Annotated in this window: 433 protein-coding genes, 11 tRNA genes, 1 other RNA gene and 11 pseudogenes (1 of these 456 cut by a window edge); 257 read left to right on the forward strand and 199 right to left on the reverse strand. The window is 63.2% G+C overall.

All coding sequences use genetic code 11. The features are described from left to right. Positions 1-196, forward strand: the 3' portion of a protein-coding gene (locus ACZ1G8_RS09280; RefSeq protein WP_472679142.1) for an ion channel. 254 nt of this gene lie to the left of the window's left edge; 196 of the gene's 450 nt are visible here — the last part of the coding sequence; its start codon lies off the left edge, out of view; the stop codon is at positions 194-196. Positions 197-199: 3 nt separating this feature from the next. Here the strand turns inward: ACZ1G8_RS09280 and ACZ1G8_RS09285 are convergent, their stop codons facing one another. After that, a complete protein-coding gene (locus ACZ1G8_RS09285; protein ID WP_472679143.1) occupies positions 200-2002 on the reverse strand; it encodes a hypothetical protein in 1803 nt (600 codons plus the stop codon). Positions 2003-2204: 202 nt separating this feature from the next. Here ACZ1G8_RS09285 and ACZ1G8_RS09290 point away from each other — a divergent pair, with 202 nt between their 5' ends. Genes ACZ1G8_RS09290 through ACZ1G8_RS09315 form a run of 6 tightly spaced genes read left to right on the forward strand, consistent with a single transcriptional unit; the run spans position 2205 to position 9627 of the window. Beyond that, positions 2205-4328 carry an FAD-dependent oxidoreductase gene (locus ACZ1G8_RS09290; RefSeq protein WP_472679144.1) on the forward strand — a complete coding sequence of 708 codons (2124 nt, stop codon included), beginning with the start codon at positions 2205-2207 and terminating at the stop codon, positions 4326-4328. Then, positions 4315-5205, forward strand: coding sequence for a hypothetical protein (locus ACZ1G8_RS09295; RefSeq protein ID WP_472679145.1), 891 nt, complete (start codon positions 4315-4317; stop codon positions 5203-5205). The genes ACZ1G8_RS09290 and ACZ1G8_RS09295 overlap by 14 nt, the downstream gene beginning before the upstream one ends. Before the next feature lie 3 nt (positions 5206-5208). Next, a complete protein-coding gene (locus tag ACZ1G8_RS09300; protein WP_472679146.1) occupies positions 5209-6264 on the forward strand; it encodes a polyprenyl synthetase family protein in 1056 nt (351 codons plus the stop codon). Next, positions 6261-7328 (forward strand): saccharopine dehydrogenase family protein, encoded by a 1068-nt coding sequence (locus ACZ1G8_RS09305; RefSeq protein WP_472679147.1) that lies wholly within the window; start codon positions 6261-6263, stop codon positions 7326-7328. Before ACZ1G8_RS09300 ends, ACZ1G8_RS09305 begins: the two co-directional genes overlap by 4 nt. Next, positions 7325-8476, forward strand: a complete 1152-nt coding sequence (locus ACZ1G8_RS09310; protein ID WP_472679148.1) for a hypothetical protein — start codon at positions 7325-7327, stop codon at positions 8474-8476. Before ACZ1G8_RS09305 ends, ACZ1G8_RS09310 begins: the two co-directional genes overlap by 4 nt. Further along, complete coding sequence (locus tag ACZ1G8_RS09315) at positions 8473-9627, forward strand: hypothetical protein (protein WP_472679149.1); 1155 nt, start codon at positions 8473-8475, stop codon at positions 9625-9627. Before ACZ1G8_RS09310 ends, ACZ1G8_RS09315 begins: the two co-directional genes overlap by 4 nt. Before the next feature lie 1020 nt (positions 9628-10647). Here ACZ1G8_RS09315 and ACZ1G8_RS09320 read toward each other — a convergent pair. The 3 genes from ACZ1G8_RS09320 to queF form a co-directional block, all read right to left on the reverse strand. After that, positions 10648-11571, reverse strand: a complete 924-nt coding sequence (locus ACZ1G8_RS09320; protein WP_472679150.1) for a TIR domain-containing protein — start codon at positions 11569-11571, stop codon at positions 10648-10650. Positions 11572-11700: 129 nt separating this feature from the next. Continuing rightward, the gene (locus ACZ1G8_RS09325) at positions 11701-12600 is read right to left on the reverse strand and encodes a DUF1499 domain-containing protein (protein ID WP_472679151.1); all 900 of its coding nucleotides are present in this window, start codon (positions 12598-12600) and stop codon (positions 11701-11703) included. 1 nt (position 12601) lies between these two features. Further along, positions 12602-13060 carry a preQ(1) synthase gene (gene queF, locus ACZ1G8_RS09330; protein ID WP_472679152.1) on the reverse strand — a complete coding sequence of 153 codons (459 nt, stop codon included), beginning with the start codon at positions 13058-13060 and terminating at the stop codon, positions 12602-12604. Positions 13061-13501: 441 nt separating this feature from the next. Between queF and ACZ1G8_RS09335 the strand changes: the two genes are divergently transcribed. From ACZ1G8_RS09335 to ACZ1G8_RS09375, 9 genes are all read left to right on the forward strand, one after another. Beyond that, positions 13502-14293, forward strand: coding sequence for a hypothetical protein (locus ACZ1G8_RS09335; RefSeq protein ID WP_472679153.1), 792 nt, complete (start codon positions 13502-13504; stop codon positions 14291-14293). 52 nt (positions 14294-14345) lie between these two features. After that, entirely contained in the window at positions 14346-15179 is an 834-nt protein-coding gene (locus ACZ1G8_RS09340; protein WP_472679154.1) for a sulfurtransferase, read from the forward strand. Positions 15180-15182: 3 nt separating this feature from the next. After that, positions 15183-16394 carry a cystathionine beta-lyase gene (gene metC, locus ACZ1G8_RS09345; RefSeq protein WP_472679155.1) on the forward strand — a complete coding sequence of 404 codons (1212 nt, stop codon included), beginning with the start codon at positions 15183-15185 and terminating at the stop codon, positions 16392-16394. A 2-nt stretch (positions 16395-16396) separates the two neighbouring features. Beyond that, complete coding sequence (locus ACZ1G8_RS09350; RefSeq protein ID WP_472679156.1) at positions 16397-17452, forward strand: mechanosensitive ion channel family protein; 1056 nt, start codon at positions 16397-16399, stop codon at positions 17450-17452. 97 nt (positions 17453-17549) lie between these two features. After that, positions 17550-18305 (forward strand): uroporphyrinogen-III C-methyltransferase, encoded by a 756-nt coding sequence (gene cobA, locus ACZ1G8_RS09355; RefSeq protein WP_472679157.1) that lies wholly within the window; start codon positions 17550-17552, stop codon positions 18303-18305. Beyond that, positions 18302-18598 (forward strand): DUF2849 domain-containing protein, encoded by a 297-nt coding sequence (locus tag ACZ1G8_RS09360; RefSeq protein ID WP_221552659.1) that lies wholly within the window; start codon positions 18302-18304, stop codon positions 18596-18598. Before cobA ends, ACZ1G8_RS09360 begins: the two co-directional genes overlap by 4 nt. Continuing rightward, a complete protein-coding gene (locus tag ACZ1G8_RS09365; protein ID WP_472679158.1) occupies positions 18598-20229 on the forward strand; it encodes a nitrite/sulfite reductase in 1632 nt (543 codons plus the stop codon). Before ACZ1G8_RS09360 ends, ACZ1G8_RS09365 begins: the two co-directional genes overlap by 1 nt. Next, a complete protein-coding gene (locus ACZ1G8_RS09370) occupies positions 20222-20668 on the forward strand; it encodes a DUF934 domain-containing protein (protein ID WP_472679159.1) in 447 nt (148 codons plus the stop codon). Before ACZ1G8_RS09365 ends, ACZ1G8_RS09370 begins: the two co-directional genes overlap by 8 nt. Next, the gene (locus tag ACZ1G8_RS09375) at positions 20665-21420 is read left to right on the forward strand and encodes a phosphoadenylyl-sulfate reductase (RefSeq protein WP_472679160.1); all 756 of its coding nucleotides are present in this window, start codon (positions 20665-20667) and stop codon (positions 21418-21420) included. The genes ACZ1G8_RS09370 and ACZ1G8_RS09375 overlap by 4 nt, the downstream gene beginning before the upstream one ends. A 60-nt stretch (positions 21421-21480) precedes the next feature. On the opposite strand, the gene ACZ1G8_RS09380 is transcribed toward ACZ1G8_RS09375, so the two are convergent. The 6 genes from ACZ1G8_RS09380 to ACZ1G8_RS09405 all read right to left on the reverse strand — a co-directional run bounded on the left by ACZ1G8_RS09380 (position 21481) and on the right by ACZ1G8_RS09405 (position 26716). Beyond that, positions 21481-21900 (reverse strand): hypothetical protein, encoded by a 420-nt coding sequence (locus tag ACZ1G8_RS09380; protein ID WP_472679161.1) that lies wholly within the window; start codon positions 21898-21900, stop codon positions 21481-21483. A gap of 143 nt (positions 21901-22043) precedes the next feature. After that, positions 22044-22949, reverse strand: a complete 906-nt coding sequence (locus ACZ1G8_RS09385; RefSeq protein WP_472679162.1) for an NAD-dependent epimerase/dehydratase family protein — start codon at positions 22947-22949, stop codon at positions 22044-22046. Next, complete coding sequence (proB, locus tag ACZ1G8_RS09390; protein ID WP_472681231.1) at positions 22946-24067, reverse strand: glutamate 5-kinase; 1122 nt, start codon at positions 24065-24067, stop codon at positions 22946-22948. Before proB ends, ACZ1G8_RS09385 begins: the two co-directional genes overlap by 4 nt. Positions 24068-24072: 5 nt before the next feature. Continuing rightward, a complete protein-coding gene (gene obgE / locus ACZ1G8_RS09395) occupies positions 24073-25134 on the reverse strand; it encodes a GTPase ObgE (protein ID WP_472679163.1) in 1062 nt (353 codons plus the stop codon). Positions 25135-25204: 70 nt separating this feature from the next. After that, positions 25205-26431 (reverse strand): MFS transporter, encoded by a 1227-nt coding sequence (locus tag ACZ1G8_RS09400; RefSeq protein WP_472681232.1) that lies wholly within the window; start codon positions 26429-26431, stop codon positions 25205-25207. 209 nt (positions 26432-26640) lie between these two features. Continuing rightward, positions 26641-26716, reverse strand: a tRNA-Thr gene (locus ACZ1G8_RS09405). A 96-nt stretch (positions 26717-26812) separates the two neighbouring features. On the opposite strand from ACZ1G8_RS09405, the gene ACZ1G8_RS09410 reads away from it, so the two are divergent. Next, complete coding sequence (locus tag ACZ1G8_RS09410; RefSeq protein WP_472679164.1) at positions 26813-27754, forward strand: glutaminase; 942 nt, start codon at positions 26813-26815, stop codon at positions 27752-27754. A gap of 65 nt (positions 27755-27819) precedes the next feature. Continuing rightward, complete coding sequence (locus tag ACZ1G8_RS09415; protein WP_244921173.1) at positions 27820-28119, forward strand: TM2 domain-containing protein; 300 nt, start codon at positions 27820-27822, stop codon at positions 28117-28119. A gap of 3 nt (positions 28120-28122) precedes the next feature. Here the strand turns inward: ACZ1G8_RS09415 and ACZ1G8_RS09420 are convergent, their stop codons facing one another. Further along, entirely contained in the window at positions 28123-28995 is an 873-nt protein-coding gene (locus ACZ1G8_RS09420) for a hypothetical protein (protein WP_472679165.1), read from the reverse strand. After that, positions 28988-30346 (reverse strand): replication-associated recombination protein A, encoded by a 1359-nt coding sequence (locus ACZ1G8_RS09425; RefSeq protein ID WP_472679166.1) that lies wholly within the window; start codon positions 30344-30346, stop codon positions 28988-28990. The genes ACZ1G8_RS09420 and ACZ1G8_RS09425 overlap by 8 nt, the downstream gene beginning before the upstream one ends. A 122-nt stretch (positions 30347-30468) precedes the next feature. Between ACZ1G8_RS09425 and ACZ1G8_RS09430 the strand changes: the two genes are divergently transcribed. From ACZ1G8_RS09430 to ACZ1G8_RS09440, 3 genes are all read left to right on the forward strand, one after another. Next, a complete protein-coding gene (locus ACZ1G8_RS09430; RefSeq protein ID WP_472679167.1) occupies positions 30469-31083 on the forward strand; it encodes a PadR family transcriptional regulator in 615 nt (204 codons plus the stop codon). 74 nt (positions 31084-31157) lie between these two features. After that, positions 31158-31610 (forward strand): hypothetical protein, encoded by a 453-nt coding sequence (locus tag ACZ1G8_RS09435; RefSeq protein ID WP_472679168.1) that lies wholly within the window; start codon positions 31158-31160, stop codon positions 31608-31610. After that, positions 31607-32023, forward strand: coding sequence for a hypothetical protein (locus ACZ1G8_RS09440; protein WP_472679169.1), 417 nt, complete (start codon positions 31607-31609; stop codon positions 32021-32023). Before ACZ1G8_RS09435 ends, ACZ1G8_RS09440 begins: the two co-directional genes overlap by 4 nt. A gap of 1 nt (position 32024) precedes the next feature. Here ACZ1G8_RS09440 and ACZ1G8_RS09445 read toward each other — a convergent pair whose 3' ends face one another. Further along, on the reverse strand, positions 32025-33197 hold the full coding sequence (locus tag ACZ1G8_RS09445; RefSeq protein WP_472679170.1) for a glycosyltransferase family 4 protein: 1173 nt from the start codon (positions 33195-33197) through the stop codon (positions 32025-32027). Positions 33198-33374: 177 nt separating this feature from the next. Between ACZ1G8_RS09445 and ACZ1G8_RS09450 the strand changes: the two genes are divergently transcribed. The 3 genes from ACZ1G8_RS09450 (at position 33375) to ACZ1G8_RS09460 (ending at position 37341) form a co-directional block, all read left to right on the forward strand. Next, complete coding sequence (locus ACZ1G8_RS09450) at positions 33375-34529, forward strand: phosphoserine transaminase (RefSeq protein WP_472679172.1); 1155 nt, start codon at positions 33375-33377, stop codon at positions 34527-34529. A gap of 87 nt (positions 34530-34616) precedes the next feature. Further along, positions 34617-36200, forward strand: coding sequence for a phosphoglycerate dehydrogenase (gene serA, locus ACZ1G8_RS09455; protein WP_472679174.1), 1584 nt, complete (start codon positions 34617-34619; stop codon positions 36198-36200). Positions 36201-36228: 28 nt separating this feature from the next. Further along, positions 36229-37341 (forward strand): ATP phosphoribosyltransferase regulatory subunit, encoded by a 1113-nt coding sequence (locus tag ACZ1G8_RS09460; RefSeq protein ID WP_472679175.1) that lies wholly within the window; start codon positions 36229-36231, stop codon positions 37339-37341. Here ACZ1G8_RS09460 and ACZ1G8_RS09465 read toward each other — a convergent pair. The 3 genes from ACZ1G8_RS09465 to ACZ1G8_RS09475 are packed head-to-tail and all read right to left on the reverse strand — an operon-like array spanning position 37338 to position 39743. Further along, entirely contained in the window at positions 37338-37943 is a 606-nt protein-coding gene (locus ACZ1G8_RS09465) for a glutathione S-transferase (RefSeq protein ID WP_472679176.1), read from the reverse strand. The genes ACZ1G8_RS09460 and ACZ1G8_RS09465 overlap by 4 nt on opposite strands. Continuing rightward, complete coding sequence (gene trhO, locus ACZ1G8_RS09470; protein ID WP_472679177.1) at positions 37936-38877, reverse strand: oxygen-dependent tRNA uridine(34) hydroxylase TrhO; 942 nt, start codon at positions 38875-38877, stop codon at positions 37936-37938. The genes ACZ1G8_RS09465 and trhO overlap by 8 nt, the downstream gene beginning before the upstream one ends. Before the next feature lie 47 nt (positions 38878-38924). Further along, a complete protein-coding gene (locus ACZ1G8_RS09475; RefSeq protein ID WP_472679178.1) occupies positions 38925-39743 on the reverse strand; it encodes an aldo/keto reductase in 819 nt (272 codons plus the stop codon). Between the two features lie 124 nt (positions 39744-39867). Here ACZ1G8_RS09475 and ACZ1G8_RS09480 point away from each other — a divergent pair, with 124 nt between their 5' ends. Beyond that, positions 39868-41157: an adenylosuccinate synthase gene (locus tag ACZ1G8_RS09480; protein ID WP_472679179.1), complete on the forward strand. Its 1290-nt coding sequence runs from the start codon at positions 39868-39870 to the stop codon at positions 41155-41157. An 8-nt stretch (positions 41158-41165) separates the two neighbouring features. On the opposite strand, the gene ACZ1G8_RS09485 is transcribed toward ACZ1G8_RS09480, so the two are convergent. Then, the gene (locus tag ACZ1G8_RS09485; protein WP_221429057.1) at positions 41166-41534 is read right to left on the reverse strand and encodes a DUF6768 family protein; all 369 of its coding nucleotides are present in this window, start codon (positions 41532-41534) and stop codon (positions 41166-41168) included. Next, positions 41531-42085, reverse strand: a complete 555-nt coding sequence (locus tag ACZ1G8_RS09490; RefSeq protein WP_472679180.1) for an RNA polymerase sigma factor — start codon at positions 42083-42085, stop codon at positions 41531-41533. Before ACZ1G8_RS09490 ends, ACZ1G8_RS09485 begins: the two co-directional genes overlap by 4 nt. A 123-nt stretch (positions 42086-42208) precedes the next feature. Here ACZ1G8_RS09490 and ACZ1G8_RS09495 point away from each other — a divergent pair, with 123 nt between their 5' ends. Next, positions 42209-43189 (forward strand): MarR family transcriptional regulator, encoded by a 981-nt coding sequence (locus ACZ1G8_RS09495; protein ID WP_472679181.1) that lies wholly within the window; start codon positions 42209-42211, stop codon positions 43187-43189. Here ACZ1G8_RS09495 and ACZ1G8_RS09500 read toward each other — a convergent pair. The 4 genes from ACZ1G8_RS09500 to argH all read right to left on the reverse strand — a co-directional run bounded on the left by ACZ1G8_RS09500 (position 43186) and on the right by argH (position 46910). Then, entirely contained in the window at positions 43186-43962 is a 777-nt protein-coding gene (locus ACZ1G8_RS09500; RefSeq protein WP_472679182.1) for a precorrin-2 dehydrogenase/sirohydrochlorin ferrochelatase family protein, read from the reverse strand. The two genes, ACZ1G8_RS09495 and ACZ1G8_RS09500, sit on opposite strands and share 4 nt — an antisense overlap. Further along, on the reverse strand, positions 43962-45221 hold the full coding sequence (gene lysA / locus ACZ1G8_RS09505; protein ID WP_472679183.1) for a diaminopimelate decarboxylase: 1260 nt from the start codon (positions 45219-45221) through the stop codon (positions 43962-43964). Before lysA ends, ACZ1G8_RS09500 begins: the two co-directional genes overlap by 1 nt. Positions 45222-45296: 75 nt before the next feature. Next, positions 45297-45533: a hypothetical protein gene (locus ACZ1G8_RS09510; RefSeq protein WP_472679184.1), complete on the reverse strand. Its 237-nt coding sequence runs from the start codon at positions 45531-45533 to the stop codon at positions 45297-45299. A gap of 3 nt (positions 45534-45536) precedes the next feature. Further along, positions 45537-46910 (reverse strand): argininosuccinate lyase, encoded by a 1374-nt coding sequence (gene argH / locus ACZ1G8_RS09515; protein ID WP_472681233.1) that lies wholly within the window; start codon positions 46908-46910, stop codon positions 45537-45539. A gap of 25 nt (positions 46911-46935) precedes the next feature. Between argH and ACZ1G8_RS09520 the strand changes: the two genes are divergently transcribed. Both ACZ1G8_RS09520 and ACZ1G8_RS09525 read left to right on the forward strand, forming a co-directional pair. Continuing rightward, positions 46936-47484, forward strand: a complete 549-nt coding sequence (locus ACZ1G8_RS09520; RefSeq protein WP_472679185.1) for a TlpA family protein disulfide reductase — start codon at positions 46936-46938, stop codon at positions 47482-47484. 72 nt (positions 47485-47556) lie between these two features. Then, positions 47557-48333, forward strand: coding sequence for a sulfite exporter TauE/SafE family protein (locus ACZ1G8_RS09525; protein WP_472679186.1), 777 nt, complete (start codon positions 47557-47559; stop codon positions 48331-48333). Positions 48334-48404: 71 nt separating this feature from the next. On the opposite strand, the gene ACZ1G8_RS09530 is transcribed toward ACZ1G8_RS09525, so the two are convergent. After that, a tRNA-Val gene (locus ACZ1G8_RS09530) sits at positions 48405-48480 on the reverse strand. A 71-nt stretch (positions 48481-48551) separates the two neighbouring features. On the opposite strand from ACZ1G8_RS09530, the gene ACZ1G8_RS09535 reads away from it, so the two are divergent. Continuing rightward, complete coding sequence (locus ACZ1G8_RS09535; protein WP_472679187.1) at positions 48552-49529, forward strand: asparaginase; 978 nt, start codon at positions 48552-48554, stop codon at positions 49527-49529. A gap of 2 nt (positions 49530-49531) precedes the next feature. Here the strand turns inward: ACZ1G8_RS09535 and ACZ1G8_RS09540 are convergent, their stop codons facing one another. The 3 genes from ACZ1G8_RS09540 to fmt form a co-directional block, all read right to left on the reverse strand. Next, a complete protein-coding gene (locus tag ACZ1G8_RS09540; protein ID WP_472679188.1) occupies positions 49532-50641 on the reverse strand; it encodes a zinc-binding dehydrogenase in 1110 nt (369 codons plus the stop codon). Between the two features lie 84 nt (positions 50642-50725). Beyond that, positions 50726-51475 carry a tRNA pseudouridine(38-40) synthase TruA gene (gene truA / locus ACZ1G8_RS09545; protein WP_472679189.1) on the reverse strand — a complete coding sequence of 250 codons (750 nt, stop codon included), beginning with the start codon at positions 51473-51475 and terminating at the stop codon, positions 50726-50728. Continuing rightward, complete coding sequence (gene fmt, locus ACZ1G8_RS09550; protein ID WP_472679190.1) at positions 51472-52380, reverse strand: methionyl-tRNA formyltransferase; 909 nt, start codon at positions 52378-52380, stop codon at positions 51472-51474. Before fmt ends, truA begins: the two co-directional genes overlap by 4 nt. Before the next feature lie 52 nt (positions 52381-52432). On the opposite strand from fmt, the gene recR reads away from it, so the two are divergent. The 5 genes from recR to ACZ1G8_RS09575 all read left to right on the forward strand — a co-directional run bounded on the left by recR (position 52433) and on the right by ACZ1G8_RS09575 (position 55724). Then, positions 52433-53029 (forward strand): recombination mediator RecR, encoded by a 597-nt coding sequence (gene recR / locus ACZ1G8_RS09555; RefSeq protein WP_221429044.1) that lies wholly within the window; start codon positions 52433-52435, stop codon positions 53027-53029. A 63-nt stretch (positions 53030-53092) separates the two neighbouring features. Next, entirely contained in the window at positions 53093-53659 is a 567-nt protein-coding gene (locus ACZ1G8_RS09560) for a peptide deformylase (protein WP_221429043.1), read from the forward strand. Next, positions 53646-53843 (forward strand): hypothetical protein, encoded by a 198-nt coding sequence (locus ACZ1G8_RS09565; protein ID WP_472679191.1) that lies wholly within the window; start codon positions 53646-53648, stop codon positions 53841-53843. Before ACZ1G8_RS09560 ends, ACZ1G8_RS09565 begins: the two co-directional genes overlap by 14 nt. Before the next feature lie 53 nt (positions 53844-53896). Beyond that, positions 53897-55306, forward strand: a complete 1410-nt coding sequence (locus ACZ1G8_RS09570) for a DNA recombination protein RmuC (RefSeq protein WP_472679192.1) — start codon at positions 53897-53899, stop codon at positions 55304-55306. A gap of 112 nt (positions 55307-55418) precedes the next feature. Beyond that, complete coding sequence (locus ACZ1G8_RS09575) at positions 55419-55724, forward strand: PilZ domain-containing protein (protein ID WP_472679193.1); 306 nt, start codon at positions 55419-55421, stop codon at positions 55722-55724. Positions 55725-55742: 18 nt separating this feature from the next. On the opposite strand, the gene ACZ1G8_RS09580 is transcribed toward ACZ1G8_RS09575, so the two are convergent. From ACZ1G8_RS09580 to ACZ1G8_RS09610, 7 genes are all read right to left on the reverse strand, one after another. Continuing rightward, positions 55743-56549, reverse strand: a complete 807-nt coding sequence (locus ACZ1G8_RS09580) for a TrmH family RNA methyltransferase (RefSeq protein ID WP_472679194.1) — start codon at positions 56547-56549, stop codon at positions 55743-55745. Between the two features lie 2 nt (positions 56550-56551). Next, on the reverse strand, positions 56552-56830 hold the full coding sequence (locus tag ACZ1G8_RS09585) for an HPr family phosphocarrier protein (protein WP_472679195.1): 279 nt from the start codon (positions 56828-56830) through the stop codon (positions 56552-56554). Further along, on the reverse strand, positions 56827-57252 hold the full coding sequence (locus ACZ1G8_RS09590) for a PTS sugar transporter subunit IIA (RefSeq protein WP_472679196.1): 426 nt from the start codon (positions 57250-57252) through the stop codon (positions 56827-56829). Before ACZ1G8_RS09590 ends, ACZ1G8_RS09585 begins: the two co-directional genes overlap by 4 nt. Positions 57253-57324: 72 nt before the next feature. Then, positions 57325-58221, reverse strand: coding sequence for an RNase adapter RapZ (gene rapZ, locus ACZ1G8_RS09595; protein ID WP_472679197.1), 897 nt, complete (start codon positions 58219-58221; stop codon positions 57325-57327). Next, entirely contained in the window at positions 58218-58649 is a 432-nt protein-coding gene (locus ACZ1G8_RS09600) for an HPr kinase/phosphorylase (protein WP_472679198.1), read from the reverse strand. Before ACZ1G8_RS09600 ends, rapZ begins: the two co-directional genes overlap by 4 nt. Next, entirely contained in the window at positions 58646-60211 is a 1566-nt protein-coding gene (locus tag ACZ1G8_RS09605) for a sensor histidine kinase (RefSeq protein WP_472679199.1), read from the reverse strand. The genes ACZ1G8_RS09600 and ACZ1G8_RS09605 overlap by 4 nt, the downstream gene beginning before the upstream one ends. After that, positions 60204-60950 carry a response regulator transcription factor gene (locus ACZ1G8_RS09610; RefSeq protein ID WP_472679200.1) on the reverse strand — a complete coding sequence of 249 codons (747 nt, stop codon included), beginning with the start codon at positions 60948-60950 and terminating at the stop codon, positions 60204-60206. Before ACZ1G8_RS09610 ends, ACZ1G8_RS09605 begins: the two co-directional genes overlap by 8 nt. A 184-nt stretch (positions 60951-61134) precedes the next feature. Here ACZ1G8_RS09610 and ACZ1G8_RS09615 point away from each other — a divergent pair, with 184 nt between their 5' ends. Beyond that, a complete protein-coding gene (locus tag ACZ1G8_RS09615) occupies positions 61135-62724 on the forward strand; it encodes a phosphoenolpyruvate carboxykinase (protein WP_472679201.1) in 1590 nt (529 codons plus the stop codon). 125 nt (positions 62725-62849) lie between these two features. Here the strand turns inward: ACZ1G8_RS09615 and ACZ1G8_RS09620 are convergent, their stop codons facing one another. Genes ACZ1G8_RS09620 through ACZ1G8_RS09630 form a run of 3 tightly spaced genes read right to left on the reverse strand, consistent with a single transcriptional unit; the run spans position 62850 to position 66797 of the window. Next, positions 62850-64481, reverse strand: a complete 1632-nt coding sequence (locus ACZ1G8_RS09620) for an FAD-dependent oxidoreductase (RefSeq protein WP_472679202.1) — start codon at positions 64479-64481, stop codon at positions 62850-62852. Between the two features lie 47 nt (positions 64482-64528). After that, entirely contained in the window at positions 64529-66382 is a 1854-nt protein-coding gene (locus ACZ1G8_RS09625) for a DUF885 domain-containing protein (RefSeq protein WP_472679203.1), read from the reverse strand. Positions 66383-66419: 37 nt separating this feature from the next. Further along, entirely contained in the window at positions 66420-66797 is a 378-nt protein-coding gene (locus ACZ1G8_RS09630; RefSeq protein WP_472679204.1) for a DUF3597 domain-containing protein, read from the reverse strand. A gap of 117 nt (positions 66798-66914) precedes the next feature. Here ACZ1G8_RS09630 and ACZ1G8_RS09635 point away from each other — a divergent pair, with 117 nt between their 5' ends. Continuing rightward, positions 66915-67127, forward strand: a complete 213-nt coding sequence (locus ACZ1G8_RS09635; RefSeq protein WP_472679205.1) for a hypothetical protein — start codon at positions 66915-66917, stop codon at positions 67125-67127. A gap of 18 nt (positions 67128-67145) precedes the next feature. Here ACZ1G8_RS09635 and ACZ1G8_RS09640 read toward each other — a convergent pair whose 3' ends face one another. After that, positions 67146-67820 (reverse strand): energy transducer TonB, encoded by a 675-nt coding sequence (locus ACZ1G8_RS09640; protein ID WP_472679206.1) that lies wholly within the window; start codon positions 67818-67820, stop codon positions 67146-67148. Positions 67821-67985: 165 nt separating this feature from the next. After that, positions 67986-68642 (reverse strand): alpha/beta hydrolase, encoded by a 657-nt coding sequence (locus ACZ1G8_RS09645; protein ID WP_221429026.1) that lies wholly within the window; start codon positions 68640-68642, stop codon positions 67986-67988. Here ACZ1G8_RS09645 and ACZ1G8_RS09650 point away from each other — a divergent pair. From ACZ1G8_RS09650 to ACZ1G8_RS09660, 3 genes are read left to right on the forward strand one after another with little or no spacing between them, the layout of a single operon-like run. Next, positions 68641-69816: a cysteine desulfurase family protein gene (locus ACZ1G8_RS09650; protein ID WP_472679207.1), complete on the forward strand. Its 1176-nt coding sequence runs from the start codon at positions 68641-68643 to the stop codon at positions 69814-69816. The genes ACZ1G8_RS09645 and ACZ1G8_RS09650 overlap by 2 nt on opposite strands. Beyond that, complete coding sequence (locus ACZ1G8_RS09655) at positions 69813-70907, forward strand: cysteine desulfurase family protein (protein ID WP_472679208.1); 1095 nt, start codon at positions 69813-69815, stop codon at positions 70905-70907. Before ACZ1G8_RS09650 ends, ACZ1G8_RS09655 begins: the two co-directional genes overlap by 4 nt. Next, positions 70904-71230 (forward strand): 2Fe-2S iron-sulfur cluster-binding protein, encoded by a 327-nt coding sequence (locus ACZ1G8_RS09660; RefSeq protein WP_472679209.1) that lies wholly within the window; start codon positions 70904-70906, stop codon positions 71228-71230. The genes ACZ1G8_RS09655 and ACZ1G8_RS09660 overlap by 4 nt, the downstream gene beginning before the upstream one ends. 49 nt (positions 71231-71279) lie before the next feature. On the opposite strand, the gene ACZ1G8_RS09665 is transcribed toward ACZ1G8_RS09660, so the two are convergent. The 3 genes from ACZ1G8_RS09665 to ACZ1G8_RS09675 all read right to left on the reverse strand — a co-directional run bounded on the left by ACZ1G8_RS09665 (position 71280) and on the right by ACZ1G8_RS09675 (position 75147). Further along, positions 71280-73202, reverse strand: coding sequence for a TIR domain-containing protein (locus ACZ1G8_RS09665; protein WP_472679210.1), 1923 nt, complete (start codon positions 73200-73202; stop codon positions 71280-71282). Positions 73203-73385: 183 nt separating this feature from the next. Beyond that, positions 73386-74417 carry a DUF4349 domain-containing protein gene (locus ACZ1G8_RS09670; protein WP_472679211.1) on the reverse strand — a complete coding sequence of 344 codons (1032 nt, stop codon included), beginning with the start codon at positions 74415-74417 and terminating at the stop codon, positions 73386-73388. A gap of 172 nt (positions 74418-74589) precedes the next feature. Then, positions 74590-75147, reverse strand: a complete 558-nt coding sequence (locus ACZ1G8_RS09675; protein ID WP_472679212.1) for a type 1 glutamine amidotransferase domain-containing protein — start codon at positions 75145-75147, stop codon at positions 74590-74592. Positions 75148-75290: 143 nt separating this feature from the next. On the opposite strand from ACZ1G8_RS09675, the gene ACZ1G8_RS09680 reads away from it, so the two are divergent. Genes ACZ1G8_RS09680 through parC form a run of 4 tightly spaced genes read left to right on the forward strand, consistent with a single transcriptional unit; the run spans position 75291 to position 79508 of the window. Then, on the forward strand, positions 75291-76067 hold the full coding sequence (locus ACZ1G8_RS09680) for an ion transporter (protein ID WP_472679213.1): 777 nt from the start codon (positions 75291-75293) through the stop codon (positions 76065-76067). A 28-nt stretch (positions 76068-76095) separates the two neighbouring features. Continuing rightward, a complete protein-coding gene (locus tag ACZ1G8_RS09685) occupies positions 76096-76812 on the forward strand; it encodes an alpha/beta fold hydrolase (RefSeq protein WP_472679214.1) in 717 nt (238 codons plus the stop codon). Beyond that, positions 76797-77153, forward strand: a complete 357-nt coding sequence (locus tag ACZ1G8_RS09690) for a hypothetical protein (RefSeq protein WP_472679215.1) — start codon at positions 76797-76799, stop codon at positions 77151-77153. The genes ACZ1G8_RS09685 and ACZ1G8_RS09690 overlap by 16 nt, the downstream gene beginning before the upstream one ends. Positions 77154-77213: 60 nt before the next feature. Next, the gene (gene parC, locus ACZ1G8_RS09695) at positions 77214-79508 is read left to right on the forward strand and encodes a DNA topoisomerase IV subunit A (protein ID WP_472679216.1); all 2295 of its coding nucleotides are present in this window, start codon (positions 77214-77216) and stop codon (positions 79506-79508) included. A 76-nt stretch (positions 79509-79584) separates the two neighbouring features. Here parC and ACZ1G8_RS09700 read toward each other — a convergent pair whose 3' ends face one another. From ACZ1G8_RS09700 to ACZ1G8_RS09725, 6 genes are all read right to left on the reverse strand, one after another. Next, positions 79585-80163, reverse strand: coding sequence for a hypothetical protein (locus tag ACZ1G8_RS09700; RefSeq protein ID WP_472679217.1), 579 nt, complete (start codon positions 80161-80163; stop codon positions 79585-79587). Positions 80164-80468: 305 nt separating this feature from the next. Then, positions 80469-81599 carry a CCA tRNA nucleotidyltransferase gene (locus tag ACZ1G8_RS09705; protein WP_472679218.1) on the reverse strand — a complete coding sequence of 377 codons (1131 nt, stop codon included), beginning with the start codon at positions 81597-81599 and terminating at the stop codon, positions 80469-80471. A 21-nt stretch (positions 81600-81620) separates the two neighbouring features. Beyond that, positions 81621-82214, reverse strand: a complete 594-nt coding sequence (locus ACZ1G8_RS09710; RefSeq protein ID WP_472679219.1) for a CoA pyrophosphatase — start codon at positions 82212-82214, stop codon at positions 81621-81623. Continuing rightward, positions 82211-82831: a DUF1285 domain-containing protein gene (locus tag ACZ1G8_RS09715; protein ID WP_472679220.1), complete on the reverse strand. Its 621-nt coding sequence runs from the start codon at positions 82829-82831 to the stop codon at positions 82211-82213. Before ACZ1G8_RS09715 ends, ACZ1G8_RS09710 begins: the two co-directional genes overlap by 4 nt. Further along, on the reverse strand, positions 82795-83340 hold the full coding sequence (locus tag ACZ1G8_RS09720) for a GNAT family N-acetyltransferase (protein ID WP_472679221.1): 546 nt from the start codon (positions 83338-83340) through the stop codon (positions 82795-82797). Before ACZ1G8_RS09720 ends, ACZ1G8_RS09715 begins: the two co-directional genes overlap by 37 nt. Positions 83341-83389: 49 nt before the next feature. Continuing rightward, positions 83390-84556: a PQQ-dependent sugar dehydrogenase gene (locus ACZ1G8_RS09725; RefSeq protein ID WP_472679222.1), complete on the reverse strand. Its 1167-nt coding sequence runs from the start codon at positions 84554-84556 to the stop codon at positions 83390-83392. Between ACZ1G8_RS09725 and ACZ1G8_RS09730 the strand changes: the two genes are divergently transcribed. The 3 genes from ACZ1G8_RS09730 to ACZ1G8_RS09740 all read left to right on the forward strand — a co-directional run bounded on the left by ACZ1G8_RS09730 (position 84555) and on the right by ACZ1G8_RS09740 (position 87304). Continuing rightward, complete coding sequence (locus ACZ1G8_RS09730) at positions 84555-85178, forward strand: ribonuclease HII (RefSeq protein WP_472679223.1); 624 nt, start codon at positions 84555-84557, stop codon at positions 85176-85178. The two genes, ACZ1G8_RS09725 and ACZ1G8_RS09730, sit on opposite strands and share 2 nt — an antisense overlap. Positions 85179-85248: 70 nt before the next feature. Beyond that, on the forward strand, positions 85249-85968 hold the full coding sequence (locus tag ACZ1G8_RS09735; protein WP_472679224.1) for a hypothetical protein: 720 nt from the start codon (positions 85249-85251) through the stop codon (positions 85966-85968). Between the two features lie 190 nt (positions 85969-86158). Further along, positions 86159-87304 carry a DNA methyltransferase gene (locus ACZ1G8_RS09740; RefSeq protein WP_472681235.1) on the forward strand — a complete coding sequence of 382 codons (1146 nt, stop codon included), beginning with the start codon at positions 86159-86161 and terminating at the stop codon, positions 87302-87304. A gap of 87 nt (positions 87305-87391) precedes the next feature. On the opposite strand, the gene ACZ1G8_RS09745 is transcribed toward ACZ1G8_RS09740, so the two are convergent. Further along, complete coding sequence (locus ACZ1G8_RS09745; RefSeq protein WP_472679225.1) at positions 87392-87622, reverse strand: hypothetical protein; 231 nt, start codon at positions 87620-87622, stop codon at positions 87392-87394. A gap of 91 nt (positions 87623-87713) precedes the next feature. Further along, complete coding sequence (locus ACZ1G8_RS09750) at positions 87714-87926, reverse strand: cold-shock protein (RefSeq protein WP_221553546.1); 213 nt, start codon at positions 87924-87926, stop codon at positions 87714-87716. A 327-nt stretch (positions 87927-88253) separates the two neighbouring features. On the opposite strand from ACZ1G8_RS09750, the gene ACZ1G8_RS09755 reads away from it, so the two are divergent. The 4 genes from ACZ1G8_RS09755 to ACZ1G8_RS09770 all read left to right on the forward strand — a co-directional run bounded on the left by ACZ1G8_RS09755 (position 88254) and on the right by ACZ1G8_RS09770 (position 92949). Next, complete coding sequence (locus ACZ1G8_RS09755) at positions 88254-88721, forward strand: hypothetical protein (protein WP_472679226.1); 468 nt, start codon at positions 88254-88256, stop codon at positions 88719-88721. 1049 nt (positions 88722-89770) lie between these two features. After that, positions 89771-90085, forward strand: a complete 315-nt coding sequence (locus tag ACZ1G8_RS09760) for a hypothetical protein (protein WP_472679227.1) — start codon at positions 89771-89773, stop codon at positions 90083-90085. Between the two features lie 304 nt (positions 90086-90389). Then, on the forward strand, positions 90390-91499 hold the full coding sequence (folP, locus tag ACZ1G8_RS09765; protein WP_472679228.1) for a dihydropteroate synthase: 1110 nt from the start codon (positions 90390-90392) through the stop codon (positions 91497-91499). A 4-nt stretch (positions 91500-91503) separates the two neighbouring features. Continuing rightward, positions 91504-92949 carry an MFS transporter gene (locus ACZ1G8_RS09770; protein WP_472679229.1) on the forward strand — a complete coding sequence of 482 codons (1446 nt, stop codon included), beginning with the start codon at positions 91504-91506 and terminating at the stop codon, positions 92947-92949. On the opposite strand, the gene ACZ1G8_RS09775 is transcribed toward ACZ1G8_RS09770, so the two are convergent. The 3 genes from ACZ1G8_RS09775 to ACZ1G8_RS09785 all read right to left on the reverse strand — a co-directional run bounded on the left by ACZ1G8_RS09775 (position 92946) and on the right by ACZ1G8_RS09785 (position 95708). Continuing rightward, the gene (locus ACZ1G8_RS09775) at positions 92946-93725 is read right to left on the reverse strand and encodes an SDR family oxidoreductase (RefSeq protein WP_472679230.1); all 780 of its coding nucleotides are present in this window, start codon (positions 93723-93725) and stop codon (positions 92946-92948) included. The genes ACZ1G8_RS09770 and ACZ1G8_RS09775 overlap by 4 nt on opposite strands. 140 nt (positions 93726-93865) lie before the next feature. Beyond that, complete coding sequence (locus ACZ1G8_RS09780) at positions 93866-94282, reverse strand: hypothetical protein (RefSeq protein WP_472679231.1); 417 nt, start codon at positions 94280-94282, stop codon at positions 93866-93868. Between the two features lie 10 nt (positions 94283-94292). Further along, positions 94293-95708 (reverse strand): sigma-54-dependent transcriptional regulator, encoded by a 1416-nt coding sequence (locus tag ACZ1G8_RS09785; RefSeq protein ID WP_472679232.1) that lies wholly within the window; start codon positions 95706-95708, stop codon positions 94293-94295. Positions 95709-95901: 193 nt separating this feature from the next. On the opposite strand from ACZ1G8_RS09785, the gene ACZ1G8_RS09790 reads away from it, so the two are divergent. The 16 genes from ACZ1G8_RS09790 to ACZ1G8_RS09865 all read left to right on the forward strand — a co-directional run bounded on the left by ACZ1G8_RS09790 (position 95902) and on the right by ACZ1G8_RS09865 (position 109336). Further along, positions 95902-96027: an aa3-type cytochrome c oxidase subunit IV gene (locus tag ACZ1G8_RS09790; protein WP_221429000.1), complete on the forward strand. Its 126-nt coding sequence runs from the start codon at positions 95902-95904 to the stop codon at positions 96025-96027. An 11-nt stretch (positions 96028-96038) separates the two neighbouring features. After that, positions 96039-97160: an NAD(P) transhydrogenase subunit alpha gene (locus ACZ1G8_RS09795; RefSeq protein ID WP_472679233.1), complete on the forward strand. Its 1122-nt coding sequence runs from the start codon at positions 96039-96041 to the stop codon at positions 97158-97160. Further along, entirely contained in the window at positions 97161-97295 is a 135-nt protein-coding gene (locus ACZ1G8_RS09800) for a hypothetical protein (protein ID WP_472679234.1), read from the forward strand. Next, a complete protein-coding gene (locus ACZ1G8_RS09805; protein ID WP_221428998.1) occupies positions 97295-97579 on the forward strand; it encodes an NAD(P) transhydrogenase subunit alpha part 2 in 285 nt (94 codons plus the stop codon). Before ACZ1G8_RS09800 ends, ACZ1G8_RS09805 begins: the two co-directional genes overlap by 1 nt. Further along, complete coding sequence (locus ACZ1G8_RS09810; protein WP_472679235.1) at positions 97576-99051, forward strand: NAD(P)(+) transhydrogenase (Re/Si-specific) subunit beta; 1476 nt, start codon at positions 97576-97578, stop codon at positions 99049-99051. Before ACZ1G8_RS09805 ends, ACZ1G8_RS09810 begins: the two co-directional genes overlap by 4 nt. A gap of 4 nt (positions 99052-99055) precedes the next feature. After that, positions 99056-99397 carry a hypothetical protein gene (locus ACZ1G8_RS09815; protein ID WP_472679236.1) on the forward strand — a complete coding sequence of 114 codons (342 nt, stop codon included), beginning with the start codon at positions 99056-99058 and terminating at the stop codon, positions 99395-99397. Positions 99398-99453: 56 nt separating this feature from the next. After that, positions 99454-100644 carry a parallel beta-helix domain-containing protein gene (locus tag ACZ1G8_RS09820; protein ID WP_472679237.1) on the forward strand — a complete coding sequence of 397 codons (1191 nt, stop codon included), beginning with the start codon at positions 99454-99456 and terminating at the stop codon, positions 100642-100644. Then, the gene (locus ACZ1G8_RS09825; RefSeq protein WP_472679238.1) at positions 100641-101651 is read left to right on the forward strand and encodes an SO2930 family diheme c-type cytochrome; all 1011 of its coding nucleotides are present in this window, start codon (positions 100641-100643) and stop codon (positions 101649-101651) included. The genes ACZ1G8_RS09820 and ACZ1G8_RS09825 overlap by 4 nt, the downstream gene beginning before the upstream one ends. After that, positions 101648-102649, forward strand: coding sequence for an alpha/beta fold hydrolase (locus tag ACZ1G8_RS09830; RefSeq protein WP_472679239.1), 1002 nt, complete (start codon positions 101648-101650; stop codon positions 102647-102649). Before ACZ1G8_RS09825 ends, ACZ1G8_RS09830 begins: the two co-directional genes overlap by 4 nt. Positions 102650-102701: 52 nt before the next feature. After that, the gene (locus ACZ1G8_RS09835; RefSeq protein WP_472679240.1) at positions 102702-103397 is read left to right on the forward strand and encodes an aspartate/glutamate racemase family protein; all 696 of its coding nucleotides are present in this window, start codon (positions 102702-102704) and stop codon (positions 103395-103397) included. A 149-nt stretch (positions 103398-103546) separates the two neighbouring features. Then, the gene (locus ACZ1G8_RS09840; protein WP_472679241.1) at positions 103547-104668 is read left to right on the forward strand and encodes a S8 family serine peptidase; all 1122 of its coding nucleotides are present in this window, start codon (positions 103547-103549) and stop codon (positions 104666-104668) included. 157 nt (positions 104669-104825) lie between these two features. Next, positions 104826-105986 (forward strand): deoxyguanosinetriphosphate triphosphohydrolase, encoded by a 1161-nt coding sequence (locus ACZ1G8_RS09845; RefSeq protein WP_472679242.1) that lies wholly within the window; start codon positions 104826-104828, stop codon positions 105984-105986. Then, complete coding sequence (locus ACZ1G8_RS09850; RefSeq protein ID WP_472679243.1) at positions 105979-106674, forward strand: NAD(P)H-binding protein; 696 nt, start codon at positions 105979-105981, stop codon at positions 106672-106674. The genes ACZ1G8_RS09845 and ACZ1G8_RS09850 overlap by 8 nt, the downstream gene beginning before the upstream one ends. A gap of 11 nt (positions 106675-106685) precedes the next feature. Further along, a complete protein-coding gene (locus ACZ1G8_RS09855; RefSeq protein ID WP_472679244.1) occupies positions 106686-107135 on the forward strand; it encodes an ABA4-like family protein in 450 nt (149 codons plus the stop codon). 54 nt (positions 107136-107189) lie between these two features. Beyond that, positions 107190-108740 carry a fatty acid--CoA ligase gene (locus ACZ1G8_RS09860; RefSeq protein ID WP_472679245.1) on the forward strand — a complete coding sequence of 517 codons (1551 nt, stop codon included), beginning with the start codon at positions 107190-107192 and terminating at the stop codon, positions 108738-108740. Beyond that, positions 108737-109336, forward strand: a complete 600-nt coding sequence (locus ACZ1G8_RS09865) for a DUF938 domain-containing protein (protein WP_472679246.1) — start codon at positions 108737-108739, stop codon at positions 109334-109336. The genes ACZ1G8_RS09860 and ACZ1G8_RS09865 overlap by 4 nt, the downstream gene beginning before the upstream one ends. A gap of 59 nt (positions 109337-109395) precedes the next feature. On the opposite strand, the gene ACZ1G8_RS09870 is transcribed toward ACZ1G8_RS09865, so the two are convergent. Both ACZ1G8_RS09870 and ACZ1G8_RS09875 read right to left on the reverse strand, forming a co-directional pair. After that, a complete protein-coding gene (locus tag ACZ1G8_RS09870; protein WP_472679247.1) occupies positions 109396-109545 on the reverse strand; it encodes an entericidin A/B family lipoprotein in 150 nt (49 codons plus the stop codon). Positions 109546-109548: 3 nt separating this feature from the next. After that, positions 109549-109680 (reverse strand): entericidin A/B family lipoprotein, encoded by a 132-nt coding sequence (locus ACZ1G8_RS09875; RefSeq protein ID WP_472679248.1) that lies wholly within the window; start codon positions 109678-109680, stop codon positions 109549-109551. Positions 109681-109801: 121 nt separating this feature from the next. Between ACZ1G8_RS09875 and ACZ1G8_RS09880 the strand changes: the two genes are divergently transcribed. After that, positions 109802-110026, forward strand: coding sequence for a hypothetical protein (locus ACZ1G8_RS09880; RefSeq protein WP_472679249.1), 225 nt, complete (start codon positions 109802-109804; stop codon positions 110024-110026). A 4-nt stretch (positions 110027-110030) separates the two neighbouring features. On the opposite strand, the pseudogene ACZ1G8_RS09885 reads toward ACZ1G8_RS09880, so the two are convergent. Then, positions 110031-111568, reverse strand: a pseudogene (locus tag ACZ1G8_RS09885) (CpaF family protein). Between the two features lie 841 nt (positions 111569-112409). Here ACZ1G8_RS09885 and ACZ1G8_RS09890 point away from each other — a divergent pair. The 4 genes from ACZ1G8_RS09890 to ACZ1G8_RS09905 are packed head-to-tail and all read left to right on the forward strand — an operon-like array spanning position 112410 to position 118267. Then, a complete protein-coding gene (locus tag ACZ1G8_RS09890) occupies positions 112410-113060 on the forward strand; it encodes an O-antigen ligase family protein (RefSeq protein WP_472681236.1) in 651 nt (216 codons plus the stop codon). 2 nt (positions 113061-113062) lie between these two features. Further along, entirely contained in the window at positions 113063-113965 is a 903-nt protein-coding gene (locus tag ACZ1G8_RS09895) for a DMT family transporter (RefSeq protein WP_472679250.1), read from the forward strand. A gap of 53 nt (positions 113966-114018) precedes the next feature. After that, positions 114019-115842, forward strand: coding sequence for a glutamine--fructose-6-phosphate transaminase (isomerizing) (glmS, locus tag ACZ1G8_RS09900; protein WP_472679251.1), 1824 nt, complete (start codon positions 114019-114021; stop codon positions 115840-115842). Positions 115843-115900: 58 nt separating this feature from the next. Next, entirely contained in the window at positions 115901-118267 is a 2367-nt protein-coding gene (locus ACZ1G8_RS09905) for a putative bifunctional diguanylate cyclase/phosphodiesterase (RefSeq protein ID WP_472679252.1), read from the forward strand. Between the two features lie 18 nt (positions 118268-118285). Here the strand turns inward: ACZ1G8_RS09905 and purQ are convergent, their stop codons facing one another. Both purQ and purS read right to left on the reverse strand, forming a co-directional pair. After that, a complete protein-coding gene (gene purQ, locus ACZ1G8_RS09910; RefSeq protein ID WP_221428981.1) occupies positions 118286-118963 on the reverse strand; it encodes a phosphoribosylformylglycinamidine synthase subunit PurQ in 678 nt (225 codons plus the stop codon). Beyond that, positions 118963-119196 carry a phosphoribosylformylglycinamidine synthase subunit PurS gene (gene purS / locus ACZ1G8_RS09915; protein ID WP_472679253.1) on the reverse strand — a complete coding sequence of 78 codons (234 nt, stop codon included), beginning with the start codon at positions 119194-119196 and terminating at the stop codon, positions 118963-118965. Before purS ends, purQ begins: the two co-directional genes overlap by 1 nt. A 294-nt stretch (positions 119197-119490) precedes the next feature. On the opposite strand from purS, the gene ACZ1G8_RS09920 reads away from it, so the two are divergent. After that, positions 119491-121725: a TonB-dependent receptor gene (locus tag ACZ1G8_RS09920; protein ID WP_472679254.1), complete on the forward strand. Its 2235-nt coding sequence runs from the start codon at positions 119491-119493 to the stop codon at positions 121723-121725. A gap of 58 nt (positions 121726-121783) precedes the next feature. On the opposite strand, the gene ACZ1G8_RS09925 is transcribed toward ACZ1G8_RS09920, so the two are convergent. Then, positions 121784-124657, reverse strand: a complete 2874-nt coding sequence (locus tag ACZ1G8_RS09925) for a M16 family metallopeptidase (RefSeq protein WP_472679255.1) — start codon at positions 124655-124657, stop codon at positions 121784-121786. Positions 124658-124797: 140 nt separating this feature from the next. Here ACZ1G8_RS09925 and ACZ1G8_RS09930 point away from each other — a divergent pair, with 140 nt between their 5' ends. Then, positions 124798-125679 carry a diacylglycerol/lipid kinase family protein gene (locus tag ACZ1G8_RS09930; RefSeq protein ID WP_472679256.1) on the forward strand — a complete coding sequence of 294 codons (882 nt, stop codon included), beginning with the start codon at positions 124798-124800 and terminating at the stop codon, positions 125677-125679. Here ACZ1G8_RS09930 and purC read toward each other — a convergent pair whose 3' ends face one another. Continuing rightward, positions 125680-126486 carry a phosphoribosylaminoimidazolesuccinocarboxamide synthase gene (purC, locus tag ACZ1G8_RS09935; protein ID WP_221428976.1) on the reverse strand — a complete coding sequence of 269 codons (807 nt, stop codon included), beginning with the start codon at positions 126484-126486 and terminating at the stop codon, positions 125680-125682. It abuts the gene before it with no gap. 178 nt (positions 126487-126664) lie between these two features. Here purC and ACZ1G8_RS09940 point away from each other — a divergent pair, with 178 nt between their 5' ends. After that, the gene (locus ACZ1G8_RS09940) at positions 126665-127564 is read left to right on the forward strand and encodes an HPr kinase/phosphorylase (RefSeq protein ID WP_472679257.1); all 900 of its coding nucleotides are present in this window, start codon (positions 126665-126667) and stop codon (positions 127562-127564) included. A 23-nt stretch (positions 127565-127587) separates the two neighbouring features. Here the strand turns inward: ACZ1G8_RS09940 and ACZ1G8_RS09945 are convergent. From ACZ1G8_RS09945 to infA, 5 genes are all read right to left on the reverse strand, one after another. After that, positions 127588-127663 (reverse strand) — tRNA-Phe (locus tag ACZ1G8_RS09945). Between the two features lie 88 nt (positions 127664-127751). Beyond that, complete coding sequence (locus tag ACZ1G8_RS09950) at positions 127752-127931, reverse strand: DNA gyrase inhibitor YacG (protein ID WP_472679258.1); 180 nt, start codon at positions 127929-127931, stop codon at positions 127752-127754. Continuing rightward, positions 127924-128871, reverse strand: a complete 948-nt coding sequence (locus ACZ1G8_RS09955; RefSeq protein ID WP_472679259.1) for a ribonuclease — start codon at positions 128869-128871, stop codon at positions 127924-127926. Before ACZ1G8_RS09955 ends, ACZ1G8_RS09950 begins: the two co-directional genes overlap by 8 nt. Continuing rightward, complete coding sequence (locus ACZ1G8_RS09960) at positions 128864-129439, reverse strand: Maf family protein (RefSeq protein WP_472679260.1); 576 nt, start codon at positions 129437-129439, stop codon at positions 128864-128866. The genes ACZ1G8_RS09955 and ACZ1G8_RS09960 overlap by 8 nt, the downstream gene beginning before the upstream one ends. 6 nt (positions 129440-129445) lie before the next feature. Continuing rightward, positions 129446-129691 carry a translation initiation factor IF-1 gene (gene infA, locus ACZ1G8_RS09965; RefSeq protein ID WP_007163491.1) on the reverse strand — a complete coding sequence of 82 codons (246 nt, stop codon included), beginning with the start codon at positions 129689-129691 and terminating at the stop codon, positions 129446-129448. Positions 129692-129892: 201 nt separating this feature from the next. Here infA and ACZ1G8_RS09970 point away from each other — a divergent pair, with 201 nt between their 5' ends. Then, positions 129893-132661 (forward strand): TonB-dependent receptor, encoded by a 2769-nt coding sequence (locus ACZ1G8_RS09970; RefSeq protein WP_472679261.1) that lies wholly within the window; start codon positions 129893-129895, stop codon positions 132659-132661. 7 nt (positions 132662-132668) lie between these two features. Here ACZ1G8_RS09970 and ACZ1G8_RS09975 read toward each other — a convergent pair whose 3' ends face one another. The 4 genes from ACZ1G8_RS09975 to ACZ1G8_RS09990 form a co-directional block, all read right to left on the reverse strand. After that, on the reverse strand, positions 132669-133457 hold the full coding sequence (locus tag ACZ1G8_RS09975; protein ID WP_472679262.1) for an esterase/lipase family protein: 789 nt from the start codon (positions 133455-133457) through the stop codon (positions 132669-132671). Then, on the reverse strand, positions 133454-135094 hold the full coding sequence (locus ACZ1G8_RS09980; RefSeq protein ID WP_472679263.1) for a WS/DGAT/MGAT family O-acyltransferase: 1641 nt from the start codon (positions 135092-135094) through the stop codon (positions 133454-133456). The genes ACZ1G8_RS09975 and ACZ1G8_RS09980 overlap by 4 nt, the downstream gene beginning before the upstream one ends. 164 nt (positions 135095-135258) lie before the next feature. Continuing rightward, positions 135259-136434, reverse strand: coding sequence for a BaiN/RdsA family NAD(P)/FAD-dependent oxidoreductase (locus tag ACZ1G8_RS09985; RefSeq protein ID WP_472679264.1), 1176 nt, complete (start codon positions 136432-136434; stop codon positions 135259-135261). A gap of 3 nt (positions 136435-136437) precedes the next feature. After that, positions 136438-137727, reverse strand: a complete 1290-nt coding sequence (locus ACZ1G8_RS09990; RefSeq protein ID WP_472679265.1) for an APC family permease — start codon at positions 137725-137727, stop codon at positions 136438-136440. 65 nt (positions 137728-137792) lie between these two features. Between ACZ1G8_RS09990 and uvrC the strand changes: the two genes are divergently transcribed. The 3 genes from uvrC to ACZ1G8_RS10005 all read left to right on the forward strand — a co-directional run bounded on the left by uvrC (position 137793) and on the right by ACZ1G8_RS10005 (position 141358). Then, positions 137793-139754, forward strand: coding sequence for an excinuclease ABC subunit UvrC (gene uvrC / locus ACZ1G8_RS09995; protein WP_472679266.1), 1962 nt, complete (start codon positions 137793-137795; stop codon positions 139752-139754). Next, positions 139747-140412, forward strand: a complete 666-nt coding sequence (locus tag ACZ1G8_RS10000) for a TVP38/TMEM64 family protein (protein ID WP_472679267.1) — start codon at positions 139747-139749, stop codon at positions 140410-140412. Before uvrC ends, ACZ1G8_RS10000 begins: the two co-directional genes overlap by 8 nt. Before the next feature lie 124 nt (positions 140413-140536). After that, a complete protein-coding gene (locus tag ACZ1G8_RS10005) occupies positions 140537-141358 on the forward strand; it encodes a universal stress protein (RefSeq protein WP_472679268.1) in 822 nt (273 codons plus the stop codon). Between the two features lie 29 nt (positions 141359-141387). On the opposite strand, the gene ACZ1G8_RS10010 is transcribed toward ACZ1G8_RS10005, so the two are convergent. Both ACZ1G8_RS10010 and ACZ1G8_RS10015 read right to left on the reverse strand, forming a co-directional pair. After that, positions 141388-143190, reverse strand: coding sequence for a DEAD/DEAH box helicase (locus tag ACZ1G8_RS10010; RefSeq protein ID WP_472679269.1), 1803 nt, complete (start codon positions 143188-143190; stop codon positions 141388-141390). Positions 143191-143371: 181 nt separating this feature from the next. Next, the gene (locus tag ACZ1G8_RS10015; RefSeq protein WP_472679270.1) at positions 143372-144538 is read right to left on the reverse strand and encodes a glutathionylspermidine synthase family protein; all 1167 of its coding nucleotides are present in this window, start codon (positions 144536-144538) and stop codon (positions 143372-143374) included. An 85-nt stretch (positions 144539-144623) separates the two neighbouring features. Between ACZ1G8_RS10015 and ACZ1G8_RS10020 the strand changes: the two genes are divergently transcribed. Continuing rightward, positions 144624-145292, forward strand: a complete 669-nt coding sequence (locus tag ACZ1G8_RS10020; RefSeq protein ID WP_472679271.1) for a DUF1190 domain-containing protein — start codon at positions 144624-144626, stop codon at positions 145290-145292. A gap of 12 nt (positions 145293-145304) precedes the next feature. On the opposite strand, the gene ACZ1G8_RS10025 is transcribed toward ACZ1G8_RS10020, so the two are convergent. From ACZ1G8_RS10025 to hisG, 6 genes are all read right to left on the reverse strand, one after another. Beyond that, positions 145305-146201 (reverse strand): acyl-CoA thioesterase, encoded by an 897-nt coding sequence (locus ACZ1G8_RS10025; RefSeq protein ID WP_472679272.1) that lies wholly within the window; start codon positions 146199-146201, stop codon positions 145305-145307. A gap of 93 nt (positions 146202-146294) precedes the next feature. Further along, the gene (locus tag ACZ1G8_RS10030) at positions 146295-148397 is read right to left on the reverse strand and encodes a sodium-translocating pyrophosphatase (protein WP_472679273.1); all 2103 of its coding nucleotides are present in this window, start codon (positions 148395-148397) and stop codon (positions 146295-146297) included. A 151-nt stretch (positions 148398-148548) separates the two neighbouring features. Then, positions 148549-149385, reverse strand: a complete 837-nt coding sequence (thiL, locus tag ACZ1G8_RS10035; RefSeq protein WP_472681238.1) for a thiamine-phosphate kinase — start codon at positions 149383-149385, stop codon at positions 148549-148551. A gap of 23 nt (positions 149386-149408) precedes the next feature. Beyond that, complete coding sequence (gene nusB / locus ACZ1G8_RS10040; RefSeq protein ID WP_472681239.1) at positions 149409-149786, reverse strand: transcription antitermination factor NusB; 378 nt, start codon at positions 149784-149786, stop codon at positions 149409-149411. A gap of 71 nt (positions 149787-149857) precedes the next feature. Then, entirely contained in the window at positions 149858-151147 is a 1290-nt protein-coding gene (gene hisD / locus ACZ1G8_RS10045) for a histidinol dehydrogenase (RefSeq protein ID WP_472679274.1), read from the reverse strand. Next, the gene (hisG, locus tag ACZ1G8_RS10050; RefSeq protein WP_222441999.1) at positions 151147-151800 is read right to left on the reverse strand and encodes an ATP phosphoribosyltransferase; all 654 of its coding nucleotides are present in this window, start codon (positions 151798-151800) and stop codon (positions 151147-151149) included. The genes hisD and hisG overlap by 1 nt, the downstream gene beginning before the upstream one ends. Positions 151801-151860: 60 nt before the next feature. Here hisG and ACZ1G8_RS10055 point away from each other — a divergent pair. Then, positions 151861-152909, forward strand: a pseudogene (locus ACZ1G8_RS10055) (DUF2332 domain-containing protein). Here the strand turns inward: ACZ1G8_RS10055 and ACZ1G8_RS10060 are convergent. From ACZ1G8_RS10060 to ACZ1G8_RS10075, 4 genes are read right to left on the reverse strand one after another with little or no spacing between them, the layout of a single operon-like run. After that, a complete protein-coding gene (locus ACZ1G8_RS10060) occupies positions 152906-153802 on the reverse strand; it encodes an alpha/beta fold hydrolase (protein WP_472679275.1) in 897 nt (298 codons plus the stop codon). The pseudogene ACZ1G8_RS10055 and the gene ACZ1G8_RS10060 overlap by 4 nt on opposite strands. Further along, positions 153802-154617 carry an SDR family NAD(P)-dependent oxidoreductase gene (locus ACZ1G8_RS10065; protein ID WP_472679276.1) on the reverse strand — a complete coding sequence of 272 codons (816 nt, stop codon included), beginning with the start codon at positions 154615-154617 and terminating at the stop codon, positions 153802-153804. The genes ACZ1G8_RS10060 and ACZ1G8_RS10065 overlap by 1 nt, the downstream gene beginning before the upstream one ends. A 23-nt stretch (positions 154618-154640) precedes the next feature. Further along, positions 154641-155531: a pirin family protein gene (locus ACZ1G8_RS10070; RefSeq protein WP_472679277.1), complete on the reverse strand. Its 891-nt coding sequence runs from the start codon at positions 155529-155531 to the stop codon at positions 154641-154643. Positions 155532-155544: 13 nt separating this feature from the next. Then, positions 155545-155817 (reverse strand): BolA family protein, encoded by a 273-nt coding sequence (locus ACZ1G8_RS10075; protein ID WP_472679278.1) that lies wholly within the window; start codon positions 155815-155817, stop codon positions 155545-155547. A gap of 60 nt (positions 155818-155877) precedes the next feature. On the opposite strand from ACZ1G8_RS10075, the gene ACZ1G8_RS10080 reads away from it, so the two are divergent. Beyond that, complete coding sequence (locus ACZ1G8_RS10080; protein WP_221428951.1) at positions 155878-156468, forward strand: J domain-containing protein; 591 nt, start codon at positions 155878-155880, stop codon at positions 156466-156468. Here ACZ1G8_RS10080 and ACZ1G8_RS10085 read toward each other — a convergent pair. From ACZ1G8_RS10085 to ACZ1G8_RS10100, 4 genes are read right to left on the reverse strand one after another with little or no spacing between them, the layout of a single operon-like run. Further along, positions 156465-156947, reverse strand: coding sequence for a VOC family protein (locus ACZ1G8_RS10085; protein WP_472679279.1), 483 nt, complete (start codon positions 156945-156947; stop codon positions 156465-156467). The genes ACZ1G8_RS10080 and ACZ1G8_RS10085 overlap by 4 nt on opposite strands. Next, positions 156940-157575 carry a glutathione S-transferase family protein gene (locus ACZ1G8_RS10090; protein ID WP_472679280.1) on the reverse strand — a complete coding sequence of 212 codons (636 nt, stop codon included), beginning with the start codon at positions 157573-157575 and terminating at the stop codon, positions 156940-156942. Before ACZ1G8_RS10090 ends, ACZ1G8_RS10085 begins: the two co-directional genes overlap by 8 nt. Beyond that, positions 157575-157934: a DUF1428 domain-containing protein gene (locus tag ACZ1G8_RS10095; protein ID WP_222405154.1), complete on the reverse strand. Its 360-nt coding sequence runs from the start codon at positions 157932-157934 to the stop codon at positions 157575-157577. Before ACZ1G8_RS10095 ends, ACZ1G8_RS10090 begins: the two co-directional genes overlap by 1 nt. A 52-nt stretch (positions 157935-157986) precedes the next feature. Then, entirely contained in the window at positions 157987-158832 is an 846-nt protein-coding gene (locus ACZ1G8_RS10100) for an oxygenase MpaB family protein (RefSeq protein WP_472681240.1), read from the reverse strand. A gap of 88 nt (positions 158833-158920) precedes the next feature. Here ACZ1G8_RS10100 and ACZ1G8_RS10105 point away from each other — a divergent pair, with 88 nt between their 5' ends. The 3 genes and pseudogenes from ACZ1G8_RS10105 to ACZ1G8_RS10115 all read left to right on the forward strand — a co-directional run bounded on the left by ACZ1G8_RS10105 (position 158921) and on the right by ACZ1G8_RS10115 (position 162873). Further along, positions 158921-159595: a cupin domain-containing protein gene (locus tag ACZ1G8_RS10105; protein WP_472679281.1), complete on the forward strand. Its 675-nt coding sequence runs from the start codon at positions 158921-158923 to the stop codon at positions 159593-159595. A gap of 74 nt (positions 159596-159669) precedes the next feature. Further along, positions 159670-160654, forward strand: a pseudogene (cobS, locus tag ACZ1G8_RS10110) (cobaltochelatase subunit CobS). Between the two features lie 50 nt (positions 160655-160704). After that, positions 160705-162873, forward strand: a complete 2169-nt coding sequence (locus ACZ1G8_RS10115; protein ID WP_472679282.1) for a transglycosylase domain-containing protein — start codon at positions 160705-160707, stop codon at positions 162871-162873. Here the strand turns inward: ACZ1G8_RS10115 and ACZ1G8_RS10120 are convergent, their stop codons facing one another. Then, positions 162874-163287, reverse strand: coding sequence for a PaaI family thioesterase (locus tag ACZ1G8_RS10120; RefSeq protein WP_472679283.1), 414 nt, complete (start codon positions 163285-163287; stop codon positions 162874-162876). It lies immediately after the preceding gene. After that, complete coding sequence (locus tag ACZ1G8_RS10125; RefSeq protein ID WP_472679284.1) at positions 163280-163741, reverse strand: PaaI family thioesterase; 462 nt, start codon at positions 163739-163741, stop codon at positions 163280-163282. The genes ACZ1G8_RS10120 and ACZ1G8_RS10125 overlap by 8 nt, the downstream gene beginning before the upstream one ends. A 138-nt stretch (positions 163742-163879) precedes the next feature. On the opposite strand from ACZ1G8_RS10125, the gene ACZ1G8_RS10130 reads away from it, so the two are divergent. Genes ACZ1G8_RS10130 through ACZ1G8_RS10140 form a run of 3 tightly spaced genes read left to right on the forward strand, consistent with a single transcriptional unit; the run spans position 163880 to position 165921 of the window. After that, positions 163880-164041, forward strand: coding sequence for a hypothetical protein (locus tag ACZ1G8_RS10130; protein ID WP_472679285.1), 162 nt, complete (start codon positions 163880-163882; stop codon positions 164039-164041). 18 nt (positions 164042-164059) lie between these two features. Next, positions 164060-165022, forward strand: a complete 963-nt coding sequence (locus tag ACZ1G8_RS10135; RefSeq protein ID WP_472679286.1) for a hypothetical protein — start codon at positions 164060-164062, stop codon at positions 165020-165022. Further along, positions 165010-165921, forward strand: a complete 912-nt coding sequence (locus ACZ1G8_RS10140; RefSeq protein ID WP_472679287.1) for a transposase — start codon at positions 165010-165012, stop codon at positions 165919-165921. Before ACZ1G8_RS10135 ends, ACZ1G8_RS10140 begins: the two co-directional genes overlap by 13 nt. Here the strand turns inward: ACZ1G8_RS10140 and ACZ1G8_RS10145 are convergent. Genes ACZ1G8_RS10145 through pyrE form a run of 10 tightly spaced genes read right to left on the reverse strand, consistent with a single transcriptional unit; the run spans position 165906 to position 172150 of the window. Beyond that, a complete protein-coding gene (locus ACZ1G8_RS10145) occupies positions 165906-166046 on the reverse strand; it encodes a hypothetical protein (RefSeq protein WP_472679288.1) in 141 nt (46 codons plus the stop codon). The two genes, ACZ1G8_RS10140 and ACZ1G8_RS10145, sit on opposite strands and share 16 nt — an antisense overlap. Before the next feature lie 17 nt (positions 166047-166063). After that, positions 166064-166549: a Holliday junction resolvase RuvX gene (gene ruvX, locus ACZ1G8_RS10150; RefSeq protein ID WP_472679289.1), complete on the reverse strand. Its 486-nt coding sequence runs from the start codon at positions 166547-166549 to the stop codon at positions 166064-166066. Then, positions 166528-167769, reverse strand: coding sequence for a DUF3089 domain-containing protein (locus tag ACZ1G8_RS10155; protein WP_472679290.1), 1242 nt, complete (start codon positions 167767-167769; stop codon positions 166528-166530). Before ACZ1G8_RS10155 ends, ruvX begins: the two co-directional genes overlap by 22 nt. Beyond that, positions 167759-168874: an AI-2E family transporter gene (locus ACZ1G8_RS10160; protein ID WP_472679291.1), complete on the reverse strand. Its 1116-nt coding sequence runs from the start codon at positions 168872-168874 to the stop codon at positions 167759-167761. Before ACZ1G8_RS10160 ends, ACZ1G8_RS10155 begins: the two co-directional genes overlap by 11 nt. Before the next feature lie 11 nt (positions 168875-168885). Then, positions 168886-169758 carry a signal peptidase I gene (lepB, locus tag ACZ1G8_RS10165; protein ID WP_472679292.1) on the reverse strand — a complete coding sequence of 291 codons (873 nt, stop codon included), beginning with the start codon at positions 169756-169758 and terminating at the stop codon, positions 168886-168888. Then, positions 169755-170156, reverse strand: a complete 402-nt coding sequence (gene acpS, locus ACZ1G8_RS10170; protein ID WP_472679293.1) for a holo-ACP synthase — start codon at positions 170154-170156, stop codon at positions 169755-169757. Before acpS ends, lepB begins: the two co-directional genes overlap by 4 nt. After that, a complete protein-coding gene (locus ACZ1G8_RS10175; RefSeq protein ID WP_472679294.1) occupies positions 170153-170422 on the reverse strand; it encodes a pyridoxal phosphate biosynthetic protein in 270 nt (89 codons plus the stop codon). Before ACZ1G8_RS10175 ends, acpS begins: the two co-directional genes overlap by 4 nt. Beyond that, positions 170419-171159 (reverse strand): pyridoxine 5'-phosphate synthase, encoded by a 741-nt coding sequence (locus ACZ1G8_RS10180; protein ID WP_472679295.1) that lies wholly within the window; start codon positions 171157-171159, stop codon positions 170419-170421. Before ACZ1G8_RS10180 ends, ACZ1G8_RS10175 begins: the two co-directional genes overlap by 4 nt. Before the next feature lie 2 nt (positions 171160-171161). Continuing rightward, positions 171162-171572 (reverse strand): VOC family protein, encoded by a 411-nt coding sequence (locus tag ACZ1G8_RS10185; RefSeq protein WP_472679296.1) that lies wholly within the window; start codon positions 171570-171572, stop codon positions 171162-171164. Continuing rightward, positions 171569-172150, reverse strand: coding sequence for an orotate phosphoribosyltransferase (gene pyrE, locus ACZ1G8_RS10190; protein ID WP_472679297.1), 582 nt, complete (start codon positions 172148-172150; stop codon positions 171569-171571). Before pyrE ends, ACZ1G8_RS10185 begins: the two co-directional genes overlap by 4 nt. A 213-nt stretch (positions 172151-172363) precedes the next feature. Here pyrE and coxB point away from each other — a divergent pair, with 213 nt between their 5' ends. From coxB to ACZ1G8_RS10260, 14 genes are all read left to right on the forward strand, one after another. Continuing rightward, positions 172364-173410 (forward strand): cytochrome c oxidase subunit II, encoded by a 1047-nt coding sequence (coxB, locus tag ACZ1G8_RS10195; protein ID WP_472679298.1) that lies wholly within the window; start codon positions 172364-172366, stop codon positions 173408-173410. A gap of 32 nt (positions 173411-173442) precedes the next feature. Continuing rightward, positions 173443-175152, forward strand: a complete 1710-nt coding sequence (gene ctaD, locus ACZ1G8_RS10200) for a cytochrome c oxidase subunit I (protein ID WP_472679299.1) — start codon at positions 173443-173445, stop codon at positions 175150-175152. Positions 175153-175242: 90 nt separating this feature from the next. Then, positions 175243-176214 (forward strand): alpha/beta fold hydrolase, encoded by a 972-nt coding sequence (locus tag ACZ1G8_RS10205; protein ID WP_472679300.1) that lies wholly within the window; start codon positions 175243-175245, stop codon positions 176212-176214. Between the two features lie 28 nt (positions 176215-176242). Continuing rightward, on the forward strand, positions 176243-177166 hold the full coding sequence (locus ACZ1G8_RS10210; protein WP_472679301.1) for a heme o synthase: 924 nt from the start codon (positions 176243-176245) through the stop codon (positions 177164-177166). Positions 177167-177281: 115 nt separating this feature from the next. Beyond that, positions 177282-177854: a cytochrome c oxidase assembly protein gene (locus tag ACZ1G8_RS10215; RefSeq protein WP_472679302.1), complete on the forward strand. Its 573-nt coding sequence runs from the start codon at positions 177282-177284 to the stop codon at positions 177852-177854. A 76-nt stretch (positions 177855-177930) separates the two neighbouring features. After that, the gene (locus ACZ1G8_RS10220) at positions 177931-178752 is read left to right on the forward strand and encodes a cytochrome c oxidase subunit 3 (RefSeq protein WP_472679303.1); all 822 of its coding nucleotides are present in this window, start codon (positions 177931-177933) and stop codon (positions 178750-178752) included. Between the two features lie 90 nt (positions 178753-178842). Then, positions 178843-179427, forward strand: a complete 585-nt coding sequence (locus ACZ1G8_RS10225; RefSeq protein WP_472679304.1) for an SURF1 family cytochrome oxidase biogenesis protein — start codon at positions 178843-178845, stop codon at positions 179425-179427. 51 nt (positions 179428-179478) lie between these two features. Then, positions 179479-180870 (forward strand): threonine synthase, encoded by a 1392-nt coding sequence (gene thrC, locus ACZ1G8_RS10230; RefSeq protein WP_472679305.1) that lies wholly within the window; start codon positions 179479-179481, stop codon positions 180868-180870. After that, complete coding sequence (locus ACZ1G8_RS10235) at positions 180870-181757, forward strand: class I SAM-dependent methyltransferase (RefSeq protein WP_472679306.1); 888 nt, start codon at positions 180870-180872, stop codon at positions 181755-181757. The genes thrC and ACZ1G8_RS10235 overlap by 1 nt, the downstream gene beginning before the upstream one ends. A 9-nt stretch (positions 181758-181766) precedes the next feature. Further along, positions 181767-182141 carry a dihydroneopterin aldolase gene (locus ACZ1G8_RS10240; protein WP_221428922.1) on the forward strand — a complete coding sequence of 125 codons (375 nt, stop codon included), beginning with the start codon at positions 181767-181769 and terminating at the stop codon, positions 182139-182141. Then, positions 182138-182443 (forward strand): Rossmann fold domain-containing protein, encoded by a 306-nt coding sequence (locus ACZ1G8_RS10245; RefSeq protein ID WP_472679307.1) that lies wholly within the window; start codon positions 182138-182140, stop codon positions 182441-182443. Before ACZ1G8_RS10240 ends, ACZ1G8_RS10245 begins: the two co-directional genes overlap by 4 nt. A 2-nt stretch (positions 182444-182445) precedes the next feature. Then, a complete protein-coding gene (locus ACZ1G8_RS10250; RefSeq protein ID WP_472679308.1) occupies positions 182446-182682 on the forward strand; it encodes a MoaD/ThiS family protein in 237 nt (78 codons plus the stop codon). Further along, positions 182675-183142 (forward strand): molybdenum cofactor biosynthesis protein MoaE, encoded by a 468-nt coding sequence (locus tag ACZ1G8_RS10255; protein ID WP_472679309.1) that lies wholly within the window; start codon positions 182675-182677, stop codon positions 183140-183142. The genes ACZ1G8_RS10250 and ACZ1G8_RS10255 overlap by 8 nt, the downstream gene beginning before the upstream one ends. Before the next feature lie 74 nt (positions 183143-183216). Then, positions 183217-183642: a hypothetical protein gene (locus ACZ1G8_RS10260; RefSeq protein WP_472679310.1), complete on the forward strand. Its 426-nt coding sequence runs from the start codon at positions 183217-183219 to the stop codon at positions 183640-183642. Here the strand turns inward: ACZ1G8_RS10260 and ACZ1G8_RS10265 are convergent. Then, positions 183639-184346: a Crp/Fnr family transcriptional regulator gene (locus ACZ1G8_RS10265; protein WP_472679311.1), complete on the reverse strand. Its 708-nt coding sequence runs from the start codon at positions 184344-184346 to the stop codon at positions 183639-183641. The genes ACZ1G8_RS10260 and ACZ1G8_RS10265 overlap by 4 nt on opposite strands. Beyond that, positions 184343-184870: a hypothetical protein gene (locus ACZ1G8_RS10270; RefSeq protein WP_472679312.1), complete on the reverse strand. Its 528-nt coding sequence runs from the start codon at positions 184868-184870 to the stop codon at positions 184343-184345. Before ACZ1G8_RS10270 ends, ACZ1G8_RS10265 begins: the two co-directional genes overlap by 4 nt. 182 nt (positions 184871-185052) lie before the next feature. Here ACZ1G8_RS10270 and rplU point away from each other — a divergent pair, with 182 nt between their 5' ends. The 3 genes from rplU (at position 185053) to ACZ1G8_RS10285 (ending at position 186598) form a co-directional block, all read left to right on the forward strand. Further along, positions 185053-185562 carry a 50S ribosomal protein L21 gene (gene rplU / locus ACZ1G8_RS10275; protein WP_472679313.1) on the forward strand — a complete coding sequence of 170 codons (510 nt, stop codon included), beginning with the start codon at positions 185053-185055 and terminating at the stop codon, positions 185560-185562. 11 nt (positions 185563-185573) lie between these two features. Beyond that, the gene (rpmA, locus tag ACZ1G8_RS10280; protein ID WP_221428915.1) at positions 185574-185843 is read left to right on the forward strand and encodes a 50S ribosomal protein L27; all 270 of its coding nucleotides are present in this window, start codon (positions 185574-185576) and stop codon (positions 185841-185843) included. Between the two features lie 212 nt (positions 185844-186055). Next, positions 186056-186598, forward strand: a complete 543-nt coding sequence (locus ACZ1G8_RS10285) for a GNAT family N-acetyltransferase (RefSeq protein ID WP_472679314.1) — start codon at positions 186056-186058, stop codon at positions 186596-186598. A gap of 60 nt (positions 186599-186658) precedes the next feature. On the opposite strand, the gene ACZ1G8_RS10290 is transcribed toward ACZ1G8_RS10285, so the two are convergent. Further along, positions 186659-187537 carry a metal-dependent hydrolase gene (locus ACZ1G8_RS10290; protein ID WP_472679315.1) on the reverse strand — a complete coding sequence of 293 codons (879 nt, stop codon included), beginning with the start codon at positions 187535-187537 and terminating at the stop codon, positions 186659-186661. A gap of 114 nt (positions 187538-187651) precedes the next feature. Here ACZ1G8_RS10290 and ACZ1G8_RS10295 point away from each other — a divergent pair. Continuing rightward, a pseudogene (locus ACZ1G8_RS10295) lies at positions 187652-188252 on the forward strand (TetR/AcrR family transcriptional regulator). Here the strand turns inward: ACZ1G8_RS10295 and ygfZ are convergent. Then, a complete protein-coding gene (ygfZ, locus tag ACZ1G8_RS10300; protein WP_472679316.1) occupies positions 188236-188976 on the reverse strand; it encodes a CAF17-like 4Fe-4S cluster assembly/insertion protein YgfZ in 741 nt (246 codons plus the stop codon). The pseudogene ACZ1G8_RS10295 and the gene ygfZ sit on opposite strands and share 17 nt — an antisense overlap. A gap of 38 nt (positions 188977-189014) precedes the next feature. On the opposite strand from ygfZ, the gene ACZ1G8_RS10305 reads away from it, so the two are divergent. Further along, a complete protein-coding gene (locus ACZ1G8_RS10305; protein ID WP_472679317.1) occupies positions 189015-189839 on the forward strand; it encodes a patatin-like phospholipase family protein in 825 nt (274 codons plus the stop codon). Positions 189840-189851: 12 nt separating this feature from the next. Then, positions 189852-190889: a dihydroorotase gene (gene pyrC, locus ACZ1G8_RS10310; protein WP_472679318.1), complete on the forward strand. Its 1038-nt coding sequence runs from the start codon at positions 189852-189854 to the stop codon at positions 190887-190889. On the opposite strand, the gene rarD is transcribed toward pyrC, so the two are convergent. Beyond that, positions 190867-191769 (reverse strand): EamA family transporter RarD, encoded by a 903-nt coding sequence (rarD, locus tag ACZ1G8_RS10315; protein WP_472679319.1) that lies wholly within the window; start codon positions 191767-191769, stop codon positions 190867-190869. The genes pyrC and rarD overlap by 23 nt on opposite strands. 183 nt (positions 191770-191952) lie before the next feature. Between rarD and ACZ1G8_RS10320 the strand changes: the two genes are divergently transcribed. Next, positions 191953-192459, forward strand: a complete 507-nt coding sequence (locus tag ACZ1G8_RS10320; RefSeq protein ID WP_472679320.1) for a glycine zipper 2TM domain-containing protein — start codon at positions 191953-191955, stop codon at positions 192457-192459. Between the two features lie 102 nt (positions 192460-192561). Here ACZ1G8_RS10320 and astD read toward each other — a convergent pair whose 3' ends face one another. Both astD and ACZ1G8_RS10330 read right to left on the reverse strand, forming a co-directional pair. Then, on the reverse strand, positions 192562-194010 hold the full coding sequence (gene astD, locus ACZ1G8_RS10325) for a succinylglutamate-semialdehyde dehydrogenase (protein WP_472679321.1): 1449 nt from the start codon (positions 194008-194010) through the stop codon (positions 192562-192564). Positions 194011-194083: 73 nt separating this feature from the next. Further along, positions 194084-195484: a protein adenylyltransferase SelO family protein gene (locus tag ACZ1G8_RS10330; RefSeq protein ID WP_472679322.1), complete on the reverse strand. Its 1401-nt coding sequence runs from the start codon at positions 195482-195484 to the stop codon at positions 194084-194086. An 80-nt stretch (positions 195485-195564) separates the two neighbouring features. Between ACZ1G8_RS10330 and ACZ1G8_RS10335 the strand changes: the two genes are divergently transcribed. The 4 genes from ACZ1G8_RS10335 (at position 195565) to ACZ1G8_RS10350 (ending at position 199812) form a co-directional block, all read left to right on the forward strand. After that, the gene (locus ACZ1G8_RS10335) at positions 195565-196434 is read left to right on the forward strand and encodes an alpha/beta fold hydrolase (RefSeq protein WP_472679323.1); all 870 of its coding nucleotides are present in this window, start codon (positions 195565-195567) and stop codon (positions 196432-196434) included. Beyond that, on the forward strand, positions 196431-197534 hold the full coding sequence (locus tag ACZ1G8_RS10340; RefSeq protein WP_472679324.1) for a glycosyltransferase: 1104 nt from the start codon (positions 196431-196433) through the stop codon (positions 197532-197534). Before ACZ1G8_RS10335 ends, ACZ1G8_RS10340 begins: the two co-directional genes overlap by 4 nt. A gap of 131 nt (positions 197535-197665) precedes the next feature. Further along, positions 197666-198445 carry a tetratricopeptide repeat protein gene (locus ACZ1G8_RS10345; protein WP_472679325.1) on the forward strand — a complete coding sequence of 260 codons (780 nt, stop codon included), beginning with the start codon at positions 197666-197668 and terminating at the stop codon, positions 198443-198445. Positions 198446-198462: 17 nt separating this feature from the next. Next, positions 198463-199812 (forward strand): outer membrane protein assembly factor BamB family protein, encoded by a 1350-nt coding sequence (locus ACZ1G8_RS10350; RefSeq protein ID WP_472679326.1) that lies wholly within the window; start codon positions 198463-198465, stop codon positions 199810-199812. A 3-nt stretch (positions 199813-199815) separates the two neighbouring features. Here ACZ1G8_RS10350 and ACZ1G8_RS10355 read toward each other — a convergent pair whose 3' ends face one another. From ACZ1G8_RS10355 to ACZ1G8_RS10365, 3 genes are read right to left on the reverse strand one after another with little or no spacing between them, the layout of a single operon-like run. Beyond that, positions 199816-200118, reverse strand: a complete 303-nt coding sequence (locus ACZ1G8_RS10355; protein ID WP_472679327.1) for a putative quinol monooxygenase — start codon at positions 200116-200118, stop codon at positions 199816-199818. 15 nt (positions 200119-200133) lie between these two features. Beyond that, positions 200134-201504: a glutamate--cysteine ligase gene (locus ACZ1G8_RS10360; protein ID WP_472679328.1), complete on the reverse strand. Its 1371-nt coding sequence runs from the start codon at positions 201502-201504 to the stop codon at positions 200134-200136. Positions 201505-201546: 42 nt separating this feature from the next. Next, positions 201547-202302: a 16S rRNA (uracil(1498)-N(3))-methyltransferase gene (locus ACZ1G8_RS10365; RefSeq protein WP_472679329.1), complete on the reverse strand. Its 756-nt coding sequence runs from the start codon at positions 202300-202302 to the stop codon at positions 201547-201549. A gap of 39 nt (positions 202303-202341) precedes the next feature. Between ACZ1G8_RS10365 and ubiA the strand changes: the two genes are divergently transcribed. Genes ubiA through ACZ1G8_RS10380 form a run of 3 tightly spaced genes read left to right on the forward strand, consistent with a single transcriptional unit; the run spans position 202342 to position 204333 of the window. Further along, positions 202342-203256: a 4-hydroxybenzoate octaprenyltransferase gene (ubiA, locus tag ACZ1G8_RS10370; protein ID WP_472679330.1), complete on the forward strand. Its 915-nt coding sequence runs from the start codon at positions 202342-202344 to the stop codon at positions 203254-203256. Beyond that, the gene (locus ACZ1G8_RS10375; protein ID WP_472679331.1) at positions 203256-203876 is read left to right on the forward strand and encodes an SOS response-associated peptidase; all 621 of its coding nucleotides are present in this window, start codon (positions 203256-203258) and stop codon (positions 203874-203876) included. The genes ubiA and ACZ1G8_RS10375 overlap by 1 nt, the downstream gene beginning before the upstream one ends. 4 nt (positions 203877-203880) lie before the next feature. Further along, a complete protein-coding gene (locus ACZ1G8_RS10380) occupies positions 203881-204333 on the forward strand; it encodes a tRNA (cytidine(34)-2'-O)-methyltransferase (RefSeq protein WP_472679332.1) in 453 nt (150 codons plus the stop codon). Here ACZ1G8_RS10380 and ACZ1G8_RS10385 read toward each other — a convergent pair. Further along, complete coding sequence (locus ACZ1G8_RS10385; RefSeq protein WP_472679333.1) at positions 204330-205592, reverse strand: Xaa-Pro dipeptidase; 1263 nt, start codon at positions 205590-205592, stop codon at positions 204330-204332. The two genes, ACZ1G8_RS10380 and ACZ1G8_RS10385, sit on opposite strands and share 4 nt — an antisense overlap. 165 nt (positions 205593-205757) lie before the next feature. Next, the gene (locus tag ACZ1G8_RS10390; protein ID WP_472679334.1) at positions 205758-206141 is read right to left on the reverse strand and encodes a VOC family protein; all 384 of its coding nucleotides are present in this window, start codon (positions 206139-206141) and stop codon (positions 205758-205760) included. A 113-nt stretch (positions 206142-206254) separates the two neighbouring features. On the opposite strand from ACZ1G8_RS10390, the gene soxR reads away from it, so the two are divergent. From soxR to ACZ1G8_RS10410, 4 genes are all read left to right on the forward strand, one after another. Beyond that, entirely contained in the window at positions 206255-206692 is a 438-nt protein-coding gene (soxR, locus tag ACZ1G8_RS10395; RefSeq protein ID WP_472679335.1) for a redox-sensitive transcriptional activator SoxR, read from the forward strand. A 110-nt stretch (positions 206693-206802) separates the two neighbouring features. Next, complete coding sequence (locus tag ACZ1G8_RS10400; protein ID WP_472679336.1) at positions 206803-208011, forward strand: acyl-CoA dehydrogenase family protein; 1209 nt, start codon at positions 206803-206805, stop codon at positions 208009-208011. Between the two features lie 4 nt (positions 208012-208015). Further along, positions 208016-209107 (forward strand): acyl-CoA dehydrogenase family protein, encoded by a 1092-nt coding sequence (locus ACZ1G8_RS10405; RefSeq protein WP_472679337.1) that lies wholly within the window; start codon positions 208016-208018, stop codon positions 209105-209107. A gap of 217 nt (positions 209108-209324) precedes the next feature. Then, the gene (locus ACZ1G8_RS10410; RefSeq protein WP_472679338.1) at positions 209325-210542 is read left to right on the forward strand and encodes an APC family permease; all 1218 of its coding nucleotides are present in this window, start codon (positions 209325-209327) and stop codon (positions 210540-210542) included. 6 nt (positions 210543-210548) lie between these two features. Here the strand turns inward: ACZ1G8_RS10410 and ACZ1G8_RS10415 are convergent, their stop codons facing one another. The 4 genes from ACZ1G8_RS10415 to ACZ1G8_RS10430 form a co-directional block, all read right to left on the reverse strand. Beyond that, positions 210549-211076, reverse strand: a complete 528-nt coding sequence (locus ACZ1G8_RS10415) for a SixA phosphatase family protein (protein ID WP_472679339.1) — start codon at positions 211074-211076, stop codon at positions 210549-210551. Next, positions 211073-213817 carry an ATP-dependent DNA helicase gene (locus ACZ1G8_RS10420; protein ID WP_472679340.1) on the reverse strand — a complete coding sequence of 915 codons (2745 nt, stop codon included), beginning with the start codon at positions 213815-213817 and terminating at the stop codon, positions 211073-211075. The genes ACZ1G8_RS10415 and ACZ1G8_RS10420 overlap by 4 nt, the downstream gene beginning before the upstream one ends. Positions 213818-213964: 147 nt before the next feature. Beyond that, positions 213965-214354: a hypothetical protein gene (locus ACZ1G8_RS10425; protein ID WP_472679341.1), complete on the reverse strand. Its 390-nt coding sequence runs from the start codon at positions 214352-214354 to the stop codon at positions 213965-213967. Positions 214355-214472: 118 nt separating this feature from the next. Continuing rightward, complete coding sequence (locus ACZ1G8_RS10430) at positions 214473-214805, reverse strand: hypothetical protein (RefSeq protein ID WP_472679342.1); 333 nt, start codon at positions 214803-214805, stop codon at positions 214473-214475. Positions 214806-215649: 844 nt separating this feature from the next. Between ACZ1G8_RS10430 and ACZ1G8_RS10435 the strand changes: the two genes are divergently transcribed. Continuing rightward, the gene (locus ACZ1G8_RS10435; protein ID WP_472679343.1) at positions 215650-217275 is read left to right on the forward strand and encodes a lysine--tRNA ligase; all 1626 of its coding nucleotides are present in this window, start codon (positions 215650-215652) and stop codon (positions 217273-217275) included. A gap of 149 nt (positions 217276-217424) precedes the next feature. Continuing rightward, positions 217425-218546 (forward strand): PAS domain-containing protein, encoded by a 1122-nt coding sequence (locus ACZ1G8_RS10440; protein WP_472679344.1) that lies wholly within the window; start codon positions 217425-217427, stop codon positions 218544-218546. Positions 218547-218553: 7 nt separating this feature from the next. On the opposite strand, the gene ACZ1G8_RS10445 is transcribed toward ACZ1G8_RS10440, so the two are convergent. Next, entirely contained in the window at positions 218554-219222 is a 669-nt protein-coding gene (locus ACZ1G8_RS10445; protein ID WP_472679345.1) for a prolyl hydroxylase family protein, read from the reverse strand. Between the two features lie 102 nt (positions 219223-219324). Here ACZ1G8_RS10445 and ACZ1G8_RS10450 point away from each other — a divergent pair, with 102 nt between their 5' ends. After that, the gene (locus tag ACZ1G8_RS10450) at positions 219325-219882 is read left to right on the forward strand and encodes a cytochrome b (protein ID WP_472679346.1); all 558 of its coding nucleotides are present in this window, start codon (positions 219325-219327) and stop codon (positions 219880-219882) included. A gap of 68 nt (positions 219883-219950) precedes the next feature. Here ACZ1G8_RS10450 and ACZ1G8_RS10455 read toward each other — a convergent pair whose 3' ends face one another. Both ACZ1G8_RS10455 and ACZ1G8_RS10460 read right to left on the reverse strand, forming a co-directional pair. Continuing rightward, positions 219951-220400 (reverse strand): hypothetical protein, encoded by a 450-nt coding sequence (locus ACZ1G8_RS10455; RefSeq protein WP_472679347.1) that lies wholly within the window; start codon positions 220398-220400, stop codon positions 219951-219953. A gap of 251 nt (positions 220401-220651) precedes the next feature. After that, positions 220652-221623 carry an RcnB family protein gene (locus ACZ1G8_RS10460; RefSeq protein ID WP_472679348.1) on the reverse strand — a complete coding sequence of 324 codons (972 nt, stop codon included), beginning with the start codon at positions 221621-221623 and terminating at the stop codon, positions 220652-220654. A 177-nt stretch (positions 221624-221800) separates the two neighbouring features. Between ACZ1G8_RS10460 and ACZ1G8_RS10465 the strand changes: the two genes are divergently transcribed. Next, positions 221801-222370, forward strand: a complete 570-nt coding sequence (locus ACZ1G8_RS10465) for a flavin-binding protein (protein WP_472679349.1) — start codon at positions 221801-221803, stop codon at positions 222368-222370. 25 nt (positions 222371-222395) lie between these two features. On the opposite strand, the gene ACZ1G8_RS10470 is transcribed toward ACZ1G8_RS10465, so the two are convergent. Together ACZ1G8_RS10470 and ACZ1G8_RS10475 are read right to left on the reverse strand one after the other, a co-directional pair. Continuing rightward, positions 222396-224183, reverse strand: coding sequence for a sensor domain-containing diguanylate cyclase (locus ACZ1G8_RS10470; protein WP_472679350.1), 1788 nt, complete (start codon positions 224181-224183; stop codon positions 222396-222398). A gap of 233 nt (positions 224184-224416) precedes the next feature. Then, positions 224417-224854 carry an FKBP-type peptidyl-prolyl cis-trans isomerase gene (locus tag ACZ1G8_RS10475; RefSeq protein ID WP_472679351.1) on the reverse strand — a complete coding sequence of 146 codons (438 nt, stop codon included), beginning with the start codon at positions 224852-224854 and terminating at the stop codon, positions 224417-224419. A gap of 152 nt (positions 224855-225006) precedes the next feature. Between ACZ1G8_RS10475 and ACZ1G8_RS10480 the strand changes: the two genes are divergently transcribed. After that, the gene (locus ACZ1G8_RS10480) at positions 225007-226110 is read left to right on the forward strand and encodes an endonuclease/exonuclease/phosphatase family protein (RefSeq protein ID WP_472679352.1); all 1104 of its coding nucleotides are present in this window, start codon (positions 225007-225009) and stop codon (positions 226108-226110) included. 49 nt (positions 226111-226159) lie between these two features. On the opposite strand, the gene ettA is transcribed toward ACZ1G8_RS10480, so the two are convergent. Continuing rightward, positions 226160-227833, reverse strand: coding sequence for an energy-dependent translational throttle protein EttA (gene ettA / locus ACZ1G8_RS10485; RefSeq protein ID WP_472679353.1), 1674 nt, complete (start codon positions 227831-227833; stop codon positions 226160-226162). A 123-nt stretch (positions 227834-227956) separates the two neighbouring features. Here ettA and ACZ1G8_RS10490 point away from each other — a divergent pair, with 123 nt between their 5' ends. The 4 genes from ACZ1G8_RS10490 (at position 227957) to ACZ1G8_RS10505 (ending at position 232851) form a co-directional block, all read left to right on the forward strand. Then, on the forward strand, positions 227957-229132 hold the full coding sequence (locus ACZ1G8_RS10490) for a glycosyltransferase (protein ID WP_472679354.1): 1176 nt from the start codon (positions 227957-227959) through the stop codon (positions 229130-229132). Further along, the gene (locus ACZ1G8_RS10495) at positions 229129-230118 is read left to right on the forward strand and encodes a UDP-glucuronic acid decarboxylase family protein (RefSeq protein WP_472679355.1); all 990 of its coding nucleotides are present in this window, start codon (positions 229129-229131) and stop codon (positions 230116-230118) included. Before ACZ1G8_RS10490 ends, ACZ1G8_RS10495 begins: the two co-directional genes overlap by 4 nt. Positions 230119-230157: 39 nt before the next feature. Next, positions 230158-231513, forward strand: a complete 1356-nt coding sequence (locus tag ACZ1G8_RS10500) for a M20/M25/M40 family metallo-hydrolase (RefSeq protein ID WP_472679356.1) — start codon at positions 230158-230160, stop codon at positions 231511-231513. 129 nt (positions 231514-231642) lie between these two features. Further along, positions 231643-232851 carry a GGDEF domain-containing protein gene (locus tag ACZ1G8_RS10505; protein WP_472679357.1) on the forward strand — a complete coding sequence of 403 codons (1209 nt, stop codon included), beginning with the start codon at positions 231643-231645 and terminating at the stop codon, positions 232849-232851. Positions 232852-232882: 31 nt separating this feature from the next. Here the strand turns inward: ACZ1G8_RS10505 and ACZ1G8_RS10510 are convergent, their stop codons facing one another. The 4 genes from ACZ1G8_RS10510 to ACZ1G8_RS10525 all read right to left on the reverse strand — a co-directional run bounded on the left by ACZ1G8_RS10510 (position 232883) and on the right by ACZ1G8_RS10525 (position 236176). Next, the gene (locus ACZ1G8_RS10510; RefSeq protein ID WP_472679358.1) at positions 232883-234169 is read right to left on the reverse strand and encodes an MATE family efflux transporter; all 1287 of its coding nucleotides are present in this window, start codon (positions 234167-234169) and stop codon (positions 232883-232885) included. A 76-nt stretch (positions 234170-234245) separates the two neighbouring features. Next, a tRNA-Pro gene (locus ACZ1G8_RS10515) sits at positions 234246-234322 on the reverse strand. A gap of 32 nt (positions 234323-234354) precedes the next feature. After that, a tRNA-Ile gene (locus tag ACZ1G8_RS10520) sits at positions 234355-234431 on the reverse strand. 74 nt (positions 234432-234505) lie between these two features. Next, complete coding sequence (locus tag ACZ1G8_RS10525) at positions 234506-236176, reverse strand: sensor histidine kinase (protein WP_472679359.1); 1671 nt, start codon at positions 236174-236176, stop codon at positions 234506-234508. A 254-nt stretch (positions 236177-236430) separates the two neighbouring features. Here ACZ1G8_RS10525 and ACZ1G8_RS10530 point away from each other — a divergent pair, with 254 nt between their 5' ends. The 4 genes from ACZ1G8_RS10530 to ACZ1G8_RS10545 all read left to right on the forward strand — a co-directional run bounded on the left by ACZ1G8_RS10530 (position 236431) and on the right by ACZ1G8_RS10545 (position 238074). After that, complete coding sequence (locus ACZ1G8_RS10530) at positions 236431-236892, forward strand: Lrp/AsnC family transcriptional regulator (protein WP_221428868.1); 462 nt, start codon at positions 236431-236433, stop codon at positions 236890-236892. Next, on the forward strand, positions 236889-237248 hold the full coding sequence (locus ACZ1G8_RS10535; protein WP_472679360.1) for a hypothetical protein: 360 nt from the start codon (positions 236889-236891) through the stop codon (positions 237246-237248). The genes ACZ1G8_RS10530 and ACZ1G8_RS10535 overlap by 4 nt, the downstream gene beginning before the upstream one ends. A 38-nt stretch (positions 237249-237286) precedes the next feature. Beyond that, positions 237287-237712: a GFA family protein gene (locus ACZ1G8_RS10540; RefSeq protein ID WP_472679361.1), complete on the forward strand. Its 426-nt coding sequence runs from the start codon at positions 237287-237289 to the stop codon at positions 237710-237712. Positions 237713-237786: 74 nt separating this feature from the next. Beyond that, the gene (locus ACZ1G8_RS10545) at positions 237787-238074 is read left to right on the forward strand and encodes a hypothetical protein (RefSeq protein ID WP_472679362.1); all 288 of its coding nucleotides are present in this window, start codon (positions 237787-237789) and stop codon (positions 238072-238074) included. Between the two features lie 126 nt (positions 238075-238200). Here the strand turns inward: ACZ1G8_RS10545 and accC are convergent, their stop codons facing one another. From accC to ACZ1G8_RS10570, 5 genes are all read right to left on the reverse strand, one after another. Then, positions 238201-239550: an acetyl-CoA carboxylase biotin carboxylase subunit gene (gene accC, locus ACZ1G8_RS10550; protein WP_472679363.1), complete on the reverse strand. Its 1350-nt coding sequence runs from the start codon at positions 239548-239550 to the stop codon at positions 238201-238203. A 3-nt stretch (positions 239551-239553) separates the two neighbouring features. Then, positions 239554-240048 carry an acetyl-CoA carboxylase biotin carboxyl carrier protein gene (gene accB, locus ACZ1G8_RS10555; RefSeq protein ID WP_244921013.1) on the reverse strand — a complete coding sequence of 165 codons (495 nt, stop codon included), beginning with the start codon at positions 240046-240048 and terminating at the stop codon, positions 239554-239556. Between the two features lie 74 nt (positions 240049-240122). Then, positions 240123-240557, reverse strand: a complete 435-nt coding sequence (locus ACZ1G8_RS10560; protein WP_472679364.1) for a type II 3-dehydroquinate dehydratase — start codon at positions 240555-240557, stop codon at positions 240123-240125. Positions 240558-240651: 94 nt separating this feature from the next. Next, positions 240652-241899 carry a hypothetical protein gene (locus ACZ1G8_RS10565; protein WP_472679365.1) on the reverse strand — a complete coding sequence of 416 codons (1248 nt, stop codon included), beginning with the start codon at positions 241897-241899 and terminating at the stop codon, positions 240652-240654. 88 nt (positions 241900-241987) lie between these two features. After that, positions 241988-242401, reverse strand: coding sequence for a holin family protein (locus tag ACZ1G8_RS10570; RefSeq protein ID WP_472679366.1), 414 nt, complete (start codon positions 242399-242401; stop codon positions 241988-241990). Between the two features lie 157 nt (positions 242402-242558). Between ACZ1G8_RS10570 and ACZ1G8_RS10575 the strand changes: the two genes are divergently transcribed. Beyond that, entirely contained in the window at positions 242559-242984 is a 426-nt protein-coding gene (locus ACZ1G8_RS10575) for a hypothetical protein (protein WP_472679367.1), read from the forward strand. Positions 242985-243038: 54 nt separating this feature from the next. Here the strand turns inward: ACZ1G8_RS10575 and ACZ1G8_RS10580 are convergent. Then, positions 243039-243115 (reverse strand) — tRNA-Pro (locus ACZ1G8_RS10580). Between the two features lie 202 nt (positions 243116-243317). Between ACZ1G8_RS10580 and yajC the strand changes: the two genes are divergently transcribed. From yajC to secF, 3 genes are read left to right on the forward strand one after another with little or no spacing between them, the layout of a single operon-like run. Then, positions 243318-243644 (forward strand): preprotein translocase subunit YajC, encoded by a 327-nt coding sequence (yajC, locus tag ACZ1G8_RS10585; RefSeq protein WP_221553348.1) that lies wholly within the window; start codon positions 243318-243320, stop codon positions 243642-243644. 39 nt (positions 243645-243683) lie between these two features. Further along, positions 243684-245279: a protein translocase subunit SecD gene (gene secD, locus ACZ1G8_RS10590; RefSeq protein WP_472679368.1), complete on the forward strand. Its 1596-nt coding sequence runs from the start codon at positions 243684-243686 to the stop codon at positions 245277-245279. A gap of 12 nt (positions 245280-245291) precedes the next feature. Next, entirely contained in the window at positions 245292-246269 is a 978-nt protein-coding gene (secF, locus tag ACZ1G8_RS10595) for a protein translocase subunit SecF (RefSeq protein ID WP_472679369.1), read from the forward strand. 19 nt (positions 246270-246288) lie between these two features. On the opposite strand, the gene ACZ1G8_RS10600 is transcribed toward secF, so the two are convergent. Further along, positions 246289-246861, reverse strand: a complete 573-nt coding sequence (locus ACZ1G8_RS10600) for a helix-turn-helix transcriptional regulator (RefSeq protein WP_472679370.1) — start codon at positions 246859-246861, stop codon at positions 246289-246291. Positions 246862-246960: 99 nt separating this feature from the next. Between ACZ1G8_RS10600 and ACZ1G8_RS10605 the strand changes: the two genes are divergently transcribed. Next, positions 246961-247434, forward strand: a complete 474-nt coding sequence (locus ACZ1G8_RS10605; RefSeq protein WP_472679371.1) for a DUF6456 domain-containing protein — start codon at positions 246961-246963, stop codon at positions 247432-247434. 102 nt (positions 247435-247536) lie between these two features. Here ACZ1G8_RS10605 and ACZ1G8_RS10610 read toward each other — a convergent pair whose 3' ends face one another. The 3 genes from ACZ1G8_RS10610 to ACZ1G8_RS10620 are packed head-to-tail and all read right to left on the reverse strand — an operon-like array spanning position 247537 to position 251522. Beyond that, positions 247537-248112, reverse strand: coding sequence for a uracil-DNA glycosylase family protein (locus ACZ1G8_RS10610; protein WP_472679372.1), 576 nt, complete (start codon positions 248110-248112; stop codon positions 247537-247539). Further along, positions 248109-249914, reverse strand: coding sequence for an ABC-F family ATP-binding cassette domain-containing protein (locus tag ACZ1G8_RS10615; RefSeq protein ID WP_472679373.1), 1806 nt, complete (start codon positions 249912-249914; stop codon positions 248109-248111). The genes ACZ1G8_RS10610 and ACZ1G8_RS10615 overlap by 4 nt, the downstream gene beginning before the upstream one ends. A 42-nt stretch (positions 249915-249956) precedes the next feature. Beyond that, complete coding sequence (locus ACZ1G8_RS10620) at positions 249957-251522, reverse strand: amidohydrolase family protein (protein WP_472679374.1); 1566 nt, start codon at positions 251520-251522, stop codon at positions 249957-249959. A 136-nt stretch (positions 251523-251658) separates the two neighbouring features. Between ACZ1G8_RS10620 and ACZ1G8_RS10625 the strand changes: the two genes are divergently transcribed. From ACZ1G8_RS10625 to ACZ1G8_RS10640, 4 genes and pseudogenes are all read left to right on the forward strand, one after another. Beyond that, the gene (locus tag ACZ1G8_RS10625; RefSeq protein WP_472679375.1) at positions 251659-252375 is read left to right on the forward strand and encodes an SIMPL domain-containing protein; all 717 of its coding nucleotides are present in this window, start codon (positions 251659-251661) and stop codon (positions 252373-252375) included. 62 nt (positions 252376-252437) lie between these two features. After that, entirely contained in the window at positions 252438-252755 is a 318-nt protein-coding gene (locus ACZ1G8_RS10630; RefSeq protein WP_472679376.1) for a PepSY domain-containing protein, read from the forward strand. Between the two features lie 85 nt (positions 252756-252840). Then, a complete protein-coding gene (locus ACZ1G8_RS10635; RefSeq protein WP_221428849.1) occupies positions 252841-253521 on the forward strand; it encodes a response regulator transcription factor in 681 nt (226 codons plus the stop codon). Next, positions 253469-254975, forward strand: a pseudogene (locus ACZ1G8_RS10640) (sensor histidine kinase). Before ACZ1G8_RS10635 ends, ACZ1G8_RS10640 begins: the two are co-directional and overlap by 53 nt. On the opposite strand, the gene ACZ1G8_RS10645 reads toward ACZ1G8_RS10640, so the two are convergent. Next, positions 254972-255283 (reverse strand): chorismate mutase, encoded by a 312-nt coding sequence (locus ACZ1G8_RS10645; RefSeq protein ID WP_472679377.1) that lies wholly within the window; start codon positions 255281-255283, stop codon positions 254972-254974. The pseudogene ACZ1G8_RS10640 and the gene ACZ1G8_RS10645 overlap by 4 nt on opposite strands. 67 nt (positions 255284-255350) lie before the next feature. On the opposite strand from ACZ1G8_RS10645, the gene ACZ1G8_RS10650 reads away from it, so the two are divergent. After that, positions 255351-256367, forward strand: coding sequence for a polyprenyl synthetase family protein (locus ACZ1G8_RS10650; RefSeq protein ID WP_472679378.1), 1017 nt, complete (start codon positions 255351-255353; stop codon positions 256365-256367). Between the two features lie 54 nt (positions 256368-256421). On the opposite strand, the gene ACZ1G8_RS10655 is transcribed toward ACZ1G8_RS10650, so the two are convergent. Next, positions 256422-257225 (reverse strand): hypothetical protein, encoded by an 804-nt coding sequence (locus tag ACZ1G8_RS10655; RefSeq protein ID WP_472679379.1) that lies wholly within the window; start codon positions 257223-257225, stop codon positions 256422-256424. Between the two features lie 206 nt (positions 257226-257431). On the opposite strand from ACZ1G8_RS10655, the gene hrpB reads away from it, so the two are divergent. From hrpB to ACZ1G8_RS10690, 7 genes and pseudogenes are all read left to right on the forward strand, one after another. Then, entirely contained in the window at positions 257432-259879 is a 2448-nt protein-coding gene (hrpB, locus tag ACZ1G8_RS10660; protein ID WP_472681241.1) for an ATP-dependent helicase HrpB, read from the forward strand. A 17-nt stretch (positions 259880-259896) separates the two neighbouring features. After that, positions 259897-260175, forward strand: coding sequence for an ETC complex I subunit (locus ACZ1G8_RS10665; protein WP_472679380.1), 279 nt, complete (start codon positions 259897-259899; stop codon positions 260173-260175). A gap of 34 nt (positions 260176-260209) precedes the next feature. Then, positions 260210-260304: signal recognition particle sRNA small type (gene ffs / locus ACZ1G8_RS10670), an RNA gene on the forward strand. 61 nt (positions 260305-260365) lie between these two features. Next, positions 260366-262162: pseudogene (locus tag ACZ1G8_RS10675) on the forward strand (DNA polymerase III subunit gamma/tau); the annotation flags it as partial. Positions 262163-262207: 45 nt separating this feature from the next. After that, entirely contained in the window at positions 262208-262549 is a 342-nt protein-coding gene (locus ACZ1G8_RS10680) for a YbaB/EbfC family nucleoid-associated protein (RefSeq protein WP_221428843.1), read from the forward strand. A gap of 136 nt (positions 262550-262685) precedes the next feature. After that, on the forward strand, positions 262686-265079 hold the full coding sequence (lon, locus tag ACZ1G8_RS10685) for an endopeptidase La (RefSeq protein WP_472681242.1): 2394 nt from the start codon (positions 262686-262688) through the stop codon (positions 265077-265079). A gap of 245 nt (positions 265080-265324) precedes the next feature. Then, positions 265325-265597 carry an HU family DNA-binding protein gene (locus ACZ1G8_RS10690; protein WP_221428842.1) on the forward strand — a complete coding sequence of 91 codons (273 nt, stop codon included), beginning with the start codon at positions 265325-265327 and terminating at the stop codon, positions 265595-265597. Positions 265598-265682: 85 nt separating this feature from the next. Here ACZ1G8_RS10690 and ACZ1G8_RS10695 read toward each other — a convergent pair whose 3' ends face one another. Together ACZ1G8_RS10695 and rlmB are read right to left on the reverse strand one after the other, a co-directional pair. Continuing rightward, a complete protein-coding gene (locus ACZ1G8_RS10695; protein WP_472679381.1) occupies positions 265683-266537 on the reverse strand; it encodes a hypothetical protein in 855 nt (284 codons plus the stop codon). 25 nt (positions 266538-266562) lie between these two features. Beyond that, positions 266563-267354 carry a 23S rRNA (guanosine(2251)-2'-O)-methyltransferase RlmB gene (rlmB, locus tag ACZ1G8_RS10700; protein ID WP_472679382.1) on the reverse strand — a complete coding sequence of 264 codons (792 nt, stop codon included), beginning with the start codon at positions 267352-267354 and terminating at the stop codon, positions 266563-266565. Positions 267355-267508: 154 nt separating this feature from the next. On the opposite strand from rlmB, the gene ACZ1G8_RS10705 reads away from it, so the two are divergent. Beyond that, positions 267509-267594 (forward strand) — tRNA-Tyr (locus ACZ1G8_RS10705). A 61-nt stretch (positions 267595-267655) separates the two neighbouring features. Here ACZ1G8_RS10705 and ACZ1G8_RS10710 read toward each other — a convergent pair. Next, positions 267656-268624 carry a hypothetical protein gene (locus ACZ1G8_RS10710; RefSeq protein ID WP_472679383.1) on the reverse strand — a complete coding sequence of 323 codons (969 nt, stop codon included), beginning with the start codon at positions 268622-268624 and terminating at the stop codon, positions 267656-267658. Between the two features lie 327 nt (positions 268625-268951). On the opposite strand from ACZ1G8_RS10710, the gene ACZ1G8_RS10715 reads away from it, so the two are divergent. The 7 genes from ACZ1G8_RS10715 to ACZ1G8_RS10745 all read left to right on the forward strand — a co-directional run bounded on the left by ACZ1G8_RS10715 (position 268952) and on the right by ACZ1G8_RS10745 (position 280971). Beyond that, positions 268952-270181 carry a serine hydrolase domain-containing protein gene (locus tag ACZ1G8_RS10715; RefSeq protein WP_472679384.1) on the forward strand — a complete coding sequence of 410 codons (1230 nt, stop codon included), beginning with the start codon at positions 268952-268954 and terminating at the stop codon, positions 270179-270181. Continuing rightward, positions 270178-271611, forward strand: coding sequence for a metallophosphoesterase (locus tag ACZ1G8_RS10720; protein WP_472679385.1), 1434 nt, complete (start codon positions 270178-270180; stop codon positions 271609-271611). The genes ACZ1G8_RS10715 and ACZ1G8_RS10720 overlap by 4 nt, the downstream gene beginning before the upstream one ends. Then, on the forward strand, positions 271608-275405 hold the full coding sequence (locus ACZ1G8_RS10725) for a GMC oxidoreductase (protein ID WP_472679386.1): 3798 nt from the start codon (positions 271608-271610) through the stop codon (positions 275403-275405). The genes ACZ1G8_RS10720 and ACZ1G8_RS10725 overlap by 4 nt, the downstream gene beginning before the upstream one ends. A gap of 163 nt (positions 275406-275568) precedes the next feature. Beyond that, positions 275569-278112: a TonB-dependent receptor gene (locus ACZ1G8_RS10730; RefSeq protein WP_472679387.1), complete on the forward strand. Its 2544-nt coding sequence runs from the start codon at positions 275569-275571 to the stop codon at positions 278110-278112. Between the two features lie 90 nt (positions 278113-278202). Then, a complete protein-coding gene (locus tag ACZ1G8_RS10735; protein ID WP_472679388.1) occupies positions 278203-279345 on the forward strand; it encodes a beta-ketoacyl-ACP synthase III in 1143 nt (380 codons plus the stop codon). A 40-nt stretch (positions 279346-279385) separates the two neighbouring features. Continuing rightward, positions 279386-280135 carry a phosphatidylserine decarboxylase gene (locus ACZ1G8_RS10740; protein WP_472679389.1) on the forward strand — a complete coding sequence of 250 codons (750 nt, stop codon included), beginning with the start codon at positions 279386-279388 and terminating at the stop codon, positions 280133-280135. Then, the gene (locus ACZ1G8_RS10745; protein WP_472679390.1) at positions 280132-280971 is read left to right on the forward strand and encodes a CDP-alcohol phosphatidyltransferase family protein; all 840 of its coding nucleotides are present in this window, start codon (positions 280132-280134) and stop codon (positions 280969-280971) included. The genes ACZ1G8_RS10740 and ACZ1G8_RS10745 overlap by 4 nt, the downstream gene beginning before the upstream one ends. On the opposite strand, the gene ACZ1G8_RS10750 is transcribed toward ACZ1G8_RS10745, so the two are convergent. After that, positions 280940-281191 carry a hypothetical protein gene (locus tag ACZ1G8_RS10750; RefSeq protein ID WP_472679391.1) on the reverse strand — a complete coding sequence of 84 codons (252 nt, stop codon included), beginning with the start codon at positions 281189-281191 and terminating at the stop codon, positions 280940-280942. The two genes, ACZ1G8_RS10745 and ACZ1G8_RS10750, sit on opposite strands and share 32 nt — an antisense overlap. Before the next feature lie 348 nt (positions 281192-281539). On the opposite strand from ACZ1G8_RS10750, the gene rpsB reads away from it, so the two are divergent. Both rpsB and tsf read left to right on the forward strand, forming a co-directional pair. Further along, complete coding sequence (rpsB, locus tag ACZ1G8_RS10755; RefSeq protein ID WP_472679392.1) at positions 281540-282289, forward strand: 30S ribosomal protein S2; 750 nt, start codon at positions 281540-281542, stop codon at positions 282287-282289. A 117-nt stretch (positions 282290-282406) separates the two neighbouring features. Beyond that, entirely contained in the window at positions 282407-283333 is a 927-nt protein-coding gene (gene tsf, locus ACZ1G8_RS10760; RefSeq protein WP_472679393.1) for a translation elongation factor Ts, read from the forward strand. Here the strand turns inward: tsf and ACZ1G8_RS10765 are convergent. Then, on the reverse strand, positions 283330-284523 hold the full coding sequence (locus ACZ1G8_RS10765; protein WP_472679394.1) for a hypothetical protein: 1194 nt from the start codon (positions 284521-284523) through the stop codon (positions 283330-283332). The two genes, tsf and ACZ1G8_RS10765, sit on opposite strands and share 4 nt — an antisense overlap. Before the next feature lie 209 nt (positions 284524-284732). Here ACZ1G8_RS10765 and ACZ1G8_RS10770 point away from each other — a divergent pair, with 209 nt between their 5' ends. The 11 genes and pseudogenes from ACZ1G8_RS10770 to rpmE all read left to right on the forward strand — a co-directional run bounded on the left by ACZ1G8_RS10770 (position 284733) and on the right by rpmE (position 294885). Next, complete coding sequence (locus tag ACZ1G8_RS10770) at positions 284733-285413, forward strand: class I SAM-dependent methyltransferase (RefSeq protein WP_472679395.1); 681 nt, start codon at positions 284733-284735, stop codon at positions 285411-285413. A gap of 77 nt (positions 285414-285490) precedes the next feature. After that, positions 285491-286216 (forward strand): UMP kinase, encoded by a 726-nt coding sequence (pyrH, locus tag ACZ1G8_RS10775; RefSeq protein ID WP_221428826.1) that lies wholly within the window; start codon positions 285491-285493, stop codon positions 286214-286216. Positions 286217-286245: 29 nt separating this feature from the next. Further along, a complete protein-coding gene (gene frr, locus ACZ1G8_RS10780; RefSeq protein WP_222442101.1) occupies positions 286246-286803 on the forward strand; it encodes a ribosome recycling factor in 558 nt (185 codons plus the stop codon). A 24-nt stretch (positions 286804-286827) separates the two neighbouring features. Further along, entirely contained in the window at positions 286828-287511 is a 684-nt protein-coding gene (uppS, locus tag ACZ1G8_RS10785; protein WP_472679396.1) for a polyprenyl diphosphate synthase, read from the forward strand. 7 nt (positions 287512-287518) lie between these two features. Continuing rightward, complete coding sequence (locus ACZ1G8_RS10790) at positions 287519-288199, forward strand: phosphatidate cytidylyltransferase (protein WP_472679397.1); 681 nt, start codon at positions 287519-287521, stop codon at positions 288197-288199. Continuing rightward, positions 288196-289347 carry a 1-deoxy-D-xylulose-5-phosphate reductoisomerase gene (dxr, locus tag ACZ1G8_RS10795; RefSeq protein WP_472679398.1) on the forward strand — a complete coding sequence of 384 codons (1152 nt, stop codon included), beginning with the start codon at positions 288196-288198 and terminating at the stop codon, positions 289345-289347. Before ACZ1G8_RS10790 ends, dxr begins: the two co-directional genes overlap by 4 nt. 2 nt (positions 289348-289349) lie before the next feature. Continuing rightward, positions 289350-290498: an RIP metalloprotease RseP gene (gene rseP / locus ACZ1G8_RS10800; protein WP_472679399.1), complete on the forward strand. Its 1149-nt coding sequence runs from the start codon at positions 289350-289352 to the stop codon at positions 290496-290498. Between the two features lie 136 nt (positions 290499-290634). Continuing rightward, positions 290635-293401 (forward strand): annotated as a pseudogene (gene bamA, locus ACZ1G8_RS10805) (outer membrane protein assembly factor BamA). Then, on the forward strand, positions 293401-294084 hold the full coding sequence (locus ACZ1G8_RS10810; protein WP_472679400.1) for an OmpH family outer membrane protein: 684 nt from the start codon (positions 293401-293403) through the stop codon (positions 294082-294084). The pseudogene bamA and the gene ACZ1G8_RS10810 overlap by 1 nt, the downstream one beginning before the upstream one ends. A gap of 26 nt (positions 294085-294110) precedes the next feature. Continuing rightward, positions 294111-294563, forward strand: a complete 453-nt coding sequence (gene fabZ / locus ACZ1G8_RS10815; RefSeq protein WP_472679401.1) for a 3-hydroxyacyl-ACP dehydratase FabZ — start codon at positions 294111-294113, stop codon at positions 294561-294563. Between the two features lie 94 nt (positions 294564-294657). Further along, complete coding sequence (gene rpmE, locus ACZ1G8_RS10820; RefSeq protein WP_221428819.1) at positions 294658-294885, forward strand: 50S ribosomal protein L31; 228 nt, start codon at positions 294658-294660, stop codon at positions 294883-294885. Positions 294886-294948: 63 nt separating this feature from the next. Here rpmE and ACZ1G8_RS10825 read toward each other — a convergent pair whose 3' ends face one another. From ACZ1G8_RS10825 to ACZ1G8_RS10835, 3 genes are all read right to left on the reverse strand, one after another. Further along, complete coding sequence (locus tag ACZ1G8_RS10825; protein WP_472679402.1) at positions 294949-295266, reverse strand: TraR/DksA family transcriptional regulator; 318 nt, start codon at positions 295264-295266, stop codon at positions 294949-294951. Positions 295267-295333: 67 nt separating this feature from the next. Beyond that, positions 295334-295762 (reverse strand): GFA family protein, encoded by a 429-nt coding sequence (locus tag ACZ1G8_RS10830; protein WP_472679403.1) that lies wholly within the window; start codon positions 295760-295762, stop codon positions 295334-295336. Next, complete coding sequence (locus tag ACZ1G8_RS10835) at positions 295756-296391, reverse strand: prolyl hydroxylase family protein (protein ID WP_472679404.1); 636 nt, start codon at positions 296389-296391, stop codon at positions 295756-295758. The genes ACZ1G8_RS10830 and ACZ1G8_RS10835 overlap by 7 nt, the downstream gene beginning before the upstream one ends. A gap of 194 nt (positions 296392-296585) precedes the next feature. Between ACZ1G8_RS10835 and ACZ1G8_RS10840 the strand changes: the two genes are divergently transcribed. The 10 genes and pseudogenes from ACZ1G8_RS10840 to ACZ1G8_RS10885 all read left to right on the forward strand — a co-directional run bounded on the left by ACZ1G8_RS10840 (position 296586) and on the right by ACZ1G8_RS10885 (position 304752). Then, positions 296586-296662, forward strand: a tRNA-His gene (locus ACZ1G8_RS10840). Between the two features lie 55 nt (positions 296663-296717). Next, positions 296718-297782, forward strand: coding sequence for a Leu/Phe/Val dehydrogenase (locus tag ACZ1G8_RS10845; RefSeq protein WP_472679405.1), 1065 nt, complete (start codon positions 296718-296720; stop codon positions 297780-297782). Between the two features lie 57 nt (positions 297783-297839). After that, positions 297840-298562: a heme ABC transporter permease CcmC gene (gene ccmC, locus ACZ1G8_RS10850; protein WP_472679406.1), complete on the forward strand. Its 723-nt coding sequence runs from the start codon at positions 297840-297842 to the stop codon at positions 298560-298562. After that, positions 298562-298717, forward strand: a complete 156-nt coding sequence (locus tag ACZ1G8_RS10855) for a hypothetical protein (protein ID WP_472679407.1) — start codon at positions 298562-298564, stop codon at positions 298715-298717. The genes ccmC and ACZ1G8_RS10855 overlap by 1 nt, the downstream gene beginning before the upstream one ends. Next, on the forward strand, positions 298714-299175 hold the full coding sequence (gene ccmE / locus ACZ1G8_RS10860; protein ID WP_472679408.1) for a cytochrome c maturation protein CcmE: 462 nt from the start codon (positions 298714-298716) through the stop codon (positions 299173-299175). The genes ACZ1G8_RS10855 and ccmE overlap by 4 nt, the downstream gene beginning before the upstream one ends. Beyond that, positions 299172-301127, forward strand: a complete 1956-nt coding sequence (locus ACZ1G8_RS10865) for a heme lyase CcmF/NrfE family subunit (protein ID WP_472679409.1) — start codon at positions 299172-299174, stop codon at positions 301125-301127. Before ccmE ends, ACZ1G8_RS10865 begins: the two co-directional genes overlap by 4 nt. Then, a complete protein-coding gene (locus ACZ1G8_RS10870) occupies positions 301124-301651 on the forward strand; it encodes a DsbE family thiol:disulfide interchange protein (RefSeq protein ID WP_472679410.1) in 528 nt (175 codons plus the stop codon). Before ACZ1G8_RS10865 ends, ACZ1G8_RS10870 begins: the two co-directional genes overlap by 4 nt. Further along, positions 301648-302052, forward strand: a complete 405-nt coding sequence (locus ACZ1G8_RS10875) for a cytochrome c-type biogenesis protein (protein ID WP_472679411.1) — start codon at positions 301648-301650, stop codon at positions 302050-302052. Before ACZ1G8_RS10870 ends, ACZ1G8_RS10875 begins: the two co-directional genes overlap by 4 nt. Continuing rightward, entirely contained in the window at positions 302049-302696 is a 648-nt protein-coding gene (locus ACZ1G8_RS10880; protein ID WP_472679412.1) for a tetratricopeptide repeat protein, read from the forward strand. The genes ACZ1G8_RS10875 and ACZ1G8_RS10880 overlap by 4 nt, the downstream gene beginning before the upstream one ends. 119 nt (positions 302697-302815) lie before the next feature. Continuing rightward, a pseudogene (locus tag ACZ1G8_RS10885) lies at positions 302816-304752 on the forward strand (potassium transporter Kup). 111 nt (positions 304753-304863) lie between these two features. On the opposite strand, the gene ACZ1G8_RS10890 reads toward ACZ1G8_RS10885, so the two are convergent. The 9 genes from ACZ1G8_RS10890 to ACZ1G8_RS10930 all read right to left on the reverse strand — a co-directional run bounded on the left by ACZ1G8_RS10890 (position 304864) and on the right by ACZ1G8_RS10930 (position 318554). Next, complete coding sequence (locus ACZ1G8_RS10890; protein ID WP_472679413.1) at positions 304864-306831, reverse strand: tetratricopeptide repeat-containing sulfotransferase family protein; 1968 nt, start codon at positions 306829-306831, stop codon at positions 304864-304866. A gap of 85 nt (positions 306832-306916) precedes the next feature. After that, on the reverse strand, positions 306917-309571 hold the full coding sequence (locus ACZ1G8_RS10895) for a TonB-dependent receptor (protein ID WP_472679414.1): 2655 nt from the start codon (positions 309569-309571) through the stop codon (positions 306917-306919). A gap of 366 nt (positions 309572-309937) precedes the next feature. Further along, positions 309938-311620 (reverse strand): BCCT family transporter, encoded by a 1683-nt coding sequence (locus tag ACZ1G8_RS10900; protein WP_472679415.1) that lies wholly within the window; start codon positions 311618-311620, stop codon positions 309938-309940. 263 nt (positions 311621-311883) lie between these two features. Next, the gene (locus ACZ1G8_RS10905) at positions 311884-313083 is read right to left on the reverse strand and encodes a hypothetical protein (RefSeq protein ID WP_472679416.1); all 1200 of its coding nucleotides are present in this window, start codon (positions 313081-313083) and stop codon (positions 311884-311886) included. A gap of 162 nt (positions 313084-313245) precedes the next feature. Further along, entirely contained in the window at positions 313246-313881 is a 636-nt protein-coding gene (locus ACZ1G8_RS10910) for an inner membrane-spanning protein YciB (RefSeq protein WP_472679417.1), read from the reverse strand. Beyond that, positions 313881-314804 (reverse strand): signal recognition particle-docking protein FtsY, encoded by a 924-nt coding sequence (gene ftsY, locus ACZ1G8_RS10915; RefSeq protein WP_472679418.1) that lies wholly within the window; start codon positions 314802-314804, stop codon positions 313881-313883. Before ftsY ends, ACZ1G8_RS10910 begins: the two co-directional genes overlap by 1 nt. After that, positions 314801-316003, reverse strand: coding sequence for a tRNA (N(6)-L-threonylcarbamoyladenosine(37)-C(2))-methylthiotransferase MtaB (gene mtaB / locus ACZ1G8_RS10920; protein ID WP_472679419.1), 1203 nt, complete (start codon positions 316001-316003; stop codon positions 314801-314803). The genes ftsY and mtaB overlap by 4 nt, the downstream gene beginning before the upstream one ends. Continuing rightward, positions 315985-316794, reverse strand: coding sequence for a diaminopimelate epimerase (gene dapF / locus ACZ1G8_RS10925; RefSeq protein WP_472679420.1), 810 nt, complete (start codon positions 316792-316794; stop codon positions 315985-315987). The genes mtaB and dapF overlap by 19 nt, the downstream gene beginning before the upstream one ends. 41 nt (positions 316795-316835) lie before the next feature. Further along, positions 316836-318554 (reverse strand): putative bifunctional diguanylate cyclase/phosphodiesterase, encoded by a 1719-nt coding sequence (locus ACZ1G8_RS10930; protein WP_472679421.1) that lies wholly within the window; start codon positions 318552-318554, stop codon positions 316836-316838. A gap of 160 nt (positions 318555-318714) precedes the next feature. Between ACZ1G8_RS10930 and ACZ1G8_RS10935 the strand changes: the two genes are divergently transcribed. Together ACZ1G8_RS10935 and ACZ1G8_RS10940 are read left to right on the forward strand one after the other, a co-directional pair. Further along, positions 318715-319125: an EVE domain-containing protein gene (locus ACZ1G8_RS10935; RefSeq protein WP_221428802.1), complete on the forward strand. Its 411-nt coding sequence runs from the start codon at positions 318715-318717 to the stop codon at positions 319123-319125. Positions 319126-319198: 73 nt separating this feature from the next. Next, positions 319199-319948 (forward strand): SDR family oxidoreductase, encoded by a 750-nt coding sequence (locus tag ACZ1G8_RS10940; RefSeq protein WP_472679422.1) that lies wholly within the window; start codon positions 319199-319201, stop codon positions 319946-319948. Between the two features lie 16 nt (positions 319949-319964). On the opposite strand, the gene ACZ1G8_RS10945 is transcribed toward ACZ1G8_RS10940, so the two are convergent. Continuing rightward, a complete protein-coding gene (locus ACZ1G8_RS10945) occupies positions 319965-321632 on the reverse strand; it encodes a thiamine pyrophosphate-binding protein (RefSeq protein ID WP_472679423.1) in 1668 nt (555 codons plus the stop codon). A gap of 341 nt (positions 321633-321973) precedes the next feature. Next, on the reverse strand, positions 321974-323320 hold the full coding sequence (locus ACZ1G8_RS10950; RefSeq protein ID WP_472679424.1) for an MFS transporter: 1347 nt from the start codon (positions 323318-323320) through the stop codon (positions 321974-321976). A 114-nt stretch (positions 323321-323434) separates the two neighbouring features. On the opposite strand from ACZ1G8_RS10950, the gene pgsA reads away from it, so the two are divergent. After that, positions 323435-324028, forward strand: a complete 594-nt coding sequence (pgsA, locus tag ACZ1G8_RS10955; RefSeq protein WP_472679425.1) for a CDP-diacylglycerol--glycerol-3-phosphate 3-phosphatidyltransferase — start codon at positions 323435-323437, stop codon at positions 324026-324028. 104 nt (positions 324029-324132) lie between these two features. Further along, positions 324133-324393 carry a hypothetical protein gene (locus ACZ1G8_RS10960; RefSeq protein ID WP_472679426.1) on the forward strand — a complete coding sequence of 87 codons (261 nt, stop codon included), beginning with the start codon at positions 324133-324135 and terminating at the stop codon, positions 324391-324393. On the opposite strand, the gene ACZ1G8_RS10965 is transcribed toward ACZ1G8_RS10960, so the two are convergent. Both ACZ1G8_RS10965 and rnd read right to left on the reverse strand, forming a co-directional pair. Then, complete coding sequence (locus tag ACZ1G8_RS10965; RefSeq protein ID WP_472679427.1) at positions 324390-325286, reverse strand: hydrogen peroxide-inducible genes activator; 897 nt, start codon at positions 325284-325286, stop codon at positions 324390-324392. The two genes, ACZ1G8_RS10960 and ACZ1G8_RS10965, sit on opposite strands and share 4 nt — an antisense overlap. Next, on the reverse strand, positions 325283-326509 hold the full coding sequence (rnd, locus tag ACZ1G8_RS10970) for a ribonuclease D (RefSeq protein WP_472679428.1): 1227 nt from the start codon (positions 326507-326509) through the stop codon (positions 325283-325285). The genes ACZ1G8_RS10965 and rnd overlap by 4 nt, the downstream gene beginning before the upstream one ends. A gap of 159 nt (positions 326510-326668) precedes the next feature. On the opposite strand from rnd, the gene aspS reads away from it, so the two are divergent. From aspS to ACZ1G8_RS11005, 7 genes are all read left to right on the forward strand, one after another. Continuing rightward, entirely contained in the window at positions 326669-328492 is a 1824-nt protein-coding gene (aspS, locus tag ACZ1G8_RS10975; RefSeq protein ID WP_472679429.1) for an aspartate--tRNA ligase, read from the forward strand. Positions 328493-328649: 157 nt separating this feature from the next. Beyond that, the gene (locus tag ACZ1G8_RS10980) at positions 328650-329669 is read left to right on the forward strand and encodes a hypothetical protein (protein ID WP_472679430.1); all 1020 of its coding nucleotides are present in this window, start codon (positions 328650-328652) and stop codon (positions 329667-329669) included. A gap of 115 nt (positions 329670-329784) precedes the next feature. After that, positions 329785-330021: an acyl carrier protein gene (locus ACZ1G8_RS10985; protein WP_006834437.1), complete on the forward strand. Its 237-nt coding sequence runs from the start codon at positions 329785-329787 to the stop codon at positions 330019-330021. Between the two features lie 94 nt (positions 330022-330115). Continuing rightward, positions 330116-331375 carry a beta-ketoacyl-ACP synthase II gene (fabF, locus tag ACZ1G8_RS10990; protein ID WP_472679431.1) on the forward strand — a complete coding sequence of 420 codons (1260 nt, stop codon included), beginning with the start codon at positions 330116-330118 and terminating at the stop codon, positions 331373-331375. Position 331376: 1 nt separating this feature from the next. Then, on the forward strand, positions 331377-332348 hold the full coding sequence (gene mltG / locus ACZ1G8_RS10995; RefSeq protein ID WP_472679432.1) for an endolytic transglycosylase MltG: 972 nt from the start codon (positions 331377-331379) through the stop codon (positions 332346-332348). Further along, the gene (locus tag ACZ1G8_RS11000; protein WP_472679433.1) at positions 332345-332863 is read left to right on the forward strand and encodes a 2'-5' RNA ligase family protein; all 519 of its coding nucleotides are present in this window, start codon (positions 332345-332347) and stop codon (positions 332861-332863) included. The genes mltG and ACZ1G8_RS11000 overlap by 4 nt, the downstream gene beginning before the upstream one ends. A gap of 89 nt (positions 332864-332952) precedes the next feature. After that, positions 332953-333029, forward strand: a tRNA-Met gene (locus tag ACZ1G8_RS11005). An 18-nt stretch (positions 333030-333047) separates the two neighbouring features. Here the strand turns inward: ACZ1G8_RS11005 and ACZ1G8_RS11010 are convergent. After that, positions 333048-333485: a hypothetical protein gene (locus tag ACZ1G8_RS11010; protein ID WP_472679434.1), complete on the reverse strand. Its 438-nt coding sequence runs from the start codon at positions 333483-333485 to the stop codon at positions 333048-333050. 123 nt (positions 333486-333608) lie between these two features. Between ACZ1G8_RS11010 and ACZ1G8_RS11015 the strand changes: the two genes are divergently transcribed. Further along, positions 333609-334793, forward strand: coding sequence for a PQQ-dependent sugar dehydrogenase (locus ACZ1G8_RS11015; protein ID WP_472679435.1), 1185 nt, complete (start codon positions 333609-333611; stop codon positions 334791-334793). A gap of 37 nt (positions 334794-334830) precedes the next feature. Here ACZ1G8_RS11015 and ACZ1G8_RS11020 read toward each other — a convergent pair whose 3' ends face one another. Then, positions 334831-335430, reverse strand: a complete 600-nt coding sequence (locus tag ACZ1G8_RS11020; RefSeq protein WP_472679436.1) for an SDR family oxidoreductase — start codon at positions 335428-335430, stop codon at positions 334831-334833. 231 nt (positions 335431-335661) lie between these two features. On the opposite strand from ACZ1G8_RS11020, the gene ACZ1G8_RS11025 reads away from it, so the two are divergent. The 6 genes from ACZ1G8_RS11025 to ACZ1G8_RS11050 all read left to right on the forward strand — a co-directional run bounded on the left by ACZ1G8_RS11025 (position 335662) and on the right by ACZ1G8_RS11050 (position 343842). Continuing rightward, complete coding sequence (locus ACZ1G8_RS11025) at positions 335662-337530, forward strand: DUF294 nucleotidyltransferase-like domain-containing protein (RefSeq protein WP_472679437.1); 1869 nt, start codon at positions 335662-335664, stop codon at positions 337528-337530. 4 nt (positions 337531-337534) lie between these two features. Continuing rightward, complete coding sequence (locus ACZ1G8_RS11030; RefSeq protein WP_472679438.1) at positions 337535-338194, forward strand: exonuclease domain-containing protein; 660 nt, start codon at positions 337535-337537, stop codon at positions 338192-338194. Positions 338195-338310: 116 nt separating this feature from the next. Then, complete coding sequence (locus ACZ1G8_RS11035; protein WP_472679439.1) at positions 338311-338589, forward strand: DUF4212 domain-containing protein; 279 nt, start codon at positions 338311-338313, stop codon at positions 338587-338589. Positions 338590-338599: 10 nt separating this feature from the next. Continuing rightward, on the forward strand, positions 338600-340375 hold the full coding sequence (locus tag ACZ1G8_RS11040) for a sodium:solute symporter family protein (protein WP_472679440.1): 1776 nt from the start codon (positions 338600-338602) through the stop codon (positions 340373-340375). Between the two features lie 104 nt (positions 340376-340479). After that, positions 340480-343401 (forward strand): PAS-domain containing protein, encoded by a 2922-nt coding sequence (locus ACZ1G8_RS11045; protein ID WP_472679441.1) that lies wholly within the window; start codon positions 340480-340482, stop codon positions 343399-343401. A 54-nt stretch (positions 343402-343455) separates the two neighbouring features. Then, positions 343456-343842 carry a response regulator gene (locus ACZ1G8_RS11050; RefSeq protein ID WP_472679442.1) on the forward strand — a complete coding sequence of 129 codons (387 nt, stop codon included), beginning with the start codon at positions 343456-343458 and terminating at the stop codon, positions 343840-343842. On the opposite strand, the gene ACZ1G8_RS11055 is transcribed toward ACZ1G8_RS11050, so the two are convergent. Together ACZ1G8_RS11055 and acs are read right to left on the reverse strand one after the other, a co-directional pair. After that, a complete protein-coding gene (locus tag ACZ1G8_RS11055) occupies positions 343812-344447 on the reverse strand; it encodes a response regulator transcription factor (protein ID WP_472679443.1) in 636 nt (211 codons plus the stop codon). The genes ACZ1G8_RS11050 and ACZ1G8_RS11055 overlap by 31 nt on opposite strands. A gap of 5 nt (positions 344448-344452) precedes the next feature. Beyond that, positions 344453-346384, reverse strand: coding sequence for an acetate--CoA ligase (acs, locus tag ACZ1G8_RS11060; protein ID WP_472679444.1), 1932 nt, complete (start codon positions 346382-346384; stop codon positions 344453-344455). A gap of 159 nt (positions 346385-346543) precedes the next feature. Here acs and ACZ1G8_RS11065 point away from each other — a divergent pair, with 159 nt between their 5' ends. Beyond that, positions 346544-347917, forward strand: a complete 1374-nt coding sequence (locus tag ACZ1G8_RS11065; RefSeq protein WP_472679445.1) for a DcaP family trimeric outer membrane transporter — start codon at positions 346544-346546, stop codon at positions 347915-347917. 72 nt (positions 347918-347989) lie between these two features. Here ACZ1G8_RS11065 and ACZ1G8_RS11070 read toward each other — a convergent pair whose 3' ends face one another. Then, a complete protein-coding gene (locus tag ACZ1G8_RS11070; RefSeq protein WP_472679446.1) occupies positions 347990-348658 on the reverse strand; it encodes an OmpW/AlkL family protein in 669 nt (222 codons plus the stop codon). Between the two features lie 92 nt (positions 348659-348750). Here ACZ1G8_RS11070 and ACZ1G8_RS11075 point away from each other — a divergent pair, with 92 nt between their 5' ends. The 13 genes and pseudogenes from ACZ1G8_RS11075 to ACZ1G8_RS11135 all read left to right on the forward strand — a co-directional run bounded on the left by ACZ1G8_RS11075 (position 348751) and on the right by ACZ1G8_RS11135 (position 360753). Next, complete coding sequence (locus ACZ1G8_RS11075) at positions 348751-349500, forward strand: helix-turn-helix domain-containing protein (RefSeq protein WP_472679447.1); 750 nt, start codon at positions 348751-348753, stop codon at positions 349498-349500. 77 nt (positions 349501-349577) lie between these two features. Further along, positions 349578-351245: a cytochrome-c oxidase, cbb3-type subunit I gene (gene ccoN, locus ACZ1G8_RS11080; protein ID WP_472679448.1), complete on the forward strand. Its 1668-nt coding sequence runs from the start codon at positions 349578-349580 to the stop codon at positions 351243-351245. A 15-nt stretch (positions 351246-351260) separates the two neighbouring features. Further along, positions 351261-352070 (forward strand): cytochrome-c oxidase, cbb3-type subunit II, encoded by an 810-nt coding sequence (gene ccoO / locus ACZ1G8_RS11085; RefSeq protein ID WP_472679449.1) that lies wholly within the window; start codon positions 351261-351263, stop codon positions 352068-352070. A 2-nt stretch (positions 352071-352072) separates the two neighbouring features. After that, positions 352073-352231, forward strand: a complete 159-nt coding sequence (locus ACZ1G8_RS11090) for a cbb3-type cytochrome c oxidase subunit 3 (protein WP_472679450.1) — start codon at positions 352073-352075, stop codon at positions 352229-352231. Then, positions 352221-353162, forward strand: coding sequence for a cytochrome-c oxidase, cbb3-type subunit III (ccoP, locus tag ACZ1G8_RS11095; RefSeq protein ID WP_472679451.1), 942 nt, complete (start codon positions 352221-352223; stop codon positions 353160-353162). The genes ACZ1G8_RS11090 and ccoP overlap by 11 nt, the downstream gene beginning before the upstream one ends. Then, positions 353149-354735 carry a cytochrome c oxidase accessory protein CcoG gene (gene ccoG / locus ACZ1G8_RS11100; protein WP_472679452.1) on the forward strand — a complete coding sequence of 529 codons (1587 nt, stop codon included), beginning with the start codon at positions 353149-353151 and terminating at the stop codon, positions 354733-354735. The genes ccoP and ccoG overlap by 14 nt, the downstream gene beginning before the upstream one ends. After that, positions 354732-355178, forward strand: coding sequence for a FixH family protein (locus tag ACZ1G8_RS11105; protein ID WP_472679453.1), 447 nt, complete (start codon positions 354732-354734; stop codon positions 355176-355178). The genes ccoG and ACZ1G8_RS11105 overlap by 4 nt, the downstream gene beginning before the upstream one ends. 14 nt (positions 355179-355192) lie before the next feature. Continuing rightward, positions 355193-357298, forward strand: a complete 2106-nt coding sequence (locus ACZ1G8_RS11110) for a heavy metal translocating P-type ATPase (RefSeq protein ID WP_472681243.1) — start codon at positions 355193-355195, stop codon at positions 357296-357298. Continuing rightward, a complete protein-coding gene (gene ccoS / locus ACZ1G8_RS11115) occupies positions 357295-357450 on the forward strand; it encodes a cbb3-type cytochrome oxidase assembly protein CcoS (protein ID WP_472679454.1) in 156 nt (51 codons plus the stop codon). Before ACZ1G8_RS11110 ends, ccoS begins: the two co-directional genes overlap by 4 nt. Then, a complete protein-coding gene (locus ACZ1G8_RS11120; RefSeq protein ID WP_472679455.1) occupies positions 357447-357662 on the forward strand; it encodes a hypothetical protein in 216 nt (71 codons plus the stop codon). Before ccoS ends, ACZ1G8_RS11120 begins: the two co-directional genes overlap by 4 nt. 31 nt (positions 357663-357693) lie before the next feature. Next, positions 357694-359005: pseudogene (gene hemN / locus ACZ1G8_RS11125) on the forward strand (oxygen-independent coproporphyrinogen III oxidase). Between the two features lie 111 nt (positions 359006-359116). Beyond that, a complete protein-coding gene (locus ACZ1G8_RS11130; protein ID WP_472679456.1) occupies positions 359117-360352 on the forward strand; it encodes an acyl-CoA dehydrogenase family protein in 1236 nt (411 codons plus the stop codon). Then, positions 360352-360753 (forward strand): acyl-CoA dehydrogenase family protein, encoded by a 402-nt coding sequence (locus ACZ1G8_RS11135; RefSeq protein WP_472679457.1) that lies wholly within the window; start codon positions 360352-360354, stop codon positions 360751-360753. The genes ACZ1G8_RS11130 and ACZ1G8_RS11135 overlap by 1 nt, the downstream gene beginning before the upstream one ends. On the opposite strand, the gene ACZ1G8_RS11140 is transcribed toward ACZ1G8_RS11135, so the two are convergent. Both ACZ1G8_RS11140 and ACZ1G8_RS11145 read right to left on the reverse strand, forming a co-directional pair. Further along, entirely contained in the window at positions 360750-362036 is a 1287-nt protein-coding gene (locus ACZ1G8_RS11140) for an acyl-CoA dehydrogenase family protein (protein ID WP_472679458.1), read from the reverse strand. The genes ACZ1G8_RS11135 and ACZ1G8_RS11140 overlap by 4 nt on opposite strands. Then, entirely contained in the window at positions 362036-363400 is a 1365-nt protein-coding gene (locus tag ACZ1G8_RS11145) for a phosphotransferase (RefSeq protein ID WP_472679459.1), read from the reverse strand. Before ACZ1G8_RS11145 ends, ACZ1G8_RS11140 begins: the two co-directional genes overlap by 1 nt. Positions 363401-364007: 607 nt before the next feature. Here ACZ1G8_RS11145 and ACZ1G8_RS11150 point away from each other — a divergent pair. The 3 genes from ACZ1G8_RS11150 to ACZ1G8_RS11160 all read left to right on the forward strand — a co-directional run bounded on the left by ACZ1G8_RS11150 (position 364008) and on the right by ACZ1G8_RS11160 (position 366689). After that, complete coding sequence (locus ACZ1G8_RS11150; RefSeq protein ID WP_472679460.1) at positions 364008-364745, forward strand: LuxR C-terminal-related transcriptional regulator; 738 nt, start codon at positions 364008-364010, stop codon at positions 364743-364745. A gap of 199 nt (positions 364746-364944) precedes the next feature. Further along, positions 364945-366246 (forward strand): UDP-glucose dehydrogenase family protein, encoded by a 1302-nt coding sequence (locus ACZ1G8_RS11155; protein ID WP_472679461.1) that lies wholly within the window; start codon positions 364945-364947, stop codon positions 366244-366246. An 11-nt stretch (positions 366247-366257) separates the two neighbouring features. After that, the gene (locus ACZ1G8_RS11160; protein WP_472679462.1) at positions 366258-366689 is read left to right on the forward strand and encodes a GtrA family protein; all 432 of its coding nucleotides are present in this window, start codon (positions 366258-366260) and stop codon (positions 366687-366689) included. Here the strand turns inward: ACZ1G8_RS11160 and ACZ1G8_RS11165 are convergent. The 7 genes from ACZ1G8_RS11165 to ACZ1G8_RS11195 form a co-directional block, all read right to left on the reverse strand. Further along, entirely contained in the window at positions 366628-367623 is a 996-nt protein-coding gene (locus ACZ1G8_RS11165; RefSeq protein WP_472679463.1) for a glycosyltransferase family 2 protein, read from the reverse strand. The two genes, ACZ1G8_RS11160 and ACZ1G8_RS11165, sit on opposite strands and share 62 nt — an antisense overlap. Next, positions 367616-368584: an NAD-dependent epimerase/dehydratase family protein gene (locus tag ACZ1G8_RS11170; RefSeq protein ID WP_472679464.1), complete on the reverse strand. Its 969-nt coding sequence runs from the start codon at positions 368582-368584 to the stop codon at positions 367616-367618. The genes ACZ1G8_RS11165 and ACZ1G8_RS11170 overlap by 8 nt, the downstream gene beginning before the upstream one ends. Positions 368585-368612: 28 nt before the next feature. Then, the gene (locus ACZ1G8_RS11175) at positions 368613-369872 is read right to left on the reverse strand and encodes a class I SAM-dependent methyltransferase (protein WP_472679465.1); all 1260 of its coding nucleotides are present in this window, start codon (positions 369870-369872) and stop codon (positions 368613-368615) included. Next, positions 369865-371085, reverse strand: coding sequence for a DegT/DnrJ/EryC1/StrS family aminotransferase (locus tag ACZ1G8_RS11180; protein ID WP_472679466.1), 1221 nt, complete (start codon positions 371083-371085; stop codon positions 369865-369867). Before ACZ1G8_RS11180 ends, ACZ1G8_RS11175 begins: the two co-directional genes overlap by 8 nt. Continuing rightward, entirely contained in the window at positions 371076-372218 is a 1143-nt protein-coding gene (gene rfbG, locus ACZ1G8_RS11185) for a CDP-glucose 4,6-dehydratase (RefSeq protein WP_472679467.1), read from the reverse strand. Before rfbG ends, ACZ1G8_RS11180 begins: the two co-directional genes overlap by 10 nt. Continuing rightward, entirely contained in the window at positions 372211-373032 is an 822-nt protein-coding gene (rfbF, locus tag ACZ1G8_RS11190; protein ID WP_472679468.1) for a glucose-1-phosphate cytidylyltransferase, read from the reverse strand. Before rfbF ends, rfbG begins: the two co-directional genes overlap by 8 nt. A 155-nt stretch (positions 373033-373187) precedes the next feature. Continuing rightward, positions 373188-374735 (reverse strand): hypothetical protein, encoded by a 1548-nt coding sequence (locus ACZ1G8_RS11195; protein ID WP_472679469.1) that lies wholly within the window; start codon positions 374733-374735, stop codon positions 373188-373190. A 231-nt stretch (positions 374736-374966) separates the two neighbouring features. On the opposite strand from ACZ1G8_RS11195, the gene ACZ1G8_RS11200 reads away from it, so the two are divergent. Genes ACZ1G8_RS11200 through ACZ1G8_RS11210 form a run of 3 tightly spaced genes read left to right on the forward strand, consistent with a single transcriptional unit; the run spans position 374967 to position 377727 of the window. Then, positions 374967-376094 carry a glycosyltransferase family 4 protein gene (locus tag ACZ1G8_RS11200; protein ID WP_472679470.1) on the forward strand — a complete coding sequence of 376 codons (1128 nt, stop codon included), beginning with the start codon at positions 374967-374969 and terminating at the stop codon, positions 376092-376094. Further along, on the forward strand, positions 376091-377059 hold the full coding sequence (locus ACZ1G8_RS11205; RefSeq protein WP_472679471.1) for an ATP-grasp domain-containing protein: 969 nt from the start codon (positions 376091-376093) through the stop codon (positions 377057-377059). The genes ACZ1G8_RS11200 and ACZ1G8_RS11205 overlap by 4 nt, the downstream gene beginning before the upstream one ends. After that, positions 377056-377727, forward strand: a complete 672-nt coding sequence (locus tag ACZ1G8_RS11210; protein ID WP_472679472.1) for an HAD family hydrolase — start codon at positions 377056-377058, stop codon at positions 377725-377727. The genes ACZ1G8_RS11205 and ACZ1G8_RS11210 overlap by 4 nt, the downstream gene beginning before the upstream one ends. 3 nt (positions 377728-377730) lie before the next feature. On the opposite strand, the gene ACZ1G8_RS11215 is transcribed toward ACZ1G8_RS11210, so the two are convergent. From ACZ1G8_RS11215 to ACZ1G8_RS11225, 3 genes are all read right to left on the reverse strand, one after another. Then, entirely contained in the window at positions 377731-378309 is a 579-nt protein-coding gene (locus tag ACZ1G8_RS11215) for a sugar transferase (RefSeq protein WP_472679473.1), read from the reverse strand. A 12-nt stretch (positions 378310-378321) separates the two neighbouring features. Continuing rightward, positions 378322-380538: a GumC family protein gene (locus ACZ1G8_RS11220; RefSeq protein WP_472679474.1), complete on the reverse strand. Its 2217-nt coding sequence runs from the start codon at positions 380536-380538 to the stop codon at positions 378322-378324. 272 nt (positions 380539-380810) lie between these two features. After that, positions 380811-382112 carry a pectate lyase family protein gene (locus ACZ1G8_RS11225; RefSeq protein WP_472679475.1) on the reverse strand — a complete coding sequence of 434 codons (1302 nt, stop codon included), beginning with the start codon at positions 382110-382112 and terminating at the stop codon, positions 380811-380813. A 364-nt stretch (positions 382113-382476) separates the two neighbouring features. Between ACZ1G8_RS11225 and ACZ1G8_RS11230 the strand changes: the two genes are divergently transcribed. Then, positions 382477-383814: an O-antigen ligase family protein gene (locus tag ACZ1G8_RS11230; protein WP_472679476.1), complete on the forward strand. Its 1338-nt coding sequence runs from the start codon at positions 382477-382479 to the stop codon at positions 383812-383814. A 45-nt stretch (positions 383815-383859) separates the two neighbouring features. Here the strand turns inward: ACZ1G8_RS11230 and ACZ1G8_RS11235 are convergent, their stop codons facing one another. From ACZ1G8_RS11235 to ACZ1G8_RS11255, 5 genes are all read right to left on the reverse strand, one after another. Beyond that, on the reverse strand, positions 383860-385089 hold the full coding sequence (locus tag ACZ1G8_RS11235) for an outer membrane beta-barrel protein (RefSeq protein ID WP_472679477.1): 1230 nt from the start codon (positions 385087-385089) through the stop codon (positions 383860-383862). Position 385090: 1 nt separating this feature from the next. Next, on the reverse strand, positions 385091-385666 hold the full coding sequence (locus ACZ1G8_RS11240) for a polysaccharide biosynthesis/export family protein (RefSeq protein WP_472679478.1): 576 nt from the start codon (positions 385664-385666) through the stop codon (positions 385091-385093). Between the two features lie 155 nt (positions 385667-385821). Then, positions 385822-386679, reverse strand: coding sequence for a sulfotransferase (locus ACZ1G8_RS11245; protein WP_472679479.1), 858 nt, complete (start codon positions 386677-386679; stop codon positions 385822-385824). After that, a complete protein-coding gene (locus ACZ1G8_RS11250) occupies positions 386676-387896 on the reverse strand; it encodes a DegT/DnrJ/EryC1/StrS family aminotransferase (RefSeq protein ID WP_472679480.1) in 1221 nt (406 codons plus the stop codon). The genes ACZ1G8_RS11245 and ACZ1G8_RS11250 overlap by 4 nt, the downstream gene beginning before the upstream one ends. After that, entirely contained in the window at positions 387893-389986 is a 2094-nt protein-coding gene (locus tag ACZ1G8_RS11255) for a polysaccharide biosynthesis protein (RefSeq protein WP_472679481.1), read from the reverse strand. The genes ACZ1G8_RS11250 and ACZ1G8_RS11255 overlap by 4 nt, the downstream gene beginning before the upstream one ends. Positions 389987-390326: 340 nt before the next feature. Between ACZ1G8_RS11255 and ACZ1G8_RS11260 the strand changes: the two genes are divergently transcribed. Genes ACZ1G8_RS11260 through ACZ1G8_RS11270 form a run of 3 tightly spaced genes read left to right on the forward strand, consistent with a single transcriptional unit; the run spans position 390327 to position 393186 of the window. Next, positions 390327-391544 (forward strand): glycosyltransferase family 4 protein, encoded by a 1218-nt coding sequence (locus ACZ1G8_RS11260; RefSeq protein ID WP_472679482.1) that lies wholly within the window; start codon positions 390327-390329, stop codon positions 391542-391544. Positions 391545-391588: 44 nt separating this feature from the next. Beyond that, positions 391589-392503 (forward strand): methionyl-tRNA formyltransferase, encoded by a 915-nt coding sequence (locus ACZ1G8_RS11265; protein ID WP_472679483.1) that lies wholly within the window; start codon positions 391589-391591, stop codon positions 392501-392503. Continuing rightward, positions 392500-393186 carry a PIG-L deacetylase family protein gene (locus tag ACZ1G8_RS11270; RefSeq protein ID WP_472679484.1) on the forward strand — a complete coding sequence of 229 codons (687 nt, stop codon included), beginning with the start codon at positions 392500-392502 and terminating at the stop codon, positions 393184-393186. Before ACZ1G8_RS11265 ends, ACZ1G8_RS11270 begins: the two co-directional genes overlap by 4 nt. Positions 393187-393280: 94 nt before the next feature. Here the strand turns inward: ACZ1G8_RS11270 and ACZ1G8_RS11275 are convergent, their stop codons facing one another. After that, a complete protein-coding gene (locus ACZ1G8_RS11275) occupies positions 393281-393754 on the reverse strand; it encodes a hypothetical protein (protein ID WP_472679485.1) in 474 nt (157 codons plus the stop codon). A gap of 193 nt (positions 393755-393947) precedes the next feature. On the opposite strand from ACZ1G8_RS11275, the gene ACZ1G8_RS11280 reads away from it, so the two are divergent. The 3 genes from ACZ1G8_RS11280 to ACZ1G8_RS11290 all read left to right on the forward strand — a co-directional run bounded on the left by ACZ1G8_RS11280 (position 393948) and on the right by ACZ1G8_RS11290 (position 397839). Beyond that, a complete protein-coding gene (locus ACZ1G8_RS11280) occupies positions 393948-395462 on the forward strand; it encodes a hypothetical protein (RefSeq protein WP_472679486.1) in 1515 nt (504 codons plus the stop codon). A 203-nt stretch (positions 395463-395665) separates the two neighbouring features. Then, positions 395666-396841: a glycosyltransferase family 4 protein gene (locus tag ACZ1G8_RS11285; RefSeq protein WP_472679487.1), complete on the forward strand. Its 1176-nt coding sequence runs from the start codon at positions 395666-395668 to the stop codon at positions 396839-396841. A 65-nt stretch (positions 396842-396906) separates the two neighbouring features. Next, positions 396907-397839: a methyltransferase domain-containing protein gene (locus tag ACZ1G8_RS11290; RefSeq protein WP_472679488.1), complete on the forward strand. Its 933-nt coding sequence runs from the start codon at positions 396907-396909 to the stop codon at positions 397837-397839. Here ACZ1G8_RS11290 and ACZ1G8_RS11295 read toward each other — a convergent pair. After that, positions 397811-399148, reverse strand: a complete 1338-nt coding sequence (locus ACZ1G8_RS11295; RefSeq protein ID WP_472679489.1) for a glycosyltransferase — start codon at positions 399146-399148, stop codon at positions 397811-397813. The two genes, ACZ1G8_RS11290 and ACZ1G8_RS11295, sit on opposite strands and share 29 nt — an antisense overlap. Positions 399149-399394: 246 nt before the next feature. Here ACZ1G8_RS11295 and ACZ1G8_RS11300 point away from each other — a divergent pair, with 246 nt between their 5' ends. After that, positions 399395-400669, forward strand: a complete 1275-nt coding sequence (locus ACZ1G8_RS11300) for a lipopolysaccharide biosynthesis protein (RefSeq protein ID WP_472679490.1) — start codon at positions 399395-399397, stop codon at positions 400667-400669. Here the strand turns inward: ACZ1G8_RS11300 and asnB are convergent. From asnB to ACZ1G8_RS11330, 6 genes are all read right to left on the reverse strand, one after another. Next, entirely contained in the window at positions 400656-402656 is a 2001-nt protein-coding gene (gene asnB / locus ACZ1G8_RS11305) for an asparagine synthase (glutamine-hydrolyzing) (RefSeq protein ID WP_472679491.1), read from the reverse strand. The two genes, ACZ1G8_RS11300 and asnB, sit on opposite strands and share 14 nt — an antisense overlap. 101 nt (positions 402657-402757) lie before the next feature. Continuing rightward, positions 402758-403573 (reverse strand): HTD2 family dehydratase, encoded by an 816-nt coding sequence (locus tag ACZ1G8_RS11310; RefSeq protein ID WP_472679492.1) that lies wholly within the window; start codon positions 403571-403573, stop codon positions 402758-402760. Between the two features lie 3 nt (positions 403574-403576). After that, positions 403577-404362 carry an enoyl-CoA hydratase-related protein gene (locus ACZ1G8_RS11315; RefSeq protein WP_472679493.1) on the reverse strand — a complete coding sequence of 262 codons (786 nt, stop codon included), beginning with the start codon at positions 404360-404362 and terminating at the stop codon, positions 403577-403579. 78 nt (positions 404363-404440) lie between these two features. After that, the gene (locus ACZ1G8_RS11320; RefSeq protein ID WP_472679494.1) at positions 404441-405691 is read right to left on the reverse strand and encodes an acetyl-CoA acetyltransferase; all 1251 of its coding nucleotides are present in this window, start codon (positions 405689-405691) and stop codon (positions 404441-404443) included. Then, positions 405642-405950 (reverse strand): hypothetical protein, encoded by a 309-nt coding sequence (locus ACZ1G8_RS11325; RefSeq protein WP_472679495.1) that lies wholly within the window; start codon positions 405948-405950, stop codon positions 405642-405644. Before ACZ1G8_RS11325 ends, ACZ1G8_RS11320 begins: the two co-directional genes overlap by 50 nt. 46 nt (positions 405951-405996) lie before the next feature. Continuing rightward, positions 405997-406071 (reverse strand) — tRNA-Gln (locus tag ACZ1G8_RS11330). 80 nt (positions 406072-406151) lie between these two features. Between ACZ1G8_RS11330 and argE the strand changes: the two genes are divergently transcribed. Then, on the forward strand, positions 406152-407303 hold the full coding sequence (argE, locus tag ACZ1G8_RS11335) for an acetylornithine deacetylase (protein WP_472679496.1): 1152 nt from the start codon (positions 406152-406154) through the stop codon (positions 407301-407303). Here the strand turns inward: argE and yghU are convergent, their stop codons facing one another. Then, a complete protein-coding gene (yghU, locus tag ACZ1G8_RS11340) occupies positions 407304-408155 on the reverse strand; it encodes a glutathione-dependent disulfide-bond oxidoreductase (RefSeq protein WP_472679497.1) in 852 nt (283 codons plus the stop codon). It lies immediately after the preceding gene. A gap of 94 nt (positions 408156-408249) precedes the next feature. On the opposite strand from yghU, the gene ACZ1G8_RS11345 reads away from it, so the two are divergent. From ACZ1G8_RS11345 to ACZ1G8_RS11355, 3 genes are all read left to right on the forward strand, one after another. Continuing rightward, positions 408250-409251: a DNA topoisomerase IB gene (locus tag ACZ1G8_RS11345; RefSeq protein ID WP_472679498.1), complete on the forward strand. Its 1002-nt coding sequence runs from the start codon at positions 408250-408252 to the stop codon at positions 409249-409251. A 273-nt stretch (positions 409252-409524) separates the two neighbouring features. After that, positions 409525-411585: an NAD(+) synthase gene (locus ACZ1G8_RS11350; RefSeq protein ID WP_472681244.1), complete on the forward strand. Its 2061-nt coding sequence runs from the start codon at positions 409525-409527 to the stop codon at positions 411583-411585. 107 nt (positions 411586-411692) lie between these two features. Continuing rightward, the gene (locus ACZ1G8_RS11355; protein WP_472679499.1) at positions 411693-413036 is read left to right on the forward strand and encodes an MFS transporter; all 1344 of its coding nucleotides are present in this window, start codon (positions 411693-411695) and stop codon (positions 413034-413036) included. A 64-nt stretch (positions 413037-413100) separates the two neighbouring features. On the opposite strand, the gene ACZ1G8_RS11360 is transcribed toward ACZ1G8_RS11355, so the two are convergent. The 3 genes and pseudogenes from ACZ1G8_RS11360 to ACZ1G8_RS11370 form a co-directional block, all read right to left on the reverse strand. Further along, a complete protein-coding gene (locus ACZ1G8_RS11360) occupies positions 413101-413520 on the reverse strand; it encodes a DoxX family protein (protein WP_472679500.1) in 420 nt (139 codons plus the stop codon). A 27-nt stretch (positions 413521-413547) separates the two neighbouring features. Next, the gene (locus ACZ1G8_RS11365; RefSeq protein WP_221428730.1) at positions 413548-414141 is read right to left on the reverse strand and encodes an FMN-dependent NADH-azoreductase; all 594 of its coding nucleotides are present in this window, start codon (positions 414139-414141) and stop codon (positions 413548-413550) included. A 14-nt stretch (positions 414142-414155) separates the two neighbouring features. Next, positions 414156-414858: pseudogene (locus ACZ1G8_RS11370) on the reverse strand (pirin family protein). 117 nt (positions 414859-414975) lie between these two features. Between ACZ1G8_RS11370 and ACZ1G8_RS11375 the strand changes: the two are divergent. Next, complete coding sequence (locus ACZ1G8_RS11375; protein WP_472679501.1) at positions 414976-415905, forward strand: LysR family transcriptional regulator; 930 nt, start codon at positions 414976-414978, stop codon at positions 415903-415905. On the opposite strand, the gene ACZ1G8_RS11380 is transcribed toward ACZ1G8_RS11375, so the two are convergent. The 3 genes from ACZ1G8_RS11380 to ACZ1G8_RS11390 form a co-directional block, all read right to left on the reverse strand. Then, on the reverse strand, positions 415902-416243 hold the full coding sequence (locus tag ACZ1G8_RS11380) for a hypothetical protein (protein ID WP_472679502.1): 342 nt from the start codon (positions 416241-416243) through the stop codon (positions 415902-415904). The two genes, ACZ1G8_RS11375 and ACZ1G8_RS11380, sit on opposite strands and share 4 nt — an antisense overlap. Positions 416244-416253: 10 nt before the next feature. After that, entirely contained in the window at positions 416254-417333 is a 1080-nt protein-coding gene (locus ACZ1G8_RS11385) for a branched-chain amino acid aminotransferase (RefSeq protein WP_472679503.1), read from the reverse strand. 429 nt (positions 417334-417762) lie between these two features. Further along, entirely contained in the window at positions 417763-418329 is a 567-nt protein-coding gene (locus ACZ1G8_RS11390; RefSeq protein WP_472679504.1) for a hypothetical protein, read from the reverse strand. Between the two features lie 34 nt (positions 418330-418363). On the opposite strand from ACZ1G8_RS11390, the gene ACZ1G8_RS11395 reads away from it, so the two are divergent. The 16 genes and pseudogenes from ACZ1G8_RS11395 to ACZ1G8_RS11470 all read left to right on the forward strand — a co-directional run bounded on the left by ACZ1G8_RS11395 (position 418364) and on the right by ACZ1G8_RS11470 (position 431204). Beyond that, positions 418364-419101, forward strand: a complete 738-nt coding sequence (locus ACZ1G8_RS11395; protein WP_472679505.1) for a TlyA family RNA methyltransferase — start codon at positions 418364-418366, stop codon at positions 419099-419101. Between the two features lie 123 nt (positions 419102-419224). Continuing rightward, a complete protein-coding gene (locus ACZ1G8_RS11400; protein ID WP_472679506.1) occupies positions 419225-419824 on the forward strand; it encodes a DUF2975 domain-containing protein in 600 nt (199 codons plus the stop codon). Beyond that, entirely contained in the window at positions 419824-420057 is a 234-nt protein-coding gene (locus ACZ1G8_RS11405; protein ID WP_472679507.1) for a helix-turn-helix domain-containing protein, read from the forward strand. The genes ACZ1G8_RS11400 and ACZ1G8_RS11405 overlap by 1 nt, the downstream gene beginning before the upstream one ends. Positions 420058-420111: 54 nt before the next feature. After that, positions 420112-421644, forward strand: coding sequence for an acyl-CoA carboxylase subunit beta (locus ACZ1G8_RS11410; protein ID WP_472679508.1), 1533 nt, complete (start codon positions 420112-420114; stop codon positions 421642-421644). Between the two features lie 24 nt (positions 421645-421668). After that, a complete protein-coding gene (locus tag ACZ1G8_RS11415) occupies positions 421669-422073 on the forward strand; it encodes a hypothetical protein (RefSeq protein WP_472679509.1) in 405 nt (134 codons plus the stop codon). Positions 422074-422095: 22 nt separating this feature from the next. Further along, positions 422096-422515, forward strand: a complete 420-nt coding sequence (locus ACZ1G8_RS11420; RefSeq protein WP_472679510.1) for a hypothetical protein — start codon at positions 422096-422098, stop codon at positions 422513-422515. Continuing rightward, entirely contained in the window at positions 422502-422951 is a 450-nt protein-coding gene (gene mce / locus ACZ1G8_RS11425; RefSeq protein WP_472679511.1) for a methylmalonyl-CoA epimerase, read from the forward strand. Before ACZ1G8_RS11420 ends, mce begins: the two co-directional genes overlap by 14 nt. A 3-nt stretch (positions 422952-422954) precedes the next feature. Beyond that, complete coding sequence (locus ACZ1G8_RS11430) at positions 422955-423482, forward strand: hypothetical protein (RefSeq protein WP_472679512.1); 528 nt, start codon at positions 422955-422957, stop codon at positions 423480-423482. Positions 423483-423526: 44 nt separating this feature from the next. Further along, positions 423527-425776: a methylmalonyl-CoA mutase gene (scpA, locus tag ACZ1G8_RS11435; RefSeq protein ID WP_472679513.1), complete on the forward strand. Its 2250-nt coding sequence runs from the start codon at positions 423527-423529 to the stop codon at positions 425774-425776. Then, positions 425773-426006, forward strand: a complete 234-nt coding sequence (locus ACZ1G8_RS11440) for a hypothetical protein (RefSeq protein WP_472679514.1) — start codon at positions 425773-425775, stop codon at positions 426004-426006. The genes scpA and ACZ1G8_RS11440 overlap by 4 nt, the downstream gene beginning before the upstream one ends. Beyond that, positions 426003-427013: a biotin synthase BioB gene (gene bioB, locus ACZ1G8_RS11445; RefSeq protein ID WP_472679515.1), complete on the forward strand. Its 1011-nt coding sequence runs from the start codon at positions 426003-426005 to the stop codon at positions 427011-427013. Before ACZ1G8_RS11440 ends, bioB begins: the two co-directional genes overlap by 4 nt. After that, positions 427010-427228, forward strand: a complete 219-nt coding sequence (locus tag ACZ1G8_RS11450; protein ID WP_472679516.1) for a hypothetical protein — start codon at positions 427010-427012, stop codon at positions 427226-427228. Before bioB ends, ACZ1G8_RS11450 begins: the two co-directional genes overlap by 4 nt. Beyond that, on the forward strand, positions 427225-428010 hold the full coding sequence (locus ACZ1G8_RS11455; RefSeq protein WP_472679517.1) for a heme-dependent oxidative N-demethylase family protein: 786 nt from the start codon (positions 427225-427227) through the stop codon (positions 428008-428010). The genes ACZ1G8_RS11450 and ACZ1G8_RS11455 overlap by 4 nt, the downstream gene beginning before the upstream one ends. A gap of 135 nt (positions 428011-428145) precedes the next feature. After that, complete coding sequence (locus ACZ1G8_RS11460; protein ID WP_472679518.1) at positions 428146-428589, forward strand: hypothetical protein; 444 nt, start codon at positions 428146-428148, stop codon at positions 428587-428589. 91 nt (positions 428590-428680) lie between these two features. After that, positions 428681-430748 (forward strand): annotated as a pseudogene (locus ACZ1G8_RS11465) (ATP-binding protein). Between the two features lie 198 nt (positions 430749-430946). Beyond that, on the forward strand, positions 430947-431204 hold the full coding sequence (locus ACZ1G8_RS11470; protein ID WP_221428712.1) for a hypothetical protein: 258 nt from the start codon (positions 430947-430949) through the stop codon (positions 431202-431204). Positions 431205-431234: 30 nt separating this feature from the next. On the opposite strand, the gene ACZ1G8_RS11475 is transcribed toward ACZ1G8_RS11470, so the two are convergent. From ACZ1G8_RS11475 to ACZ1G8_RS11490, 4 genes are read right to left on the reverse strand one after another with little or no spacing between them, the layout of a single operon-like run. Then, entirely contained in the window at positions 431235-431672 is a 438-nt protein-coding gene (locus ACZ1G8_RS11475; RefSeq protein WP_472679519.1) for a hypothetical protein, read from the reverse strand. Continuing rightward, positions 431669-432445 (reverse strand): cyclase family protein, encoded by a 777-nt coding sequence (locus tag ACZ1G8_RS11480; RefSeq protein ID WP_472679520.1) that lies wholly within the window; start codon positions 432443-432445, stop codon positions 431669-431671. The genes ACZ1G8_RS11475 and ACZ1G8_RS11480 overlap by 4 nt, the downstream gene beginning before the upstream one ends. An 11-nt stretch (positions 432446-432456) precedes the next feature. After that, positions 432457-433593, reverse strand: a complete 1137-nt coding sequence (aroB, locus tag ACZ1G8_RS11485) for a 3-dehydroquinate synthase (RefSeq protein WP_472679521.1) — start codon at positions 433591-433593, stop codon at positions 432457-432459. Then, positions 433584-434153: a shikimate kinase gene (locus tag ACZ1G8_RS11490; RefSeq protein WP_472679522.1), complete on the reverse strand. Its 570-nt coding sequence runs from the start codon at positions 434151-434153 to the stop codon at positions 433584-433586. Before ACZ1G8_RS11490 ends, aroB begins: the two co-directional genes overlap by 10 nt. A gap of 70 nt (positions 434154-434223) precedes the next feature. Between ACZ1G8_RS11490 and ACZ1G8_RS11495 the strand changes: the two genes are divergently transcribed. The 5 genes from ACZ1G8_RS11495 to ACZ1G8_RS11515 all read left to right on the forward strand — a co-directional run bounded on the left by ACZ1G8_RS11495 (position 434224) and on the right by ACZ1G8_RS11515 (position 439653). Then, on the forward strand, positions 434224-434364 hold the full coding sequence (locus ACZ1G8_RS11495) for a hypothetical protein (RefSeq protein WP_221428707.1): 141 nt from the start codon (positions 434224-434226) through the stop codon (positions 434362-434364). Further along, positions 434361-436223, forward strand: a complete 1863-nt coding sequence (locus ACZ1G8_RS11500) for a hypothetical protein (protein ID WP_472679523.1) — start codon at positions 434361-434363, stop codon at positions 436221-436223. The genes ACZ1G8_RS11495 and ACZ1G8_RS11500 overlap by 4 nt, the downstream gene beginning before the upstream one ends. Positions 436224-436233: 10 nt before the next feature. Then, on the forward strand, positions 436234-437112 hold the full coding sequence (locus ACZ1G8_RS11505) for a tyrosine recombinase (protein WP_472679524.1): 879 nt from the start codon (positions 436234-436236) through the stop codon (positions 437110-437112). Between the two features lie 10 nt (positions 437113-437122). Beyond that, on the forward strand, positions 437123-438067 hold the full coding sequence (locus ACZ1G8_RS11510) for an acetyl-CoA carboxylase carboxyltransferase subunit alpha (protein WP_472679525.1): 945 nt from the start codon (positions 437123-437125) through the stop codon (positions 438065-438067). A gap of 119 nt (positions 438068-438186) precedes the next feature. Beyond that, positions 438187-439653: a M48 family metalloprotease gene (locus ACZ1G8_RS11515; protein ID WP_472679526.1), complete on the forward strand. Its 1467-nt coding sequence runs from the start codon at positions 438187-438189 to the stop codon at positions 439651-439653. Between the two features lie 87 nt (positions 439654-439740). Here ACZ1G8_RS11515 and ACZ1G8_RS11520 read toward each other — a convergent pair whose 3' ends face one another. Together ACZ1G8_RS11520 and ACZ1G8_RS11525 are read right to left on the reverse strand one after the other, a co-directional pair. After that, positions 439741-439914, reverse strand: a complete 174-nt coding sequence (locus ACZ1G8_RS11520; RefSeq protein WP_221428702.1) for a Flp family type IVb pilin — start codon at positions 439912-439914, stop codon at positions 439741-439743. A 130-nt stretch (positions 439915-440044) separates the two neighbouring features. Beyond that, a complete protein-coding gene (locus ACZ1G8_RS11525) occupies positions 440045-440233 on the reverse strand; it encodes a Flp family type IVb pilin (protein WP_472679527.1) in 189 nt (62 codons plus the stop codon). 116 nt (positions 440234-440349) lie between these two features. Between ACZ1G8_RS11525 and ACZ1G8_RS11530 the strand changes: the two genes are divergently transcribed. Together ACZ1G8_RS11530 and ACZ1G8_RS11535 are read left to right on the forward strand one after the other, a co-directional pair. Continuing rightward, the gene (locus ACZ1G8_RS11530; RefSeq protein ID WP_472679528.1) at positions 440350-440721 is read left to right on the forward strand and encodes an NUDIX domain-containing protein; all 372 of its coding nucleotides are present in this window, start codon (positions 440350-440352) and stop codon (positions 440719-440721) included. Positions 440722-440785: 64 nt separating this feature from the next. Continuing rightward, a tRNA-Arg gene (locus ACZ1G8_RS11535) sits at positions 440786-440862 on the forward strand. A gap of 48 nt (positions 440863-440910) precedes the next feature. On the opposite strand, the gene ACZ1G8_RS11540 is transcribed toward ACZ1G8_RS11535, so the two are convergent. Continuing rightward, positions 440911-441309, reverse strand: a complete 399-nt coding sequence (locus ACZ1G8_RS11540; RefSeq protein WP_472679529.1) for a metallopeptidase family protein — start codon at positions 441307-441309, stop codon at positions 440911-440913. Positions 441310-441539: 230 nt separating this feature from the next. Here ACZ1G8_RS11540 and ACZ1G8_RS11545 point away from each other — a divergent pair, with 230 nt between their 5' ends. From ACZ1G8_RS11545 to folE, 3 genes are read left to right on the forward strand one after another with little or no spacing between them, the layout of a single operon-like run. After that, positions 441540-441896, forward strand: a complete 357-nt coding sequence (locus tag ACZ1G8_RS11545; protein WP_472681245.1) for a hemerythrin domain-containing protein — start codon at positions 441540-441542, stop codon at positions 441894-441896. Between the two features lies 1 nt (position 441897). After that, positions 441898-443454: a phospholipase D-like domain-containing protein gene (locus ACZ1G8_RS11550; RefSeq protein ID WP_472679530.1), complete on the forward strand. Its 1557-nt coding sequence runs from the start codon at positions 441898-441900 to the stop codon at positions 443452-443454. Beyond that, the gene (gene folE / locus ACZ1G8_RS11555) at positions 443451-444062 is read left to right on the forward strand and encodes a GTP cyclohydrolase I FolE (RefSeq protein WP_472679531.1); all 612 of its coding nucleotides are present in this window, start codon (positions 443451-443453) and stop codon (positions 444060-444062) included. The genes ACZ1G8_RS11550 and folE overlap by 4 nt, the downstream gene beginning before the upstream one ends. The last annotated feature ends 149 nt before the right edge of the window (positions 444063-444211 follow it).

The raw sequence follows: 444211 nt of genomic DNA on the forward strand, positions 1-444211 counted from the left end.
CTTCTATTTCTCGATCACCAGCTACACGACGCTCGGGATCGGGGACCTCTATCCCACCGGATCGCTGCGCATCATTAGCGGGATCGAGGCGCTGAACGGCCTCGTGATGGTCGGCTGGACCGCGTCGATGACCTATCTCTACATGGAAAAATTCTGGCACCTCGAGGGTCAGTTCCTCGCGCGCCGACGCAAGTAGAGTTCAGCCCGGCAGGCTCATCGGGCGCGTTTCGAAATGCAGCTGCCATTGCTGTACGTCGACCAGCAGGATCTCGCTCAGCCGCCGGGAGCGTTCAACGAGGCGGTCATAGCGAAGAGGGTCTGCCTCGAGCGCCACTTTAAGCCCATCAAGCATGCGTGCGATCAGCGCCGAGCGCTCGCTGGTGGCGGCGAAGTCACCCTGCATCCTTATACCGTATAGAGCAGCAGCGAGCGCGGGGAACAGCGCAGTCAGCAGCGTTACGATCTCGGCCATGCCGAACCCCATGAGCCCTGCGTCCTTGCCGATCGTGAAGGACACGAGGAGGTAGGTCAGGCAGGCGAAAATCGTGCCGCCGAAGAATGCATCGCCGATCAGGTGGAGCCGGTGGTTCGCCCGGTGCATCGAATGCTTGTTCGCACGGTGGTAGTTCGCCTGGTCCTCGATCAGGTCGAGCATGGTCTGACGCAGGCGTGAGAGGTAAGCCTCGTCCATACGTGCGCCCGCAAGGCCGAGCTCGCGTGCACTGGCGCGGGCATACCAGCTGGCCCAGCCAGGCTCCCGCGTGCCGTTTTCGACCTCACGCAGGCCCAGCCGGCCCAGCATGGAGACGATCATCAGCTGCCTTAGTCTTTCGGCGAGGTGTCTTCGATCGATCCAGCGCCGGTGGAAATCGACACGGGTGGCGCGCCGAGTGTTGATGATGATGATCATGATTACCAGCAGCTCGGCGCTGATGAGGATCTTCTTGTACTCTGGAAACAGCAGCCCGGAGAGCGCCAGCAGGACTGCGAGGCCCGAGAGCGCGAAGTTTACCACGAAGCTCGACCGGAACCGCAGGGCGAACAGGCTCGCCTGCGCATCGGCGCGCGCATACCGGTCTAGCAGGTCTGTATTCAGGAAGTGGCCGTAGTGTCCGACATTGGTGAAGGGGCGGACGAGACCCTTCGCCTGGTCGGCAGAGTCCTCGGCCAGCACCGATGAAAGGCTGAGCCGGGAGAGGGGCTTCGCGCCGGTGATCCAGAGGAGCAGCGGCCAGGCGACAGCATGGCTCCGGCGTTTTACCTTTGGATGCACGAAGTGCAGCAGGGCCTCGCGCTGTTCGCCGATCGGCGGGGCGCACAGGGCATCGATCAGAGCGGGCAGGGCGTCAACGGCGCGTGCTCGCTCGACACCGTCGATCGTCGGCCTGTCGGGAATGGCGGCGTGGAGCCCGCTCCACAGCAGCTGGGGCTCTTCCTTGCCGTGCGCATCGATATGGATGACCGGCTGGTGGCGCGCGACGGCTTCGGCAATGACCTGCGTGGTGCCGCCACGCCCGCGGGCAGCTTCGCCGTCCCAGATCGCGATCAGGATATCGCATTGGCTCAGCACTATCTGGCCGGCCATTTCGTATCCGGCCTCCGCACCGCTCGAATAGCCTTCAAGCACCATGGTGGAGCTTGCCTTATCGATCAGTGCGGCGCTTCGCTGCCAATCCTCGTCGGCAAAGTCGCGGGCGTAGACTTCGGGCGCGAAAGGCAGGCAGGTCGACAGACTGGCACCGGCATCCAACGCGGCTTCTGCGGCGATTGTATCTGCACCCTCGGCGAGCGAGGATACCATTTTCAGGAGCGGCTCGTCGTCGTTGAAAGCGTCGGAATGGGTTTCCTTCAGCTCCGACAGGGTCTTGCGGGCGATATCGAAAAGCTCGCTGACCTCGGCCTTGATGCGGCCTTCATGACTGCTGTCTAGCCGGGGCGGGCGATGGCCGGTGACGCCGAAGCGCAGGGTCAGGCGCGGCTCGAAGCGGTCGTCCTGTTTCAACCCCGATGCCCTCCATCACACGGTCTGCACACTGGCCTGACCTGCCCTCGACGTCCAGACCACCATATTCAAGCGCGGTTGCCAAGCTTGCAATAACTAACGTCTTGGTATTTTATTGCCGCGGGTCAGAGGAGGGGTAATGGATGATTCCATGAATTCTGGCTGTTTTGCTTGCCCTCTTCGGCTGGGGAGCAACCGCTAGGTGGCGTCCGACAAGACCCGCGTTGCCGTGATTGGCGGCGGGTGCGCCGCGATGGCGCTCGCATGGGAACTCACCCAGCCAGAGCTTCAGGATCGCTACGAAGTCACCGTCTACCAGGAAGGCTGGAGACTTGGCGGCAAGGGCGCGTCCGGACGCGGTCCCAGCGGGCGGATCGAGGAGCACGGGCTCCATATCTGGCTCGGCTTCTACGACAATTCCTTCCGCATGATGCGCGAATGCCATGCCGAACTCGAAGCGAAAGGCATGGGCGAGATCTACGGGACCTGGCGCGATGCCTGGACGCCGGAAAACGACATTGCCCTGTGCAGTCCGCGTGAAGGTGGTGGTTTCGAGAAATGGACCGTCCGCATGCCCCCGCGCGACGGGCTGCCGGGCGACCCGCGCCCAGCGGACGAGGCGTTCACGCTGCCCTATTACATGGCGCGCGCATTCGATCTCTACCGCGCATTGATCCTCGATACCTCGCGCGACGGTAACACCGTCCTCTCTGGCTTCGACAAGCCTGCGGAAGGCGATGTCTCGGCCCGCATCGCCTATCTCATCAAGCTCGGCACATTCGCCTCCGCCGCCGCGATTGCCGAGGGGCTTGGTATCCTCGCCGCGCTTCTGCGTTCGGTCAGTCCGCAGGGCGCGGATGGCATCATGCAATCCGCCGAAGGGCTCCTGTCGCAGCTGCGCCAGTGGATCGAGGACCGCTGGATTGCCGACGACCCCAACCGCTTCCTTTGGGAGGTGGCCGATCTCACGCTCGCCACGATCACCGGCCTTGCCCGCTACAATGTCATGAGCGATCCGCGCGGTCTCGACGCGATCGACGACTATGAATGCCGTGAGTGGATGCGCATCAGCGGCGCTTCCGTGCGCGCGCTCCAGTCGCCCTTCTTGCGCGGGCTCTATGATCTCTCGATGGGCTATGTCGACGGCGACCCGGACAGGCCCTCGCTCTCGGCGGGGCAGGGACTGCGCGGAACGCTGCGCACCTTCTTCGGCTATCGCGGCGCCTTCATGTGGCGCATGCGCGCAGGCATGGGCGATGTCGTCTTTGCCCCCCTCTACACCGCGCTGAAAGGGCGCGGAGTGAAGTTCGAATTCTTCCACCGGCTGACTGACATGCGGCTGGGCTCGGACGGTAAGCATGTCGCCGCGCTCGATTTCGACGTGCAGGCCAAGGTGAAACGCGGCGCAGCCTACGATCCACTGGTCGATGTGCAGGGCAAGCCCTGCTGGCCCTCCGATCCGCAATTCGACCAGCTGGTCGGCGGGGCAAAGATGCAGAAGGAAGGCTGGCAGCTCGAATCGCACTGGGACCGCCGCCATGCCGAGGAAAAGACGCTCGAGGTCGGCAAGGACTTCGACTTCGTTGCGCTCACCGTCGGCGTTGCGGCCGTGCCCCATGTGGCGAGCGAGATCGTCGCACGCGACCCGCGCTGGCAGGCGATGTGCGATAATGTCGCCACCGTCGCTTCGCAGGCGTTTCAGCTGTGGCTCACCGAAGACCTGCACCAGCTTGGCTGGCCGGGTCCGACCTACATCACCGGCGCGTTCGCCAAGCCCTTCGACACATGGTGCGACATGGCGCATGTCGTTCCCGAAGAGGACTGGAAGGCGCCTCCCGCGACTTCGGTCTATTTCTGCGCCGCGCTGCAGGACCCGCCGTCGCCTCCGGCTGATGACGACACCGGATACCAGGCGCTCCGCACGGAGGAAGTGCGGCTGAACGCCGAAGGCTATCTCAAGGGGCCTATCAGCCATATCTGGCCCGGCGCATTCGGCGCGGATGGCGAGTTCCGCTGGGACATCCTCAAGGCGCCCGAGGGTTCGGAGAACGAGAATGCGACCGGCGAGCTGCGCTTCTCGACGCAATACTGGCGCGCCAACGTCAATCCGTCCGACCGCTATGTGATCCATACGCCGGGCAGCTGGCGGCACCGGATTTCACCGCTCGACGACACGTACGACAATTTGACTCTCGCAGGGGACTGGACCGATAGTGGATTCCACTCGGGTTGCGTCGAAGGCGCAGTAATGTCCGGCCGATTAGCGGCGCACGCGCTGTCTGGTTCCCCTCGGTTGGAGGAGATTACGGCTTATGACCACCCGTAAGAAGGCCCCTGCAAAGAAGGCGCCTCCCAAGAAGCAGGCCAAGTCCGCAGTGAAGCGCAAGACAAGGCCCGCGCCCGCGCGAAAGGCACCCGATCGTTCGGGAGCGGTCGCCGCGGAAGAGGCCGCCAAGCGCGCCGCCGAGGTCACCGCCAGCAATTCGGCAGACCTGATTTCCCACCCCGCATCCCAGCATGAAACCGATAGCGCTATCCCCGTGGCCGGCGTGGACGAAGCGATCGCCGATGCGGTGAAGTCGGGGTATGACGTGCTCGCGCAGTCGATCGCGCAGGGCCGCGAAGCGGCAGCGCGCTTCCGCCAGGGCGAATACAATATGCGCGAAGTCCCCAAGGATGTGGAGACTGCGGCCAAGCGCGTGATCGATCTCGCGCGGCAGATCAGCGTCACCACTTTCGACCTTTGCGAAGAGATGCTCGGCCAGATCGGCAAGGTCACGGGCGGTCCGCCTCCGCCCGGCGAAGTGGCTTCCGGCCTGCCGCCGTTCCGGAATCTCGAACCGGCCAAGCAGGGCGGTCCTGCCGGCGGGCTCGGTGCTGCACCGCCTACCCACCGCACGATCGAGGGCATGGTTCTCAGCGTCGAGTTCACAGGGCCGTCGGCGAAGTCCCTGACCCACCATCTTGCCCGTCCGGACAACCCGACGAGCCCGGACCAGATCAGCGCCGCGCCTCTGCAGTCACGCCATCCCGGCGCCGATGCGATCCCGGTCGCGAGGTTCTCGGTCGATTTCTCGCGCGGGGGACTGCTTGCCCATATCGACGTACCGAAAGGTCAGAAGCCTGGGATCTACGCGGGCCTTGTCTTTGCAGAAGGTCAGGACATCCCTCTCGGGACACTCGTGATCGAGGTCGAGGGCTAGGGCGTGGGTGCCGAGGCGGCCACCACCTTTGCGCCAGCTCGCGGCGGGCTGCCCAAGCACCTGCTCGAACGTTACGCCAAGGCCACGCGCGAGCAGCTCGAGTTCTACCTCGATCCGCCGAGCGATGCGCCCTTCCTAGACGCCTTGCTGGAAGATTATCCCGCCCGCGGCGGCAAGATGCTGCGACCCTCGATCTGCATCGCCAACGCCTGCCAGTTCGGAGGCACTCTCGAAGGCGCGGTAAAATGTGCCGCCGCCATCGAACTGTTGCACAATGCGCTGCTCATCCATGACGACGTGCAGGACGGCAGCGACATGCGGCGCGGACGGCCGACGCTGCACGCGCTCCATGGGATACCGCTGGCGATCAACGCCGGAGACGCGCTGCTCTTCACTGCATTCCGTCCGCTACTCGATGCGATCGCACCTCTCGGGGGAGAAGCGGCGCGGCAGGTCATCGATGTCACCATTGCGATGGCCCGGCAGACGGCCGAGGGGCAGGCGCTCGAACTTGGCTGGCGCGATCACAACGTTACCGGCCTCTGCGCAGCCGACTACATCGGCATGGCGCTCAAGAAGACGTCGTGGATGGGCATGATCTGGCCCGCGCAGCTCGGTGTGATCGTGGGCGGCAGGGGCAAGGTCGATCCGGGCCGCGTGGTGAAATTCGGCCACTTCCTCGGTGTCGCTTTCCAGATCGAGGACGACCTTCGCAACCTCTCAGACGATCCCGGCTACGGCAAGGAAATGAACGGCGACCTCTACGAGGCGAAGCGCACGCTCATGCTGATCCACGTGCTCGATGCCGCGACGAGGGCGGAACGCAGCCGGATCGAGGATTTCCTCGCGCTCACCCGTGAAGAACGCAGCGACGACGAGGTGCTGTGGCTGGCGGGCCTGATGGAGGAGAAGGGATCGATCGAACACGCGCGCAAGGTCGCCGCCGCCATGGCGGGATGCGCGCTGGAGGAATTCGAACGTACGTATGCGGGATGCCCGCAAGACGATAACCACGCCTTCCTGCACGGCCTCGTGCGCTGGATATTCGATCGCAAATGAGCGGCCGGGTCCTCCTCTACGGCGCCACGGGCTATTCGGGCAGCGAGATCGCGCAGCGGCTGGTAGGCCATGTCGACCTCGTCATCGCAGGCCGGAATGCCGAGGCGCTGCAGGAACTCAGCACCCGTCTCGGCGTGCCATGGCGGAGCTTCGAAGTGGCAGACACCGCGGCGGCCACGGCCGCGCTTGCCGATGCGGACGTGCTGCTCAATGCGGCGGGGCCCTATGCCGATACAGCCATGCCGCTCGCGCATGCCTGTCTCCATGCACGAACGCACTACCTCGATATCGGCGGCGAATGGCCGGTTTTCGCCGCGCTGATGGAGCTGGACGAAGTGGCCGAAAGGGCCGGGGTCATGCTCCTCCCCGGTGTAGGCCTGACGATTGCCGCGAGCGATTGCCTGCTGGCGCGCGCTGTCGAGCTCTGGCCCGATACGAAGGCGCTTCATCTCGGTATTAGCCGCGCCCACGCCATGTCGCGGGGCAGTGCGAAGAGTGCGGCCCGCCTGTTCGAACGCGGTGTTATCATGCGCGAGGATGGCCAGTTGCAAGCGGTCCCGCTGGGCGCTGCGCCGCGCTCGTTCGATTTCGGGGAGGGCCTGCGCGATACGGTTGCCATGAGCTGGGCGGACGTCGTGACCGGCGAGAAGACGACCGGTGTCGCCAATATCTCGGTCTATTCCGAACTGCCCTGGTGGCAGCGCGCGGCCTATCGCGCGTCCGGCCTCTACGCTTCGCTCGCAGGTGCCAGGGCCATGCGCAAGGCCGGTGCGCGCCTGGCCGATAGCTGGCCGCGCTCTCCGGGAGAGGAAACGCGCAGCGAAGGCGAATACGTCATGGTGGTCGAGGCGCTCGATCCCTGGCGTCGCAGCCGCAGCCTGCGGCTCAAGACGCTCGACGGCTACGGCACCACCGTGCTGACCGCGAGCGCCGCGGCGGAAGGCGTGGCCATGGGGCAGGCAGAGGCGGGATTCAGGACACCTGCAGCAATATTCGGATCGCGCTTCATCGAGACCTGCGGCGCAGGAGTCTTCGAGCCGGTGACGGGAGTTCATGCGGCATGAACGGGGTACATGGCCAGATCCCGTACACCCAGTCGGCGGCCAGCCTCGACGTCCCGCCGCCGTACCATTTTCCTGGCGTCAACGTTAACACGTTCATCTGGGAAATGGATGTCAGCCTGATCAAGCACTACTGCGACACTTATCTCAACATCGGCACGCCGGAGGAGCGCGGCTATACCTACCGGCCCGCCGTCTTCTGGCCCTACGCGACCCTGCTGGTACTTCAGTACCCGGTGATGATCAGCGCGGCCGTTGGCACCGATATGCCGCACGAGGTGCCGTACTGCGACCGCGGCGTCATTTCGCAGACCGAGGTCTTCATCGCGCTTCCCGTCGTCCGCTACGGTCGCGGCCCCCTCGGCCTGCTGACCGAAAGCGCGCTGGAATGGGCGCTGCCCTTCATTGTCGTGGGAAACCCGATGTCGAGTGTCTGCGGGCGTGAGATGCTCGGGCTCGGCAAGCTGCTTGCCGGCATCGAATGCGGCCAGTCGACCTATCCGCGCAGCTTCAGGACACACATGACCCTGCCCGGCTGGGCGAACGACAAGCCCGGTACGATGCAGGAGAACCTGACGATCCTCGACATCACGACGGGACCGACGCTGCCTACCTTCCGCAAGCATTCGCCCAGCGTGGAATCTCTCGCCACGGCGCTGTCGAGCAGGGACATGGGCTGGTTGATGGGACAGATGCAGAGCGTTTCCAACTTGGTCGACCAGGCATCGATGGAGATGATCCCGACCGAGATGCGTACGATCGGCCTCAAGCAATATCGCGACGCTGCCGATCCGAACCGCGCGGTCTACCAGGCGCTGACCTCGTGCCGCTCGCACTATTCGAATATCCGCAATTTCGAGTTCTACGACGAGAAGGATGTCACGATCGAATTCAACGACGAGGGGAGCTTCCACGAGCTGCTCAACCTGTTCTTCCGCCTGCCGAAACAGCCCACGGGAAAGAAGATCAGGGTCGATGCGCAGGCTGCCTTCAAATTCGAAGCCGACATCGATTTCGACCAGATGCGCATCATCCGCAACGTTCCGATCCAGGATCGTTTCGGCCATTACGTCACTGAGGGCAGCGAAGACCTTGCCTCCCCGTGGTTCAGGCCGTGGCGCGGCTTTTTCGCGGGACGGAAGCGGCGATGACTGAATTTATTAGCTCCTTCTGGTTCAACCAGCTCCTCCCGCCGTGGAAATCGGACGGCGCGCGCGGGTGGGTCTTCGTGATCGAGGTCCCGCACGAGGACGTGCAGGGGTACCTCGACCGCGAGTTCAACCTGGCAGCCCCAGACCGGGCGCCCTACTACTATGAGGCTTTCCCGGGGCGCACCTTCGGCATCCTTCGTTTCATCGACCATCCCTGCTTCTATAGCGGGAAGGCGACCGAAGAAGGTCGCAACCGCATCCAGCACAAGGAACTGACCTGGACCTTCCCGGCTTACCGGCACCCGGTCACGAAGGACAATCTGGTCCATCGCGATACGGCAGTCGTCTGGATCCAGCCCTTCTCGTTCGATAACAACAGCTACTTCATGTTCTCGAGCCGCGAGGTGCTCGGAAACGAGACCCAGATGGCCGTGATCAACAGCCAGGAAGCGGTGGGCGGGCCCGGGCTGCGTGTGGATGTCGGCGTGCAAGGCATGCGCAAGTTCAAGCCGAGCGCGACCAGTCACAAGATCGGTGCTTTCGCGATCGAGGTCGATAACAAGGCGAAGACCGAGGACGGCCAGAAGATCATCGAATCCAGCCCCGATCTCGATCGCTTCATCGGGACGCTTTCCGGCTCGGTGAATTTCGCACCGCCGCCCGAAGCGGAAGGCACGCTGCAGACCGGGGGCGTCAGCCCCTTCGCGGTATTCCAGGGCGCGATACAGGATACGGTGAAGCAATTCCGCGATGTGTTCGACTGGGACGTGGCGGCCTATCGCGCGCTGGTATCATCGAGACTGCGCTATACCGACGTGAAAGACCCGAAATTCTACGACGGGGAATATATCGATATCCGTCTCATGTGGTCGGACAGCCTCAAAGAGACCTTTACCTCGTTCTTTTCGGTCGAAGGCCCCGAAAGCCCGCCCGAACAGGAGGACGCCGTTCCCGGATATGGCGGGGGCTGGGGCGACGACGGTATCGGTTATCCGCTCGGCAAGGAACTTCCGAAAGACGATCTGATCGACTGGCAGATGCCCTCGGTGAAACTGGATGTCGCGCTGGCGATTTCATTCACCGCCAATGCGGAGATTTCAGCCGAAGGAACGCTCTATACCTACGGCCAGGATGGCGCTCACGCCGGGTGAGCCTTATGCGCATCGCGCGCACTGCGCATTTCCCTCCTGAAATCGTACGGAACCCAGCCTGCCGTATCCGGCCACTTGCCCGTGGCGATCCAGTAATCGGCAAGTCCCAACCGCGCGCATAATTCTGCAAAGCGGGGCAGTTTAGCCACCTCGCTCCACGGTCCGAGGAGGACGCCGGGATAATAGCCCCCGGGCCGCGCGCCCTGCGGATGAAAGACGAAGCTGTAATCCGACTTGAGGGCTACATCGAGGGCGAAATCGCCCCCCTTGAGATCAGCTATCGACTGGATCAGGTTGAGCGGCACCGAACCGATTTTGTCCAGCAGCCCGACGTACCGCTCAACACGCCGCTCGACGAGTTGCGGGTCCTTGGTGCGGGAGGCTTCGGCGAAGGCAATGGTCGCGCGCAGGTCGCGGGCGGTCCAGCCTTCGAACCGGCCGGCGTCCTGCAGCGCCTCATCGTGAAGGTCCCAGAAGCCGAGCGATGCCGAAAAGCCCATCAGTGAAATCATGATGCCCGCATTGTCCGGCCAGCGGCGATGCAGTTCGCGGTGCATCTGCATGCTGGTCTCGTAATTGCCGACATAAGTGTGCATCTGCGCGACGTGCAGCCGTGCGGCGGGCATGAGCGGATTGAGCTCGCTAGCCTTCAACGCCATTTCCAGCGCTTCGTGGAAACGTCCCACCGTCCAGTAGAAATGGCTCATCTCGGTGAGCGCCGATGGATCGTTGGGCGACACGGTTATCGCCTTGCTCAGCAGCTTCTCGCGCTCTCGATAGGCCCCCCAGGGTTCGAGCAGCGCCTGCGCGAGATAGGCTTCGCCGCGATTGTGATCGAGCGCGAGCGCCTTTTCTGCCGCATCCTCGACGATGGCGCGGCGTTCTTCGTAGTCGCCTTCGAAGTGACCCGAACGCAGGCTTGCCGCGCCCGAGCTGGCAAGCAGTTCCCACGCAGGTGCATAGTCGGGTGCCGCCTCGGTCACTTCAAGCAACAGAGGGAAGGCGCGCTCCGCGGAATCGTCAAACAGCGCGTCGCCTGCCGTGATGCGCCCGCGTGCGCGCAGGAACTTCTCGTAGAGCTCCGCCGGCAGGTTCTGCTCGGTGCGGCTGGGCAGCAGCGCGACCTTGAGCGCGTGTGCAACCTCGCTTGCGATCGAGATCCTGCAATTCGAAGACATCGTCGAGATCGCCGTCGAACCTGTCGCCCCAGAGCACGCGCTGGGTAGAGCATTCCACGAGTTCGGCGCTGATGCGCACGCGCGACCCGCCGCGCCTGACCGAACCGTCGAGCAGGTGTGTCGCGCCGAGAGCGCTTGCGACCTTGCCGGTTTCCTTCTGCGCGCCGCGGAACTGGAAGCTCGATGTCCGTGCCACGACCTTGAGCCGGCTGGCCTCGCTCACCGAGCGCTGGATTTCCTCGGAGACGCCGTCGCAGAAGAATGCCAGCTCCTCGTCGGACGAAAGATTATCGAACGGCAGCACTGCGAGCAGGGGCTCTTTGGTTTGTGCCGGTCGCGGGGCGGGCTCGCTGCGCGGTGTTGCCTCCGCCTTATTCTCGCCGACAAGGGCATCGAGACTGGAAACGATCTTCGGCCAGCAAGCGGGTTCCAGCTCGCCGTTCCAGCCCTTCGCCATCTCGCAATGGACGCGGTTGAACGGCAGGGGCGGAAGTTCCCCGTCGAGGCTCATCTGCACGAGCTTGTCCGCGTTGTAGGCGAGGTCGGCTTCGGCTGGCACCCAGCGCGAGCGCTTGGCGTCGGCGGACCAAAGCACGAGGACCGCCTTGGCCTCGGTCAGGTGTTCCTCGATTACGGTCGAAAAGGCCCTGTGTGCGGGCAGGTCGTCATCGATCCAGACCGAGTATCCGTCATCGCAAAGCACGTCGGCGACGCGGCGGGCCGCATCGTAATTGCTGCGTGCGTAAGACACGAAAACATCGGTCACACTCTTGTGGCACTCCGCCCTGGTTCCGCGACCCGGATAGGCAATTTACCATAATGTCACAACCGGATACACCGGTTGTCGCATCCAGCCCGGCGGCGCCTTTCCGCGTGCCGGACCGCCGCGAACAGATCAGTTTTCGAGGCGTGCGATGATGGCTTCGCGCAGGTCCTCGAGCCGCGAGGCGTTGTAGCCGAGGTCCGACACGCCGACACGGCTTACCGAGCGCAGGTCGATCTGGCCATCCTCAAGGCGGGCGACGACATCGTCCTTGAAGCCGAAGGCGAAGGTCTCGGCCACGCCCTCGACATTGTTGGTTCCCTCGACGCGGCGCACGTTTTGCAGGCCGATTTCGCCCATCGCGGCGACGATGGCGTCCAGCGCTTCTTCATCACTCGCGCCGCCGACGATGATCGGTTGCAGGTCCTGGTATTCCTCGGCGATGATGTCGGCGTGGTTCTTGGCCTTGAGGGCCTCATCCTGCGAATTGGCCCACATCGGCAGCTGCCCGAGCGGCGTACCGTAATCGTTGATCGGGTTGGCCTCTGCCTCTGCGCGGACAGCCATGGTCTGCGCGGAGAAGGTCGGCGGGTTGCGCAGGTCTGTCGCCACATCGTGGATCGGCGGCACCGATTCTGCCTGGGCGCGCATCGTCAGCAGGCCGAGGAAGAGAATGACCGGGATCGCCAGCGCCAGCGCCGCTTTCCACCAAGGGCCACGCGGCGTCTTGAAGAAGGCGAAGAGCAACGCGATCAGCGCGAAAAGTGCCGACACGCCGATCAGGAGCAGGCCTGCATCGCGGATCATGAAGATGAGGCCGGTCTGCCAGCCGATCATGCCGATCTTGGGTCCGAATACCGCAAAGGCGAACCATGCGAGGACGGCCAGCGAGACCCAGAGCGACCACTTGGGCAGCGCTTTGCGCCACACGAGGGGTGCCTTGGCCGACGTCTCGGCCGGTGCGGGCTCATTTGCCGGGGTTTCGGCAGGTGTCTCTGCAGGATTGTCCTGCGGCTCGTTCGTATCGCTCATTTTATCCTCTCCCCCTGTATGACGAGACACCCTGGTCGGGCACCCAGAGCCCCTCGGGCACGGCGCCGCTTTGCCAGAATACGTCGATCGGAATGCCGCCGCGCGGATACCAGTAACCGCCGATCCTCAGCCATTTCGGGCTCATTTCCTCGAACAGGCGCTGTCCGATCCCGACTGTTACATCTTCATGGAAACCGCAGTGATTGCGGAAGGACCCGAGAAACAGCTTCAGACTCTTCGATTCGACGATCGTTTCGCCCGGCGCATAGTCGATCACGAGATGTGCGAAGTCGGGCTGGCCGGTCACCGGGCACAGCGAGGTGAATTCCGGGGCCGCAAAGCGAACCATGAACAGCTGCCCGGAGCGCGGATTGGGTACGTAGTCGAGTTCTGCTTCCTCCGGCGAGGAGGGAAGCGGGCTGTTTTCGCCCAGAAACTTGGGTGTCACTGTGTCGCTCATGCCGCGCTCCTGCCGTGAATGACGTGCAAGCGCAAGGCGGGGCTTGGAAGCTGATGCTTCAGTGCCTATTCAGCGCGCCGATCCGATCAGGCCCCTTAGTCCATGTATACCCGTATTCGCATACCCTTTGTCGCGCTCGTTCTCGCGGCGCCTGCGACCCTTTCGGCGCAGAGCGTGCAGGAGTTCCAGCTTCCGCCGAATCCGACGCCGACAACCACCCCCACAGTGCAGGGGCCGGTGGACGCCGATGGCAACGCCGTGCCCATGCGTCCCCGCGTGATCGCGACTCCTACGCCGACGCCCCGTCAGACGCCGGCCCCCACGCCGACGCCAACGTCGACACAGCCCGCCATGGTCCAGCCTTTGCCCGAGGCGACGAGTGCGCCGGCGCGGCAGGCGAGCACTCCGACGTCTCCCGCTCGGCGACCCGTGGAGACGCCGGTGCCCCAGATTCTGCCAGCGCCGCAGCAGGACCTCGTGCCTGAAACAACCGCCACTCCGGTCCCCGGCGTGCCCATAGACACAACCGAGCAATCGAACGGCAATTCACCGGCAACCGAGAGCGCCTCGACCATCCCGCCGCTCGCTGCGGACGAAAGCGCTTCGAGGGGGCAGCCCTCATGGCTCTGGCCGGCAGTGGGAGGTGGCCTCCTCGCTCTACTAGGTCTCGGATATCTCTTCTCGCGCAGGCGCAGCCAGGCCGAACCGCCGCAGATCGAGCGGCCAGTCGTTGCACCTGCGACCGGTGTTGCAAGTGCCGGTTCGGATATCCGCATCAGCGCGGAAGCGATCAAGCTCACCCGATCGGTCATGAACGCGACGCTCCACTACCGCGTGAATGTGCTCAATCGTTCGGCCACTGCGACCAGAGGCCTGACGCTTGGCGCCGACGTCGTCTCGGCGCATGGCGGCGTTCCGGTTGAGCAACAGGTCGCCTCTCCCGACCAGCGGCTCGAGCAGCGACACACCTTTGATCGGATCGCACCCGGGCAGAGCGTGCGTTACGAGGGGCAGATCATCATCCCGCTCTCGCAGGCGCGCATAATCCGCCAGGGAACGGCTTCGCTGTTCGTTCCCCTGCTGCGCGTGCGTCTCGACGGCGCGGGCGAGGAACCGCTGGTGAAGACCTTCGTGATCGGACAGGGCGTTCCCGATGGCGGGCGCGTCAGCCCCTTCCGACTCGATGACGGTCCGCGCAGCTACCAGCCGATCGCGGCAAGGGCGCTCGACTAAATCCTTCATCGCTCATCGACAGCCCATCGCCCGCGCGCTAGCACCGTGGGCGATGGACAATCTCGTTTCGACCGAATGGCTTGCCGCAAGGCTCGATGCCCCCGATCTCGTCATCCTCGACGCGACAATGCACCTGCCCGACGAACCGCGCGATGCCCGCGCCGAGTTTGCCGCCGGGCATATTCCGGGTGCCCGCTTTCTCGACCTTGCAAGCTTCGTCGACCCCGCCTCGGACGTGCCCAAGGCCATCCCCACCGCCGAACAGTTCGCGGCCCGCATGGAGGCGCTCGGCGTCACACCGGGCAGCCGCATCGTCCTTTACGACGACAGCGCGATACGCTCGTCTGCACGCGCATGGTTCATCCTGACACGCTATGGCGAGCAGAAGGTCGCAATCCTCGACGGCGGCATCGCCAAATGGCGAATGGAGGGAAGGGGGCTTACCGATCTCGACGCCGGCCATCCGCCGCGTCCACGCTCGGTCGCCGAGGCAGTACGCAGCGTGCGGGACAAGCGCGAAATGCTCGCCAATATCGATAGCGGGGAGTGGCAGGTGATCGATGCACGCGATGCAGCACGCTTCGAAGGCCGGTTCGGGAGCGGCTCGGAAGGCCATATCCCGGGCGCACGGAACCTGCACTTTGCACGCCTGCTACGCGAGGACGGCACCTATCGTTCGCCCGACGCCATCCGCACCGAGTTCGAGAGTGCGGGGATCGATCTGAATGAGCCAATCGTGACTAGCTGCAACAGCGGCATGACTGCCTCCGTCCTGCTCTTCGCCCTTGCGCGCATCGGGAAATACGATGCTACGCTCTATGACGGAAGCTGGCTCGACTGGGGCTGCGATCCCGATTTGCCGAAGGAAGGCGGGGAGGCGCGCTAAGGCATGGCGAAGGGCGGCAAGCATGATCGTTCGCCGGCGACGCGGCTCGTAACCTCGGGGCGCTCGGGCGATTTTGCCGAACATGTCGTAAATCCGCCGGTCTGGCGGGCCAGCACGCATCTCTATCCCGATTGCGAGGCACTGCGCGAAGGCGTGAAGTCCAACGCCGATGGCCAGTTCTTCTATGGTCGCAGGGGCGCTCCGACGCAGTGGGCATTGTGCGATGCGCTGACCGAGCTCGAGCCCGGAGCGGCCGGTACCGTGCTTTATCCCAGCGGCGTTGCAGCCATCGTCGGCTCCCTCCTGGCCGTGCTGCGCGTAGGCGACGTCCTGCTGGTGACCGACAATGCCTACGATCCGACACGCAACACCGCGATGGGATTGCTGAAACGCTTCGGCGTAGAGCACCGCTTCTTCGATCCGCTCGATCACGAGGCTTTCGAAGCGACTTTCTGCGACCGCACGAAGGCTGTCATGCTCGAAAACCCGGGCAGCCTGACCATGGAGCTTTGCGATATACCGGCGCTCGCCCGAATTGTCCGTGAAAAGGGCGCGGTGAGCCTGATGGACAATACCTGGGCGACCTCGCTCGGCTTCCACGCGCTCGAGCATGGCTGCGATATCGCGATCACTGCGCTGACAAAGCATGTCGGCGGGCACTCGGACCTCATGATGGGCGCCGCAACCGCTGGTGAGCACTGGTACCGCCGCCTTCGCCAGACCGCGCAGCAGCTGGGCCATGTCGTCTCGCCGGACGATGCCTCGCTCGCGCTCCGGGGGCTGAGGACGATGGGCGTCAGGCTGGAGCGCGAGACGGCGACGGCCCTCGAGCTGGCGCAGTGGCTCGATGCGCGTGAGGAAATCGAGCACGTGCTTTGCCCGATGCTGCCCGGCTCGCCGGCGCACGATTTGTGGTCGAGGGACTTTAGCGGCGGATGCGGGCTCTTCAGCTTCGTTCTCAAGGGGCGGGACGATGCGGCGCGTTGCCGCCTGATCGATGCGCTGGAGCTTTTCGGTATCGGCTACAGCTGGGGCGGCTTCGAAAGCCTTGCCCTCCCGTTCGACGTTACACCGGTGCGATCGAAAATGTCGTGGCCGAAAGAAGGATGGGGGCTTGAGGATACTTGCGGCATTCGCCTATCCATCGGTCTTGAAGATCCCGCGGACCTGATCGCGGACCTCGAGCAGGCCTTGGCCGCGATGGACGAAGGATAGACGTGCAGGGCGAAGCAGCACCCACCGACACAGCCGAAGCCGAACGCGCGCCGGTCGAACAGGCCTGGGTGCAGGCTGAAACCGCGCCCGAGGAAAGCAGCGTTGCGGCAGCCGAAGGCATCAAGGAAGCTGTCAGCGGCAGAAACGAGACCGTCGGCTCGATGGTCGAAACGCTCGATTCCATGGCCATCGGCATGGGCGACATGCGCGTTTCGCTGTTCGACGTGCTGGTGGTTTCCACCGTCGTATTGGGCGTCATCGCGCTCGCATGGTTCCTGAGCAAGGTCTCGCGTCGGCTGGTCCGCCGCTTCACCTCGCTCGACGATACGCAGCAGCTGCTGACCGAGAAGATCCTCACGATCGTTATCTGGGCGGCGGCCTTCTTCATGGGTATCGACCTGCTCGGCATCGACCTGACCGCGCTTGCTGTCTTCTCCGGTGCCTTCGGTCTCGCGATCGGTTTCGGTCTGCAGAAGACTTTCGGTAACCTGATCGCCGGGATCATCCTGCTGATGGACAAGTCGATCAAGCCGGGCGACGTGATCGCGGTGACCGACATGGCGGGCAACGAGAGCTTCGGCCAGATCCGCAAGATCGGCGTTCGTGCCGTTTCGGTGACGACGCGCGACCAGCGTGAATACCTGATCCCCAACGAAAACCTGATGATCAACCAGGTCGAAAACTGGTCCTATTCATCCAAGAACGTTCGCATGCAGGTACCGGTCGGAGTCAGCTACGAGGCCGACATGGACCTCGCCGAGAAGCTCATGCTGGAAGCGGCCAAGAGCTGCGACCGCATCCTCAAGGCGCCCCCTCCGACAGTCTGGATGAGCGAATACGGCGACAATTCCGTCAACTTCGTCATCCACTGCTGGATCAGGGATCCGGAAGACGGGGTGGGCAATGTGCGCAGCGCCGTGCTCAAGAAATTGTGGTGGCTGTTCAAGGATAACGGGATCGAAATTCCCTTCCCACAGCGCGACATCCACATCCGTTCGTCCGACCAGTTGGAGCGCTGGTTCGAGGCCATGGCGAGCGAGAAGGTTACAAAAGAATAGGTTCACGCCCGCACAGCGTGGATTTCAAAATTTCCGCTTCCTTGCCGCACACGCATTCTGATTGGCGCGCCAAACGCAGCTTGCTCATCTTGGCAGCATGGCAAGAACCGGAACCATCTTCCTTGTCGGCGCGGGGCCGGGCGCTCCCGACCTGCTGACGCTGCGCGCGGCAAGGCTCATCGAAAGGGCGCAGGTCGTCGTCCATGACGGCCTCGTCGATCCCGCAATCCTCGAGCTCACGCACCCCCAAGCCGAGCTGATTTCGGTCGCCAAGCGGCGCTCGAAGCACAAACTCCCGCAGGAGGACATCAACCGGCTGCTTGTCGCCTATGCGCGCAGCGGCATCGATGTCGTGCGATTGAAGGGCGGCGATCCCTTCATCTTCGGCCGCGGCGGCGAAGAAGCCGAAGAAGCGCGCGCCGAGGGTATCCGCGTCGAAGTCGTCCCCGGTATCAGCGCCGCCAATGGCGCGGCCGCCGCATCGCAGATCGCGCTCACGCACCGCGATGCCTCCAGCATCGTCAGCTTCGTCGCCGGCCAGTGCAAGGGTCTGAAGGACCAGGACTGGGCAGGGCTCGCGGGCAAGGGCCGCACGCTTGTGATCTACATGGGCGTGAAGACTGCGCCGCAGATCGCCGAAAAGCTGATGGAAGACGGCCTTGCGCCCGACCTGCCGGTCGCCGTCATCGAGAATGGTGCGCGACCGAACATGCGTGTGCTGCGCGGCTCGCTTGCCGCTCTTCCCGATATTGTCGAGCGTGAACAGGTCGTCAGCCCGGCGCTGATCGTGATCGGCGAAGTGACCGCGCGCGAAGATGCGCTGGCGCAGATTGCCGTGGAGGCTTCGGCATGAGGATACTTACCGGAAACGACCTCAAGACAGGCGCGGTGACCTGGTGGACCGGCCAGGATTGGTCGCTCCATGTCGAAAATGCCGTGGACGTGACCGGCAGCGAAGACGAGATCGCTCGCCGCGAGGAATCCGCTCGCCGCGTCAACGTACCCTATGCGATCGATGCGGAACTGCACGAGGGCAAGCCGCGTCCGGCGCATATCAAGGACCGCGTGCGCGCATTGGGCCCCACCGTTCGTCCCGACCTCACTCTCAAACCGGCCGATCCCGATATCGGCAACTGGGTTATCTGATGTATCTCTACGACCAATACGACCAGCGACAAGTCGATGCCCGCGTGGAGGAATTCCGCGACCAGGCCCGCCGCCGCCTCGAAGGCAAGCTTACAGAGGACCAGTTCAAGCCGCTGCGGCTGATGAACGGGCTCTACCTCCAGCTCCACGCCTACATGCTGCGCGTCGCCATTCCCTATGGCACCCTCAACAGCCGCCAGATGCATGCGCTGGCCGAAATCGCGGACAGGTACGACCGCGGATATGGGCATTTCACCACGCGCCAGAACATCCAGTACAACTGGATCAAGCTGGAAGAGGCCGCCGACCTGCTGGCCGATCTCGCCAAGGTCGAGATGCATGCCATCCAGACCAGCGGTAACTGCATCCGCAACATCAGCTCGGACCATTTCGCCGGCGCTGCGGCAGACGAGCTGGTCGACCCGCGTCCCTATGCGGAACTGCTGCGCCAGTGGTCGAGCTTCCATCCCGAATTCAGCTATCTGCCGCGCAAGTTCAAGATCGCGGTGATCGCCAGCGACACCGACCGTGCGGCGATGCGCCTGCACGATATCGGCATCCAGATCGTCGAGAAGGACGGTGATCTCGGCGCTGCATTCTATGTCGGTGGCGGCATGGGCCGGACGCCGATGATCGCACCCTGCATCAAGGAATTCGTCCCGCTCGACCGGCTGGTCACCTATGCCGAGGCAGTCCTGCGGGTCTACAACCGCTACGGACGGCGCGACAACAAGTACAAGGCGCGTATCAAGATCCTCGTCCACGAAATGGGCAAGGACGAGTTTACGCAGGCCGTCGACGAGGAATTCGTGCGCATGCTCGACGAAGGCATCGAACCGCCCTTCGCCGAACTCGAACGCATCCGGACTTTCTTCGAAGATCCGCTTTTCGAAGCAGGCGCCAGCGATGAGATCGACCGCAGCGATCCCGATTTCGCGCTCTGGGTCGACCGCAATACGGTCGCTCACAAGGCTCCGGGATATGTCTCCGCCGTCATCAGCCTCAAGCCGGTCGGCGGCATTCCGGGCGATGCGACTTCGGAACAGATGCGCCTGATGGCCGATCTCGCGAAGGACTACAGCTTCGACGAGCTGCGCGTGATGCACACGCAGAACATCGTATTGCCGCATGTCCGCAAGGCCGATCTTCACGCGCTGTGGACCGCACTCGACGGAGCAGGGCTGGGCGCGCCCAATCTCGACACGATCGAGGACATCATCGCTTGCCCGGGTCTCGACTATTGCAGCCTCGCCAATGCGCGCTCAATTCCCGTGGCGCAGAAGATTTCCGAACGCTTCGCCGCCAAAGGGAAGACCGAGGCGCTGGGCCAGCTCAAGCTGAAGATTTCCGGCTGCATCAACGCCTGCGGCCACCATCACGCGGGACACATCGGTATCCTCGGCGTCGATCGTAAGGGTGTCGAAAACTACCAGCTCCTGCTCGGCGGGAGCGAGGCGGAAGACGTAAGCCTCGCCAAGATCACCGGTCCCGGTTTCGACGAAGCCGGCATCGTCGACGCGGTCGAAACCGCTGCCGACGTCTACCTGCGCGAACGCGAAACCGGCGAGCGCTTCCTCGATACCTACCGCCGCATCGGCATGACCCCCTTCAAGGAGGCGCTTTATGGCTGACCTTTCCTCCGGAACCGACACGCTCATCCGCTACCGCGAGGACGATCCCGTCGATCACGCGGCGGTGACAGTGGATTCCTTTCTCGACCAGTCCTCGGCGAGCGCGGTTCGCGTCGAGCCGGGCGATGATGCGCGCGAATTGATCCCGCATCTGGAACGCCTTTCACTCGTCGAAGTGAACTTCCCCGCCTTCGGCGATGGTCGCGGCTATTCCTCCGCGCGCCTGCTGCGCGAAGCAGGATATGACGGCGAACTTCGGGCGGTAGGTGATGTGCTGGTCGACCAGGTCGCCTATATGCGTCGCTGCGGCTTCGATGCGTTCGATCCCGATGCGCCGCTCGACGAGGACGACCTCGAAGCGGCCTTCAACCGCTGGCCCGAAGTCTATCAGGCGGCCGCCGACGCGCGTACGCCGATTTGGAGCAAGAGGCACGCGTGAACGACACACGCGCAATCGACCGGCTCGACACCGGGCCGCGGTTCACGGAGCATGACGCAATCCGGCTGAACCGCATGTTCCGTGGCAGCGAGACCGAGGAATGGCTGGGCGCCGTCCTCGAGGGCAATCTCGCCGGCGATGTGGGGATGGTATCCAGCTTCGGCGCGGAAAGCGCGGTGCTTTTGCACCTCGTCTCGCGGATCGACGCCTCGGTTCCGGTGCTTTTCCTCGAAACGGGCAAGCATTTCCCGGAGACGCTTGCCTATCGCGACCTGCTGGCGGAGCGTTTCGGGCTGAACCTCGTCAATCTCTATCCCGCTATCGATGATCTGCAGGCCCGCGACGAGAGCGGCCTCAGATGGTCGTACGATCCCGACGGCTGCTGCGACCTGCGCAAGGTCCGCCCGCTCGAAAAGGCGCTCGCCCGCTACGATGCGAGCTTCACGGGCCGCAAGGCCTTCCAGTCCTCGACGCGGGCCAACCTGCCGCGCTTCGAGCTCGACACTTCGGATGCGCAGGGCCGGCTGAAGATCAACCCGCTGATCGACTGGGATGCTGACCGGATCACGGCCTATTTCGAAGAGCACAACCTTCCTCGCCACCCGCTGGTGGAGCGCGGCTACGCCTCGATCGGCTGTTCGCCCTGCACCCGCGCCGTCGCTCCAGGAGAAGACCCGCGCGCTGGCCGCTGGGCGGGCTGGGACAAGGTCGAATGCGGCATCCACAAGCCGGGCGAAGAGCCCTTCCTGTGATCTGACACAATGAAGGCACCGGAGCCGACGCTGCCGGTGCCCTCTTTCATTCGAGTCGTGTCAGCTTTCGACGCGTTCGACGATTGCGGTCTCGCCCTTGTCGTTGACCGAAGTCCAGACACCGTCCTCGCCGATCTGCTCGGTGTTGCATTTGCGCGATCCGTCATCGTCCTCGCTGATGTAGGCTTCGTCGATCGTCGTGCAGTACTGGTCCGGCGAGGGTTGCTCCCATTTGCCGGTTTCGGTCACTTCGCCGTCCTTGGTGGTGACGTAGGTTCCGTCGGCCTTGACCTCTTCCATGTAGACATCGCCGGCCTCGGTCGTGACTCGGTACATTCCAGGCGTTTCGGCACCGTCGGCAGCGAGCGCGGCGGCTTCGGTTGCGGCAGCTTCGGTGGTCTCGACGACCGGTTCGGCCTCTTCGGCCTGTGAGCAGGCAGTAATGGCCAGCGCACTGGCAACGATCAGCAAATTCCTCATGAGATTCTCCACTCGCGACCCATGACGAACAGGCGGACTTTTCCGCTCACGACTCGCGACCCCCGCGAGCGAGGGTAGGGGGAAAAGGGGCAAAGGCAATCGGGGTGGCCTAAGCCTCGGTTTTCACGGTGTTTTGCAGGAGATCAGAGCCAGCCTTCGCGCTCGTACCAGCGGGCAGTTGCCGCAAGCCCCTCCGGTCCCGGAAGTCGCGGTGTCCATATCTCGGCGGGCACTGCGCGCTCGGGGAGACACACCCAGTCGGGGTGAACCATGTAGCCGACGCGGTCGGGCGTGAGCTTTGCCTTGTCGCCGCGCAGGAGCCGGTCACCCTTGGCCGCCAGCCTGAGGAGCGGGGCGGGGATATTCGGCGCCAGCACCTTCTTCCCAACTGCCCGACCGATCAGCTTCGCCAACTCGCCGTGATCGTAGCCACCCTCGCGTGCATCATCCGGTTCGAGTGTCGCGCCGGTCGCGGTTCCGGCCGGGGCGAGCGCGAGGAGGCATTCGGCGAGGTCGTCGACATGGATGATCGAGGTGTTGCCCTTGGGTGGAACGGGCACGAAGCCGTATTTCGCCGACCGGAAAAGCTCGAACATGTCCTTGTCGCGTGGGCCGTAGACGGCAGGCGGGCGAACGATGGTGAAGTCCAGACCGCTGGTCTCTACGAAGGCTTCGGCATTGGCTTTGGACGCGCCATAGAGCGAAAGCGAAGGCTCGCGCGCCGAGAGAGAACTGGTGAAGACGAAGCGAGGCACATCTGCGCGCTTCGCCGCATGCAGCAGCCTGCGCGTACCGATCACGTTGGCTTCCTCGAACTCAGCCGGATCCGGCGTGTTGGTAAGGCCGGCGACATGCACGATCGCGTCCGCTCCTCTGACCAACTGTTCGAGCGAAGGCGTGTCCGAAAGACTGCCCTCGATCCATATAACACCGTCGCGCTGTGCCTGTTCGCGGCGTGTCAGCGCGCGGACGGGTAAACCTGCCCTTGCAGCGGCATCGAGCACCGCCTGGCCGACAAAGCCGGTCGCTCCGGTCAACGCGATCGTCATGCGCGCACCATGTGATCGCGGTGCACCACGGCGGCGCGCGGGGCGTAACCTAGCTTTTTGGCCTGTTCCTCTTCCCTCAACCCGAGGATGGCGCGGCATTCGCTTGCGGCATACTCGACGAGGCCCTGCCCGAGCCTTTCGCCCTTCGCACCGTGGATCGCCACGAGGTCGCCGCGGCGGAAATCGCCCTCGACATCGGTGAGGCCTGCGGCAAGTACGCTCGCGCCTTCGGCGAGCGCGGCGGTGCATCCGGCGTCGACGGTGAGGACGCCGGCGGGCGCGAGACGGCCCGAGAGCCAGGCCTTGCGTGCATTCTCGTCACCCTGCGGCAGGAAAAGAGTTCCGCGACCTGCATCGAGGGCCTTTTTGATTGGAGCCTCATGCGTGCCGTTGACGATCGCGAGCGCGATGCCTGCGCGCTCTGCAATGCGGGCTGCCTGCAGCTTTGCAATCATTCCGCCCGAGCCGAGGCCCGATGTCGAATCCGCGCTGGCCATGGCGATGACTTCGGGGGTCACGCCCTCGACACGTTCGACCAGCTGTGCGCCCTCTTCTTCGGGGTGGCGATCATAGAGACCGTCGACATCGGAGAGCAGCAGGACGGCCTCGGCCTGCGCTGCCTGAGCCACGCGCGCGGCAAGCCTGTCGTTGTCGCCGAAGCGAATTTCTTCCGTGGCGACGCTGTCGTTCTCGTTGACCACGGGAATGGCGCCCGCAGCGATCAGCCTTTCCAGCGTGGCCGAAGCATTGAGGTAGCGCCGGCGGTCTTCGAGATCGTCCAGCGTAACCAGCATCTGCGCTGCGACAAGGTCGTGGGCGCCGAGTGTATCCGACCACAGACGCGCCAGTTCGACCTGCCCCACGGATGCCGCAGCCTGCGCATCGGCAAGGCTCCCGCGGCCGCCCTTGGCCAGGCCCAGTTTCGCGGCGCCCAGCGCAATCGCGCCCGAGGACACGACGATGATCTGTGTGCCGTGAGCCCCCAGCTCGGCGATTTCCTTCGCCAGAGTGGCCAGCCAGTCACCGCGCGCCTTGCCATTCTCGATCAGCAGTGCAGAGCCGACCTTGACCACGAGGCGCTTCGACCCGGCGAGTTCGGAAAGCGTGGTGACCGTCATGCGCGTCAGATGGGCGACCACTCACCGCCGCCGTCTTCCTCGGTGTTCTCCACCACGGCGGCCTTGGTTTCGGTCGAGGTCCGCTCGGGCAGGTAGGAGAGGACCGCGTCTAGCAGCTCCTCGATTCCCTCACCCGTCGCGCCGGAAATGGAGAAAACCTTGTCCGCTCCTGCCGCCAGAAGCTCTTCGGCGAATGCTTCGCCCAGTTCTGCGTCGGCAAGGTCGAGCTTGTTCAGCGCGACCAGCTGCGGCTTGTCTTCCAGCCCTTCGCCATAGGCCTCGAGCTCGGCATTGACCGTGCGATAGGCATCGGCGGGGTCTTCGCCCGCAATGTCGATCAGATGGATCAGCACGCGGCAACGCTCGATATGGCCGAGGAAGCGGTCGCCGATCCCTGCACCCTCCGCTGCGCCCGAAATCAGACCGGGAATATCTGCGAGCACGAATTCGCGGCCCTTGTGGCGCACGACGCCCAGCTTGGGGATCAGCGTGGTGAAGGCATAATGGCCGACCTTCGCCTTGGCGTTGGTGACCTGGTTGATGAAAGTGCTCTTGCCCGCATTGGGCAGGCCGAGGAGGCCGACGTCCGCGAGCAGTTTCAGCCGCAGCCAGACCCACATTTCCTCACCCGGTTCGCCCGGCTGGTGCTGGCGCGGCGCGCGGTTGGTGCTCGACTTGTAGCTCGCGTTGCCACGGCCGCCCATGCCGCCTTCGAGGAAGACGACTTCCTGTCCGACCTCGGTGAAATCCGCGAGGATTTCTTCCTTGTCCTCCGACAGCACCTGCGTGCCCACAGGCACTTCGATGATCAGGTCGTCAGCGCCGGCTCCGGTACGGTCCTTGCCCATGCCGTGATCGCCGCGCTTCGCCTTGAAGTGCTGCGAGTAGCGGAAGTCGATCAGCGTATTGAGGCCCTGCACGGCGCGGAACACGATATCGCCGCCCTTGCCGCCGTTACCGCCGTCGGGGCCGCCGTATTCGATATACTTTTCGCGCCGGAAACTGACGGCGCCGGGGCCGCCCGCGCCGGACTTCAGATAGATCTTGGCTTGGTCGAGGAAATGCATGGAGCGCGCCCTAGACGGTTTTGCAATTCATGGCGAGCATAACGAACCTCTGCCCGAATATGCCAAAAATCTACTCCGGCTCGTCCTCGCCCTCGAGTACGGCTGCCATGGGCGTGGTTCGCGGCAGGCTCTGGAAGGCCTGCTGGTCTTCGGCTGGGACGGGTGCGCGAGCGATGGTCCGCCAGAGGCCGAACAGGGCTCCCATGACCGCCAGCGTGCCGATCGAGGCGAAGAGGCCGGCGGGGCCGAGAGTTCCCATACCGAGCGAGGCGATCATCGGCCCGGCAACCGCGCCCACCGAATAAGCGAGGACCAAGCCGCTGCTGGCGCCAATGCGCTCGTCTTCCGACAGGTGGTCGTTCGAATGCGCCACGCACAGCGGGTAGAGCGCGAAGGCGAAACCGCCGAACAGGCTACCCAGCGTGATCGTGCCAAAGGGCGAAAGCGGCATCAGGGCCATAACGGCGCAGATTGCGGCGACGGCGATGAAGCAGGCGTTCAACACCATGCGCCGGTCGAAACGGTCCGATAGGATGCCGAGCGGATACTGCAGCACCACGCCTCCTGCAATCACGCAGGAGGTGAACAGCGCGACTTGCGAGATATCCATGCCTATGCGCTGCACATAGACTGCGCCGAGGGCATAGAATGCGCCGAGCATGGCGCCGGTCGCCAGCGTCCCGACGATACCGAGCGGCGATGCCCGGTAGAGCTTGCGGACCGAGAACGGCGCGACCTTCTCGATGACCGGCTGCTGCATCTTCGTCAGCAGGATCGGCAGCAGCGCGATCGAGAGCAGGATCGCCGAGATCATGAAAGGCAGGTCGGGCGCATTCTCGCCGAGGTTTAGCAGGAATTGCCCCGCTGCCTGCCCGGCGTAAAGCGCGATCATGTAGGTGGCGAGGATCGCGCTGCGGCTGGTCGGGCCGGCCTGCTGGTTGAGCCAGCTTTCGAGGCAGACGAAAACGCCGGCCATCGCGAAACCGTCGATGAAGCGCAGACCGGTCCAGACTGCCGGCTGATCGATGATGGCATAGGTCAGGCTGCTCGCCGAATAGACCGTCACAAATGCGGCGAAGGCGCGGATGTGGCCGACCGAGGCGATCATCCGCTCGACGCGGAGAGATCCGAGCATCAGCCCGCCGAAATAGGCGGTCGCGACAAGGCCGATGACGCCCGCCGATTGTCCCGCCTGTTCGAGCCGGACCGCAATCAGGGTCGACAGGAAGCCGCTGCCGGCCATGAGCATGAATATCGCCGCGAGTATGGCGCGTACGGGATAGACCGAGTTGAGCATTGCGCCGCTGCGTAACATTTCTCGCGGCTGCTGCAAGCGAACCGGCGGGTATGGCTGGCTCCGTCGGATTTCGCGGTACGGCCGAGGGTGTTCTGATTCATGGCTCGATCAGCTCTCGACAGCCTCGCTCCGGCGAAAAAAGTCATGCATCGATGCAGCAGACTGGCCGGGCGTGATGCAAATCGAAGGGCTGGGAGCGCTGGGGGAAGTGGTGCCGGCTAGAGGAGTCGAACCCCTGACCTGATGATTACAAATCAACTGCTCTACCAACTGAGCTAAGCCGGCACTCGGGCGCGTTTGCGGCTGCGCCCTTTGGGCGAAAATTCGCCCTGCGTCCAGTATGATTGCACCTATCTTGCTAGCGGCCTATCGCATGGCGCGATGGATCTATCAGCGATCGTTGACGACACCTGGGCCGAACTCGCCGACGAGCGTGGTTGCGGCAATCCGGCAAGCTATATCCCTGCTCTCGCGCAGGTCGATCCGAACAAGTTCGGCATTGCGGTCGCAACGCGTGACGGTGAGGTCTTCTGTGCCGGTGATGCCGACGAGGCCTTCTCCATCCAGTCGATTTCCAAGGTCTTCGCGCTGGCGCTGGCCCTCGAACGCGAAGGTGCTGCACTGTGGGACGCTGTCGGGCGCGAGCCTTCGGGAAACGCGTTCAACTCGATCGTCCAGCTCGAGCGCGAGAGGGGCATACCGCGCAATCCTTTCATCAATTCGGGTGCCCTTGTGACGACCGACCGCCTGATCGGAGACAGATCGCCCGACGAAGCAGTGAACGACCTCCTTGTGCGCCTCCGAAGGATGGGGCGCAACGAAGAGATCAGCTTCGATCCCGAGGTTGCCCGCAGCGAAAGCGAGACAGGGTCGCGCAATCGCAGTCTCGCTTGGTTTCTCGCTGACTTCGGTCGCCTCCTGAACCCGGTCGAGGACGTGCTCTCGGTGTATTTCCGGCAATGCGCTCTCGCGATGAGTTGCCGGCAGCTGGCAGAAAGCGCGCTGTTCCTCGCCTTCGACGGAACCGATCCGGTTACGGGCCAGGCCATGTGCAGCGCGAGCAGGGCGCGGCGCATCAACGCGCTCATGCTGCTGTGCGGCCATTACGACAATTCGGGCCAGTTTGCTTTCGAAGTCGGCTTTCCCGGCAAGTCGGGTGTCGGAGGAGGTATCCTCGCCAGCGTACCGGGCAGGGCAGCCATCGCGGTGTGGTCGCCGGGCCTCAATCGTGCAGGGACCAGCCTGCTCGGCGCGAAGGCGCTCGCATCTATTGCCCGAAGAACCGGATGGTCGGTTTTTAGTGGAAGACTTCCTGAAATATGAATTTCATGACTTGTGAATAATTAGCTGTCACTTATGCTTCCGACGAATTATTTTAGGGGGTTGAAGTGGACGATAATCTTCGTACGCAGTTGAAGTTCGAATCGAGCAAGAAATCGACGGGCGTTTCGTACCTGCTGTGGTTCTTTCTCGGCGGTTTTGGGGCGCACCGGTTCTATCTCGGCCGTATTCCGAGCGGCGTGGCGCAGCTCCTACTTTGCCTGCTTGGCTGGCTGCCGCTGTTCATCGGCTGGGCGGTGCTTGGCATCTGGTGGCTGGTCGATGCCTTCCTGATCCCGCAGATCATCGAGCAGGAAAACGGCAAGCTGATCGAGCGTCTCGAACGCGGCGGCCACTACTCCTACTGATCGCTAGAGAGCGCCGAAGGTCCATCCTTCGGTGCGGGCGATTTCTTCCGTCATGTCCCGGGGCGACCAGCGCTCCGGCTCGCTTGCGACCTTGCGCAGCCATGCTGCGGTCAGCAGCGCGTCGGTGGCATGGTCGTCCACCGTGCTGCGCGCCGGCACTTGGGGTGATTCCAGCACTTCCAGCGCGGTGTTGAGCTCTTCGTAGCTGCGCATCTTGGCCTTGGCGGCGCTTCGTCCGGCCTCACGCGCGGCGAGGGTGGTATAGATCTCCACCAGGACGGAGCCCGACGATGGCAGGCCGTCGACCGGCCAGACGGGCAGGTGACCGCGCAGGCGATGCAGCATGCGCATGCCGGTGAGGCTCGACTTGCCGACCTGCGCTGCGCCCACCAGATTGAAATTCGAATAGGGTTTGCAGCCCATCTCCGCCTGCGCGTGCTCGGTGATGCGGAAGCGTCCGCGCCCGTGATCGGCGCCGTCGCAGGAAAAGTATGCGCCCGTATCGCTGCCGTCGCGGAAGTAGGGGCGCAGGTCCGGATGCGCGACGAAGCTGTTCGCACCGAGATTGGGATCGTCCGAGGCGATGCTGTCAATCAGCGACCAGAGCGCGGGAGCGTCTACGGGCGTGTCCGCCCAGCCGGGAAAATAGTCGCCGCAATCGGCATGCGGGAGGGCAATGCCGAGATCGACGCCGACCAGCGTGTCATCGGGCAGTTCGTCGCGAAGGACGCCTAGCACATCCTCGCGCGACCAATCGTGCTCGACGAGGACCGGCGGGCCTCCGTCTGCATGGGCGATCGCCATGGCGATGCCTTTTTGTCGCGGACCCTTCGCACCCGACCAGTCGATCGCGAGGAAGTGGCGAAACCTAGGCATCCTTGTCTTGCGCTTCCGCTTCGTTGCCCGAGCGCGGGGCACGCTCGCGCCTGAGCTTGTCCCAATAGTCGAGCCGCTTCTTTACCTCGCGCTCGAAGCCCCGCTCGACCGGTTCGTAATAGCTCTGCGGCTCCATTTCTTCGGGCCAGTAATCGTCGCCGGAGAAGCCGTCTTCGGCGTCGTGGTCGTAGCTGTAGCCCGCACCGTAGCCGATGTCCTTCATCAGCTTGGTCGGCGCGTTGAGGATATTCTGCGGCGGCATCAGGCTGCCGGTTTCCTTCGCCGATCTGAAAGAGGATTTCTGCGCCTTGTAGACCGCGTTCGATTTGGGTGCGGTGGCGAGATAGGTGCAGGCCTGCACCAGCGCGAGCTCGCCCTCGGGGCTGCCTAGGAATTCGTAGGCGTCCTTGGCCGCCATGCACTGCACCAGCGCCTGCGGGTCGGCCATGCCGATGTCCTCGACCGCCATGCGGACGAGACGCCGGGCAAGGAAACGCGGCTCCTCGCCCGCAGTGAGCATGCGCGCGAGGTAATAGAGGCTCGCCTGCACATCGCTGCCGCGCACCGCTTTGTGCAGGGCGGAGATGAGGTTGTAATGCCCCTCTCGGTCCTTGTCGTAAACGGCGACGCGGCGCTGGAGGAAGCTGCCGAGCGCGGCCGGATCGAGCGGCTCTTCGATCTTCGCATTGTAGAGCGTTTCGGCCTGGTTGAGCAGGAAGCGCCCGTCGCCATCGGCGCTCGCCACCAGCGCATCGCGGGCCTGGGAAGTGAGGGGGAGAGGGCCTTCTAGGTCCTCGGCCCGGTCGAGCAACTGGCCGAGCGCATCGTGGTCGAGCCGCTGGAGGATGAGCACCTGCGCGCGGCTCAAGAGCGCGGCATTGAGCGCAAAGCTCGGGTTTTCGGTCGTAGCGCCGACCAGCGTCACCGTGCCGCGTTCGACGAAGGGCAGGAAGCCGTCCTGCTGCGCGCGGTTGAAGCGGTGGATCTCGTCCACGAACAGAAGTGTGCGTTGTCCTGCCCCGGCGGCCTTGTCGGCTGCAGCGAATGCCTTCTTCAGGTCAGCTACGCCGGAAAATACCGCCGACACGCTCTCGAAACGCATGCCGACGCTGTCGGCGAGCAGGCGTGCAATCGTCGTCTTGCCGGTGCCGGGCGGGCCCCACAAGATCATGCTGGAGAGCCGGCCTGCCGCCACCATGCGCCCGATCGCGCCTTCCGGCCCGGTCAGGTGGTCCTGGCCCATCACCTCGTCGAGGGTTGCAGGGCGCAGCCGGTCGGCGAGCGGCGCATCCTCGCGCAGTTCGTCGCCTCTTGGCTGCTGGGGCAGGTCGTCGGGAAAAAGGTCGGTCATTGGTCGGCTCACATAGGACGTTCGCCGAGGATTTGCAGTGGCGACTTGCACTGCGTTCATTAAGATATATCTTAGCAATATCGAAGATGTCGCTAGGAGAGATCATGTACAGCGCACGGAAAATGAGAAAGCTGCGCAAATTGCGCAAGATGGGCATGTGGCCCCACGTCCATGTCGCGGGCGGCTGGAGCGATGCATTCGGCGCCGACGGTCCCTTCGGTCCTGATGGCCCTTTCGGCCCGGGCGGTCCATTCGGGAAGCGCGGTGGCGGACGCCGTCGCCGTATGTTCGGCGCGGGCGAGCTGCGGCTCGTACTGCTCAAGCTGCTCGAAGATGAACCGCGCCACGGCTACGAGCTGATAAAGGCGGTCGAGGACCTGACCGGCGGCAGTTACGCGCCGAGCCCCGGCACCGTCTATCCGACCCTTTCGCTGCTCGAGGACGAGGGCGCGATCACGCCCGCCAAGGGCGACGAGACCCGCAAGGCCTACGAAGCCACCGATGCGGGCCGCAAGGAGCTCGAGGAACGCGCCGAAGAGGTCGAGCGTCTAATGGAACGGCTTGCGGGCCATGGCGAACACCGCCGCGCCTATGCGACGCCGGAGATGTTCCGCGCCGTCGGCAACCTTGCCACCGTCCTCAAGAACCGCGCGCGTTCGGGCAAGCTCGACGACGAGACCGTCCGCGAAATCGTCGATCTCGTCGACGAGCTCGCGAAGAAGATCGAACGCCTGTAGATTTCCCACCCGCTTGCGTCCCCCGCGCTTGGCGCTAGTCTGCTGGCCGAGGGACGCGAGAGGGGAGAAATCACATGGAATCAGCTACCAAGACGCCGTGGCACCTGTGGGTGATCGGAATCGTCGCGACGCTCTGGAACGCCGGCGGCGCCTATGATTACACCATGACCCAGGCGCGGAACATGGACTACCTGACGACGGGCGCAGAGAATGCAGGCGTGCCGGTCGAAACGCTGGTCGAATATTACACCGGCTTTCCCGCATGGGCGGACGCCTTCTGGGCCTTCGGTGTGTGGGGAGCGCTGGCAGGTTCGCTCCTGATCCTGTTCCGCAGCCGCTTCGCCTTCCACGCCTTCGTGATCTCGCTGCTCGGCCTGATCGGGACGACCATCTACACGATGGGCGCCGAAATGCCCGCCGAACTCGCTTCGCCGATGATGTGGATCTTCACCGCTGTCATCTGGCTCTCGATCATCCTGCTCGCGTGGTACTCGCGGCGGATGACGGCTGCAGGCGTGCTGAAGTGAGTGCTGAAGGGGCGAACACCCCGTGGCATCTCTGGCTGATCGGCGCGCTGGGCGTGCTATGGAACGGCTTCGGTTGCTACATCTACACGATGGCGATGACCCGCGATCCCGAGACCCTGGCTTCCGCACCCCCGGAAATGGTTGCCGCCCTCGAGGCTGCACCGGCCTGGTCGAACGGGGCATGGGCTTTCGGCGTATGGGGCGGCCTCGCAGGCTCGCTCCTGCTCCTGGCCCGATCCCGATTTGCCGTGCCCGTGTTCGTGGTCTCGCTACTCGGCCTCGTCGGGACAACGTTCTACGAGATCACCTGGAACGTACCGGTGGACGAGGTGCAGCGACTGACAATCTGGGGCGCGGCGCTTGCCCTGCTTTTCTACAGCTGGAGCATGCGCAAACGCGGGGTACTCGGCTGAGCTAGCCGACCTTCTCGCGCGCTTCGTGGAGGCGCAGGTATGTGTCGACGACCGCCTGGTTGATGGCATCCCAGCTGTAGGCTCGCGCGGCCATTTCGCCCGCGGCGCCATGCGCGAGACGCAGCGCATCGTCGGTGCAATAGGGCGCCAGTGCCTCCGCGCAGCCCTTGGAGAAGGCATCGGTCTTGCTCGGCGAGACCAGTTGTCCCGTCTCGCCATGCGTAACGAGGCTGGCCGCGCCTGTTGCGCCTGCCGCCACGACGGGCAGTCCGCAAGCCATCGCTTCGAGCGTCACGTTGCCGAAGGTCTCGGTGATCGAGGGATTGAAGAAGATGTCGCCGCTGGCGAGAGCGCGCCCGAGGTCCTTGCCGGTCTGGAAGCCGACGAAGATACCTCCGGGCAGGGCCTTTTCGAACCAGCCGCGAGCGGGCCCGTCACCGATCACCAGCACCTTGTGTGGGACCTGCCGCTTGCGCAGTTCCACGATCGTGTCCGAGAAGACGTCGAGGCCCTTTTCCATAACCAGCCGGCCGAGGAAGACGATCGCGACATCGTCGTCCGCCAGCCCGTTGGCGCGGCGCCATTCCATGTCGCGGCGCGAGGGATCGAAGACTTCGCGATCGACGCCGCGCGACCAGATCGAAATATCCTCGTGCATGCTTTGCGCACGAAGCTCGTCGATCTGGCTTTGCGACGGTGCCACCAGCGCGTCGCAGCGATTGTAGAAGCGCCGCAGCAGGCTTTCGACGGCAGGCTCGAGGAAGCTCAGGCCGTAGTAGCGCGGATAGGTCTCGAAGCGGGTGTGGACGCTTGCGAGGACCGGAATGTCCTTCTTGCGTGCCCATTTGAGCGCGGCATGGCCGGTCGGATCGGGTGAGGAGACATGCACCGTGTTGGGCATGAAATCCTCGAGGTCGCGGCGTGCTTCGTCATTGAGTCCGAGCGGGAGCCGATATTCGCCGCGGCCCTTCACCGGCATCCGGACATTGGGCACGTCCACGAGATCTCCGGTCGGCTCGAAGTCGGGCTCGGCGACTACCGGCGAATAGACGCGCAGCGCCGCACCCTGCCGCAGCAGGTAGTCTGCCAGCCTGTTGAGGGCCTGGTTCGCGCCGTCGCGGGTATAGTTATAGTTCCCGCTGAACAGTGCGATGCGTAGGTCGGTCACATCCATCGGGATGGGCCTTTAGGGTCTCGGAACGAATTTGGCGAGGGGTAGGTTGATCTACCGAAGCCGGAGTTTCGCAAGGCGCATACCTATTTCGCATTGACTCCCGAAGAAGCAACTTTATTGCCGCCAGCGGGCCACGCGGTCCCAACGCCGCGCGTGCTCTCTGCAAGGAGAGAATACATGACTGAACCGACGCTCAAGCCTGAGCGCCCCTTCTTCTCGTCGGGGCCGACCGCCAAACACAAGGGCTGGTCTGCATCCAATCTGAAAACCGAATCGCTCGGACGCTCGCATCGCAGCGCCCTCGGCAAGTCGCGGCTGAAATATGCCATCGACCTGTCGAAGGAGATGCTCGGCGTGCCCGAGGATTACCTTGTCGGCATCATGCCAGCTTCAGATACGGGCGCTCTGGAATGCGCGATGTGGACGATGCTGCGCCCCGACCGTCCGGCAACCGTCGCGGCGTGGGAAAGCTTCGGCAATGTCTGGATCCAGGACGCGGTCAAGCAGCTCAAGCTGCCCAAGCTGACCACGCTCGACGCCGACTATGGCGAAATTCCCGACCTCGCCTCGATCCCGCAGGACAACGACGTCGTCTTCACCTGGAACGGCACGACCTCGGGCGCGAAGATCCCGAACACCGACTGGCTTGCCCCGGGCCGCGAAGGCGTAACCATCAACGACGCTACCAGCGCTGTCTTCGCGATGGAGATGGACTGGGCGAAGCTCGATGCCACGACCTACAGCTGGCAGAAGGTGATGGGCTCGGAAGCCCAGCACGGCATGCTGATCCTCAGCCCCAAGGCCGTTGCCCGTATCGAGGAATACGATCCGGCATGGCCGCTGCCCAAGCTCTTCCGCCTCAAGAAGGGCGACAAGATCAATCGCGGCATTTTCGAAGGCGCGACGATCAACACGCCCTCGATGCTCGCGACCGAAGACTACATCGAAGCGCTTGAATGGGCGCAGGCGATGGGCGGCCGTAAGGCGATGTTCGAACGCGCCGATGCCAACGCCAAGATCGTCCTCGACTGGATCGAGGCGACGCCGTGGCTGCGCAACATGGTCTCCGACCCTGCCAAGCGCACCAACACCGGCGTATGCTTCGTTTTTCAGGGCGACTGGTATGAAAGCCTGTCGGCAGAAGACCAGGCCGCCGTTCCCAAGAAGATCGTCAAGCTCCTCGAAGAGCGCGACGTGGGCTACGACTTCAACGGCTATCGCGATGCCCCGCCGAGCCTTCGCATCTGGTGCGGCGGCACGGTCGAGCAGGAAGATTTGAAGCGTCTCCTGCCGTGGATCGAGTGGGCCTACGAGCAGGTCAAGAACGGCTGATCCGGCTGGCGGCCCGCGGATCGGGCCGCCGCCTTCCCCCTATTACTGTCCGGCGATGCGCCGGGAAAACGACAGGAATATTCCGTCATGAGCAAACCCAAAGTCCTCATCAGCGACAAGATGGACCCCAACGCAGCGCGCATTTTTGAAGAGCGCGGCTGCGACGTCGATGTCATCACCGGTGAAACGCCTGAAGAGCTGAAAGCCCGGATCGGCGAGTATGATGGTCTCGCCATCCGGTCCTCGACCAAGGTGACCAAGGAAATCCTCGACGCGGCGACCAATCTCAAGGTCATCGGCCGCGCCGGTATCGGCGTCGACAATGTCGATATTCCCTATGCCAGCAGCAAGGGCGTCGTGGTGATGAACACGCCCTTCGGCAACTCGATAACCACCGCCGAACACGCCATCGCGATGATCATGGCGCTGGCCCGCCAGATCCCGGCCGCCGACCGCCGCACACAGGCAGGCGAATGGCCGAAGAACGATTTCATGGGCGTCGAAGTCACCGGCAAGACGCTGGGCCTTATCGGCGCGGGCAATATCGGCTCGATCGTCGCCGCCCGTGCGCAAGGCCTGAAGATGAAGGTCATCGCTTTTGACCCGTTCCTGACCGCTGAACGCGCGCTGGAAATCGGTGTCGAGAAGGTCGATCTCGACACGCTGCTGGCCCGTGCCGACTTCATTACGCTGCATACGCCGCTGACCGATGAAACCCGCAACATCCTCAGCCGCGAAAACCTCGCCAAGACCAAGAAGGGCGTGCGCATCGTCAACTGCGCGCGCGGCGGCCTGATCGACGAGGCGGCGCTGGCCGATGCGCTCGACAGCGGACAGGTGGCAGGCGCGGCGCTGGACGTCTTCCAGACCGAACCGGCCAAGGAAAGCCCGCTGTTCGGTAAGCCCAACTTCATCTGCACACCGCACCTTGGTGCGAGCACCAATGAGGCGCAGGTCAATGTCGCGCTGCAGGTTGCCGAACAGCTCGCCGATTACCTTGTGAACGGCGGCGTCACCAATGCGCTCAACATGCCTTCGCTCAGCGCGGAAGAAGCGCCCAAGCTGCGTCCCTACATGGGCCTTGCAGAAAACCTCGGCAGCCTCGTCGGCCAGCTTGCGCACGGCAACCTCACCAAGATCAGCATCGAGCGCGAAGGTGCTGCCGCCCAGCTTTCGGGCAAGCCGATCGAGGGTGCTGTCCTTGCCGGACTGATGCGCCAGTATTCGGACACGGTGAACATGGTCAACGCACCCTTCCTTGCGAAGGAGCGCGGCCTCGATATCCGTTCGATCCGTCACGAGAAGGAAGGTGCCTACAACACGCTGTTGCGTGTGACCGTGGGGACCGACAGCGGCGACCGTTCAGTTGCCGGCACGCTCTTCGGGGCAGACGCTCCGCGCCTGACCGAAATCTTCGGCGTACGCATCGAGGCCGAGCTTGACGGGCACATGCTCTACATCGTCAACGAGGACGCACCGGGCTTCATCGGACGCATTGGTTCGCTGCTGGGCGAGAACGGCATCAATATCGGCACCTTCAACCTCGGACGCCGCGAAGCGGGCGGGGAAGCGGTGCTTCTGCTGAGTGTAGACCAGCCGATCCCGCAGGAGGTCGTCGACAAGGCCTGCGCGCTCGAAGGCGTGAAGACCGTAATGCCACTGGCATTCTAAACTGCGATAGGGCAGGGGACCCCGCGCTATGACCAAGCCCGACGATCTCCTGCCCATCGGCCTCGAAGACGCGCTGCCTGCGCGCGCCGCTGCGATCACCCGCGCCATGCGCCAGGTTCTCGATGCCATGGACAGCCATGGTTACGACCGGGTGCGTCCGCCGTTGGTGGAATTCGAAGCGTCGCTAGCAGGGCGGATGGAAGGCGTGGCGACGCGCCGCATGGTGCGCTTCACCGATCCCGAAAGCCTGCGCACGCTGGCGCTTCGCAGCGATATCACCGTGCAGGTCGGTCGCATTGCCGCGACCAGCCTTGCCGATGCGCCGCGCCCCCTGCGCCTCGCCTATGCGGGCGAGGTTACGACGCTCAAGGCCGACCAGCTTGATCCTGCGCGTGAACGGCTTCAACTTGGCGCAGAGCTGATCGGCAGCGACAGTGTGACTGCAGCAATCGAAGCGGTGACCGTCGCGCTCGACGCCCTCGAATCTGCAGGCGTCACGGGTCTGTCGGTCGATTTCACCCTTCCCGACCTAGTCGACACGCTCGCCGACAAGGCGCTTCCGCTAGCTCCGGAGAAGCGCGATGCCGTCCGGCGAGAGCTGGACATGAAGGATGCTGGCGGGCTGAACGCCGCCGGCGGGCAAGACTATCTTCCGCTGCTTTACGCGACCGGTCCATTCGAAGATGCGATTGGCAAGCTCGCAGACATCGATGCAGGAGGAGTGCTCGCATCACGCATCGAAGGCCTGCGCAAGGTTGCAGCTGCGCTAGGTGACCGCGCCCGCCTCACCCTCGACCCGTCAGAGCGCCACGGTTTCGAATACCAGAGCTGGTTCGGTTTCACGCTCCACGCCACTGGTGCGCGCGGCGCACTGGGCCGGGGCGGTACCTATGCCATTAAGGGCAGCGAAGAGGCTGCGACCGGCTTCTCGCTCTATATCGAGCCGCTGCTCGAGGCGCTCGGCCAGACCAATTCAGGCCAACGCGACACGCTCTTCCTGCCGCTCGGCCACGACACTGACGCGGCTAGACGCCTACGCAGCGAAGGTTGGCGCACGGTTGCGGCTATCGGCCAGAATGACGACGCTTCCGCCCTGGGTTGCACCCACGTACTCGACGGTGGCGAGCCCAAGGCTCTCTAATCAGCTTTCCACTGGTTGTGCTTCGCCATGATGCCGGTGAAGAGCTCCGAATTGACGAGTTCACCCAGCCAGCGCTGGACATTGGGCAGCTCCTGCGCGTCGAACCATTCGCGGTCGGCATTTGCGAATTGGCGCACGAAGGGAAAGATGGCGATATCGGCGAACGCGCGCTTCTCGCCGCCCAGATAGGTGCTGGTCGCTAGGCGCTCTTCCAGCTTGCGCAGGTGGTCGAGCGCTTTCTTGCCATGTTCCTCCGGATCGACGTCGTCATAGCGCGTCGAGTATTTGTAACGGTCGAGGTGGTGCTTGAACGGACCGTCATTGGCCGCGAGCAGATCGGCGTCGTCGCGATCGAGCCAGCCTTCGGGATCGCTCTGCCCCAGAGCCCAACGCATGATGTCGAGGCTCTCTTCCAGCACCGCGCCATCCTCGGTCACCAGCACCGGCACCGTACCCTTGGGCGAGACTTCGAGCATCTGCGGCGGCTTGTCGCGCAGAACGACTTCACGGTGCTCGTATTCGGCTCCGCTGACCCGAAGCGCCATGCGTGCACGCATGGCATAGGGGCAGCGGCGGAAGCTGTAGAGGACCGGCTCAGCCATCCTCTTCCTTTCGCCCGATATGCTCTTCGCCGCGTGCTTCAGCGAGCCTGGCTTGCCGGTGCCGCTCGCGATAACGCGCGCGCTGTTCCTCCGTGCGTTCGCCATGGCACTGGTGGCAGGAGACGCCTTCCTCGAAGTGCTCGTGGGACAGGTCTTCCTCGGCCAGTGGGCGGCGGCAGGCGCGGCACAGGCTGTGCGTGCCGACGTCGAGGCCATGCTTCACGCTGACGCGCTCGTCGAAGACGAAGCATTCGCCTTCCCAGCGGCTTTCTTCCTGCGGCACTTCTTCCAGATACTTCAGGATGCCGCCCTTGAGGTGATAGACCTCGTCTAGTCCTTCCGACTTCACGAAGGCTGTCGATTTCTCGCAGCGGATGCCGCCGGTGCAGAACATCGCGATCTTGGGTTTGCGTCCCTCGCCCTCGAATTCCTTGCGGCGGGCGCGGAACCACTCGGGGAATTCACGGAAGCTTTTGGTCTCCGGATCGATTGCACCTTCGAACGTGCCGATGGCGACTTCGTAATCGTTGCGCGTGTCGATCAGGATCGTGTCAGGGTCCGAAATCAGCGCGTTCCAGTCCTGCGGATCGACATAAGTGCCGACACCATCCACCGGGTCGAGATCGGGCTGGCCCATGGTCACGATCTCGCGCTTCAGGCGGACCTTGGTGCGGTGAAAGGGCATATCGGCTGCGCGGGATTCCTTCCAGTCGAGTTTGGCACATCCGGGCAGGCCGCGAATGTATTCGAGCACCGCCTCGATGCCCTCATCGCTGCCCGCAATCGTCCCGTTGATGCCCTCGTTCGCCAGCAGCAATGTGCCGCGCACGCCGTTTGCCTCGGCGCAGGCCAACAGGCCCGGCTTGAGCGCGGCAGGATCGTCGAAGCGCGTAAAATGGTAAAGCGCAGCGATGCGGATAGGCTGTTCGGACATGACGGCGCGCCGATAGCATTCCGGCGCGCCATCTGCATCCCCGTTTGTCAGCCGTTGAAATCGGCCGGATCGGGACCCATCCGCCCGTCCGGATCGTCGAGGTCGTCGATACGGGCCATCTGCTCATCCGATAAAGTGAAGGACAGCGCCTTGAAATTCGCCTCGATATGATCGCGGCTCGATGCCTTGGGGATGGGACACAACCCGTGCTGGATGTGCCAGCGCAGGATAACGGCGGTTTCGGGCTGGCCGGTTTCCGAAGCGATCGCTTCGATCACCTCGTTGTCCATGCCCTTGCCCTGTCCTAGCGGCGACCAGCTCTGCGTCACGATGCCGAGCTCCTCGTGTAGCTTGCGCATCTTGCGCTGCTGGAAGCTGGGGTGGAGTTCGATCTGGTTGAGGGCCGGGACGACACCGGTGGCATCGATTATGCGGCGCAGGTCCTCTTTGCGGAAATTCGAGACGCCGATCGACTTTGCCAACCCGTCTTCGCGCAGCTGGATGAAGGCCTTCCACGTGTCGACGAACAGGTCCTTGTCCGGGCAAGGCCAGTGGATCAGCAGCATGTCGACATGGCCTCGGCCCAGCCGCTCGAGGCACTTCTCTGCTGCTCGCCGCGCGCGGTCATAACCCTGGCTGTCGTTCCAGACCTTGGTTTGGAGGAAGATGTCCGACCAATCGCCGACGCCTTTGCCCACGCCCCTCTCATTGCCGTAGATCGCGGCAGTATCGACCAGCCAGTAACCCACATCGATGGCGGTCCCGACCGCTTCGGGTGCGTCCTCTTCTTCCATCTGCCAAGTGCCGAAGCCCAACTGCGGGATCTGGCGGCCATCGTTGAGTTCAAGGGTGGGATAGTCGGTCATAAGTTCTCCTTTGCCCAGACAATGGAGAAAAGAGCCGATGTTTCCTCACCTGCGCCTTGCCCCGTGCCTCATATGCGCCTAGTGCCGCGCGCGTTTGAGCATCCGACATTGCGAGCTTTGAAATATGGCCAACGTCACCGTAATCGGCGCCCAGTGGGGCGATGAGGGCAAGGGCAAGATCGTCGACTGGCTTGCCAGCCGCGCCGATGCCGTCGTTCGTTTCCAGGGCGGGCACAATGCCGGCCATACTCTCGTCATCGACGGGACGACCTACAAGCTCTCGCTGCTGCCCTCGGGCATCGTGTCGGGCACGCTGTCGATCATCGGCAACGGCGTGGTCCTCGACCCTTGGGCGCTGAAGGCCGAGGTCGAGAAGCTCGAAGGCCAGGGCGTCAAGATTACCGCAGATAACCTTGCAGTTGCCGACAATTGCCCGCTGATCCTCCCCATCCACCGCGACCTCGACGGCCTGCGCGAAACGGCAGCCGGTTCGGGCAAAATCGGCACCACCGGTCGCGGCATCGGCCCTGCCTATGAGGACAAGGTCGGCCGCCGCGCGATCCGCGTGTGCGACCTCGCGCACCTCGACCATCTCGAGCCGCAGCTCGACCGCCTTTGCGCGCACCACGATGCGCTGCGTGCCGGTTTCGACCAGCCGCCGGTCGACCGCGAGGCGCTGCTCGAGGAACTGCGCGGCATTGCCGATTTCGTGCTCCAGTATGCGCAGCCGGTGTGGAAGCGTCTCAAGAAGGTTCGCAAGGCCGGCGCGAAGATCCTGTTCGAAGGCGCGCAGGGCGTGCTGCTCGATATCGACCACGGCACCTACCCGTTCGTCACCAGCTCGAACACGGTCAGTGGCACGGCTGCCTCGGGCAGCGGCCTCGGCCCCAATGCGACCGGCTATGTGCTGGGCATCGTGAAGGCCTACACCACCCGCGTCGGCAGCGGGCCATTCCCGACCGAACTCGAAGATGACATCGGCCAACGCCTCGGCGAACGCGGCCATGAGTTCGGCACCGTCACCGGTCGCCAGCGCCGCGTCGGCTGGTTCGACGCGGTAATCGTGCGCCAGAGCTGCTCGATCAGCGGCGTGACCGGCATCGCGCTCACCAAGATCGATGTGCTCGACGGCCTCGACGAGGTGAAGATCTGCACCGGCTACCGCCTGCGCAACAATGTCTACGATTACTTCCCCAGCCACGCCGCCGACCAGGCAGCGGTCGAGCCGATCTACGAAACGATGGAAGGCTGGAAGGAATCGACCGCCGGAGCGCGCAGCTTCGCGGACCTCCCGGCCAATGCGGTGAAGTACGTCCAACGTATCCAGGAACTGATCGAAACGCCCGTGTCGCTGGTCTCCACCAGCCCAGAGCGTGACGATACGATCCTGATGCGCGATCCCTTCATGGACTGATCCGCGCCTCAGCGCTTCTCCAGCATCGATACCTGCAACTGCAGGCGCTTCACCTCGCGCAGCACGGTGAGCATATTCATGCGGGCGAACATCCATTCCTTGAGGAAGCCCTGCATGATCAGCAGGCCGAGCGTGGCCATGCCCCAGCCGACCATCGGCTGCAGCGCATCAGCCGTCACGGCGCGGTAGAAGCAGTATGCGAGGCCGATCCCGATCGCGATCGCCAGCGCGAAGCTGAACTTCGCCCAGCCGCCGAGCGGGCCGGACATGCTGTCCCCGATCTGGCGGAACATGCCGCGGTCCTCGTCGAGCGAGGCGAGGAAAGCCTTGTCGTCCTCGTCCAGCGCCCCCCGGATGGTGTCGTCGATATTGGTCATCTTTCGTCTCCAGTAAGCGCCGCCTTCAGCTTGCGGCGGGCATGAAAGAGGCGCGTCTTGGCAGTGCCCACTGGCACCTCCTGCACCTCGGCAATCTCGGCGAGGGTCAGGCCCTCGACGAAGAACAGTTGAGCGGCGAACCGCTGGTCTTCCGGCAGGCCCGCAAAGGCCTGGTGCAATGCGGCGGCATCGCCGGCAGATGGCGGTGCAGCGACTTCCTCGGGCATTTCGCCTTCGCGGGTCCGGCGCGCCTGCACCTGCCTGATCCCGTCGGCACAGCGCCTTCGCAGGATGCCGAAGGCCCAGGGCGCAAAGCGCGAAGGATCACGCAATCCGCCGATGCCGCGCAGGATCGAAATCCAGCTCTCCTGTACCGCGACCAGCGCCTGGTCCTCGTCGCGCAGGAGCCGGCGGGCGGTCCTGAGCAAGCGCGGCTGCCAGCGCTGGACGAGCCTGTCGCAGGCGCGGCGGTCACCCGACTGGACATGGGCGACCAGCAGCTCGTCGAACAGTCGTGCCGTTTCCGGCTGCCGTGTGCCTTGCCCCGTCATGTCACTGTAGTCGCAGGGGAAGGGGGAAAGGTTCAATCGAAAATCGAAACCGGCCCGATTTCTTGACAGAGTCCCGTTTTGTTCTCACTACGTTCGCACACGCGAGCTCAGGAGAACGATTCGATGCAGGCCGATTTTTCCTATGAGCCGGTGCGCGATGGCGCCGGTTGCCAGCTTGCTGTCACCATCCTTGCCGATCGCGATGCGGTCCGCACCCAGATGCGCGAAGATGCGGAGCTGGCCGGATATCGCGTTCTCGACTGTTGCAGCCTCGAAGAATTTGCCAGTGGATCGAGCGGGTCGCTGGGCGATCTCGTGCTGGTCGACTGCGTGGAGGCCGATGGCGCAGCCATGGCGATCCTCTCACGGCTCGACATGCGTGCCGGAAAGTCGGGCGCGCAGCTGGTGGTTTCGACCAGCATGGCCGCGCTCGATACGGTCTTCGGCTGCTTTGCCATGTCGGGTGCGCAGATCCTCGTCGATGCAGGCCATGCCGAGCGCGTGATCGCGATCGGGCGCGCACTGGCAGAGGTCCCCAACTTGCGCCTGCGCGAAATGGCGGAGGAAGACCGGCTCATGCTGCTGCGCCTCACCGAGCAGGTGGCCCGCATGGCCGAGCGGGTGGAACAGCTGTCGCCCGGCCAGCGCGCAGGTGGCGGTGCGTTCCGGCTCGAGGCGGCGAGCCAGGCATGGCGCGGGCAGGGCGAGGAATATGTCGTGGTGGACGAGACACGGGCGCAGCCGCGCCTGCCCGAAGCCGCCTATATCCGGCAGATGATTGCGCAACGACAGGCGCGCGCGAGGTTCTTCGATGGGGAGCTTTTCGCCGATCCCGCCTGGGACATCCTGCTCGACCTCGCGGCCGCCCGGGCAGAGCGCCAGCGGGTTTGCGTGACATCGCTTTGTATCGCCGCGGGCGTTCCGGCGACCACCGCTCTGCGCTGGATTGCGCAGATGGTGTCCGCCGACCTCCTCGTGCGTATTCCAGATCCGCATGATCGCCGCCGTGCGCATATCGCACTTGCAGACAGCACTGCCGATGCGATGGCAGGCTATTTCGCGGCGATTGGCGCTCCCACTGCGGAGCCGGTGGCCGCGCTCTAACTGTCCAGTTTCAGGATGACGATCCTGCCTTCCATGGCCGAAGTATCGGCGGGAAGGGCAACCCGCTGCGCATCGGCGCGGGCGCGGATCAGGATGGCTTCGGCAACGCTCTCCTCGTGCAGGACGACATCGGCCGTTCCCAGCGCGCGTGCCTGACGCAGGGTGAGATCGTCGGGGTCATTGCTGGAGAGCGTGAATTCGAGCGTTCCGCCATCGACCTCGCCGTCATTGCCCGAAAGCCAGTCGTCCACGCGGTCTGCCGATCCTGCAGCGAAGGGATCGAGCGCGCCGCCTTCCTGTAGCGCTGCATCGATGGCGCGGCGCCGCTTGTCGCCATCGGGGAAGCGGGCGCGGATTTTCTCGCGCGCCGCGGCAAGGCCTTCTGCCAGCCTGCCGAGCCCATCGGGCAGCAGGCGCTCGAGCCGCAGCCTCAAGTGCTTGGCGAGCCCCGCCGATGCGCCGCCTGTGCTCACCGCGACGAGGACCGGCCCGCGTTCGAGGACGCTCGGCAGGGTGAAATCGCACAGCTCCGGCCGGTCGGCGACATTGACGAGGAGGCCAGCGCGCTTGAGCCGCAATGCCGCGGCTTCCGCAGCGCGCGGATCCTCTAGCGCGACGAATGCCAGCCGCGCATGGTGCGCTTCGGTCTCGCCGCAGGGAATGCCGCCCGCGCGCTCGACCAGGCGCGCCTTCGCTTCCGCCATCTCGCCCGAACCCACGACGACCACGCGGACGCCGGAGATACGGTGGAAGAGCGGAAGCGAGTGGAGCATCAGTCGAGCCAGTCCGGCACGCGCTCCGCATCCATGATCGCGCCCGCCGCAATCCGGTCGGCGACGACGGCATATTTGTCGCCGTCGACCAGCACTTCGGCCACGAAACCGCGCGAGTTGTAGCTGCTCGCCATGGTCGCGCCATAGGCACCGGCAGTGCGGAAAACAGCCAGATCGCCGGCGGTCAGGACATCGCATTCGCGGTCCATCGCGAAGGTGTCGCCCGTTTCGCAGATCGGTCCGACGATATGGGAAATGGTCTTTTTGCCCGTCGGTTCGACCGCCTCGAAATCATGCCAGGCGCCGTACATCGCGGGCCGCGCGAGGTCGTTCATGGCGGCGTCGACCACCACGAAGGGCCGTTCGATACCGCGCTTTACCCGGATAACGCGGGTGAGCAGCACGCCCGCATTGCCCGCGATAACGCGGCCGGGTTCGAACATCAGCGTGACGTCCCAGTCCTTCGTGACGCGCTCGACCATGGCGCCGTATTCGGCCGGTTGCGGAAGCTCTTCGCCCGCCTTGTAGGGGACGCCGAGCCCGCCGCCGAGGTCTGCATGGGTGACCTTGCAGCCTCCCGCGCGAAGGGCGGCGATCAGTTCGCCGACCTTGCCGAACGCGGTCTCGAGCGGTTCGAGATCGCCCAGCTGGCTGCCGATGTGGATCGCGATCCCGCGCATGTCGAGGCCGTCCTCGCCTGCAAGCGCGGTGTAGATTTCCTGCGCCTTGTCGAGCGGTACGCCGAACTTGTTCTCACGCTTGCCGGTCGAGATCTTTTCGTGCGTGCGGGCATCGACATCGGGATTGACCCGCAGCGCGCAGGCTGCGCGCTTGCCCATCCGCCGGGCGATCGAGGCAAGCTCGTAGCCTTCTTCCTCGCTCTCGATATTGAATTGGCCGATGCCTTCTTCGAGGCCTTGCTGCAGCTCGGCGTGGGTCTTGCCGACGCCGGAGAAGACGAGGTCTTCGGGTTTCATGCCTGCCGCGAGCGCGCGGGTCAGCTCGCCGCCCGAGACGACATCGGCACCGTAACCCTCGTTTGCCAGCACGCGCAGCACGGCAAGGTTGGGATTGGCTTTGACGGCAAAGGCGATGTGCGGGTGTTTCAGCCCCGACAGCGCGTCGCGGAACACGCGGGCATGGCGCACGAGCGTCGCGCGCGAATAAATGTAGACCGGTGTGCCGACGTCTTCGGCAATGACCGGCATGGGCACGTCTTCGGCGTAGAGAACGCCATTGCGGAGCTGGAAATGGTCCATGGAAGCTGCCTGTGCCGAAACGCGCGGGCAGAGTCTAACAAGCTGTGCTTTTCGGCTTGAAAAAGGCCTTCGCGATTATTCGGGCGGAAGATCGAAAGGATCGTCCTCGCGCTCCTCGCTGCGCGTGCGCAATTCCACGCTGCGATCAGGTGCCGCCTGCGGGTCGAGCGCGAGCAGGTCGGCTGCATCGGGCTGCGTTTCCGCGCCGAAGGGCTTGGGCGGCAGGTCCTGGCCGGCGACCGGTTCGAGCTGGGCTTTCTGGCCGCATGCGCCGAGCAGCGCGGCAAGGGTCAGGGCGGCGACGATGCGCATATTCTACTTGTCCTCCAGCCGCTTGCGGGCCTCTTCGACCTGCTCCCTTACACGGGTCGGGGCGGTCCCGCCATAAGAGGATCGCGCCGCAACCGAGGCGTCGACCGAAAGCGCATCGAAGACGCGCTCGTCGACCCGCGCATCGATCGCCTTGAGGTCCTCGATCGAAAGGCCGTCGAGGGCGACGCCCTTCTCGTCGGCCAGCTTCACAGCCGCGCCGGTGATGTGATGCGCCTCGCGGAACGGGATGTCCGCCTGCCGTACCAGCCAGTCGGCAAGATCGGTCGCGGTTGCGTGCCCCGCTTCGGCAGCCTTCCGCATGCGGGCGGTGTCGAAACGGCTGTCGGCGACCATTCCCGCCATCGCGGCAAGGCTCAGGTCGAGCAGGCTGGCAGCCTCGAACACCGGTGGCTTGTCGTCCTGCATGTCCTTCGAATAGGCGAGCGGCAGGCCCTTCATCGTGACCATCAGGCTGGTCGCGCAGCCGATCACGCGGCCCGCGTGGCCGCGCACCAGTTCGGCCGCGTCGGGATTGCGCTTTTGCGGCATGATCGAACTGCCGGTAGACAGCGTGTCGGGCAGTTTGACGAAGCCGAAGGGCTGGCTCGCCCAGATGATGAATTCCTCGGCCAGACGGCTGAGGTGGAGCGAACACTGGCTCGCCGCCATCAGATAATCGAGCGCGAAGTCGCGGTCCGAGACGGCATCGAGGCTATTGCGCGTCGGCCTTGCGAAGCCGAGCGCCTCGGCGGTCATCTCTCGATCGAGGTCGAAACCGGTGCCGGCCAGCGCGGCCGATCCCAGCGGGCACTCGTCCATTCGCGCCAGCGCATCGGTAAAGCGCGAACGGTCGCGCATCAGCATTTCGAAATAGGCGAGCAGGTGATGGCCCAGCGTCACCGGCTGCGCGGTCTGGAGATGCGTGAAGCCCGGCATGATGCTGTCGGCATGCTCTTCCGCCCGCTCGACCAGCGCGCCGAGCAGCGCATCGATCCCGGCGACGGCGCGCTGCATCGCGCTCCTCACCCACATGCGAAAGTCGGTCGCGACCTGGTCGTTGCGACTGCGCGCGGTGTGGAGACGACCGGCTGCGGGGCCGACAATTTCGGTCAGCCGCGCTTCCACTGTCATGTGAATGTCCTCGAGGTCCCAGTCCTCGGGCACGCCGTCGCGCTCGTACTCCTCGGCGATCTGCGTAAGGCCTTCTGTGATTGTCTCGGCGTCGGCCACGCTGACGATCCCCTGCTTCGCCAGCATGGCTACATGGGCGAGGCTGCCAGAGATGTCTTCACGCCAGAGCGCCTTGTCGAACGGGATTGAGGCGTTGATTTCGCGCATGATCGCACTAGGTCCTTCGGCGAACCTGCCGCCCCACATGCTGTTGGAGCCCTTATTGTCCCGCTTGTCGCTCACGCTTCTGTCCATTCTCGCATTGTCGCTGGCCGCCTGCGATAGGAGCGCGCCCGACGCGGCGCAAGAAAGCGGTGCTTCACCCGCGGCAATCGGCGAATTCGATCGAATGATGGCGGGCGAGCTGATGCCTGCGATCAACGTTACCGATCTGGATGGACGCCAGCTCAACCTCGGGGCCCTGCAAGGCGAGCCGGTGCTCGTGAACCTGTGGGCCACTTGGTGCGCTCCCTGCGTGAAGGAAATGCCGCTGCTCGACGAGCTTGCAGCCGATTACGATGGCCGCATGCGGGTCGTCACGGTGAGCCAAGACATGGGCAGCGAGGAGAAAGTCGCGGAGTTCTTCGCGCAGAACGACTTCGCCTATCTCGAAAGCTGGCGCGATCCTGATGCCGAGCTCGGCTTCGCACTCGGCGACGTGATGTTGCCGACGACCGTGCTCTACGATGAATCCGGCCAGGAAATCTGGCGAGTGCAGGGCGATCTCGACTGGTCCGGCGAAGAAGCACGCGCCGCCATCGATGCGGCGCTGGGAGGCTGATCGCACGTAGCTTGTCATAACGGCTCCAAACCCGTATATCAGGAATACCTAATATAAGGCGTGTGCCGCGATATGTTTGACTGGATCTATTGGCTTTCCGGCGCCCTCTCTGGAGGAGCGGTCGGCTTTGTCCTCGGCCTGATCGGCGGGGGAGGCTCGATCCTTGCCGTGCCGCTCATGGTCTATGTCGTGGGCGTGCCCAATCCGCATACCGCGATCGGAACCAGTGCGCTCGCAGTGGCGGCCAACGCGCTTGCGGGCCTCGTGAACCACGCGAGGCAGGGGACTGTGAAATGGCGCTGCGGATTGTTCTTCGCCGCGGCAGGCGTGCTGGGTGCGCTTGCGGGATCGACGGTGGGCAAGAATTTCGACGGGCAGAAACTGCTGTTCCTCTTCGCGATCCTGATGATCGTCGTGGGCGCGCTGATGCTTCGGAAGACGGGGCGCAAAAGCAATGCAGACGTCGTTCTCGGCCGCGAGAATGCTCTGCAGCTGGGTGGATACGGACTGGGTGCAGGCGCGATGTCGGGCTTTTTCGGCATCGGCGGCGGGTTCCTGATCGTACCGGGCCTGATCGCCGCCACACGCATGCCGATGATCTACGCGGTCGGGACCAGCCTCGTCGCGGTCAGCGCCTTCGGTATCACGACCGCGGGCAATTACGCGCTTTCCGGCTATGTCGACTGGCTGCTGGCGGGCGTCTTCGTCGCCGGCGGTGTTGTCGGCAGCCTGCTGGGCACGCGCCTAGCACAGAAGCTGTCGAGCACGGGCGCGCTGACCAAGATCTTCGCAGGCGTGATCTTTGCCGTTGCCGCCTACATGCTGTGGCAGAGCTGGATGGCGATGTGAGGCGTGCCCTTCGCTTTCGCTCGGAAAGTTCGATGCAAAACCATCCCCGGATGGTTATGACCAATCGAAACTGGTGGGCGCTGACGGGCTCGAACCGCCGACCCTCTCGGTGTAAACGAGATGCTCTACCAACTGAGCTAAGCGCCCCAACCGGTGTCGGGTGAAGCGCCACATAGCGTGCGTGACGCGAAAATCAATTGTCGCTATCGCGCAATCGCATGACGACCAGGCTGACAGTCCTTGCCACCGGAGGCACCATCGCCGGCATTGCCGGCTCCGCAATCGCGCATGACTACCGTGCGGGCGAGATCGGTATCGAGGAATATCTCGAGAAAGTCGGCGGTCTCGGCCTCGAGGCGGAGCTTTCCGGGCGCCAGATCGCCAATATCGATTCGGCGGATATCGGCCCCGGGGTCTGGAACGATTTGCATCCCGCGATCGAAGAGGCGCTCGGAGACGGGGCCTGCAACGGTATCATCGTAACTCACGGCACCGATACTCTCGAAGAGACCGCATTCCTCCTCGACCTGACGCTTCCGGCGGAAAAGCCCGTGGTCGTGGTGGGCGCCATGCGTCCTGCCGACGCGGTGGGCTATGACGGCCTCAGGAATTTCGCCAATGCCGTGCGGGTGGCAAGCGACCCCGATGCGGCAGGCCGCGGCGTGCTGGTGGTCATGGGCGACCGCGTCTTCGCCGCGCGCGATGTGCGCAAGGTCCGCACACGCGGGACCGAGGCTTTCCGCGGCTTCCCGCGCGAGTCGATCGGTCTCGTCACACCGGCCAGCCTCGAATGGTTCGGCGCCCCCTGGCGGCAGGGCGGCTCTGCGACATTCGAGTGGAGCGACAAGCTGCCCGAGGTCGTGATCGTCTATGCCTATGCCGGGTTCGACGGTGCAGGTGTCGAGCGGCAGGTCGGCGAGAACACGTGCGGTATCGTGGTGGCGGGTGTGGGCGAGGGCAACATGCCCGAAAGCGCGCGTCAGGCCCTGGTGGCCATGGCCAAACGCGGACTACCCGTGGTGCGCGCCAGCCGCGCCGATGAAGGGCTTGTCGACCGAGAGCCCGAAGACACGGAGAACGGTTTCGTCGCCTCGCGCGCCCTCAACCCGCAGAAAGCGCGCATCCTGCTGCAATTGCTGCTGGCAGGCGGGATCACCGACCCCGCCGCCATCCAGAGGGCTTTCGACGGCCGCTAGGTTCAGCCGTGCGGCGTGACGAGGTATTTCTCGCCCGTCTTCATCTGGCGATAGTCGAGGATCGCATCCTTGGTCAGCATGCCCTCGAGGTCGACCTTGGTCTTGTAGTGGCTGGCGAAGGTGGTGGTGAGATTCTGCAGCACGCGCGTGCGCATCCGCATGACCGTTTCCATGCCGGCATTCTGCAGGAACGGGGTCAGCAGCCAGCCCGATAGCGTCCAGCCGAAGCCGTAGGCAGGCGTCAGCACGGTCGGTCCGAAATCGAGGCGGCCGTAAATGAACATGCGCTTCTGCTGGTTCGAACCGTAGCGCGAATATTCGGTCATCTTCGACACCGCGACCTGTTCCATTGCGCGAAAGCAGCTGTCGACCATCTGCCCGCCGCCGATCGGGTCGAACCCGTAGAATGCGTCGGTCTCGTCGATCGCGCTCTTGAGCTGGTCCATGAAATCGTCGTCCGAAGAATTCACGACATGCTTCGCGCCCTGCGACGTGAGCAGCTCGGCCTGGTCGTCCTTGCGCACGATGTTCACGAGCTCGATGCCGTCCTCGAGGCAGATGCGGTTGAGCATCTGGCCCAGGTTCGAAGCACCGACCGTGTGGAGGATCGCCTTCTGGCCGTCCATCTTGGCATTCTCGACGAAGCCCAGCGCGGTCATCGGATTGACGAAGCTCGAAGCGCCGGCCTCGCTGCTGTGATCGCCGAGCGGCAGGCACATCGCGGCATCCGCGATGGCGTACTGGCTGAAGGCATTGCCGGGCACGCAGGCGACTCGCTGGCCCATCAGCGCCTTGGCTATGTCGCTGTCACCCGTGGCGATAACGGTGCCCGCGCCTTCGTTACCTGCAGGAAGCTTCTGGCCGTGGCGCGATTTCGACGCCGAATTGAACGGTTCGGGCATCTTGGCGACGACCTTTCCGTCAGAATACTCCGCGTTCTCGAAGTCGGCCGCGCCGGTCAGGATCGCGAGGTCGGACGGGTTGATCGGCGCAGCTTCCATCTTGACCAGCACCTGGTTGCCGGTCGGCTCGTGGAAGGTGACCTCCTCGATTGCAAGCGTGAGCGTGCCGTCGCTGGTCAGCGTGGTGAAAAGCTGTTTGCCGGTGGTCATCCTCGTTCCCTTTCGTAGCGGTTCCAAACCTGTTTGGCGGCCTCGCTACGCCTCGAAATCGGGCTTGGCTAGGGTGACGTTAGGTCAAGTCTCGTCCGGGTAGGTCGCCGTGACGAAGTAGAGCCCGTGCGGCGGTGCATTGAGGCCGAGCGCCTGCCGGTCCCTCGCTTCCAGTGCCTCTACGACCTGCTCCTCGCGCCAGCGGCCCATGCCGACCAGTGCAAGGCATCCGACCATCGAGCGTACCTGGTGGTGGAGGAAGCTGCGCGCAGCGGCGTGGATGCGAACCTCGTCTCCTTCGCGCTCCACGTCGAGCCGGTCGAGCGTCTTTTCCGGGCTCTGCGCCTGGCACTGGACCGACCGGAACGTGGTGAAATCGTGCAAGCCGACGAGTGCTTTTGCCGCACGGTCCATCGCCTCGTGGTCGAGATCCTGCGGGACCTGCCAGAGCCGGTTACGGTCCAGCGTCAGCGGCGCGCGCCGGTTGGCGATGCGGTAGACATAGCTGCGCCCGGTGCAGGAAAACCGCGCGTGCCAATCGTCGGGCACGACTTCGCAATGCGTCACCGCGATCGGATCGGGGCGGACCTGCGCATTGAGCGCCTCCATCAGGCGGAAGGGCGCGATGTCCTTCTCGATATCCATGTGGCTTCGCATCGCGAGCGCGTGGACGCCGGTATCGGTACGGCCGGCACTGTGGAGGCGCACCTCCTCCCCGGTCACGCGGAACGCAGCCTCTTCCAGGGATTGCTGCACGCTCGGCCCGTTGTCCTGCCGCTGCAGGCCGAAGAAGGGTGTCCCGTCGAATTCTATGGTGAGCGCGAAGCGGGTCACGTGAGGCTCGCGCCTTTCTTGATGACATTGCCGCGCAGAAATTCGTCACGCTCCATTGCTGGCTTGCCCGCGCGCTGGAGGCGGACGGGGCGGATGGCGCCATCACCGCAGGCAATCGCGAAATCGTTGTCGAGCACCCTGCCGGGTTCGCCCGAACCTTCGACCACCTCGGCGCGAAGCAGTTTCACACGCACTCCGTCCATTTCGAACCATGCGCCGGGGAAGGGCGAAAGACCGTGGACGTGGCGCACCACTTCCTGCGCCGGACGCGTCCAGTCGATCCGGGCCTCGGCCTTGTCGATCTTCTTGGCATAGGTCGCCGCCTCGTGGTCCTGCTCGACCGGGTGAAGCGCATCGAGATCGATCAGCGTGCCGACCATCAGCTGCGCGCCCAGCTCGGCGAGTTCTTCGGTCAGTTCGCCTGTGGTCTTGTCCTCGACCGGCGTGCGCACGGTGGCAAGCATCGGTCCCGTATCGAGCCCTGCTTCCATCCGCATGATGGTAACGCCGGTCACCTCGTCGCCCGCCATGATTGAGCGGTGGATCGGCGCCGCGCCACGCCAGTCGGGCAGGAGCGATGCGTGGACATTGAGACAGCCATGCATCGGCGCATCGAGGATCGCCTGCGGCAGGATCAGGCCATAGGCCGCGACTACGCCGATATCGGCACCAAGCGCGGCGAACTTCTCCTGCTCTTCGGCAGATTTGAGCGATGCCGGATGACGCACTTCGATGCCCAGCCGCTTGGCCAGCTGGTGCACGGGCGTCTTGGTCAGTTCCTTGCCGCGACGCCCGCCGGGGCGCGGCGGCTGGGTGTAGACGCACACGACTTCATGCGCCGCGTCGACCAGCGCCTGCAGCGTCGGCACGGCAAATTCCGGACTTCCCATGAAGATTATGCGCATGACGCTTCGTGTGACCTTTCGTGTTGGGCCCCGGCCCCCTATCTGTGCCTCCATGGCATCGCAAGAGATCGAGACGCTGGCCGCTGCGCTGGCACGCCTTCCCGGCCTCGGCCCGCGCAGCGCGCGGCGTGCCGTGCTGTGGCTGGTGAAACGCCGCGAAAGCGCGCTCCCCGCGCTGCTGGAGGCGCTGGCAACGGTGGGCGAGGCACTGGTCGAATGCGACACTTGCGGCAATGTCGACACCACCAACCCCTGCGGCATCTGCGCCGACCCGCGCCGCGACGGCAAGGGGCTGTGCGTGGTGGAGGATGTGGCCGATCTCTGGGCGCTCGACCGGGCGAAGCTGTTCACGGGCAAGTATCACGTGCTCGGCGGCAAGCTCTCCGCGCTCGACGGTATCCGGCCCGAGGACCTCAACATCGCCAGTCTGCTGTCGCGGGTGGAAGAGGGCGGCATCGACGAGGTCGTTCTCGCCATGAACGCCACGCTCGAAGGCCAGACCACTGCCCACTACCTCGCCGAGCGGCTCGAGGACTTCCCCGTGCGCATCACCCAGCTTGCACATGGCCTGCCGGTCGGCGGCGAGCTCGACTATCTCGACGAGGGTACGCTGGCGCAGGCACTGAGAGCCCGTCGTCCACTTGGCTAAGCGATCAGTCTGAGCGGCCCAATTCGATTGAAAAAGGCGGATTCCACGCCTATCTGACCCTCCATGGCTATCCGTGAGATTATTGAAGTGCCGGATCCCCGGCTCAAGGTCGTGTCCGAACCGGTTACCGAGTTCGACGATGAACTGCGCGAACTCGTCTCCGACATGTTCGAAACAATGTATGACGCACCCGGTATTGGTCTCGCCGCCATCCAGGTCGGCGTGCCGAAGCGCGTGCTGGTGATCGACCTACAGCCCGAGGACGAGGAAGCCGAGGGCGAGGTCTGCAATCATGGCGGCCACGAACACGTCCACTATCCGACGAAGAAGGAACCTCGGGTATTCGTGAACCCCGAAATCCTCGATCCGGCGGAAGAGCTGGCGACCTATCAGGAAGGCTGCCTTTCTGTCCCCGACATCTTCGCCGATGTCGACCGTCCGGCGACCTGCCGCGTGCGCTACCAGGATCTCGAAGGCGAGACCCACGAGGAAGACATGGAAGGCCTGATGGCCACCTGCATCCAGCACGAGATGGACCACCTCGAAGGCATTCTCTTCATCGATCACCTCTCGCGCCTCAAGCGCAACATGGCGCTCAAGAAGCTGAAAAAGCTGCGTGAAGCAGCCTGACAAGATCAGCTGGTCGCGGGCAGCCGCGGCCGGCCTCCTGTTTGCGCTCGTGATGTGCACTTGGGTCTGGATCGACCGCAATCCGGGTTTCGACCAGCTGGCGATCCGCTTTTCGGCCTATTTCCTCGCCTTCACCTTCGGCTTCTATTTCCTATACAATCTGGTCACCGGGCAAAAACGGTAGAAAGCCCGCGCGGGCCTCTGGCGTTCCCTCTCCGTTCCGCCTAATGTGGCGTGATGGATCCCATGCTTTTCATTCTCATAGCCCTGCTGGGCGGCCTTGTGGTCGGCGGTTTTGCCGGTTGGCTCTTCGGTTCGCGCCCTGCGGCCGACTGGCAGGCGCGCCATGCCGAGCGCGATGCCGAGGCGAAGGACCTTTCCGAGAAACTCTCGCGCATGGCGCCTGAGCTTGCGACCATGTCGGAACGCGCTGATCGCGCCGACGAACTCGCACGCAAGCTGGACGAGGAGCGCGAGGCTCATGGCGCACTGAAAGCCAAGGCCGCGGGCTTCGAGGAGCAGAAGCGGATTCTCGAGGAAAGCCGCGAGAAGCTGCTCAAGGAATTCGAGAACACCGGTGCCAAGGTGCTCGAAGCTGCGCGCGAACGCTTCAGCAACGAGGCGACGAGCAGGCTGGGCGAGGCGGAAGCCAAGCACAAGGAGGCTGTCGCCTCGCTGCTCAAGCCGGTGAACGAACGCCTGCAGAAATACGAGGAACAGGTCGGCTCGCTCGAACGCCAGCGCGCCGATGCCTTTTCGCGCCTCCACCAGCAGATCGAGGGCATGCGTATCTCTCAGGAAGAGGTCCGCAAGGAAGCCCAGCGCCTCGGCAACAGCCTGACCAACGCACCCAAGGCGCGCGGCCGCTGGGGCGAGCGGGCGCTGCAGAACGTGCTCGAACAGGCCGGGCTTGCCGAGCACACCGATTTCATTCTCGAACAATCGCTCGAGACCGACGAGGGTCGGCTGCGCCCCGATGCCATCGTCAACGTTCCGGGCCAGAAGAAGCTGGTCATCGACGCCAAGGTGTCGCTGAACGCCTACCAGGCCGCCTTCGAAGCCGATGACGACGATGTGAAGCGCCAGCAGCTTTCGCTGCATGCCAAGTCCATGCGCAGCCACGTCCAGACGCTGGGGGCCAAGAGCTACCAGAGCCAGTTCGACGAAGCGCCCGATTACGTGGTGATGTTCGTGCCGGGCGAACATTTCGTTGCCGCGGCTCTCGAAGCCGACCCCGACCTGTGGGACTTTGCCTTCCACAACAAGGTGCTTCTGGCGACGCCGACCAACCTCGTCGCCATCGCGCGCACGGTGGCGCAGGTCTGGCGCCAGGACACGATCGCCCGTGAGGCGGTGGAGATCGGCAAGGCAGGAGCGGAGCTTTACGACCGTCTCGCCGTCGCTGCCGAACATATGAAGCGTGTCGGCGGCGGTCTCGAGACTGCGGTCAACAATTACAACAAGTTCGTCGGCAGTTTCGAGCGGAACGTGCTGTCAGCTGGAAGGCGCCTGCACGAGAAAGGCATCGAGATCGGCAAGCGTGAAATCGAGGAGGTGCCCAAAGTAGAGGCCACTCCGCGCTATAATGCCGAAGACGCTGCGCAAATCGAGGATGGCCGCGCGGAAGACCGCGAGGCGGCGGAATAGGAAATTTCTTTGGTTAACCGCTTAACGAAATAAAAACATTGTTTCTTGGTGCATAAGGCGCAATTGTCGCGTTACTACAAGTGAGGGTTCGCTGGCTGACGGGGTTCGGCAAATGGATTTGCGAAGGGAAAAGCGCTACTCGATTTCGGTCATGGGCCGGTACCGCAAGGGTACCGGTGTGCGCTTCGATATCGCCATCCGCGATCTCTCCGAATACGGCTGCCAATTCGCCGACCTTGTTGGCCGGCTGCGCAAGGGCGACGAGATTACCCTGCGCATCGGAGACATCGGTCCGATCGCCGCTCGCACGAAGTGGGTGGAGAAGCGGACGGTCGGCGTAGAATTCGACCAGCCGCTGCATCTTTCGGTGCTCGACCACATTATCGAACATGGTGGCAAGAACACGGCCGACGACTGACATCGTCCGGCCCGGATACTAGGACAGAGACGCGAGCACTTCGTAGCCGAGCACTGCGGCGGCGACTGCGGCGTTGAGACTGTCGGCCCGACCATTCATCGGCACGGTTACCCGCAGGTCGCAGGCCATCTCGTATTCCTCGGGTAGGCCGCGGCTTTCATTGCCGACCATCACGAAACAGGGCGCCGCATAGGGCGCACCGCGATAGGGCTGGGCTTCGCGTAGCGAGGCGGCGACAAGTTGTCCTTCGCCATTCCTCAACCAGCTTTCGAACTCGGCCCAGGGGGCCTGCGCCAGCTTCTGCGTGAAGATTGCGCCCATGCTTGCACGCACGGTCTCGACGCTGAAGGGATCGGCGCAGTCGTCGATCAGGATCAGCCCGCCCGCTCCGATGGCATCGCCGGTGCGCAGCATGGTCCCGATATTGCCCGGATCGCGAAGTGCCTGGGCGACGAGCCATATGTCCGCGCCCGAGCGATCCAGCGTCTCCAGCGAGGTGTCGAACTCGGCAAAAACGCCTGCGACTGCCTGCGGATTGTCCTTGCCGGTGATCTTGGAAAGGATGTCCGGCGTGGTCTCGATCACTTCGCCGCCGTTGGCCTCGACTGCCTCTTCGAGCGCGGTGAGCAGCGGATGCGGATCGCGGCGATCGGCGAGCACCAGGACTTCGGGAATGTGCCCGCATTCGCGTGCGTCGGTGAGCAGGCGCAGGCCTTCGGCAAGGAAGCGGCGTGCCGCCTTGCGGTGCTTCTTCTCGCGCAGCGCCCGCAGCGCCTTGACGGTGGGATTGGAAAAGCCGGTGATGACCCGGCGGTGCGCGGCCATGCTCAGGGCTCCCCGAAGCCGTCCTCGACCATGGCGGAAAGCTCGGCCATCACGGCATCGGCATTGTCACCGGCGACGATCAGTTCGATGGTATCGCCCTTTGCGGCGCCGAGCATCATGAGGCCGAGGATCGAGCCGCCGGCCGCCTCGTTGCTGCCCTTGGCCACGCGAACCTTGCAGCCCTCGGGGATTTCCGCGACCGCGCCGACGAATTTGGCACTGGCCCTTGCATGAAGGCCCCGCTGGTTCACGACCGTGATCTGTTTGCGAAGCTCGCTCAACTCGCCTTCCGTGCGCTCTCGATGTCCTGGCCGAGGAATTCGCTCGCCACGGTGATGTAGTTGCGTCCAGCGGTCTGCGCCGCGGCGACGGCTTCAACCACGTTCATGCTTTTGCGCGCACCGGCGAGGCGGATCAGCATCGGCAGGTTGATGCCGGCGATCACTTCGATCCGTCCGGTGTCGAGCAGCGAAATGGCCAGATTGGAGGGCGTGCCGCCGAACAGGTCGGTGAGGATTATCGCGCCATCGCCTGTATCTACCTCGGCGATGGCGTCGGCGATGTCCTTGCGCCGCTGCTCCATGTCGTCATTGGGTCCGATGCAGATGGTGGCCACCGCTTCCTGCTTGCCCACCACGTGCTCCATCGCGTCGATGAAATGTTCGGCAAGCTTGCCGTGTGTGACGAGAATCATGCCGATCATGCGTGCACTGCGTCCGTTGCGTTTCCCGAGGGGTGAAGTTTCTGCGTTTTCGCCATTGCGCTTGGCTCAAAATCAACCACGCTCGAGCGGATCGGCGGGGCGGCTTCTAAGATTGCGGTGAATGACCGTGGGCGAAAATCCCGCCTCGCGCAAGACCTCCGCGGCCGCTTCTGCGCTGTAAACCGAACGGTGTCTCCCGCCGGTACAGCCGAAGGCGATGTTAAGATAGCTGCGATCCTGAGCAGCATAACGCGGCAGCAATTCGAGCAAGGTCTCGGAAATGCGGGCGAAAGCGGGCGCGAAGGCAGGGTCGCCCTCGATATGTTCGCCTACCGCCCTGTCGAGTCCGGTCTGGTCGCGAAGATCGGGCACCCAGTGCGGGTTGTCGAGAAAGCGCATGTCGAACATGAGATCGGCCAGTGGCGGCATGCCGCGCGCAAAGCCGAAGCTGGAGACCGTGATGGTCATTTCGCGGCCACCGCTCCTGCCGAACCTTTCGCGGACGACCTGCTGGAGGTCGCCGGAGGTATAGTCGCTCGTGTCGAGCACGATGTCGGCCCATTGGCGCAAGGGGCCAAGCAGTTCCCGCTCCGCCTTGATCCCGGCCGCCACCGGCCGCTCGCGGGCCATCGGATGCGGGCGGCGGGTTTCGTTGTAGCGGCGCTCCAGCTCGGCAGCGGAGCAGTCAATGAACATGGTGGTCAGTTCGACATCGCTGCGCTTGGCCAACTGCTCGCATAATTCGATGGTTTCGGCCGGCACGAAGCCGCGCGTCCGCGAATCGAAACCGATCGCGAGCGGGGCGGGATGGTCGCTGTCCCCGCCAAGCATCGAGCCGAGCAGGCGGACGGGAAAATTGTCGATCGTTTCCCAGCCGAGGTCTTCCAGCACCTGCAGCGCGGTGGACTTGCCCGCGCCGGACAGGCCGGTCACGAGAAGGATGCGCTGGAGGGACTGGTCTGTGCTCATTTGCCGACCGGCAGCCCGTGTTTCTCAAGCGCGTATTCGGCGCGCAGGGCCTGCGTCATGTCGCCCGCGCGGAACATCAGCACCGGGATCGAGGTCCCCCTGATATCCGTATGCGGGATCTCGGTGGGATAACGCGGTGCTTTCTTCTCGGTCAGCTGCAGCGCCAGCGCGACAGGCGCGCTCGTGGTGGGCAGCTTGACGAGGCCGACATTGCGCACCTCGATGAGCCCTTCGGTGGTCATCGGCGGATGGGCATACGGGAAGCCGTCTTCCTCGACGATCCGGATGCCGTCATCACCGATGAGGGTGGCGCCGCGGTCGATCAGCGCGAGTGCAAGGCTGGACTTCCCGAGCCCCGGTTCGCCTGCGATCAGCAGTGCGCGGCCATCGATTGCGACGGCTGTAACATTCGGAATGACTAGCTTCATTTGGCTGCCGGCAAGTCTAGCACGAGACAGGCCCCCTTCTTTCCATCGGCCCGCCCATCGGCATGGAGCGAGCCGTCATGCGCTTCGGCGATGGTGCGCCCGATGGCAAGCCCGAGACCGGAATGATTGCCGAAATCTTCGTCTTCGGGCCGGTCGGAATGGAAGCGGTGGAAGACTTTCTCGCGCTTCTCTTCGGGAATGCCCGGGCCCTCGTCGCAGACCGTCATGATGATCCGTCCGTCGCGGCAGCGGATGATAACCTCGATCGTCCCGCCTTCGGGAGAAAAGGACACCGCATTGTCGAGCAGGTTCTCGATCACGCGTTCGAGCCTCATCGCGACGCCATAAACGCACAGTTCTTCGCCGATGGCCTCGATGGTCACGGCGTTGCCGCGGTTCTCGCCACGCTCGTCGCGGCTTGCGACCACGTTTCGCGTGAGCGCTGCGATGTCGACCTTCTCGAATTCGGCGCGCGACATTTCGGCGTCGATCCTGCTGGCATCCGAAATCTCGGTGACGAGGCGATCGATGCGGCGCACGTCATGCGTGGCGATATCGAGCAATTGCTTGCGGAGCTCGGGGTCCTCGACCTTGCCGAGCGACTCCGTGGCGCTGCGAAGGCTGGCGAGCGGGTTCTTGATCTCGTGCGCCACGTCCGCGGCAAAGCTTTCGACCGCGTCGATCCGGTGGCGCAATGCGGCGGTCATGTCGGACACGGCACGGGCGAGCATGCCGATCTCGTCGCGCCGGTCGGGCAGCCGCGGGACCTCTACCTGCCGGTCGCGACCCTGCCTCACACGGACCGCGGCCTGCACCAGCTCGCGCAATGGCCGCACGATGGTCTGTGCGAGGAAGAAGCTGAGCAGCGTGGAGACGAGCAGGAAGAGCAGAACGATCAGCGCGACATTGGTGCGCGCCTCGCGGACGCGCTGCGTGATGTCGACCGGATTGCGTGTGATGAGCAGCGTGTCCCCGTCGAGACCGACCGGGGCAGCAGCGTTGATGACATGGGTGCCGTCGGGCGCGTCGCGCAGCACGATCTGCGTGAGGCTTTCCTCGCGCGCACGCACCAGTTCGGGCCACGCGCTCGCATCGTCGGCCTCGGGATCCACATAGTCGGGAAGCGCCGGGGCGTCGACCACGGTGTCGAACCAGCGGTCGAGGCGAAGAGCGAAGTCATCCTGGTCGACCTCGCTCGCATCGGGCAGTTCGAAGCTCGGCGGGGCGAGCTGGAAGCTGTCGGATTCGAGCATTCCCTCAGGCCCGTAGACGCGAATGCGGAGGCGCTGCTCCTTGCCGATCTGGATCAGCAGCGCTTCCTGGCGTTGCTGAGTCGCGCCAGCCAGCGCTTCGGCTGTGATCTGCGCTTCCACGAGAGCAAGCTTGAACCGCTCGTCGAGCAGCTGCTTGCGGTAGCTGTCGAGATAGATGACCCCGCCGCCCAGCAGCACCAGCGGCAGGACGTTCACGAAGAGGATGCGGCTGGTGAGCGAAAGGCGGCGCGACCAGCGGAGTTTGTCGAGCCGGGGATCGCCTTTCAGGACGCTGCCGGTCTCAGCCATCGCTGAAACTGTAGCCCGCACCGTAGAGCGTTTCGATCGAGGAAAACTCCGGATCGACGCTGCGGAACTTGCGGCGCATTCGCTTGATGTGGCTGTCCACGGTGCGATCGTCGACGAAGACATCGTCGGGATAGGCCGCGTCCATCAGCTGGTTGCGGCTCTTGATAACGCCCGGATGCAGCGCGAGCGCCTCGAGCAATAGGAATTCGGTGACCGTAAGCGAGACGGGCTTGTCGCCCCAGGTCACGTGGTGGCGCGCGGGGTCCATGCGCAGGCGGCCGCGCTCGATGACCTCAGCCGGAAGCTCACCCGGCTCGATCGGCATCGGGCGGCGCGCATCGCTGCGGCGCAGGATGGCGCGGATACGGGCGAGCAACAGGCGCAGGCTGAAGGGCTTGGCGATGTAATCGTCCGCGCCCATCTGGAATCCGGCTTCCTCGTCCTGCTCGTCGTCCTTGCTGGTGAGGAAGATGACCGGAAGCGGCGAGTGCTCGCGAAGGCGGCGCAGCAGCTCCATTCCGTCCATCTTGGGCATCTTGATGTCGAAAATCGCGAGGTCGGGCGGGTTGCCGAGCAGGGCGGACAGGGCCGCTTCGCCGTCGGAATAGACCCTGGTCGCGAAACCTTCGGCCTGTAGCGCGATAGAAACCGTCGTCAGGATGTTGCGATCATCGTCGACGAGCGCAATGACCGTGCGGTCATCGGCTGGCTTTGCGGCATCTCCGGCGGTGTTTTCCATCACAGCGGCGATTAACGCAGTTCTTCAAGCATGACAACGCGCTGCCCCTAGAGGATAGTGCGAATATCCCGATGGGCGTTTGACCTCACATAACTCGCCGACTAAAGACCGAGCTGAGGGTGCGCATTCGTATGCGCAGCGATTCCCGAACACCAATGACGCTTCATTTGCGCTGGAGAATTCAGTGACCACCGAGCTTTCCCACTCGCTTGCCGCGCAGGGCATCGAGACCGCCGCCACGATTCATCCCAACCTGACGTCGGAAGAGCTGACCGCAGCCGCTCTCGAGCGGGGCGAAGGCCGCCGTGCCAAGCACGGTCCGCTGGTCGTAGAGACGGGCAAGCACACCGGCCGCAGCGCCAAGGACAAGTTCATCGTCCGCAATGCCGAGACCGAAGACACGGTCTGGTGGGACAACAACGCCTCGATGACGCCCGAACACTTCGCCGCGCTCAAGGACGATTTCATGGCCGCGCTGAAGGACAAGGAAGAGCTCTTCGTGGCCGACCTGTTCGGCGGTTCGCAGCCCGAATATCGCGTCAACGTTCGCGTGATCAACGAGCTCGCCTGGCACAACCAGTTCATCCGCACGATGCTGGTGCGCCCGACGGCGGAAGAGCTCGACGGTTTCGAGCCCGAGTACACCATCATCGACCTGCCGACTTTCAAGGCCGATCCGGAACGTCACGGCACGCGCAGCGAAACCGTGATCGCGGTCAATCTCGAAGAAAAGCTCATCCTCATCGGCGGCACGAAATACGCTGGCGAGATGAAGAAGAGCGTCTTCGGCATCCTCAACTACCTGCTTCCGCCCAAGGGCGTGATGCCGATGCACTGCTCGGCCAATATCGGCCCCGACGGCAAGAGCGCGGTGTTCTTCGGCCTTTCGGGTACCGGCAAGACCACGCTGTCGGCCGACGCCAGCCGCACGCTGATCGGTGACGACGAGCACGGCTGGTCGGACACGGCGGTCTTCAACTTCGAAGGCGGTTGCTACGCCAAGATGATCCGCCTCGATCCCGAGAGCGAGCCCGAAATCTACGCCACCACGCGCATGGAAGGCACCGTGCTCGAAAACGTGGTGATGGACGAAAACGGCGAGATCGATCTCAACGACAACACCCTCGCGGAGAACACGCGCGGCGCCTATCCGCTCAGCTCGATTCCGAACACCAGCGCCGACAATCTCGGACCGCCGCCGGCCAATGTCATCATGCTGACCGCCGATGCCTTCGGCGTGCTGCCTCCGATCGCGCGTCTCACGCCCGAGCAGGCGATGTACCACTTCCTGTCGGGGTACACCGCCAAGGTCGCCGGTACTGAGATCGGCGTGACCGAACCGACCGCGACCTTCAGCACCTGCTTCGGCGCGCCCTTCATGCCGCGCCACCCGAGCGTTTACGGCAACCTGCTGAAGAAGCGCATCGCCGAAGGCGGCGCGCAGTGCTGGCTGGTCAACACCGGCTGGACCGGCGGCAAGTACGGCACCGGCCACCGCATGCCGATCAAGGCGACCCGCGCGCTGCTCAACGCTGCGCTCGACGGTAGCCTCAACGATGCCGAATTCCGCAAGGACCCGAACTTCGGTTTCGAAGTGCCGATCAGCGTTCCGGGCGTCGACAGCGGCATCCTCGATCCGCGCTCGACCTGGGCGGACAAGGACGAATACGACCGCACCGCGCACAAGCTGGTTCAGCTCTTCGTCGACAATTTCGAACCCTTCGCAGCGCATGTCGATCAGGGCGTGCGTGACGCTGCTCCCGAAGCAGCCTGACGGTTAGCCCGCGACCTGCGGGCACACAGTTGGAGAGGAGACCCCCGGCCGCACCAAGGAGAGAGGGTGCGGACCGGGGGTTTTTCATATGCCCCGTTCGCGTCCGCTCCGCCTTGGCCGAACGATCAGACCGCGGTGGCAGGTTCCGCCAGCTTGTCGACGTAGTCCCAGATCCGGCTGACGACCACAGACCCTTCGCCCACCGCGCTCGCGACGCGCTTCACCGAACCCTCGCGCACGTCGCCGACCGCGAAAATGCCGTCGGCACTGGTCTCGAAAGGCGTCTCGCGCCCGACCGTGGCTCCGGTCTTTACGAAGCCCTTGTCGTCGACCTCGGCGAGGCCGGAGAGCCATGCGGTATTGGGCGCGGCGCCGATCATGATGAAGAGCGCCCGCGTGTCCACCTGCCGCTTGCCGTCGGGGGTGTCGAAAGTGACGCCGGAGAGGCGCTCGTCTCCGTGGAGATCGCAGACCTCGGTATTGTAGTGGATCGTGATCGAGGGATCGGCTTCGAGCCGGTCGGTCAGGTAGCGCGACATGCTTGCCGCCAAGCTGTCGCCCCTCACGACGAGGTGCACGTGCTTGGCATTGCGACTGAGATACATGGCCGCCTGCCCTGCCGAATTGCCGCCGCCGATCACCACGGCTTCAGTGCCGTGGCAGAAGCGGGCTTCCATGTCCGTGGCGGCGTAGAAAACGCCGGCGCTCTCGAAATCCTCGAGCCGGTCGATCGGCAGGCGGCGGTATTGCACGCCGGTCGCCACGAGGATGGCGCGCGCACAGACTTCGTCGCCATCGTCCAGCTTGGCGCAATAGGTGCCGTCCTCGCGCCGGACGAGGCCTTCGACCGCGCGGGGCATGGCGAAGCGCGTACCGAATTTCATCGCCTGGATCTGCCCGCGATAGACAAGGTCCGCTCCGCTGATGCCGGTAGGGAAGCCCATGTAGTTCTCGATCCGGCTGCTGGTCCCGGCCTGCCCGCCGATGGCCGTGTCCTCGATCGCGAGGGCGCAGAGACCTTCGCTTCCCGCATAGACTGCTGCGGCCACGCCGGCGGGACCAGCGCCGACGATGAGCACGTCGTAGAGCGTCTCGCGGCAGACATCGAGATCGAGCCCGAGGAACTGTGCGACCTTGCGCGGGCTTGGATTCTCCATCACCCGGTCCATGCCGAGAATGACTGAAGGCTTGTGGCCGGTCAGGTCGCAGGCCTGCAGCGTTTCGTCATCGCGCCCGTCCATATCGAGGCTCTGGAAAGGAATGCGGTTGCGGCTGAGGAAGCGCTCGATCTGCTGGATGGCGGAATCGCGGTCCGCACCGATCAGCTTGATTGCGCTGTTGTTGAGCTCGAACTGCTTGCGTCGGCGGGCCGAAAATACGCGCAGCACGTGGTCGGACAGCTCGGGAACGCGCGCCATGAGGTCCAGCATGTCAACGCGCGGCACTTCGAGCGTCCGCGTCGGCTTGGGCGCGCGCATCGGCAGCGTGTAGCTGCCGGCGTTGAGGAAGGAGAGCTCGCCCATGAACTGGGTCGGGCCGAGCGAGCTTTCGAGCAGGCGGTCACCCGAATAGGGATCGACCACTTCAATCTCGCCCTCGAGCACGTAGACGAAGCGATCCATGGCATCGCCAGCTTCGGCAACCATCTCACCCGCCGCATATTCGCGCTCAGTGCCCAGCTCGCGCAGCATGGCCACATGGTTGTCGGCCAGCGGCACGCGCGGCATGGTCTCCAGCTTCTCGCCCAGTGTTTCCATCTGCGGTGCTCAGGCTCCCTTGAGTTCTACGGCAATCTTGCGAGGGATCAGCCCCTTACGCCCGCGATGTAGCGGGCGACGTTCTTCTCCAAGACGTCCATCGGGACATTGCCGCCGAGGATGACGGCATCGTTAAACGCTTTGAAATCGTAGGCATCGCCCAGCGTGCGGCGGGCAAGCTCGCGCTGGTCGACGATGCGGCTGTGACCGAGCTTGTAGCCTGTCGCCTGTCCGGGCCAGCTGCAATAGCGATCGACCTCGCTCGCGACTTCCTGCTCCTTTGAGCCGTTGCGCTCGACGAAGAACTGGCGCGCCTGCTGGCGGCTCCAGCCCTTGGCGTGGAGCCCGGTGTCGACGACCATGCGGCAGGCGCGGAAGGCGAGGCTCTGCAGGTAGCCGAGGCGGCCGACCTTAAAGTCGTCGTAGGCGCCCAACTCGTCGGCCATCTGCTCGCCATAGAGCGCCCAGCCTTCGCTGAAGGGATTGAAGGCAAGGATCGAGCGGATCAGCGGCAGGCGGTTCGAATACTCGCCCTCCCAGACATGGCCCGGAATGGTCTCGTGATAGGTGAGATCGGCGAGGTCGTACTTCCGGTGGAGGTCAGTGGTGCGCAGGTTGATCCAGAAGCGTCCCGGGATCGTGCCGTCCTTGCTGCCCGCACCACCATAGGCGCCCGGAGCGCCGGCTTCCTCGGCAACCGGGATGCGCGTGACCTCGAGATTGGGATCGACCAGCGTGTTGAAGGCGCGCGGCATCTGCGCCTTGATCCAGTCGATACGCTCGTGGATGAATTCGAAGATCTCTTCGCGCCCTTCGTCGCCGGGCGCGAACTTGTAACGCGGATCGTCGCCCAGCACCTGCATGCGCTCGCCTACCGTGCCTTCGGTATAGCCGATGTCGCGCAGGATCGGGTCCATGCGAGCGTGGAGCGCTTCGAGCTCATCGAGGCCCTGTTCGTGGACCTCTTCGGGGGTGAGGCGAGTGGTCGTGCTCGATCGCAGCGCCCAGGCGTAGAACTCCTCGCCATAGGGTCTTGCGGAAATTCCCGGCTCGTCAGTTGCCACGGCGCGCTCGGCGCGCAGCTCTTCGAGCTGGCGAGTGAGCGCTTCTGCGATAACACCGCCTTCGAGAATCTCGGCGCGGTTGGCGTGGCTTTCGGGCATGCCGGAAGCATTGAGCTTGGCACGCAGGTCTGCGGCGAACAGCTCGCCCTTGCCGGCGCTGGCAATGGTCTGCTCCATCTGGACGATCGCCTTGTCGAGCAGGAAGGCGGGCGGGACCACGCCCATGCCGCGTGCCTCGCGGATCCGCGCCAGCTCGCCGTCGAGCGATGCAGGGAAGGCTTCAAGCCGGTCGATATAGGCATCGGCATCATCGCCATTCTCGACCTTCTGGGTCGACTGCATGAAGCGCGGCATGCCGATGTATTCGCCCACATTCTGGATGACGACATAAGGTGCAGTGCGCCAGTTGCCGACGGGCGTATCGCCATAGGGGAGGGCGAAGCCGTCGAGCGCGAGTTCATAGGCGCTTTGAACGACGTCGAGATTGGTGACCGTCTCGCTGTCCAGCCCATCGCGCGAATAGTCACGCACGCGTTCGAGATCCTGCCTCAGCGTTGCTGCATAGGCTTCCTGCCCGGCGGGCGACTGGTCCTCGAGGCGGCTGCGCAGATAGGCGTAGCGACCCGTGTCGACACCAAGGCTGGTGGCGCGTTCGGGTTCATGCTCGAGCAGGTTGTAGGCGACTGTCTCCAGCAACCGCTCCGCGCCGATCTGGCGGGCGGCGGCAATACCCTCGGGGCGCGGTGTCGGGACACATCCGCCAAGCGTAAGGGCGGTCGTCGCGCCAAGCCCCGCAAGGACCTGGCGACGTGTTGCTTCGATCGTGTGTGTGGTCATGCGCGCCGGTGTGTATCCGGCGCGCAAGAGTGTCAAATCAATCGAGGAATTCTGCCGGCACCTTGCCGCCGTTTGCCGACAATTCGCGCATGGTGCGCTTGTGCAGCCAGATATTGTCCTCTGCCGTGCCCGAGTAATCCTCGCGGCCGAGCTCTGTCGCGAGCGCCTTGCGATTCTCATAACTGGAATCGACGCCGATCAACTTCATCAGGTCGACGATCGAAGTGCGCCAGTTGAGCCGGTCGGCACCCGGCATGGAATCGAGGCTGTTCTCGACATCGACGACGGGCTTGGCGACGGCTTCCGTCTTGGGGGCATCCGCCCAGGCATTGCCCGTTTTCGGCTGTGCGGGTGCTTCCTGAGCCTTGGCCTCCTTGCCGAAGATCGCTTCCTTGATGCTGCTGAAGATACCCATCGCTCGTCCTTTCGCCGGTTGTGCGGCCTTTCGCCGCTTCGCTTTTGCAATCAACGGGATGGGATGGAGTGCGTTCCTGTGCTTCCCCGAATGCGCGGCACGGGCTAGGGAGCGGGAATGCTCGATACCGTACTCTCGATCGTCGTCCTTGCCGCCGTCGCGCTGTTCGTCGGCGCATTCCTGCTGTGGAAGCGGACCGGCAATGCCAAGAACGCGATGCTCATGGTGCTGCTCGGCCTGATCGCGCTGGGCAATGTGGCGATCTGGACGATCCCCGATGCAGACGGAGAAGCCCCGCTCGACAAGATCGAACGGGGCTCCGACCGGTAGCTGCCTGACGCGAGGAGGCTATTCGGGCAGCTTCCAGACGACCGATCCCGTGTACTGGCCGGCGACAGGCTCGCCGTTTGCGCCGCGTGCCGGCTCGAACTTCGCGCGGCGCGGCAGGAGATTGCAGGTCGCCTCGTCGAGCTGGCGATGGCCGGTGCTTCCGGTGATTTCGCAGCCGGTGACCTTGCCGGTCGCGGCGATTTCGAGACGGAAGCTCGCGGTTCCGGTCAGTTCCATCCGCGACCATGAAGAACGGTAGTCGCGGTCGCGCAGCCATCCACCCGGGTCGTTGCGCGGTTTCGCGCCCACGGGACTGAAGGTGGCGGTGGGGCCGGGGATCACCGGCTCGACGATGCGGGTCGGACCCGGATCGAGAATGATTGGACCCTCGGGAAACATGTCCGTCGTGGTCGGTATCGTCGGTTCGACCGGATCAAGGCGGAACTTGTTGTCGGGCACGCTGATGGGAGGCGTGTCAGTCTCGGGTTTCGGCTGGTCCGTCGGCGGGGGCGGGGGCGGAGGAGGCGGGAGATCGTCTCTTACATCGAAGACATCCACATTGGGCGCATCCTCGATGATCGCGTGTGTGACACTCAGCCCAGCAATAATTGCTGCCCCGATGCTCGCCTGGACGAGGATGGCTCCCGCCAGACCCGTGGCGGATGGCCCTCGCTGTTGATCGACATAAGACATGGATTTTCCTTTCCTCTGCGACTCCAAATCCATGTGAATGTTACAACATCTCTTTCAAATTGCAAATTCGGGTGGTTGGGGAGGCTCGGGCGACGGGCCACGCACACGAAAAAGGGCCCGGAAATCGGCCCCTTGATCGGTTTGATTTCTCTGTGGTTCTGCCTGTCAGGTGATCGGGCAGGCCGGGTCGAGACGGAAGTCGAGATAATTGTCTACCGACTTCATCAGCTCTTCCTGCTCGTTCTCGAAGAAGTGGTTCGCGCGCGGGATTTCTTCGTGATGCACGGTGATGTGCTTCTGCGTGCGGAGCTTCTCGACGAGCTTGGTCACGGCATTGGGCTGGACGACGGTGTCCTGCGCGCCGTGGATGAAGATGCCCGAGGCCGGGCAAGGTGCGAGGAACGAGAAGTCGTACATGCTCGCCGGCGCACCGATGCTGATCCAGCCGCGGATTTCCGGGCGACGCATGAGCAGCTGCATGCCGATGAGCGAGCCGAAGCTGACTCCGGCGACCCAGGTCACCTGCGCTTCGGGATGGACCTGCTGCACCCAGTCGAGCGCGGCAGCAGCATCGGACAGTTCGCCGATACCATTGTCGAAGCTGCCCTGGCTGCGGCCGACGCCGCGGAAGTTGAAGCGCAGCGTTGCGAAACCGCGGTTCACGAAGGTCTTGTAGAGACGCTGAGTGATCTGCTCGTTCATGGTGCCGCCGCCCTGCGGGTGCGGGTGGAGGATCATCGCAACAGGTGCGCGCGGGCGCGGGCCGGGAGAGAAACGGCCTTCGAGGCGGCCTTCGGGGCCGGGAAAGATCACAGTCGGCATGGGGAGGTATACCCTGGCAGAAAAATGTGGTGCGCGTCGACCCAAGGGGCTTGCGCGAGGTTGCGCTCCATATAGGGTTTCAGCGGCAATTCGCAATTATTTAAGGGCCCGTCCCGTCCCGACACGCATCTATCTCGATCACGCCGCCACCACCCCGCTCCGCCCAGAGGCGCGTGCGGCGATGGAGGAAGGTTTCTCGCTCTGGGCCAATCCGAGCAGTCCGCACGCCGAAGGCCGCAAGGCGAGGGCGGCGCTGGAGGATGCGCGCGAGCGGGTGAAACGGGCGTTCGGCTGGGAGGGAGAGGTCATCTTCACCTCCGGCGCGAGCGAGGCGGCGGCGTTGGCTTTGGGCCACGCCAAGGCGGGCGCGCGACTGGTTTCGGCCGTAGAGCACGATGCGATCCTCAAGGCAGCACCGGATGCCGAGCGCCTGCCGGTGCGGACAGATGGCGCGCTAGATCTCGAGGTGCTGACCGAGGCTGTCCAGCGCGAGCGGCCATTGGTCGCCGTCCAGCAGGTCAATTCCGAGACCGGCAATATGCAGGATATCACCGCGATCGCCGGTATCGTGCACCAGGCAGGCGGTTTGCTGCTCTCGGACTGTGCGCAGAGCGCGGGCAAGTTCGCCGCGCCGCTCTGCGACATGGCAATCGTTTCGGCGCACAAATTTGGCGGACCAATCGGCATCGGCGCGCTGCTGGTAAAGGACTTCGCCATGCTCGAACCGGCCGGCGGACAGGAGCGTGGCTATCGTCGCGGGACCGAGAACCTGCCCGGCGTGCTCGGCATGGCGGCCGCGCTGGAAGCTTGCAGCGATCCCTATCTGGACGCGAATGTCCTCGAACCGGTCAACACACTCGCGCAGGCTTGCCGCGAAATGGGCGGGGCGTGGATGTCTGACCGACTTTCCGATGCGACGCCCTATGTCCGCGCGATCGCCATGCCCAAGATGAGTGGCAGCGCGCAGGTCATGCGCTTCGACATGGCGGGCATTTCGGTCTCGCAAGGCTCGGCCTGTTCCTCAGGCACGATGAAGACCAGCCATGTGCTGCAATCGATGCAGGTCGAACCCGATGTCTCCGACCGCACTATCCGCGCCAGCTTCGGCTGGAATACGTCGCGCGAAGAGGTGGAACGCTTCGCCGAGGTATGGCTTGAGTTGGCGAAAGCATGATCTACCTCGACTATCAGGCCACCACCCCGCTTGCCCCCGAAGCGCGCGACGCCATGCTGCGCTGGCTCGACGGGCCGGGCGGGACCGGCTTCGGCAATCCGCATTCCCCCCACAAGATGGGCCGCGAGGCCAAGGCCGCGATCGAGTTCGCGCGCGAACAGGTTGCGGCGCTCTTTCCTCCCGGTGGCAAGGTCATCTTCACCTCCGGCGCGACCGAGGCGCTCAATCTCGCCATCCGCGGCAGCGGCAAGGACGGCACGGTCTCCGTCTCCGCGATCGAGCATTCGGCGGTGCTCGATACGGCAAAGGATGCGGGCAAGTGCCACGTGCTGAATGTCGCCAAGGACGGGCAGTGCAACACCAAGCAGGACCTGCCGCAGGACACGCGGCTGGTCTGCCTGATGCAGGTCAATAACGAGATCGGCGTCGTCCAGCCCACGGTCGAATGGCACCGCAAGGCGAAGGAGAACAACGCGCTCTACCTGTGCGACGCGGTGCAGGCCTACGGCAAGATCGAGGTCACCGGCGCGGACATGATCGCGATCAGCGCGCATAAGTTCCACGGGCCCAAGGGCGTGGGCGCGCTTTGGGTGCGCGACGGTGTCGATCTGCACGAGGTCCAGACCGGCGGTGGGCAGGAATTCGGCCTGCGGTCCGGCACGCTCAGCCCCGCGCTGATCGCGGGCATGGGCGCAGCTGCGGCCGAGGCGAAGGACCGGATGGAGCAGGATGCCGAGCACGTCCAGAAGCTCTGGAAGCGCGCCTGTGAGATCTTCGAGAACTGGGAGCTCAACGGCAGTGCCGAGGCGCGCTACCACGGCAATCTCAACATCCGCCCGCGCGGCCCCAACGGCGGCGGGCTCGATGTGAACCGCCTGATGAGCGAGTGCCGCAATGTGATGTTCTCTGCTGGCTCCGCCTGCGCGAGCGGATCGGGCCGCACCAGCCATGTGCTCGAAGCGATCGGCCTGCCCAAGAAGCTCGCCAAGACCTCGATCCGCCTCGGCTTCGGGCGCTACACCACGCTCGAAGAGATCGAGGAAGCGGGCAAGACCATCAACGAGGCAGCAAAGGCGCAAGGATCGCTATGAAGGTCACTTTCATCACCTCCGAAGGCGACCGTGTCGATGCGAGAGCCGAGGCGGGTGACAGCCTCCTTCGCGTGGCGCAGGCCGCGGGCATGCCGCTGGAGGGAACCTGCGAAGGCCAGATGGCCTGCTCGACCTGCCACGTGGTGGTCGACAAGGACTGGTTCGCCCGCCTCGCGCAAGCGAGCGAGGAAGAGGAAGACATGCTCGATCTCGCCGCGGGCGTGCGCCGCACGAGCCGCTTGTCCTGCCAGATCGTCCTCGGCGAGGAACTGGATGGGCTAATCGTCACCATTCCCGCCGAGAGCCATGACATGAGCCGGTGAGGCTACGACAGCCAACGACCCCATTGATTAGAGTTTGCTCGTCTAGCCACTAATCAATTGTCCAGGCTCCATTTGAGCCATCGGTGCCGGGGTTGGGTCTCGCGAGATCGGGCCATCCAAATTTTTGCCATGCATCTACAAGACCGATTTCCTCGGCAAATTGCTTGAATCCCGGGTGCTGACGGAAACCATGGGCGCGATCTGACGGCTGCCAAAAGGAATGAGCAATGCAAAAGTGCATCGCTGGCGAACTCTTCTCCTTGTAGAGACGGAAGAATGTTTCGGCGCTTTGCTCGCAAATGAGCACCGTCAACACCAAATAGTTTACAGGCTGCGAGCCGTCTGCATCCATCGCAATGATCGATGCTTCCACCTTTGCTTGAGCTTCCTGATCACCCGCATAAGCGGCGCGTCCAACCAACTCCCACTGTTCTCGCGAGCGCATGTGAGGATAAATGCCTTCCCCTATCGCTTCGTAGGCAGACATCATCACATCAAGTGCTTCGGCCGGTTTCCCTTTCATCATTCTAATTTTGGCTAATCCGAAGAAACCGGCGCTAAAGCCATTCTCGATCGACTGATTGAACAATTCTTCGGCGCGCTCGAACATCGATAGTTCAAGATGACATTCTGCAAGATTATAGGCCATGCGTCCGGACAAGGGATCGCGATTTAATGCGTCCCGAAATTTCGGCAGTGCCGCGGATACCCGGCCCAAGACGAGCTGTGTAAGTCCACCCACGAAGACCAACTCGTCGGCGGTCGCTCGGTCGACGGGGCGTGCTATTCGTTCGAGAAATTGACCTATGTCCATCCCGTCCCAACTCGCGGCTTGCACGAGGTACTGTGCGAGATCGGAGCTGGGGTCCAAGTCAAGCGCCCGGCGAGCGGCCTTTTCGCTTGCAGCGTAATTCAGTTTCTCGTCACTATCTGAAATGAACTGCGGGACGAGAAAATGTGCGCGCGCCAACAGCTCCCACGCGCTCACAAATTCCGGATCCAACTCGACGGTTTGCTCCAGAATCGTCACGGCGCGGGTGAGCGTGTCAGCACCCCAGACCTTGTTGACCAATGCCCGGGCGCGCAAGAATAGATCATAGGCTTCCGGATTGTCAGTCAGTTGCTCAGCCACACGTCCCTCTGGCGTGCTCGTCAAGACTGCCTGCAATTGTTCGACGATCGATCCGGAAATTCGATCTTGCAGATCGAAGACGTCTTCGAGCGTTCCATCATATCGCTCTGACCACATTTGATATCCGTCACTCGCGCGAATGAGCTGCGCGGTAATGCGAACACGATTGCCCTGTTTCCTAACCGAGCCATCGAGAACATGATCTACATTTAGCTGGGCACCAATGTCTTGCACGTTGGCATTTCTGCCTTTGAACGCGAAGCATGAGGTCCTGCCAGCGACGAGCAAGTCCGTCGAACTGGACAAGGCATTGAGTATGTCTTCCGCAATTCCGTCGGAAAAGTACTCCTGCTCGGGGTCCGAGGACATGTTGGTGAAGGGAAGCACCGCGATCGAAGCGCTGCCACCAGGCGTTCTTGGGCTGAACTCTTCGGACTGCGACGAAGTGCCTTGAGAGGGGGATTTGCCGAGCGAAGCCAACAGCTCGCGAAAGGATGAGTGCGAACCGTCACCATTCCAGTCTTCAAACCTCAAAGCATGTATTTGCCGGAAACCAAGGGGCGGAAGGACGCCATCCAACGAGATCGGCAACAGCTTCTCGCCAGTTCTGGCAAATTCGGCTTCGTCACGAACCCAATGAGATCCGAGCGAATTCTCGGACCAGGCAACTACGACGGTCTTGGCAGCAATGAGTTCGCGTTCAATAACCGCGCTGAATTCGGAGCCTCCGGTGATGTCGCGATCCCACCAGACATCATACCCGCTGGTCGTGAGCGTTCTCGCGAGCTTTTCGATCTTTGCGCGATCTGCTCGTGCATAAGAAATGAAAATATCGGCCACGCTTGCTCCATCCGTGCGACCGATAATTTGTTAGCAGGTCGATGAAAGATACTACAATGCTTGTTTATTGCAGTCCTTTGAGCGCGATCCTCAATGACCGCTTTTCACCCAATATCGTATTTAGCAAAGCCAGTCCAAGCGCCCCGCCGCGAATTTGGTCGGCGGAGCGCTCGGCTGCGGGCTTTAGTCCGTGGTGGTCTCTTTCGGTTCTTCCGGCTTTGTCCAGCCGTCATTGCCGATGCCGGTCGATAGGCCGATCCGCTTGAACAGGCGGATGAGGCCCCAGACCAGCAGGCCGATCGGAAGGACAACCAGGCCGAGGACCATGAAGATCGCGATGAGGTTGCCGAAGATCGTCGCCAGCGAACCCCATGCGTTGCGGATGGGATCGGCAAACCCGCCTTCGGACGGCGTGCCCGCCTCGTATTCGAGCGTCATGGTCGAATAGGCCACGCGGCCGCGCATCTCGTTGAGCCAGCTTCGCGCCTGGTCGATTTCCTCGTTCACCTGCGCCACCCCGCGTTCGGCCTCGACCAGCTCGGCGACGGTCCCGCGGCGGTTGCGCAGGACGTCCATCAGCCGGTCGCGCAGCACGGTGCGGGCGCGCAGCCGTGCCTCGGTGTCGACGATGCGCTTCGACAGGTCCTCGCCCTGGATCGAGGAGGACACGAGCTCACCGTTCATGCCTTCCGACGTCGCGGTGAGCGCCTTGCCGAAGGTGCGCGCCTCGCCGCTGGCGATCGCGATGCGCAGGCTGCCATAGGCATAGTCGCCCTGGCTCTCGCCCGAGTTCATCGAGACGATGCGGCAGACTTGCGGCCCCTTCGCCTCGCACATGTCGGCGTGCTTTTCCTGCATCCGGCGGATGAGGTTCGGCGCCACGCGGAACCCGTAAGCGTAGGTGTAGGCGACCTGCGGCATTCCCACGGGCACTTCGGAAGTGGCGGAAGGGGGGATGGTGTCGTTGCCGGACGACTGCGCAGGGCGGGTGCGCGGGGGAGGTGGCGGAGGAGGAGGAGGCGAAGCCACGCGAGGCAGCGAAGGCCCGCTTTCCATCGCTTCCATGAAGCCGAACTCGTTTTGCGGAGCAGCGTCGGTCGCCATTTCGGCGTCGACGGTCGTCACACGCTCGGTCGTGGCGCGCTCTTCCGACTGGCCGCAGGAGGTCAGCGCAAGGCCGGACAAGCCGACCAGCAAGAGGGAACGTTTCATCATCGAATCTCTCCTCACCATATTTCTGCCTCAATGTGGCCACATTTCTGCCGCATTTGCAAGCGATCTTGTATGTTACAACGTATCCTATTGTATAAACGCGTCAAGTCAGGCGAGAAAAAGGGCCCCTCCGCGCGATGCGAAGGAGCCCTTTTTGGTTCGGTTTTAGAGAGGGTTACGCGTCTTCGAGCTCGCGGCTCTCGACACTCTCGCCCAGCATGTTGATCAGCGCCTTGCTGAATGCCGGAATGTCGTCCGGATTGCGGCTGGTGATCAAATTTCCGTCAACAACGGCTTCCTGATCGACCACATTTGCGCCTGCATTCTTCAGATCGGTGCGGATCGAGGGCCATGCGGTGAGGGTCTTGTCCTTGATGATATCGGCTTCGGCGAGAAGCCAGGGTGCGTGGCAGATTGCTGCGATCGGCTTGTCCGCCATGTTGAATTCGCGGACGATCGCGATGGCGCGTTCGTTCATGCGCAGGATGTCGGGGTTCATCTGGCCACCGGGCAGGAGCAGCGCGTCGAAGCCGGAACAGTCGGAAACTTCGTCGACCGTCTTGTCGACCTCTACGCTGTCGCCCCAGTCTTTGTCCTTCCAACCGGTGATTTCGCCATTTTCGAGACTGACGATGGTCGTCTCGAAACCGGCGTCTTCGAGATTGGCCTTCGGGTCCATCAGTTCGGATTGCTCGAAGCCGTTGGTTGCGAGGATCATTACGCGTTTCGTCATGGGGTAACTCCTTGATTTCGTGTTGCCCTTGAAACGGGTGGGAGACGGGCCATGTTCCGCGGTGACAGGCGAGCCGTGGCAGTGGTAGGGCGGGTCGTTGATGGCCGGGTTCTGCGGCCGGAATTCTATCTGGAGTGACGAGAATGAGCCTGCGCGAGAAAGTCCGGCAGCTGGTCGAGACGCGCATATTCGAGCGCTTCATCATCGCCGTGATCGTGATCAATGCCATCGGGCTGGGGCTAGAAACCTCGCCGACGGTCATGGGCAGCTTCGGCGGTGCGATCCGCCTTCTCGACACCATTGCGCTCGGCATCTTCGTGATCGAGCTCGGTCTCAAGCTGTTCGCCTATCGGCTGGGTTTCTTCAGGAGCGGCTGGAACGTCTTCGATCTCGCCATCGTGACCGTCGCCCTGATGCCTGCATCCGGCGCATTCTCCGTCCTGCGCGCGCTACGTGTCCTGCGTGCATTGCGACTGATCTCGGTCGTGCCGAGCATGCGCAAGGTTATCGTCGGTCTGTTCAGCGCGATCCCCAGCATCGGCACCGTGATCGTCATGCTGCTGCTGCTGTTTTACATCAGCGCGGTCATGGCCACGAAGCTATTCGGCGAGGCCTTCCCCGAATGGTTCGGCAATCTCGGCGCCTCGCTCTATTCGCTGTTCCAGATCATGACGCTAGAGAGCTGGTCGATGGGGATCGTACGGCCGGTAATGGAGGTCTACCCTTATGCTTGGGCGTTCTTCGTGCCTTTCATCCTGCTCACCAGCTTCATCGTGCTCAACCTCTTCATCGGTGTCATCGTCAACGCCATGGCTGAGGCTACGGAAGACGAGGCGCATGACGAGCGCGAGGAAATCATCCATCAATTGAAGCTGTTGCGAGAAGAGGTTGCGCAGCTGCGCCGAGACGGCGATCATTGACCAGCTTTCACCGCTTGGAGGATCGACGATGAAACGGTTTGTGCTCGGACTTCTTGCGGTCATCGCCATAATTGTCATCGGGCTGGCGGGCTACGGCTTGTGGCTCGGCCGCGATGGCGATCTGGTCACCCCGCAGGGCGAAGGGACGATCGCGATCGCCAGCGGCGAGTACGAGGCTTTCCCGCTCCCGGCCTATGCCTCAGACGTCCTGCCCGACGGCACCAAGAGCTACTTCGTCGAGCCCGAACCCGGCATCAAGATCCACGTGCTCGAAGTCGGGACGGGCTATCCGGTCTATCTCCAGCACGGCAACCCGACCAATGCGCTTCTCTATCGCAAGGTTGCCGCCCAGCTGCCGCTCGACACTTATCGCCTGATCATGCCGACGATGCCCGGCCTGGGATTCTCGTCGAAGATCCCGGCAAGCGAGCACACTCTCGACAATCACATGCGCTGGATGGCTGGGGTCCTTCAGGAGCTCGCGATCGAAGAGGTCATCTACGTCGGCCAGGACTGGGGTGGTCCTGTGGGAATGGGCGCGCTAGCCCGCACCCCGGGTATCCTCAAGGGCGCGGTTGTGATGAACACCGGCTTCGCAGCGCCGACCGAAGAGCGAAACCTGTCCGACGCGCATGCCATGGCAAACCGCCCGATCATCGGCGAGCTGGCGATCGGGGGCTTTCACCGCTTTGGCCGCGATTGTCCGCGATCCAGGGCGATCCCGACTCCATGCCGGAGGATGTGATCGCGCTCTACAGCGAGCCGGTAGTCCAATCAGGAAACGAAAAAGCCCCGCTTGCGCTCATGCGGATGGTCCCGACCGGGCCGGACCATCCAAGTGCCGAGCAGATGCGCGAAATCGAGGCCTATGTCGAAACGCTGGATATTCCCGCCGCGCTGGTCTGGGGAATGCGCGATCCGATCCTGGCCTCGGGGCTGGAGCGCATGCAGGCATTCTTCCCCGATGCACCCGTGACCGAGACCGAAGCCGGTCACTTCCTGCAGGAAGAGGTGCCCGAGGAAATCGCCGCTGCGATCGTGACCGTGCATGGCGAGCTGACCGCCGACAGTACGGACGATCAATAACGCCGATTCCCTGTGGAAACGCCCCTCCCTATGGGCCGCGCGCATTGCTAAGCCGGTGGGATGTCCGACGCCAAGACTTTAGATGATTCTGATCCTTTCGACGCGATCGTCGATGCGCCTTTCGATAGCGCACTTTCCGAGCGCTATCTGGTCTATGCGCTTTCCACGATCACCGCGCGTTCGCTGCCGGACCTGCGCGATGGGCTGAAGCCCGTTCATCGCCGCCTCTTGTGGACGATGCGGCAACTCAAGCTCGATCCTGCAAGCGGGTTCAAGAAGTCGGCCCGCGTCGTGGGCGAGGTGATCGGCAAGTACCACCCGCATGGCGATACCGCCGCCTATGACGCGATGGTTCGCCTCGCGCAGGATTTTGCGCTGCGCTATCCGCTGGTCGAAGGGCAGGGGAACTTCGGCAATATCGACGGCGATAACGCCGCCGCCTATCGCTACACCGAGGCGCGGCTGACCAAAACGGCGATGCGCCTGATGGAAGGTCTCGACGCGGGCACGGTCGACTTCATTCCGACCTACAATAACGAGGAAGAAGAGCCGGAGATCATGCCGGGCCTCTTCCCCAACCTGCTCGCCAATGGCGCGAGCGGGATTGCAGTCGGCATGGCGACCAACATTCCCAGCCACAACGTCGCAGAAATCGTCGATGCGACGTTGGAAGTGATCGACAATCCGCATGTCGAACACGCGCGGCTGATGGAAATCTTCAAGGGGCCGGACTTCCCCACGGGCGGCGTCGTTCCCGAAAGCGCCGAGGTGATCAGCCACGCCTATGAAACGGGTCGCGGGTCCTTCCGCGTGCGCGGTCGCTTCCATGCGGCGGAGGCGGAGAAGGACGAGGACAAGGCTGACGGCATCGAGCGGCTCGGCGGCGGCCAGTGGCAGCTGGTCATCTCCGAAATTCCCTACCAGGTCGCCAAGGGCAAGCTGATCGAGCAGATCGCGCAGGCGATCGCAGACAAGAAGCTGCCGATCCTCGAGGATGTGCGCGACGAGAGCGACGAGCAGATCCGCATCGTGCTGGTCCCGCGCAGCCGCAATGTCGATCCGGAGCTCCTGAAGGAGAGCATCTACAAGCTCACCGACATGGAGACGCGCTTCGGCCTCAACCTCAACGTGCTCGACCACACGCGCACGCCGATGGTGATGGGGCTGAAGGAACTGCTCGACAACTGGATCGCCAGCCAGATCGACATCCTCCAGCGCCGCAGCCAGCACCGGCTCGACCAGATCGCGCGGCGGCTGGAGCTGGTCGAAGGCTACATCATCGCCTTCCTCAACCTCGACCGCGTGATCGAGATCATCCGCACCGAGGACGAACCCAAGCCGGTGATGATGGAGGAGTTCAAGCTCACCGACCGGCAGGCCGAGGCGATCCTCAACATGCGTCTGCGCAGCTTGCGCAAGCTGGAAGAAATGCAGCTTCGGGGCGAGAAGGACGAACTGCTCAAGGAGCAGGACGAACTCGAGAAGCTGCTCGGTAGTCCGGCCCGCCAGCGCACGCGCCTCAAGCGCGATCTCAATGCGCTGCGGAAGGAGTACAGCGAGGACACCGATCTCGGGCGCCGTCGCACCACCATCGAGGAAGCGGCACCCGCGGTCGAATTCAGCATGGACGCGATGATCGAGAAGGAGCCGGTCACGGTCATCCTCTCGCAGAAGGGCTGGGTGCGCGGGGCCAAGGGTCACCTGCCGCTCGACCAGGAGTTCAAGTACAAGGAAGGTGACGGGCCTGCCTTCGTGCTCCACGCGCAGACCACCGACAAGCTGCTGCTGATCGGCGACGACGGGCGCGTGTTCACGCTGGGCGCGGACAAGCTTCCGGGCGCGCGCGGCTTCGGCGAACCGGTGCGCAACACGCTCGACATCGACGGGGCGGCGCAGATCGTGTCGGTCATCGTCCACCGTGAAGGGCAGGAAGTCCTGCTGGCAGCCAGCACGGGCAAGGGCTTTGCCGTGACGACCGACCAGATGCTCGCGGAAACCCGCAAGGGTCGCCAGGTGATGAATGTGAAGGACGGCGTGAAGCTCGTCGTCGCGCGTCCGATCGCCAAGGAGCACGATCACGTCGCCGTGGTCGGCGAGAACCGCAAGCTGGTCGTCTTCAATCTCGAGGAACTGCCGCGCCTTGCGAAGGGACAGGGCAACAAGCTGCAGAACTACCGCGACGGCGGCCTGTCGGACGCGACGACCTTCACCATGGAGGAAGGTCTCAGCTGGGCGATGGGCGGCAAGGGCGACCGGACGCGCACCGAGACCGAGATGTGGCAATGGAAGGTCGCGCGTGGCGGGGCCGGACGCCTGCCGCCGCAGGGCTTCCCGCGCGACAACACCTTCGGCTGAATCAAAGGACCGGCGGTGCTGGATAGCACCACCGGTCCCTTGCACCCCGGTTTCCCGGGAGACCGATCTTGTCGGATTACTCGGCTGCGCCGTCAGCGGCCATTTCGGCCTGCTTCGCACGGGCCTGAGCCGGGGTGAGGATTTCCGCACCTTCGGCGACCGGCGTGGTGTTCGCGGCGATGTCGGCTGCAGTGTAGAGAGCTATCAGGGCGCCTTCGGGCGACACGGCGAAGCTGTCCTTGGTGAGCGTGATGATGCCGGCGTCGTTCTTGACGATGGCCATGCCTTCGCTGTCGACGGTGTAGATCGAACCGACAGGCTGACCGTCGGCGCTGACTACTGCTGCGCCTTCGACGAGGGCTGCGTCGAGCTTGGCTGCTGCTTCAGCGAGCTGCGCGTCCATCATGCCATCGAGCTGGGCTTTGGTGACGGTGATCGTCGGGCCGGCTTCGCCCTGACCGTACATTTCGACGCCGAGGGGAACCTCGTGCTTGCCGGTGTCGAGAACGGCCTGGCCGTTTTCAACCGAAACGATGGTGCCGACTTCGTTGCCTTCGGGACCGGTCACGGTGGCACCGGCAACGACCTGTTCGTTGGCGAGGGCTGGGGTGGCGGCGAGGGCAACGGCTGCAACAGCCAGCTTGGCGAATTTCATGTGACGAACTCCTAGATGTATTCAACTTATAGTTTCGCGACCCGCGGCAAGACGCGTCGCGAACGACCAAAATGGAAAGAGCGGAGACGAGAGTGGATGTCCCGATGTGATCCGCGTGCCCCCTCCGGGGAAAGCGGACCGCTCTATGGCAAGGCGGACGCAAAATCGCAACCGCGCTAGGGAAAGGTTATGCTGCAGTGCAGCTTAAGCAAAGCTGAAGATAGTGTTTCGCCAAGTGAAACCAGTATCTTGGCTGCAGTCAGCCGCTCGCCAGTTCCTGATCGAGCAGTTCCAGGACCCGGCCCCTATCGGGGAACCGTTCCTCCACCCAGCGCTTTTCGACTGCCTGAAGGATCTCGCGCGACCTGCGGTCCCTTGCCGACACCGCGTTCGACGATTTCACCGCCCTTGAGCGGGAAATCGGGTGCTTCCCAGCCCTCGAGCGGGGCAGGGTCGCCGCGGGTCAGCAGCACGCGGTCGCGTGCGCAATCGACACCTTCGAAATAGGCGAGTGCGAGCGGATTCTCGCCGTCCTTGCTGTCGCGCTTGGCGACGCAGGCGAGCCGTTCGCGCTGCTTGCGCGAGAGGCGCAGGCGGGCCGAGACCGCCTCAGCCACGGTTGGGACCGGCGGCAGCATCGCCGCGAGCCTGCGCATTCCGTCAGGGGCGACTCCATGCTCTCGCTCCTGCCGCACGAGTTCGGCGAGCTTTTCCGCCTCGCGCGCCGTGCACTCGGGCAGCACCTCCTGCATCACGCCAAGCTCGCGCATCTTGAAGACGGTGAGCGAAGGATCGGGCAGGGCGAGCAGGTTGAGCAATTCCCATCCCACGCGCTCGCGGCTCAGGCCCTTGAGAGTGGAGGCCAGATCGCGGCTGGCGTCGGTCGCCTCTTCGTCCCAGTCGTCGCCGAAACGGGTCTGGAAGCGGAAGTAGCGCAGGATGCGGAGATGGTCCTCGCGGATACGCTCGCGCGCATCGCCAATGAAGCGCACGCGGCCGTTCGCAAGATCCTCGACCCCGCCGAAATAGTCGCTGATCTCGAGCGTTTCGGGATGGGCATAGAGCGCGTTGATCGTGAAATCGCGGCGCGAGGCATCCTCTTTCCATTCCTGCGCGAAGGCGACGGTTGCACGGCGTCCATCGGTGGAGACGTCTCGGCGCAGCGTGGTGATCTCGACCACGCCATCGGGCAGCACCGCGGTGATCGTGCCATGGTCGATGCCGGTCGGAACCGTGCGGATGCCGGCCTCGCGGCAGCGGTCGATCACCTCTGCCGGAAGCAGCGGTGTCGCAAGGTCGATATCGTGGATGTCCTTGCCGAGCAGCGTGTCCCGAACCGCCCCGCCGACATAGCGCGCATTGTCCGCGCCCAGCGCGGCGATCAGCTGCGCGAGGTCGTCTCGCTTTGTCCAGGGTGCTTGCGGAAGGCTCGTCATGGTGCTGCGGCCTTTAGCAGGTCAATCGAACCACGCCAGACGGCGCGAGAGATTGATGCAGATCGCCGCGGTCACGCCCCAGATGCGGTAGCCTTGGTGGTCCATCTCGTAATAGCGCCGCATGGCGCCTTTCCAGAAGACCTCGTTTTCCTGCCAGCGCGTGCGATCCATCAGGTGATCGAGCGGGGCTTCGAACCAGCTTTCGACCTCGCGCGGATCGGGTCGGATGGCGAGATCGGCGGGGACGGTTGCGAGCACAGGCGTGATGTCGAAGCCGGTACCGGTCTGGTAGCGGTCGGTCGTCCCGATCACATTGACGTGTTTCTCGCGGATGCCGAGCTCTTCCCACGCCTCGCGCAGGGCAGCCTCGACCGCGTCCTCGCCCGCGTCGATCTTGCCACCCGGGAAAGCGACCTGTCCCGGATGGTCGCGCATCGTGCGCGGGCGCTGGGTGAGGAAGACTGTCGGGTTCTCCTGCTCGGTCACTGCGATAAGCACGGCGGCATCGGCGGTGCGGTCGAGATCGGCAAAGCGCGCATCGGAAAGCAGATCCTCGATGTCGCGCGAATGGCCCTGTTCGAACAGGTCGGTCAGGCGGTGGAAGAGCCTGCTCATGCGGGCAGGAGCGAGAAGGTCTCGCCGCCGCTGGTCACCGTCCAGTCGTCACCCTTCTCGAGCGCGATCTTGGCAATCTGCTCGTAGGTCGAGCGGTTGAGGCGGGCCTCGCAGCCGCGGCGGACATGGACATAGAGCGCGGGGTGATCTGGATCGCCCTCTGCGCGGATCGAATTGTCAGGCCCGGCAACGACAAGCTCGTCGGTGTTGAGACGGAAGGCGAGATCGCCCTCGGTCTCACTCACATCGGTGGCAATGAAGCAGGCGTCCTCCACCTCGATCGAGAGCTTCTGGTAGGGCACGACCAGCCAGTAGCTGCCGTCCTCTTCACGGTTCAGCAGGCCGGCAAAGGCGCGGACCATTGCGGGCCGAGTAATCGGGCTGCCGTCATGAAGCCAGGTCCCGTCGGCCTTGATGACCATGCGGCTGTCGTCGACATTGTCGGGCGACCATTGTTCGACGGGCGGCAAGCGGCGTTCGGCCACGGCCTCCGCGATCTGGGCGAGCGACATTCCGGCGAGTTCGGGGGCGGTGTGTAGACCATCGATGCTGCAACCGATGGCAGAGCCGGAGCCCTCGTTCAATCCTTCGCGGCCTGCGAAGTCTCGCTGGTCCATGGGCCGAGCATCCCTTCGGCGGGCAGGATCGATGGATTTCCCGTGCGCAGCAGCAGGCGATGGCGCTCGAAAGGACCGGGGCAGTGCCAGTTGCCGGTGTGCTCCGCGGTAAAGCCCCACTGGCCGTAATACTCGGGATCGCCGATCAGCACTTGCGGGAAAGGCGGGGCGCCCTCGTCGAAGGCCGCGTCTATCGCGCCGAGGCTGGCCGCCATCAGCGCCTTGCCGAAACCTTCGCCTTGCCGCCCGGGCATCACCGCGACCGGGCCAACCATGATCAGCGGATGCGGGCGACCCTTGGGATCGGTCAGTGCGACAGGCCACAGCTGGATCGAGCCGACGAGATATTCCTCGTCGTCGAGCGCTGCAAAGCTGTGGCCGGGCAGGAAGTCCACACCCTCGCGGATCCGGTAGGCGGTGCGTGCATGGCGCTGTTCGCCGAAAACGGCATCGAGCAATTGCTCGACCAGTGCGGAATCGACCGCGGAAAGGGGAACCAGTGTCGCCATGGGCCGCGCCGATTAGGCGCGAGTCCCAAGAGAGTCGATCAATTTCGCCTTATTCGGGGCGAAGCTCGAGCAGTCGCCCGCCCGGTCCGTCCTCGAGCACCCACAGCGCGCCATCGGGACCTTCGATTACCGAGCGGATGCGGTTGTCCATCTCGTAGCGTGCCACTTCGCTGCCGGTGTCGCCATCGATGGCCACGCGCACCAGTGCCTGCGAGGCAAGACCCGAGATCAGCGCATCGCCGGCCATTCCGGCAAACAGGTCGCCCTTGTAGAACACCATGTTGCCCGGCGCGATAACCGGCGTCCACGTGATGACGGGCTTTGTGAAACCGTCATCCGCCGTATGGTCGGGAATGTCGCGGCCATCGTAGTGGTCACCGTTCGAGCGGGTCGGCCAACCGTAGTTCGCGCCGCGCTGCACAAGGTTGAGCTCGTCACCGCCCGCCGGTCCATGCTCGATTTCCCACAAGCGACCATCCGCGTCGAAATCCATGCCGAGGATATTGCGGTTGCCGTAGGTCCAGATCTCGTCGCCGAACGGATTGCCCGCTGCCGCAGTGCCGTCGAGATTGAGGCGGACGATGCTGCCGAGCGTGTTCGAACGATCCTGCGCGGGCTCGAGCTTCTGCCGGTCGCCGCTCGCGACGAACATATACCGCTCGTCGGGGCTGAAAACGATGCGGTGCGAATAGTGGCCGCGGCCGGTCGTCTTGGGTGACTGACGCCAGATCACGTCCAGCCCCTCGATCCGGCATTCGTCGGCGACTTCGCACACCAGCATGCCGCGCCCGACAACTGCGCCGCGCGTATCGTCGGCACCGGCTTCGGCCCAGCTCAGGTAAATCGTACGGCGGTCGATGGTATCGGCTGCCTGGCTCTGGAGGAAGGCGACATCGCCAAGTCCTCCCTGTCCGCCGTAATCGACCTGCGGCAGGCCGGTGATCGTGCCCATCCGGTTCGTGGCAGTGTCGACGAACTTCGCCGTTCCTGCCTTTTCGGTGATGACCAGCACATCGGTGCCCGGAATGAAAGCCGAAGCCCAGGGGCGCTCGAAAGTGCCGCGTTCGGTGATCGAGAAGCTTCCGTCAAAGGAGGGGGAAGGGGCAGGGGTCGACACAGCGTCATTTCCGTCGCCGCCGGTGGAATACCCGGAGCCGCAGCTTGCGGCCATCAGCAGGGGGGATAGGGTGGCGGCAAGGACGGTAAGGCGCTTCATGTTTTCATCAACTCCCGCAAAAGGTCTGGGCAGTGCGCCGCTCGTCATAGGCGTAGACGAAGCCGGGCGCGGCCCCTTGGCTGGTCCCGTTGTCGCTGCCGCCGTGGTGCTGTGCAAGCCCTGTCCGGGCGGCCTCGACGATTCCAAAAAACTCTCCGCACAGAAGCGTTCCAAGCTGGAGCCACAAATCCTTTCGCGCTGCGCGTGGGGGCTGGCAGTCGTGGAGCCCGAAGAGATCGACCGGCTCAATATCTTCGGCGCGACCATGCTGGCGATGACGCTGGCGACGCGGCGCTGTGTCGAGGCGCTTGGTCAGGAGCCGGTCGAAGTCCTGATCGATGGCAACATGACCCCCGAAGGCCGCCGCGAGGAGTGGCGCTGGCCGGCACGCGCGATCGTCGGCGGTGACGGCAAGGAGGCGTGCATTTCGGCTGCCTCCATCCTCGCCAAGGAATACCGCGACCGCATCATGGTCGAGGCTGCAAAGGCGCACCCGCAATACGGCTGGGACAGCAACAAGGGCTATGGTTCCAAGGGCCACATGGAAGCGCTGCGGATCCATGGCCCGACGCCGCTTCACAGGCGAAGTTTTGCGCCGGTCAGCCAGATGGTGCTGCTCTGATCGGCGCGGGTTAAACCCTTCCTAAACCTGTTTGGCGGTAGCAACTCTTTGTCATTGCAGGGGAGTTTCTATGACAATCCAACGGCCCGTGTTCGGTCGCAAGCGGTCGAGCGCTACCTCCGTTCCGCCGCATCCGGGGCCGGATGACGACGGCGTTTCGCGGATCATTCCCAAATCGGTTTGGGACGGGCCATCGGGCGATTTCCTGAGGGAGCTCGGCAAGAGCCCGGACGATGCCTCGAACATGATGCCGACCAAGGATCTGGTGCAGGCTCGCCACGATGCGGCATTCGCGCAGCAGACCCAGTTCGTCGACCGGGTCAATTCCCAGCTGCCCGATGGAACGAGCGTCGGCCCCTATGCGATGATCCCGTGGAGCGTCTGGCAAACGGAGTTCGGCCAGATGCTGATGGTGAACTGCGAGTTCTATCCAACCCAGCCGTGGAACACGATGCTGCTGCCCGATGACGAACGCAGTAGCTTTGTGCTCGATCTGCCGGTTCATCCCGGCGCCTATCCAGCAACTCTGCAGCCGGCCATCGAACGGTATCTCGCAGAGTTTCGCGAGGAACTGGACGCTGCGCGCGCGTATACCGATGAAAGCTTCGCCCGCGGCGAAATGGACCTCAAGGTCTTCGGCGAGGCGCTCGACAAGCTGAAATCGAATGTCGTTGCGATGGCTCATTCGATGACCTCGATCACCTTTGGCGAAGAGGTTTACGACCGGCACCTGCGGATGTTCGGCGAAACGCTCGGCTGGCCATTCGCCAAACGGCTGATGGGAAAATAGCGGCTGCCGAGTCTTTCGCGTCACACCCCACCATCTTGAGTCCGCCGAATTGGCGCGGACTCAACATATGGTGGGGGACTCCTTTCGTTCTCCTATGGTTAACACCATCTTTAAAGTTGTGCGCTAAAAGACTGTCTTGACTGGGAGTCCCTTTGGACTCACCCTGTGGATAACTACTGACAGGGGAATGATGATGGCGGTCCTGGAGACCACGAAGACGCGCGCCAAGACGGCTGCGAAGGCGAAACCGAAGCAGATGTCGGTGGAACTGCCCCTGGGGCAGATCCTCGATGGCGACTGCATCGAAGCTATGCGCTCTATCCCCAGCGCTTCGATCGATCTCGTTTTTGCGGACCCGCCGTACAACCTCCAGCTCGGCGGCGATCTCAACCGGCCCGACGGCAGCCACGTCGATGCGGTGACCGACGATTGGGACAAGTTCGACACCTTCCAGCTCTATGACGATTTCACGCGCGACTGGCTGACCGAGGCCAAGCGCATCCTCAAGCCCGACGGCGCGCTGTGGGTGATCGGCAGCTACCACAATATCTACCGCGTCGGCGCGATCCTTCAGGACCTCGGCTTCTGGATCCTCAACGACATCGTGTGGCGCAAGTCGAACCCGATGCCCAACTTCCGCGGCACCCGCTTCACCAATGCGCACGAGACGCTGCTGTGGTGTTCGCAGGGCGAGAAGGCGAAGTACCACTTCAACTATCGCGCGATGAAGACGCTCAATGACGAGCTCCAGATGCGCAGCGACTGGGTCCTGCCGATCTGCAACGGCGCGGAGCGCCTGAAGGAGGGCGGCCACAAGGTCCACCCAACGCAAAAGCCCGAAGCGCTGCTCTACCGCGTGCTGCTCTCGACCACCGAGCGCGGCGACGTGGTGCTCGACCCCTTCTTCGGCACCGGCACCACGGGTGCGGTCGCCAAGCGCCTGGGCCGCGAATGGATCGGCTGCGAGCGCGAGGGCGTCTACCGCGACGCGGCGATCAAGCGCATCGAGAAGGAACTCCCGCTCGACGAAAGCGCGCTCACCACGATGCAGTCCAAGCGCAATGCGCCCAAGGTCGCATTCGGCGCGCTGGTGGAAAACGGGTTCATCAAGCCGGGCACCGAAGTCTTCGACAAGAAGCGCCGCTGGAAGGCACTGGTCCGCGCCGACGGCTCGCTCGAACACGGCAAGCAGACCGGTTCGATCCACGGCCTCGGCAAGGAATTGCAGGGTGCGCCCAGCTGCAACGGCTGGACCTTCTGGCACTACGAGAACGGCGGCGAAGTTAAACCGATCGACGCCGCGCGCCAGCTCTACCTGTTGGCGGTTGAAGATTAACGCGTCAGTGCCAAGGTAGCTGTATTGAGGTCAGCTATTCGTTGTCGCTGCGACGCCGGCGAATGACCGATCTTGGGTGGATAGCGGTCACTCGGCAGTATCAGCCGGGCTTGATCGCTCCTCGATTTCGCGCCGCACAGCCCTAGCTTTCCTTGCCTTCTCACGGTCGACTTCAACCTTCCGCGCCTGTTCTGCCAAGCCCCGCCATGTCTTTTCGGCCTGAAGATGGCGCTCCTTTACATTCGAAAGTGTAGCGCCTTTTGCTTCGGAAGCTGCGTCCTCCGCCCTGGCTTTGTAAAACGCATAGGACTGACTCATGGCGTAGCTCCCGAAGTCAAACCCGCATAAGTGAGATGCCCCTTCCGTGCGCCGGGTCGCAGAAGCACACGGAAGGGACCAGCGAAACCTGCTAGTCGGCGGCCGAAAGGTTGACCGCGCTCACTTTACCGTTGCGGCCAGTCTCGACTTCGTAATTTAGGCGCTGCTCTTTATCGAGCGTTTGCATTCCGGCGGCTTGCACCGCGGTCACATGCACGAAATCATCTGACGAACCGTCGTCGGGCTGGATAAATCCATAGCCCTTGTCGCTGTTGAAGAATTTGACTGTTCCGGTCTTACTCATGTTCGGGTCCTTTCAAGAACACTTGTGTTGCCTCGCAGCAGCGTGCTGCGAAGATCGTGCGTAAAATCGTCCGATGAAAGGAAGTCGTCGTAAGAATAGCGCCGGAGCCAATGAAGGCAGATGGCGATCGTCAAAATCCGAAGTCCGTCGCAAATTTCGACGTCAGCAAGCCTTGATTAGCACTATCATTGCAATGAGAAAACAGTTTCAAACATTTTTCGTACAAGGTGGCGAATAAATGTTATACGATTTTCCATCGCGGTAGGATTCCTGCAAGATCGCGACTGAGAGACACGTTGCGCTCCCGCCAATTGGGAGGACGCCGACGTGGATCTCAATCAACTATATCGCGACCACCAGACGGCGCGAATGCGCGCCGGTGCCGCTGTTTCAGAAGGTTTCCGTGAAACCTGCCTCAGCGATGCCGCACGCCTGGCACGCAAAATCGCCCAGCATCAGGTCTCCTTGGGCGCCGCAGCAGCGGCGGCATGGACGGCGATGGGCAGCAAGCGAAATCTCAAAACGGAAATTGCCTCGGGACGTGCAAGTGCGAGCACGGGTGCCCCTCCAAGCGCCTTACAGCGTGGTGATGATGAGGGTCCGGAAGGACTCAATCGGCAACGTGAAACGTCGCGATTGGCGATGCTCGTATTGGGAAGAGTTGCAGCAATTGAATTCATGAACGGCGAAAATTCGGCCTTGGGGGGACGTCCCATCGATATCGCGCGGGCTAGTGAAGAAGGCCGTGCGCGCATCGAGACTCAGCTCTTAGAACTGACGTTGAACGCAGAATAATCAAATCGGTCACGAAATGCGGCAGTCGGCTGCGACAGAGCGACCCAAGGGGTTAGGCGGAATACACGTGTTTGACCCCCTCCTATCAGGCCTCCATTTCATTTGAGATGGGGGCCTTTTTTCTCCGTTTAGATGAGGCCTTCGAACCTTCGGGATTCGTACTCACTCGCATGTTGAGGCCCGCGAACGTCCGCAATCGGGTCGCCAGCGGCTGGACTGCTTTTGGCACGGTCCTGCTCCCGCAAGACGGTCACGAACAGGTAGGGCAGCGAGCGTAGGAAACCGGCATCAACAGGCCAGGATTAGGTTCGGTTCGAGCGTTCAGTGCCGAGAAACCTCGATTATGCGATATGGAAGGCATGAATATTCGTGCCTTCATCCTTACCCCAATCATGCTCCTATCGGCTTCGGCACTTGCTTCCGAGGGCAATTGGGGTTGGCAGATCGGCCCCGAAATCCGAGGGAAGAACTATTCGGTGGGTATGCCCGCCACGATGTCTAAGGGCCAAGCAGGACCCGCCTTCGACTTTCCAACCAGTCGGCACGGTCAGGTAAAGTATATCACGAAGCAGACGGGCCCACTCACGCACGCTCGTAGCATGACCATAACGTATCGCATCGATGCTTCACCGAGCACGCGCTTCATTCCGACTGAAAGGCCAGGGGCGCCAGCCATCCTGAGCCTCTACTTGCAGAGGGGCGGTGATAACTGGTCGGGCCGAGGAAAGTACTCGGCCTACCGGTGGTATTCGGCGCCCGAGAAGACGGTACCGCTCTCGCCAGGCCAGCACACTCTTACCGTCGATTTGGTCGATGACTGGATCCCGGTAACCGGTGGACGCACGCAGGACATGCGTGGATTTCGTTCAGCTTTGCAGAATGCGGAGACTGTCGGGTTCGTACTGGGCTGGTCCGGTGGCCGCGGGCATGGGGTGTATGCAACAGGCCCAGCCCGCTTCACCTTGCTCGATTTCCAGATCAGGTAGCCGACGCAGCGGGACCGCCACATTCGCAGTGACACCCGTTCGCCTTTTCACTAGGTCGCCACGATGACAAACTGGTTCATCATCTATTCCGAGACGAAGCGTGCGATTGGCGACTACTTCGCCGCATCTGAAGCCTTGCTACACCTTCACGCCGGCCTGTTGATTTTCTTTCTCGGGTCGTTGCTCTTCAGGCGCCGAATGAGATCGTGGGTTCCCATCGGCCTGGTGTATGTCTTTGCTTTCGCAAACGAACTGGCCGATCTGTTCACGCCTGACAAACACTACGGCGTGTTTGCTCCCCTGGTCGACATCGCAAATACGGTATTCTGGCCGAGCCTTCTCTTTCTTCTGGCTCGCCGGCGGATCCTGAAGGCGTAGGGAGAAACGAAGCCGTGTCCACCGGCTCGGCGAACGCCGAAGGCTAACTGCCGGACGCATGCAATCAGCTCGTCAGGCGCCAGGCAGCATTGTCTACGCATTGGCCGGCTCTGCGCCGACCGGTCTGGCAAGGAACCTTGTGTCCTACTCTCCTGATCCACGCTAGATCCGGCCAAATGTGTCGACCACTACCGATCTCCACCGCAGCCCGGGAACGGGTCGGCTTTGCGGCAATTGCTTTTCTCTCGCAGGACCGTGTTCCATCTGTTCCATCCTGTGGGGCACCTGCTAGGGCGGTCCAACCATGAGTGATCGCGTCTACATCCGCCCCATCGGCCTCGTGCCCGGTCCCCAAAGCGAGCATGGCAATGCCATCCGGCTTGCAGGCTCGATGGCCTATGCCAGCCGCTTCGCCGTGATCCTGCGGCGCGACGGCGAGATCGTCGAGCGCTGGCTCGCTGCGCCGGACACCATCGACGATGTCATGGGCGCGCTGCCCGACAGTGTCGGCGGCGATGCCGAGCAGCAGTGGGCCAACCTCACGCTGGCGCATCCGCCGCTGGAACTGGGCTCGCGCACGGTGCGGCTCGACCAGCCGCAGGTCATGGGTATCCTCAACGTGACGCCCGACAGCTTCAGCGATGGGGGCGCGCATGACAGCCCCGAAGCTGCGCGCGAGGCGGCCGCGGCGATGGTCGAGGCAGGCGCCAGCATCATCGATGTGGGCGGAGAGAGCACGCGGCCTGGCGCGAAAGCTGTCTGGGAAGGCGACGAGATCGAGCGAGTCGTCCCCGCGATCGAAGCCTGCACTGCGATGGGTGCGGCGGTCAGTATCGACACGCGCAAGGCCGCCGTCATGGAAGCCGCGCTCGATGCGGGCGCTGCACTGGTGAACGACGTATCGGGTCTCACCCATGATCCGCGCAGTGCCGAGGTCATCGCCTCGCGCGGCTGCCCCGTCGTGCTGATGCATGCGCCGGGGACGGGCGAGGACCTGCACGAGGGCGGCGAGTATTCGAGCGTCGTGTTCGATGTTTTCGACGAGCTTCGCAGCCGCCGCGACGAGGCGCTTGAGGCGGGCATCGACGCCAGCCGTATCCTGCTCGACCCGGGCATCGGCTTCGGCAAGAGCCTTGCCGACAACCTCGCGCTGTTCAACGCGCTGCCGCTGTTCCACGCGCTCGGCCACCCGCTGTTGCTGGGTGCGAGCCGCAAGCGCCTGATCGGCGCGCTCTCGAACGAGGCGGGCGCGGGCGAGCGGCTGGGCGGCAGCATCGCGCTGGCAGTGAAGGGCATGGACGCGGGCGTTCAGTTGCACCGCGTCCACGATGTCTCGGAAACCGTCCAGGCGCGCAATGTCTGGCGCGGCCTGCGCGATGCGGCGCTGACGGACTTCGGCGACCTTCCGGGCTAGGGGCTTGGCAACAGCTCTCCCCGCACCCTGCGATGAAACCGTAGGCAGGCGCGAGAGCGAGCAGACCTGCACATCTCCGCGCGGCACGCTGGTCGCCACGGTGCTTGGATCGAGCCTCGCCTTCATCGTCGGTTCGATCATCAACGTGGCGCTGCCCGCCATGCGCGCGGAGTTCGGAACCGATGCGGCCGGTGTGCAGTGGATCGTCAACGCGTACCTCCTGCCGCTATCCGCGCTGATGCTCTTGGGCGGCGCGATTGGTGACCATTACGGACGCAAGCGGGCCTTCATCCTTGGCCTGCTCGCTTTCACTGCGGCGAGCCTCGGCTGCGCGCTCGCACCGAGCCTTGAATGGCTGCTCGCCGCCCGCTTCGTGCAAGGCGTCGGAGCTGCCTTCCTCGCTCCGAACAGCCTCGCGATCCTCGCCGATGCCTTTACTGGCGAAGAGCGCGGCAAGGCGATAGGCACATGGGCTGCGGCAGGTGCCATCGCGGGTGCGGCAGCGCCGCTCATCGGCGGGTTCGTGGTCGACAACCTCGACTGGCGCTGGGCCTTTGCGATTGTCCTCCCGCCCGCGCTCGCATGCTGGTGGGTTGCTGCGCGCAGCATCACCGAGAGTCGCGAGGACGAGGAAGATCGTGCAGGGCTGGACTGGCTCGGGGCTTCGCTTGCCACGCTTGCACTCGCGCTCGTCGTCTTCGCGCTGATCCGCGCGCCCGAAGCGGGATGGACTGCCGCCACGGTGCTCTATCCCGGCATCGGCGGCCTGGTCGCAACTGGCGCGTTCCTGATTGTCGAGCGGCGCCGCAAGCTCGATGCGATGATCCCGCTCGGTATCTTCGGATCGAGCAGCTTCGGCGGCATCTCGATCCTGACGCTGCTGCTCTATGCGGCGCTCGGCGGGCTTCTCGTGGTGCTGCCTTACATGCTCATCAACAGTTTCGGGTACAGCGCGACCAGGGCTGGGGCAGCGATCTTGCCGTTCCCGCTGATCATGGGCCTGCTCAGCCGCAGCATCGGGGGCATGGCGACCAGTTTCGGCCTGCGCCGGGCGATGACGCTGGGCCCGCTCGTGGTGGCCGGAGGTTTCGTGCTCCTTGCGCTGCTGCCGAGGCCCGAACTCGATTACTGGCGCCAGCTGCTGCCGGGTATCGTGGTGATGGCCCTTGGCATGGCCTTGTGCGTCGCGCCGCTTACGACGGCGGTGATGAACGCGGTCGATGCGCGCTATACCGGCGTTGCCTCTGGCGTGAACAACGCGACTTCGCGCACCGCTGGGCTCATCGCGACGGCGCTGCTGGGCTTCGTCATGACGCGGTTCGACGGTGCAGAGGAGGTCGCGATAGAAGGGTTCTCAGCCGCCGCATGGGTCGCCGCCGCGCTGGCGGTTGCGAGCGCAGCGGCAGCCTGGTCGATGATCGACGAAAAAGCGGTGAGCGGGAAAGCCTAGCCCGGGGAGGCAGCACTGCCTGCCAGTAGCCCGCCGTCGAGGGTGAGCTCGGCGCCGGTCATATAGCCGCTCTCGGGGCTTGCGAGGTAGACGCACAGTGCTGCGACCTCCTCGACCGTGCCGAAACGCTTCAATGGCGTGTCGGCCACCAGCGCGGCCATCTTCGCATCGCGATCGGGCCCGTCGCCCAGCATCGGCTCCCAGATGTCGGTCAGGATCGCGGCGGGATGGATCGAGTTGCAACGGATCGCCCAGCCGTTCTGCGCCGCATAGAGCGCCACCGACTTGGAGTGGTTGCGCATCGCCGCCTTGCTCGCCGCATAGGCCGCTGCACCGGGAATGCCGACGAGGCCGGAGCGGGAGGACATGTTGATGATCGAACCAGTGCCCTTCGCTTTCATGGCTCTCAAGGCATAGCGGCAGCCGAGGAAACAGCCGTCGGTGTTGACTGCGTGGACCTTGTGCCACTCCTCGAGGCTGGCGTTTTCCGGATCGTGCAGAGCGGGCCCGTCCTCGAAGCCAGTTATGCCGGCGTTGTTCACGAGTACGTCGATCGCCGGATAGCGCTCGGCGAAGGCGTCCCAGTCCGCCTCGCTGGCAACGTCGAGCTTTACGAAGGTACTGCCGAGCTCTTCGGCTGCCTTCCTGCCCTCGTTCTCGTCGATATCTGTGAGCACGACGCGCGCGCCCTCTTCGCGGAACGCCGCGCAAACGGCCTTGCCGATGCCGCGCGCGCCGCCGGTTACCACGCAGAGCGTGTCATTCAGTTTTTGCATGATGGATCTTTCGGGAAATCAGGTGACGGAAGGGAACGCATGGTCCCCGCTGTATCATATCCGCCGCGGCGGTCGCCTTAGTTCACCTGACTAGCTCCTCGAAAATGCAGGGGTGCTGCTAGCTTCGAAGCACCCAGACATCAATAGGCGGTGTCGCTTCCCCAACCATTGTAGTCGAGACTTTCGCGGCGAAGCTCTTCCAGTCGCTGCTCGTGAGTACGAGTGGCTGGGGTCCCGTCGTTCATTGCTCGGTAGAGTGCGTTGAGGGCCTGCACGTCAGCGGATGAGAGTGTCACTTGCCCGCTGACCGACGGAAAGACCATGCGAGCCCCATTGCCGGTTTCACCCTCGAAGCGCCCGGAGGCATGCAGCTGGGAGAGGGCCGATTGCATGACCGGGTCATGGAGCGGGGCGGCCAGCTTCGTGTGTTCCATGTTCGGTCGTGCATTCGCTTGACCTGGGGGCGGGTCGACCATGTTCTTCACGCTGCCGATCGCGAAAATCACCAGCGCGAAACCGAAGATCAAGCCAAGACGCTTGGCGAGAGCGATGAGCATGTTGTTTGTCTCAGGCCGCGTTGTCGATGCCGAGGTCGGCCAGCTTGCGGTAAAGCGTCGAGCGGCCGATCCCGAGGCGACGCGCTACTTCGGTCATGCGGCCGCGGTAGTGTCCGATCGCGAGGCGGATGATGTCGGCCTCGATCTCTTCGAGCGGGCGCAGGTTTCCATCGTCCTGGTAGAGCAGAACGCCGAGCCCGCGCGCACGGCTCTCGCCGCGGTCGGCATCGCCGAGAATCTCGGAAAGGTGCGGGAAGCTGTGCGCGGTCAGTGCTTCGCGCTGTTCGTGGACACAGGCGCGGAATAGGACCGTCTGTAGCTGGCGGACATTGCCCGGCCAGTCATAGGCCTCGAGAAGCGACAGGCCGCTGTCGGCGATCGAGTGGTGGGTGAAGCCTTCCTTTTCGCCGATTTCGGCAAGGAAATAGCGCGTCAGAGCCGGAATGTCCGCAGCCCGCTCACGCAGGGGCGGCAGGACGATCCGAGTGGCGGAAAGCTTCTCGTACAGCGCAGCACTGAAGCTGCCGTCGGCGACCATCGGTTCGAGCGGCAAATTGCTGGCGGCAAAGATCCGGACATCGATCTTGAAACCGTGCGCCGCACCTGTCGGGCGGACGATGCCGCTTTTAAGAACCTCAAGAAGCGTTTCTTGCGCCGCGAGTCCCAGCTGTTCGACATCATCGAGCAGTACCGTACCGCCATCGCATTTCTGGAGGACGCCCTCCTGGCGGTCGAAAGCGCCCGCAAAGGCGCCCTTTTCGTGACCGAACAGCGCAGATTCGAGCGCGTTTTCGGCCTGGCCCGCGCAACTGGCGAGCGCGACATCGGTCTTCGCCCTCGTGGATGCATGGTGCATCGCGCGCATCAGCATTTCCTTGCCCGTCCCGCTCTCGCCTTCGATCAGGACATGGCCGTGCCCGCGGGCGGCTGTCGCGGCTTTCGCCAGCGCGGTGCGGAAATTGGTGTCGGTGCCGACCATCGCGTCGAATTCGAGGATCGGAGAGAGCTTCTCGGACAGAGGATGCAGTTCATCGCGCGGGGCGATACTGGGCGTTGCGGTACGCAGCGCCGTGAGCAGGCGTTCGGGCGCGACCGGCTTGATCAGGTAGTCGAGCGCACCGGCACGCATGGCCTCTACGGCGAGCAGGGGCGAGGTGCTTGCGGTGAGCATGATGACCGCGATCTCGGGTCGCTCGGCCTTGATCTGGCGGATGAAATCGCAGGCCGTTTCGCCCGGAACGCGCTGGTCAACGAGTACGGCGGCAATGCTCGTGCCTTCTCCGCCCGTAAGCGCGTCCATCGCGTCGCCGCAATTGTCCACGGTGAGCGAGCGCCAGCTGTCGCGCGCGGCAAGCGTCGACAGGACGCGGCTCTGCGCCGGTTCGTCATCGATCAGCAGGAGGACGCGGCTGTCATCCTTGGCCATTGGCTCTAGCTCCTTCGGCAGCCGCACGATTGCGGCTTCGGCATCGCCTCGGCCTAGCAAAAAGGGGTAAAGGGGCGATTAAGCCTCTGCACAGGCCCTCGTTTGGCCTTCGGGAGCGCGTGCCGCACTTGTCGATCCGCAAAGTGCGCGATAGACCCCGCTTCAACAACCTAATCACACGAGGGAAATAGAGATGGGTTCCGCAAACGACCGGAAGGCGCACGAAAAGACTTACGGCTCCTTCATCGACATGTTGAAGTGGGTGGTTCCGCTTCTCGCGATCATTACGGCAGTAGTCGTCATCCTGATTTCCAACTGAGCCTGCGGCCCATGCAGATCGCGGTGCTCAAGGAGCGTGCGGCCGGCGAGAGCCGGGTCGCCATGACGCCCGAAACGGTGAAGAAATTCACCGGGCTGGGTGCCACGGTCGCGGTCGAGGAAGGTGCGGGGGCCGGAGCCTCCATCCCGGACGAGGCTTTCGGGGAAGCAGGTGCAGAAGTGCTGGCGGGCGACAAGGCAGTCGCTGGCGCCGACATCGTGCTCGGCGTGCAGGCGCCCGAGGTTGCCGCATTGTCGGGCGCGAAGGATGGCGCCTGGGTGGCAGCGACCTTCGACCCGTTCCGCAATGGTGAACTCGTCGAAGCCTATGCCAAGGCCGGTTTCGAGGCGCTTTCCATGGAATTCATGCCGCGCATCACGCGTGCGCAGAGCATGGACGTGCTCTCAAGCCAGTCGAACCTTGCAGGCTACAAGGCGGTGATCGCCAGCGCCGATGAATATGGCCGCGCATTCCCGATGATGATGACCGCAGCAGGCACGGTGCAGGCTGCCAAGTGCTTCGTCATGGGCGTGGGCGTTGCAGGGCTTCAGGCGATTGCGACCGCCAAGCGGCTGGGCGCGCAAGTAAGCGCGACAGACGTGCGCTCGGCCACGAAAGAGCAGATCATGTCGCTCGGCGCGAAGCCCGTCTTTGTTGAAAGCGTCGAGGGTATCGAAGGCGAAGGTTCGGGCGGCTATGCCACCGAAATGAGCGAGGAGTACCAGAAGGCGCAGGCCCAACTGGTCAGCTCGCACATCGCCAAGCAGGATATCGTCATCACCACCGCGCTGATCCCGGGTAGGCCCGCTCCGCGGCTGATCTCGGACGCGCAGATCGCCACGATGAAGCCGGGCAGCGTGATCTTCGATCTCGCCGTGGCGCAGGGCGGCAATGTCGAGGGCTCGAAGCCCGACGAGACCGTGGTGAAGCACGGCGTGAAGATCATCGGTTTTTCGAACACCCCCGCGCATCTCGCGGCAGACGCTTCGGCGCTGTTCGCGCGCAACCTCTACAATTTCCTGTCCGCCTTCTGGGATACTGAGACAGGCAAGCCCGTGCTCGACGAGGAAATCGGCGATGCCGTACGGCTGACGCAAGGCGGGAAGGTCGTGAACGAGAGGCTGGCGGGTTAGGTGATGGGCAAGATCGGCTGGCTGGCATTCGCAGCGTTGCTGCTCGTCGGGATCGCATTCCTCTCCTACCGGGCCGGGTACACGGTCGGTGCCGATATGGCTGAACGAGACAACAGAGCGGAGGCCGCCGACTAATGGACTTTATTTCTATCCTGTCGATCTTCGTGCTGGCGTGTTTCGTCGGCTATTACGTAGTCTGGTCGGTCACGCCCGCGCTGCACACGCCGCTGATGGCGGTGACCAACGCGATTTCCTCGGTGATCATCGTCGGTGCGCTGATTGCGGCGGCCGAGGCGGGTAGTCCGATTGCCAAGTGGCTGGGGCTTGCCGGCGTCGTCCTCGCCAGCATCAATATTTTCGGCGGCTTTGCCGTCACCGAACGCATGCTCGCCATGTACAAGAAGAAGGAGAAGAAGTGATGCATCGCCTTCTCCTTGCCGCGCCCTTCCTGGCGCTGGCTTCTCCGGCCCATGCCGCAACCGGTGAGGCAGTGAACCCGTGGGTTGCGCTCGCCTATCTCGTGGCAGGCGTTTTCTTCATCCTCGCGCTGCGCGGGCTCTCATCGCCTTCGACGAGCCGGACCGGTAACCGCTTCGGGATCATCGGCATGCTGATCGCCGTGGTCACGACGCTGGTGACGCACGACATCGCCAATATCGTCGAGATCGGGATCGCCATTTTCCTCGGCGGGATCATCGGCTTCACCATCGCGCGCAGGATTGCGATGACCGCGATGCCCGAACTGGTCGCGGGCTTCCACTCGCTGGTCGGCCTTGCAGCAGTGCTGGTGGGTTGGGCGGCCTATCTCAATCCGGGCGCTTTCGGCCTGCTGGTCGATGGGGGGATTTCTCCGGTCAGCAAGGTCGAGATGGGCCTCGGTATCGCCATCGGTGCGATCACCTTCTCGGGCTCGGTGATTGCCTTTGCCAAGCTTTCGGGCCGGATGAGCGGATCGCCGATCCTGCTGCCTGCTCGCCATGTGATCAATCTCGGCACGCTTGCGGCGATCATCGTGCTGACCGCGCTCTTCGCGCTGGCGGGACCGAACGACACGATGCCGCTGATCGTTGCGCTGACCGTGCTCGCATTCCTCATCGGGTTTCTGCTGATCATCCCCATCGGCGGGGCGGACATGCCGGTCGTGGTGTCGATGTTGAACTCCTATTCGGGCTGGGCAGCCGCTGCGATGGGCTTCACGCTCGGTAATACGGCGATGATCATCACCGGCGCGTTGGTCGGTTCTTCGGGTGCGATCCTGAGCTACATCATGTGCCGCGCGATGAACCGCAGCTTTATCTCCGTAATCGCGGGCGGCTTCGGCGCTGACGCGAGCGCGGGCGGGGGCGAGGCGAAGGAGCAGCGCCCCTACAAGCAGGGCAGCGCCGCCGATGCGGCCTTCATGCTCGAACAGGCAGAGAAGGTCATTATCATCCCGGGTTACGGCATGGCGGTGGCGCAGGCGCAGCATGCGCTTCGCGAAATGGCGGACCTGCTGGAGGAAAAGGGCGTGGAGGTGAAGTACGCCATCCACCCCGTCGCCGGACGCATGCCGGGGCATATGAACGTGCTCCTCGCCGAGGCTAGCGTGCCTTACGAGAACGTGTTCGAGCTGGAAGACATCAACTCCGAGTTCGCGCAGGCCGACGTCGCCTTCATCATCGGCGCGAACGATGTGGTGAACCCGGCTGCCAAGACCGACAAGTCGTCGCCCATCTACGGCATGCCGGTGTTCGACGTGGACAAGGCCAAGCAGGTCTTCTTCATCAAGCGCTCGATGGGCGGCGTGGGCTATGCGGGCGTCGACAACGACGTCTTCTACATGGACCAGACGATGATGCTGCTGTCCGACGCGAAGAAGATGGTCGAGGAAATCGTGAAGGCGATCGACTAGCCTAATGCGCAAGACACTGATTGCTATCATCCTGCTGGCGCTCGTCGGCATCGGCCTGTGGGGCTATTTCGGCGGCTTCGAGCGGGTCACCGCGGCACGCATAGAAAGCGCTCTGGTGGAGCGCGGCGTGCCGCAGCCGGTCGCCGCCTGCATGGGCACACGCCTTTCCGAACGTCTCACGATTGACCAGCTCCGCGAGCTGGAGCGCCTCCGCGTGCGCGAGAAGGAGGCGGGCCTTCCGACAAGCACGATCGAGTTCCTCGAGCGGCTTCGCACTGTCGAGGATGCAGAGGTGATCGAGGTCGTCGGCTCCTCAGCCGCGATTTGCGCGTTCTCGCGCGGATAGCGCCACTTGCAATCGGTCCGCACTGCGGCATCATGGCCCTCAAGAGGGAGAGACTCATGATCCGCACTGCTTTTTCAGCCGTCCTGCTCGCCAGCGCCGCGCCCGTGCTGGCCGAAACGCATTCCATCGAACCGGGCGAGGGCGCGCAGGAGCGCCTGCAGGAAGCACTGATCCTGGCGCAGCCCGGCGACGAGATCGTCCTTGCTGCCGGGCGTTACGAGCTCACCGACGGGCTCAGCCTCGATGTCGACGGCGTTACGGTCCGCGGGGCCGGGATGGACGGGACGGTTCTCGATTTCACCGCGCAGGCAGGCGCGGGAGAGGGGCTGCTGGTCACCAGCGACAATGTCACCTTGCGCGATTTCGCGATGGAGAACCCCAAGGGCGACGGGATCAAGTCGAAGGGCGCCGATCACATCGTCTACCACCGCATCCGCGTCACCTGGACGCGCGGCCCTCATCCCGAGAACGGCGCCTACGCGATCTATCCGGTGGAAAGCACCGGCGTGTTGGTCGATGGGGTGAAGGTCACCGGCGCGAGCGATGCCGGGATCTATGTCGGACAGTCTAACCAGATCACGGTGCGCAACTCGATTGCCGAGGCGAATGTCGCGGGGATCGAGATCGAGAACAGCCGTAACGCGCTGGTCGAGCACAATATCGCCACGCGCAACACGGGCGGTATCCTCGTGTTCGACCTTCCCGACCTGCCCGTCATGGGTGGCGGCAACGTGATCGTGCGCAACAATCTCGTGGTCGCGAATGACACGCCCAACTTCGCGCCTCCGGGCAATATCGTTGCTGGTGTGCGTCGCGGCACGGGCATCATGGTGATGGCGAACGAGGACGTGCTGATCGAGGATAACATCCTCTCGGGCAATCCGACCGCGCCGGTCATGGTGATTGCCTACGTCCAGCCCTTCGAGGACGAGCGCTACAACCCGCTTCCGCGCGGCGTCGTGGTGGGTGAGAACCAGTTCGACGGAGGCGGTTACGATCCGCAGCTCGAGGGTGGTGAAATGCTCAAGGCGGCCTTCGGCGGCGCGCTTCCCCCGGTCATGTGGGACGGTCTCGGCAGCCTCTATGTCACCGGCGATACGCCCGGCTGGACGCTCAACCTTACCGAGCAGGGCAAGGGACTTGGCGACGCGCAGCCCGCGCCGCTTTCCGCGCCCGCACCGGAAAGCGAATTCGATAGCAGCGGCATTGGCGCTCCCGCCGAACTGGAGGCGCGGCTCGCGGGATGATCGGCAGGTTGCTTCTCGGCATATCGGCATGCTGCGCGGCGGCAGCCATGGCCATGCCGCCTGCCATGCCCGAGCCGGTCAATGACGAGGCGGTCAGCGGCCCGGGCTTTCCGCGCCTGCTGTCCGAGTATGGGTTCTTCAGCAATCTTCAGGCGCATGACGTCGGCCCGGGCGTCTACAAGTACGAGCTCAATACGCCGCTCTATTCGGACGGGGCCGAGAAGCTCCGCTTCATTTACACCCCCTTCGGTACCGAACCCGTGGCCGATGGGGAGGGCTTGCTCGAATTTCCGGTCGGCAGCGCGCTGATCAAGACCTTCGCATTCGGCGAAGGCGACGAGCGCCGCCTGATCGAGACGCGTGTCCTCCTCCACCGTGCCGATGGCTGGCTCGCATTGCCCTACCTCTGGAACGAGGAGCAGACCGATGCGCGGCTCGCGATTGCCGGAGCGAGGATCGACCTGACTACGCCAAGAGGCGAGGCGATCAGTTACCGTGTCCCGAACAAGAACCAGTGCAAGGAATGTCACGGACTCGATGGCGAAGTCGTGCCGATCGGGCCCAAGGTCCGCAATCTCTCGGCCGACTGGTTCACGGGGCATTTCGGGGAAGTGCCCGAAGGCGCGGACCAACTGCCCGTCTGGGCACATCGCGAACAGGCGAATGCCGCAGAGGCCGCACGCGCCTATCTCGACGTCAATTGCGCACATTGCCACCGGCCGGGCGCGATGGCGTCGAACAGCGGGCTGGACCTGCGTTGGGAGCAGGACGATCCCAAGGCGCTGGGCATCATGAAACGACCGGTGGCTGCCGGGCGAGGGGCGGGCGACCTGTTGTTCGATATCGTTCCGGGCGATCCGGAAGGATCGATCCTGCTGCACCGGATGCTGAGCAACGATCCCGGCGTCGCCATGCCCGAACTGGGCAAGGCCAGCGTCGACCAAGAAGGGGCCGAGGCGGTACGACGCTGGATCGCAGGCATGGAAACAGGGGGTAAGCTCAAGTGAAAAAGTGGCTGTTGCGCGGCCTGGGAATACTCGCGGCCTTGCTTGTGATCGCTTTTCTTGCGTTTCGCGTGCCCGATACCGATCCCGAGGAGATGCGCGCGAAATATGCAGAGGAGCCTTCGCAGTTCCTCGCGCTCGAGGATGGACGCGAGATCCACCTTCGCGATGAAGGGCCGCGCGATGCGCCCGCTATCATCCTCCTGCACGGTTCGAACGCCGACCTGCATACATGGCAGGCCTGGGCGGACATGCTCTCCGAAGACTACCGCGTCATCCGTTACGACCAGCGCGGTCATGGGCTGACCGGCCCGGCATTGGACGACGACTATACTCTCGGCGGCTTCGTTGCCGACGTGACTGCGGTGGCGGACGAGCTTGACCTCACCACGTTCACGCTTGTCGGCAATTCGATGGGCGGCTGGATTGCCGCCGGCTATGCGATCGAGAACCCCGGACGGCTCGAGGCGCTTGTGCTCGTCGATGCGGGCGGCGCGCCAGTCAGGCGCGAGGGCGGCGGAAACATCGCGTTCACTCTAGCCGGAATGCCGGTGGTAGGTGACGTGATGAGCCAGCTGTTGCCGCGTTCGTTGGTCGCGCGCAGCCTGTCGCAGAGCGTCACGAACCAGGATATCGTCACTGATGAGGCGATCGACCGATACTGGCAGCTGGCGCGCTATCCGGGCAACCGCAGCGCGACGCGCAAACGTTTCTCGCAGGAGCGCACCGCTTTCGACGCGGAAACCGTCTCGGGCATCCGCGTGCCCACGCTCGTCATGTGGGGGAAGGAGGACGCGCTGATCCCCTTCGATGCGGGTGAGTGGTATGCCGAGCACCTGCCGGACGCCACGCTCGTCGCCTATGACGGCATCGGTCATATCCCGATGGAAGAAGCACCCGAGCGAAGCGCGACCGATCTCATGGTCTGGCTTTCGGAGATGCGGCTCGGTCCTGCCGGTTCGATGGAACCGCGGGCGGACGAGGCCGTTCTAACCCCTTGAACACGGGGGCCGCACCTAGGCGGCGTGACATCTTCTCGAAGGAGCGTCGTTCTTGCGTACACTGGGCCTCATCGGCGGGATGAGCTGGATTTCGACCCGCGCTTTCTACGAACGTATCAATCGCAATGTGCAAAAACGCGCGCAGCCGATGGCGAGCGCGCCGATGCTGATCGAAAGCCTCGATTATTCGCGCATCTACCAGGCGAAGCAGTCGGACGATTGGGATGGCATCGCAAGCATTCTCGTCGACAGTGCGCGCCGGCTGGAAGACGCAGGTGCCGAAGGTCTCGTCGTCGCGGCGAATACCATGCACAAATGCTACGACCGGCTGGCGGAGGCGATTTCGATCCCTGTCCTCCACATCGCGGACAGCGTCGGCAAGGCGATGCAGGAAGCCAAATGCAACAATGCCGCGCTGCTGGGCACGCGCTTCATCATGACGGAGAGCTTCTACCGCCAGCGGCTGGTGTCATACGGCGTCGACCTGCTTCCCCCCGATCCCAGCGATGTCGAGCTGGTCGACGGCATCATCTACAAGGAATTGATGCTCGGCCGGGTCACCCGCGATGCCGAGCGCGCGCTGAAGTCGATCATCACGATGAAGGAAAAGGAGGGGGCGAAAGCCATCGTTCTGGCCTGCACCGAACTGGAGCTCGTGGTCGACACGGATGCAAATGTCCTGCCCGTGTTCGATTCTACCGACATCCATTGCAAAGCTGCCGTCGACTGGATGCTGGACGCAACATAATTTGATTTCGAACTGCAACCCAAGTTGTATAATTGCGACATTTTGGTGACAGTGGGAATCTTTCAAGGGAAATTAACCTTCACCCGGTTGTCACCGCGTGAATGGGCGGCATTCTAGCCTTCTCAATTCTCTGGGAAGGGACTGCACATATGAAAATTACCATGGGTCGCCTCGCGACCGTAAGCTTCGTTGCGCTTGCGGGAGCAGCTGTCGCTACGCCTGCCGCTGCACAGAAGATCGAAAACCAATACGTCTGCGTGTTCAACCCCGGCCTCGTGGGCCAGGGTTCGGTCAAGGCGGAAGCCAACCGTTCGGCACGCGCTGCCGGTGGCAACGTCAAGTTCACCTACGAGCGTACGATCCGCGGCTTCGCCGTGAACGCATCGGCTCAGGGCGTCGCCAACATGCAGGCGAAGAACCCGCGCATCGCATATTGCGAGCAGGACCAGGTCTACACCACCTCGGCTCCGCCTCCGGGCAAGGGCAAGGGCGGCGATGACGGCGGCAGCCAGCCTTCGCAGACCACGCCTTGGGGCATTACGCGTGTCGGTGGCGGCCAGACCGGTGCAACCGGCCGTGCGCTCGTCCTCGATAGTGGCGTCGATCTCGACCACCCAGATCTTAATGTAAACGTCGGCCTCTCGGTCAACTTTACCCGCGATAAGAACGCCGACGACGGCAATGGCCACGGCACGCACGTTGCCGGCACCATCGCTGCCATCGACAACAACATCGGTGTGATCGGTGTTGCACCGGGCGTCGAAGTCATCGGTATCAAGGTCCTCGACCGTCGTGGTTCGGGTTCGACAAGCGGCGTGATCGCGGGCATCGAATATGCGGCACAGATCGCCAATTCGAACGACGTGGCGAACATGTCGCTCGGTGGCGGTTTCAGCCAGGCGCTGAACGACGCTGTTATAGCTGCTGCCCAGACCGGCCTGCGCTTCGCGCTTGCTGCCGGTAACGAAAGCACCAGCGCGACCACCAAGTCCCCCGCTTCGGCAAACCACCCGAACATCTACACGATCAGCTCGTTCGCACAGGGCGACAACTGGTCGAGCTTCTCCAACTACGGCAACCCGCCGGTCGATTTCGCGGAGCCCGGCTCGGGCATCCTCTCGACCTACAAGGGGGGCGGCTATGCGACGCTTTCGGGCACCTCGATGGCTAGCCCGCACGCCGCAGGCCTGCTGCTGCTCGGTTCGATCCGCAGCGGTGGTTCGGTGAACGGAGACCCTGACGGAAATCCGGATACGATCGGCGTCAACTGATAGCCGAGGGTCGCAACCATCCGGTCGGGCCGCGCGTTTCAGGACGCGCGGCCCTTTTCTTTGCCCGCTCGCAAAGCGCGTTCTGACGAAAAGCCTGCGGGTTCGCTTTTCGTTCACGTTGTCGCGGTGAATCGGCTGACCTAAGCCTCACTCCCGCATGCAAAGAGCCCCGTACGCCGCCGATCCCGCCGCCTCGCGCGGACGCGAGTTTGCCGAGGACCGCGACGGTGCGCGCGGTCCGCGCAGCGAATTCCAGCGCGATCGCGACAGGATCATCCATTCTATCGCTTTCCGGCGGCTGCGCTCCAAGACGCAGGTCTTCGTGGCGCCCGACGGCGATCACTACCGCACGCGGCTCACGCACAGCCTAGAAGTCGCGCAGATCGGCAGGGTCATCGCGCGCGAACTCGGTCTCGACGAGGACCTGACCGAGGCTCTGTGCCTTGCCCACGATATCGGCCATCCGCCCTTCGGTCACGCAGGCGAGGAAGCGCTCGAGGATGCGATGACGCATGCGGGCAGCTACGATCACAACGCGCATGGCATCCGCGTGCTGGCGCGGCTCGAAAGCCCCTATCCCGACCATCCCGGGCTTAATCTGACCTGGGAAATGCTCGAGGGGATGGCGAAGCACAATGGTCCGGTGAAGACGTCGAACTGGGCGCTCGCCGAGATCGACGATGCTTTCAGCCTAGAACTTGGCCAGTGGCCATCGCTCGAAGCGCAGGTGGCGGCGGTTGCCGACGACATCGCCTATGACAATCACGATATCGACGATGGCCTGAGGGCAGGCTTCCTGTCGCTCGACGACCTGATGGAGCTGGACCTTCTCGCGGACCAGTTCCGACGAGTCGAAAAGCGCTTTCCGCACGCGCCGCGCGAGATCCAGCTGCGCGAGCTCGTGCGCAGCCAGATCGGGCTGATGGTCAACGACGTGCTTGAAAACACGCGCGCACGGGTGAAAGGCATGGCCAGCGCCGACGAGGCGAGGGGAGCGGGCGAGCAGACGGCGGGATTCTCGCCGGAAATGGCTGTCGAAGAAAGACGATTGAAGAAGTTCATGTACGAGCGGCTCTATTACCATCCCGAGCAGATCCAGACGTCGGAGCGTGCGCGCGATGTCGTCTCACGGCTCTTTGCGGCCTATCGCGACGATCCGAAGATCATGCCCAACGGCTGGGCCGACCAGCTGCCTTCGGGCGATCCGCATACGAGCCGCCACATCGCCGATTTCATCGCCGGTATGACGGACCGCTTCGCTATCGACCAGTGCCGCCGTATCTACGGCCAGGCACCCGAGGGCTTGTCCAATGTCTGACGCGCTGCGCCTCTGCCTGATCGGCGCGACCGGCCTCATTGGCGGCAAGGTCATGGAAGAATGCATCGGCCGCGAAGACGTGCGCCTGCAAGGCATCGGCCGGCGTGAGACGTCCTTTCCGCGCGGGCTTCGCATCGAATATTTCGTCGCGGAACCAGCGAAGTGGGGCGAGGTCCTCGAAGCGCTCCGTCCGAAGGCGGTCATCTGCGCGCTTGGCACCACCTGGAAGAAAGCTGGCGAGGACGAGGCAGCCTTCCGGGCGGTCGATTACGACCTCGTAATCGAGACCGCGCAGGCCGCCAAGGAGCATGGCGTCGAACGCTTCGTCTGCGTCAGCTCGGTCGGCGCGAATATCGCGTCCAAGCAGTTCTACCTGAGGGTGAAAGGCGAGATGGAGCGCGACCTGACGCGCGTCCGCTTCAACCGCCTCGACATCCTCCGACCAGGCTTGCTCGTCGGCAAGCGCGAGAACGACCGGCGGACCGCAGAGCGTATCGGCATCGCGGCGGCCCCCGTGGCAAACCTCTTCCTGCATGGCGCCTATCGCCAGTACCGGGCCATCAAGGCAGAAACAGTCGCGCAAGCGGCGCTCGCGCTCAGCAGGCGTGCGGCACGTGGCCGTTTCGTCCACGATAACGACGCCATCCACCGCGCTGCGCGAACCCTGCCGCAACTCGTGGCCGATTGAGGAGAAGCGAGATGTGGTCGATCGCGTTCAGTGCAGCCAATATCCTCGCACTAGCGATGTGGGCCGCGCTCATCCTCCTGCCGCGCTGGCCGGCCCTGCTCGCGGCCGCGCTCTATCTGGGCGTCGGACTGCTCTGTGCTGCCTACTCGCTCGGGCTGATCGGCATCGTCAGTGGCTTGCTCGACCCCGTCGGTGGTTCGGCGAGCATGGATTTCGGCTCGATCGAGGGTGTACGCCGGATATTCGCAAGTGACGGCGGAGTGACGGTCGGCTGGATCCACTATCTCGCCTTCGACCTCTTCGTCGGCATCTGGATCGCGCGCGACGCGGATGCCAAAGGCTTCTCGCGGCTGGTGCAGGCACCCATCCTGCTTGCGACCTTTATGGCCGGACCGCTGGGCCTCTTCATCTGGCTCGTCGTGCGCGAGCGCCGCGCGCGCGAAGGCGGCCGCTGGCAATAGGGTTCTTGCGCGCTGGCCGGTGCATGGCATGATGGCTCCCGAGAGGAGAGCCGCATGAGTGAAGAGCCCAAGCTCAGTTTCGACGAGTTCATTCGCCACTGGGCGCAGGAGCGACCCGACAATATCGCGCTGGAGCAGGACGGCGAGGCGATCAGTTTCGGCGAGCTCGAACCGCGCAGCCGCAAGATTGTCGCCATGCTGGCCGCACACGGCGTGGGCAGGGGCGACCGTATCGCCTGGCTTGGCAAGAACTCGCGACACTATTTCGAGCTGTTCTATTCCGCCGCGCGTGTCGGCGCGGTGATGGTGCCGATCGGCTGGCGCCTTGCTGCACCCGAAGTGGCCTATATCCTCGGCGATACCGGGGCGAAGCTCCTGCTGCTCGGCGAAGGCTTCGAGGAGCTGGCGCAGAAGGCGTGCAGCCAGATGGACACGCCGCCCGAAGTGATGTCGACACCCGATGCGCTTGCCGCCATCGAAGCGGCACCGGCCGACGATTTCACGGCTGCGGGACCGGACGATGCCGTGCTGCAGCTCTACACCTCCGGCACCACCGGCAATCCCAAGGGGGCGGTGCTGACCAACCGCAACCTCTTCTCTCTGCGCGTTCCGAGCCAGGAGGAAGGCCAGCCCTGGTCGCATTTCGACGATGACGAGGCGATCCTCGTGTGCATGCCCTGCGCGCATATCGGGGGCACGGGACTCGGCATCATGGCGATGGGGTCCGGCATCAGGGCCATCGTGCAGGAAGAGTTCACGCCCGACGGCGTGCTCGACGGATTCGAGCAGGGCATCACGAGGCTCTTCATCGTACCTGCCGCGCTGCAGATGGTGGTGCAGCACCCGCGCGCGAAAGATACCGACATGTCGGCGATCAAATACGTGATGTACGGCGCGGCCCCGATCCCGCTCGACCTGCTGCGCGAGGCTGTGCGCACCATTCCCGATGCGGGCTTCATGCAATGCTACGGCATGACCGAGACCACCGGCACGATCGCTGCGCTACCGCCCGAGGATCATTCGCTCGAAGGTAACGAGCGGATGAAGTCTGCCGGCAAGGCTGTTCCCGGGGCGGAACTGAAGGTCATCGGCGAGGACGGCGAGGAACTGCCGCGCGGCGAGGTGGGCGAACTCATCTGCAGGAGCCCTTCGAACATGGCGGGCTACTGGAACCTGCCGGAGGCGACCGAAAGCTCGCTCAAGTACGGGTGGATGCACACGGGCGACGCGGCCTACATGGACGAGGACGGCTATGTCTTCATCCAGGACCGGATCAAGGACATGATCATTTCGGGCGGCGAGAACGTCTATCCCGCACAGGTCGAAAGCGCGATTTATGGCCACCCCGCCATCAGCGAAGTGGCTGTCATCGGCGTGCCCGACGACACCTGGGGAGAGGCAGTGAAGGCCTGCGTCGTCGCCAAGCCGGGCGAAGAGGTGGACGAGAAATCGATCATCGAATGGACGCGCGAGCGTCTCGCCGGGTTCAAGGTCCCCAAGAGCGTCGATGTGATCGACGTGATGCCGCGCAACGCCTCAGGCAAGATCCTTCGCAAGGACCTGCGCGCTCCCTACTGGGAAGGTCGCGAGAGGCAGGTGAATTGAAGCGTCATGCGCCGGCAACGGCGCGCAATTCCCAGCCGCTCGCCGATGTCCTCGGAAATGAACTGCCCGCAAGCGGTCTGGTGCTGGAGATAGCCAGCGGCTCGGGCGAGCATGCGGTCTTCATGGCCAGCCGTTTCCCGGCGCTCGATTGGCAGCCCAGCGACCGGGAAAGCGATGCGCTCATGTCGATCGGCAGCTGGGCGAGCGAGGCAGGGCCGGGTAATCTCCGCCCTGCGGTCGAAATCGATGCCACCCAAGGCCCTTGGCCGATCGATGAAGCCGATGCCGTGCTGTGCGTGAACATGGTTCACATCAGCCCCTGGGAGGCGAGCGAAGGGTTGTTTCGCGGCGCTGCCGGCATCCTCGCCTCGGAAGCGCCGCTGATCCTCTACGGTCCATATTTCGAGGACGACGTAGAGACCGCCGCTTCAAACACCGCTTTCGACGAGAGCCTGCGTGCCCGCAATCCCGCCTGGGGGATCAGGCGCCTGTCCCGGATGGATGAACTGGCAACGAAAACAGGCTTCGAGCGCACTGCTCGATACGCAATGCCGGCGAACAATCTGACGCTGGTCTATCGCCGGCTCGATACATAGCAAAACGCCCGCCGGTGAGGGCGGGCGTTTCATTCTTCAGTGAATTAGACGATCCGCGATCAGTCGATCGCTTCCTCGCCTGCTTCGCCGACGGACTTGATGTCCTCGCCGAGGCCCTTGACCGTGTTGCAGGCGGCGCTGCCCAGAGAAAGGGCGGCAGCTGACAGCAACAGCATGGATTTCCTGAAGAGTTCGGTCTTGTTTTTCATGGCTTAATCGATTGCATCCTCACCGGCCTCGCCAACCGATTGTACGTCTTCACCAAGGCCCTGCACCGTGTTGCAGGCAGTAGCGCCAAGGCTCATCGTGGTAATTCCGAAGGCGATAAGCAGTTTCTTGATCATAATAGCATCCTTCCCGAAGGGCTCAAGTATCGAGCGTTCGTGCGGGAAGAACGGGTACTTGTAGGCGCAGTTCCCTGAACGGTCCTTGGCGGGCCCTGCCGTCTGCCCCATATGGCGCACGATGCAACGCTTCCTGACCTTTGCCAGCGACGCCGAAATCCTCGCCTTGTGGGGTGCGGGCTTCGTCCTGTGTGCGCTTGTCGCGCTCGGCATGGAGCGGCGGCGCGCGAAGCGGACCAGAATAGACAGCGTCGGCTGGATACCGTGGACCGGCCTGTTCCTGACATTCATGGTGGTAGGCGGCGGCCTGCTGGCCGTCGCCGTACCGGGTATCGTCCGGGGCTAGTGCCTTAGAGGCAGGCTTCCAGATACGCTTGGTCGAAGCCGAACTGGCGGGCTTTTTCCAGCGTGTAGGGTCGCAGGCCGCTCGAGCGGAACTCGCCGAGAATCTTGCCGTCCTCGCTCTCGTCCAGATACTCGAACTTGAACAGGTTCTGCGTCACGATCACGTCGCCTTCCATGCCGATCACCTCGGTGATGTCGGTGGTGCGGCGAGAACCATCGCGAAGGCGCTTCACCTGCACGATCAGGTCGACGAGATTCTGCGATCTGGCGGCTGATGGCTTCCTTCGGGATCTTGATGTCGCCCATCAGGATCATGTTTTCCATACGGCCGAGACACTCACGCGGGCTGTTGGCGTGAAGTGTACACATCGAACCATCGTGGCCCGTGTTCATGGCGGCGAGAAGGTCGAAACATTCCGCGCCACGAATTTCGCCCAGGATGATGCGGTCGGGACGCATACGCAGGGCGTTCTTCACGAGGTCGCCGATGGTGATGGCACCTTGGCCTTCGAGGTTCGGCGGACGCGTTTCCAGCGGCAGCCAGTGCGGCTGCTGCAGGCGGAGCTCGGCGGCGTCCTCGATGGTGAGCACGCGCTCGCCCGGGTCGATCATCTTCGACAGGGCGTTGAGCATGGTCGTCTTACCCGAACCCGTACCGCCGGAAATGACGATATTCATGCGGCATGCGCCGGCAATCTTGAGCGCCGTACACATCTTCTCGCTCATCGATCCGAAGCCCTGGAGCATGTCGAGCGTGATCGGCTTCTCGGAGAACTTACGAGATCGAGATCGCGGTACCGCGCAGCGAAAGCGGCGGCACGATGACGTTCACACGGCTGCCGTCCTTGAGGCGGGCGTCGGCGAGCGGGGTGGTCTGGTCGACGCGACGGCCGACCTGGTTCACGATGCGCTGGGCGATCTGGAACAGGTGCTGTTCGTCGCGGAAGCGGATCGGGGCAATGACGAGCTTGCCCTTCTTTTCGATGTAGGTCTGGTCGGGGCCGTTGACCATGATGTCCGACACGTCGGGATCGTTCAGCAGTTCTTCGAGCGGACCGAAGCCGAGCAATTCGTCGACGAGGACCTTTTCGAGTGCGAACTGTTCGCGGCGGTTTAGCGTGACCTTCAGCTCGGCCAGCACTTCCATGATGATCGGACGGAATTCTTCCGACAGCTCGTCCTTGGACAGGGTTGCCGCGGCTTCGGGATCGACGCGTTCGAGCAGGCGCGGGAGCACCTGTTCCTTGATCTTGTGGACGCTGGCTTCGAAACCGCCGACTTCGCCTTCGGTCTGGTGCGTCGCATTCATGCGGTCCGACAGGCGCTGCATGGCATCGGCGTTCTTGTCCGATCCACCAGCTCCGGGTGCGGGAGGCGCATCCTGCGGAAGGGGCGGGAACTGTTCGCCGCCGTTTCCGTCGCCCTTATCCTTGTCGCCGTCTGAGGATTTGCCGCCGCCCTGCATCGGACGAGCGACACCAAACTGCGGACGCGCACCGGCAGACATGCCTGCCGACCCGTTTTTCCGTCCGAATGCACTCATGCCTCAACCCCTCAAAAGGTAATGTCTGGTGACAGGGAAGCGCTGCCCCAAAAGTGGCAAACCCCGTCTTCGCGGATTTGGTGAATAAGTTGGAAACCTTGATTTTCTCTAAATGGCGGCCTTGATCCGAGCAGTTAATGGCGCGATGCGCTCGGAAGACGCCGATGACGGGCTCACGGGGGTAGCAGAATGCCGCAAGCCGAATTGACGAGAAGAGACCGACCGGTCGATCGAGCCGGTATCGTCAGGATCCTGGCGGTCGCCCTCGGCGTGGTGATGCCGGTCGTAACCGCCGTGGCTTATCCGACTTACTTCACGATGATGAGCAAGCCTTGGTACGAGACGACCAGGGTTATCGAGCTTCCTTACCTGATATTCGAGATCGGCTTCATCCTGTGGGCGGGGCGGCGCGGTTTCGATCTGGTCGCAGCGATCAAAGCCCTGCCGCGCGACATCCGAATTGCGCTCGGAATCTGGCTTGCCGTGATGAGTTTCGGCCTGGTGTTCGTGAGCTCAGATGTCTTTTATGCGCTTACTCACTCGCTGATGTGGATTTTCCACATCGTCTTTGCGTTGGCAGTCTTCTCGGTGCTGAAAGGCAGCGACGTTCCATCCGACGACCGGTTCTTTCATTGGCACGGGGTAGGGCTTGCTGTCCTCTCCATTTACACGGCCTGGTGGTTCGGAACCGTCCCGCCTGCAGAAACACTCCCTTTCGGGATGATCGAATTGCGCGGAGCCGTCCCGGGCTGGATCAGTGTGCGACACTTCGGCTCGTGGACCGGAGCTATTACGGCAGCTTTCGCAATTCGAGATCTTGTTCGGGGCAAGCGGGCGCGACATGGCATGGGCGCGCGCGTTCTACTTTCTGGCTGCAGGGCTGACGGTATGGTCGGGTACACGCGCGGCGATCCTTGCGGTCGTCGTCGTGACACTTGTGTTTCTCTTGTTCTTGCGCAGATGGCCGGAATTGGGGCGTATGGCCTGGGCTGCGGGTTTGACCATCGCGGCGACGGCGCTTGCATATCTGTTGCTGCCGGACGATCCGGCATTCCACTTGATCGAAACGCGCGATTTCGAGTCGGGTTCGGGCTTTGCGATTACTCGCACCCTGATCTGGACGCGGAGCGTTGAAATCTGGCTGAGTTCGCCATGGGTGGGGCTGGGCACGGGCTCGATATTCTGGGAATATTCTCCGAGCTACCGGCCTACACAGCCGCATAACGTCATTCTGCAATTCCTCATTTCTTGGGGTGTGATTGGCGCCGCAGCAGCCCTGTGGATTGCGGTTCGAGGGATCAAATTCGTGCACCGTGCGGGAAAGGCGGTTCCGGTGGCCTTCCCCGCGCTCGCAATGTTGTACGCCTTGCTGTTCCAGAGCCTGCTGGAAGGCATGCTCCACTACCCCCGCTTCATTGTGTCGATTGTAGTGCTGTCGGTAGTCGTTCTCGTGATTGCCCGAGGCCAGGACTCGGCGGCGGGCGCGAACTGACAATGCAAAAAGGCGAGCGAAGCGGGATACTTCTCGCACTGTGCGGTTTTGCGCTGCTCAGCGTGGGGGATGCGGTCATCAAGTCCATGGCAGGTGAATTCTCGCCGCTTGGCGTTGCGGCGATCCGTTTCGCGATCGGCGCGGCGGGGCTATCGATCCTCCTTGGGATGAACGAAGGGCGCGCGGCTTTCCGGCCGTCGAACCCCTGGTTGCAAGCTGCCCGCGGTTTCTGCCTCGCTGCGGCATCGCTGTGCTTCTTCTCGGCCATTTTCGTCATGCCGCTTGCCACTGCGATGGCGCTCGCTTTTGTCTCGCCTGTAGTTGTCGCTCTGCTGAGCGGTCCTTTGCTCGGCGAGAAGGTGCGTGCTGCCGTGTGGATGGCATCGCTCGTCGCGCTTGCCGGCGTGGCGCTCGTGCTACGTCCCAATCTCGCGGTACTCGGCTGGCAGGCACTCCTGCCACTCGGCTCGGCGTTCTTCTTCGCGCTGATGATCATCGCCAACAGGGCCAGCGCGGGGCAGGGCAGCTCGCTTTCGATGCAGGTGTTCGTCCAGATCGGTGCCATGCCCCTTCTCATTGTCGCTGCGTTCGGCGGCCATGCTTCAGGTGCTGAGAGCTTGCGCCTCGAAATGCCGGACTGGACAGTCCTGGGGCGCTGTGCCCTGGTGGCGATCACCGCCAGCAGCGCGCATTGGTTGGCCTACATTGGTACGCAGCGGGCGGGCGCTGCTACGATCGCACCCACGACCTATGTGCAGATGCTGGTGGCGACACTCTTCGGCTGGTGGTGGTTCGGCGACGTCCCGGACCTAGCGACCTTGATCGGCGCGACGATCATCATCGGGGCCGGTCTTCTCCTGTGGTGGAGTACACCCCGGGAACCGGCTACTGCTCGCGCCGATTGATTGGCGGACGGGAAACGCTAAGGCTGCTTCCGACAGGCTAAAGGGACCCCTATATGTGCGGAATTATCGGTATTGTCGGCAATCAGGCCGTTTCGGAACGGCTGGTCGACGGGCTGAAACGCATGGAATACCGCGGGTATGACAGCGCGGGCATTTGTACCATCTATGGCGGAGAATTGATCCGCCGCCGCGCCGAAGGCAAGTTGTCGAACCTTGTCGCGGAGCTGGCGGAGAACCCAGCCGAGGGCGAGATCGGCATTGCGCACACCCGGTGGGCGACCCATGGGGCACCGACCGCGAGCAATGCGCATCCGCATGCGACCGACAAGGTGGCAATCGTCCACAATGGTATCATCGAAAATTACAAGGAATTGCGCGCGGAAGTGAAAGCTGCGGGTCGCACGCTGGAAAGCGATACCGACAGTGAAGTGGTCGCGCACCTGCTCACGCGGCGCCTGGAGGATGGCGAAACCCCGCACGAGGCGGTGGCGAACATGCTTCCCCGCCTTCGCGGCGCTTTCGCTCTGGCCATCGCCTTCCGCGATCATCCCGACATGCTGATCGGGGCGCGCCGCGGTTCGCCGCTGGTCGTCGGTTATGGCGAGGGCGAGATGTATCTGGGCTCCGACGCGCTGGCACTCGCGCCGCTGACCCAGCAGATTTCATATCTGGAGGAAGGCGACTGGGTCGAAATCACCCGCGAAGGCGCGACCATCTTCGATGACGAAAACGAAAAGGTCGAACGCGAAGTTCGCGCGTCCGGCGCCTCGGCCTCGGCGACTGAAAAAGGCAATTACCGCCACTTCATGCAGAAGGAGATATTCGAGCAGCCCACTGTGGTGGCCCAGACGCTCGGCTCTTACCTGCGTCGCGATGATGCCTCGATCGCCCTGCCGCAGTTCGACTTCGACATCTCCAGCATCAAGCGCGTGACAATCGTCGCCTGCGGAACCTCCTATTACGCGGGCATGGTCGCCAAGTACTGGTTCGAGCAGTTCGCCCGTGTGCCCGTCGACATCGATGTGGCTTCCGAGTTCCGCTACCGCGAGCCGGTTCTGGAGGATGGTGGTCTTGCCATCTTCATTTCGCAAAGCGGCGAGACTGCCGACACGCTGGCGGCGCTGAGGCACTGCAAGGAAAACGGCCAGACCATCGCCGTCGTCGTCAATGTGCCGACCAGCACAATGGCGCGCGAGGCGGACCTTCTGCTTCCCACCCATGCCGGCCCCGAGATCGGTGTCGCATCGACCAAGGCGTTCACCTGCCAGCTTGCCGTCCTCGCCGCGCTTGCGGCGCACATGGCGGTCAAGAAGGGCCTCATGAGCCGCGAGGAAGAGTACGAGGTCGTCAAGCACCTGCTCGAGGCACCTGCCTGTCTCAACGCGGCGCTCGACCATGACGACGATATCGCCTCGATGGCGCACCTCATCGCCCCGGCGCGCGATGTGCTCTATCTGGGACGCGGGCCCGACTACCCGCTCGCGCTCGAAGGTGCTCTGAAGCTCAAGGAAATCAGCTACATCCACGCCGAGGGCTATGCCAGCGGCGAGATGAAGCACGGTCCCATCGCACTGATCGACGACGATGTGCCGGTGATCGTGCTCGCACCGTCCGGTCCGCTGTTCGAAAAGAGCATTTCGAACATGGAAGAAGTGCGCGCACGCGGCGGCCAGATCGTGCTGATTTCCGATGCCGAGGGGCTTGAACAGGCAGGCGAGGGATGCCTTGCCACGATCGAGATGCCGCGTGTCCACCCGCTGATCGCACCGCTGGTCTACGCCATTCCCGTCCAGCTGCTTGCCTATCACGTGGCCTGCGTGAAGGGCACCGACGTCGACCAGCCGCGCAATCTGGCGAAATCCGTCACGGTCGAATGATCCTGCTTAACCGCCTGCGATTTACCCGGAAATAACCTTTCCCGCGTAATCGCAAGGTGTGAGCGATTGGAATTTCGACCAGTCCCCTGAAGGGACCAAGCCGACCGTGCGGCAGGTCATCGGGCTAGATTTGCCCGAGACCGGCGACTGGGCGCGCGTGCATGGTCGCCAGTATGCGGTCGTCTCCCAGCGCGCCGGAACGCGCGTCGTGCTCCATGCCATCGCCGCCCTGATCGTGGTGTGGCTATGCCGTGACAGCATCGAATTGCTCGCACTCCAGGCCTGGGGTGCGGCGCTCGGATTTGCCGTGATGCTGGCCTTTGCCAGCGACTATCGCCTGCGCGACGTCGAAGACCGCCTGTTCACCGAGCGCGAGCTGCGCAGTCACGCGTTGGTCTCGGGCCTGAAGGGCGCCATCTGGTCGCTAGGACTGTGCGGCGCGGTATTCTTCGGCGCCGGTGGCCAGATCGCATCGATCTGGGCAGCCATCGCTTTCCTGATGCTGGCCAGCGTCGCCAGTCGGTTCAGCGCTCCGCTCAGTTCCGTCGCCTTTTGCACAGCCGCCAGCGTGGGTTCGCTCATCGCAGCACTCGCGACGTTCAATTTCGGGCTCGCCATCATTATTCTCGCGAGCGCGTTCTTCGCATCCTTCGGCCTGATCGAATCTGCGCGAATGACCTACGAATCGCGGCTCGCAGACCTTGAGATGCAGGAAAAGAGCGAGACGGTCTCGATGCTCCTGCGCGAATTCGAGGAAGGCCAGGCTGACTGGCTCTGGCAGATCGACACCAACCGCCGACTGCGTTCTGTCAGCCCGCGTTTCGCCTTCGCGCTCCAGCGTGACGCTGCCGAGATCGAGGGCAAGTCGTTCCTGCAGCTGATCTCCGGCGATGGCTGGAAGAACGGCGAGTTTCCGCAAAGCCTGCACGAGCTCGCCGACAAGCTTAAGGGCCGCGAGAGCTTCTCCAACCTCGTGGTGAAGGCCACGGTGCGCGGCGAAGTTCGCTGGTGGGAGCTCTCGGGCACGCCGATGTTCGACGGCGACGGCCAGTGGCTCGGTTTCCGCGGCGTGGGCTCGGATGTGACCACGCAGCGCGAGAGCACCGAGAAGATCGAGTATCTCGCTCGCTACGATACGCTGACCCAGCTGCCGAACCGCCTGCAGCTCAACGAGGCGCTGGGCAAGGCGCTGACCTATGCGGAACAGTGGCGTACGCGCTGCGCGTTCCTGATGATCGACCTCGACCGCTTCAAGGCGGTGAACGATTCGCTCGGCCACCTTGTCGGCGACAGGCTGCTCGCGCAGGTCGCGGCGCGCCTCAAGCCGCTGATGGACGAGGGCGAGCTGGTCGGCCGCCTCGGCGGCGACGAGTTCGGCGTTGTCATTCGCGATGCCTCCGACCGCCGCCGCGCTGATACGCTGGCCAAGTCGATCATCGCCGCGCTCACCACGCCGTTCCACATCGACAATCACGTTCTCTATGTCGGCACCAGCGTCGGCTCGGCGATCGGTCCGCGCGACGGACGTTCGGTCGAGGAGCTGCTACGCAACGCCGACCTCGCGCTTTATCGCGCCAAGGACGAGGGCGGGGGCAACCACTTCGAATACGAACCCTCGCTCCACAGCAATGCCGAGGAACGGCGCCAGCTGGAGGTAGCGCTGCGCAGCGCGCTGGAGAACGACGAGTTTGTCCTCCACTACCAGCCCGTGGTTGATGCGATCGATGAAAGCGTCGTCAGCTTCGAGGCGCTGATGCGCTGGAACAGCCCTGAACACGGCTTCGTCAGCCCGGCCAAGTTCATCCCCATCGCCGAAGACACGCGCCTGATCGTGCCGATCGGTACCTGGGTGCTCAACCAGGCCTGTCACGAGGCAGCCGCCAACTGGCCCGAAGACGTGAAGGTGAACATCAACGTTTCGCCCGAGCAGCTGGTCGAGCCGGACTTTGCAGGCACGGTCGTGCGTGCCCTTTCACACAGCGGTCTCGATCCCTCGCGGCTCGAAATCGAGGTGACCGAAAGCATCTTCATGCGCGATGCGGCGGTCGCCCGTAAGGCTCTGGAGCAGTGCATGGCGCTGGGCTGCTCGGTCGCGCTGGACGACTTCGGTACAGGCTATTCTTCGCTCGGCTACCTGCGCAAACTCAAGTTCACCACGATCAAGGTCGACCGCCTGTTCGTGCAGGGTGCCGCTCAGGAAAGCCCGGAAAGTCTCGCCATCGTTCGCGCCGTGGTGGCCATGGCCGACAGCCTCGGCATGACGACGACGGCGGAAGGTGTCGAGAATCAGGACGAGGCCGACCTCATCCGCCGTCTCGGCTGCACCAAGATCCAAGGATACCATTTCGGCCGGCCGATGCCTGCCGAGGATGCCCGCAAGGTCGTGAAACGCCGCGGCTTCGACGAGAAGCGCAAGAGCGCCTGAGGCGTCAGGCCCTAAAGCTTAGGCCTTTGCGAGGGCCTTCATCGCACCTTCGAACAGCGCAAGCCCGTCGGTCCCGCCATGCGCGGCATCCACCGCGCGCTCGGGGTGCGGCATCATGCCGAGTACGTTCCCTGCCTTGTTGAGCACGCCAGCAATATCGCGGCGCGAACCATTGCAGTTCTCGGTGTAGCGGAAAGCGACGCGGCCATCGCCTTCGAGGCGGTCGAGCGTTTCCTCGTCGGCAAAGTAATTGCCGTCGTGATGGGCAACCGGGATGCGGATTTCCTGGCCCGCCTCGTAGCCGCTGGTGAAGATCGACTGCGCGTTCTCGACCTTGAGGCCGACGGTGCGGCAGATGAAGTGCTGGCTGGCATTGCGCATCAGGGCGCCAGGCAGCAGGCGTGCTTCGGTCAGCACCTGAAACCCGTTACACACGCCAAGGACCGGCACGCCGCGATCGGCGGCGCGGACGATCTCGCGCATGATCGGGCTGTTGGCGGCCATGGCGCCCGAACGCAGGTAGTCGCCGTAGGAGAAACCACCGGGCAGGGCGATGAAGTCGAGATTGTCGGGCAGTTCGGCATCGCCGTGCCAGACACGGACCGGCGCGGTGCCCGAGACCTGTTCGAGCGCCACCGCCATGTCGCGGTCGCAGTTCGAACCGGGGAAGGTGATGACGGCGCTGCGGAAGGCCATCAGTCGAGCTTCTCGATTTTGTAGTTCTCGATCACCGTGTTCGCGAGCAGCTTCTCGCACATCTCGGTGAGGGCCGCGTCGCTGGTGTTGTCCGCGACATCGAGTTCGACCGTGCGGCCGATGCGGACGTCGTCCACGCCCTCGAAACCAAGGCCCTCCAGCGCATGATGGACGGCACGGCCCTGCGGGTCGAGCACGCCGGGCTTGAGGCTGACGAGAACGCAGATCTTCATGGGCGGCCTTTCGGGTGGTTCGAGGCGTTGTGAGATTTGCGCGCGCCTATGCCGCGAGTGGGCCGGAAGAGCAAGCCGTGTGGGAAAACCATGCCCTGCCAGCAGCTTGGGCTGCTTGTCACATTCCGTCGATGTAACTTCGATGCAACAAACGCCGGAAACCGCGCGCTTCTGCGGCTTTCCGACTCGATATATGCGGCATTTCGGCTACTGGCCGCCGGGTCAATTCAATCCCTCCATCCCACCAACCCGCGCCATGGACAAAGGCGTCGGGCCAAAAGGATCATCTCTCCCATGATTGACCGCTCTCTTACTCTCCGCCTCCTTTCCGCCAGCACGCTGGCACTCGCCTTCGCGCAGCCCGCGCTCGCACAGGACGTCGACAGCTCCGACACCGAAGCAACCGGTGCCGAGCAGGCAGACGACGGTGCACTCGACGTGATCGTCGTGACCGCCAACCGCCGCGAGGAAAACCTGCAGGACGTCGCCGTTTCGGCAGCGACCATCTCGGCTGACGCAGCACGCGCCATCTTCGACGCCGGTGCCGACACCACCGCACTCGCGGGCCGCGTCCCGGGCCTGTTCGTCGAAAGCTCGAACGGCCGTGCCGCTCCGCGCTTCTACATCCGCGGCCTCGGCAACACCGATTTCGACCTCGCAGCCTCGCAGCCGGTTTCGGTCGTGATGGACGAAGTCGTCCTCGAGAACGTGACGCTCAAGAGTTTCCCGATCTTTGACGTCGAGCGTATCGAAGTCCTTCGCGGCCCGCAGGGCACGCTGTTCGGCCGCAACACACCGGCCGGGATCGTCAAGATCGACACGGTCAAGCCGGGTGACGAGTTCGCCGTAACCGGTTCGGCCAGCTACGGCAGCTTCGGTTCGGTCGCCATCGATGGCGGCGTCACCATTCCCGTCGCACCGGGCCTCGCCTCGATCCGCCTGTCGGGTCTGTGGCAGCAGCGCGACGACTGGATCGACAACGGCTTCACCGGTGTCGAAGATGCCTACGGCGCCTACAGCGACATCGCAGGCCGTGCGCAGCTCCTGATCACCCCGAGCGATCGCCTCTCGATTCTCGGCAGCTACTCGGTCCGCGATCTCGACGGCACCTCGACGCTGTTCCGCGCCAACATCGTCGGCCCGGGCACGAACGACCTGAACGAGAACTACGACCGCGACACCGTCTTCTTCGACGCAGGCGGCGGCAACCAGGCCAAGTACAAGGCCGAGATCGCAACCGGCAAGATCGACTACGAAGCGGATTTCGCGACCTTCACCAGTATCACCAGCTTCGCGAGCAGCGAAGGTTCGAGCCGCGGCGATATCGACGGCGGCTTCGGTGCTAGCTTCCTCCCCGTGATGGGCCCGGGCTTCATCCCGTTCCCCTCGGACACGCAGGACTCGATCGAACTCGACCAATTCACGCAGGAAGTGCGCATTGCGTCGAACAGCGGCGGTTCCTTCGAATGGCAGGTCGGCGGTTTCTACTTCGACAGCGACTTCGACGTGACCACCGTCGGCTTCGACTTCCCGCCGCCCGTCACCGTGAACCACACCAACGAGAGCTGGGCTGTCTTCGGCCAGGTCACGACTGAAGTGACCGAAGCCCTCAAGCTGACCGGCGGCGTGCGCTACACGGACGACCAGAAGGATTTCTTCGTGCGTGACGCAGCCGATCCGCAGGCCCGTTCGGTCTCGGACGACCGCATCAGCTGGGATCTCGCGGCGTTCTACGAACTGAGCGACGACGCCAGCGTCTACGCCCGTGTCGCCAGCGGCTTCCGCGCCCCGACCATCCAGGGCCGCGACGTAGCCTTCTTCGCAGCTCCGTCGATCGCCACCAGCGAGAAGATCATGAGCTACGAAGCCGGTGTGAAGTCGGAGCTGTTCGACCGCCGCGTGCGCTTCAACCTCGCCGGTTACTACTACACGATCGAGGACCCGCAGTTCTCGGCCGTCGGTGGTGCAGGCAACCTCGTGCAGCTGGTCAACGCCGAGAAGGGTCGCGGCTACGGCTTCGAACTCGACAGCGCTTTCCAGGTCACTCCCGACTTCCTGCTCACCGCAGGCGTCAGCTGGAACGATACCAAGATCCAGGACGAGAACCTCGCCGTTGGCATCTGCGCCCAGTGCACCGTGCTCGACCCGATCGTGAACATCGCCGGCACCGACCGCGCGCTGGTGGACGGCAACCCGTTCCCCAACGCTCCGGAATGGATCGCCGACGTCAGCGCCCGCTACGCAATCCCGGTGACCTCGGACGGCGAGATCTTCGCCTACACCGACTGGACCTACCAGGGTGAGACGAGCTTCTTCCTTTACGACAGCTACGAATATGTAACCGACCCGCAGATCGAAGGCGGTCTGCGTTTGGGTTACGCCAAGTTCGACGGCAGCCTCGAAGTTGCGCTCTTCGCGCGCAACATCACCGACGAGGACAACGTGAAGGGCGGCATCGACTTCAACAACAACACGGCATTCGTGAACGATCCGCGCGTCTTCGGCGTGTCGGTCCGCTTCAACTACTAAGCCGCCTCGTTTTCGAGAAACCAGAGGGGCCGGGAGGGAATACCTTCCGGCCCCTTTTCTATTCTGCGGGTGCCAGGCTGCTGTGGACGATGCTGATCCGCAGCGCGCTATCCTCGCGCAGGTAACTGGCAGCCGCATCCTTCAGCATTTCGGGCGTCACGTTGCGCAGCCGCGTCTCGTAGTCGCGGTAACGGTCGAGCCGATCCGCCCGCAGCTGGGATTCGCTGAGCAGGCCGAGCCAGTATCCGTTCTCGCGGCGGCTTTTCGCGAGACTTTCGAGCATGGGGCGGCGCGCACGGTCGAGCAGATCGGTATCGACTGGTGTCTCGCGCAATCCGCCGGCAATTTCGTCGATCGCATCGAAGACGGTTTCCGCGTCGTCGGGCGCGATGACGACCGATGCCGAGAAGCTGCCGAAGCCGTCGTATGTGTCCGACATCGAGGAATTGGCGCCCGGCGAATAGGACGCGCCGAGGTTCTCGCGGATTTCCTCGAGGAGCTGCAGCCGCATGATCGTGGCGAGCACGCGCATAGTGGCTTCTTCCTGGGCGTCGTCATCGTCGGTGGTGGGCCAGTAGACCTGCGCCAGCGCCTGGTCTGCGGCGCCCTCGTGATAAAGCGTGACCGGCTCGTTGCGATCCGTGAACGCGGCCTGCCTTTCGGCGGTGAATGGCTGCAGTGTCAGGGCGCGCTCGGGCAAGGCGCCGAATGTCCTCGCGACTTCCTCGATGACCTGCTCTTCGTCGATCTCGCCGACGACCGAGATCTCGATCGGGGCGCTGGCGAACTGGCTTTCCGTGGTCGACCGGACCTGCCCGAGGGTCACCGCCTCCAGCTTGTCCTTCGAAGGAATGCCGAAGCGCGGATTGTTGTCCGTGATGACCTGGGGGAGCTCGAACTGCGCGACCGCCTGCGGCGTAGCATCGGCGCGGGCGAGGAAGGGCGGCAGGAGCGCCTCCCAGCGGGTGAAGGCCTCCTCTCGGAAGCCCGGATCGGTGAGATAGGCGGCGGTCAGCTCCATCTGGAGCGGAAGGTCCACCATTGTCGTCGCGCCTGCCACGCGGAACTGGTCACCCTGCGTGGTCAGCCCGTTGCTCACGTCGCGCCCGGCCATGATCTGCCGCAACTCGTCATAGCTGTGCTGGCCGAGCCCACCATTATCGAGAGCGGTCGAAATGAAGAGTCCCGAGGCGATGGCTTCCTCCGGGATCGAGAGCAGGCCCGAACCGATGCGGATATTGAACCGCACGCGGCCCTGTTCGAAGTCGGTCGTCTTGAGGTTGAGGCGAACGTTGTTCGCAAAGCGCAGTTGCCGGAAAGCTAGGTCTTCTACCGTCTCGTCGGAAACGACCGTGCCGGGTGTGCCGAAATCCTTGTATGCGAATTCGACCGTTTGCCCGGCCTCGGGAGGGGCCAAGGCGACTGCTTGCGAAGAGCTCAGGGCGGCAAGGATCGCTGTATCACCCCCCTCGATCGGCTGCTTGGTGCTGACATGGACGAAGGGTGTGCCGAGCGCATAGTCCTCGCGGAAGACCTCGGCGACTTCTTCAGGCGTGAGGCCAGCGGTCACTTCCTGGAAGATTTCCCAGCTGGTTTGGGGCGTTACGAAGAGACGCCCGCTCTTGGCAGTCGAGAGGATGCCGCCGGCAAGCCCTGCACTGCGTCGAGTGTCCTGCTGTTCGGCGCGCGTGCGGTAACTGCGCGTGAAATTGGCGATCTGTTCGGCAAGTTCGCTCTCCGTGAAGCCGTATTCGATCGCGCGGCGCCATTCCTGCTCACCCAACGCAAGTGCAGCCTCCCACTCGCCCTCCTTGGCCTGCACCGTCATCGTTGCCTGGTCGTAGAGCTTGAAAAAATCGCCTGCCGAAATCCCGCCCGAGATGATCGGTGCATCGGCGCCGTTGGCGATCCGCTCGATCCGGCGGTTGACCATTGCGCGGCCAAGCGAGGACAGGATCGCTTGCCGAAAGTCCGATTGCCGGCTCTTGCGCTCGTCATAGGGGGCGAAGCGGTCAATCACAACGATGTGCTCGACATCGGGGTCGACGAAATTGGTCGCTGAAGAGGCGCGGTCGAGATCGATCGACCCGCCATCGACGCGTTCGATTTCCGTCTCGGGCGCCTGCCAGTCGGCGAAAGTCGTGGCCAGTTTTTCGCGGACAGCCGCAGGATCGATGTCTCCGACGATCACGATCGCGGCATTGTCGGGGCGATAATAGCGCCGGTAGAGCTCGCGCAGCGTCTGGGCTGGGGCCGCATCGATGTTCTCCGCCGTTCCATCCGCCCTGAACCGCGCTGCGTAGCGCGTGTCGGGCGCGACGAAGCGCAGATAGTCCTTCAGACGGCGTATCGAGTAGCTGTTGCGCGTGCGGGTTTCCGACTGGATCACGCCGCGTTCGCGGTCGACCGCGTCCTCTGCGATGGTCAGCTCGCTCGCCGTTTCGCGCATCAGCATCAGTGCCGTGTCGAGCAACTCGGGATCCTTGCGCGGCAGGTCGAGCCGGTAGATCGTGTCCTCGAAGCCGGTGGAGGCGTTGGTGTCCGCTCCGAATGCCAGTCCCTCGCGCTCCAGCAGCTTGATCATCTCGCCTTCGGGAATGTTGGTCGAGCCGTTGAAGGCCATGTGCTCGATGAAATGGGCAAGGCCGAGCTCATCGTCTTCTTCATCAACCCAGCCCACATCGAAGCCGAAACGGATGACGATGCTGTCCTTGGGTGTCTCGTTGCGCAGGATCGCGTAGCGAAGTCCGTTGTCGAGAACGCCGTATTGGATGCTGTCGTCGGGCGCGATGTCGTAGATCGCGTTGCCCCAGGCGGTGGCTCCCGATTGCTCGGCGACTTCGGCAGCTGGCGGCGTTTCCGCGTGCGCGGCAGGTGGCAATACGAGCGCCAGCAACGGCAAGGGCGCAAGCACGCGAAACGGTATTCTCATCGACAGTCCTCTCTCCGCCAACGGGTGTAGCAAGCGGACCCATGACTGCAAGCTGACTGCGCCGGGCGCTCTGCCAAGCCGCAAGGCGCATCGACGAAACCGAATTTCCCTTTCTGCCGCGCTGCGTTAGGGCTGGCGCGATGACCGCGGTCGACCTCGTCTACAATCCCGTTTCGGGCAGCTTCAGCCAGGCGCATTGCAACGCCTTACGTGACGCGCTGGAGGGCGAAGGCTTTGCTGTCACGATGATGCCGACCACGGCCGCTGGCGCGCAGCTGTCCGGGAAGGCGGAGCTGGTTTGCGTCCACGGCGGCGACGGGACGCTTCGCGATACGGTCCAGGCTCTCGGCGAAGATGCCGGGTCGGTCGCTCTGGCCGTAGCGCCTTCGGGCACGATCAATCTCGTCGCCCGCGAACTGGGTTATGCCCGCAAGCCTACCGACTTCGCCCGGCAAGTGGCCGAGGGCTGGTCGAAGGGGCGCGACGGATGGGTCGAGGCGCCGCTCTACCGGCTGGGCGACATGCCGATCGTCTCATGCCTATCCATTGGTCCCGATAGCCACGCGGTGGCGCGCGTATCGGGCAAGCTCAAGAAGCGGATCGGTCGCTACGCCTATGTCGTGGCGATGGTGCAGCAGATGCGTGACTGGCCACGCAGCGCGATGACGGTGCGGGGCGAGCTCATGAGCGGTGAAAGCTTCGAATGCGAGGCAGAAGCGGTGATCGTCTCCGGCGCCGCGCTATATGCCGGGCCTTTCCAGCTGAGCCCAGAGGCCAATCTCGCCAGCGACGCGGTCGAGCTGATCACGCTGGAGCGTTCGACACGGTTCGGAACGATGCTGCTCAGCCTTGCGGCGATGCTGCGCCTTCCCGTCGACCGCTTCGCCAATGCCGAGATACGCACCTGCCGCAGGATCGAGTTCGACCGCTGCGTCACGCCCGTCCAGGTCGACGGGGATCACATGCCCGATTGCGCCTATGCCATCGCCCCTGCCGGGCTCAGCCTGCGCTACGTCGTCTGACTACTTCTTGACCGGCTTGGTCGGCGTGCGAAGTCGGCCGCGATGCGCGTTCATGTCGAGCACTTCGCCCGGACCGCTATCTTCATTCTGCAGCAGGCCGAGACGGCGCGCGACTTCCTGGTAGGCCTCGCTCTCACCGCCCATGTCGCGGCGGAAGCGGTCCTTGTCGAGCTTCTCGCCGGTGTTGATGTCCCACAGGCGGCAGCCGTCGGGGCTGATCTCGTCGGCGAGGATCGTGCGGCTGAAATCGCCGTCCCAGATACGGCCGAATTCGAGCTTGAAGTCGACGAGGCGGATGTCGATCGCCGCGAACATGCCGCACAGGAAATCATTGATGCGGATGGCCATGCTCGACATGTCCTGCATCTCTTCGTGGCTGCACCAGTTGAAGCAAGCGATCTCTTCCTCGGAGACCTTGGGGTCGCCCAGCGCGTCGTCCTTGAGGCAGTATTCGATCAGCGTGTGCGGCAGAAGCTCGCCTTCCTCGATGCCGAGGCGCTTCGAAAGCGAACCGGCGGCGACATTGCGCACCACCACTTCCAGCGGAATGATCTCGACCTGGCGGACGAGCTGCTCGCGCATGTTCAGGCGGCGGATGAAGTGCGTCGGAATGCCGATGTGCGAAAGGCGCGTGAAGACATATTCGCTGATGCGATTGTTGATCACGCCCTTGCCGTTGATCGTGCCCTTCTTCTCGGCATTGAACGCAGTCGCGTCATCCTTGAAGTATTGGATGATCGTGCCCGGTTCGGGGCCTTCGTAGAGGATCTTGGCCTTGCCTTCGTAAATCTGGCGGCGACGTGCCATGTGCGTGTTCCTTCGCGCGAAAAACAGTCGCCCCGGTGAGTGGAATCGGGAAGGATCCGCACGGCCCGGGGCGATTGGCTGCCGCTTACCGGAAGCGCGCTGTGAAAGCAATCTAGGCGGTGAGCAGCGCCCCTACGGGCTTGAAGCGGATCGCGCGCTTGTGCAGCAGGGGCAAACCATGCCGACGCCCTTCTCATACAAGCATTCAGGCCTGCGCATCGCGTCGCAGATCGAATTGCCCGAGTGGCGCGAATTCGCCGGCGACGGGGAGGGGCCGAACGATGTGGAGATCGTGGTGTCCGACGAACCGAGTCCGGACTGCCCGGCAGACATGCCGGTGGTCGAAGATGCGGCGCTGCGTTTCTCGGTCCCGGGTATCGGCGGCTGGCAGGTCGAAGGCGGACACACAATCCGCCTTCATCCCGGGATGGCCGCCGATTTACCCGAACTGCGGCTCTTCACCCTCGGCAGCGCCTGGGGTGCGCTCGGCTATCAGCGCGGGTTTGCGATGTGGCACGGGAGCGCCGTTGCAAGGGATGGTCGCGCGATCCTCTTCTGCGGCGATACGGGCGCGGGCAAGAGCACGATGGCTGCGGCCATGGTGGCAAGAGGCGCGAGACTGGTTGCGGACGATCTCAGCCGAGTAGAACCTTCGGGTGACAGCGCTCAGATCCATCCCTCGAGCACGCGCATCAAGCTGTGGCGCGAGGCGATCGACCTGTTCGGCTGGCAGGAGGCCGTCCTCCAGCGCGACTATTTCCGCGAGGACAAGTTTCATTGCGCGGTGCCGCGTCACTGCGCGGGAGACGCGCCCTTAAGGCTTTCAGCGATCGTCTCGCTGGAAGATGCGGACGAGCTTTCGTTTACACGCCTCTCGGGCAGCGATGCGCTGGAACGGGCCATGCGGCAGGCCATGTATCGGCCCGAGATGCTCGATGCCCTTAGCAAATGGGGCGAGCAGGGCGCGCTCGGGGCGGCAATCGTTGCCGGTTGTCCGGTCTATGCGCTCCGGCGGCAGAAGGACTTCGCCGCGCTCGACGAAGTCTGCGCGCAGATCGAATCGCTCTGGTCGGAGTGAAAGGTGCGAGTCTGGGTGGGGGATGGTGCCCGGGGACGGATTCGAACCGCCGACACTGCGATTTTCAGTCGCATGCTCTACCAACTGAGCTACCCGGGCTTACCCTCGCTGCGGCCTCGCGTGGGGCCCTGCAGCGGTTGGAGTGCGCGCCTATGGCGAAGGCACGCGCGCTTGGCAAGGGCCTATTTCAGTCCTCTTGCGGCTTGATCACTTCGGCGGCGATTTCTTCGGGCAGGGCAGGCCTGCCGGGCACGGCGTAACCATCGCCGAACCATTGGGCGAGATCGCGGTCGCGGCAGCGAGTGGAGCAGAAGGGGGTGTGCTCTTCGCTGCGGGGTTTCTTGCAGATCGGGCAGGGTTTACTCATGGCCGACGATCTGGGCAGAGGCGGCCTCGATGGCAAGGGCAGGGTCGGTCTCTATCCGCAGGGGGCGTCCCGTCCGCCGTTCGACTTCCGCGAGCCAGTCGGGCCTGAGCTTAAGCTTGAGCGCGGGATGGACCGTAAGGAGCGTTGCGCCGGCGCCTTCGACCATCTCCGCACGGCGCAGTGCCATGCGCGCTGCCATGCCGACACGCGACGTGGCGAACCGGTGAAGCAGCGAAGGGCCTTCTAGCCTTGCCACGAGCTGGACGAAGCCGAAGCCGTTCATCGCGGTACGCTCGTGCGGCCAGTCGGCCAGCGCATTCTCCAGCGCGGCGTCGACCGACTTGCGATCGGCCTTGGCCCCGAGCGTGGGAAAGTCGATCCCGATCGACCCGCCCAAGTCGAATTGTCGCAGGGCGATCGCGAGCGGTTCGACCGCGGCGAGCGCCAGCGCGCGCGGATCGGGGTTTCCATCGATATCGACGAGGGTCATCGCAGGCGTCACAGCAAAGAGCAGCGAGCCGCCCGCAAATGCGATTTCGCCCGAACTGGCCGCATGCCAGACTTCTTCCCAAGCGCCTGCAGGAAAGCGGCGGACGCGTTTGCCGCTGGCGAAGACGTCTTCACCGCGCTCGACAAGATCTGCCGGACGCGCCGCCGGCAGTTTGTAGCGACCGTGTTCGGTCATTGCGGCGCGAGTGATCGCGAGATCGAGTGTGCTGCCTTCGCTCGCATCGCGCGGCAGCTTGTCGACGAGCATTTCGCGGCCGTCGACGGTTTCCGCCGTGCCGCGTGTACCGGTCTTGGAAATGAGCTTGGCTCTGATCGCCTCGCCAGCGTGGAGTTCACCCGGCCAGCGGCACTTCGCCGCCAGCACTTCGTCGCCATCGGTCAGGATCGCGCGGGTTTCGCCGATCCCTTCCTCGACCAGCCACTCAGGCAATTTGGAACCCTGCCGCCTTCAGCAGCGCGCGCGTTTCGTAAAGCGGCAGGCCGACGACACCCGAATGGCTGCCCTGGATGCGCGCGATCAGTCCTTCGGCGATCCCCTGAATGGCATAGCCGCCTGCCTTCCCGTCCCATTCGCCGCTGGCGATATAGGCGTCGATCTCTTCGCTGGAGAGGCGTTTGAACAGCACGAACGTCTCGCTCAGCCGCTCGCGAATGCTGCCGTCGGGTGCGCGCAGGGCAATCGCCGAAAGCACGCGGTGGCGGCGGCCGGAGAGGAGCTCGAGGCACTTACGTGCCGTCGCCTCGTCTTCGGCCTTGGGCAAGATGCGCCGACCTGCGGCGACGACGGTGTCGCCCGCGAGCACGAAGCCGTCCTCGCTGGCTGCGGCCTCGGCCTTTTCGCGCGCCATGCGCCTGGCATAGTCACGCGGGAGCTCACCCTTGGAGGGCGTCTCGTCGATATCGGCGGGATTGATCGCGTGCGGACTCAATCCGAGCCGCGCGATCAGTTCGCGGCGGCGCGGGCTGGCAGAGGCGAGTATGAGCTTGGGCGAACCCACGCGGACTTACTGGGGGCCGGGGCCGCCGCGTCCGGGCATGAAGCGGTAGGTGATGCGAGCCTTGGTGAGATCGTAAGGCGTCAGTTCGCAGAGCACTTCGTCGCCGACGAGCACGCGGATGCGGTTCTTGCGCATCTTGCCGGCCGTGTGGCCGAGCACTTCATGGCCGTTCTCGAGCTCGACGCGGAACATGGCATTGGGCAGCAGTTCCACAACGCGCCCGCGCATTTCGAGAAGTTCTTCTTTGGCCATTCGTTTCCTTGATTCTGTGCAGTTGGTCGATTTGTGTCGGGCGCCCATAGCCGGAGGCGGGATAAAAGGAAAGACTTCCGCATTCAGGTCATTGCAAGGCTGCTGCGACGAAGCGTTACACGGCAAGTGCTTGTGCAGAGCCACTTCTTGGTCGACATGCCGGTCGAGGGGACCAATTCAATCGAATTCGGAAGGCAATTCTTGATCTTCTTTGGTACCAGAGCATCGTGGATAGCCCTCACTGTCGCCGTCACCGCGCATCCGGGCATGGTCCTTGCGCAGGACGCGCCTGCGCAGTCGCAAGAGCCCGAGGAGCAGCAGCCGGCGGACGACACGCAGCCCGTTTCGGTAGCAGATGCTCCTGTCCTCGACGATGGCGACATCGTCGTCTTCGGCACGCGCCTCAAGGGACAGCTAACGATCGACCAGCCCCCGATTGCCGAATATGACGAGGCGGACATTGCCGCTTTCGGTGCGAGCTCGATCGCGGACGTGATTGCCTCCATCGAACCGACAACAGGCAGCGCCGCTCGCGGCAATCGTGGGGGCGGACGCCCAGTCTTCCTCATCAACGGCATCCGCGTATCGAGCTGGCGCGAGTTCCGCAGCTATCCGCCCGAGGCAGTCGCCAAGGTCGAGGTTTTCGATGAGGAAGTCGCCCAGCGCTTCGGCTATTCGCCCGACCAGCGCGTGGTGAACATCGTCCTCAAGCCCAATTTCCAGGCGCTGACTGCGGAGGTCGAATATGAACAGCCCAGTCGTGGCGGCTATTCGCGCACCGAGCAGGAAGCGACCTGGCTCAGGATCGGCGAGAAGGGCAGGCTCAATTTCGATATCGAATTGCAGGATCGCAGCCTGCTGACCGAGGCGGAGCGCGGCCTAAGCATTGCGACCGCACCGGGCGAAGCCGACTTCCGCAGCCTGATCTCCGATACGGCGGGCGTTCAGGTGGAAGCGAACTATGCCCGCGCCTACGCCGATACGGGCACCTCGCTCAGCCTCAACGGAACCTTCGCTCACAACCAAAGCCGGTCCCTCAACGGCCTTTCGCTCGATGGGATTTCGGTGCTCGAGACAGAAAGCGAGACCGACAGCTATTCGGCAGGCGCAACGATCGGCCAGCCCATTGGCGACTGGACCGCGACCTTCACGAGCGACGCCAATCTCACGAAAAGCGACACTACCATCGACCGGGCGGACGCTTCCGGCTTCGATACCGCGCTCAGCAAGACCTATTCGGTTGCAAACGACCTGACGCTCTCCGGCTATCCGATCCAGCTGCCGGCCGGCGACCTTACCATGACCTTCGACCTTGGGTTCGACTGGACTCGCCTCGAAAGCGAGGATTCGCGAAGTGCGAGCGCCCTCGAGCTTGATCGCAGCCGGCTGAATTACGGCGTGAACATCAACGCGCCGGTCCTCGCGCGCGGCGGCCCTATCGGCGGGGTGAACGTCAATTTCTCGGGCGGGGTCGATGATCTTTCGGACTTCGGCACGCTCGCGAACTGGAACCTCGGCGTGAACTGGTCGCCGACCGAGAAGCTGAATCTAAGCGCTACGCGCATCTGGCGCGAAGTGGCTCCCGGCCTCGCCAGCCTCGGCAGTCCGCAGATCGAAAGCCCCAACCGGACCGTGTTTGACTTCACGACCGGCGAGACCGTGCTCGCCACGGTCATCTCGGGCGGCAATCCGAATCTTCGGGGCGAAACCCAGACAGACTGGAAATTTAGCGCCAACTGGCAGCTGCCGTTCTGGGAGAATGCGCGCTTGCAGGCCGATTACGGCATCAACCGTTCGCGCGACGTGACGTCAAACCCGTCATTCAGTTCCGCTTTCGAAGAAGCCTTTCCCGACCGGGTCACGCGCGATTCCGCTGGCCAGCTGCTCGCGATCGACACCCGTCCGCTCACCCTGTTCCAGACGCGCAGCCGCATCCTTTCCTTCGGTTTCAACACACGCGGCCAGATCGGCAAGGCGCCCGAGCGTCCCCAGCGCGGCGAACGCGGACAGGGTCGCCCCGGCGGGCCTCCCTCGGGCGAGCGGAGAGGCGGACCTCCAGGCGGGTTCGATCCCGCGCGCATGGAAGCGATGCGCAAGGTCTTCTGTGAAACGCCGGAAGGCGAAACGCCCGACCTCTCCAAAATCCCCGAGATGTTCCGTGCGCGCCTGCTCGACGCGGATGGTAATCCGGACCCTGAGAAGATCGCCGCAGCCCGCGAACGCTTCTGCGGCGAGGAAGCCGACGAGCGCGCCAAGCGCTTTGCCGCCATGCGCGAGGCGCTCTGCACCGATCCGCCCAAGCTCGACGCATTGCCCGAACGCATGCGTGAAAGGCTGCTCGGTGAAGACGGCGAGATCGATCCCGAAAAGCTGAAAGCGGCGCGAGAGCGTATGTGTTCTTCTGAAGCTGCGGAGGGCGAAGGCCAGAACCGCCCCGGCGGGCGTCGCGGAGGAGGCATGGCGCGCATGTTCGGCGGCAATCCGAACGACACGCGCCCGCGCTACTTCCTGTCGCTCAACCACACGGTCACGCTCGAGAACGAAGTGCTACTTTCCGAAGGCGGCCCGCTGTTCGACCAGCTCGATGGTTTCGTGATCGGCGGCGGGGCCATTTCCGAACAGTCCTCGCGGCTCGAGGCCGGCGTGTTCTGGCAAGGCTACGGCATGCGCCTGTCCGGTCGCTATGTCGGCGATGCGGTGCTCCGTGGCGGCGACGTGGCGGGTGCGAGCGACCTGTTCTACGGTGACCTCGCAACCTTCGACATTCGCCTGTTCGCCGATCTCGGCGAAGTCACCAAGGCCGAGGACGGCTGGCTGAAAGGACTACGTGTATCGCTCCTGGCCAACAATGTGTTCGATGCACGCCGACGTGTGACCGATGGCAATGGCGATGTGCCCGAAGCCTTCCAGCCGCTCAGGATCGACCCGACGGGCCGCTATCTAGGCATCGATATCCGGAAAGCGTTCTAGCGAAGGCTCAGTGCAGCGCCCGCTTGGGGAAGAACAGCTTGGCGAGGCCCTGCGCCTCGAAGGGCTTCCAGGCACCTTCCTCCTGCGCGAGGCGATCCGCCACGGCATAGGCCACGACTGGATTGACCCCGAGGCCGCAGTGGCTCGCGACCACTTCGATGTTCTCACAATCCTCGCGGTCGTCGCATTGGACCGAACCGCGCCAGTGAACCACGCCGTCGGTCCGCGTCAGGATCGAGGTCGTGGGCACGGGCGGAGCTTCGGCAAGACTGCGGAAATTGCCGTCCTGCATCGGCTCGGGCTCCTTGCCGTTCAGATATTCGAACAGCCGCGTCGCATTGGTGTGGCGGCGGTCATCGGTGATCGGTGAGCCGAGGCTGATCACGAGACGCACCTTCTCGGGTGCCATCTTGGCCAGTTCGCGTGCGAAGACACCGCCAAGGCTCCAGCCGACGATGCTGATCGGGCGGCCGGTGCGATCAAAATGCTCTTCCACGCAGCCCATCATCGCTTCGATCCGCGCATTGTCGACGCGGACATTGCGGCCGAGGTTCCATCCTTTCGCATCATAACCGAGGTCGGACAGCAGCCGGCGCAGCGGAGCGGTCGAGGTATCGCCTGCCATGAAGCCGGGCAGGACGAGTACGCCGTGCCCGTCTCCGCGGGGCAATCCGTTCAGCAGCGGACGCAGCGCATAGAAGCTGGCGAGTTCCCCGAAAGCCCGTCCGGGCTCGGCGAGCAGGAGGAGACGGCTGGGCGGACGAGCCGCGTCGGGGATTGCGGTGACAGTGGTCACTTTTTGGTTGTTCCTTTCCCTTGCCGGGCAGCCGTCGTGCCTTTTGCGGTCTTTGTACGGCTGGCGACCTTCTTTGTGCCCCCCGCTGCCTTCTTTTTAGGGGCGGGTTTTGCGGGGGCCTTCTTTTTCGGCGTTGCCCGCTTCTTCGCGGCGGGCTTGGTCGCACCCTTCTTAGGCGCTTGTGGTTTCTTTTTGGTAGCCGGAGCGGGCTTTTCCGCAGATTTCGCGGCATCGCGTAGCTCAGCAAAGCTCAACTCTATGCATTCGCGGTAGAATTCCGGATCGGGCATCATTTCCCGGTCGGCAGTGAAAGCGATCGTCGCCTCGTCGGTATAGCTTTGCACCACGTGACCGAGGCCGAGGCCGTCGGTCAGGCAGAGCAGGCCCATCATGCTCTCCATCTGGGCACCGGCGGAATAGATCGGGATGGGCGGACCGGGCACGTTGGTCACGACAGTCGAGAAAATCGGGCCGACGCCGCGATTGGCAAGGCTGAGACGCGAATAGAGCTGCGCGCCGAGCGCCATGAACAGAGCAGGGCTCGCCTTGCTCATCTCGGTCATGTTGCGCGCGCCCAGCGCATCTGTCATCGCCTTGGAGTTCTTGGTCCGGTCATGCACCCAGGCGAGGCGCTCCACCGGGTCCTCGATATGCGTCCCGAGCGGGGCGATCATCGCTGCCACCTGGTTGCCCATCGAATTCTTCTCGTCCTTCGCCCGGACAGAGATCGGCGCCATGGCGGTCAGCGTTTTCTTCGGCAGCTCGTCCTTGTCGAGCAGGTATCGCCGCATCGCGCCGCCGATGATGGCGAGGAAGACGTCGTTGACCTTGGCGCCTTCTGCAGCCGTGCGCATTGCCTTGATATCGGACAGGGGCACGCTGACACCTTCGATCACCCGGTGCGGGCTGATCTTGCGATTGAAGCGTGTCTTGGGCGCCATCATCTCGGTCGAGAGATCGAAATCCTTCGCGGCGAGACCCTTGAGCGCCTTGGCGAGGCCCGGCGCGGCCTTGGCAGCGACTTCCAGCTGTTTCAGCGGGTTGGTGATCGCGTTCATGTAGCTTCGACCGAGAAGCTCGACCGGATTGGGCAGCTTTTCAGGTTTCCAGTCGTCCGGGCCGGGCGGCGGCGGTTCGTCCGCGCGCAGCGTGTGCGTGGCTTCCATAAGGTCGATCCCGCTCATCCCGTCGATGGCCGAGTGGTGGACCTTGGTGATGTAGGCATAGCAGCCCTTGGGGATGCCCTCGACGTTGTCGAGGCCTTCGACGACAGTGATTTCCCACGGTGGCCGGTCGAGATCGAGCGGGCGGGCGAAGACGCGCGCTGCCTGGATGCACAGCTGGCGCCAGTCACCAGGTTCGGGCAGCGCCACATGACGGACATGGTACTCGAGGTCGAAATCCGGATCCTCGATCCAGTAGGGATAGTCGAGGTCGAACGGCACGCGCACCAATCGCTGGCGCATGGTGGTGGAAAGCTGCAGGCGGCTCTCGATGAAGCCGAGGATGTCCTTGAATCGGACGAAACCGCCGGGCGCAGTGGCCGGATTGTAGATCAGGATCGAGCCGATGTGCATCGGCGAATTGCGCGTTTCGAGCGCAACGAAGCTGGCATCCATGCCCTGAAGCTGCTGCATCAGGCGTGTCCTTTCTGCGCTACCACTTCGCTGCTTGAGCGCGGGGTAACCTCTCCTTCAAACGGCCTGCTTTTCCGCAGGTCCGAAGCTGTGGAGGCTAGCAGAGCACCGAAAGCGGTCAACTTGCCGCAGCGGTCAACGCCTGCCGTAGCAGTTTCAGGAGGTTACAGCGCTTCGCCTGCCGCGACACCGCTCGCCCAGGCCCACTGGAAGTTGTAACCGCCCAGCCAACCGGTCACGTCGACCGCTTCGCCGATTGCGAAGAGGCCCGGCACCTTCTTCGCCTCCATGGTCTTGGAAGAGAGCTCCGCGGTCGAGATCCCGCCGACGGTGACTTCGGCCTTGGCGAAGCCTTCCGTGCCCCTGGGCCGGAAGGTCCAGCGCTTCAGCCGGCCCTGTGCACCGCGCAGGGCCTTGTCGCTCGCATTGCCCAGCTCGGTATCCACGCCGAGCTTCTCGGCAAGGATGTCGGCCAACCTGTCGGGCAATGCCTCGCGCAGGACGGATCGCATGCTCGCGCGAGGCGCCTCGCGCTTCCGGTCGAGCAGCCAGTCGCCCGAATTCTCGGGCAGGAAGTCGATGGCGACATCCTCTCCCGGCTTCCAGTAGGATGAGACCTGCAGGATCGAGGGGCCGGAAAGCCCGCGATGGGTGAATAGCGCGGCTTCGGGGAAGCTTGCCTTTCCGGAACTGGCGACAACGGGTGCCGACACGCCGGAAATCTCGCGGAACAGGACCTCTTCGCCGCCTAGGGTCAGCGGGACGAGGGCAGGGCGCGGCTCGACGACCTTGAGGCCGAATTGGCGGGCGAGGTCATAGGCAAAGCCGGTTGCGCCCATCTTGGGGATCGAGGGTCCGCCAGTTGCGATCACCAGAGCCGGTGCTGTCACGATCTCGCCATTGGCCATAACGGCGAAGCGTCCGCCATCTTGCTCGACGGCGGTCACCTCGGCGTTGCAGCGCACCTCGACATCGCCTTTCGCGCATTCCTCGAGCAGCATCTCGACAATCTGCCTGGATGAGCCGTCGCAGAACAGCTGGCCCAGCGTCTTTTCGTGCCATGCGATATCGTAGCTTTCGACCAGCTCGAGAAAATCGCGCGCTGTGTAGCGGGCCAGCGCAGACTTGGCGAAGTGCGGATTGCCGGAAAGGTAGTTGCCCGGACCCGCACCGATATTGGTGAAGTTGCAGCGCCCGCCGCCCGAGATCAGGATCTTTTTGCCCGGTTTTTCCGCCTTTTCGAGCACGAGCACGCGCTTGCCCAACAGGCCCGCACGCGCCGCGCACATCAGCCCGGCTGCACCGGCACCTAGGACAATTGCATCGAAACTTTCAGGCATCGCTCAACCGGTCTTGGCGACCGGTTCGTCCGGACCTTCTCGCCGCGCAGCGACGAAGTAGAGCAGGGTCCCGACCACCAGCAGCACGCCGAACATCGTCCAGGCTTCTGCGCTGGCATGGCTCGAAATCCAGATCGAGGAGGCCAGCGCGAGCAGGGCGACGATGGCGCGGAAGGCGCTGAAGACGCCTTCTCGGCGCTCGATCACCGGCAGGGCGGCGGCGGTGATGCAATAGGTGAGGAGGCGCGAGAGCGTACTCGCTGCAGCAAGCACGAGGAAACCGCCCCACATGGCGAAAAGGCAGGATGCCGCGCCGTAGAACAGGATCGCGTTTGCGGGCGTGAGGTAGCGCGGGTGGATACGCTCGAACCATTCGGGAAGCATGCCCTGCTGCGCCATGCCATAGGCCATGCGCGGCACCACGACGACCCCGGAGAAGCTGTTAGCGAGGATCGAGAAGCCTGCACCCAGCACGATCATGAGCGTGCCCCAGTCGCCGAGCGCGGCCTGCGCCGAGGCGGCGAGCGCGCTTTCGTCGGCATTGGGCGAGGCACCGATGGCGAGATAGGCCCAGATGATGATTGCATAGAGCAGCGTCACGCCTGCCAGCACGGTTATGAGCACGCGCGGCAGGTCGCGCTTGGGATCGCGCAATTCGCCTGCTGGCACGGTCACACCCTCGAACCCGATGAAGGCGTAAAACAGCAGGAGGACGACCGTCTCGACCTGGCTGAATTCGGGCAGGACGATGTCGGGCGAACCATAATTGCCGAACACCGCCGCGGCGATCAGGATGGCGAGCGGGACGAGCTTGAGTGCGGTCAGCCCGCCGAGCGCGTTCACCGATCCGCGCATGGAGAAGAGGTTGATCACGGTCAGCCCGGCAATCACTGCCACAGCCGTTATGGTGGCAAGCGTCGGGTCTTCGAGCGCCGGGAAGATCGCTGCGAAATAGGCGACCATCACGTGCGTGTTCGCGGCCATCGCGACGGCGCCGGAGGCGTAACGCCCCCAGCCTGCCTGGAAGCCGGCAAAGCTGCCGAATGCCGTCTTGCCGTACAGCACAGGTCCGCCGCTCATATCGAAACGTGCGGCCAGCCAAGCGAAGACCAACGCGAGCGGCAGGAACAGGACGCCGCCCAGCAGCATCAAGACGGGCGCAAAGCTGCCGACACCGGCGGCCAGGACTGCGGGAAGGGCGAAGATGCCCGACCCGATCATACCGTTAATCTGGAGTAGCGACATGCCGGCAAAGCCGACCGTGCGCGGCGGTGCGATGTGTTTCCCGTCCATGGCGGCAGGGGATGGCGGCAAACGCGGCTTTGCACAAGCGATGCGAGCGCACTATCTCCACCTCCATGTCGCGCAGCAAGGCAGGTTCTCCAAACGATCCGAGAGGAAAGGAGCGTTTCAACGAGGAACGCGCGCGCCAAGTCGTGGCCAGCGCGCAGCCGGATCTCGAAACCGGGATCACGGTCATCCGCGAGACGGTGAAGACGCTGAAACCGCGTCCGGGTGTCTATCGCATGCTCGATACGCGCGGCGACGTGCTCTACGTCGGCAAGGCGCGCAGCCTGAAGGCACGCGTCGCGAACTACACGCAGGTGAAGGGGCTGTCGAACCGTCTCCAGCGCATGGTCAGCCAGTGCCGCGCGATGGAGATCGTGGTCACCAATTCGGAGGCCGAGGCGCTGCTGCTCGAGGCGCAGCTGATCAAGCGATATCGCCCGCCGTTCAACGTGCTGCTGCGCGACGACAAGAGCTTTCCCTTCATTCTCCTGCGCGCCGACCACGCGTTCCCGCGCATCCAGAAACACCGTGGCGCGCGTCGGGCGAAGGGCAATTATTACGGACCCTTCGCCAGCGCCGGTTCGGTCAACAAGACGCTGAATGCGCTACAGAAATTGTTCCTTCTGAGGAGCTGCACCGACAGCTTCTTCAACAATCGCGACCGGCCATGCCTGCTCTACCAGATCAAGCGTTGCTCGGCGCCATGCGTCGGCCGGATCGACGAGGCGGGTTACGAGAGCCTCGTCAACGAAGCGAAAGACTTCCTGTCGGGCAAGAGCGGCGCCGTGCAGGCCAATATCGAAAAGCAGATGGCGAAGGCTGCCGAGGATCTCGATTTCGAGACCGCGGCGATCCTGCGCGACCGGCTCCGCGCGGCGACTTTCATTCAGGGCTCGCAGGCGATCAACGCCAGCGGCGTCGGCGATGCGGACGTGTTCGCTCTTGCAGCCAAGGGCGGGCAGATCGGCGTGCAGGCCTTCTTCATCCGCGGCGGGCAGAACTGGGGCCACAAGGCCTTCTTCCCGAAGAACACGGGCGATCTAGAGTATCCCGAGGTGCTCTCCGACGTGCTTTTGCAATTCTACGAGGAAGTGCCGCCGCCCAAGACCATCCTCGTCGATCGCGAACTGGCCGAGCAAGAGCTGATTGCCGAGGCGCTGGCGGAGAAGGCCGGCCACGCCGTCGTCATCTCGATCCCGCAGCGCGGCGACCGCCGCAAGCTGATGCAGCAGGCCTCGCGCAACGCCACCGAGGCGCTCGAACGGCGGCTGGCCGAAAGCGGCACCAAGGCGCAGCGCATGCGCGAGCTGGCCGAGTTCCTTGAACTCGACGAAGTGCCGCAGCGTATCGAGATCTACGACAACAGCCATATCCAGGGCGACAAGGCGCTAGGAGCGATGGTTGTCGCCTCGCAGGAAGGCTTCGAAAAGGGCCAATACCGCAAGTTCAACATCAAGCAGGCGCAGACGAACGACGATTTCGGCATGATGCGCGAAGTCATGGCGCGCCGTTTCCGCAAGCTCGCCGAAACCGAGCGCGACGACGAGAACGCGCCCAAGGGCAAGGGCCACGAGGCTATCTGGCCCGACCTCCTGCTGATCGACGGCGGCAAGGGACAGGTCTCTTCTGTTATGGCAGTGCTCGAAGACCTCGGCATTGCTGAGGAAGTCCCCGTCATTGGGATCGCGAAGGGACCGCATCACGGCCGTGAGGGTCGCGAAGTGTTCCACTTCCCCGACGGGCGCGAGAAGACGCTGCCGGTCAATTCACAGCTACTGTTCTACCTCCAGACCCTGCGCGACGAGGTCCACCGCTTCGCCATCGGCGCACACCGCGCCAAACGCAGCCGCGCGATCACCGCATCGCCGCTCGACGAGATCCCCGGCATCGGCCCAGCGCGAAAGCGCGCCCTGCTGCTGCATTTCGGCACTGCAGGGAAGGTTCGTGCCGCGGCGCTCGACGATCTCAAGCGTGCCCCGGGGATCAGCGAGGGTGTCGCACAGCAGATTTACGATTTCTACCATGCGTGAGGGTGAGGAACTCACTCCGCTGCGCCGCTGGCTAAGGATCGGCGGCTTGGCCGTGACGCTGTTCGTCCTGCCGATCCTGATCATTCTGCCGTTCGGAGACCAGCTCGTCGATATCGCCCGAAACCTCGGCTCGCAAAGCGCCGCGGCGGCATTCATCGCCGTGATCCTTTTGCTTGCGCTCGACAGCGTCGCTTTGATCCCGCACGGGCTGATCGGCGCGCTTGCGGGCACCGCATTGAGCTGGCCGCTTGCCGCTGCGGCAACCTGGCTGGGCATAATGGCGGCAAGCTGCATCGCCTATGCCATCGGTCGCTTCGCGGGTCGGCCGCTGGCCCGCCGCTTGCTCGGCAGCGACGACCTCGATGCTGCAGAAAAGCGCGCAGCAGGCATTTCCGCATTGCTGCTTTTCGCTACCCGCCCGGTTCCGGTCGTCGGTGAAGTCATCCTGATCGCCGCCGGAATTGCGCGCTATTCCTTCCGACGGTTCCTGATTGCGATCGGGAGCGCGAATACCGTCCTGGCGCTCGCATATACCGGCTTGGGTGGGGCGATCGGTGCCAGCGATCCGGAGCGGCTCATGCTTATCGCAACGCTCGGAATCCCGGCGGCCGGCGGCATTGCCTACGCGCTCGTCAGGCTGTTTTCGAAGAAGCCCTGATGCGGATCCCTTTTTTGCGGAAATTGCGCTGGATCAATGAAGCGCTGCAAGTCGCAGCCTAGCCTGATGGCAATGCTGGAGAGGAGATTTGTCCTCGATCAGCCTGTCAACCGGGAGATCTGCGATGAAAACCATTCTCTTCAACGCCCATGCCGATGCGGGCCATTCGCGTAGGCTCGACGCGGCGCTTGACCTCGCGCGCGCATTCGACAGTCACCTGACGGTTCTTGCCGCCATTCCCTACGAGGCATCGGCGGCGATCGATCCTTATGGTGCCGCCTTTGCGGCCATGGTGCCGGTCTGGCGCGAGCAGGTGCAGACATTGCGCGAGGAGACCGAAAAGGACCTCGCGAACGAAGACGTGCCGTGGGACTGGGTGGAGAAAGCGGGGCCGGTGTCGCTGGCGCTGCTGCAGCGTTCCTCGCTTAGCGATCTCGTCATCCTCGGCGAGCGCGAGCCTACATCGAACGGCAAGGCACCTTCGTTCACTGCCGGCGAACTCGCGGTGACCGCGAACTGCCCGGTCCTGGTCCTGCCGGACGATTGCAAGCGCCTCGATCCGGACAAACCGGTGCTGGTCGCCTGGGACGGATCGGCGGAAAGCTCTCATGCGCTGCGGGCAGCCGTTCCGCTGCTCAAACGGGCGAGCACGGTCTATCTTGCCACGGTGCGCAAGGAGAAACCCGCCAAGCGCGACCGCTTCGACCTGCCACCGGTACGCGGCGCAGACTATCTCTCGCACCACGGCATAAGCAGCGAAGTGGTCGAGCTCGAGCCCGATGCGAAGGGAACGGCCCACACGCTGCTCAATGCCGCAGAGGTTCGCGGGGCCGGCCTCATCGTGATGGGCGCCTATGGCAGGACGCGCGTCGCAGAATGGATCTTCGGCGGGGTAACGCGCGCCATGCTAGCGGACGTGCGTATCCCGCTGCTGCTCAAGCACTAGGGACTGAGCAGCAAGGCAACTGCGCAGTTTCAGCTGCGCGGCTTGCCGCCCGGCTTGCGCTTTCCGGCAAACTTCTTGCCCGACGGCTTGGGGCCCTTCCTGAAGGGAGCACCGGGTTTCTTGCCCCCGGGGCCCTTGTGCGAACCCTTGGAGTAAGGCTTGGGACGCACGCGCGGACCGCCTTCATGGCGATCGCGGCGGTTCTGGCGCGCCTCGATACGCGGACCTTCGGGTGCCTCCTCGATCAGGATCGCGTCCTGCTCGTCTTCCTGCGACGCGGTGCGTGCGACCGCCTCGGCGAATTTGGACGCGACGGCCGTGGGCACCTGGAACCAGGTCTCGAACTGGCCGACGCGGATCGCGCCGATCTCGTTGCGCGTAATGTGCCCGCGGCGGCAGAGCAGCGGCAGGATCCAGCGCGGTTCGGCGTTTTGGCGGCGGCCGACACCGATCTTGAACCAGACCACGTCCTCGAAACCGGGGCGATGGCGATCGGCCTTGGCCTTATCGCGTGCCTCGGGCGTGTTCGGGATGAGCTCCTCGGGCTGCGGCATCTTCGCGCGATGCGACTGCACCAGCGCCGCCGCGATGTCTTCCGCCGAGCGCTTTTCCATCAGTTCGCGGGCCAACTCGCGGTCGTATTCGTCGAACTCGACCGGCGCGGTGAGCGTCTCCATCAGGCGCGCGCGATCCTTTGCGCGGATATGTTCGGGCGTGGGGGCGTCCATCCACTCGGCTTCGATCTTCGCGCCGCGCAGCATGCCTTCGACCCGGCGACGACGGTTGTAGGGTACGATGATCGCCGCCGTACCCTTCTTGCCCGCGCGCCCCGTACGACCCGAACGGTGCTGGAGCGTCTCGGCATCGCGCGGAATCTCGACATGGATGACGAGGCTCAGCGTCGGCAGGTCAATACCGCGCGCGGCGACATCGGTGGCGACGCAAACGCGTGCGCGCCGGTCACGCAGAGCCTGCAGCGCCTGGTTGCGCTCGCTCTGCGAATGCTCGCCCGAGAGCGCCACCACGGCGAAGCCGCGTTCCTGCAGCGTCGCATGGAAGCGGCGGACATTGTCGCGCGTCGCGCAGAACAGGATCGCCGTCTCCGCCTCGTGATACCGCAGCAGGTTGACCACCGCGTGCTCGACCTCGGCGGGCGAGACGGTGATCGCCTGGTAGCTGATATCGCCATGCCCGCGGTCTTCACCGACGAGGCTGAGGCGCAGTGCATCGCTCTGGTAGCGCTCGGCAAGACGCACGATCGGGCGCGGCATGGTGGCCGAGAACAGCAGTGTGCGGCGGCTCTCGGGCGTCGCGTCGAGGATCTCCTCAAGGTCCTCGCGGAAGCCCATGTCGAGCATCTCGTCCGCCTCGTCGAGCACCACGCCCGCAAGACCCGACAGGTCCAGCGCGCCGCGCTCGAGATGGTCGCGCAGGCGCCCCGGCGTACCGACCACGATGGCAGGGCCCGCGCGCAGTGCACGGCGTTCCTTGCTCGCATCCATTCCGCCGACACAGGTCGCGATGCGCAGACCAGCACCCGCATAAAGCCAGCCGAGCTCACGGCTGACCTGCAGCGCCAGCTCGCGCGTCGGCGCGATAACGAGCAGCAGCGGGCTTTCTACGAGCGCGAGACTGGCGGTCTCGGCCAGCAGCGTTTCGGCCATGGCGAGGCCGAAGGCGACGGTCTTGCCCGAACCGGTCTGCGCCGAGACGATCAGGTCGCGGCCATGCGCCTCCGGCTCGATGACTGCGGCCTGGACCGGGGTGAGGGCGGTATAGCCGCGCGCGGAAAGGGCATCGGCGATGACCGGCGGCAGGGTTTCGAAAGACATTCTGGCTCGCAATACGAATAGGCGCCGCAGCGAAACGCGCCGCGGGGCAGGAAACAGGGCAGGGATGAGGCCGCTCGTTATGGCAGCAAACGGCCGGCGCGTCCGATATTCGGCTCCCACGCGACCTTGGTTGGCCGCGCCCCTACACGAGTGGGAGGGGTTTGGCTTGTGTTATTTTACTTCACCCAAGGATCACATGCGGCAGGTACCTTGCGAGGTCCCTCGTGATAGGGCTTGCGTCCTCGCGGATCGACATGGCGACGGCCTCGTCGCCGACGATCCAGCTACCGATCACCGCGTGGTTCTCGCCCGACCGGGCGAGCGGAGCGAAGGCCTGGACGATCGCGCCTTCCGCGCCATAGCCCTCGTCGGGCCCGCGGTGGCGGCGCTCGCCGTCGTAGAGCGAGATGTCGGCGCCCTCTCGGCTGAAGAAGGGCTTGCGCACATGGGGCCCCCGCGACAGGTCGCGGCCCTCGGGCGCGTACTCGAAGAACGTCGGCAGTAGGTTGGGATGACCCTTGTTGCGCTCCCACAGGAGGGGAAGCATCGCCTTGTTCGAGAGGATTGCCTTCCACGCTGGCTCGATGAACAGCGTCTCGCTGCCGGCGACATGTGCGGCGAAGCTCTCGCGCAGCATGTCTTCCCATGGGTAAAGCTTGAACAGGGCGCCGATGCGGTAGCCTTCCTGGTCGACGAAGCGCCCGTCGTCGGTGACGCCGATCGAAGAGATGTCGAGGAAGCGGGTCTCCATGCCTGCCTGCCCGGCAAGGTCTTCGAGATAGGCGACCGTCGCGCGGTCCTCGATGTGGTCCTCCACGGCGGAGAAGTGGAGCAGGCTGCCGGCCTCGAGGATCACTCCGAAACGCTCGATCAGGGCCTCGTGCAACCGGTTGAACTGGTCGGCGTCCTGCGGGAGGCGGCCGAGTGCGATCATGTCCTCCAGCCACCCCCACTGGAAGAAGGCGGTCTCGTAGATGCTGGTGGGCGTGTCCGCGTTGAATTCGAGCAGCTTGGCGGGGCCGGAGCCGTCATAGGCGAAATCGAAGCGACCGTAGAGCGAGGGATCACCATCGCGCCAGCTCGAAGCCACGACATCGCGCATCGCGTCTGGTATGGCGAGCCGCTCCATCAGCTCCTGGCTCTCGCAGACCTCGTCCACGAGCTGGAGGCACAGGGCGTAGAGTTCGGTCGAGGGATCCTCGATCTGCTTTTCCACCTCGTTCAGGGTGAACTGCCAGCAGGCGCGTTCGTCCCAGTAGAGATCTCCGTCGACGTGGTGAAATACGAAACCGTTGGCGCGCGCTGTTTCCTGCCAGTCCGGCCGTTCTTCGACTGTTTTCCTGAGCATTGTAGAAACTGCGCCCCCTTCGCAAAGAATTTGTCAGGACTTTTCCTGTAACGCCACAGACATAACGGGAAATCGGGGACTTCCAATGACGAATTCGGAATTTACTTCGCAGCGGCGCAAGCGCTCGGGCAGGGTTGCACTGACAACGATGGCTGCCATCGGCGGCGGCGCGATGCTGTCGGGCTGCGGCGAGGCTTCGGCCGAGCAGGCCAAGGCTCCGGTACAGGTCGCAAATGCCGAGACCGGACAGGAAGTGCAGGTGTTCGAAAATGTCTTCGCCTGCGCCAAAGAAACCGGGCTCAGCCGCGAGGAATGCTCCGAGATGCGCGAGGAGGCCGTCGAGGTCGCAAAGCAAGAAGCCCCGCGCTTCGAGGCACTGGCAGATTGCGAAGCGCAGTACGGCGAGGGCAAGTGCGTCGAGGAGACCGGCGGAGAACAGCAGACTGCCCGACGCAGCCACTTCTCGCCCTTCGTGACGGCTTTCCTTTGGAGCAAGGCGATGTCGCGCCCCGTGCCGGCCTTTTCGGCGCCGGGTGGCGGCTACCAGACCGGCCGCGGTGTGCGGCTCGGCTACGCGGGTTCGCCGGGCAAGTATTATGCAGGCGCACGCGCTTTCGAAAAGCCGCGCAGCATCCCCAAGGTGAAGGCTGCCTCGGCAATGGCGAAAGCCGCCGGGTTCGGCGAGAAGAGCCGCGGCTGGAATCTGAACAGCCGCTCGGGCCGCACCGCCACCGCATCCAGCCGCGGCGGCTGATCCGGCGGGCGCCTAGTCGCGCCGCGCTTTCCTGACGACGCCTTCCTGCGCGACGCTGGCGACCAGTTCGCCTGCGCGATTGAAAATTCGTCCGCGATTGAAGCCGCGTCCGGCACCCGACCACGGGCTGTCGGTAGCGTAAAGCAACCATTCGTCCGCGCGTGCGGGGCGATGGAACCACAGGGCATGGTCAAGGCTTGCACCCTTCAGCTCGCCGCGGGCCCAGCTGAGGCCGTGGGGCAGGGCCGACGTGCCGAGGAGCGTAAAGTCGCTGGCGTAGGCAATGACCGCGCGGTGCAGTGCGGGATCGTCCGGCAGCGGCGCGGCGGCCTTGAACCAGCTGTGCGCGCGCGGCGGCTTCTTGTCCGCATTCATCCAGTGAAGCTTGCCGCTGGTGCGCATCTCGATCGGGCGCGGACGGGTCATCAGCTTGCGCTGGACTTCCGAGACCTCGCCCATCTCGTCGAGGAACTTTTTCCGCATTTCCATGTCGGAGGGAAGGTCCTCGGGGTCGGGGACTTCGGGCATGGAGCTGTCGTCATGCTCGAGACCTTCTTCCGGCTTCTGAAAGCTGGCTGTCAGGTTGAGGATCGGCGTGCCCTCCTGCCGCGCGACGACACGGCGGTTGGCGAAGCTGCGACCATCGAAATCGGCGGCAACCGAATAGTCGATGTCGACGCCTTCGCGCCCGCCGCGCAGGAAGTAGGCATGCAACGAATGGGCTTCCAATCCTTCGGGCGCGGTGGCCTGTGCGGACTGGAGCGCCTGCGCGATGACCTGCCCGCCGAAGACGCGGCCGATACCGCCGGGTTGCTGGTTGCCGGTATAGGAATTCTCGCCTGCGGGGGCGACGGTCAGCAGGCGGATGAAGCCTGCAACGAGCTGTTCGGGGGTCTTGCTGTCACTCACGCTTCAGGCTGTGCGTGCGCTTTACGTGAGGGTCAAGAAAAAGGCGGCGACACCTGCGTGCCGCCGCCTCCTTTGGCTCTATGATCGCTTAGATCAGGCCGCGAGAGCTGCCAGCAGCAGCAGCGCGACGATGTTGGTGATCTTGATCATCGGGTTCACGGCCGGACCCGCGGTGTCCTTGTAGGGATCGCCCACGGTGTCGCCGGTTACGGCCGCCTTGTGGGCTTCGGAGCCCTTGCCGCCGTGGTTGCCATCTTCGATGTACTTCTTCGCATTGTCCCAGGCGCCGCCACCGGCGGTCATCGAGAGTGCGACGAAGATACCGCCGATGATCACGCCGAGGAGCAGGGCTCCGACGGCCGCAAAGGCATTCTCCTGACCTGCCAGCAGGTCGATCGCGAAGTAGACCACGATCGGTGCGAGCAGCGGCAGCATCGAGGGGATGATCATCTCCTTGATGGCGGCCTTGGTCACAAGATCGACCGTACGCGCATAGTCCGGCTTGCTCGTGCCGGCCATGATGCCCGCATCAGCAGCGAACTGTTCGCGCACGTCCTTGACCACGTCACCCGCAGCACGGCCCACGGCAGTCATGCCCATCGCACCGAAGAGGTACGGGAGCAGAGCGCCCAAGAGCAGGCCAACGATGACATAGGGGTTCTCGAGGCTGAAGTTCACGTCAGCATTGGGGAACAGCTTCGCCAGGTCGGTCGTGTAGGCAGCGAACAGCACCAGCGCGCCGAGGCCCGCCGAACCGATCGCGTAACCCTTGGTCACGGCCTTGGTGGTGTTGCCGACGGCGTCGAGCATGTCGGTCTTCTCGCGTACGCTGTCGTCGAGACCCGCCATTTCTGCGATGCCGCCTGCGTTGTCCGTCACCGGACCGTATGCGTCGAGCGCTACGACCATGCCTGCCAGCGCCAGCATGGCGGTCGCCGCGTAAGCGATGCCCATGAGGCCTGCGAGCTGGAAGGTCGCGATGATGCCTGCAACGATCACGATCGTCGGAAGCGCGGTCGATTCGAGGCTGATGGCGAGGCCCTGGATCACGTTCGTGCCGTGACCCGTTTCCGAGCTCTTGGCGATCGAGCGCACCGGACGATAGTTCGTGCCGGTGTAGTACTCGGTGATCCAGATGATCAGGCCGGTGATGGCGAGACCGATGACCGAGCACCAGAACAGGTCCATGCCGGTGAAGCTGGCGCCGCCCTCACGGGTAATCTCGGTGCCGACGCCGCCAAGTGCGTAGTCGATCACGAACCAGATCAGCGGAATTGCCAGAACGGCAGAGACGATGAAGCCCTTGTACATGGCTGCCATCACGTTCGTGCTGCCTTTACCCAGCTTCACGAAATAGGTGCCGATGATGCTGGTGACGATGCAGGCGCCGCCGATCAGCAGCGGAAGCGACATCAGCGGCATGAACAGGTCGCCCAGTGCCGAACCGAACAGGATCGCGGTCAGGACCATGGTGACACCGACGGTGACGACATAGGTCTCGAACAGGTCGGCGGCCATGCCGGCGCAGTCGCCGACGTTGTCGCCAACGTTATCGGCGATCACGGCAGGGTTGCGCGGATCGTCTTCGGGGATGCCTGCTTCGACCTTGCCGACGAGGTCGGCGCCGACGTCTGCGGCCTTGGTGAAGATACCGCCACCAAGACGTGCGAAGATCGAGATCAGCGAGGCGCCGAAAGCGAGGCCGACAAGGCCGTAAACCACTTCGTCGCTATCCGCTGCGAAGTTCGCGATGCTCGTGAGGTACCAGAAGAACACGGCGATCGAGAGCAGGGCGAGGCCTGCCACGAGCATGCCGGTGATGGCACCAGCGCGGAATGCAAGGGTGAGGCCCTGCTGCAGGCCGCTTTGCGCCGCCGCAGCAGTTCGCACGTTCGCGCGCACCGAGATGTTCATCCCGATGAAGCCCGCAACGCCGGAAAGCACGGCACCAATCACGAAGCCGATGGCCGGGTATAGGCCAAGGAATACGAACACGAGCACGGCGACGACCACGCCGACCATGCCGATGGTGGTGTACTGACGCTTCAGGTAGGCCTGCGCGCCTTCCTGGATGGCGCCGGCGATTTCCTGCATTTTCTCATTGCCTGCGCCCGAACTGAGCACCTGGCGGCTGGTGACGAAGCCGTAAATTACGGCAAGCAGTCCCAACCCTATGGATAGGATTACAAGGTCCACGAAAAACTCCCCTCCCGTTTATATGTTTGATGCGCTCGGCATGGGAGATGCCGGGCGCATATGTGGCGGAGAGGTATAAAGGGCATGCATACGCTTGCAAGGGGTCAAACACGCAAGAATCTGCGCTTATCGACGCCTCATTCGGCAGCAATCAGTGCGTGTAGCCGATATCGCCTTCGGGCGGCCTGCCGTCGAGAAGCAGCCGCTCGTTGCCGGCAACATCGACTTTACCGATCCTCGTGAGGGGGAACCGATCGTTGAGACCCTTCGATCCGGTGCACAAAAGGACGTAATCATCGCCCCAGCGCATGGCGTCGTCGAGCCGGCCTTCCGGCGCGAGCGGCAGGGCCAGGTTCCGATCGATCGACAGCGTCACATTGCTGGCCGCCGCGATACGCGAGGCATCGAGGAGCAGGCCATCAGAAACGTCCATCATCGCGGAAACATGCGGGGCGAGGTCCTGTCCCAGGCTTATTTGCGGGACCGGCCTGCGATAGTGCGTGTCGTCGGCCTCGGTATCGTCGCGTAGGGCCTCGTAACCGAGCATCGCCCTGCCGATCGGCCCGCCAAGGTAGACGGCATCTCCCGGTTTGGCGCCGCTGCGCGCGGGTACGGGATCGTGCGAAGCGCGCCCGATTGCGGTGCAGCCCCAGTTGCGCGGCCCATCGCCGCGCACGGTGTCGCCCCCAAGCAGCGCGACGCCATATTCGCCGAGCACCTCTTCGAGGCCCTTCACGAAGCGGTGATCATCGGTGCCGAGCATGTGCGAAATGAGCACGCCGATCGGCACGGCGCCTTTCGCAGCGAGGTCGGACAGGTTCACCGCGACGAGCTTCCACGCGATATCCGCCGGGTCCTGTCCCTCGAGGACATGGACGCCCTCGATCATCGTGTCGTGGGTCAGGACGAGCTTTTCGCCGCCGAAGTCGAGGACGGCGGCATCGTCTTCAAGGCCGCGCGCGGCGGGATCACTGGCCAGCGCACGCAGCGCCGCAATGAAATCGCGCTCGTTCAGCGCCCCGCCTCTTTGGCGACCGCATCGAGGATGCCGTTGACGAACTTCGCTTCGCGGTCGTCGAAGAAGGCCTTGGCGACATCGACATATTCGCTGATGGCGGCGGCCTTGGGCACGTCGGCGCGGGCAATCAGCTCGTAAGCGCCTGCGCGAAGGATCTGCAGCATGGTCTTGTCGAGACGGGCCAGCGTCCAGCCCGAGGCAAGGCGGGCGGTCAGGAGATCGTCGATCTCGTCGCGGCGGGCATCGACGCCCTTCACGACATCGTCAAAGAAGTCGACGTCGGCCTCGGCATACTCCTCTTCCTCGATCACCTTGCCGAGGCGGTGCTGGTGGAATTCGTCGAGCAGGCGCGCGGTCGCGGTGCCTTCCATCTGTTGCTGGTAAAGGGCCTGCACGGCGCCGAGACGGGCGGCGCTACGGGCCTGGGTACGGGGATTCTGGCTCACGAAAGCCTCCTGGAAATCGAAAGGGCGTGCGCGGGGAGGCCCTCGGCCTCGGCGAGACGCACGGCGGCAGGCCCGATGGCCTTGAGTGCATCGTCTGATGCACCGATGAAGCTGGTGCGCTTCATGAAATCGAGCACCGAAAGGCCGCTCGCAAAGCGCGCGCGGCGTCCGGTGGGTAGGACGTGGTTGGGACCAGCAATATAGTCGCCGACGGCTTCGGGTGTCATCCGGCCGAGGAACACGCTGCCGGCATGCCGCAACTTGGCGAAGATCGCCTCGGGATCGGCGGTTGCGATCTCGACGTGTTCAGCAGCGAGACGGTCCGAAAGGGCGGGGGCCTCGTCGAGGCTGTCGACGATCACGATCAGCCCGTGGTCATCCCAGCTTGCCTTGGCGGTCTTCGCTGTCGGCAGCTTGAGGAACTCGAGATCGATCGCGTCCTCGACCTGTGCGGCGAACCCGGCATCGTCGGTGATCAGGATCGACTGGCTGGTCGGGTCGTGCTCTGCCTGGCTGAGCAGGTCGGCCGCGATCCATTCCGAATTGTTGTCCTTGTCGGCAATGACGAGAATTTCGCTGGGTCCGGCCACCATGTCGATGCCGACGACGCCATAGAGCTGGCGCTTGGCCTCTGCGACCCAGGCATTGCCCGGACCCGTCACGACATCGACGCGCTTGATGCGTTCGGTGCCATAAGCGAGCGCTGCGATGGCCTGCGCCCCGCCGACACGCCAGATCTCGTCCACGCCAGCGACATGCGCTGCGGCGAGCACGAGGTCGTTGGCTTTGCCGCCGGGTGTCGGGGTCGTGACCACGAGGCGTTCCACGCCTGCGACCTTCGCGGGGATCGCATTCATCAGCAGCGAGGAAGGATAGGCAGCACGGCCGCCGGGCACATAGAGGCCTGCCGCCTCTACCGCGCTCCAGCGTGCACCGAGGCGCATGCCGATTTCGTCGGTATAGTCACGGTCCTGCGGGAGCTGGCCTTCGTGATAGGCGCGGATGCGCGCCGCGGCGGTCTCCAGCGCCTCGCGCAGTTCGGTATCGAGGCGATTGTAGGCTGCCTTGCAGGCTTCCTTCGAAATGCCCCAGTCCTCGTCCGAGGAGAGATTGTGCTGGTCGAAGCGTGTGGTGAATTCCACCAGCGCCTTGTCACCGCGCTCGCGCACTTCGTTGAGGATGGTGGCGACATCGCGTCCGACCTGCGCATCGCTCTCGCGGCGATCGCGCACGATACGGGCGAATTTCGTCTCGAAATCGGCGTCGCTGGTTCGCAGCATCTGCATCAGGCGGCGCTCCGCTTCTCGCTGTCGGCGCGAAACGCTTCGACCAGCGCTGCAACGCGCGGATCGGTCTTCAGCGCGGCGCGGTTCACGATCAGCCGGGCAGTGATGTCGAGGATGTGGCTCGTCTCGACAAGGCCGTTCTCCTTCAGCGTACGACCGCTGGAAACAAGGTCGACGATCCTGCCCGCAAGCCCGAGCTCGGGCGCGATTTCCATCGCCCCGTTGAGCTTGACGCACTCGGCCTGGATGCCCTGCCGCTCGAAGTGGCGGCGGGTGAGGTTCGGATATTTGGTCGCAACGCGCAGGTGGCTCGCGCCGTTGGTGGCCTTTGCGCCTGCCGGTTCGGCGACGGCGAGGTGGCAATGACCGATGTCGAGATCGACCGGTGCGTAGAGGTCGGCGTAGTCGAATTCCTCGATCACGTCCGAACCCACGATGCCGAGCTGTGCGGCACCGTGCGCCACGAAGGTGGCAACGTCGAAGGCGCGCACGCGGATGAGGCGCATGTCGTCGCGCGTCGTGCCGAAGGTCAGCGAGCGGTTCGCCTTGTCGTGAAACGCATCTTCCGGCACCACGCCGGCACGCGCCATCACGGGCAGCGCTTCTTCGAGGATGCGGCCCTTGGGTATCGCAAAAGTCAGGCAATCGGTCATGGCGTGCGCAGATAGGGATACGCGCGAGAAAGGGCAACGGATATGGCAGCAGGCGCGGTGATGGATATCGTTTCAGTCCCGGAAGCCATCGAATGGCAGGCGCGTCACGCGGAAAATGCGGGGGCGCGGGGCACCGCACAAGTCGTACGCGGCCTTCTGGCACTCGAAGACAGCGAGGCGGCCACGGCGCGCCGGATTTTCAACTGGCAGGGCCTGTCCCTGCGCGATGCCATGCCTCTGCGGATTGCGGGCGGAATCCATAACCTGCTGCTGACGGGTGAGGAGCCGCGCCTGGAGGACGTCTATGCGGGCCGCATGCCCGCACAGGATGATGTCGACGCGCTTATCCGCGAACTCATAGAGACACACGATGCGCGGCTCATGCCGTGGCTCGACGGACCGCCACAGACGAACGAGGCGGGGCGTTCGGCCAATTTCGCGGCCGCCCTGCTTTGGCTGGCAGACGGACGAACCACCGCGCAGTTCGAGTTTCTCGAAATCGGTGCCAGCGCGGGCATAAACACGATGATGGGCCGCTATCACTACGACCTTGGCGGCGTGACCACGGGTCCGGGCACCAGCAGGATGCAGATCGCACCGGAATGGCGAGGCCCCCTCCTCCTGCGAGCGATATCGGTTTCGTTGATGCGAGGGGAAGCGACATCGCGCCTGTCGACCTGACCGATGAATCGCAGGCGCTACGCCTCAAGAGCTATGTCTGGCCCGAAGCGACGGGCCGCATGGTGCGCATCGACGCGGCGATCGAACTGGCGAAACGCATGCCGCCCGAAATCGAGCGGATGGATGCTGCCGACTGGGTGGAGCAGGAGCTCGCTCGCCAGCAGGGAGTCGGTGTCACCCGCGTCCTCGCGCATTCGATCATGTGGCAATACCTGCCCGATGCCACGCAGGAGCGGATCGAGGTGGCGATGCAGGCGGCAGGCTCTGCCGCGACGAAGGAACGGCCCTTCGCGCACCTTTCGCTGGAGACCAATCGCGAGACCTTTGCCCACGAATTGAAAGTGCGCTTCTGGCCAGGCGGGGAAGAGACAGCGCACCTCGCCAACGCGCATCCGCACGGCGCGTGGATGGAGTGGCTCGGAAGCTAGCCGGTTTTCGCGAAGAAGGCGTCCATCGCCTCGTTCACGGCTTCGGGCGCTTCCCAAGGGACGAAATGTCCGCAATCGGGCACTTCGACAAGTGTGAGATCCTTCACGTGCTGGTCCAATTCGGCCGTGTTCTCCGGCGGCAGCGCGAGGTCATCCTGCGCCCAGATGACCAGCGTCGGGATGGTCAGTGGCGGGAATGGCGCGGGCGCCCAGCCATCGGGCACTTCGAAGGGTGCATCCATAGTCGGTATGTCGATCGGGCTCGCACGGTACCAGTTCAGCATGGCGAAGGCGGTATCGCGGTCCTGCCAGTCCTCGAGTAGCTGCTCGCGTTCCTCTGGCTCCATCTTGTCGGGTGCGTCCCAGCGGATTTCCTGCGCGAGAATGCCGTAAAGTCCCTGTTCGCGAACCAGCGCGTCGTTTGCCGGGTCGCGAAAACCGCGCATGTACTGGCTCGCCTCGCGCTGGACGGGCGAGATGTAGAGCAGCTTCTGGAAGACCGCATGGTGCGGAGCATTCGCGACGATGGCGCGGGGAACGCGGCCCATCTGTTCGCCCGCCATCGCCACTCCCCAAGCGATCGCGCCGCCCCAGTCGTGGCCCGCTACAGTGAAGTCCTGCACGCCCAGCGCATCGGCGAGGAGGAAGATGTCGCCGACAAGCTTGTCTGGCGTGTAATTGTCGACCCCCTCGGGCTTCGAGGACCCGCGATAGCCGCGCTGGTCGGGTGCGATGCAGCGGAAGCGATCGCTGAAATGCGCGATTTGGTGGCGCCATGTGCGGTGGCTCTCGGGAAAGCCGTGGAGGAAGATGATGGCGGGCGCATCCTTCGGCCCCACATCTACGGTGTCGAGTTCGATCCCGTTGGCGAGCGTGACGCGCTTCTGTTCCATCAGTCCTCCGCCTGCATCTTCTCCATGTAGCCCGCCGCGACCATGCCCGCGACCTGGTCGAACAGTTGGTCCGGCGTACGGCGCATCTCGCCCATTGCCTCTTCCATGCCATCGGCCACGATGATCTCGCGCTGGTTGGCTTCGACCGCGTCGAGGATGCGCTTGGCAGCTTCGCCCGGCGGGATGCCGTTGTCGATCACCTTGTCGCTGCGGCCGCGCTCCGAGCCGTCGCCGGTGAGGGCATTTCGGCTGACATTGGTAGCGACCGAGCCGGGGCAGATCACGTGCACGTCGATGCCGCTCTGCGAGAGCTCGCCGCGCAGCGCATCGGCATATCCGATCAGGCCGTGCTTGGCCGCGCAATAGGCGGTGCGCATCGGGACGCCGACCTTGCCCGCGATCGAGGAAATGAAGAGCAGTTTTCCGCTACCGCGCGCGGTCATGTACGGGAGCAGTGCCTGCGTGGCCGCAATCTGCGCGGTGAGATCGATATCGATGATGTCGCGATAGACCTGCATCGCCGTATCGACCGCGGGGCTGCGCTGCGAGATGCCGGCATTTGCGACGAAGATGTCTACGCCGTCCTTCCAGCTTGTCGCTTCCTCGGTCGCCGCCTGCATCGCGTCCTCGTCACGCACATCGAAGGGGAGGGTCTTTGTCTCGGTTTCGAGCCGGTTGGCGACTGCACTCAGTCGCCCTTCGTCGCGGCCGGAGAGGATGATGTTCGTTCCGCGGCTTGCCCATTCCTGTGCGAGCGCTTCGCCGATACCGGAGGATGCCCCGGTGATCCATGCGGTCTTGCCTTCGAAACTCATTGTCCCTCCAATTCTCTAAGTCGTCAGGGGTAGGTCACCGTCTTGGGCTGGCCATCGGGCAGCGGGATGTACTCCTCGCTGTCGCCGGGGACCTTGGGGAAGCGCCCCTTTGCCCAGTCCTCCTTGGCCTGGTTGATACGTTCGCGGCTGGAGCTGACGAAGTTCCACCATGCATGGCGCGGCGTCTGGAAAGCCTCGCCGCCTAGCAGCATCACCCGGGCGCCGGTCTTGCTCTCGAGCGTCATGTCTCGGCCCGGCTGGAGGATGGCCAGTTCGTAAGGCTTGAGCGGATGACCATCGATCATCGCCTCGCCTCCAACCAGCATGACCGCACGCTCATCGGCTTCTTCCTCGATCGGAATGGCACCGCCTGCGCCCAGAACGATCTCGGCATAGATCGTATCGGCATAGGTCGTGGTGGGCGCCCGTTCGCCCCACAGTTCGCCCATAATCACGATTGCCTTGGCGCGGCCGTCCTCGATCACGGGCAGGTCGCTAACCGCCTCGAACGCCGGGTCGATCTCTTCCTTGCCATCGGGCAGCGCAAGCCATGTCTGCATGCCATAAAGCTTCGGGCCTGCCTTGCGTTCGGTTTCGGGAGAACGTTCGGAATGGACGATGCCCTTGCCTGCGGTCATCAGGTTCACCTGTCCGGGCCGGATTGTCGAGAAGCTGCCGAGGCTGTCGCGGTGGTCGATCGCGCCTTCGAAGAGCCAAGTGACCGTTGCGAGATTGATGTGCGGATGCGGGCGCACGTCCATTCCCGTGCCGAGGTCGAGCTGCGCAGGGCCGAACTGGTCGACGAAGATGAACGGGCCGACCATGGTGCGTTTCTTCGACGGCAGCACCCTTCGGACCTCGAACTGTCCGAGATCATGCGTCGTCGGCGTCAGCGTGAGGTCGATCTGGCTCATGTAATGCCCCTGTTCAACTGGTTGGCGCGGAAGCCTGGATGGCGAGAGCATGGACGCGCTCTCCCGGAATGTCGCCCAGAGCCTTGTTGACCATGCGCTGGCGGTCGAGGCGCGACTTGTCGGCAAAGGCCGGAGCCTCGATCACGACAGTGAAATGCGATTCCCCGCTACCGTCATCGCCCGAATGCCCCGCGTGCTTAGCGCTGTCGTTGATGACTTCGAGCCGCGTCGGTGCAAAGGCCTCGGTCAGAAGGCGTTCCATCTCTTGCTGGACCGGTCCTGACATACGCTCGAGATCTCCTCTCGCCTCTTTCCATACAGGGTTTGGCTCCCCATCCTAGAACGAATGCGCCAGTCAAAGTTTCACGGAAGATACGAAGATACCGGTCGGCTCTGCGACCACCCGTCCTGCCAGGAGCCGGGAGAGTTCCGCGCGCCCGGAAGCGGGCACCGTTTCGACGGACCGGGCGAATGGCGCTGGATGTGCCTCGAGCACGTGCGCGAATTCAATGCCGGCTACGACTGGTTCGAGGGTATGAGCGCCGAGGAAATCCTCGATGCGCAGGGCCCGGCCAGCGGCTGGCGCACCGAAAGCCCGAGTTTCCGGCCCACTGCGGGCGTCGATGGAATGCCGCGCTGGTCGGACTATGACGATCCGCTCGATGCGATCTCGGCGCGCGCAGCCGGCATCAAGAGCCGCGCCCAGCGCGAGGCCGAAATGGCGATGGACGGTCGCTACAGCCGCGAAGAGGCCGAGGCGCTCGAGGTCATGGGGCTGGGCAGCGACACCGACCGCCGCCGATTGAGGCGCCGCTATTCGGAGCTTGTGCGCCGCTACCACCCGGACCGCAACGGCGGCGACCGGCAGTACGAAACGCGCCTCAACAAGGTCGTAGAGGCCTACAACACGCTGCGCCAGTGCAGGGCGATCGCTTAGCCTGCGATTGCCTGCTCGATCGCCGCGTGGTCGATCTTCACCATCTGCTGCATGGCGCCGAAAACCCGACCTTTTACTTCGGGATCTTCGTGGCCGAGCCCGTCCATCAAGACGCGCGGAATCACCTGCCAGCGGATGCCGAAACGGTCGGTTAGCCAGCTGCAAGCCATCGTCGATCCGGTTTCGCCTAGCAGCGCGTCCCAGTAGCGATCCGTCTCTTCCTGGGTGTCGGTGAAGACCTGCAAGGAGATCGCGTTGGTGAAGGTGTCGTCAGTATTTCCGTTCATCGCCATGGCAGGCATGCCGAGCAGGGTCATGTCGAGCGTCAGCACATCGCCAGCCTTGCCACCCGGCCAGTCGGTGGGAGAGCGGTTCACCGAGTGGATTTCGCTGTCGGGAAAGAGGTCGCAATAGAAGCGCGCGGCTTCCTCGGCGCCGTCCTCGAACCACAAGCAAAGCGCCAGCTTGTCGTCAGCCATCCTTCTGTCCTTCCGCGATCAGCTGCATGTCGATGGCCTTCGCTTCCTTGTAGGCAGGCCGGTCGCGGATCCGCGCGGCGTAGTCCTCGAAGACGGCGCGTTTCGGGATCGATCCGAACTGCAGGCCCCAGTCGACCTGGCTGCCGACATAGACATCGGCCATGGTGAAGCGGTCGCCGCAAACGTAGTCGCGGTCCGAGAGCAACATATCGAATGTGTCCATCGCCCGCTCGTAGCTTCCGAAACCGACCATGCCTTGCTTCTGCGGATCGTCGACATCCCAGCCCATGCTCCGCGCGACCACGGCCTGCTCGACAGGTCCGGCAGCAAAGAAGAGGCGGCGGAAGTAGGCGGCCTTTTCATGGGGCTCGGGCAGCAGACCCGCCTCGGGATGCATCTCTGCAAGGTAGTGGCAGATCGCCGCGGCCTCGGTCACCACATGGACGTGGTCGCCATGGTGGTGGACCAGCGTCGGCACCTTGCCTAGCGGGTTTGCCTTCAGGAATGCCTCGGACTTCGCCGCCCATTCGACCAATTCGGTATCGTAGTCGGCCCCCACCTCGTGCAGCGCCCAGCGCGCGATCTGGCCGCGGCTCATCGGATTGGTGAAGAAGGTGTATTCGGCCATCAGTCCCTCCCGCTTGTGTAGAGGGGAGTGAAGCCGCCCCACATCATGCGCATGCCGTCGAACGGCATCTCGTTCATCTCCTCCATCCAGAAGGGATCGTTCTCCATCTTGGCATGAGCGGCGTCGGCGGTCTCCTTGTCGGGCCAGATCATCCAGCTGAAGACGATCTTCTCGCCCGGCTCTGCCTTGGTCGCCATGCGGAAATCCGTCACCTTGCCGTCGGTGATATCCTCCTCCCAGGCCTCGACGATTTCGGTCACGCCGTATTCTCGGAACTTCGCGCCGGCCTTTTCCGCCGTCGCGCGATAGGCTTCCTTGTTGCCTTCGGGGACCGCGATGAGAAATCCCTGAACATACATGGCTGCTCTCCTCTCCACCGCGAGGCTAGCACCGAAGCAAGTCCGTTGCGCGTCAATTCTGGCGGAAGGCCCAGCGCAGCGTCTTACCCATGCCCCATGTCGCCGCGCGCGCGGGAATGGAGGCGAAGCCGGGTCGCTCGAGCCCGAGCATGGAGCGGGCAAAGGGCGGGAGCAGCGCCACCGCTTCTGCACCGAGCATGGCCTGCAGGGCGGGAGGTGCGCCTTCCGGACGCTGGCTGAGGACGAGGTCAGCAATCTCGCGCGCCTGCGGCGAGGTGGCGAGATCGCCGCGCAGCTCCCTGAAGATGGCCTCCGCCTCGCGGCGGTCGGTGGGTACGGGATCGGCACCGAGCGCATTGGCGATGATCGCGAACTGGCGATAATATTCGTCCTGCGCGCTGCCCGGCATGTCGGGGCGGACGTGGCGCAGGTAGGCGGCGAGGAAGCTGGTCGATTCGGCCACATGGACCCACGCGAGCGTGCGCGGATCGCTGGCGGAATAGGGCGATCCGTCGGGTAGCGTCCCACCCACCGCTGCATGGATGCGGTTCACCCGCTCGATGGCCTTCATCGCGTCGTCGCGGTGGCCGAAGGTGGTCACTGCAATGAAGCGCGCAGTCCGCCTGAGCCTTCCGTGCATGTCGCTGCGGAAGTTCGAATGGTCGAGCACGCCCTGGAGCGCGTGCGGGTGCAGCATCTGGAGCAGCAACCCGCGAATGCCGCCGACCATCATCGCCACGATATCGGCATGGACCATCCGAATCGGCGTGTCCTTCTCGAACAGGGCCTCTTCCGAAACCGGGACCGGCTGCTCACCACCCTCGACATCGTTGAAGACACCGCGCACCTTCTCGACGAGTTTCAAGCGCAGGTATTCGCTGGGGGAGGGCGACGCCATGTCGCCAATGTAGGAAGCGATAGCGCCCTTGGCGAGGGGCCACATCATCCCCATCTCCGCCGCACGACCAGCAGGAGCGGAGTTGCCCATGCGCGTGAATGCCGATTTCTCCGAGCGGGTGCTTGTCCACACCAGCGAGCTGGAGTGGCAGGCTTCGCCCATGAAAGGGGTCGAGCGGCGGATGCTCGACAGGATCGGCGGCGAAGTCGCCCGCGCTACCTCCATCGTTCGCTATGCGCCCGGCAGCACTTTCTCCGAGCACACGCATCACGGCGGCGAGGAATTCATCGTGCTCGAGGGCACCTTCCAGGACGAGCATGGCGACTACCCGGCAGGCACCTATGTCCGCAATCCGCCGACCACCCACCACATTCCGCGCTCCGACGACGGCTGCACGATCTTCGTGAAGCTCTGGCAATTCGATCCGAAGGACCGCAACCAGTTTGATCTCGACCTGTCCGCAATCGGCCTCGAACATTCTGGCGACGGGCTGTCGGCCTCTGTCCTGCATGTCGACGAGCGAGAAACGGTAGCCTTCGAGAAGCTGGAGCCGGGAGCAAGGCGCTCTTTAGGTGACGCCGGTGGCGCCGAAGTCCTTCTTCTCGACGGCACGCTCTCGGGCGAGGGGATCGAGATGGCAAAGCATGACTGGCTGCGTCTTCCCAAGGGTGATCGTATCGACCTCGTCGCCGGACCCGAAGGCGCTTCGCTTTGGATCAAGACCGGCCATCTCGACCATGTCCGGGAACCAGAGCACGCCTGAAATCGGTTTTCCTTTGCAATGGGGCATTGCGAGCAGCGCGCGCCTCATCTAACCCGCCTCACGATATGAACGAGATGACCGACAAGACCTTCGAGCCTTCCGCCAAGACCGTGCTTCCCGCGCCCGACACCGAAGTCGATGTGCGCGAGACTTTCGGGATTGATATCGACTGGAAAGTTCCGGCCTTTTCCAAGCCGGATCTCGCGCACTCCAGACCTCGACGAAGCCTATGTCTTCGATCCGGACACCACGCTCGCGATCCTTGCAGGCTTTGCCCACGACCGCCGTGTCATGGTGCAGGGCTATCACGGCACGGGTAAGTCGACCCATATCGAACAGGTCGCCGCGCGCCTCAACTGGCCGTGTATCCGCATCAACCTCGATGCGCACATCAGCCGTATCGACCTCGTCGGACGTGATGCCATCGTGCTGCGCGACGGCCTGCAGGTCACCGAATTCCGCGAAGGCCTGCTTCCTTGGGCGCTCCAGCACCCGGTCGCTCTCGTGTTCGACGAATATGACGCCGGCCGTCCGGACGTGATGTTCGTGATCCAGCGCGTGCTCGAACAGCAGGGCAAGCTGACGCTGCTCGACCAGAACCGCGTGATCCGGCCCGATCCGAACTTCCGCCTTTTCGCGACTGCCAACACGGTCGGCCTCGGCGATACCAGCGGTCTTTATCACGGCACGCAGGCGATCAACCAGGGCCAGATGGACCGCTGGAACATCGTCACGGCGCTGAACTACCTGCCGGCAGAGACGGAGCAGCAGATTGTCGAGGCGAAGAACCCCGACATCGATCCGAAGATCCTCGCCGACATGATCAAGGTGGCCGACCTGTCGCGCCAGGGCTTCATCAATGGCGATATCTCGACCGTGATGAGCCCGCGTACGGTCATCACCTGGGCGCAGAACTACGCCATCTTCAAGGACGTCGGCTTCGCCTTCCGCCTCTCGTTCCTCAACAAGTGCGACGAGGAAGAACGCATGCTGGTGGCCGAATACTACCAGCGCGTTTTCGGTGAAGACCTTCCCGAGAGCGTCGTCGCCAAAGGTTAAGGTTGCGAGGTCTATGCATGGCTGTGTTATTCGTGTAGCACAGTAGGCGCATGGGCGTGATCGACACCTTTTTCCGCAGAAGGCGGCCAGAACCCGAATTCCAGTCGCATCGCGGCTACTATGCCACGCACGATGCGCTGGACGATGACGCGTGGGATGCGCGGCTCGACGATCTCGACAATGCGCTGAGGTACGAAGAGAAGCGCCGACAGAGGTTCTGGCAGCGCGACTACTGGCGCGGCAGGCGCAAACGCTGGTGGTTCGTCCGCATCGTCGCCGGAATGATCGGCATCTTCTTCCTGCTGGTCGCCTGGCTCGCGGTCACCGCGCCGCTTGGAAAGTCGCTCGAACCGATTGCTCCGCCGCAGATTACACTGCTTGCTGCCGACGGCACGCCGATCGCGCGCAATGGCGCGATTACCGATGAGCCGGTCGATGTCTCGAAGCTGCCGCCGCATGTCGTTGAGGCTTTCCTCGCGATCGAGGACCGCCGCTTCTACAGCCACTGGGGCGTGGACCCGCGCGGCATTGCGCGAGCCGCTGTCACCGGAACCGGCGGGGGCAGCACTATCACGCAGCAGCTCGCCAAGTTCACCTTCCTGACGCCCGAACGCACGCTCACGCGCAAGGCCCGCGAGGCGCTGATCGCCTTCTGGCTTGAGGCATGGCTGACCAAGGACGAAATCCTCGAGCGTTACCTTTCGAATGCCTATTTCGGCGACAATGTCTATGGCCTGCGCGCCGCGAGCCTGCACTATTTCTACCGCAAGCCGGAAAACCTGAGGCCTAACCAGGCCGCCATGCTGGCCGGCCTGTTGCAGGCGCCTTCGCGCTACGCGCCGACGCGGCACTATGATCGCGCGGCCAAGCGCATGGAGCTGGTCGTGCAGTCCATGGTTGCCGCGGGTTACATCACCGAGGCCGAAGCCCGCGCGATGCGTCCGCCGAGACTCGATGTTCGCATGAAGAGCAACCTTCCGACCGGCACCTATTTCGCGGACTGGGCACTGCCCGAGGCGCGCGAGATGTCGGACAGCGGCTATTCGCGTCAGACGCTTACAACTACGCTCGATTCACGTCTGCAAAATATCGCGCGCCGCGTGACGAGCCGCGCCCCGCTCGGCAGCGCGCAGGTCGCGCTGGTCGCAATGCGCACCAATGGCGAAGTCGTCGCGATGATTGGCGGCAAGGATTACGAGAAGTCGCCCTTCAATCGAGCCACGCAGGCGAAACGCCAGCCGGGATCGACCTTCAAGCTGTTCGTCTATCTCGCTGCGCTCGAGGACGGGTGGGAGATCGACGATCGCATCGACAACACAGAAATCACCGAGGGGTCATACCGTCCTGGCAACTACGGCGGGCGCTATTCCGACAGCCTCACGCTCGAAGAGGCCTTCGCCCAGTCGAGCAATGTTGCCGCGGTAAGGCTGTTCGGCGAGGTCGGTAGCGAAAAGGTGATCGATACCGCGCGCGACCTGGGCATCACCGCAGACCTGACCCGCGGCGACCCCAGCATGGCGCTCGGCACGTCGACCATGAGCCTGCTCGAACTCACATCCGCCTACGCCGCAATCGCGGGCAATGCCTATCCGGTCGAGCCGCACGCTTTCGCGCGGCCCGAACGCGGCTGGTTCGAGAACCTTGTCGACGGCCCTTCGAGCTTCTCGGGCAATACGCATCGCCAGATGGAAGCGCTGCTGCGCTCGGCGATCAATAAGGGCACGGGACGTGCTGCGACGCTTAGCGGACCTAATTTCGGCAAGACCGGCACCACGCAGGACAATCGCGATGCGCTCTTCGTCGGCTATGCTGGTGACCTGGTTGTCGGCGTCTGGATCGGCAATGACGACAACTCGCCGCTCGACGGTGTGACCGGTGGCGGGCTGCCCGCGCGCATCTGGCGCGACTTTATGACTCAGGCGATCGGCGTAACCGCGGCACCCTCGCAGCCCGGCCCGCGCGAGAACGATGACCCCGGCGGACCGATCGAGCCGCTCGACGTACCGAACCTCGAAGATATCCCCTTGGGTGATGGCAACAGCCGCTTGCGTATCGGGGAAGGTGAAGCGGTGTTCTCGACCGAGGTCGATGGCATTCCGATCGACATCACGATTAGCGACGGCAACCTCTCGATCGATGCGGAGACTATCGAGGCGGCAAGGCGCAGGGCCGAGGAAGCCCGCGACCAAGCGATCCGGCGCGAGCTGGAATCGAACTAGTCAGCCTTCGGGCTCTGCCATCAGTACGTTCATCACGGCCGTCGCGATCGGGCGCGAGCGATCATCCTGCCATGCCTCGACCGTGAGATTCGCGCTGCGCCGGCCAAGCTTGGTCACGCGGCCCTTGGCAAAGCTGGTCCGGCTCTTTCCGGCAGACAGGTACTGTACGGTGATATTGATCGGCTTGAGGGTAGCCTTGCGCTCGCGCCGGTCGAGTTCCGCCCTCAGCGCTGCATAACCAGCCGTCTCGAGCAGGCCGCCTGTCGCGCCCCCGTGGTAGTGCTCCGGACGCCCCTCGACCGCCTCGTCGAAGGCCACGCACAGGACCGGCGTGTCGTCTTCCCACTCGGCCAGTTCGATACCGAGCGATCGGGCATAGGGCGTCAGCGCATCGAATTCTTTCGCATCACTCACCGGGTAGCTCCCGCGTATCCTTGCTGGCGCCGATTTTCATGAAGACCGCCTGGATATGGGCGACCGGGTCGGTGGAATCGCCGTCATGCGCTACGCCGCGCACGAAGGCTGCAGAGCGCGTGACGCGGTAGCATTGCGAGCGGCCGAAAACCGGCGCTTTCTCGCGGGCAGGTCGGACGTAATCTACGCGCAGGTCGAGCGTCGCGACCGGCTCGAAGCGGTCCATCGCTTTCCAGATCGCGAGGCCGCTCGCCATGTCCATCAGGCTGAGGATCGGGCCACTGGCCAGCACGCGCTGTCCCGCTTCGCCGAGCAGGTCTTCGCGCCAGGGCAGCTCCAGCTCCACCCAGTCTTCGCCGTGGTCGGAATAGCGCAGCCCCAGCCAGCCGGAATGGCCCCGGCTGGTCAGGAACGGTGTTGCCGTACGCGGGTCGAATTTCGGTTGGTCGTTCATGGTCTGTGCGGGGCCGATAGCCTTCGGTTCCTGCCCATTACAATGTTTTAATTCGATTGTGGGGGCGAGCGTCGCCAGCCTTGCAGGCAGGTGCGTGGCAAGGGGTCGCGTCGCCATCAACCCAGGGAGAACACCTAAATGAACCTGCCCAAGATTGATCTTTCCAGCCTGCCCGAACTCGATACGGTGACAGGCCTGTTCGGTAGCCTTTCGGCATCGGAAGGCCCCACCGTCGACGACCGCGTGGTAGTGATCATGACCTATATCTACGAAGTCGCACCGCCCGAGGCGCTGCTCTGACGGGCGCCTGAGCGGACGATGCGTATCGATTCGCAATTGCGCGCGCTGCGGAGCGACATGGCTCCGCAGCGCCACGCGCAGGTCGCGCTCGAGGCAGCACGCGACAGCTGGGCAGAGGGGCCGGCGTGGGCGGTGCTGGCGGAGCTCGAAGGTTTCGGGGAAGCCGGTTCGCTGGATGACTATCCCGCACTCAGGGCGCTCTTCGCCGAAGAGGGGCGCGCGGCAGGGCTCATCGACGATATCGTCAATAGCCTGCTTCCGTCGCTGCAGGAGCATCCGCTGGGACAAGTCCCCTTGCGCCACCAGTACAAGGACGGGTTGACGGTCCTTCAGTTGGCCCAGCGCGGTAGGGCAGCACTCACGCTCATCACCTACGAGGAAATGGATCAGGAGCAGGCATCGGCCTGCTTCACCGGCGGCGAGCGGTACGAGGCCGTCCTCGCGGGCGCTGCCGATGTGCGGGAACTGGAGCTCTTGTCCGAACCCGAGGGGAGGGCAGCGATCGACTGTCGCACCCGCAGGGTCGTGGCCGGTGAGGTCATGCGCTGCCAGGGGTTTGCGCATACTCGGCAAGTGGCGCGGGTGTTCGGTCGCCTCGTCGTGCTGCGCCTGTCGCGGACGGAGCAGCAACCGGCAGAGACCCTTCAGTACAGCCTCGCCGATGGCAGGCTGCTCCACCGCGCCAGCGGTTGCCGGGCCGAAAGCCAGCGCGAGATGGCGACTGCACTGCTCGGGCGCATGGGCCGCAAAGATGCCGCGCCACTCCTCGCAAACCTCTCGCGTGAAGGCAGCGCCCATATCCGTTGGCAGACATTGCGCGAATGTCTCGCGCTCGATGCCGCTTCGGGTTTTGCCGCGCTTGGGCAAATCGCTGCCGACCCCGAAGACGAACTCTGCGCACCTGCCGGTGCCCTCCGTGCCCAGCTGCTCGAAGCCCATCCGCAACTTGCCAAGATCGAGGAGGCGACATGCCCCGCATAATTCCATCCGACGAAACGCAGGCGCATGGCCTCGAAGATTGCCTCGCGATGCTCGACGCGGTCGCCTTCGAGCCCGAGGATGAGGCAAGCCTTACCAACGGCGCGGTTGCGCTGAAGCGGCTTGCGAACAACCGCAGCTTCCTCGGCGACCTGCTGATCGAACAGCTGAAGCGCGGGCACAGGGATGGCGGGATCGAAAGCGCCTATGGCCCGCAGTCGATCGTGCTCTCGCGCATGCGAGGCCGCAGTTTCCTGCGCGCCAACATCTGGCCGAGTGAGGAGGAGAGCTGCTTTCGCGCCAGCGGTTCGGACGCTTTCATCTACGGCGTGCCGCACGACCATAACTTCAGCTTCCTGACCGCGGGCTATTTTGGTCCCGGCTATGGCAGCGACTATTTCGAATACGACTACGAGGATGTCGCCGGATATCGCGGCGAGGTCTGCGACCTGCGCTTCGTCGAGCGCACCAACCTCGAAGAGGGAAAGTTGATGCTCTACCGCGCCAATCGTGACGTGCACTCGCAATTGCCGCCCGAGAGCATGTCGGTCTCGCTCAACATCATGCACATCGACCCGGCGCAGGCATGGTCAGACCAGTACGGCTTCGACCTCGACAGCAATGCGGTGACCGGTGTGCTCAACCCGACTTCTACAGAGTGCTTCATGCGCTGTGCGGTCGGGCTCGGCGGAGAGGACGCGGCGGAGTTTGCCGAGTGGGCGGGACGCGAACATCCCAGCGACCGCTTGCGGCTGGCCAGTTTCGAGGCCCGTAGCGGTCTCGTTACGGGTGCCGAGCGGGATGACTTGTGGCGGCAGGCCGAGTTGTCGGGCAGCCTCATGGTCTCGCGCGAAGCGGCAAGGCGCCGCCGGCAGTTGGAACAGGCTTACCAGAGCGCGTAGATCGTCAGCACGAGAAACATGAGGAGCAAGGCAAACCCAAAGACGCGGCCGAGCACATTGAACCTGCCGCGCCGCCGCTTTCCGCCTGCCGGTACCGCATCGAAAACATCGAGAAAGTCCAGCATTTGGTGCGCCCCTGTCCCTAAAATCCACCTCCCGCCAGCGCATCGATTGCGCCTTGGAGGATGACCGCAGCCGCATGGCTGTCGATCTTTTCCGCACGTTTCGCGCGGCTCATGTCCTGGCCGATCATCGCCCCTTCCGCGGATGACGTCGACCAGCGTTCGTCCCATAGAAGCACCGGAAGATCAAGCGCTTGGGCGAGGTTCCTGGCGTATGCACGGCTCGCCTGGGCGCGCGGCCCCTCGCTCCCGTCCATGTTTCGCGGGAGGCCGATGACGACGCCCTTGATCGTGCGCTCGGCTATGATCTCGCGCAGCTTTCCGCAGTCCTTGGTGAACTTGCTGCGCGCGATCGTCTTGCCCGCGGTGGCGTAGCGCCAGCCCGCATCGCAGGTGGCGACACCGAGCGTCTTTGTGCCAAGGTCGAGCCCGAGCAGCGCGCCGCCGTCGGGCAGCAGGTCGCCGTAGTCGAGCGCGCTGTCGGTTACGCTTCCGCCGGCGCCCATGCGCGAACGCGCCGCAGCACGTCCTCCTGCAGATTCTTCCAGAACAGGGGAATGTCGTAGACGTGGTAATTGTCGCCCGGGAGCACGCCGGGTCCGAGATCGGGCGGCGAGCCAATGCGCAGGATCCCGCGCGCATCGCAGCGCGCCGGGATCGCGCCTGCAATGAGTTCGCCCGCGCTAAGGTCCGCAGTCGGCTTGAGCGTGCCGAGATTATCGCTCGCGGGGGCCGAGCCGCCGCTCATACCTGTGATCGGATTGGTGCAGACAATTGCATCGTCGGGACCGCGCGGCTCGCCATCGATACCGGGAAGGACGCTGTATCGCCGCAGAAGCTGGCCGGGATCGCCGCCGTCGGCAAAGCTGATGTAGCTGACGATGCACTGCGCTTGGTCGGGCGCCGCGCAGGCGGGATAGGGATAGGCTGGAAGATCGTGCAGGACCGAGATGGGCCATCCGGGTGCATAGACCGCGGCAATGCGCCCTTCGGCAGCGGTGCCCGCGACCTTTTCGCGCACGAGGCGCAAGATGTGGACCGAACCCTGGCTGTGTCCGGCAAGCACGATCGGCTTTTCGGGATCGGCGTTTTCGAGGAAGTAATCGAAAGCCTGCGCTACATCGGTATATGCGGCGTTGATGGCCTGCGTGGCCTCATCGCGCTCCGTGAGGAATGCGCCCACGGCCGCCTGCCGATACTTGGGTGCCCAGATTTCGTCCGCGCGGTTGAAGGGACTCGCGAGGCCTCGCAGGAAGACCCGTGCCAGCTTGTCGGTCTCTTCATCGTTCAGCGGCGCGTTCCATTCGCCCAGCGCCCCCTTGGTGTAGCTGGTGGGCGGTACGAAGAAGACCGTGAAATCGGGCGTCGCTGCCGTATCGGCGGCCTCGCCGCGCTGCGATCCGGTCGTGGCCAGCTCATCGGGCGCATCGAGGCTTTGCTCGGCTGCAGGCGTATCGGGTGAGGGCGTTTGTTCGGCCGGATCGGGCGCCGCTTCGGCCACCGCAGGCTGATAACGCGCCGGATCGCTCGTCCCGATGCCCGGGCGCGAATACCACATCGACGGATCCTCGTAGGCGTTGGCGCCCAGCGCTTCTTGCTCGACGAATTCACCGCGCGGCACGAAGGCGATCTCGGTGGCCTCGCGCGACCAGATGGCCAGCGCGATCGCGCCGACGAACAGGATCACGATGATGACCGCGATTATATAGAGAAACTTACGCGCCATTCTTGGCGGCCTCCTGCTGCTTGGCTTCGGCATCGTTCTGCTCTGCCCGGCGTTCCAGCGCGACCTTGATCATCGCCAGCATCGGGTCGGCTAGGAACAGGCCGAGGACCCCGAATAGGATGCCCATGATCAGCTGTGCCGCGAGTACCAGCGCAGGGGCGAGGTCGACGGTCTTTTGGGCGATCATCGGGATGACGACATAGCCATCGAAGTTCTGGACGAAGAAATAGACGAAGATCGTGTAGAGCCCCATGTCGGTGCCTTCGGAAAAGCCCACCAGCACCATCAGCACGCCCGAGATAATCGCGCCGAGGTTGGGAACGAAGGCAAGCAGCCCGGTAAGGATCGCCAGCAGTGCGGCCATCGGTACGGGGCCAACGCCCACAAGATATCCGCCATAGGCCAGCAGGATGTAGGTGAAGACCCCTTCGAAGACCATCCCGACCAGGCGTCCTGCCATGAGCCGCCTCAGCGTCTGGCCCATGCGCTCTGCGGTCTTGTAGAACTCGCCGCGACGATGGCGCGGCAGCATCCACGCCAGACCGCGCTCGTAAAGAAGCGGGTCGATTGCGATGTAGATGCCGATGATCCCGATCAGGATGATCGTGGTTACACCTCCGACGATCCCGCCCAGCGCCTTGGTGACCGTGCTGATACCGCTACCGATGGTCCCGGCGTAATTTTCCAGATGATCCTGCGATATAGCGAAGCCTTGCGCGCGGGCGAATTCGATCAGCTGGCCGATCTGCTGCTGGATCAAGGCGGGGAATTCAGCGGCGTCCTGGGAAATCGTGGAGCCGGCGAAATAGACCAGCCAGGCGAGGAAGCCGAAAGTAAAGAGCAGCACGATGCTGACCCGCGAGGTCCTGCCGATCGGCAGGATGCGTCCCAGCAGCCGCGCGCCGCCGTCGATCATCGAGGCGAAAACGAGCGCGCCGAAGATCACGAGAAGAGGCCTGGCGATGTAGACGGCAAGGATACCGAGGCCGATTACGCCCGCCCAGATGGCCGCACGGTGGATCTCGTGCCGGATCCGCGGATCGCCGATGCGAGAGGGGCTGGTGCCCAGGTCTTCTTCGGCGATGTCGAGCTTGTCTTCAGCCATCTAACCCCCTGCTATTTTGCGCTTTCCCCGGTCTTGGAGGGGCGTAAGGTGGTCCAGGCGCGGCCTTCGCGCAAGCTGGTAAACCAAGTCACCGGATTGAAGGTGGTCGTGCCGTCGAGCGAAAAGGTGATGAATTCGGCGCGGCCGCCGATGTTCTCCAGCGGGACGGGACCCAGCAGACCGCGCGAGGAATTGAGCTCGCGGCTGTCGGCGGAGTGATCGCGGTTGTCGCCCATGACGAAGACATGGCCATCGGGCACCAGCATCTCTTCGAAATTGTCGAGCGGTTGGTTGACGTGGTCGATGATCAGGTAGTTCGCGCCATTGGGCAGCGTCTCACGGTAGACCGGGACGCGGCAGACCTCCTGACCGTCAGTCCCGGTGGTGCGGAAGCTTGGGTCGAGAAAGCCATAGCAAGTCGAGTTTTCGTCGATGGGCAGGTCTAGCGGCGGCTCGGCTTCCTGAGCAACGGGCGTACCGTTGAGCACGATCTGGCCGTTCGTCACCGCTATCCTGTCGCCGGGAAGGGCAACCACGCGCTTGATGTAGTCCTCGTCGCGCTCGGGATGTACCGGGATAACGATGTCGCCATATTCTGGCGTGTCGCCAGCCACTCGCCAGTCGCCGCGCGGCGCGAGATGGAAACTGATCGACGACCAGTTCCAGCCATAGGGATACTTACTCACCACCAGCCGGTCACCCACCAGCATGTTAGGCAGCATGCTTTCCGAGGGGATGTAGAAGGGCTTGGCAACGAAGCTGTGGAAGGCGAATACCGCCAGCAGCATCAGCGCAAGACCGCGGATTTCCGCGATCCAGTCGACCTTTTCGTTCTTCTTTTTCTTGTCTTCGGTGTCGGTCACGGCGGCGGTGTCTGCACTCATGCGGGAAAGGCCTCGATGATAACGAAGGCCTGTGCCCATGGATGATCGTCTGTGAGGGTGAGATGAATGCGCGGCTCATGCCCTGCAGGCAGCATTTCGGCAAGCCTTAGCGCAGCACCGCCGGTCAGCGCGAGCGTCGGCGCTCCGGAGCGGGCATTCACGACGCCGATATCCTTGTGGAACACGCCGCGCGAAAATCCCGTGCCGACGGCCTTTGCATAGGCCTCTTTCGCGGCCCAGCGCTTGGCGAAAGTGCCGACGCGAGTGAAGGGGCGCCGCGCCGCCTTCTCACGCTCGATCTCGGTGAAGCAGCGTATCTCGAACTTCTCGCCCCATCGCTCGAGCGAATTTGCGATCCGGTCCATATTGGTGAGGTCATTGCCCATTCCGATGATCATAGAACCCTCGCGAAAATAGCGATGAGGATGGCGAGCATCATCCAGTGGAGCATGACCTGCGTTTTCACCAGCGGATGATCGATCTCGCCCTTGGCGCGCTTGAGCGAACCGACATAACCGAAAATCTGGATGATCGGCCATCCGATGGCGAACGCAAGGAAGGTCTGCCGCGAGGCGGCGAAGCCGAGCAGCAGCAGGCTGAGCAGGAAGGGGATCGCGGCCCCGAGCGCCCAGAGCTTGGCGCTGCGTGACAGGCCTTCGCTCACCGCGCTTCGTCCATCAGCTCGCGCATGTGGCGCACCGCCTGCTCGAGTCCGACGAACACCGCTTCGCCGACGAGGTAGTGGCCGATATTAAGTTCGGCGATTTGCGGGATGGCAGCGATCGGCTGCACATTCTCGTATGTGAGGCCGTGGCCGGCGTGCGGCTCGATCCCGTTCTTGGCAGCCAGCGCAGCCATGTCGGAGATGCGTTTCAGTTCGCGCGCGACCTTCTCACTGTCGCCGTCGAGATGGGCATGGGCGTATTCGCCCGTGTGGAATTCCACGACCTCTGCGCCGAGCTTCAATGCTGCATCGAGTTGGCGCTCGTCCGCCTCGATGAATAGCGAGACGCGGATGCCCTTGTCCTTGAGCTTCCAGACAATCGGCGCAAGCGTATTGTGCTGGCCTGCCGCATCGAGCCCGCCTTCGGTCGTCCGCTCCTCGCGCTTTTCCGGCACGATGCAGGCGGCGTGCGGCCAATGTCGCAGCGCGATCTCGAGCATTTCCTCGGTTGCCGCCATTTCGAGATTGAGCGGCAGGTCGGTCGCATCCTGGATGCGCTTGAGATCGGCATCGCGGATATGGCGGCGGTCTTCGCGAAGGTGGGCGGTAATTCCGTCTCCCCCAACTCGTGCGACGATTTCGGCCGCACGCACCGGGTCGGGATGATCGCCGCCACGTGCATTCCGGATGGTCGCGACGTGGTCGATGTTGACGCCCAGACGAAGCGGGTTTGTCATGCTCAAGCGTGTTCCTTTGCCAGCCCGCCCAAGACCGCTGCGGGATAACGGTAGGCCTTGATCTCGACGAGGTTGCCACTCGGATCGGAAATCATGGCCTTGCCTTGTTCACGCTCCGAACCCTCGTGCGCTCGGTGTGGTTCCTCGACGAAAATGTCGATCGAGGACACCAGCTCCTCCCAGTCGTCCCACGGCAGCGTGGCTCCGAAATGGCGGGAGCGGGGCATCGGATCGAGAACGTCGTCTGGACGGAACTGGAGCGTCACCTGTGCTCCGAACAGGGCGATGTCGGCCCAGAACTGTTCCTTGCGTCCAAGAACAGCGCCCAGGCGGCTCGTGTAGAATTCGATCGCCTCATCCAGGTCGCGGACCGGGAAGGAAAGGTGGAAGATCGGATCGGGACGCGTGGTCAAGCCTTCCGGCTCCCCGGCTTGGTAATCTCGATTGCCGCGAGCTCGGCAGGCACCTCGTCAGCGGCATAGGTCGGGAAGTTGATGTCGATCAGCGGGAAGAAGGGGACACCGAGATCGGCCTCGCCATTGCTGCGGTCGACCAGCGAAACCTCGGCGATGACTTCGCCGCCTTCGCGCCCGACGGCGGCAATCGCCTCGCGGCTCGAAAGGCCGGTGGTGACGACGTCTTCCACCATGAGGACCTTGGCGCCCGATTCAAGGCGGAAGCCGCGGCGCAGGTGGAACTCGCCTTCGGGCCGTTCGAGGAACATCGCGTCCTTGCCCAGTGCACGGCCCATTTCCTGTCCGATGATGATGCCGCCCATGGCCGGGCTCACCACCACATCGATCTGGTTGCGTATTTCGCGCGGGATCTTCTGGGCGAGCGCGAAGGCCAGGCGGCCGGCACGTTCAGGGTTCATCAGCACGCGTGCACACTGGAGGTAATGGCCGGAATGCCGCCCGCTCGAGAGCAGAAAATGGCCTTCGAGGAGAGCTTCGCTGGCGCGGAATTCGGAGAGGATTTCGTCTTCTGTCATATCGCCGGCTTCCAAAGCGCGTCGAGCGCGTTTGCGCAAGAGGCAAAGCCACTTGCACATTTTTATCCCTCTTGCGCTTGAGGCCGCGGCAAGTCCTGCCTATAGGCGCATCGAAATCGACCCTCGCGTGCGTGGGGTTGGGTCTGCGTGGACGACTGGTCGCAAAGGCACCCATTGACGATAGATGACACGACACGAAAGAGTTCTAACAGAATGAAAACTCTCGGACTTAACCGGATCGTAGCCAGCCTGGGCCTCGCTTTTGCGCTGGTTATCGGAGCGCCCGCAGCCGTGGCGCAGGACGCTACTGCAACCGAGCAACTCGAATCTGTCGATCCGGCCGAAGCTGCCGATGTCGCCGATCCCGAAGCGGTTTCGGCGGGCAGCGATGCATATACGCCGATGGCTCCGACCGAAGGCAAGGGCATGCCCGTTGCTGGCGGCATCGACATCCAGCCGCAGTATTCGGAAACCGGCGAATATGCCTATGGTCTCCACATCTGGCTGTTCTGGGTGATGCTGCTGATCAGCCTCTTCGTGCTGGCGCTGCTGCTCTATGTAGTGTTCCGCTTCCGCAAGTCGGCCAACCCGGTTCCCTCGAAGACGAGCCACAACACGACCATCGAGATCATCTGGACGGTCGTTCCCGCTCTTATCCTGCTCGCGATCGCGGTCCCCTCGATCACGCTGATCTCGAAGCAGTACAAGACCCCGCCGGCAGACGCGATCACCATCAAGGCGATCGGCTACCAGTGGTACTGGGGTTACGCCTATCCCGATAACGGCGACTTCGAGATCGTCTCGAACATGCTCGACGACGCCGAAGCCGAAGCACGCGGTGAGCCTTACCAGCTGGCCGTCGACAACCGCATGGTTGTTCCCGCCGGTGTGCCGATCCGTCTGCAGGTCACTGCAGCCGACGTGATCCACTCCTTCGCTGTCCCGAGCCTCTGGTTCAAGATGGACGCCGTCCCGGGTCGCCTCAACGAGCGCATCTTCCAGGTTGACGAGCCGGGCGTGTACTACGGTCAGTGTTCGGAACTGTGCGGCGCCCGTCACGGTTACATGCCCATCGCAGTCGAAGCGCTGCCGATGGACCAGTACAATGCTTGGGTCCTTGCCCAGGGTGGCACCATCGCGGGTGCCGACGAGGCCGGCATCGAAGCCGATCCCTCGCTGCCCCCGGTGCAGGATCCCGAAAGCTCAGCTCCCGGTGCTCCGGGCGCAGGCGCTCCGCCGGTCGAAAATCCGGCTGCCTAAACAAGATACGATAGACGCGAGAGACTGACATCATGGCTACTACCGCCGACAACTTCCAGGCTCACACCGACGACCACGCGCACGATGCCGACCATAAGCCCGGCTTCTTCGCGCGCTGGTTCATGTCCACCAACCACAAGGACATCGGTACGCTCTACCTGATCTTCGCGATCTTCGCCGGTATCATCGGCGGCGCGATTTCGGGCATCATGCGCATGGAGCTCGCAGAACCCGGTATCCAGTACCTTCAATGGTGGGCCGAGTTCATGGGCGGCACTGCCGACTTCGACACCTCCCTCCACATGTGGAACGTGTTCATTACGGCCCACGGCCTGATCATGGTCTTCTTCATGGTCATGCCGGCCATGATCGGCGGTTTCGGTAACTGGTTTGTCCCGCTGATGATCGGTGCGCCGGACATGGCGTTCCCGCGCATGAACAACATCTCGTTCTGGCTGACCGTTGCGGGCTTCGTCTCGCTGCTGTTCTCGCTCTTCGTGCCGGGTGGCACGGGTCCGGGCGCAGGCGTTGGCTGGACCGTTTACGCCCCGCTTTCGACCACTGGTTCGACTGGCCCCGCCGTCGATTTCGCGATCTTCTCGCTGCACCTTGCCGGTGCCGGCTCGATCCTGGGCGCGACCAACTTCATCACCACCATCTTCAACATGCGTGCGCCGGGCATGACCCTGCACAAGATGCCGCTGTTCGTATGGTCGGTGCTGGTCACGGCATTCCTGCTGCTGCTCGCACTTCCGGTGCTTGCTGCCGCGATCACCATGCTGCTGACCGACCGTAACTTCGGCACGACCTTCTTCGACCCCGCAGGCGGTGGTGACCCGATCCTTTACCAGCACCTGTTCTGGTTCTTCGGCCACCCCGAAGTCTACATCATGATCCTGCCGGGCTTCGGTATGATCTCGCAGATCGTCGCGACCTTCAGCCGCAAGCCGGTCTTCGGCTACCTCGGCATGGCCTATGCCATGGTCGCCATCGGCGTCGTCGGCTTCGTCGTGTGGGCGCACCACATGTACACCGTCGGCCTCGACGTGAACACGAAGATGTACTTCACCGCAGCGACCATGGTCATCGCGGTCCCGACCGGCGTGAAGATCTTCAGCTGGATTGCCACGATGTGGGGCGGCTCGATCGAGTTCAAGTCGCCGATGGTCTGGGCTCTGGGCTTCATCTTCCTGTTCACCGTAGGCGGTGTCACTGGCGTTTATCTCGCCAACGGCGGCGTGGACGATGTCGTGCACGACACCTACTTCGTGGTGGCTCACTTCCACTACGTTCTGTCGATGGGTGCCGTCTTCTCGATGTTCGCCGGTTTCTATTACTGGTTCCCGAAGATGAGCGGCCGCTGGCACTCCGAACTGCTCAGCCACATTCACTTCTGGCTGTTCTTCATCGGCGTGAACGTGATCTTCTTCCCGCAGCACTTCCTTGGTCTGCAGGGCATGCCGCGCCGCTATCCGGACTATGCGGAAGCCTACACCTTCTGGAACGAGATTAGCTCGCTCGGCTACCACATCATGGCGCTCTCGATGGTGTTCTTCTTCATCAACATCATCTACGCGTTCGTCGCCGGCAAGAAGGCGGAAGACAACTACTGGGGCGAGGGTGCGACCACGCTCGAGTGGAGCCTGTCGAGCCCGCCGCCGTTCCACCAGTTCAGCGAACTTCCGGTGATCGAAGAGCACCACGATCACCACGACCACATTGGCAAGGCGAAGCCGGCGTAAGCCAGCCGCCAGCTAATCACTGGACAGAGACAAGCGGCCGGTCCCACAAGGGGCCGGCCGTTTTCCTTTATGCGGACGAGAGGATCGAGAATGCCTGAAATGCGGACTATCGATGTCGGGGAACTGAGCCTGCGTTGCGCGATCGAGAGCCCAGCTGACGGCGAGGGTCCGTTGGTGATCCTCGTCCATGGCTTTCCCGAAAGCTGGTATAGCTGGCGCCACCAGTTGGGACCTCTTGCTGAAGCCGGTTTCACCGCCTGTGCCATCGACGTCCGTGGCTATGGCGGTTCGGACAAGCCGCACCCGATAGAAGCCTATGCGATGGAGCGGATCGTAGGCGATCTCGTGGGTCTGAAGCAGGCACTCCAGCCTGACGCGCCGGCCATTCTCGTGGGCCACGACTGGGGTGCCCCGATCGTCTGGAATACGGCGCTGACCAATCCGGACCATTTCCGCGCGGTGGCCGGCATGTCCGTGCCCTTCGCCGGTGTGCCGCAGCGCCCCTTCACCGAAATCTTCCACGAGCACTTCACCAGCCAGGGTAAGTACTTCTATCAGGAGTACTTCCAGGAGCCCGGTGTCGCGGAGGCGGAGGCGGAGAGGGACCCGCGCGATTGGGTCCACCGCATGATGTATTCGATCAGCGGCGACGTGCCGCCGGGTGCATATTGGGACAAGCCCTATGGCGCCACCTTCCTCGAAGGCCTGCCCGACCCGCAGCCCACACCCTGGCTGAGCGAGGAAGACCTCGACTTCTATGAGGCCGAGTTCAAGCAGTCTGGTTTCCGCGGGCCGCTCAACCGCTATCGCAACCACGAAGCGGACTATGAATGGCTGCAGGGCTGGAACGGCAAGCGCATCGAACAGCCCGCACTTTTCATCGGGGGAACGCGCGATCCGGCGACCTTCCTGTTCGGCGCGGTTCCGGATCCGATTGCCATGATGAAGATGTTCGCGCCGCGCGTCGAAGGCCACATTCTCGAGGGCGTCGGTCACTGGACGCAGCAGGAACGTCCGGAAGAGGTAAATGCGTTGCTGATTGACTGGATTCAGCGGGTCTAAGCCCCTATATGCCCGGCGAGCGAATCCCATGACCGAAGCTGCCCCCAAGACCACCCAGCTCCCAGCGGACTGGCGCGACTTTTTCGCACTCACCAAGCCGGGTGTGATGCGTCTCGTGATCTTCACGGGACTGTGCGGCCTGCTCGCGGCTCCGGGCAACATCCATCCCGTCCTCGGCTTTACAGCGATCCTGTGCATTGCCGTGGGTGCAGGCGGCGCAGCCGCGCTCAACCAGTGGTGGGAAAGCGATATCGATGCGGTGATGAAGCGCACGGCGGCACGCCCGCTTCCTGCAGGCCGCATGTCGCGGACCGACGCGCGCGATTTCGGGCTGCTGATGTCGGGCGCATCGGTGATGATCATGGGCCTTGCGATCAACTGGCTCTCGGCAGCGATCCTCGCCTTCTCGATCTTTTACTACGCAGTGATTTACACGATCTGGCTCAAGCCGCGCACGCCGCAGAACATCGTGATCGGTGGCGGTGCAGGCGCATTCCCGCCGCTGATCGGCTGGGTCGCGGTTACCGGCGACGTGACGCTGATGCCGGTCCTGCTGTTCCTCATCATCTTCATGTGGACGCCGCCGCACTTCTGGGCGCTCGCGCTGTTCGTGGAGACCGATTACGCGAAGGCCGGCATTCCGATGATGCCAGTGGTGAAGGGGCACAAGTCCACCCGCCGCCAAGTGCTGGTCTATTCGCTGCTTATGCTGCCCACCGTTCTTGCGCCCTGGGCTATCGGTGGAACCGCCTGGATCTACGGGATAGCAGCGCTTGCACTGACCATTGCATTCATCGCACTGGCAATTCCGGTTGCGACGCGTGATCCTGCCCCCGGCGACAAGATGCAGCCCGAGAAACGATTGTTCCTCTTCTCGATTGCCTATCTGTTCGCTCTGTTCGCTGCGCTCGTGGCCGACCGGGTGCTGTATTATCAAGGATTGCTCTCATGACCCCCGAAGAAGAAAAGGAATACCGCCGCCGCCAGAAGAGCCGCAACCTCGTGGTCGGCGGCGTGCTGCTTTTCCTCGCCATTCTCTTCTACATGATCACCATCGTGAGGATGTAATGACTACCGCTGCTGCGAATTCGCTCGAAAACCGCAACATCAGGACGGGGCTGATGGCCTTTGCAGGTGCTGTGGCGATGCTGGGCCTTGGATACGCAGCAGTGCCGCTTTACGAACTCTTCTGCCGGGTGACCGGCTTCGGCGGCACGACGCAGCGCGCAACCGAAGGCGAGGCCGACCTTGCCGCCCGCATGGGTGCAGCCGCCGGCGGCCAACAGATCTCGATCCGCTTCGATGGTACCGTTGCTCCCGGCCTTGGCTGGGATTTCAAGCCCGAGCAGCGGACCGACACCGTCACCATCGGCCAGCGCGACATGGCTATCTACGTCGCCCGCAACAATTCCGACCGCCCGGTAACCGGCACCGCGACGTTCAATGTCGAGCCCGAGCAGGCAGGCGCCTATTTCAACAAGATCCAGTGCTTCTGTTTCACCGAGCAGACGCTCCAGCCGGGTCAGGAAGTGCGCATGCCGGTGCTCTACTTCGTCGATCCCAAGGCGCTTGACGATGCCAATATGGAAGGTGTCGAACAGATCACGCTCTCCTACACTTTCCACGAAGCGAAGAAATAACGCCTCGCGCCCCCTAGACCCGCGCGGCCATGCGCATTATGGGCAGCCCGAACGCGAAACGCAGGACACAGGTACAATGGCTGGTAACGTCAATCACGAATATCACATCCTCGAACCCGATGTCTGGCCCCTGATCGGCTCGATTTCGGCCCTGACCTTCACCAGCGGCATGGTGCTCTTCATGCACGAGATGGCGAGCGCGCACCTCGTGCTCGGCCTCGGCATCGCCGGCCTCATCGCCACCTTCTTCGCCTGGTTCTCGAACATCGTGAAGGAAGCCGAGCGCGGCGACCACACGCCGATCGTCCAGCTGCACATGCGCTACGGCATGATCCTGTTCATCGCTTCGGAAGTGATGTTCTTCGTCGGCTGGTTCTGGAGCTGGTTCGATTTCGCCCTGTTCCCCTCGGAGATTTCCGAAGTCGTCGGCGGCCAGTTCCCGCCTGCGGCCATCGAATACGTCATCAACCCGTTCAGCCTTCCGCTGCTCAACACGCTGATCCTGCTGTGTTCGGGCACCACCGTTACCTGGGCACACCATGCCCTGATCAACGGCGACCGTGACGGCCTGAAGAAGGGCCTCTGGCTCACCGTGATCCTCGGCGCGGTTTTCACCGCGATCCAGGCCTACGAGTATGCGGTTGCCCCCTTCGCATTCGGCGGCAACACCTACAGCTCGGCCTTCTACATGGCGACCGGCTTCCACGGCTTCCATGTCCTCGTCGGCACGATCTTCCTGATCGTCTGCCTCGTGCGCGCCTACAAGGGCCACTTTACCCCGCGCCAGCACTTCGGTTTCGAAGCTGCAGCATGGTACTGGCACTTCGTCGACGTGGTGTGGCTGTTCCTCTTCGCCGTCGTCTACGTCTGGGGCGGCTGGGGTGCTGAGTTCCACTGATACCTTCCGGCTTTTCCGCCGGACCACAAAAAGGGCAGCCCGGCATCGTCCAGGCTGCCCTTTTCGCTATCTGACGCAGAGGCGCTTTCGATGACCGCACGCATTCCCATCATCTCCACCATCATCGTGGGCGGCGCGATTGCCGTGATGATCGCGCTCGGCTTCTGGCAGCTCTCGCGGATGGACGAAAAGGATGCGCTGGTCTCGCAGGCGCAGGCAAACCTGCAAATGTCGTCCGAGGTTGCCTATCCGCAGTCTCCGGAAGCGGTCGAGGAAGCGCTCTATCGCCGCACCACGATCGATTGCCTCGAAGTGCTCGCAGTGTCGCCACGCGCCGGTACGAGCGCATCGGGTGCGAAGGGCTGGGCTCAGCGCGCCTCCTGCGCCCTCGCTGGGCTGGATGCGCCTGTCGATGTCGACATCGGCTGGTCGGTGCGTCCCGAGGCAGCCGAATGGACGGGCGGAGAGGTGAGCGGCATTATCGCTCCGGGCGGTCGTGTCGTGGCGACCGAAGGCATGGCCGGGCTCGAACCGCTCGCTAGCCCCGACCCGCGCGACCTGCCCAACAATCACCTCGCTTACGCGGGCCAGTGGTTCTTCTTCGCGCTGACCGCGCTGGCGATCTATATCCTCGCGCTGCGCCGCCGATCTGCCACCAAGGCTAGGGACGACTAAACACCCGCTTGCTTGCCCGCACCTGCGCACGCCGCTAACCGCCTTGGCGCAATGAGATACGTTTCCACCCGCGGAGAGGCGCCGAGCCTCGATTTTGCCGAAGTCACGCTGGCCGGGCTTGCCAGCGATGGCGGTCTCTACGTGCCAGAGGAGTGGCCGCAGTTCTCGCTGGATGAGATCGCCGCGATGCGCGGCCTGCCTTATGCAGAACTTGCTGCACGCGTGATGGAGCCCTTCGTTGGGGACAGCCTCACTCCTGATCGCCTGCGGGAGCTGACCGCGAAGGCCTATGGCCGCTTTGCGCACAGGGCGGTGACCCCGCTGGTCCAGCTCGACGAGCAGCACTGGGTGCTCGAGCTGTTCCATGGCCCCACGCTCGCCTTCAAGGACGTGGCGCTTCAGATGCTCGGCCTGCTGTTCGAGGAATTCCTCGGCCGCGAGGAAGGCAGCCTGACGATTGTCGGCGCGACCAGCGGCGATACGGGCAGTGCGGCGATCGATGCCGTGGCGGGTCTCGATAATGTCGAGATCTTCATGCTCCACCCCAAGGGCCGCGTGAGTGACGTCCAGCGGCGGCAGATGACCACGGTGCGCGCACCCAACGTCCACAATATCGCCATCGACGGCAGCTTCGACGATGCACAGGCGATGGTGAAGCGGATCTTCGCCGACGGGGACGTTACCGCAGAGCACCGCATCGGTGCGGTCAACTCGATCAACTGGGCGCGGCTGATGGCGCAGGTGGTCTATTACTTTGCCGCCTCGCTCCAGCTCGGCGGCCCCGAGCGCAAGCTCGCCTTCAGCGTCCCGACCGGAAATTTCGGTGATGTCTTTGCCGGGCACGTCGCTGCGCGCATGGGTCTTCCCATCGAGCAGCTGATCGTCGCGACCAACGTCAACGACATCCTCCACCGCGCGCTGGGACAGGGCGACTATTCGGCCGGCACCGTGACGCCGACCGCTGCGCCGAGCATGGACATCCAGGTTAGCTCGAACTTCGAGCGGCTGCTTTTCGACGTGGGCGGGCGCGATGGTGCTGCGATGGCAGAGCAGATGCGCGGCTTCGAAGCGGAGAAGGCGATGCGGCTCACCAATGCGCAGCGCGAAGGTGCGGCGGCGCTCTTCACCAGTGCGCGTGCTGACGAGGGCGACACCTCGCAGGCCATGCGCTGGGCTTACGAGGAATGCGGCGAGATGCTCGACCCGCACACGGCGATCGGCCTCCATGCGGCGCGCGAGGCGGCAATCGATAGCGATGTGCCAGTAGTGACGCTTGCCACGGCGCATCCGGCGAAATTCCCCGACGCGGTCGAGCGCGCCACGGGCCTGCGCCCCCCGCTCCCCTCGCGCGTCGGCGATCTCTTCGCACGCGAGGAAAGCTTCATCGAACTGCCCGGTACCTATGAAGCCGTGCGTGATCACATCATGGAGCGCGCTTCCTGATGGCCGAGCTGCAACGCGATCCCGTACTGATGGTTGGCGAAGGCTGGGACGGCTATCGCCTGCTCGACAGCGGCCATGGCCGCAAGTTCGAGGCCTATGGCGACTACCGCTTCATCCGCCCCGAACCTCAGGCCATGTGGTCGCCAAAGCTCGACCACTGGGACGCTCATGGCGAATTCGTGCCGGGCAGTGACGAGGATGGCGGCGGTCGCTGGCAATATTCGAAGGACGTCCCGCAGGACGGCTGGGAGCTGGGCTGGGGCGACGCAGTGCGCTTCACCGCGCAATGCACCCCATTCCGCCATCTGGGCTTCTTCCCCGATATGGCGCCGGTCTGGACATGGATGGGCGAACAGCTCGATGGTCGCACCGATGCCGAAACGATGAACCTGTTCGGCTACACCGGCGTCGGGACGCAGGCGCTCAGCCGCTATGGCCGCGTCACCCATGTCGATGCGAGCAAGAAATCGGTTGCGCAGGCGCGTGAGAACGCCGCGCTCGCAGGGCTCGACGATCGACCCGTGCGCTGGCTGGTCGAGGACGCGATGAAATATACCGCGCGAGAGGTTCGTCGCGGGCGTCGCTACGACGGTATCATTCTCGATCCGCCGAAGTTCGGGCGCGGTCCCGATGGCGAGGTGTGGCGGCTCGAGCAGGGCCTGCCCGATCTGGTCTCCGATTGCCGCCAGCTTCTCGATGCCGACAGCAGCTTCCTGTTCCTCACCGTCTATGCCGTTCGCATGAGCAGCCTTGCTCTAGGCGGATTGCTCGAAGAGGTTTTTGCCGGGCTTCCGGGCAAGATCGAGCATGGCGATCTCGCTGTCCAGGAAGAGGGCGGCAGGATGCTGCCGACCGCAATCTTCGCGCGCTGGTCCAATCCGCGCTAGAGGCAGCCCATGACCGATTCGCTGATCCTGGAAGTCGCCGATTTCGAACATGACGTGCTCACCGGAATCTATTCCGAGGAGACCGGCAAGCCGCAGCCGCTGCGCTTTACCATCAAGGTACGGATGAAGCCGCTGCGTCACTACGATGCCGACACGCCGCTGGACGATTCCAAGAACTACATGGACCTGAAGTTCGCGGCCTCCGAGGCTCTGCCCGAGGGCGTGCACTTCAAGTTGATCGAGGCCGTGGCAGACCATGTCTGCGAAACGCTGTTCCTGCAGGACAAGCGGGTCGAGGCTGTGACCGTGAAGATTGTGAAGCTGGCGATTGCCGAGGCGGGCGAGAAGATCGGCATCACGCTCCACCGCGAGCGCCGCGAATGAAGCGGATCGAGGTCGACGGCCTTCCGCCGGAGCCGCTGGCTGCGGCCGGACTGTTCTACCAGAACTGGCTCGACCCGATCGAACGGGCCCTTGGTGAAGGACTGGACGTACTCGTCACGCTTGAGGCCGCCGATCACACCCACGAGGAATGGCGCAAGGCGGCCGCGGCGATGCTGGCCCGCAAATACGCGCCGCGGCGGGTCAATCTTGTTGCCGGCAGCGGGCCATCGCTCGATGCGACGGCGGATTATCTTGCGCAGGCCCTGGGCGTGACAGGCCAGTACCTCCGGGCCGCGACGTGAGCGTGACGATTCTCTTCCTCGGCCCCTTGCGCGATCTTGCGGGCGAGCAGGAACGCGAAGCTGCTGCTCCGCTCGACTGGGAAGGGCTTCTCGCAGCTGTCGGTCCCGAGATTGCCGAGCAGCTGGGCGAAGAGCGAGTCAACGTGGCCTGCAAGGGCAAGGTGCTGGCCGACAAGCGTACGCTCCACGCCGAGGATGGCGACGAGGTCGCGCTGCTGCCGCCGGTGAGCGGTGGCTAGGCTATCGATCGATAGCCCGATCGACGTCCGGCTGCTGGAGAAAGGCATTTCGGTCGGCGAAGCGCTCGCCGCGTTCAATTCCGCGCATGATAACGCCGGGGGCGTCGCCTCCTTCCTTGGCAAGGTTCGCCCCGAAGGCTGGGTGAGGGCGCTTGAGCTAACCCATTACGAGCCGCTGACATTGCCGGGCATGCAGGACCTGGCGGAACAGGCGTGTGAGCGCTTCGACCTTGCAGGCGTCCTTGCCTGGCATCGTATCGGCGTGATGACACCCAGTGAGACGATCGTGCTGGTCGCCACCGCTGCGCGCCACCGGCGCGATGCTTTCGAGGCAGCGGACTTCTTGATGGACCATCTCAAGTCGGCGGCATGGTTCTGGAAGCGCGAAAGGCGCGCCGACGGCTGGCACTGGATCGAACCGCGCGAGCAGGACCACGAAGACCTCGCCCGCTGGAAATAAATGCGCCTGATTGATCTCGATCAAGGAATGGCCCGCGTGAAAGAGGCAAACAGTCTCCATCAAAGGAGATCGTCATGTCCAAGCTGCTTACTCGCGAACTGATTGCCGAACAGGCCGCCATCGTCGAAGCGCCCAGGAAGCGCCACGAGGTCGACCGCACGTTCGAGCTGCCCAAGGGCCTCTACGCCGCGACTGTTGCGCTATACCTCGGTTTTCTCGCGATCATGGCCACGGGCATGTCTTCGCCGGGCCTGATCATCCCGATGGCCATCTTCACGGTCTTCATCGTCGCAGGCTTCGGTATCCCGGCGATCTGGACCAAGCTCGCTCCGAAGACGGCATCGAAGCAGATGAGCTTTGCCCAGCTGCGCCGCGACGGCATCTCGACGCTGACGGGCCGCCTTCCGGCCAAGGACGCAGCGGTGCAGATGCTGATCCTCCCGGTCATCATCTTCTGCTGGGGCGTCGCGACGATCACCATTGCGGCCCTGGTTCGCTAAGCCAAGCCGCTGGCAAGTCGCCTCAGGAGAGGGGCAGGAGCGCGGGGTCGACCAGTTCGATCCCGCGTTTTCCCATGCGCTTGATAGCGCCCTCGCGTTCGAAGCGCGTGAACATGCGGCTCACCGTCTCGATCGTCAGTCCCAGCATATCGGCCAGCTCGCCGCGCGAGAGCGGGAGGTCGAACTCCCTGGCCGGATGGCAGGGCGAGATCGCTCGCCGCGCGGGCCATCGACAGGAGAGCACCGGCGACGCGTTGTTCGGCCGAAGCGTTGCCGGTCAGCGCGAGTAGTTCGCGGCTCGCAAAGAGATCTTCCTGCGTGCGCCGCAAAAGCGCTTGTGCGAGCCGGGGATAACGCTCTGTCGCTTCGGCAAAGGCAGGACCCGAGAACACGCACAATTCGCTTTCGCCCAGCGCGACCACGTCGTGGCGCATGTAGGGGCCGAACATCTCGCCGACGAAGCCGGCGGGGTGAACGAGCGACAAGATGCGTTCGCGTCCGTCGATATCGGTAGAGGTGATCTTGAGCGCGCCGCTCTTGAGGGTGGCGCAGGCAGCTTCCGACATTCCGGCGCTGAACAGCGTCTCTCCCTTCTTAAGGACGCGCGAGCGTCCGGCCTTGGCCAGCTCCTCGCGTTCGGCTTCCTCGAGAATCGCGCAGGCCGCACGATCGCGCACGGGGCAGGTTGCACAGGAAAGGCTCATTCCACGCGCTCCCGCAGGTCAGCAAGGACCGCGTCTTCGATGCGGACGAGCGCGATTACTTCATCTCGTGCCGATTCGATTGCGGTGATCTCGTCAGCACCTACGCGCGCCGCAGCATAGATCGCATCGAGATCGCCCAGCGGAATGGCGGCGCGGCTGCGCGCTGAATCGAGTTCGGCGAGAGCGATCTGCGCTGCAGCCCAGCGGTCGCTTCCTAGGCTGGTGCCCGAGGCAGCTGCGACGAGCTCTTCAGCCCGGGGCCGCGCTTCCTCGAATGCCTCGTGCGCATTGCGTGCATCGGCCACGAGGCTGGCAAGGCGAGCATCCAGCCCGCCTGTCAGATCCACCTCGACCGGCGGAACATCGAGCCGCTTGGGCTCCGGACTGCCGAATGTTCCTTCGCTGCGTTCACTGTCGCGGATCGCGAGCGAGGGGTAGTCCGCGCTGGACCCGGCACAGGCCGCGAGCGACAGGGAAAGGACGGCGGCAAGGGCTGGTCTTGCATTTGCGTGCATTGCGGCCACATAGCATGGGCAGCAGGCTGTGCCAGCGCGAAAGGCAAAAAAGCGCTCCATCCAGCGTTGACTTGGTCCCGCCTTTCGCCTAACGGCACGCTTCTTTCCGGGCCCGCTCATCAGCGGGTCGACGGGCGCGCCGTAGATCTCGCAAGAATGCGGCACAGCAATTTGAACGAGAGATACGTACCATGTTCGCAGTAGTGCGCACGGGCGGCAAGCAATACCGGGTTGCCGCCGGAGACAAGATCGCGGTTGAGAAGCTGGCTGGCGAAGCCGGTGACACCATCACGCTGGGCGACGTCCTGCTCGCCGGTGAAGGCGACAAGCTGGAAGACGCCGGCAAGGTGACCGTTTCGGCCGAAATCATCGCACAGGCGAAGAGCGAAAAGGTCGTCGTCTTCAAGAAGCGTCGTCGTCACAACTACCGCCGCAAGAACGGCCACCGTCAGATGATGACGCTCCTGCGCATCACCGACGTCGGCACCGGCGGCGCCAAGAAGGCTGCTCCGAAGAAGGAAGCTGCGAAGAAAGCTGACGCTCCGAAGAAGGACACTTCCGAAGAGAAGGCAGCGCCGAAGGCCAAGAAGGCTGCGCCCGTGAAGGCTGCAGCTACCAAGGCGGCTCCTGCCAAGAAGGCACCCGCCAAGAAGGCTGCGCCCAAGAAGGCTGCCGCCAAGAAGACCGAATCCAAGAAGTAAGGATCTGAACCATGGCACATAAAAAAGCAGGCGGTTCATCGCGTAACGGTCGCGACTCAGCCGGTCGTCGTCTTGGTGTGAAGAAGTTCGGCAGCGAAAACGTCGTCGCCGGCAACATTATCGTGCGCCAGCGCGGCACGAAGTTCTACCCGGCCGTCAACGTCGGCATGGGCAAGGACCACACGCTGTTCGCGCTTACCGACGGCGTCGTCCGATTCCACTCGGGCAAGCTCGGCCGCAAATACGTTTCGGTCGACGCAATGGCGGAAGCCGCCGAATAAACGGACGCTCCGATAACGGGACCGTCCAGACGGAACGGTCCCAGCCGGGCTAACGATCCGGCAGACGAAGAGGGAGATGGGGCCGACCCGTCTCCCTCTTGTCGTTTCTCCCTCTTCAAAACCGCTTGGGCGAAAATTCGATTTCGTCGCCACGCAATTGTCACGCGTCCGGCCTAGGAGCCCGGAGCGTGGACCTCACGGGGAGAATACCGATGTTCCATGTTACGAATCGGCTGCTGTTGCGGCCGGCCTGGCCTGAAGATGCAGATGCGCTGTTCGGCAAGATCGCCGACGAAGGCGTCGTCCGCAATCTTGCCTCGGCGCCCTGGCCCTATCTCCCCGAACATGCCCGCGAATTCGTCATGCGAAAGCAGGATCCGCGCTTTCCGGTGTTCCTCATTACCCGCCCAGGTGACGAGGGATCGGAGCTGGTCGGCTGCATCGGCATCGATGCGACCGATGGCGAGGTCGAACTCGGATACTGGATTGCCCGCAGGTTCTGGGGACAGGGTTATGCAACCGAAGCCGGCAATGGCGTGCTCGAGGTTGCACGGCTGCTCGGCCATGAGCGGCTGACCGCCGGCCACTTCCTCGACAACCCGGCCTCGGGCCGCGTGCTGCGCAAGCTCGGCTTCAGGCCGACAGGCAAGGTTGCGGCGCGGCACAGCTGCGGCCGGGGCGAGAAGGCCGATTGCGTGCTCTACAGCCTCGGTCTCGATGCCCAGCAGGCAGAGGCACCGCTTCAGGCGGCCTGACCAAACGAGAGGGCCCCGCGATCGCTCGCGGGGCCCTTCTTGTTTTTGGCGCCTCGGTAATTATTCGGCCGGCATCAGCGCGGCTTCGAATTCACCTTCGTACTTGCCGATCAGCGCGCGATCGTCGTGATCCCACGGGTGGAAACCGGGCTTGAAGTAGGCGAGCCATGCCGGGAGGATGCGGCGCACCACGCCCGGGCTCACGGTGAGATACTTGAACAGGCCCCACTTGGCTTTCCAGCCGGTGATTCCATCCTGCGCGAGCAGTTCCAGAGTGTCGTTCCAGCGGTTCTTGAAGAAGCGCGCAGTGACGATCAGCATCATCAGGTTGCGGACCTTCCAGCGCTTCCTCTTGGTCCAGTCCTTCGTGGCGTGGTTCCAGGTGTCGAAGGCGACGCCCTTGTGCTCGATCTCCTCGATCGAGTGCCATTCCCACATCGCGCGGACTTCGGGATCGGCGTCCTTGAAGTGCTTGGGATTGCCAAGGAATTCGGCAGCCATCATCGCGGTGTAGTGCTCTAGCGCCATGGTGGCGGCGAGGTTGAGGATCTCGGGGCGTCCCTTGGTCATGGCCAGCATCTCGGCGACGCGCTTGTCGATCGCCTTGATGTCGTAGCCGTGGTCTTCAGCGAGACGGTTGAAGGCGATGTGCTCGCGGGTGTGGTTGATTTCCTGCTTCACGAAGGCGCGGATTTCCTCGGCGAGCTGCGGATCGGCGCCATCACGATGGGCCTTCACGGCCTCGATGAAGAAGGCTTCGCCGCGCGGGAAGGTTGCCGAGAGCGCGTTGTGCCAGGCGGTGCCGAATGGCTCGCCCGCCCACCAGCGGCGCGGCGTGGTGCCACGATTGAAGCGCTCGTCACGCACGGTGATCGTAAGATCGGCAGGGGTGGGAGCCTGCTTGTTGGCTTCGGTAGCGAATTTCACAGGGGCGTTCATGGACTGCTCCGGAATTAACTTACATCAATGTAAGTAGTGGGTACTGACATTCATGTCAATAAGTGGCGGGCGTGCCTTCCCCGGACGCGCCGGATGGTTTATCGCCTTGCAACCATGGCAACCCGCAAACGCCTTTCGCCCGAAGAATCGCGCCTCGCAGCGCTCGAGGCGGCGCGATCGCTCCTGATCGAGACCGGCCCGCAATCGGTCACACTGAAAGCCGTGGCCGGGCGAGATCGGGCGCACGCACGCCAACCTGCTGCACCACTTCGGTTCGGCCGCCGGCCTGCAGAAGGCGCTTGCCGGGCATCTGGCAGAAGCTGTCTGTGCGACCATCGCCGATGCCGTCCACGCGAGCAGAGCGGGACTCGGCTCACCGCGCGAGGTGGTCGATCTTGCCTTCGATGCCTTCGACAAGGAAGGAGCGGGTGCGCTTGCGAGCTGGATGATCCTGACCGGCAACGAGGATGCGCTGACCCCGATCGTCGAGACGATTCACGAACTGGTCGACGAAATCGCGCCTGCCGAAGCCTCGCATTCGGGCGAGACGACGCATGTCCACGTAGAAACCCTCGCGCTGGTCCTGATGGCCATGGGCGATGCGCTGATCGGCAGCGCCCTCGCGCGTTCGCTGGGCCTGCCCGAGACCGCCGCTCGCGACCGAGCGGAACGGATGCTGGTTCGCTCGCTCGAGGCGGTCACTCAGAAGGGCTGAGGCCCGGCTTCATCCAGTCCGGCGCTGCAGCCGCGTCGATGTCGCTGACGCGCAGGTGATCCACCGCGAGGCCAAGGCCCTCGTAGGTCGCCTTGCGCCGCTTTTCATCGGATTGATCGAGCGGAACGACGACCAGCCGGCGATTGACCTTGCTGCGCCAGTTCATGCGCGCGGTGTTCTCCTGGCCGATGTAACAGCCCTTGTCGAAGGCCACGCCGTGGAGCTCGACAGCGTTGGTCTCCAGCCAGAGGATGTCTCCCATCTCCGCCCTGCCTTCGGGAACGCCCATTGCTAGACGGTGGGCGAGGTAGGCGTCATCGGCGGCCTCGTCATTCTCGGATACCGGCGCGAGCCAGCGCTGGCCCAGTGCGGTAAGGCGTGGGTCGGGCGCGCCGCCATCGCCTGCATGCCTTTCCCAGTGCACGGCCACGCCTTCATCAATCGCGATGTCGATCTTGCGGCGCAGGCGGTAGAGCGACAGGCGCTTCGACAGGTCCGTCGCACCCTCTGCCTCGCAATCGAGCATCACTCCGCCATCGCCCGAAGGCCATACGAACATGTCGAACATAGTCTTGCCTTGCGGCGTCAGCAGCGCGGCATAGACGGGCAGCGGCTGTTTCAGGTCGTTGGTGAGCAGGCCTTGCAGGAAATCGATGACGTTGTCGCCGTCTTCTTGCGGGCTCAGGCGGATCACGGCTCGGTTAATCAGGCGTGTGGCTATCATGCGTGACAGATAGGCCACCGGGCGGCATAGGCAATGCGGTGAACGTCAAATTCGACCAGATCGTCTTCTCCGGTGGCGGGATACGGTGCTTCTGGCACGGAGGTTTTCTGGCCGAGGCCGGACCTGTGCTCGAACTGGATGCAAAGCGCGTTTCGGGCGTTTCTGGCGGCGCGTTGAGCGCTGCGGCATGGATCGGCGGACGCGAGACGGACCTGCTCGAGCTGATGCACGAGGCCTTCAGGATCAACGATGCCAATATCGACAGAAATCGCAGCAACTGGACGCCGCACCAAGAGGTTTATCGTGCTGTGGTCGAGACTACGCTCGACGAGGCTGCGATCTCCCGCATAGCTGATGGTCCCGAGTACCAGGTCGTGCTGGCGCAGCCGCCGGCATCGCTCACGCCCGGAATGGCGGCGTTCGCCTACGGCCTGCTCTATAAGCTCGACCAGGGTCTGAGATCCTCACCGCATCTGGCTTGGCCCAAGAGGCTGGGGCTGCGCCAATTGCGGGTCGACGCGCGGCAGGCGGCGCGTGACGGGAAGCTTGCCGACCTGATCTGCGCCGCTGCGACTATCCCGCCGGTTTTCACCGTACCCCAGTGGGAAGGGCAGGCGGTAATCGATGGGGGGATGACCGACAAGGCGCCGCTGCCCGATCCGGACGAGGGGCGCACGCTGATACTTCTGTCGAGCCGCTATTCCGCAATCCCGCAGGATGATCGCCGGACCTATGTCCAGCCGAGCAGCGAGGTGGCTGCGGACAAGATCGACTTCGCACATGCCGACCGGGTGCTCAAGACATGGGCGCAGGGCGAGGAAGACGCGCGCTTGTGGCTGGCACAGAACGGCCTTGCAAGCTAAGGGGCGCGGGACATGAGCCAAAGCCTCACGATCCGCCGCCCCGACGACTGGCACCTGCATTTCCGCGATGGCGAAACCATGCGTGCTGTTGTGCCGCATACCGCGCGCCAGTTCGCCCGCGCGATCGTGATGCCGAACCTTTCTCCGCCGGTGACGACCACAGCCCTTGCGGCTGCCTATCGCGACCGGATCGCTGCCGCAGTGCCCGAAGGTGTCGAGTTCACCCCGCTGATGACGGCCTATCTCACCGACGAAAGCGATCCGGACGACCTCGCCGCCGGTTTCGCCGACGGGGTGCTGACGGCTGCCAAGCTCTACCCCGCAGGCGCGACCACCAATTCGGCGCATGGCGTGACCGACATCGCCAATATCGAGCGCGTGCTCGAGCGCATGGCCGAGATCGGCATGCCCCTATGCGTCCATGGCGAGGTGACCCACGCGGAGATCGATATCTTCGACCGCGAGGCCGTATTCATCGACCGTATCCTTTCCCCGCTGGTCGAGCGCATGCCCGAGCTCAAGGTGATTTTCGAGCACATCACGACCAAGCAGGCAGTCGAATTCGTAGATGCTTCGGGACCGCGGATCGGGGCCACGATCACGCCGCAGCATCTCCACATCAATCGCAATGCCATCCTCGTGGGTGGCATCAGGCCGCACATGTTCTGCCTGCCGGTTGCGAAACGCGAAGAGCATCGCCTCGCGCTGCGCAAGGCGGCGACAGGCGGTTCGGCGAAGTATTTCCTCGGCACCGACAGCGCGCCGCACCACCGGCACGACAAGGAAAGCGCCTGCGGCTGTGCAGGCATCTTCAACGCCCCCTTCGCGCTCGAAAGCTATATTACGGTCTTCGATGAAGAGGACGCGCTCGACCGGTTCGAGGCGTTCGCGAGCCTCAACGGCCCCGCCTTCTATGGGCTGCCCGTCAACGAGGAGGCGGTGACGCTCGAGAAAGCGCAAGTCGAGGTGCCGGCCGAAGTGAATGGCGGAGCTGCCGAGATCGTGCCGTTCCACGCGGGCGAAACGCTCAGCTGGCGGCTGGCTTCCTAGACCGCGACCACAGGTCCCACACGAACAGCGACGCTGCAGCCCAAATGCAGGCGAAGCATGCTGCCTGCACGGGTTTCAGCTCCTCACCGAACACGGTGAGGCCGAGCAGGAAGACGATGCTCGGCGCGAGGAACTGAATGAAACCGAGCGTTGAGTAAGGCAGCAGACGCGCCGCAATGGCGAACAGCAGCAGCGGGATCGCAGTCAGCGCGCCGCCCAGCATGATCGCAATACTCAGGTCGAGCGACTGAGTGAACGAAGAGCCTGTGGCGCTCTGCGCGAAGTACCAGGCGACACCTGCTGCGGGGATAAGGAGGATCATCGATTCGATCGTCAGGCCGGGCAGTGCGCCGACATCGACCTGCTTGCGGATGACACCGTATATGCCGAAGCTAATCGCCAGCGTCAGGCTGATCCACAAGGTGGTGAGCGCGCCCCCGAGCAGAAGAGACACGCCGAAAGCGGCAATCGCCACGGCCGCCCACTGGAGGCGCGACAGCCGCTCTTTCAGGAGCAGAGTACCCAGCAAGACATTGAGCAGCGGGTTGATGTAGTAGCCTAGGCTCGCGGCGTAGACATAGTTGTTCTGGATCGCCCAGACATAAACGACCCAGTTCACCGCGATGAGCGTCGATGACAGCAGCAGCCAACCCATGGTTCGCGGATTGGTCAGCGCGGCGCGCAATTGCGGTAGCTGCTTGCGGAATGCGACGATCAGCAGGCAGAGCGGAAGGGTCCAGATGATCCGCCAGCCGACGAATTCGAACGCCGGAACTTCGCGCACGAGGATCAGGTAAAGCGGCAGGAATCCCCAGATGAGATAAGCGCCGAGCGCTGCCCAAAGGCCCGTCTTCGGGTGTTCGGTTTCTGTCGTCCCCATGAATGCTGCGCGCCTAGGCCGTGCCATTCGGGGCCGCAAGCTTCATCTCGTCGCAGCCAGATATTCGGCTCGTCGATTAACGCAAATCTGACGCTCGCGTTGCATTCCGTTCAGATTGGTGGGCGTAAACCTTAACGGCATCGAGACTCTTCGAGTCGCACACGATCCACAGGACACTGACCAATGAACCGCATTCTGAAGACTGCATCGCTCGCATTGGCCGCATCCGGCCTCTCGTTCGCCGTCCCCGCGGCGGCTGCACCCATTCCTGCCCATGCTGCACCTGCCGCGCACGCTGCGGTTGGCGATACCGTTTACGAGCACGGTCGCGGGCACCACAAGCACAAGCGCCACAAGCACCGTGACTATCACGGCCGTCACTATGACGACCGCCGTTACTACGATGACCGTCGCTACTACCGCGAACGCCCCTATTACATGCGATACGACCGCAACTGGGGCCAGCCGGTCTATCGCGATACCCGTATCTGGCGTGGCCGCGACAACCGCTACTATTGCGAGAAGGATGACGGCACGACCGGCCTGCTGGTCGGTGCAGGTGTCGGCGCGCTGATCGGTCATGAAGTCGCCGGTCGCGGCGGAGATCGCACGCTGGGCGCCATCATCGGCGGCGCCGCAGGTGCGCTCCTCGGTCGCTCGATCGACCGCTCCAGCACCCGCTGCGGATAATTGAACGAGCTTCGGGCTGCGCCCACCCGCAGCCTGGAGGCGGCCTTCGGGTCGTTCTGGGCGTCGTCTGCATCCTCCACAAGAGGAGCGGGCGGCGCCCTTTTACTTGTAGGCGTCCTTGCTCTTGCGCGTCGGCTTGGCCGAGTCTTTCAGACCGACGCCGATGCTGGCGCGCGGCTGGTCCAGTTCGGTGCTGGCGACCGGATAGGCGCAATAGTCTGCTGCGTAATAGGCTGCTGGGCGGTGGTTGCCCGAAAGGCCGATGCCGCCGAAGGGCGCCGCTGAAGATGCGCCGTTGGTAGGGCGGTTCCAGTTGACGATGCCGGCACGCGTCTCGTTCCAGAAGCGCTCGAAATCATCGGGCTTTCCGCCGATCAGCGATGCCGAAAGGCCGTAACGCGTGTTGTTGGCCTCGGCGATGGCCTCGTCGAAGTCCTTGACCCTGATCACCTGCAAGAGCGGACCGAACAACTCGACGTCGGGGCGTTCGGCGATGGCAGTGGTATCGATGAGGCCGGGGGTGAGGAACGGAAGGTCCTTGTCCGGGCGTGTCATCGGGAGGATTTCCTCGCCACCATGCGAGGTCAGCGCCTCGAAGCTGTTCATCAGCAGCTCTGCGGTTTCGTTGTCGATCACCGTGCCCATGAATGGCTGCGGTTCGGCAAAGGGCTCGTCGACCACCAGCCGCTCGGCAAGAGCTTTCACGGCCGGGACGATCTCGTCATACATGCTGTCTATCACGACCAGACGGCGGGCAGCGGTGCAGCGCTGGCCTGCGGTGGTGAAGGCCGACTGGATGATCGTGACGGCAGCATCCTCGATCTTGGGCGTGTCGAGCACGACGATCGGGTTGTTGCCGCCCATTTCCAGCGCGACGATCTTCGAAGGATCGCTCGCAAGCTTACGGTTGATCGCGATCCCGCCGCGCGCGGAACCGGTGAACAGCACGCCGTTGACGTCCGGATGGGCGACCAGCGCCTTGCCCGCTTCGGGGCCGCCATGGAGCACCTGCACGACGTCCTCGGGTACGCCGGCCTCGTGGAACAGCTTCACCAGGAATTCGCCCACTGCGGGGGTCTTTTCCGAGGGCTTGAAGACGACAACATTGCCGGCGATCAGCGCTGGCACGATGTGTCCGTTGGGAAGGTGGGCCGGGAAATTATACGGCCCGAGCACGGCCATGACGCCATGCGGCTTGTGGCGCAGGGCGGCCGAACCCTGCAGCGCGCTGTCGAGCTTCTTCTGGCCGGTACGCTCGGCATAGGCGGAGATCGAGATCTCGACCTTGTTCTTCACCGCTTCGACTTCGGTGCGCGCTTCCCACAGGGGCTTGCCGGTCTCGCGGGCGATGAGTTCGGCAAACGGCTCGGCGTGCTTGAGGACCTCGTTGGCGAAACGGCGCATGGCTTCCATGCGCTGGCCCACGCTTTCGCGGACCCAGACGCCGCGTGCGCTGACGGCGCGTTTCATCACTTCATCTACGTTGCCGGCCTTGCCGCGCCAGATCTCGTTGCCTGTCGCGGGCTCGGTGGAAACCATCTTATCGGACACAGAGCGTCTTCCCTAACCCGTCGCCTTTTGTGCAACGGCTATGTGACCTTGCTGCCTTCGCGTCAAATGCGGATTAGGCCTTGTGCCCACTTGGCGCGGGCGCAGGGCCGTGCGCTTCTCCCATCCTCCTGAGGCGCTCGACCTTGTCCTGTAGCGGCTGCCAGTCGTCGCGTTGGTCGATAGCGGACCAAATGTCTTCCACCTCGTCGATGAGCATGCTCTCGGGCGCATCTTCTTCCCAGTAGGCATGGCTGTCCTCGACCTTACTGTAGCCTGCGAGGATATCGGCAAGATCGCCTTCCGAACCGCGTCCGGCGCGATTGCGGTAGAAGAAGGCATCCGGCTGCTCGCCGCTTTCGGCCATCTCCGCCTCGCATGCGCCGACCAGCTTGCCGTCTTCCTCGACACCGCGGCTCTCGACGCCGAGCCGCCAGCACCAGCGCCTGCCCACCGCTTCCATGTAAAGCGGGCCAAAGCGTTCCATCGCGGCAATCAGCGGCGGTGCGGCGCAAAGCAGCCGAAGGGCGATGGCGAACTGGCCGCAATTCCAGTGGAGAGCTTCCGGTTGCCGCCCGAAGGCATAGAGCCCCGCATGGTCGAAATAGGCTGAGGTGAAACCGGGCTCCCACTTCGGCAGGAAGCGCCATGGGCCGTAGTCGAAGCTTTCGCCCGAGATGTTCATGTTGTCGGTGTTGAGCACGCCGTGGACGAATCCTGCAACCATCCAGCTGGCCGCCAGATCGGCGAGCCGTTCGACGACGAGATGCATGAGCCTTACGGCGGGTTCGTCGCGGCCCGGTGCATCCTCGGGCGGAGGCGGACCGGGGAATTGTTCGAGGCAGTAGCCCACGAGCGCTTCCATCTGTTCCTGCTCTTTGAGCGCAAGCAGGCGCTGGAATGTGCCGATGCGGATATGACCATGGCTGAGCCGGGTCATGACCGAGGACCGGGTGGGCGAGGGCTCGTCGCCGCGGGTGAGTTCTTCGCCCGTCTCGACGATGCTGAAGGTCTTCGAAGTGTAAACGCCCAGCGCTTCCAGCATTTCGGTCGCGAGGATTTCGCGCACGCCGCCCTTGAGCGTCAGCCTGCCGTCGCCATCGCGGCTCCACGGTGTCTGACCCGAACCCTTGGTGCCGAGATCGAGAAGGCGGTCCTCACCATCGCGCATCTGCGCGAACAGGAAACCGCGACCGTCGCCAAGATCGGGATTGTACACGCGGAACTGGTGGCCGTGATACCTGAGCGCGAGGGGCTGGGGCAGGTTGTCGGGCAGCGGTTCGAAACGCCCGAAGTGGCGTATCCATGCCTCGTCGGACAGGTCGCCTAGTCCGACCGCAGCCGCCCAGCGATCATTGCGGAATCGCAACTCCGCCTTGGGAAAATCGGCCGCCTCGACCGGGTCGCCAAGCCATTCCGCAATATCGGTGATGGGCGTTTCGGGGCGGTATCCTGCAGGTTCGGGGGCGCTCGGCATGGGTGCGGGGATGGGGTTCATTGCGCTGCCATGCAAGTCGTCTCTCGAAATTTGCGTCAGGGCGCGCTAACTCGCCTTCCATGGATAGTGAATTCAGCGAACGCAGCTGGCAGAGTCCCGATGGGCTGGAGCTGTATTTCCGCGACTATGCGGGTGACGACAGCGGCAAGGTGCCCGTCGTCTGCCTGCACGGCCTCACCCGCAACAGCCGCGATTTCGAAGGGCTTGCGCCGCACATCGCCGCTCAAGGTAACCGTGTGATCGTGCCCGACATGCGCGGACGCGGCCAGAGCGACTATGCTGACGATAGCGCGACCTATGCCGTGCCGACCTATATCGGCGACGTCATGGCGCTGCTCGAGCAGGAGAGCATCGACCGCTATGTTTCGATCGGCACCTCGATGGGCGGGCTGATGACCATGCTCATCGCGCAGTTCGCGCCCGAGAAGATTGCCGGCGCGCTGATCAACGATATCGGACCGGTGGTCGACCCGCGCGGGATCGAGAAGATCCGGACCTATCTCGGAAAAGGTGGCAGCTTCCCGACCTGGATGCACGCAGCCCGATCGCTGGAAGAGGTGCATGGTGCCTCGCATCCGACATTCGAGACGAACGACTGGATCGCCATGGCGAAGCGTTCGATGACGCTGTGCAACAACGGCCGCATCGCGTTCGATTACGATATGAAGATCGCCGACCCGTTCAACGATGCGGACGAGAACGCCGTGCCGCCCGACCTGTGGCCCGGTTTCGACGCGCTGGCGGACAAGCCGCTGGTGCTGGTGCGCGGTGAAGTGTCCGAGATCCTCAGCGCAGAAACTCTCGCGCTGATGCAGAAGCGCGCGCCCGATGCCGACACGGTGATAGTGCCCAAGGCGGGCCACGCACCGACGCTCGACGAGCCCGAGGTCCGCAGCGCCGTCGACGCGCTTCTTTCCTCCGTCAAATGAGCAAGCACTCAGACGGCATTCCGCCGCACGTCCTCCACGTATGCCCCGATCGCGAGGCGATGGAGCGTATCGCCAGCTACGGGCGCAAGCTGCGCCACACGGTCGTGACCGGTGACGATCTGGTCATGCAGGCCGCACCGCGCGGACTGACCATCAAGCAGGCCTCGCACTTCCCGTCGCTACAAGGGATTCCGTCGCCCGGGCGAATGCAGAAGCTGGCGCGCGCGATGACACCCTTCGATCTCGTGCTCACGCATGGCTGGGACGCTCTGGACGTCGCCATGGCGCATACGCTGTTCAAGGATGCTATGCAGCTGCCGCCGCTGGTCCACCACGAGAACGACTTGGGCGAAAAGGAAGCGGTGAGGCTTTCGAAGAAGCGCACTTGGTACCGCCGCATCGCGCTCGGCAAGTCATCGGGCCTCGTTGTCCCGTCCGAGAAGCTCGAGGAGATCGCTCTGGTAGACTGGCAGCAGCCGCTCGGCAGGGTGAAACGCATTGCACCTGGCGTCGATACCAAGGCATTTGCCAAGAAGCCGAAGGCCGACGGTTTCCGGATGATCAAGCGCGAGGGCGAACGCTGGCTCGGCACGCATGCCGCCTCGGGCGACCTGCCTACTTTGGCGAGCGCGTTTGCGGCGCTCGGTAAGGAGTGGCAGCTGATCATCCTCGGCGAGGGCAATCGCAGCGAGATCGAGCCGCTGGTCGACAGGATGGAAATGAACGACCGCGTGCATTGGCTTGGCAGCGTCGGTGCGCCGGAGAAGGTCTTCGGCCTGTTCGACATCTTCGCCGCCGCAGGTCACGCCGATGGTTTTCCCGTTCCTGTCGTCCAGGCGATGGCGGCGGGCGTAGCCGTGGTCGCGCCCGACGATGGCGAGATCTCCCACACCGTGGCAGAGGCGACCCGCGAATGGCTGTTCCAGCACGGCAACGAGGCCGCGTTGACCGAGAAACTGGTGGCGCTCTCGCGTGATCAGCAGGCCCGCAGGGATGGAGGTGAAGCCAACCGCGCGCATGCAGTAGCCGCATATGACCGCGAGAAGTCGCTCGCCACCTATCGCCGCCTCTATGGCAGCGCGATGCAGTTCGAGCTCTAGCCGCTTTCATCCGCCATTCACGCGGGCGGGGACAGGCTCCTTCCGAAGGGCTCGAAGCCATTGCCCTAGCACCGCGCGTTGCCTAAAGACCCGCGAACCGAAATCTATCAAGGACGGGAGCCCGCCCCACAGTGGCCCGCACACCCAAGACCGAACCAACCCGCGAAGATAAGAAGGCCAAGGCCGAAGCTGCCGAGCAGGAAGCCCTGCTTCGCGAAGTCGACGATGCCGTCCGCCAGGGCGACATGGACCAGTTCTTCGCTACATGGGGCAAGCCGCTGCTCGGCGTGCTCGTCGTCGGCCTCGCTGCCTTTGCCGGATTCATCTTTTGGAACAACCAGCAGGAAGCGCAGCTCGAAAGCTCCAGCGAAGAGCTCGTCCTTGCGCTCGAACAGCTTGAAAACGGCAATGAGGAAAGCGCGATGACGCGCCTCGCCGCGATCGAAGGTGCCGGCAGTGCCGTGATTTCCGCAAAGATGCTTCGCGCAGGCCAGCTGGCCGAGAACGGCGAAGACGAACAGGCCGCCGAACTCCTCGGCGAAATTGCCGACGACGAAAGCGCTCCCGAGCCGCTGCGCAACCTCGCGCTGATCCGCCGGACCGCACTGCGCTACGATGCGATGGAGCCGGCCGAAGTGGTCGCTGCAATGCAGCCGCTCGCAGTTCCCGGCGAGCCGTTCTTTGCCAGCGCGGGCGAATTGCTCGCCCATGCCTATCTCGCGCAAGACAAGCGTGATGAAGCCGGCGCGCTTTTCGGCGAGATCGCGCGTCACGAGGACACCCCCGAATCCGCGCGTGTGCGCATGCTCAACATGGCAGGCATCCTCGGTGTCGATGCCATCGACGATGTTCAGGAACTGCTCGAATCGCAGAACGGCAGCAATGCCGAGCCCGAACTCGTAAGCGAATGATACGAAACGGAAATCCGATGAGCCAGACGACCAAGCCTTTCCTTCGCACCGCCTGTGTGGCGACGCTCGCCCTGGCGCTCGGTGCCTGCAGCGGCGGCCTTTTTGGTGGTGGCGACGGCGAAAAGGACACGCCGACTGTCGGCGATCGCCAGCCGATCCTCTCGCGCATCGCGACGGGTGCCGAAGTCGATCCGGCGCTTGCCGGAACGCCGGTCACGCTGCCGGCTGCGACCACCAACGACACCTGGGGCCAGGCCGGCGGTACTGCCAGCAAGAGCTACGGCCACCTCGCGCTTGCAGAGGCTCCGGCCCGCGCATTCACCGCCAGTGTCGAGGGTGCCGGTGAACGCCGTCGCCTCGGCTCGGCTCCGGTCATCGGCAGCGGCAGGCTTTACGCCGTAGGCACGGACGGTCGCGTCACCGCGTTCGACGCGCAGACCGGTGCACGCCAGTGGAGCTACCAGGGCGATCTCACCGACGATACGCGCGCCTCGGCCTTCGGCGGCGGCGTGAGCTACGAAAATGGCCGTCTGTTCGGCACCGACGGTGCAGGCAATGTCTACGCTCTCGATGCGGAAACCGGCGCCGAGCAGTGGAAAGTGAAACCCGGCGGTCCGCTGCGCGGTTCGCCCACGGTCGCATTCGGTAATGTCTTCGTGATGAGCCAGGACAACCAGCTGTTCGCGCTCGATGCGAGTAATGGTTCACTGCAGTGGCAGGAATCGGGTTCGACCACGATGGCCGGCGTCTTCGGCGTTGCTGCTCCTGCCGCAGGGCAGGGCACGGTCGTTGCCGGTTACACCTCGGGCGAGCTCGTCTCCTACCGTTATGAGAACGGCCGCAGCCTCTGGGCCGACGCGCTGGCACGGACCTCGATCTCGACGCAGGTCGGCGCGCTGTCGGACATCGACGCCGATCCGATCATCCATAACGGCCGTGTCTATGCACTCGGCCAGGGCGGCCGCATGGCAGCTTACGAACTCGTGAGCGGCCAGCGCCTTTGGGAACTCAACGTCGCGGGCATTTCGACCCCGGCCATCGCCGGAAACTGGGTCTTCGCCCTGACCGACGAAGCCAAGCTGATGGCGATTGCCGCCGACACCGGTAAGGTGCGCTGGCTGACCCAGCTTCCGCGCTTCCGGAACGAGGAAAAGAAGAAGAACCCGATCTTCTGGCAGGGCCCCGTCCTTGCGGGCGGCCAGCTGTGGGCGGTCAATTCGGAAGGCGAGGTCTATCGCATCAGCACCGGCGAAGGCTCGGCTGCGATGGTCCAGGAACTCGACGAAGCGATCAGCCTGCCGCCGGTCGTGGCCAACAACACGCTCTACATCCTCGACGACAGCGGCACGATCACTGCCTACCGCTAAGGATCAGCCGAGCGGCGCGCCGTCGTCGGTCTCGTAGATACGGATATCTCGCGAGGCAGGCGGGTTGGCCGCCATCACCGCCTGGAAATCCATCATGTGTGCAGACTGCATGTGCGCTTCGAGCGCGCTGCGGTCGCGCCAGCGCTCGAACAGGACCAGCGTATCGGGATCGGCAAGGTCGCGGGCGAAGGTGTAATCGAGGCATCCGTCCTCATTGCGGCTGGCGCGCACCATTTCGATGATCGCCTTCTGGGTCGCCGCGTCGATCGTGGTGCCAAGCTTGATGGTGCCGTTGATCTGGATCATGCGCTTACTCCCAAGTCAGAAGCTGTATTTGTAGACCCTGCTGACGTCGCCGCCCCATTCGCCGTGATAGCGGTCGAGCAAGGCCTGTGCGGGCACTTTCCCGCTGGCGACGATCTCGTCGAGCGTTTCGAGGAAGCCGGTCTCGTTGTCGCCCGAGGTGTTGAGCCTGCCGCGCGCTGCAAGGCCCGAACGCGCGATGGCGAGCACTTCCTTTGCAAGGTCGCGGAGCTTGCCGCCGCCTGGGATAGGTGCGTCGAGCGCCAGCTTGGGCACCGCGTTGCGCAGCGCCTCGCGCTCTTCCATCGTCCAGTGCTTCACGAGATCCCACGCGGCATCGAGCGCGTGCTGTTCGTAGAGCAGGCCGACCCAGAATGCGGGCAGGGCGCAGATCCGGCTCCACGGGCCACCATCGGCGCCGCGCATTTCAAGGAAGCTTTTCAGGCGCACTTCGGGGAAGGCGGTCGAGAGGTGGTCCCACCAATCGCTTGTCGTGGGTTTCTCGCCGGGCAGGACTTCCAGCTTGCCCTCCAGGAAGTCACGGAAGCTCAGCCCTGCCGCATCGATGTACTTCCCGTCACGGAAGACGAAATACATCGGCACGTCGAGCATGTAGTCGACCCAGCGTTCGTAGCCGAAGCCGTCTTCGAAGACGAAGGGCAGCATGCCGGTGCGGTGCGGGTCGGTATCGCTCCAGATATGGCTACGATAGGAGAGATAGCCGTTGGGCTTGCCCTCTGTAAAAGGCGAATTGGCAAATAGCGCGGTGGCAAGCGGCTGAAGCGCGAGGCCGGTGCGGAACTTTTGCGCCATGTCGGCTTCGCTCGAATAGTCGAGATTTACCTGGATCGTGCAGGTGCGCAGCATCATGTCGAGGCCGAGATTGCCCACGCGCGGCATGTGCCGCATCATGATCTCGTAGCGGCCCTTGGGCATGATCGGCAGCTCTTCGCGGGTCTTGTCGGGCCACATACCGAGGCCGAGGAAGCCGACATTGTAGCGCTCGCCGATCTCCTTGACCTGCGCGAGGTGGCGCCCGGTCTCGTTGCAAGTCTGGTGCAGGTTCTCGAGCGGAGCGCCCGAAAGTTCGAGCTGTCCGGCAGGCTCGAGGCTGACGGTACCGTCATCGCCCTTCATCGCGATGACTTTCCCGTTCTCCTCGATCGGCTCCCAGCCGAACTCGCGCAAACTCAGCAGGATATCGCGGATACCTCCAGGCTCGTCATAGGACAGCGCGCGGTGTTCCTTGCAGCAATAGACCAGCTTTTCGTGCTCGGTCCCGATGCGCCAGGCATCCTTGGGCTTCTCGCCCTTCTGCATCGGTGCAACCAGCTGGTCGCGGCTTTCGATGATGGGGTCTGCTGCCCCCGAGGCCTCTCTCGTGCTCATGGTCGGTGGCGATAGGCAACCGAACACGCGTTCGCAAAGAAATTATTCGGCGTCGAGCCAGTCGCCCGCCTCGGCCATCCATACGGCGATTCCCGCGATGGCAGCCGTTTCGCCGCGCAGGATACGCGGGCCGAGGCTGATCTGAGTGGCGTTGGGATGGGCGCGGATCATCTCGCGCTCGGCATCGTCGAAGCCGCCTTCGGGGCCGGTCAGCAGGGCGGCTGGGCCCTCGGCGTAACAGAAGGCGTCGGCTGCGCTCTCGCCGCCTTCCTCGTCGGCGAAGAACAGGATGCGGTCCTCGGGCCAGTCGCGCAGCAGCGCCTCGAGCTTTGCCACCGGCGCGATCTCGGGAAGCGCGGTGCGCGCGCATTGTTCGGCGGCCTCGGTTACGATCGTGTCGGCACGTTCCGCATTGAGCTTGTCAGCCACACAGCGGCGAGTCACCACCGGCGTTATGCGCGCAACGCCCAGCTCGGTCGCCTTTTCGAGGACCAAGTCGAAGCGGTCCTTCTTGAGCAGCGCCGCACAAAGCCAGAAATCGGGCACTTCCTCGCGTGGGCGTAGGTGCTGCTTGGGGAGCAGCGTGACGTGACGCTTGCCTGCATCGACGACCTCGGCGGCCCATTCGCCGGTGATATCGTCGCACAGGATGACGGCATCGCCGGGCGACACGCGCATTACCTTGCCGAGGTAATGCGCCTGGTTGCCCTCGATCTTCACCTCGGTATCCGCGGCGAGCTGGGTTTCGACGAAAAGGCGGGGCGCGCTCTTGGGCGGCCAGGCGGGTGTTGCAGGCATGGCTTTGCAGGTGGCACGTGCGCTTGTAGGGAGCAAGCCATGAGCGAAAGCGCAGCGTCCGAAATCGTCCCCGACAGCGAGCATCGCGGCCTTGTCGCGCGCCTGCCGCAACTTCCGCGAGACCTTGCACAGCTGGCGCGTCTCGACCGGCCGATCGGCTGGTGGTTGCTCTTCTGGCCCTGCGTCTGGGGTGTCTGGCTGACAGGAGCGGGCTGGCAATGGGCCCTGCTCGGCTGGCTGCTGCTCGGCAGTATCGCCATGCGCGGCGCGGGATGCGTCTATAACGATATCGTCGATGCCGAACTCGACCGGAAGGTCGCACGCACGGCAAGCCGCCCTGTGGCGAGCGGGCGGGTGTCGAAGAAACTCGCATGGGGCTGGCTGCTGGCGCTGTGCCTCATTGGCCTTATCGTCCTTCTGCAATTGCGCCCACTGGCGCAGGTTGTAGCGCTCGCCAGTCTTGTCATGGTCGCCGCCTACCCCTTCATGAAACGCATTACCTGGTGGCCGCAGGCCTGGCTCGGCCTCGTCTTTACATGGGGCCTGCTGGTCGGGTGGACGCAGCTGCGTGCAGACAATCTCGATGCGCTCGCCGCCATGTATGCGGGCGCAGCCTTGTGGGTGATCGGCTATGACACGATCTACGCCATGCAGGACCGCGAGGATGACGCGCTGGTGGGCATCCGCTCTTCGGCGCTTCGCCTCGGCGGGCAGGTGAGAGGCGGGGTGGCGCTGTTCTACACCGGCGCGGTGGCGCTCTGGGCGCTCGCCTTCTGGCTTTACCGCGCGGACTGGGTGGCGCTTCTGGCGCTGCTTCCCGCAGCGGGCCATCTCGCATGGCAGGTCTCGACGCTCGATGGCGAGGATGGCGGCAATCCGCTCGAACGCTTCCGCTCGAACCGCTGGACCGGCGCGCTGGTGGCGGCCGCCTGCTTCGTCGTGGGGAACGCCTGATGTGCAATCTCTACCGCATGACCAAGAACAAGGACGAGGTCGCGGCCTGGTTCGAAGTGATGAACGAGCTGGGCGGCGCCAACTTCGGGGAGGAGGTCTATCCTGGCTATCCCGGCGCGGTCGTGGTCGAGGGTAAGCTGAAGCAGATGAGCTGGGGTTTCCCGCTGGTGATGAAAGGCAAGAGCGGCCAGCCGCTGAAGCCCAAGCCGGTCAACAATGCCCGCACCGACAAGCTCGACAGCTTTTTCTGGCGCTACAGCTTCGAGGAGAGGCGCTGCCTGATCCCGGTCACTGCATGGGCGGAGGCCGAGGGACCGAAGGGCGGAAAGACGCGCAGCTGGCTCTCGCGCCCCGATGCCGATTTATTTGCCTGCGCGGGTGTCTGGCGCAATTCGGATGAATGGGGCGAATGCTATTCGATGGTCATGACCGATGCGGCTGGCCTTGCGGCAGAGGTCCATTCGCGCATGCCCGTACTGCTCGCCAAGGACGACTGGGACACGTGGACCGGCGGTTCGCCCGAAGATGCGCGCGCATTGTGCAAGCCCTGGGAAGGTGAACTCGAGCTCGACCGCACGAAAGTACCGTGGTCGGGCAAGGGGCAGGTGGGGCTGCTCTGACACAATGCGAATAGCCCTGTTCGAACCCGAGATTGCCGGCAATGTCGGCGCGGTCATGCGGACCTGCGCCTGCATGGGCGCGAGCGTTGATCTGATCGAACCGCTGGGTTTCCCGTGGGACGACCGCCGTGTTCGCCGCGCAGCGATGGATTACATCGATCACGTCGAAGTCGTGCGTCACAAGAGCTTCGATGCTTTTCGCGAGGCGATCGGCGAGAGCAGGCTGGTGCTCTTCACCACGCGCGCGACGCAGTCCTCCTACGATTTCGAATACCGCGCCGACGACGTGCTGCTGTTCGGCAAGGAAAGCGCGGGTGTGACCGAAGATGTTCGCGCCTCGGTGGATGCGAGCGTTCGCCTGCCGATGCGAGCCGAAGTACGTTCGCTGAACCTCGCGACAAGCGCAGCGATCGCTCTGACCGAGGCGCTGCGCCAGACCGATACGCTTCCCGGCTAGTTCACCAGTTCGCCGCCCTTGATAACGACATCGACATCGGCAAGCTCGCCGACGTCGGCCAGCGGATCGCCGTCGACGGCAATCATGTCACCCCACGCGCCCGGCTTCACGACGCCGACCTGTCCGGCCTGTCCCAGCGCATCGGCAGCGTTCACGGTCGCCGCGCGGATCGCCTCGATCGGGCTCATCCCGTATTCGACCATGACGCGGAACTGGCCGCCGACATCCTCGTGCGGCATCACGCCGGCATCGCTGGCGAAAACCATCTTCACGCCCGCGTCATGCGCGCGGCGAAAATTGTCGCGTTGCGCTTGGCTCAGCGATCGCTCCTTGGCGAGATTTTCTTCCAGCACCCCGTTCGCGGCGCCCTGGCTCAGCGTGTACTCGGTGTTGAAAATATCCATCGAGAAATAGGTGCCGTTCTGGCGTGCAAGCCGGATCGCCTCGTCATCGGCGTAGCTGGCGTGCTCGATCGTATCGAAACCCGCGCGGATCGCGGCCTTGATGCCGTCTGCACCATGCGCGTGGGCGGCAGTCTTCAGGCCCCAGAAACGTGCCTCGTCGACGATGGCCTCGAGCTCGTCCGCGTGGAGCTGCTGGATGCCGGGTGCGGTGTTGCGGCTGAAGACACCGCCGGTGGCGCAGGCCTTGATCACCTCGGCGCCGTACTTGCGCTGCTCGCGCACGACGGCGCGCAGGGCAGCGGGACCGTCGGCGGCACCCTTGCTGCGCGCTTCATAACTCGGGGGGAGGAATGTCGAATCGCAATGTCCGCCAGTCGCCCCGATTGAGTGGTTGGCAACCACAATGCGCGGGCCTTCGATCCAGCCTTCCGCGATCGCCTGGTCGACCCCTATGACGCGATAGTCGCGGTCCCCGAGGTTGCGCACCGTGGTAAAGCCCGCGCGAAGCATGGCCTTCGCATTCGATACCGCGATCGCGCTCCAGAAATTGTCGGTGAATTGCAGGTTCGAATAGCCGCCATACTCGGGACGGCTCGCAAGGTGGACGTGCATGTCGATGAGACCGGGAAGCAGCGTGTGCCCGGAAAGGTCGATATGCGCCGCGCCTTCCGGCACTTCGCCGCCAGCCGTGACGCTGGCGATCTTCCCATTCACGATCACAACCACCGGCGCTTCGACATAGCCCCCGCTCTCGACATCGAGCAGGCGGTCGGCAGTGACGGCAACGGTCTCGGCTGCTGCCGGGGCTGCCGACAAGAGGGCTAGGGCGGCAGCAGCAGTGGCGATCGACTTCATCTGTATTCCCCCGGATGCGGCCCCCGCGCGGGGCCTTCCGGGAGAATTCATACACGAACCGGCCTTGCTGGGAAGCGGGGTTGCGCCTCGCGCGCCCTTCCTGGCGCATCGCGGCGTTTGGCTCTGTCGGTTGGCTGCCCGAACAGCGGGCGGCGAAGGATGATCTCATTCATAGCTGACCACCTCGAATTCGATGCCGTCCCAGTCGAAAAAATAGAACCTGCGGCCGGGTTCATAGTCGTCGTGACCGAAAGGCTTCAGGCCGTGGCGTTCGACCACCTCTTCAGCCGCATCGAGATCGGCGACGGTAAAGGCAATGTGGTTCAGGGGCTGGCCCTTCCGGTATTCGCCCTTCACGTGGTCACTGGTGTACAGCGCAACATAATCGTGGTCGGCGCCGACGTGGATCGTGCGTCCGCCGAGCTGCGAGGCGCCGCGCCAGCGTTCCTTCCAGCCTAGCAGGTCGATCAATAGGGCGGCGCTGCGATCAGGGTCGGTGACCGAGATATTAGCGTGTTCGAGGCGCCCGTGGGGGCTGTGTTCCGGCATTGTGCATCTCCTTTTGCGGCCTGCGCGTTGGGCAGGCGCGATTGCGATGCACAAGGATATGCAACCTCAAGCTAAGTTGAGGTCAAGCTTCGTTTTAGCTATCTTTGTGATCGATGAAAGCGAACGACCTCCTGCCAATCGGCGATTTTGCTCGCCGGACCGGCCTCTCGGTCTCGGCGATCCGTTTCTACGAAGAGAAGGGACTGGTCGAACCGCATCGCACTGCGGGTAACCAGCGGCGTTTCCTGCGCAGCGACATCCGGAGGCTGAGTTTCATCCTCATCGCGCAGAAACTCGGCCTTTCACTGTCGGAAATCGAGGAAGCGCTCGCCGGCCTGCCGCAGGGGCGCACACCGAATGCCGCCGACTGGAAGCGGATCAGCGGGGAAGTAAAGAAGCGGATAGACGCCCAGATCGCGGCGCTCGAGAAGGTGCGCGAGGATCTCGATGGCTGCATCGGCTGCGGCTGCCTCTCCCTCAAGAAATGCGCGCTCTACAATGCGGGCGACAAGTGGGGCGAGGGCGGCAGCGGCCCGCGGGTGCTGCGATAGCGCTACGGTATCAGGCTAATCCCATTTGCGGGTAGCAGCGCGCGTCTTGGCCGTGCATGAAGGGCATCGATCCGGGCCAAGCCACCATGGCCCGGACGACGGGGAGAGAGATGAAGATCGAATTCGCGCCCGAGCTCGAGGCATTCCGCGCCGAAGTTGCAGAGTTCTTCGCCACCGCGCCCACGCCCGCCATCCGCGAGGCCGGGCGCAAGACCACCAGCGTCTTCGCCCCGTTCAAGGAGTGCATGGAGTGGCACCGCATCCTCTATGAAAAGGGATGGGTGGCCCCGCACTGGCCCGAGGAATACGGCGGCACCGGCTGGAGCGTGGAGCAGCGTTTCATTTTCGCCGAGGAATATCGCAAGGCCGACCTTCCGCCGCTGCTGCCGCAGAGCCTGGGCATGGTTGGGCCGCTGCTGATCGACATCGGGACGCAGGAACAGAAGGATCGCTACCTTCCCGGCATCCTCAACGGCGACGATTTCTGGGCGCAGGGCTATTCGGAGCCCAATTCCGGTTCCGACCTCGCCTCGCTGAGCTGCCGTGCGGAGCCCGATGGCGACGACTACATCATCAACGGGTCGAAGATCTGGACCACATATGCGCATCACGCGAACCGCATGTTCATGCTCGTGCGCACCAGCAACGAAGGCAAGAAGCAGCAGGGCATCACCTTCCTGCTGCTCGACCGGATCGACTATTCGGGCATGGAAATCCGCCCGATCGTGGGCCTCGACGGCTTCCCCGAACAGTGCGAAGTCTTCTTCGAGGATGTGCGCGTGCCCCAGTCGGGGCGCGTCGGTGAGGAGAACGACGGCTGGAGCGTGGCGAAACACCTCCTCAAGCACGAGCGTGGCGGCGGCAATGCCGCGAGCCCCACGCTGATGCGCTATTGCGAAAGGGCGCGGGCAGCGGCCGAAAAGACGCCTTCGCCCTTCGGCGGAATGGTCGCGGACGATGCAGTCTTCCAGCGCGAAATTGGCGAGCTGGAGGCGGACATCGCCTCGCTCGGCCACTTCGAGAAGCTGGCAATCAGCGGTCACGAGATAGCGCGCGATCCCGCGTTCCCCTCGATGAACAAGACGATCAATTCAGAGCTGGTGCAGCGCGCCTCTGTTTTGATGACGCAGGTTTCGGGCGTGGACGGCCTCGCGCGGCAGTTGGAGGCCTTGCGCGTGGGTTCGAATGTCGAACCACTCGGCAGCGAGTTCGATCTCGTCTCCATGCCGCTCTATCTCAACAGCCGCGCCACGACGATCTACGCCGGTTCCAATGAAGTGCAGCGCGACCTGATCGCCCGCACGGTGTCGGGGAGCTAGGCCGATGGATTTCAGCTTCACGGACGAACAGCAGATGCTGCGCGATGGCGTCGGCAAGTTCCTCGAAAAGAGCTACGATTTCGAGGCCCGTCAGAAACTAGTGAACTCGGATGCGCCATGGTCTGAAGCGGCGTGGCAGCAATTCGCCGAATTCGGCCTGCTGGCGTTGCCCTTCAGCGAGGAGCTGGGCGGTCTCGGCGGTTCGATTTCCGACTGCGTCGCCTTTGCCGAGCTGTTCGGCAGGCACCTCGTGATCGAACCCTATCTCGGTTCAGTCATGCTTGCAGGCTCGGCGCTTGCGCAGTGCGGGCATGTGGCCGCGCAGGAGTGGGTGGAAAAGATCGTTTCCGGAGAGGCGGTGGTCGCTTTCGCCTTCGAAGAAGGACACGGAACGGCCTCACTCGAACTGGTGGAAATGACCGCGCAGGGCAGTGGAGACAGCGCGCGCCTGACCGGCGAGAAGCGCCTCGTCCATGCGGGCGCCGATGCCGATGCCATCGTCGTGCTTGCAAGGAAGAACGAGGGCGGTCCGCCTGCATTCTACCTCGTCGAAGCGGGGGCGGACGGCCTCGATGCGCGCGCCTACACAACCATCGACGGGCACAGCGCTGCGAACATCACCTTCAATGATGTCGCCGCGACCGAGCTTGAAGCCTCCGAAGGGGCAGTCGAGAAGATCATTTTCGATGCGATCATCGTTCAGTCTGCGGAGGCGGTCGGCGCGATGTGCGCGCTGGTCGCCATGACCGGCGAATATGCCCACACGCGCAAGCAGTTCGGCGTGCCGATCGCGACCTTCCAGGCGGTGGCGCACCGCCTCGCCGACATGAAGATCGCCTATACCAAGGCGCGCGCGACGCTGATCTACACCACGGCTCTGGCCGAATCCGGCGCTGCGAGCCCTCGCGATATCGCCATCCTCAAGGGGCAGATCGGCAAGCTCGGTCGGGCAGTGGGCGAAGCGGCCATCCAGACTCACGGCGGCGTCGGCATGACCGACGAGCTGAGCGTAAGCCACTATCACAAGCGCCTGCTCGCCTGCGACACGACCTTCGGTGATCACGCCTATCACTTCCGCAAGGTCGGGATGGGGTGATCGCCGGGAGCTTCCGGCAGTCACTGACTTACGTGTACTTGGGCCGAGCGGGGATTGTTCTTTACTAATATTACCGGTGGTCTAGCTTGCTTTGCATGGGGCGCGTCCTAGCAGGGGACGGACTATCGGATATGACCAGAAGCCGCCGCGAGCGATAGGTCTCGCTGGCGCCATCGTCATCAACCTCAATGCGGTAGTCGGGTCCGGCATATTCGCCTTGCCTGCCTTGCTGTTCGCAGCAGCCGGCACCTTTTCGCCATACGCCTTGATGCTGTTCGCCTGCTTCTACGGCTGCGTGATGGCGGTTATCGCCAAACTGTCGACGATCTTCCGGCAGTCGGGCGGAGCGCAGCTCTATGCGCAACACGCCTTCGGCCCTCTCGTCGGTTTCCAGGCCGGCTGGCTGGCGCTTGCGACAAACATGATCGGGGCCTCGGCCAACTTTCATGTCCTCATGGCCTATCTCGCAGCGCTATTCCCGGTGTTCGCCGATCCTTTCCTGAAGCTGGCGACGATTGCAGTGCTGATCGCCCTGTTTACGGCCATCAGCATCAGCGGAACGATGCGTTCGGTTGGGGCGATCAAGCTGGGAACCATCCTCAAGCTCTCGCCACTCCTGCTGCTTTGCGTTTTCGGCTTCGCCCAGAACGGCTTCCCTACAGAGGTCAACCTGCCCGTCTTCTCCGAGTTCGAAGCGATCGCGCTGTTGCTGGCATTTGCATTCTCGGGTGCCGATGTCGCGATTGCCGCTGCCGGCGAGACGAAGAACCCGCGGCAGACGCTGATGCGTGCCATCTTCCTGAACCTTGCAGGCATCGCGATCTTCTATGCGCTCGTGATGTGGGCCTACATCGCGATTGCACCCGACCCCAGCAATGTGGACACGCCGCTGGCAGCCGCTGCTGAAAAGGTCATGGGGCCCGCCGGGATACTGATGATCAGCGTCGCCGCGATCTTCTCCGTCGCGACTTTCCAGCTCAATGTCTTCGTCGCCATTCCGCGCATTGCCTATGGCATGGCGCGACGCGGGCTGATGCCGCACCCCCTGGCCTACGTCTCCCCGCGATTCCAGACGCCGGTTGCGGCAATTGCATTCTACGGGGCGGTGGTCGCCATTCTTGCCTTGTCGGGCACCTTCACCCTCCTCGCGACGCTCATGGTCAGCGTCGAGCAGATCCTTTTCACGTCCAGTATCGCAGCGCTGATCGTCATGTGGCGGCGCAATGACGCAGGGCTTCGCGAAAGCATGGACGCGCGCTGGCTCGTGATTATCCCGATCGCGATACTCTTCGTGCTGTGGTTGTTCTCGCAAGTCCCGTGGAGCACGGTCATACCCACGCTTGCCTTCGTTGGTGTCGGCTTCGTGCTCTTTGCGATTTCTCGTCGCAGTGCCGTTGCGCAGGACGGGATCGAGTTGCCGGAAGGGCGGGGCTAGCGGTCCTTAGTGCTCCGGCCCTAGCTCGGGATCGAGATCGCGCGGGCGGGCGAAATGGACGAGCTTGCCGCAGCCTTCGGCCAGGTCTTTCCAATCGTCGATGTCGAGTTCGAACACGGCGAAGGCCGCGGTGGGGAACTTGACCTTGGCTTCATCGAAAAGGTCGTTCTCGTTCTTAGGCGAGACCAGTTCGAAGACCATGTCGCCAAAACCGGGATTGTGTCCGGCCAGCAGAAGCGTGTCGGCATCGCCGCCGTCCTCGCGGATGACGTCGAAGATCGTGTCGGTGCTGGCGAGGTAGAGGCGGCGGTCCCATTCGGGCTCGATGCCGATATCGGCGCCCTCAAGCGTAACCTTCACCCGTTCTGCAGGGCTGGCGACGAGCTTGTCCCACTGAACCCCGTGATCGCGGATATGTTTGCCGATAAGGCCAGCACCCCTGTGGCCGCGCGCATTGAGGCCCCGGTCGAAATCGCGCTTGTCGCTCTGCCCCCAGTCGGACTTGGCGTGGCGCAACAATCCCAGGACCTTCACGATTCTCCGCTCTCCACCTGTTCGGGTTCGGTTGTCTCTCCAACACCCTTAGCGACCCTCTGTAAAGCCTCGTCGAGCGTCAGACGTATGACAGGCGTGCCTTCGGGGAAGGCCGAGAGCAGCCGGCTGGGGAAGGCGGGCGAGAGGACCACGAAATGGCCCGAATCCTCGCGGCTGCGGATGAGACGGCCGAATGCCTGCGCCAATCGCGCGCGGATGATCCGGTCGTCATAGCGCTGGGCGCCGCCTGCTTCCTCGGCCGCAGCGGCGCGGCGCGCGCGGTGGAGGATGGTCGGGCGCGGCCAGGGCACGCTCTCCATAACCACGCAGCGCAAGGATCGGCCCGGAACGTCCACCCCGTCGCGCAGGGCATCGGTGCCGAGCAGGCTGGCGCGCGCGTCGTCGCGGAAAATGTCGGTGAGCGTGCCCGTATCGATCGGGTCGACATGCTGCGCATAGAGCGGGAGGCCTGCGCGGGCGAGGCGGTCGGCGATCCGCCCATAGACCGCGCGCATCCGGCGGATCGCGGTGAACAGGCCGAGCACGCCGCCGTCGCTCGCCTCGATCAGCCGGGCATAGGCGCCCGCGAGCGCAGGGATATCGCCGCGCTTGATGTCGGTGACGATCAGCACCTCGGCGCGCCCCGCATAATCGAAGGGACTGTCCGCCTGCGCGGTCTTGGGGAGCAGTTCGAGATGCGGCGCGCCGCTCTTGGCGATGGCATGCTCCCAGTCGGGCCCGCTCTCGTCGCGGTCGGTCAGCGTGGCGCTGGTCAGCATCACGCCATGTGCGGGTTCGAGCACGACTTGCGCGAAAGGCTTCATGGGGTCGAGCCAGTGGCGATAGAGCCCGACGTCGAACTCGCGCGCATCGTTGCGATCGACAGCCAGCCAGTCGACGAATTCGGGATCGGCAGGCCCGCCGAGCCGCGAGAGCAGCGCTTCCCATGCCGCGATCAGGTCGATGCGCCAGGCGAGTGAATGCCGCGCGCCCTCGATCCGTGCGCGGCCCTGTCCGTCGAGCCAGTCGGGCGCATCCTCGAGCACGGCCTCGAGCCGTCCCGCCAGTTTCAGCAGCGGCGTGCGGATCAGCGCGAGGGCCTGTGCGGCGCTTCCCGCGGCCTCGACCAGTTCGCCCGGAAGCTGCGAAGTCTCGGTCTCGATGCCGTAGCCTGCCTCCTGCCCGCTTTCATCGCGCGCATAGGTGACTGCGCGGACCTGCCCGAGCAGCGCCTCCAGCGGACCCGAGGGTGCGCCTTCGGCCAGCCGCCCGAGCCAGCCATCGGAGGGCAGCGCCTGCGCCGCCTCGACCGCTTCCTCCACAGCATCGCCGCCCGCCTCGTCATAGCTGGCGACATCGGCAAGGCGTGCGGCGAGGCCGCGCCGCCTCCCGCGCGAATTGCGTTCGGGGCCGATGATCCAGCGGCGAAGCTCGATCGCTTCCTGTCCGGTGAGTGCGGCTGAAAAGGTGCTGTCGGCAGCATCGAAGACATGGTGGCCCTCGTCGAACACGATGCGGGTGGGGCGACTTGCAAGGTCGCGACCGCGTGCGGCGTTGACCATCACCAGCGCGTGGTTGGCGATCACGAGATCGGCCTGCGCGGCGTTCCTCGCGCTGCGCTCGATGAAGCACTTCCGGTAATGCGGGCAGCCCGCATAGACGCATTCACCGCGCTGGTCGGTCAGTGCCGCGATACCGCGTTTCCTGAACAGCGTGCCGAGCCAGCCGGGCAGGTCCCCGCCGATCATGTCACCATCTTGCGTATAGGCGGCCCAGCGCGCCACCAGGTGCGCGAGGACGGCGGGACGACCGGCAAATCCGCCCTGCAGCGCGTCTTCGAGATTAAGCAGGCAGAGATAGTTCTCACGCCCTTTGCGGACCACCACCGGCGGCGATCCGTCGGGCCGCGCAGGTGGCCAGGCGCGTGTGCTTTCCTGCCGCAACTGCCGCTGGAGGTTCTTGGTGTAGGTGCTGACCCAGACCGTCCCGCCCGACTGCTCCGCCCAGAGCGAGGCGGGGGCGAGATAGCCCAGCGTCTTGCCGATCCCCGTGCCCGCCTGGGCCAGCAGGATGTGCGGCCGCTTCTCGCGGTCGCGCGGGGAGAAGACATGACCCGCACCGCGCGCATAGAGGCGCTGTCCCTCGCGCTTTTCCGCGCCTTCGCCGGTCAGCCGTTCGAGATGCGCCTCGATCTCGGGTTCGTCGATCAGGACCTGCGCGGGCTGGGGGCGTTCGGGCGTCTCCTCCCATTCGGGGAGGCGCGTGAAGAGCCACTTCTCGGCCTTCTCGGGTTTGCGGACATGGGGTGCGAGCACATTCGCCCAGGGCCAGCGCAGCCGCGCGAGCGATTGCAGCGTCGACCACGCGCCCTCGCGCTCCGCCCAATCCTCGCTTTCGCAAGTCGCCACCAGCGCGCCAGCTGCCTGTTGCAGCAGCATCGGGACACCCGCATCGTCCTCCGGCTCCTCGAGATCGAGCGCATGCGCGAGCCCCTTGGGCGTCGGCACGCAGAACTTTGCCGGATGCACGAAGGCGAACAGTTCGAGCAGGTCGAGGCCGGACAGGTCGGGATAGCCCAGCCGGTTCGCGACCAGCGGCGCGTTCATCATCAGCAGCGGCGTATCGGCCGCCGCCATCACCGCTTCGCCCTTGGAACACCCCCGCGTTGCCCCGTTAGCATCGCGCAGCCAGGTGCCCGCATGGCTTGCATGGAGAGAGGGGAGGGGGAGAGGTTGGCTCACTCTGCGGCGTTAGAACACAAACGGAACGCGGGGCAAGCGGGGAAGGGTGGTTTTCCTCGCGGGAATGGCGGCTTTTGGGAGCGGGTAGACTGGGCGGTTCTGTCCGACTTTGGGTGGGGAGCAGCCGTTCGATCAGTCAGAAAATAGCTAACCCGATTGGGTCGCGGACACAAACCTAGTGAGAAGATGGAACTCGGATGCTTTAACGTCGAATGCCGTGTCCAAACTCACTTCGAAGAGCTCAAGTTCGTTCGAGTCACAAAATTCGAACATTTCCCTCGTCGCTTGCTCTATCTTCTCTGCGCAGCGCTGTGTGGCAAGCTTCGCGTAAACGGTTGCACCTTCCCATCCTTCAAGGTTTTGAAGACCTTTCATCGCAAAATGAGCTAGCTGCATTTTGGTGAAGCCATCCCAAGCTCTAATGCCGAATGTCAACCAGAGCTGGTCATTAGAAAAATGCTTCTTGCGCAGAGCGTCACATAAGCTCTCCGCAAATGCATCCCAAGCCACCGTCTTTTCTTCTTGGCTGAGTGTCATGCTTTTAAAGTAGCCTAACTTCGCACATCCGCAATCGGGTCGTTAGCTGCCAATCCGCTATGGCACATCTCTATCTCGACAAATTAGTCACTAATTCGGTGGGAGGCGGACACTTCAGTTAGTCGCTTGAAAGTTTACGCTTCTCATGAAGACGAAACAGGATTGTGAGCAAACAGAAGCCGAAGCCACTTGTCGCTACTAGTTGAAAATCAACAGCCTCAGAACGTTCAGCTATTTGGTAAACCAAACCGAAAGTGGCGCCAATCGCAAATGCTCCAAGCGCTTCCATGCGGGCACCAAACCGGCCCAGCGTACTAATCGTCAGATTAGCCAAAAGACTGAAGCCAAAGATCAAACCCAGCTTGATCCAGAATGGCTCGCTGGTGATCATCGAACCAAAAAAACCACCGCCAAAAATGAGAAGAACATCATTGTAATAATGGCCAACCAAAAATCGGAACGCTTTAGAAGGCTCATCAAAACCATTTCCTCAATCCATTAATTTCATTGCAGATACCCTGCGATAGGAAGGTAAGCAATCGGATCGACGATCCTGACTGGGGTGAGGACAGTTAGGTTGCGGTCAAAGTCGAATATTTCCTCAATGTCCGCAATCGGGTCGTTAGCTGACGGACCGCTTCTGGCACACGTCTAACTCGGCAAATCAGTCACGAACTGGGTGGAAAGCAGACTCCCCGAGAATAGCGGGGGCGGAGATTATGAGTTGCTAATGGCTTGATCAGCCATGGTGGTGAATTCCATGCTTTTTCTTGTATCGCCACTGGTAGATACCCAGCCCGATCATAGAGAGGGCCGAGAGTTGAAAAGCGACGAAGGCTCCGAGATACAGGGTTGGGTTGCTGGTCTCATCGAGAAAGTAGACCATCGCGAACGTACCCAGGAATAGGAGAGCCGAAACCCGCCCCCAGAACATGATCTTATGATATTTTTCGAGCTCTGGTGTCACCGATCATCTCTTGTCTAAGCGTTTGATGACGCTGAAAATTGCAGGAATGGGTGGTTTCCGCAATCGGGTCGTTAGTGGAATGACCACTTTTCGCAGACGCTTCCGGTCGCTGTCCTACTCCCCGCTATCACGATAGGGCGTGAGGCATGCCGCAAGTGCTCTCGCCTCTTTCCCTTCGGTCCACTCAGCATTTGCCCGGCAGCTTCGATTTTTCCCGCAGGACCGTGTTCCATGTGTTCCATGCTGTGAGGTTCGCCGCGCGCCTCTCCAACATGCGTCCGACACTTCGCACTTGCGAAAGCGCGGGCGAGCGGCAAAGGGAACTGCCATGAGCATGAACGATCTGATCACCGCCGCACGTGTGTCCAAGGCCTGGCCCTTTCAGGAGGCGCAGCGGCTGCTCAAACGCTATCCCGATGGTGCGAAGCCCGACGGCTCTCCGGTCCTGTTCGAAACGGGCTACGGTCCCAGCGGCCTGCCGCATATCGGCACCTTCCAGGAAGTGCTGCGTACCACGCTCGTGCGCCGTGCCTACGAGGCGATGATCGGTGCCAGGCCCGAGGACGGCAAGACGCGTCTCGTCGCCTTCTCCGACGACATGGACGGCCTGCGCAAGGTGCCCGACAACGTGCCAAACCAGGAACTGCTCGAGGCGAACCTGCACCTCCCGCTCAGCCGCGTGCCCGACCCGTTCGAGAAGGGTCACGAGAGCTTTGCCGCGCACAACAACGCCAAGCTGCGCGAATTCCTCGACCGCTTCGGTTTCGAGTACGAGTTCATCGCGGCAAACGACATGTACAACTCGGGGCGCTTCGACGATGCGCTGCGCCAGGTCCTGCGCAAGAACCAGGACATCCTGGACATCATGCTGCCGACGCTGCGCGAGGAGCGCCGCCAGACCTATTCGCCGGTGCTGCCGATTTCGCCCTCGACGGGCCGCGTGTTGCAGGTGCCGGTCGAGGTCGTCGATGCAGAAGCGGGCACGATCCGCTTCACCGATGAAGACGGCACGGTCGTCGAGCAGTCGGCGCTGGGCGGCATGAGCAAGCTTCAGTGGAAAGTCGACTGGGCAATGCGCTGGTATGCGCTGGGCGTCGATTACGAGATGTACGGCAAGGACCTGACCGACAGCGGCGTGCAGTCGGGCCGCATCGTCAAGGTGCTCGGCGGGCGCAAGCCCGAAGGCCTGATCTACGAGATGTTCCTCGATCAGAACGGCGAGAAGATCTCCAAGTCCAAGGGTAACGGCCTCTCGATCGAGGAATGGCTGACCTATGGCAGCGAAGAGAGCCTCGGCTTCTACATCTTCCCCAATCCCAAGAGCGCCAAGCAGCTGCACGTGGGCGTGATCCCTCGCGCGGTCGACGATTACTGGCAGTTCCGCGAACGTCTTGCCGATCAACCGCTCGACAAGCAGCTCGGCAATCCGGTGTGGCACCTCCAGCGCGCCAACGGCGGCTTCGAGACCGACGAGGCACCGGGCGCGGGCGACACCCTGCCGGTGACCTACGGCCTGCTGCTGAACCTCGCGAGCGTGCTCGGAGCGGAGGCGACCGAAGAGAACCTGCGCGAATATCTCCAGACCTATATCGGCGACGGCAAGATCACGCCCGAGCTCGAAGTGCTGATCGGCACGGCGGTTGCCTATACGCGCGACTATATCGTCCCGACGCTTTCCAAGCGTGCGCCGGCGCCGAACGAGGCTGAGGCACTGAAGGCGCTTGATGCCTATCTGGCCGGCGCGGCTGCCGACACCGGCGCGGAAGACCTGCAGACGGAGGTCTACGAGATCGGCAAGCGTGAAGAGTACGGCTTCGAGTCGCTGCGCGACTGGTTCAAGGCGCTCTACCAGACGCTGCTCGGCAGCGACCAGGGACCGCGCATGGGCAGCTTTATTGCGCTTTATGGTATCGAAAATACCCGCAAATTGATTGCTGATGCCCTGGAGCGCTAATATCCGAAGAAAAATGCTTCAACGCTATCAGGCTGTTGCGGGAAAAATGGCGGTAATCGGGCGTTTTTGATGCTCACGCATCTTGCAAAACATTGGAATAGCGGCACTATTACTCCCGGATCGTTAGGGTGCAAAAGGGAGTGCCTGCCATGGGTCGTACCAATGGCGGTGGCGGGGGTTCGACTCCCCCGTCGGATGATAACCGCAGGTTTATGGAGTTTGCCGAGCGCAACGCACGGCAGGCTGGACGTCTCGCTGATCTGAAGATCGGCTCGTCGCAACTGTTCCTCCAGACCACCGAACAGACACGCATGGCGCTTTGCATTTCGGACCCGAACAAGCCCGATTGCCCGATCGTCTACTGCAATCAGGCCTTCGTCGAACTGACAGGCTACAGCCGCGAAGAGATTGTCGGACAGAACTGCCGTTTCCTGCAGGGAAAGAACACGGCACCAGAGGCGGTGGCCAAGCTCAGCAAGGCAGTTGAGACCGAAGAGTACACGGTCGTCGACATCCTCAATTACCGCAAGGACGGCACTGCCTTCTGGAACGCGGTGCATGTCGGGCCGATCTATCACGAGGACGGCTCGCTGGCCTATTTCTTCGGCTCGCAATGGGACATCACCGAACTGCTCGTCGCCCGCGAGACCATCGTCGAGAACGAGCGCGTGGCGACTGAACTGCGCCACCGTACCGACAACCTCTTCGCAGTGCTGACGGCAATCGTGCGTCTGTCCTCGCAAGGCGCAAGCGATGTCCAAGAATTCTCCCAAAAGATCGAGCGCAGGATAGAGGCGCTTGCGGGTGCCCACCGGGTCAGCCTTGCAGGCGATGGCCTGCGCGAGGGCAGGTCCAACCTGCGCGATCTCGTCGAGGCGGTGCTGCGACCTTACCGTAATGCCAATACCGATCGGATCGAGATCGAGGGCGGAACCATCGAATTGTCGCGCAGGCAGGTGACCCCGGTCGGCCTGACGCTGCACGAGTTGGCGACGAATGCGCTCAAATATGGTGCCCTGTCGGACAGCAATGGCCGCGTGCACGTGGACTGGACGGTCGATGAGGAGTGGCTCGAGATCCACTGGATCGAGCAACTGGGCGACGACCGCCAGCCGCTCAACGCAAGCCCCGAAGTCCGTGGCAGCGGTTCGGGTAGCTTCCTGATCGCGGGCGTCATCAGGGGCGTGAAGGGCAGCTTTTCAACCGATTATCGGCCCGAAGGCCTGCGCGCGACCATTCGCGTACCACTCGCGGTGAAGGCTCTCTCCTAGCGCCCGATCAGCTGTGCTTGCGCGTGCGGTACCACTTGGTCAGCACGTATTTCGCGCCTTTGATGACGGGCGTTCCCGCATGCATCGTGCCCTCATTGGGCTCGCCTTCGGGCGTGGCGTTGTTCCAGATCAGGAGCACGCCCGGCTTTGGCTCGATCGAGGCGCCGACCTCGGTAAAGTGCGTGTGTCCGCCCTCTTCGACCGTGTTGAGGAAGGCCATGGCGGTCCAGCAGCGCTGCCCGCCGCGCTTGCGTTCCAGCTTCCAATATTCTTGGTCGGTATAGAACCAATCGTTGTGCGGTTTGAACTCCTGGCCGGGAAGGTAGCGCTGGCCCTGTATTGCCTCGCCCGTCACCGGGTTCATGCCGAGCAGGTCGTCGATACGGCGCGAGATGCCTTTTACGAAGGGATCGTTCGGGTTGAAGTTGCCCGAATACGACGTGCGGAACTTGGCGACATAGGCCGTCTCGTGCAGCTCGCTCGGCCGCGCGACCACGTCGATCATGGTGATGAATCGGCGGCATTCGTCGAGAGTGAGGAAATTCGGGACTGCGAAGATCTCGGCCTTGTCCGACGGGACCTTGTAGATCTCGGGATCGGCTTCGAGGCGCGCGCGCACCTTTGCGCCGATGCGTTTGAGCGCGTCCTGGTCGGGAATCGAGGCGGTTTTCGTCATGCTCCCGATAGTTAGCGCTGGCCGTGCCTCGTGCAAGGCATCATCTTGCAGCTTGTGGTCTCTGCGCTAGTCTCTCTTCACAACAGGCGAGGGAGACCGATGATGACTGATGCCACAGCGCGCCGCTATTCAACCGGGGCGATGATCTTCCACTGGGTGATCGCCATTGCCGTGATCGTAAACTGGCGGATCGCCGAGAGCGCCGAACATGCCGAGGCGATCGAGGACAAGATCGCGATCTTCGCCAACCACAAGGCGCTGGGTATCTTGATCCTCGTGCTGACGCTGGGCCGGCTCGCATGGCGCTGGACCCATCCGGTTCCGCCGCTGCCGAGCGATACGGCCAATTGGGAGGCCGTGCTCGCCCGGACCGTGCACGTGATTTTCTACGTGCTGCTGATCGGGCTGCCACTGGGCGGCTGGTACGCCAACTCCCTTTCCGGCCGCGAGATCGACATGTTCGGACTGTTCACGATCCCGCCTCTTCCGGTGGCAGAAAACTCGGAGGCGGCAAAGGCCATCTTTGGGCTCCATGCGACCGGCGGAAAGGCATTCCTCATCCTGATTGCGCTGCACATTCTCGGCGCGCTCAAACACACTTTCATCGATAGGAATGGTGGCATTTTCCGGATGCTGCCTTTCGGCAAGGTCCCCGGGTAAGCCGGTCGGCGCATTTGCTCCGCACGGGTGGAGGTTCCCGTGCGGAGCAGGCGCCAGACCTGGTCAGGTCATTCGATCCACTGGCCTGTCCCGGTCGACACGCCTTCCTTGAGATGCATGGTCAGGACGCCGCGGCGCCCCTCGGTCGTGCCATCGCGGCCCTCTGCACCGCCGACGCAGCTGAGGCCCATGTCCTCACCCAGCCAGTTGCAGCCATAGATCAGGCTGGTGTCGGTCCCGTCGCTGCGGGTAGCGGTGCACGAGAGGTGCACGTCGAACAGGCCGTTGTCGGGCTGGTCCATGCCGATGCAGGTCACGCTGCCCGAAACCGAAGCCCCGCTGGCCGAGGTCGAGGTGAAGGGGCCCGACATCGTCCCTGACCGGCCGTTGCGGCCATCCTCGCCCATTCCGCCGACGAAGGACGGTTCACTGAATTGGATTTCGTATGTGAAATTTTCCGCGGTTGCGGGTGCAGCCAGGACGGCTGCTGCGGCTGTAATTGCGATGATGCTTTTCATGCGTCTTCCCCTGCAAAGGCCTCGACGCATCGCCTTGGGTTCGCGCGCGCCAGGCAAGTTTACAAGGCGGCCCTAGTTCCCAATGAAGCCTTTCATACCACGGGAAGGCGGCGGTTCGTGAATCTCCCGCAGCGCCAAAGCCTTACCGAGGGGCGACTCGGACATACGAAAAACCCCCGCCGATCGCTCGGCGGGGGTTTCCATGCTCCCCGGTCCACTCTCACGCCGGAGAAGCGGGGAATGAGGGCAGCTTACCAGAAGAAGTCGTAGATCACGTCGACCACTTCGCCGCTGTAGATGTCCACCAGCAGCACGTCGTCGTAATAGCGGACCCAGCGATAGGGGCCGTAGACTTCGGGCAGGCGATAACGCCACGGGTCGTTGATCCAGTAGCGGCTGCCGAAGAACAGGCTGCCGATGCGGAAGCCGATCTCGAGGCGGCGATAACGGTAGTCCCGATAGGGAGCGTAGTACCGGCCCAGGCGGAAGGTGCTGCGATGGGCATGGCGATAGCGATACCAGTCGTAGCGATGGTTATCGCGCCACCGATAGCGGTCCCACCGGTCATAGTTGTGCCAGCGGCGGCCATCCCAGTAACGCGAACGACGCTCTAGCGTGCTGCGCGCTGCCCGGTCGCGGACGCTTCGCTCGCGCCAGCGGCGCTCAGCGCGACGGTCTGCACGGCGTTCCTCGTAGCGGCGCTCTGCGCGACGATCTGCACGGCGTTCCTCGTAGCGACGCTCTGCACGACGATCCGCGCGGCGTTCGGTGCGACGCTCTTCGGCACGGCGCTCGGCCCTGCGTTCGGCGCGACGTTCCTCGATGCGGCGTTCTGCGCGGCGATCCACCCGGCGTTCGGTGCGGTCCTCTGCCCTGTAATCGCGCCGGATTTCGCGAACGGCATCGCGGCGTTCCTGCCGACGATCGCTGCGACGTTCCTCGCGTCGTTCGCCACGACGTTCCTGCCGGCCTTCGCTGCGGCGTTCCTGTCGGCGTTCGCTGCGTTGTTCCTGTCGGCGTTCCTGTCGGCGTTCCTGTCGGCGCTCGCTGCGTCGTTCGCCGCGGCGATCGCCGCGGCGCTGGAACTGCCGATCCTCGCCTTCGCGCTGCGACTGTTGTTCAGAAGCTGCAGCCGCTTCCGCTTGTGCCGGCAATGCAGTGGCCGCCATCGCAATCGCGAGGGCGCTCAGCGCGCTGCCTTTCGTCAGCATTGTGAGTGTCATGGAGCGTGTCCTTCTTTTCGTTTTCCAAGCCGCTCCACACCTGCGGCTTCTTTCGATGTCACACTTTGTATCACATCGTCCTGACCCGCAACTGAACCGGTCTGTCTACCATTCGTTCATGTTGGAGGCCTGTTAAATGAATGTGAACCGGTGGCGGATCTGCGCGTTGGAGCGTCGATGATTGAAGATATCCCTGCTGTTCGAAAGGACATCGTCACCCGACTGTTCGAAGCAACCCGTAGCCGACGCTCGGCCATGCATACGCCCGTTGTCGTGACTCCAGATGCCGATGCGCGGATCATGGTCCTGCGCGATTTCGACGCGGATGGCTGGACCTTGCGATTTCATACCGATGTCCGTGCGCCGAAAGCCTCGGTCATCGCAGAGGGCGCGGACATGGCGGTGCTGTTCTACGATCCCGAGGCGAAATTGCAGATCAGGTGCCGCGGACGAGGCCATATCGAAAGTGACACGCCGCTTGCAGAGAAGGCATGGGCGGACAGCACGGCGTTCGCGCGCAGGTGCTATCTCGGCGCAGCTCCCGGAGAGCAACGCGATGCGCCCTCGAGCGGTCTTCCCGATTGGGCGGAAGGTGTGCAGCCGAGCGAGGAAGACCTCGTCTCTGCGCGCGAAAACTTCGGAATATTGCTGGTCAGGATCGAGACGGCAGATTGGTATTGCCTGTCGCACAAGGGACACCGGAGGGCGCTTGTTACAGCGTCGGACGGGCAATGGCTCACGCCCTGAGCCCGCAATCACGGCCCGCTGAAGGCTATCCGCCCTGATGCACCGCATGCCGGTTGCGGCCGGCGCGCTTGGCTTCGTAAAGTGCAGTGTCGGCAGCGCGCATGAGGTCGCGTTCATCCCAGCCGGTCGCCAGCTCCGCCACGCCGATACTGAGGGTGATTTCGACCGGTTCCTCCCAGTCGGCGGCAAGGATACGCTGTTTGATGGATTCGCAGCGCATCCCGAGATCGCCAGCACGGCGGCGCGGGAAGACGAACAGGAATTCCTCTCCGCCGATGCGGCCGACAGTGTCACTGTCCTTCGCCTCGTCGCACAGGATATCGGCGACCCGCTTGATGACCTTGTCGCCGACCCCGTGGCCGAATTCGTCGTTCACACGCTTGAAGTGATCGATATCGATCATTGCGACCGACAGCGGTTCGCCGGTGATTTCCGATGCGTCCATCGCTTCTGCAAGGTTGGCGAGGATACAGCGGCGGTTCGGCATGCCGGTGAGCGGATCGGTCTCGGCGAGATTGCGCACCTCGGCGGCCTCGCGTTCGGCGCGCGCGCGGGCTGCCTCGAGCTGGCGCATCGTCTCCGCGCGCTCGCTCACGTCCATGATCGTGCCAAAAAGCGCGACCACGCGGCCTTTCGCATCCGCCTCGGCCTCGCCGCGGCAGTCGATATGGACAATCTCGCCGCTGGTGCGCCGGATGCGGGCTTCGAAAGCGAAGGGTAAAGCGTGGCTCGTCGCTTCGACGATGAATGAACGAACGCGGGCGCGGTCGTCTTCGTGGTGAAGGTCGAACCAATCCTCCAGGCTCGGCTGGGCATCGTCGTCATAGCCGCAAATGCGCAGGGCTTCGCGTGACCAGTGGGCTGAATTGTCGATCGGGCTGAAGCGCCAATGCCCGACCTTGGCGGTTCGCTCGGCAGTTTCCAGCAGGCGGGCGGTCTCTGCGATTTCCGCAAGGTCGCGTCCGCGCTGTGCGAGAAGGAAGGCGAGCGGCATCGAGGAAATGAGCAGCGCCACGAGATAAAGCTGGAAGAACAGGACCTGCGTCTCTGTCTCAGGGAAGAAACGCGAGACGGGTCCCGTGCCTGCGGCGGTGAGCAGCGAGCCGATGGTCGCGATGATGACGAGCGCGGCGGCAGCACCGCTCAGGCCTAGGGTCGCGGTGGCAATCGCCATGGCCATAACGGGCAGGAACAGGAGCGGGATGTCGCCCTGGCCGAATGCCGCAATACTGAGGATCGCCACCACCAGAACGGTCCAGAGCGCACGCAGAGAAACGAGGTTGCGATGCCCCTGCGGGTCCTGCGCAACGAACAGGATGACCGGCGTTACGATCAGCATGCCGAGCGTCACCGTGCTCATCCACGAGCTCAGGAATGCGTATGTGAGATTGCCCGACAGCACCCCTGCCATAACTGCGCTGAAGCAGCCTGCAAGTATCGCCGCAGCGCCGAAGCGCGCCATGTTCCAGGGCCGCGAGAGCATCATGTTGGTGCGCGCCCGTCCGCCCATGAGCGCGAAGACGAGATACCCCTCGAGCAGGTTTGCGACCGTATAGCCGACGGTGGCGAAGAAGCCGGAACCTGCCCAGAGGTTCGCCGCCATGCTTGCAGCGGCAATCCAGCCGGCAGTCATTGCGCGGCGGCGCGGTCCGAAATGGAGAAGGGCGGCAACGAAGATACCGCTTGAGGGCCAGACTGCGGCAATGCCGTCGGCGCCCTGCGTCAGGTCCAACGCGACGAAAGCGCAGACCAGCCAGGCGATGCCATAGAGCATCGGCAAGCCGAAATAGCCTGGACCCCGCGTTGCAGTCACGTGACGAAAACCCCCATTAGCCCCCTATGGACGAGGGGTTCTGACTTTTGCCTTAACAAATGATGCAGTGCAGCACCAGCTAGTAACAACGATCAGTATGATTGCTCTTACCGAACGCAATTACTGCATATCGGCGACAGTTTTCCGATAAGGGGTTGAATAGGGGGCAGTAGGCGGGCGACTACGGACTTCCCGACAATAATAGCCGGGACCAATCGCCCGCCAGAGCGAGGTCAGGCGGCCTGCTTGATGTCGCGCAGGGTCAGCTCGAAGGTCACGTCCTCGCCTGCCAGCGGGTGGTTGCCGTCGACCTTCACCGCTTCCTCGCCGACCTCGAGGATGAAAAGCGTCATCGGCTGGCCGTCTGGCGACTGGGCCTGCAGCGCCATGCCGGGCTGCGGGGCAGGTTCGGGCGGCAGGTTGGCGCGCGGGATATCGATCACCAGCTCTTCGCGGCGCGGACCGAAGGCATTGTCGCTCTCGATGGCGACCGTCGCGCTCTGGCCTACTTCGAGGCTGGTGAGCGCCTGTTCGATCTGCGGGAAGATCTGCCCGCTGCCGAGCGTGATGTCCTGCGGCCCGGTCTGCGCGGTGTTGCCGACTTCCTGTCCGTCGCCCCGCTTGAGGACGTAGTCGATGGTCACGGTGTCACCGTTGTTGGGAGTGGTCATGGTAATCCTTTTCGGAGAATTCGATTGGTGGGGCAGATGGGCCCCGGGGAACGCGGCAGCATGCCGTGCGTCTTCACAACAGAGTCTCGCAACCCACCGGTAGCGAGTCAACCGAAGTGGGCGATGGGGCCACAGCGAGGGGGATATCGAGCATGACAGGTTGGAAGAAGGCCGCGATCTGGGCGCTGCGCGGCGTATCCGTGCTGCTGGTGGCGGGATCGCTGCTCAGCACGACCGATCTCAACCAGTGGTGGATCCGCATCTGGGACTTCCCGCGCATCCAGCTCCTCGTCGCGATGATCCTGTGCCTCGCCGCGCTGGCCAAGTTCGACCGCGGCTGGCGGCCCTGGCTCCCGCTGGCGCTCGCTGTCTTCGCGATCTGGCAGGCCTACCGCGTGCTTCCCTATACCCCGCTAGCAGGCAGTGAAGTCGCACGCGTCGCCGAGCAGCAGACCGATCGCACCGGCTGCTTCACCGCGCTCACGTTGAACGTGCTGCAGGACAACCGCGAATATGGTCGCACCATCGATCTCATCGAGCGGCTCGATCCCGACATCGTCTTGCTGATGGAGACCGACCAGGCGTGGGCCGACGCCGTCGCTCCTGCACTGGCAAGCTTCCCGCAGCGGATCGACCGCCCGCTCGACAATACTTACGGCATCATGTTCGCATCGAAGCTCCCGATGACCGACGCTTCAATCCAGGACCTCGCGCAGAAGGACACGCCTTCGGTCGTCGCGACGCTTTCGGTCGGCGGGCACGATTTCCGCATGATTGCCCTTCATCCGCGCCCGCCCGTGCCCGACCAAGACACCGAAGAGCGTGATGCCGAAATCGTGATGGCCGCCAAACAGGCGCAGGACCTCGAACTTCCGGTCCTTGCAATCGGCGATTTCAACGATGTCGCATGGTCGGACACGACGCGCCTGTTCAAGGATATCGGCGGCTTCCTAGACCCGCGCATCGGCCGCGGAACCTATGCGACCTTTCCGGCAGGCATGGTGTGGCTCGGCTGGCCGCTCGACCACCTCTTCGTGACCCAGGAATTCCTCTTCTCCGAAATGCGCGTGGGCGAGAGCGTCGGCTCAGACCACCGCCCGGTCATCGCCCGCCTGTGCCTCGACCCCGAAGCCGCCCGCCCGCGCAACGAGCAGGCAGAAGCCCCGGATGAGGGCGACGAGGAAGATGCGGGCGAGGTAATGGAAGAGTTCGAGGAGGACACGGCGAAAAATGCCGTGGAGGGCGAGGCGGGCTAAAAAAGGGCCGCGCTAGCTAGCGCGACCCTCCTTGTTTCCGGCGCCGATATCAGCGCGTCAGCTTCTTGTACTGCAGCCTCGTCGGACGATCTGCTGCATCGCCGAGACGGCGGCGCTTGTCTTCTTCGTAGGCTTCGAAGTTACCTTCGAACCATTCGACGTGGCTGTCGCCCTCGAAGGCGAGGATGTGCGTTGCCAGACGGTCGAGGAAGAAGCGGTCGTGCGAGATGACCACGGCGCAGCCGGCGAAGTTCTCGATCGCCTCTTCCAGCGCACCAAGCGTTTCCACGTCGAGGTCGTTGGTCGGTTCGTCGAGCAGCAGGACGTTGCCGCCCTCCTTCAGCATCTTGGCCATATGTACGCGGTTGCGTTCACCGCCCGACAGCTTGCCGACGTTCTTCTGCTGGTCCGCGCCCTTGAAGTTGAACGCGCCGACATAGGCGCGGGTCGAGGTGTCGTGGCCGTTGACCTTCATGTAGTCGAGGCCGTCCGAAATCTCTTCCCAGACGTTGTTCTTGGGATTCAGGTGATCGCGGCTCTGGTCGACATAGCCCAAGTGGACGGTCGAGCCGATTTCCACCGTGCCGCTGTCGGGTTCTTCCTTGCCGGTCAGGATCTTGAACAGCGTGGACTTGCCCGCGCCGTTCGGTCCGATCACGCCGACGATGCCGCCCGGGGGCAGCATGAAGGAGAGGTTTTCGAAGAGCAGCTTGTCGCCATAGGCCTTGGAGATGTTCTTGGCCTCGATGACCTTGCCGCCAAGGCGCTCGGGCACCTGGATGACGATCTGTGCCTTGCCCGGCTTCCGGTCCTTCTGGCCTTCCTGCAGTTCTTCGAACTTGCGGATACGCGCCTTGGACTTGGTCTGGCGCGCGCTGGGCGTCTGCCGGATCCATTCGAGTTCGCGATTGAGGGCCTTCGAACGGCCGCTTTCCTCGCGCGCTTCCTGCTCGAGACGCTTGGCCTTCTTCTCGAGATAGGTCGAGTAGTTGCCTTCGTACGGGTAGTAGGAACCGCGATCGAGCTCGAGGATCCATTCCACCACATTGTCGAGGAAGTAGCGATCGTGGGTGATCATCAGCACCGCTCCCGCATATTCCTTGAGGTGGTTTTCAAGCCACTGGACAGATTCTGCGTCGAGGTGGTTGGTCGGTTCGTCCAGCAGCAGGATCGAAGGCTTCTGGATCAGCAGGCGGGTGAGGGCCACGCGGCGCTTTTCACCACCTGAAAGATCGGTGACGGGCCAGTCGCCCGGAGGGCAGCGCAGCGCTTCCATTGCGACTTCGAGCTGGTTGTCGAGCGTCCAGCCGTCGACCGCATCGATCTTGTCCTGCAGTTCGGCCATTTCGGTGCTGAGCGCATCGAAATCGGCGTCTTCTTCGGCCATCTCCATGCCGATCGCGTTGAAGCGTTCGACCATGTCCGCGATCTCGCGCGCGCCGTCCTTGACGTTTTCGAGCACGGTTTTGCTCTCGTCGAGCTCCGGCTCCTGCTCGAGGTAACCGACGGTGATGTTCTCGCCCGGCCATGCTTCGCCGGTGAAGTCCTTGTCGATGCCGGCCATGATCTTGATCAGCGTGGACTTACCCGCGCCGTTCGGACCCACGATGCCGATCTTGGCACCCTGATAGAACTGAAGGTTGATATTGCTGAGCACCGGCTTCTGGGCACCGGGGAAAGTCTTGGTCATGTCCTTCATGACGAAGGCGTATTGCGCGGCCATCGGGCGAGATCCTTGAATCGATCTTGCGAGAATGGGAGAGTTGGTGCGCAGATAGTGGCACGGTGCCCTCGGGGCAAGGTGGCACTGGCATTTGGCACCCGGCTGGCCTAGGCGCAAATCGCAATGAGCGAAGAGCCGGGTCAGTCAGGGAAATTGCCGCAGGTCGCCATCCTGTTTTCGCAGTTCGCCGCCTATCACGTGGACCGCGTGGAAGCGGCCGCGCGAAGGCTGGCAGGCCGCGCAGAAGTGCTTGCAGTGGAATATGCCACGACCAGCGCGACCTATGCGTGGGAGCCCGCCGAGGGCATCGAGCGCGCCCGGCACATCACGCTGTTTCCCGGCAAGAGCTATGACGAGGTCGGCCACCTTGCCCGTTATCGCGCCGCGATGAGGGCGCTGCGCGGAGCAGACATGGTCTGCGTGGGAGTGCCTTACTCTGAACGTGACATCATTGCGCTCTCTTGGCGGCTGGCTGCGACGGGCAAGCGCATGGTCATGATGACCGAGAGTAAGTTCGACGATTTTCCCCGCGTATTGGCACGCGAGGCGGCGAAGGCGAGGGTACTCTCGCCCTACAAGGCGGCCATCGTCGGCGGGCTGCGCCAGCGCGATTATCTGAGGTTCCTGGGCTTCGGGGAGAAGCCGATCCTGCCGGGCTACGACACGGTCGGCCTCGACCGTATCCGCGAGCAGGGCGGCGGCGAGGCGGTGCGCTTCGAGGACCGCGATTTCCTCTTCGTCGGGCGCTTCGTGGAAAAGAAGAACCTTTCGACGCTGCTCGCCGGATATGCGCGCTACCGCGAACTGGCCGGCGATGCGGCCCGCGGTCTCGTTCTTGCGGGCGACGGCGAGCTCGCGGAGGATCTCAAAGAGCAGGCAGGCGAGGGGGTGGAATTCACCGGCTTCCTGCGCGCCGAAGACGTGTCGAAGCGGCTCGCGCGCGCATTGGCGCTGTGCCTCGTCAGCACGGAAGAACAGTGGGGGCTGGTGGTCAACGAGGCAGCGGCTTTCGGCGTGCCCGCCATCGTCAGCCATGCCGTCGGTTCGCGCGATGCGCTCGTGCGCAATGCGGTTACCGGCTACGTGGTCGAGCCGCAGTCGGTCGAAAGCATCGCGCGCTCGATGCTGGCGCTTTCGCAGAGCGAGCTTGCGTGGCAACGCTATTCCGAGGCGACCGCCGAGCGCGCGCCGCTGGGCGATACCGAGCGCTTCGCCGATGCAGTGGAGGCGCTGTTCGATCCGGCGAGCGAAGGCGCGGCCCGCGCGCAGCAATTCTGGCAGGAGGTTTCCAAGACATGAGTGAAGCGAAACCCGGCGCCTTGGCGCGCTATTCGCTGACCAAGCGCGTGCTGGTGACGGGCGGGGCGGGTTTCCTCGGCTCGCACCTGTGCGACCGGCTGATCGCCGACGGACACGAGGTGCTGTGCGTCGACAACTTCTTCACCGGCGCGCGGGCGAATATCGCCCACCTGCTCGGCCACGAGCGTTTCGAACTGCTGCGCCACGACATCACCATGCCGCTCTCGGTAGAAGTGGACGAAATCTACAATTTCGCCTGCCCGGCCTCGCCGATCCACTACCAGTTCGACCCGGTCCAGACGACCAAGACCAGCGTGATCGGCGCGATCAACATGCTCGGCCTCGCCAAGCGGCTTCGCGTGCCGATCCTGCAAGCCTCGACCAGCGAGGTCTATGGCGATCCGGAAATCCATCCTCAGACCGAGGACTACTGGGGCAACGTCAATCCGATCGGTCCGCGCTCTTGCTATGACGAGGGCAAGCGTTGTGCTGAGACCCTGTTCTTCGACTATCGCCGCCAGCACGACCTCCCGATCAAGGTGGTGCGCATCTTCAACACCTATGGTCCGCGCATGCACCCCAACGACGGGCGCGTGGTGTCCAACTTTATCCTGCAGGCGTTGCGCGGCGAGGACATCACAATCTTCGGAGACGGAGAGCAGACGCGCAGCTTCTGTTATGTCGACGACCTGATCGATGGCTGCGTGCGCATGATGGGCACTGACGCCGACACGACCGGTCCGGTGAATATCGGCAACGAGGGCGAATACTCGATGCTCGAGCTGGCCGAGACCGTGCTCGACATTGTCGGCGGCAAGTCGAAGCTGGTGCACAAGCCGTTGCCGCAGGACGACCCGCGTCGCCGCCGGCCCGATACCTCGCTCGCGCGCGAAATGCTCGGCTGGGAAGCGACCACGAAACTGCACGACGGGCTTGCGAAGACGATCGCCTATTTCGAAGAAAGCGGGCACGCGAAAGCCGATTGAGGCTTGGCATCGCCGCTGGCGATGTTAGCAAGCCGCGCCATGAACAAGTCGCTCATCGCGCTCGCCGCGCTCTCGCTCTCCTTCCCCGCCAATGCCGACCGCGCCGACGATGCGCTGACAGGCGATACGATCGCCTGGGACTTCGTCGAAGGGATCACCACCGAGATCGGCCCGCGCATGCCGGGTACCGAGCAGGAAGCACGCGGCCGCGTCTGGGCGATGGATTGGCTGCTCGCCAACGGCTTCGCCAATGTCGCTGACGAGCCGTTCGATATGCCGACCTGGGTGCGCGGGATCGAGATCGCCGAAGTGACCGCGCCTTTCGCGCAGCCGATGGCGATCACCGCGCTCTCGACGACCACCTCGACCGGCCCGGAGGGGATCGAGGCCGAGGTCGTCTATTTCCCGACCTATGCCGATCTCGTCGCGGCCGAAGAGGGCAGCCTAGAGGGCAAGATTGCCTTCGTGAGCCACGACATGCGCGCTTCGCAGGACGGTTCGCACTATGGCTTTGCAGGCCCAGCGCGCTGGATGGCGCCGTCGCTTGCTGCGAGCAAGGGCGCATTGGCCACGGTGATCCGCTCGGTCGGCACTGACAACCACCGCGTGCCGCACACGGGAACCACGACTTTTGCCCAGGGCGTGACGCCGACCCCGGCTGGCGCGCTCTCCAACCCAGATGCCGACAATCTCGAGCGCATGTTCGAGCGCGCAGATGGCCAGTCGATCCGTATGAAGCTGGTCATGACCCCGCGCGATCTCGGCACGACGCGCAGCGGCAATGTCGTGGGCGAGATCGTCGGGCGCGATCCCTCGCTCCCGCCGGTACTGCTCGCCTGCCACCTCGACAGCTGGGATCTCGGTACCGGCGCCATCGACGACGGCGCCGGTTGCGGCATCATCGCAGCGGCAGCCAAGCATGTCGCCGCCGGGGGGCAGCCGCTGCGCACGATCCGCCTCCTCTTCGCAGGGGCCGAGGAAACCGGCCTCTGGGGCTCGAAGGCCTATGCCGAAGCTCATCTCGACGAGCTGGTCTACGTCGGCCTCGAAAGCGACTTCGGTGCAGATCGCATCTGGCGTCTCGAAAGCAATTTCACGGCCAGCGATCCCGACCTTTATCGCAAGCTTGCTGCAGCAACCGCACGTTTCGGCGTTGCGCCGAGCCGGATTACGGCCACCGGAGGGGCCGATCTCAACCTCGTGCGCGAGCAGGGCGGGCCGCTGATCGACCTGCAGCAGGACGGCACGCGTTACTTCGACTTGCACCACACGGCGGATGACACGCTCGACAAGGTCGATCCGGTCCAGCTTCGCCAGAATGTCGCGGTCTGGACCGCAGTCGTCGGCGTGCTCGCCAACCGGGAAGAGCCGATTTCCATGCCCGACACGCTTTAGAGCGGTCTCAATTGTGACCACTTTGCAATAGCTTCGACATTTCTCGGATAGAACTTGTAAGAACGCGTCACCCTAAGTACCCGTTAACCTTCTCCGCCTACTAGGGGGCAAGGAGGTTCGGGGCGAACCATGAGAGAGCAGATAATCGGGTCGATCACGCCCACGATGGCGGTCGTGTTTTTCGTGCTATTCCTCGTCATGTGGAAGCGCGGAAACATGGGCGACTACGTGCTCGCTTTCGGCATTTCCTACCTGTTCTTCGCACTCGGCTTCAGCGTCACCCACTTCATGGAGCAGGGACCGCATACCTGGCACCTGACGCAGCTTTTCTACTCGCTCAGCGTGATGACCAGCACCTGGGGCATGGCCAGCAGGGTCGGCCAGCCGGCGATGCTGGGCCTGCACCTCACGGTATACGCGCTCGCGGCGATCACGCTCGGCATCGCGATTGCCAGTTCGTCCGACATCGCCTCTCGGCTCGTAATCGTGAACATCGCCTATGGCGCCATGAAGCTTATGACCATGATGACCTTGCTCGGCGCGCCCAAGCGTGACGCGATCGACAAGCTCATCATCTCAATGCAGGGCATTTACGCGGCCCAGTTCTTCATCCGCCCGAGCCTTACGCTGCTTATCGAAAAGCAGATCGAAGAGAGCGCCTATCTCGATTCCCTCTACTATTCGGTGCTCAACCTCTCGGTTTCCGTCATCGCCCTGTGCGGCGCGATGGTGCTGATCGGGGCCTGCGTCTACGACCAGGTGCGCACCGTGAAGGAGCGCGCTGAGATGGACCTTCTCACCGGCCTGCGCACGCGCCGCGCTTTCGAGAAGGACGTGGTCGGCCAGATCGAGAAAGCGAAACTGGAAGGTATCCCCGTCTCGCTCGTCGTGGCGGATATCGATCACTTCAAGTCGGTCAACGATGTCTGGGGCCATCAGGTCGGCGACAAGGCGATTGCCGCATTCGGTCACGTCATCGAAGACACGATCCGAGATACCGATATCGCCGGCAGGATCGGTGGCGAGGAATTTTGTATCCTCGCATGGAACTGTGACGGCGAAGCCGCTGTCGCCATGGCCGAACGTATCCGCAAGCGCCTCGGCGCGACGCAGATCGAGGGCATGCCGGATGACCATCGCCTGACCGCCAGCTTCGGCGTGGCGGGCCGCAAGGAAGGCGAAGGCTATGGCAAGCTGTTCGCCCGCACCGATGCGGCGCTTTACAAGGCGAAGCAGGAAGGCCGGAACCGGACGCAGGCCGATGGTGAAGACAAGGTCCAGAGTGCCAGCGTGACCCAGCTAGTGCCCAGCATGCCTAACCTGCGCGCGAAAGCCTGATCCCGCCCTCGCAGCTACAGCATAGAGTCGCCTAGATGCGCGCCACGAGGCGTGGCATGAAAGCCATCTGGAGTGCTGCCCTCGCAACCAGGAATGCCGTAAAGGACAGCCACAAGCCGTGGCTCCCCAGAGGCCAGCTTAGCCAGAGACACAGGGCGTAGATTGCAAAGGCGCCGACCATCGTCAGCAGCAATGCGCGCGTCCAGCTCGCGCCGACGAAGACACCGTCGAGCACGAAACCGGCAACCCCTGCAAAGGGGATGACGATCAGCCAGACACCCAGCGCCTGCGCGGCCTCGCGGACAGCAGGGGTCGCTGCAAAACTGGCGAGGATCGGATCGGCCAATATGGCAAAGGCTACTGCGACGAGGGCTGCCGCTCCCATGCCGCGCAGCATGATTGCACGGACATATGCGGAAAACCCTGCGCGGTCCCTTGCACCGGCACGCTCGCCATTGAGGACCTGCGCTGCATTCTCGAACCCGTCGAGCAGCAGCGCCGTGAAAACGAAGAGCTGGTAGATGATGCCGTTCGCCGCCAGCACGACCGCGCCGCGCTCGGCCGAGAGGCGCGTGAGCCCGGCCAGCGCGATCATCAGGACCACCGTGCGTAGGAAGAGGTCGCGATTGACCGAAAGGAAGGGGCGCAGTTCGGAAAGGCGCGCGATACCGCCCTCGCGTGTGCGCTTCAGGATCGTCGCACCGCTCGCCCCGCCAAGTAGCAGCACGGCGACGGCAACGAGCTTCGCGTATTCAGCGATAAAGCTCGACCAGCCGATGCCGGCGATGCCCCAATCGAGGCCGAGCGTAAGCCAGAGACCCAGCCCGACGTTGAGCAGATTATAGGCGACTTCGAGTACCAGCACGGTCTTCATGCGCCGTTGGCCGACGAGGAAACCTATGGCGGCGAAATTCGCCATGACCGCAGGCGCGCTCCAATAGCGGATGTCCGCGTAGACCACGGCGGCCGAACGGACTTCGTCCTCTGCGCCCAGGGCATCCAGCAGGAAAGGCAGCAGCAGCGGTTTCGCGAGCAGGAGGATCGCCGCGATCGCGAGGCCTACGAGCAGTCCCCGCAACAATACTGCCGCTTGTGCCTCCTTACCCGACCGCGTGCCTTCCTGTGCGACCAGCCCGGTGGTCCCGGTCTTGAGGAAATTCATCACCGTGAAGAGGACGGCAAACAGTCGCGCGCCGATATCGACCGCGCCTTGTGTCGGTGCATCGCCCAGCCGGCCCACGATCCACATGTCGCCGATCCCGATCAGGGCCGTGGCGACATTGGTCACCATCGCGGGAAGCGCGATCGCCCAGATCACGCGGTTATCGATGGGCTTCGAAGGGGTTGTGGAGGCGGCTGCGGTCAGATCTCGCTCTCCTGCAATATCGTCGACGTGGTCGGGGAGACTGGATTCGAACCAGCGACCCCTTGTACCCAAAACAAGTGCGCTACCAGGCTGCGCCACTCCCCGACACGACGTCGACATTTACCGGACCCGCGGATTGGTAGGCCCGGCAGGACTCGAACCCGCGACCTAGCCGTTATGAGCGGCCAGCTCTAACCAACTGAGCTACGGGCCCCCGCCATCCGTCCGGCGAACCCGCCGCCTAGCGCCGCCAGTGCGAGAGGGCAAGCGGCGAGAAGCGGGTCATGCTCAACCCGATGCGTTTTCCGGGCTGGGAAGGCTGTCCTGCAAGGTGAGGAGCGGGAGTGAGAGCACCAGCCGGTCGCCGATCCGGGTGAGATCGCCGCCAGCAACGCGTGCTTCTGCGCGGGCAAGCCGGAGCGAGAAGCCCGCACCGAAGATCCCTGCGCTGACAGTGCTGCCGGAAGGGCGTGTCTCCACTGCAAAGACATTCTCTGCTTCGCGCAGGGCCGCGGGCAGTTCGGCTGCGAGCTCGATCTGCTCGGCTGCCGTGTCGAGGTGCAGCTTGACCGTCTCGCCAGCGCCCGTTGCCCCGGCGAGAGTGGCAAGCAGGCGCCAGCAGAGCATTTCGGCTTCGGACTGGGCGAGTGCGAGCGGTGCGCGGCCTTCGCCAAGCGAGGCATCGAAACGTGCAACCCGCGGGCTCAGCACGGTCTGGAGCTGCATCACCTGTCGGCGTGCGATGGCGGCGAAATCGGCCTCGCCATCTTCCAGTTCGAGCGCGCCGACTTCGAGCTTCGCGAGGCGGTCGAGTTCGTCGAAGCCTGCAAGGATATGCGCCGAATCGCCCGCGATGGTCGCCGCGAGCGAGCGGTATTCATGCGGGACAGGTCCGATCATCTGCTGCTGGATGATCTCGGCATAGCCTTGCATTGCATTGACCGGTGTGCGCAGCTCGTGGAGCAGCTGGCGTAGGCGGTCCGCCTCGGCTTCGCGGCGGTCGAAAACGTCGGAGACTGCGCGGCGGAAGCGGCCGACATAGCCGAAGAAACGTCCGTCGCCGCGAGTGAAGCGCGGCGCGGCATCGACGATCCAGTCGCCCTCGATCCGCTCGGCACCGCGCAGGGAGAGGCGCAGTCCGCTCATCGGCTGGCGGCGCGTGATCGCCTGCTCGACTGACTGTGAGCCAAGCGAGGTGAGGTCGGTGCCAAGGATCATCGGCGCGATGCTCTTTTCCGCCCAGTCGACGCGGCCTGCGGAATCGGCGCCGAAGAAGAAGTGATCGAGCGGCGGCGGGGGGCGCTCTTCTTCGCCCATCGGCAGGCGCGGCGCATCGGCGGTGTCCTTTTCGCCGGTGCGCGCCTTGCGGAAGCTCTCGATACGGTCGACCAGCGCGCGAACGTCTTCCTTGCCGGGGGCCGGACGTGGTGCGGGCTCTTCTTCTGTTGGGGCGGGCGTTGGCGCAGGTGCCTCGTCCTCTTCGGGCGGCGCCAGTTCGTCCATCAGCTCGAGCGGCTCGGGCTCGGGCAGCGCGCGGTCAGATACGCCAAGCCGGTCGAGCACGCGCTCGGCCTCTGCGGGCAGGTCCTTGCGGTGGCGCAGGAAGCCGCGGGCACGGATCGGCAGCTGCGGAATGAGCTCCGCCCATTCGACTGCGGTAAGCTGCGCCCGATAAAGCGCGGCGGCAGCGATCTGCGGATGCGCCTCGCCGAACCATTTCACCAGTTCTGGATTGCGGAAACGCCAGCCGCTTTCGCCGACGATTCGCGCTCGCTCGGCGACGGAAATCATCTCGCCGAGGGCAATCAGGCGCAGGTATGCGGCGGCCTTCAGCGCCTTGTCGCCGGCCTGCGGACGCTCGCCCAGAAGGTCGATAAGCTGCCGGAATTGTGTCTTCGCGGCACGCTCGCTGGCTGCGCGGATGCGCAGCACCGTGGCGAGGCGGTCGTCGAAGTGCATTCCAATATCGTCCTTTTCGGGCGGAAATTCGCAGGTTTATGCATGCCAGAGGCACATTCACCCTTGGACAATGGACATAGTTAAGTGCTGGTTGACCATCGCCCCGTTGTCATGCGTTGCAATGTGGGACAATTGCTGGCAAAGATAATAATGTTAGCCAATCGGTTGGTTGCGCCTTTTCAACATTTCATGTGCGCCAGCAATCGCCGGAGGCAGTTCGCGCGATTGCGCTTGTTTTTGAGGAAGACAGAACGATGGCCAATCTCGACGATATCGATCGTCGGCTGCTCGCCGAACTCCAGGACGAGGGCAGAATTACGAACGTCGAGCTGGCCCATCGCGTCGGCCTGACCGCTCCCCCGTGCCTGCGCCGCGTGCGCGCGCTGGAAGAAGACGGGGTGATTCGCGGCTATCATGCTGAGCTCGATCCGTCGAAGCTTGGCTTCTCGATCACCGTTTTTGCCATGGTCAGCCTGAAGAGCCAGGCCGAGGACGCGCTGCGCGAATTTGAAGATGCGATGCGCGAGCTGCCGGAAGTGCGCGAAGTGCACATGCTCAACGGCGAGATCGACTTCATTATCAAGATCGTCAGCCGCGACCTGCAGAGCTTCCAGGAATTCCTGACGAGCAAGCTCACGCCTGCGCCCAATGTGGCCAGCGTGAAGACTTCGCTGACGATTCGCACGAGCAAGAACGACCCGGGCGTCCCGCTTTGAGCAACACTGGCGGCAGGGTCGCGTTTGCGGCGCTTGCCGCCGGGTTCCTCGCGGCATGCGGTGGAACCGGCGAAGCGACTGGCGAGCAAGCAGACCCGATGGCCTGCGCGGCCGCGATCAGCGCCTATACGTATCTCGTGACCGAGGGCTTCGTGGCTGCGGATCCCGAGATGCAGTCGCGCGCGCTGGTTTCCAGCATGACCTATCTCAACAGCTACGCCATCCCCAACGGGCTGAGCGAAGCCGAAGCCTTTGCCGAGCTGGAAACGCGGCGCGACGAACTTCGCAGCGCTTCCTCGACCGAGCAGATCATCGAACAGGCGCGGGTCTGCATAGAGAACACGCCGCAGGTCTGACCCGCATTCGATCAGGCCGCGTGACAGGAGGGCATTCTATGCCGAAAATGTCTGGCCATTGCCTTTGCGGGGCGATCATCATCGAGCTGACCGACGCCAAGCAGCATATCGAAATCTGCCAATGCGATATGTGCCGCCGCTGGTCGGGTGCGTTCTACACCGCGCTCGAGGGCGATGATGTTGCGATCACCGGCGAGGACAACGCGACGGTCTATCGATCGAGCGACTGGGCCGAGCGTGGCTTCTGCTCGAAATGCGGCAGCAATCTGTGGTTCCGCTTCCTGCCCACCGGCAACCGCAGTTTCTCTGCCGGCCTGTTCGACGAGGCGGCCCGGCTGGACATCGAGAAAGAGATTTTCGTCGACGAGGCCGCCGACTGGAGCCGCATCCAGGGCGATCACCCACGGCTCACCGGCGAAGAGATCATCGCTGAGGCCAAGGCAGCCGGCTTCACCTTCGACTGAGGTCAGATCCCGGCGATTTGGACCGCTACCGTTGCTCGTGCTACCGAATTACGAGGCAAGAGAGAGGAGCCCCCATGAAGAAGCTGATCACCGCTGCTGCAGCAGGCACCGTATTGCTGCTCACAGGAGCCTGCGGCGCGCCCGACGAGGTTGCGGAAGTCGAAGCCGAAGCGGCAACCGAAAGCGGTACCGAGGTCGATCCGGCAAGCGAAGCCGAAGCTGCCACGAGCGAGGCACCGACCGAAGACACCATCGTCATCTGCGACGAAGACGGCAATCGCTACGCGTCGGAGGAAGAGGCGAAAGCCGCCGGCCTGGACGAGGCGCAGTACGGCGCGACCTATTGCCAGTACTTCGAATAACGGTATCGGTCCGCGCCCCCGGGTGAGGACCAAGGTCACAAAAAAACATCGGCAGCGCCGCCCTGCGGCCTGCCGATGTTTGTTTTCACGGTTGTAAGCTAGCCCGAAAGGCCTGGCCGCCGGACCTTAGTCCTCGCGTTCCTTGAGCCACTCTTCGAGCCACTTGATCGAATAGTCGCCGCTCTTCACGTCGTCCTGTTCGAGCAAAGCCTGGTGGAGCGGGATCGAGGTCTTCACGCCTTCGACCACCATTTCCTCCAGCGCGCGCTTGAGGCGCATCATGCAGCCTTCGCGGTTGCGGCCGTAAACGATCAGCTTGGCGATCATGCTGTCGTAATAAGGCGGGATACGGTAGCCGGCGTAGAGCCCGCTATCGACGCGCACATGCATGCCGCCAGCCGGGTGATAATAGGTCACTTCACCGGGCGAGGGCGCGAAGGTGAACGGGTCTTCCGCGTTGATGCGACACTCGATCGCGTGGCCGTTGAACTCCAGCTCTTCCTGGCGGACCGAAAGCGGCTTGCCGGCGGCGATACGGATCTGTTCGCGCACGAGGTCGACGCCGGTGATTGCCTCGGTCACGGGGTGCTCGACCTGCAGGCGGGTGTTCATCTCGATGAAGTAGAACTCGCCGTTCTCCCACAGGAACTCGATCGTGCCAGCGCCGCGATAGCCCATGTCGCGCATCGCCTTGGAGCAGATTTCGCCCATGTGCATGCGTTCTTCGTGGCTGATGACAGGCGAGGGCGCTTCTTCGAGCACCTTTTGGTGGCGGCGCTGGAGCGAACAGTCACGCTCGCCCAAGTGGATCGCGTTGCCGTTGCCGTCGCCAAAGACCTGGAATTCGATGTGGCGCGGATTGCCGAGGTACTTCTCGATATAGACCGTGGCGTCACCGAAAGCGGCTTTCGCCTCGCTGCCGGCCTGCTGCATCAGCGTTTCGAGCTGGTCCTCGCTCTCACAGACCTTCATGCCGCGGCCACCGCCGCCCGATGCGGCCTTGATGATCACGGGATAGCCGATCTCGTCGGCGATCTTGCGTGCTTCGGAGACCTCGGAGACAGCGCCGTCGCTGCCTGGGACCAGCGGCAGGCCGAGCTTGCCCGCGGTACGCTTGGCCTCGACCTTGTCGCCCATCGTGCGGATGTGTTCGGGCTTGGGGCCGATCCACTTGATGTCGTGCGCCTCGACGATCTCTGCGAACTTGGCGTTCTCCGAAAGGAAGCCGTAGCCCGGGTGGATCGCGTCAGCATGGCTGACTTCCGCTGCCGAAATGATGTTGGCGATGTTGAGATAGCTGTCGGCCGCCGCGGGCGGGCCGATGCACACGGCCTGGTCGGCAAGGCGGACATGCATCGCATCGGCGTCGGCGGTAGAGTGTACCGCGACCGTCTCGATGCCCATTTCATGCGCCGCGCGGTGGATACGCAGCGCGATTTCGCCGCGGTTGGCGATAAGGATACGCGAAATCGTCATGGCTTACCCGATGACGACGAGCGGCTGGTCGAACTCGACCGGCTGGGCGTTCTCGACCAGGATCGACTTGACCGTACCCGACTTGTCGGCAGCGATCGGGTTCATGACTTTCATGGCCTCGACGATGAGGAGGGTCTGGCCTTCCTTCACGGTGTCGCCGACCTTGATGAAGTCGGCTGCGCCCGGTTCGGGAGCGAGATAGCACGTGCCGACCATGGGCGACTTGATCGCACCGGCCGTGTCGGCCTCGGCAGGTGCCGCTTCGGCCGCAGGCGCTGCCGCTGCCGGTGCAGGGGCTGCTGCTGCAGGTGCCGCCATGGGCGCAGGTGCGGCTGCAACAGCCACGCCGCCGCCGCGCGATACGCGGATCTTGCGGTCGCCATCCTCGACTTCGATTTCGGTGAGCCCGGTGTCGCCCAGCATCTCGGCCAGTTCCCGCACGAGAGAGGTGTCGACGTTCATGCCGGATTTGCCGGCGCTGCCTTTACGTTCGGCCATGGGTATCCCTTGATAATTGTTGCGCCCGCCTATGCTCCGGCTAGACGTGCAAGACAAGGGGCAAGGGCTGCCTTTTACAGAGAGGCAGCCTTCTCCAACGCTACGGAATAGCTATGCGGGCCGAGGCCCTGCACGCAATCCACAGCTGCCATTCCGACAAAGGAAGTATGGCGGAAAGCCTCGCGTTTGGTGGGGTCCGAGAGGTGCACCTCGATAACCGGCACGTTGATTGCCTTGATCGCATCGAGCAGGGCGATGGAGGTGTGGGTATAGGCCGCGGCGTTCAGCAATACCGCCTTGGCGCCCTCGCGCTGTGCCTCGTGCAGCCAGTCGACCAGCTCGCCTTCGTGGTTGGTCTGGCGGAACTCGATCGCAAGACCGAGCTGCTCGGCCTTACCGCGCAGCGCCGCCTTGATATCGGCGAGCGTGTCCGAGCCATAGATTTCCGGCTCGCGCGTGCCGAGCAGGTTGAGGTTTGGGCCGTTGAGGACGAAGACGGTCTCGGTCATGCGAGCAGCGTTAGCGGCAGTTGGCGTGGCTGAGAAGCGGTGTGTCTTCTACCGGCCCGAAAGCGGACGCGCTCCCGCTCCCGCTCTCCCGTTTTCATGCTGCCTTTAGCGCGAAGTACATTGCGGCCATTCCGGACATGACGACGATTCCCGTCACGCTAAGCAGCCGGATGTAAGCGTTCGGTCGATGCTCTTCGGGCATGTCGCAACGCGTAATGACGAGATGGTTGAGCAGCGCGATGACTGGACCGACCACAAAATAGATCGACGTGACGAGATCGATGAAAACACTGAAGCTTTCCATCATCAACGCAAGGATGAACAAGCACAAAGCCGCCAGGGCTATGAGGAAGAACGCGTACCCACTTTCGCTCGCGCGGCCTCCTGAGTTGCCGCGATACTCTTCGTAAACTGCGCCAAACCCGCGTGCTGCACCGTCGAATGAGGCGATCATCGTCGTCGCCATCACACAAAGGGCCGCTATTGCTGCAAGATAAGCAGGGATTGTGCCCAGTGTCTCTCGGTAAAGGCCAATTATCTGTGATGCGAGATCGGCCGCTCCGCTTTCTGGCGCGACCCCTCCCGAGTGCATCACGCCTGCCCCCATTACGCAGAAGCAAACAGCAAGGATGCCGGTAAGCATGTAGGCGGCGAAAAAACCTTTGCGCATTTCTCCCATCGACATCCGTTCGCCCTCCGCTTCATTCTCCTGCGCCTTGAGGGTCCAGAGAGAGACTTGCACCGATTGACCAATAGGGCTTGGCATGAACCCTGCGAGGGCGACAACGAAGAGCAGCGCCATCGGATCAAGGCTCCATTCGACATTTGCCATGCTCTGCCAATCGACGCGCGGCAGAGCCAGTGCTGCAGCGGTGATGGTCGCGACCGTCAGAAAGGCGATCAAGATCTTGTTGAGGCCATCAAGCCAACCGAAACCGCCGACAAGCAGAAGCAGTATGGTTGCGGCGATTGCCGATGCGGCCAAGGCGAGGATGGGAAGCTGAACACCGGTGAGGGCAGCCAATATCGCTGCTGTTGTGACCGTAACGGCCGCGAGACCTATCGGCGCAATCGTCAACGAGGAGAGCGCATAAAGCGGTACGGCCCAAGAGCCCAGTTCCCGATAACCACCGATGATCGTCCTTCGGGTTGCGTGAGCGTAATCCATGCCGAACCGGAAGGCCGGATATTTGAGGGTATTGATGAGGACGATAACGAAGATCAGCGCCAACCCGAACATCGCGCCTGCGCGGGTCGATTGAACGAGGTGGGATACGCCGATTGCCGAACCGGAAAAAATCAGACCCGGAGCCGCAGCTCGTTGCCATGCGCGAAAATCCATTCATCCCCCTGAAGCTCAAATGCTTCTCGCGCCCATCGGACAGCTTACAGGGTATTCAATACAAGGCAATTGTAGCCGCCGATTGTCGCTATCGTTCGACCCCCTTGACCTTACCCCATTGCCGCGCCGCGGTGTAGCCGAGATAACCGGTGCCGAAGAGGGCGTAGAGTTCTTCGGGCAGGCCGCGCAGGTAGGCGGTGATACCGCTGCCGATCGCCTCGGCCGCTTGCGGGGTAAAAGCGCCGAGCACGCCCATGGGCAGGGCGAAGAGCATGATCGCGTACATCACATAGAGGAAGCTGGGCCGCGCGCGGCTGGTCCATGGGTCCTTCGAGTTTGCCTCTGCGACGATCGCCGAGAGGCGCGCTTCTATGGCCTTCAGCTCGTGCGAGCCTTCCAGTGCGAGCAGTTCGAGCTTGGCTTTCGCGCGGGCTTCCTTGTCGGGAATGATCTTGTCGATGATCGAGGCGATGGGACCGATGAGGGATTCGACGAGCGGCATGGGATTGTCCTCCTGATGGCCCGCATTCTCCCCGGAGAGGTTCGAGTAGGAAAGATCGCAGTTAATCAGCGGTTAGCGTTTCGCCGCGCGCACATTGAAAATTCATGTTTTGCGTGTAAGAAACAGGGCCAAGGTGAAACCTCGGGTAACCCTCGCAATGCGCAGAATCCTACCGATTGCACTTTTTGCCGCCGCAGCATCGCTTGCGGCGAACGGTGCGTTTGCGCAGGCCGATTCGGCGCCGATCGCCTCTGACAGCGCAGGCGCGCTCGAAGCTCCCGAAGACTGGGACTGCGACCGCTACGACGAGGAATGGCGCGAGTGGATCGATGCGGGCAATTCGCCTGAATCCTGGCGTTTCTCCGGCAAGACCTATCGCGCGGTCACTGACGGCGATCTCTATACCTGGGACGACTGGCTCGAGTGGTCGGAAGACAATGGCTGTATCGCGCCGGCCTACTTCGTTCCGGGTAGCTCGGGCGGCGGCATCGGTACCTCGACCGCCGTGGGCCTTGTCATCGGCGTCTTCGCGGCCGCTTTGGCTGCAGCGAGCGGCGGCGACAACTCGATGAGCCCCGGCTGAGGCCGCGGCGTCCCGCATGCGGGGTGCATTTTAACATATCGGATGGAAAACCACTGGTCGGGACGACTGGATTCGAACCAGCGACCCCCACACCCCCAGTATGGTGCGCTACCAGACTGCGCTACGTCCCGAAGCCAGTGGAAGCGGCCCTATAGGCAGGGTCTGGAAACATGGCAAGCATCTCTCGCCTCATTTCGTTGCGACTTTTCGGGTTTGCTGCTAACCGCCCGCCACCAAAGTGAGGGAGGGTGCCGTGGCGGCTCTTGAAGCACGCCCATGCATGACCCACCTCGCTTTCAAGAACGCTAGCTGTAACAAGAGACCGAACCTTCCATGATCACGCTTCTCGCCGCTTCCGGCACCGCCGCAGCCCAGCCTCCCATCTGGCTGCAGATCCTTCCGTGGGTCGCGATTTTCGCCGTGTTCTGGTTCCTCATGATCCGCCCGCAGCTCCGTCAGCAGAAGGCGCACCAGGAAAAGGTTGCCGGCCTTCAGCGCGGTGACGAGGTCGTGACCGCTGGCGGTCTTGTGGGCAAGATCACCAAGGTCGAAGAGCAGTTCGTCGAACTCGAACTCGCCAAGGGCATGAAAGTGCGCGCGGTCAAGAACACCATCGGCGAAGTGCTGAACGCCAAGTCCGCCAAGCCGGCGAACGACTGATCCGCCGATAGGCGACAGGGTAGGGGACACCAGGCCACAATGCTCGAATTTCCGACATGGAAGAAGGTAATGCTGTGGGGCGTCGCGCTGATCTGCGCGCTTGCGGCACTGCCTTCGATCTTTTCGCTGACCAACAACGCCTGGCCCTCCGAGCTGCCCGAGCCGACGGTCAATCTCGGCCTCGATATCGCCGGCGGTAGCCACATCCTGCTCGAGGCCGACCCCGACTTCGTCGCGGCGACACGTCTCGAAAACATGGAAGAGGGTGTCCGCAACGCCCTGCGCCGTGCCGAGCCGCGTATCCGCATCGGCGACGTCTCGACCGACGACGGCCAGCTGAGCTTCCTGCTCGACGATGCCGGCGACGTTGATCGTGCGCGCGCTGCCATCGAAGACCTTATGAACGGCAGCGGCCCGGTCCGCGAATGGGACCTGCAGGTCGTCGACGGCCAGCGCTTCGTGCTGACCCAGACCGCGAACGGCCTTTCGACCGCCCTCAACGAGGCGATGGAAGGCGCACTGCGCACCGTCGGTATCCGTATCGACGGTCTCGGCACGCGCGAGCCGACCATCCTGCGCCAGGGCGATGACCGCATCGTGGTGCAGGTGCCCGGCCTCCAGGATCCCGAACAGCTCAAGGAGCTGCTCGGCCGGACCGCGCAACTCGAATTCAAGCTGGTCCAGCGCGCAGCCACCGTGGAGGAAGTCGAGCGCGGCTTCGTCTCGGGCGGCGAAGTCGTTCCCTGGGCCGAAGGTGAAGGGATTCCGGGCACCGGCCTCGTGGTCGACCGCCTCGGCGGCATCAGCGGCGATACGCTGACCAGCGCGCAGCAGAACTTCGATGCGCAGACCAACGAACCGGTCGTCTCGATCGCCTTCAATCCCGAAGGCGGCACGCGCTTCCGCGTCATGACGACGAACTACACCGGCCGCCAGTTCGCCATCATCCTCGACGATGAAGTGATCAGCGCGCCGCGCATGCTCGAGCCGATCGTCAACGGACAGTCGCAGATCTCGGGCAGCTTCACTGTCGAAAGCGCCAACAACCTCGCCATCCAGCTGCGTTCGGGCGCCCTGCCGGTCCCGCTGGCTGTGGTCGAGGAACGCACGGTCGGTCCCGACCTTGGTGCGGACTCGATCCGTCAGGGCCTGATCGCGATCGCAATCGGTACTGCGCTCGTGATGCTGGTCATGATGGCCGCCTATGGCCGCTTCGGCGTCTATGCGACCCTCGCACTGTTCATCAACGTGGCCATGCTTCTCGGCATCATGGGCCTGCTCAACTTCACGCTGACCCTGCCGGGTATCGCGGGCTTCGTCCTGACGATCGGTGCCGCGGTCGACGCGAACGTGCTGATCAACGAACGTATCCGGGAGGAGCGAAAACGCGGGCGCCGCGTGATGGCGGCGGTCGAGAACGGCTACAAGGAAGCAAGCCGTGCCATCTACGATGCGAACATCACCAACTTCATTGCCGGCGTGCTGCTGTTCAGCTTCGGCTCGGGTCCGGTGAAGGGCTTCGCGGTCGTCCTCGTGGTCGGCCTCTTCACCTCGGTCTTCACCGCCGTGCCGCTGACGCGCATGTGGGTGGCAGGCTGGCTGCGCAAGACGCGGCCTTCGGATCTGAACATTTAAGGAGGACGGACGATGAAACTTCTCAAGCTCGTCCCCGACGACACCAACATCAAATTCCTCAAGTGGCGCGTGCCCTTCTTCATCCTCAGCCTCGTGCTGATCGCGGGAAGCTGGGCGATGGTGCTGACCAAGGGGCTCAACTTTGGCGTCGATTTCGCCGGCGGTCTGGAGGTCCGTGCGACCTTCACCCAGAGCGAGGAAGCGCCGATCGCCCAGCTGCGCAGCGATATCGAGGGTCTGGGCTACGGCTCTCCCGTGGTGCAGCGCTTCGGCGAAGACAACCAGGTCTCGATCCGCGTTCGTCTTCCCGACGACGTGGCTGCCGACAAGGAAGCCGCACAAGAGGCCGCCAACGCGGTTGTTGCCGAATTGCAGTCCAGCTATCCCGACTTCCGCCTAGACGGTAACGACAACGTCTCCGGAAAGGTCTCTGGCGAGTTCCGAAGCGATGCGACCTGGGCATTGATCTACGCTATGCTGGCCGTGGCGGCCTACATCTGGATCCGCTTCGAATGGCAATTCGGCGTGGGCGCATTGTTTGCGTTGTTCCACGACGTTTCCGTGGCATTGGGCCTGTTCGCGCTATTCCAGCTGGAATTCAGCCTGCAGATCATCGCGGCCATCCTCGCAATCATCGGTTACTCTCTGAACGATACAATCGTCGTCTACGACCGTATCCGTGAGAACCTGAAGAAGTATCGCAAGATGGAGCTGCCGGAGTTGCTTGACCTCTCGGTCAACGAAACTCTGGCACGTACGGTGATGACCTCGCTGACGCTGCTCGTCGCGCTGCTTCCGCTGCTGTTCTTCGGTCCGACCAGCCTGTTCGGCCTGACTGCTGCCATCACGGTTGGCCTGTTCGTCGGTACCTATTCCTCGGTCTATCTCGCAGCACCGCTGCTGATCTGGATGGGTGTCACCTCGGACAGCTTCGTTCCGGAAGAGTCCATCGCCGACAAGCAGGAAAAGAAGCTTCGCGGCGAAGTCTGACGATGCGTGTCCGCTGCCTTTAGAGGCGGCGGACCAGAATCTCTGCAACCCCGATCCAGGCAGGGCTGTCGACGACCTGCTGCTTTTCGCCGTGTCCCGGCGGGAGCAGGCCGACGAGATTGCCCTGCCGGTCGATCAGCCGGCCGAACGCAAAGCGGCCTCCGGTCTTCGGTACCAGTACATCGCGATTGACCGCGCGGGCAGCCTCCTCGGGTGCGAGCTGCCGCAGCCATAGCTGGTCGCCCGGACGATATTCGCCATGCGGGTAGTCGATCGTCATCACCACAAGCGCGCCTTCGCTGCCGAGATCGGTGGCAAGGATCGCATCGCGCGTGGAGGCAAGCGCTTCGGGGCCGCCCTGTCCGAGCGTCGCGACAACCTGGGGATGCGCCGCGTTCTCGGAACGAACGAGCATCTCCGGTTCGACGCCCAGCGCCGCGCCGATGCGTTCCATCCATTTGAGCGAGAGATTGCGCATCCCCGTTTCCAGCCGTCCGACCGTCTGCGGCGTCGTCGGCGGATCGCAGGCCTCGGCAAGATCGGCCAGCGTCATGCCTTTCTGCTTGCGGATATCGCGGATGCGGTTGATCACGGTTCTTGAAATCCTTCTAACCAAATCGGTGTTTTTGCTTTCCTACAGTAACCGATTGTTTGCAAGTCCGCTGTCCACAGCCACCAAGGAGACAGCGATATGTGCAGGGAACTGGTCGAACGCGAACTGACCGAAGTCGGGCCGAAACGCGCCGGAGGTGCGAGGGCGACCAAGCGCAGCGTGACAGTGAATATCGCCGAGAGCCCGCTCACATGGTTGCATGCGCGCGGCTATCTCGACGACAGGCAATTCGACGCCGGCGAGCGGCTGCGCGCCGATTACGAGCGAGCGCAGATAGCCCCTTCGATCACGATGCGCTGGGATCCGGTACGGGTGGATGGTGGCGGGGGTGACGGCTTGACGTCATCCGAACGCCAGCTTGCGGCCAGGGCGCGTTTCGATGGCGCCATGGCCGAGGCGGGGAGCGGACTGAAGGATGTCCTGTGGCGCGTGGCCTGTGCCTGCGAGGGCCTGCCGGATGCCGAGAAAGCCTTGGGTTGGCCCGCGCGGAGCGGCAAGCTGGTGCTCAAGCTGGCGCTCGATCGTGTGGCCGATTTCTACCGGATCAGATGAGAGGATTGTCTGGCCAATTGCTTCGCTACGTGAGGCCGGCCGATTTTGCCTCAGGACCGTGTTCCAAGCGTTCCAGCCTGTTGGACCGCAAGGGCGCCTATCCTAGATATGTCCTACAACCGCCTCGCGCAGCGCGGGCAGCACTTCAGACTCGAACCAGGGGTTCTGTTTCATCCAGATCGCGCTGCGCCACGCAGGATGCGGCAGTGGCAGGAATCGAGGGAGGAATTTGCGGAATTCCTGGACCCGCTCGGTCATCGAATGCTTGCGCGCCTCCGGCAGGTAATGCGCCTGCGCATAAGTGCCGACCAGCAGCGTCAGTCTGTCTTCAGGCAGGATGCCGAGCACGCGTTCGTGCCACAGGGGCGCGCATTCGGGGCGCGGTGGCTTGTCGCCGCCGTTTGCCTTGCCGGGATAGCAGAAACCCATCGGTACCAGCGCGACACGCAAGGGATCGTACATCTGCTCTTTCGAAAGACCCGTCCATTCGCGCAGCCGATCGCCGCTCTTGTCGTCCCAAGGGATACCGGTTTCATGGACTTTCGATCCGGGGGCCTGTCCGATGATCAGGAGCCGCGCAGTGGGGGAGAAGCTGACGACGGGGCGGATGCCGTGCGGCAGGTGAGCGGCGCAGGTCTGGCAGCCCGCAATCTCTTCGGCTAGCCGCTCGTGCTTCAAAGCGCCTCGACCTGCTCGGCCAGAATCAGCCAGCGTTCCTCGGCCGCGTCCTTCTCGCTGCGCGCGTTCTCGATGCCCTTCGAGACATTGGCGAAGCGCTGCGGATCGGAGGTGTAGAGATCGGGATCGGCCAGGATCTCCTCGCCGCGCGCGATGGCAGCTTCAAGCTCCTCGATCCGGGCGGGCAGCAGCTCGTAATCGCGCTGGTCCTTGTAAGAGAGCTTGGTGGGCTTGGGCGGCGGGGGAGGCGGCGCTGGCTTCTCTTCCGCCTTCTCGCTCTTCGTCTTTCCCACGACGGGCTTCTGGCGCTTCTTCTCCCAGTCCTCGTAGCCGCCAGCGACGACATCGACCTTGCCCGTCCCGTCCAGGCCGAGCGTTATGGTGACGGTCCGGTCGAGGAAGTCACGATCATGGCTGACGATCAGCACTGTGCCTTCGTAGTCGGCGATGACTTCCTGCAGCAGGTCGAGCGTCTCGAGATCGAGGTCATTGGTCGGTTCGTCGAGGACGAGCAGGTTTGAGGCCTTGGCGAACTCGCGGGCCAGAAGCAGGCGCGAACGCTCGCCGCCCGAAAGCACGGCGACCTTCATGTCGACGATCTTCGGGTCGAAGAGGAAATCCTTGAGATAGGCCTGCACGTGCTTGCGATTGCCGCGCACGTCGATCCAGTCGCCGCCCTCGGCCAGCACCTGCCGTACGGTCTTGTCGGCGGTGAGGAGCTGGCGCTGCTGGTCGATCATCACGCCGGTCAGCGTCTTGGCGATCTCGACCGTACCGCTGTCCGGTTCGAGCTCGCCGGTGAGCATCTTGAGCAGAGTCGTCTTGCCCGCACCATTCGCGCCGACGATACCGATGCGGTCGCCGCGCTGGATACGCAGCGAGAAGGGCTTGATGATCGTGCGATCGCCGTATGACTTGGTGATCTTGTCCGCGACGATGACCGACTTGGACTTGAACTCCTCCTCGGTCGCGAGCTTGAGCTTGGCGGTGCCGGCAGCGGAAATCATCGAGGCACGCTGCGCACGCATCTGCCACAGCTTCTCGAGACGGCCCTGGTTGCGCTTGCGCCGCGCGGTGACGCCGCGTTCGAGCCAGTGCGCTTCGAGCTTCAGCTTAGCATCGAGCTTCTCGGCCGCGCGGGCCTCCTCCGCATAGACCTGTTCTTCCCACGCTTCGTAGCCGCCGAAGCCGACTTCCTTGCGGCGCAGATTGCCGCGATCGAGCCAGATGGTCGCGCGGGTCAGGCGCTTGAGGAAGGTCCTGTCGTGGCTGATGACGACGAAAGCGCCGCGATAGCGTTCGAGCCAGCCTTCGAGCCAGTCGATCGCACCGAGGTCGAGGTGGTTGGTCGGCTCGTCCATCAGCAGGAGGTCCGGCTCCTGCGCCAGCGCGCGGGCAATAGCCGCGCGGCGCTTCTCGCCTTCGCTCGCACCCTTGGTCTCGCGGCTCATGTCGATGCCGAGCTGGCCTGCGATCGCCTCTACCTCGTGTTCCTGCGGGGCTTGATCACCGGACAGTGCCCAGTCCATCAGCGTCGCATGGCCGGTCAGGTCGGGGTCCTGTTCGAGCAGCACGATCTTGGCATGCGGCTTGATCTTGCGCATTCCTGCGTCGGTTTCGACCTGGCCGTCGATCATGCGGAATAGAGTGGTCTTGCCGACGCCATTGCGGCCGATCAGCGCAAGCCTGTCGCGCGGGCCGATATGCAGGTCGAGCGGCTCGTGATCGGGCCCGCCGAACAGCCATTTGCCGCCCTGCTGCAGGGCCATGCCTTCAAGGCTGAGGATGGGGGGCTGTGCCATAGGGGGCGCGAGGTAGTCGCGCCGCACTCATCTCGCAAGCGCTTAGCGTGCGGCCTTCTGTTCCGCCACCATCGCCGCGACGCTTTCAAGCAGTGCGGGTGCGTCGTAAACGATGCCGTCCTTGATGGTCCAACGCACGCCGCCGACCTGCTCGATTGCGCCAGTCTCGTAATTCAGCTTGGTGTGGCCGGTGCCGTAGAGCAGCTTGAGATTATCGAGAGGGTTGCCCGGAACGATAACAAGATCGGCCAGCTTGCCGATCTGGATCGTGCCCATCGGAGGTGTCTCTCCGCGCGCCTGGTAAATTTCCTCTGCGCCAGCAACGGTTGCCGCGCGGATCACCTCGAGCGGTTCGAGGCCGGCCTCGCGAAGCATCTCGAGTTCGCCGACATAGGCGAAGCCCCAGGTCTGGTAGATGTAGCCCGGGTCCGAGCCTGCGGTGACGCGGCCACCGCGGCGGTGGAACTCCTTCGTCAGGTCAAACCAGTAGCGATAGAACTTGCGCCAGGCGACCTCGTCCTCGGTCGTCCAGTCCTTGTAGTAGCTGCCGTGATTGGTGGCGCTGGGCGCGTAGAAATCCATGAGGCTCGGCAGCGTGAAACGTGCGTGCCAGTCACGGTTCTTCGCCGCCATCACGTCGCGGCTGGCGGAGTAGATATTGAAGGTGGGACTCAGCGTTACCCCGCTCTCGACCAGATGGTCGATATAGGCGTCCCACTCCTCGCTGCCGGGCTCGACCACCTGGTCGGCAAGGCGCGCGACCCAGCCGAAGCGCGATTGTTCGTCGTAGTAATTGTAACCCTTGGGGTAGGTCGGCAGCGCATTGTCGTCGAGCAGGCTTTCGAAATGCCCGTAGAAATGGGTGATGCCGTCCATCCCGAGCTCGACCGCCTTGGCCGCGTTAACGCGCTGCACGCCCGGCTGGGCGAGGTGGGCGACCGATCCGAGACCCTGCTTCTCCGCTTCGTCGAGTGTGGCGGCCAGCATTTCCGGGCTGAGGTTATTGAAGAACTTGATGCCCCAGAAACCCTGCGCCTTTGCCCAGCGTACCCATTCGCGCGCCGCAGCCGGAGTAGCAGGATAGTCGCGGCCCCATTTGTCGCCGAACACAGCATAGGGGAACAAGCGCGGCGCGGTGATGGTGTTGCTCCTGCTGCGCTGCGTATCGGTGAGGTCGGGCTGGCCGGGGCCAAAGAAGAAGGAGACACCGCGCACACTGGTCACCCCATGCGCAAGCCAGAGCTTGTAGCCATAGGAAGGCTGCGCGGCTTTCGACGGATCGCCATTGTGGCCATGTGTGTCGACGAAGCCCGGCATCACGGTCATGCCACTAGCATCGACGATCCGGTCGGCACGGGCGCGCACGTCGGCTGGCGCACCGCCGCCGTGGACGGCTGCAATCCGGTTGCCCTCGACCACGATATCGACGGGACCCATCGGTGGGGCGCCCGATCCTTCGATCATCGTCGCGCCGGAAATGATCAGCGTCTCGTAGGGGCCTTCACCTTCGCCCGTAGCGCGATCCGGCACCGGTTCCATCGTCTGGGCGGTGGCCGACGTTAACCCGAGACTGGCCAGTGCTGCGAGCGCGAATTTCAGAAGTTTCATCGAGACAGTTCCCCTCTTGCGCAGGGGCGTATCTCGCCTCGCCGGGAAAGTGAAGTCGCCAGTGGAACCGACCAGTTCAGCAAGGCGTAAAGCTCCAACAAGGATGATGAGCCGGAATTTCAAAGGAGTAGACATCATGAGACACCTGATCGGAACCGCATTCGCAGCGACGCTTGTTGCGATGCCGGCCCACGCGGCGGAAGTCGTGATCGAGTCCTCCGGACCGGTCGTCGAACTGACCGTGGTCGAGCAGATCGAAGCCGATCCCGATCTCGTGACCGTCGGGGCAGGCGTGACGAGCGAAGCGCCGACCGCCGTCGAGGCGCTGCGGCTGAACTCCGTCGAGATGCGCAAGGTAATCGACCGTCTGAAGGCGCTGGGAGTTGCCGAGCGCGATATCCAGACCACCGGCATCAACCTCAATGCCCGCTATGATTATGACCAGCGTGCCCAGCGGCAGATTTTCCGCGGCTACCAGGCGAGCAACAGGGTCAGCGTGAAACTGCGCGAGGTCGACGAAACTGGCCAAATCCTCGACGCGCTTGTGGTGGCCGGTGCGACTAATCTGGACGGGCCGCGCTTCAGCCTCGAAGACGATAGCCAGGCCAAGGCCACCGCGCGCGCTCGTGCGATGGAGCGCGGGCGTACGCAGGCGCTCGAATATGCGCAACTTGCCGGGTATTCGGAGCTGAGGCTCCTTGAGGTAAACGAGACGATCACTGGGCGCGGCGGCCCGATGCCGCAGATGCGCAATGTCGCGACCATGGATCTGGCCGAAGAGGCGGCCCCGGTTCAGCCCGGGCTGGTCAGTACTGCGGTTAACATAACGGTGAAATACGAGATGGTTCGCTGAACGGGTGACAACCCCGGTATTCACACCTTGTTCAATGCTCTCTGCGTAGTAACACTGCCACTATGAAACAGGTTCTCGCATCACTGCTCGCCTTCGGCCTCGTCGCCGGGCCGATTGCCGCGACTATTGGTGCTGCACCGGCCGAAGCGCAGCGTCGCTCCGACCAGGGCGAGGCGCGTAAGGAGATGCGTGCGGGCAATATCCTGACCTCGCGCGAGATCGAGAACCGGGTGCTGCCCTCCATGCGCGGCGCCGAATATCTCGGCTTCGACTATGACCGTACCGCCATGGCCTATCGCCTGAAATTTATTCGCGACGGCCGAGTTCTTTACGTCGATGTCGATGCTCGCACCGGCCGCATCCTGCGCCGAAGCCGCTGATTTCCGCCATTAGAAACCTCGCGCACCTTGACGCGTTCATGTACATGAACGAGACGCGCAAGAATATTAGCGAGGACGGAAATTCATGAGAATCCTTATCGTCGAAGACGAGCCGACACTCGGCCAGCAGCTGAAGAGCACGCTCGAGCAGAACGGCTACGCCGTCGACCTGTCGACCGATGGCGAGGACGGCCACTTCCTCGGCTCGACCGAAGACTATGACGCTGTAATTCTCGACCTTGGCCTGCCGGAGATCGACGGTCTCACCGTGCTCGGAATGTGGCGCAAGGAGGGGCGCAAGTTCCCTGTCCTCGTGCTCACTGCGCGTGACAGCTGGTCGGACAAGGTTGCCGGCCTCGATGCAGGTGCAGACGATTACCTCGCAAAACCCTTTCAGACCGAAGAACTGATCGCCCGCCTGCGCGCGCTTATCCGCCGCGCTTCGGGCAACACCTCGAGCGAGCTTACGGCTGGCGACGTGCGTCTCGACACGCGCTCGGGCCGCGTCACGCTGAAGGGCGAGCCGGTCAAGCTGACCGCGCAGGAATACAAGCTGCTCAGCTACCTCATGCACCACAAGGGCAAGGTGGTCAGCCGCACCGAACTCATCGAACACATTTACGACCAGGACTTCGACCGCGATTCGAACACGATCGAAGTCTTCGTTACCCGCATCCGCAAGAAGCTGGGTGCAGAAGTGATCACGACCATCCGTGGACTCGGTTACAGCCTCGACGACCCCGCCGACGCACCCCGCGCATCCTGAGGATGTAGCGGGCGAAGCGCGTCCGGCGGAGGGTTCTCCCACCGGCGAAGGCGCTGTGCCCGCGTCCGATCCCGTAACGCTGGGCCACCGGCCCGAGCAGCGCCGCAGCCTTGCCTCGCGGATGATGGTGATCGCGGCGGTGTGGATCGCCGTGCTGCTCGTGGGTGGCGGCTTCGCACTCGATCGCGCGCTCGCCCGGCAAGTTCAGACGAACTTCGACGACCAGCTCGAGTACGTCCTCAACGCCCTGATCGCCTCCGCAGAGGTCGACGACTGGGGCGATGTGCGCTTCTATCGTTCGCTCGGCGACCAGCGCTTTCTCGAAGTGAACAGCGGCGTCTACTGGCAGATCAGCGGGCCGGGGCGCGAACCCTATCCCAGCCGCAGCCTGTGGGACCGCACGCTCGAGGTCGATGGCAGTCACATCGACGACGAGCCCCACTTCTACGACAGCGAGCAGTTCGCGGACGAACCGCTGCGCGTGGTCGAGCGCAATATCATCCTGCCCGACAGTGACACGAGATGGACCTTCACTGTCGCTTCGGCGCGCGAAGAGCTCGATTTCCAGATCGCCCGCATTCGTTCGATCCTGATCTGGAGCTTCGCCGTCCTTGGCCTTGGCCTCCTGATCATGGCGGTGCTGCAAAGCTATTACGGACTCCAGCCGCTCCGGCGCGTGCGCGCGGCGATCCAGTCGATGCGATCGGAGGGCGCGAACCGGATCGAAGAACCGCTGCCCCTCGAAGTCGAACCGCTGGTAGATGAAATCAACGCACTGCTCGCGCACAGCGAGAAACAGGCTGAGGAAGCGCGAACCCATGCCGGCAATCTGGCGCATGCGCTGAAGACCCCGCTGACCGTGCTCACCAATGCTGCGACCGCGCACGATCCCAAGCTTTCGGACCTCGTGTGCCGCGAGACCAAGACTATGCAGCGCCATGTGGAGCACCACCTCGCACGGGCGCGCGCAGTTGGGCGGCGGGCCAGCGGCCATGCCCGGGCGGATGTCTGGTCGAGTGCGGAGAGCGTGCTGCGGGCGGTCACCCGGATTTATGAGAACACGCGTTTCGATCTCGACGGCAATCGCAGTGCGGCCGTGGCGATCGAACGGCAGGACCTCGACGAAATCCTCGGCAACCTGATCGAGAACGCGGCAAAATACGGTGGTGGCAGCGTCTTCGTGACAGTCGACGCCGATCCGATCGACATCGACCACTGCACGATCTGGGTCGAGGATGACGGCATCGGTATTCCCGATGCCGAACGCGACCGAGATCTTCGACCGCGGCGCTCGCCTCGACACGGGCAAGCCGGGCACGGGTCTAGGCCTGGCGATCGTTCGCGACGTGGCAGAGATTTACGGGGGCACTGTCGAACTCGGAGAATCCGAGGACCTGGGCGGCCTCATGGTCTACCTCAAGCTGCCCCGCGCAGGCACGGCTGCTGAAAGCTAGGTCTCGCTGCGCGCCTGTTCGTGGTGGCGGATCACCTCGTCGATGATGAAGCGCAAGAACTTCTCGCTGAACTCGGGATCAAGCTCACTTTCCTCTGCCAGCCTGCGCAAGCGAGCGATCTGGGCCGCCTCGCGAGCGGGATCGGCTGGGGGCAAGGTGACCTTTGCCTTGTAGGCACCTACCGCCTGCGTGATGCGAAACCGTTCGGCCAGCATGTGCACGAGTGCGGCATCGATATTGTCGATGCTCTTGCGAAAACCTGCCAGTGTGGGGTCTTCGCCAGCGGATTGTTGCGCGTCCTGCGTCATGGATTGTCAGATTAGCGGCAAAAGCTCCCTTGCCAAGAAAGCTTAGGCAGGACATGGCCAAGCTGCAATGACTGCCGAAATCGTACCCCTGCCGCGCAAGGGCCCCGAGGCCTCGATCGAGCCCATGCTCGAACTGACTGCCGCGGGCATGAACCAGGTAAACCAGGTCATCCTCGATCGGATGCAGAGCGAGGTTCCGCTCATCCCCGCACTCGCAGGACACCTGATTTCCGGGGGAGGCAAACGCCTGCGCCCCATGCTCACGCTCGCGGGTGCAGAGCTGGTCGGATACAGCGGCACCCGCCACCACAAGCTTGCCGCTGCGGTCGAATTCATTCACACCGCTACCCTACTGCATGACGACGTGGTCGACGGCAGCGATCTTCGGCGTGGCAAGGCGGCCGCTAACATCATCTTCGGCAATCCGGCGACGGTCCTTGTCGGCGACTTCCTCTTCAGCCGCAGCTTCGAGCTGATGACCGAGGACGGCAGCCTCAAGGTCCTCAAGATCCTGTCCGGCGCGAGCGCGATCATCGCCGAGGGCGAGGTCGACCAGCTCACCGCCCAGCGCAAGATCGACACAAGCGAGGAGCGCTACCTCCATATCATCCGCGCCAAGACCGCGGCGCTGTTCGCCGCAGCAAGCCGCATCGCTGCGGTTGTTGCCGAATGCAGCGACGAGGAAGAGCAGGCGCTCGACGAATACGGTCGCAACCTCGGCGTAGCCTTCCAGCTCGTCGACGATGCCCTCGATTACGATTCCGATGCCGCCGCCATGGGCAAGGACCGCGGCGACGATTTCCGCGAAGGCAAGATGACGCTTCCCGTCATCCTCGCCTACGCACGTGGAGACGAGCAGGAGCGCGAATTCTGGAAAGCTGCAATCGCCGGCTTCCGGACTTCGGATGACGACCTAGACGAGGCGATCATGCTCATTGAACGGCACAATGCCGTCGCCGATACCAAGGCCCGTGCGCGCCATTTCGCACAGCGCGCCATCGATGCGCTGTCGATCTTCCCCGATGGCAAGGCGCGCCGCGCCATGACCCAGGCCGCGCTCTTCGCGGTTTCGCGCGGCTACTGACGCAGAAAGGCCCGACCTGCACGGGGCAGGCCGGGCCAATCCGATCCGAAGATATTACTGACGCGTTGCGGTCCAGCGTACCACGCTGCCGTCGCGCGCGTCCGTCGAAACGCCGGACATGGTGTCGCCGTCGATGGTGATGTCGGTGCTCGAAAGCGTCTCACCGTCGCGCGAATAGGTTTCACGGATGGAATTCTCGCCGAGCCTTTCGACCGCGACCATCACGTTGGACTCGCTGCCTTCGATAGCGACCGGTTCGCCGCCAATGGTGGCAGTCCAGCTACCGCCATTGTCGCTGCTCGTCAGCGTCTCGCCATCGATCGCGTAGGTGAAGGCGAGCCCTTCTTCGGTTATGTCGGCGACATCGCTAACTGCCCATTCGCCAGAGACGGCATGCGAGCCATCGGCGCCCGCCGAGGTGCGCGTGAACATCGTGGTACCTGTGACAGGTGTGTCGCCGTCCAAGTTTGTCCATTCGGCGGTTGCCGACTGGCCGTCCTCGCTCACGGTCCATACTGCGCCGCCCATTTCCTTGTCGCCCAGCCGACTGCTGAAGCGGACGGTGTTTTCGTCGACGATTTCGATCTTCTGACCGTCGACTCCGGGACGATCGACCGTCTGCCATTCGCCGTCTGCGGCATAGCCATAGGGCGGGGTGCAGCTGTCACACTGGAACTGTCCGTCTGCCAGCGTGAAATTGCGTGTGTCGTTCTCGAACTCTGCAGTATCGAGATTGACCTTCCAGGTGCCGGCGAGGCCGCCAGCTTCGGCAACTGCCTCGGTTTCGGCGGTTTCGCTGCAGGCGCTCATGCCCATGGCCATCGTAACGGCGGCCAGTGCGGTCATCATCTTTTTCATAAACCTCTCCCTTGTTGTGCGGCCCTTCGTCGGCCCGCCTGTTGGCGGTGCGGCGACAAAAAACCCCACCTCTCCGACCCGACCGGAGAAGCAAGGAATGCGGCTAGATAGCAGGATTTCTGAGGTTTCAGCAAATGCAACGGAAATCCCGTCGCATAACAACGGATTGGGAATTCCGGCCTGTTCGGGGGCTGTGCGCGATGAGGATGTGTGCGAATAGCGCCTTCGTGACCGACCGCCTTCCGATTCACGACGTGCTCCAGGACTTGCTCGCAGCCCTGCGCAGCAAGAGCGGAGCAGTGCTGGTGGCACCTCCGGGTGCGGGCAAGACTACTGCCGTTGCACCTGCCCTGATCCGGGAGGAATGGTGCACAGGTACCGTCATCCTGACCTCTCCCCGCCGCGTGGCCGCGCGTGCCGCTGCCGAGCGCATGGCACAGATGCTGGGCGAAAAGCCGGGCGAGACCATCGGATACCTCACGAGGCTCGACAGCAAGCGCTCGGCGAAGACGCGGGTACTCGTTGTGACCGAGGCGATCTTCGTGAACACGATCCTCGACGATCCAGAACTTCCCGGCGTTTCGGCGGTGCTCCTCGACGAGGCGCATGAGCGGCATCTCGATACCGATCTCGGCCTTGCCCTCTCGCTGGAAACACAGGGCGTGCTGCGCGAAGACCTGCGCGTGCTGGTGATGTCGGCGACGATCGACGGGGCGCGCTTTGCTGCCCTGATGGGCGAGGACACACCCGTGATCGAGAGCGAGGGCCGCGCTTTCCCGCTCGCTATCCGCTGGCTCGGTTCGTCACCGCAAGAGCGGGTCGAGGACGCGATGGCATCGGCTATCGCAACGGCGTGGAAAGAGCAGGAGGGCGATATCCTAGCGTTCCTGCCGGGTGTGGGCGAGATCGAGCGGACGCGCGAACGGCTGGAAGCGAGGCTGTCCAGCGCATTGGTGCTCCCACTTCACGGGCAAGTGCAGCCAGCCGAGCAGCGGGCGGCAATCCGCCGCGATCCGCAAGGAAGGCGCCGCATCGTGCTGGCGACGGCGATTGCCGAGACCTCGCTGACGCTCGACGGCGTTTCGGTAGTGGTCGATGCGGGACTTTCGCGAAGAGCTGAGTTCGACCGGGCCGCTGGCACAACGCATCTCGTCACCCACCGCGCGAGCCAGGCGGCAGCCGCGCAAAGGGCAGGGCGTGCCGCGCGCCAAGGGCCGGGTGTGGCCTATCGCCTCTGGGAGGAGGGCGGCCATGCAGGGCGGCCCCGCTTCGATCCGCCCGAGATCGAGACCGCCGACCTCGCGCCCCTGGTGCTCGATCTGGCGAAATGGGGAACCGGCGATCCGGCGAGCCTGCAATGGCTGGACAGCCCGCCAGAAGCTTCGGTCATGGCGGCACGAACTACACTGTCAGGACTGGGCGCGCTCGATGCTAAGGGGCGGATCACCGATTTTGGCAAGCGGCTGGCGAGCCTGCCGCTTGATCCGTCTTCGGCCGCGACGGTCCTGTTTGGCGCCGAACACGGCGATGCGGAAACCGCAGCGCGCCTTGTCCTGCTACTGCAGGAGCGCGGGCTCGGCGGGCGCGGAGAAGACCTCGAGGCACGCCTTTCGCGCTGGAATGCAGATCTCGGATCGCGCGCCGAAGCCAGTCGCAAGCTGGCTGGCCGCTGGGCGAAACAGGCGCGTTCGCTTTTTACCGATAGCGGGAAGGACGGTGTGCCACTCGCCATCCTGCTTGCAGCCGGTCGACCGGAGTTCATCGCCAAGCGGCGCGATCCCTCGGGGGAGAACTGGATCGCGGCCGGCGGTCGCGGCTTCATGCTAGACCCGGCATCCCCGCTGGCCCGGGCGCAGTTCCTCGTGATCGGCGATGCGCAGGGGCAGGCCAGGGGAGCGCGCATCACCTCGGCGATAGCGCTCGAGGAGGCCGACCTTCTTCACTGGCTCGGTGATAGGATCGAGAAGCGCTCGGTCGCGCGCTGGAAGGACGGCAGGGTCGAAGCGCGGCTCGAGCGACGGCTTGGCGCGATCACGCTTTCCAGCGGGCCCGACCCGGACCCCGATCCCGAGCTGCTTGTGGGTATCCTTGCGGACAAGGCTCTGGAAAACTTGGGGAAGCTGATTCCTGCCGAGTTGCAGGCGCGAGCCGCATTCATCGGGCTGCAGGCCTTGGCGGAAGAGCGGCTTGCTGCAAACGCCGATCTCTGGCTCGCCCCGCTACTGGAGGGCAAGCGCAACCTAGAGATTGGCAAAGGCAAGCTGGTGGACGCCTTGCTGGGTTTGCTCGACTGGAACGACCGGCAGCGGCTCGACAGCGAGGCGCCGCGCGAGTTCACATCGCCAGCGGGCACGACGCATAGGATCGATTACATCGGCGACGATGCGCCCAGCGTCGAGGTGCGCGTGCAGGCGCTGTTCGGCCTCGAACGCCATCCGATGATCGGCAATACGCCCCTGCTGCTCAAGCTCACAAGCCCTGCCGGCCGCCCGATCCAGTCGACCCGCGACCTGCCGGGATTCTGGCGCGGGAGCTGGGCCGATGTGCGCAAGGACATGAAGGGCCGCTACCCCAAGCACCGCTGGCCCGAGGAACCATGGGCGGAAAAGCCTAGTTTGAAGACCAAGAACGCCTTTTCAAAAGGCGAAGGCTGAATTACAGGGCGCCCACTATGGCAGCACGTATCTACCAAAGGCCGCAGAGCGCGATGCAGTCGGGCAGGGCCCGTACCGACGAGTGGGTGCTCGAGTTCGAACAGTCCGAAGCCCGCCGTGCAGACCCGCTGATGGGCTGGACCGGCAGCGGCGATACGCAGGCACAGGTGCAGCTTACCTTCCCGAGCAAGGACGAGGCCAAGGCCTATGCCGGGAAATACGGCATCCCCGCGCGCGTCCATGCCACCCCGCCGCACACGCTGAAGCTGCAGGCATACGCCGATAATTTTAGGTAATTGATTTCTGGCCCCGGCATCGCCATATGGCGCGCCGGGAGTCGGGTGGACGTTTGCGTTCGCTCACCGGGTCAGGTCCGGAAGGAAGCAGCCCAGGTGAATTGCGGCGGGTCGCTCGGCTCCTTTTTCACCCACAATTCGCACGTCACACTATGTGACATTCGGCGCATCTGCGCCTACCTAATCCTGCATGGGTGATTCACCGGAGAATACCGACGGACTTCCGTGGGAGAGCGACGTCGAAGACGACGCACCGAGCGCCGCCGAACTGGAGGCTGCCGGGCAGAATTCCATGTTCGGAGACGCGCCCGAGCCTGCGCCTGCAGAGCCTATCGTGGAAAAGCCCGCCGAACCGGCGCCTGCTCCGGTCGAGGCGCCTGCTGCCGCACCGTCGGAACCTGCGCAGCCTTACCGCGTGCTTGCGCGCAAGTATCGCCCGCAGACCTTCTCCGAACTGATCGGACAGGATGCGATGGTGCGCACGCTGGCGAACGCCATCGCGCGTGACCGGCTGGCGCATGCCTTTCTGATGACCGGTGTACGCGGGGTCGGGAAAACTTCGACCGCGCGTCTTATCGCCAAGGCTCTGAACTGCATCGGTCCCGACGGCGAGGGTGGTCCAACGATCAGCCCCTGCGGCGTGTGCGAACCGTGCCAGGCGATTGCCGAAGGCCGCCACATCGACGTGATCGAGATGGACGCCGCCTCGCATACCGGCGTCGACGACGTGCGCGAGATCATCGAGGCGGTCCGCTATGCGGCGGTGTCAGCGCGCTATAAGATCTATATCATCGACGAGGTCCACATGCTCTCGCGCAACGCGTTCAACGCGTTGCTCAAGACGCTGGAGGAACCGCCGGCGCATGTGAAATTCCTCTTCGCCACCACCGAAGTCGACAAGCTTCCGATCACCGTGCTCAGCCGCACGCAGCGCTTCGACCTGCGCCGCATCCCGGTCGAACTACTCGAAGCCCATTTCGCCGAAATCTGCCGCAAGGAAGGTGTCGAGGCGGAAGAAGAGGCGCTCCACATCATCGCCAATGCCGCCGAAGGTTCGGTGCGCGACGGCCTCTCGATCCTCGACCAGGCCATCGCCCATGCCGACATGGACACAGGCGGCAAGGTCACGGCAGAGCGCGTGCGCGACATGCTCGGCCTTGCCGATCGCGGTGCGCAGCGGCGGCTCTTCGCGCATATCCTCGACGGCGATGCCAAGGCGACGCTGGCGGCGGTGGACGACCAGTATGCGCTCGGCGTGGAGCCGCTGGCGCTCATGCGCAGCCTCATGGACCTCACCCACCGCATCGCGCTGGCGCAGGTCTCGGGCGGCGAGGCAGAGGCCTCTACCGCGGAAGAACGCGAGCAGCTGACCGAATGGGCTGAAAGGCTCGATGTGGGGCAGGTGCATCGCCTTTGGCAGCTCCTGCTCAAGGGGCATGACGAAGTTCGCCAGGCACCTGATCCTTTGGTCTCGGCACGGATGGCGCTGCTGCGCGTCCTGCATGCCTCGAACCTCCCTGATCCCGGCAAGCTGGCGAAGAAGCTGGAGGAGCTCGCCGCGCGCGGCCCTGCTCCTGCTGCGACTTCGGGCGAAAACGCGGCGCCGGCTACCACGGCATCACTCGATTGGGAGGAACTGGTCGAGAAGGTCGATCAGGTCGGCCAGATGCAGGCGGCGAACCTGATGCGCTACCAGGTCAGGCCGATCAGCGTCGAAGAAGGCAAGCTGGTCTATTCGCGCGATCCGCGGTTCGACCAGGATATCGAACCGATCCTGAAAGATGCGCTATATGCGGTGTCCGGCACGCGCTGGCAGCTGGAAGTCGGTGATCCAGCCATGGCAGTCCCCTCGATCGAGGAGGCCAAGCAGGCCAAGGTCGAGGCTGCGAAAGCCGCCATGCGCGAACATCCGATGGTGAAAGCGGTTGAAGCTGCCTTCCCCGATGCCGAAATGTTGGAAGACGGCGCCGAACTCCCCCGCAGCGGCGCGAAATACCCTGGAACCGCAGGGCCTGAGAACGAGGAAAGACCGATGAAATCGATGGAAGAGATGATCGCTGCCGCCCAGAAGGCCGCCGAGACGATCCAGACCCAGATGAACGAAGCGCAGGCCAAGCTCGACACGATCGAGGTCGAAGGTTCGGCTGGCGGTGGCCTCGTGAAGGTCCGCGCGACCGCCCGCGGCCGCATCATCGGCGTCGATATCGACGAGAGCCTGATGAAGCCCGAAGAAAAGCAGATGGTGGAAGATCTCGTCGCTGCCGCCTTCAACGATGCGCGCGACAAGGCCGATCGCAAGTCGGCCGAGGAGATGCAGGCCATCCAAGGCGGCATGGGCCTTCCGCCGGGCATGAACATCCCCGGTTTCGGCTGATCACGAGCCCGGGAGCGGTTTAACCACCGCCAATCCCCAAGATTAGACGCCTCCCGCGTTGCGAAGCGCGGGGGGCGTTCCCATATTCGTATCCAACACACGGTCCCTTTCGGGGCCGCAGATGGACAGTATGAATATGACCGAGACCTTTCCCCTCCTTCCGCTTCGCGACATCGTCGTTTTCCCCGGCATGGTCGTCCCGCTTTTCGTGGGTCGCGACAAGTCGGTAGCGGCGCTCGAGAAGGCGATGGAAGGATCGAAAGACATCTTCCTGCTCTCGCAGCTCGATCCGGGCTGTGACGATCCGGAAGGTTCCGATCTCTACGACACCGGCGTCATTGCGCAGGTGCTGCAACTGCTCAAGCTGCCCGATGGCACGGTTCGCGTGCTGGTCGAAGGGCAGGAGCGTGCCAAGCTCGAAGCATTGCACAATGTCAGCGACCATGTCGCCGCCGAAGTCACGATCATCGAGGAGCCGACCGCCTCGGGCACCGAGATCAGCGCAATGATGCGCCAGGTGGTCGAGCAGTTCGGCGAATACGCCAAGCTCAACAAGAAGATCGGCGAAGACGCTGCCGAACAGCTCGGCGAGATCGATGATGCCGGAGAGCTGGCCGATACGATCGCTGCCGCGATCAACGCCAAGGTTTCCGACAAGCAGTCGCTTCTGGTCGAACCCGATCCGCTGAAGCGCCTCGAGATGGTGATGTCCTTCATGGAAGGCGAGCTATCGGTGCTGCAGGTGGAGCGCCGTATCCGTGGCCGCGTGAAGCGGCAGATGGAAAAAACGCAGCGCGAATATTACCTCAACGAGCAGCTCAAGGCGATCCAGAACGAGCTGGGCGACGGTGACGAGGACGGCGGCAACGAGATCGCCGAACTGACCGAGAAGATTGGCAAGACCAAGCTTTCCAAGGAAGCGCGCGCCAAGGCCGAAAGCGAGCTCAAGAAGCTCAAGGCCATGCAGCCTATGAGCGCCGAGGCGACCGTCATCCGCAACTATCTCGACGTGCTGCTCGGCCTGCCCTGGGGCAAGAAGAGCAAGGTCAAGAAGGACATCGGCAAGGCGCAGGAGATCCTCGATGCGGATCATTATGCGCTGGAGAAGGTCAAGGACCGGATCATCGAATATCTCGCCGTGCAGGCGCGTACCAACAAGCTGAAAGGCCCGATCCTGTGCCTCGTCGGCCCTCCCGGCGTCGGCAAGACCTCGCTCGGCAAGTCGATCGCCAAGGCGACTGGCCGCGAGTTCATTCGCCAGTCGCTGGGCGGCGTGCGTGACGAGGCGGAAATCCGGGGCCACCGCCGGACCTACATCGGATCGCTTCCGGGCAAGATCGTCACCAACCTCAAGAAGGCGGGTAAGAGTAACCCGCTCTTCCTGCTCGACGAGATCGATAAGCTGGGACAGGACTTCCGCGGCGATCCGGCTTCGGCGCTGCTCGAAGTGCTCGACCCCGAACAGAACAACAAGTTCCAGGACCACTACCTGGAACTCGACCTGGATTTGTCGGACATCATGTTCGTCACAACGGCGAACAGCCTCAACCTGCCGCAGCCGCTGCTCGACCGCATGGAGATCATCCGGCTCGAGGGTTACACCGAGGATGAAAAGGTCGAGATCGCGACCCGCCACCTCCTGCCCAAGCAGGTCAAGGACCATGGCCTCAAGGACGGCGAATTCGAGCTGACTGAAGACGGCCTGCGCGACCTCATCCGCTACTACACGCGCGAGGCGGGCGTACGTACGCTCGAACGCGAGCTGGCGCGCTTGGCCCGAAAGAGCCTGCGAAAGATCCTCGAAGGCAAGGCCGAGAGCGTCACAATCACACCGGAGAACCTCTCGGACTTCGCTGGCGTGCGCAAGTTCAAGCATGGCATGAGCGAGGAAGAAGCGCAGGTCGGTGCGGTCACCGGTCTCGCGTGGACAGAGGTGGGCGGCGAGCTGCTCACCATCGAGAGCGTCACCACGCCTGGCAAGGGCGAGATCAAGACCACCGGCAAGCTCGGCGAAGTGATGAACGAGAGTGTCGCTGCGGCCTTCAGTTTCGTGAAGGCACGCGCGCCGCACTACGGGATCAAGCCGAGCATCTTCCAGCGCAAGAACATCCACATCCACCTTCCCGAAGGTGCGGTGCCCAAGGACGGTCCGAGCGCGGGTATCGGCATGGTCACCTCGATCGTCTCGACGCTTTCGGGCGTTTCGGTGCGGCCCGATGTCGCGATGACCGGCGAGGTCACCCTGCGTGGCCGCGTGCTTCCGATCGGCGGCCTGAAAGAGAAGCTGCTCGCGGCGCTTCGCGGTGGCATCAAGAAGGTCCTCATTCCGGAAGAGAACGTGAAGGATCTCGCCGAGATTCCGGAAAACGTGAAGGAAGGTCTGGAGATCGTGCCTGTCGCACATGTCGACGAAGTGCTCGAGCACGCACTCAGCTCGCTGCCCGCTCCGATCGAGTGGACCGAGGCCGACGATCTCGCCAGCCAGCCCGGTCAGGCTCATGGCGGGGCAAGCCCGCCGACCGCGCATTAACAAAAGATACGCTGCACCGCAGCGAATCGCGACGGGCACTCAGAGTTAATTCTGGGTGTCGGTAGTGCTTGCCGACGGCCTGCCTGATCAATTCGTCGCAGAAATCGAATTCGCAGGCTGAAAACCGCCCATTTTCGCGGAATTTGCCTTTGACAGTGAGACCAAAAGCCTCTCAATTCCCCGCTTCCCGGCGAGACGATTCACCGGACAAAATTCAAAACACCAGATGAGGGGGTTCCCACATAATGAATAAGAACGATCTGATCGGCGCGGTTGCAGATTCGAGCGGCCTTTCGAAGAGCGATGCAGCAAGCGCGGTCGAAGGCGTTTTCGATGCAATCACCAAGTCGCTGTCGAACGGCGACGAAGTGCGCCTGGTCGGCTTCGGCACGTTCTCGGTCGCAAAGCGCAAGGCCTCGACCGGCCGTAACCCGCGCACCGGCGAACCGATGAACATTCCGGCTTCGAACCAGCCGAAGTTCAAGGCCGGCAAGGGCCTCAAGGACGCCGTCAACTAAGACGCGCCTTCAAACAGGGATCGAGCGCCGCAGCGACCACCTCGGTCGCTGCGGCGTTTCCCTTTTCAGGGCCCGGTAAAAAGCTTCAGTTGAAGGTGATCAGCGCGGTCGGCGCCTGCTCGGTACGCGGGCTGATTTCCCAGACCAGCGCTTCGCCGCGCGAGTGGGCAACCGGACCCTCGTCGGTATTGTTGGCGAGGATGCGCCCATCGGTCACAATGGTGAAGGTCCCCTCTGGCACGACGATCTTGCCGGGATCCTGTCCTTCCGCACCTTCGGACATCTGGGCGAGGCCGGCCATACCCGCCATCATGCCCTGCATCGGATTGCCGCCGCCCTGTGCCGCGAAGCCGGGCGCATCGACGCGAACCTGCCCGCCATCGCGCAGCACCATGGTGACGAACATATTGCCCATCGGCATCTTCTCGATCACCGGGAACGCGAAGTCGTGGGTCATGCTGCCCGAAATGCGGAAATCGACGTCGAACAGACCGTCGCCCTTGTAGGTGACCTCTTCCCAGCCACGCTGGCGGGCGAGCTTGTCTGCCAGTTCCTGCGCCGCCTCGGGGTTCGACGGATCGATCCCGCCGAGAAAGGCCTTCATATTCTCGGCTTCTTCCTTCTGCTTGGCTTCGCGCTGGCTGGCAGCCGCATCCCACTCGGCGCGCTGCTCGTTCGTTTCGGCGAGCGTGCACTCGCGCTCTTCGAATTCCTCGTCGTAGCACTCGGCTTTGAATTCCTCGGGCTTGTCCGCCATCTGCGCGAGCTTCGAGAGCGCCAGCATCTGGATTTCGCCATCGTAGGAATAGCTGAAGGTGCCGTCCTTCATGAGCTGCAGTTCGCTGGTGAATGCGCCCGGCGACAGGAGGCAGCCCGTGAGCGCCAGCGAACTTGCGGCGGCCAGAGCCACCGCGCGGATTTTCGTCGAGTTGTAGTTCACGTCCAATTTCCCCCTGAGCCGGATTTCAGCCTCGTGTTGCGGCAGCGTATAGCGCAATTGCAGCTGCGTTGGACACGTTGAGGCTTTCGATTTCGTTAGAGATCGGAAGTTTCGCCAATGCGTCGCAATGCGTCTCGATATTGTGGCGCATGCCTTCGCCTTCCGCGCCAAGGACGATCGCGACGGGCCCGGCAGGCAAGGCCTCGGCGAAAGTGGTCTCTGTGTGCCCGGTCAGGCCTATGCGCCAGTATCCGGCCTCTGCCATCTCTTCCATCGCTCGGGCGAGGTTCACGACACGGATCCACGGCAGCGTCTCGAGAGCGCCCGAAGCCGACTTGGCGATAACCCCGCCTTCGGGCGGCGCGTGGCGATCCTGCGTCACCAGTGCCGCAGCATTGAACGCGACCGCACTGCGCATGATCGCGCCGACGTTGTGCGGGTCCGTAACCTGGTCGAGCACCACGATCGGTCGGGCAGGATCGCCGTCGAGCACTTCGTCGAGGAACTTGTCCTCGAGCTGCGCGCATTCGAGCACCAGGCCTTGGTGCGGAGCATCCTTGGCGACGAGCCGCGCGAGATCCTGCACATCGGCATATTCCACGGGGAAATCGGGCGGCAGTTCGCCGTCCAGCGAGGCAATGCCCTCGCGCGTCGCCCACAGCTTGCGGTGCTGCCGGTCGGGGTTCTTGAGCGCTGCCTCGACCGCGTGGCGGCCCCAGAGCCGCACGTTGCCTGCTCCAGCACGGCCGCTGCCGCGTCCGCCCTTCATGCGGCCGGCCCGGCCCCTCAATGCGCGTTTGCGTTCGCCTTTTGCCATGGAAATCGTCCTCAATTCGATATTGCGTCGCGCTCCTGCCAGCGAGGGCATTGACAGGCAAGCGCCGCTTCGCCAAAGGGGCGCCTCTCGGCAGGGGATGCCTAGGCGAATCCCCGCAAATTTCTCTTCCGACAAGAGAATGGCGAACCGGTGTGGACAGGTGGCCGAGTGGTTAAAGGCAGCAGACTGTAAATCTGCCCGCGCAAGCGTACGCTGGTTCGAATCCAGCCCTGTCCACCACCGCCCTGCCTCACCTTCGACAGCAAGTGCGCCCCTTCGCGCGCCGTGGCCAAGGCCAGTCTTAGCTGAACAGGTGCGATATCAGATTATAGCGTACCCCCGAGGTCGTCTCCTGAACTTCGTGTAGCAGCGAGGAAGAGAAAACCATCGCAGTGCCTGCGGGCACGCGGTAGCCCTTCGGACTGAATTCCTTGAAGGCGATTTCACCGCCTTCGTAATCGTCGTTGAGGCTCATCGACAATGCGAAACGGCGATGCGCTCCGGGCGGGCTGGTGTTGTCGCGATGGCCCATGGTGAACCCTTCGCGCTTGCCCACATAGCGCGCAATGTGAAGGTCCTCGCGTCGGGTCACGTCGAACGAGAACGCCTTCTTGATCATCGGCGTCACTCTTCCGAAAATCCGCTCGTCGAGAAACGCGAGTGTGTTCTTGTCCTTGACGATGAGATCCACGCGATCCTGCCGGTCGTGTTCATAGACCGGGATCGAATAGTTCCCGGCGATCTCTCCAGGCCGCGGCCGTCGCACCATGAACGGGCTATCCGTCTCTGCTGATTCGACCAGCTTGCCGCATTCTTCGGGCGACAGGACGTTAGGCACGATCAGGACCGGTGCATGTGGCGGGCTCCAGCGCATTTCCTCGGCCGCCTTTGCGCTATCGAGTTGTTCCATAATCGTCTCCAGCGTTGCGTCCGCGTCCGTTTCAAGATCGTACCAGCTGCGGACTTGCCGGTATGGCGTTACCATGACCAACCGGACTGCCTCGTCGCTTCCCTTGTGCAAGCCATGGGTTGCGAAAATGCCGCCCGATGAGTCGCAGGCGATCGGCCAAGGAAAGCCGGTCGCACGTTTTATCTTCTTATTGTAATCGGCATCGCTCGACGCGCTGATCGCGATGACCGTCGTATTGGCAGCGCTCAAGCGTGGTTCGAGCGCTGCGAGCGACTTCATGAGTGAGATCGTATCGTCCATGTAAGGATCGCTCAGGAAAACCACGAGAACGTAGCGCCCCGATACGTGGTCGTCGTTCAAGGCGATCCTCCGACCCTCTTCGTCTCGCAATTCGAATGGCATCGCCAGCGCTCCAGGCCATAGCGGCTGGATGTAGGGACGAATGGACGGTGCTGAGATCTGGTATGTTGGTCGGGTGTCGGCCATCGGTGCCATAATCATTTTCTGTCCGCCCAGTCCTATCGAGTTCGGGCGGAAACCAAAAGCGGCTTTTCTTCCCAGCATACCCAGCCACTTGCGGCTCGTCCTAAGCCTTGCGTTAACCATTATTCGCTAGCGACCTCATGGCAGGCAGCCGCGGGGGCGGCCGCCATATGGAAGGGGTCGCTCATCTTGCCGCAATCAGCCTTGAAGCCCGTCGCCAGCACTTTTTCGGGCGTGCAGTCGCGTGTCACCGGTCATGTCGCACCCGGGTTCGAACCCGTGGTCCAGGCTTTTGCCGCGCCGATCCAGGCCCGCGCCGCATTGGGAGCGGCCTGCACGATCTACCACCGCGGCGAGAAGGTGGTCGACCTCCAGGGCGGCTGGAGGGAAAAGTCGCGCAGCGAGGGTTGGGACGACCGGACCGCCGCGCTAGTCTATTCGCTGACCAAGGGTCTTACCGGCATGGCTGCGGCCGTCGCCGTATCGCGCGGCCTTTTCTCCTATGACGAGCCGGTCGCCCATGTGTGGCCCGAGTTCGCAGCGCACGGGAAAGGCCGGATGACCATCGGCGAAGCGCTGAGCGAGCAGGGCGGACTGGCCGCAATCGACTTCAAGCTGACGCTGGACAACATGGGCGACGAAGACGCGATCTGCGCGGCTATTGCGGCGCAGAAGCCCAACTGGAAGCCGGGCGAGCACTCGGGCAACCACGCCTATTCGCTCGGCTGGATTGCCAGCGAGCTGATCCATCGCCGCGATCCGCAGGGCCGCAGGCTCGGTCGCTTCTTCGCCGAGGAAGTCGCAGGACCGCTTGGCGTCGATGTATTCCTCGGGCTGCCCGATACGGCCAACCGCGACCGTCTTGCACGGATCGAGGGGTTCCATATGCAGGACCTCTTCATCCGCCACACCACCATGCCGTGGCCGCTCACCTTCGCCATGTGCCTGCCGGGCACGCTCGCGTTTCGCACGCTCAACAATCCGCTCATCCTCGAAGGACCGGGCGCGCTCGACTGCGAGGAGTTCTGGCGGGTCGGGCAGGGCGGTGCGGGCGGCATCGCGTCTTCCGCAGGGCTGGCCGCGATCTACCAGGCATTTGCCGAGGGTGGCGAGAAACTGGCCATCACGCCCGAGGTGATGGACTACCTGAAGCGGGGGCACGCGCATCCGAAGAAGGGCCTGCGCGACGAGGTGCTGACCGCCGACATGTATTATTCGCTCGGCTTCGAGAAGCCGTTCGACGAATGGGAATTCGCCCGCACCCGCAGCGCCTTCGGCAGCTTCGCGGTGGGCGGCTCGCTCGCGTATGCCGACCCCGATGACGAGGTCGCCTACGCCTGGATCACCAATACGCTCGGAACGGGCAAGTGGGACGATCCGCGCGAGAAGATCGTGCGAGATGCCTTTTACCGCTGCCTGGAGACGATCGTGTGAGCATCGCACAGATCGTCCTCTCGGACCTCCATCTCGGTGCGCGTGATAGCCTGCTGACCCACGTAAACGGCGCGGGCGAAATCGCCGACGGCCCTTCGGAGGTTCTTGCCAGTTTCGCCAATGCGCTGCGCGAGACCTTGAAGGATGATGAGAAGCCGCAGCTGGTCCTTCTCGGCGATGCGTTGGACCTCGGTCTGTCGCCTTTTGGTGACGTGTCGAAGAGCTTCCTGCAGCTGATCGACGCCTTTTTCCCTAAGGCCGGGCGCGAGATCTTCAGCCGTGACATCGTCTACATCGCGGGCAATCACGATCACCACCTGTGGCGCATGGCGCAGGATCACTGCTTCGTTACCGAGGTAATGGACGGCAAGGTCCCGGGCGACCTCGAACACATCACCACCATCACCGGCACGCCCAAGCATCGCTGCAGGATGATGGAATCGCTGATCGCGCACCGCCCGCATCTTGCAGGCGCGCATGTCCACATCGCCTATCCCAACTGGGGCATTACCGACCGCCAGCGTGGTCGTGCGGTGGTCATGCATCACGGCCACTATCTCGACTCCATGTACCGCGCGCTATCCAATTTCCGCGGCTTCCTCGACGGCAGCGAACCGCGCCCCGCAACGATGCACGAGCTGGAAGAACAGAACGGTCCGTGGATCGACTTCCTCTGGTCCGATCTCGGCAGCGCCGGGCAAATCGGCGGCGAGGCAGGTACGCTTTACCAGACCATGCTGAGCGCAGGCGCGAGCCACGACATGGCCGAAGCTATCGCGCGCCGCGTGACCGGCGGGCTGCATTCGAAACTCGGCATCAATCCGAAGATCGAGCTGAAGTACGGCATCACGCTCGACAATCTCATTCGCGCCGGCGTCGACCTGACCGCAGGCCGCGGTGCGGAGAAGCAGCGCGAAGGCTATCGCCACGTTCTGGGCGATGACGAGATCGACGATATCGGCTGGTATCTCTCGATCCCGATGGCTGCGCAGCTGCGTGAGGAACTTGGCGAGCTTCCGCGTGAGATGCAGTTCGTTTTCGGCCATACGCACAAGCCGTTCCAGGACGAGCTGATGGTCGATGGCTACGATCTGCCCGTCGGTGTCTTCAACACTGGCGGCTGGGTGCTCGACGAGCCGGGCCTCATGCCTGTGCAGGGCTGCGCCGCCATGCTCGTTTCGGACGAGCTCGAAGTCGCATCGCTGCGCCTGTTCAACGATCCGGTCGACGGGGTGATGAACCCGGTTCGCGTAGAGGGAAGCGGACGCGAGACGAAGCTGGTGGGTGAGGTCGCCGCGGCAGTCGAAGCAGCCGAAAGCCACTGGGCCGAATTCTCGCGCGCCGTCCATGCGCGCATCGACGAGGAGGGCGACAAGCGTGTTCGCGACTTCCTCGAAAAGTCCAACGACATGCGGGAGGCCGCAGAATGACCCGGCAGAAGCGCATCGCAAAGCCGTTCTCGCAGGCGAAGAAGCACTACACTGCCATCGTCATCGGCTCGGGTTATGGCGCGGGCGTCGCCGCCAGCCGTCTGGCGCGTGCGGGGCAGGATGTCTGCGTGCTAGAGCGCGGGAAGGAATTCCTTCCGGGCGAATATCCAGACAAGCTGGCAGACGCGCAGGGCGCGATGCAGTTTAATGCCAAGGGCGGCCGGATCGGCGAGCCCGACGCATTGTTCGAAGTCCATGTGAACGATGACCAGTATGCGCTGGTCGGTTGCGGGCTCGGCGGGACTTCCCTGATCAATGCCAATGTCGCGCTTGAGCTCGAAAAGCGCCTGCTGGACGAGGCCCACTGGCCCGCCGCGTTCCGCGAGGACCGAGAAGAGATCGACGCCTATTACGAACGCGCACGCGAAATGCTCGCACCCAATCCCTATCCCGAAAGCTATCCCGCTCTCGGCAAGCTGGAAGCGCTCGAGCACTCGGCAAAGGCGATGGGCAAGCGCTTCTACAAGACGCCGATCAACGTCACTTTCGAGGACAAGACCAACCGCTTCGGCGTGCCGCAGCCGGCCTGCACCAATTGCGGCGACTGCGTTTCGGGTTGCAATGTCGGTGCGAAGAACACCACGCTGATGAACTATCTCCCCGATGCTGCGAACCACGGGGCGGAAATCTTCACACAGGCGAAGGTGCTGTGGATCGAGCGTGATGGCGAGCAATGGCGTGTCCACCTCGAGGCCAACGGCAAGGATGCCGCGAAGGGCCCTTCGAGCGTTACTGCCGATCATGTCGTCCTCGGCGCCGGCACGATCGGCTCCACCGAGATCCTGCTTCGCTCGCGCGAACGCGGCCTGACGCTCTCGAAGCGATTGGGCGAAGGCTTTTCAGGCAATGGCGATGCGCTCGGCTTTGCGTACGACAGCTACTTCAAGGCGGAGAAGCAGGGCGACGTGCTTACTGCGCAGCCGCTCCATGCGATCGGCGTCGGCGCGAACGATGTCGCCAAGGAAGCCTATCCTGGGCCCTGTATCACCGGCGTGATCGACATTCGCGATACCAATGACGTGACCAAGGGGCTGGTTATCGAGGAGGGCGTTGCTCCCGGCATCATCGGCATGGCGCTGGCACCGGCCTTCTTCTTCGGCGAGACGCTGGCGGACAGCTTCACGCGCTTCGGCATGGACCAGGTGAAACCCCGACTGCTTGATGCGAAGGCAATGGGCGAAGCCTTCCAGACCGATCCGGGAAGCATCGGAGAATGGGCCTACAAGGGACCGATGGCGCGCACGCAGACTTATCTCGTCATGAGCGTCGACGATTCCCACGGGCAGCTGAAGCTCGAGGACGACCGGATCACGATCAGCTGGCCCGATGCAGGCAAGCAGGACACTTTCGTCCGCGACGACGACCTCATGCGCCAGGCAGCAGAAGCGATCCAGGCGCAGTATTTCTCCGATCCGATCTGGAACGAGCAGATGGGCCGCAAGCTCATCACCGTCCACCCGATCGGCGGCTGCGGGATGGGCGACGATGCGAGCCGCGGCGTGGTCGACGACACATGCCGCGTGTTTTCCGGCGAGAGCGGAACCGAAGTCCACGAAGGCCTCTATGTCTGCGACGGTGCCGCGCTGCCTGGTGCAGTCGGCGTGAACCCGCTGCTCACCATTACCGCCGTCGCCGAACGCGCGCTCGAAAAGATGGCGCACCGCAACGGTTGGTCTATCGACTACACCCTTGCTGCCGAAGGGCCTTTGCCCGAGCCGGTCGAGGACAATTGCGGGGTCGATGACGAACCCTTCAAGGTCGATTTCGGCAGCAAGCTCGAATTGTCGGTCGCCAAATGGGTGGCGGGCCACGCCATCGATCCGGTCTCGCGACAGATCGAGGCAGCGGCCATGCATTTCGAGGGCGGTGCGCTGGACGAGGGCAAGCAGGCCATCCGCAAGCTAGTGAAGGAGCATCCCGAGGCGATGAGCCCGGGTCTTGCCTTCACCGAAACTATGGCCGGCCACATCAGCGCCACCGGCTGCCATCACAAGCCCTGCGATCATGCCGAGCGCATTCGCGACGACTATGCGAATGGCGCCGCCTGGGGCCGCGCGGAAGGCAGCGAATGCAGCTTCCTGCTCACTGTGACGACCGAAAATCTCCACCGTATGATCGAGGAGCGCGAGCATCGCTCGGCGATCACCGGCAGCGTTCTGGTGAGCGAGATCTCTGAAGAGCCACTGAAAGTGCGGGAAGGCACGTTCCGCCTGCTGGTCGCCGATCCGGGCAAGCCGGAAAGCTGGAAGATGCTCTACGACATGGTGCTGGAAGGCCCGGACGGTCCTATCCACTTCCACGGCTTCAAGACGCTCCAGCAGCGCGGCAAGTCCGATCCCTGGACCGATCTCACCACGCTATTCGTGACCCTGCGCCACGGAGAGGATGAGAGCGGCGAGCTGATCGGTCGCGGCGTTCTCAAGCTCGGTGTCAATGAATTCATGCGCCAGCTGACAACCATCGAGGTGCATGACGCAGACACACTCGTCGGGCATGTCGTGAACCTGATCCCCAAGGCGAAGAAGGCGATCGAGACCTATTTCACAGCGAAGTACGCGGGCTTCTTCGCGATGACCGTCTTTCGTGCTTATGGCGGGATGCTGGCGACGCTGAACGATTTCCCGAAGAGTGATTTCGAGAATTACGTCCCGCGCGAAATGCGCCTGCCACCAGCAGAGAAACACATCGTTGCCACTGGCGACGGAGTGAATATCGGCCTCACCCGCTATCGCGGCGGCTCGCGCGGGCCGCTGGTCCTCGCGCCGGGCTTCTCTGTCCGCGCCTCGAGCTTCGCGACGCCGACGGTCGACGAGAACCTGACCGAGAGCCTCGTCGCCAAGGGATACGACGTATGGCTGTTCGATTATCGTGCCAGCAATGATGCGGGCAATGATGTCGAACGTCCGCCCGAATTTATGATCGACGATATCGCACGCTACGACTGGCCTGCGGCGGTTGCCAAGATTCGTGAGACCACCGGAGCCGAAAGCGTGCAGGCGCTCGCGCATTGTGTGGGTTCGATGAGCCTGTTGATGGGTATCGGTGCCGGCCACGTTTCTGGTGTGCGGTCGCTGATTAGCTCGCAGCTGACGCTCCATCCGGTCACCGACTGGCTAAATTACCTCAAGGCCGATCTCGGTGTGGCTGGTGCGCTCTCGCAGATATCGCTGCTCGACGGGCATCTCGACTTCGTGAGCCAAGGTACCGAGACCGACTACGAGATCGACGCGGTAGCCTACCAGATACCGATGCCCGACGGGCAACAGTGCAAGAACCCGACCTGCCGCCGCGTTTTCGGCGTGTTCGGGCCCAGCTGGGATCACTCGCAGCTTGGCCACGACACGCATAATGCGCTCGGTAGCATGTTCAGCCGGGTTGCGCTGAAACCGTTCGAGCAGCTCGGCACGATTATGCACGAGGGTATCGCCGTCGATGCGGAGGGAAGGGGGGACTACACCTCGGCAGAGGCTGCGCGCCGGCTCGCGCTACCGATCAGCTTCCTGTCGGGCGCGACAAACCGCATCTTCTATCCCGAGAGCGGCCAGCGCACTCGCATGTGGCTCGCCGAGCACAATGGCAACGGCCTCTACCAGCAGCGCGTGGTCCCGAACTACGGCCACATGGACCTGTTCATCGGCTACAACGCGCACCGCGACGTCACGCCGATAATCCTTGAACAGCTGGAATGGCTGGATGCTCAGGGAGCGGCATCAACAAAAGTGGCGACCGGCTAAGACGGTGTTGCACTATTGTTACACAGCTCGATGCCGAGGGATGCGCTCTCTCGCATACGATTGCGCAAACTCCGCCCATATGCCTTTCTATCCATCCATGGATAGGGCGTTCTCGGCAATAATCTAATAATCCCGCTCGAGACGCCGTGGTGGGAGAGAGAACATGAGAAAGTTTTTGCTGGCGAGCAGCGCGCTCGCATTCGGCCTTTCGGTACCTGGTGTCGCCCTGGCTCAGGAGGCCGAGGAAACCCCGCAGGCCGGTGAAGAGGGCCAGGAAACCACGCTCGAAGAAACCACGGGCGCGCAGACGATCATCGTGACGGCAACTCGCCGTGCGCAGGACATCCAGGAAGTTCCGCTCGCGGTGACTGCGGTTGGCGCGGAAACTCTCGAGCGACAGGGCGTCGTCAACGTCCAGGAGATCACGCAGGTCGCCCCCAGCTTCTCGACCTCGAATGCCCAGCTGGCTTCCGGATCCGTGGTGCTGCGCATCCGCGGCGTGGGTACGACCTCGAACAATATCGGCTTCGAAAGTGCGGTCGGCATCTTCATCGACGGCGCCTACCAGTCGCGCCCCGGTGTCGCCCTTTCCGAGTTCGTCGATGTCGAGCGCGTCGAGGTCCTGCGCGGACCGCAGGGCACGCTGTTCGGCCGCAACACCTCGGCCGGTGCGCTCAACATCACCAACAACCGCCCGGACCTGAACGAGTTCGGCGGATTCGCGAACGCCACCTATGGCAATCGCAACCTCCTCAGCGTCCAGGGCGCAATCAACGCGCCGCTGGTCGAGAACACTCTCGCACTGCGCCTGACCGGTGCCTATCGCGAGCGTGACGGTTACATCACGCTGCAGGATGCAACCGGTGCAGAGATTGGCGAATCCAACGGCGCCGACCAGTACCTCATCCGTGGCCAGCTCGGCTTCGAGACCGAGGGTGGCATTCGCGGCCGCATCATCGGCGACTATACCGAAAGCACCGCCCCCTTCGGCGCAGCGCTCGAAGTGCTGCAGTCGCCCGTCGAGACTGCCGGCCTGTTCGGCCTAGTCGGCCTTGGTGCACGCGGCGGCATGTCGGGGCCAGAGGTTGCCACCAGTCCCTTCGATCGCACGTCCGCCCAGGCAGCCGCGGATTCGCGTATCGCATCGGTTAACTTCGAACCGATCACCGAGGTCGACCAGTGGGGTGTCACTGGCGAAATCGAGATCCCTCTCGGGGACAGCGCCGACATCGTCTACATCGGCAGCTACCGCGAATATAATGCCCTCGAAGCATACGATTCCGATTTCTCCGGCATCGACGTGTTCAATGTCACGAGCAACGTGACCGAGATCGAGACGATGACGCACGAACTGCGCATCCAGGGCGATGCGTGGGATGGCCGTCTCGAATGGCTGGTCGGCGGCTACTATGCCGAGGAAGATATTGCGCAGGCGGCCAGCTTCGAGCTGGGCGAGGACTACGGTGAGCTCATCGGTGCCCTGCTGTTTGCTCCTACGGGCGGTGCGCTCGGCCCGAACCCGCTCACCGTCTTCTCGGGCGGGATCGATCCGGCTGGCACGACCAACACCAACCTCTATTCGCAGAACAGCACCAGCTGGTCGGTGTTCACGCACAATACGCTGGAGGTGGCGGACGGGCTGAAGCTGACGCTCGGCTTGCGCTATTCGGACGAGAGTAAGGACGGTGCCTTCGCGCAGGGTAACAACAGCAACACCCTGTGTCCGGCCATCCTCGGCGCGATCGGTGCCGGTGCGGTACCTGCTCCGCTGGTCAACACGATCTTCGGAACGGGTTGTTTCGCCTTCACCGCACCTGCGGACCTTCCGGCAGCGGCGGTGTTCCCCCTGCCGCGGACATTCGCGGACACCTTCGAGGACAACGAGCTCATCTACACCGGCAAGATTGCCTATGAGTTCGATGCTCCGGTGAATGTCTACGCAAGCTTCACGCACGGCTATAAGGCCGGCGGTTTCAACCTCGATTCCACGGCAGCGGCCGGCGGTGCCGACCCGCGCTTCGCCTCGGAAGAGGTCGATGCCTACGAAGCGGGGCTGAAGGCACAGGCTCTCGATGACGCGCTCACTCTGAACGTGGCCGTCTTCCATGAGGAATTCAGCGACTTCCAGGTTCTCGAATTCACCGGTGCGCAGTTCACCACCTTCAATGTGCCGCGTGCGCTGACCACCGGTGTCGAGATCGAGACTGTTTGGCGTCCGTCGGCCAACCTCACCTTCAATGGCGGCCTGACCGCGATGAACGCGCGTTATCCCGACGATTGCGCGGGTGACCAGACGTCGCCGAACGTGTTGGCGCTGTGCGGCAATTCGTTGACGAACGCGCCGGACATCGTGGCCATCATGGGCGCGACCTACGAGAGGGACCTCGGCAACTATCTCGATTTCTTCCTCACCGGCCAGATCCGCATGGAAGACGATCGCCGTACCTCGACGCAGGCGGTGGATCCCTCGAACCTCGCGGCGGCCATTCCGGTGCCGTTCGATGTCCAGGACAGCAACGCCAAGATCAACCTGCGCGCCGGTATCGGTGCCCAGGACGACAGCTGGGCGCTGGAAGTCTTCGCCAACAACCTGACGAACCAGATCACCCGTGCGGTGACGTTCAACACGGTGCTGCGTTCGGGCTCGCGCTCGGCCTTCATTCAGGAACCGCGGAGCTACGGCATCACCCTGCGCGGCGCTTTCTAAGGCATCGCCCGACGTGACAGAGGGGCCGCTCGCCGATGGCGAGCGGCCCTTTTTATTGCCTAGGGCGAGGGCTGCGACTAGGCAGGCGCCATGAACGATACAGCACAACTGACAGGTCGCCCCGTCATTTCCTCCACCGGCCTTTTTACGCCGGAAGAGAGCATCACCAACGAAGAGCTGGTCGCGAGCTTCAACGAATATGTCCGGCGCCACAACGCAGAGAATGCGGCGGCGATCGAGGCAGGCGAGATGGAGCCGCTGTCCGAAAGCTCGGTCGAATTCATCGAGAAGGCGAGCGGCATCAAGGCGCGTCACGTCATGGCGAAAGAGCCGGTGCTCGATCCCGAAATCATGGCCCCGCGCTGGCCCGCGCGCTCGAACAACGAGCTCTCGATCCTGGCGGAGATCGGCGTGAAGGCTGCAATGCAGGCTCTCGAACGCGCCGGACGCGATCCGCAGGATGTCGACGCGGTGCTGTGCGCCGCATCGAACATGGAGCGCCCCTATCCGGCGATGGCCATTGAGATCCAGCAGGAGCTGGGCATCGACGGTTTCGGCTTCGACATGAACGTCGCTTGCTCTTCCGCCACCTTCGGCATCCAAACAGCGGCGGATTATATCCGGGCCGGCAATGCGAAGAGCGTGCTGGTCGTCAGCCCTGAAATCACCAGCGGGCACCTCAACTGGCGCGACCGGGACAGCCACTTCATCTTCGGCGATGTCGCGACCGCAGTGCTGGTCGAGGACGAAGCGGTCGCACCCAAGGAGCACTGGGACATCCTCGGGACCAAGCTCAAGACGGTGTTTTCGAACAACATCCGAAACAACTTCGGCTTCCTCAACCGCGCCTATCCGGAAGAGGCGGGCGGACCCGACAAGCTCTTCGTCCAGGAGGGCCGCAAGGTCTTCAAGGAAGTGGTGCCGATGGTTGCGCAAATGATCGTGGACGAGGCTGAACGGCTCGATCTCGATCCCCAAGGCCTGCGCCGCCTGTGGCTGCATCAGGCCAATACCGGCATGAACCGACTGATCGCACACCGCGTGCTCGGCCACGAGGCGAACGAGGACGAGAGCCCGACGGTATTGGACACCTACGGCAACACCTCGAGCGCGGGCTCAATCATCGCTTTCCACCTGCACAGCGACGACCTCGCCGAGGGCGATGTCGGGCTGATCTGCAGCTTCGGTGCGGGGTACTCCGCCGGAACGGTTTTCGTGCGCAAGACGGCCTGAACGGCTTGTGAGGGGCGAATCGAGCGCGTAAGCCCGCGGCATGGCAGGTGACCTACTCGACAGTCAGGGGCGGGGCGAAGTCTTCTCGACCCTGCCGCGCATCCATCCGGAAGGGCGCAAGTTCGGCATCGCCGCTTTCGGGCTTTCGCTGCTGTTCGCGCTGTTCGCGTGGGAAACGCTCGCCTGGCCGATGGCTTTCCTTTCGCTCGGCATTCTCGCGTTTTTCCGCGATCCCGATCGTGTCGTTCCGCAGGACGAGCGTTTTATCGTCTCGCCCGCCGACGGAACCGTGGCGCAGATTACCCAAGTCGATGCGCCGCACGAACTCGTCGTTGACGATGGCAGCGGGACCGAGGGGCTGGCGCCCGGGCCGGTGACACGTGTTTCGATCGTCCTTTCGATCTTCGACGTGCACATCAACCGCACGCCCATCTCAGGGATGGTCCGCCGCCTCGTCTACATACCGGGCAAGTTCGTTAATGCCGATCTCGACAAGGCCAGTGAGGACAACGAGCGCCAGCTCATCCTCATCGAGCGTTCGGACGGCGTGAAGGTCGGATTCGCCCAGATCGCGGGACTGATTGCGCGTCGTATCGTGCCGTTCGTGAAACCGGGCGATACGCTGGGCGTTGGACAGCGTGTGGGCATGATCCGGTTCGGAAGCCGCGTGGATGTATTCCTGCCGCGCGGAACCGGTTCGAAAGTCATGCTGGGCCAGAAGGTTATCGCAGGAGAGACTGTCATCGCAGAAATCGGATCGCAGCCGTTGCTCGAGGGAGTTTCGCAATGAGTACGCACGATGCCGATCCGCATCGCCAGTATGAAGAGCGCGCGCGTCTGGGGCCCAAGTCTGCCGAGGATGAAAAGCCCGTGATCGGAAAATCCCGTGGTTTGTCGCTGCGCGCAATGGCGCCAAATGCGATTACTGCGGCTGCCTTGTGTTCGGGCCTCACCGGAATCCGTTTCGCGATTTCGGAGCAATGGGCAGCGGCGGCGGTCGCAATTATCGTTGCTGGGTTGCTCGATGGAATGGATGGACGGATCGCCCGCGCACTCAACGCGCAGTCGCGCTTCGGCGCCGAACTCGACAGCCTGGCGGATTCGCTGAGCTTCGGCACTGCTCCAGCGATTATTCTCTATCTCTGGTCGCTTTCGGCGGAACCGCGCCTCGGTTGGTTTGCTGCCCTTGCGCTCGCTATCTGCTGTGCGCTGCGCCTTGCCCGCTTCAATGCCCAGATCGACATGCAGGAGCAGCCGCACAAGTCGCTGGGTTTCCTTACCGGCGTACCTGCGCCAATGGGGGCAGGGCTGGCGTTCATGCCCTATTACCTCTGGGCTGCGACTGACCTCGATTTCTTCCGCGCACCCGAACTCGTCGGCCCGTGGCTGATAGCGGTGGCGCTGCTGATGATCTCGAGCATGGCAACGCCAAGCTGGACGTCACTGCGTCCGCGGCGCGGCATTCGCTTGTGGGTGCTTGCTTTCGTGGGGCTGCTGTTTGCGGCGCTGCTCGTTGAGCCCTGGTGGACGCTGAGCGTGATCGGGATCGGCTATCTAGTCCTGCTGCCTTTTACGCTGATCCGCTATGCGAAAGTCAGGCGGCGCGCTGCGTCGAGCGCCGAATAACCTGGCGGGCGCGGGGTGCACGCGCGAAGCCCAGGCTGCATTCCTGAAGGATCACCGGACGCTGGCCGACAGGGGCGCTTGCGTAACCGCGGTTCATGCGCTGCCGCAGCATGCCGAAAGCGGACCACCACCGCAGCCCGCTATCGGCAAGCACTCCGACCGCCGCCAGCGTGGCGAGGGTGAAGACGGCAATGAGGAACAGTGCGAACATTTCGATCATCTCCATACCCGCCTGCCTGTGCACAAGGCTGTTGACAGGCGGGGTAAGTTTACGGGAAAACCCCTAATGCCCGCCGGGTGTTCCGGCGATGAGAACAATGTTCTCGCTTTGTTCCGGTCTGTCAAGCGCTTTTTGCGGCCGGATTCCCTTTTTTGGCGGTGAATTGAGTCTGGCTTTCTGCCGGAAAGCCCACTATGTGCGCGCCGTTCGCCATAGAATCGGCCAATTCGGGTCAATTCGAAGGGCGGGCAAATCCACATGGAAGGCGCTCATACCGGTGCCCGATCGCGGGATACTCCGCATCACGGGTTCCAGCCTTCCAGAGGTACAACCGGAAAGGAAATGACCATGGCGGCTCCTACCGTCACCATGCAGCAACTGATCGAGGCCGGCGCACACTTCGGCCACCAGACCCACCGTTGGAACCCGCGCATGAAGCCGTACATCTTCGGCGCGCGCAACGGCATCCACATCATCGACCTGTCGCAGTCCGTGCCGCTCTTCGCGCGCGCTCTCGACTTCATCAGCTCGACCGCACGTTCGGGCGGCAAGGTCCTGTTCGTCGGCACCAAGCGCCAGGCGCAGGACCCGATCCGCGAAGCTGCGCTTGCCTCGGGCCAGCACTTCGTCAACCACCGCTGGCTGGGCGGCATGCTCACCAACTGGAAGACGATTTCGCAGTCGATCAAGGAACTCAAGACCCTTGAGGAAAAGCTTTCGGGTGACACCGGCGGCCTGACCAAGAAGGAAGTCCTGAACCTGACGCGCAAGAAGGACAAGCTCGAGCTTTCGCTCGGCGGCATCCGCGACATGGGCGGCATTCCGGACATCATGTTCGTCATCGACGCCAACAAGGAAGACCTCGCCATCAAGGAAGCCAACGTGCTTGGCATCCCCGTGGTCGCCGTGCTCGACACCAATGTCGATCCGAACGGCATCGCCTTCCCGATCCCGGGCAATGACGACGCTGCCCGCGCCATCAAGCTCTATTGCGATGCGGTTGCCGAAGCTGCACGCAGCGGCAAGGGCGAAGGCGTGACCGACAGCGGCAAGGACGTCGGCGCGATGGAAAATCCGCCGGAAGAAGCTGCGGCCTAAGGCCCATTTGTGAGGCGGGGGCGCCATGTTCCCGTCGCACAAGCGAACTAAGCGCCGGGCCGCTGACCACAGCAGGCCCGGTGCCTACGCATTCAAGATACCAAGAAGGAAATTACCATGGCTGCATTCACTGCCGCTGACGTAAAGGCCCTGCGCGAGAAGACCGGCGCGGGCATGATGGACGCCAAGAAGGCTCTCGAAGCCGCAAACGGCGATATCGAAGCCGCAGTCGACGCGCTGCGCGCCAAGGGTCTTGCCACCGCCCAGAAGAAGTCGAGCCGTACCGCGGCCGAAGGCCTTGTCGGCCTCGCCGTCGAAGGCACCAAGGGCGTTGCCGTCGAAGTGAACTCGGAAACCGACTTCGTCGCGAAGAACGACAAGTTCCAGGACTTCGTCCGCAAGACCACCACTGTCGCGCTCGGCGTGGACGGTGACGATGTCGAAGCCCTCAAGGCGGCCGGCTATCCCGAAGGCGGCACCGTCACCGAGAAGCTGACCGACAACGTCGCCACCATCGGCGAGAACCAGCAGATCCGCCGCATGAAGACCGTTTCGGTCACCAACGGCGTGATCGTGCCCTACATGCACAACGCCGTCGCTCCCGACCTCGGCAAGATCGGCGTTCTCGTCGCTCTCGAAAGCGAAGGTGACAAGGCCAAGCTCGAAGACCTCGGCAAGAAGCTCGGCATGCATATCGCCGCGGCTTTCCCGCAGGCACTGACCGCTGAAGGCCTCGATGCTGGCGTTATCGCCCGCGAGCGTGCCATCGCCCAGGAAAAGGCTGCCGAAAGCGGCAAGCCCGAAAACGTCCAGGAAAAGATGGTCGAAGGCGCAATCAACAAGTACGCCAAGGAAAACGCCCTGCTCAGCCAGATCTACGTGATCGACAACAAGACGCCGATCGCACAGGTCGTCGAGCAGGCCGCCAAGGAAGTCGGTGCCAAGGTCGAACTGGTGGACTACGTCCGCTTCCAGCTCGGTGAAGGCATCGAGAAGGAAGAGAGCGATTTCGCAGCAGAAGTCGCCGCTGCCGTCGCCGGCTAAGCGCTCTTTGCTTCTGAAAGAAATGGGCCGCCGGAGTTCGCTCCGGCGGCCTTTTTCGTCCAACCGACTGTTGCCAGCGCCAATTGCTGTGTGGAGGCATCGTAATTTGCATCGATACCTGCATCGCGCAGCATGGTCGGATTGACGAAGGCTCCTGCGGCCGAAGAGCTTGCCAGCGAAGTGTATTCCTCGGGCGCGATGCCAGTCTCGACGACTTCCAGAAGGGCGCCGAGCTGGACCCAGGCCAGTTCACCCTCGACCAGGATGACGGCTTCCGGCGCAACCCTGCCGGTCATTGTCTCTTCTGCTGGCATGCCAGCCGGCTGTTCGGGAATCCCGTTCTTCACCAGGGCGCGGTGCGGGTGGGCGTTCTTCAACGCTTCCATCTTTTCACGAACCTCGCGGACTGCGGGGATGCCGCCACGGTAAGTGTCGCGCAGCTCTTGCGCGCGGACCACTTCGCTTTTCGCGATAGGAAAATCCCTACGCGCTCCTGCAACATGCACGGTGCGCGAATAGTCACGGCGGACGTAGCGCGAGCTTGCAAGCGCGGCTTCTGCAGAATTCCTGTCGGGTTCGATGACGATCTGGATCTGCATCTCTTCCACTGGCGCGCGCTGGGTGCCGCCTATTGCTGCATTTGGGCCGAAGGATTCCTTGGCGAGCTTACTATTGGCCAGCGATGGGCCGGTCTGGATGCCCGAGAAGATAGGGGGATCGAGCGGTCGCATGATTGCGTCCGACTGCGCTCCTGAATGGCGGGCAGGCGCTCCTTCGAGAGGTCTTGTGACGATTTGTGGAGTTGGCGGCTCCAGCGTCGCTGGTTGCCAGTCATCGCGTTTCTTCGTCACTTGCATAGCTATCGGTGCGGCTTGGACACTCTGATAGCTCACCTTGGCCGGTTCTTCCGGGGCCAGTGTTTCTGCGGTAAGCGTGACCTCCCTCAAGACGAATTCGGCCTGCGCGGCGACACTGCGCGGAACTCGTATTGGTTCGTCTGGTTCTGCGTCATTTTGGGGCTGGGGCCCTTCAGAGAACCCGTCGGTCAACGTGTAGGCTAGGATGCCCAAGGTGATCGCCGCGGCGGGTGTAAGGAAACCGGCGACATTTAGGGCCAGGTGGCGACTGTCTTGCGCGCTGGCCATTCCAGCCCTCTGTCGCTCATGCAAAGACGGCCGGTAGGTAACCACCGGCGGCGATTGAGCGGGTCCGAATACACGCGATCCAGCCAATATCTGTACCTCCCAGAAGACTGCCGGGATGGCTCATTCTTACACGCAATTGTCAGGTCGAACAAAATCTGGACGATCAGGGTTCGCTTCGGCGGCCTTTTCCTTTTCAGAGCAAGCATGCACAGCTATCGCAACTAAGCAGTTCATCCCGGTGGAATTCCTCACGAATGGCCCAAAATTTCGTCACCAATCCCTCCAAGCTGTCGGAAGCCGCGATCCCTGCAGACGCAGCGTTGTTTGGTGAGGGGATTGCCTGGGACGACCACAAGATCGCCTACGCCGTTCGCTATGCCAAAGGCCGCGACGTACTCGATGTGGGCTGTGTCGAGCACGATCCCGAAAACTACCGCAGCCCATACTGGCTGCACAAGGCGCTGGCCGAGAGGGCCAAGTCTCTCAAGGGGCTGGATCTCAGCAAGCCGGGTGTCGAATTCCTGCAGGCGCGAGGCTTCGATATCAGTCATGGCGATGCGCAGAATTTCGAATTCGAGCAGGATTTCGATGTCATTGTAGCCGGCGACCTCGTCGAGCATCTCGAAGATCTCGGTGGCTTCATGCGCAGCGTGAAGCGCAACCTCAGGGCAGGGGGCGTGCTGGTCGTCTCTACGCCCAACCCCTGGTACTGGCGCAACGTGGTCAAGTCGGGTGTGAAAGGTGGGATCGTGGCCAACAATCCCGAGCATACCTGCTGGCTCGACCCGGTCACCTTCGGTCAGCTGGCCGCGCGGCACGGAATGGAGCTGGCGGATATCCGGTTCGGATCGCGTTTCGCACGTGACCGATTGCTGCCTCTGCCAAAGGGTATCAAGCACACCAGCTGGCATTGCGCAGTCCGCGTAACGGGCTGAGTGCGAGATGCGCCCCTTGGCAGCGCGGCAGTAGGGCACTAAGGCCGCGCAAACCTACTGAAAAGAGAATCTCCCGCATGACCCTTCCCAAGATGAACCGCGTCCTTCTAAAACTCTCGGGCGAGGTGTTGATGGGGGACCAGCAGTTCGGGATCGATCCGGCCTTCGTGCTGGAGCTCGCCAAGGAAGTGAAGGCGGCCAAGGAAACCGGACTCGAGATCTGTCTGGTAATCGGCGGTGGCAACATCTTCCGTGGCATGGCCGGTGCAGCACAAGGCATGGACCGCGCGCAGGCCGACTACATGGGCATGCTTGCTACGGTGATGAACGCACTCGCGATGCAGAGCGCGCTCGAGCAGATCGGTGTCGAGACCCGCGTGCAGAGCGCGGTGCAGATGGACCAAGTGTGCGAGCCGGTGATCCGCCGCCGCGCAGAGCGCCACCTCGAAAAAGGCCGCATCGTGATCTTCGCTGCCGGTGTTGGCGCACCGTATTTCACCACCGACAGCGGCGCAGCGCTGCGTGCCGCCGAAATGAAGTGCGACGCGCTGCTCAAGGGCACTAGCGTCGATGGTGTCTATGACAGCGACCCGAAGAAGAACCAGGACGCCAAGCGCTATGAAACCGTGAGTTACGGGAAGGTGCTGGCAGACAATCTCAAGGTCATGGACGCGAGCGCCGTTGCGCTGTGCCGCGACAACGACATTCCGATCGTGGTCTTCTCGATCCGCGAGAAGGGCAACCTGGCGCGCGTGCTCTCGAACGAGGGCGTACAGACCGTCGTGACCGATCACACCGCTTAAGAACGAACGACAAAACGAGGAAGCCAACCATGGCCAAGTACGACAAAGCCGACATCGAACGCCGCATGAAGGGCGCAGTCGAGAGCCTGAGGGGCGATCTTTCGGGCCTGCGCACCGGCCGCGCAAACACAAGCCTGCTCGATCCGGTCGTGGTCGAAGTCTACGGCTCGATGATGCCGCTGAACCAGGTCGCCACCGTATCGGCGCCCGAGCCGCGCATGCTGAGCGTTCAGGTATGGGACAAGGCCAATGTGACCGCGGTCGAAAAGGGTATCGCCAAGGCCAATCTCGGCCTCAACCCGATGATCGACGGCCAGAACGTCCGCCTGCCGATGCCCGACCTCACTGAAGAGCGCCGCAAGGACCTCGCGAAGGTCGCCAGCGAATACGGCGAGAAGGCCAAGATCGCGATCCGCAACGTTCGCCGCGACGGCATGGAAGCTTTGAAGGAAGACGAGAAGAAGAAGGAAATCTCGGAAGACGAGCAGAAGCGCATGGAGGGCGAAGTCCAGAAGATGACCGACGCCCACGTCGCCGAAGCGGACGAAGCCGTGGCCAAGAAGCAGCAGGAAATCCTGAGCCAGTAAGCGGCGCTCGGGGGCCTTCCAGGCATGACTGATACGACCCAGGAAGCCCGCCATGTTGCCATCATCATGGATGGCAACGGGCGCTGGGCGAAGCGCAAGCACCTGCCGCGGGCCATGGGCCACCGCAAGGGCGTGGAGGCGGTGCGCGAACTCGTGCGCAGTCTCAAGGAAACGCCGATCGAATGCCTGACGCTCTACGCGTTCAGCAGCGAAAACTGGAAGCGGCCCGACGAAGAGGTCGACGATCTGATGAACCTGATGCGCAAGTTCATCAAATCGGACCTGCCCGAATTTATCGCGAATGACGTGAAGCTGCATATCCTCGGCGACTGGCGCGGCCTTGCGCCCGATATCGTCGAAATGCTCGAGGATGCGCTGGAGCAGACGTCGAAGGGCTCACGCACGCTCGCAGTCGCGCTCAACTACGGTGCGCAGGCCGAGATCGTGCAGGCTGCACGGCTGGCTGCCGAGGCCGGCGAGATCACGGAAGAGAGCATCGAGGCCAATCTTTATTCGGCCGACCTTCCACCGCTTGATCTCCTTATCCGCACGAGCGGGGAAGTGCGGCTGTCCAATTTCCTCTTGTGGCAATGCGCCTATGCGGAAATGATCTTCACCGACGTGCTATGGCCCGACTTCACGCCCGCGCACCTGCAGGATGCGCTGGACCAGTTCGCGGGCAGGGAGAGACGCTTTGGGGGCAGGTGATGCAGCTGTGAAATCGAAGAATGCGGACCTGCCCATGCGGCTGCTGTCCGCTGCTGTCATGCTTGCCGTCTCGATTGCCGCGCTGGTGGCCGGAGGCATCTGGCTCGACATCTTTATCGCCGCGGTCGTCACGGTGACGCTGATCGAGTTCCTGTTGCTGGTGCTCAAGGCGACGCAGGGAATGGCGACGCGCATTATCGCGATCGCTGCAGGGACGGCCTACATCGTTCTTGCGGGCGTCTTCCTGACCCAGCTGCCGACCGCAATGATCGTCGGGGTGGTGGGAACGGTCATTGCCGTGGACACCTTCGCCTACTTCTTTGGACGCACTATCGGCGGCCCGAAAATCGCACCTGCGATCAGTCCGTCGAAAACCTGGGCCGGCCTTCTCGGCGGTATTGTGGGCGCTAGCACGTGGCTGGCCATCTTCATCTATTTCGCGGCTCGCCAGATCAGCGGAGCGAATACTCTCGGCTTCGAACCGGCAGAAATCGGCATGATCGTGGGGATAGGCGCGGTTCTCGCCGTTGCCGCGCAGGCGGGTGATTTCCTCGAAAGCTGGCTCAAGCGCAAAGCGGGGGTAAAGGACAGTTCGAACCTCATCCCGGGGCACGGCGGCTTTTTCGACCGGACCGACGGAATGATCCCCGTGGCACTGATCGCCGGTGCCGTGTTGGGCGGCGCATGACACGCTCGATCACCATTCTGGGCGCTACAGGTTCGGTCGGCACATCGACGCTCGATCTGGTACGCCGAAACCCTGCCGACTGGCGCGTTACCGCGCTTACCGCGCATTCCAATGTCAAGGAATTGGCGAAGCTCGCCCGCGAATTCGGGGCGGAGACCGCAGTGATTGCGGACGAAGCGCGCTATGAGGAACTGAAGCAGGCGCTGGCCGGATCGGATGTGGAACCTGCCGCCGGGCGCGCGGCGCTTTGCGAAGCGGCGGCAAGGCCGGTCGATATCGTCATGGCAGCCATCGTGGGTTGCGCCGGCCTCGGACCGGTCATGGCGGCGATCGAGCAGGGGACCACGATAGCGCTGGCCAACAAGGAAGCGCTGGTGTCTGCAGGCGAGGTGATGACCGCCGCAGTCGCCAAGCACGGCGCAACCCTGCTTCCCGTCGACAGCGAGCACAATGCGATTTTCCAGTGCCTGCAGGGCGGCAAGATGGAAGAGGTGCGCACGATCACTCTCACGGCGAGCGGGGGACCGCTTCGGCTGGTCGAGGACCTCGATGCGGTCACTCCCGAGCAGGCGATCGCCCATCCGAACTGGGACATGGGCGCGAAGATCAGCGTCGACAGCGCGACCATGTTCAACAAGGGCCTCGAACTGATCGAGGCGCATCACCTCTTTCCGGTCGGGCTCGACCGCATCCGCATCGTGGTCCACCCGCAAAGCGTGATCCATTCGATGGTCGAATATCGCGACGGCTCGACGCTCGCGCAGCTCGGCCCTTCCGACATGCGCGTGCCGATCGCCTCGTGCCTTGCCTGGCCTGCGCGCATGGACACGCCGATGGCGCCGCTCGATCTTCCCGAGATCGGCGAGCTTACGTTCTTCAAGCCAGACGAGAACCGTTTTCCGGCAACGCGCCTCGCGCGCGCAGCCGCCGAGGCGGGCGGGGCGGCTCCGGCTGTTCTGAACGCCGCCAACGAGGTGGCGGTAGCCGCATTCCTTGCCGGTAAGATTAAATTCAGCCGCATTGCGCTAATGGTGGAAAGCGTCCTTTCGGACAATTCGCTTCCGTCCGCGCCGCGGACCCTTGAAGAGGTCCTGCGCGTTGATGAGGATGCGCGCATGCGCGCCAACGCGATTATGGAGACAGCCTGACCTTGGACGGATCGATCCCCATCTGGGTTTACTACATCATCGGCTTCCCGCTGCTGCTGGGGCCGCTGGTGACACTGCACGAACTCGGCCACTATCTCGTCGGACGCTGGTTCGGCGTGAAGGCGGAAGCCTTCTCGGTCGGCTTCGGTAAGGAGATCTGGGGCCGGACCGACAGTCACGGCACCCGCTGGAAAATCAGCGCCTTGCCTCTCGGCGGTTACGTCCAGTTCAAGGGAGATATGGATCCGGCGAGCATCCCGCATCCTGATGCTGCAGCGAACGCCACGCCCGAAGAGCGAGACGGCAGTTTCCACCATGCCTCGCTCGGCAAACGCGCCCTGATCGTCTTCGCCGGTCCGGCGATGAATATCCTCGTTACCCTGGCGATTTTCATCAGCTTTTTTATGATGTTCGGAAAGCCGGTACCGGTGAACGTCGAAGAGCAGATGACTATTGGTTCTTTCTCCGAGGAATCGGCTGCACCTGCCGCCGGTCTCGAGGTTGGCGACAAGATCGTCTCGGTCGACGGAGAGCCGGTCGTCGGGTTCCAGGAGCTGATCCGCGCGGTCCAGCTCTATCCCAACACCGTTCTCGACATCGGTATCGAGCGCGACGGGGAGGAAATGGTCTTCCCGGTCCGCACCTATTCGGTGGAGCAGGAAGACCGCTTCGGCAACAAGGGCACGATCGGCCTGATCGGTATCACTGCGGCCGCAGAGCAGTCGCGTTACGATTACGAGGACGTCGGCCTCATCCAGTCGACCCAGCTTTCGCTCCAGCAGACGGGCATGCTGGTCGATATGATGGTGACCGGGATCAAGCAGATCGTGGTCGGCGAAAGGTCGGTGAAAGAGCTCGGCGGACCCGTCACGATCGGCAAGTATGCGGGCGAACAGCTGAGCCTCGGACCGCTCGCCTTCTTCAACCTGGCGGCGCTGATTTCGCTTAACTTGGCATTCATCAACCTCCTGCCAATCCCGGCACTCGACGGCGGGCACCTGGCTTTCTACGCGGCAGAGGCAATCCGCCGGAAGCCCTTGGGACCCCGCTCGACGGAGGTGGCCTACAGGGCCGGCGTGGCACTCGTGCTCGCCTTGATGGTTTTCGTCACCTTCATCGATATCGCCAAACTTCCCTTCTTCGGGAATTAGGCGGGGACAGGGCCGGTTGCTCCATCCGTAACGGGTGTCACACGGCTTGATTGGGCGGCCTGCATCGGGCAGGGGGCCATCTGGCCTCAGCGTGGGCGGGTCGATGGATTATTTGAGGACGGGAATTCCCTTGTCGATGACTGGATTTGCGACTTCCGCAAGCGAAGCGAAAATGCGCAGCAAGCGCGTGATGGCCGGCCTGCTGGCCGGAACCGTTCTCGGCGCGATGCCGGCAATGGCCCTAGCGCAGGACGCCGATGCGACTGCCGCCTCCGGCGCTCAGGACGAGGGTCAGGACCAGCAGCCAGCCACGCTCCAGCAACAGGACGTCGTCCGGACGATCGCGGTCGCCGGAGCGCAGCGCCTCGAGCCCCAGACGATCCTCTCCTACATTCGCCTGCGGCCGGGCGACGCCTACACGCAGGCTGCCGGCGACCAAGTCTTGAAGGATCTTTACGCCACCGAGCTGTTCTCGAACGTCAGCGTCGTCAACGAAAGCGGCAATGTCGTTATCACCGTGGTCGAAAACCCGGTGATCAACCGTATCCTTCTCGAGGGTAACGAGCGCATCAAAGCCGACAAGATCATCCCTGAGATCCGTCTTGCGCCGCGCCAGATCTACACCCGCTCGAAGGTTCGTGCCGACGTGTCGCGGATCCTCGAACTCTACAAGCGCCAGGGGCGCTTCGCCGCGACGGTCGAGCCGCAGCTCGTCCAGCTGAGCCAGAACCGCGTGGATATCGTCTTCGAGATCAACGAAGGCCCCAAGTCCAAGGTTCGCCAGATCAACATCATCGGCAACGAACAGTTCTCCGACGGCGATCTGAAAGGCGAGATGGTCACGAAGGAAGCGCGCCTGCTGACCTTCCTCAGCTCGAACACCAGCTACGACCCCGACCGCCTGGCCTTCGATCAGCAGCAGCTGCGTACTTTCTATCTGACCCAGGGCTATGCCGATTTCCGCGTCGTTTCCGCCGTGGCCGAGCTCACGCCCGACAAGGAAGACTTCATCATCACTTACGTGGTGGAAGAGGGCGAGCGCTACAAGTTCGGTGAGGTCAAGGTCGACAGCCAGCTGCGCGACTTCGACAGCGAATCGATGAGCCAGCGCCTGCCGATGCAGACAGGTGACTGGTACGATGCGAAGCGCGTCGAGGACACGGTCGAGCAGCTCACCGACCTCGCGGGTACCTTCGGCTATGCCTTTGCCGACGTGCGCCCCGATTTCCGCCGCAACCCCGACGACCTGACCATGGACGTCACCTTCATCCTGCAAGAAGCACCGCGCGTTTATGTCGAGCGCATCGACGTCAACGGCAACACGCTGACGCAGGACAAGGTCGTACGCCGCGAATTCCGCGTGGCCGAGGGCGATGCGTTCAACAGCCTCGCGATCAAGCGCTCGGAAGCGCGTATCAAGTCGCTGGGCTTCTTCCAGGAAAACTTCGAAATCTCGCAGGTCGAGGGGAGCGCTCCCGACCGCATCGTGCTCGAGGCCAATATCGAAGAACAGCCGACCGGCGAATTGCAGCTTTCGGCAGGCTTCTCGTCGATCGAGCAGTTCATCCTGGCGGGCTCGATCCGACAGCGCAACTTCCGCGGCCGCGGCCAGACCATCGGCCTGAGCGTCAATTATTCGCGCTTCTCGCGCTCGGCGAACATCAGCTTCTCCGACCCCTATGTTTTCGACCGCAACATCTCGATGGGCGCGGACGTGTATCACCGCGAATTCGACAACGAGCGGTTCACCACCAGCTTCAACCGCTACAAGCAGGCGACCACCGGCTTCCAGATGCGCGCGGGTGTGCCGCTGAGCGAATACATGGCGCTGATCGGCAGCTACACCTTCAACTATGAAGACGTGACGATCGGAAGCGGCAACTTCAGCGATTTCGACGGCGACGGCATTCTCGAGTGCACCAGCTCGCGCTTCGTCTGCGAAGCTGTCGGCCAGCGCACCTCGTCGATCGTGGGCCTGACGCTCAACTACGATCTCGCTCGATAGCCGCCTGCGTCCCACGCGCGGCGAGCGTATCTCGGTGACCGGCGAAGTGGCCGGCCTCGGCGGCGACGTGAAATATGCCCGTATGCGCGCCAACATGGGCAAGTGGTTCCCGCTAGGCAGCGGGTTCATTTTCTCGGCCAATATCGAGGGTGGATGGATCCATGCGCTGGAAGACAGCGCAGCGCCCGGCTTCGATGATGTCCGCTTGACCGACCGCTTCTTCCTTGGCGAGGCGCAGTTCCGCGGCTTCGATATCCGCGGTCTCGGACCGCGCGTAGTCCGTCTTGCATATCAAGACCTCGACAACGATCCGACCACGCCGCGCACGCTGCAGACTATCGAGGACTTCCGCAGCGTCGACAATCCGCGCTTCGACGATGCACTGGGTGGTCGCGCCTACTATCTCGGCCGTGCAGAGCTGGAGATCCCGCTCGGTTCGGGCGCTCGTGAGATGGGCCTGCGCCCGTCGATCTGGGCCGATGTCGGTTCGCTCTTCGCGATCGACCGCCCGCAGCTCGGCGATTTCCCGAACGGCTTCCAGGCTCGTACGCTCGGCGGTCTGCCGGTGTTCGAGGAACTGCAGTTCGATGCCGACCTCAACCCGATCATCAACGACAACAACACTCCCGACGATCCGAGCGACGATTTTCAGGAAGCGTTGCAGTCGACCAACGAATTCAACGCTTTGGGCGACCCGAATACCGCGGTCATCGCGCCCGACAGCTTCTATCGCGAGGTGCTACTCGGCGACAGCCCCAGCCCCCGCATCACCGTAGGCATTGGTGTCAACTGGAACTCGCCCTTCGGGCCGTTCAGGATCGATCTATCGCACGCTGTTAGAAAGCAGCCGGGTGACGACACCAAGACCTTGTCCTTCAACGTAGGAACACAATTCTAATGAAACTTCTCAAGCAGACCCTCGCTGCCGCGAGCCTCATGGGCGCGGCCATTGCCGCCACCCCTGCAGCGGCGCAGGTTTCGGGCAACATCGCCGTTGCGAATGCTCCGGCGACGATCGCTTTCAGCAACTCGCTGAACACTGCATTCCAGCAGGTGAACACCACCTACGCTTCGCAGATCACGCAGCTCCAGCAGAAGAGCCAGCAGCGCCAGACGCTGGTCCAGCCGTTCGACACCGATGGTGACGGCCAGCTCAATCAAACCGAGATGCAGGCTTATCAGGCAGCGCCGCAGGCCCAGCAGGTCCAGACGCTTGACCAGGAACTCGCACAGCTTTCCAACCAGGTCGATGCTGCGCGCGTCTACGCTGTCGAGCAGGTCCTCCAGCAGTATGCCACCGCGCTCCAGTCGGTGATCACGCAGAACAACATCGTTGCCGTGCTCTCGCCCGATGCCACCATCTGGTCCAACCCGACAGCCAACATCAACCAGAAGGTTCTTGACGCGATGAACGCCGCGCCGACGGCCGTGCAGGTCACGCCGCCGCAGGGCTGGCAGCCTTCGCAGCAGTCGGTTGGCGCCTATCAGCAGGTCCAGCAGATCCGCCTGATCGCGGCCCGCCAGCAGCAGGCAGCGCAGCAGCAGCAACAGCAGCAGCCGGCACAGCCGACCGGCCGCTGAGTTCCAGAAAACAAGGGGGATAGCAGATGAGCGAGACCGATTTCGACGTCGTCGAGGTGTTGAAGCGCCTCCCGCATCGCTATCCCCTGCTTCTGGTCGACCGCGTGAAGGAACTCGTCGTCGACGAGCGCATCCACGCAGTTAAGGCGGTCAGCTTCAACGAGGACTTCTTTCAGGGGCATTTTCCCGGCGCACCGATCATGCCCGGTGTGCTCCAGATCGAGGCGCTTGCGCAGGCTGCCGGCGTGCTCGCAGTCGAAAGCCTCGGTCTCGCTGGTTCGGGCAAGCTGGTTTATTTCATGGCGATCGAGAATGCGAAATTCCGCGCCCCGGTAACGCCCGGCGTGCTGCTCGACCTCGAAGCCGAGTTCGTCCAGAAGCGCGCCCGTGTCTGCAAGTTCGCCGGCAAGGCGAGCGTCGATGGCAAGGTCACTTGCGAAGTCAGCTTCACGGCGATGATCGCCGACGCACCCGAATAGGGTTGCAAATTTCCGCGCGCGGCGCTAACCGCGCGCCTTCTCCACAAACAGCTGGACCGGTCGGAACCGCTCCGAAGCTAGAAGGACGTTTACAATGAAGGCCGAAGGTCACCCCGATTACCACATGATCACGGTCAAGATGACCGATGGTACCGAATTCCAGACGCGCTCGACCTGGGGCAAGGAAGGCGACACGCTCGCTCTCGACATCGACCCGACCAGCCACCCGGCATGGACCGGCGGCAAGCAGCAGCTTCAGGAAGGCGGCCGCGTTGCAGCCTTCAACAAGCGCTTCGGCGGTCTGTCGCTCAAGAAGAAATAAGCTTCTTCGAGACATACCGAATTCAAGGGCGGTCCCGCGGGGCCGCCCTTTTCGTTTGGGCGATCAGCTGGCGCAGTCGATGCAGCGAGTCGCGATCGGGCGTGCTTTCAGACGACCCTTGCTGATATCCTTCCCGCACTGGCTGCAGGTCCCGTAGGTCCCGCTCTCGATGCGTTTCAGGGCATGGCGGATCTGCGCGATCTCGTGGCGCAATACTTCGTCCACGCCTTCGAGCGCTTCATCGTCGGCCAGGTCTATCGCCTGTTCGCTGAAATCGGCGTCCAGCGGCTGGCGCAGGTCGTCCTCGATCACTTCGGCGCGTTCGAGCAGCGCTGCGAGGCGTTGCTCCAGCGCTTTGCGGAAATTGCCATATTCGGTCATTCGTGCCTCTCCATCGCTCTTGGGAGGCCATGATAACAGTAGGCTCGCGGCTACGACTTGATCTGGATCAATCGCTGTGCCGGTCGAGACGCAGCGTCCCGACATAAGAGTAATCATTGCCGTCGCCCGGATGGTTCTGACCGTCGAAAACCGGAACGTCGGGCAGGTCGTAGACCGAAATCCCGTCGAGGCAGGCAAGGTTCACGCCGTAATTGTCGGGTTCGGAGCGCAGCTGGTGAAAGGGGTGGATACCGCAGCGCGAGCAGAACCGATGTTTCGCCGCCCCGCTGCCGAAAGTGTAGAGCGTAAGCTTGTCCTCGCCCTGCGTGATGGTCAGCGTCGACATTGGCACGTCGATCATGACGACGCCCTTCATCGCGCAAATCGTGCAGTTGCAGCGCCGGATCAGCGGATCGGAGGGCATGGTGACACTGAACCGCACGGTGCCGCAGTGGCAGCCGCCTTCGTAGGCCTTGCCTTCCTCGAAATTCACCATCCCCAAGGCCTTTCGCGGTACCACTTGGTGATCACGTATTTGACGCCTCTGCGGACCTTCATGCCGTGGTGGATCGTGTTTGGGTTTTCGCGACCGTCGGGCCGCATGTTGTTCCAGCAGACCAGCTTGCCCGCCTCGGGCTGGAAGGTCTTCTTCACCGCCTTGAAACGGGTCGCACCGCCAGCCTCGACATCATTGAGGTAGATCATGAAGGTCCAGGTCCGCTGGCCCGCGACCGAGCAATATTTCTCCCAGTCCTGACCATCGCGATTGAAGTAGTCGCAATGCGGCTTGAACTCCTGCCCGACATCGTAGCGCTGGCCCTGCAAGGGCTCGCCATAGGCGGGGTCGATCCCGTTGAGCGCGGCGAGCATTGCTTCCAGTTCGCGGACGGCCGGTTCCTCGGCATCGAGGTCGCATGTCTCGCTCGTGCGGAAATAGCGATCGTCGCCTTCGTCGGCGAGAGTGGACGGCCTACGATCCTTCTCGATCAGCGAGATGATCTTTTCGCGCAGGACCTCGCCAACGAAATCGCGCAGCTGGAAGAGCTCGAGTTTGTCTGTGGGAACCCGCTGTACCCCCGGTTTCGCAAGCAGCATTTGCGCGGAAGATTCGCCAGGTCCGGTCATGGCAAGGCAGGATAGAGCCTCAAGGCGCTGTCGCAAGGCGAGAAAGAAAGTTGCGCCAGTTGGCTTGCCTGCGCTTTTTCACTTCCCATTTGAACCTTGTTGTGCAACAGGCACGCGCCGTTGCGCAAGGCGGGTTGACGGCCTGCCTCTCGCGTATATGTGCCGCCTTCCCGGCAGCGTTCCGGGGGCGTGTGGCGATCGTAGCTCAGTTGGTTAGAGCGCCGGTTTGTGGTACCGGAGGTCGCGGGTTCGAACCCCGTCGATCGCCCCATTTTCTCTATGCTGCACCGGGTCACAAGTTACCTTTCAAGGGGGCGACGAGACCGATGACTGCATTCTGGACCGAAGCGGATTACGACGATCACGAGCTTGTCCAGCTCGTGCGCGACCCGAAGAGCGGCCTCACTGCGATTATCGCGCTCCATTCGACCCATCTCGGCCCGGGCGCGGGCGGCACCCGTTTCTGGCACTATGCCGAGCCCGAAGCTGCAATGCGCGATGCTCTGCGCCTGTCGCGCGGCATGAGCTTCAAGAACGCCATGGCCGGCCTTCCGATGGGTGGCGGCAAGGCAGTCATCCTCGCTGACGAGAACAAGACCAAGACGCCGGAAATGCTCGCTGCATTCGCCGACGCGGTCGAAGCACTCGGCGGCCAGTATGTCACCGCCGAAGACGTCGGCATCTCAGAAGCCGACATGGCGGCCGTCGCACAGCGCACGCAGTACGTCTCCGGCCTTCCGGTCGACGGCGAGGATGCAGCCGGCGGCGATCCGGGTCCGTTCACCGCGCTCGGCATCTTCCTCGGCATCAAGGCCGCGGTTAAGCACAAGCTCGGCAAGGACAGCATGGAAGGCGTCCACGTGGCGATCCAGGGCACCGGCAGCGTCGGTGGCGGCGTTGCACGCCTGCTCGCTAAGGAAGGCGCCAAACTCACCCTTTCGGATATCCACGAGGACCGCTGCGAAGCGCTGGCAACCGAGCTGGGAGCCGATACGGCGGCCCCCGATGCCGTTATGTCGGTCGCCTGCGACGTCTTCTCGCCCAATGCGCTCGGCGCGATCCTCGATGACGAGGGTGTGGCACGCCTCGACTGCAAGATCGTCGCTGGTGGAGCTAACAACCAGTTGAAGCGCCCCGAGCACGGCCCGATGCTGGCCAAGCGCGGCATTCTCTATGCGCCGGACTACGTCATCAACGCCGGCGGCATCATCTCGGTAACGCTCGAGTACCTGTGCCGGAACGACGGCGCGCCCTGCGACATCAACGAGGTGCGCAAGCGCATCGCGCTGATCCCGGGCCGTCTCGAGCAGATCTGGGAGCAGAGTGACAAGACCGGCGTTTCTCCGGACCAGGTCGCCGACAAGATGGCCAAGGAGCTCATCGGGCGCTAATCCACCTTGCAGCAGGGGGCAGGGGCTGCAATAGGCTGGCAGCGACGGCTCACACACATGCACGGTTTCGCCAATCCCAAACGCTTCCTAGCCCTTGCAGGGTGGCTGACGCCACTCCTGCTTGTCAGCGGTTTTTTCCTCACCGCGGCGGCGCTCTTCTGGGGTTTCACGCAGGTCCCGCCCGATCGCCTCATGGGCGAGACGGTGCGCATTATCTTCATCCATGTCCCTACGGCATGGCTGGGCATGGGCGGCTGGACCGCGATCGCCATTTCCAGCCTCGTATTCCTCGTCTGGCGACATCCGCTTGCAGCCATCGCCGCGCGCGGAGCTGCCGTGCCGGGCCTCGTGTTTACTCTCGTCTGCCTTGCCACCGGTTCGATCTGGGGCAGGCCGACCTGGGGCACCTGGTGGGTATGGGACGGACGTCTCACTTCGATGCTGGTGCTGGCTTTCCTCTACATCGCCTATATCGCGCTCGCGCAGGCTGCACAGCGTGAGGGTGTTTCGGCGCGGATTCCTGCCATTTTCGGCTTGATCGGGGCAATCAACATACCCATCATAAACCGTAGCGTGGTGTGGTGGAATTCGCTCCACCAGCCGCCCAGCATCACGGTGGGTAAAAGCGCGATCGACGGCGTATTCCTTGCGCCGCTGCTCGTCGCCGTGATCGGGTTTTCGCTCATCTTCGGCGGCGTGGTGCTGGCGCGAATGCGAGCATTGCTCGCGGATATCCAAGCGGAAGCGCGGCTACGTCGCCGCGCCATGGAGGCCGATTGATGCGTGAGGCGCTCGACCAGTGGCTTTTCGTTTACGGAGCCTATGCCGTGGGCATTGGTGCGACCCTCGCGATGATGGCGTGGAGCTGGGTCGCGATGAAGCGCGCCGAAGCACGCCGCGAGAAGGTTCGTTCGGGTTCGAGATTGGGCAAATGAAGGCAAAACATCAGCGGCTCATTCTCGTGGTTCTCGCGTTGATTGCGCTTGTCGGCGCCGGATTGCTCGCCGCCTACGCGCTGCGCAACCAGGCGAGCTATTTCTACCTTCCCGAACAGATGCAGGCGGACCCGCCTCAGATCGGGCAAGCCGTCCGCCTTGGCGGCATGGTCGCGCCTGGCACGGTCGAAATGCTGGCAGATGGTATCACGGTCACTTTCACGGTGACCGGGCGTGAGGATTCTGCGGTACCCGTACGTTTTGCGGGCATCCTGCCAGACCTCTTCCAAGAGGGATCGGGCGTCGTTGCAGAAGGGCGTTTGGCAGCGGACGGCACCTTCGAGGCCGACAAGCTGCTCGCCAAGCATGACGAAAATTACGTCCCCCGCGAATTGCAGGACATGGACGAGCATCAGGCTGCCGAAATGGCGCGAGAGACGACGATAGGAATTGAATGATCGCCGAAATCGGTCTTGCCGCGCTGTGGCTTGCAGCCGCGCTTGCCGTCCTGCAACTCGTGGGAGGGCTCCTGGCGCAGCGCGCGGGTGCCGACGCCGAAATCGCGCGGCTGACCCGTCCGGCGGCCATTCTCCAGGGCGGCCTGGTAGCGATATCCTTTGCCGCGTTGCTCTGGGTCTTCGCGATCACCGACTTGTCGGTGAAACTGGTTGCCACCAACTCTCACACTGCAAAGCCGATGATCTTCAAATTATCGGGTGCCTGGGGCAATCACGAGGGTTCGATGCTGCTCTGGGTTACAGTCATGGCGCTTGCAGGCGCCCTGATCGCGGCCGTCGAGCGCCGCCTGCCAGAAAAGACGATGCAAGCGACGCTTGCAGCGCAGAGTTTCGTCGCTCTCGGCTTCTACGGCTTCTTGCTGCTCGCCTCGAACCCGTTCGAGCGCCTCGCGCAGCCCGCTGCGGAGGGTTTGGGCCTCAACCCGCTGCTGCAGGATATCGGCCTCGCCTTCCATCCGCCCACGCTCTATATCGGCTATGTCGGACTTTCGGTCGCCTTCAGCTTCGCCTTGGGAGCATTGCTCACCAAGCAGGTCACGCCTGACTTCGCCCGGGCAATGCGTCCTTGGATCCTCGGAGCATGGGTGTTCCTCACGCTAGGGATCACGGCCGGAAGCTATTGGGCCTATTACGAGCTCGGCTGGGGCGGCTACTGGTTCTGGGATCCGGTCGAGAATGCCTCGCTCATGCCGTGGCTTGCGGCAACTGCACTCCTCCATTCGGCGAGCGTGCTTGCCAGCCGCGATGCCTTGCGCGTCTGGACCATCATGCTCGGCGTGGTCGCCTTCTCCATGAGCATGCTCGGCACCTTCCTCGTTCGCTCGGGCGTGCTGACCAGTGTCCATGCTTTTGCTGTTGATCCCGAGCGTGGCAGCTTCATCCTGTTCCTGCTCGCGATCTACATCGGCGGCGCGCTGCTTCTTTTCGCCCTGCGTGCAGGCTCCATCAGCGAGGGGGAACGCTTCTCGGTGGCGAGCCGCGAGGGCGCACTGGTGGTCAATAATGTGATGCTGAGCGCGATCCTTGCCGTCGTGCTGCTCGGCACGCTCTACCCTCTTCTGACCGAAGCATTCGATGTCCGCGTGTCCGTGGGACCGCCTTATTTCAATCCGGTCAGCGCCATTTTCGTGTTCCCGATGCTGGCGATCATGGCTGTGGGCCCGCTACTTCGCTGGCGGCGCGACAGCTGGGGACGGATATCCAAGGAAATCGCCTTGCTAGTCGCGCTGCTGCTTGCGGCCTTGGTGATGTTCGGCCTGCTTGCCGAAATCGCGATCCTGCCGCTGCTCGGTCTCGCATTCGCCATTGCGCTGGGCGTTGCCAGCTTCCTTCCGCTGAAGGGGCGAAGCCTGCGCCGCGCACCACTATCTCTATGGGGCATGGTGCTTGCGCATTTCGGCCTCGCGGTTTCGCTGCTCGGCATGGCCAGTGAAAGCGCTTTCTCGACGGAGAAGCTCGCTGCGTTGGGCGAGGGCGGTGTTACCCAGGTTGGCCCTTGGGAAGTCACGCTCGAGGCAGTCGAGCCGGTCGCAGGCCCGAACTGGACGGCGCTGTCGGGCCGCATGGCGGCAAGCTATTCGGGCGGCGAGCTGGTCGAGATTACGCCGCAATCGCGCAATTTCTGGGCACCCGCGCAACAAACCGCGGAGAGCGTGCTCCTGACCCGCTGGAACGGGCAGCTTTATGCCGTCATCGGCACGCAGGCCCCCGATGGCCGCTGGCAGGTGCGCCTGTGGTGGAAGCCGCTTGTTACGCTGATCTGGTACGGCGGCATACTTATTGCGCTGGGGGGTATCCTCGCGTTGATAGGCCGGGTCCGCAGCGATCTTCGCCGCCGCTCGGCGAAACGGAAAGGTGACGCACGTCGCCTCGAGATGGAGACCGTCCGATGAGCTGGCGACTCTGGCTACCCCTCATGCTGTTTTCAGGCTTTCTGGGCCTTGCCGCCTACCAGCTTACGCAGGACAAGGACGAGACCATCGAAAGCCGGATGGTGGGCAATGAGCTGCCCTATTTCGAACTCCCAAGTGCATTCGAGGGCGATCCTGCAGTCAACAGCGCCTATTTCCAGCAAGGCGGTCCCAAGCTGCTGAATATCTGGGCGAGCTGGTGCCTGCCCTGCATCGCCGAGGCGCCCCAGCTGGAAGCGCTGAAGGAAGAAGGCGCCGAAATCGTCGGCGTGGCGATCCGCGACCGGCCCGAGGATATCGAACGCTTCCTTTCGCAGCACGGCAATCCCTACAGCCGGATCGGCCGCGACGACCTGTCCGAAGTGCAGCTCGCAATCGGCTCTTCAGGCGTACCCGAAACCTTTGTCGTCGATGGCGAAGGCAAGATCCGTTACCAGCATATCGGCGACATCCGCGCCTCGGACGTGCCGGTGCTGCTCGAAGAATTGCGCAAGGCTGGAGAATGAGATTTCTCGCAGGCTTTCTCATGGCACTGGCCGCACTCCCGCTCGCCGCGCAGCAGACGTTGCCGCCTGCACCCTATGCTTATCGCCAGCTCGATGATCCTTTGCAGGAAGCGCAGGCGCAAGAGCTGATGGAAACGCTGCGCTGTCTTACCTGCCAGTCGCAGTCGATTGCCGACAGCGATGCTCCCATGGCTGGCGACATGCGCCACCAGGTCCGTATCCGGATTGCGGCGGGCGAGGAGCCGGATGAAATCCGCGACTGGCTGATGCAGCGCTACGGTGACTACGTTAGCTACGAACCGGTGATGAGTGCATCGACCTGGCCCTTGTTCGCCATTCCGCTGCTGCTGGCGCTGATCGCTGCAGCGATCTTCTGGCGCCGTTTCAGGAAGCGCGCATGAGCTGGGCTGCCATCATCGGCCTTGCTGCCATCACCTTTGGCGCTGCGGTCCTCCTCCTGAAGGTAGGGAAGGGCGGTTGGTCTCTGCTCGGCGCAACACTGCTGTTCGGCCTTGCCGGCTACGGCCTTCAGGGCTCGCCCGGCCAGTCCGCTTCGCCGGGTGCGCTTTCGGCCGAGCAGCCGGTCGACGGCGAGCTGCTGGTCAATGCGCGCCGCGAATATTTCGACAGCTCGCAGCTGCCATCGCGTTGGATCATGACAGGTGACGGCTTCGCCCGTCGCGGAGACTTCGAACGGGCCGCCGGCTTCTATCGCAGCGCGACCGAGGAGAACCCGGGCGATCTCGAGGCCTGGCTGGGCCTCGGTATAGCACTCGTCGAGCATGGCGAGGGCAATCTCACCCCCGCTGCACTCTACGCATTCGAGCGCGCCGAAGCTCTCGACAGATCGAATGGCGGTGCTCGCTATTTCCTCGGCCTTTCGTGGCTTCGTGCCGGGCAGCCCGTACGCACCCGCGAACTTTGGATCCAGGCGCTCGAGAATGCACCCGCGGATGCGCCTTGGCGGGAATCGCTGGCGCTGCGCCTCCTGAGGCTCGATGCAATGCTCGGCATAGCGCCGCCCCGCGAAGAGACAAGCGATTAGGCGCCAGCCTCGCTTGTGTTGCGGTGGCCCTTCCTTGGTGCTAAGCGCCGCGACCTTGCACGGGGGATAGCCCCGCAGATGCAGGTTTTGGACGCCATGCGGCAGGAAAACGCCACCATATGAGCACGGCCAGCACGCCGGATGCCGCACCGCCCGCAGGCGGTGATACCTCGCATGGCGGTGGCCATGGCGGCTCGAAAGCCGCGCTTGCAGTCGGCGCGATCGGCATCGTCTTCGGCGATATCGGCACCAGCCCGCTCTACGCTTTCCGCGAGACCTTTGCCGGTGCGGCGAATATCGCGATCGACCGGATGCACGTCCTTGGCGTCGTCAGCCTGATCTTCTGGTCGATGGTCATCGTGGTTGCGCTGCAATACGTGACCATCCTAATGCGCGCGGACAACAAGGGGCAGGGCGGCAGCCTTGCGCTGGTCGCGCTGCTGAGCCGCCACATGGGCAAGTCCAAATGGGGCTGGCTGGTAGTCCTGCTGGGGGTCTTTGCGACCTCGCTATTCTACGGCGACAGCATGATCACGCCCGCGATCTCGGTCCTTTCTGCGGTCGAGGGGCTGACCGTGGTCGACCAAGGCCTGCAGTCCTACGTCATACCGATCGCGCTCGTGCTGCTGGTGTGCCTCTTCGTTCTCCAGCAGAGAGGGACAGCCAAGGTCGGCGCGCTGTTCGCGCCGGTCATGATCATCTGGTTCACGACCATTGCCGGTCTCGGCCTCAACCAGATCATCCAGAACCCCGACATCCTCTGGGCTCTGAACCCCTATTACGCGGTGATGTTCTTCGTGACCGACGGCTTCGTCGCCTTCCTCGCCATGGGCGCGGTGGTCCTGGCGGTGACGGGTTCGGAAGCGCTCTATTCTGACATGGGCCACTTCGGGCGCGGCCCGATGCGCCTTTCGTGGTTCGGCTTCGTCATGCCGTGCCTGCTGCTCAACTATTTCGGCCAGGGCGCGATGATTGCGGGCTTGCCACCCGAGCAGGCAGCCGAAGTCGTGAAGAATCCCTTTTCCTTCTGGCGAGCGAGGAATTCCGCCTGCCGCTCGTGATCCTTGCGACTGTCGCCACCTTCATCGCCAGCCAGGCGGTGATCTCGGGCGCCTTCAGCATTACCCACCAGGCAATGCAGCTGGGCTTCATGCCGCGCCTGTCGATCCGCCACACGAGCGAAACCGAAGCGGGCCAGATCTACATCCCGGTCGTGAACTGGGCGCTGATGGTCGCGGTTATCATCCTCGTCCTCACCTTCCAGAGCTCGTCCAACCTCGCCAGCGCCTACGGCATTGCTGTGACCGGTGCGGTGACCATCGACACGCTGCTGATGGGCGTATTGTTCGTGGGCGTGTGGAAGTGGAAGTGGTGGTACGCGGCACCTGTCGTCATCTTCTTCCTGATCATCGACGGCGCATATTTCGCGGCGAACCTGTTCAAGGTGCCCGACGGCGGCTGGTTCCCGCTGGTAGTGGGCCTCATCGCCTTTACGCTGCTCACCACTTGGGCGCGTGGCCGCAAGCTGATGCGCGAGCGCATGCACGAAACCGCGCTGCCCATCGAAATCTTCGCCAAGAGCGCCAAGAACTCCGCCACGCGCGTGCCCGGCACCGCCATCTTCATGGCCAGCCAGACTGCGGGCGTGCCCAGCGCGCTGCTGCACAACATCAAGCACAACAAGGTGCTCCACGAACGCGTGGTGATCCTGACCGTGCTGATCGCCGATGCGCCCTATGTCGATGCCGACGAGCGCTGCGAAATCCACGACCTCGGCGACGGTTTCTACCGCGCCGTGCTTCACTATGGCTTTATGCAGGAAACCAACGTGCCGCAGGGGCTGAAGGAAATGGAACGCTGCGGCGGCGAGTTCGACATGATGCACACCAGCTTCTTCCTCAGCCGCCAGACTCTGCTGCCCAGCGACAAGCCGGGCATGCCCATCTGGCGCGAGAAGATATTCGCATGGATGCTTAGGAATGCGGCGACAGCGATGGACTTCTTCAGACTGCCGACCAACCGCGTGGTCGAGCTGGGCAGCCAGGTCGAGATTTAGAGATTTGGGCGAAAAGCGGACGTTCTGCTCACGACCCGATTGCGGACGTCCGAAGAAGCAAGCGATAGCACCGACTAATTCCCTTAGGAAACGGGCTCTTTGCGCAGAGGCTTATTCTTCGGAAAAGCTTAGAGCTTCCTTGAGCGGATCGAGCCACGGTTCGTATGGCTTCCATGCATCTTGCCCGCTGCGGTTGATTGGGCGGCGGACCTGTTCGCTGCTGGCAGTGCGCACTGCACGATCGGATTTGTGGAATTCAAGGCATGCCTCTTCAAACGGCAACCGGCAATATTCGAGCATCCTGCGGGTTTGGCCTTCGAGGTCATCGAGCACATCCTCGTGATCCACCCTCAGGACCTTGCCCGGCAGGACGCGGTCCCAATGGTCCATCAATGCGACGTAGTCCGAATAGTATCGCCCGACTTCGGTCAGCCCGTAGGTGAATTCCTGACCTTCCGCGAAGAGCTGCTTGAAGCCGGAGAAACAGCAATCCATCGGCGCGCGGCGCGCATCGATGATCTTGGCGTTGGGAAGGATCAGGTGGATCAGCCCAATGTGCCTGAAATTGTTCGGCATCTTGTCGATGAAGAAGGGCGCGCCCTGCCGGTGGATGCGGGTGTCCTCGATGAACTGCTCGCCGAACTGTGCAAGCTGCTCGCGGGTGAGGTCGTCGAGCACCTGTGGGTAGCGTGACTGGCCTGCCTTACGGCCGCGAAGCCGGTGCGCGAGCGCGAGGATATTGGGCAGCTCGAGCGTGCCGTCGACCTGGCTATGACTGGCGAGGATTTGTTCGAGCAGCGTCGATCCCGCGCGCGGAAGACCGACGATGAAGATCGGGTCTGGCGAAGAATGGCCCGCGCCCGCATGCGCGTCGAAAAGGTCGGGCGTGCAAACCTCAGCCTGCTTCGCCAGCTCTTCGCTCATGACATCGGCGCTGTAGCGGGTCTGCGCTCGCTTGAGGGAATTGCCCTCATCGTAGTGCCGGAAGGAGTCTTCATATTCGCCGCGATCCTCATGCGCCTTGCCGAGCGCGAAGGAGAGGTGGACGCGGTCCATGAAGGCGAGGCCGGACTTTTCCAGCTGCTCGCGCATTGCCGCGATCTCTTCGTCCGTGAAGCGATATGTCTTTAGATTGGCGAGCGCGTAATAGGCATCGCCGTGATCGGGTTTCGCCGCGAAGGCCGCGCGATAGCTTCCGACTGCCTCTTCCTGCCTGCCGGTGGTCTTCAGCGCATGGCCGCGGCTGGTGAGGGTGGCCGGGTCTTGGGGTAGCTTGGCGAGAACTGCATCGAACAGATCGAAGGCGCGCTCGTAGTCGCCGGTCTGCATGCTCTCGATCGCGAGGTGCGACTGGAACAGCGGGTTGTCCGGATCGCGCGCGTAAAGCGCCTCTGCTTCCTCGCGTGCCTGTTCGTATTTCTGGCGGCGGCGCAGCGCGTCGATATAGTCGAGCCTGACCTGGACGTTATCGGGCTCGAACGCCGCTGCGCTGTCGAGCAGGAATTCGGCATCGTCGAGAATGCCCAGCTGCAGGCCGATCTTGGCGAGGAGGCGCATGCCCTCGACGCTCTTGGGGTTCGCGCGAAGGTAATGGCGGCAGATTTCCTCTGCCCGGAGCAGACGGCCTTCGTGGAGATGGTGGGTCACTGCCACCAGTTCGCGCGGCAGCGTTTTGATCCGCTGAGCCTGCGCTTCGGCGGCCTGTGCCTCAGCGGTTCTCCCGGCCTCGGCGAGAAGGCCTGCCATGGTGCGCCAGCTTGCCTCGAGCGCGGGATTGAAGCGCGTGGCATTGGCAAATGCTGCAATAGCCGCATCGCGGTGCCCCTGAGCCTTGGCGAGGTGGCCTGCCTCCTGCCACGCCCTGCCATATTCAGGCATGGCCTGGTGCAGCGCGGCGAGGTGGCTTTCCGCTTCACCGAACCGGCCGAGATAGCGTGAAGCGACCGCGGCCATGTAAAGCGCCTCGGGATCACCGGCGTCGTCACCCAGCAGCGCAAGCGCGAGCTCCTTCCCGCGACCGAAATCGCCCGTTTGCAGGGCTTTCTGCGCAGCAGAGAGGGATTCGTCGCGTGTGCTCATGCAAGTGCGCCTAACAAAGACAAGCGGCGGAAGCGATGGCCTTGGCCCGCTCCCGCCGCTCGGTGTCTCTACCTGAAGCTCAGCGTCAGTAGTCGAAGCCCACGCGCAGGCCGACCGTCAGCGGACGGTTGGTGGTGATGCGCGGGCGATCGTTGACGAAGTTGCCCGAGATCTGTGCGCGCTCGTCGAACAGATTGTCGCCGAACAGTTCGAAGCTCCACTGCTCGCCCTTCACGCCGGCCGAGAGGTCGAACACGGTGTAGCTGTCGAGCTCGAGCTTGTTGATCTCGATGACGTCGGTGAACTTCGATGCCGAGTGCGAAACCTGCGGCTGGACGAAAGCTTCCCAGTCATTGCTCAGCGACCATTCGTAGCGCGCCCTGAGGTTGCCTTGGAAGGACGGTGCGAAAGCCAGTTCGCTTCCGGCTATGACGTCGCTGGTCGGGATGAGCACTTCGGTGATCTCGGTGTCGAGGATCGAGAATGCACCCGAGAGCGTCAGACCCGGCAGCGCGTAGGGCGCCACGGTGAAGTCCGCTTCGATACCGCTGATCTCTGCATCCGCGGCGTTGGCCGAGAAGAACAGATTGGTGATCGAGGGATCGAAAATGGTCGTCTGGAGACGGCTGATGTCGACGTAGAAGGCGCTGCCGTTGAAGCGCATCTGGCCGTCGAATAGCTCGGTCTTCCAACCCAGTTCGTAGTTCTTCACCTCATCGGTATCGAGTTCGAAGGGAACCACGAAGCCGGCGCCGTTGGTGGCACCGCCCGGACGGTTGAGAAGACCCGGACGGAAGCCTTCCGAATAGGTCGCGTAGAACAGCAGGTCGGGCGTCGGCGTGACGGTCAGCGTGCCCTTGTAGATCACGCCTTCGGCCTTCGCCTCGTCGGGTGCGCGCACTGCATTGAAGACCGCCTGGGCCTGCGATGCGCTGAGACCCGCAGCCTGGATGTCGGCAAGGGAGTCGGCCAGAGTGAAGGTCTGGCGCAGCGCCGGGTTGCACGATCCGATGAAGGTGAACGAACCGTCGCCGTCATACAGGTCGTTGATGTTGGTGCCGAACGCGTTGGCATCCTGTGCGGCGCCGCTGTTGCAGAAGCTGCCGTTCGCGCTGCCTTCGAAGTCGACGCGGATGTTGTAGTAACGGATGCCGCCGGTGATCGTGAGCAGGTCCGGAATGATGTCGATACTGGTTTCACCGAAGATGCCGAACTGCTTGTCGGTACGGCGGATGTCGTTGCGGAAGATTGTTTCGGCCGGGAACGGACCGTCAAGCGAAGTATAGCCCGCCTGCGGGAAGTTCGGCGCGAAGGGTCCGAACGGCTCCGCAAGGACATTACCCGGATAGGCGAAGTCGTTGCGCTCTTTCAGCTCCAGGTCGGAGAAGAATACGCCGCCGGTGGTGCGGATCCAGTTGTCCGAAGGGGTGCTGAAGCGGAACTCGTTGGTGAAGACCTCGGTCTCGCTGAAGGACGTGACGTAGAGGTTGGGAGCCTGGCAGGTGCCGCTGGGGGCGGCAGCGCCCGGATAGCTAACCGAGCCGTCGCAGATGTAATATGGCAGGTACTGGCCGACGAAAAGATAGTCCGAGTAATCGACGCGCTGGTCGGTCGTACGGTCCGTGTAGGCCCCGGTGTAGACGAGGTCGAGCATCGCGAGGCGGCCTTCGACCGTCCAGCTGGTGTTCGAGAATTCGTCTTCCAGGCGGTCTTCCTCGAAGCGCTGGATTTCGAGATCGTCGAGACCGTCGAGCTCCGGATCGGCGAAGAACACGCCATCGCTTTCGACTTCCTGGCGCGTGTGCGCGACAGATACTTTCCAGTCGGGCGTGACTTCCCACAGCGCGGTGGCGCGGAAGCCGGCATAGCTGGTGTCGTTGAAGTCATCTTCCACGAGCGCAGCGTTGTCTGCCGCGATGAAAGTAACGTTCGACAGGTCAGCGCCGGCCTGGAAGCCGCCGCGCAGAGCATTTACCGGAACGCCGTTGGAACGGACCGTGCCGGCAGGACGGAAGCGGGCGCTTTCGCTGGCGTCACGCGTGCCGGGGACGTTGTCGATATAGCCGCCCTGGTGGTCGTAATAGGCAACCGCGCGCAGCGCGATGGTGTTCGACACCGGCAGGTTGACCATGACCTCGCCCTTGTAGCTCATCTCGCCACCCTTGGTGAACGAGAGGCCTGCATCGGCGCTCATGTCGAAGCCGGAAAGGTCGGGCTTGGCAGTGATCAGGCGGACGACGCCGGCCTGCGAGCTGGCGCCGAAGAGCGTACCCTGCGGACCGGACAGCACCTCGATGCGCTCGAGATCAGCTGCGTAGACGTCGAGGTTACGGCCCGGCTGCGCGAGCGGCTGTTCGTCGAGATACAGCGCGACGTTGGGCGCGAGACCGGCGACGCCGGCAGTGGTCAGGTTCGGCGTGGTCGAGGCGAGGCCGCGGATGTAGATCGTGCTCTGGCCGGGGCCGCTGCCGCCTGCGGTAACCGTCGGTAGCTGTTCGAGGTAATCCTCGAATGTGTCTACGGCGAGTTCGTCGAGCTCTTCCGCGCCGATAGCGGCGACCGACACCGGCACGTCCTGAAGGTCTTCGCTGCGCTTCTGCGCAGTAACGACGATGGTCTGGACACCGCCTTCACGCTGGGGCTCCGCTGCGGGTTCCTGCGTGGTATCTTGGGCGAATGCCGGCGTTGCGACGGCAATGGCGAGCGCGCTTGCGGACGCGCCGCTGACGAATTTCTTCATGGCTGGAAAATTCCCCCGACCGTTTTCTCTTCGGACCGCGCCTGATCGGTGCGGTGTTGCTCAGACAAGAATGAGATCGCTCTCATTCCCGCTCGACGAAATCGATAGGGGAGGAAAATGAATGCGGCCACCGGGCGGGCTGGAATCTTCCCAATCAAACGGGTGATGTTGCTAAATCAACACAGAATCAACTATTGATTTTGATTATAGAAATACAAGAACTGAGTAGGAAAGTCTGGCCCGATCTATATTGCGTTTATGCAATCTATATTTTGTACCAACCTCGTAGCACGGAAAGTAGTTGCAAATTGCTATCGATCTATTCGTTCCAGATCGGAACTTTGACTTGCAGATATAGGTGACCGTTTACTTGGCCGAACTCAGTTCGGCGCAGCCTGCAGCAGTAGTCGGCACGCCGTGACGCTTGCGCCTGAGGTCGTAAACCACGGCTTTCACAATAGAAATCGCCATCAGGGCCACCACGAGCGAGAATGGCAGGGCGCCAATGATCATGGTGATCCGGATCGCATCGATACCGCCCAGGATCAGCATCGAGCCAACTACGAAGGCCAGTGCTGCGCCCCAGAAGACGATATGCCGGCGGCGCTGGCCGCTCGTGTCACCCGCCCCGTTGATTGTGTTGACGATCAGGATCGCGCTGTCGGCCGAGGTGACCAGATAGGTCATGAGCAGCAGCACCACGAGGCCCGAGACCACCGAAGCTACGCCGGGAGACAGGAGGACGGCAAGCGTGGCGAAAAGCTGGTCCGAAAGCCCTGCTCCGACAATACTGCCTTGCGCTACGCCACTGAGTTCCAGATCGATCGCGGTCCCGCCGACGATGGTCATCCAGGTAAAGCACATCAGCGATGGCACTAGGATCACTCCCAGCACATATTCGCGAATGCTGCGGCCGCGCGAAATGCGGGCAATGAACATGCCCACGAACGGAGCGAATGCGATCCACCATGCCCAGTAGAAGACCGACCAGTCGAGCTGCCATTGGACCAGTTCCGCACCATTCGGAGCCGCTTCGTCGAACAGCGTCAGCGAATTGGGCACGATCGTGCGCATGTAGTCCCACAGGCCGACGCCGAGCAGCTCGAAACCGAGGAGGCCTGATCCCACAACGATGAACAGTGCCAAGAGGGCGAAGGAAAGGCCCATGTTGAGATTGGACAGCCACTTGATGCCGCGTCCTACGCCCGAAAGCGCGCTAATGGTCGAGGCGCCGACCAGCACGACCAGCGAAACGATGACCGCTGCGGCTGAGGATGATCCGTCTGCGTCCAGCAGCCAATCTCCGAGACCCAGGCGGGCAAGTCCGGCGACGAACTGCTCGACCCCGAAGCCCATGGTCACTGCCACGCCGAGGATCGTCGCGACCACTGCCACGATGTCGATGATGTGTCCCCAGATGCCGGACATTTTCAGGCCGAACAGCGGCGCGAGACCGGAACGGATCGTCAGCGGCAGGCCGCGCCGGTAAGCGACGTAGCCGATCGCGAGACCCACCAGCGCATAGGTGGCCCATGCGGCGAGACCCCAGTGCAGGAAGGTATAGGAATAGGCAGGACGCACCGCTTCGGCGGAGAGGGGTTCGATGGTTCCGCGAATGATGTCCGGGTTGTTCGCGAAATGCGCCAGCGGCTCGCCCGTGGAATAGGTCAACATGCCGATGCCGATGCCTGCACCGAAGAGCATGGCGAACCAGCTGAATCGCCCGAACTCAGGCTCTTCATCGGCAGTGCCGATCTTCAGACTTCCGGCGGATGGCCACAGGGCGAGCAGGAAACACACGACGACCAGCGCGGCAACAAGGTAGACGTACCAGCCCGCGAAACTCGAGATGATCGTTGAGTTCGCCGCGCTCAGCGTTTCGCTGGCGCTGACGGGAAAGAAGATCGCCCACATGATCAGCAACGACACGATGATCTTGGACGGGATCGTCACGGCGCGGCTGAAACCGTCGTAGAAACCGCGATCGTGTGTGTTGATCGGAAGCTCCACCAGAGGCGGGGCAATGGGCGCATCACTTTCGGAAGACATGTCGCCCAGTCATAGGGAAGCGACAGCAGGATGCAAACTAGAGCTCGGCAGATGGGCGCCGGGGCGAATAGCTATGCGGCTGAACAAGGCCTTGTCACTACACGCCGAAGAACGAGAGCGGATTGGCTGTTTTCCAACCAATTCGTGAAAGCTTCGCCGAGATGTCGCTGTGCCAGAAGCGGTCGGTCAGCTAACGACCCGATTGCGGACATTCCGATGACGGTGATGGCTCCCTGGCAGGCTGTTCGCGAAGAATGGCGAAATCAGCGAGGCGCCTCAGCCGATGCGGCACACCCGGTTCCGTCCGCCAGCACGCAGGCGTAAAATTCACGGATCACGACTTCCATGGCATCCGGCGTCGTGTGCCCGATTCCGGGCAAGACCAGATAGTTGAAGTCCTTCATACCGAAGGCCTCGAAAACGGAAGCGACTTTCTGAACCCTGCCCGGCCCGGATGACCCGAATACCCTGTTCACCAGCAAACTATGATCGCAGCTGTAGCTGTCCGATCCATACCCCTCGCAGCTAAATGGCGGCTCTTTCACCGAGTCATTTTCGTCGAGGCTTCCCTGAAACAGCAGATAAGGCGTTTGTTTCAGCATTTCGGGCTGGAAGCGCGCACCGATCTCTTCGAAATCGCCCACGCCCAACGGGAATGTGAGTTGCTCGTTTTCGAACTCTTCGAGGGGCAGGATCGGCAGCCCCCCAATACCGCCGGCGGCGACCGCTCTCACCCTGTTCGGGTGAAGTGTCGCCATGCGCGTTACGAAATCCCCGGAGGCGGAGAACCCCCAGAACAACGCATCGTCGCGCAGGTCGGATTCGTCTCGCGAGAGCTTTTCCAAAGCATCGTCGAGCATCGCGATGAGTTGTAGATCCGGCCTCGCGTAACGGGGATCGTCCGCCGTCATTGCGGCGCGCGTCAAGGCGTGAATGTAGAGGTTGCGATTGGGTCCTTCGACCAGCGGTCGCGGGAATACCGGCATCAGGACGGGTGTGCCGAGATGGCGCCCGAAGTCGATGAAAAGCTGTTCGTTCTCGATGCCCGCCCAATATCGATGGGTTGCGAACGGTGCGCCGACCATGCCGTCGTTATTTGGTTGAACCAGAACCGAACTGCCGACCGGAATGGTCTCCGGCAGGAGGAGGAAATATGGCCAGTGAAACCCCTTTTCGGGATCAGCTTCGATCAAATACAACTTTCGCGGTTCAAGCGATCCCGCATAGGCGTGCACCTCCGCCATTGGCCCGACGGGTTCGCTCACATGGTCGGGAATTCTGGAACCGCGATCAAACCGTGAAACAAGAGCGCGCGGATGGATCGGGACGACTTCCGGCGAAGTAGCCTTTGCTCCCTGCGCCGCGACTGGCGCCGTGATAGGTTCCGATGTCGTAGTTCCACATGCCGCCAGAAACGCTCCGACGCATGTCGCAAGTCCATAGGTCTTTGTGTTCTTCTTCATCGCTGCCCCCCCATAAACGCCCTGCTACATCGCCCAAGAGGCACAGACCAAATCAATTATCGTGGAAGTCTGCTCCGGCCCCAAAGATAGGATTAGCGGATCGGATGCAGCGCGGCCGAGAGCGCATTATCCGCTTTCCACCCATAATCAGCCGTACCGTGCTCACCCCGTAGGCGGCTCGTCCTTCAGCACCTCGTCCGTGTCCTCCAGAGAGAGCCCGTGCTTCAGCAGCATCGGGATTTGCGTGAAGGTGAAAAGGAAGGTTAGCGGCAAGAACACCCAGAGCTTCGCCCATAGCCAGCTTTCGAAGGTCATCGTGCGGACCATGATCTCATTGAGGCCGGCGAGCGCGACGAAGAAGAAACCCCAGTTGCGCGAAAGCTTGAGCCAGCCCTCGTGGGTCACGCCTTCGAATGCGGCTTCAAGCAGTACTTGCAGCCATGCACGGTCGCGCAGCCAGCCGATGATCAGCACGGCGCCGAACATCAGGTAGATCGCGGTCGGCTTGAACTGGATGAAGCGTTCGTCCTGCAACCAGATGGTCAGCGCGCCGAAGCCGATAATCAGCGTGGTGGAGAGGATCAGCATCGGGCTGACCTTGCCGAACTTCCACTTGCTGAAGGCGAGCGCGATGATCGCGGCGACCATGAAAGCGCCCGTGCCGGAAATGACAGCTGCGATCTCGCTACCGCCCTCGGGCTGCGAGAACTTGTAGACGCCGAGGAAGACGAGCAGCGGGCCGTAATCGACCAGTGTGTGCAACCAGCCGGTGGGTTTCTTTTCGCCGCTCTCCGCCATTACGCCACTCCTGCAATAACGCGCGCGACCAGGTCCGGGTCGAAGGGGCGCAAGTCGTCGATCTTCTCGCCCACGCCGATAGCGTGGATCGGCAGGTCGTATTTCTCGGCCGCCTGCACCAGCACGCCGCCGCGGGCGGTGCCATCGAGCTTGGTCATGACGATACCGGTCACGCCGGCGACTTCCTTGAACACGTCGATCTGGCTGAGCGCATTCTGCCCGTTGGTCGCATCGAGCACGAGCACCACGTCATGCGGCGCTTCGGGATTGAGGCGGCCGAGGACTTTTCGGATCTTGGCCAGCTCGTCCATCAGCTCGCGCTTGTTCTGGAGGCGACCCGCGGTGTCGACGATCAGCACGTCGGTGCCGATCTCGGTGCCTTTCTTGACCGCGTCGAACACGATGGAGGCCGGATCGCCGCCCTCGGGTCCACGCACGATCGGCACGCCCACGCGGTCGGCCCAGGTCTGGAGCTGGCCGATTGCCGCGGCGCGGAAGGTGTCACCCGCCGCCAGCATGACGTTGTAGTCGTCCTCGACGAATAGGTGCGCCAGCTTGGCGATGGTGGTGGTTTTGCCGCTGCCATTGACGCCGATCACTAGCAGCACCTGCGGCCGCGGGAAGGCGGTGATTTCGAGCGGTTTGGCCACCGGGCGGAGGATGGCAGCGATCTCGTCGGCGACAGCCTGTTTCAGCTCGTCCGCGCTGATTTCCAGCCCGAAGCGCTTTTCCCTCAGCTTCTCGCGAATGCGCGCCGCCGCGCTCGGTCCGAGGTCGGACATGATCAGCGCGTCCTCGACATCGTCGAGCGTCGCATCATCCAGCTTCGCCTTGGTGACCGCCTCGGTGAGGTTCTCGGCCAGGCGATCGGAGGTCTTCTTGAAGCCGCCGAACAGGCGCTCGGTCCAGCTGGGTTTGCTCATGACAGGAGATTGTCCTCGAGTGTCTTGGGCGTCACGGAGACGATGGAGCCGCGCTGCGTGCCTTCGGGCAGCTTCACGCGGGCGAATTCGGGCGAATAGCCGGTGCCGTCGCGTTCGGCGAGGACTTCCAGCGGCTTATCGACGAGGGTGGCCAGCCACTCTGCACGCACCGTCGCGACTTCGGCGCGCAGTTCGGCGGCGCGGCGCTTGATCGTGCCGCGCTCGACCTGCGGCATACGCGCGGCAGGTGTGCCGGGGCGCGGCGAATAAGGAAAAATGTGTCCGTGGACGATATCGAGCTCGCGGATGATCGAGAGATTCTCCGCGTGGTGTTCTTCGGTCTCGGTCGGGAAACCGGCGATTAGGTCCGCGCCAACGGCAATATTCGGTCGGCGCTGCTTGAGGCGCTGGACCAGCTCGACCGCATCGGCCCGGAGATGGCGACGCTTCATGCGCTTGAGGATGAGGTCGTTGCCGTGCTGCAACGACAGATGGATGTGCGGCATGACGCGCTCTTCGCTCGCGAAGAGTTCGAACAGCTCCTCGTCCACTTCGATCCCGTCGATCGATGACATGCGGATGCGGGTGAGGGCGGGGAAGGCCTCGAGAACGGCTTGCACCAGCGAACCCAGCGAAGGGCTACCGGGCAGATCATGCCCCCAGGAGGTCACGTCGACGCCGGTAAGGACGACTTCGTCTGCTCCTGCGTGGATGTGCGCTTGCACTTCGCGCAGCACCTCTGCGACGGTCAGCGAGCGGCTCTTCCCGCGCCCTTGCGGGATAACGCAGAAGGTGCAGGCATGGTCGCAGCCGTTCTGCACTGCCACGAAGGCGCGGGTATGCAGGGCAGGGACCGGCGGCGCGCTGGCGGGAACGTTCCATGCGCGCGGATCGAGCTTTGTCCCGTTCGCGATGAGGCCGTCGACCTCGGGCATCGCGGCAAGCTGTTCGCGCTCGATATCGGCCGCGCAGCCTGTCACGAGTAGGCGGGCATCGGGATTGGCCTTACGCGCCTTGCGGATCGCTTGCCGGGTCTGGCGCACGGCTTCGCTGGTTACGGCGCAGCTGTTGACGACAACGAGATTGTCCTCGCCTGCCAGCATGGCGCGGATGCGCTCGCTCTCTGAAATATTGAGGCGGCAACCCAGTGAGACGACTTCGGGAGCTTTGACGGGCGCGTTCACGCGAACTCGTCCCATTCGAAGCTGCCGCGGAAACTCTCGGTCGCAGGGCCGGTCATGCGGATGGTGCCGCCCGAGCTCCATTCGATCTGCAGCTCTCCGCCTGGAAGCGCGACAGTCACTGGGCTGTCGACGAGCTTGCGGCGCATGGCGTGGACTGCGGTTGCGCAGGCTCCCGTTCCGCAGGCACGGGTTAGGCCCACACCGCGTTCCCATACGCGCAGGCGGATGCGGCTGCGATCCTCGACGGTCGCGACGTTCACGTTCACGCGCTCGGGGAAGAGAGGGTCCCCCTCAATTTCCGGCCCGATCCTGTCGAGCGGCACGGCGTCGGTATCGTCGACGAAGAAGATGACATGCGGATTGCCGACATTCACCGCGCCCGGGTCGCCGAGCATTTCCCATCCGACCGGCATGGAGAGCGTGTCCATCGGATAGGCCAGCGGGATTGCATCCCAGTCGAAGTGGGGCTCGCCCATGTCGACGGTGGCTCCGCCTGCCGAGGGCGACACGGAAAGCATGCCACCGGCAGTCTCGATCTCGGCATCGCTACCGTGGAGCATGGCGACCGCACGCGAGGCATTGCCGCAGGCGCCGACCTCGCTGCCGTCGTGGTTGAAGATGCGCATGCGGAAATCTGCCGCGTCGCTCTGCTCCAGCAGGATCAGCTGGTCACAGCCGATGCCCGTGTTGCGGTCGGCAATTGCCGCCGCAATCGGGGGCTGCATTGGAGGGATACCGCGCGCACGCGCATCCAGGACGACGAAGTCGTTGCCCAGCCCATGCATCTTGATGAAGTCGACGCGCATTGCCCAGCGCATCTAGGTGCTGCGCGGGGCAGCGTCCAGTGTCAGCCGGCGGCCTTGCCCGAACCGGTCTTCTTGTCTTCGGCGTCTCGATCCCCGAGCATCGCCTCGGTGATGGCGACCACGCCCTCCGGGTTCGACGAGGCGAGGCGCCCGGCTGCAGCCAGTCGCTTGGTCACTGCGCTTGCTGGCTCGGGCTTGCCGTAGAAGTAGCCCTGGCCGCGCATCTTGCCCCAGCGCTTGAGCGCATTGAGGACCTTCTCGTCCTCGATACCCTCGGCGGTGATCGGCATCTTGAGGCCGTCGCCCATAGAGACGATGGCGTCGACGAGCTTGTCGCTCTGGTCCTCGTTCTTCAGCTCGCTGATAAAGCTGCGATCGATCTTGAGCTGGTCGAAGGGCAGGCTACGCAACTGCGACAGCGACGAATAGCCGGTGCCGAAGTCGTCGAGGCTCACCTTCACGCCTTGGTTGCGGAGCGAGGTGATCATCGAGCGCACCATGCCGACGTTCTCGTGCAGGCAGGTCTCGGTTATTTCGATGTCGAGGCGATTGGCCGGGAAGCGGTGCTTGACGAGCAGCTTCAGGAGCTTCTGCGCAAACCACGGGTCGCGCATCTGCACCGGCGAGATATTCACCGACAGCGTGATGTCGGGATGCCATTCGCGCGCATCGTCGAATGCGCGTTCGATCAGGCCTTCGCTCAGCTCCGCGATGACGCCCATTTCCTCGGCGATCGGGATGAAGATGTCCGGACCGACCATGCCCATCTCGGGCGATTCCCAACGGGCGAGCATTTCGAAGCCGACGACATCACCGGTCTCGAGATCTACCTGCTGTTCGTAGTAGGGAACGAACTCGCCGTTCTGGATCCCGCGACGGATGCCAGCCTCGAGCTCGTTGCGGAAGCGCAGCTCGCTCTCCATGTTCGGCTCGAACCAGTAGAAGCGGTTCTTGCCCTGCTTCTTGGCGTGATACATGGCGATATCCGCCTTGTGCATCAGGTTTTGTGCTGCGTCCTCGCCGCTCTCGTCTTCGGTATCGACCTCGAGAAGGTTCGAGCTTGCGACACCGATCGAAATCGTCACTTCCAGTACCACGCCCTCGTTGATGACGGGCATCGCGAATTGCTCGACCATGCGCGTTGCGAGATGATCGATGCGCTCGGGCGAGCTGGGATGATAGGGAACGACGCAGACAAATTCGTCACCGCCAAGACGGGCCAGCGAGCTGCCGTCCGGCAAGAGCGAGCGAATGCGCTTGGCCGCGGTCCGCAGGACGAGATCGCCAGCTGCGTGGCCGTTGAGGTCGTTGACCTGCTTGAAATTGTCGAGGTCGATCGCGATTGCTGCGAAGGCGCGATCTTCGCTCTTGCCCGACAGCAGCAGTTCGCCGAGCGCTTCGGCGAAGCTGCGGCGGTTGAGGCAGCCTGTCAGATCGTCGATCTCGGAAAGACGGCGCGCTTCTTCTTCCGACATGCGCGTCACTTCGAGCTCGTTGTTGAGCGCCTTGTAGCGCTGCCAGCCGAGAAGGATCAGCGCGACGTTCAGCAGGAGGGCGTTGGTAAGCGCGACATCTGGGCCTGCGCTGGTGCCCTGCAAAGCGCGCATGGCTACAGGCAATACGGAGCTGGCGGTTGCAATGAAGAGCAGGGTCGCGGCGAGCGCGATGCCCAGCGTCACGAAGTCGCGGCGCTTGCGCACAGATGCGATCGCCCGCACGGGGCGTCCCGCCTTCGACACTGTCTCATTGAAAAGGTTCAAGGAAACCCCCGCACTTGCCTTGCCCGTGGGATTACCCGCGCAAGGCTAAAAAGCAGTTAATCGCGATTTCCTTTTTCCTTTGGAAGACGGGTGGCCAGCGCGGGGACTCCTCGCTAACCACCTCCGCAGTTACCGATCCACTGCCAGGAGAATTGAGAGAATGTCGCGGTATTGGCTGATGAAATCCGAACCCTTCAAATACAGCTGGGACGATCTTGTCGCCGAGAAAGAGGGCACGTGGGACGGTGTCCGAAATCACCGCGCGAAGAACAATCTCGCAGCCATGGAAGTGGGCGACCAGGCGTTCTTCTACCACTCGCGCGAGGGGCTTGAGATCGTCGGCATTTGCGAGGTTAGCGTTGCCGGGATCACCGATCCCACCGATCCGGAAGGCAAGTGGGCGGCCGTGAAGGTCGTGCCCAAGACAAAGCTGCCTTCGCCCGTCACGCTGAAGCAGATCAAGGCAGAGCCCAAGCTAGCGGATTGCGAACTCGTAAAGCTCTCGCGGCTCTCGGTTGCCGAGATCAAGCCGGACGAATGGTCGGTGATCTGCTCCATGGCGGGCATCTGACACCCCGAACGGCTGGAACGCTGGCGGGCGCCGCTCATTGCTTGGGTAACCCCCAAGCAGAAGAGTACCCCAAATGAACCGTTTCGAAGGCAAGCGCATTCTCATCACCGGCGGCACGAGCGGCATGGGACTGGCCGGTGCCAAGATGATCGTCGAGGAAGGTGGTGAGGTCGCCGTGACTGGCACCAGCCAGAACCATCTCGACGAGGCGGGGCGTTCGCTGCCTCCGGCATCGCTTGTCCTGAGGAACGATGCCTCCGATCCAGAGGCGGCGAAGGAACTGGGGGCCAAGATCAAGGACCAGATGGGCAGCATCGATGGTGTCTGGCTGAACGCCGGTTTCGGCAAGTTCGGCGACAACACGAAAGTCGATGCCGACACATTCGACGGCATGAACAATGTTAATGTGCGCGGTCCGGTGCTGCAGATGGCCGAGTTGATCCCGCTCATCTCGGATGGCGGCTCGGTAGTCGTGACCGCTTCGGTCTCGCCATATCTCGGGCAGCCTCAGGGCGCGGTCTATGCTGCAACCAAGGGCGCGGTTACTGCTCTTACGAGAGCTTGGGCTGCAGACCTCGCGGGTCGCGACATCAGGGTGAACTCGATTGCGCCCGGGCCGATTGAGACCAACTTCTTCGAGGGCATGGGTCTGTCCGATGAAGAGATCGAGAACTTCAGCAAGCAAATCAAGAATATGGTGCCGCTCGGCCGGTTCGGCAGTAGCGAGGAAGCAGCGCAGGTCGCGCTGTTCCTCCTCTCGGAGCAAGCCAGTTACGTGACCGGCTCGCAATACGTGGTCGATGGCGGGATGACGATGCGCTGATCCACGCAGTCGTCTGTTAGCTTTTCCTTAGACCGCTGACGGTAGCGCCGCTCGCGGCGAGTTGTTCGATCTCAATCTTGCAATGGATCAGCCGTAGGCCGCTGCGACCTTCCGCAGCGACGAGCGCCCGCTTGAACTCTTCTGTCGTGGCCGCACTGGCCGACCAGCCGCCGAAAGCGGACGCAAGGGCGGCGAAGTCGGGATTGGCGAGGCGCGTGCCGCTGATCCGCTCTTCACCCGGAAACTCGCGTTCCTGGTGCATGCGGATGGTGCCGTATGCCGAGTTGTCGACCACAATGACGATGAGGTTCGCGCCGTGCTGAACTGCGGTGGCGAGCTCCTGTCCATTCATCAGGAAGTCGCCGTCGCCCGCGACAGCGACCACGGTGCGATCTTTGTGGCATAGCGCTGCGGCAACTGCAGCCGGCACACCGTAACCCATCGCGCCGCAGGTCGGGGCAAGCTGCGTCGGGAAGCCCTCGTAACGCCAGTAGCGGTGCCACCAACCAGCGAAATTGCCCGCACCATTACATATGATGGTGTCGGCAGGGAGCGTGTCGCGCATGAACTGGACGCATTGTCCCATGTCGAGCGCGTAGTCGGCGGGGTGAGCGGTCGCCCACGCTTCCCATTCGGAATGCGCCTCGGCCCCGGCATCGAAGTCGATCGGGTCGCCATCGTCCCAGAGCGCGGCGCTCTCGGCGAACTCGTCCATTTCGGCGCAGATTGCGAGATCGGCAGGATAGACGCTGTTGAGTTCGCTGGGGTCTGGATGGATGTGGATGAGCTTACGGTCTTCTGCCACTAGCGGCGGGACGGTGTAACCGTCGGTAGTCGCCTCGCCGAGCCTCGCGCCGACGGCCAGGATAAGGTCGGCATTTTTCACGCGCTCGACCAGCTTGGGGTTCGGGCCGTAGCCGAGGTTGCCCGCATAGACGCGGCTCGACGGGGAGATCGCGTCCTGCCGGCGGAAGGCCGTGGCGACGGGAATGCCAAGACGTTCGGCGAAGAGCTGGAAGTATTCGCGCGCCTTCGCGTTCCAGCCGGCGCCGCCGATGATCGCGACCGGCGATGCCGCGTCGGCAACCAGCGCCATCATCGCCTGCATTGCGTCGGGGCAGGGCGCCTGTGCAGGGCGTTCGACCCGTGGGCGCGGCTTGGCGGACGTTTCGCGGCTCAGCATATCTTCGGGTAGCGCTAGCACGACAGGGCCCGGACGGCCCGAGATGGCCGTCGCGTATGCTCGGGCGACATATTCGGGAATGCGATCGGCCGAATCGATCCGGGCGGCCCACTTCGCAATCGGGCCGAAGAAAGCAGCGAAGTCGACTTCCTGAAAACCCTCGCGGTCACGCATCTCGCTGTCGACGTCGCCCACGAACAGGATCATCGGCTGCGAATCCTGCATCGCCACATGCACGCCGATGCTTGCATTGGTCGCGCCGGGACCGCGTGTTACGAAGGCTACGCCGGGCCGCTGGGTCATTGCCCCGTCGGCGCAAGCCATCATCGCGACACCGCCCTCTTGGCGGCACGTCACGAGGTCGATCCGGTCCTGCTGTCCAAGTGCATCGAGCACTTGGAGGAAGCTTTCGCCGGGGACCGTGAAGATGCGTTCGCACCCCTGTTCGATCAGGCAATCGACGAGCAGTCGGGCGGCGTCTGGAGTTGGGCGCGTTCTCATGGTTCCGGCGGTTAGCGGGGCTGGCCCAGAGGCGCAATCGCTGGCGCACTGCTACCCACTTATCCCCAGCGAGCTCCGCGACCGTCCCAATTTGGTACGCATTTGATTATTCGGGAAACCGTTGGTTAAAAAAGCGTTAAAAGGGGCATCATGAGACGCGCATTAGTCCTCTCTAGCGAAGCAGCCCGCCATTGGATGCGGGCAGGATTGCCGCAGCGCCGCACGATGTTCGCGGACGCACCTCAGGCTGCGCCGGTAGACTGGAAACTAACCGCGTCGGACGTTCGCGGCGTGGCGACGACCTATTTCGCAACCTTCGCCGCCGTACTCGCCTTCATCATCTAATCTGAAGCTGATGCAGACGCCGCCCGCCGTTCGGCGGTCAGCAGCTTGCGTCCGAGCCATGCCGAAACGAGGCACATGCCGGCGCTGATGAGCACCTGCTCGACGATCGGGACGCCGGCCGCGCTCATCGCCATCACCAAAAGCGAGCCGATTACCATCGCGCCCGAGTTGACGATATTGTTCGCCGCGATCGTGCGCGAGGCCTGATCGGGAGCGGCGCGCGTGGTGAGGAAGGCATAGAGCGGGACCACGAACATGCCGCCTGCAACTGCGATGCCCAGCAGGCACAGGAGCAGGACGCTCGCCATGGGCCATGCCATAAAACCCGCCACGTCGAGCAGCTCGGTCGGCTTGTCGGCCTCCCACAGCTTGGCAACCAAATAGAACGCGACCACGAACAGGCCCATGGCGATGACCGATTGCGGCGCATAGCGTGCCGAGACCTTGCCCTTGAGCAGCGCGTTGATGGCGACCGATCCGATGGCAACGCCGACAGAGAAAACCACCAGGAAAATACTGGCCACTTCCTTGCTTGCCATGATCACGTTCTTGGCGAGCGGCGGGAACTGGATGAACAGCACGGCGCCGATCGTCCAGAAGAAGCTGATCGCGAGAATGGCATAGAACACTTCGTGATTGTGCATCGTGTCGCTAACCAGCTTCCTCGAGGCGCGCAGGATATGCCAGTCGAGCTTCTCGACCTTGCCCAGCGGCGGGGCCGGGGGCACCTGCCGGCTTATGAGGTAGCCGACGATCGACGTGATCACGATAGCGACGGCCGCCACCTCGACAGCGATCCATCCGGCGAGGATCGTGCCTGCAAGGATCGCGATGTATGTTCCGGCCTCGACGAGGCCCGTGCCTGCGAGCACCTCGTCCTTGCGCAAGTGCTGCGGCAGGATCGCGTATTTTATGGGACCGAGAAAGGTTGACTGGATGCCGGTCATGAACAGCGCCAGCAGCATCAGCAGGACCGGGACGCTGGTCTGCAGCCCGAAAACGCTCACCGGCAATTCGTAGCCTTTCCACGCAAGTAGCAGCCCACTCGCGCCGATCACCATGAGCAAGATCTCGCATGCCTTGACCTTGCGGATGATCGAGGCCTTGTCGCGCATGTCTGCAAGCTGTCCGGCCAAGGCGCTCAGGATAAAGAACGGCAGGATGAACAGGCCCGATGCGACGGCGGAGAACATGCCCTCCGCCTCTTCCGAATTGTAGATCGAATAGACGACGAACAGGACCATGGCGGTCTTGTAGAGATTGTCGTTGAAGGCGTTGAACAGCTGCGTCACGAACAGCGGCAGGAAGCGCCTCGTGCGCAGCAAATGCGTGCTTGTGAACATGACCCCCCGAAGGACAACCTCTCTCTCGGACCCCATTGGTAGAGACATCGTGGCGGCGGACAACCCCACGCAGCGGGTTTTGCGGCGCAGCGTTTGTCGTTAGGGAGGCCGAAGATGCTGACCTTGCCCAACATCCTTACACTTTCGCGCATCGTGGCAATCCCGTTGCTGGCCTTCCTATTGTGGTGGCCGGGCTGGGAAGTCGGCTTCCTTATGGCCTTTGCTCTGTACTGCCTGATGGGCATTACCGATTATTTCGACGGTTACCTCGCCCGATCGAGCGGTGCGGTGTCCAAGCTGGGCATCTTCCTCGATCCGATCGCCGACAAGATCATGGTCGCCTCCGTGATCCTTGTGTTGGCGGCGCAGGGCGTGTTGCGCGGCCCCTACGTGGGCGATGCGCATGTCGTAGCGGGTCTGATAATCCTCGTGCGCGAGATTGCGGTGTCGGGCCTGCGCGAATTTCTCGGTCCGCTGCAGGTTTCGGTGCCGGTCAGCCGGCTGGCCAAGTGGAAGACGACCTTCCAGATGCTTGCACTCGGCTCGCTCATCCTCGGGCAGGGCCTGCCCAATTGGAACGTCGTGGTGAGCGGGATCGAAGCGAATGTCCCGCATACCGTGGGTCTCGTCACCCTTTGGGGCGCCGCCGTCCTGACGGTCATTACAGGATGGGATTACCTTCGGGTCGGCCTGAAACACATGGATTAAGGCGAGCCACGCCACATTTCAGCGACGAAACGTTCCACCGCATAGATGCAACGCCGGTTGCATGGTGAACTTTTTCTCAACCATTTGCGTTCATTGAGTAAGTCATGAGCGCAACGTTTCACCTGATCCTGTCCTACCTCCTGAAGGTCGGCGCCGTCGCAATGGTCTTCAATGAAGTCCGCGGCCTCGTGCTGGCTGCACCGGTGCTGTACGGCATGTACACCTCGGGCGGGACGGCCATGGCGATCTGGCTCGGTATCTGCGCTCTGGGCGGCATTGCGCTGAGCGTCATCGTGCCGCTTTTCGCTTACAAGAAGCTCGACAAATTCGTGAAGTCGAAGGCTCCTGTCGAACAGTCCGCCTAACCGGCGCGCAGTTCCTCTGCCAACAACTCGAAATCTTCCCGGCGCGGTGAATTCTTGCGCCAGATGAGCGCGATCTCGCGGCTGGCCGACTTAGACTTGAGAGGCCGTGCGACGACGTCGGTCCCATTCAGGATACCTGCTTCAACTGCCATTGCTGGCAGCATCGTGAGGCCCAAACCATTGTCGACCATCTGCACAAGCGTGTGCAGGCTGGTGCCGATCATGGTGGTCGAACCGCGAAGCTCGGGCCGATTGCAGGCGGCGAGCGCGTGGTCCTTCAGGCAGTGCCCATCCTCGAGCAGCAGCAAGCGGCCGTCGTCGATCATGCTCGGAGGCACGCTTTCGGGCGGATCGCGCGGGTCGTCCTTAGGGAAGGCGACATAGAGGGGATCATCCGAGATATGCGCGCTGTCGACCTCGCCGGTGGCGAAGGGCAGGGCGAGCAACACGCAATCGACGCGGCCATGCTGGAGCGATTCAACGGCGTCGTGACTCGTCTCTTCGCGCAGGAACAATTCGAGCTCGGGGCGCTCCTTGCGGATGCGGGGCAGGAACCGCGGCAGGAGGAAGGGCGCGATCGTGGGGATCACGCTCATGCGCAGCTGGCCCGCAAGCGGCTTGCCGGCTGCTTGTACGAGGTCGGCAAGTTCTTCCGCCTCGCGCAGGACACGGTGAGCCTTCTCTACTACTTGGTTGCCCAGTGCCGTGAAGCGCACAACCCGGCGACTGCGCTCGACAAGCGTCACGCCGAGAAGCGATTCGAGCTCACGGATGCCTGCCGACAGGGTCGATTGCGAGACGAAGCTCGCCTCGGCGGCACGGCCGAAATGGCCATGCTCGTGCAGCGCCACGAGATATTGCAGCTGCTTGAGGGTGGGGAGGTATGTGCTCACCCGGCCTCTGCCTCGGTAATTATCTCATCCTGCGCGGCTTCCATCATTCCGGCATGGACATCGTCGACATGGGTCATCAGCAGCTTGCCGTCCTTCACGGCAAAGGCGAGTCGCCCTTCGACCAGCTCGAGCGCGTCCTTGCCGAAGACGTCGTAGCGCCAGCCTTCGAGGATCGGCAACTTGCGGACACCTGCCGCAAGCGCCTCCATCTCGTCGGCACGCGTCAGCAGGCGGGCGGCGACGTCGATTTCGCGGGCGCGGATTTTGAGCAGCAGCTTGAGTAGGTCAGCGACCAGCGCACCTTCCTTGCCGAGCGGCGCACCGCGCTTGGGCTTGGCGGGCATCTCCTCCTTGGCAAGCGGTTCGGCCTTGTCGAGCACCTTCATAAGGCGCTTGCCGATGTCGTTGTCCTTCCACGCGTTCGAGAGGCCGCGGACCTTGGTGAGGTCACCCTGCTTCTTAGGCGGGTGGCTTGCGATGTCCGCTAGCGTCTCGTCGCGCATAATGCGGCCGCGCGGGATGTTCTTGTGCTTGGCTTCGCCTTCGCGCCATGCCGCCAGTGCCTTTAGACGCCCGAGCACCGTCGGGTTGCGGCCCGGCGAGCGGATGCGCTTCCATGCCTGGTCCGCATCATTGGCATAGTTCGCCGGGTCGGCGAGCTTTTCCATTTCGGCATTGAGCCAAGCACCACGGCCGGTCTTCACCAGCTTGTTCAGGATCTTGGGGAAGATCTTCGAGAGGTGTGTCACGTCGCCGATCGCATATTCGATCTGGCGGTCGGTCAGCGGACGGCGGCTCCAGTCGGTGAAGCGCGCACCCTTGTCGATGGTCAGCGAGAGCCAGCTCTCGACCAGGTTGGCATAACCGATCTGCTCGTTCTGGCTGATCGCCATCATCGCGATCTGAGTGTCAAAGATCGGATGGGGCGTCTTGCCGGTGAAGTTATGGACGATCTCGACGTCCTGTCCGCCGGCGTGGAAGACCTTGAGGACTTCCTCGTTGTCGCACAGCAGGTCCCACAGGGGGGTGAGGTCGATGTCGTCGGCCAGCGGATCGATTGCCGCTGCCTCTTCCTCGTTCGCGATCTGGACGAGGCAGAGCTCCGGCCAGTACGTATTCTCGCGCATAAATTCCGTATCGACGGTGACGAATTCGCTCTTCGCCAGGCGCTCGCAAAGGGCTGCGAGGCGTTCGGTATCGGTAATCAGGTCGTGTATTTTCATCGTATCATTTCTGTCGTCTGAGCGGAGTACCGCTCCCGCACCATGCGCGAACCTTGACAAAAGCCCGCTGGTGCCCTGTTAGCGCGCGCGATTCCCCGCTAGGGGAGCGCGACGCCAGCGCCCTTAGCGCCTTACATCCCAAAATGGAAAGAATTCCAGATGCACGCCTATCGTACCCACACCTGCGCAGCGCTGACCAAGGACAATGTCGGCGATACCGTCCGTCTTTCCGGCTGGGTGCATAACAAGCGCGACCATGGCGGCGTGCTCTTCGTCGACCTGCGCGACCACTATGGCATCACGCAGATCGTAGCCGACAGCGACAGCCCGGCGCTGCCAGTCCTCGAGAAGATGAAGCTGGAATCGGTCGTCACCATCGACGGCACGGTGAAGGCGCGCGACGCGGTTGCGGTCAACAAGAACCTGCCGACCGGCGAGATCGAGGTCTTTGCCCGCGAGATCACGGTGCAGAGCCGCGCGGACGACCTCCCGCTGATCGTCAACCAGGCCGAAGACTATCCGGAAGAAACGCGTCTCAAGTACCGTTTCGTCGACCTGCGCCGCGAGCGCGTCCACAACAACATCATGCTGCGCAACCAGGTGATTACCAGCCTGCGCCGCCGGATGACCGACCAGGGCTTCAGCGAATTCCAGACCCCGATCCTCGGTGCATCCTCGCCCGAAGGCGCGCGCGATTACCTCGTGCCGAGCCGCCTCCACCCGGGCCGCTTCTACGCGCTCCCGCAGGCGCCGCAGATGTTCAAGCAGCTGCTGATGGTCGCCGGCTTCGACCGCTACTTCCAGATCGCGCCCTGCTTCCGCGACGAAGACCTGCGCGCAGATCGTTCGCCCGAATTCTACCAGCTCGACTTCGAGATGAGCTTTGTGACGCAGGAAGACGTCTTCCAGGCGATCGAGCCGGTCCTCGCAGGCGTGTTCGAGGAATTCGCGAACGGTAAGACCGTAACCCCCGCCGGTGAATTCCCGCGCATCCCCTATGCCGAGGCGATGCTGAAGTACGGCACCGACAAGCCCGACCTGCGTAACCCGCTGATCATTTCGGACGTGACCCACCACTTCGAGAAGTCCGGCTTCGGCCTGTTCGAGAAGATCGTCGGCACCGGCGGCAAGGTCCGCGTCGTGCCTGCTCCGAACACACATGAGAAGAGCCGCAAGTTTTTCGACGAGATGAACGACTGGGCCCGTAAGGAAGGCTTTGCCGGCCTCGGCTACGTCACCCGCAAGGGCGGCGAATTCGGTGGACCGATCGCGAAGAACCACGGCACCGAAGGCATGGAAAAGCTCTATGCCGAGCTTGGCCTTGGCGAAAACGACGGCCTGTTCTTTGCTGCCGGCAAGGAAAAGGACGCCGCCAAGCTTGCCGGTGCCGCGCGTACCCGCGTCGCCGAGGTTCTCGAGCTGATCGAAGAGAATTGCTTCAAGTTCTGCTGGATCGTCGACTTCCCGATGTTCGAGTATGACGAAGAGGCGAAGAAGGTCGACTTCAGTCACAACCCCTTCTCGATGCCGCAGGGCGAGATGGAAGCGCTGGAAACCAAGGACCCGCTCGATATCCTCGCATGGCAGTACGACATCGTCTGCAACGGCTACGAGCTGTCCTCTGGCGCGATCCGTAACCACCGTCCGGACATCATGTACAAGGCTTTCGAAATCGCCGGCTACTCGCAGGCCGATGTGGACGAAAACTTCTCGGGCATGATCGAGGCATTCAAGCTCGGTGCACCGCCGCACGGCGGTTCGGCTCCGGGTATCGACCGCATCGTGATGCTGCTGGCCGACGAGCCGAACATCCGCGAAGTGATCGCATTCCCGCTGAACCAGAAGGCGCAGGACCTGATGATGGGCGCACCCAGCCTCGTCAGCCCGCGCCAGCTGCGCGACGTGCACATCCGCACCATCGATGCTCCCAAGCCGGAAGGCGCAGAGGCGACGCGCGTGGACAACGCCGGCGACAACAGCTGATCCCGGCCGGCTTCGCGGACGCCGTGCCGCAATCCAGCTCGTGAATTCGACTCCGGCGGCGGCAAGTAAAAATCTTTGCCGCCGCTCGGTTTGTTCATATTCCGATCACTTTTTCTGACTAACCTTTGGTCGAACAGACAACGCAGGGGGCGTTCAAGTGAAGTATTTTTCGAGATCGATTGCGATCACGACCGCAGTTGCAGCAAGCATCACTCCGGCGGCAGCTTCGGCAGAAACTCTTCCCGTTTCAGCGATTTATGCTGCGGGCCAGGACGCTCCTTCGGATTTCCAGACACTCGTGGTCGAGCGATTCGACGGCAATGAAGGTGCCAAATTCGCGCTCGAACTGCGCAATGCGCTGAGCCGTGCTCGCATCGATGGCGAGAACTACTTCGAGGTTCGCCGCGATTCGGGGCCGGGCGAAGGCTCAGGCGCGGTAGCGTGGATCAACGGAACTGCCTTTTCGGAAGTCGAACGGCTGCCTGCGGGCACCACCGAAGAGCGCAAGTGCGTACGCAAGGACGCGGACAAGAAGTGCGTCCAGTATCGCACTTATACCTACAGCTGCCGCGAGCTCACTGTCCGATTCACTGGCGAAGTGCAGATGCTCGATGCGCGTGACGAGCTCGTCTACGACCGCGGGTTCTCGACCGCCGGCTCGAAGCGTTACTGCACGAACGAGAGCAGTGCACCCTCGGTGAGCGACATCGTCACCGGAATGGTCGATCGTTTTGCTTGGGAAGTCCGCCGCGACCTCGCTCCGATCCAGCGCAACGAGGACATCCGCGTCCTCGAAAGCCGCAAGGACATGGAAAAGCCGCTGCGGAAGCCGTTCAAGAAGGCGCTCAAGCTTACCAAGTCCGACTGGGCGGCAGCCTGCGCCGAATTCGACCGTCTCAATGAGTCGCAGCCGGGCAACATCACGCTGACCTTCAATGCCGGCCTGTGCCACGAAGTCATGGGTGATCTGGAAGGCGCGATCGAGCTGTATCAGCGCACGCTCGAACTCGAGCCGGGCAAGGATTATCCGACCGCCGGCCTGTCACGCATTGCATCGCGTCAGCGCGCCGAAGAACAGCTCGCCATCCACTACGCAGAACCTGCCGAAGAACAGTATGCTGCGGGCGAGGAAGGCGATGCCGAGGGTGAGACCGCCGCTGCAGGCGCAACCCAGTAAATCGCCCAAAGGGCGCGCAAGAGTTGACGCAGGGTCAAGCTGGCCCTTGCGCTAGCGCGCGCCCTTGATTAGGGCGATCAGCAACTATCAAACCCCCAAGATGAGAGGGAACAGAATGAGCGATACTGCCGACCGCGTGCAGAAGATTGTCGTCGAGCATCTCGGCGTCGAGGCCGACAAGGTCACCCAGGAAGCAAGCTTCATCGATGATCTGGGCGCAGACAGCCTCGACATCGTCGAGCTGGTCATGGCCTTCGAAGAAGAATTCGGCGTCGAAATCCCCGACGATGCTGCCGAGAAGATCACCACCGTCGGTGACGCAACCAAGTACATTGAAGAGCACAAGGGCTAATCCCTAGCTTTTCGATAGCCCGCCAAATGGCGGGACCGGACAGGCCCGACCCTGATGATGGGCCGGGCCTGTTGTCCTTTATGCGGAGATTTTCATGCGTCGTGTGGTCGTAACCGGACTTGGCCTCGTCACCCCTCTGGGCGGTGACGTCGAAACATCCTGGAATAACCTCATCGCCGGCAAGAGCGGGGCGGGCCAGATCACCCGCTTTGATACCGAGGGCCAGAAAGCCACGATCGCTTGCGAGGTGAAGGGCAAGGATCACGAATGGGGCTTCGATCCCGACAAGCGCGTCGACCACAAGGTCCAGCGCCAGGTCGATCCCTTCATCGTCTACGGCATCGATGCCGCAGGCCAGGCAATCGAAGATGCCGGCTTGGAAGACATGGACGAGGCGACCAAGCTGCGCGCCGGCGTTTCGATCGGTTCGGGTATCGGCGGCCTGCCCGGCATCGAGAGTGAATCGCTTGTATGTCGCGACCGCGGCCCCGGCCGTGTCAGCCCGCACTTCGTCCACGGACGCCTGATCAACCTCATCAGCGGCCAGGTTTCGATCAAGTACGGCCTGATGGGCCCTAACCACGCGGTCGTGACCGCTTGCTCGACCGGCGCGCACTCGATCGGCGATGCGGCTCGCATGATCGCCCTCGACGATGCCGATATCATGCTGGCTGGCGGTGCGGAAAGCACCATCAACCCGCTCGGCGTCGCCGGTTTCGCACAGGCGCGCGCGCTCAACATGAGCATGAACGACCGTCCCACCGAAGCCAGCCGCCCCTACGACAAGAACCGCGACGGCTTCGTCATGGGCGAGGGCGCAGGCGTCGTCGTGCTCGAGGAATACGAGCACGCCAAGGCACGCGGTGCGAAGATCTACGCCGAAGTCGTCGGATACGGCCTTTCGGGCGACGCATACCACGTCACCGCGCCGCATCCCGAAGGCAAGGGCGCCGAACTGGCCATGCGCATGGCGCTCAAGAAGTCGGGGCTCGAGCCCTGCGACATCGACTACGTCAATGCGCACGGCACCTCGACCATGGCCGACACGATCGAACTGGCAGCCGTCAAGCGCGTGATGGGCGACGATCTGTGCGGTGCTTCGATGAGCTCGACCAAGTCGGCCATCGGCCACCTTCTGGGCGGTGCGGGCGCAGTGGAGGCAATCTTCTGCATCCTCGCCATCCGTGACCAAGTCGTGCCCCCGACGCTCAACCTGACCGATCCGGACGAAGGCACCGAGGGTGTCGATCTTGTCCCGCTCGAGGCGAAAAAGCGTGAAGTGAAGGCCTGCCTTAACAACAGCTTCGGCTTCGGCGGCACCAATGCGTCGCTAATCGTCAAGAAGGTCGACTAAGGTGAAAAAGGCTGCCCTCGTATTGGGGGCTGCCGTCGCGCTGCTGATCGCAGGCGCCGGCATGTGGTTTGCGAACGGCTGGTACGGCACTTCGACCGTTTCCAAGAACGCTGGCTTCGTCGTGCCGCAGGGCGCTTCGGTGACGGCCATTGCGCGCAAGCTGGAGACCGAGGGGCTTATACACTCTGCCGACGATTTCCTGCTGCGCGCGCGCATCTTTGCGGGCGATGGAACCATCAAGGCGGGTGAGTATTCGATCCCGGAGATGTCCACCCCCTCGGATATCATGGATATCCTCCAGAGCGGCGACGTGGTGCTCAATTTCGTGACCATTCCCGAGGGCCTACCTTCGATATTGGTGCATGAGCGATTGATGGCGGTGGAAGGACTGGTAGGAGAAATCGAAGTGCCCGAGGAGGGTTCGATCCTTCCCGACACCTACGATTTCCAGAAGGGCGAGGAACGGTCCGCCGTGATTGCGCGGATGCAGGCGGCGATGGATGCCTATCTTGCCGAAGCTTGGGAACAGCGCACCGACAAGGCAGCGGTGAAGAGCCCCGAGGAAGCGCTCATCCTCGCCTCGATCGTCGAGAAAGAGACCGCTCAGGCCGACGAGCGACCCATGGTCGCAGGCGCGCTGTCGAACCGTGTGCGGATCGGCATGATGCTGGGGGCGGACGCAACTACGATCTACCCGATCACCAAGGGCAAACCGCTCGGTCGCCGGATCCGCGTTTCCGAGCTCCGCAGCACCAATCCCTACAATACCCGCGCGGTCGTCGGACTTCCTCCCGGTCCAATCACCAATCCCGGCCGCGAAAGCATCGCTGCCGTACTCGACCCTGCGGAAACCAAGGCGCTCTACTATGTCGCCGATGGCACGGGTGGGCATGTTTTCGCTGAGACGCTCGAAGAGCATAATCGCAACGCAGCTAAGTGGCGGGCGCTACGGCGCGAAAGAGGGGAAATGTGAGCGAGAGCGATGCGCCCCTGATCCTTACGGCGGAACTCCCGCCAGACCTTCATCGAAGGTTTACCGACCTCCGGACGCAGCATTTCCCGCCCGAGCGCAATTTCCTCGAAGCACACGTTACGCTTTTCCACGCGATTCCCGCCCAGTGCGAGGAGGAAGCGCGGCGTTATCTGGCTCGGCTTGTCGGTGAAGTGCCTCCCATCGAAGGGCGCATCGAAGGCCTGATGTCGCTCGGCGGAGGAACCGCCATCAAGCTGTCGAGCCCCGATCTCCTCGCGCTGCGCGACGAGATCGCCGAGCATTTTCGCGGCATGCTGACCAAGCAGGACCAGCATCGCCCGCGGCTGCACGTCACGATCCAGAACAAGGTGACATCCAAGGAAGCGAAGGCATTGCAGGCCGAGCTTTCGGGCCTGATCGAGCCGCGCGAATTCTCCTTCCCGGGCCTCGCGCTCCACATCTATCGCGGCGGTCCGTGGGAATTCGTACGCCGGTTCGCATTTCGCGGGAAATGAGTGTTGACCAAGGTGGCTGCGCGCCCTAAATGCGCCGCCTGCCGAGCGGGCAGCCTACTTCGCTAGGGTCCCGCCGATTGGCCTTTCGGGGCGGAGTAGCTCAGGTGGTTAGAGCAGCGGAATCATAATCCGCGTGTCGGGGGTTCGAGTCCCTCCTCCGCTACCAGGACCAGACTTTGCCCGGTCAGGCCTTACCGTCGGCAAGCTGGCCGACGATCTTCGCGAAAATCCATCCGCCGAAGCCTCCGGCTAGGACCTGTGCGAGAAAGCCCGCTGTCGAGCGCGCGCCGCTGATGGGGATGGTCTGGAACTGCGTCCACATGAGTCCCAGCGCGGTGGCGATCGCCGCAGCACCTGCGACCGGATAGGCCACTCCGGCCAGGCCCGGCAGGAAGCGCCTGACCAAGGTCGCGATCAGGAATCCCAGCAGGAACGTCACGACTATGATGACGAAATAAAGATACATGTTCGACACATCGAAGGCTGTCATGTTGAGCCGATCCGAAAAGCTGATCGGCACGTCGTGCGCGTTCATCACGAACTGCGAGTTGACGATCACGCCTAAGACATAGGTGCCCAGTGCGGCCACTATCAGAGCGACAATCCAACGCAGTATGGTCATGATCGGTCTTCCCTTCTCCGTGAGGCCCTTGATGCTACGGCCCTTGCGTCAAGTCCAGAGGAGGAGGTGGACAAAGCCTGACAATCGCTGGATACCTTTTCGCACACAAGGAGAGGGATCCCGATGCGCCTAATACCGTCTATGTTGGGAATGACTGCAGGGCTGCTACTGACCGCATGTTCGAACCAGGGCGCGTCGGATGCGGGAGAGAAGACCAGCCAGCTCGCCGGACGCGTCGACACGGGAGAGATCAACTACGAGATACAAACGGTCGCGGAAGGGCTCGATCATCCATGGTCGCTAGCCTTCCTGCCCGACGGCGACATGCTGGTGACAGAGCGTACCGGAAAGCTCCTGCTGGTCAGCACGGATGGCGCAAAGCGCACTGTTCGCGATTTCAACGACAATGGCGAATTTCCCGATGTCCATCACGGCGATGGCATTCAGGCTGGCCTGTTCGACGTGGTCCTTCACCCCGATTTCGCTGCAAACAGCCTCGTCTACATTTCCTTTGCCGGAAAGGTTGGAGACGGCGAGAATACGCTTTTCTTGATGCGCTTCCGCTATGACGGAGGTGATCTCACCGATGGCGAGCAACTCTTTGCCGCGTCACCTGCGCGCATTCAGGGCAACCACTATGGCGCGCGGTTCATTTTCCTGCCGGATCGCACACTGTTGATGCCGGTCGGAGATGCCTTCCACTACCGCGAAGAGGCGCAAGAACTCGATAATCATTTCGGCAAGATCGTACGTCTCAATGATGATGGAAGCGTTCCGGCAGACAATCCATTTGTTGATCAGGAAGGTGCGCTGCCGGAAATCTGGTCATACGGACATCGGAACCCGCAAGGAATTATTCTCGCCCAAGATGGCCGCGTGCTGGAGAACGAGCACGGCCCTGCGGGCGGCGACGAGATCAACTACATCACCCGCGGTGCGAATTACGGCTGGCCGACCGTGACCTATGCACTCGACTATTCGGGCGGTCGGGTCTCGCCCTTCGAAGCGTTGGACGGGACCGAGCAATCGCTGGTCCACTTCACCCCGTCCATCGCGCCATCGGGCTTCGCCCAATATACCGGGGAGGCGTTTCCGGACTGGCAGGGTGATTTGTTCTTGTCTGCCCTTGCGCTCAAGCATGTGAGGCATGTCGAGATGAATGCCGACGGATCGCTGGGCGAACAGCGCGAACTTTTCGGCGAGCTCGATGTCCGCTTCAGAGACGTACGATCAGGACCCGACGGTTACCTTTACCTGCTGACTGAGGAGCCGGAATCGGGGAGCCGGATCCTGCGCGTCGTGCCCTAGGATCGCGAGTTCGGAAAGACGGAAGACCCGTCAGTGCCTAAAGCTGGCTCTCCATCAGGAACGTCTTTCCGGCCAAAGTCTCATCCGTAACTGCCCGTGCGAGTACCGCGGCTACATCGCCGCGCGCCGCCTTGCCGCCCGGATCGACCTCGTCTCCCAAACGGATGTTCCGGCTGCCATCGTCATCGGTCAGCGCGACAGGCCGTACGATGGTGTAGGAAAGGCCCGAACCCTTGAGGTGCTCGTCGGCCTCGTGTTTCGCCACGAGGTAATGGTGGAGCTCGGAGGATTCGTCAGGATCGCCGGCCCCGACCGAGCTCAGCATGACAAAGTGATCCACTCCTGCCGCCTTGGCATGATCGATAAAGCTCATGGCACCGTCACGATCGACTTTCTCGGTCATCTCTTCGCTCGTATCTCCGCCAGAACCTGCTGCGAACACGACCGCATCACACCCGTCGCAAATACCATCGTCGAGGTCGGTAAGGTCGGCCTCGCGGGTTAGTACCCCCGCAGGAAGAGTGGAGATATCCGACGAGGCGCGATGCATCGCTATGGGCTCATGGTCGCTCTCCGCGAGTATTTGCGTGAGGCGCTGGCCGGTGTTGCCGGTAGCTCCGGCGATGAGGATTTTCATGTCGTTTCCCAAAGGTTTGATCTTCTGTTCAACCGCATGCGGTCTTGGCAAATCAACGTAGGAAAAGGCGCTTGGTGCCGCTGCTCGTCGTGCGAGCAGCACGCTGCCTCCGATAGCCGGGCTCCAGTCCTGTCACCGATGGCCCTCCGCTCTCCTAGTAGGCTGGCATTGCGATTACAGAGCACCTTCGACCAAAGTCGGGCAGCGCTTGGCCCGCATCTCTGCTATGGCATGACAATGGCCAGCGAATTGAGCGAGGTCCGTTCTTTCCTGGGCGATGCTCCGCCCTTCGACCGGTTGAGCGAGGACCAGCGGTCGCGCATCGCGAGGCGTATCGTAGTGCGCTATTTCCGATCGGGCGAAACCATCCTCGAGGCCGGATCGCACAACGAACAGCTTTTCATCATCCGCAGCGGTGCGGTCGAGCTTCGTCTTGCGGGCGAGGATCTTACCATGCGACTGGGGCAGGGCGGATGTTTCGCCTATCCTTCGCTGCTGCGGGGTGGAGAGGTGCGGAATGCCACCAAGGCGCTGGAAGACACGCTCGTCTATTGCCTTCCAGCCGCGGAATTCCATCGCCTCCGCGAGGAAAGCGACGGCCTGCGCGAGTATTTCAACGAGAGCGAGACCGAGCGTATTCGCGCCGCCGTCCGCGACTTGAGGCAGAAACGATCGAGTTCGCTCGAACACGCCACGATCGAGCAGCTGATCGTGCACAGCGATCCGGTCTCCTGCCCGCCCGACATGCCTGTTTGCGACGCTGCAGCCCTGATGAGCGAACGCGACGTCAGCACCCTCGCGATATGCGAGGAGGGACGCTTGCTCGGCATATTCACCGACAAGGACCTACGACGCCGGGTCGTTGCAGCACGTTTCCCGCTCGACAATCCGGTGCGCGAAGTGATGACCGCATCGCCGCAGACGCTGCCTCGCGATGCGAGCGCGGCCGAGGCGATGGCGCTGATGGCCGCCGGCGGCTTCCGTCATATTCCCATTCTCGGCGATACTGGCGAACTCCTCGCAGTCCTGAGCGCGACCGATATCCTCGCCTTTCTCGGCGACAGCGCGATCGATACGGGCATGCTGATTGCGAAGGCCGCAGGAGCCGCTGCTCTTGTCGCAGCGTCCGCGCAGATCCCGGAAAGTTTTGCGCGCATGGAGGCGGGAGGCTTTCACGCCGAGCACATCATGCGGTTCACGTCGGCGCTTGGCGAAGCGGTGCATCGCAAGGCCGCTCAATTGGCAGAGGCGGAGCTCGGACCGCCTCCCGTCCCCTACGCCCTGCTGGCATTCGGTTCGCTGGCCCGCGGCGAGCAGCTGGTCGGGTCGGACCAAGACAATGGCGTCATCATGGACGACCGCGTCGATGAAAAGGGAAGGGCGTATTTTGCGGCGCTGGGCGAGCGCATCTCGGACCTGCTGGACGAAAGCGGCTTCGTCTATTGCAAGGGCGGGATCATGGCGAAGAACCCCGACCAGCGTCTCACTGTGAGCGAGTGGAAGGATCGCTATGCTCGCTGGATCGCCGATCCCGACGAGGATTCCATTCTGCGTGCCACGATCTATTTCGACATGCGTGCGGTTCACGGGGATGTGGGCCTCGCCGGACGGCTGCACGATGACGTCGTCGGCCTCGTGAGCCAATCCCCGCTATTCGTGAGCTTCCTCGCGCGTGACGCCCAGCGCAGCAAGATACCTCTCGGGATCTTCCGGAACCTCGTTCTCGAGAAATCGGAAGACGGACAGAAGGTTTTCGACGCCAAGGCGCAAGCGATTATGCCCGTGATCGACATAGCGCGTACCTTGGCGCTGTCCGAGGGTCTTTCGGAAACGGGAACGTTGGAACGTCTGGAGGCGCTCGCAGCCTCGGGCCAAATGTCTCCGGGCGATGCTGAAAGCCTCAAGGACGCCTTCCTGCTCGTCAATGAGCTGAGGATCACGCACCAGGCGGAGCAGGTCCGCACCGATACCGCGCCGGACAACCTGATCAACCCGCGCAAGCTGAGCTCGCTCGAGAGGGAATACCTCAAGGATGCCTTCAAGGTGATCGGCAGCGGTCTGGACTCGCTCAAGCGCAATCTGGCGGGCGGCATTGCTTGAGGCCTTGCGCAGGTGGCGCTTTGCCCGGCGCCTGAAGGAGTGTGCGCGATCGGAACATGCGCTGCTGCGCGGCTATGCCGAAGCCGAATGGCCGGCTGCGAGCGCGCCGATCACGCGTGTCCCGCTCCTTGCGCTCGACTTCGAACTCGACGGCCTCGGCAAAGACGCGCATGTCCTGCAGGCAGGGTGGCTACCCTTCGACCTGTTGGGGGTAGACCTGTCGCAGGCGCGCAGCCGCGATATCAGGAGCAAGGCCAGGCTCGACGATGATGCGGTCGCGGTCCACGGCATCGGCGAGACGAGGGCAAGGGAAGGCGAACATCGCCACAAGGTGACCGACGAGCTGCTCGCAGCGCTGACGGCAAGGATCGTCGTGGCGCACGGGGCGTCGATTGAACGCGGCGTTGTCGAGCGGCTGGTCGCACAGCGCTTCGGCATTGCCCCTCCGGTCAGGGCCATCTGCACGCTGGAGCTGGAGCGCAAGCTCAGTCCGGGGCTCGTCGGGACGGAAGCCTACCGGCTGGAAGCATCCCGGGCGCGCTACAACCTTCCCGCGCATTCCCAGCATGATGCGCTCGCAGATGCACTGGCGTCGGCCGAGCTTTTCCTCGCGCAATTGACGCGAATGGGACGCGAAATCCGCCTTGGCTCGCTGGAGTGCTGAGATCGCATTAGACTTATGTCGCGCTCGCCCGGCGGCCTTCCCCAACATAGCCTTCCCGGCAAAGCTCCCGAATCCATGGGCGCTTTGCAGACCGTAGAGGAAGAAAGGGGGAGGCCATGGCCGACGAGACAGAGACCCACACCACCAGCGAAGCGGAGGGCGCCTACTGGCGCGACAATATCCGCTTGCTGGTCTCACTTATGGCGATCTGGTTCGCCTGTTCCTTCGGGGCCGGAATCCTGTTCCGCGACTTCCTCGACCAGTTCATGCTCGGCGGATACCCGCTCGGCTTCTGGTTCGCCCAGCAGGGCTCCATCTACATCTTCATCGCACTCATCGTCTTCTACGTCGTCCGTATGAAGGCGCTCGAGCGCAAGTACGATCTCGACGACTGAGGAGGCGATCATGGACACACAGACCCTGATCTATATTTTCGTCGGCCTCAGCTTCGCGCTGTATATCGGTATCGCGATCTGGTCGCGTGCCGGTTCGACGAAGGAATTCTACGTTGCCGGCGGCGGGGTGAACCCGGTCGTGAACGGCATGGCAACCGCCGCCGATTGGATGAGCGCGGCAAGCTTCATCTCGATGGCCGGCCTCATCGCCTTCCTCGGCTATGATGCGAGCGTCTACCTGATGGGCTGGACCGGCGGCTATGTGTTGCTTGCACTCCTGCTTGCGCCATACCTGCGCAAGTTCGGCCAGTTCACCGTGCCCGATTTCATCGGCACGCGGTACTATTCCAAGACCGCGCGCGTGGTGGCGGTGATCTGCCTGATCTTCATCAGCTTCACCTATATCGCAGGTCAGATGCGCGGCGTGGGGATCGTGTTCTCGCGCTTCCTCGACGTGCAGATCTTCTGGGGCGTCATCATCGGCATGGGCATCGTCTTCGTCTACGCCGTGCTCGGCGGGATGAAGGGCATCACCTATACGCAGGTCGCGCAGTATTGCGTGCTGATCTTCGCCTACATGGTCCCGGCATTCTTCCTGAGCTTCATGATCACGGGCAACCCGATCCCGCAGATCGGCCTGGGCTCGACGGTGAACGACGGGTCGGGACTTTACGTCCTGCAGAAACTCAATCTCGTGCTGAGCGATTTGGGCTTCGGGGAGTATACCGACGGGTCGAAGAGTATGATCGACGTGTTCTGCATCACGCTTGCGCTGATGGTGGGCACGGCGGGTCTCCCGCATGTGATCGTGCGCTTCTTCACCGTTCCCAAGGCGTCCGATGCCCGCAAGTCGGCTGGCTGGGCGCTGGTGTTCATCGCGCTGCTCTACACGACTGCACCCGCGGTCGGTGCCTTCGCCCGGATCAACTTCATCGATACGGTGAACGAGACCGAATATTCGCAGGCCCCTGAGTGGTTCAAGAACTGGGAGCGCAACGATCTCATCGCCTTCCAGGACAAGAACGGCGACGGTGTCATGCAGTACCGCAGCGGCAATGCCTTCGAAGGCGCGCCGGTATTCGGTGAAGGCGCGGGCGCCTCTGGCGAACGCGTTGTGACCAACACGCCGGTCGCCGACAGCGAGAACGAGGTCTATGTCGACCGCGACATCATGGTCCTCGCCAACCCCGAAATCGGCAATCTGCCGGGATGGGTGATCGCGCTGGTGGCAGCCGGTGGCCTGGCCGCAGCCTTGTCGACGGCGGCGGGACTGTTGCTGGTCATCTCCAGCTCAGTCAGCCACGACCTGCTTAAATCGACCTTCAAGCCTAACATATCGGAGAAGGGCGAGTTGATGGCAGCACGCATCGCGGCAACTGCGGCGATCGTGGTGGCAGGTTACCTCGGCATCTATCCGCCAGGATGGGTGGCACAGGTGGTTGCCTTCGCCTTCGGCCTTGCCGCTGCCAGCCTGTTCCCGGCCATCTTCATGGGCATCTTCTCGAAGTCGATGAACAAGGAGGGGGCAATCGCCGGCATGGTCTCGGGCCTCGCTTTCACCTTCAGCTACATCTTCTACTTCAAGCTGATGAACTCGGAAGCGAACGTGGCAGAGAACTGGCTCTTCGGTATCTCTCCCGAAGGCATCGGCGTGGTCGGCATGGTGCTGAACTTCGCCATCGCCATCGCGGTCTCGAAGATGACGGCCAGCCCGCCGGTCGAGATCAAGAAGCTGGTGGACTCGATCCGCGTACCGCGCGGTGCCGGGGATGCCCACGCACACTAAGCCCTTCGTGGCTCTCGCAGGAGAAGGGCGGCACCGCGCGGTGTCGCCCTTTTCTTTGCAAGTCCGCAGGCTTGGGTTAGGCTGGCAAGCGGAGGGAGGATGAGATGCTGTTTGGCGCAGCAATCCTTACGGCTACGCTTTATCTCGCGCTGCTTTTCTGGCTTGCGGCGCGGCAGGACCGGCTCGTCTATTCGGGGCAGGCGCTTTCCCGGCGCAGGCGCGACTGGATCTACGGCCTCAGCCTCGCGGTCTACTGCACCAGCTGGACCTTCTTCGGCGGGGTAGGATCGGCGGCAAGTGCGGGCTGGCACTACCTGCCCATCTACCTTGGACCGATCCTCGTCTTCACCGTCGGCTACGGACTGGTGCGGCGCATCCTTGCGCAGGCGAAGGCGCAGCATTCCACTTCGATCGCCGACTTCCTTTCGGCCCGCTACGGCAAGAGCGCCCTGGTCGCATCGCTGGTGACGATTATCGCCACCATCGGCTCGCTGCCCTACATGGCGCTGCAACTTCAATCGGTCGGCGCAACGCTGCTTGCCCTAGATCCCGACCTGCAATCCAGCGTTTCGGCAGATGAGCTGGTCCTGCTCGTGGCAGGCAGCATGGCATTGTTCGCGATCCTGTTCGGTTCGCGCCGGGGTGACAGCGCCGGCGACAATGCGGGGCTGGTTCTCACGATCGCGGTGGAATCGGTCGTGAAGCTCCTCGCGCTGCTGGCTGTGGCAGCCTTTGCCCTCGTGCTCATCTTTGCCGCCGAAAGCACCACGATAGCCGAGGCCTCACCCTTTTCTGCGGCGCAGATCGATGCGCGCTTCGCCATACTGACGCTAATCGCAGCCTGTGCCGCGCTATGCCTTCCGCGGCAGTTCCACATGACCTTCGTCGAGGCGCAGACCGAAGGGGCTAGCGGCACGATGCAGTGGCTGTTCCCCGGTTACCTCCTGCTGACCTCCCTCGTAATCGTCCCGATCGTGATGGCAGGACTGGCCTTCCTGCCAGCCTCGACGCCGTCGGACATGATCGTGATGGCCCTGCCGCTAGCCAGCGGGAACGAGGCTCTTGCGCTGTTCGTCTTCATCGGCGGTTTCGCGGCTTCGACCGGCATGATCGTGGTCGCCAGTGTCGCGCTCTCGACCATGATTACGAACGATCTCGTGTCGCCGCTTGTCTTCCGGCGCGAGCTGCGCGGGCGAGGGGACCGGACCCGGCTTGCGACCCGACTCCTCATGGTGCGGCGCCTCGTGATCGCAGCGCTGCTGTTCTTCGCCTACCTGTTCTACCTGGGCTTCGGTGCTGCCGCGGACCTTGCAGGCCTCGGGACGCTGGCCTTTGCGGCGATGGCGCAGTTCGCGCCCGGGCTGGTGCTGGGCATGATCAGCCGCCACGGCAACAAGGTGGGCATGGTCTGCGGCCTGATCGCGGGCTTTGTGTGCTGGCTGACGCTGCTCATCCTTCCCTCGGCGACCGGACAGGCCCCACCGCTTGCGATCCATCCCGACATACTGGTGTCGGGCGTGCTCCTCAGTCTCGGCGCCAATGTCGCTGCCTATTGGGCTGGTTCCGCTTTGGGGCGGGAAACGCTGGTGGATGCCGCGCAGGCTGCGGCATTCGTGGGCATGACACCCCCGGGAACGCGCCCGGCTTTCGCAACCAGCAAACGCGTCGGCGACATCCGCCTCCTGCTCGCGCAATTCGTCGGCCAGAAACGAGCGCTCGAAACCCTCGGGGACGCCTATCGTGACGACTCGCCTGCCGATCAGGAAGTGATGGCACTTGCCGAGCGCACTATTGCTGGGGTCGTTGGAACGCCTTCCGCCCGGATGTTGATGGCGAGCTGGTCACAGGGGGACCCGGTTCCGCTGGAGAAGGTCGTCGCCATGTTCGACGAGACCAGCCGGCGCCTCACCTTCAGCGGCGACCTGCTCCAGCTCGCGATCGAAAACATCGACCAGGGCGTCGCGCTGGTGGATGCGGACATGAACCTCGTGGCGTGGAACAGCCGCTACCAGGAAATGTTCGGATTACCCGACGAGCTGGCCAGCGTGGGAACGCCGATCGCCGAACTCATCCGATTCAATCTCAAGCTTGGCGGCACGGACGAGGACGAGATCGAGCGCCAGATCGCGCGCCGCCTCGACCACATGCGCGCGGGCAGGACTCACCGTATGGAACGTGAGCAGCCTGACGGGCGCATCATGCTGATCGTCGGCAATCCGGCGCCGGGCGGCGGCTATGTGACCAGCTACAGCGATGTGACCGCAGAGCGCCGGGCCGAGCAGGCGCTCGAGCAGAAGGTCGCGGAGCGCACGCACCAGCTCAGCGAAGCCAACGAGAAGCTCGAAGCTGCGACCCAGTCCAAGACGCGCTTCCTTGCGGCAGCCAGCCATGACCTGATCCAGCCGCTCAATGCGGCCAGGCTGTTCGCTTCGGCCCTCGGCGAAGAGGTGCGCGGCCGCGACCAGCTCGAGCGCCTCGTCAGGGACCTCGACGGTTCGATTTCCTCTGCCGACCGCCTGATCCGAGCGTTGCTCGATATCTCTAAGCTCGACGGTGGCGGGATCGAGCCGAAGCTTGAACCTGTCGCCCTCGAGGAGATCTTCCGCGAGATCGAGCGCGAATTTGGCGTGCAGGCGGAGGAAAAGGGCCTCCGATTCCGCTGTGTGCGGACCAGCGCATGGCTGCTTACTGACCGCGCCCTCTTGGCGAGCATTACGCGCAACCTCGTGAGCAACGCCGTGCGCTACACAGATGAGGGCGGGGTCCTGCTCGGCGTGCGCAGGGACGGCGAGGATATCCACCTATGCGTATACGATACCGGTCCGGGTATCGCCGAAAAGGACGTCGAGCGTTTGTTCGGCGAATTCCAGCGCGGCGCAACGGGCAATCGGGAGGGTCTCGGTCTGGGGCTTGCGATCGTGCGCAGGATCTCGGCGCTGCTCGACATCGAAATCGTGACTCGGTCGGCTATCGGCAAGGGAAGCCGCTTTTCGGCGAGCTTGCCCGTCCTGCGCTGGCAGATCTGACCGAAGGCCAAACCGAAGCGGCGAGCCTCCGCGATCGCGGATGCGAGGGTACTGGTGGTCGACAACGACCCTGCAGCCCTCAGCGCGACATCGGCAGTGCTTTCGAAATGGGGTCTCAAGGTCGTTTGTGCCAGCAGCCTTGCCGAGGCGCGGGCCGCATGCCCGACAACACCCGACGTAGTCATCATGGATTTCCGTCTGGACGACGACGAGCGCGGCGACGGGGTCTATGATGCGCTGACGAAAGAATGGCAGTCTGAACCTCCGGCCATTCTCCTTACCGCTGAGGCGGGAGATGAAACCGAGGCTGCAGCAAGGCGGATGGGTGCAAACCGCTTGCTCAAGCCGTCGTCGCCAGCAGCGCTAAGGGCCCTCATCTCCGATTGCATAGCACGCGGTTCGGCGGAAGGTCAGGCCTCGGCCGGGTCAGCCGTGTCCTGATCGACGATCAGCTTGCCAGCCAGCAGGACGGCTTGTGTGCGATTGACCACGCCCAGCTTGCGGAAAATCGCCGTAATGTGGGCTTTCACAGTCGCTTCGCTGATATCGAGCTCATAGGCGATCTGCTTGTTCAGCAGTCCTTCGTTGAGCTGGCCGAGGATGCGACGCTGCGCCGGGGTGAGTGATGCGATGCGGGCGAGATCGTCATCGGACTCGTCTTCGCTGTCGGGAAACCAGCTGTCGCCCTCGCGAACGCAGGAAAGCGCCTCGCGCATTTCCTCGAGGCTGGCGGATTTCGGGATGAATGCCGCAGCGCCAAGCTGGTTGGCCGCGGCATATACCCGCGGTTCCTCGCTTGCCGACACGATGATCACCGGCAGGGCGGGGTGATCCTGGCGGAAGTCCATCAGCGCGGAGAGACCGTTCGAATCCTCCATGTGAAGATCGAGCAGCAAGGCTTCCGCCCCCAGCTCGACCTCGCGGCGTGCTTCTCCCGCGCTCGACGCTTCGACGATCTCCGCATCGGGCCAGACCTTGGCCACCGCATGGCTGAGTGCCGTGCGGAACAGCGGGTGGTCGTCGGCGATGATGATGCGCTGGGCCATGATGCTCAGCGGTTTTGCCGTCCTACGATCAACCGATCAACCAGGCTTGGGTCCGCCAGTGTGGATGTATCGCCCAGCGAGCCATAATCGTTTTCCGCAATCTTGCGCAGCATCCGGCGCATGATCTTGCCGCTCCGCGTCTTGGGCAGGCCGTCGGTGAACTGGATGTGGTCGGGCGAGGCGATCGGGCCGATCTCCTTGCGGACGTGGCCGCGCAGCTCGGCATAGAGCTCGTCCGATCCCTCTTCGCCGGCGTTCAAGGTGACATAGCAGTAGATGCCTTGTCCCTTAATATCGTGCGGATATCCGACGACCGCGGACTCGGCGACCTTCGCGTGGCTCACCAGCGCGCTCTCGACCTCGGCAGTGCCCATCCGGTGGCCCGAGACATTGATCACGTCGTCGACGCGGCCGGTGATCCAGTAGTAGCCGTCCTCGTCGCGGCGGCAGCCGTCTCCGGTGAAATACTTGCCCTCGTAGGTGCTGAAATAGGTCTGCACGAAGCGCTCGTGATCGCCGTAGACCGTACGCGCCTGTCCCGGCCAACTATGCGTGATGCAAAGGTTACCCTCGGTCGCGCCATCGAGAACCGCGCCCTCATTGTCGACCAACTGCGGCTGGATCCCGAAGAAGGGGAGCCCCGCGCTACCCGGCTTCATGTCATGTGCCGAAGGTAACGTGGTGATCATCACCCCTCCGGTCTCGGTCTGCCACCAGGTATCGACGATCGGGCAGCGCTTCTCGCCGACGGTTTCGAAATACCAGCGCCAGGCTTCCGGATTGATCGGTTCGCCAACTGTGCCGAGCAGCCGGAGCGAGGACCGGTCGTGCCTGGTCACAAAGTCGTCGCCCTCGCGCATCAGCGCGCGGATCGCCGTGGGCGCTGTGTAGAGGATGTTGACCTCGTGCTTCTCAACAACCTCCCAGAAACGGCTGTGGTCGGGATAGCTCGGCACGCCCTCGAAGATGACCTGCGTGGCGCCGTTCAGCAGCGGACCGTAGGCGATATAGCTGTGGCCGGTGATCCATCCGATATCGGCTGTGCACCAGAACACTTCGCCCGGCTGGTAGTCGAACACATAGTTGAACGTCGTGGCGGTCCAGACGGCGTAGCCACCGGTCGTGTGAACCACGCCCTTGGGCTTTCCGGTCGAGCCAGAGGTGTAGAGGATAAACAGCGGGTCCTCCGCGTTCATTTCCTCGCACGGGCAATCGGCATCGTTGGCAAGCTTGTGGTACCAATGGTCACGGCCCGCGGTCATGGCGATGTCTCCGCCGGTATGGCTCACGACGAGGACGCCTTTGACGCCCGAATCCCCGCCCAGCTGGTCGAGAGCGGCGTCGACATTGGCCTTGAGCGGCACACGCTTGCTTCCACGCAGGCCTTCGTCGGCCGTGATCACGAAACGGCTGCCGCAACCCTCAATGCGTCCTGCAAGCGCTTCGGGCGAGAACCCGCCGAACACGACCGAGTGGATCGCGCCCAGCCTTGCACAGGCGAGCATCGCGGTGACGCCCTGTACGACCATGGGCATGTAGATCGTCACCCGCTCGCCCTTGGTAACGCCCAAGGCCTTCAGTGCATTGGCCATGGCCACGACCTCGGCATGAAGCTGGCGATAGGTGAGAGTGCGCCCGGGGCTTTTCGGATCGTCAGGCTCGAAAATCAGTGCGGTTTCGTTGCCGCGCTGTGCCAGATGACGGTCGACCGCATTGTGGCACAGGTTGAGAGTACCGTCGGCGAACCAGTTGATCTCGACCGGGTCAAAGGACCAATCGCCGGCCTTGGTCGGCGCGCTCGTCCAGTCCAGTCGCTTGGCTTGCTCGAGCCAGAAACCATCGCTGTCCTCGACCGAACGGCGGTACAGGTCGTCATACTGTTCCGGCGTGCAGTGGGTTTCGTTGGCGTCGCTGATCCGGTGAACTGCATTGAGCATGGTCGGTCTCCCTTTCCCGACTCGGAATAGCAGCAGGGCAAGGGTCGGCGCTGTCAGACCAAGGTCTTACGACTATCTGCCGATTTATCGCTCCTATGATGTGGGCGCATTGTCCGTCTCGATAACAGACGAGGGAGATTGGACATGCTTGGCAGAAGGATGAGGACGGGATTTCGCGTGGCGCTTCTGGCAGGGACCTGCCTCGCGGCGACGCCCGCCGCGGCGCAGGACGCGGAACTCGAGGCACGGCTAGACCGGCTCGAGACGCTGGTAATGGGCCTCATCGAACGGCTCGATGCGCAGGAAGGCCAGATGGAGGCCAACCAAGCAAAGAACACTGCAGCAGCGGAGGCGGCACTTGCCGAAACACGTGCGATGCAGGCCCGCCAAGAAGAGCTTGCCGCACAGATCGATGAGCCCAAGAAGCAGGAAGACAAGGGCTTCCGGGTCGGGGACACCACCGTTTCCTATGCCGGTTACGTAAAGCTCGATGCGATCTCCCAGCGTACCAGCGGCGGTCAGGTCGGGACCGGCAGCATCGTGCGCGACTTCCTTATTCCGGGTGCCATTCCGGTCGGCGGGGAAGCATCGGGGTGGGACACCGATTTCAGTGCCCGCCAGTCGCGCTTCATCTTCAAGACATCGACCGACGTCGGCGCCGAACATACGCTGAACTCGCAAATCGAGCTCGACTTCATGGTCACGCCGGGCGGCGACGAGCGCATATCGAACAGCTACCAGCCGCGCCTGCGCCAGGCTTTCATTACCTATGACAACTGGCTGTTCGGCCAGACGTGGTCGACCTTCCAGAACGTCGGCGCGCTGCCCGACAGCCTCGATTTCATCGGCACGACGCCCGGCACGGTCTTCGAACGCCAGCCTATGGTCCGCTATACCAATGGCGGGCTGATGCTGGCTGTCGAACAGCCGGAAACGACGGTGACGACGCCTGCGGGCGGCCGCCTGCTGGCCGGTGACGACACGCTCCCCGACTTCGTCGCCCGCTACAATCTCGGCGGAGACTGGGGTTCGATCACCGCTGCAGGCATCCTGCGCAACCTGCGCATTACCGACGATGACTTCGGCACGGGCGAGGACAGTGCAGTCGGCTACGGTTTCAGCCTTTCGGGCAAGATCGCGCTCGGCGACAATGACGATTTCCGCTTCATGGGCACGGTCGGTGACGGTCTAGGCCGCTACATTGGTCTCAACATCGTCAACGACGCGGCGCTCGACGCCAACGGAGATCTCGATCCGATCTTCACCTATTCGGGTTTTGCTGCCTATCGCCACCTATGGTCAGACAAGGTTCGTTCGAGCGTGGCTGGCTCGTACTTCAAGGCGGACAACCCGGTGCTTCTGACAAGCGGCGCTGTGACCGACGAGAGCTGGAACGTGCTGGCCAACATCATCTACTCGCCGTCACGCCCGATCGATATCGGCCTTGAGTACATGTACGCCGAACGCACGCTGGAGAACGGCGAGACCGGAAACCTGCAGAAGGTCCAGGTCTCGACCAAATATTCGTTTTGATTGCTGGAGAGACAAGGAAAGCGCCGCGGAAGGGGAGGACCTTCCGCGGCGTTCTCTTTTTGATCGCCGAGTTCAGAAGCGGTAGCTTATACCGCCGCTCAGGACCCAGGGATCGATCTTGTGTTCGGTCTCGATGGCCAGCGTGTTGCCGGCAAACCACCGGGCGGTGAGATCGATGAAATAGCGTTTCGCATCGATCGTCAGGCCGAAGCCGTCCTCGCCGAGCGGGACATCGACACCCGCCTGCAGGGCGAGGCCGAACTCATTGTCGAAATTAAAGTCGGTGACGCCGAGCGGGAGCGTGGCAGCGCCCGGCTGCTCGTCGAAAATCAACCAGTAGGTTGGGCCTGCACCGACATAGGGCTTCACGCCGCCGAGGTCGAAATGCGCCTTGGCGGTGATTGTCGCGGGCACGATCTTCGCATCTGCGACAAGTTCGGCACCGGGAAGGCCGGCAACGCCGTCGACATCGTGCTGCGTGATACCAGCGATCGTCTCCACCGAGAAGTTGTCGGTGAAGAAGTATTCGATGGCGATGGTCGGCACGACGTTGTCGTTGGCTTCCGTCTGCGTTCCGGCAGGCAGGCCGACTATGTCGACGTTCACGCTCTCGATCTCGCCGTCGGGCAGGACGGCCGTCGCCAGAAGCTTGACCTGCACCTCGCCTTCTTCGGCAAGGGCCTGGGTCGGAAAGGCGCCGACAGCAATGGCTGCAGCGCCAAGTGCAAGCATGTTTTTCATTGTATCAATCCCGGCACCGCAGCGGCTGCCCCTTGCAGCCCAGGTTGTTACGGTGCTCGCCGCCCAACTGCCCGCTCGGCCAGTCGAGGTCCTTGATCGAAATCAATGCACCGCAACTTCGCGAGAGCCATGAAGCGCGCATGATGACCTTTCCCGAACAGTTCGAGCGCTTTGCCCGGATGCACCTGCCCGCCAATCTCAGCGATGCGGCAATCTTGCGCTTCCAGGCGTTGGGTCGAGCGGCTGCGGTAGGCAGGGAAGAGGGACTCGCGCTCGACCTTCATGCCGACCACTTGGTGTTTGTCTGCTCGGGCGCGACAAAACTCGTCGCCCATGCTTCAGACCGGCGCGATCAGGTGGTGGGATTCCACTTCCCCGACGAGCTGGTGGTCGTGCCCGCACGCGCCGAACACTCCTATACGCTGGAGGCGGTGCGCCCCAGCGAGTTGCTAGTATTCGACTATCGCGACTTCACCGAACTTGCGCGCAGCGATCCGGCAGTCCTGCGCAGTCTTCTCGAATGCGCTCGTGGCTCATTGTCGCGCAGCCGCGAGAAGTCACTCGCGCTCGGCCGGAAGACTGCGACAGAGCGGCTCGCGGGCTTCCTTGTCGCGATGGCGGTGCGCATTGGATCGATGCGCGACGGGACGCTCTCGATCGACCTGCCGATGTCGCGGAGGGACATTGCTGACAGTCTCGGGCTGACCATCGAAACGGTAAGCAGACAATTCAGCGTATTGCGCGAACTCGGCCTGCTGGAAACCACCGGCAAGGCGGGCGTGCGCATTCCCGATCTGCGGGCGCTCGAGGCGCGCGCGGGCTACCTCACCGAAGCCGCCTGACAATTTCGCCAATTTGACGTGGATCAAAGTGCGCTTGCGCGCGCGCCGCTACCGAGTGGCAAACGACGGAGATTTCAATGCAAGCTGAAACGACGCTGGGCAGGGCAGGTCTGTGGTTTCTCGTCGCGCTCGCCGCGATGGCCGCGATGCTGGGGGCAAAGGATAGCGGTTTCGCCGCACACGCGCTGATCGTCGCGATCATCGCCTTCGGCGTACTGATCGTATCGGTGGCCCGGTTCGATCCCGCAGCATCGTTGAGCGGTTTCTTCAAGATACCTCAGGAAGCGACGCGCTATGATGACGACCCGGTGCGCTGGGCGGTCCTCGCAACGCTTTTTTGGGGGCTTGCGGGTTTCCTCGCCGGTCTCTTCATCGCCCTGCAGCTCGTATTTCCCGAACTGAATTTCGAGCCCTATCTCAACTTCGGGCGCGTTCGCCCGCTCCACACGAGTGCAGTGATCTTCGCCTTCGGGGGCAACGCGCTGATCGCGACCAGCTTCTATGTCGTGCAGCGCACCTGCCGCGCGCGCCTCGCCTTGCCCGGCATGGCCCGCTTCGTGTTCTGGGGCTACCAGGTGTTCATCGTCCTTGCCGCGACAGGCTACCTTCTCGGTATCACGCAGTCGAAGGAATATGCGGAGCCGGAATGGTACGTCGACCTGTGGCTGACGATCGTCTGGGTCTGCTACCTCCTCGTCTTCGTCGCCACGATCATGCGCCGCAAGGAGCCGCATATTTACGTGGCGAACTGGTTCTTCCTCGCCTTCATCGTGACGGTGGCCATGCTGCACGTGGTCAACAACCTCGCAATGCCGGTGAGCCTGCTCGGCGCGCGCAGCTATTCGCTCTTCGCCGGTGTGCAAGATGCGCTGACCCAGTGGTGGTACGGTCATAATGCGGTCGGCTTTTTCCTGACCGCGGGCTTCCTCGCGATGATGTACTACTTCGTGCCGAAGCAGGCAGAGCGCCCGGTGTATTCCTACCGCCTGTCGATCATCCACTTCTGGTCGCTGATCTTCCTCTACATCTGGGCAGGGCCGCACCACCTCCACTACACGGCGCTGCCCGACTGGGCGCAGACGCTCGGCATGGTGTTTTCGATCATCCTGTGGATGCCCAGCTGGGGCGGCATGATCAACGGTCTGATGACGCTCAACGGCGCATGGGACAAGGTCCGAACCGACCCGATCATCCGCATGATGGTCATGGCGCTCGCCTTCTACGGCATGAGCACTTTCGAAGGCCCGATGATGAGCATCAAGGCCGTAAACTCGCTCTCGCACTACACCGATTGGACGATCGGCCACGTGCACTCGGGCGCGCTCGGCTGGAACGGCATGATCACCTTCGCCTGCGTCTACTACCTCGTGCCGCGCCTTTGGAAGCGCAAGCGCCTCTATTCGCTGCGCATGATCAACTGGCACTTCTGGCTCGCGACGCTGGGCATCGTCTTCTACGCTGCCAGCATGTGGGTGGCAGGCATCACCCAGGGCCTGATGTGGCGCGAATATGGTGCCGACGGCTACCTGGTGAACAGTTTCGCCGACACGGTCGCCGCGCTCCAGCCGATGTACCTGATGCGAGCCTTTGGCGGCCTGCTCTACCTCTCGGGCTTCCTGATCATGCTCTACAACGTGTGGCAGACGCTCGCCGGCCGCCTGCGTGACGAGGCGCCGATGACCGAGACCCCGCATGACGAAGAGGCCGACCGGCCCGTTCCTCCCACCGCCGTTCCGGCCGAATAAGGGAGCCAGGAGACCATGACCGACAAACCCGAAGAAGCGATCTCGGCGCCTCCCCTCTCGCAGGAACCGCCCGATGTCGAGGCAACCGTCAAGGGCCACAAGAGGCTCGAGCGCAACGTCACGCTGTTGGCGGTCGCCACCTTCCTGACCGTCACCATAGGCGGCATCGTGGAGATCGCGCCGCTGTTTTGGATCGACAACACCGTCGAGAAGGTGGACGGGATGCGCCCCTATACCCCGCTCGAGTTGGCAGGCCGCGACATCTACATCCGTGAGGGCTGCTACACCTGCCACAGCCAGATGATCCGCCCGTTCAAGGACGAGGTCGAACGCTACGGCCACTACAGCCTCGCCGCCGAGAGCATGTACGACCACCCCTTCCAATGGGGATCCAAGCGGACCGGTCCCGACCTTGCACGCGTTGGCGGTCGCTATTCGGACGAATGGCACGTCCAGCACCTGGTCAATCCGCAGGATGTGGTGCCTGAAAGCATCATGCCGCAATACGGCTTCCTCGCCGAAGCCGATCTCGAGGTTGCTGATCCGGCTGCGAACCTGACGGCGCTGCGCCGCGTGGGTGTCCCCTATACGGACGAGCAGATCGAGAATGCCGAAGGTGATCTTGCGCTGCAGGCTGATAGCTTCGGCGACGCAGAAGCACTCGCCAGCCGCTATCCCAAGTCGCAGGTGCGCGATTACGACGGCGATCCCACGCGCCTGACCGAGATGGATGCGCTGGTCGCCTACCTCCAGATGCTCGGCACGCTGGTCGATGTCGAGAGCGCCGCGGCGCAGGAGGAACTCGCGAACGAGAGGGGGCGCTGACCATGTACGAAATGTTGCGCCACTTCGCCGACAGCTACTTCCTGATCGTGATGATGTTCCTCTTCATCGGGCTGAGCGCCTGGCCGTTCCGCCCGGGAGCACGTGAGCACAATCACAACGCAGCCCATTCGATTTTCGAGGACAAGACCGATGGCGAATGACGAAAAGCGCATCGACCAGCCGACCGGCACCGAGTTCGTCGGCCACGAGTGGGACGGTATCGAGGAGCTCGATACGCCGCTTCCGCGATGGTGGCTCTGGACCTTCTACCTGACGGTCGTCTGGGGGATCGGCTATACCATCGCCTATCCGGCATGGCCGATGCTCTCCAGCGCGACCGAAGGCTTGCTGGGGTGGACGAGCCGAGGCCAGCTGGCAGAGGAAATGAGCGTTGCGGACCAGGCACGTGTCTCAGTCGGCGAGCGTCTTGCCGCGACCGATGTCGAGAAGCTGCTCGCCAATCCCGAACTGATGCAGCAAGCTGCCGCCGGTGGCGGAGCCGCATTCCGCGTCCATTGCACCCAGTGTCATGGCTCGGGCGCGGCCGGTAATCAGGAACTGGGCTACCCCAACCTCAACGATGACGACTGGCTGTGGGGCGGTTCGCTCACGGCGATCGAATATTCGATCTCCAAAGGCATCCGCCAGCCGGACGCCGACCAGAGGCAGGGCGCAATGCCTTCATTTGATGGCGCGTTCGATAGCGCCCAGATGACCGCGCTTGTTTCGCATGTCCGGTCGCTGAGTGGCCTTGAAGCCGCCAACCCGAATGGCGCGCAGCTCTATTCCGACAACTGCAGCGTCTGCCATGGCAATGCCGGACAGGGCGATCGCACCGTCGGCGCGCCGCGCCTTGACGACGCGATCTGGCTTCGCGGCAGCAGCCCCGAGGCCGTTAGCGCCCAGATCCTGAACCCCAAGCTGGGCGTTATGCCGGCGTTCGGCGACAGGCTCGACCCGGTCACGATCAAGATGCTGACTGCCTATGTACATACGCGCGGTGGCGGCGAGGACGAGGTAATCGCGGACGAAACGAGTGCCGAAACCGTGGCAGCCGGAGACGCCGTGGACGGGGCGAATGAGCAACCCTGAAGAACCGGAGCGCAAGTCCGGCCGCGACTGGTCGGTTGTCGTCGAGGACGGCGTTGCCAAGACCAATGAACCGGTCAGCAGCGCCGTCGCCTCGCCGGAGGCTGCGACACAGCGGCATGAGCCGCACGAGCCACCGCGCCAGAACCTGCCGGAGAAGCTCTACGAAGCGCGCAAAGCGGTGCACAACAAGCGCATCGACGGGCCGTTCCGCCGCTTCAAGTGGCTGGTCATGCTGGTCACGCTGGCGATCTACTACGGCACGCCGTGGATACGCTGGGATCGCGGTCCCTACGCGCCCGACCAGGCGGTTCTCGTCGATCTTGCCAACCGCCGTTTCTACATGTTCGGCATCGAGATCTGGCCGCACGAGTTCTATTTCGTGGCCGGCCTGCTCATCATGGCAGGGATTGGCCTGTTCTTGGTGACGAGCGCGGTGGGCCGCGCCTGGTGTGGCTATTCCTGCCCCCAGACAGTCTGGACCGATGTCTTCCAGCACGTCGACCGCTTTGTCGACGGCGATCGCAACGCCCGCATGCGGCTCGATGCCGCTCCCTGGACCTGGGGCAAGGTGGCCAAGCGCGGTCTCAAGTGGTCTATCTATGTCTTCATCGGGTTCTGGACCGGCGGCGCATGGATCATGTATTTCGCCGATGCTCCCACGCTGGTTCAAGATTTCTGGCGCGGCGAGGCAGCGCCGGTCGCCTACATCACGGTCGCGATCCTTACGCTGACCACCGTCGTGCTCGGCGGGTTCATGCGCGAGCAGGTGTGCATCTACATGTGCCCCTGGCCGCGCATCCAGACCGCGATGATGGACGAGAAGTCGCTGCTGGTGACCTACAAGGACTGGCGCGGCGAACCCCGGGGAAGCATCAAGAAGGCGAAGAAGAACCCCGGAAGCTACGGCGACTGCATCGATTGCACCGAGTGCGTGCAAGTCTGCCCGACGGGAATCGACATTCGCGAAGGGCCCCAGATCGGGTGCATCACATGCGGCCTGTGCATCGACGCCTGCGACCGCGTGATGGCGCAGATCGACCGGCCTCGAGGGCTTATCGACTATGCAACGCTCGAGGACTGCGACCGCGAGGCTGCAGGAGGCGAGGCAAAACCCGCGTGGAAGGCGCTGCTGCGTCCGCGCACGCTCGTATACCTCGGTGTCTGGTCGGCCGTGGGCCTGGCCCTGCTATTTGCGCTGGGCACACGCAGCCATCTCGATCTTACGATCGCGCAAGATCGCAATCCGCCCTTCATGCTGATGAGCGACGGCTCTGTGCGCAACTCCTACACGCTGCGGCTGCGCAACATGTCCAGCACGCCGCGAGAAATGTCGGTTTCGCTCGAAGAGCTCGACGGCGGGGAGTTCTGGACCGACGGTATTCGCCGTGATTCCGCCGCGCGAAGCCAGACCTTCACGGTCCCCGCAGACCAGACACGCAGCGTACGCGCCTATGTCGTCGCACCGCGCGGCACCGCCCAGCAAGAATTCGCCTTCGTCCTTTCGACCGAGGACGAGCGCCCCGAAACGGACAGGGGCACGATACGCTTCAGTGCTCCGGAGGAGAACCGATGAGAAAGCCTTTCAGCGGATGGCACATGACCGGCGTGCTGGTCGGTGGCTTCGGGATCGTCGTCGCCGTGAATTTCTTCATGGCGAGCCAGGCAGTAGGCAGCTTCGGCGGCGTGGTAGTCGAGAACTCCTATGTCGCCAGTCAGAAGTTCAACACTTGGCTGGCAGCCGCGGAGGAGGCCAATGAGCTGGGCTGGAGCGCGGAGATCGCCCGTAGCGGTGACGGACGGCTCGAAGTCCGTACGCAAGGGACGCCCGAAGGTGTGACAGCAATTGCGGAGCTTCGTAATCCCCTCGGTCGCTCCGAGCCGCTGCGCTGGGAGCTCGATTCTGCCGAGGGCGATCGCTTCCTGAGTGAAGAGACGCTTCCTGAAGGCCGGTGGCTGGTGCGGCTGATCCTCGCCGAAGGTGAACGCGAATACCGCATCGAGAGGCCGCTGGGGTGAACGCTCATGCAACCATGACGCCCGGGGAGGCACATGCGGAGCATGACACGCGCTTCACCGTGCCCGGGATCCGCTGTGCGGGTTGCATCGCAAAGATCGAGCGCGGCCTGTCGCAGCTCGAGGGTGTCGAAGCGGCACGGGTGAATTTCTCTGCCAAGCGTGTCGCGGTGCGGCACGACGAGCGTTGGGACGAGGATAGTCTGATCCTTGAACTGGCCGGTCTGGGTTTCGAGGCGCAGCCCGCCGCCGAGAACCCGCTGGCGCAGGACGATAAGGAAACGCGCCGCCTGCTTCGCGCGCTGGCTGTCGCGGGCTTCGGCATGATGAACATCATGCTGCTGTCGGTCAGTGTCTGGTCCGGCGCGGGCGGGGTCACGCGCGAGCTGTTCCACTGGCTCTCGGCGCTGATCGCATTGCCCGTCGTCGCCTATTCGGGTCGCCCGTTCTTCTCCAGTGCGCTCATGGCGCTGCGTCACGGGCGAACGAACATGGACGTGCCGATTTCGATCGGTGTCCTGCTCGCGACGGCAATGTCTTTCCACGAGACAGTCGTCGGCGGCGCGCACGCCTATTTCGACGGCGCGGTCATGCTGCTCTTCTTCCTGCTCACCGGGCGAGCTCTCGACGCCACCATGCGCGGGCGGACGCGAGCCGGGATCGGTGCCCTGCTATCGCGGATGGGCAAGTACGCCACCGTCGTACTGGCTGATGGCAGCACCTCGCGGCTGGAGGCCAAGGAACTGGCTGCCGGGATGACCATGCTGGTTCCCTCGGGGGATGCACTGGCAGCTGACGGGCGGATTGTCGAAGGGCGAGGCCGGATCGACAACTCCATGCTGACGGGTGAGAGCGCGTCGGTGGCCGTGGGTGTGGGCGACACCGTACATGCCGGCGCGATCCTCATAGACGGACCGCTGGTGGTCGAGGTCACGGCTGCGAATGACGACACGGTTCTCGCCGAAATCGCGCGGCTCATGGACGAGGCAGGGCAATCGCGAAGCCGCTACGTCCGTATAGCCGATCGTGCCTCACGCCTCTACGCGCCGGCGGTCCATACGCTGGCGCTGCTGGCCTTTGTCGGATGGATGCTGGCCGGTGCCGGCTGGCACCAGTCAATGATCATCGCGATTGCCGTCCTTATCATCACCTGTCCCTGCGCGCTTGGCCTTGCGGTTCCTGCAGCGCAGGTCGTTGCCTCGGGCGCGCTTTCCCGCGCAGGCGTCTTGGTCAAGGACGGGAGCGCGCTCGAGCGGCTAGCCGAGGTCGATATCGCGCTGTTCGACAAGACCGGTACGCTGACGCTCGGCGAGCCCGTTCCGGACGTCTCGGCGCTCGATGTCACGGCGCAGCAGGTTGCGCTGGGCCTCGCGCAGGCAAGCGCGCATCCGCTCAGCCGGGGCCTTGCTGCTAGGCTGCGCGAGAACGGCGTGATCGCTGCCGAGATCACCGAGATCGACGAAAGTGCAGGCGTCGGCATCCGTGGGAAGTGCCACGGAACGGAAGTGCGCCTTCATCGCGGCAGCGAGAATACGGAGGCTCCCGGTACCGAGTTGCGGATCGGGGACCGCTGCTACACCATCGGGTTCGCCGACGAGTTGCGCGCCGATGCGCAAACGGCGCTGGCCACGCTTTCCGAGCTGGGCATTTCTTCGAGGATCCTTTCGGGCGATACGAAGGGCGCGGTCGAGAAGGTCGCTTCCCAGCTCCAGATCGAGGGCTTCGGCGGCGTGCGGCCCGAAGACAAGCTCGCCATGCTTGAGGCATTGAAGATGAATGGGCATAAGCCGTTGATGGTGGGCGACGGGCTCAATGACGGGCCTGCACTGGCCGCGGCCCATGCCTCAATTGCTCCCGGGACGGCCAGCGACATCAGCCAGCAAGCCGCCGATGCCGTGTTCCTTGGAAAGACGCTGGCGCCTGTTGCGACAGCCGTTCGTGCCTCTCGCCGGACGATGGCGATCGTTCGCCAGAACTTCGCATTCGCGATCGGCTACAACGTTCTGGCCGTTCCGCTCGCGCTTGCAGGGTTGGTGACGCCGTTGATTGCTGCCATCTGCATGTCGCTGAGCTCGCTGATCGTCGTCGCCAATTCGCTCCGCTTGGCGAGGGCGGCGCGATGAGCGGTCTTGCGATCCTTATCCCCGTTGCGCTCGGCATGGGTGCGCTGGGTCTCGCTGTGTTCTTCTGGGCGATGAAGCATGAACAGTTCGATGATCTCGACGGGGCCGCACAGCGCATCTTGATCGACGAGGAAGAGGAGAAGGGGCAGTGAATTCCCTGCTTCTCACCGTTTTCGCTCTCGTGCCCGCAATGATCGGACCGCTCCCTGCCGAGGAGCACACTCTCACGGTAACGCTTTGCGGGAGCGGTGAGGTGATCGAGATCGGTCTCGGCAGCCCCGCGCCGGATGATGGCAAGGGTGACTGCCATCAATCGGGGTGCCACGCGGGATGTTCGCGCAAGAAGATTGATCGAGGTCAATGAAGCTATGCCCGCCATCCTCCAACAGGATGGCATGTGGACCCATTACCCCGACCTGCTCGCCAAGCCCGTTCCGCGCTACACCAGCTATCCGACGGCTGCCGAATTCGGCCCGCTGGAGCCAACCAAGTACTGCGAGGCGCTGGAGGGAGCGGGCGGAGATATCTCGCTCTACCTGCACATCCCGTTCTGCGAGAAGATCTGCTTCTATTGCGGCTGCAATACCGGCGCGGCAGGCAGGCGGCACCGACTGGAATCCTACCTGACGGCCCTTCATGCGGAGATCGAAACGGTTGCCGAACTGCTGCCGAAAGATGCCCGCGTGCGCAGGGTGTCGTTCGGCGGAGGCAGCCCGAATGCCATCCTGCCGCAGGAGTTCATCGACCTCGTCGAGGCGCTGCATCGTAATTTCGCAATGTCCGATACTGTCTGGTCGACCGAGCTCGACCCGCGCTCGATGTCGGCAGAGTGGGGCGAAGCGATTGGCGAGGCCGGTATTACCCGCGCCAGCCTGGGCGTGCAGACCTTTGCCGCACACTGCCAGAAGGCCATTGGCCGGGTCCAGCAAGACAGCCTGATCTGCCGCACGATCGACTGGCTGCGCGATGCTGGCGTCACCTCGCTCAATTTCGACCTGATGTACGGACTGCCTCACCAGTCGGCGCAGGACCTGTCTGACAGCCTCGAATATGCGAGCCTTCTCGGTGCCGACCGCATCGCACTGTTCGGCTATGCCCATGTCCCGCATATCGTGCCGCGGCAGCGGATGATCGACGAGAACGCGCTCGCCAGCGTGGAGGAACGCTTCACCATGGCTGCAAGTGGGTACGAGCTGCTCGTTGAGAAGGGATATGTCCCTGTCGGCTTCGACCATTTTGCAAAGCCGCGCGACCCTATGGCCATCGCAGTTGCTGGAGGCACGCTGCGACGCAACTTCCAGGGCTATACCGACGATGACGCGGATCTCGCTGATAGGGCTGGGCAGTTCGGCGATCAGCAGCTTCCCGCAATTGCTCGCACAAAACGAGAAGAACAGCGGCCGCTATCGCATGCTCGCATCGCAGGATCGCCTGACGACAACGCGCGGGATCGTGCGAAGCGCAGACGACCGGATGAGGGGCGAGATCATCGAGCACCTTCTGTGCCGCGGCGAGGCGGAGCTCACCCCTTGCATCCTTGCCGGCATCAGGACCCGCCTGGACCCCTTTGTCGATCGCGGGCTGGCGCGGCTCGACGGGCTCAACCTCAGACTGCTCCCCGAAGGCAGGCCCTATGCACGCACACTGGCGGCGACCATCGACGCCTATCGCGAGGACAGCTTCCGTACGTTCAGCACCGCAATTTGAGCCGCGCTGCAATCGCGTCTTGCCCGATAGCGCAAGCCACTGCAGGGTGCCGCTCCCGCAAATTACGGGAACGGGCGTGACGGAATTGTGCCGTCATCGGGCGGAGAGACAATGACACGCGAACTTCTTGGTAGGATCGGCGACGAGCTTGATCGCGCTGTGGCGACACTGGCTGCACGCTGCGCACGGGACGGCCGGATCGATCCGGCGCTTGCCGACGAGTACCAAATGGCGAGCTATGAGGTCGCAGTCGTCCACGCCGACCTGCTTGCTGCGCAAAGCTGCCTTTCGGGTCACGAGCGGATGAGCGAACTCGACTGGGACCTGGCAACCGCCTTCGTCGCCGAGAGCGTCGTCACCTCGCTTGGCCGCCTGGAGGAAATCCACGCCGGTCTTGGCCTCGATACGGGCGAGCTGCTTGCCATTCGCGCGAGCGATGATTTCGCCGAACTGCGCAGCAAAGGCGCATCAACCGCCTTCCTTTCTGATCTCGGCGAAAGGGTGGTCGAACACGATGGCGAACTGGGCGCGGTCGACCTCGACGAGATGGCGGCCATGGCGGCCGAGGGCTTCTCTCGCTTCGCTCGGGATGTGGTCGCGCCGCTTGCCGAGGACATTCACCGCAAGGACCTGACCGTTCCGGAAAGCCTGCTCCAGCCGATGCGCGAGATGGGTGTTTTCGGCCTCTCCATCCCAGAAGCCTACGGGGGCAGTGCGGGCGAGCGCGAGAATACGCCCCTGATGATTGCTGTGACCGAGGCGCTGTCGGAAGCCTCGCTTGCGGCTGCAGGCAGCCTGATCACGCGCCCTGAAATTCTCGCGCGGGCGCTGCTGGCAGGCGGCACCGAGGAACAGAAGCAGGAGTGGTTGCCCCGGATTGCAGCAGGCGATCCGCTGTGCGCGATCTCGATTACCGAGCCCGACTATGGCTCCGATGTCGCTTCGCTAGCCCTGAGGGGTACGGAAACCGAAGGCGGCTGGCTGCTCAACGGGGCCAAGACCTGGTGCACCTTTGCCGGCAAGGCAGGCCTGCTCATGGTCGTCACCCGAACCGATCCGGACCGGTCCAAGGGGCACCGGGGGCTGAGCGTCTTGCTGGTCGAGAAACCGAGCGTCGAGGGACACGAATTCCTAGTCGAACAGGATGGCGGCGGAACGCTCAAGGGCAAGGCTATTCCGACCATCGGCTATCGCGGGATGCATAGCTTCGATCTCGCCTTCGAGGACTTCTTCGTGCCCGATGCGAACGTGATCGGCGGCGAAGAGGGGCTGGGGCGCGGTTTCTACCTGACGATGGCAGGCATGACCGGGGAAGAATCCAGACCGCTGGCCGCGCGCTCGGCCTGATGCGCGCCAGCCTGAAGGCCGCGATCGCCTATGCGCGCGAACGCAAGGTATTCGGCCAGCCACTTGCCGAATATCAACTGACACAGGTCAAGCTGGCGAAGATGGCGGCACGCTATGTCGCCTGCCGCCTGCTCGCATTCGATGTCGGCAGGAGGCTCGACGAGGGTGGGGGCAGCGGCGAGGCAAGCGTCGCCAAGCTGATCTCCTGCCGGTCAGCCGAGACGGTGTCGCGCGAAGCGCTGCAGATCCACGGCGGCATGGGCTATGCCGAGGAGATGCCGGTGAGCCGGTACTGGATTGACGCGCGAGTGCTCTCGATCTTCGAAGGAGCCGAAGAGACGCTCGCCCTCAAGGTCATTACGCGCGGCCTTATCGATGCCGTGCTGGAGAAAAACCTCTAGCCGAACTTGCCCCGTCGCGGGCCGAGATAGCCGAACAGGTAAGCGCCCACCTTTCGCATCTGGATTTCCTCCGCGCCCTCGGTGATCCGGTAGCGCCGGTGGTGGCGGTAGATGTGCTCGAAGGGCTTGTGGCGCGAATAACCGATGCCGCCGTGCACCTGCATCGCGCGGTCGGCGGCCTGGCAGACGAGCCGGTTCGCCCAGTAATTGCACATGGAGACCTTGTCGGAGATCGTCTTCTCGATCTCCTCATGCGGCATGTTGTCCATTTCCCAGGCGGTCTTGTAGATCAGCAGGCGCAGCATCTCGCACTGCGTAGCAAGCTCGACGAGCGGGAACTGGATCGCCTGATTGCGCGCCAGCTCCTCACCAAAAGGCTTGCGCTCGCGGGCGTAACGCACGCTTTCCTCAACGCAATATTGCGCCGCGCCGAGCGAGCTTGCCGCCTGCCGGATGCGGTTCTGGTGGACGAAGCTCTGCGCAAGAGCGAGGCCAAGGCCTTCGCGCCCGAGCATCGCGCTCTCCGGAACCCAGACATCCTTCACTGACAGGCGCGGGTGATCGGTGGGCATGTTGAAGGTCCACATCCACTCTTCGATCTCCAGCCCCTCGGTCGGGTTGGGGACGAGCAGGCAGGTGATCCCGCGGGCATCGCCGGCTTCACCGCTGGTGCGGCAGAACATCGCGCAGTGTGTGGCGACATGCATGCCGGTGATCCACATCTTCTCGCCATTGATCAGCCAGCCGTCGACACCGTCGCGCGTCTCGCGCACCGCGGTCGTCTCCATGTGGGTGGCATCGGAGCCGTGGTTCGCCTCTGTCAGGCCGAAGGCGACGCGGCGCGTTCCCTCGAACCCGCCGAGGATGAATTCCTGCTTCTGCTCTTCTGTGCCCCACTGTTCGAACATGGCGACAAAGGGGAAGTTGCCGACGATCGAATGTTCGTTCTGGAGATCATTGTGCAGGCCAAGTCCGCGCTGCGCGAAGCGGTCACGGATGACAGCCATCCAGAGGTTCGAGCCATCCTTGCCGCCGTATTTCTTCGGCGCGGAGAAGCGCCAGTGGCCCGCCTCGTCCGCCACCTTGCGCGCCTGCCGCAGCAGGTCTTCCCACTCGTGATTGGGCAGGCCTTCGCGCTCCCAGTCGGTCCGGGCGTTCTCGCGGCGGTGGTCGAAGAAACGGATGTTGTCGTCCTTGGCGACAAGCGAATCGATCTCTGTCTCGATGAAGCGTTCGAGTTCGGCGTAATAGTCTTCGAGATCCTGCGGGACGGTGAAATCCATCAATTGTCTCCGAGCCATTTGGAGCGAGCGACCGATAGCGAGGGGTATTTGGGCACATTGGCTTCGACCTTGTCGAGTGCAGCCAAGCGCAATTCATCGAGCAAGTCGCTGCTTTCGAGCGTGACATTCCCGGCGAAGATTTCATCGCACAGCTCGCGGTCGACGATAGCGAGACGACCCCATTCGTCCTCTCGGGCAATCATGCCCAGGGCGTTGCGGGCCACCGCAAGCTGGAACCTGTCATGGCCCGACACCTTGTCCTTTATCTGCGCCAGCCATTCGGAAACCGCGGTGGCAATCTCGCCCGGTGTGGCCTCGCCCTTCTCGACATGTCGGTAGGCAAGTTCGGGATCGATCTTCTCGAGCCTGCTAGAGCGCATTTCCTCGGGCGTGTCTTCTTCGAGCAGCAGTAAGAGGTCCAGTTCCTGCTCGCTCGTCCGCCGCGAGATAACCACCCTTTCGAGCATGCGGTCGTCGCCGCCGCGCCACATCTGCGCATTCCTGAGGCAGCCCAGCGCCCACCAGACTGTGCGGTAGATGGTCCAGAAGCGGAAGCGGGCAGGATCGACCTCGCCGCCGCCATTTTTCTCGTAGGCTGCGAAGTAGTCTTCGAGAGAGTCGAAACCGAGGGCAGGGCGGTCATAGGCCCCGAAACGCCAGACGGGCATGCACCCGAAGGCGAGGTCTTCGTGAGGGTCGCCGAAGTGGGCGAGCTCCCAGTCGAGCACGCCGGTAAGGTGGCTGTCCTCGCACAAGATATTGCCCAGCCGATAGTCGCCATGATTGAGCACCGGCTCGACCGGATCGGGAAGGTTGTCCATCAGCCAGCGCAGGCCGAGTGCGATGATCGGTCGGTCGCCGCCAGCCTCCTCGAACTGCTCGCGCAACTTTCCGACCCCTTCGGCATAGTCGAGTGTCGGAATGTCAGAAGGGAGATCGGACGGGGCGATGCAGTGGATCAGCGCGAGGTCGCGCGCCGCTTCGCGAAGCAATTGCGCGGGATCGTCCATGGCGAGGATTGCCCGCGGATCGGGCGTGCCAGGCAGGGCGCGCATGATGAAGCCGCTGCCGATCCCGTCTGCGGGTTCAAGCTCCTCGATTACTTCGGGTGCGGTGACGCCCTGCTCGCGGGCCGCACGGATGATCGCGGCCTCGGTATCATGCCCGTATGGGCGCTCTGCCATGAAGGCGGGGCTTGGCGCGCGGCGCAGAACGAATTCCTCACCACCGGAAACGAACCGCCAGCTCTCCATAGTGGCCCCGCCGGTCAGCCGCCGCAATGCATCAGGCGTAGGTAGTCCGGCGCGCGCGAGCGACTTGGCCAGACCGATTTTAAGCAGGCTGTCGCCCTCGCTCTCTCCCATTTGCTTACACTGACCCATGAGACAATTCTGGGCAAGGCCGCTGATAAGTAGTTCTCGGCCTCAAAAGACCTCATTACTGCTTGGGTGATGCCCTCAGGGGGAAATCTCGGGCTTGGCAACAAGGGGGTAGAGTTAACTTTTGTTGCAGGCGAGGCCCTATCCGGAGCGACTTTAGGCCAATCTAAATTAGAGAATCGGTCGCTTCCGAGTCGCGCCAGAATCGGCGTTGCGATTTGGAAATATCCGACAATTCTGCGCTTTTGTGAACGTTATGAAGATTTCGATTGCGCGTTTCGTGAAAAAATTTTTGGTCTTCCCGTGTGAGGGAAACCGGATTTTCTTTCTGTTGCATTTCAAGCAACTGCCCTAGGAAATCCGCCATTTTTGCCGGTTCTCCGGGCTGACCAGCTCATCCGTGGGAGCGTTCCCTACGCCTTTCAGCTTGAGCATCCGTGAAAAACACGTATTCTAAATAACGAAATCGCCATTAGCCGGGGGCTCTAGGACGGGACTCCAGATATCAGGCCGTGACGGTTTCTTACAAAAATAAGAAGATCTCTCACTTGGGTTCGCGTACTTCCACTTTTGTACGGGGTACTCGAATATGTTGGAAAAATCAGAAGTAAATGTGGCGCTCGTTTGTGCCAATTCTATCATGAGGGAAGGGCTGAGCCGTATTCTTGAAGAAGAATTCGTCGTCTCCCATTCCTATAAAGATTGCGAAGCGATGCTCTCGGGTGGGGAAGACCCGATTGATGAATCCGAGCTGATCGTCATCGATGTCAGCGCAGCACATGACATCAAGACCGAAGTGCACGCGCTCAGGAAAGCGTTCGCCAAGTCGCGCCTGGTGCTGCTCACCGACGAGTTCGAGTACGAGATGATGGTCGAATCCTTTCGAGCAGGGATCGACGGCTACATCGTCAAGGAAATCGCCTGCCGTTCGCTGGTTGAGTCCCTGCGTCTCGTGACCCTTGGCGAAAAGGTGCTGCCGAGCGCGCTGCTCGATCATCTTGCAGACCGCAGCGTCATGCCCGGTCCGAGCGGCAAGAGCGGTGCCGACCTCGTGAAGCTCCTCTCGGAGCGCGAGATAGAGACGCTTCGCTGCCTCATCATGGGTTACCCCAACAAGGTGATCGCCCACCGCCTCGATATCAGCGAGGCGACGGTAAAGGTCCACGTGAAGGCCATCCTGCGCAAGCTGATGGTGCAGAACCGCACGCAGGCAGCGATCTGGGCCGTCAACAATGGCGTGGATGCAAACGCGGCCTGTGCGACGGTGGCTGCTGAAGCCAGGCCTGCAGATGAGCCGGCCGAGGAGCAGCGGATCAGCCAGCCGGCCTGAAGCGCGACATATCACCGCCTGAAATTTTCGGGCGTCGGGAACAGGGGCTAATCCTTTTTCCCGGCGCCTTTTTTCGTACATCTCGCAAGGCTAGCATCCGGCTGGCTTTGCTAGTGATTTCGTAGCCTTAAGAGCAATTGCGGGTCTTGGCGAGGCTCCGCATGGTCCTTGCGGTACCTGCGCAGAAGGACACGGAAAAATGCGAATTGGCGTTGTCGGATCGGGTTATGTCGGACTGGTGTCGGGTGCGTGCTTTGCCGACTTCGGGCACGATGTGATCTGCGTCGATATCGATGAGGAGAAGACTGCCGCGCTCAACCGCGGCGAAGTGCCCATCTTCGAGCCGGGGCTCGACACGCTGATCGATCGCAACGTTGCCGCAGGTCGCCTCGCATTCACGACCGACTTGGCCGGAACGGTCCGCGCCAGCGAGGTCGTATTCATCGCTGTCGGCACTCCCTCACGTCGCGGAGACGGGCACGCAGACCTTTCCTATGTCGAGAGCGCTGCCCGCGAGATCGGCGCTGCAATCGAGGGATTCACCGTGGTCGTGACCAAGTCCACCGTGCCGGTGGGAACCGGAGAGCGGGTGGAGGAGATCATCCGCGAGGCAAATCCGGATGCCGATTTCGCTGTCGTCTCCAACCCGGAGTTCCTGCGTGAAGGGGCTGCCATCTCCGATTTCAAGCGACCCGACAGGATCGTGATCGGAAGCGACCACCCGCGCGCGCTCGAGGTGATGCGCGAGGTCTATCGACCGCTGTTCCTTAACAAGTCGCCTGTGGTCGAGATGAACCGCTCGTCCGCCGAGCTCGCCAAATATGCGAGCAACGCCTTCCTCGCGACCAAGATCGCCTTCATCAACGAGATCGCCGACCTGTGCGAGAAGACCGGCGCGGATGTCCAGAACGTCGCCCACGCAATCGGGCTCGACAAGCGCATCGGTCCAAAGTTCCTTCATGCCGGCCCGGGATATGGCGGGAGCTGTTTCCCGAAGGATACACTCGCCCTTCTGAAGACGGCGCAGGATTACGAAGTGCCGCAGCTGATCGTGGAATCGGTCGTTTCGTCGAACGACAAACGCAAACGGGCTATGGGTCGACGCATCGTCCATGCCATCGGCGACAATGCGCGCGGGAAAAAGGTCGCCATCCTCGGCCTGACCTTCAAGCCAGAGACTGACGACACGCGCGACAGCCCGGCCATCGCGATCATCCAGGCGCTGCAGGATGCGGGCGCGAAGGTCGCGGCCTATGATCCGCAAGGCGTGGAACAGGCCAGCAAGGTCCTTTCGGACGTTTGCTACGCGTCATCGCCCTACGAAGCGGCTGATGATGCCGAGGCGGTCGTCATCGTGACCGAGTGGGACGAGTTCCGCGCCCTTGACCTTTCGCGTATACGCGACTGCATGCGCGATCTCGTCCTTGTCGACCTCAGGAACATCTACCACCGGCAGGAGGTCGAGCGGCTCGGGATGAAATACGTGGCCGTGGGTCGCTAGGAATGGACCGCGTGCCGTCGGGAAATGCGAAAACGCGCGACCTTGCGGAAATCGCGCGTTTCCTCGCGGTCGGCGGCTTCAACACCTTGCTGGGCTATGGCTTCATCCTGGCCGCGCTGTTCTTCGGCGCAGGAGACTACGCCGCCAATGCCATCGGCTTCGCGCTGGGCCTGCCGATATCGTGGATGCTGCACCGGGTCCTGACATTCCGCGTGCGCAAGCGTATCTCGGGTGGCGAAATGGGGCGTTACATCGCGGTCGTGGCCGTATCGTACGCCGTCAATCTCGGCATAGTGACAGCAGGGCGTGCGGCGGGCTTTGTCGAAAACCCTTTCGTCCAGCTGGCCGCCATTTGCGCCTATGCCGCAGTATTTTACCTGCTCAGCCGCCGTTTCGTATTTCGCGAAGATGCGGGGGATGGTGTCGCGGCTCGTCGAAATTGAGCTTTGCCTCGATGATCGGATCGGCGTCGGTACGCGACTGGATGAAGAGCCGCCCGATGTATTCGCCAAGGATCCCCATGAAGATTGCGTTGATCGAGATCGACATGAGCAGGAGGATGGTGGTGGTTGCAAAGCCGGCCGGCCAGGCCTGGCCGAACAGCACACGCCCGACGATGTAGACAAATGAAAGGACCATCGTCAGCAGCCCGATGATGATGCCTGCATAGGAGGCCAGCCTCAGCGGAAGCAGCGAGTGATTGAGCAGGCCGTCCACGGCCAGCGAGATCATCGAGCGGAGCGGGAACTTGCTCTGTCCTGCAACGCGGTCTGCACGGTCGTATTCGATACCGATCTGGGAGAAGCCCATCGAACTGATCAGGCCGCGCAGATAGGGCGTGGTGTCGTTCACCTTACGCAGTTCTTCGAGGATGCGGCGGTCGCACAGGCGGTATTCGCCGACATTCACAGGCAGGTCGTCCTCGCTCACTTTCGAGATCAGGTGATAGAACCCGCGCCTCAACTGGCGGACGACGAAACCGTCGGGGAGCGAGCGGCGGATGCCGTAGACCACCTGGTGATCCATCCGCCACAGCTTGAGCATCTCCGGGATGAGTGCGGGCGGGTCCTGCAGGTCGCAGTCGAGCTGGATCGAGCAGGCGCCAGTGGCTGCCTTGTAGCCGCACAGGAGCGAGCGCTGGTATCCGAAATTCCGCGAGAAGCGGATGACCTTCACCTTCGGATCCTTGCGTGCAATTCCCTCGAGCAGGTCAAAGGTCCGGTCGGTCGAATGATTGTCGGTGAAGATGATCTCGTAGTCGTAGTCCGGCAGACGGTCGAAGGTCGTCACGATCGAACTGTAGGCGCGCTCGACATTTTCCTCCTCGTTGAATGCCGGAACGAGAACGGAAACGAGGGTTTTCTCGGAGCTAGCCACGCGAATGCACCTCCGCTTTCAATGAGCCGGAAAAATGGTCTGCAAGCATTCCGATGCCTTCGCGGATGCCGATTTTCGGACGCCATCCGTAGACCAGTGCTGCCATTCCGGGATCGGACAGCAGGTGGCTGACCTGGTCTCCCGCACTGGTCTTGCCCAATTTCACGAGCCCCGGATCGGCATCCATGGCTTCGGCAACCATCAGGGCGACTTCGCGCATCGTGGGAGCGATGCCGGTGCAGATGTTGACGTGACTGGCTCCGGGACGCGGATCCCCGGCCAGGCAGATCATGGCGTCGACCACATCCTCCACATGGATCAGGTCACGCCGGTCATCGGGACGCCTGATCTCGATTGCCTCTCCGCGGCTGCATGCCTCGAACAGTGAGGGAAGCAGGAAGTCGCGCGACTGGTCGGGTCCGTATGTCAGCGCAAGGCGTGCACTCACGATGGGGAAGGGCAGCCGGCTCGCCAGCATCTCGAGGAATTTGGTCCCTGCCAGCATGGCGGCGCCATAGGGAGTGACCGGCTCTTCGTGCTGGTGCTCGCGATAGGGCACAGCGATGTGGCCGTATTCTGCAATCGTGCCTGCCCGCACGACATTGAGGGGCGGGCGTGGCAGCGCGGCGAGGATGTCGACGAGGTCGATCAGCGGCAGGAGTATCGTGTCGACCGAGAAGCGGGAGGCTTCGGCCGTCGGTTCTCCGAGCCCGCGTGTGGGCGTTGCAAGGTGGAACACAAAATCCGGCTCCACCGACTTCAGGCAGGCTTCCATCGCGCCCCGGTCGACCATGTCGACGCGGTGGATCGTGATCCGGTCGGCAATGCCGACGATCCTCTCCGGCCCGCTACCGGGTCTGACAAGGGCGTGAACTTCCGCACCTTCGCTCGCCAGCCGGCGACAAAGATGCGATCCGATGAACCCTGGAGCTCCGGTAACGAGGCAGCATTTGCCTTCCACGCTTATGTCCTTCCTCCGCAGGGCCGGGTCAGGAAACCAGCCGGGGTTTCGGATAGGGCACGAGGAACTGGCCGCCACGCGCGCGGAATTCTTCCTGCTGTGCGTAGATCTCGTCGAAGAAATTCCACGCGAGCATGAAGAGCACGTCGGGCTTCTCTTCCTCGATCGCTTCTACCGGCTTGATCGGAATTCGCGTGTTGGGCGAATAGAGGCCGTGCTTCAGCGGGTTCTTGTCGGCGAGGAAATCGAGATCGTCCGCGCCGATGCCGAAGTAGGTGATCGTGGTGCTGCCGCGCGCCGACGCGCCGTAGCCTGCAATCTTCTTCCCTTGCGCCTTCAGTTCATCGATGATCCGGCGCAGTTCGCTCCCGATCGCGTCGAATTCCTCGGTGCGTGCATCGTAGGTCGCCTGGTCGAGCATACCGACAGCCGCTTCCTCCTCGAGCATCTTCGCAACGTTCTCGCCGATCGGGAAACCGGCGCTCTTGCGCGTCATGAAGGTGCGGAAAGAACCGCCATGGATGCCGTCGAGATAGGTGACGTCGCTGACTTCCAGATCGAACTGCTCGGCGAGCTTCACCATCGAAAGCACGCTGAACTCGGAAACATGCTCGTGGTACATGTTGTCGAATTCGGCCTTCTCGAGCATTTCCTTCGCCCACGGCACCTCGATGATGAAGGTCCCGTCGTCCTCCAGCATGATGCACACGGCCTCCATGAAGCTGTGCAGGTCGCCGATGTGGTTGAAGGTATTGGTCGTCGAGATGACTTTCGCCTTGCCCCGCGCATCGCGCACCTCGCGGGCGGATTGCGGGTGGAAATAGTCCACGTGGGTTTCGACGCCGCGCTGGGCGGCAATCTCCGCAATGTTCTCGGCCGGGTCGAAGCCGAGCGTCTTGCAGCCCCGCGCGTTGCAGGCGGCCAGTAGCAGGCCGTCATTGCTGCCGATGTCGACAACGAGCCCGTCACCCGCGCGGGAGGCAATGATGTCTGCGAACTCGTCGAAATGACTATGCATCGTCGCCGCGCCCGACGGCACGTAGAGGTAGTGCGTGAAGAAGCCTTCGGGGATCTGGTCTGCCACCGCGATCAGGCCGCATTCGAGGCAGGCCTGCGCATTGAGCGGGAAAGCCGGTTGCGGTGCGTCAATATCCTCGGGCCGGATCAGCATCTGGCCGGGAGAATGCTCGCCATAGCTCAGGAACAGATAGGGATGGTCCGCGCCGCAGGCGCGGCACTTTTCCATCGTCGATTCACGGTGAGCTTCGGTATTGCGGGGATCAAGCATTGGCGGCCTCGCTGATTGGGGTGGACAGGCGAGACTTTGCGAAACCCTCGAAAGTCTCGTGCATGTAGTCGATCTGCGCTTCGTCGAGACCGTGGTGGCAGGCGAGGAGAATGCCTCCGCGCATCACGGCATCGGAAACCGGGTAGCCATCCTTGGTCACCCGTGTTTCGACGTTCTGCATGGCCGGCTGGCGCAGGATGTTGCCGGTGAAAACCGGACGCGTTTGTATGTCGCGTTCCTCGAACCAGATCTGCAGCTCGCGGCGCTCGAACGGCGCATCGGGGCGGATGGTGAGCGGGAAGGAGAGCCAGCCGGTCCGCGAATCCGGCATCTGCTCTGGCAGGATGAACCACTCCTCGTACTGCTTGAAGAACTCCATCTGGCGGGCGAAATTGTGTTCGCGCGCCGAGATGTTTTTCTCGAGCTTGTCCAGCTGGACCAGACCGAAGGCCGCGCCCATTTCCGAAGGTTCGACGTTGAAGCCGAGCTCGTCGAACAGGAATTTCGCATCGTAGCTGATCCCGTCGACATTGACGTTGAATCGCTTCTCGATGCTCTCGCTGTCCTGGTAGAGCGAGGAAGTCCGGCCCCAGGAGCGCAGAAGCAAAGCCTTGCGGGCAAGTTCTTCGTCCGAGACGCACAGCATTCCGCCATTGCCCGCGGCATTGATGACGTGAGAACCGTAGAAGCTGGTCGTGCTGATTTCCGAGCGCGTACCGGTGCTTTCACCGCGGAGCGTTGCGCCGAGCGTGTCCGCGCTGTCCTCGATCACCATGAGGCCGTGTTGGTCAGCAATCTCGCGAATGCGGTCCCAGTCGGGCAGGTTGCCGATCAGCGACGGGATCATCATCGCCTTGGTCTTCGGCGTGATCATCTCCTCGATCTTCTCGACGTCGATATTGTAGGTTCCCACGGCCGCATCGATGAATGCGGGCACCAGCCTGCCGCGCACGATCGGTGCCACCGTGGTGGCAAAGGTAAGCGCGGGCGTGATGACCTCGCTGCCCTCTTCAAGATCGAGCAGCTCCATCGCCAGGTAATTGGCCGAGGAACCCGAGTTTACCATGATGCCGTGCCTCTTGGCGAAGAGCTTGGAGACGCGCTCCTGCATCTCGCGCACTTTCGGTCCCATCTGCGTGGAGGTCCGCAGCACTTCGACGACGGCTGCGATTTCCTCTTCGCCGTGGACGGTCTGTCCATAATTTACGCGCATACCGGGCGTTTCCCTTCAAGCTGGTTCGTGGATGTCGGATTGCCGCAGAAGCGGTCGATCTGGGCGAGCGTGAGTTCGCGCATGTCGAGCGAGCCCTCGGCTGCGGCGCGGTACCATTCGGCGGTCATTGCGATAGCTTCGTCCGTGGTCAGGCGCGGGGCCCAGCCGAGGCGCTGCATCGCCTTGCTGCTATCCAGTGTGAGAAGGCGCGCTTCGTGCGGCTCGTCGGGGCGCTTGCCGAAGGCGATCTGTGCCGCTCCCGGTCCCCAGGCAGCCTGCAGCTTGCGTGCGATCGGCTGGACTTCCTGGAACGCGTTGGCCGAGGGGCCGAAATTCCATGCCTCGGCAAAGTCGGCGCCGTCTTCTTCCATCAGCCGCCGGCCGATCTCGAGATAGCCCGAAAGCGGTTCGAGCACGTGCTGCCAAGGGCGCACGCTGGCCGGATTGCGGATCGTAACGGCCGTGCCGGCGAGAGTGGCCCGGATGATGTCCGGGATCAGACGGTCGACCGCCCAGTCGCCGCCGCCGATGACGTTGCCTGCACGAACCGTGGCGACATGCGCCGTGTCGTCCCCGGCGAAATAGGAGCGGCGGAACGAGCTTGCGACGATTTCGGTGCAGCCCTTCGAGGCGCTGTAGGGATCGGCGCCGCCCAGCTGGTCGGTCTCGCGATAGGGCCATTCCCACTCGTGGTTCTCGTAGCACTTGTCGCTGGTAACGACGACCACGCCCTTGAGCGAAGGCATACGGCGCGCACGGTCGAGCACGACGGCAGTGCCGGTGGCGTTCGTCGCGAATGTATCGACCGGGTTCTCGTAGGACGGGCGCACAAGCGACTGCGCGGCCATGTGGATCATGAGATCGACATCGAGGTCTGCCGTCGCGCGCTCGAAGTCCTCTGCCGAGCGAATGTCCCCGATCCGGTGATCGACCATGGACGACAGGCCGACCATCTCGAACATCGAGGGGCCGGGCGGCGGCTCCAGTGCAACACCCGTAACCTCGGCGCCGAGACGGTCGAGCCATAGCGAGAGCCAGCTGCCCTTGAAGCCCGTATGCCCGGTCACGAGCACGCGCTTGCCGGAGAAGCAGCCGGCCAATGCCTTCATCGGGACGGGGGGATTGTCAGGCATTGACCAGCTGCACCGGCGCGTCGGTCGAAAGGACCGGCTTGCCATTCTCGAAGTCCAGCCACGGCGGCACGGGCTGCGTGCCGAGCTTGTTGAGCGTGTCGCGGTCCCGGACCGTGTCCATCGGATGCCAGAAGCCCTTGTGCTTGAAGGCCATCAGCTCGCCGTCCCGCGCGATATTGGTCAGGGGCGCCTGCTCGAGCGGTTCGTCATCGCCCAGCATGTAGTCGAGCACCTTCGGCTCGAAGACGAAGAAGCCGCCGTTGATCCAAGTCTCGTGCTTGCGGACCTTCTCGGTGAATTCAGAGACCTTGTCGCCGTCGAGTTCGAGGTTGCCGAAGCGAGCGGGTGGCTGGACGGCGGTGACCGTCGCCAGCTTGCCGTGCGACTTGTGGAATTCGACAAGCTTGCCGATGTCGATATTCCCGACACCGTCCGAGTATGTGACCATGAAGGGCTCGTCGCCGATCCATTCGCGCAGGCGGCGGAGGCGGCCGCCGGTCATCGTGGACAGGCCCGTGTCGACTACCGAAACCTTCCAGTCGACCTTCGAAGTCGGCTTCAGGTCCATTTCGCCATTCCCGATGCCGACGGTGAAGTCGTTGTTCATCAGGTGCAGGTCCTGGAAGAAGCTCTTGATCGAGATCGCCTTGTAGCCGCAGGCGACGATGAAATCGGTGAAGCCGAAGCGGTCGTAGATATCCATGACGTGAAGCATGATCGGGCGGCCTGCCACCTCGACCATGGGCTTCGGAATGCGGACGGTTTCCTCCGCAAGTCGGGATCCGAGCCCACCTGCCAGCAGAACGACCTTCATCAGAGCTTCCTTTCGCCTCAATGGGGTTGGAGGGCGAAAAAGCGCCCCGTCCACCTGAAGACTCTACGGAAAGCGCGGGTTTTGCCGAAATGGGCATCGGGGTTAGGCAGGTTTAGCCAGCGCCCCTCCCAAGGGGCTAGCACCATACGAAATGGTCAGCGCTGGGCGACGTAAAGGTCGAAGGGACGATCTTCGCCGGAAGTTCCTGCCGGACGGTACCCGCGCGATAGCGCGTAGGCGGCGAGGTCCGCCTCCATCGGCTCTGCCCGGTTCACGAGGATAGCTGCCGGGGGATCGGCATCGAGAAAGCTGTTGAGCGAGGTAGGCGAAGTGGTTCGGTAGAACGGGCGATCCTGGGCCGGAATGTAAGGGGCCACACGATAGACGAACTGGCCGGCTGCAAACTCAGGATAGATCGAATATCCGGCATCGAGTGCCCAGACGGGGGTGAGGGTGGCAATGCGATCACCCGGTCGGAGGCTCGATTCCGAACCGGCACGAGCGATCGCGCGTCCGTCAGCAAGCGTGCTCCAGGAAGACGGGCTGGCGAATGCAGCCAGTCCAGCACCGAGGCGCGGAACGGCATTGACCAGCGCGAGCGCCGCGCCTGCCGCGAGTAGAAGGCCCGCGAACTGGCGCGCTCTTCCAGGCAGCTTTCCGGCAAGCACCGGGATCAACAGTACAAGAAAGGGCAGGGGCGGAATGAAGTACTGCGCAAACGACGGCGTCGGTACGAAGGCGACGACGAGACCGCTGATCACGGCCAGTCCGAGGATCGTGACCTTCCAGTCGAAGAGGGCGCGCAATCCGTCGGTTGAAGCGATGAGGGCCATTTGCGTGACCACCAGCATCAGCGCAATGAGGCTGGTATTTGCGAACCAGATGCTCTGGGCGAGCAGGATTTTCCCTTTGAGCGATACGGTTTTCGGGGCGTCGCTTTCCGCCCAGTAGGCGGTCTGCAGCTCGGTAAAGTAGCGAAGTGTATGCGCAAAGAATGCATCGGGATCGCCGAACATGTGCACAAGGGTGGGCAGCCCGCCAAGAAGACCTCCGATCCCTAGCGGGATAAGGCCGTATCGCAGTTTCTGGCCCAAGGTCGCCCCCCTTGGCGCAATCAGCACGGCGAAGGCGAAGAAGGCGGCAAGGAAAATGTAGTTCGCCTTGAACCCGATCGCTAGTGAGGCGACGAGACCGGCACCGAGCATATATCCGGCGGAGGGCTTTTCAGCATCGAGGCCTCGAAACAGCAGGAAGACCGCGGGAAAAACCAGTGCCACGGGGATCAGGTTATTGGTCGCCAGCATTCCTGGCTCACTAAGCAGTAGAGTGCTCCCGATCAGGACCGAAGCGGCCGCAAGGAAGCCAGTAAAGCCGGCAGCTTGGTTTCGCGAAATACGCCAGAGGAAGAAGAGCGCCAGCAACCAGAAAGCTGCCACCATGAGCCGCGCGGTGAGGAGATAGCCGGAAGTCCCTGTAACGGCGAAGATGCCGCCGAGCAGGTAGGGCAGGTTGGGCAGGTGATTGTATCCCAGATCACGATAGAGATCGCCGCTGCCCAGCATCTGGGCGACCGAAACGAACATGTTTTCGTCGCGATTCAACGGGTAGGACAGCAATCTTCCGATCAGTCCGAGAACGGCGATTGCAAGCGCGCCAATGCCCAGGGCGCGCCAGAACGGCTGCCCATGCAAGGCCGCTTCCATAGTCGGCACAGCGTCATTTCTCGGCGTGTGCATCCCAGGAGACTGACCGCCTACGCTCCTCCAAGCGACTGGAATGACGATATACCCCTTTCGGGCGGCGAAACTTCGGGAACCCTAGCGAGGCTGGGCGCGGTCGCTGGCAATAGGGGTTAGACCGGATGCACCGGTCGTCTAAGTGCTGGCCTGTGCTAATTTCGAACTCCCGGATTCAGGAGATCGAAGACCAGTTTCGTGGCCCGTCATGTTGCCATCCTCATCACCGCTCTGGGAGCGGGTGGAGCAGAGCGGGTTATTGCCCAGCTGTGTACGCATTGGGCCTCTTCGGGGCGCAAGGTCACGGTCATTGCTTTCGATGCGCCCGATGACCCGATTTACCACCCGCTTCCTGAGGGTATCCATCTGGTCCGGCTGGATTGCCCGGGAGGCGGCGTGCGCTCGGTCCTCCGCAAGGCTTGGCGCCTGCGTAAGGTCCTGCCAGAGCTGCAGCCCGATGTGCTCCTGTCCTTCCTGACCAAGAACAACCTCGTTGCCGCCCTGGCGGGGCTGGGCATGGATCACGCTTGGGCCGCGTGCGAGCGGAACAATCCGGAACGGCAGAAGACCCATCCGTTGTGGAACCGGCTGCTGCGCCATGCCTACAAGCGCAGTGATGCCATCGTTTGTCAGACCCAAGCCGTAAAACGCTGTTTCCCCGTCACTTTGCGTGACCACATGGTGGTGATCCATAATCCGGTGGCCGAGCCAGAGTTTGCGCCCGAAGCTGGTGCCAAGCGGATAGCGGCAGTCGGCCGCCTCGACCGGCAGAAGGGCTTCGATGTGCTGGTGTCGGCCTTCGCGCTCGTCGCGGCGAGGCATGGTGACTGGCAGCTCGACATCTGGGGCGATGGCGCTGAGCGGGACGCGCTCGATGCGCTGATCGAACGCAAGGGCCTGACGGGCAGGGTGACGCTGCAAGGTACGAGCGAGGAGCCCGGAAGCTGGATCGCCTCGACCGACATCTTCGTGCTCTCTTCACGTTACGAAGGCTTTCCGAATGTCCTCGGCGAGGCGATGGCGGCGGGACTGCCGATTATCTCGACGTCCTGTGACTTCGGTCCGGAAGAGATGCTGCATAACGACGTGAACGGCTTGCTCGTGCCCGCCGAGCAGGTCGGACAGCTTGCAGGCGCCATGGAGCGCCTCATCACGCACGAGGAGCTGCGCACCCGTCTCGGCGAGGCTGCACGCGAGAAGGCCCGCTCTTATGCGCCTTCAACAATCCTGCCCTTGTGGGACGGCCTCGTCGACCGGATCGCAAGCCGCCGCGAGAGTGCCGGTATTTCGGCAATCGGTACGCAAGGGGCTCTGGCAAAGGGATGAGCGAGAACGCATTCCCAATCCTCTTCACCTCTGCCGGGCGGCGCGTCGAGCTGACCCGCTGTTTCCGCGATGCTGCCGAACAGCTCGGCCTAACGCTCGAAGTTCACGCCTGCGATCTCGATCCGGAACTCAGTGCCGCATGCCGGGACGCGGACCGGCGCTTTGCCGTCCCGCGCTGCACCGATGAGAGCTATATCCCTGTCTTGCTCGAATATTGCCGGGAGAACCGGATCAGGCTGCTCGTGCCGACGATTGATCCCGAATTGACACCGCTTGCAGAGGCGCGCGAGCGTTTCGCCGAGATAGGAACCTTCGTCCATGTGAGCTCCGCTGCGACAGTCGGGGTAGTGCGTGACAAGGCGCTGACTGCGTCGACGCTCGGAGATGCCGGCGTGCCGGTACCCCGCACGATCGAACTGTCGACACGGGAAGCGCTGCCCGAAAATTGGAACTGGCCTTCCTTCATCAAACCTTCGGGCGGAAGCGCCAGCCGGGGCATCGGCGTGGTCGAAACCTCCGCGGATATACGCGATAGCTATGACGAACCGATGATCCTCCAGGAGCTGCTCTCCGGCGACGAATACACGGTCAACATCTATGTCGATGCCGAGGGAAAGCTGCAGTCTGTGATCCCCCATGTCCGGCTGTCCGTGAGGGCAGGTGAGGTCGAAAAGGGGCGCACAGTCAGGAGGGCCGATATTCACGCCATCGCGCAGGCGATCATCGATGCGCTGCCCGGCCTGCGCGGAATTGCCTGCTTCCAGCTGATCGACGACGCATTGCGCGGGCTGAGGGTGTTCGAGATCAACGCGCGCTTCGGGGGCGGCTATCCGCTTGCCGATCACGCGGGGGGAAGGTTTGCCGAGAGCATCCTCGCGCTCGCCAGCGGCAGTGCCGAATGCGCATCGGACGATTGGCGCGAGGGCGCGACCATGTTGCGCTACGATGCGGCGATCTTCGTGTGATCGAGCTCACCGCACGGACCGTCGTTCTCGATCTCGACGACACGCTCTATCTAGAGCGCGATTTTGCGCGCAGCGGATATGCGGCAGTGGGCCGTTCTCTTTCCCGGCTCGTCGATCCGGAGCAGTTTGCAACCGTCTGCTTCGAACTGCTCGCCATCGGGCACAGGGGTGACATCTTCGACCGCGCGCTGGACTATTTCGGCATCGAGGGAGCCGCGCGGGACATCCCCGCGATGGTTCGCACTTATCGCGAGCATGAGCCGGACATAGCCCTCTGCGACGACGTGCCCGCTTTCCTCGAGCGCTTCTCTGCAAAACGCACCGCGCTGATTAGCGACGGGCCCGAGGCCATGCAGGCGGCGAAGGTACGCGCGCTCGGTCTCGACGGCCGGATCGACCACATTATCCTGACCGGCCAGTGGGAGGGGGACTTCGGAAAACCGCATCCGCGTGCTTTCCGCGAGGTCGCAGAACGCAGTGGCCACGCGCCGGAAGAGCTCGTCTATATTGCGGACAATGCATCGAAGGACTTTCTCGCACCGAATGAAATGGGCTGGCTCACGATCCAGGTCGTGCGACCGGGACGTGTCTACAACAGTTCCCCGCCGACGCCGGATCACGCGGCGCGGCTCACGCTCACCTCGCTGAAAGAGCTGAAACCTGCCTGATGCCTAGCGAAGCCGCCGCGAAGGCGGATCGATCATTGCCGCTTCACCGGTGCGTTTCTCGCCCGCGATCATGACGGCAATGGTGCGCAGGATAATCCTGCAGTCGAGGCCAAAGGATGCTCTGCGCACATAGTCCAGGTCGAGAGCCACCTTCTCGTCGAGACTGAGCAGCGTGTTGCCATTGACTTGCGCCCATCCGGTAAGCCCCGGCCGCACCTGCCCTCGCTGGCGTCCGCGTTCTCCGAGCGAGGCTATGGTGCCGGGAAGAAGCGGTCGGGGACCCACGAAGGCCATATCGCCGCGAACGATGGACCAAAGGCCGGGCAGTTCATCGAGCCTGGAACGGCGCAGGAAGCGCCCCCAGGCCGTCACGCGCTGTTCGTCGGGAAGCAGGCGGCCTTGCGCGTCGCGGGCATCGTTCATCGAGCGAAATTTGGCGATGCGAAAGGTCGTGCCGTTCCTGCCCGACCTCGTCTGTCGGAACAGGACCGGGGAGCCCATCATCACTAGGCCGACGATGAAGAGGACAAGCAGCAGCGGTGTCAGAATAATCAGCAAGGCCAGAGCGACGATGCGTTGCATGCCTGCGCCCCGTCAGGCGGCCCATTTGTCGCGGCGGAACAGCCTTCGGACTTGGTCCATGAAGCTGATCTTCTCGGGCACGTCGTCCACATAATACTCGGAAGCTTCCATGTAGTACTGGACGGAGTCCCCGTATTTGCGGCGGGCGTGCTCGGCATAGTCGACGTGATTGTAAACGACCCCGCCGACCTGGTCGCCCAGAAGCTCGAGTGTGGCCTTCATCTGGTCAACGGTTGTCTCGCCCCAGTGCGCGACAACGATCGTACTGTCGGTGTAGTCGCACATCGCTCGGGCATCGCGCACTGCAAGCGCTGCCGGAGCGTTGATAATGACTTTGTCGAAGAGCTGGCTCAGCCTCTCTATGAGCTGGGTCAGGCGATAGCTCGTGAGGATCGAAGCGGGATCGCGAACCGGCCGGTTGGCACTCAGTAGGGCGATGCGCGGCCTGTCCTCATGGCCTTCGCCACCCTTGCGCTGCCATTCGATCATCTTGTCGGGCGAGGATGCCGAAAGGATCGTGTCGAGCTCCGCCTGACCGGTGATGACGTCGACAATATCGGGCGTTTCGAGTTCATTCTGGAGAGTTTGCAGCAATCCATGGCGCCTCAGGTCGAGATCGACCACGACGGCGGTCTGGCCCATGCTGACCGCTGCCGCAGCCATCGTGAGCGAGACGGTGGACTTGCCATCGCCGGGCAGCGGTGAAGTGATCAGGACCGATTGAGATTCCGAATGCGGGGACAGCGCGCGAAGCTCGGCATAGGCCGATCGGGCTGCTTCCCCGTAAAGCGACTGAGGGTTTCGCAGTACAAGGTTCTCATCGATCCGGTCCGAAATGCCGTCGTCAATCGAAGGCAACATGCCCAGCGTCGGGACATTGGCATGTCGGCGTATCTGAGCCGAGGTCCTCAGCCGATCATCGACAAGATCGCGGGCGAGCGCGATGAGAATCCCGATAACCGTGGAGCCGAGCAGTGCAAGCAACACCATCTTCAGGGGCTCCGGAGAAATCCGGTCGAAGTCCGGAACTGCGGGAGAAACAACCAGCGTATTGACCCCCTGCAGCTGCATTTGAGCCTCTACCTGTTCGATGCGGTCGGCAATCGAAGTGTAGGCATTATCGGCGAGGACACTGGCGCGCTCGAGCTGCGAAAGTTCGGCGATGTTGGCGTTGTTCTGGAAAGCCCTTGAAGTCATGGCCGCAACCGATCCCTGAAGCCGCGAAGCTCGGGCTGCATCCATGGCCGCGTCACTGCGCGCGATGGCAGCCATCCTTGCGCTTTCTGCTGCCGCCACCTCATTGGCGGCTGAACGGGCCCGGTCTCTTTCCAGGGCAAGCGTGTTGTCGACGGTCGCAAGCTGCGAGTTCACTCGGACGACATCGGGATGGTTGGGGCCGAAAGTCGCACCGAGACGCGCCTGTTCGGCCAATAGCTCTGCCTGCTGCCTCTCGAGCTGCTGGACTGCAGCGGAAGTGGCCTGAGCCGTACTCACCAGCCTCGATGCGCTGGAGATCCCGGCGCTGCGGGAAGCTGATCCGCTGCTCGCCGCGCTGGCGGCCTCTGCCTGGACGGCAATGCGATTGATCTGCGCGAGGTCTTCCTGACTTCCAGCGCCGACAAGCATCCGCGTCCGCGCGCGAAAATCGGACAATGCACGGGCCGCTGCTTCAGCATCGTCAGCCCGGCGGGCCTGCTCCTCTTTCAGCGATGCCAACAGTTCCTGGCGGCGTTCGTTGCTGTGCGAATTGCGCACGACGCGAACCGATTCAGGGTACTGGTTCGCAATACGTGCCGAAAGCTCGGGCGAGTGACTGGTCACCGCCACCTGGATCAGGTCGGAACCCTTCTCGCTGGAGACGGACGTCATGTCGAGCAATCGGGTCGTAGCTGCCTGGAGCAGGTCCGTCTGGTTCGTAGGCACTTCGCCCAATTCCTGCAGGAACAGCTCGTCCTCCAGGAGCGAGAGGTCTCGGATCACTCGCTCCGACGAGGCGCGTGAACGGTAAAGGCGGACGGTGTTTGCCACCCGCTGTTCGTTGCGCGAGTTTACGTCTGCTTGGTTGGTCCCGACTTCGTCGACTAGTTCGACCTGGACCTGCGACTGCGACCGGTAGAGATCCGGCGCAAAGATTTGCTGCAGAAGGACAACGCCCGTGGTCAGTCCGACAATCGCGAGGATGAGCAACTTGTGCCGTTCGAGTAGTCGCAGCATGTCGCGCAGGGACATGACCTGCGGAATGTACGGTGCCTCGTGACCGATATTTCTCGCGTAAATTTGATCAACCGATGTATTGCCTGTGACGCCTTGAGGCGCGAGAAGATTGGGCATGTTTGGCCTCGGCTTTGAGTCAGTTTCCGCAGGACGCAAAAACACTCCCGCGGTTCCACTGATCAATATGCAGGCTCGGCCGCGCTGCCAAAATGGTGCATCGGATAGTTGAGCGACTTAAAGAGATTAGCCCATATGGCCAGTAAAGCAGCGCGCCTTGGTTTCGCCAGCTAAAGGGCAATTGAATCCTCTCCGATTAGCCGGTCGCTCAGATCATCGAGAAATCGATCGAGATTGGCGGTTCCACGGCCTTCGGGGTCGTCCCATGCATCGAACACCTGCGCATCGGCACCGTTCTCGGCTTCCCAGCGGTCATCCATTCCATCACCGTCTTCGTCCGGATATGCTTCGCTAGTAGCCACCGGTGGGATCGAACCGGGGCGCTCAAGCAATCGTCCCGTGCGCGAGCGGACTTCGCCGACGACCCGTTCGTCGATCGAATCGCGTGGATGTGCGCCCGCAAGACCGAGAACATTTTCATATGCGTCCTCCGCGCTGGCGGGTTGCATCGTAAAGTCGCAATTCGGGCTGGCGCTCGAGATAGCGGAAACGCTTTTCCCGATATGCTCGAAGTCTCCGACGAAGCGGTTTCCGCGCAAGTAGGCGCTGGCGCGGCCCTTGCTGCCGATCGATTGACGCGAGATGCCGAGAGTGCGCGCGCTTGTCGCTGGTCCTGCGACAAAACTGTTCGCCACGATCGAGACCGGGCTGCCGCCGCGGCTTTCCCAGATCTCCGCAAACTCGGACTGCGCATTGTAGAACACGTTGTTGAACACCTCGACACAGGATCCCGGCAGGAAGTTCATGTCCGGATTCCGGTCACCGTTGTGGGCGCAAAGATTGCGGATGAAGCTGAAGCGCTGCACGTTGCCTGCGTCGGATGCGAGCAATGCACACTTGTCGTGTGGCTGGATGCCGGATGAGAATATCGAATTGCTCACCGTGACGTAGTCGTTGTCGGCATGGCCGTTGATTATCTCGTCGCGAGCCCAACTGGCGCTGACATGGTCGATGATGACGCGCGAACCGTTCTCGATCGTGATCGCATCCTCGCCCCCGCGGTTTTCTCCTATCCTGTCGGGCCTGATCCTGAGGTGGCGTATAACCACGTCGTGACTGTCCTTGATCACCAGGGGCGTCGCACCAGTCAGCCCGCCCGCGTGCGCAAGGGTTATGCCGCCTCCGGGGGCTGTCTGTCCGGCAATGGTGATGAACGGATTCCGGATGCGCGGCGGCCTGCCCGTGAAGCGTATCACGCCCGCGACGCGGAACACACACACCCTCGGGCCTCTGGCCTCGATGCATTCGCGCAGGCTGCCCGGACCTGAGTCGGCAAGCGTGGTAACAAGCATGATTGTGCCGCCCCGTCCGCCCTTGCTCACTGCCCCGAAACCCTGCGCACCACGGAAGGCGGGCTGCTCTGGTGCCGGAGCCAGAGTTTCCGCGTCGCTCGTCTCGATTTGTTGGGCCATCCCGCTCCCAGGTCCGGAGCAGGCGGCAATCATAAATGCCAGGGCAGCAATGCCGTTTCGCGCGGCGCCTGCCCGCCGGCCCAACTGCGTCGAACTGACGCGGCAGTGGCAAGGAGCGAAAGAAAGCTGAGACATCATCCTCTCTGCAATTCATGGCTGCGAAAAACGAGTATCGGGAGTTCCGGTCGCATGTGGAGTTCATACACGGGCAGATCGCCGCCGGAGGGCTCTCTTTAGGGGTATGCGTTGCTCTCCAATGCGATGGGAGTGTTTCCAAAGATCACGGTATTCCATCGCCTGAACATTGGAGGTCTCCGGGCGTCGCGGCTAGGTTCGGCACCCTAAGAGCCGAAGGAATGGCAGGGTGAATTCTCCGACAGCGCAACTGCGAGGCAACGATGGAGGTCCTTTCAACAAGACTTCGGGTCTTGTGGTAGGCGATGTGCATTCCCGTGGGGAATCTGCTGCGCTGTTCTGCCTCTATGCCGGGCTCTTCACGCTATCCTGGCACATCGTTCGACCGGGCGACATCAACATCACCCTGTCCGACAGCTTCTTCCTGATCGTGATCATCTACCTGCTTTTTCGCGGGAAGCTGAATTCGCGGCCCTTCGGGCCACTGACCAGTCTCTGGTTCCTGGGCATCATGTGCCTCATCGGCGGGCTGTTTATCGGATCCATATTCAACGGGTCTGCCGTCCGTTGGATAAGCGTTTCCGGGCAGTACCTTTTCGCGCTCCTTGCTGTTCCGATGATGCTGGCCAGCTTTCGCCAATTCGTGCTGGACCGCTGCTTAATAGCTTTCGTCCTCGGCGTTTGTCTGGCGCAGGCGAGCGCGATCGCGGCGTCTTACTTCTTCACCTACGACCAGATCGCTGAATGGATGGGCTATACCTTCGTTTCTGGAGCAGGCCGTATCGGCGCCCTGTCGGGCAACGCAAACACGAACGGTGCAATGACTGTATTCGGACTTGTCGCCGTTCTTTACCTGATCTGCCGCCATGTGATGCATCCGGTTCTCGCAATACCCTGCTTTGCGATCCTTGCGGCCGGCTTGATCATGAGCGGGAGCTTCACTGCATTCGTCCTTGGCTGTCTCGCGGTGCCGGCTGCACTTCTTCTCCTGTGGCCTACTCGCACACTGGTTCTCGGCATTCCCATCGTGGTCACCTTGATCAGCCTCGTGATATCCGGTGTTCCATTGCCCGAAGCTTTCGGAGAAAGGGTCGCTCCGGCTCTCCTCTCGGGCGATATAAACATGGCCGGCACCTTCCAGGACCGGATGGCGATCCTTTCTGAAGCCTGGAGCCTAACAAGCGACACTTTGCTGATCGGGTATGGCGCTGACGGCTACAGGGAGGTGAGCATCTATCAGTCGCCGGTGCACATGCTGCCTCTGCTTATACTGACCGAAGGCGGGCTGCTGGGCTTCGCCGGATTCCTCTTCCTCGTGTCCGGGCTTGTGGCCATGGCGGTGACCATCCTGCGGAGCAATCGGCTTGATGCAGCACTGGCGATCGGGCTCCTCATAGCCTTTGTCGGCTTCACGCTGGCGGCTGCCCACATGTATGCGCGCATGTGGACCCTGCCGTTATTGTTGGCGATCATCCATGCCTACGCAGCCCGCTTCGAGCTGTATCCGGCTACGGGTGGTAGAGTGCCTGCACACAAGCTGCACGGGGGGGCGCATAGCGTGGCCTGAATTGTTCACTGGATGAGCGCGACGCTTTCGTCGCAGATCATCTAGTCAGAACTTCATCCTGACGCTGACTCCACCTCTGAAGCGGTCGAATTCGTCGAAGTCCAGATCACTCGTGCGATCGCCGTAGCTAACCTCGCCGACGAGCGACAGGTGGCGACTGAAAAGAAATTCGAGTTCTCCGCGGCCCACGAAGGTTTTCTCGGTCACGTCCGTCCCGCGAAAGCGGCTACGACGATAGCCCGCGCTTAAGCTCGAGCGCAGGTTATGGCGGATTTCCTGTTGCCAGGTTACCCTGCCGTTCAGGTCGGTTCGCCCGGTTGCTCCTGTCCGGAAGGTTGCGACATCACCACTCGACGCGTCCAGGATGAAGGCTGTGCGGCGTCGCGGGCGGTAGATGACATTGCCTGCCAGCGAGAAGCCCGTGCGATCCTCGAAGGTCGGCTCGTCGGGTTCGTAGCGGAAAACACCGGCGGACAATGAACCTTCGACGAGGCCGCCAGGGGCTATATCGAATCCGACACGGCCGCCCCAGGTTGTCGCATCGCGCTCCTGCCCCAGAACATCGGGATCAATGCGGAAATCGCGGCGATTGGCGAACCCGGTCGCAGTGAGGAACATCGACCCGCCGACCCTCATGCCGAGCGTGGCGCTACCCGAATAGGCACTGAAATCGCGATTGTCGTCGAGGGATGAGAGGGCATCGTACTTCGCGGCTTGTGCCCTGATATCGAGCAAGATCCTGCCACGTGCCCGTCGGTACTGAGCCGCTCCCGACCAGATGTCGAGCTCGCGCGGGCCCGGTGCCAAAATATCGCGCGCTTCGGGATCGCCGCGATCCTCGATTGCGCGTTCGAAAGCTGCGCCGAGGCTCAAGCTTTCCTCTTCATGGGGTGACCACGTGAGATCCCCCGAGAAGCGCACCGCTTCGCTGTCTTCCGATGTCTGGTCGGCATGACGGCGGATTATTGTCCGGGTTCCGAAGGCAATCTCGAGCGGACCGGAACTGTGAACGGCGCGCATCTGGGGTGCCAGTTCGAACACGACGTCGTCAATTTCGTTGTCCGGCAGCGCATAGAGATTGCTGTCGTAGTGGGAGGATAACTCGAAACCGACAGTAACATCGAACGGACCGATCCGGGTGGGATCGATTTCGAACTCGGGATCGTCGCGCTCGATTGCCGGCGCGGTATCCGGAATGGATTGTGCCGCAAGAGGCGTGTGCAGCAGCGCCAGCGCGCTAGCCGAAAGCGACAGGTATTTGCCCCCGCGCGTCATGTCAGAACCAGCGCTCGAAGACGCGGATACGATCGCCCGGCTGGACGACCGTCGTCTCGTCGGCGCGCCCGACGACCTCGCGGCCATCGATCGTCCGCGTGACTTCCACCGCTTTGGTGTCCGCGCGATAGGTATAGCCACCGGCAGCGGAAATCGCGGCAAGGACGGTCATGCCCTGGCGGTATTCGAACTCGCCGGGACGGTTGACTTCGCCAAGGACGTAATAGGGGCGCAAAGCAGCGGGTTGCACATTCACTACGGGCGAGGTCAGAATGCCGGAAGAGCGATATTGGTCCTCGATCTTGGTCCCAATCTGGCTGAATGTCAGGCCGCGGACCTCGATTTCCTTGATCATGGGCAGCGAGATCGTGCCGCTGTCGTCGACGGTGTATTCCCCGTCTGCCGCATCAAGATCCTGCACTGCGATCTGCAGGCTGTCACCGGTATTGACCCGGTACTCGCCGCCCGGCGGAGCGGGGATCGACGCGAGCGAACCGGCACCGCCGCAACTCGCTAGCGAAAGGCTGCCAAGCAGGGCAAGGATCAGAAGGCCTGTTTTCCGAAGCATTTGGGACATGTTTATCTCCATAATCATCGCGACCGATGGAAGTGTTTCCAACGCCACCCTAGACCAACCGCGCCGCTTGGGGGCCGACCATTAAGGCGATGATCATAAAGCGGTTATTTGCCCTAATCCTTTCGGGTTAGGTCCGGCTAAGTGTACCTCGGCGGTCAGGCGGCAACCGATGCTGTAGGAACTTTCCAGTGTGCGAGGTCGAGCCCGGTAATCTCTTCGGTCAGCGCAATGTCATCGCGGTAGAATTCTTCCATCCTTCGCCTCAGGGCAGGTTCCAACGCAGGGTATTTCACCTCGCGTGCCAGAAGCGCGCGCGCGCCCTCGAACCAAGGCTTTCCGCGCAACGGTCGCACCGTCTCCTTGAACGGGGCGAGCATCTGGCGAATGGGCAAGGGAAGCAGTTTTTCGCGGCTGTTGTTTTCACGGCGGCTCACCGTTTCAAGGTCGGTATCGGGCGCTATCGGCGCATTGATATGGGCCGAGACCCGCTCGATCACGCCGGCAGGATCGGCCTTCACATCCTCGAACGGGAAAACCAGCAACTGCTCGCGGTCGAAATGTCGCAGCCAGGTCGAGAGATGCCGTCCATAAAGGCCGTCCAGCAGGAAGCGCGGCTCGGGATTGTCGGGCGAGGATAGGTATTCTTCGGGACGATTGCTCACCAGCCCGCGGCGGTAAAGCATCTTGTAGTCCGAATAGGCCCGGTCGACGGGATTTCGTAGCTGCACGACCAGCTTCGCTTGCGGCATCGTCGCTGCGAGCCGTGCGGGAGTTGCCGGATCCGATAGGTAATCGGCCGATTTCTCGCCAACCAGCGCGGCCCAGCCGGGAGCGTCCTCGAACCACGAACGATAGTGATCCTCGCCCTTGTCGTACTCCCGCGAGAAGAAGTGCGGCTCGGGATCGGGCATGAAGATCGAAGGGTTCTCTTGCAGGCGCATCTGGATCCATGTCGTCGCGGCTTTGGCCGCGCCGATGATTACGAAGTCAGGAAGGCGGCCGCTTGCGCTCATGCGGAGAGCTCGTCGAGCGCCAGCTGAAGCGCTGTCGCTGTGGCGCGCATATCGTCGCACAGCAAAGTGTGGTCGACCTGCAGCATGAGCGACCGACGACCGAGGTCGCGCGCGACTTCGAGGTGGCCGTCGCGCTTGACGCCCATGCCGTCGAACGCGCGCTCGCAGCTCATGTCGGGACAAGTGCCTGTGCCGATGGCAACGCCGCTGGCTATCAGCTTCGCGATCAATTGGGCACGCAGGTCCTCGACCGGCTCGTGCGCATGATCGGCGAGGGTGAAATTGAACTTGTACCAGGCGTGCTCGTAACCTTGTTCCTGCCTTTGCAGCCTGATGCGCGGATCGGGGCGCAGGGCCTCTTCGAGGATCGCGGCATTCGAGCGGCGTCGGTCGAGCCAGCCGGGCAGGTTGTGCAACTGGCGCCTACCGATGGCTGCCTGCATCTCGGTCATGCGGAAATTGGTGCCCGGCTGCGTGCAGACATAGCGGAACTGTCCGGGAATGCCCTGTCCGTCCTGCATCTTGGCGCGGCTTTTCCCGTGGTCCTTGTAGGACCATCCGCGCTCGCACGCCTCGCTGTCGCGGAACAGGCAGAGCCCGCCTTCGCCTCCGGTCGACATGATCTTGTCGGTGCAGAAGGAGAAAGCCGCAGCATCGCCCCAGGCGCCTGCCTTGCGGCCATCGATGGCAGCGCCATGGGCCTGCGCGCAATCCTCGATCACGAAGAGCCCGTGCTCGTCGGCGATATCGCAAATGCGCGGCATTTCGGCGGGAAGACCGCCGAGATGTACGCAGATGATCGCCCTGGTCTGGGGACCGATGAGCCGCTCGATCGAGGCGGGGTCGATATTGTGCGTATCGGTCAACACGTCCGCAAATGCGGGCGACGCGCCAACCGCCACCACCGCACTGGCCGTTGCAAAGAAGCTGCGTGCGGGGACGATCACCTCGTCACCGGGGCCGATGCCGAGCGCACGCAAGGCCACTTCTAGCGCGACCGTGCCGTTGGCCACGCAGAAGCCGTGCGGCATGCCGATGTATTCGGCGAACTCGCTGGCGAAGGCGCTCGTCTGTTCCCCGTGGACGAGACCGTTGACCTTGCCCGATGCGAGGACTGCGCACGCCGCGTCGATCTCGTCCTGCTCGTGCCTTGGCCAATGGCTGGGGCGAGGGCGCAGGGCGGCTACGGGGTGCTCGGGGACGACCGGCTTGTTCATGTCGTCACCGGTGCTGCCTTGCCGAGCCGATCGCTACCGCGCTTGGAAGAAATCAGGTCGAAACGCGCGCCGCTGCTGGGGATCTTGACCAGGTGATGCGCGATGCGCTCGGCCTCGCTTGGGTCGCCGCGGATAACCGCTTCGCGGAGCCGGTCGATGCTCTTGTTGATGAAGGGCAGCGGGATCGGGTGTGAACGGGCCTCGAAGATGCCCTTGATCCGCGATTCCACCTCTTCCTCGCAATCGTCGAAGAGCTCCTCGTAGAGCTTTTCGCCCGGGCGCAGGCCGACGAATTCGATCGGGACATCGACTTCGGGTTCGAGCCCGTATTGCGCGATCAGGCGATAGGCGAGATCGACGATGCGCACCGGCTTGCCCATGTCGAGGACGTAAATGCTGCCGCGCTCGAGGTCTTCCGCCAGCGCTGCTGCACTGCTTTGCAGGATCAGCTGCACGGCTTCGCGCACAGTCATGAAGAAGCGCTCGATGTCGGGGTGGGTAACGGTAAGCGGCTTCCCCTCTTCGAGCTGGCGGCGGAACAGCGGGAGGATCGAGCCGCTCGAGCCCAGCACGTTGCCAAACCGGACGGTCATGAAGCGCGGGGCACCCGGATCGTCGACACCGCACATATCGAGCGCCTGGCTGTAGAGTTCGCCCACGCGCTTGGTCGCCCCCATCATGCCGACCGGGTTCACTGCCTTGTCGGTCGATACCTGCACCATGGCGCGCGCGCCGAACTGGGTGACGGCATCGGCCACGTGCTTCGTGCCGATGATATTGGTGTGCACGCCCGCGCACGGGTTCAGTTCCACGATCGGGACGTGCTTGAGCGCCGCCGCGTGATAGACCACCGAAGGGCGGTGGTCGTCGAATACGCGGAGCACCTCTTCCTGCGAGCGGATGTCGCAGAGTTCGGGGCGGATATCGAGGTCCGGATAGGCCTCGCGGAGCTGCATCTCGATCGAGTAGAGATTGTACTCGCACAGCTCGAGCAGGATCAGGCGCGAGGGCCGGAAGCTTGCGAGCTGGCGGGCAAGTTCTCCGCCGATGGTGCCGCCTGCCCCGGTGACCAGAACGCTCTGTCCCTCGATCTGGCGCGTGATGACGTCGCCTTCGAGCTCGTATTCGTTGCGCCCGAGCAGGTCGGGCTCCGACAGTTCGGTGACCTCCGCAGTGCCGGGGCGCTGTAGGATCTGGCTCCAGTGGTTCTTGATCCGCGAAAGCTCCAGCCCGAGCTCGCGGGCCCGGTGGGTGAGGCGGGTCATCTCGCGGTTGCCGAGATACATTCCGTCATCGAGCGTGATCGCGATCGAGAAGGGGCGGCCCTGTTCTTCGGCGGCTTTTGCCACATCGACCAGCTTGTCGTGACTGCCGAGCACGCGCACGCCGCCGATCCGGTCGATCACGTCGGCCTCCGACGGGAGCAGGATGCCGGCGATCGCGAACTGGGGTTCGTCTTCTGCGCGCATCAGCTCGATAACCGACATCGCCCATTGCGCCGGGCCGATCAGCAGGGCCTGGGGAAGGTCGGTGCGGGTGGCCTTGCCGAGAGTGATGTGCGAACCCGAAAGGCTCTCTCGTGCAAGCCGCCGGGCCGATCTCAGCGCGACCAGCAGGCCGGTTGCCAGCATCCACTGTGTGATTGCCGTGACCGTAACATGCAGGGTGAGTGCGATCCCTTGGCTTACGAGGATCACGGACCAGCCGATGGCAGAGCCGGCAAGACTGAATGCGACAACTGCCGCAGCGTGACGGAATCCGAAAAAGCGCCAGCTATGCTTGTACAGCCGGAGCGCGAAGAGGGTTGCCGTCGCGGCCAACGCAAATCCGAAGAGCGTCGGCAGGTTCACCACCTCGAGGCCCATCTGGGCAAGCGGGACCATGAAGGCCGCCACGAGTAGGCTGACGACGAATGCGGTCATGTCGAGGGCCGCCAGCAGGGTCGTCCTCAATAGCCGGCGCAACGAGGCAGGGCGATAGGGCCGAACCGTTGTACGCGTACGGCCAAGGCCGACGACTTTGCGGATGGGCGGAGCTTTCACGCTTTGCGCGCTCCAGTCGTCATTTGCTGATCGGACCTTGTCTGTCATGCCGGCGGTCGGGTTCCTTGGCGGGCGCGCTGAATGGAAACGGGTTCTGGAGCCGGTATGAATAGTCGATCGCGAGCGATGCATAAGCGGCGCAGAAAGACATCAGCCGGAATGGTCGACGCCTCGCAAAAGGTGGTGCCCGCCACTACTCCATCCCGTGAAGGGGGTGGCCGGTCATACCCCTTTGGCAAGTTCGCCCATGCCCCATCTCGAATGGGTATGCCTCCTATTGCCGATTGCTCTGGGCCTCGCTTCAAGCCGATGATGCACGGCGATGGGGCGCTGATGCTGTCCTTAGTGAAACAATGAGAAACGAACCGGCCCGAAGGACCAGCCCCGCTTGAAGATCGTCGTATTATCGAGCCTGGCCTATTCCCTGACCAACTTCCGCGGCGACCTGCTGCGATCGATGAGGGAGAACGGCCACGAGGTGGTTGCCGTCGCGCCCGATCGCGACGAACAGGTTGAGCGCGAGCTTGCCGAGAGCGGGATCGGATTCCGGACCGTCCCAATGAGCCGAGCGGGCATGAACCCCTTCGCCGACCTCCGTCTGATCTTCGCATACATCATGCTGATGCTGCGCGAGCGGCCCGAGCTGGTGCTTGCCTATACCCAGAAGCCCATTGTCTACGGCGGGTTGGTCACGCGCCTCCTGGCAATCCCGCGTTTCTTCCCGCTGATGTCGGGCCTCGGCCATGTTTTCAGTCCCGACAGTGGGGTAAGCGAGACGATCAAGCGGCTGGTCGCGCGCCTCTATCGCATCGCCATCCGCCGTGCGCAGACCATCTTCGTGTTCAATTCCGATGACCGGAAGGACATGCTCGGTCTCGGGATCGTCACCAAGCAACAGAAGGTCCTGCAGGTCCCGGGTTCGGGGGTCGATTTGAAGCGCTTTGCCCATGTTCAGCCGGATGCCGGAAAGCTGCACTTCCTCCTCATCGCGAGGTTGCTGCGCAACAAGGGTATTCCCGAATTTCTCGAGGCTGCGAGGCAGGTTCAGAAGACCAAGCCCGACGCCCATTTCTCCGTCCTTGGCCACATCGATTGCGAAAACCCGGCCGGCTTCACCGAGGAAGAGCTAGCTGAATTCGCACGCGACTACCCCGTCGAATTCGTCCCGGGTACCGATGACGTGCGTCCGTTTCTTGCCGACAGCACGGTCTTCGTCCTTCCGACGACGTATCGCGAAGGCCTGCCGCGCACGATCCTCGAGGCCATGGCTACGGGTCGAGCGATCATCGCGACCGATGCACCGGGTTGCCGCGACGCGATCGATGACGGTTCCAACGGCTTCCTCGTCGAGCCTGGCAATGCTGCCGACCTAGCGCGCGCAATGCTGAAATTCGTGGCCGATCCGCAGCTGGCGGCAACGATGGGCGAACGTTCGCGCAGGCGCGCCGAGAAGGATTTCGACGTCGAGCTGGTCAACCGCACGCTGCTCTATGAAATGGACCTCCTGCGGCATTCGGGCAGGCCATCCACCCCGGGAGCGCCGATCGAGAAGGGTGCGGTCGAAAAGCCGGCGCGCGCCTTTGCGCCTGCGAGAAAGCAGGGCTGAACGGTGGGGGCTTACGGCATGGGCATTTTGATCGAGAAGCTTCGTTGACGCGTGCGGTCGTCATCGGTGCGGTGGGCAGCACCGAGGTCGTGCTCGACGCCTTCGCCTCGGCCGAGGGGTGGGAAGTCCCGCTCGTCGTCACACTGCCGCTCGAGCTCAGTTCACGTCATTCGGACTTCGTCGACCTCGGTCCCCGGGCGGAAGGTCTTGGCGCCGAGGTGCTGCGGACGAGCAAGACCAACGATCCCGAAACGCTTGATACGATCCGCCAGGCGGAGCCGGATTACATCTTCGTCGTCGGCTGGTCGCAGCTCTGCAGGAGCGAGTTTCTCGGTATCAGGCCGCGCAAGGTCATCGGCTATCATCCTGCCGCCCTGCCGCGTCTGAGGGGAAGGGCGGCGCTGCCATGGACGATTTTGCTCGACGAAAGGATCACTGCCGGCAGCCTGTTCTGGATGGAAGAGGGGACGGATGACGGGGACCTGCTTGCCCAGTCCTATTTCCACCTCGCGCCTGACGAGACTGCAGCTCAGCTTTACGACAAGCACATGCGGGCACTTCGGGCTATGCTCGATGAGAGCCTGCCCAAGCTTGCCTCGGGCGAGGAACCGCGGACCGTCCAGGACGAGCGCTATGCAACCTGGGCGGCCAAGCGCACGGCGCGTGACGGGCTGATCGACTGGAATGAAGGTGCTGCCTCGATCGACCGGCTGGTCCGGGCCGTCGGCAAGCCCTATCCCGGGGCCTTCACCCATGACCGGGGGCAGAAGCTGGTCATCTGGTCGAGCACGCCGGTCCACGGTCCCTCTCCGTATCACGCGGCCCCCGGACAGATCGTGGCGCGCGAGGAGGGAAGCCTGCTGATCCAGTGCGGTTCGGGTTTGCTCAGAGCCGACGAGTGGGAGTGCGAGCGTGACGCTGCCCCGCGGCTTCACGCGATACTGGGGAGGGCGGAATGAACGATCTGGCGAGCCTTGGCCGGGTGCTTGTGGTGGCGCCGCACCCCGATGACGAGGTGCTGGGCTGTGGCGGCACGATGGCGCGGCTGGCAGCCGAGGGGATCTCCGTCCATGTGCTGGTTGCGACACAGGGCAAGCCTCCGGCCTTCGACCCCGAAGGCGTAGCGCAGGTCCGGGCGGAAATGCTCGAGGCGCACAAGCTGCTCGAAGTGGTCGAGACGCACGAGGTCGACCTGCCTGCCGCCGCACTCGACACGGTTCCCGCAGCACAGGTCAATGCAGAGATCGGCAGGATCATCGAGGACATCTCGCCCGACACGCTGTTCCTGCCTCACATTGGGGACATCCATGGTGACCACGCCATTGTCTTCCAAGCGTCCATGGTCGCGGCGCGCCCGCGCCACAATCGCGCTCCGGCTCGCATCCTCTGCTATGAAACGCTGTCCGAGACCAATTGGTACGCGCCGCCGATGACACCGGCGTTCATACCCAATGTCTTCATCGACGTCTCCGACACGCTGGAGCGCAAGCTCGATGCCTTCCGGTGCTTCCAGTCGCAGGTCCGACCGTTTCCGGAAGAGCGGTCGATCGATGCACTCGAGGCGCTTGCCCGCTCGCGCGGAGCAACCGTTCACGTGAAAGCTGCCGAAGCCTTCATGAATGTGAGGCAGATCATCCGCTGACACCGGTTGTGATCGACGGAACGCGTCGGTCAGGCCGCAAAGCCCTTGAGAATCAATTTGTTGTGTGCACGAAGTGGGCGAATATTTCTTTCGGTTACTTGAAATATTCATCCTGTTGCATCGAATGAAATAAATACGGCTTACCGAATTCCCGACACAATTCGGCGCTTGCTGGAGCAGAAGGTAATTGGATGCTAACCATCCTTGTCCTAACGCAGCATCCGGACGGGAAGATTATTCGGGTAGCGATATCGTCCTTGTGCCGTCGGTCCTTGCGGGCCCAACGACGATAAACATTCCTAGATTCAAGATTTTGTGCGCTCCTGCGCATCAGCAAGGTATTGCCTGTGAACATCCGCACGTTTGTCAAAAACGCCGCACTAGCTTCTTCCGCCATCGCTCTCGCATCCTGCGGCGGCGGGAGCGACAGCAACAGCCAGGCGCCTTCTCCCTCGGCGACCGTCTCGCCGACGCCGAGCCCGTCGCCGTCGCCGACGCCTTCCCCTAGCCCGACGCCCACTCCGACGCCCGCGCCGGTCCCTTCGCCGACGCCGACGCCGGCACCCACTCCGACGCCTGCACCGACGCCCACACCGGCGCCTACGCCGACACCCACACCTACGCCATCGGCGGGCGGGGGCACGGTCGCAGCCTTTGCCAACCCCGACAATGGAAGCATTCCCGACAGCAACAAGCATCCGATCGCTTTCCCGACGGCAATCGGTTTCGGCCGAAATGCCTCTGTCAGGGCAAGCAATGCCGTGGTCTACAAGATCAATTCGCTCGAGGACACGGCCAACCCGGGCGATGGCAAGATCACCTATCGGGAGTGTGCGCTCGCGCTAGAAGTCACCTCGCCATATGCGATCCCGGCGGGGCGGCCGCGATATTGCGTCTTCGACGTAGCGGGTGCCATCGAGCTCCAGTCTCCGGCAGAGATCACGGTCAACAAGATCTACATAGCTGGCCAGACCTCGCCTGGCGGGATCGAGTTCAGGCTGGGCAGCAACTATTCGCCCGTAGACGGGCTGATCCTCACTCGGCGCCACTCTGACCTGATCGTGCGCCACATCCGCGCACGTCTCGGCGAGCATCCCAACCGCCCCTCGGACAACGGGGATTCGATCAGGCTGGGGGACAGCAAGCGTCAGATCATCGATCACGTTTCCGCAATGTTCGGAACCGACGAGAGTGTCGATGCGCATTGCACCGACTGCACCATCCAGTGGTCGATCATCGGTCCGAACATCTGCCGTAACGCCGGCCACGGCACGACGTCACTTCATTGCAAGACGTTCTTCCTGAAGCCCGCATCACGCGTCAGCGTTGCTTACAACCTCAGCCAGCACGGCGAGCAGCGCGGTCTGAATGTGGCCGTCGGCAATTTCCCTGCAGAGCCGGTATCGACTTCGCAGGGCGACTTCATCCACAACGTGCTCTATAATTTCGGTGAAGAGGCCGGCTTGCTCTCGAGCCAATACGGCAGCCCTTACGCAAACTACATCGGCAATGTGTATTTTGCCGGTCCCCGCTCGGTTCGCAAGACACGCAATGCGCTGATCGCCCTGTATAACGCTGCGACCAATTTCGATTATGGTTTCAAGGTTTTCGTCGGCGATAACGTGACGCCGCGGAACCGGATTGCACAGCAGTTCGGTTCGGTCGTTACCGACCCTGCACGTACCGCTGCTCTGCTCTACGGCAATACGGCTGCGGATACCTATTGCGGTGTCGATGCGGCGGGCAACCAGGACTGTTCGACGCGCGGGCTCGACGTCGTGCAGACCGGCAGTCTCGCAATCGCGCCGGGCGTCAACAGGAAGCAGTTCGAAGACTGGATGATCACGTCGCCAATGCAGGGCATGCGTGACGTGCTCGGCTTTGCTGGTGCTGATCTTTGCCGCGACGGTCGCTGCCGCGACAATGTCGACGACTATTTCGTCGACGATGTTCGGACCTGCGATGCAGCGCCCTACCTGTTCACGAGCGACTGGACCTCGCGGGTTGCCGATACGGGTGGATATGCAAGGATCACTCCCACCGGGGGTGCACACGTCGACAGTGACAACGACGGCATGCCCGACTTCTGGGAGAACCAGTTCTCGAACACCGACGCGAACCGCTGGGATGCCAACGACGATGCGGATGGCGACGGCTATCCGAACATCGAGGAATATCTAAACATGCTCGCTGCCGACGATAACCGCTACTACGGGATCTACGGCTCGGGCCGCGGGGTGCTTCCGGCATACAATTGCGGACGCCCCATGTTCTAGGAGACGTCGGCCTGCAAGGATCGGCAGGCAGAAGCTTCGACCGAGCGAGGCGGGCACCGTTTGGACGATGCCCGTCTTTTCGTTCCGTACTATACTAATGAGACCTTGAGCTTCCCGGGCTTCGCGTCGATTCTCGCTCTTGCACAAACGCCCCTCGTCTGGGGCGTACCCCGCCCGTGTAAGTTGCAGAGGGACGTGAGACGATGGGGATCGACTGCCGGACTACGATCTGCCTTGCCATGGCGGGCGACCGGCTTGGCGGCAGCCATATCTCGCTCAAGGGCCTTCTCGACAGGCTTCCGGAGGAGCAATTCCGCGTCATCGTCATTCTCGAAGTTCCCGACGGTCGGCTTGCAGAGTATTTCTCCGACTTCCTGCAGATCGAAGATCCGGGCAGGATGGCCAACCCCTTTGCGGTCGGGCGCAAGTTCGGTTTGGGCAGCTTCCTGAAGACAATCCCGAAAGTCCGTCACCGTGCAAACCTCTTGCGTGAGCTCGGCGCGGATATCGTCCATACCAATGATGGCCGCAGTCATGCCGGCTGGGCACTGGCAACAAAGCTCGCGGGCGCGAAGATGGTCTGGCACCACCGCGGCGATCCGGATGCGAGGGGGACGAGCCTGATCGCTCCCATCCTTGCCGACCAGATCGTTGGCGTATCCGAGTATTCCTTGCCCCCTAGGCGCTGGGGGAAGCTCAATGATGCGCGCGTCATTCACAGCCCCTTCGACGTCGATTTCCGGTTCGAACGGGAAGAGGCTCGCAGCGAATTGGTCGAGGAACTCGGATGCCCCGAGGACACTATCATCTGCGCCTATGTCGGCCAGTTCATCAGGCGGAAGCGGCCGGTCGGGTTCATCGACACGATCTTCGAAATGGAGAAGCTGTCGGACAGGCCGGTGAAGGGTGTCATGTTCGGCGAACCCAAGGATCCCGCGGTCGATGCGCAGATGGAACAGCGGTTGGCGGACTACGACGCGGAGCCGCCTGTCCGGATGATGGGCTACCGTACGCCCGGCCAGAAGTGGATCGCTGCATGCGATGTCCTCCTCGTTCCGGCGCTCAATGAACCGCTGGGTCGCACACTGGTCGAGGCAATGCTCGCAGGCACCCCGGTGGTGGCTGCGAGATCGGGTGGCAATCCCGAAGCTTTGAAGCCCGATTGCGGCATCATCGTCCCGCCCGATGATCCGCGGGCCATGGCAAGAGCGACGCTCGAGCTAATCGGCTCGCCTGCAGAATGCCACGAGATGACCGAGCGTGCGCGCGAAATGGCAGAGCGGCGCTTCACGAGTGCAAGGCACGTGCAGCAGGTCTGCGAAGTCTATGCCGAGCTTGCGGGCAATCGGTCTCGCCAACCGGAATTGGCCGCGTCGTGAAGGTTGGTGCAAAACTTCGGGGTCGGGCTTGCCCTTGGCAACGCCGACAGCGGGGATGCCAGGCAATGCTTGCTGACATCGCCCAACTCGACGGGGCTTTCCGCTGCCCTAAATCTGGCAAGCCGCTGCGCTTCGAGAGAACCAAGGTGACCAGCCAGGGCGCCTGCGTTTATCCGGTGGCAGGAGGGCTGCCCGTCCTCATCGATTTCGACAGCTCGGTCATCAAGCGCGAGACGGTCGAGGACACCATGGCCGCCAGCGTGATCGAGCGCCCGAATTATTCCTTCGGGCAAAGGTTTCTCAAGAAGCTCCTTTCTCCAGAGAAAAAGGCCACCGTGCGCAATGTCGGCAACTTCATCGCGCGTTTGAAGAAGGAAACCGAGCGGCCCAAGGTCCTCCTGATCGGTGGCGGTAGCCAGGGCCAGGGAATGGCCGAGCTCTACGACGATCCTGATGTCTCGCTGGTGTCTTTCGACATCTACGCCTCATCGCTTTGCCAGTTCGTAGCCGATGCCCATAATATCCCGATCGTGGATGACCATTTCGACGGAGTGGTGGTACAGGCAGTGCTGGAACACGTACTCGACCCGCACCAGGTCGCGGACGAAATCTGGCGCATCCTGAAGCCGGGCGGCCTGGTCTATGCCGAGACACCGTTCATGCAGCAGGTGCACGAAGCCGCTTACGACTTCACGCGCTTTACCGAGAGCGGACACCGCTATCTCTTCAGGAGGTTCGATCTCGTGGATTCAGGACCTTCGGCGGGCCCGGGACGACAGCTGATGTGGTCGGTCGACTATTTCGCCCGGAGCGTCTTCCGGTCGCGTACGGCAGGAAAGCTGGCGAAGCTGGCATTCTTCTGGGCGCAGTACTTCGATGAAATCGTTCCGAAGAGCTACGCGATCGACGGGGCGAGCGGTGTCTATTTCATGGGGACGAAGAGCGAGCGGACGATTTCCGCTGCCGATATCATCGCGCACTATGCCGGTGCGCAGTAGATGGGGCCTCCGGCGCGATGTGCGGGTCCCCGGCATCGAGGCAGCTCCTGTACAACTCTGCGTACTTCCTCGCGATCTTTGCCATCGGGTAGTCCAGTCGTATCCGCTCGCGTCCCGCAAGACCCATCGCAACCCGATCTTCGACCGCTAGCTCCCCAAGTTTGACGATCGCGCGTGCCTTGGCATCCACATCGCCCGGCGGGACGATCAGGCCGTTCTCTCCGACGATTAGAGCACTGTCGCCTACGTCCGTGGCGATGACCGGCACACCGCACGACAAGGCTTCGCCTATGACGTTGGGAAAGGCCTCGCCCCAGACCGACGGGACGACCAGCAGATCCAGCCCCGAAAGCCAGTCAGCGACATCGAAGCGCGCCCCGCATGTGGTGATCCGCTGGGGAGGGAGCGACTGCGCGATCAGGTCTCCGAGTCCTCCTCCCGGATCCTCGAGGCCGTGGCCCACCAGCAGGAGATGCGCATCGCAGCCTGCATTGCGTGCGCACGCGACCGCCTCCACCAGGTTCGCTTGCCCTTTCATCGGATGGAAGCGAGCTACGCACCCGACACGCAATGTCCCGTCGGTAAAGCCGAAGAGCCGCTTGGCCAGATCCCTCGCTCCATCTCTGGGCGCGTACTTCTCCGTGTCGAAACCGTTGGGAATGACCATGCCCTTTCGGGCACTATAACCCAGCTCTTCATGCTGCCGCCGCGACACCTGCGCATTGTAGACGATCGCGTCGGTGCCCGCTGAGATGGCAGCACTAAGGCGTAGGATCAGGCGGGTCTGGAGGCTCTCCTTCGCCAGATCCGGAATGGAGTGCCTGATATTCCAGATCAGCGGTGTGTTCCTGCCTGCCGAGAAGCGAGCGACGCTTGCGGCAAGGTTGCCGTGGTACATCCAGCCCTGGATTACATCGGGCGCGATCTGCCTCACGATCTTCACGAGCTTCGTCATGGCGACGGGCCCGGCAAGGCCGCGGCGCATTCCCAGAGTGTGGGTTTCCACGCCCTGATTTTCGATGCGAGTTGCCAGCGGGCCGGGCGGCAAGAGCGAGAGCACTGCGACTTCCTGCGGTCGGTCGCTGGCTTCCTCGATCAGCTTGGCGAGCATGTTCTCGGCACCGCCGACATTGAGGCCGGTAATGATGTGGAGGACCTTCACCGCGCTGGGCGCTTCCCTTGCAACTGCCAGTGGTGGACCGGTTTCCCACACCAAAGCAGGAGGCCCGGGCGAGAGACCGATCCATGTTCTTCCTAGGGCCATCGCCGCTGCGGCGATATTGCTCCTTCGAACAAAAAGCCTGCTCATTGGGCGTAGTGCCTTGCCGCGACCCGAGGTATTACTCAGGAATAGACAGCCTTTCCTACGGGCTTTCCGTGGCTTGCCGGAGCGAGGAAAAGTATGAGCTGCAATGATGAAGCGAGCTGACCCAACCACACGCCGCCACGACGGCGCGGCGATGGCCGGGGGCTGACGTTGGGTTCTTCCCCGTCCACCGCCCCTGCGACAAGCTCGCCCACGCTCCGCTCACGGATCGAGAGCGTCCTTCACCTGATGACCGGCAATGTCGGAAACGCCGTCGTCATGATCGGGAGCATAGCGCTCGCAACGCGGGCCCTTGGGCCCGCCGAATTTGGCGTACTCGCGATTGTCCTCGCGGTCGGCAGGGTGTGCGAGCGGATCGTCCGGTTCGAATCCTGGCAGCCGCTGGTGCGCTACGCCGCTACCGAGGAAGGCGCAGCCGATCCCGAGCGGCTTTCGCGCCTCTACCTGTTCGGGCTCATCCTCGATATCGCGGGGGCGGCGGTGGCCGGCGGGCTCTCATTGCTGGTCGCCACCCTGCTGACCGCACTGTTCGATTTTCCGGACGGCTTGGTCGGTCTCGTCGGCATCTATGCTTGTGCGATCATGCTCAACCTTCGCGGCATGTCGTCCGCCGTGCTGCGCATGGCGGGCATGTTCCGCACGATGGCCTACATCGTCTTCGTCGCCGGGTTCCTTCGGCTATTCCTCGCCCTGATCTTCTATCTCGAAGGAAGCGGACTGCAGACCTTCGTCATCATCTGGACCGTCAGCCAGATCGTCGATGCGCTGCTCTTCAACCTTGTCGCATTCCGCCAGCTGGCGCGCCAGGGAATACCTTCACCGTTAAGGGCGCGCCCGGGAAACTTGCGCAGGGATTTCCCGGGTTTCCTCGGCTTTGCCTTCACCACCAACGCGTCCAGCGCCTTGCGTACCGTGACGCACGAAGCGGATACGCTCATGGTCGGCGCCTTCACCGACAGCAGCGCTGCCGGGTTCTACCACCTTGCCAAGCGGATGGCGAAAGTCGCCATGCAGTGCGGAGAGATGATCCAGATGGTCATCTATCCGGACCTGGCGCGGATGTGGGTGGGGCAGGTGAAAGAGCGGTTCCGCAAGACCATTGTCGGCGTTCAGGGACTGCTGGCGGCCATACTCGGTGTGATCCTTGCGGTGACGATATTCTTCGGTGAGCCGCTGATTGCGCTCGCCTTCGGTGCAGACTTCACGCCTGCCTACGCAATCCTGATTGCGCACCTGATGGCGGTCTTCCTCATCCTCCACTCGGCACCGGCCCGCTCGGCCCTGCTGGCGATGAACCGTCCAGGCTACGTGCTTGGCGCGGCGACAATTTCGACGGTCCTGTTCCTCGCCATCGCCGCTTATTCGATCCCGGCATACGGTGCCATCGGCGCGAGTTTCGCTCATATCGGCTTCGGCCTTCTGACGGCCGTACTGCTTGATCTGGCGATGTGGAAACAGCTTGGCAGGGACGATGGCGGGACCGCCGCCGTCAACTCACCCTAAGCAGGGCCTGATCAGGCCTGATGTCGCTTTCATCCATCCAGTGCTGGTGCCACAGGCTGAAATTGATGCAGGTCCAAAGCTGGAAGCCCCAATTGCGCCGTCCCGAGAGATGCTCTTCCCATTTCTTCCTGACGATCTCGCCGTCGAACCAGCCGATAGCGCGCATGTGCTCGGCATCGAGATTGGCTTCGGCAAGGTCGCGCAGTGGCCCTCTCAGCCAGTCGTTCAGCGGGATACCAAAACCCCTTTTCGGTCGGTCGATCATGGACTGGGGGACCCGCCGGGCCAGCAATTTGCGCAAGGCCACCTTGCCCTGACCACCCTCGGGCCAGCGCAGGCTGGCAGGCATGCGCCAGGCTTCTTCAACAACCTTGGAATCGAGCAAGGGTGAGCGGACCTCTAGGCTGGTGGCCATCGACGTCCGATCGACCTTCACCAGAACGTCATCGGGCAGGTAGCAGATCGCATCGAGGAACATCATCTGCTCCTGGAGGCTCAAGCCGTCGGTCAGGTCATGCTGGGTGAAAGGGCTCGAGCGTAGCGCCTCGCCAGTCTCCAGCCCCCCGTCCTCGGACCATTGCGAGAGAAAGCGCTCGTAGCGGTGGCGGAAATCGGGCGCTCTCAGGATGGCGAGAATTTTTTCTATCCTGTCGGCGCTGGGCTGCCATGCCTCGGCGTCGCGGTAGATCAGGCGTCCCAGCTTCGAGGCGGCCTCGATGACGGGAAAGGGTAGGGCGCTGGCCCCTTTCCAGACGCTTGCAGGAAGCCTGCCTGCAAGCCGGTCCATGGCCACCATCTGGGGATAGCGCTTGTAGCCGGCGAAGAACTCGTCACCACCGTCACCCGAAACAGCGACGGTTACTTCGCTACGGATCAAACGCGAAATCAGCAGCGACGGAATTTGCGAAGGATCGGCAAATGGCTCGTCGAAAATGAGCGGCATCTCGGACACCGCTTCGAGAGCCTCCTCGGGGCGGAGCGATAGCTGGGTGTGCTCGGTCCCGATATGCGCTGCCAGTTCGGCAGCTTCCTGCGCTTCGTCGAATTCGCCTTCCTCGAAGCTGACCGTATAAGTCCGTGCGCGGCCCGAAATCCGCTCTTGCATCAGAGAGCACACAAGACTTGAATCGACCCCGCCGGAGAGGAAGGCGCCGATCGGTACATCCGCAATCAAGCGGCGCTCGACAGCGTCGCCAAGGGTGGTCTCCAGTGCGTCGAGCGCTGCATCTTCGTTCCGGTAACGTTGCGACAGGCCCGCTGCCGCGGCCTCGCGCATGCTCCAGTAGGTTTCGGTAGAGGCTGCAACGTCCTCCAGAGTAAGGCCGGCTTCCTTAGTCGGCAGGACACACAGGCTCGCCGGAGGCAGCTTCATGACATTGCGCAGGATGCAATGCGGGGCGGGAATATATCCTAGCCGCGCATAGAGCGCGAAGGCTTCCCGGCTGATCTCGCCGTCCGCGAATGCTGGATGGTGTCGCAAGGCTTTCAGTTCGGAGCCGAACGCCAACTGGCCATCCTCGATCCCGATATAGAGCGGCTTCTTGCCCAGCCGGTCACGCGCAAAGGCGATTTCGCCGCGCTTCCTGTCGTAGAGCGCAAAAGCGAACATGCCGTTGGCTTTCTCCATAGCCGTGCGCAGACCGAAATATTCGATGGCCTCGATCAGGATTTCTGTGTCCGAGTTCCCGCGGAAGTTGCAGCCGGCAGCCGTCAGCTCGGCGCGCAGTTCGAGGAAGTTATAAATCTCGCCGTTGAAGACGATGACGTACCTGCCCGATGCGGATGCCATTGGCTGCGCGCCGCTTTCGGTTAGGTCGATGATCGAAAGGCGGCGATGTCCGAGACCGACGGAGCCCTCTCGCTCGATGGTCGTTCCTCCTGCGTCAGGCCCGCGATGAATCAGGGCGTTGCACATCGCGCCGAGAAGGCGTCTGGGTTCGGTGCTCAGCCGTCCCGAGAAATCGACGAAACCCGTAATTCCGCACATAGTCCGCAGCTTAGTAGGCTGGGTGACGGATGCGAGTGCGCAAAAGGGTACTGCCTATCCATCTGGATTGCCCACCGGACGGTTGAGATTGGGCAAATTAACTAACTGAGGGTCGCTCTCGCCTGCATCGCGGTCACACCGTCGCAGCGCACGGCTTCGACCACACCCTCATCCGCCTTGCGCAGGTAGACCGGCTGACCCAGAAACAGCGGGGCCATCGCGCGGAACGAGAAATTCGCGAACGCGCCGTCTTCCATCGCCAGCGCCGCGAGTTTTGCGGCGGTGAAGGGGCCATGGATTACGAGCGCCGGGTAGCCTTCGACACCGGTCGTATAGGGCTTGTCGTAATGGATGCGGTGGCCGTTGTAAGTGGCGGCCGAAAAGCGGAAGAGGTTGACCTCGTCGGGCTTCCATTCCTCGCCGTCCGGTGCCTCGGCCGCCGGTTCGGGCATGGGGGAGGGGGCACCATCCTCGCGGTAGACGTATGTCTGCACTTCGCGGACACGCAAATTCCCGCCCTGTTCGATCAGCTTTTCCACCTTGGCGAAGACCAGGTCGCCCGAGCGGCCCGACTTGTGAGTCAGCTCCGCCAAACGGCTGGTCTGCCTAGCCTGTACGCCGAGCTCCAGCTCGCCATGGAAGTCGATCTCGCTCGCCGCGAACATCCGGCGGGGTAGGGTTACATCGGGGAGAAAGCCTCCGCGCCGCGGGTGGCCGTCGGCCCCGATCTCGTCATCATGCGGGCAGGGGAGGAAAAAGGCCCAGTGAGGCAGGGGAACGCGGTCGTTCTCGTCATGCCGGCCCACAGCGCGACCGAACCGCCGCAAGGCAAGCGGGTCGAGCACTTCTTCTTCGCTGATCTCGCGCCCTACCGCAGCCTGCCATTGGGCGAGCTGCGCTTCGCTGACGCCGGGCACCGCTCAGGCGCCTTTGAATTCGGCCTTGCGCTTCTGGAGGAAGGCGAGCGCGCCTTCGACGGCGTCCTGAGTATTGCCGGCCTGGCGCTGCGCCTTGGCCTCTGCCGCGAGAGTGGCGGTGAAGCCCGCCTCGAGCCCCGAGCGCAGCGTCTGCTTCATGAGGCCGAGCGCCACCGTTGGCCCTTTGGCGAGACGCTCGACAAGTGCCTGCGCTTCTGCTTCGAGTGCATCGTCTTCGACGCATTTGTAGATCAGGCCGATGCGCTCTGCTTCCTCGCCGTGGATCTTCTCGCCCAGCATCATCATGCGGGTGGCCTGCGCGGTGCCGATCAGGCGCGGGAGCATCCAGCTCGATCCGCCATCGGGAACGAGGCCGATATTGGCAAAGGCCTGGAGGAAATAGCCGCTCTTGCCGGCGAGCACGAAGTCTGCTGCGAGCGCGATCGAGCAACCGACGCCTGCTGCCGGACCCTGCACGACCGAGACCACGGGCACCGGCGCAGTGGCGAGTGCCTGGACCATCGGATTGTAGTGCTGGCTGAGCGAAGCAAAGGCGCGGTCGCCGCCACTCACAGACATTTCCGCATTGGCGGCAAGATCGGCGCCCGAGCAAAAGGCGCGGCCTTCGCCCTTCATCAGCACGGCGCGCGCATCGCCCAGATCGCGCAAGGCGGCAAAGATTTCGTCCGCCATCGCCGGAGGGCAGGCATTGAGCCGCTCGGGCCGGTTGAGCGTGATGGTCAGGATATCGCCTGCACGTTCGGCCCGGATCATTTCGAAATCGCTCATTGCTCGCTCCCTGGAATTTTCTCTCGCTGACCTCTTGGGCAAATCGGTCTGCGATTGCAACCGACTGCGCGCGGTCGCCTATCCGGATTTCTGCCAGATGCCCATGTCATCCGCATCTCGCACAATTCTGCCCTCGGTTCCGACCGGCTCGACCTCGCCATCGGTAAGGAAAGCGATGGTGGAAGCATCGACGCCCGGCACCAACGCCAGCGTTCGCGCGCCATCGGGCGTTCTTGCCACGACCACTCCCGACCGCGGCGTGCCGTCGCGTCCGTAGTGCACGGTATAGCTCTCGATCGTGGCCTCTCCTGCGTAGCCTTCTTCCAGAACCGGCACGTTTCCTCGGCGTTCGTCGGCTTCAGCCTGGTAGTCGAAGTCCTGCGGGAAGGCGGCTCCGGTCGGCGCCCCGGACAGAAGGATCGTGTGGTTGTGCGTCGCATATCCGCCGTTGGCGAAGAGTAGGCCCTTGTCGGATGTGCCGCGCAACCGGTGCACCATCTCCACGACCGCGTGGCTCATGTAGTTGCCGATCGGGCCTCCGCCGAAAGTCAGCCCGCCAAAGACGGTGGTAGGCTTGTCGAGCGGCCATCCCAGCACGCGCCTCGCCATCTTGGGGACGCAAGGAAAGCATGAATAGAGCTCGACATGCGCAAGATCGTCAGCCCCCACGCCGTTGAGCTGCATCGTCCGCTCGATCGAGGTGGCGAGGCTCGGCGAGGCATCATAGCGGTCGCGGGCAAGGAAATTGCCGCTCTCGTGCGCCGCTACGCCGTGCCCGAGGAAGACGAGCGCCTCATCGGCAAGGCCCCGCTCGCGCGCCTCGGCAAGGCTGGTGACGAGGAAGCCTGCTCCCTGGTTCACCGATGAATTGGCGACCTGCAGCTTGGTGTAGGGAAAGGCGATGGGCCGGTTAGAGGCCGATGGCGCCACGACGTCTTCGGCGCTCACCGTCTCGCTGATCCACGCGCCCTCATTGCCTGCCGCGACTTCGCTCATCCGCGACCAGATCGCACCGCTTTCGGCCTGCCCCTCCTCGAGCGTCTGCCCATAGGCCGCACGGCCCGCATTCTCGTAGAGCGGATAGACATCGGTCGGCACGACGAGGCCATAACTCTGGGCATAGCCCGTGCGCTTGCGGTGGCTGGCATCGCGCAGTGCGTTCGGCTTGCTGCCGTCTTCGCGCGGTTTCATTGCGGCGAGCTTGCCTGCGGTGCGCAGCGCTTCTCCGCCGACGACCGCGCAGACAATGGCTTCGCCGCGCGCAATCCTGTTCGCGGCTTCATGCAGCAGCAGGATCGGACTGTCGCCGTTGGGCATGGCGGTCTGCATCCGGTGCGCGGGATCGATCCCGAGCAATTCGGCAAGCTTGCCGTCGACCGGATTGAGCTGCGGCCATGCGAGCTGCGCGACAACGGCAAGCGAGATCGCAAGTTCCCAGCCATCCGCCGCCCGCGTCCTCGTCGGCCAGTTTCAATGCCTCCGCCATCAGGTGGATGGGATCGAGACCGTCACCGGGGTCTTCCGGCCGGTCGTTGATCTGGCCGACGCCGATAATGACGGGGGTTTTGCGCGGGTCTGTTTCGCTCATGCCGCAAGGCTTAGCGGCGCAGCGCGATTTCGCAAATGTGGGAGAGTGGCTGGGGTGGCAGGGATCGAACCTGCGAATGTCGGTACCAAAAACCGATGCCTTACCACTTGGCTACACCCCAGCAGGCGGGCGCTCCTATAGCGCGCTGGGCGACAATGTGAAGGGGTAGCGGCGCGGGAAATGATCGGCGATAACCCCTGCATGACCGATACCGCGACAGCCCGCTCGATTCTGGAAACGCTGGTCGGTTTCGACACGGTTTCCTCGCGCAGCAATATCGACCTGATCGACTGGGTCGAGGCCTATCTCGCGGAGCATGGCGTGGAGGCGGAGCGCGTGCTCGGAGAAGGAGGGAAGAAGGCCAATCTCTTTGCCACCTGCGGCCCTGCGGCAGAAGGCGGGGTGATCCTTTCGGGTCACAGCGATGTGGTGCCGGTCGAGGGGCAGGACTGGAGCAGCGACCCGTGGACCCTGCGCGAGGCCGGCGGGAAATATTTCGGCCGCGGGACCTGCGACATGAAGGGCTTCATCGCGCTGGCGCTGGCTTATGTGCCGCACTTTGTGCGCGGGTCGAAGCCGGTGCACCTCGCGATCAGCTATGACGAGGAGATCGGCTGCAAGGGCGCGCCCGCGATGATCGAGCGTATGGCGGCCACCATCCCTGCGCCGCGCCTCGCGGTGATCGGCGAGCCGAGCGGCATGAAAATCATCACCGGCCACAAAGGCATCGCCGCGTTCGAGGTCAATGTGACCGGGCACGAGGCGCACAGCTCGCTGGTCGATCACGGCATTTCGGCGAACATGATCGCAGTCCGCCTGATGGCAAAGCTCTACGAGATCGCCGACGAGCTCGCGCGCAGTGCCGATACCTCCAACGGTTTCGACCCGCCGCAGGCGACAGTGACGATCGGCCAGATGCACGGCGGCACGGCGATCAATATCCTCGCTCGCCATGCGCGTTTCATCTTCGACCTGCGCTGTCCGCCCGATGTCGATGCCGACGCGGTGCTGGCACCGTTCAAAGAGCTTTGCGCGGAACTGGAGGCGGACATGAAGTCGCGCTTCCCCGATACGGGAATCGAGTTCACCCAGCTCGCCTCGGCCCCGCCCATGACCTCCGCGGGCAGCGAGGATGCGGTGGCATTCGTGCGGCAATTGACGGGTGAGAATGCTCCGCCTTCACAGGTCGCCTATGGCGCCGAGGGCGGGCAATTCCAGCAGGCCGGTTTCCCGACCCTGATCTGCGGTCCAGGCTCGATCGAGCAGGCGCACCAGCCTGATGAGTGGATTGCGATTTCCCAATTCGAGGAAGGCGCCCGCTTCATGGAGCGCCTTGCCCGGGCTCTCGCCTGATCAGAGCTTCTTGCCCTCGAAATCGGCGGCCGAGTGGCGTTCGAGAAGCTGCGTGTCTTCATCACCCCACGCCTTGTTGACGATGCGGCCACGCTTCACCGCAGGGCGCGCAGCGATCTGCTTCGCCCAGCGAGCAACGTTTTCGTATTCGTCGATCGAGAGGAACTTCTTGGCCTCATTGTAGATCGTGCCTTCGACGAAGGGTGCCATCCAGGGCCATGCCGCGATGTCGGCGACCGTGTAGCCCTTCCCGCCGAGGTATTCGCTCTTGGCGAGGCGCTGGTCGGCGACGTCGAACAGGCGCTTCGTTTCCATGGCATAGCGGTTGATGGGGTATTCGTACTTCTCCGGCGCATAGGCGTAGAAATGGCCGAAGCCGCCGCCGATGAAGGGCGCGCTGCCGATCTGCCAGAAGAGCCAGCTGAGCACTTCGGGCCGCGTGTGATCGGTCGGCAGGAAGGCGCCGAACTTCTCGGCCAGGTGCATCAAGATCGCGCCGCTCTCGAAGATGCGCACCGGCTCGTCACCGCTGCGGTCGAGGAGGGCGGGAATCTTCGAATTTGGGTTCACGTCGACAAATCCGCTGGTGAACTGCACACCGTCGCCGATGTTGATCGTGTATGCATCGTATTCCGCGCCCGAATGGCCTGCTTCGAGCAGCTCCTCGAGCATTACGGTCGCCTTCACGCCATTGGGCGTTGCGAGCGAATAGAGCTGGAAATCATGCTCGCCCGTCGGGAGGTCCTTTTCCTCGCGCGCGCCGGCGGTGGGGCGGTTGATATTGGCGAACTTGCCGCCGCTTTCCGTGTCGGCGCTCCAGACTTCGGGCGGGGTGTAGGTGGGGTCGGCCAAGCTCATTCTCCTGTTTTGTCGGTGGCTATTACGCCCAACCGTTCGTCGCAAGATGGGGAACGGATACAGTCACGCCACGGTTCTTGCCTTCGCTATGACGAAGCTCATCTATGTCGACGACCAGCTGCCCGGCATCACCCGCAAGGGCGCGGGGAAGGGATGGGCTTACTATTGTCCGAAGGGCGAGCTCATCACCGACCGGGCGGAGAAGCAGCGCCTGAACGCGATTGCCCTGCCACCTGCCTACACGGATGCGTGGTACTGCCCTGCGCCCAACGGGCACATCCTCGCCACGGGTATCGATGCCAAGGGCCGCAAGCAGTATCGCTACCATCCCGACTTCAGGACTGCGCGAGAGAGCGAGAAGTTCGACAACTGCCTCGCATTCGGCAACCTCCTCCCGCTGGTCCGTAAGCGGGTGGAAGAGGATCTCAATGGCCGCAAGCTCACCCGCGAGTGCGCAATTGCGAGCGTGGTGCGGCTGCTCGATCTTGGTGCCGTGCGTGTCGGCAACGAGGGGTATGCGGAGAAGAACAAGAGTTTTGGCGCGACGACGCTACGCCGCCGCCATGCCGAGGTGACCGGCAAGACGCTCCGCCTGCGGTACAAAGGCAAGTCCGGCAGCATGCGCGAGGTCACACTGACCGACGGAAGTCTCGCCAATATCGTGCGAAGGATGCAGGACCTGCCCGGCCAGAATGTCTTCAAATACGTCGACGAGGGTGGCGACGTGCAGGCGGTCGGCTCGTCCGACGTTAACGAATATCTCGAAGAGTGCATGGGAGAGCGCTTCACCGCGAAGAATTTCCGCACCTGGCACGCGAGTGTCATGGGCTTCGAATGCTTGCGCACGGGCGAAGGCGCGATGACCATGAAGGCCGTGCTCGAATGCGTGGCCGGACAGCTCGGCAATACGCCCGCCGTCACGCGCAAGAGCTACATCCACCCTGCCGTGATAGAGCTTGTCGAGCGGCAGGAGGAATGGCGGGACGGCCTCCAGCTTCCGCGCGCTACCCGTTGGCTCACGCGCGAAGAGCGCGGCCTGATCGATTTGCTGCAGGAAAGCCCCAGCGCCGCGGAACTGCTGGCGGCCTGACAGGCCTTGCAGTAATTATCTTTTAGAGATAATCGGCTTTCCATGCACCTTGCGGGACAGAAGCTTAAGGCGTGGCGCCTCGCGCAGCAACCGCCTCTTTCGGCGGAAGAATTTGCCGCGCGCCACGGCTTCAAGACGCAGACGGTGTTCGGTTGGGAAAGCAAGGGTCGGGTGGCCCGCGCCGATGCGCAGCGCAAGCTGGCGCAGCTCGGCATCTGCCAGCCCGCCGACTGGATCGAACCCGCCGCACCCGAAGAGAAAGACACCAAGCGCATGGCGAAACCAGGCACGCATCCCTTCTTCGACCTCCACACGCACGGCTTCGTCCGCGTGGCGGCGGCTACTCCCAGGGTCCGCACGGCCGATGTCGCCTACAATGCCGAAGGGATCATCGAACAGGCGAAGCTGGCTGACGAGCGCGGCGTCGACCTGCTGCTCTTCCCCGAGCTTTCGCTCTCCTCCTATGCGATCGACGATCTCCATTTGCAGACCGCGATGCTTGAAGCGGTCGAGCGGCACATGGGCGAGATTTGCGAAGCGTCGCGTTCGCTTGCGCCCGCGCTGGTGATCGGCGCTCCGCTGCGGCGAAATGGCCGGATCTACAACTGCGCGGTGGTGATCGCGCGCGGGCAGGTCCTCGGCGTCGTGCCCAAAAGCTACCTCCCCAACTATCGCGAGTATTACGAGAAGCGCTGGTTCAGCCACGGGCGGGATTGTGTGGGCCTCGAGATCGAGCTGCGCGGCGAGACGCTTCCCTTCGGCACCGACCTGCTGTTCGAAGCTGCCGACATGCCGGGCTTCGTCTTCGGCATCGAGATTTGCGAGGATTACTGGTCGCCCAATCCGCCCGGCACGCTGGCCGCGCTTGCCGGCGCGACCATCCTCCTCAACCTTTCCGCCTCGAACATCACCATCGGTAAGTCGGACGAGCGGCACATGCTCTCGCGCGCCAGTTCCAGCCGCTCTGTATGTGCCTATGCCTATTCGGCGAGCGGATATGGCGAAAGCACGACCGATCTCGCGTGGGATGGCCAGGGGATGATCTACGAGCTGGGCGATTTGCTGGTCGAAAGCACCCGCTTCGATCTCGAGCCGGAAATGTGCGTCGCCGACATCGACACGAAGCGCGTTCTTGCGGAGCGCATGCGGATGCAGACCTGGGGCGATGCTGCCGATGCCGCGGACCGGCCCGAGGACTGGTACCGCCGTGTCTCGTTCGATCACGGCCACGCGATGAAGGATATCGGGCTGGAACGCCCCGTGCGCCGCTTCCCCTTCGTTCCCAATCGACAGCAGAAGCTCGACGAGGATTGCTACGAGGCCTTCAACATCCAGGTCGACGGCCTCATGCGTCGGATCGAAGCGACGCGGCCCAAGTGCCTCACAATAGGTATCTCGGGCGGGCTCGACAGCACGCATGCGCTTCTGGTGGCTGCCAAGGCGATGGACCGGCTCGGTCGCCCGCGCACCGATATCCGCGGCTACACCATGCCCGGCTTCGCCACTTCGGAAGGCACGAAGTCCAACGCGTGGAAGCTGATGAAGGCATTCGGCATCACCGCCGAAGAAATCGACATCAAACCGACCGCGACCATGATGCTCGAGAATATCGGCCACGCCTTTGCCGATGGCGAGCCGGTCTATGACGTGACCTTTGAAAACGTTCAGGCGGGCCTGCGTACCGACTATCTCTTCCGCCTCGCCGGGCAGCATGGCGGCTGGGTCATCGGTACCGGCGACCTGTCGGAGCTGGCGCTCGGCTGGTGCACCTATGGCGTGGGCGACCAGATGAGCCATTACGGCGTAAATGCGGGCGTGCCCAAGACGCTCATCCAGTACCTCATCCGCTGGACCATCACGACCGAGCAGTTCGACCACGGCGTCGATGAAATCCTCGACGCGATCCTCGACACCGAGATCAGCCCCGAGCTCGTCCCGGCAGGCGCGGACGGTACGATCCAGAGCACCCAGTCGATCATCGGCCCTTACGAGCTCAACGATTTTTTCCTGCACCACGTAATTCGCTGGGGACAAAGCCCGAGCCACGTCGCCTTCCTCGCCTGGCATGCCTGGAAGGATGCAAAGGCGGGCCAGTGGCCGATCGGTTTTCCCGAAGAGGGAAAGAACGAGTACGATCTCGCCACGATCGCGAAGTGGCTGGAAAATTTCGTGAAACGCTTCTTCGGCTTCAGCCAGTTCAAGCGCAGTGCACTCCCCAACGGGCCAAAGGTGAGCGCAGGCGGCGCATTATCCCCGCGCGGCGACTGGCGCGCTCCGAGCGATGCCGTGGCGGATATCTGGCTGGAAGACCTGCGCGAGAACGTCCCAAGCTGATCTTGCGCAGAACCGCCGATTGGGGCAGCGTTCGACTTATCGGATCGTAGGGACGCGATCGGCCAAGGGCATATAGCCAGCCGAGACTCTGACCAAGGGGGTACGGGATGGCATCAGCCGCGTCCGCGAATTCGCTCATTCTCGAAACAAGCCAGCGCCTGCGGCTGTTCACGCTTTTCATCCTCTACGTCGGGCAGGGCATGCCCATCGGCCTCTTCTGGTTCGCGATCCCTGCGTGGATGGCGGTGAACGGTGCATCGGCGGCCGATGTCGGATCTGTGGCTGCGCTGACGGCGCTGCCGTGGTCGCTGAAGCTGGTGAACGGCTTCATCATGGATCGCTATACCTTCCTCCCGATGGGACGCAGGCGGATCTGGATCCTCGGCGCGCAGCTAGTGATGATCGCATTTCTCATTGCCGCGGCGATGATCGATCCGACCGTGAGCGATGTCGCCATCCTCGGTGCGATCGGCTTCGTCGTGAACATGGCGACCACCTTCCAGGATGTCGCCGTCGACGGCCTCGCGGTCGATATCATGACCGAGGAAGAGCGCGCTCGCGGCGCAGGAATGATGTTCGGCGGGCAGGCCATCGGGATTGCTTCGGCAACCGCGATTTGCGGCTTCGTCATCGATGATTTCGGCGCACCTGCCGCATTCCTGATCGTGGCGGCGCTGCTGCTTGCGCTGAGTACCTACGTCGCATTCTTCCGCGAGCGGGGCGGCGAACGCGTCCTGCCCTGGAGCAGGGGCGAGGCGCATGAGCGCAATCTCGAAATCCAGCTCGGTGCCTGGTGGCCGATCCTCAAGTCGACCTTCAACTCGATGCGTCGCGGAGTGAGTCTGCTCTGGATACCCTGCCTGTTCGGTCGCGGCGTGCTCTACGGCGGCTTCACCGGCGCGACGCCCCTGATCGGGGCCAACTATGCCGGTTGGGACACCTCGGAGATTTCCGCGCTGACTGCCACGGCTGGCCTTGTCGCAGGTGTTTTGTGTATGACGCTGGGCGGCTGGCTCGGCGACAAGTTCGGGGCCAAGCGGATCGGCGCGATGTGGCTGGCGAGCGGCATCGGGCTTTGCACGGTCATGTTCTCCGGTGTCGAATTCTGGAGCAATTCGACCTTCTTCATGGCCTTCGTCTACCTCTGGATTCCGCTCGACATGCTGATCACGGTGGCACTGCTGCCGATCTCCATGCGGCTGTGTGACCCCACCGTCGCGGCGACCCAGTTCACGATCTACATGGCGGTGTCGAACTTCGGCATTTCCTTCGGTGCTTTCATGCTCGGCCGGACCGACGCGATGGGCGGGCTGTCGAGTATCTTCGTCGTCGTAGGCACGGGCCTGACGATCGCCCTGACGATCTTGGTTACGGCCAAATTCCCGAGGCGGCCCGAATATTACGAGATACAGAAGCGGCGCGAGATCGTATCCGCGCAGAGACCCGCATGAATGCCAAAAAAAGCCCGCCGGGAGCTGGTGCTCTCCGGCGGGCTCTTAATTGTCACCCGTTGCGCTAACCTCGATCGAGGCTGAAACGGCCCGGGCCGGAAACAGCCATCGCAAACATGCCGCCTGCGATCGCAAGGTTTTTCAAGAACATCGTCAATTCGATCTGCTGCGAGAAATCACGATGGAAAATGACTGCGGTGAGGACCGTGAAGGCACCCAGTGCCGCAGCTGCGTAGCGTGCCTTGAAACCCACGGCGAGCAAAAGGCCCGCGCCGATCTCCAAAGCCACCGTCCCGAAGTAGACAAGTTCAGGAAGAGGCAGGCCCATGGCGGCAATATAGCCGACCGTTCCTTCCATCCCGCCGAGCTTGTTCACGCCGGCAAGGATGAAGAGGGCGGCAAGCATGACACGTGCTGCGAGCAGCACCACGTCATTCCTGGAGCCGGTGGTCGCTGCGCCGTCGATCGTAGTTGCAGTGTTCATTGTACTTCCCCTTTTACTTGACCTGCCTCAGGCGGCGAGGCGTTCGACCTGGTCGTGTGCTTCGGCGATCTTCTCTTCGCCGCCTTCACCCATGATGCCGTCCGCTGCGACGACTTCGACATCCTGGATGCCGAGGAAGCCGAGGAAGAACTTGAGCCACGGGGTCATGAAGTCGAAGTCGCTGCCCACCGGCGTGCCGCCCGATGCGGCCGTGATGTAAGCCTTCTTGCCCGTCAGCAGGCCTTCCGGACCGTTGGCGGTGTACTGGAAAGTGGTGCCGGCGCGGGCGACGAGGTCGGCCCATGCCTTGACGGTCGCGGGAACCGAGAAGTTGTAGATCGGCACGCTGAACACCAGCGTATCGGCATTCTGCAGCTCATCGATCAGCTCGTCGGCAATCTTGGCGAGCTCATGCTGCTCGGGCGAACGCTCGGCATAAGGGGCGAGGTTCGCCGCGAAGCGGTCCTCGTCGATGAAGGGGATGTCGTTCTTCGACAGGTCGCGGGTCACGACGCTTGCGCCCTGCTTGGCTGCGAGACCTTCGACGAGCTTGGTGCCGAGGCTGCGCGAAACACTCTCGCCGTTGCGGATGCTGGCGGTGATGTGGAGGATATTGCTCATGTGTGGTCTCCAGTTCAGGCTGCGTCGACGAGGACGAGTTCGCTGTCCTCGAGCGCGGTGATGGTGATGGTGTCTTCCTTGGTGATGGCGAGGCCGTCGCGGGCCTTTGCCTCGATGTCGCCCACGCGGATGCTGCCGGTAGCGGGCACGAGATAGAGGTGCCGGTCGGCGGTGCGCGGGGTGTAGGTCACGCTCTCGCCGGCCTTCACCGTCGCGCCGAGCACGCGGGCATCGGTGCGAGATCTTCAGGGCGTCGTCATCGTTGGCAGCGCCGCTGGCGAGGGGGACGAACTGGCCTGCGCGGTCACCCTTGGGGAACTGGCGTGCACCCCAGTCGGGATCGCCGCCACGCTCGGAGGGGATGATCCAGATCTGGAAGAGGGTGGTTTCCTCGTCCTCGAGGTTGAACTCCGAATGCGCGACACCCCGTCCGGCGCTCATCACCTGTACGTCGCCGGCTTCGGTGCGGCCTTCATTGCCCATGCTGTCGCGGTGCGTGATCGCACCGGTGCGGACATAGGTGATGATTTCCATGTCCTGGTGCGGGTGGGTCGGAAAGCCGCTCTTCGGGGCGATTTTGTCGTCGTTCCAGACGCGCAGAGCGCCCCAGTTCATGCGGGACGGATCGTGATAGCCCGCAAATGAGAAGTGGTGGTTCGCATCGAGCCAGCCGTGGTTGGCCGAGCCGAGGCTTTCGAAGGGACGATGTTCGATCATGCTTGGTCTCCCGGAATCAATCTTCAGAGGAATGCTTCGTTGGACCAAGAGATAGGCGTTGCTCATCGTTCCGATAACTGCGATAAAACGCGCCAAGATGTTCAGGAAATTCGAACAATGAAGTTGGGTGAGCCGAGCCTGGACCAGCTCCGCATCTTCCTCGCAGTGGCTGAGGAGGGCAGCTTCGGCGCGGCTGCGCGCAAGATGGGACGCGCGGTTTCGGCGGTCAGCTACGGCATCTCGCAGATGGAAGCCCAGCTCGGCGTCAGCCTGTTCGCCCGTGAAGGATCGCGCCGGCCGGTGCTGACCGAGGAAGGCAAGGGCCTGCTGGCAGAAGCCAAGGCGGTTGCCGACGGGATCGATACATTGCTCGCCAAGACGCAGGGGCTCCATGCGGGGCTCGAAAGCGAGGTCTCGCTCGTGGTCGATGTCATGCTGCCCGGTGAGGTGACGGCGAGCGTGCTGCGCGATTTCCGCCGTCTCTACCCGAATGTCGCCCTGCGCCTGCAGGTCGAGGCGCTGGGCGCAGTGGCGGCATGCCTGCTCGATGGCAGCGCAGATCTCGCGATCGGCGGGCCCGTGCTGGCCGACCATGCGGAACTCGAAAGACAGGCGATCGGGGCCGTCGAACTGGTGCCGGTCGCTTCGCCCGACCATCCGCTGTCACGTTCGGGCGTTAAACCGGGAGAGAGCCGCAAGCACCTCCAGCTCGTTCTCACAGACCGCTCGCCGCTGACCGAGGGGCGCGAGTTTTCGGTCCTTGCACCCGAAAGCTGGCGGCTTGCTGACCTCGGCGCAAAGCACGCGCTGCTCAAGGAAGGGATCGGCTGGGGCAATATGCCGCGCCACATGGTGAGCGGCGACATCGACGAGGGGCGGCTATGCCTGCTCGACCTGCCCGAGAAGCCGGGCGCGAATTACATATTGAGCGCGCTGTGGCGCCGTGATGCGCGTCCGGGTCCCGCGACCAGCTGGCTGATCGACGCGATACGGGATCGGCTTGGAGCGTGTAGCGGGGTGGAGCCTTCGGTGAGCGGGGTGCGCTAGTCTTGCGTGCAAGACTCTTCGGTCCAACGATGGTCTAGGCCTCGACGTTCAATTTCAACCTTCGACCCAACTTTGCATTCACGTGCTCGGTCCGGGCTGGTGACCAATTGGGTTTTGTAGCCGTCATCGGTCACGATCGTCGTCAGATATGATGTGCCAGTGTTCGACGGGATGAGATTGATGGAGATGACTTTTCCGGCCACGGCTTCGAACTCGGCATCATTGATGCTCTTGGCGTGCCAACCTTCGAAATTTTGAAGGATGACCGCTAAGATGCAAAGCGCGGCGAGAAGCAGCGCGACCTGAGCTCGCTCCCTGAGTTTAGTGAAGCGCGCCAATCTCATTAACTTACAGCTTGGTCACCCAGCCGTGGGTGTCCTCGACGCTGCCCTTCTGGATGCCGACGAGCCGCTCGCGGATCTTGTTGGTCATCTGTCCGGTGCCTCCGCTGCCGATGGTGAATTCGCCGTCGGGGCCGAGCACGGTGCCGACGGGAGTCACGACTGCTGCGGTGCCGCAGGCCATCGTCTCGAGCAGCTTGCCCGTGGTCGCATCCGCGCGCCACTGGTCGATGCTGTAGGGCTCCTCGCGCACCTGCAGGCCCTCTTCGCGCAGCAGCTCGATAAGGCTGTTGCGGGTGATGCCGGGCAGGATCGTGCCGGTCAGCGGCGGAGTGATCACCGTGCCATCGTCGAAGACGAAGAACAGGTTCATGCCGCCCAGTTCCTCGACCCACTTCTTCTCGACTGCATCGAGGAAGACCACCTGGTCGCAGCCGTTCTCGATGCCTTCGGCCTGCGGGACGAGGCTTGCGGCGTAATTGCCGCCGGTCTTCGCCGCGCCGGTGCCGCCGGGGGCTGCGCGCGTGTAGTTGCGGCTGACCCAGATCTTCACTGGCTTCGCGCCGCCCTTGAAATAGGGGCCGACGGGGCTGGCGATCAGTATATACTTGTACTGCTTGGCCGGACGCACGCCGAGGAAGGCTTCCGAGGCAAACATGAAGGGGCGCAGGTAAAGCGAGCCGTCGGGATCGCCCGGCACCCAATTACGGTCCGCAGCGACCAGCTGGCGGATCGATTCGAGGAACAGTTCCTCAGGTAGATCAGGCATCGCCATCCGGCGTGCGCTTTCGTTGAAGCGGCGCGCGTTCTGCTCGGGACGGAAGAGGGCAAGCGTATCGTCACCCTGCTTGTAGGCCTTCATCCCCTCGAAGATTTCCTGCGCGTAGTGCAACACGGCCGCTGCCGGATCGAGGCTGATCGCCTGGCGCGGGCCGAGCGTCGCCTTGTGCCAGCCGCCCTTGTCCTCGTCATAGTCGATCACGACCATGTGGTCAGTGAACAGCTTGCCGAAACCGGGGTCCTTCAACGCCTGGTCGCGCTTGTCTGCGGGCGTGGGTGCGGGATGGGGGATGTGCTCGAAATTCATGCCCGCGCGGTTAGTGGGAGTAGGCGCGCAGGGCAAGTTTTCTAGGGCCAAAAATGAGAAGGGCAGCTCCATCCTGAGATGGCGCTGCCCTTTTCATGGTCAGCGGCGGAAGCGCCGCTCACGAAGTCTCTAAGGGTATGGAACTACCGATAGTACCTCGCGCGGAAACTTGCCGACCTCTCTGCTGAACCATGAGACATCGGATCACCTCCTTTCGCGCTAGTGAGCTAGAAGCCTTATCAGGGGCTCCAAGATCGCGTTCGCCGCTGATCTTGTGTACAATTTGAGTCGTTTCGGGATGCAAAACAAGGCTTGCAAAAAAGTTTTCCCACGTCAGAATTGGCGTTTGTGGCTCGGAGCGTTCTCCGGGCCTTTTTCATGTCCGCTGGCGGTGGGCTCCGCAGTCGGCAGCCAGGACAGGGAATCGGGTCAGCGACATTCCTCGATGACGCGGGTCACTTCGGCCCATGGCGGAAGGTAGAGTGTGGATAACCCGGGAGTTTCCACAGCGAATCGTCCGCGGGTCCGCGCCATGGCGTCGAGAAGGGGGTCTGCCGGTCTGACAACGGCCTGGACCCAGCCTTCGCGCGCATCTGCGGGTACCAGGCGTTCGGTGGATTCCGTGCGGAACTGGATCGCCGTTGCATTGCCTGCGTTGCCGGCCACCGACAGGAGCATCCCAATCTCGGGTGAGCAGTCCATCTGAAACTTCACCTCGTTGTCGGGGCCCACATACTCCGCAACCTTGAGGGCGCCTCCGCTCCGGTAGCGCCAATTGCCTGCAGTGCGCGGCGCGTCGATCCAGTTCTCGAATTGGGCGGCAGCAGCGGACGCCGGAGACGGTGTCGGCGTCGGCGCGGGCTGCGGAGCCTGCGTCACAGGAGTCGGGCTCGGGCTGGGCGCAGGCGTGGAGTCGGGCGCGGGTACGCAAGCGGCAATGGCAAGCGCGCCTGTAGCGAGCAGCGAGAGGGCGATGGCGCTATGGGAGGCTTTCATGCCTCACCAATGCTCGCTAACGGCTATGTTTCCAATGGCAAAGAAACGTCGCCTCGATCAGATGCTCGTTGACCGCGGGCTGGTGGAAAGCCGGACCCGTGCTCAGGCGCTGGTGATGGCGGGCCTCGTCTTTTCGGGCGAGCAGAAGCTGGCCAAGCCCGGCCAGCAGATGGCCGAGGACGCGCCGCTCGAGGTGCGCGGGCGCGACCATCCCTGGGTTTCGCGCGGGGGTATCAAGCTGGCGCATGCGATCGAGCAATTCGGGCTCGATCCCAAGGGTGTCACCGCGATGGATATCGGTAGCTCGACCGGCGGCTTCACAGATGTGCTGCTGCAGGGCGGGACAGAGCACGTTTTTGCCGTCGACAGCGGGACCAACCAGCTCGCTTGGAAGCTGCGGCAGGACGATCGCGTGACCGTACTCGAACAGACGAGCGCGCGCATCCTGACGCCCGAGATGATCGACCGGCCCGTTACTTGGGTGGTGTGCGATGCGAGCTTCATTGGCCTTGCCAAAGTGCTCGAGCGTCCGCTCGAACTGGCCGAGCCCGACTGCCGCCTCGTCGCGCTCATCAAGCCACAATTCGAAGTCGGCCGTGACGAAGTGGGCAAGAAAGGTGTCGTCAGCGATCCCGCACTCCACCGGCGCGTCTGCGACGAAGTGCGCGAGTGGGCAGAGGGGCTTGGCTTCGAGGTGCAGGGCATCGTCGAGAGCCCGATCAAGGGTCCGGAAGGCAATGTGGAGTTCTTGATAAGCGCCCAGCGATCTTAGTGCAGATCGATACGGAATTTACGTAAAACATAAAAAAGATATTGCGAATCGTTTTATTCGCTGTCATCCACCCTGCCATCAGGTTTGGAGGAAGAGATGACAGGCGTTTGGACGAAAAGGTTTGTGAATGCGCTTCTGGTGCTTGTCGCGATTGCGGCTCTGGCGGCTATCCTGCGTGCAGGCGGCGCGATCTCCGAGGGCAAGTTCCACATGGTAAGCTATCCCGCTTCGAGCGAGAACATCGTCATGAAGCCGCTCGGCGGAATGTCGGCCTTCTGGCAAATGCAGGAAGGGACCGTGCGGATCGACAATCACACATGGCTTCGTGTGTCCCGCCTCGTCGGCCAGCTCGTTGGCCTCGGCCTGCTTGCCGGGATATTCTGGCAGCTGCGCGGTACGCTGATCCGCATCGGCAAGGGCGATGTCTTTACCGAGGCGAACATCAGATCGGTGCGAATGATCGGCAAATTCCTGATCGCGGCCAGCGTGCTCTCGATCTCGATCACCTTCATGACGCAATACGCCATCCTCGAAGCGATCCCGCCGATGGACGACCGCGTGATCCATCCCTCGATCAGCTGGAGCGTGAAGGGCGTCGAGAATATCTGGATGGAATATGAGCCGCCAATAATCCCGATGCTGATGGCGATGATCTGTTTCATCACGGCAGCCGCCTTCCGGTCGGGCATGGAATACCGCGAAGACAGCGAAAGTGTGGTCTGATGGCGATCGTCACCAATCTCGATGTCATGATGGCGAAGCGGAAGGTCAGCTTGAAAGAGCTGGCCGACCGCATCGGCATTTCCAACACCAACCTCTCGCTTTTGAAGACGGGCAAGGTTCAGGGCGTGCGCTACAAGACGCTCAACGCACTGTGCCGCGAGCTCGACTGCCAGCCCGGCGATATCTTCGAATATCGGCCCGGCGAGGAGGAAGAAGAGGCGGGCGGCGATTGACGTTGCCACGCTCCCCGCTCTAGGCGCTTCGCCGAGAGTTCAAACGGAGAGAACATGTCCGCCAATATCGCCGAAATGGAACGCCGCCGTGCCGCAGCCGAGCTGGGTGGCGGCGAAAAGCGCATCGCCGCACAGCACGCCAAGGGCAAGCTGACCGCGCGCGAGCGGCTCGACGTGCTGCTGGACGAAGGCAGCTTCGAAGAACTCGACCGCTATGTCGAGCATGACTGCGTCGATTTCGGCATGGAGAAGCAGCGCATACCGGGCGACGGTGTGGTCACCGGCAGCGGCACGATCAACGGCCGCCTCGTCTACGTATTCAGCCAGGATTTCACCGTCTTCGGCGGCTCGCTGTCGAAGCGCCATGCAGAGAAGATCTGCAAGGTGATGGACACCGCGATGAAGGTCGGCGCGCCGGTCATCGGCCTCAACGATTCCGGCGGCGCGCGCATCCAGGAAGGCGTCGCCTCATTGGGCGGCTATGCCGAAGTGTTCCAGCGCAATGTGCTTGCCAGCGGCGTGGTGCCGCAGATCAGCCTCATCATGGGCCCGTGTGCGGGCGGCGCGGTGTACTCGCCTGCCATGACCGACTTCATCTTCATGGTGGAGGACAGCAGCTACATGTTCGTCACCGGCCCCGACGTTGTGAAGACGGTGACCAACGAGGAAGTCACGCAGGAAGAACTGGGCGGGGCCAAGACGCATACGACCAAGACCAGCGTCGCCGATATCGCCTTCGAAAACGACATCGAAACGCTGCTCGCGACGCGCAATTTCTTCGACTACTTGCCGCTGTCCAACCGCGAGGAAGTGCCCGAGCGTCCGACCAGCGATCCGTGGGACCGCATGGAGGACAGCCTCGACACGCTGATCCCCGACAACGCGAACCAGCCCTATGACATGGACGAAGTCATCCGGAAGACGTTGGACGAAGGCGATTTCTTCGAGATCCAGCCGAACCATGCCGCCAATATCATCTGCGGTTTCGGCCGGGTGGAAGGGCGCACGGTGGGCGTGGTGGCGAACCAGCCGATGGTGCTCGCCGGCGTGCTCGACATCAATTCCTCCAAGAAGGCCGCGCGCTTCGTGCGCTTCTGCGATGCCTTCGAAATTCCGATCCTGACCTTCGTCGACGTGCCCGGCTTCCTTCCCGGCACGGCGCAGGAGCACAACGGCATCATCAAGCACGGCGCGAAGCTGCTCTTCGCCTATGCCGAGGCGACCGTGCCCAAAATCACCGTCATCACCCGCAAGGCCTATGGCGGCGCCTATGACGTGATGGCCTCCAAGCACCTGCGCGGCGACTTGAACTACGCATGGCCCACTGCCGAAATCGCAGTGATGGGCGCGAAGGGCGCGGTGGAGATCATCTTCCGCCAGGACCGCGACGATCCCGACAAGATCGCCGAGAAGACCAAGGAATACGAAGACCGCTTCGCGAACCCCTTCGTGGCAGCGCAACGCGGCTATATCGACGAGGTGATCTACCCGCACTCGACCCGCAAGCGGATCGCGCTTGGGCTACGCAAGCTGCGGACGAAGCAGCTCGAGAACCCGTGGAAGAAGCATGACAATATTCCGCTCTGAGCGGCCGACCGGAGGCATGATCTGATGCAGATCCAGGAATTCTCGAAGAAGGAAGGCTTCTTCAAGAATAGCTTTGCCGCGATCGTGTCCATCGCACCTGAGAACGAGGAGCACTACCTCTCCGAACTTTCCCAGGCCGGCGGTACCTTGCTGGAATGGAAGAAGCAGCGCGGCGACAAGGCCAAGAGCATCATCATGACGGTCGTCTGTGACGAGGCCTTCGCGCCTGATGCGCAGTACATCCTCACGTCGATCTTCGAGAACACGCCCCAGATGGCAGCATTGGCAGAGAGCACGGACATCTCCGTCAGCGTGATCGACGAGAACGAGACTGTCTTCGCCGAATTCGGTATCGGATCTGCCGAAACGGGTACCAAGCTCGGAAACCTTCTCGGCGATGCCCTCGCCAACAAGGAAGAAGACCGTTGAATTGCGGGGCTCGATAGCCTTGATGAAGCCGGGACGCCAACAGGATGCGGCGCCAACTGAAGATCAGCGCTCGCACCCGGTCAAACGTATCGCGGGCATCGTCTTCGCACTCGTCCTGATGCCGCTGCTGGTCGTCATCGGGTGGAACAAGGCCGTGCAGTTCGACCCCTATACGATGAGCTTCTTCACCAAGACCTATGTCGAGCCGACGCCCGATCTGCCGGAGCAGATGCGCATCGGCGGCTGGGTGATGATAGGCCTCGGCGCGCTGGTGGGCTATGCTGCGATCAACGCGATGCAGAAAGGCGTCGGTACTGTGGGCGAGAGGCTCATGACGCTATGGGCAGCGGCGCTGGTTGCGCTATTCGGCGCCTCGTTTTTCGTCGCGGCCGACGCGGCGAAGGAAAGAATTGAACAGGAGATCGCGCGTGAAACTCGGTAGGCTGAACCACATCGGCGTCGCCACGCCCTCGATCGAGGAATCGGTGCGCTATTACCGCGATGTCATGGGCGCGACCAAGTTCCACGAGCCCTTCGATCTCGAGGCGCAGGGGGTGAAGGTCTGCTTCGTCGATACGCCCGGCGAGAACGGCACCAACGGCACGCAGATCGAGCTGATCGAGCCGCTCGGCCCGGACAGCCCCATCGCCAAGTTCCTCGAAAAGAACCCCGCCGGCGGGCAGCACCATGTTTGCTACGAGGTCGAGGATATCGAGGACGCCCGCAAGTGGTTCGAGGAGATGGGAAAGCGCATCCTCGGCCCCACGCGGCTGGGCGCGCATGGCACGCCCATCTTCTTCCTCCATCCCAAGGACATGATGGGCCAGCTCACCGAAATCATGGAAACGCCCAAGTCTGGCGCGCACTGGTCCAACTGATCGATGCGCGATCGGGACCGGTTCCCTTTCGAGTGGAACGAGGCAAAGCCCTTCAGCTGGAAGTCCTTTCGCGAAGGCTGGAAGGCAAGCGTTCGGCGGCGCGAGGAACAAAACGAGGGTTGGGGCGGCATAATTGCGCTGGTAACCCTCACCGCATTCGTCATTGGCGCCGGATATATAGAGTTCTTCGGCCAGGGCCTTAAGCCTGCGCACTATATCCCCCGCAACTGGCCGCCAGATCCCGAGCTGGGCAAGTATTATCGCTGGATCGGCTGGGGCTTTCTCGGCCTGGGTGGGTGGACGGCGCTAGGTACGCTGTGGATGGCGGGGCGTGACGGTATGTCGGCTGCACGCTTCGCGAAAAGTCTCTGGGTGGTTGCCGTGATTGCCTTGGGCGGCTTGTACTGGATCGCAACGGCACACCAGTACGACCGCTGGTTCGCGATCCACGGGGAGATGACGTTGGAAGAAATAAGGGCCGCGCCTCGCTGGACCGAACCCGGGCTGCCGACTTTGGACGAGCTTTTCTAACCCGCGGCTTTTCTGCGCATAGGAATGCGTTTAGGGGAGGCCGCATGACCGACAAGCCCACTTATGACGACTGGATGCCCCTTGCCGACAAGGAGGTGAAAGGCCGCGACCTCACCTGGCACACGCCCGAAGGGATCGCCGTAAAGCCACTTTATACCAGCGAGGATACGCAAGGGATCGACCCCGGCGTACCCGGCATCGCGCCGTTCACGCGCGGGCCCTATGCCTCGATGTACACTGGCCGTCCGTGGACCATCCGCCAGTATGCGGGCTTCTCGACCGCCGAGGAATCGAACGCCTTCTACCGCCGCAACCTCGCGGCGGGCCAGAAGGGCCTCTCGGTCGCTTTCGACCTTGCCACGCACCGCGGCTATGACAGCGACCACCCGCGCGTGGTCGGCGATGTCGGCAAGGCGGGCGTTGCGATCGACACTGTGCGCGACATGGAAATCCTGTTCGACCAGATCCCGCTCGATACCATGAGTGTCAGCATGACGATGAACGGCGCGGTGATCCCCGTGCTCGCCTTCTACATCGTCGCGGCAGAACGGCAGGGGGTGAGCCAGGACAAGCTCGCCGGGACCATCCAGAACGACATCCTGAAGGAGTTCATGGTCCGCAACACCTATATCTATCCGCCCGAACCGAGCATGCGGATCGTTTCGGACATCATCGCATATACCTCGGCCAACATGCCGAAATTCAACAGTATTTCGATATCGGGCTATCACATGCACGAGGCGGGGGCGACGGCAGTGCAGGAACTCGCCTTCACCATCGCCGACGGCAAGGAATATGCGAAACGCGCGATGGAAGCGGGCCTCGATATCGATGCCTTCGCGCCGCGCCTGTCCTTCTTCTGGGGCATCGGCATGAACTTCTTCATGGAGATCGCCAAGATGCGCGCTGCGCGTGCGCTGTGGCACGATGTCATGGAAGGGCTGGGGGCGCAGAACCCCAAGTCGAAGATGCTGCGCACCCACTGCCAGACCAGCGGTGTCTCGCTGCAGGAGCAGGACCCTTACAACAACGTCATCCGCACCACGATCGAGGCGATGGCGGCTGTGCTGGGCGGCACGCAGTCGCTCCACACCAATGCTCTGGACGAGGCGATCGCGCTGCCGACCGACTTCTCCGCCCGCATCGCGCGCAACACGCAGCTGGTGATCCAGGAAGAGACCGGCATCACCAATGTCGCCGATCCGCTGGGCGGCAGCTACTACATCGAAAGCCTCACCGCCGCGCTGGTGGAGCAGGCGAGGGCGATGCTCGATGAGGTCGAGGCGGCGGGCGGCATGACCGAATATGTCGCCAGCGGTAAGCCCAAGGCGCAGATCGAGGAAGCGGCTGCCGCCAAGCAGGCGAGCGTCGACAAGGGCGAGACGGTTATCGTCGGCGTCAACAAGTATCGCCTACCGACCGAGGCCGATATCGACACGCTCGACATCGACAACCACGCGGTGCGCGAGAGCCAGATCGCGCGCATCAGGAAGGTGCGCGAGGCGCGTGACGAGGATGCCTGCCAGGCCGCGCTCAAGGCGCTGACCGAGGCTGCCAAGGCCGATCCCACCGCAGCCCGGGCGAAATTCGCTGACGGACGCGACGAAAAGGGCGTGCCGCTGCCGCCTTCGCAAATGGCGGAGCTCCAGTCGGGTGGGGACATCAACCTGCTCGCCCGCGCGGTCGAATGCGCGCGCCACAACGCGACGCTGGGCGAGATTTCGGCGGCCATGGAAGATGCCTTCGGGCGCTACGATACGGTGCCCAAGCCCGTCAGCGGCGTCTATTCCAGCGCCTATGCGGGCGATCCCTATTATCGCCAGGTGGTGGAGGGCGTCATGGCCGTCCAGCGCCGCCTTGGCCGCGCACCGCGCCTGATGGTCGCCAAGATGGGCCAGGACGGCCACGACCGCGGCGCGAACGTGATTGCCAGCGCGTTTGCCGACATGGGTTTCGACGTGGTCTCCGGCCCGCTGTTCCAGACGCCCGAGGAAACCGCAGCGATGGCTCTCGAGAACGATGTCGACGCCATCGGCGCGAGCAGTCTTGCGGCTGGTCACAAGACTCTCATCCCCGAGCTGATCAACCACCTGCGCGACGCAGGCCGCCCCGATATCAAGGTAATCGCCGGCGGCGTGATCCCGCAGAAGGACTACGACTTCCTGCGCGATGCCGGGGTGCAGGGCATCTACGGCCCGGGCAGCAACGTGGTCGAATGCGCGGCCGACGTGCTGCGTCTGCTCGGCCACAACATGCCGCCTGCGGGCGAGGATCTGGACGAGGCTGCGGAGTGACAATTCTGCGAATAGTCTTCGCCATCGCTCTCATCTTGTTGGCCTATGCCATTTGGTTTTCGGTTGGCATTTTTGGGATCGTTGGGGGATTATTGTTTTTGGAAGTGCCAGGAGCGCAGATTGTCGGCTTCCTCATAACTATTGCAGGTTTTTTGCTCACCCTTCGTTTCGCCGGGAAGATGTTCCGCCGACTGACGGACCAATCGCACAAGAAGGCAGAAGAATTTTGACCCAAATCCGCACCGACTGGACTCGCGAGGAAATCGCGGGGCTGTTCGACCTTCCCTTTACCGAGCTGCTTTTTCAGGCCGCCAGCGTCCACCGCGAGTTTCACCCACCCGAGCAGATCCAGCTTTGCACACTGCTCTCTATCAAGACCGGCGGGTGTCCGGAGGACTGCGGCTATTGCTCGCAGTCGGTGAAGGCCGATAGCGGGGTCGAGGCGACCAAGCTGATGGAGGTGCAATCGGTCCTCCAGCGCGCAGCGCAGGCAAAGGATGCAGGCTCGCAGCGCTTCTGCATGGGCGCGGCATGGCGCAACCCCAAGGACCGCGACATGCCCGCGATCGTCGAGATCGTGAAGGGCGTGCGCGCGATGGGGCTGGAGACCTGCATGACGCTGGGCATGCTTACGCCGAAGCAGGCGGAGATGCTGAAGGAAGCGGGCCTCGATTACTACAATCACAACGTCGACACCGGGCCCGAATATTACGAGCGCGTGATCTCGACCCGCAATTACCAGGACCGGCTCGATACGCTGCAGAACGTGCGCGACGCGGGCATCAACGTGTGCAGCGGCGGGATCGTCGGCATGGGCGAAACGCGCGAGGACCGGGTGGGCTTCGTCCACACGCTCGCTACGCTGGAGCGGCATCCCGAAAGCGTGCCGGTCAACGCGCTGGTGCCGGTCAAGGGCACGGTACTGGGCGACATGCTGGCCGACACCCCGCTCGCCAAGATCGACGATATCGAGTTCGTCCGCACGGTCGCGGTGGCGCGTATTACCATGCCGATGAGCATGGTGCGGCTGTCGGCGGGCCGCGAGAGCATGAGCGAAGCCACACAGGCGCTGTGCTTCATGGCGGGTGCTAACTCGATCTTCACCGGTGACAAGCTGCTTACCGCGCCCAATGCTGGCGACGACAGCGATACGGCGCTGATGGCCAAGCTGGGCCTCACGGCGCTGGCGCAAGAGGAACCAATGCGGGCTTGCAAGGCCATGGAGCCTGCCGAGTGATACTGCGTGCGGCCTTGATTGCAGCGAACCTGCTCGCAACCCTGGCCGCAGCAGCCTTTGCCGGACTTTGGCTCAAGGCTGTGCCGAGGGCGGAATGCGACTGGGCGGTCGATTTCTGCAGTAACTACGGGCCTTGGTATCTGGGTCTGGCGGTAATTTGCGCGCTTGCTGCAATCGTGACCGCCTTGGCCGTCTACAAGGCGAAGTCGCAATGACCCTCGGCTTCTCCGTCGACGAGCTGCTGCCCAAGGCGCGCGGTGGCGGGGTGCTCAAGATGGGGCTCGCCAAGCTGGCCGAGAGCGACTGGCTACAGCCCGATCCCGACCTTGCCGCGCGGCAAGCGGGTTTTGAAGCCCATCCCGAGGGCATCCAGGTTTCGCCCGAAGGCGAGGCTGCAGGTGCAGAGCTTGCCGCCATGCTCGGCCTCCCGGGCGGGCTTCCCGAGGCCGCGCGCGCCCATCACGAGGACATGTGCCTCCTGACCCTGCGCGAGGGCGACGAACAGTACCGCCTAGTGGGTGCAGCTGTCGCCTGGCCTTCCGACTGGACGCCGGCCGACAAGATGGGCCTGCCGCTCCGCGCGCTGCACGCGCCGATCCAAGGTTATGAGGCACAGCTCGCGAGCGGCGTCGACCACTTCATGGCTAAGCTCAAGGCCGGAGCGATCTACGGTCGCTGCAACTGGTTCATCGCCGCCACGGGCGAACGCCGCTGGGTGGCCAAACCGCCCGAGCACGCCTTTGCGCATGTCACACCCGAGAATGCCGGAGAAAGGCTCTTCGTGCGCTCCGAACGCCAGACATTGCGACGCCTGCCTGAAACCGGCGCGATCCTCTTCACCATCGGCATCTACGTCTCGCCGCTGGGCGTGTTGTCGCTTGACAACCAGCAACGGCTGGCGGCCGCCGTCACCTCGCTGCTCGACGGCGAGGGCGACCGCCGCGGCGCACAGGCCTATGCCCACGCGCTGGCAGGCTATGTGGCGCATCGGGAGTAACCCTCCTGCCCCGGTAGGGGGTGATTGACTTTATCGGGCCAGAGGCCTGAATTTCCGCACCAATCCGGTCCCTTCGGAGGCTGGAAGCAGGGTCGCTTCTCTTGGGTCGCATTCCGTTACAGGGGAGTGGACTGTATGAAGAAGCTTGTTTTCGCCGTCGCCGCCATGGGCCTTGCCATTCCGGCAACACCGGCGCTCGCAGACAATCACGCATCACCGGAACTTGCCAAGAAGGATTGGTACAACATCGTCTTCATCGACTTCCACGAGGGCAAGACCCAGGAAGCGATGAAGCTGATCGAAAGCTTCATTGCCGTCGATGACGCTCTGGGCCGCGAAGGCCCGACCGCCTTCCACATGAACACCGGCAAGTGGGACATGATGGTCGCATTCAAGATGGAAGACGGCATCGCCGCCATGGGGTGGGCCAGCAACCCGCGCGACGACGAATGGAATGCCGAGCTCGCCCGCCAGCTGGGCGGCGAGGAAAAAGCTGGCGAGCACTGGGGGAAATACATGGCTCTCGTCCGCGACAGCAGCACGCAGATTGCACACGTCGATCTCGAGTGGGGTAACTGATCCCCAAGCGGGTCGAGGCCCGGCTTGATACGGGGCCTCCGGTGCGGCATGGGCGTGCATACGTTTGTACACCCGCCCTCCGGAGGCCCGTTTGTTTTCCAAGATCCTGATCGCCAACCGCGGTGAAATCGCCTGTCGTGTCATCAAGACTGCCAGGCGCATGGGAATTGCCACGGTCGCCGTCTATTCCGATGCCGATGCCCGCGCGCCCTTCGTGCGCATGGCCGACGAGGCGGTGCATATCGGCCCGGCTCCGGCAGCCGAAAGCTATCTGATCGCGGACAAGATCATCGAAGCCTGCAAGCAGACCGGAGCCGAAGCGGTGCACCCGGGCTATGGCTTCCTTTCCGAGCGTGCGAGCTTCGTCGAGGCACTGGCCAAGGAGAACATCGCCTTCATCGGCCCGCCCGCCAACGCGATCGCGGCGATGGGCGACAAGATCGAATCCAAGAAGATCGCCCGCGAGGCTGGCGTGAATGTCGTCCCCGGCTTCGTCGGTGAAATCCGCGATACCGATCACGCGGTCGAGATTTCGAACGAGATTACCTACCCGGTGATGATGAAGGCGTCCGCCGGCGGCGGCGGTAAGGGCATGCGTCTTGCGTACTCGGAGAAGGACGTGCGCGAGGGCTTCGAAAGCGTGAAGCGCGAGGGTCTCAACAGCTTCGGCGACGACCGCGTCTTCATCGAGAAATTCATCGAAGACCCGCGCCACATCGAGATCCAGATCCTCGGCGACAAGCACGGCAACGTTATCTACCTCAACGAGCGCGAATGCTCGATCCAGCGCCGCCACCAGAAGGTGGTCGAGGAAGCGCCGTCGCCATTCGTGACGCCCAAGATGCGCAAGGCCATGGGCGAGCAGTGCGTGGCGCTGTCGAAGGCGGTGAATTATCACAGCGCGGGTACGGTCGAACTGATCGTCTCGGGCGCCGACCCGACCGGAGAAAGCTTCTACTTCCTTGAAATGAACACCCGCCTGCAGGTGGAGCATCCGGTTACCGAGGCGATCACCGGCGTCGACCTCGTCGAGCAGATGATCCGCGTCGCGGCAGGCGAAGAGCTGTCGATAACGCAGGATGATGTAAAAATCGACGGCTGGGCGATCGAGAACCGCGTCTATGCGGAAGACCCCTATCGCGGCTTCCTGCCCTCGACGGGCCGCCTCGTGCGCTACCAGCCGCCGGTCGAGCCCTGGGCCGACGATGGCGAGGCGAACGGCCGCCGCGGCCTCGACGGTATCCGAGTCGACGATGGCGTCTTCGAAGGCGGCGAAGTCTCGATGTTCTACGACCCGATGATCGCCAAGCTGATCACCTGGGGCGAAACGCGCGACGAGGCAGCCGATCTCCAGATCGCCGCGCTCGACGCCTTCCGCATCGAGGGGCTGGGCCACAATGTCGATTTCCTCAGCGCGATCATGCAGCACGAGCGCTTCCGCTCGGGCGAGCTCACCACCGGCTTTATCGCCGAGGAATATCCCGAGGGCTTCGAGGGTGCGCCTGCCGGTGAACGGCTGAAGGGCGTCCTTGCGGCAGTAGGCGGTGTCATCGCCACGGCCGATGCCGACCGTGCGCGCCGGATCAACCAGCAGCTCGACGGCGACGAATATGCGCCGGGCGACTGGACCATCCGCATAGGCGAACGCGAGGAAGGCTCGACCAGCCACGAGGTGCGTCTCGAGGAAACCGCGCTTACCGTCGATGGCGCACAGGTCACGATCGAGATGCAGTATACGCCCGGCGAGACCATGGTCGACGTCGCGCTCTACCAAAACGACGCCGACGAGGACGCCGAGCCGGTCGAGGTCTACACGATCCAGCTGAAGCCCACGCGCACCGGCTATGAAATGACCACCCGCGGCGCGACCCATTCACTGCGCATCCTGCAGACCCGCATCGCCCATCTCGCATCGCACATGATCGAGAAGGAGCCGCCGGATCTTTCCAAGATGCTGATCTGCCCGATGCCAGGCCTGCTGGTGAAGCTGCACGTGGCCGAGGGCGAGGAAGTCCAGCCGGGCCAGCCGCTCGCCACGGTCGAGGCGATGAAGATGGAGAACATCCTTCGCGCCGAGAAGCAGGCGACCGTCGGCAAGATCAATGCGGGCGAGGGTGATCTCGCTCGCAGTCGACGAGGTTATCCTCGAACTCGAATAGTCGTAATTGCTGAATCGGATATCGGGTGTGGCGATTAACCAAATCGCCGCGCAATCCGGCTTGCCGGGTGCTTTTCGAATCTTGCGAATTTGGGGGTCGGGGCGCGTTTCAAGGTAAACGCACTTTTAAGAAATTCCCGCCGTTGAGATACTGCTCGCCTTCGAGTCGCTTCTGACACATGCAAACAGGAGCAAGCACATGGCACACAGGGGAACAGGGTTCTTCGACGGCAGGGGCAATTATCACAAGACCCCTGAAGACGCGACGATCAGCGATCTCGCTGGCATTCTGGGTAAGATCGGTGAAGGCGACAGCCTCGCGCCGGGGATCGCGCAGATGCTTCTCGACCGCCGCAGCGAAATCGAGCGTCTCTTCGCCGAGCACGACGTGATGATGGCCGAATACCAGCCGCATGGCGCTGGCAAGGTCACGCCGATCAAGGCGCGCGCGAGCTGACCTGCCGACACGGATGTGTCGGCAGCCAGATCAGAAGGTATCTGAGAACCGGAAATTGGTGATGATCCAGCCCTTCGGCACGTTGTCGACGGCGAAGGTCCATCGCACCAGCAGTTCACGGTGCTGGCACACATAGTTGTATTTGATCCGCAGTTCCGAAGCGTGCTCACGTTCCGACATGATGCACTTCGTGACAGGTCCATAGATTTCGTAGACCGTCCGAACCTGTCCGGCGAGCACGTTTACCTCGGCCTTCTTCGATGCGAAAATCTCGCTCTTACTGGTAATCAGTTCGATAGCCGCAGCGGTATTGCCCGCTTCGAGCTGCGCAAGCACTGGCTCGACGACCGCCTGCGAAGCCTCATAGTCGGCCGGGGAGGGCGATGACATGATCTCTGCGCTGCCTTCATGGGCGGCTAGTGGAGCGGCGAGGAAGGCGAGGGGGAGCGGGATGTATCTCTTTGTCATTCCTCGCCTTCTATCATCGCAACCGCGCGAATCCAGCCTGCACTTGCCCGCTCGATCTTCACGGGGAAGCAGCTGAAGGTGAAGCCGTGTGCTGGCAGGCTTTCGAGATTGGTGAGCTTCTCGATCTGGTAATAGGGCCGGATACGGCCCGCCTTGTGGCCTTCCCAGATGATCGAGGGGTCGCGCTTTTCCGCCCAGCGCTTCGCCGTGTGGCTGAAGGGAGCGTCCCAGCTCCACGCATCGGTGCCGACAACCTCGACACCGCGTTCGGTCAGCCAGAGCGTTGCCTCCGCACCAAGCCCCACGCCCTGGTCCGTGAAATTCTCGGTGCCGTAGACCGCGCCCGACTGCACCAAAACGATATCGAGCGGCTGGAGGTCGTAGCCTAATGTGTCGAAAGCTTCCTCGACCTCTGCCGCGCTCACCACGTGGCCATGCGGGAGGTGGCTGAAATCGAGCTTCACACCCGGGCGCAGGAAGCGGTCGAGCGGTGCTTCGTCGATACTCGGTGCGGGACTTGCTCCGTCATCGGTGGTCGAATGGTAGTGCCACGGCGCGTCCATATGGGTACCGTTGTGCGTCGAGAGCTCGAGCATCTCGACCGCCCAGCCTTCGCCGTCGGGCAGGTCTTGCTTCTCGAGGCCCGGGAAGAACATGGCGATCTGCTCCCACGTGTTCTCGTGGGTCATGTACTGGATCTTGGGCCGCATCACCTCCGGATCGGAGACGACGTCGTTGGTGATCGGGATGGAGAGGTCGATGAAGCGCGTCATGGACGCGGAGGTTAGTGCGCCTGGAGCTGCTCGTCGAGGAAGTCCGCGATATCGTCCATCGCGACATCGCGCGCGAGGTAAGCCTCGCCGATCCCGCGCAGCAAGATGAAGGGTAGGGTGCCTGCATCCATCTTCTTGTCGTGCAGCATGTGGTCGGCAAGCGTCTTGCCGCCGCAATCGAGGCCGAGCGCGGAGATTTCCGCGGGCAGGCCCGCTGCGTCGATTGCGCGGGTCACGCGCTCTGCATCGGCAGAGGATATCTCACCGCGTCGCGCCGAATAGCGGGCCGCCAGGACCATGCCGAGCGCGACGGCCTCCCCGTGAAGCAGCTTGTCGGAAAAGCCGGTTTCCGCCTCGAGCGCATGGCCGAAGGTATGGCCGAGGTTAAGGAGAGCGCGGACGCCACTCGTCTCGCGCTCGTCTTCGGCCACGATCCGCGCCTTGGCGGCGACACTGGTCGCCACTGCGTGCGTGAGCGCCTCGTTCTCTAGCGCGAGCACGTCCTCTCCGTTCTCTTCTAGCCAGGCGAAGAACTCCGCATCGCCAAGCAGGCCGTATTTGAGCACTTCCGCATAGCCCGCCCGCAGTTCTCGCGCCGGCAGGGTCGAAAGCGCGTCGAGATCCGCCAGAACCAGCGAGGGTTGGTGGAAAGCGCCGACAAGGTTCTTGCCCGCCGCGGTGTTGATCGCGGTCTTGCCGCCGACCGAACTGTCGACCTGCGCCAGCAGGGTGGTGGGCAATTGCACGAAGCCGCAGCCACGTTTGAGGATGGCGCAGGCAAAGCCGGTGAGATCGCCAACGACGCCGCCACCGAGTGCGAGCACGTGATCTCCACGTTCGATTCCTAGTTTGAGAAGCCAGTCGACAAGATCTTGCAGCGACTGCCAACTTTTCGAACCTTCGCCCGGTTCGACAATGTACCACTCGATCTCGTAGCCATCTGATGCGAGTGAATGGGCCAATCTTTCTCCATGGCCCTTCATTGCATTTCTATCGGCGACGACAGGTACTTTTCTGCGCTTTTCGTAACCGCCAGCGTGATAGCGCTCGATAAAGTCGCGGGCTTGGACGATCGCGTCCTCCAACAGCCCGGCGCCAACCATGACTTCGTAGCTGCGGCCGGCAAGTTCGACGGGGATTACCGCCATGCGGCCAGCTCCTCGAGAATGCGCGCGACGGTCGCCTCGTGCGGGCCGTCGTCGGTCACGACATGGATTTGCGCTTGCGAATAGGCGGGACTGCGCTGTTCCTTGAGATTGAAAAGGATTTCGCGCGGGTCACCAGTCTTGAGCAGGGGGCGGGTGTCCTTGCGCGAAGTACGCTCGACCAGCGTGTCGAGGTCGCAGTCGAGCCAGATCGCAAGGCCATTCTCCAGCACCAGCGCGCGGGTCTCGTTGTCGACGAAGGCGCCGCCGCCGGTAGCGATCACGCCGTGACCTTCCTCCATCAGCCGCGCGATCACGCGTCGCTCGCCGTCGCGGAAGTAGGCTTCGCCATGGGCCTCGAAGATCTCGCCGACGCTGCGGTTGGCAGCGCGTTCGATCTCCTCGTCGGCATCGACGAAGCTTCGGTCGAGCGCGCCCGCAAGCCGCCTGCCGATGGTAGACTTGCCCACGCCCATCAGCCCGACGAGCACCAGCGGTCGGTCGATGCGCGCAGCAATTGCGGCAGTGTCGATATCGTAGGCAGGGGAAGACGTGTTGCTCATTGCCGGTGGGGTTATAGATGCGCTAGGGCGCGGGCAAGACATCGGATTGTTCACCGGGGATACGAAAAACTTGGCCGTCAAACGCTCGCGCATCGCAGGGATCGTCATTCTCGGCTTGGTCGCCATCCTTGTCGTCGCATGGATCGACGGGGGCGAAGAGCCGCTGCATCCCATCTCGCAGCCGGTGGAAATCCCGGAGAGCGCACGATGAAGCGCGCGGCCCTCCTTGCCGGAGCAGCGCTGGTCCTCGGTTCGAGTGCGGTACTCGCCCAGCGGGCGCCTGAAAGCCTGCTCCCGCCCGGTGTCGGCACGCCGACGCCCACACCGACACCCACGCCCAGGCCGACGGCAACTCCCACCCAGGCACCTGCCCCTTCGTCGCCATCAGCACCGTCCGCTCCTGCAGCGCCCGCAGGCGGCGGAGAGGTCGTGCAGCAAATTCCCTCTACATCGGGCCCTGTCGATGTGTCCGGCGTGACATTGTCGGACATCCCATCCGTCGAGGAACTGGAAGAAATGACCGTCGACGATCTCGACGACCTTCTGGGCCTCAAGCCGCGATACGACATTCCGCCCGCCGCACGCCGCTCGACCGAGCGTGTCGGCATCATCGGCGAGGCCGAAGGCGGCCTGCCTGTCGGATCGCTCGCCCGTCAGCCTGCCTCGATCGTGCGTGCGGCCTTGGCCAATACCACGCAGCCGCTCGTGTCGCGCTGGGGGCATATCGTCCTGCGCCGTGCACTGGCGAGCCGCCTGAATGCACCTGCCGGGATGGACCCGGTGGCGTTCGCATCGCTGAGGGCCGCGACGCTCAATGCCATGGGCGAACATGCCGCCGCGCGCGCGCTCGTGCAGGACGTCGATACGGCGGACTATTCCGAGGATCTCACCACGGCCGCGCTCGATGCGCATATCGGGACCTCGGACATTCTCGGCACCTGCCCGGTGGTGCGGCTGGGCCAGTCGGAACGTGACGACCTGCAATGGTCGATGCTCGAGGGCATCTGCTCGGCCTATGCGGGCGAGACGACCGCTGCCAACAACGACCTGCGCCGCCTGTTGAGCCGAACCGAGGACGACCGCATTGACGTGCTGCTTGCGCAGCGCTTTGCCGGGGCCGCAGGATCGGGACGCCGCGCCGTCACCATCGAGTGGGACGATATCGAGTCGATGACGCCCTGGCGCTTCGCCCTGTCGAACGCTCTGGGCGAGCCGATCCCTGAAGGCCTCTCCGAAACGCTCGGGCCGTATTACCTGAAAGCCAGCGCGAGCACGCCTGCATTGCCGGTTGCCCAGCGCCTTCGCGGAGCGAGCCTTGCGGCTGCATCTGGCATCCTCTCGGCGACCGCGATGGTCGATCTCTATTCACAGATCTACGCCGATCGGCAGGAGGACAGCAACGCCGAGGAGGCGATCGCGCGCGCGGCCAGCCTGCGCAACGCCTATGTCGACCCCGATGCCGGCCAGCGCATGGCCGCCATTCGCGAGGTCTGGAACGGCGAGGACGGATACAGTGGCCTCGTGCTGACCGCCTACGCGGCTGCGCGCCTGACGCCTTCGGACGATTTTGCAGACGATGCGCCCGAGCTCATCGCCTCGATGCTGACCGCCGGCCTCGATCGAGATGCGATGCGCTGGGCAGGCGTGGTCGAAGTCGGCAGTGTCGGGTGGGCCCTGCTAGCACTTGCGAACCCGCAGGACGTGCAGGTGACCGACGGCCAGCTCGACACATTCGAGAGCGACGACAACTCCGCCGGTCAACGCAAGTCGCAGATGCTGCTGGCGGGTCTTGCCGGTCTCGGCCGCACCGACAGCGACAATATCGCCGAATACAGCGAACGGCTCGGCGTGAACCTGTCGGCGCAGACATCCTGGACCCGCATGATCGAGAAAGCCGCTGTCGCAGACAATGCCGCGCTGGTGGTGATCCTCGCAGGCCTGGGCATGCAGGGCACCGACTGGGACCAGATGACCGCGCGTCACCTCTACCATATCGTCTCCGCGCTCACCCGCGTGGGGCTCGAAGCGGAAGCCCGGATGATCGCCGCGGAGGCGGTCGCACGGGCCTGATGCCCGCAAGATGAGCGATATCGAGGATTTCCTCGCAATGCTCGCCGCAGAACGCGGCGCGGCGCGCAACACGCTGCTCGCCTACGGTCGCGACCTGCGACAGGCAGAGGAGATGCTGGGCGTGACGCTGGCCGAGGCGAAGCCTGCGCAACTGGCACGACTGGGGCAGGGCTGGTCCTCGCTCGCGCCCTCGACGCTGGCGCGGAAGGTCTCTGCGCTGCGGCAATATTACGGGTTCCTGATCGACGAGGGCGATCGCGAGGACGACCCCACCCACGCGCTCCCGCGGCCCGCGACGCGGCGGCCGCTGCCCAAGATCCTCGGCCACGCACAAGTCGAGGCGCTGTTCCAGCGCGCGGAGCAGGAGGCGAGCGGCGACAAACCCGAGGCGGTGCGCCTGCTTGCCATGCTCGAACTGCTCTACGGCTCGGGCCTCCGCGCGACCGAGCTGGTGTCGCTGCCGCTGTCCGCAGTTCCGCGCGACGAGCCCTTCCTGACGGTGACAGGCAAGGGCGGGCAGGCGCGGCTCGTGCCCGTGAGCCGGCGTGCGAAGAAGGTCCTCTCGCGCTGGCTTGCCGTGCGCGACGCTGGATCGCAGTGGCTGTTTCCCTCGCGAAAAGGACACCTGAGCCGCGTCCGCCTGTTCCAGATGCTGAAGGAACTGGCTGCGCGCGCGGGCCTGCCGCCCGAAAAACTCAGCCCCCACGTCCTGCGCCATGCCTTTGCCACGCATTTGCTGGGGGGCGGGGCGGACCTGCGCGCATTGCAGACCCTGCTCGGCCATGCCGACATCGCCACCACGCAAATCTACACCCATGTCGATGCCGCGCGGCTCGTGAAGCTGGTAAACGAGCGTCACCCGCTTGCGCAGGCCCGCCGTAGCGACTAGCGGACTGCCGATGGTTTCTTATCTCGAATTCGAAAAGCCGGTTGCCGAGCTCGACAAGCGTATCGCCGAACTGCGCGACGCGTCGGAAGGCGACGATGTCGATATTTCCGCGGAACTGAAGCGCCTCGAGAAGAAGAGCGCGCAGCTGCTTGCGAGCACTTACGAGGCGCTGTCCCCGTGGCAGAAGACACAGGTCGCGCGGCACCCCTCGCGCCCGCATTTCCGCGACTACGTGGAGCATGCATTCGACGAATTCGTGCCGCTCGGCGGTGACCGCGCATTCGGCGAGGACGAGGCGATCCTCGGCGGCTTTGCCAAGCTCAACGGCCGCAAGGTCGTGCTGATTGGTCACGAGAAGGGCAACGATACCGCGAGCCGCATCCGCCACAACTTCGGCATGGGTAAGCCCGAGGGCTATCGCAAGGCGATCCGCCTGATGGACATGGCGGGTCGATTCGGCCTGCCTGTGGTGACGCTGGTGGACACTTCGGGTGCTTTCCCGGGTGTCGAAGCCGAAGAGCGCGGACAGGCGGAAGCCATCGCCCGTTCGACCGAAGCCTGCCTCGCGCTTCCCGTCCCCATGGTCGCGACCATCGTGGGCGAGGGCGGTTCGGGCGGCGCTGTCGCGCTTGCCAGTGCCGAGCGCGTGCTGATGCTCGAACACGCGGTCTATTCGGTGATTTCGCCCGAAGGCTGCGCCTCGATCCTGTGGCGCACCGCGGAAAAAGCTCCCGATGCGGCCGAGGCGATGAAGATCACCGCCCAGAACCTCGAAAAGCTCGGCGTGATCGACCGTATCGTCAACGAGCCCGTGGGCGGCGCGCATCGTGACCCGCAGGCAATGGCGAAGGCGCTGGGCGATGCTATCGGCGAAGAGCTAGACATGCTGTCAAACAAGTCGGCCGAGGAACTCAAGCGCATGCGTGAGGAACGCTTCCTGCAAATGGCAGGCTGATCCGCTGCTTGCACGGGGACGGGAACAAAGCGGCCCATCCCACTGTTCTCCCAAGGTAAACGAATCGGGCCTGCGTACCGGCACCAAGATCGCGCGCGGCCTCCACGAGGGAGTATCGCATGTCGCGCACCAGAATAGCCGCCACTTCCACCACCGCCGTCCTGTCGCTTGCGCTTGCAGGCTGCATGGGAGGCAATATCCCAGATGCTTCTGCTCCGATCACGCAGAGCGAAGCGCAGACCGGGGCCGAGGCTCACCCGCAGCTGCTCGCCGAATTCGGTGGCGCGATGACGGGCAGCCAGGCGGTCTATGTCGAACAGGTCGGCAAGAACATCGCGGTCCAGTCGGGCCTTGCAGGTGCACGTGACAGCTTTACCGTCAGCCTCGTCAACAGCCCGGTGAACAACGCTTTCGCGATCCCCGGCGGCTATGTCTACACGACGCGCCAGTTGGTGACGCTGATGAATAACGAGGCGGAACTCGCCGCAGTGCTCGGCCACGAAGTCGGCCACGTCGCGGCGCGCCACTCGCAGCGCCGTCAGGCTGCTGCGCAGCGCAACTCGATCCTGGGTGCTGCCGGGGCGATCCTTTCGGGCATCCTGCTTGGCGGAAATCCGCTCGGCCAGCAGCTCGGCCAGGCCGCGCTGCAGGGCTCGCAGCTGCTCACTCTCAAGTTCTCGCGCAGCCAGGAGCTCGAGGCCGACGAGCTGGGCATCCGCTATTTGAACACTGCGGGTTACGATCCGCGCGCGATGGGTACGGTGCTCTCCAGCCTCGCGGCGCAGAACGCACTCGACGCCCGCCTTCAGGGCCGCGACGATGCGCGTCTCCCCGAATGGGCCTCGACCCACCCCGATCCCGCAAGTCGCGTGCAGACCGCGCTCAACAAGGCGGCCGGAATGACCGGCACGATCAATCGCGATACCTTCCTCACCCGCATCGACGGGCTGGTCTATGGCGATGATCCCGAGCAGGGCGTCGTGGAAGGACGTCAGTTCATCCATCCCGAACTGCGTCTCGCATTCACTGCGCCGCAGGGCTTCTACATGGTCAACGGAACGCGGGCGGTGACGGTCAACGGCCAGTCGGGCCGGGCGCAATTCACGCTCGCCCAGTACAATGGCGACCTCAACAGCTATGTGAACAGCGTTTTCAGCTCATTGAGCCAGCAGCAGCAGATCCGGCCGTCGAACATCCAGCGGACCACGGTCAACGGACTGCCGGCCGCTTATGGCACCGCGCGGGTGAACAACGGACAAAGCCAGGTCGATGTGACCGTCTTCGCGTACGAGTTCAGCAACGACCGCGCCTACCACTTCCTCGGCATTACGCCTGCGGGCAGCGCCAGTACGTTCAACCAGATGTATTCGTCGGTGCGCCGTATCTCGACACAGGAAGCGGCCAATGTCGTGCCGCGCGTGCTCGACGTCATCACGGTCGCACGGGGCGATACGGTCGCTTCGCTTTCGCGCCGGATGGCTTATTCCAATGCGCAGGAGGAACGCTTCCGCGTCCTCAACGGCCTTGCCTCGGGTGAAGAAGTCCGGGCTGGCCAGAAGGTGAAGATCGTCGTCCGCGGAAGCTAGGGCGACGTTTCACCAATCCGTTTCAGGCAAAGAAAAAGGCGGCGAGGAATGATCCTCGCCGCCTTCTTCATGAGATGCTTGCGTCGATTAGACGTTAGCAGTCTGCATCGTGGTCGACACGGTGCCGAAGGTCGTGTTCAGCTCGTTACCGAGGGTCTGCATTGCAGTGATAGCAGCAACGGCGATCAGAGCAGCGATCAGGCCGTATTCGATAGCGGTTGCACCTTCTTCGTTGCGACGCAGCTTGTTGATGAACTTCATGTGTAGTCTCCTGGTTCAGTCTTCGTACCCGACTCTCACCGTGTCCCACGGCTTGAGCAATCCTCGTTCTGACGCCGACAAGTTGACAAATCGTAACTCGATCAGCGCTTTTAGACCTCGCAGCGTCTTTTTAGACGCCGGCCGACTGGTTAGCCCCCTGAGTGGCCAACGAGATCCGATCCCACATCTGAATGGAAGTCTGTCCAAAGCTCTGGACAGCACCAATCATCGCAAGAAAGACCAGCGCGAGGATCAGCCCGTATTCGACTGCAGTTGCACCGCGGTCGTCGCGTTTCAGTTTCTTGAAGAACTCGACCACTTCGGTTGCCCCCAATGTCAATTCGTAGCTGACAGGGGTTAGGTAATCGCCCAGGTGTTAAGAAAGTGTTTCGAGGTTTGAACGATTTGCAAAATATCCCGACAATAACATTGGTCGTGGCGCTGGCGCTCGATGACGGGGCGGGGCGCTGGCTCATGCACAGGCGGCCCGATCACAAGCATCATGGCGGCTTGTGGGAGTTTCCCGGCGGAAAGGTGGAATCGCACGAAACGCCCGTAAATGCGCTGGTTCGGGAGATTTCGGAAGAGCTGGGAATCACCATCCGCGCGGGTGACCTCGCGCCTGCAGGTTTCGCGCAGGAAGACGAGAACGCGCGCGAGCGCCCGATTGTCATACTCCTTTACACATGCGCCCGCTGGGAGGGGAACCCGCTGCGCTGGAAGGGGGCGCTGTCGACTGGTTCAGTCCCGATGCGATCGCCGAACTGGCCAAGCCGCCGCTCGATGTGGAACTCGCTGCAGGGTTGATGCAAAAAAAGGCGGATTAGGTGTTGCCAAGTTCAGGCCACCTGCCTATTTGCCGCCCTCCAACGCGCCAGTAGCTCAGCTGGATAGAGTACCTGACTACGAATCAGGCGGTCGGAGGTTCGAATCCTTCCTGGCGCGCCATAAAAGCCCATGACCCGCAAGGGTCGTGGGCTTTTTTGGTTCTGGTGGTCAGTCGGCCTGGTCTTCCAGCCAGTGCATGTCGTCGTCGCTGAAGCCGAAATGGTGGCCCGCCTCGTGGATCACCACATGACGCACCAGGTCGTCCATGCGCACGCCGGTCTCGCGCCACTCGGCGATCAGCGGCTGGCGGAAGAGCCAGATCCGCGCGGGCATGCGGTGGCTTTCCCATACCGAACGTTCGGTCAGGGCCACGCCTTCATAGAGGCCGGTCAGTTCCCACTTGTCGGAAAGCTCGACCGATTCGAGCTGTTCGGCAGTGGCGAAATCCTCCACCCGCATCACGATCTCGCCCATTTGCTGGCGGAATTCTTCCGGCAGGTTGGCAACGACGCTTTCTGCCATCTGCTGCATCTGCGCCTGCGTCGGACCGGTTCGATCGTGCATCATGGTCCTGATATGCGGTGCACGGATATCGCATTCAAGGATGCTCGGAACCGGGGTGCGCTCCACCTGTTCTCCAATGGAAAAGGAGATTTGCCCCATGTCAGACGCCACCGAGATTTTCGCCAAGCTCAAACAGGACCACGACAAGCATCGCGAACTGCTCGACAAGCTGCTCGAGACCACCGGCGATTCTGCCCGAGCGCAAGGAACTCTTCACCGAGCTGACCAAGGAACTGAAGAGCCATGCCGCTGCCGAAGAGCAGGCGCTCTATTCCACCATGCTGCGCAAGCCGCCGACCACCGGCGAGACACGCCACTCGGTTGCCGAGCACCATGAAATCGACGAGGCGCTCAACGATCTCGCCGCGACCGATATGTCCGAAGGCGGATGGCTGACGAAGTTCAAGAGCTTCGAACACCGCTATCGCCACCACATCGAGGAAGAGGAAGACGATCACTTCCCCGATTTCGAGAAGCATCTCGACGAGAAGGACATGGAGCACATGCGCAAGGTCTTCGAACGCCGGAAGAGCGAAGAGAAGGCCGAGGCCGAGGTGACGCCAGAGGCCAAAGAGGACGCGAAGGACTAGCATGTCGGGGGAGGGGGCACCCCAGGACACGGAGACCGATCCGAAGCGCGTCTCGCGGCTGGACGACGGCGTGTCGCCCAGCGTCTGGCGCTATGCGAAGGTGGACCGGGCAGCCGTCATCATCGACGCGGCGGATTATTTCGCCGCGATGCAGGCGGCCATGCTCAATGCAAAGCACCGCATTTTCCTTATCGGTTGGGACTTCGACACGCGCATCCACCTCGCCGAAGGACGCAGGTGGTGGCAGAAGGGCTGGAAGGACAAGTATCCGTCGCGGCTGGGCAGTTTCTTTACCTGGCTGGTCCGCCACCGCCCGACGCTGGAGATACGCATCCTCAAATGGAGCTTCGGCCTCTTCAAGTTCGCGGTGCGCGGTTCGATGTGGTGGGACCTTGTTCGCTGGCTGCGGCACCGGCGGATCGACTTCAAGTTCGATACCGCGCACCCGGTCGGTTGCAGCCATCACCAGAAGATCGCGATCCTAGACAACACGCTTGCAGTGTGCGGCGGGATCGACATCACTGTCGGCCGCTGGGACACGCGTGAGCACAAGGAGGACGATCCTCGGCGCAAGACCCCGCGCGGCAAGGATTACGAGCCCTGGCACGATGCCTCCATGATGATGGAAGGCGAGATCGCCGATGCGCTGAGCGAACTCGGGCGCGATCGCTGGGAGAGGGCAGGCGGCAAGCCATTGCTGCCCATAAAGCGGCGCGAGGAAAGTTTGTGGCCCGAGGGACTTCAGGTCAATTTCGAGAATGTCGAAGTCGGTATCGCCCGCACGCGCGCTGCCTACCGCGACTGGGAGGCGGTCGACGAGATCGAGCACCTGTTCGTCGAGCACATCCGCAAGGCCAAGCACTTCATTTATGCGGAGAGCCAGTATTTCGCCTCGCGCTCCATTTGCGAGGCGATCGTCGAGCGCCTGCACGAGGAAGACCCGCCCGAGATCGTGATCGTGCACCCGAAAAACGCCGACGGCTGGCTCGAACAGCAGGCGATGGACCATGCGCGCGCCGAGCTGGTGCGCTGCATCGAGGAGGCCGACGATCACGGCCGCTTCAGTATCTGGAACCCCTACACCGGCGAAACCCCGATCTATGTGCATGCGAAGGTGATGATCGTCGACGATCGCATCTTCCATATCGGCTCGGCCAACATGAACAACCGCTCGATGGGGCTCGACAGCGAATGCGACATCTTTATCGACTGCGAGCGGGAAGGTAACGAGCACGCCAGCGAAGCGATTGCGAAGATCCGCCATTCGCTGCTCGCGGAACATTGCGGTCTTGAGGAAGACGAGGTCGCCGAACTGCTCGAACTCCACAAGGGCATGGCGACGATGATCGACCATTCGACGACCAAGGACGGACGCAACCTCGTGCGCTACCATCCGCCGGACCTCAGCGATATCGAGGAATCGATCGCCGAAAGCGGGTTTCTCGATCCCGAGGACCCGGACGACATGTTCGAGCCGTTTGCAAAGGGCGGTCTTTTCCGCAAGGGAAGCCGCCTGCAAAGCATGCGCGCCAAATTCAGAAGGAAAAACGGTAAGTGAGCAGCCTGGTCGGACCCGACGAAGACGATCCCCGCGGTAAGCCCCCGGTCCCCGAGAACGTGCAGGACGCGATCCGCACGCTGATCGAATGGACGGGCGATGATCCGACGCGGGAAGGCCTGCTCGATACGCCCGCGCGCGTCGCGCGCGCGTGGAAGGAATACTGTCTCGGCTACGAGGAAGACCCCGGTTACCACCTCAGCCGCGTGTTCGAGGAAGTGGGCGGCTACAACGAGATTGTCCTCTTGAAGGACATCCCGTTCCAGTCGCACTGCGAACACCACATGGCACCGATCATCGGTAAGGCGGCGATCGCCTACCTGCCCAACGACCGGGTGGTCGGCATCTCCAAGCTCGCGCGCGTCCTTCACGGATATGCGCGGCGCTTGCAGGTCCAGGAGCGCCTGACCGCTGAAGTCGCCGACTGCATCTGGGATAACCTGCAGCCGCATGGCGTGGCCGTGGTGATCGAGGCCTCGCACAGCTGCATGACGGCCCGCGGCGTGCGCACGCCCGGTGTCGGCATGGTCACCAGTCGCATGATGGGCACGTTCCTTGAAGACCAGCGCAGCCGCAAGGAAGTGCTGAGCCTGATGGGGTATGGCTGAGCAAGCTTACCAGGGCGGGGCACCGTCCCCTCCCGGACCTCTGTGCTTGCGATCCGATTTTCCCGGCCATTTGTAGACGGGGTTGGCAGGTTTCTCTGGTTCTTCCGGTACGAACCACATGATCCATAGCGACAGCAGCCCGCTTACGA

Source organism: Qipengyuania sp. BR81-2 (assembly GCF_055693895.1).

What these genes read in the sequence shown, in the direction of transcription:
- ACZ1G8_RS09295 (WP_472679145.1), top strand. Translation starts at nt 4,315, where the DNA reads ATGACCACCCGTAAGAAGGCCCCTGCAAAGAAGGCGCCTCCCAAGAAG.
- ACZ1G8_RS09305 (WP_472679147.1), top strand. Translation starts at nt 6,261, where the DNA reads ATGAGCGGCCGGGTCCTCCTCTACGGCGCCACGGGCTATTCGGGCAGC.
- ACZ1G8_RS09310 (WP_472679148.1), top strand. Translation starts at nt 7,325, where the DNA reads ATGAACGGGGTACATGGCCAGATCCCGTACACCCAGTCGGCGGCCAGC.
- ACZ1G8_RS09315 (WP_472679149.1), top strand. Translation starts at nt 8,473, where the DNA reads ATGACTGAATTTATTAGCTCCTTCTGGTTCAACCAGCTCCTCCCGCCG.
- ACZ1G8_RS09325 (WP_472679151.1), bottom strand. Translation starts at nt 12,600, where the DNA reads ATGAGCGATACGAACGAGCCGCAGGACAATCCTGCAGAGACACCTGCC.
- queF (WP_472679152.1), bottom strand. Translation starts at nt 13,060, where the DNA reads ATGAGCGACACAGTGACACCCAAGTTTCTGGGCGAAAACAGCCCGCTT.
- ACZ1G8_RS09340 (WP_472679154.1), top strand. Translation starts at nt 14,346, where the DNA reads ATGGACAATCTCGTTTCGACCGAATGGCTTGCCGCAAGGCTCGATGCC.
- metC (WP_472679155.1), top strand. Translation starts at nt 15,183, where the DNA reads ATGGCGAAGGGCGGCAAGCATGATCGTTCGCCGGCGACGCGGCTCGTA.
- cobA (WP_472679157.1), top strand. Translation starts at nt 17,550, where the DNA reads ATGGCAAGAACCGGAACCATCTTCCTTGTCGGCGCGGGGCCGGGCGCT.
- ACZ1G8_RS09360 (WP_221552659.1), top strand. Translation starts at nt 18,302, where the DNA reads ATGAGGATACTTACCGGAAACGACCTCAAGACAGGCGCGGTGACCTGG.
- ACZ1G8_RS09365 (WP_472679158.1), top strand. Translation starts at nt 18,598, where the DNA reads ATGTATCTCTACGACCAATACGACCAGCGACAAGTCGATGCCCGCGTG.
- ACZ1G8_RS09370 (WP_472679159.1), top strand. Translation starts at nt 20,222, where the DNA reads ATGGCTGACCTTTCCTCCGGAACCGACACGCTCATCCGCTACCGCGAG.
- ACZ1G8_RS09380 (WP_472679161.1), bottom strand. Translation starts at nt 21,900, where the DNA reads ATGAGGAATTTGCTGATCGTTGCCAGTGCGCTGGCCATTACTGCCTGC.
- ACZ1G8_RS09385 (WP_472679162.1), bottom strand. Translation starts at nt 22,949, where the DNA reads ATGACGATCGCGTTGACCGGAGCGACCGGCTTTGTCGGCCAGGCGGTG.
- proB (WP_472681231.1), bottom strand. Translation starts at nt 24,067, where the DNA reads ATGACGGTCACCACGCTTTCCGAACTCGCCGGGTCGAAGCGCCTCGTG.
- obgE (WP_472679163.1), bottom strand. Translation starts at nt 25,134, where the DNA reads ATGCATTTCCTCGACCAAGCCAAGATCTATCTGAAGTCCGGCGCGGGC.
- ACZ1G8_RS09400 (WP_472681232.1), bottom strand. Translation starts at nt 26,431, where the DNA reads ATGCTCAACTCGGTCTATCCCGTACGCGCCATACTCGCGGCGATATTC.
- ACZ1G8_RS09410 (WP_472679164.1), top strand. Translation starts at nt 26,813, where the DNA reads ATGGATCTATCAGCGATCGTTGACGACACCTGGGCCGAACTCGCCGAC.
- ACZ1G8_RS09420 (WP_472679165.1), bottom strand. Translation starts at nt 28,995, where the DNA reads ATGCCTAGGTTTCGCCACTTCCTCGCGATCGACTGGTCGGGTGCGAAG.
- ACZ1G8_RS09425 (WP_472679166.1), bottom strand. Translation starts at nt 30,346, where the DNA reads ATGACCGACCTTTTTCCCGACGACCTGCCCCAGCAGCCAAGAGGCGAC.
- ACZ1G8_RS09430 (WP_472679167.1), top strand. Translation starts at nt 30,469, where the DNA reads ATGAGAAAGCTGCGCAAATTGCGCAAGATGGGCATGTGGCCCCACGTC.
- ACZ1G8_RS09435 (WP_472679168.1), top strand. Translation starts at nt 31,158, where the DNA reads ATGGAATCAGCTACCAAGACGCCGTGGCACCTGTGGGTGATCGGAATC.
- ACZ1G8_RS09445 (WP_472679170.1), bottom strand. Translation starts at nt 33,197, where the DNA reads ATGGATGTGACCGACCTACGCATCGCACTGTTCAGCGGGAACTATAAC.
- ACZ1G8_RS09450 (WP_472679172.1), top strand. Translation starts at nt 33,375, where the DNA reads ATGACTGAACCGACGCTCAAGCCTGAGCGCCCCTTCTTCTCGTCGGGG.
- serA (WP_472679174.1), top strand. Translation starts at nt 34,617, where the DNA reads ATGAGCAAACCCAAAGTCCTCATCAGCGACAAGATGGACCCCAACGCA.
- ACZ1G8_RS09460 (WP_472679175.1), top strand. Translation starts at nt 36,229, where the DNA reads ATGACCAAGCCCGACGATCTCCTGCCCATCGGCCTCGAAGACGCGCTG.
- ACZ1G8_RS09465 (WP_472679176.1), bottom strand. Translation starts at nt 37,943, where the DNA reads ATGGCTGAGCCGGTCCTCTACAGCTTCCGCCGCTGCCCCTATGCCATG.
- trhO (WP_472679177.1), bottom strand. Translation starts at nt 38,877, where the DNA reads ATGTCCGAACAGCCTATCCGCATCGCTGCGCTTTACCATTTTACGCGC.
- ACZ1G8_RS09475 (WP_472679178.1), bottom strand. Translation starts at nt 39,743, where the DNA reads ATGACCGACTATCCCACCCTTGAACTCAACGATGGCCGCCAGATCCCG.
- ACZ1G8_RS09480 (WP_472679179.1), top strand. Translation starts at nt 39,868, where the DNA reads ATGGCCAACGTCACCGTAATCGGCGCCCAGTGGGGCGATGAGGGCAAG.
- ACZ1G8_RS09485 (WP_221429057.1), bottom strand. Translation starts at nt 41,534, where the DNA reads ATGACCAATATCGACGACACCATCCGGGGGGCGCTGGACGAGGACGAC.
- ACZ1G8_RS09490 (WP_472679180.1), bottom strand. Translation starts at nt 42,085, where the DNA reads ATGACGGGGCAAGGCACACGGCAGCCGGAAACGGCACGACTGTTCGAC.
- ACZ1G8_RS09495 (WP_472679181.1), top strand. Translation starts at nt 42,209, where the DNA reads ATGCAGGCCGATTTTTCCTATGAGCCGGTGCGCGATGGCGCCGGTTGC.
- ACZ1G8_RS09500 (WP_472679182.1), bottom strand. Translation starts at nt 43,962, where the DNA reads ATGCTCCACTCGCTTCCGCTCTTCCACCGTATCTCCGGCGTCCGCGTG.
- lysA (WP_472679183.1), bottom strand. Translation starts at nt 45,221, where the DNA reads ATGGACCATTTCCAGCTCCGCAATGGCGTTCTCTACGCCGAAGACGTG.
- ACZ1G8_RS09510 (WP_472679184.1), bottom strand. Translation starts at nt 45,533, where the DNA reads ATGCGCATCGTCGCCGCCCTGACCCTTGCCGCGCTGCTCGGCGCATGC.
- argH (WP_472681233.1), bottom strand. Translation starts at nt 46,910, where the DNA reads ATGTGGGGCGGCAGGTTCGCCGAAGGACCTAGTGCGATCATGCGCGAA.
- ACZ1G8_RS09525 (WP_472679186.1), top strand. Translation starts at nt 47,557, where the DNA reads ATGTTTGACTGGATCTATTGGCTTTCCGGCGCCCTCTCTGGAGGAGCG.
- ACZ1G8_RS09535 (WP_472679187.1), top strand. Translation starts at nt 48,552, where the DNA reads ATGACGACCAGGCTGACAGTCCTTGCCACCGGAGGCACCATCGCCGGC.
- ACZ1G8_RS09540 (WP_472679188.1), bottom strand. Translation starts at nt 50,641, where the DNA reads ATGACCACCGGCAAACAGCTTTTCACCACGCTGACCAGCGACGGCACG.
- fmt (WP_472679190.1), bottom strand. Translation starts at nt 52,380, where the DNA reads ATGCGCATAATCTTCATGGGAAGTCCGGAATTTGCCGTGCCGACGCTG.
- recR (WP_221429044.1), top strand. Translation starts at nt 52,433, where the DNA reads ATGGCATCGCAAGAGATCGAGACGCTGGCCGCTGCGCTGGCACGCCTT.
- ACZ1G8_RS09560 (WP_221429043.1), top strand. Translation starts at nt 53,093, where the DNA reads ATGGCTATCCGTGAGATTATTGAAGTGCCGGATCCCCGGCTCAAGGTC.
- ACZ1G8_RS09570 (WP_472679192.1), top strand. Translation starts at nt 53,897, where the DNA reads ATGGATCCCATGCTTTTCATTCTCATAGCCCTGCTGGGCGGCCTTGTG.
- ACZ1G8_RS09575 (WP_472679193.1), top strand. Translation starts at nt 55,419, where the DNA reads ATGGATTTGCGAAGGGAAAAGCGCTACTCGATTTCGGTCATGGGCCGG.
- ACZ1G8_RS09580 (WP_472679194.1), bottom strand. Translation starts at nt 56,549, where the DNA reads ATGGCCGCGCACCGCCGGGTCATCACCGGCTTTTCCAATCCCACCGTC.
- ACZ1G8_RS09590 (WP_472679196.1), bottom strand. Translation starts at nt 57,252, where the DNA reads ATGATCGGCATGATTCTCGTCACACACGGCAAGCTTGCCGAACATTTC.
- rapZ (WP_472679197.1), bottom strand. Translation starts at nt 58,221, where the DNA reads ATGAGCACAGACCAGTCCCTCCAGCGCATCCTTCTCGTGACCGGCCTG.
- ACZ1G8_RS09600 (WP_472679198.1), bottom strand. Translation starts at nt 58,649, where the DNA reads ATGAAGCTAGTCATTCCGAATGTTACAGCCGTCGCAATCGATGGCCGC.
- ACZ1G8_RS09605 (WP_472679199.1), bottom strand. Translation starts at nt 60,211, where the DNA reads ATGGCTGAGACCGGCAGCGTCCTGAAAGGCGATCCCCGGCTCGACAAA.
- ACZ1G8_RS09610 (WP_472679200.1), bottom strand. Translation starts at nt 60,950, where the DNA reads ATGGAAAACACCGCCGGAGATGCCGCAAAGCCAGCCGATGACCGCACG.
- ACZ1G8_RS09620 (WP_472679202.1), bottom strand. Translation starts at nt 64,481, where the DNA reads ATGGAAACACTGGGCGAGAAGCTGGAGACCATGCCGCGCGTGCCGCTG.
- ACZ1G8_RS09625 (WP_472679203.1), bottom strand. Translation starts at nt 66,382, where the DNA reads ATGACCACACACACGATCGAAGCAACACGTCGCCAGGTCCTTGCGGGG.
- ACZ1G8_RS09630 (WP_472679204.1), bottom strand. Translation starts at nt 66,797, where the DNA reads ATGGGTATCTTCAGCAGCATCAAGGAAGCGATCTTCGGCAAGGAGGCC.
- ACZ1G8_RS09635 (WP_472679205.1), top strand. Translation starts at nt 66,915, where the DNA reads ATGCTCGATACCGTACTCTCGATCGTCGTCCTTGCCGCCGTCGCGCTG.
- ACZ1G8_RS09640 (WP_472679206.1), bottom strand. Translation starts at nt 67,820, where the DNA reads ATGTCTTATGTCGATCAACAGCGAGGGCCATCCGCCACGGGTCTGGCG.
- ACZ1G8_RS09650 (WP_472679207.1), top strand. Translation starts at nt 68,641, where the DNA reads ATGGGGAGGTATACCCTGGCAGAAAAATGTGGTGCGCGTCGACCCAAG.
- ACZ1G8_RS09645 (WP_221429026.1), bottom strand. Translation starts at nt 68,642, where the DNA reads ATGCCGACTGTGATCTTTCCCGGCCCCGAAGGCCGCCTCGAAGGCCGT.
- ACZ1G8_RS09655 (WP_472679208.1), top strand. Translation starts at nt 69,813, where the DNA reads ATGATCTACCTCGACTATCAGGCCACCACCCCGCTTGCCCCCGAAGCG.
- ACZ1G8_RS09660 (WP_472679209.1), top strand. Translation starts at nt 70,904, where the DNA reads ATGAAGGTCACTTTCATCACCTCCGAAGGCGACCGTGTCGATGCGAGA.
- ACZ1G8_RS09670 (WP_472679211.1), bottom strand. Translation starts at nt 74,417, where the DNA reads ATGATGAAACGTTCCCTCTTGCTGGTCGGCTTGTCCGGCCTTGCGCTG.
- ACZ1G8_RS09675 (WP_472679212.1), bottom strand. Translation starts at nt 75,147, where the DNA reads ATGACGAAACGCGTAATGATCCTCGCAACCAACGGCTTCGAGCAATCC.
- ACZ1G8_RS09680 (WP_472679213.1), top strand. Translation starts at nt 75,291, where the DNA reads ATGAGCCTGCGCGAGAAAGTCCGGCAGCTGGTCGAGACGCGCATATTC.
- ACZ1G8_RS09685 (WP_472679214.1), top strand. Translation starts at nt 76,096, where the DNA reads ATGAAACGGTTTGTGCTCGGACTTCTTGCGGTCATCGCCATAATTGTC.
- ACZ1G8_RS09690 (WP_472679215.1), top strand. Translation starts at nt 76,797, where the DNA reads ATGCCGGAGGATGTGATCGCGCTCTACAGCGAGCCGGTAGTCCAATCA.
- parC (WP_472679216.1), top strand. Translation starts at nt 77,214, where the DNA reads ATGTCCGACGCCAAGACTTTAGATGATTCTGATCCTTTCGACGCGATC.
- ACZ1G8_RS09700 (WP_472679217.1), bottom strand. Translation starts at nt 80,163, where the DNA reads ATGAAATTCGCCAAGCTGGCTGTTGCAGCCGTTGCCCTCGCCGCCACC.
- ACZ1G8_RS09705 (WP_472679218.1), bottom strand. Translation starts at nt 81,599, where the DNA reads ATGACGAGCCTTCCGCAAGCACCCTGGACAAAGCGAGACGACCTCGCG.
- ACZ1G8_RS09710 (WP_472679219.1), bottom strand. Translation starts at nt 82,214, where the DNA reads ATGAGCAGGCTCTTCCACCGCCTGACCGACCTGTTCGAACAGGGCCAT.
- ACZ1G8_RS09715 (WP_472679220.1), bottom strand. Translation starts at nt 82,831, where the DNA reads ATGGACCAGCGAGACTTCGCAGGCCGCGAAGGATTGAACGAGGGCTCC.
- ACZ1G8_RS09720 (WP_472679221.1), bottom strand. Translation starts at nt 83,340, where the DNA reads ATGGCGACACTGGTTCCCCTTTCCGCGGTCGATTCCGCACTGGTCGAG.
- ACZ1G8_RS09730 (WP_472679223.1), top strand. Translation starts at nt 84,555, where the DNA reads ATGTTTTCATCAACTCCCGCAAAAGGTCTGGGCAGTGCGCCGCTCGTC.
- ACZ1G8_RS09725 (WP_472679222.1), bottom strand. Translation starts at nt 84,556, where the DNA reads ATGAAGCGCCTTACCGTCCTTGCCGCCACCCTATCCCCCCTGCTGATG.
- ACZ1G8_RS09735 (WP_472679224.1), top strand. Translation starts at nt 85,249, where the DNA reads ATGACAATCCAACGGCCCGTGTTCGGTCGCAAGCGGTCGAGCGCTACC.
- ACZ1G8_RS09740 (WP_472681235.1), top strand. Translation starts at nt 86,159, where the DNA reads ATGATGGCGGTCCTGGAGACCACGAAGACGCGCGCCAAGACGGCTGCG.
- ACZ1G8_RS09745 (WP_472679225.1), bottom strand. Translation starts at nt 87,622, where the DNA reads ATGAGTCAGTCCTATGCGTTTTACAAAGCCAGGGCGGAGGACGCAGCT.
- ACZ1G8_RS09750 (WP_221553546.1), bottom strand. Translation starts at nt 87,926, where the DNA reads ATGAGTAAGACCGGAACAGTCAAATTCTTCAACAGCGACAAGGGCTAT.
- ACZ1G8_RS09760 (WP_472679227.1), top strand. Translation starts at nt 89,771, where the DNA reads ATGACAAACTGGTTCATCATCTATTCCGAGACGAAGCGTGCGATTGGC.
- folP (WP_472679228.1), top strand. Translation starts at nt 90,390, where the DNA reads ATGAGTGATCGCGTCTACATCCGCCCCATCGGCCTCGTGCCCGGTCCC.
- ACZ1G8_RS09775 (WP_472679230.1), bottom strand. Translation starts at nt 93,725, where the DNA reads ATGCAAAAACTGAATGACACGCTCTGCGTGGTAACCGGCGGCGCGCGC.
- ACZ1G8_RS09780 (WP_472679231.1), bottom strand. Translation starts at nt 94,282, where the DNA reads ATGCTCATCGCTCTCGCCAAGCGTCTTGGCTTGATCTTCGGTTTCGCG.
- ACZ1G8_RS09785 (WP_472679232.1), bottom strand. Translation starts at nt 95,708, where the DNA reads ATGGCCAAGGATGACAGCCGCGTCCTCCTGCTGATCGATGACGAACCG.
- ACZ1G8_RS09790 (WP_221429000.1), top strand. Translation starts at nt 95,902, where the DNA reads ATGGGTTCCGCAAACGACCGGAAGGCGCACGAAAAGACTTACGGCTCC.
- ACZ1G8_RS09795 (WP_472679233.1), top strand. Translation starts at nt 96,039, where the DNA reads ATGCAGATCGCGGTGCTCAAGGAGCGTGCGGCCGGCGAGAGCCGGGTC.
- ACZ1G8_RS09805 (WP_221428998.1), top strand. Translation starts at nt 97,295, where the DNA reads ATGGACTTTATTTCTATCCTGTCGATCTTCGTGCTGGCGTGTTTCGTC.
- ACZ1G8_RS09815 (WP_472679236.1), top strand. Translation starts at nt 99,056, where the DNA reads ATGCGCAAGACACTGATTGCTATCATCCTGCTGGCGCTCGTCGGCATC.
- ACZ1G8_RS09820 (WP_472679237.1), top strand. Translation starts at nt 99,454, where the DNA reads ATGATCCGCACTGCTTTTTCAGCCGTCCTGCTCGCCAGCGCCGCGCCC.
- ACZ1G8_RS09825 (WP_472679238.1), top strand. Translation starts at nt 100,641, where the DNA reads ATGATCGGCAGGTTGCTTCTCGGCATATCGGCATGCTGCGCGGCGGCA.
- ACZ1G8_RS09840 (WP_472679241.1), top strand. Translation starts at nt 103,547, where the DNA reads ATGAAAATTACCATGGGTCGCCTCGCGACCGTAAGCTTCGTTGCGCTT.
- ACZ1G8_RS09845 (WP_472679242.1), top strand. Translation starts at nt 104,826, where the DNA reads ATGCAAAGAGCCCCGTACGCCGCCGATCCCGCCGCCTCGCGCGGACGC.
- ACZ1G8_RS09850 (WP_472679243.1), top strand. Translation starts at nt 105,979, where the DNA reads ATGTCTGACGCGCTGCGCCTCTGCCTGATCGGCGCGACCGGCCTCATT.
- ACZ1G8_RS09855 (WP_472679244.1), top strand. Translation starts at nt 106,686, where the DNA reads ATGTGGTCGATCGCGTTCAGTGCAGCCAATATCCTCGCACTAGCGATG.
- ACZ1G8_RS09860 (WP_472679245.1), top strand. Translation starts at nt 107,190, where the DNA reads ATGAGTGAAGAGCCCAAGCTCAGTTTCGACGAGTTCATTCGCCACTGG.
- ACZ1G8_RS09870 (WP_472679247.1), bottom strand. Translation starts at nt 109,545, where the DNA reads ATGAAAAACAAGACCGAACTCTTCAGGAAATCCATGCTGTTGCTGTCA.
- ACZ1G8_RS09875 (WP_472679248.1), bottom strand. Translation starts at nt 109,680, where the DNA reads ATGATCAAGAAACTGCTTATCGCCTTCGGAATTACCACGATGAGCCTT.
- ACZ1G8_RS09880 (WP_472679249.1), top strand. Translation starts at nt 109,802, where the DNA reads ATGCAACGCTTCCTGACCTTTGCCAGCGACGCCGAAATCCTCGCCTTG.
- ACZ1G8_RS09890 (WP_472681236.1), top strand. Translation starts at nt 112,410, where the DNA reads ATGGCATGGGCGCGCGCGTTCTACTTTCTGGCTGCAGGGCTGACGGTA.
- ACZ1G8_RS09895 (WP_472679250.1), top strand. Translation starts at nt 113,063, where the DNA reads ATGCAAAAAGGCGAGCGAAGCGGGATACTTCTCGCACTGTGCGGTTTT.
- glmS (WP_472679251.1), top strand. Translation starts at nt 114,019, where the DNA reads ATGTGCGGAATTATCGGTATTGTCGGCAATCAGGCCGTTTCGGAACGG.
- purQ (WP_221428981.1), bottom strand. Translation starts at nt 118,963, where the DNA reads ATGGCCTTCCGCAGCGCCGTCATCACCTTCCCCGGTTCGAACTGCGAC.
- purS (WP_472679253.1), bottom strand. Translation starts at nt 119,196, where the DNA reads ATGAAGATCTGCGTTCTCGTCAGCCTCAAGCCCGGCGTGCTCGACCCG.
- ACZ1G8_RS09920 (WP_472679254.1), top strand. Translation starts at nt 119,491, where the DNA reads ATGATTGACCGCTCTCTTACTCTCCGCCTCCTTTCCGCCAGCACGCTG.
- ACZ1G8_RS09925 (WP_472679255.1), bottom strand. Translation starts at nt 124,657, where the DNA reads ATGAGAATACCGTTTCGCGTGCTTGCGCCCTTGCCGTTGCTGGCGCTC.
- ACZ1G8_RS09930 (WP_472679256.1), top strand. Translation starts at nt 124,798, where the DNA reads ATGACCGCGGTCGACCTCGTCTACAATCCCGTTTCGGGCAGCTTCAGC.
- purC (WP_221428976.1), bottom strand. Translation starts at nt 126,486, where the DNA reads ATGGCACGTCGCCGCCAGATTTACGAAGGCAAGGCCAAGATCCTCTAC.
- ACZ1G8_RS09940 (WP_472679257.1), top strand. Translation starts at nt 126,665, where the DNA reads ATGCCGACGCCCTTCTCATACAAGCATTCAGGCCTGCGCATCGCGTCG.
- ACZ1G8_RS09950 (WP_472679258.1), bottom strand. Translation starts at nt 127,931, where the DNA reads ATGAGTAAACCCTGCCCGATCTGCAAGAAACCCCGCAGCGAAGAGCAC.
- infA (WP_007163491.1), bottom strand. Translation starts at nt 129,691, where the DNA reads ATGGCCAAAGAAGAACTTCTCGAAATGCGCGGGCGCGTTGTGGAACTG.
- ACZ1G8_RS09980 (WP_472679263.1), bottom strand. Translation starts at nt 135,094, where the DNA reads ATGCAGCAGCTTCAGGGCATGGATGCCAGCTTCGTTGCGCTCGAAACG.
- ACZ1G8_RS09985 (WP_472679264.1), bottom strand. Translation starts at nt 136,434, where the DNA reads ATGCCTGAAAGTTTCGATGCAATTGTCCTAGGTGCCGGTGCAGCCGGG.
- ACZ1G8_RS09990 (WP_472679265.1), bottom strand. Translation starts at nt 137,727, where the DNA reads ATGGACGGGAAACACATCGCACCGCCGCGCACGGTCGGCTTTGCCGGC.
- uvrC (WP_472679266.1), top strand. Translation starts at nt 137,793, where the DNA reads ATGTCGCGCAGCAAGGCAGGTTCTCCAAACGATCCGAGAGGAAAGGAG.
- ACZ1G8_RS10000 (WP_472679267.1), top strand. Translation starts at nt 139,747, where the DNA reads ATGCGTGAGGGTGAGGAACTCACTCCGCTGCGCCGCTGGCTAAGGATC.
- ACZ1G8_RS10005 (WP_472679268.1), top strand. Translation starts at nt 140,537, where the DNA reads ATGAAAACCATTCTCTTCAACGCCCATGCCGATGCGGGCCATTCGCGT.
- ACZ1G8_RS10010 (WP_472679269.1), bottom strand. Translation starts at nt 143,190, where the DNA reads ATGTCTTTCGAAACCCTGCCGCCGGTCATCGCCGATGCCCTTTCCGCG.
- ACZ1G8_RS10015 (WP_472679270.1), bottom strand. Translation starts at nt 144,538, where the DNA reads ATGCTCAGGAAAACAGTCGAAGAACGGCCGGACTGGCAGGAAACAGCG.
- ACZ1G8_RS10020 (WP_472679271.1), top strand. Translation starts at nt 144,624, where the DNA reads ATGACGAATTCGGAATTTACTTCGCAGCGGCGCAAGCGCTCGGGCAGG.
- nusB (WP_472681239.1), bottom strand. Translation starts at nt 149,786, where the DNA reads ATGGAAGGCACCGCGACCGCGCGCCTGCTCGACGAATTCCACCAGCAC.
- hisD (WP_472679274.1), bottom strand. Translation starts at nt 151,147, where the DNA reads ATGCAGATGCTGCGAACCAGCGACGCCGATTTCGAGACGAAATTCGCC.
- hisG (WP_222441999.1), bottom strand. Translation starts at nt 151,800, where the DNA reads ATGACCGATTGCCTGACTTTTGCGATACCCAAGGGCCGCATCCTCGAA.
- ACZ1G8_RS10060 (WP_472679275.1), bottom strand. Translation starts at nt 153,802, where the DNA reads ATGGAACAGAAGCGCGTCACGCTCGCCAACGGGATCGAACTCGACACC.
- ACZ1G8_RS10065 (WP_472679276.1), bottom strand. Translation starts at nt 154,617, where the DNA reads ATGAGTTTCGAAGGCAAGACCGCATGGATCACCGGGGCATCCTCCGGT.
- ACZ1G8_RS10070 (WP_472679277.1), bottom strand. Translation starts at nt 155,531, where the DNA reads ATGAGCCAGATCGACCTCACGCTGACGCCGACGACGCATGATCTCGGA.
- ACZ1G8_RS10075 (WP_472679278.1), bottom strand. Translation starts at nt 155,817, where the DNA reads ATGTCAGGACCGGTCCAGCAAGAGATGGAACGCCTTCTGACCGAGGCC.
- ACZ1G8_RS10080 (WP_221428951.1), top strand. Translation starts at nt 155,878, where the DNA reads ATGCGCCAGTCAAAGTTTCACGGAAGATACGAAGATACCGGTCGGCTC.
- ACZ1G8_RS10085 (WP_472679279.1), bottom strand. Translation starts at nt 156,947, where the DNA reads ATGGCTGACGACAAGCTGGCGCTTTGCTTGTGGTTCGAGGACGGCGCC.
- ACZ1G8_RS10090 (WP_472679280.1), bottom strand. Translation starts at nt 157,575, where the DNA reads ATGGCCGAATACACCTTCTTCACCAATCCGATGAGCCGCGGCCAGATC.
- ACZ1G8_RS10095 (WP_222405154.1), bottom strand. Translation starts at nt 157,934, where the DNA reads ATGTATGTTCAGGGATTTCTCATCGCGGTCCCCGAAGGCAACAAGGAA.
- ACZ1G8_RS10100 (WP_472681240.1), bottom strand. Translation starts at nt 158,832, where the DNA reads ATGGCGTCGCCCTCCCCCAGCGAATACCTGCGCTTGAAACTCGTCGAG.
- ACZ1G8_RS10105 (WP_472679281.1), top strand. Translation starts at nt 158,921, where the DNA reads ATGCGCGTGAATGCCGATTTCTCCGAGCGGGTGCTTGTCCACACCAGC.
- ACZ1G8_RS10115 (WP_472679282.1), top strand. Translation starts at nt 160,705, where the DNA reads ATGGGCGTGATCGACACCTTTTTCCGCAGAAGGCGGCCAGAACCCGAA.
- ACZ1G8_RS10125 (WP_472679284.1), bottom strand. Translation starts at nt 163,741, where the DNA reads ATGAACGACCAACCGAAATTCGACCCGCGTACGGCAACACCGTTCCTG.
- ACZ1G8_RS10130 (WP_472679285.1), top strand. Translation starts at nt 163,880, where the DNA reads ATGAACCTGCCCAAGATTGATCTTTCCAGCCTGCCCGAACTCGATACG.
- ACZ1G8_RS10135 (WP_472679286.1), top strand. Translation starts at nt 164,060, where the DNA reads ATGCGTATCGATTCGCAATTGCGCGCGCTGCGGAGCGACATGGCTCCG.
- ACZ1G8_RS10140 (WP_472679287.1), top strand. Translation starts at nt 165,010, where the DNA reads ATGCCCCGCATAATTCCATCCGACGAAACGCAGGCGCATGGCCTCGAA.
- ACZ1G8_RS10145 (WP_472679288.1), bottom strand. Translation starts at nt 166,046, where the DNA reads ATGCTGGACTTTCTCGATGTTTTCGATGCGGTACCGGCAGGCGGAAAG.
- ruvX (WP_472679289.1), bottom strand. Translation starts at nt 166,549, where the DNA reads ATGGGCGCCGGCGGAAGCGTAACCGACAGCGCGCTCGACTACGGCGAC.
- ACZ1G8_RS10155 (WP_472679290.1), bottom strand. Translation starts at nt 167,769, where the DNA reads ATGGCGCGTAAGTTTCTCTATATAATCGCGGTCATCATCGTGATCCTG.
- ACZ1G8_RS10160 (WP_472679291.1), bottom strand. Translation starts at nt 168,874, where the DNA reads ATGGCTGAAGACAAGCTCGACATCGCCGAAGAAGACCTGGGCACCAGC.
- lepB (WP_472679292.1), bottom strand. Translation starts at nt 169,758, where the DNA reads ATGAGTGCAGACACCGCCGCCGTGACCGACACCGAAGACAAGAAAAAG.
- acpS (WP_472679293.1), bottom strand. Translation starts at nt 170,156, where the DNA reads ATGATCATCGGAATGGGCAATGACCTCACCAATATGGACCGGATCGCA.
- ACZ1G8_RS10180 (WP_472679295.1), bottom strand. Translation starts at nt 171,159, where the DNA reads ATGACAAACCCGCTTCGTCTGGGCGTCAACATCGACCACGTCGCGACC.
- pyrE (WP_472679297.1), bottom strand. Translation starts at nt 172,150, where the DNA reads ATGACAGAAGACGAAATCCTCTCCGAATTCCGCGCCAGCGAAGCTCTC.
- coxB (WP_472679298.1), top strand. Translation starts at nt 172,364, where the DNA reads ATGAAAACTCTCGGACTTAACCGGATCGTAGCCAGCCTGGGCCTCGCT.
- ctaD (WP_472679299.1), top strand. Translation starts at nt 173,443, where the DNA reads ATGGCTACTACCGCCGACAACTTCCAGGCTCACACCGACGACCACGCG.
- ACZ1G8_RS10205 (WP_472679300.1), top strand. Translation starts at nt 175,243, where the DNA reads ATGCCTGAAATGCGGACTATCGATGTCGGGGAACTGAGCCTGCGTTGC.
- ACZ1G8_RS10210 (WP_472679301.1), top strand. Translation starts at nt 176,243, where the DNA reads ATGACCGAAGCTGCCCCCAAGACCACCCAGCTCCCAGCGGACTGGCGC.
- ACZ1G8_RS10215 (WP_472679302.1), top strand. Translation starts at nt 177,282, where the DNA reads ATGACTACCGCTGCTGCGAATTCGCTCGAAAACCGCAACATCAGGACG.
- ACZ1G8_RS10220 (WP_472679303.1), top strand. Translation starts at nt 177,931, where the DNA reads ATGGCTGGTAACGTCAATCACGAATATCACATCCTCGAACCCGATGTC.
- ACZ1G8_RS10225 (WP_472679304.1), top strand. Translation starts at nt 178,843, where the DNA reads ATGACCGCACGCATTCCCATCATCTCCACCATCATCGTGGGCGGCGCG.
- thrC (WP_472679305.1), top strand. Translation starts at nt 179,479, where the DNA reads ATGAGATACGTTTCCACCCGCGGAGAGGCGCCGAGCCTCGATTTTGCC.
- ACZ1G8_RS10235 (WP_472679306.1), top strand. Translation starts at nt 180,870, where the DNA reads ATGGCCGAGCTGCAACGCGATCCCGTACTGATGGTTGGCGAAGGCTGG.
- ACZ1G8_RS10240 (WP_221428922.1), top strand. Translation starts at nt 181,767, where the DNA reads ATGACCGATTCGCTGATCCTGGAAGTCGCCGATTTCGAACATGACGTG.
- ACZ1G8_RS10245 (WP_472679307.1), top strand. Translation starts at nt 182,138, where the DNA reads ATGAAGCGGATCGAGGTCGACGGCCTTCCGCCGGAGCCGCTGGCTGCG.
- ACZ1G8_RS10260 (WP_472679310.1), top strand. Translation starts at nt 183,217, where the DNA reads ATGTCCAAGCTGCTTACTCGCGAACTGATTGCCGAACAGGCCGCCATC.
- ACZ1G8_RS10265 (WP_472679311.1), bottom strand. Translation starts at nt 184,346, where the DNA reads ATGAGCCTTTCCTGTGCAACCTGCCCCGTGCGCGATCGTGCGGCCTGC.
- rplU (WP_472679313.1), top strand. Translation starts at nt 185,053, where the DNA reads ATGTTCGCAGTAGTGCGCACGGGCGGCAAGCAATACCGGGTTGCCGCC.
- rpmA (WP_221428915.1), top strand. Translation starts at nt 185,574, where the DNA reads ATGGCACATAAAAAAGCAGGCGGTTCATCGCGTAACGGTCGCGACTCA.
- ACZ1G8_RS10285 (WP_472679314.1), top strand. Translation starts at nt 186,056, where the DNA reads ATGTTCCATGTTACGAATCGGCTGCTGTTGCGGCCGGCCTGGCCTGAA.
- ACZ1G8_RS10290 (WP_472679315.1), bottom strand. Translation starts at nt 187,537, where the DNA reads ATGAACGCCCCTGTGAAATTCGCTACCGAAGCCAACAAGCAGGCTCCC.
- ygfZ (WP_472679316.1), bottom strand. Translation starts at nt 188,976, where the DNA reads ATGATAGCCACACGCCTGATTAACCGAGCCGTGATCCGCCTGAGCCCG.
- pyrC (WP_472679318.1), top strand. Translation starts at nt 189,852, where the DNA reads ATGAGCCAAAGCCTCACGATCCGCCGCCCCGACGACTGGCACCTGCAT.
- rarD (WP_472679319.1), bottom strand. Translation starts at nt 191,769, where the DNA reads ATGGGGACGACAGAAACCGAACACCCGAAGACGGGCCTTTGGGCAGCG.
- ACZ1G8_RS10320 (WP_472679320.1), top strand. Translation starts at nt 191,953, where the DNA reads ATGAACCGCATTCTGAAGACTGCATCGCTCGCATTGGCCGCATCCGGC.
- ACZ1G8_RS10330 (WP_472679322.1), bottom strand. Translation starts at nt 195,484, where the DNA reads ATGCCGAGCGCCCCCGAACCTGCAGGATACCGCCCCGAAACGCCCATC.
- ACZ1G8_RS10335 (WP_472679323.1), top strand. Translation starts at nt 195,565, where the DNA reads ATGGATAGTGAATTCAGCGAACGCAGCTGGCAGAGTCCCGATGGGCTG.
- ACZ1G8_RS10340 (WP_472679324.1), top strand. Translation starts at nt 196,431, where the DNA reads ATGAGCAAGCACTCAGACGGCATTCCGCCGCACGTCCTCCACGTATGC.
- ACZ1G8_RS10350 (WP_472679326.1), top strand. Translation starts at nt 198,463, where the DNA reads ATGAGCCAGACGACCAAGCCTTTCCTTCGCACCGCCTGTGTGGCGACG.
- ACZ1G8_RS10355 (WP_472679327.1), bottom strand. Translation starts at nt 200,118, where the DNA reads ATGATCCAGATCAACGGCACCATCAAGCTTGGCACCACGATCGACGCG.
- ACZ1G8_RS10360 (WP_472679328.1), bottom strand. Translation starts at nt 201,504, where the DNA reads ATGAGCACGAGAGAGGCCTCGGGGGCAGCAGACCCCATCATCGAAAGC.
- ACZ1G8_RS10365 (WP_472679329.1), bottom strand. Translation starts at nt 202,302, where the DNA reads ATGCCTGCAACACCCGCCTGGCCGCCCAAGAGCGCGCCCCGCCTTTTC.
- ubiA (WP_472679330.1), top strand. Translation starts at nt 202,342, where the DNA reads ATGAGCGAAAGCGCAGCGTCCGAAATCGTCCCCGACAGCGAGCATCGC.
- ACZ1G8_RS10375 (WP_472679331.1), top strand. Translation starts at nt 203,256, where the DNA reads ATGTGCAATCTCTACCGCATGACCAAGAACAAGGACGAGGTCGCGGCC.
- ACZ1G8_RS10380 (WP_472679332.1), top strand. Translation starts at nt 203,881, where the DNA reads ATGCGAATAGCCCTGTTCGAACCCGAGATTGCCGGCAATGTCGGCGCG.
- ACZ1G8_RS10385 (WP_472679333.1), bottom strand. Translation starts at nt 205,592, where the DNA reads ATGAAGTCGATCGCCACTGCTGCTGCCGCCCTAGCCCTCTTGTCGGCA.
- ACZ1G8_RS10390 (WP_472679334.1), bottom strand. Translation starts at nt 206,141, where the DNA reads ATGCCGGAACACAGCCCCCACGGGCGCCTCGAACACGCTAATATCTCG.
- soxR (WP_472679335.1), top strand. Translation starts at nt 206,255, where the DNA reads ATGAAAGCGAACGACCTCCTGCCAATCGGCGATTTTGCTCGCCGGACC.
- ACZ1G8_RS10400 (WP_472679336.1), top strand. Translation starts at nt 206,803, where the DNA reads ATGAAGATCGAATTCGCGCCCGAGCTCGAGGCATTCCGCGCCGAAGTT.
- ACZ1G8_RS10405 (WP_472679337.1), top strand. Translation starts at nt 208,016, where the DNA reads ATGGATTTCAGCTTCACGGACGAACAGCAGATGCTGCGCGATGGCGTC.
- ACZ1G8_RS10425 (WP_472679341.1), bottom strand. Translation starts at nt 214,354, where the DNA reads ATGACACTCAGCCAAGAAGAAAAGACGGTGGCTTGGGATGCATTTGCG.
- ACZ1G8_RS10435 (WP_472679343.1), top strand. Translation starts at nt 215,650, where the DNA reads ATGAGCATGAACGATCTGATCACCGCCGCACGTGTGTCCAAGGCCTGG.
- ACZ1G8_RS10440 (WP_472679344.1), top strand. Translation starts at nt 217,425, where the DNA reads ATGGGTCGTACCAATGGCGGTGGCGGGGGTTCGACTCCCCCGTCGGAT.
- ACZ1G8_RS10445 (WP_472679345.1), bottom strand. Translation starts at nt 219,222, where the DNA reads ATGACGAAAACCGCCTCGATTCCCGACCAGGACGCGCTCAAACGCATC.
- ACZ1G8_RS10450 (WP_472679346.1), top strand. Translation starts at nt 219,325, where the DNA reads ATGACTGATGCCACAGCGCGCCGCTATTCAACCGGGGCGATGATCTTC.
- ACZ1G8_RS10455 (WP_472679347.1), bottom strand. Translation starts at nt 220,400, where the DNA reads ATGAAAAGCATCATCGCAATTACAGCCGCAGCAGCCGTCCTGGCTGCA.
- ACZ1G8_RS10460 (WP_472679348.1), bottom strand. Translation starts at nt 221,623, where the DNA reads ATGACACTCACAATGCTGACGAAAGGCAGCGCGCTGAGCGCCCTCGCG.
- ACZ1G8_RS10465 (WP_472679349.1), top strand. Translation starts at nt 221,801, where the DNA reads ATGATTGAAGATATCCCTGCTGTTCGAAAGGACATCGTCACCCGACTG.
- ACZ1G8_RS10475 (WP_472679351.1), bottom strand. Translation starts at nt 224,854, where the DNA reads ATGACCACTCCCAACAACGGTGACACCGTGACCATCGACTACGTCCTC.
- ACZ1G8_RS10480 (WP_472679352.1), top strand. Translation starts at nt 225,007, where the DNA reads ATGACAGGTTGGAAGAAGGCCGCGATCTGGGCGCTGCGCGGCGTATCC.
- ettA (WP_472679353.1), bottom strand. Translation starts at nt 227,833, where the DNA reads ATGGCCGCGCAATACGCCTTCGTCATGAAGGACATGACCAAGACTTTC.
- ACZ1G8_RS10490 (WP_472679354.1), top strand. Translation starts at nt 227,957, where the DNA reads ATGAGCGAAGAGCCGGGTCAGTCAGGGAAATTGCCGCAGGTCGCCATC.
- ACZ1G8_RS10495 (WP_472679355.1), top strand. Translation starts at nt 229,129, where the DNA reads ATGAGTGAAGCGAAACCCGGCGCCTTGGCGCGCTATTCGCTGACCAAG.
- ACZ1G8_RS10500 (WP_472679356.1), top strand. Translation starts at nt 230,158, where the DNA reads ATGAACAAGTCGCTCATCGCGCTCGCCGCGCTCTCGCTCTCCTTCCCC.
- ACZ1G8_RS10505 (WP_472679357.1), top strand. Translation starts at nt 231,643, where the DNA reads ATGAGAGAGCAGATAATCGGGTCGATCACGCCCACGATGGCGGTCGTG.
- ACZ1G8_RS10525 (WP_472679359.1), bottom strand. Translation starts at nt 236,176, where the DNA reads ATGCACTTCGACGACCGCCTCGCCACGGTGCTGCGCATCCGCGCAGCC.
- ACZ1G8_RS10530 (WP_221428868.1), top strand. Translation starts at nt 236,431, where the DNA reads ATGGCCAATCTCGACGATATCGATCGTCGGCTGCTCGCCGAACTCCAG.
- ACZ1G8_RS10540 (WP_472679361.1), top strand. Translation starts at nt 237,287, where the DNA reads ATGCCGAAAATGTCTGGCCATTGCCTTTGCGGGGCGATCATCATCGAG.
- ACZ1G8_RS10545 (WP_472679362.1), top strand. Translation starts at nt 237,787, where the DNA reads ATGAAGAAGCTGATCACCGCTGCTGCAGCAGGCACCGTATTGCTGCTC.
- accC (WP_472679363.1), bottom strand. Translation starts at nt 239,550, where the DNA reads ATGACGATTTCGCGTATCCTTATCGCCAACCGCGGCGAAATCGCGCTG.
- accB (WP_244921013.1), bottom strand. Translation starts at nt 240,048, where the DNA reads ATGGCCGAACGTAAAGGCAGCGCCGGCAAATCCGGCATGAACGTCGAC.
- ACZ1G8_RS10560 (WP_472679364.1), bottom strand. Translation starts at nt 240,557, where the DNA reads ATGACCGAGACCGTCTTCGTCCTCAACGGCCCAAACCTCAACCTGCTC.
- ACZ1G8_RS10565 (WP_472679365.1), bottom strand. Translation starts at nt 241,899, where the DNA reads ATGGATTTTCGCGCATGGCAACGAGCTGCGGCTCCGGGTCTGATTTTT.
- ACZ1G8_RS10570 (WP_472679366.1), bottom strand. Translation starts at nt 242,401, where the DNA reads ATGCCGCTCGTCGAATCCCTCATCGGTCCCATCGCCTCGATCATCGAC.
- ACZ1G8_RS10575 (WP_472679367.1), top strand. Translation starts at nt 242,559, where the DNA reads ATGCGCAGAATCCTACCGATTGCACTTTTTGCCGCCGCAGCATCGCTT.
- yajC (WP_221553348.1), top strand. Translation starts at nt 243,318, where the DNA reads ATGATCACGCTTCTCGCCGCTTCCGGCACCGCCGCAGCCCAGCCTCCC.
- secD (WP_472679368.1), top strand. Translation starts at nt 243,684, where the DNA reads ATGCTCGAATTTCCGACATGGAAGAAGGTAATGCTGTGGGGCGTCGCG.
- secF (WP_472679369.1), top strand. Translation starts at nt 245,292, where the DNA reads ATGAAACTTCTCAAGCTCGTCCCCGACGACACCAACATCAAATTCCTC.
- ACZ1G8_RS10605 (WP_472679371.1), top strand. Translation starts at nt 246,961, where the DNA reads ATGTGCAGGGAACTGGTCGAACGCGAACTGACCGAAGTCGGGCCGAAA.
- ACZ1G8_RS10615 (WP_472679373.1), bottom strand. Translation starts at nt 249,914, where the DNA reads ATGGCACAGCCCCCCATCCTCAGCCTTGAAGGCATGGCCCTGCAGCAG.
- ACZ1G8_RS10620 (WP_472679374.1), bottom strand. Translation starts at nt 251,522, where the DNA reads ATGAAACTTCTGAAATTCGCGCTCGCAGCACTGGCCAGTCTCGGGTTA.
- ACZ1G8_RS10625 (WP_472679375.1), top strand. Translation starts at nt 251,659, where the DNA reads ATGAGACACCTGATCGGAACCGCATTCGCAGCGACGCTTGTTGCGATG.
- ACZ1G8_RS10630 (WP_472679376.1), top strand. Translation starts at nt 252,438, where the DNA reads ATGAAACAGGTTCTCGCATCACTGCTCGCCTTCGGCCTCGTCGCCGGG.
- ACZ1G8_RS10635 (WP_221428849.1), top strand. Translation starts at nt 252,841, where the DNA reads ATGAGAATCCTTATCGTCGAAGACGAGCCGACACTCGGCCAGCAGCTG.
- ACZ1G8_RS10645 (WP_472679377.1), bottom strand. Translation starts at nt 255,283, where the DNA reads ATGACGCAGGACGCGCAACAATCCGCTGGCGAAGACCCCACACTGGCA.
- ACZ1G8_RS10650 (WP_472679378.1), top strand. Translation starts at nt 255,351, where the DNA reads ATGACTGCCGAAATCGTACCCCTGCCGCGCAAGGGCCCCGAGGCCTCG.
- ACZ1G8_RS10655 (WP_472679379.1), bottom strand. Translation starts at nt 257,225, where the DNA reads ATGAAAAAGATGATGACCGCACTGGCCGCCGTTACGATGGCCATGGGC.
- hrpB (WP_472681241.1), top strand. Translation starts at nt 257,432, where the DNA reads ATGTGTGCGAATAGCGCCTTCGTGACCGACCGCCTTCCGATTCACGAC.
- ACZ1G8_RS10665 (WP_472679380.1), top strand. Translation starts at nt 259,897, where the DNA reads ATGGCAGCACGTATCTACCAAAGGCCGCAGAGCGCGATGCAGTCGGGC.
- ACZ1G8_RS10680 (WP_221428843.1), top strand. Translation starts at nt 262,208, where the DNA reads ATGAAATCGATGGAAGAGATGATCGCTGCCGCCCAGAAGGCCGCCGAG.
- lon (WP_472681242.1), top strand. Translation starts at nt 262,686, where the DNA reads ATGACCGAGACCTTTCCCCTCCTTCCGCTTCGCGACATCGTCGTTTTC.
- ACZ1G8_RS10690 (WP_221428842.1), top strand. Translation starts at nt 265,325, where the DNA reads ATGAATAAGAACGATCTGATCGGCGCGGTTGCAGATTCGAGCGGCCTT.
- rlmB (WP_472679382.1), bottom strand. Translation starts at nt 267,354, where the DNA reads ATGGCAAAAGGCGAACGCAAACGCGCATTGAGGGGCCGGGCCGGCCGC.
- ACZ1G8_RS10725 (WP_472679386.1), top strand. Translation starts at nt 271,608, where the DNA reads ATGACCCGGCAGAAGCGCATCGCAAAGCCGTTCTCGCAGGCGAAGAAG.
- ACZ1G8_RS10730 (WP_472679387.1), top strand. Translation starts at nt 275,569, where the DNA reads ATGAGAAAGTTTTTGCTGGCGAGCAGCGCGCTCGCATTCGGCCTTTCG.
- ACZ1G8_RS10735 (WP_472679388.1), top strand. Translation starts at nt 278,203, where the DNA reads ATGAACGATACAGCACAACTGACAGGTCGCCCCGTCATTTCCTCCACC.
- ACZ1G8_RS10740 (WP_472679389.1), top strand. Translation starts at nt 279,386, where the DNA reads ATGGCAGGTGACCTACTCGACAGTCAGGGGCGGGGCGAAGTCTTCTCG.
- ACZ1G8_RS10745 (WP_472679390.1), top strand. Translation starts at nt 280,132, where the DNA reads ATGAGTACGCACGATGCCGATCCGCATCGCCAGTATGAAGAGCGCGCG.
- ACZ1G8_RS10750 (WP_472679391.1), bottom strand. Translation starts at nt 281,191, where the DNA reads ATGATCGAAATGTTCGCACTGTTCCTCATTGCCGTCTTCACCCTCGCC.
- rpsB (WP_472679392.1), top strand. Translation starts at nt 281,540, where the DNA reads ATGGCGGCTCCTACCGTCACCATGCAGCAACTGATCGAGGCCGGCGCA.
- tsf (WP_472679393.1), top strand. Translation starts at nt 282,407, where the DNA reads ATGGCTGCATTCACTGCCGCTGACGTAAAGGCCCTGCGCGAGAAGACC.
- ACZ1G8_RS10770 (WP_472679395.1), top strand. Translation starts at nt 284,733, where the DNA reads ATGGCCCAAAATTTCGTCACCAATCCCTCCAAGCTGTCGGAAGCCGCG.
- pyrH (WP_221428826.1), top strand. Translation starts at nt 285,491, where the DNA reads ATGACCCTTCCCAAGATGAACCGCGTCCTTCTAAAACTCTCGGGCGAG.
- frr (WP_222442101.1), top strand. Translation starts at nt 286,246, where the DNA reads ATGGCCAAGTACGACAAAGCCGACATCGAACGCCGCATGAAGGGCGCA.
- uppS (WP_472679396.1), top strand. Translation starts at nt 286,828, where the DNA reads ATGACTGATACGACCCAGGAAGCCCGCCATGTTGCCATCATCATGGAT.
- dxr (WP_472679398.1), top strand. Translation starts at nt 288,196, where the DNA reads ATGACACGCTCGATCACCATTCTGGGCGCTACAGGTTCGGTCGGCACA.
- ACZ1G8_RS10810 (WP_472679400.1), top strand. Translation starts at nt 293,401, where the DNA reads ATGAAACTTCTCAAGCAGACCCTCGCTGCCGCGAGCCTCATGGGCGCG.
- fabZ (WP_472679401.1), top strand. Translation starts at nt 294,111, where the DNA reads ATGAGCGAGACCGATTTCGACGTCGTCGAGGTGTTGAAGCGCCTCCCG.
- rpmE (WP_221428819.1), top strand. Translation starts at nt 294,658, where the DNA reads ATGAAGGCCGAAGGTCACCCCGATTACCACATGATCACGGTCAAGATG.
- ACZ1G8_RS10825 (WP_472679402.1), bottom strand. Translation starts at nt 295,266, where the DNA reads ATGACCGAATATGGCAATTTCCGCAAAGCGCTGGAGCAACGCCTCGCA.
- ACZ1G8_RS10830 (WP_472679403.1), bottom strand. Translation starts at nt 295,762, where the DNA reads ATGGTGAATTTCGAGGAAGGCAAGGCCTACGAAGGCGGCTGCCACTGC.
- ACZ1G8_RS10835 (WP_472679404.1), bottom strand. Translation starts at nt 296,391, where the DNA reads ATGACCGGACCTGGCGAATCTTCCGCGCAAATGCTGCTTGCGAAACCG.
- ACZ1G8_RS10845 (WP_472679405.1), top strand. Translation starts at nt 296,718, where the DNA reads ATGACTGCATTCTGGACCGAAGCGGATTACGACGATCACGAGCTTGTC.
- ccmC (WP_472679406.1), top strand. Translation starts at nt 297,840, where the DNA reads ATGCACGGTTTCGCCAATCCCAAACGCTTCCTAGCCCTTGCAGGGTGG.
- ACZ1G8_RS10855 (WP_472679407.1), top strand. Translation starts at nt 298,562, where the DNA reads ATGCGTGAGGCGCTCGACCAGTGGCTTTTCGTTTACGGAGCCTATGCC.
- ccmE (WP_472679408.1), top strand. Translation starts at nt 298,714, where the DNA reads ATGAAGGCAAAACATCAGCGGCTCATTCTCGTGGTTCTCGCGTTGATT.
- ACZ1G8_RS10865 (WP_472679409.1), top strand. Translation starts at nt 299,172, where the DNA reads ATGATCGCCGAAATCGGTCTTGCCGCGCTGTGGCTTGCAGCCGCGCTT.
- ACZ1G8_RS10870 (WP_472679410.1), top strand. Translation starts at nt 301,124, where the DNA reads ATGAGCTGGCGACTCTGGCTACCCCTCATGCTGTTTTCAGGCTTTCTG.
- ACZ1G8_RS10875 (WP_472679411.1), top strand. Translation starts at nt 301,648, where the DNA reads ATGAGATTTCTCGCAGGCTTTCTCATGGCACTGGCCGCACTCCCGCTC.
- ACZ1G8_RS10880 (WP_472679412.1), top strand. Translation starts at nt 302,049, where the DNA reads ATGAGCTGGGCTGCCATCATCGGCCTTGCTGCCATCACCTTTGGCGCT.
- ACZ1G8_RS10890 (WP_472679413.1), bottom strand. Translation starts at nt 306,831, where the DNA reads ATGAGCACACGCGACGAATCCCTCTCTGCTGCGCAGAAAGCCCTGCAA.
- ACZ1G8_RS10895 (WP_472679414.1), bottom strand. Translation starts at nt 309,571, where the DNA reads ATGAAGAAATTCGTCAGCGGCGCGTCCGCAAGCGCGCTCGCCATTGCC.
- ACZ1G8_RS10900 (WP_472679415.1), bottom strand. Translation starts at nt 311,620, where the DNA reads ATGTCTTCCGAAAGTGATGCGCCCATTGCCCCGCCTCTGGTGGAGCTT.
- ACZ1G8_RS10905 (WP_472679416.1), bottom strand. Translation starts at nt 313,083, where the DNA reads ATGAAGAAGAACACAAAGACCTATGGACTTGCGACATGCGTCGGAGCG.
- ACZ1G8_RS10910 (WP_472679417.1), bottom strand. Translation starts at nt 313,881, where the DNA reads ATGGCGGAGAGCGGCGAAAAGAAACCCACCGGCTGGTTGCACACACTG.
- ftsY (WP_472679418.1), bottom strand. Translation starts at nt 314,804, where the DNA reads ATGAGCAAACCCAGCTGGACCGAGCGCCTGTTCGGCGGCTTCAAGAAG.
- mtaB (WP_472679419.1), bottom strand. Translation starts at nt 316,003, where the DNA reads ATGGGACGAGTTCGCGTGAACGCGCCCGTCAAAGCTCCCGAAGTCGTC.
- dapF (WP_472679420.1), bottom strand. Translation starts at nt 316,794, where the DNA reads ATGCGCGTCGACTTCATCAAGATGCATGGGCTGGGCAACGACTTCGTC.
- ACZ1G8_RS10935 (WP_221428802.1), top strand. Translation starts at nt 318,715, where the DNA reads ATGTCGCGGTATTGGCTGATGAAATCCGAACCCTTCAAATACAGCTGG.
- ACZ1G8_RS10940 (WP_472679422.1), top strand. Translation starts at nt 319,199, where the DNA reads ATGAACCGTTTCGAAGGCAAGCGCATTCTCATCACCGGCGGCACGAGC.
- ACZ1G8_RS10945 (WP_472679423.1), bottom strand. Translation starts at nt 321,632, where the DNA reads ATGAGAACGCGCCCAACTCCAGACGCCGCCCGACTGCTCGTCGATTGC.
- ACZ1G8_RS10950 (WP_472679424.1), bottom strand. Translation starts at nt 323,320, where the DNA reads ATGTTCACAAGCACGCATTTGCTGCGCACGAGGCGCTTCCTGCCGCTG.
- pgsA (WP_472679425.1), top strand. Translation starts at nt 323,435, where the DNA reads ATGCTGACCTTGCCCAACATCCTTACACTTTCGCGCATCGTGGCAATC.
- ACZ1G8_RS10960 (WP_472679426.1), top strand. Translation starts at nt 324,133, where the DNA reads ATGAGCGCAACGTTTCACCTGATCCTGTCCTACCTCCTGAAGGTCGGC.
- rnd (WP_472679428.1), bottom strand. Translation starts at nt 326,509, where the DNA reads ATGAAAATACACGACCTGATTACCGATACCGAACGCCTCGCAGCCCTT.
- aspS (WP_472679429.1), top strand. Translation starts at nt 326,669, where the DNA reads ATGCACGCCTATCGTACCCACACCTGCGCAGCGCTGACCAAGGACAAT.
- ACZ1G8_RS10985 (WP_006834437.1), top strand. Translation starts at nt 329,785, where the DNA reads ATGAGCGATACTGCCGACCGCGTGCAGAAGATTGTCGTCGAGCATCTC.
- fabF (WP_472679431.1), top strand. Translation starts at nt 330,116, where the DNA reads ATGCGTCGTGTGGTCGTAACCGGACTTGGCCTCGTCACCCCTCTGGGC.
- ACZ1G8_RS11010 (WP_472679434.1), bottom strand. Translation starts at nt 333,485, where the DNA reads ATGACCATACTGCGTTGGATTGTCGCTCTGATAGTGGCCGCACTGGGC.
- ACZ1G8_RS11015 (WP_472679435.1), top strand. Translation starts at nt 333,609, where the DNA reads ATGCGCCTAATACCGTCTATGTTGGGAATGACTGCAGGGCTGCTACTG.
- ACZ1G8_RS11020 (WP_472679436.1), bottom strand. Translation starts at nt 335,430, where the DNA reads ATGAAAATCCTCATCGCCGGAGCTACCGGCAACACCGGCCAGCGCCTC.
- ACZ1G8_RS11025 (WP_472679437.1), top strand. Translation starts at nt 335,662, where the DNA reads ATGACAATGGCCAGCGAATTGAGCGAGGTCCGTTCTTTCCTGGGCGAT.
- ACZ1G8_RS11035 (WP_472679439.1), top strand. Translation starts at nt 338,311, where the DNA reads ATGGCCGACGAGACAGAGACCCACACCACCAGCGAAGCGGAGGGCGCC.
- ACZ1G8_RS11040 (WP_472679440.1), top strand. Translation starts at nt 338,600, where the DNA reads ATGGACACACAGACCCTGATCTATATTTTCGTCGGCCTCAGCTTCGCG.
- ACZ1G8_RS11045 (WP_472679441.1), top strand. Translation starts at nt 340,480, where the DNA reads ATGCTGTTTGGCGCAGCAATCCTTACGGCTACGCTTTATCTCGCGCTG.
- ACZ1G8_RS11055 (WP_472679443.1), bottom strand. Translation starts at nt 344,447, where the DNA reads ATGGCCCAGCGCATCATCATCGCCGACGACCACCCGCTGTTCCGCACG.
- acs (WP_472679444.1), bottom strand. Translation starts at nt 346,384, where the DNA reads ATGCTCAATGCAGTTCACCGGATCAGCGACGCCAACGAAACCCACTGC.
- ACZ1G8_RS11065 (WP_472679445.1), top strand. Translation starts at nt 346,544, where the DNA reads ATGAGGACGGGATTTCGCGTGGCGCTTCTGGCAGGGACCTGCCTCGCG.
- ACZ1G8_RS11070 (WP_472679446.1), bottom strand. Translation starts at nt 348,658, where the DNA reads ATGAAAAACATGCTTGCACTTGGCGCTGCAGCCATTGCTGTCGGCGCC.
- ccoN (WP_472679448.1), top strand. Translation starts at nt 349,578, where the DNA reads ATGCAAGCTGAAACGACGCTGGGCAGGGCAGGTCTGTGGTTTCTCGTC.
- ccoO (WP_472679449.1), top strand. Translation starts at nt 351,261, where the DNA reads ATGACCGACAAACCCGAAGAAGCGATCTCGGCGCCTCCCCTCTCGCAG.
- ACZ1G8_RS11090 (WP_472679450.1), top strand. Translation starts at nt 352,073, where the DNA reads ATGTACGAAATGTTGCGCCACTTCGCCGACAGCTACTTCCTGATCGTG.
- ccoP (WP_472679451.1), top strand. Translation starts at nt 352,221, where the DNA reads ATGGCGAATGACGAAAAGCGCATCGACCAGCCGACCGGCACCGAGTTC.
- ccoG (WP_472679452.1), top strand. Translation starts at nt 353,149, where the DNA reads ATGAGCAACCCTGAAGAACCGGAGCGCAAGTCCGGCCGCGACTGGTCG.
- ACZ1G8_RS11105 (WP_472679453.1), top strand. Translation starts at nt 354,732, where the DNA reads ATGAGAAAGCCTTTCAGCGGATGGCACATGACCGGCGTGCTGGTCGGT.
- ACZ1G8_RS11110 (WP_472681243.1), top strand. Translation starts at nt 355,193, where the DNA reads ATGACGCCCGGGGAGGCACATGCGGAGCATGACACGCGCTTCACCGTG.
- ccoS (WP_472679454.1), top strand. Translation starts at nt 357,295, where the DNA reads ATGAGCGGTCTTGCGATCCTTATCCCCGTTGCGCTCGGCATGGGTGCG.
- ACZ1G8_RS11130 (WP_472679456.1), top strand. Translation starts at nt 359,117, where the DNA reads ATGACACGCGAACTTCTTGGTAGGATCGGCGACGAGCTTGATCGCGCT.
- ACZ1G8_RS11135 (WP_472679457.1), top strand. Translation starts at nt 360,352, where the DNA reads ATGCGCGCCAGCCTGAAGGCCGCGATCGCCTATGCGCGCGAACGCAAG.
- ACZ1G8_RS11140 (WP_472679458.1), bottom strand. Translation starts at nt 362,036, where the DNA reads ATGGATTTCACCGTCCCGCAGGATCTCGAAGACTATTACGCCGAACTC.
- ACZ1G8_RS11145 (WP_472679459.1), bottom strand. Translation starts at nt 363,400, where the DNA reads ATGGGAGAGAGCGAGGGCGACAGCCTGCTTAAAATCGGTCTGGCCAAG.
- ACZ1G8_RS11155 (WP_472679461.1), top strand. Translation starts at nt 364,945, where the DNA reads ATGCGAATTGGCGTTGTCGGATCGGGTTATGTCGGACTGGTGTCGGGT.
- ACZ1G8_RS11175 (WP_472679465.1), bottom strand. Translation starts at nt 369,872, where the DNA reads ATGCTTGATCCCCGCAATACCGAAGCTCACCGTGAATCGACGATGGAA.
- ACZ1G8_RS11180 (WP_472679466.1), bottom strand. Translation starts at nt 371,085, where the DNA reads ATGCGCGTAAATTATGGACAGACCGTCCACGGCGAAGAGGAAATCGCA.
- rfbG (WP_472679467.1), bottom strand. Translation starts at nt 372,218, where the DNA reads ATGCCTGACAATCCCCCCGTCCCGATGAAGGCATTGGCCGGCTGCTTC.
- rfbF (WP_472679468.1), bottom strand. Translation starts at nt 373,032, where the DNA reads ATGAAGGTCGTTCTGCTGGCAGGTGGGCTCGGATCCCGACTTGCGGAG.
- ACZ1G8_RS11195 (WP_472679469.1), bottom strand. Translation starts at nt 374,735, where the DNA reads ATGGAAGCGGCCTTGCATGGGCAGCCGTTCTGGCGCGCCCTGGGCATT.
- ACZ1G8_RS11205 (WP_472679471.1), top strand. Translation starts at nt 376,091, where the DNA reads ATGAGCGAGAACGCATTCCCAATCCTCTTCACCTCTGCCGGGCGGCGC.
- ACZ1G8_RS11215 (WP_472679473.1), bottom strand. Translation starts at nt 378,309, where the DNA reads ATGCAACGCATCGTCGCTCTGGCCTTGCTGATTATTCTGACACCGCTG.
- ACZ1G8_RS11220 (WP_472679474.1), bottom strand. Translation starts at nt 380,538, where the DNA reads ATGTCCCTGCGCGACATGCTGCGACTACTCGAACGGCACAAGTTGCTC.
- ACZ1G8_RS11225 (WP_472679475.1), bottom strand. Translation starts at nt 382,112, where the DNA reads ATGGCCCAACAAATCGAGACGAGCGACGCGGAAACTCTGGCTCCGGCA.
- ACZ1G8_RS11235 (WP_472679477.1), bottom strand. Translation starts at nt 385,089, where the DNA reads ATGACGCGCGGGGGCAAATACCTGTCGCTTTCGGCTAGCGCGCTGGCG.
- ACZ1G8_RS11240 (WP_472679478.1), bottom strand. Translation starts at nt 385,666, where the DNA reads ATGTCCCAAATGCTTCGGAAAACAGGCCTTCTGATCCTTGCCCTGCTT.
- ACZ1G8_RS11245 (WP_472679479.1), bottom strand. Translation starts at nt 386,679, where the DNA reads ATGAGCGCAAGCGGCCGCCTTCCTGACTTCGTAATCATCGGCGCGGCC.
- ACZ1G8_RS11250 (WP_472679480.1), bottom strand. Translation starts at nt 387,896, where the DNA reads ATGAACAAGCCGGTCGTCCCCGAGCACCCCGTAGCCGCCCTGCGCCCT.
- ACZ1G8_RS11255 (WP_472679481.1), bottom strand. Translation starts at nt 389,986, where the DNA reads ATGACAGACAAGGTCCGATCAGCAAATGACGACTGGAGCGCGCAAAGC.
- ACZ1G8_RS11270 (WP_472679484.1), top strand. Translation starts at nt 392,500, where the DNA reads ATGAACGATCTGGCGAGCCTTGGCCGGGTGCTTGTGGTGGCGCCGCAC.
- ACZ1G8_RS11285 (WP_472679487.1), top strand. Translation starts at nt 395,666, where the DNA reads ATGGGGATCGACTGCCGGACTACGATCTGCCTTGCCATGGCGGGCGAC.
- ACZ1G8_RS11290 (WP_472679488.1), top strand. Translation starts at nt 396,907, where the DNA reads ATGCTTGCTGACATCGCCCAACTCGACGGGGCTTTCCGCTGCCCTAAA.
- ACZ1G8_RS11295 (WP_472679489.1), bottom strand. Translation starts at nt 399,148, where the DNA reads ATGAGCAGGCTTTTTGTTCGAAGGAGCAATATCGCCGCAGCGGCGATG.
- ACZ1G8_RS11300 (WP_472679490.1), top strand. Translation starts at nt 399,395, where the DNA reads ATGACCGGCAATGTCGGAAACGCCGTCGTCATGATCGGGAGCATAGCG.
- asnB (WP_472679491.1), bottom strand. Translation starts at nt 402,656, where the DNA reads ATGTGCGGAATTACGGGTTTCGTCGATTTCTCGGGACGGCTGAGCACC.
- ACZ1G8_RS11315 (WP_472679493.1), bottom strand. Translation starts at nt 404,362, where the DNA reads ATGAGCGATTTCGAAATGATCCGGGCCGAACGTGCAGGCGATATCCTG.
- ACZ1G8_RS11320 (WP_472679494.1), bottom strand. Translation starts at nt 405,691, where the DNA reads ATGCAGACCGCCATGCCCAACGGCGACAGTCCGATCCTGCTGCTGCAT.
- ACZ1G8_RS11325 (WP_472679495.1), bottom strand. Translation starts at nt 405,950, where the DNA reads ATGAGCGAAACAGACCCGCGCAAAACCCCCGTCATTATCGGCGTCGGC.
- argE (WP_472679496.1), top strand. Translation starts at nt 406,152, where the DNA reads ATGACCGATACCGCGACAGCCCGCTCGATTCTGGAAACGCTGGTCGGT.
- ACZ1G8_RS11345 (WP_472679498.1), top strand. Translation starts at nt 408,250, where the DNA reads ATGACGAAGCTCATCTATGTCGACGACCAGCTGCCCGGCATCACCCGC.
- ACZ1G8_RS11350 (WP_472681244.1), top strand. Translation starts at nt 409,525, where the DNA reads ATGGCGAAACCAGGCACGCATCCCTTCTTCGACCTCCACACGCACGGC.
- ACZ1G8_RS11355 (WP_472679499.1), top strand. Translation starts at nt 411,693, where the DNA reads ATGGCATCAGCCGCGTCCGCGAATTCGCTCATTCTCGAAACAAGCCAG.
- ACZ1G8_RS11360 (WP_472679500.1), bottom strand. Translation starts at nt 413,520, where the DNA reads ATGAACACTGCAACTACGATCGACGGCGCAGCGACCACCGGCTCCAGG.
- ACZ1G8_RS11365 (WP_221428730.1), bottom strand. Translation starts at nt 414,141, where the DNA reads ATGAGCAATATCCTCCACATCACCGCCAGCATCCGCAACGGCGAGAGT.
- ACZ1G8_RS11375 (WP_472679501.1), top strand. Translation starts at nt 414,976, where the DNA reads ATGAAGTTGGGTGAGCCGAGCCTGGACCAGCTCCGCATCTTCCTCGCA.
- ACZ1G8_RS11385 (WP_472679503.1), bottom strand. Translation starts at nt 417,333, where the DNA reads ATGAATTTCGAGCACATCCCCCATCCCGCACCCACGCCCGCAGACAAG.
- ACZ1G8_RS11390 (WP_472679504.1), bottom strand. Translation starts at nt 418,329, where the DNA reads ATGAAAGCCTCCCATAGCGCCATCGCCCTCTCGCTGCTCGCTACAGGC.
- ACZ1G8_RS11395 (WP_472679505.1), top strand. Translation starts at nt 418,364, where the DNA reads ATGGCAAAGAAACGTCGCCTCGATCAGATGCTCGTTGACCGCGGGCTG.
- ACZ1G8_RS11405 (WP_472679507.1), top strand. Translation starts at nt 419,824, where the DNA reads ATGGCGATCGTCACCAATCTCGATGTCATGATGGCGAAGCGGAAGGTC.
- ACZ1G8_RS11410 (WP_472679508.1), top strand. Translation starts at nt 420,112, where the DNA reads ATGTCCGCCAATATCGCCGAAATGGAACGCCGCCGTGCCGCAGCCGAG.
- ACZ1G8_RS11415 (WP_472679509.1), top strand. Translation starts at nt 421,669, where the DNA reads ATGCAGATCCAGGAATTCTCGAAGAAGGAAGGCTTCTTCAAGAATAGC.
- ACZ1G8_RS11420 (WP_472679510.1), top strand. Translation starts at nt 422,096, where the DNA reads ATGAAGCCGGGACGCCAACAGGATGCGGCGCCAACTGAAGATCAGCGC.
- ACZ1G8_RS11430 (WP_472679512.1), top strand. Translation starts at nt 422,955, where the DNA reads ATGCGCGATCGGGACCGGTTCCCTTTCGAGTGGAACGAGGCAAAGCCC.
- scpA (WP_472679513.1), top strand. Translation starts at nt 423,527, where the DNA reads ATGACCGACAAGCCCACTTATGACGACTGGATGCCCCTTGCCGACAAG.
- ACZ1G8_RS11455 (WP_472679517.1), top strand. Translation starts at nt 427,225, where the DNA reads ATGACCCTCGGCTTCTCCGTCGACGAGCTGCTGCCCAAGGCGCGCGGT.
- ACZ1G8_RS11460 (WP_472679518.1), top strand. Translation starts at nt 428,146, where the DNA reads ATGAAGAAGCTTGTTTTCGCCGTCGCCGCCATGGGCCTTGCCATTCCG.
- ACZ1G8_RS11470 (WP_221428712.1), top strand. Translation starts at nt 430,947, where the DNA reads ATGGCACACAGGGGAACAGGGTTCTTCGACGGCAGGGGCAATTATCAC.
- ACZ1G8_RS11475 (WP_472679519.1), bottom strand. Translation starts at nt 431,672, where the DNA reads ATGACAAAGAGATACATCCCGCTCCCCCTCGCCTTCCTCGCCGCTCCA.
- ACZ1G8_RS11480 (WP_472679520.1), bottom strand. Translation starts at nt 432,445, where the DNA reads ATGACGCGCTTCATCGACCTCTCCATCCCGATCACCAACGACGTCGTC.
- aroB (WP_472679521.1), bottom strand. Translation starts at nt 433,593, where the DNA reads ATGGCGGTAATCCCCGTCGAACTTGCCGGCCGCAGCTACGAAGTCATG.
- ACZ1G8_RS11490 (WP_472679522.1), bottom strand. Translation starts at nt 434,153, where the DNA reads ATGAGCAACACGTCTTCCCCTGCCTACGATATCGACACTGCCGCAATT.
- ACZ1G8_RS11500 (WP_472679523.1), top strand. Translation starts at nt 434,361, where the DNA reads ATGAAGCGCGCGGCCCTCCTTGCCGGAGCAGCGCTGGTCCTCGGTTCG.
- ACZ1G8_RS11505 (WP_472679524.1), top strand. Translation starts at nt 436,234, where the DNA reads ATGAGCGATATCGAGGATTTCCTCGCAATGCTCGCCGCAGAACGCGGC.
- ACZ1G8_RS11510 (WP_472679525.1), top strand. Translation starts at nt 437,123, where the DNA reads ATGGTTTCTTATCTCGAATTCGAAAAGCCGGTTGCCGAGCTCGACAAG.
- ACZ1G8_RS11515 (WP_472679526.1), top strand. Translation starts at nt 438,187, where the DNA reads ATGTCGCGCACCAGAATAGCCGCCACTTCCACCACCGCCGTCCTGTCG.
- ACZ1G8_RS11520 (WP_221428702.1), bottom strand. Translation starts at nt 439,914, where the DNA reads ATGAAGTTCATCAACAAGCTGCGTCGCAACGAAGAAGGTGCAACCGCT.
- ACZ1G8_RS11540 (WP_472679529.1), bottom strand. Translation starts at nt 441,309, where the DNA reads ATGATGCACGATCGAACCGGTCCGACGCAGGCGCAGATGCAGCAGATG.
- ACZ1G8_RS11550 (WP_472679530.1), top strand. Translation starts at nt 441,898, where the DNA reads ATGTCGGGGGAGGGGGCACCCCAGGACACGGAGACCGATCCGAAGCGC.